Below are 449,594 nucleotides of genomic sequence, written 5' to 3' on the forward strand. Positions count from 1 at the left end.
GTGTCAGTGGAACTTTGGCAGCAGTGCGTGGAGCTTCTGCGCGATGAACTGCCTGCCCAGCAATTCAACACCTGGATCCGTCCGCTACAGGTCGAAGCCGAAGGCGACGAGTTGCGTGTGTATGCGCCCAATCGCTTTGTGCTGGACTGGGTCAATGAAAAGTACCTGGGACGCCTGCTTGAACTCCTGGGCGAGCACGGCAGCGGAATCGCGCCGGCGCTCTCCTTATTAATAGGCAGCCGTCGCAGCTCGGCGCCTCGTGCCGCCCCCAACGCACCGTTGGCCGCCGCCGTGGCCGCCTCGCAGGCGGCGCAGCAGCAACCCGCGCCCGTCGCCGCTCCGGTTCAGGAACCTGCAGTTGCGCCCGCCGCCATGGCCAGCGTCAGCGAAGAGCCTTCGCGTGACAGCTTCGACTCGATGGCCGGCGCCGCTTCGCAGCAGGCACCCGTGCGCGCGGAACAGCGCAACGTCCAGGTAGAAGGTGCGCTCAAGCACACCAGCTACCTGAACCGCACGTTCACGTTCGAGAACTTCGTCGAAGGTAAATCCAACCAGCTGGCCCGCGCGGCCGCCTGGCAGGTTGCCGACAACCCCAAGCATGGCTACAACCCGCTCTTCCTTTATGGGGGCGTAGGTTTGGGTAAGACTCACTTGATGCACGCCGTGGGTAACCACCTGCTCAAGAAGAACCCCAATGCCAAGGTCGTGTACCTGCACTCCGAGCGTTTCGTCGCCGACATGGTCAAGGCCCTGCAGCTGAACGCGATCAACGAGTTCAAGCGCTTCTACCGTTCGGTGGACGCGCTGCTCATCGACGACATTCAGTTCTTTGCCCGCAAGGAGCGTTCCCAGGAAGAGTTCTTCCACACCTTCAACGCCCTTCTTGAAGGCGGCCAGCAGGTGATCCTCACCAGCGACCGCTACCCGAAGGAAATCGAAGGCCTGGAAGAGCGTCTCAAGTCCCGCTTCGGCTGGGGCCTGACGGTGGCCGTCGAGCCGCCGGAACTGGAAACCCGTGTCGCCATTCTTATGAAGAAGGCAGACCAGGCCAAAGTCGAACTGCCGCACGACGCGGCGTTCTTCATTGCCCAGCGTATTCGTTCCAACGTGCGTGAGCTGGAAGGTGCGCTCAAGCGCGTCATCGCCCACTCGCACTTCATGGGGCGTGACATCACCATCGAGCTGATTCGCGAATCGCTCAAGGACTTGCTGGCGCTGCAGGACAAGTTGGTGAGTGTGGATAACATCCAGCGCACCGTGGCTGAGTACTACAAGATCAAGATTTCCGATCTGCTGTCCAAGCGCCGCTCGCGTTCGGTGGCCCGCCCGCGTCAGGTAGCCATGGCCCTGTCCAAGGAACTGACCAACCACAGCCTGCCGGAAATCGGCGATGTGTTTGGCGGCCGCGACCACACCACCGTGTTGCACGCCTGCCGCAAGATCAACGAACTCAAGGAATCCGACGCGGATATCCGCGAGGACTACAAGAACCTGCTGCGGACGCTGACTACTTGATGAACGTCAGCGCAGCTTATTAAAGGCAAGGGACTAGACCATGCATTTCACCATTCAACGCGAAGCCCTGTTGAAACCCCTGCAACTGGTCGCGGGCGTCGTCGAGCGCCGCCAGACCTTGCCGGTATTGTCCAACGTACTGCTGGTGGTCGAAGGCCAGCAGCTGTCGCTCACCGGTACCGACCTTGAAGTCGAACTGGTTGGCCGCGTGCAACTGGAAGAGCCTGCCGAGCAGGGCGAAATCACCGTGCCTGCGCGCAAGCTGATGGACATCTGCAAGAGCTTGCCCAACGACGCGCTCATCGACATCAAGGTCGACGAGCAGAAGCTGGTGGTCAAGGCCGGTCGCAGCCGTTTCACCCTGTCGACCCTGCCGGCCAACGACTTCCCGACTGTTGAAGAAGGTCCGGGCTCGCTGACCTGCAGCCTGGAACAAAGCCGCCTGCGCCGCCTGATCGAGCGCACCAGCTTCGCCATGGCCCAGCAGGACGTGCGCTACTACCTCAACGGCATGCTGCTGGAAGTGTCCAATGGCCTGATGCGCGCCGTGGCCACCGACGGCCACCGCCTGGCCATGTGCTCGATGAAAGCCGACATCACCCATGACGGCCGCCACCAGGTCATCGTGCCGCGCAAGGGTATCCTTGAGCTGGCGCGCCTGCTGACCGAGCCGGATGGCACCGTCAGCATCGTCCTGGGCCAGCACCACATCCGTGCTACCACCGGCGAGTTCACCTTCACCTCCAAGCTGGTCGATGGCAAGTTCCCCGACTACGAGCGCGTGCTGCCAAAAGGCGGTGACAAGCTGGTGCTGGGCGACCGTCAGGCCCTGCGTGAAGCGTTCAGCCGTACCGCGATCCTGTCCAACGAGAAGTACCGTGGCATCCGTCTGCAACTGGCCGCCGGCCAGCTGAAGATCCAGGCCAACAACCCTGAGCAGGAAGAAGCGGAAGAAGAAGTGGGCGTGGACTACAACGGTGGTTCGCTGGAAATCGGCTTCAACGTCAGCTACCTGCTGGACGTGCTGGGCGTGATGACCACTGAGCAAGTGCGTCTGATCCTGTCCGACTCCAACAGCAGTGCGCTGGTACAGGAATCGGACAACGATGACTCCGCGTACGTCGTCATGCCGATGCGCCTGTAACTTGCCCAGCAGACTCTAATGTCCCTCAGTCGTGTCTCTGTCACCGCGGTGCGCAACCTGCACCCGGTGACCTTCTCCCCCTCCCCCCGCATCAACATCCTGTACGGCACCAATGGTAGTGGCAAGACCAGCGTGCTGGAGGCCATCCACCTGTTGGGGCTGGCGCGTTCGTTCCGCAGCACCCGGCTGTTGCCCGTCATCCAGTACGAGCAAGGCGCTTGCACGGTGTTCGGCCAGGTCGAATTGAACGAAGGCGGCCACGCCGCGCTGGGTGTCTCGCGGGAGCGGGCAGGCGATTTCACTATCCGGATCGACGGGCAGAACGCCCGTAGTGCGGCGCAGTTGGCGGAAATACTGCCGTTGCAGCTGATCAACCCGGACAGTTTTCGCCTGTTGGAAGGGGCTCCAAAAATACGCCGACAGTTCCTGGACTGGGGTGTGTTCCACGTGGAACCGCGCTTCATGGCCACCTGGCAAAGACTTCAGAAGGCCCTGAAGCAAAGAAACTCATGGCTGCGGCATGGTACACTGGACGCTGCTTCGCAAGCTGCATGGGACCGGGAGTTATGCCTGGCCAGTGCTGAAATTGATGAATACCGCCGGGCCTATATCAAGGCATTGAAGCCGGTGTTTGAGCAGACCCTCAGTGAGCTCGTCGAGCTGGAAGGTTTGACCCTCAGTTACTACCGCGGCTGGGACAAGGAGCGGGACCTCTCCGAGGTGCTCGGTACTTCCCTGCTTCGTGACCAACAGATGGGCCACACCCAGGCTGGACCGCAACGCGCTGATTTGCGCTTGCGACTGGGCGCCCACAACGCTGCGGATATCCTTTCCCGTGGCCAGCAGAAGCTGGTGGTGTGCGCGTTGCGTATTGCCCAGGGGCATCTCGTCAGCCAGGCACGCCGCGGTCAATGTATTTATCTTGTGGACGACTTGCCGTCAGAACTCGACGAGCAACACCGCCGCGCGCTTTGCCGCTTGCTTGAAGAATTACGCTGCCAGGTGTTCATCACCTGTGTAGACCACGAATTATTGAGGGAAGGCTGGCAGACGGAAACGCCAGTCGCTTTGTTCCACGTGGAACAGGGCCGTATCACCCAGACCCACGACCATCGGGAGTGAAGGCATGAGCGAAAATCAAACGTACGATTCCTCCAGCATTAAAGTGCTGAAAGGGCTGGATGCCGTACGCAAACGTCCCGGTATGTACATTGGCGACACCGATGATGGTAGCGGTCTGCACCACATGGTGTTCGAGGTCGTCGACAACTCCATCGACGAAGCCTTGGCCGGCCACTGCGACGACATCACCGTCATTATCCATCCTGACGAATCCATCACCGTCCGTGACAACGGTCGCGGCATCCCGGTTGATGTGCACAAAGAAGAAGGCGTATCGGCAGCCGAGGTCATCATGACCGTGCTGCACGCCGGCGGTAAGTTCGACGACAACTCGTACAAGGTTTCCGGCGGCCTGCACGGTGTAGGTGTGTCCGTGGTGAACGCCCTGTCCGAGACGCTGGTGCTGACCGTGCGCCGTAGCGGCAAGATCTGGGAACAGACTTACGTGCATGGCGTGCCACAGGCACCGATGAAGATCGTGGGCGACAGCGAAACCACCGGTACCCAGATCCACTTCAAGCCTTCGGCTGAAACCTTCAAGAACATCCACTTCAGCTGGGACATCCTGGCCAAGCGTATTCGCGAACTGTCGTTCCTGAACTCGGGCGTGGGCATCTACCTGAAGGACGAACGTTCGGGCAAGGACGAGACCTTCAAGTACGAAGGCGGCCTGCGTGCGTTCGTTGAATACCTGAACACCAACAAGACCCCAGTCAACCAGGTGTTCCACTTCAACGTACAGCGCGAAGACGGCGTGGGCGTGGAAATCGCCCTGCAGTGGAACGACAGCTTCAACGAGAACCTGTTGTGCTTCACCAACAACATTCCCCAGCGCGACGGCGGCACCCACCTGGTGGGCTTCCGTTCGGCGCTGACGCGTAACCTGAACAACTACATCGAACAGGAAGGCCTGGCCAAGAAGAACAAGGTAGCCACCACCGGCGACGACGCCCGTGAAGGTTTGACCGCGATCATCTCGGTGAAGGTGCCTGATCCGAAGTTCAGCTCGCAGACCAAGGACAAGCTGGTTTCTTCCGAAGTGAAGACCGCGGTCGAGCAGGAAATGGGCAAGTACTTCTCCGACTTCCTGCTGGAAAACCCCAACGAGGCCAAGGCCGTCGTCGGCAAGATGATCGACGCTGCCCGTGCCCGTGAAGCTGCGCGCAAGGCCCGCGAGATGACCCGCCGCAAAGGCGCGCTGGACATCGCCGGCCTGCCAGGCAAGCTGGCTGACTGCCAGGAGAAGGACCCTGCCCTCTCCGAACTGTACCTGGTGGAGGGTGACTCCGCAGGTGGCTCGGCCAAGCAAGGTCGCAACCGTCGTACCCAGGCGATCCTGCCGCTGAAGGGCAAGATCCTCAACGTCGAGAAAGCTCGCTTCGACAAGATGATCTCGTCCCAGGAAGTGGGCACGCTGATCACCGCGCTGGGCTGCGGCATCGGCCGCGAAGAGTACAACATCGACAAGCTGCGTTATCACAACATCATCATCATGACCGATGCTGACGTCGACGGTTCGCACATCCGTACGCTGCTGTTGACGTTCTTCTTCCGCCAGCTGCCCGAGCTGATCGAGCGTGGCTACATCTACATCGCCCAGCCGCCGCTGTACAAGGTCAAGAAGGGCAAGCAGGAGCAGTACATCAAGGACGACGAGGCCATGGAAGAGTACATGACCCAGTCGGCCCTGGAAGACGCCAGCCTGCACCTGAACGACTCGGCACCGGGTATCTCGGGCGCGGCACTGGAGCGCCTGGTCAACGATTTCCGCATGGTGATGAAGACCCTCAAGCGCCTGTCGCGCCTGTACCCGCAAGAGCTCACCGAGCACTTCGTGTACCTGCCGGCGGTGTCGCTGGAAGACCTGTCGGACCACGCCGGCATGCAAGCCTGGCTGGCCAAGTTCGACGCGCGCCTGCGCACCAGCGAGAAGTCGGGCCTGGTCTACAAGGCCAGCCTGCGCGAAGACCGTGAACGCAACGTGTGGCTGCCGGAAGTGGAAATCACCTCCCACGGCCTGGCGAGCTACATCACCTTCAACCGCGACTTCTTCGGCAGCAACGACTACCGCACCGTCACCGCACTGGGCGCGCAACTGGCGACCCTGCTGGACGAAGGTGCCTACGTGCAGCGTGGCGAACGCAAGAAGCCGGTGGTGGAGTTCAAGGAAGCCCTCGAGTGGCTGATGACCGAGAGCACCAAGCGCCACACCATCCAGCGCTACAAAGGTCTGGGTGAGATGAACCCGGACCAGCTGTGGGAAACCACCATGGACCCAACCGTGCGCCGCATGCTCAAGGTGACCATCGAAGACGCGATCGCTGCCGATCAGATCTTCAACACCCTGATGGGCGATGCGGTCGAGCCGCGTCGCGAGTTCATCGAGAACAACGCCTTGGCGGTCTCGAACCTGGACTTCTGATCCTGGTGTAGGATCCCAGAAAAGTTAGCTGTTATCCCAATATGTTGATATCAGCTCCCAAAGGCCAACCCATAGGGTTGGCCTTTTTTATGGTCGGTTACTACTGATCGTGCACTCCCCCTCTTCGGGCGACAGATGTAGTGGTCTAATGAAACCGGACACCCATTTAGGCGAGAATGCTCGCCACAGAGAGGTGTCTGATGACCAAGCAACGTCGTACCTTTACCCCTGAGTTCAAGCGCGAGGCTGCGTGCCTGGTGCTCGATCAAGGCTACAGCCATACCGAGGCAGCCCGTTCGCTTGGGCTGGTTGAGTCGGCCTTGCGTCGTTGGGTGAACCAGCTCCAGCAAGAACGTGGCGGTGTCACCCCGACCAGCAAGGCGTTAACACCTGAGCAGCAAAAAATCCAAGAATTGGAAGCCCGAATCAATCGTCTGGAACGGGAAAAATCGATCCTAAAAAAGGCTACCGCGCTCTTGATGGCCGAGGAACACGAGCGCTCGCGTTAGTCGATCGGCTTCGCTCCGAGGAGCCGGTTGATCTATTGTGCTCGGTATTTGAAGTCACCCGATCTTGCTACTACGCATACCTTCGAAAACGCCGATCCCCTGATGCCGAACGGGTGATTTTGCGCAGCCGCGTCAACGAACTGTTTACCCAAAGCCGAAGCGCTGCGGGCAGTCGAAGCATTATGCTGATGATGAAAGAGGACGGCATGCAAATCGGGTGATTCAAGGTACGTAAGTTGATGCGCGAGATGAACCTGATCAGCAAACAACCGGGCTCCCATGCCTACAAAAAGGCCACCGTGGAGCGACCCGATATCCCGAACGTACTTGATCGAGAGTTCAGCGTGGCATCCCCCAACAAGGTCTGGTGCGGTGACATCACGTACGTTTGGGCCGAAGGTCGATGGCACTATCTGGCAGCGGTGATCGATCTTTATGCCCGCCGGGTCGTAGGCTGGGCGTTCTCAGTCAAGCCTGACGCTGAGCTGGTGATCAAGGCATTGGATATGGCCTATGAGCAGCGTGGCCGGGCTCAGAATGTGCTATTTCACAGCGATCAGGGCAGCCAATACGGCAGCCGGAGTTTCCGCCAAAGACTATGGAGATACCGCTTCACGCAGAGCATGAGTCGGCGCGGCAACTGCCACGACAACGCGCCGATGGAGCGGCTATTTCGCAGCCTGAAAACTGAATGGATACCGATGGTGGGCTACATGAGCGCCGCGTTGGCTAAACAAGATATCAGTCGTTTCCTTATGGAGCGGTACAACTGGCGGCGACCACATCAGTTCAACGACGGCTTGGCGCCTGCCGTTGCCGAGGAAAAACTTAACGCAGTGTCCGGGATCAGTTGACCACTACAAACCCGCAGAGGTACGGCAATGAAGCAGCCGACCGCAGCGCGAACCTACCGGAGCGGCCGCTTCGACAGATCCAACGGGATGCAAAAGGTTGAAGCACTGAAGGATGAGCTTTGCTCATCCTTCAGTGCGAAATTTGAATCTCATGGCTCCGGTTGTCATTTCGCCTCTTGCATGGGGCGACGCAACGACCGCCCCATGTAAGAGGGTAGCGGCTGAATCCATGATTTTTGGCACAGCCGTAGGAGTTGGGCACCTAAGGCGCGGTTATACCGGGGGCCGGGCTGCCACCATCACGAAAATTGGATCAAATAGCCATTACCTGCGAGAGATTCGGTTACCATCGCGACTGGCAAAACGCTCACGGAGGAGTACAGATGCAGGGCCCCACGATTGCTTTTGGCGAGGAATGGTCGGGATACGTTGGCCATAGCGACCAAAGCGCTGCCCACAATCACGTCGCAATACAGATATGCATCGGCTTGAAATCAAACGTCATCGTGCAGGTAGGGCAGCAACTGCTCAATGCACCTGTGGTGATCATCGCCCCGTTTGTCGAGCATTGCGCCATCGTTACGGATGATCGGGTCGCTTATCTCTATGTTTACCCCGATGCTCCCCTAGGGCGCGCCCTCACCCGGTTGCTGGGTGAAGCCGATTTTGTCCTGCCGCAGACGGCCTTGATTTACGCCCTCGCCGCACAGCCTAGCCTGGAGGCCGCCGTCAGCACGCTGGTGGCACAACTGGTGGCGGAAGACCCTATCGATGACAGGCTGGCGAAAGCGCTCAAGGCGCTGCGCAATGACTGGAGTGGTCAGGGGGCCGTATCCCGGGCTGCAGCCGCCGCGGGTCTATCTAGCCCAAGGTTGCGGGTGCTGGCGCGCAGCCAGATAGGTGTGCCGCTGTCCCAGTGGATTGTATGGCGCAAGCTCGAGCGCGCCTGCCGGTCGCTGGCCGAGGGCGCTGACCTGACCCAAGCCGCCATGGATGGTATGTTTGCTGACCAGGCACATTTTAGCCGCATGATGCAGCGCATGATCGGCATATCACCGGCTCGTGCCGCGTGCGCCATGCGTGATGCAAGCGAAACGTTCAAGACGGCTACTTTCTGACCCCTCATGCTTGACCCATCCCGAGCACGTTTGATGCCGTGCTGGGTGTGGTCACCTTCGTCGGCAGCGGTGCGCTGAAAAGGCAAGTCCGGTCCAGGCCTCGCTGCCGTCTTTTTTTTCACTTCCAAATAGCCGGTTGCATTAGGCGGCACCCCTGTGCCTGGCCGATTGCCACCGCAGGGGTTCATGCACGTGGCGGGAAAAGAACGGATGACGGTCCTCCTGACAGGAGGCGCAGGGGTATTGGGTAGCGCGCTTGTCGAACAGTTGCTGCCTGACTACAGGTTGATTTGCCTGTCCCGCAAGACCCCTATTCATGTCGACGGAGTGGAACAAATCCACGCGGATATCAGCTTGCCACGTCTGGGCCTTGCACAAACAAACTTCGATAACCTGTGCGCGCAGACCGACTGGATAATCCACAGCGCAGCCATCACGCGCCTGACTGGCAAGCCGCAGGAAATCTTTACCGTCAACAGCCTTGGCACGCAAAACGTGCTGGACGCTGCCCAGCAAGCGCGCGCTCCGCTTTATCACATCAGCACTGCCTTTACCCACCCCTGCGATTACTATCCAGGTGTCGGCGAAATGACACCCTATGAGATGGCTAAGCGCCAAGCCGAGCAACGCGTGAGGGACGCCGGGGTCCCCGCCTCGATTTTCCGCCCCTCTATCCTCATCGGCAATGCCGGCGATGGCCATATGCCGCAAGCACAGGGGCTGCATGCCACTATGGCCCTGGTCATGGGCGGGTACCTACCGATCCTACCTTGCCCCACTGCCGGTTACGTCGACGTGCTGGCCCGCGATGTGGCCGCCAGTGCCATCAAATCGGCACTGGATCAGCGCCGCATTGATGAAGAGCACTTCCTGTCCAGTGGAGCGCAAGCATTTTCCATTGGTACTTTGCTGACGCTGATTGGCCAGACCATGGACCACTGCGGTCGCCCTTACCAGAGCCCCCGCTGCATCGAGCCGGAGGTCTACGAACGCCTGATCAAGCCGGTCTTTCTGCCCTCGCTGCAAGGCCCCTTGAAAATAGCCCTGACTCGGGCAATCCACATGTGCCGTTACGTCAGCCTGCGCTCGCCACTACCCAGCACCCTGGACCAGCTGCTACCCGCTGCACAACTGGCCGCACGCAGCCCAACCAAAGAAATGCTCAGTACCTTGGCCGCCCTGACCCCGGGCCTGGATGATCTTGCACGTCACTACGGCGCAGGCGCGCGACGACGTCAGGCACCCACATCCATGGAGTCGGCATGAATAGCTTGCCGCCTGACGTGCTTGAACTGTACCGCCGCCATGTCAATGCCGGCTATGCCCGTCTTGCTTCAATGATGAACCTGCCCATCGAGGCCAGCAGCCACGGCAACCTGATAAAAGATAGCCATGGCCAGGCTTACCTGGATGCCGGTGGCTACGGAGTGTTCCTGCTGGGCCACGGCCACCCCCAGGTAGTTGCCGCAGTGAGTGCGCAACTGCATCGCCATGCCATGGCCAGCAAGTTGCTGATCAACGCCGACCAAGCCCACGCCGCCGCTTTGTTAAGTTCGGTATGCCCCCCGGGCCTGGACTATGTGTTCTTCTGCAACTCTGGTGCCGAAGCCACCGAGGCCGCCCTCAAGCTGGCGCGCATGAACGGCTGCGCCAGGTTTATTTCGACCCATGGCGGGTACCATGGCAAAACCTTGGGAGCGTTGTCTGTGACCGGGCGCGAGACCTATCGTGAGCCTTTCCAGGCCGCATTGGGCGCCTGTGCATTTGTTCCTTTTGGCGACCTGCCCGCCATAGCGCAAGAGCTGCGCGCTGCGACGGTGCGTTGTTGTGTCATTGTCGAACCGGTTCAGGCCGAAGCCGGCGTGATCCTACCGCCGCCGGGCTACCTGCAGGGGCTGCGTGAGATATGCGATGAAACAGGCGCACTGCTGATTTTCGATGAAATCCAATCGGGGATGGGCCGTACCGGAAACTGGTGGGCCTCCTACACCGAAGGGGTCACGTCAGACATCCTACTGGTCGGCAAAAGCCTGTCCGGTGGCTGCGTGCCGGTGAGTGCCATGGTGGCCACCGCTTCGGTTCAGGCCCCCCTCGACCGCAACCCCTTGATGCATACCTCTACATTCGCCGCCAACCCCCTGGCCATGGCCGCCGTGCAGGCCACGCTGCGGGTGATGCTCGACGAGCAAGTGGTGGAGCTCGCTCGGGATCTGGGGAAACGACTGCGTGACCTCTTCCATGATCTGCTGGAAACCCCAGGCGCCAAAGACATCGTGCAGATGCGCTGTGCTGGCTTGTTAATCGGCTTCGAGTTCAAAAATGCGTCTATGGCTGCGCAGATGGTTATGTTCCTTCTGGAGCGTCACATCATCGTCTGCCACTCGCTAAACGATCATCGAGTCATTCGCCTCACGCCCTCGGCCTTCTACAGCCAGAGCGATGTCGAGTGGCTGCTATCCGGCTTTACCTACGCACTTACTCAACTACTTAAAGAACAGACACCTTCATGAAAACCGTCAATCTGCGGGTTCGTCTTCCAATGACGACCATCAGCAGTGCCTACGCGCAGCTGTGCGACTTCAACCGATACCAGACACTGTGCCAATCGGTACGCAAAATCACCGTCGACCGGCTGGATGACGTTACAACGCTGACCAACTGGGAGGTCGACTTTCAGAACGGCATCCTCAAATGGAAAGAGCGCGATACCTTCGACCCCGTGAATCACCGCATCCACTTTGAACAAACTGAAGGCGACATCGAGCATTTCTCTGGCGCCTGGCATGTGCACCAGCAGGCGCAGGACAGCGTGATCGAGTTCACCTCCTGCTTTGACCTGGGCATGCCGATGTTGTCTGACATGCTGGATCCAGTAGCGGAAAAAGCGATTCACGACAACATCCACTCCATACTCAGCGGCCTCTTTCCACTGGGCGTGTTCGAGGACGCGCACTCATGAGCCTTGTGCTATTGAAACGGGCGCGTTCGACCCTTGAACGGTTCGCGCCCGGCTTTGATGCGCTACTGGGCGAAATGCCGTTTGCCCAACGCGAAGATGCAGCCAGCCCAGTGGTGCAATGGTTCAAGCAGCATGGTCCGGTAGCGCTGCTGATCCCCTCTGCGTGTGGTGGGCAGGGCGCCAGTTTATTCGATGCCGTACAGGTGCAGATTGCGCTGGGTGCACGCTCACCTTCACTGGCCGTGGCCACCACCATGCACCAGTTTTCGGTGGCGAGCCTGGTAGCCATCAGCCGCCAGGGAGGCCCAGAAGGACTCCTGCTTACTGCCATTGCACAGCAGCGCCTGATGCTGGCATCCGGGTTTGCCGAAGGCGGTGGAGCACATATCCTCGACGCAAGCATGAGCGCCCGTGCAACCCCGGAGGGGGTGTACCTCACTGGTAGCAAAAAGCCCTGCAGCCTGGGAGCGTCCATGGACCTGCTGACTGCCAGTTACAGCCGCATGACACCTGCGGGCGAGGAATTGATGATTGCCATGATTCCAGCGAAAACCCCCGGGGTGAGCAGCACGCCTTTCTGGGCGAACCATTGCCTCGCGGCGGCGCAAAGCGTCGAAGTTCGCTTAGACGAGGTGTTCGTCAACCAGCGCATGCTTTTCAGCGCTGGCCTGCGAGAGCAACTGGGAAGGGTTCAGATCATTGGCTTCATCAGTTTCGAGCTGTTGATCAGTGCCGCGTACCTAGGCACCTGCCTGGGGTTGATCGAAGAACCTGTGCTGACAAGCCGAGGCAATACCGACCAACGTATCGAACTTGCTAGCCGAATGCAGTTGTGCCTCAGCGCACTGGAAGGGCTGGCGCTGGAAGCCGACGACGACATCGCTGACCCGGACGACCTGCTCGCCCGTCTCCTGCTCGTGCGCTACGGAATTGAACAATGCCTGGAGGCCAACGCCACGCTGGCGCAACGGTTATATGGCGGCAGGGGCTTTATTTGCAGCCCCAGCGTTTCGATGTGGAGTGACAGCTGTCGCGGGCTGTGCTTTCACCCGCCCGCCCGCTCCAGCGTGGGCTCGGCCATGGATCGCTATCTGCACCACAGTATTTTCAATCTTGCATAACGGAGTGGATCATATGCACGGTAAGGTCATTGTGATAACAGGGTTTGCTCGCGGGCTGGGCCTGGCGACAACACGCAAGCTCAAGGCTGAAGGCGCGACTGTAATTGGCATCGACTGCCTCAACGGGCCTGTAGACCTGCAACTCGACGGCAGTTATTGCTTCGATCTCACTGATGGCGACGCGCTGGAAAAAGCGGTCGAGTCGATCCAATCGCTGTTCGGGGATGTTGACATCCTGATCAACAACGCCGGGCTGTTAACCCTAGAGCATGGTGAAAGCGGCGTGACCGCTAATGCTCGCAGGGCCCTCGAAGTCAACCTATTCGCCGCCTGGGAGCTTACCTCAGCACTGCTGCCAGGCTTGTTGCGCCGCAATGGCAAGCTCATCAATGTTTCGTCACTGTTCGCCATGGTCAACGCACCCTATGTCGCCGCCTATGCGGCGAGCAAGCGCGGGCTAAGCGCTTGGTCTGATGTGATGCGCATGCAATACGGCGATGCACTGGACGTGGTCACGGTGTACCCAGGCTTCATCGATACCGCTATCCACCAGCCTGCGGAACTGGCAGGTCTGTCTGTCAAGCGTCTGGTGTCCTTCAAATGGGGCGATAAAGTTGTGCTCAGCCTGGAGGAGCCTCTTGAGTCGGCCAGCAAGGGGCTGGTGAGAGCCTGCCACAAACGTGGCTTGCGTAATCGGGGGCTGACCTTGATGGGCACACTGACCTTTTTCTGCGCCCGGGCCATGCCCAGCCTTATAGACGCTTTTATTTCCCTGCGCCTGCGCCAGCTGACCCGCTCCGGACAACTCTCGCTCAAGCCGGAATTGATTGATTGAACAGCACCATGATCCGCCCTGCGCTGGACCGGCGACTGTTCCAGCCCGAAAGCCGCCAATCGGCTTTGGCCGTCGCCTACGTCGTCACGTTGTACGCCGGTGGTTTGGCCGGGGCGGCATACCTGCTAACACAGGCATCGGTTGTGGCCCTACTCGCCTGCGTGCCCGCTGCACTGGCTGCCTTTGGCCTGTTTCTGCACGGTGTTTTGGGGCATGAAGGGTTTCATTTCAACCTCGCTCGCGACCGCCTGGCCAGCTGTACGCTCGGCGTGCTGGTCAGTTCGGTATTGAGCGGCTTCTGCGTGACCGGCTACGCAGTGGATCACTGGAGCCACCACCGGCTGAATAACGCAAGCAACGATCCGGACCTGCGCCTATTTTCCAGGTATCGCGGTCTTTTTGGCCGTCTAGTGTTGTCGCGCCTGGCCGCCACCGCCCGCTATGCCTGCCTGACCGCAAGGCTGGCTGCCGGCGATCACACGCTGGCCGCAGCGGTACCAATCAAACCGGCGAGCTTGATTACCCTCGCGCGCCTCAATCTGATGACCCAGACAGGGTGGATAATTCTGCACCTGATCGCGGCCCAACGGTTTCCGGGGCTGCTGATCGCCTGGCCGCTCTGCTTGATGATGGTGGTCTTGATCTCCGGCCTGAACAGCTACCAGGAACATGCCTTCACCCAGGAGCAGCCCAACGTGCCGGCGCGTAGCCGCAGCTCGGTCATTTGCAGTCTGTTGTACATGGGCTCCAACTTTCACCTGGAGCATCACCTGTACCCAGGCATCGCGTGCTGGCGGCTCCCCGGCGTGCACCGGCAATTGCAGGCAGCCGGTTGGTATTCGGACAAATCCCACTGGGTAGAAACTGGCTTTTTTCACTCATTCCGCTTTGCCCAGCGCCGGTACGCATACGCCCCCAAACGCATTGGCGACACTCCTCCCGTGCCCTCCACCCACGACAACATCCAAGGAAATGATCATGTCACTTGATATTGATTTCTACATCCAGCCCGAAAAAGATCGCCTGCTGACCCACCCATTGTTCAGCCACATCAAAACGGTGGAGGACGTGCGCTTGCTAATGGAAAGCCATGTATTCGCAGTCTGGGATTTCATGACCCTGCTCAAGCGTATCCAGCGCGACCTGACGTGCACCGCTCTGCCATGGGTACCCCCGCGCCACACCTTGGCAGCACGACTGATCAACGAGATCGTGGTAGGTGAGGAAACGGATGAGCACCCAGACGGTGGTGCGATCTCGCATTTCGAGCTTTACCTGCATGCCATGCAGGATATTGGAGCCGATACCGGTCCTATTGATCGTTTCATCGCTGCACTGCAACAAGGGGTTGAAGTACACCAGGCCCTGGAAGCCGATGATATCCCCGGCCCCGCTCGAGTGTTTGTCTCGCAGACCCTGGACATCGCCCTGCACGGTACCACCGAGCAGGCATTGGCATACTTTTTCTTCGGCCGCGAAGACATCATCCCCGACATGTTCACCGGCCTGCTGGAGGGTTGGGGGGTGGATCAAAGCAGCGTGCCGCGCCTGACCTATTACCTCAAACGCCACATCGAACTGGACGGTGACGATCATGGGCCGGCAGCCAAGCGCATCATCGCTCAGATGGTCACCGACCCTGCCAGCCAAGCCGCGATGATCGGCAGTGCCAAGGCGGCCTTGAACGGGCGGATAGACCTCTGGCAAGGGGTTTACAAACAGCTGCGCCAACGTAAACAGCAGACCGAGCCTACTCAGCCGGCCTGACGTTCACCACCCCCTACGCCCAGCCGGGCGCTGCTATGAGATGTAATCCCATGAACAAGAAATACCTCAAGGCTGCAGTGGGTGTGCTGATCGTCGCTGGGCTTGGCATTGGTGGCTGGATGCGTTGGCAGGATGGCCGCGACTTTGTCAGCACCGACAATGCACAAGTTAGTGGCACCATCATTCCGATTAGGGCGCGCATGGCCGGTATCCTCGTAGAGGTACCCATCACCGACAACCAGCACATCAGGCAGGGGCAAGTGCTCTATCAGCTGCGTGATGACGAGTATCGCCTGCAACTCCAGCAAGCGCAGGCCGCATATCAGCAATTGCTGATCGCCGCAGGCCAGGGCGACACGCCTGGCGTATTCGATAGCCAGTTGCGCGACGCCCGATTGCGCGCCGATGCCGCTCAGGCGTCTACGGCGCAGTTGCAGGCCAGTCTGCGCCAGGCCCGCGTCGATTACGAGCGCGCCAGCCGCCTGCAAGCCAACGATGTGGTGACCATCCAGGCGCTGGAACAGGCCAAGGCACGCCTGGATGTGGCTACCCATCAACTCGAAGCAGCGCGCCAGCAAGCCGCCGCCGCCGCCCAGGGACCAAAACTGCAGGCCGCACAGTTGAAAATCGAGCAACAGCGCATCACCGCCGCTGAAGCCACCCTGACTCTGGGACAATTGAAGCTCACCGACACTCGGCAGACCGCGCCCGCCAATGGAATCGTTGCCGATCGCCATGCAGAACCGGGGCAGTTCGTGGTGGCGGGACAAAAACTCTTGAGCCTGGTGCTGACCGATCATCTGTGGGTAGACGCCAACCTCAAGGAGACCGGCCTTGAGCACGTCAAGATCGGCCAGTCAGCCCAAGTAAAAGTCGATGCGTTCCCCGACCACCTCTTCAAAGGCGTCGTGCAAAGCCTGGTGCCTGCAACGGGTGCCAGCTTTTCCTTGCTACCTCAGGAAAACGCTACCGCCAGTTTCACCAAGGTGGTGCAGCGAATACAGGTGCGCATTGAACTGGTCGACGTGCCTGCGGCCTTCCGTGATAGGTTGCTGCAGGGCATGAGCGCCGATGTGCGAATCGATGTACGTCCGGCAGCCGAACGCTCATGAAATCGCCATATATGGTGACACTCGCGGTCACCCTGATATCGATGATGGAACTCCTCGACGTCACCATCGTCAACGTCGCGATTCCCAGTCTGATGGGCAGCCTCGGCGCGTCCGTGGACGAGATTTCTTGGGTATCCACTGCCTATATTGTCGCGAACGTTGTGATTCTACCGGCCAGCGGCTGGTTATCGGCCTGGTTCGGCAGGCGCCGCTACTTCTTGGTGTCCTCAACCGTGTTCGTCGTCGCTTCACTGGGCTGCGCAGCCTCGACTGAACTGTGGCACATGGTGTTTTGGCGAGTCCTACAGGGCATAGCCGGGGGCGGGTTGTTGGGCATCTCGCAAGCAACGATCTATGACGTGTTCCCCAGGGAAAAGGTCAGCACCGGCCTCTCGCTGTACGGGGTCGGCGTGATGATGGGGCCTACTCTCGGCCCTTCGATAGGCGGCTGGCTGATCGACCATTTTTCCTGGCACTGGGTGTTCCTGATCAACCTACCACTAGGGGGGCTGGCCATTACTCTGGCGTGGCTGTATGTGTACGACTCGCCTAACGAACAGCGGCCCTCCAGCATCGATGTAGCGGGTTTCGGGCTCCTGGCCATGGGCGTGGGCGGCGTACAGATATTTCTCGAGCGCGGTGAGCACTGGGGCTGGCTGGGCTCCGACATCGCCTTGGCGTTCCTGTTGGCCGGCGTGACAGGGCTGGTTGCCTTTGTGCTGTGGGAGCGGCGCATCACCAACCCGATTGTCAATCTGGCCCTGTTCACCCACCGCGCTTTTTTACTGGGCTCGGTGTGTGCATTTTGCGTGGGTTTCGGTCTGTACAGCACTTTGTTCATGGTGCCGCTGTATTTGCAGACGCTCTTGCACCAGAGCGCTTGGCAGAGCGGCCTGGTCATTTTCCCAGGGGCGGTGGCCAGCGCTGTCAGCACTTTGCTCATTGGTAAGTTATCGCAGGAAAACCGCATTGATGAACGGTTATTCGTCAGCCTCGGCATTTTGGTCTACGGCTACGCGATGTACCTGCATACCCAGTTCACCCTCCAGAGCAGCCCCGATGCACTGTACTGGCCCTTGGTGATCCGCGGGTTCGGCCTGGGTATGATTTTCGTGCCTCTGACTAATTTGGCCATGCGCCAATTGCCGGCCGAACTGGTTTCGGTGGCCAGCGGCGTGCTGAACCTGATGCGCCAGTTAGGGGGCAGCGTGGGCATCGCGCTGGCGGCCACCGGCCTCACCCGCTTTGCCTGGAGCAGCTACCTCCAGATTTCCGAGCATGTTACCGACGCCCACCTGTCGAACAGCCCGTGGGGTGCTCTGCAGCTTGAGCCTCGGTTGCTGGATGGCAGCGCTGCGCCAGATCAGACACTGGCGCTGATGATCCTCCAGCATACCCGCGACCAAGCCCAGATGCTGGGCTTCAGCGCGCTGTTCGGATGGCTCGGGGCGGTCATGATCATCGGTATCCCGATGGTGCTGATGATGCGTCGTACTGCGCCCATCCCTCCGGCTCTCACCCTTGAACAGGAAGTTACCCGGTGAACGTTAAATCTTCGCTCCACTGCGCGGCCGCACTGGCCCTGTTGGCGTGCTGCGTGTCCCAGGCGTCGGCCGCCAGCCTTTATGATTACTTCACCCAGGCGCAGGCCAGCAACGCCGGTTTTGCTGCCGCCCAGGCACAGGCCCGGGCGAGCGATGAGGCTGAGCCGCAGAGTCGTGCACGATTGCTGCCCAACCTTTCCATCGTAGCCGGCACCGGGTGGGTCGACCACCGCGATGAAGGCCCTGTACAACATGATCGCAACAACGCCAACGCCTACGCGGTGGTCCTCACCCAGCCCCTGCTGCGCTGGCAGGATGTGATTTCCCATGATCAAGGCACCCTGGCGGGCAGCGCCGGGCAACTGCAAGTACAGGCCGCTCGCCAGGCGCTGATCCTCCAGGTAGCGCAGGTGTACTTCGACGTTACTCTGGCCCAGCAGGACTTGCAGGCGGCCCACCGTCATCGCCTGCTGGTCGCGTCACAGCATCAACACCTTGAAAATGCCAACCATCAGGGCAGCGCTACCCGCCGAGAGGTCGATGCGCTGCAGTCCCAAGCCGACCTGGCCGAAGCCCGAGAGCTGGACGCCAAGGATGCACTTACCCTTGCCCAGGAGGCCTTCCGCCAGGTCACCGGGCAGGCACCCGAGACGCTATCGGTACCTGCCGATCGCAGCGTGCTGCAGGCCCCCGTACCGGCCGATATCGACAGCTGGGCGAACAGTGCCCGCGATGCTAGCCTCGCCGTGCAGGCGGCCCAGATCAAGTTGCAGATCGCCGAGAAGGGTGTTGACAGGCAAGAGGCCGAACACCTGCCCACCTTAGACCTGATTGCCGCGTATGGTCGCTTCGACGCGGGCGGCGGTGAATTGATGGGTGCATCACTGTCGTCGCGCGATTATGACCAAGCCGCTGTCGGCCTGAAAATGTCATTGCCGCTGTATGCCGGGGGCGGCACCAGCAGCCGCGTGCGCCAGGCCATCGCTCAACGCGAAAGTCAAGGCTACGAACTGCTTGACCAGCGGCGGGAGGCAGAGATGGCTGCGCGCCGGGCTTATGTGCAAGTGGTCGGTGGTATCAACCGTTTCAAGGCCCTGAGCAACGCTGCGCGTTCGGCGGCCGCGACCTGCGCCGCGACCCGTACCGCCTTCGAGGATGGCGCTGCGGTAAGTAATGACGTGCTGCTGGCCCAGGACCGGCTGGATGACATTGCCATGCGCCTGGCCCAGTCACGGCATGATGTTGCTTTGGGGCAGTTGCGCCTGCTGGCAGCCACCGCGCAACTTAGCCCCGATGACCTCAAGCGGTTCAGCGATGCGGCGGCGCCTGCGGAAGGTAATACACCTTGTCGATAGGGTCGTCGGCAGCCTTTTGACGGGCGCAGTTTTTTTACTCCGTACCGCTAACGCCAACGCCAGTTTTACATCAGGAGTTTTCGAGCAGGCGTTTTACAGATCGAAACTGAGCGTGGCTCGGAGATTTGCATCCTCTTCAGCGCATTTGAGGGCGATCCGGCGCATGGATGAGTCTGGCTCATACTTGGAGAGGCCGCCGTTGATCGGCTCCAGAAACCAAGTCCCACATGAGGGCGGGCTTGGTGACATTCACGGTGCTTAAAGGGCAATCAAATACAGCCTGGCGAACGCCGGGGTGGGGAGCGATTCCCTGCTAGATCGGCTAGTCTCACTTTCTGTGGGAGGAACGTTGGATTTGTTCAACTTCTTAGGGAAAAGTGGATCTCCTCATTCCCACAAAAGCCGCACTCTTGCCCCGTATCATCGGGCCGTTAAGTCCAGCTTTTCTGGGATCCTACATCTGGTACTCAAGCACATCAAATGTCACAAAAGGGCGACCTGATATCGCCCCCAAAGACGAGCCCCGGCCATTATGCCGGGGCTTTTTATTTTAGAATCATTGGTTCCTACCTGGGCTGTTTTGCCCACTCCGCGCAATTGATGAATCAGGGGTAAAAGCAATGGACGATCAGCATCAGTCATTCGAGCAGCACAGGCAGCTGGACGATAACGGCGCTGAGTATTGGTCCGCGAGAAGCTTGTCCAAGCTGCTCGATTACTCCGAGTTTCGACATTTTCAGGCGGTGTTGGCGCGTGCGATGGATGCGTGTGCTGGCAGCGGCTATGAAGTCGATGACCATTTCGAGGACTCGCTCGTATTGGTCTCGATTGGCTCTGGGGCGAGCAGGAAAGTACGCGAGACCATCGCCGAGCTCGGAGGCACCATGCCTGAAGATTTGCCCACGCCTGCAAAGAGCATCAAGCAGATCGAGGCGCGGAAGAGACAAAAAGCCATCGACTGAGCCGCATTACCGACAACTGTGGATAGTCTTTTAATCCAGCATCTGTATATTTCTGGTTTCGATCATGGGCACGTTCGCCAACAAATAATCCCGCACCCGCTCCAGCAGGTAATGCTCCGGATTACGCTGCGACCAGATCAGGTAATAGCTGTCCCCCGTCTTCACCGCAGTGGGGATGGGCAGCACCAGCGAGCCATCTTTCAACTGTGGCCCCACCAGCGCCAGGTCGCCGATCGATACCCCGTGCCCGCCCGCCGCCGCGGTCATGCCCAGTTCCAGGGTGTCGAAGCGCTTGCCTTCGTTCCAGTCCACCGCGTCGCCCTGCCCCTGCCGTTCCAGCCAGCGGCGCCAGTCGCGGCAGTCGCGCGAGGGGTGGATGAGTTCGGCCATGCCCAGGTGCTCGATGTTCCAGGGGCCCTTGCGGTACACCGACGGCGCACACACCGGCACCAGCCACTCATCGAACAGCTTGATGAAGTTCCAGTCCTTGGGGAAGTCGCCGTTGCTCAGCAGCACGGCGCAGTCGAACGGCTCGTTGCGGAAGTCCACGGTGTCGAGGTCCATCCAGGCGCTGGTGAGCTGCACCCGGTCGGCCACGTTGTCGGCCTGGAAGCTTTCCAGCGTGCTCATCAGCCAGCGCATGGTGAGGGTGGAGGGGGCCTTTACCCGCAAGGTGCCCTTGGGGCGGCGGGCTGTGGCGCAGGCGTTCTCGATGGCGTTGAAGCTGCGCTCCAGCTCGTGGGCCAGCAGCCGGCCGGTGTCGGTCAGCGCCAGCTTGGGGCCCTTACGTTCGAACAGCGGGGCGCCCAGGTGGTCCTCGAGAGTTTTCACGTGGCGGCTCACCGCACTCTGGGTAATGCACAGGTTTTGTGCCGCAACGGTGAACGATCCATAGCGCGCCGCGACTTCAAAGGCTCGCAGGGCATACAGCGGGGGTAGCCGCGAAGTCATGACACTTTCCTTAACCATGATTTTTGCTCATGCAACCCGGACACTTTATCCGTTTTTCAAGGCCATGGCCGCCCCCCTACTCTGATCGGCTCCAAGGGATGCCCCACCCACTTCAGGAGAAAGGAGGTGACCTGGACTGCCAATGGATCAAGAGAACGAAGTCATGCCAAATACCAACATTGATGAGCTGCTGGCCGCGAGCATAACCAGTGGGGGATTGAGTCAGGAACAGATCGCGCAAATCCTCAACTTCAGGGTTTTCGGCAACCAGGCCGGTTACCTGCACCTGCAAGACCTGCCCATCGGCCAGATTCCGGCCACCCCAACCAGCCGCGATGCGTTGGCCAAGCCCGACGATGCCAGCGAACAGTGCCTGCTGCAAGCCACATCACTGCTGGGCCAGGCGATTGGTTACCCGCAGGAATCCAAGGGCGCCATCATCAACAACTTCTTTCCTCACCAGGCGCATTCCAAGGCTGCCAGCTCCGACAGCTATGACACCGAGCTGGACCTGCACACCGAGAACGCCTTCCACCCCGTGCAACCCGATTACCTGCTGCTGTTGTGCCTGCGCCAGGACCCGCTGGGCGAGGCGATTACCTATGTCACGTCCATCGACAACATGCTGGCGCACCTCAGCCATGCAGAGACCGCCTTCTTTCTGGACGAGCCCTACAACTTCCTGTCCGACTACAGCGCCACCGAGAAGAACTGCCGCATCGACATCGGCAAGCACCAGACGATTTTCTACGGGGACCCCAACGCCCCCTACTTCCGCTTCGACCCCCAGTTCATGGTGGCGCGCAGCGAGCAGGCCCAGGCCCAGCTGCAGCACCTGCACAACATTGCCTGGGAAGTGAAGCAGCCGGTCAAGCTGGCCACCGGCGACCTGCTGATCATCGACAACCGCAAGACCGCCCACGCGCGCAGCCCCTTCACCGCCCTGCTCGACGGCAGCGACCGCTGGATACAGCGCACCTTCGCTATCACCGGGCAACACCACTACACCGAGATGCTGGGCACCAACCAGCGTGTCTTCGACCTGGTAATCTGACTATGAGCACCACCTACCTCTCCTTTGCCCTGGCCGTGCTGCTGTTGATTGCCTCGCCCGGCCCCATCGTCGCCATGGTCATCGCCGATGCGCGACGCGCCTGGCCGGCGTGGACCATCGCCGGCGGCGTGGTGTCGGCGCAGGTGCTGCTGGTGTGCGCGCTGGTGGCGATCTACACCACCCTGCACATCAACGCCGCAGTGCTGAACTGGGGGCAGATCCTGGGCGGCGTCTACCTGGCGTGGTTGGGTGGCAATGCGCTGGTCAGCAGTTCGTCGGAGTCGGTGCAATGCTCCAGCAAGGGCTACGGCTTCTGGAAGACCATGGGGGTGGGCCTGTCCAACCCCAAGGACATCCTGTTCTTCCTGGCTTTCCTGCCGGGCTTCATTTCGCCCCACGAGCCCTTCACCGTGCAGGCGGCAGCGCTGATCCTGATCTGGGCGGCCATCGACGTCTCGATCCTGATTGCCTACAGCCTGCTGTCACGGCGCCTGGACCGCTACCGCCGGGTGCGCCGCCTGCTCGATTGCGCGCCGGGCATCGTCCTGTTGGGGTTGGGCCTGCTGTCGTTCTCGCTGGGCGTCTACCGGGTGTTCCAGTAAGCCTTCACCCGCGGTTGAGCAGCTGTGCCTGCTCGGCCGCGCACAGCTGCAGCAGGTAGTCCCACACCACCCGCAGCCGCACTGACTTGTGCAGCTCGCGGCGGGTGCTCATCCAGTAGCTGCGCTGGATGGTCTCCGTTGGTACCACCCGCACCAGCGCCGGGTCCTCCTCGGCCATGTACATGGGCAGCACCGCCACGCCCAGGCCCGCCCTCGCCGCCTGCTGTTGGGCAATCACGCTGGTACTGCGGAACACCACGTTGGGCGCGCGGCAGAAGCTGTTGAGGAACAGCAGTTCCTGGCTGAACAGCAGGTCGTCCACATAGCCTATCCAGTCATGGCCGGCGAGGTCTTCGCGGTTCACCAGCACGGGGGCCCGCTGCAGGTAGGCGGGGCTGGCGTACAACGCCAGGCGGTAATCGGTGAGCTTGCGGGTTATCAACAGGTCGGCCGAGGGCCGGTCCAGGTGAATGCTGATCTCCGCTTCGCGGTTGAGGATGCTGACGAAGCGCGGCACCGCCACCAGTTCCACTTCCAGCCCCGGGTAGCGCTCGAACAGGCCGCCCAGGCGCGGGGTAAGGAACATGATGCCGATGCCTTCGGTCACCCCCAGGCGGATCTTGCCCAGCGGCATCATCGGCTGGGTCATCTCTTCCTGGGCCAGCAGCGCGACGTTTTCCATGGCCTCGGCGTGCTTGAGCAGCGCCTGGCCGGCGGGGGTCAGCTCATAGCCCTGGGCGTGCTGCACGAACAGCGCGTTGCCCAGGCTCTGCTCGATGGCCTCGATGTGCCGTGCCACCGTGCTGTGGGTAGTGTTCAGGCGCTTGGCGGCGGTCAGCAGGCGGCCGCTGCGGTGCAATTCGAGAAAAAACCGCAGGTCGTTCCAATCGAACATGGGCATTCATCCGTTGCTCAAAAACGCACAGCCGGTGGGTGAAATTTCGCGTTTTCATCTCGAAGCTAATCAATACCATGGGGGAAGACAAGAATAAAAATCGGTGCGAGGTTCCCCATGCCATCAGTCCCAAGCGCCTACGACTACGTGATAGTCGGCGCTGGCCCCGCAGGTTGCCTGCTGGCCAATCGGCTTTCTGCCGACCCCGCTGTGTCCGTCCTGCTGCTGGAAGCCGGCGGGCGCGACAACTACCCCTGGATTCACATCCCCGTCGGCTACCTGTTCTGCATCGGCAACCCGCGCACCGACTGGTGCTTCAAGACCCAGCCGCAGCCCGGTCTCGATGGCCGCGCCCTGAGTTATCCACGGGGCAAGGTGCTGGGCGGCTGCTCGTCCATCAACGGCATGATCTACATGCGTGGCCAGGCCAGCGACTACGACGGCTGGGCGGCCCAGGGCAACGCCGGCTGGGGCTGGCAGGACGTGCTGCCGCTGTTCCGCCAGAGCGAACAGCACTATGCCGGCGATTCCGCCGCCCATGGCGGCAAGGGCGAATGGCGCGTCGAGCTGCAGCGCTACCGCTGGCCGATTCTCGACGCCTTCCGTAGCGCGGCTGCCCAGTGCGGCGTGGAGAGCGTGGATGACTTCAACACCGGGGACAACCAGGGCTGTGGATATTTCCAGGTCAACCAGCGCTCGGGCATTCGCTGGAACTCTGCCAAGGCGTTCCTGCGGCCCGTGCTCAAGCGCGCAAACCTGACGGTACTCACCGGCGTGCAGGTGGACCGCCTGGCTGTGGATAACGGCCGGGCCACCGCGGTGCATGCCCGCCATGCAGGCTTGGCGCAGTTATACACAGCCCGCAAGGAGATACTGCTGTGTGCAGGGGCGATTGGCTCGCCGGGCATTCTCCAGCGTTCCGGCATCGGCCCGCGCCCGCTGCTCGAGCGCCTGGGGATAACGGTGCAGCACGAGCTGCCCGGCGTGGGCGGCAACCTGCAGGACCATCTGCAGCTGCGGCTGATCTACAAGGTCAGCAACACCCGTACTCTCAACCAGGTGGCCAACAGCCTGTGGGGCAAGTTTGGCATGGGCGTGCGCTACCTGTATGACCGCAGCGGGCCGCTGGCCATGGCGCCCAGCCAGCTGGGCGCGTTCATCAAGTCCGACCCGCAGCAGCCCAGCGCCAACCTCGAATACCACGTGCAGCCGCTGTCCCTGGACCGCTTCGGCGAGCCCTTGCACAGCTTCCCGGCGTTCACCGCCTCGGTGTGCAACCTGCGGCCCAAGAGCCGCGGGCGCGTGGATATCAGCTCGGCCAGCCCGGACGATGCGCCCATCATCGACCCCAACTACCTCAGCCACCCGGAAGACCTGCGCGTCGCCGCCCAGGCCATCCGGCTTACCCGGCGCATCGTCGACGCCCCTGCCCTGCGCATCTTCAGCCCCACCGAATACCTGCCGGGCCCGCAGCTGGAAAGCGAAGAACAGCTGCAACAGGCGGCAAGTGCCATCGGCACGACTATATTTCATCCGGTGGGCACCTGCCGCATGGGCAACGGCCCCCAGGACGTGGTGGATGCCACCCTGCGCGTGCACGGCATCGAAGGCCTGCGCGTGGTGGATGCCTCGATCATGCCCGAGATAGTGTCAGGCAACACCTGCACTCCCACCTTGATGATCGCGGAAAAAGCCGCGCAGATGATTCTGCAAGGCACCCCGCGTGCGGAGGATAGAACCAGGCAAATTGCCCAGCCTGTCGCCTGACAGGCCGGGAACGGCGATGGCCGCCGCAGTCCGCGGCCATCGACAGTGGACAACAACAATAATCACTGTGCCCTCAGGGCGGGAAGGACCAAGACTATGGCGGACTACATACAGGGTCAGGGCGCGGGGGTCGTGCCGACTACAGCCAGCGAAGATCGCAAGATCATCTTTGCGTCGTCCCTGGGGACGGTGTTCGAGTGGTACGACTTTTTTCTCTACGGCGCCTTGGCGGCGGTCATCAGCAAGCAGTTCTTCGCCGGGGTCAATGAGACCACCGCCTTCATCTTCGCCTTGATGGCCTTCGCCGCAGGTTTCCTGGTGCGCCCGTTCGGTGCGCTGGTGTTTGGCCGGCTGGGGGACATGATCGGGCGCAAGTACACCTTCCTCATGACCATCGTGCTGATGGGCCTGTCCACCTTCGCCGTCGGGCTGTTGCCCACCTACGCCAGCATCGGCATCGCCGCGCCCATCATCCTGGTGTGCCTGCGCATGCTCCAGGGGCTGGCACTGGGGGGTGAATACGGTGGCGCTGCCACCTACGTGGCTGAACATGCCCCAAAAGACAAACGCGGCCTGCACACCGGCTGGATTCAGTCCACGGCCACCCTGGGGCTGTTGCTGTCGCTGCTGGTGGTGCTGGGTTGCCGCTACCTGACCGGCGACGCCTTCGAGACCTGGGGCTGGCGCCTGCCGTTCCTGCTGTCGATCATCCTGCTGGGCGTCTCCACCTGGATCCGCATGAGCCTGCATGAGTCGCCAACCTTCGCCCGCATGAAGGCCGAAGGCAAGGCCAGCACATCGCCCATCAAGGAGTCGTTCGGCTCCTGGCAGAACCTCAAGATCGTCTTCACGGCCCTGTTCAGCATCAATGCCGGGCAGGCGGTGACCTTCTACTGCGCGCAGTTCTACGTGCTGTTCTTCATGACCCAGATGCTGAAGATGGACCCCAACCAGGCCAACAGCCTGCTGATCATCAGCGTGATCATTGGCGCGCCGTTCTTCGTGATCTGTGGCTGGCTGTCCGACCGCATCGGCCGCAAGCCGATCCTGATGACCGGCCTGTTGCTGGCCACCGTGCTGTACTTCCCGCTGTTCAAGGCCCTGAGCCACTACGCCAACCCGCAGATCGACCAGGCCAGCCGCCAGGCGCCGATCACCGTGATGGCCGACCCCAAGGGCTGCACCTTCCAGTTCGACCCGGTGGGCAAGGCACGCTTCGACAGCCCGTGCGACAAGGTCAAGACGTTCCTGGTGAAGCAGGGCCTGCCCTACTCGTCCGCGCCGGCCGATGCGGCGAGCCCGGTGGTGGTGACCATCGGTGACAAGCGCATCGACGGCTACGACGAGGCCGCCATGCGCGCCGCCGTGACGGCCGCCGGCTACCCGGCGAAAGCCGACCCCAGCCTGGTGAACCAGCCCATGGTGGTGCTGCTGATCGTGGCCATGATCCTGATCGCCACCATGACCTACGGGCCGCTGGCGGCGGTGATGGTCGAACTGTTCCCCACGCGCATCCGCTACACCTCGCTGTCGCTGCCCTACCACATCGGCAACGGCTGGTTCGGCGGGTTCCTGCCCACGGTGTCGTTCGCGCTGGTGGTGTACACCGGGGATATCTTCTACGGGCTCTGGTACCCGGTGCTGGTGACGGGCGTGAGCCTGATAGTGGGGATTTTCTGCCTCAAGGAAACCCGCGGCGTGGACCTGGACAAGGTGTAAACCACAGGCATGAAAAAACCGGCGATCAACGCCGGTTTTTTTATGCCTCGAAAAACTTATGCACGTTTTGCATTGCGCCATCGCGTGTCGAAATAAGCTTTTAAATTAATCACTTACGAACGCTTTTGGAAAAATATCAAAATACTGTACACAAGTTATCCACAGATCAGCCGACGGCCGGCGTGTCTTTGACTTCCGGGTTTTCCGGCAGCGAACCCAGCGCCCGCTGGGTGGCTTCGTTCCACGCCGCCACACGATCGTTCAGCTCGGCAATGGCCCGCGGTCCGGTGCCGTTGGCGTACATCGGCTCGCCAATCACCACCTCGATGGTGCCGGCGCGCTTGCCCCAGCCTTCCTTGGGCCAGAACTTGCCGGCGTTGTGGGCAATGGGCAGTACCGGCAGCTCGGCGTTCACCGCCAGGGCCGAGCCGCTGCGCGAGAACTTGCCGATCTGGCCGAACGGCACGCGGGTGCCCTCGGGGAAAATCAGCACCCAGACGTTGTCCTTCAGCAGCTCGTCGCCCTTGCTGGCAACGACCTTGAGGGCCGCCTTGGGGTTGTCGCGGTCAATGGCGATAGGCCGCAGCATGGCCATCGCCCAGCCGAAGAACGGCACGTACAGCAGTTCGCGCTTGAGCACCTGGCTCAAGGGCTGGAAATATGCAGAGAGGAAAAAGGTTTCCCATGTGCTCTGGTGGTTGGAGACGATCACGCAGCGTTGCGCCGGCACGTGCTCGGCACCGGTGACCTTCACCTGGATGTTGAGGATAGTGCGGGTCAGGAACAGCGCGCAGCGGCACCAGTACACGTTGATGAAACGGTAGCGGGCCGGAAACTTGAGAAAGGGAGCAACGAAGAAGCTCAGGGTGCACCACAGCAGCGAGCTGGTGCCCAACAGCAAGTAGAAGACGAAAATGCGGATCGCCTGCAGTATCGACATAGCGGCTTGTACCGTTGCGGGCGAACCCGCCTGTTAGAAGCGCGCCTTCGAATCGACCCAAGCCTGCCGCGCCATCCGGTGGTGCGGCAGTGTTCAGGGATTCAACGGCGCCCTAGGTGTGGATAAGTGCTCTGGCTACAGCAGCCAGATCATCGAAAATCAGCGTCCCCTCGGGCAAGCCCTTGTCCAGGGTCTTGCAGCCTTTTCCGGTTTTCACCAGAACAGGTTGAGAGTCGACGGCCAACGCAGCCTCCAGGTCACCCTTGCTGTCACCCACGAACCACACACCGGCCAGGTCGGCCTGGTAGTGCGCGGCAATGGCCTGCAGCATGCCCGGGCGCGGTTTGCGGCAGGCGCAACCCTCGTCCGGACCATGGGGACAATAGACGATCAGCCCGACTTCGCCACCCTGCTCCGCCACCAGCGTGCGCAGGCGCGCATGCATGGCGTCGAGGGTGGCCAGGTCGTAGTAACCGCGGGCAATGCCCGACTGGTTGGTTGCCACGGCAACCGTCCAGCCGGCCTTGCTCAACTGCGCGATGGCGTCGATGGACCCGGGGATGGGAATCCATTCCTGCACCGACTTGATGTAGGCGTCGGAGTCTTCATTGATGACTCCGTCGCGGTCCAGTATCACCAGCTTCAAGGCTTACCCCAGCAGCGAAATGTCGGCAACGCCCAGGAACAGCCCACGCAGGCGCGACAGCAAGGCATAGCGGTTGGCGCGTACCTTGGCGTCTTCGGCGTTGACCATCACGGCTTCGAAGAACGCATCCACCGGTTCGCGCAGGGCGGCCAGGCGGGTGAGCGCTTCGTTGTACTGGCGGGCAGCTGCCATCGGTTGCACTGCCTGGTCGGCCTGCTGGATGGCCGAGTACAGCGAGAACTCGTGGGCGTTGTCGAAGTACTTGGGCTCCACGGTAGTGGCGATCGAGCCTTCGGCCTTGCCCAGCAGGTTCGACACGCGCTTGTTCACCGCGGCCAGGGCAGCGGCTTCCGGCAGCTTGCGGAAGGCCTGCACGGCCTGCACGCGCTGGTCGAAGTCCAGTGCCGAACCTGGGTTCAGGGCACGTACCGACAGGTAGGTGGCGACGTCGGTGCCTTCGTCTTCGTAACGCGCACGCAGGCGGTCGAAGATGAATTCCAGCACCTGGCCAGCCAGGCCGGCAGCCTTGACGTTGGCACCGAACGCAGACACGGCGAAGGCCACGGCCTTGTCCAGGTCCAGGTCCAGCTGCTTCTCGATCAGGATACGCAGCACGCCCAGGGCGGCACGGCGCAGGGCGTACGGGTCCTTGCTGCCGGTAGGCAGCATGCCGATGCCGAAGATGCCGACCAGGGTGTCCAGCTTGTCGGCGATGGCCACGGCGGCACCGGTGAGGGTGCTTGGCAGCTCGGCGCCAGCGCCACGCGGCATGTACTGCTCGTTCAGGGCCAGGGCGACGTCGTCGGGCTCACCGTCGTTCAGGGCATAGTAGTAACCGGCCACGCCTTGCATTTCGGGGAACTCGCCGACCATCTCGGTGGCCAGGTCGCACTTGGACAGCAGGCCGGCACGGGCGGCGCGCTGGGCGTCGCCGCCGATCAGCGGGGCGATGAAGGCGGCGAGCTTGGAAACGCGCACAGCCTTGTCGTAGACGCTGCCCAGCTGGGCCTGGAACACCACGTTCTGCAGGCGCTCGTTGAAGCTTTCCAGCGGCTGCTTCTTGTCCTGCTTGAAGAAGAACTCGGCGTCGGTCAGGCGTGGGCGCACGACTTTCTCGTTGCCCAGCACGATCTGGCTCGGGTCCTTGCTCTCGACGTTGGCCACGGTGATGAAGCGCGGCAGCAGCTTGCCGTCCACGTCCAGCAGGCAGAAGTACTTCTGGTTGTCCTGCATGGTGGTGATCAGGGCTTCCTGAGGCACTTCCAGGAAACGCTCCTCGAACGAGCACACCAGCGGCACTGGCCATTCGACCAGGGCGGTCACTTCGTCCAGCAGGGCCGGCGGCACGATGGCCGTGCCTTCCTGCTGCATGGCCAGCTCGGCGGTGCGCTTGCTGATCAGTTCACGACGCTCGCCGGCGTCGGCCAGCACGTAGGCCTTGCGCAGGTCTTCGGCGTAGTTGGCCGGGGCGCTGATGCGCACGTTTTCCGGGTGGTGGAAGCGGTGGCCACGCGATTCACGGCCGGCTTTCTGAGCCAGGATGGTGCAATCCACCACCTGGTCGCCCAGCAGCATCACCAGCCACTGGGTCGGGCGCACGAACTCGACCTTGCGGGCACCCCAGCGCATGCGCTTGGGAATCGGCAGGTCGTTGAGCGAGTCTTCGACGATGGTCGGCAGCAGCGAGGCAGTCGGCTTGCCGACGATGCGCTGGCTGAAACGCAGCTTCGGGCCGCTCTGGTCGATTTCGGCCAGGTCAACGCCGCATTTCTTGGCGAAGCCCAGGGCCGCCTGGGTAGGGTTGCCTTCGGCGTCGAAGGCGGCCTGGCGTGGCGGGCCGTCGAGGTTGATGCTGCGGTCAGGCTGCTGGGTGTCCAGGCCGCTGATCAGCACGGCCAGGCGACGCGGCGCGGCGTAGACCTTCTTGGCGGTGAAGTTCAGGCCGGCGGCCTGCAGGCCTTTCTCGATACCGCCCAGGAACGCATCGCCCAGGGTGTTCAGGGCTTTTGGCGGCAGCTCTTCGGTGCCCAGTTCAACCAGGAAATCTTGAGCACTCATTGTGCAGCCTCCAGCTTAGCCAACACTTCATCACGCAGATCAGGGGACGCCATGGGGAAGCCCAGCTTGGCGCGGGCTTGCAGGTAGCTTTGCGCCACGGCGCGGGCCAGGGTGCGCACGCGCAGGATGTACTGCTGGCGGGCGGTGACCGAGATCGCGCGGCGGGCATCGAGCAGGTTGAAGGTGTGCGACGCTTTCAGGACCATTTCGTAGGTCGGCAGCGGCAGCTCCAGCTCGATCAGGCGGTTGGCCTCGCTTTCGTAGAAGTCGAACAGTTCGAACAGCTTCTCGACGTTGGCGTGCTCGAAGTTGTAGGTCGACTGCTCCACTTCGTTCTGGTGGAACACGTCGCCATAGGTGACCTTGCCGAACGGGCCGTCGGTCCACACCAGGTCATAGACCGAGTCCACGCCTTGCAGGTACATGGCCAGGCGTTCCAGGCCGTAGGTGATTTCGCCGGTGACCGGGTAGCACTCGATGCCGCCTACCTGCTGGAAGTAGGTGAACTGGGTGACTTCCATGCCGTTCAGCCAGATTTCCCAGCCCAGGCCCCAGGCGCCCAGGGTCGGCGATTCCCAGTTGTCTTCGACGAAGCGGATATCGTGGACCAGCGGGTCCAGGCCGATGTGCTTCAGCGAGCCCAGGTACAGCTCCTGGAAGTTCTCCGGGTTAGGCTTCAGGACCACCTGGAACTGGTAGTAGTGCTGCAGGCGGTTGGGGTTTTCACCGTAGCGGCCGTCACCAGGACGACGGCTTGGCTGCACGTAGGCAGCGTTCCAGGTTTCCGGGCCGACGGCGCGCAGGAACGTGGCGGTATGGAAAGTGCCGGCGCCTACTTCCATATCGTAGGGCTGAAGCACCACACAACCTTGCTCGGCCCAGTATTGCTGGAGCGCGAGGATCAAGTCTTGGAAGGTACGCACGGCTGGCGTAGGCTGGCTCACGAAATTCACCTGTTTCTAGGGCTGCGAATATAAAGAGCGGGAGTATACCCCGATTCGCCCTGACCTCTACCCATGGAGCCTTATGCCACGCTGCTTTTGGTGCTCGGATGAGCCGATCTACCAGGCTTATCACGACGAAGAATGGGGGGTTGAGCTGCGTGACCCCGGTCGTCTGTTCGAATTGCTGCTGCTGGAAGGCTGCCAGGCCGGCCTGTCGTGGATCACCGTGCTGAAAAAGCGCGAGCACTACCGCCAGGTGATGTTCGGCTTTGACCCAGAGCGGCTGGCACGCATGACCGATGAGGAAGTCGAGGCACGCATGCTCGACCCCGGCATCATCCGCAACCGCCTGAAAATCAAGGCCGCGCGGCAGAACGCCCAGGCCTGGCTGAAACTTGAAGACCCGGTGGCGCTGCTGTGGTCGTTCGTCGGCGGCAAGCCGCGCATCAACCATTTCCCCGACCGCAGCCACATTCCCACGCAGACGCCGGAAGCCGAAGCCATGAGCAAGGCGCTGAAGAAAGCCGGCTTCACCTTCGTCGGGCCGACCATCTGCTACGCCTTCATGCAGGCCTCGGGCATGGTCATGGACCACACCCAGGATTGTGATCGCTACGCCGCTTTGTGCCGCTGACGGTTACAATGGCGCCTTGCTGAATAAAGGAGTGGGCTGTGGATAAGTTCAAAGGCGCCCTGATGGTCGGGGCCCTGCGGTTGTTTGCGATGTTGCCGTGGCGCGCGGTCGAGGCCGTGGGCTCGGCCATTGGCTGGCTGACCTGGAAGCTGCCGAACCGGTCGCGGGAAATCGTGCGCATCAACCTGGCCAAGTGTTTCCCCGAGCTGGACTCCGCCGCGCGCGAGCGCCTGGTGGGCCAGAGCATGATGGACATCGGCAAGAGCCTGACCGAGAGCGCCTGCGCCTGGATCTGGCCGGCCGAGAAGTCGCTGAAGCTGGTGCGTGAAGTGCAGGGGCTGGAAATCCTCGAGCAGGCCCTGGCCTCGGGCAAGGGCGTGGTCGGCATCACCAGCCACCTGGGCAATTGGGAAGTGCTGAACCACTTCTACTGCATGCAGTGCAAGCCGATCATCTTCTACCGGCCGCCCAAGCTCAAGGCAGTGGACGAACTGCTGCAGAAGCAGCGCGTGCAACTGGGCAACCGAGTGGCGGCGTCCACCAAGGAAGGCATCCTCAGCGTCATCAAGGAAGTGCGCAAGGGCGGCCAGGTGGGTATTCCAGCCGACCCGGAGCCGGCGGAATCGGCGGGTGTGTTCGTGCCGTTCCTGGGCACCCAGGCGCTGACCAGCAAGTTCGTGCCCAACATGCTCGCCGGCGGCAAGGCCGTGGGCGTGTTCCTGCACGCGCTGCGCCTGCCCGATGGCTCGGGCTTCAAGGTGATCCTGGAAGCAGCGCCTGAAGCGATGTACAGCACTGACACCGAGACCTCGGTGGCGGCGATGAGCGAGGTGATTGCGCGCTATGTGCGGGCGTATCCGAGCCAGTACATGTGGAGCATGAAGCGCTTCAAGAAGCGCCCTGCCGGCGAGGCGCGCTGGTACTGACGATCAGTGGCGACGCGGATTCCCTGTAGCCGCTGCCGAAGGCTGCGCTGGCCCTGAACCACACTGAAGATCTTCAGCGTACTCGGGCGCCAGCGCAGCCTGGCGGCAGCGGCTACAGAGACCGTGGCTTCAGCTGGAGCAGGCAGGTTGTTGCTAAGGCGCCATGCGATCCAGCTTTTTCAGAAACACCGTCATTTCCTTCTCGGCCTGCTTGTCGCCATGGGCCTGCGCCGCAGTAATCCCCTGCTGCCACGCCGCCCGCGCACCGGCCACGTCGCCCTGCCCCTGCAGCGCCTTGCCCAGCAGCTTCCACGCCGCCGAATACTTGGGGTCCTGCGCCACGCAGCGGGCCAGGTGCTCCGCCGCCTTGGCATGTTCGCCCAGGTCCAGGTAACCCTTGCCCAGGCCAAAGCGCAGCAGCGAGTTATCCACACCCTTGGCCAGCATCTTCTCCAGTGATTCGAGCACGCGACAATCCTTCTAGAAGAAACTCAAGCCCACGTGGAACAGCTTCTCCACGTCACGAATGTACTTTTTATCCACAACGAACAGGATCACATGGTCACCCGCCTCGATCACCGTGGTGCCGCGGGCGATGATCACCTGCTCATCGCGGATGATGGCGCCGATGGTGGTGCCGGACGGCAGCGCGATGTTCTCGATGGCCCGGCCCACCACCTTGCTCGACTTGGCGTCGCCATGGGCCACCGCTTCGATGGCCTCGGCGGCGCCGCGGCGCAGGGAGTGCACGCTGACAATGTCGCCGCGGCGCACGTGGGCCAGCAGCGTGCCGATGGTGGCCAGTTGCGGGCTGATGGCGATGTCGATTTCGCCGCCTTGCACCAGGTCCACGTAGGCCGGGTTGTTGATCAGGGTCATCACCTTGCGCGCGCCCAGGCGCTTGGCCAGCAGCGACGACATGATGTTGGCCTCGTCGTCGTTGGTCAGGGCCAGGAAAATGTCGGCCTGGGCGATGTTTTCCTCCACCATCAGGTCGCGGTCCGAGGCACTGCCCTGCAGGATGACCGTGCTGTTGAGGGTGTCGGACAGGTGCCGGCAGCGCGCCGGGTTCATTTCGATGATCTTTACCTGGTAGCGGCTTTCGATGGCCTCGGCCAGCCGCTCGCCGATCTGCCCGCCGCCGGCGATCACCACGCGCTTGTTGCTCTCGTCCACGCCGCGCAGCTCGCCCATCACCGCGCGAATGTCCTCGCGGGCGGCGATGAAGAACACCTCGTCATCGGCCTCCACCACGGTGTCGCCGCGCGGCAGGATCGCCCGGTCACGGCGGAAGATCGCCGCCACGCGGGTCTCGACGTTGGGCATGTGCTGGCGAATCTGCCGCAGTTGCTGGCCCACCAGCGGGCCGCCGTGGAAGGCTTTCACCGCCACCAGCTGCGCCTTGCCGTCGGCGAAGTCGATGACCTGCAGGGCGCCGGGAATCTCGATCAGGCGCTTGATGTAGTGAGTGACCACCTGTTCCGGGCTGATCAGCACGTCCACCGGGATGGCTTCGTTGGCGAACAGCGCGTCGCGGGTCAGGTAGGCCGCGGCACGCACCCGGGCGATCTTGGTGGGGGTGTGGTACAGCGTGTGGGCGACCTGGCAGGCGACCATGTTGGTCTCGTCGCTGTTGGTCACTGCCACCAGCATGTCGGCGTCTTCGGCGCCAGCTTTCAGCAGCACCGTGGGGAACGAGGCGTGGCCCTGCACCGTGCGGATGTCCAGGCGGTCGCCCAGGCTGCGCAGACGCTCGCCGTCGGTGTCCACCACGGTAATGTCATTGGCCTCGCCCGCCAGGTGCTCGGCCAGGGTGCCGCCGACCTGGCCGGCACCCAGGATGATGATTTTCATCCGCTACTCCTGTCAGCTCGCGCGCTGGGCGGCGATCTTGATCAGCTTGGCATAGTAGAAACCGTCGTGGCCGCCTTCCTGGGCCAGCAGCTGGCGGCCGTGGGGCTGCTTGATGCCGGCCATGGTGGCCAGGTCCAGCTCGCGGGCGCCAGGGGTACGGGCCAGGAAGGCCTCGATGACCTCGGTGTTTTCCGTGGGCAGCGTCGAGCAGGTGGCGTACAGCAGCACGCCGCCCACTTCCAGGGTTGGCCACAGCGCGTCCAACAGCTCGCCTTGCAGCGTGGCCAGGGCCTGGATGTCATCGGGCTGGCGGGTGAGCTTGATGTCCGGGTGGCGGCGGATCACGCCGGTGGCCGAGCACGGGGCGTCGAGCAGGATACGGTTGAAGCTTTGCTTGTCCCACCACTGGGCTGTGTCGCGGGCATCGCAGGCGATCAGCTGGGCGTCGAGGCCCAGGCGGTCGAGGTTTTCGCGCACGCGCACCAGGCGCTTGGCTTCCAGGTCGATGGCCACCACGCCTTTCAGCGCAGGTTCGGCTTCCAGCAGGTGGCAGGTCTTGCCACCGGGGGCACAGCAGGCGTCGAGCACGCGCTGGCCGGGGGCAAGGTCGAGCAGGTCGGCGGCCAGCTGCGCGGCCTCGTCCTGCACGCTGATCCAGCCGTCGGCGAAGCCGGGCAGGTCGCGCACGTCGCAGGCCTGCTCCAGCACGATGCCGTCGCGGCTGAACTGACAGGCGCTGGCGCTGACTTCGGCCTGCTCGAGCAACTTCAAATAGGCGTCGCGGCTGTGGTGGCGGCGGTTTACCCGCAGAATCATCGGCGGGTGAGCGTTGTTGGCCGCGCAGATGGCTTCCCACTGGTCCGGCCAGAAGGCCTTCAGCGACTTCTGCAGCCAGCGTGGGTGCGCGGTGCGTACCACCGGGTCGCGTTCCATTTCTGCCAGCAGGTCGTTGCCCTCGCGCTGGGCGCGGCGCAGCACGGCGTTGAGCAGGGCCTTGGCCCAGGGCTTCTTGAGCTTGTCGGCGCAGCCCACGGTTTCGCCGATGGCGGCGTGGGCCGGCACGCGGCTGTAGAACAGCTGGTACAGGCCCACCAGCATCAGCGCCTCGACGTCGGCGTCGGCAGCCTTAAACGGCTTTTGCAGGAGTTTTTCGGCCAGGGCTGACAGCCGCGGCTGCCAGCGCGCGGTGCCGAAGGCCAGGTCCTGGGTGAAGCCGCGGTCGCGGGCTTCCACCTTGTCCAGTTGCAGCGGCAGCGAGCTGTTCAGCGAGGCCTTGCCGCTGAGGACGGCGGCCAGGGCGCGGGCGGCGGCGAGACGCGGGTTCATTGGCCCAGCACCGCGCCGACGGCGAATTTCTCGCGGCGGCTGTTGAACAGGTCACTGAAGTTCAGCGGCTTGCCGCCGGGGAACTGCAGGCGGGTCAGGCACAGGGCCTGGTCGCCGCAGGCCACCACCAGGCCGTCCTTGCTGGCGCCCAGGATGGTGCCGGGCGCGCCCTGCCCTTCGCAGGTAGTGGCGGCCAGCACTTTCACGGCTTCGCCGTTCAGGGTGCTGTGGCAGATGGGCCACGGGAAGAAGGCGCGCACCAGGCGCTCCAGCACTTCGGCCGGTTGGCTCCAGTCGATGCGTGCCTCGTCCTTGTTCAGCTTGTGGGCGTAGGTGGCCAGGCTGTCGTCCTGCACCTCGCCTTGCAGCGTGCCGGCGGCCAGGCCGGCGATGGCTTCGATCACCGCCGGTGGGCCCATCTGCGCCAGGCGGTCGTGCAGGCTGCCGCCGGTGTCGTCGGCGCTGATCGGGGTGCTGACCTTGAGCAGCATCGGCCCGGTGTCGAGGCCCGCTTCCATGCGCATCACGGTCACGCCGCTTGCGGCGTCGCCAGCCTGCACCGCACGCTGGATTGGCGCGGCACCGCGCCAGCGTGGCAGCAGCGAGGCGTGGCTGTTGATGCAGCCCAGGCGCGGGATATCCAGCACCACCTGCGGTAGGATCAGGCCGTAGGCCACCACCACCATCAGGTCGGGCTTGAGCGCGGCCAGTTCGGCCTGGGCGTCTTCGTTGCGCAGGGTGGGCGGTTGCAGCACGGGGATGCCGTGCTCCAGCGCCAGCTGTTTCACAGGGCTGGGCATCAGTTTCTGGCCACGGCCGGCCGGGCGGTCCGGTTGGGTGTACACGGCGACCACTTCATAAGGGCTGGCCAGCAGGGCCTTGAGGTGTTCGGCGGCAAATTCGGGCGTGCCCGCGAAAACGATGCGCATGCTCATGGATTACTCGCTGGAAAAGAAAAAGGCTTGCCGTGGCAAGCCTTTGGAATGTGAGGGGTCAAGCTTGCTGGCGGTGGGCTTTTTCCAGCTTCTTCTTGATCCGGTCACGCTTGAGCGTAGACAGGTAATCGACGAAGAGCTTGCCGTTGAGGTGGTCGCACTCGTGCTGGATGCACACGGCCAGCAGGCCTTCGGCGATCAGCTCGTAGGCCTTGCCGTCACGGTCCAGGGCCTTGATCTTGACGCGCTGCGGGCGGTCTACGTTTTCGTAGAAGCCGGGCACCGACAGGCAGCCTTCCTGGTATTGGCCCATTTCGTCGGTCAGGGACTCGAACTCGGGGTTGATGAACACCATGGGGGCGCTGCGATCTTCGCTCAGGTCCATGACCACCACGCGCTTGTGCACGTTGACCTGGGTGGCCGCCAGCCCGATGCCAGGCGCTTCGTACATGGTTTCAAACATGTCATCGACCAACTGGCGAACTTCGTCATCCACCACGGCCACGGGCTTGGCGATGGTACGCAGACGCGAGTCTGGAAATTCGAGGATGTTTAAAATAGCCATATGCGTATTTGCTGCACTGTGAGGTAAAGTCAAAGGTAGCAGCCGCGCAAGGTGCTTGGGGGCGGTCTGCCTGTCAAACGTTCTCCCAGGGAGAGAAGGGCCGCGTGGGCTGCGTTTCACGTGAACGTACATAATAAAGGGATTCACGGCATGAGGAAATCACTACTCGCCCTGCTGCTCATGGCGTGCGCCGGCCTGGCCAACGCCGATGTGCAGCTCAAGGACGGTTATCCACAGCGCTACACTGTGGTTCAGGGCGACACACTTTGGGACATTTCCGCCAAATTCCTGCGCCAGCCGTGGCAGTGGCCGCAGATCTGGCACGCCAACCCGCAAATCGCCAACCCTGACCTGATCTACCCCGGCGACTCGCTGGTGCTGAGCTATGTCAACGGCCAGCCGCAGCTAATGCTGGAGCGCGGCGCATCGCGCGGCACCATCAAGCTGTCGCCGCACATCCGCAGCACGCCGGTGGCCGAGGCCATCCCGAGCATCCCGCTGCAGTCGATCAACGCCTTCCTGCTCAGCAACCGCATCCTCGACAGCAGCGAGGCGTTCGACAGCGCGCCCTACATCGTCGCTGGCCAGGGCGAGCGGGTGGTCAGCGGCATGGGCGACCGTATCTATGCGCGCGGCAGCTTCGACCCGGCCCATGCCTCCTACGGTATTTTTCGCAAGGGCAAGGTCTACACCGACCCTGTCACCCACGAGCAGCTGGGCGTGAACGCCGACAATATGGGCGGCGGCGAAGTAGTAGCTACCGAGGGCGACATCGCCACCATCAACCTGCAGCGCTCCAGCGAGGAAGTGCGCCTGGGCGACCGCCTGTTCGTCAGCGAGGAGCGGCCGGTGAACTCCACCTTCCTGCCCAGCGCGCCGAGCCGGCAGATCAGCGGCACCATCGTGGATGTGCCACGGGGTGTTACACAGATCGGCAAGTACGACGTGGTCACCCTGGACCGTGGCAACCGCGACGGGCTCAAGGAGGGCAACGTCCTGGCCATCTACAAGACCGGTGAAACCGTACGCGACCGGGTGACCGGCGAGCAGGTGAAAATACCCGACGAGCGGGCCGGCCTGCTGATGGTGTTCCGCACTTATGAAAAGCTCAGCTATGGTTTAGTGCTCAACGCCAATCGCTCCCTGGCAGTGATGGACAAGGTGAAAAATCCCTAGCCCGTCGGGAAAGTTGTCAAACAGTTACCAACAGAGTTATCCACAGCTTTTGCCTGCCGCTATACAGGGGCCTGAATCAAGGATGATCAGATGCCGCTCTTTGCCAACGATGCACTTCCCATGGATGAGCTGGAGGCGCGGTTGCGCCTCCATCGCTTGACCGACACCGGGCCAAAACGCTTCCACCAGTTGTTCGAAGCCTTCGGTTCGGCAGCCGAGGCGCTGCGGGCGCCGCTATCGGCCTGGCGCGCGATGGGCATGACCGCGGCCGCCTGCGAGGCCCGCGACAGCCCTGCGGTAAAAGCCGGCAGCAAGGCCGCAATGGCCTGGCTAGAGCGTCCGGGCCAGCATTTGCTGATGTTTGACGACCCTGGCTACCCTGCCCTGCTGGCCGAAACCAGCGGCGCACCGCCGCTGCTGTTCGTTGCCGGCGACCCCGCCATCCTGGAAAAACCGCAGCTGGCCATCGTCGGCAGCCGCCGTGCATCGCGCCCTGGCCTGGACACCGCCGCGGCCTTCTCGCGCAGCCTGGCCAAGGCCGGTTTCGTCATCACCAGTGGTCTCGCTGCCGGGGTGGACGGTGCCGCTCACCAGGCCGCCCTGGACGTCGGCGGCCAGACAATCGGCGTGTTGGGCACAGGTATCGAAAAACTTTATCCACAGCGGCACAAGGCACTCGCGGCGCGGATGGCTGCCGAGGGCAGCGCGGTGGTTTCCGAGTTCCCACTGGACGCCGAGCCCATCCCCGCCAACTTCCCGCGGCGCAACCGCATCATCAGCGGCTTGTCCCTGGGCGTGCTGGTGGTGGAGGCCAGCCTGGCCAGTGGCTCGCTGATTACCGCGCGCCTGGCCAACGAACAGGGCCGCGAGGTGTACGCCATCCCCGGCTCCATCCACCACCCGGGCGCCAAGGGCTGCCACCAGTTGATTCGCGATGGCGCGCAACTGGTGGAGACCGTGGAACACATTCTCGAGCCGCTGCGCGGCTGGCAGCGGGTGACACTGCCGGCGCCAATGGTGGACCACCCGCTGCTGGCGCTGCTGCACGCAGCGCCGCAAAGCAGCGAGGCGCTTATGCGTTCCAGCGACTGGCCGCTGCCCAAGCTGCTGGAGGCGCTCACCGAGCTGGAGCTTGAGGGGCGCGTGGTCAACGAGGCCGGGCGTTGGTTTGCGCGCTCCAGCTAAGTACACTGCTCACAGCATTCAAGCGGAGTAACAGTGATGGTGAGCAGTTGGCGTGTGCAACAAGCCGCGCGTGATGTGAAGGCAGGCGCGGTGATTGCCTATCCAACCGAAGCGGTTTGGGGTCTGGGCTGTAACCCGTGGGACGCGGAAGCGGTCTATCGGTTGCTGGCGATCAAGTCACGGCCTGTGGATAAAGGCCTGATCCTGGTGGCGGACAACATCCGCCAGTTCGATTTCCTCTTCGAGGATTTCCCCGAGATCTGGCTGGACCGCATGGCCAGCACCTGGCCGGGCCCCAACACCTGGCTGGTGCCGCACCAGGGCCTGCTGCCCGAGTGGATCACCGGCAAGCACAACAGCGTGGCGATTCGTGTCAGCGACCACCCGCTGGTGCGTGAGCTGTGTTCGCTGGTGGGGCCGATCGTGTCGACCTCCGCCAACCCGACCGGGCGGCCGCCAGCCATGAACCGCCTGCGCATCGAACAGTATTTCCGTGGCCAGGTGGACCTGGTGCTGAACGGTGAACTGGGCGGGCGCAAGAACCCCAGCGTCATCCGCGACCTGGTGACCGGCGACGTGATTCGCCCTTGACAACGGCCGCAAACACCGCTTCGTAGCAGCGGCCGCAGGCCGCGTCAGGCACCAACGCGGTGCCTGGGACGCGGCCTGCGGCCGCTGCTACGAAGTGTGGGGTTACGGCAGCAGAATGGTCGAACCCATGGTGCGCCGTGCCGACAGCTCGGTCTGCGCCTTCGCCGCTTCGGCCAACGGGTAACGCTGGCTGATCTCCACGTCCAGCTTGCCGCTGGTGATCATCCCGAACAGCTCGTCAGCCATGGCCTGCAGGGTGCTGGCGGTGGCGTAGGTGCCCAGGGTGGGACGGGTCACGTACAGCGAGCCCTTGGACGCCAGGATACCCAGGTTGACGCCGCTGACCGCGCCCGAGGCGTTGCCGAAGCTGACCACCAGGCCGCGCGGTTCCACGCAGTCCAGCGAGGTTTCCCAGGTGTCCTTGCCGACGCCGTCGTACACCACCTGGCATTTCTTGCCATCGGTCAGCTCAAGCACGCGTTTGGTCACGTCTTCGCGGCTGTAGTCGATGGTTTCCCAGGCACCCAGGGCCTTGGCCCGCGCGGCTTTTTCCGGCGAGCTGACGGTGCCGATCAGCCGGGCGCCGATGGCTTTGGCCCACTGGCAGGCCAGGGAGCCGACACCGCCGGCGGCGGCGTGGAACAGAATGGTTTCGTCGCGTTTCAGTTCGTAGGTCTGGCGGAACAGGTACTGCACGGTCAGGCCCTTGAGCATCACTGCGGCGGCCTGTTCGAAGCTGATGGCCTCCGGCAGCTTCACCAGCACGGCGGCCGGCAGGGTGTGCACTTCGCTATAAGCGCCCAGCGGGCCGCCGGCGTAGGCCACGCGGTCGCCGACCTTCACCGAGGTCACTTCGCTGCCCACCGCCTCTACCACGCCCGCGCCTTCGGTGCCCTGCCCCGACGGCAGGGACGGCGCCGGGTACAGGCCGCTGCGGTAGTAGGTGTCGATGTAGTTCAGGCCGATGGCCTTATTGCGTACCCGAACTTCCTGCGGGCCCGGCTCGGCTGGCTGGAAGTCGACGAATTCGAGGACTTCCGGACCACCGTTAGTGCTGAACTGAATACGTTTGGCCATCTGCAATCTCCTGAAACAGGCATGGAAAGCCCCTATCGGACGCCTTTGTAACCGCGCCGTCAACCGCTCAAAGTGGGCCGCGGGTGCTATGCTACGCGCCGAATTTGCTCTCGGGCGGCGGTAATCCCCAGCGCTGCCCGGCCTTTGCCCGTTACAAGGTGATGCCATGACTACCCGCACCGAAGCCGTAAAAGCCTACCTGCTCGACCTGCAAGAGCGGATCTGCAGCGCCCTTGAAACTGAAGACGGTGGCGCCCGTTTTGTCGAGGACGCGTGGAACCGCGCCGCCGGTGGCGGCGGCCGCACCCGGGTGATCGAGAACGGCACGGTGATCGAGAAAGGCGGGGTCAACTTCTCCCACGTCTTTGGCAGCGGCCTGCCGCCGTCGGCCAGCGCCCACCGCCCGGAACTGGCGGGCCGTGGCTTCGAAGCCCTGGGCGTGTCGCTGGTGATCCACCCGCACAACCCCCACGTGCCTACGTCCCATGCCAACGTGCGCTTCTTCATTGCCGAGAAGGAAGGTGAAGAAGCGGTGTGGTGGTTCGGTGGCGGCTTCGACCTGACGCCCTACTACGCCAACGAAGACGACTGCATTCACTGGCACCGCGTGGCCGAGCGCGCCTGCGCGCCGTTTGGCGAAGACGTGTACCCGCGCTACAAGGCCTGGTGCGACCGCTATTTCCACATCAAGCACCGCAACGAACCGCGCGGCGTGGGCGGCCTGTTCTTCGACGACCTGAACGAATGGGACTTCGACACCAGCTTCGCCTTCATGCGCGCCATCGGCGACGCCTACCTGGAGGCGTACCTGCCCATCGTGCAGCGCCGCAAGGCCATGGCCTACACCCAGCAGCAGCGCGAATTCCAGGAGTTCCGCCGTGGCCGCTACGTGGAATTCAACCTGGTGTACGACCGTGGCACCCTGTTCGGCCTGCAGTCGGGCGGCCGCACCGAGTCGATCCTGATGTCGCTGCCGCCGCAAGTGCGCTGGGGCTACGATTGGAAGGCGGCGCCGGGCAGCGAAGAAGCGCGCCTGACCGACTACTTCCTCACCGACCGCGACTGGCTCGGCCAGGCCTGACGGCCGCTGTGGATAACCTATTATTTGCCTGCCCTTGAATTAGGAACTGCCTGCATGGACCGTTACGTCGTCTTCGGTAACCCGATTGGCCACAGCAAGTCGCCCGCCATCCACCGCCTGTTTGCCGAGCAGACCGGCCAGGCCATGGAATACGGCGCGCGGCTGGCGCCGCTGGATGACTTTGCCGGCAACGCCCTGGAGTTTTTCCAGGACGGCCTGGGCGCCAACGTGACGCTGCCGTTCAAGGAAGACGCCTTCCGCCTGTGCAGCGTGCTCACCCCCCGCGCCCAGCGCGCCGGCGCGGTGAACATGCTCACGCGCCTACCCGACGGCACCCTGCGTGGCGACAACACCGACGGCGTGGGCCTGGTGCGCGACCTGCTGAACAACGCCGGCGTCACCCTCAAGGGCAAGCGCATTTTGCTGCTGGGTGCCGGTGGCGCGGTGCGCGGCGTGGTGGAATCGCTGCTGGAACAGCAGCCGGTGTCGCTGGTCATCGCCAACCGCACCGTGGACAAGGCCGAGCTGCTGGCGCAGATCTTTGCCGGCCTGGGCCCGGTGGCCGCCAGCGGTTTCGACTGGCTGGAAGAGCCGGTGGACGTGATCATCAACGCCACCTCGGCCAGCCTTGCCGGTGACCTGCCGCCGATCAAGAGCAGCCTGATCCAGCCGGGCGTCACCGTGTGCTACGACATGATGTACGGCAAGGAGCCCACGCCGTTCTGCCGCTGGGCGGCCGAGCACGGCGCCGCCCAGGCCCTGGATGGCTTCGGCATGCTGGTGGAACAGGCCGCCGAGGCCTTCACCTACTGGCGTGGCGTGACCCCCGATTCGAAGACGGTGATGGCCACCCTGCGCCAGGAAATGGCCGCCGGTTAACCTTCGAACTGGATGGGGCAGTTGGCCGCCCCTTCCAGCTTGTGCAGCTCCTCGATCACCTGCGCCCGCGCGTGGCGCAGGGTCAGGCTGCGGGCCTGGGCGCGCAGCCGCCGTGCTTCCTGGTGCAGCATCTCCACCCCCGAATAATCGATGAAGTTGATCTGTTGCGCGTCGATCACCACGCGCTGGCCCTGCGCGCGCTGCAGCCGCACCTGCAGGTAATGGCTGGCGCCGAAGAAGATCGAACCTCCTACGCGCAGGACTTCCTCGTCGCCGTCACGCCACTGCTGCACCCGCGGTTGCGAGGTGCGCTTGAGGTAGAAGAACAGCGACGCCAGCACCCCGGCGTAGATGGCCGTCTGCAGCTCCAGCAGCAGGGTCGCCAGGCACGTGAGCGCCATCACCACGAACTCCGAGCGGCTGACCCGGAACAGCGCGCGAATGCCGCGGTGGTCCACCAGCCCCCAGCTGATCAGCAGGATGCTGCCGGCCATGGCGGCAATGGGAATCTGCGCGATCAGCTGCGCGCCGGTGACCGCGAACAGCGCCACCCACAGGGCCGAGAACACCCCCGCCAACGGCGAGCAGGCGCCGGCCTCATAGCTGAGCCCGGAGCGGGTGAACGAGCCCGCCGACAGCGATCCGGAGAAGAATGCACCGATGACATTCGACAGGCCCTGGGCGCGAACCTCCTGGTTGGCGTCGAGCAACTGTTGCGAACGTGTGGCGATCGAGCGGGCAATCGACAGGCTGGTCACCAGCCCCAGCATGCCCACGGCCACGGCGCTGGGCAGCAGCCGCAGCACCAGCGCCGGGTCCGTGGGCAGCGGGCTGAACGGCGGCAACTGGCCGACGAACTCGCTGACCCGGCGCACGTGGCTGAACATCCCCGGCCACAGCCACGCCAGCAGGCTGCCGCTGACCAAGGCAATCAGCAGCGTCGGCCAGCGCGGCACCAGCGCCTTCAGCACCAGGCCCAGCACCAGGGTGAACAACCCCAGCAGCAGCGACGGCTGGTCCACTTCGGCCAGGTGCTGGAACAGGTTGCCGAGGCTGGCCAGCGCCGTGGCCTGGCTGCTCAGCTCCATGCCCAACAGGCTTGGCAGCTGGCCGATGGCAATGACCATGGCGGCGCCGAGGGTGAAGCCCAGCACCACCGAATGGGAGACAAAATTCACCAGCGCGCCGAAGCGCAGCATGCCCAGCAGCCACTGGAAAATGCCGGCGAGGAAGGTCAGCAGCAGGATCAGCGTCACGTAGTCCTGGGTGGCCGGCACCGCCAGCGGGCTGACGCTGGCGTACAGCACGATGGAAATAGCCGCCGTGGGCCCGCAGATCAGGTGCCACGACGAGCCCCACAGGCAGGCGATCAGCACCGGGATGATGGCGGCGTACAGGCCGTATTCCGGCGGCAGGCCGGCGATCAGCGCGTAGGCGATGGACTGCGGCAACGCCAGGATCGCGCCGCTCAGGCCCACCACCAGGTCACGGCTGACGCTGGCGCGGGTCTGGCGTGGGAGCCAGGCCAGGAAGGGCAGGATTTTTTCCAGTCGGGTACCGCGCATGAGGCTCTCTGTTTGCTGGTCTTTCCCGTGGGAGCTGGCTTGCCAGCGAGCTTTTCAGGGGGCAAGAAACTCGCTGGCAAGCCAGCTCCCACAGGGTTAAAGCTTGGCTTTCACGGCGGGCAGCGCGTCCTGCCCGTCCACGGTCTTCACGCCGTCCAGCCACTTGTCCAGCACCGTGGGGTTGGCCTTGATCCACTTCTTCGCCGCGTCCGGGTAGCTGGCCTTGGTCTTCACTACGTCGGCCATGATGCTGTTCTCCATGTCCTGGGTAAAGGTCAGATTGCCCAGCAACTTGGCGACGTTCGGGCACGCCTGTGCATAACTCTTGCGGGTCAGGGTGTAGACGCTGCCGCTGGCGCCGAAGTACGCCTCGCCGCCGCTCAGGTAGTGCATCTTGATCTCGACGTTCATCGGGTGCGGGGTCCAGCCCAGGAACACAATGAAGCGCTGTTTATCCACAGCCCGGCGCACTTCCGACAACATCGCCTGCTCGCTGGATTCCACCAGTTTCCATTGGCCCAGGTCGAATTCGTTTTTCTTGATGATCTGCTGGATCGACAGGTTCGCCGGCGCGCCGGAGCCGATGCCGTAGATCTTGCCGCCGAACTTGTCGGCGTATTTGTTCAGGTCGGCGAAGCTGTGCACTCCGGCGTCCCACACGTAGTCCGGCACCGCCAGGGTGAACTCGGTGCCTTCCAGGTTCTTGGCGTACTGGGTGACGTCGCCGGTGGCCACGAACTTGTCGTAGAAACCCTGTTGCGCCGGCATCCAGTTGCCGAGGAAGACATCCACCTTGCCGTCTTTCAGGCCGCCGTAGGCAATGGGTACCGCCAGGCTGTCGACCTTGGCCTTGTAGCCCATGCCGTCCAGCAGCAGGCCGGTGATGGCGTTGGTGGAGGCGATGTCGCTCCAGCCGGGGTCGGCCATCTGCACCGTGCTGCAGCTTTGCTCATCGGCCAGTGCCTTCAGGCTGGCCACGGCCAGCAACGCGGATACCACCACTGTGGATAACTTCATCGGCTTCCCCTCATCGATTATTGATCTTGGCAGGGTTGTGGATAACGGGCCTTGCGCTCCAGGTCATCGAGGTCGATGTGGTTGCGCATGTACTGCTGGCTGGCGTCCACCCACGGCTGGTGATCCCAGCTCTTCAGCGTGCCCAGGCTCAGGGCCTGGGCCACCAGGCGGCGCCGGCGCTGGCTGGCCAGCACCTGTTGGCGTATGGCCGCCACGTCCCACTTGGCGCGCGCCTCGGCCAGCAGCGCGGCGAACAGCGTCGCGTGTTGCGGCGATTGGCTCAGGTCTTCGCGTTCGTGCGGGTCATGGCGCACGTCGAAGAGTAGGCAAGGGTCGTCCTCGCTGTAGATAAATTTGTGCTCGCTGCGGCGAATCATCATCAGCGGGCCCACCGTGCCTTCGGCCATGTACTCGCCGAACACCTCGTCGTGGCCGCCCTGCCCTTGCAGGTGGCCCACCAGCGAGCGGCCGTCCAGCGGCAAGCGCGGGTCGACTTCACCGCCGGCCAGTTCCACCAGGGTCGGCAGCAAGTCGGCGGTGGAGACTGCCGCGCTCACCCGCCCGGCCTGGAACTGCCCCGGTGCACAGACCAGCAGCGGCACCCGCGCCGACATCTCGAACCAGTGCATCTTGTACCAGAGCCCGCGCTCGCCGAGCATGTCGCCGTGGTCGCCGGAGAAGACGATGATGGTGTCCTCCGCCAGGCCGGTTTCCTCCAGCGTCTGCAGCAGCTTGCCGACGTTGCTGTCGATGTAGCTGCAGGCGCCGAAATAGGCGCGGCGGGCGTCGCGAATCTTGTCCACAGGCAGCGGCTTGTCCCACAGGTCGTACACCTTGAGCAGGCGCTGGGAGTGCGGGTCCAACTCATGCTGCCCAGGCACATTGGCCGGCAGCGGGATGTCCTCGTCGCGGTACAGGTCCCAGAAGCGCTTGGGAATGGTGTAGGGGTCGTGGGGGTGGGTCATGGACACGGTCAGGCAGAACGGCTGGCTGCCGTCCTCGCGCACGTGGTCGAACAGATATTGCTGGGCCTTGAACACCACCTCTTCATCGAAATCCAGCTGGTTGGTGCGCACGCATGGCCCGGCCTGCAGCACCGAGGACATGTTGTGGTACCAGCTGGGGCGCACGTCGGGTTCATCCCAGTTCACTGCCCAGCCGTAGTCGGCGGGGTAGATGTCGCTGGTCAGGCGCTCTTCATAGCCATGCAGCTGGTCCGGGCCGCAGAAATGCATCTTCCCCGATAACGCGGTGCGGTAGCCCAGGCGCCGCAGGTAGTGGGCATAGGTGGGCACGTCGGCGGGGAAATCGGCGGCGTTGTCGTAGGCGCCGATCTTGCTGGGCAACTGGCCGCTCACCAGGGTGAAGCGCGACGGCGCGCACAGCGGGCTGTTGCAGTAGGCGGCGTCGAACACCACGCCGCTGGCGGCCAGGCGGCTCAGGTGGGGCAGCTTGATCGGCGAGTTCTGGGCATAGAAGGGCAACAGCGGCGCGGCCATCTGATCGGCCATGATGAAGAGAATATTCTTGCGCTTCATGGGTGGGCGGCATTCCATAGTGTTGAATTATGCGAAAGTGCTTCCAACCGAGCATGCGACCGCGCTGCCGTGCGGTAAAGCCCACGTCAGGCAATGCCTAGGATAAGCCCAGCTAATGTTTGATAGCCTCGCCGACCTGTCCCTCGACCTGCTCCGCGCCTTCGAATGCGCCGCCCGCCAGCGCAGCTTCACCGCCGCCGCGGCCGAACTGGGCACCACCCAGCCCGCCGTCAGCCAGCAGATCAAGCGCCTGGAAGAACAACTGGCCACGCGCCTGTTCGACCGCATCTACCGCGGCATCGAACTCACCGACGCTGGCCGCAGCCTATTCGATGCGGTGCAGGCCGGCTTCGGCCAGATCGACGAAGCCCTGGCCGCCCTCACCGCCCAGCCCCAGCACGAGGTGCTGCAGGTGGCCACCGACTTCGCCTTCGCTGCCTACTGGCTGATGCCACGCCTGCACCGCTTCCACCAGGCCCACCCCCATGTCGATGTCAGCCTGGTGACCAGCGAGCGCAGCCACGCCATGCTGCGCAGCGACATCGACGTCGCCGTGCTGTTCGGCGACGGCCGCTTTAAACAGGGCGACAGCCATTGGCTGTTTGCCGAAGAAGTCTTCCCGGTGTGCAGCCCGCGCCTGCTTGAAAAGCAAACCACCCCCCTGCCCGCCCAAGCCCTGCTCGACCTGCCGCTGCTGCACCTGCGCGGCGAAAGCACCACCCACTGGTTCAACTGGACCACCCTGTTCCGCCACCTGCACATCCCCAGCGCCCCGGCCCCGGGCCAACTGCGCTTCGACAACTACACCCTGCTGATCCAGGCCGCCATCGCCGGCCAGGGCGTGGCCATCGGCTGGCGCCACCTGGTGGACGCGTTGATCGAGCAGGGCCTGCTGTGCCGGCCCATCGCTGCAACGGCCAGTTCGGCGCTGGGGTATTACGTGGTGGTGCCGCAACGGAAACGGCGGGGGGAGATGGTGGGGCGGTTTGTGGAGTGGTTGATGGCTGAGCAGGCTCAAGGCACTAACTGATAATCTTCGGTTATCCACAAGCGGGAGAAAGACTGTGCAACCAATCCAGGGCTACCACGCCCACATCTATTTCGACGCCTCCACCCTCGACCAAGCGCGCGCCCTGTGCGAAGAAGCCGCGCGGTTGTTTCCCGTGGTGATGGGGCGTGTGCATGAGAAGCCGGTGGGGCCGCACCCGGACTGGAGCTGCCAGTTGGCGTTCGGGCCGCAGGTGGTGGCGCAGGTGTTGCCGTGGCTGGCGATGAACCGCAAGGGGCTGGTGGTGTTCATGCACCCGCTGAGCGGGGATGAGTTGGCGGACCACCGTGATCATGCGATCTGGATGGGGGCGGTGCGGCCGTTGAAGTTGTCGATTTTCGGCGGGTGATGCACCCAATCCCGTAGCAGCGGCCATCAGGCCGCGTCCCTGACGCCTCGGTATGTCTGGTGTACCGGGGTGTTCAGGACGCAGCCTTTGGCAGCTGCCACGGGGGGGTGTTATTTCAGTTCAACACACCATCGAGGATCTCGTAGACCACGCCGGTACCTACCGAGATCAGCACCACGTCGTTGCCCAGGCGGCGCCACTCGTAGCCGGGGTAGCGTGGCAGCTGCGACAGCGCGCGGCTGTCCAGGCGCTTGCCGTAGCCGTGGGGCAGCGGGCGGCCTTTGACCACGTGGACGTTCGGTGGCAGCGGGCTGCCGTGGCCGAAGCTGTCGCGGTGCTGCTGGATGGTCTGGCGCACAGGGCCGAAGTCCTGTGGTGGGCGGTTGCCGCCGCCAGCGTGTTGCTGCTGTTGCGGCGCGCCATGCTCGTCGCCGCGCGGGCCACCTTGTTGCTGGTGCTGTTCACCGCCCTGGCGCTGGTCGTTCGGGCCTGGGGCAGCTTGCAGCAATGGGGTGACGCCAACCAGCAGCACGCCCATGCCTGCGATCAGGGATTTTGGCAGTTTCATACGCGTTCCTCGCGGTGGTGTGTCAAAAATGAATCAGTAGGCCAGGACGCCTTGCAGCACCTGGTAAACCACACCGGTGCCATCCTGGATCAGCACGATATCCGGGCCGTAGGCGATCCATTGGTAGCCTGGGTAGTACGGCAATTGTTCCAGTTCACGCGGGCCCAGCGGGCGACCGTAGCCGGGCGCCAACGGGCGGCCCTGGACGACGAACACGCCTGGCGGCAGGCGCTCGGCACGGCCGAAGTAGCCACGGTGTTCGAAGGCGTGCTGGCGGATGGGGCCGAAATCACGGGGCGGGCCGCCATGGTCGAAGCGGTGGTCGTCACGATGGTCGTCGCGGTGGTCATCGCGATGATCGTAGTGGCCACGGTCATCCGGGCCACCCGGGCCCCATTGGTCGGCATGGGCCAGGGATGTCATGCCGACAAGCACGAGCCCCAGGCTGGCAATCAATGGTTTGGAGAGTTTCATCGAGCGAATCCTCACTGCTCAAACAACAAAAAAGGGAACCAGATCTTACGGATCAGGTTCCCTCTGGTCTGTGAAATTAGTCCGGAAAATCAGCAACTAATTCCTTTGTAACAAATTATTTACCTTCAGCTGACACGGGCCTTACGCACGCCCAGGGCCAATTGCGAACACAGCTCAAGTACATCCCCCACGGCCTGGTCTGGCGAGCTGGCCTTGGCGATCTTGTCCACCAGTGCCGAACCCACCACTACACCGTCGGCCAGGCGTGCGATGGCAGCGGCCTGCTCGGGGGTGCGGATGCCGAAACCGACGCTGATCGGCAGGCTGGTGTGGCGGCGCAGGCGCTCGATGGCGCTGCTGACGGCCTCGGTGGTGGCAGAGCCGGCACCGGTCACGCCGGCCACCGACACGTAGTAGACGAAGCCGGAGCTGCGCTCCAGCACGCGCGGCAGGCGCACGTCGTCGGTGGTGGGCGTGGTCAGGCGGATGAAGTCGATGCCCGCGGCCTGGGCCGGGGTGGCCAGCTCGGCGTCGTGCTCGGGTGGCAGGTCGACGATGATCAGGCCGTCCACGCCCACTTCGCGGGCCTCGGCCACGAAGGCCTCGACGCCAAAGCGGTGAATGGGGTTGTAGTAGCCCATCAGCACGATTGGCGTGGTGTCGTTGCCAACCCGGAACTCGCGCACCATCTGCAGGGTTTTCTTCAGGGTCTGGCCGGCATCCAGGGCGCGCAGGGTGGCGAGCTGGATGGCCACGCCGTCGGCCATGGGGTCGGTGAACGGCATGCCCAGCTCGATCACGTCGGCGCCGGCGGCCGGCAGGCCCTTGAGGATGGCCAGGGAGGCGTCGTAGCCAGGGTCGCCGGCAGTGACGAAGGTCACCAGGGCGGCGCGGCCCTCGGCTTTCAGATCGGCGAAGCGTTGTTCAAGACGGCTCATGCCAGTTTCTCCTGCTCGGCGGCGGCCATATGGCTCATCACGGTTTGCATGTCTTTGTCGCCACGGCCCGAGAGGCAGACGACCATCAGGTGATCCTTGGGCAGGGTAGGCGCGCGCTTGATGGCTTCGGCCAGGGCGTGGGCGGTCTCCAGCGCCGGGATGATGCCTTCCAGGCGGCAGGTGGTGTGGAACGCGGCCAGGGCTTCGTCATCGGTGATGCTGACGTAGTTCACGCGCTTGATCTCGTGCAACCAGGCGTGTTCCGGGCCGATGCCAGGGTAGTCCAGGCCGGCGGAGATCGAGTGGGCGTCGGTGATCTGGCCGTCGTCGTCCTGCAGCAGGTAGGTGCGGTTGCCGTGCAGCACGCCCGGCACGCCGCCGTTGAGGCTGGCCGCGTGCTTGTCGGTGTCCACGCCGTGGCCGGCGGCTTCAACGCCGTAGATTTCCACGCTGGCGTCGTCCAGGAACGGGTGGAACAGGCCCATGGCATTGGAACCGCCGCCCACGCACGCCACCAGGCTGTCGGGCAGGCGCCCTTCCTTGGCGTGCAGTTGCTCGCGGGTTTCCTTGCCGATGATCGACTGGAAGTCGCGGACCATGGCCGGGTATGGGTGCGGGCCGGCGACGGTGCCGATCAGGTAGAAGGTGTCGTCGACGTTGGTCACCCAGTCGCGCAGCGCTTCGTTCATGGCGTCTTTCAGGGTACCGGTGCCAGCGGTGACCGGCACGATCTCGGCACCCAGCAGGCGCATGCGGAATACGTTGGCCTGTTGGCGCTCGATGTCGGTGGCGCCCATGTAGATCACGCAAGGCAGGCCGAAGCGGGCAGCGACGGTGGCGGTGGCCACGCCGTGCATGCCGGCGCCGGTTTCGGCGATCAGGCGTTTCTTGCCCATGCGCTTGGCCAGCAGCACCTGGCCGATACAGTTGTTCACCTTGTGCGCGCCGGTGTGGTTCAGCTCTTCGCGCTTGAAGTAGATTTTGGCGCCGCCGCAGTGTTCGGTCAGGCGCTCGGCGAAGTACAGCGGGTTCGGGCGGCCGATGTAGTCGCGCTGGAAGTAGGCCAGCTGCTCGAGGAATTCGGGGTCGGCCTTGGCGGCTTCGTATTCACGGGCCAGGTCGAGCACCAGCGGCATCAGGGTTTCAGCCACGTAGCGGCCGCCGAAGGCGCCAAACAGGCCGTTGGCATCCGGGCCGTTGCGCAAGTTAGTCTGGGTCATGGGTCGCTCCAGGTGAAAAGTGATGGGCTAGCTATGAATCTACTGTAACCACGGCGGCCGGCGAAAAAAACCGATAAGATTGCTGCAACCTGTCAGGAAAACTCACAGATACCATGAGCCGCGACCTGCCCCCCCTCAACGCCCTGCGCGCGTTCGAAGCCACTGCCCGGCTGAACAGCGTAAGCCGCGCGGCCGAACAATTGCACGTGACCCACGGCGCCATCAGCCGCCAGCTGAAGGTGCTGGAAGAGCACCTGGGGGTGAGCCTGTTCGTCAAGGAAGGCCGTGGCTTGAAACTCACAGATGCCGGCCTGCGCCTGCGCGATGCCAGCGGTGATGCCTTCGAGCGCCTGCGCAGTGCCTGCGCCGAGATCAGCCAGGGCGCCAGCGACGCGCCCTTCGTGCTGGGCTGCTCCGGCAGCCTGCTGGCGCGCTGGTTTATCCCCAGGCTGGGCAAGCTCAACGCCGACCTGCCGGACCTGCGCCTGCACCTGTCCGCCGGCGAAGGCGACCTGGACCCGCGGCGCCCCGGCCTGGACGCCTGGCTGGTGTTCGCCGAGCCGCCGTGGCCGGCCGACATGCAGGTGTATGAACTGGCGCACGAACGTATCGGCCCGGTGCTGAGCCCGCGCTTTGCCCGTTTCGAAAAGTTGGCCGAGGCGCCTGCGCAGGTGCTTGCCGGCGAGCCGTTGCTGCACACCACTTCACGCCCGCAAGCGTGGCCCAATTGGGCGGGGGCCCACGGCATCGCGCCCGGCCAGTTGCACTACGGCCAGGGGTTCGAGCATTTGTATTATTTGCTGGAGGCGGCGGTGGCCGGCCTGGGGGTGGCCATCGCCCCGGAACCGCTGGTGATTGACGACCTGCGGGCGGGGCGACTGGCTGCGCCGTGGGGCTTCAGCGAAACCTCGGCGCGCCTGGCGCTATGGGTGCCGCGGCGCGCCGATGATGGGCGCGCCCGGCAGCTGGCGCACTGGCTCACCGCGGAGCTGGCGCGCCAGGTGGATTAGTTGCCGCGCTTGATCAGCAGGTAGCCGGCCAGCAGGCCCAGTGCGCCGATGGCCACGCCTGCGGTGGTCCAGGGGTGTTCCTGCGCGTAGTCGCGGGTGGCGACGCCGGTCTCGCGGGTTTTCACCTTCACGTCTTCGTACACGTCGCTGAGCAGATGACGCGAGTGTTTCAGGGCGTTTTCAGCGTTGGCGCGCAGGCTTTTCAGGGTTTTGCGCGACTCGTCGGACGCATCGTCCTTCAAGCTCTCCAGCGATTTGAGCAGACTTTCGATTTCCGCTTCCATGCTTTGCAACGAAGCTTTGCGAAGTGAAGTAGCCATAGGTGTCTCTCCTGCGTGGTGAGTTGCGTGTGTAAGTTTCCGACTGCGGCGCTTCAGGAAAGTGCAGTGCATCTGAACTTTTGCGCCCCGATTCGGCACAGAGCTAAAAGGCCACCTACGCTCAAGACCACTATCGAAAGGAGATTCACCATGTCTGACCATCGCACCTACAAGCTGATCGAACTGGTTGGTTCTTCGGCCAACAGCATCGAGGAAGCCATCAACAACGCCCTGGCCGAGGCCGGCAAGACCGTCAAGCACCTGGAGTGGTTCGAGGTGTTGGAAACCCGCGGCCACATCGAGAACAACAAGGCCGCGCATTTCCAGGTCACGCTGAAGGTCGGCTTCCGCATCGCAAACAGCTGACACGATTCTGGGAAGCGTCTTACTGGCCGAACGGCCAGTATTCCGCTACAAACAGTGCTGGGGGGCTCCGGCAATCTTGCCGGGGCGCTTGTCTGCTCATGATCTGACCAGGGAATGTGACCGATGAAGAATATTTTGTTGGCAGCAGGGTTGTTCTGCATGGCGGGTTCGGCACTGGCGGCGGGGAAGCCGTGTGAAGAACTGAAATCGGAAATCGCCGCGAAGCTCGACGCCAAGGGCGTCAGCCACTACACGCTGGAAATTGCCGACAAGGGCACCGGCGGCAAGGTTGTCGGTACCTGCGAGGCCGGCCGCAAGGAAATTGTGTACAAAAAATAAGCAGCTTGTGGGAGCTGGCAAGCCAGCTCCCACAGTTTTCAGCCCTTGGCGATCTGCGCCAGCAGTTCGTAGGAATGCAGCCGGTCGGCATGCTCATACAGGTCGCAGGTAAAGATCAACTCATCTGCCTGGGTCTGCTCCAGCAACACCTCCAGTTTTGCGCGAATCTTCTGTGGGCTGCCCACCATGGCCAGGCCCAGGAAGTCGGCGACCGCGGCTTTCTCGTGGGGTAGCCAGCGCCCTTCCATGCTGTCTACCGGCGGTTGCTGCACCAGGCTCTGGCCGCGCATCAGGTTGAGGATGCGCTGGTACACCGAGGTGGCCAGGTAGTCGGCCTGCTCGTCGGTGTCGGCGGCCACCAGTGGCACGCCCAGCATCACGTACGGCTTGTCCAGCACCGCCGAGGGCTTGAAGTGGTTGCGGTAGGTGCGAATCGCTTCATGCATGTAGCGCGGCGCGAAATGCGAGGCGAAGGCGTACGGCAGCCCGTACATGCCGGCCAGCTGGGCGCTGAACAGGCTGGAGCCCAGCAGCCAGATCGGCACCTGGGTGCCGGTGCCGGGCACGGCGATCACTTTTTGCTCAGGGGTGCGCGGGCCCAGGTAGCTCATCAGTTCCAGCACGTCATCGGGGAAGTCGTCGGCGCTGCCCGAGCGCTCGCGGCGCAGGGCGCGGGCGGTCATCTGGTCGGAGCCCGGCGCACGGCCCAGGCCCAGGTCGATGCGGCCCGGGTAAAGGCTTTCCAGGGTGCCGAACTGTTCGGCGACCACCAGCGGCGCATGGTTGGGCAGCATTACCCCGCCGCTGCCGACGCGGATGGTGGAGGTGCCGCCGGCCAGGTAGCCCAGCAGTACGGCGGTGGCCGAGCTGGCGATGCCGTCCATGTTGTGGTGCTCGGCGACCCAGAAGCGGTGGTAGCCGAATTTTTCCAGGTGTTGCGCCAGGTCCAGCGAGTTGCGCAGCGAGTGCGCCGGGCCCTTGTCGGCGCGCACGGGCACCAGGTCCAGGGCGGAATACTTGATATCGGAGAGTCGTTTCATGGGTAGCACTTCCTCAGGCGTCGAGTGGAAGGCTGGTGCACGCTGCCATGGGTAACACCACCCTGCCCTTTATCCAACAGTATGGGCATATTGAGAAACTTCAATACCATCTTGTCAATCGGTGTGAACTTGCAAGCCCTGCTGCCCCTCCTAACCTCAGTACCTGCGCGAACCTTCGCGTGCAACCCGAGGAGGCATCATGAAGAAGACAGCATCAGCCGTCTGGCAAGGCGGCTTGAAGGATGGCAAGGGCCAGATTTCCACTGAAAGCGGCGCGCTGAAGAGCAACCCTTATGGCTTCAACACCCGGTTCGAGGGGCAGCCTGGTACCAACCCGGAAGAGCTGATTGGTGCGGCTCATGCGGGTTGTTTCTCGATGGCCCTGTCGATGATCCTGGGCGGCGCCAACCTGACCGCCGACCGCATCGACACCATCGCCGAAGTCACCCTGGACAAGGTGGGCGAGGGTTTCGAAATCACCGCCGTGCACCTGATCCTGAAAGCCAAGGTGCCGGGCGCCACCAACGAGCAGTTCCAGGAACTGGCCAACAAGGCCAAGGAAGGCTGCCCGGTGTCGAAGGTGCTCAAGGGCGCCAAGATCAGCCTGGACGCCACGCTGGTCAGCTAGGCCGGCACTGGAACAGGTGATGGCATTTGTGGTCTAGATGTAGGAGCCGACCTGTCGGCTCCACCCGCAATTCAAGGATGCCATCATGATCAAGCGACTGATATTGACCCTCGCCTGCTGTGCTGCGGCCACCAGCGCCATGGCAGCCCCCAAGCCCTGTGAAGAACTGAAGGCCGAGATCGAAGCCAAGATCCAGGCCCAGGGCGTCACGTCCTACACCCTCGAAATCGTCAGCAACGAAGAAGTCCACGACAAGAACATGATCGTGGGTTCGTGCGAAGGCGGCAGCAAGAAAATCATCTACCAGAAGAACGACCGCTAGAACAGGCAGTTCACGGCACTGTCCTCCGCCACCACTTTCTTGCTCTGGTCGTATAGCCGCGCGCTCGGGTTCAGCCCCAGCGTGCGGGCTTCCAGCAGGTAGCGCTGGCCGGGCTGGAATGCATCGTAGCGCAGGGTGAGGTAGCAGGTTCGCTCATCCGCATCGATCAGGAACATGCTGCCCGAATAGATCTCGAAGTCGTAGCGCACCATCAGCTCGTGGCTGCCCGGGCTGACCTGGAAGTAGCGGCCGTCCTTGAGGCGCACGCCATCGAGGCGCTCGGCCATGACCACCTTGCCGCCCAGCATGGTCATGTCCACCCAGGCCTGTTGGGGATTGACCGGGGGCAAGGGGGTGATGCTGCAACCGGCCAGGGTAATGAATGATGCGACAGCAAGGGCGCGGCGCATGATGGGCTCCAAGGTGGGGACAGGCCTCCAGCATACCCCCGCGCGGCGGTCTACGTCGCTTGGCAGCCCGCCGGTTGCGCCTTGCCCACCATATAGCGTTGTTCGTCATACAGCTTGGCCCAGGGTTGGAAGCCCAGGCTGCCCGCCTCGAGCCGGTAGCGCTGGCCGGCGCTGAAGTCCTTGAAGCTGAGCTTCATCTTGCAGTCCCGCCACAGCGGCTGGGCCACCGGGCCGATATTGGTGGGGGCCACGGGGAATTGAAAAGTTACCCACAATTCATGAGCGCCTGGCTGCACTTCGAAGTAACGTGGATCGGTCCAGTCGTGGTTGTCGACCTTCACCGCCTTCAGCGAGTTGTCGGAGCCGGCTGCAAGGTCCACCCAGGCCTGGTGCGGGTCGGGGTCGGGCAAGGTCGAACAACCGGCCACGGCCGCCAGACCGCAGACAAGTAACAAGGCACGCATGGCAATACTCCCGATGGCAATGGTGGCCGGTTCGTCCCAATGAAGGATTCACCCGACAGATGATTGATCTTCTTTTTTTAAGGCGCGCAGACCCTGGGGCACTCGACCGCAAAATTCGCCGCTTGGTTCCCCTGTTGGCCGTTTTGCTGCTGAACGGTTGCTCCACCTATTACGGCCAGCTGCTTGATGGCCAGGTGCAACTCTTGAGGGCGCGCGAGCCGGTGAGCCGGGTGATCGCCGATCCTTCGCGCGACGCCAAGCTGCGCGCACAGCTGCGCCAGTCCCAGGCAGCGCGGGACTTTGCCAGCAGCCATCTGCACCTGCCGGACAACCGCAGTTACCGCCTGTACGCGGACGTGAAACGCAGTTCAGTGGTGTGGAACGTGTTTGCCACCAAGGAATTTTCCCTGGACCCGCAAACCCACTGCTTTCCGATAGCCGGTTGCGTGGCCTACCGTGGCTACTACAGCCTGGGGGCTGCCCGGGGTGAGGCGGCGCTGCAGAAGCAGGCCGGGATGGACGTGTACATTGGCGGGGTGGACGCGTACTCCACCCTGGGCTGGTTCGATGACCCGATCATCAACACCATGATGGACCGCGGCGACGAGCGCCTGGCCACGCTGATCTTCCACGAGCTGGCGCACCAGCGCTTCTACGTGAAGGACGACAGCGAGTTCAATGAGTCCTACGCCACCTTCGTCGAGCAGGAAGGCACCCGGCAATGGCGGGCGTACCAGGGCCTGCCGCCGGCCAACGTCGACCAGTCGAAGCAGATCCACCAGTTCACCCAACTGGTGCTCGACACCCGTGACCGCCTCAAGGCCCTGTACGCCCAGCCGTTGGCGCCGGCGGCCATGCGCCAGGCGAAGCAGCAGGCGTTCGAGCGCATGCGCGCCGATTACCGCCGGCTGCGCGACAGCCAGTGGAACGGCGACAAGCGCTATGACGCCTGGGTCAACGCGCCAATGAACAATGCCAAGCTGCTGCCGTTCGGGCTGTATGACCAGTGGGTGCCGGCGTTCGCGGCATTGTTCCGGCAGGTGAACGGCGATTGGCCGACGTTCTTCAGCGAAGTGGAGCGGTTGGGCAAGTTGCCGCCTGACCAGCGCAAGGCCGCATTGATCAAATTAAACACAAACGCCCCGTAGCAGCGGCCGCATGGCCGCGTCCCAGGCGCCGGTCAGGCCTTGAAAGCCTGGTGCAGCTCAGCCAGCGTATCGAAATGATAGGTCGGCGCCTCGGCCTCCAGCTCCTCGCGGCTGCCGAAGCCGTAGCCCACCGCCACCACGTCGAGGCCGTTGGCCTTGGCGCCGATCAGGTCGTGCTTGCGGTCGCCGATCATCAGCGTCTGGGCCGGGTCCAGGCCCTCTTCCTTGAGCAGGTGGGCGAGCAGCTCGACCTTGTTGGTGCGGGTGCCGTCCAGCTCGCTGCCGTAGATCACCTTGAAGTGCTTGGCGAAATCGAAATGCCGGGCGATCTCGCGGGCAAATTCCCACGGCTTGGAGGTGGCCACGTACAGGTGGCGGCCCTGGGCCTCCAGGGTTTCCAGCAGCTCGATCACGCCCTCGAACACTTCGTTTTCGTACAGGCCGGTGACCTTGAAGCGCTCGCGGTAGAAATTCACCGCCTGCCAGGCCTTCTCTTCCTCGAACCCGTAGAACTGCATGAACGCCTGCAGCAGCGGCGGGCCAATGAAGTGCTCGAGCTTGCGCAGGTCTGGCTCGATGATGCCGAGCTTTTCCAGGGCGTACTGGATCGAGCGGGTGATGCCTTCGCGCGGGTCGGTGAGGGTGCCGTCCAGGTCGAAGAGAATGTTCTGATAATGCATGGGAATTTTCCGAATCAGTCGGTGGACAGCGGGTTGGGGCTGGCGAAGCCGGCCTCCAGGTGCTGGTCCTTGAGTTTCACGTAGTTGCCGGCGGTGTAGGTGAAGAAGCTGCGCTCCTTGTCGGTCAGCGGGCGCGCCTGCTTCACCGGGCTGCCCACGTACAGGAAGCCACTTTCCAGGCGCTTGCCCGGTGGTACCAGGCTGCCGGCGCCGATGATGACCTCGTCTTCCACCACGGCGCCGTCCATGACCGTGCTGCCCATGCCGATCAGGATGCGGCTGCCCACGGTGCAGCCGTGCAGCATCACCTTGTGGCCGATGGTCACGTCGTCGCCGATGATCAGCGGGAAGCCGTCGGGGTTGAAGGGCCCGGCGTGGGTGATGTGCAGCACGCTGGCATCCTGCACGCTGGTGCGCGCGCCGATGCGGATGCGGTGCATGTCGCCGCGGATCACGGTCATGGGCCACACCGAACTGTCCTCGCCGATTTCGACATCGCCGATGACAACCGCCGAACGGTCGACAAACGCCCGCGCGCCCACCTGGGGCGTGTGCTGCTGGAAAGTGCGAATGGCCACGATAGGCTCCTTCTCTGGCGTTGATAGCTGCGGTCAGCGCCGATTGTAATTAAGATGGGCTGGTGTTTCTTCAGCCAAGGTGTGTATCCGTGAGCGCGACCAACCCGCTACTGCAGTCTTATGACCTGCCACCGTTCTCGGCGATCCGTGCCGAGCACGTACAGCCGGCGATTGAACAGATCCTGGCCGACAACCGTGCGGCGATCGCCAAGATTCTCGAAACCCAGGCCAAGCAGCCTACCTGGGCCGGCCTGGTACTGGCCATGGACGAGCTCAACGACCGCCTCGGCGCGGCCTGGAGCCCAGTCAGCCACCTTAACGCAGTCTGCAACAGCCCGGAACTGCGCCAGGCGTATGAAGCCTGCCTGCCGGCCCTGAGCGCCTACTCCACCGAGATGGGCCAGAACCGCGAGCTGTTCAAGGCCTATGAAGCGCTGGCCAACGGCCCGGAAGCGGCGTCCTTCGACGTGGCGCAAAAAACCATCCTCGAGCATTCGCTGCGCGACTTCCGCCTGTCGGGTATCGACCTGCCGCCCGAGCAGCAGCAGCGCTACGCCGAAGTGCAGAGCAAACTGTCGGAGCTGGGCAGCAAGTTCTCCAACCAGCTGCTGGACGCCACCCAGGCCTGGACCAAGCACGTCACTGACGAAGCGGCCCTGGCCGGCCTGACCGACTCGGCCAAGGCGCAAATGGCTGCCGCCGCCAAGGCCAAGGGCCTGGACGGCTGGCTGATCAGCCTGGAATTCCCCAGCTACTACGCGGTGATGACCTACGCCCAGGACCGTGCCCTGCGCGAGGAAATCTACGCTGCCTACTGCACCCGCGCCTCGGACCAGGGCCCCAACGCCGGCCAGAATGACAACGGCCCGGTGATGGAACAGATCCTCGACCTGCGCCAGGAACTGGCCAGGCTGCTGGGCTACGCAAGCTTCGCCGAGCTGAGCCTGGCCACCAAGATGGCCGAGTCCAGCGACCAGGTGCTGGGTTTCCTGCGCGACCTGGCCAAGCGCAGCAAGCCGTTCGCCGCGCAAGACCTGGCCCAGCTCAAGGCCTACGCCGCCGAGCAGGGCTGCCCGGATCTGCAAAGCTGGGACAGCGGTTTCTACGGTGAAAAACTGCGTGAGCAACGCTACAGCGTCTCCCAGGAAGCGCTGCGCGCCTACTTCCCGATCGACAAGGTGCTGACCGGCCTGTTCGCCATCGTCCAGCGCCTGTACGGCATCGAAATCGCCGAGCAGACCGGCTTCGACACCTGGCACCCGGACGTGCGCCTGTTCGAGATCAAGGAAAACGGCAAGCACGTGGGCCGCTTCTTCTTCGACCTGTACGCCCGCGCCAACAAGCGTGGCGGTGCCTGGATGGACGGCGCCCGTGACCACCGCCGCACCGCCGATGGCGCGCTGCAAAGCCCGGTGGCTAACCTGGTGTGCAACTTCACCCCGGCCGATGCTGGCAAGCCAGCGCTGCTGACCCACGACGAAGTGACCACCCTGTTCCACGAGTTCGGCCATGGCCTGCACCACCTGCTGACCCGCGTCGAGCACGCTGGCGTGTCGGGTATCAATGGCGTGGCGTGGGATGCGGTCGAGCTGCCAAGCCAGTTCATGGAAAACTGGTGCTGGGAGCCTGAAGGCCTGGCGCTGATTTCCGGTCACTACGAAAGCGGCGACGCCCTGCCCCAGGACCTGCTGGGAAAAATGCTGGCGGCGAAAAACTTCCAGTCTGGCCTGATGATGGTGCGCCAGCTGGAATTCTCGCTGTTCGACTTCGAACTGCACGCCACCCACGGCGATGGCCGCGGCGTGCTGCAGGTGCTCGAAGGCGTGCGCGACGAGGTCTCGGTCATGCGCCCACCGGCGTACAACCGCTTCCCCAACAGCTTCGCGCACATCTTCGCCGGCGGTTACGCGGCGGGCTACTACAGCTACAAGTGGGCCGAAGTGCTGTCGGCGGACGCGTTCTCGCGTTTCGAGGAAGAAGGCGTGCTCAACGAAGCCACTGGCCGCGCATTCCGCGAAGCCATCCTGGCGCGTGGCGGTTCCCAGGAGCCGATGGTGCTGTTCGTCGACTTCCGCGGCCGCGAGCCGTCGATTGATGCACTCTTGCGCCATAGCGGCCTGAGTGAGGACGCGGCAGCATGAGTGAAGTGACCGTGATCAAGACCAAGAAACGCTTCATCGCCGGGGCGGTCTGCCCGGCGTGCAGCGAGTCCGACAAGTTGATGATGTGGAGCGAGGACGAGGTGCCGCACCGCGAGTGCGTGGCCTGCGGCTACAGCGACACGCTGAACGCCCAGGGTCAGTCGATTCCCAGCGAGCTGGGAACGCGGGTCAACCAGGCCGCGCCGAAGGTGGCCAACCCGAAAGTGCAGACGGTGCAGTTCTTCCCCAACCCCAAGTTGAAGAAGCCCCAGGCTTAGATCAACGCCTTGAACAGCCCCTTGACCGCGCACGCGGCCAGGGGGTTGGTGCTGCACGCCCCGCTGGCCAGGGCGTTGCGCACGCTTTCCACGTCAACGCCATTGATGTAGTCGATACCGTATTTCATCCGCTTGAGGTCGCCGAACCCGCCTTGGGTCATCTCGGCCACCGCGTCCTGCTTGCTCCAGCCCTGCACCACCACCCGGTACATTGCCGACACCAGGCCGGTGCGGTCCATGCCGTGCTTGCAATGAATCAGCACCGGGCCCTTGGCCTGGGCCTCCTGGATGGCCCGCAACGCCGCGATGATCTGCGCGTCATCGGCGTGCACGGTGCGCATCGGCAGTTGCACCCGGTTGATCTGCGGCTCCTTGAGCCAGGTTTCATCCGACTCGGGGAGGAAACTGACCACGGTCTTGATCTGCAGTTTGCCCAGCAACGGCACCGCCTGTTCGTCAGGCAGGGCGCTGCGGTACAGCGTGGGGCTCATCTGGTACAGGTTGTAGTGCGGCTCCACCGATTGCGCCCACTGCGCCGGGCGCGGGGCCACGTCCACGCTGGGCTCGCCGGCGAAGCAGGTGGTGGCCAGGCTCAACGACAGCGGCAGGCAAAACAACAGACGGCGCAGCAAAGACATGGCAGATCCGGATGGGCGGTGGGCTTATGGGGCGCAAGAATGGCCTCGATGGCGTGAAAGCTGTGTTGGGTGTTTGTAAAAACTTCGTATAAAAACCCTGTAAAACCGGGCTGAAACCGGTTACATTTTCGCTTCTCAAAACGCCTCTACGTAGGCTGAAGCAACACCCTGGCGTGCCGCCCAGACTCGATAAAACTAAAAAACGTCGCGATGTTCTTTACTAAGGGCAACGCGATGCCTGCCTGTGCAGCTCGATGAGCAATTCAAAACGATAAAGCAGCCCCAAGGCTGCGAATAATCCGTGATCGGATGAGGATCCCCCATGTCTGAGCAAGACCACGACAACCCGCGCCGGGATTTCCTGCGCAAGACTCTCACCCTGATACCCGTAGTGACCGTGGCCAGCACTGGCCTGGGCATGGGTGTGGGCGAGCTGATGGCCGCGCCGGAGAAAAAGCCCGAGCCCGCGCCAGTCAAGCCTGCGCAGGACTACCAGCCCAGCTACTTCACCGCCGAGGAGTGGGCGTTCGTCAACGCCGCCGTGGCGCGGCTGATCCCGGCCGACGACCTGGGCCCGGGCGCGCTGGAAGCCGGTGCGCCGGAATTCATCGACCGCCAGATGAACACCGCCTACGCCAGCGGTGCGTTGTGGTTCATGCAGGGCCCGTTCGTGGCCGACGCGCCGCCGGAAATGGGCTACCAGCTCAAGCTGGTGCCCAAGGAAATCTACCGCCTGGGCATCGCCGCCACCGACGCCTGGTGCAAGAAGCAGGCGGGCAAGGTGTTCGCCCAGCTGGATACCGCTGCCCAGGAAAGCGTGCTGACCAAGCTTGAGTCCGGCGAGATCCAGTTCGATGACGTGCCGTCCAAGGCGTTCTTCGCGCTGCTGATCCAGAACACCAAGGAAGGCTTCTTCAGCGACCCGGTGCACGGCGGCAATAAGGGGCTGGTGGGCTGGACCCTGGTGGGCTTCCCCGGCGCGCGCGCCGATTTCATGGACTGGGTTGAACGCAACGAGGCTTACCCCTTCCCGGCAGTATCCATTCGCGGCGAGAGGGCTTGAGCATGGCGACCGTATTGAAAAAAGTCGACGCCGTGATCGTCGGCTTCGGCTGGACTGGCGCAATCATGGCCAAGGAGCTGACCGAGGCCGGCCTGAACGTGGTGGCGCTGGAGCGCGGCCCGATGCAGGACACCTACCCGGACGGCAACTATCCCCAGGTCATTGATGAATTGACCTACAGCGTGCGCAAAAAACTCTTCCAGGACATTTCCAAGGAAACCGTCACCATTCGCCACAGCGTCAACGACGTGGCCCTGCCGAACCGCCAGCTGGGCGCGTTCCTGCCGGGCAAGGGCGTGGGCGGTGCCGGCCTGCACTGGTCGGGCGTGCACTTCCGGGTCGACCCTATCGAGTTGCGCATGCGCAGCCACTATGAAGAGCGCTACGGCAAGAACTTCATCCCCAAGGACATGACCATCCAGGACTTCGGCGTGACCTACGAGGAGCTGGAGCCGTTCTTCGACTTCTCGGAAAAGGTCTTCGGCACCTCCGGCACCGCCTGGTCGGTTAAGGGCCAGGTGGTGGGTGAAGGCAAGGGCGGCAACGCCTACGCGCCCGACCGTTCCAACCCGTTCCCGCTGGAAGCGCAGAAGAACGGCGTGTCGGCGATGCTGTTCCACAAGGCCGCCACCGAGTCGGGCTACAAGCCCTACAACCTGCCGTCTGCCAACACTTCGGGGCCGTACACCAACCCCTATGGCGCGCAGATGGGCCCGTGCAACTTCTGCGGTTTCTGCAGCGGCTATGTCTGCTACATGTATTCCAAGGCCTCGCCGAACGTGAACATCCTCCCGGCGCTGCGCCAGGAGCCCAAGTTCGAGCTGCGCACCAACGCCCACGTGCTGCGCGTGAACCTGACCGACGACAAGAAGCTGGCCACCGGCGTCAGCTACATCGACGCCCAGGGCCGCGAAGTGGAACAGCCGGCGGACCTGGTGATCCTCGGTGCGTTCCAGTTCAACAACGTGCGCCTGATGCTGCTGTCGGGCATCGGCAAGCCGTACGACCCGATCAGCGGCGAAGGCGTGGTGGGCCGCAACTTTGCCTACCAGAACATGGCCACGGTGAAGGCGTTCTTCGACAAGGACACCCACACCAACAATTTCATCGGCGCCGGCGGCAATGGCGTGGCGATCGATGACTTCAACGCCGACAACTTCGACCACGGCCCCCACGGCTTCGTCGGTGGCTCGCCGTTCTGGGTCAACCAGGCCGGTAGCCGCCCGATTGCCGGTACTTCCAACCCGCCGGGCACCCCGGCCTGGGGCAGCGCCTGGAAAAAGACCACGGCCGAGTACTACACCCACCAGGTGTCCATGGACGCCCACGGCGCGCACCAGTCCTACCGTGGCAACTACCTCGATCTCGACCCTACCTACAAGGATGCCTACGGCCTGCCGCTGCTGCGCATGACCTTCAACTGGCAGGAAAACGACATCAAGATGAACATGTTCATGGCCGACAAGCTGAGCAAGATCGCCAAGGCCATGAACCCCAAGTCCATCGCCATCCTGGGCAAGAAGGTCGGTGAGAAATTCAACACCGCCGCCTACCAGACCACGCACCTCAACGGCGGCGCGATCATGGGCACCGACCCCAAGACCAGCGCCATCAACCGTTACCTGCAGAGCTGGGACGTACACAACGTGTTCGTGCCGGGTGCCTCCGCCTTCCCACAAGGCCTGGGCTATAACCCTACCGGCCTGGTGGCAGCCCTGACCTACTGGTCGGCCAAGGCGATCCGCGAGCAGTACCTGAAGAACCCCGGCCCGCTGGTGCAGGCTTAAGGAGCGATGATCATGAGCAAACTGTTTATCGCATCCCTGGCCCTGGCCAGCCTGCCCGTTTGGGCAGCCGAACCTTCGTTCGACCCGGCCCTGGTGCAGAAAGGTGAATACCTGGCGCGCGCCGGCGACTGCGTGGCCTGCCACACCGCCAAGGGCGGCAAGCCCTTCGCCGGTGGCCTGCCGATGGAGACGCCGATCGGCACCATCTACTCCACCAACATCACCCCGGACAAGACCGGCATCGGCGAATATTCGTACGAAGACTTCGACCAGGCCGTGCGCCACGGCGTCGGCAAGAGCGGCAGCACTCTGTACCCGGCCATGCCCTACCCGTCCTACGCACGCGTCAGCGACGAAGACATGCAGGCCCTGTACGCCTACTTCATGAAAGGCGTGCAGCCGGTACCCCAGGAGAACAAGGACGTCGACATCCCCTGGCCGCTGAGCATGCGCTGGCCGCTGGCGATCTGGCGCGGGATGTTCGCGCCCAAGGTCGAGCCGTTCAAGGCCGCGGGCACGGATGAAAGCATCAACCGCGGCGCCTACCTGGTCGAGGGCCTGGGCCACTGTGGCGCCTGCCACACCCCGCGGGCCATCACCATGCAGGAAAAAGCCCTGAACCCGGCCGACGGCAAGGAGTTCCTGGCAGGTTCCGCGCCGCTTGAGGGCTGGATCGCCAAGAACCTGCGCGGCGACCACAAGGACGGCCTGGGCAGCTGGAGCGAAGCAGAGCTGGTGGCCTTCCTCAAGACCGGCCGCAGCGACCGTACCGCGGTGTTCGGCGGCATGAGCGACGTGGTCGAGCACAGCATGCAGTACATGAGCGACGCCGACCTGACCGCCATCGCCCGTTACCTGAAGTCGTTGCCGGCGGTGAATCCCGACGACAAGCCGCAGGTCTACGACAAGGCCGTGGCCGACGCGCTGTGGAAGGGCGACGACAGCAAGCCGGGTGCCTCGGTGTACATCGACAACTGCGCCGCCTGCCACCGCACCGACGGCAAGGGCTACACCCGCGTGTTCCCGGCCCTGGCCGGCAACCCGGTGCTGCAGACCGACGACCCGACGTCCTTGATCCACATCGTGCTCAAGGGCGGCACCCTGGTGGCCACCAAGACCGCGCCGTCGAACTTCACCATGCCGTCCTACGCCTGGCGCCTGTCGGACCAGGAAGTGGCGGACGTGGTGAACTTCATCCGCACCAGCTGGGGCAACCAGGGGTCGCAGGTGTCGGCGAAGGACGTGAAAGCGTTGCGCACCGATGACCTGAAGACCACCTCGGGGGATGACCTTGGGCAGGTGACCTCCAAGTAGTGCCCTGACGCCGCCTTCGGCAGCTGCTACAGACACCGTAGCAGCGGCCGCAGGCCGCGTCCCCGGCACCACCAGACTACCGGCCCTATCCAAACCCCCAGGTCTCGATGTACTGTATATAAATACAGCCTTGAGGCCCGCCCATGTCCACGCCCCTGCCCCCACGCGGCCGCGGCACCGCCGCCAACCCGCACAACCGCTTCGCCGCCCACCGCTCGGTGGCCGAGGACGACGGCTGGTACCAGGAAGTGCCTGTCACCCAGGGCACCGAAGTGCGCATCGAGACGGCCAAGAGCATCATCACCCGCAACAGCTCGCCCGACCTGCCCTTCGACCGCACCATCAACCCCTACCGCGGTTGCGAGCACGGCTGCATCTACTGCTATGCCCGCCCCAGCCATGCCTACTGGGACATGTCCCCCGGCCTGGACTTCGAAACCAAGCTGATCGCCAAGACCAACGCCGCGGCGCTGCTGGAGCAGCAGCTATCCAAGCGTGGCTATAAGGTGGCGCCGATCAACCTGGGCTCCAACACCGACCCCTACCAGCCCATCGAGCGCGAGCACAAGCTGACCCGCGCGGTGCTGGAGGTGCTGCTGCGCTACCGCCATCCCGTCACCATCGTCACCAAGGGCTCGCTGATACTGCGCGACCTGGACCTGCTCAGCGAACTGGCGAAGCTCAATCTGGTGTCGGTAATGATCAGCCTCACCACCCTCGACGACGAACTCAAGCGCACCCTGGAACCCCGCGCCGCCGCGCCCAAGGCGCGCCTGCGGGCCATTCGCGTGATGCGCGACGCTGGCATCCCGGTGGGCGTGCTGTGCTCGCCGATGATCCCCATGATCAACGACATGGAGCTGGAAAGCCTGTTGCGCGAGGCCAAGGCTGCCGGCGCCCTGACCGCCAGCTACATCATGGTGCGCCTGCCGCTGGAGGTGGCCCCGCTGTTCGAGGAATGGCTGCAGCAACACTACCCCCAGCGCGCCGAGCATGTGTTGAGCCTGATCCGCCAGAGCCGCGGCGGCGAACTGTACGACAGCCGCTTCGGCGCACGCTTTCGCGGCGAGGGGGTGTTCGCCGACTTGCTGGAACAGCGCTTCAGGGCAGGCATCAAGCGCCATGGGCTGGAGCGGCGCGAGGGGTATGCGCTGGATTGCACGGCGTTTTGCCCGCCGGGGGGGCAGATGTCGTTGTTGTGAAGTTGTAACTGGGGGTGAATGTAGGGTGTCGCGGCGATGCTTACATCATTAGGCTCGGGTCTTTTGCCGAGTAGCGCGCTTATATACCAAGGTCCTTGAAGAACGCCTCGGAGTTCTCGTACTCAGTGGCCACAGGATTGGAGTCCTGGTCCTCCATGATTTTGCGGGACCGGGCGTTAAGGGACGGCGCTTTTACCTGGAAAGGCAGCTCTTTGTTCTGGGCAACCTGAACCAGCATCATGCGAATTGCCTGGGAAATGGTCATGCCCATCTCTTCAAGCACGGCCGTCGCGTTCGCCTTTAGCTCGCTATCGATACGGGTCCTGACTACTTCGGTATTTGCCATGTCATCATTCCTGGGGAGCATGTTGTAGCTACAACGAGCTTACGCAATCAGCGTGAGGATGTACAGGCCAGGGAGCAGAGCGGGGTAAAAACACCGAGCAACGGCTGAAATCATACCCTTTTGCCATCACTTCGTAGCTTCCTGAAACACTTCAAACCCCCGCCCCAGAGCCTTCCATTCAGGTTGAATTAAGATTTCATCTCTACCTTGAATCCCACGTGACCCAATAGTCACTAAGCTGCATCAAACGCCTTGCATAGTTTCTTCTTGTAGGACGTTTTACCCCGTAAAATGGGAAAAATCCTTTAACCGACTCACGAGGACGAATCATGACCGACAAGGACTCTTCCCTGACCGAGCCGGCCGTCGAGGCTGAATCTGCGGAAGCTGCGTTGAAGACCATCGTCGATGGCTTCCTGCATTTTCATCACGAAGTGTTTCCGCAGCAGGAAGAACTGTTCAAGAAGCTCGCCACGGCCCAAACCCCGAGGGCGATGTTCATTACCTGCGCAGACTCGCGGATCGTGCCAGAGCTGATTACCCACAGCTCGCCGGGTGACCTGTTCGTGACCCGCAACGTGGGCAACGTGGTGCCGCCGTACGGGCAGATGAACGGTGGTGTTTCCACCGCCATCGAATACGCCGTGATGGCGTTGGGCGTGCACCACATCATCGTGTGCGGGCACTCGGACTGCGGCGCCATGCGCGCCGTGCTCAACCCGCACACGCTGGAAAAGATGCCGACGGTGAAGGCCTGGCTGCGTCACGCCGAGGTGGCCAAGACCGTGGTGCACGACAACTGCAACTGCGCCACCGAAGCCGAAAGCATGCAGGTACTGACCGAAGAGAACGTCATTGCCCAGCTGCAACACCTGCGCACCCACCCCTCGGTGGCCTCGCGCATGGCCGCCGGCCAGTTGTTCATCCATGGCTGGATCTACAGCATCGAGACCAGCGAAATCAAAGCCTATGATGCTGAGCGTGACTGCTTCGTCCCTCTGGACGGCTCCCTGCCGACACCGAGCGCAACGCCCAAAGGGCGCTTCTAAACGCTCGACCTTGCGATAAACGAGGCCTGAACGACGGCGTACTTCGGTACGCCGTCCGCCCCGTTGCCGTTATCGAAAACCATGTGAATGCCAGCCGGCCCTGCCAGACCGGTTGCGGGCAGCTGCACGCCCGAAAAAAGCCACAGGGTTTTCGACAGCGGCCATGGAATGGGTCCCAGGCACTATTTTCAGGAGAAACGTCATGAACATGACACAGTTGAAGGCGGTATTGCCGCGAGAGTTATTAGCGTCGGTGGTGGTGTTCCTGGTGGCGCTGCCACTGTGCATGGGCATCGCCATCGCGTCCGGCATGCCGCCGGCAAAAGGGTTGATCACCGGCATCATCGGTGGCGTGGTGGTGGGTTTCCTGGCGGGCTCGCCCCTGCAGGTCAGCGGGCCGGCAGCGGGCCTGGCGGTGTTGGTGTTCGAGCTGGTGCGCCAGCACGGCATGGCCATGCTGGGGCCGATCCTGTTGCTGGCGGGCTTCCTGCAGCTGCTGGCCGGGCGTTTCAAGCTGGGCTGCTGGTTTCGGGTTACAGCGCCGGCGGTGGTATACGGCATGCTCGCCGGTATCGGCGTGTTGATCGTCTTGTCCCAGGTGCATGTGATGCTCGACCGTACGCCGCAACCTTCCGGCATGCATAACCTGCTGGGCTTCCCCGGCGCGGTGGCCGAAGCGCTGCCGGTCATGGGCGGCGGCCTGGGCTGGCAGGCTGGCCTGCTGGGGCTGGGCACCATCGCCATCATGTTCGCCTGGGAGAAGCTGCGGCCCCAACGCCTGCGCTTCGTGCCGGGGGCGTTGCTGGGTGTTGGCGTGGCTACCGGCGTGAGCCTGTGGCTGGGCATGGCGGTGAAACGCGTGCAGGTGCCGGCCAATCTGGCCGAGGCCATCGACTGGCTGCGCCCTGCGGACTTGATGAGCCTGGCCGACCCGACCCTGCTGGTCGCCGCGTTCGCTGTGGCGTTTATCGCCAGCGCCGAGACCCTGCTGTCGGCAGCGGCCGTGGACCGCATGCACAACGGCGTGCGCTCGGATTTTGACCGCGAATTGTCCGCCCAGGGCGTGGGCAACATGCTTTGTGGCATCGTCGGCGCGCTGCCCATGACCGGGGTGATCGTGCGCAGCTCGGCCAACGTCCAGGCGGGTGCGCAGACGCGGCTGTCGGCGGTGTTGCATGGCGTGTGGCTGCTGGCGTTCGTGGTGGCACTGTCCAGCGTGCTGCAAAGCATTCCGGTGGCCAGCCTGGCGGGCGTGCTGGTGTACACCGGCTTCAAGCTGGTGGACCTCAAGGCGCTGCGCAGCCTGGGCCGCTATGGGCGGATGCCGATGTTCATCTACGGCGCGACGGCCTTGGCGATCATCTTCACCGACCTGCTGACCGGCGTGTTGCTGGGCTTTGCCCTGACCTTGCTGATGCTGGCGCTGAAGGCGGCGCGATTGAAGATCAACCTGGTGCCGCGCGGCGACGGTGAGCTGGAACTGCGCCTGACTGGCGCCGCCACCTTTCTCAAGGTGCCGGCGCTGACCCAGGTGCTGGATACCATTCCAGCGGGTAGCGTGGTGCATGTGCCGCTGGGCGGGCTGCGCTACATCGACCATTCCTGCCTGGAACTGCTGGAGGATTGGGGGCGGGCGAACCGCGCCAGTGGCTCGCGGTTGATCATCGAAAGCCGCGGGCTGAAGCGGCGTATCGAGGGGCAGATGCGCACTTCGGCCGGGGTAAACGCCTGACGTATCCCCGTAGCAGTGGCCGCAAGGCCGCGTCATGGGGCCTTAATTCAGATCCAGCTCCAGCCCGAACTGCCGCGACAGGCACGGCCACTGGCTCCAGGCCTCGCCGGTTTCCTTGGCCGACAGCTTGTCGCGGTACTGCTCCACCGACTCCAGCGCGAAGCTTTCGTCGTTGAGCATGTTGTCCACCGAATGGTGCACCACCTCGTCCAGCTGGTTGGCAAACGCCTCGCCGATCAGCTGGTGGGCAATCAGGTTGGCCACCGTGGTATCCAGCGGAATCAGCGGCTGCTGGAAGTGCTTGATGTACAGGTCGTTCACCTCTTCCACCAGGCGGTGCGCCAGGTAGGCTTCATCCAGCAGGCAGTCCAGGCCTTCGTGTCCGTTCAATTCCTTTGGCGGCTGGATGAAGTAATGTTCGGCGATTTTCAGCACCGGCTTGATCTGCGACTCGATGCCGGCCTTGACCGCGACATCGTTTGCGGCGTCGAGCATGTCAGGGACCTGGTCGATGTAGGCCTTGACGAACCGGGTCAGCACGCCCTGGCGATCAGCTTCGGGAAGCTGGATGGCGGGGTGCAGGTGGGGAAGCTGTTTTTCCAGTTGCTGGGTCAGATGGCCGGTGTCGGCCTCGTGTTGATGGGCACGTTGGATCTGCTCGCGCAATGCGGCGGTGTTCATGAAGACTCCAGGAAGGAACGATTTCAAACGGAAGACCTAGGGTAGCTGGGTTCTGACGCCGCCTAAGACGCATTTGTCATAATTATTTAACCTTTATATGGAACGGCTATAACGGCCTGTGGTCACCTGCTAGGAAATTTTCATTTCCGGCCTTTCATTGCACCCCTAGGGGTGCTGTCTATACTCGCCTTAGTAACGCGTTGCCTGATGCCCGACTGCAAGCGCAGCAAGGCCCCGGCCGTTGAAGTTCGTAGTCTTGACCGCCGCTCCCTTAGCCGTGGGCTTGCAAAGCCTGGGGTAGAACAAGAACGATAAGGGGAACCCGCGATGATGCGACATCCACATGTCTGGATGGGCCTAGCGCTGTGGTCGACATTCACACCTGCCCACGCTGCCTGGACCACCAACATGGCCCCCGGCGTGACGTACATCAGCAACCAGGTCTTCGACCTGCACATGACCATCTTCTGGATCTGCGTGGTCATCGGCATCGTGGTGTTCGGCGTGATGTTCTGGTCGATGGTCATCCACCGCCGCTCCACTGGCCAGGTCGCCGCGCATTTCCACGAAAGCACCAAGGTGGAAATCCTCTGGACCGTCATACCGCTGGTCATCCTCGTGGTCATGGCGATTCCGGCCACCCGCACCCTCATCCGCATGTACGACACCAGCGAGCCCGACCTGGACATCCAGATCACCGGCTACCAGTGGAAGTGGCACTACAAGTACCTGGGCCAGGACGTGGAATTCTTCAGCAACCTGGCCACGCCCCAGGAGCAGATCCACAACCAGGCGCCCAAGGACGAGCACTACCTGCTGGAAGTGGACAACCCGCTGGTGCTGCCGGTGGGCAAGAAGATCCGCTTCCTGGTCACCGGCGCCGACGTCATCCATTCCTGGTGGGTGCCGGCCTTCGCGGTAAAGCGCGACGCCATCCCCGGCTTCATCAACGAGGCCTGGACGCGCATCGACAAGCCGGGCATCTACCGCGGCCAGTGCAGCGAACTGTGCGGCAAGGACCATGGCTTCATGCCCATCGTGGTGGAAGCCAAGACCCAGGCCGACTTCGACACCTGGATGGGCGAGCGCAAGGCCGAGGCGGCCAAGCTGAAAGAGCTGACCAGCAAGGAATGGACCCTGCAGGAACTGGTGGAACGTGGCGACAAGGTCTACCACACCACCTGCGTCGCCTGTCACCAGGCCGAGGGCCAGGGCCTGCCGCCGATGTTCCCGTCGCTCAAGGGATCGCCTATCGCTACCGGGCCGAAGGAAGGCCACCTCAACCGGGTGTACTTCGGCAAGCCGGGCACCGCCATGGCTGCCTTCGGCAAGCAGCTCTCGGAAGTGGATATCGCCGCCGTGGTGACCTACGAACGCAACGCCTGGGGCAACAACAAGGGTGACATGGTCACGCCCCAGGACGTGCTGGCATTGAAACAGGCCCAAGCCAAATGAACCGGGCAAGCGTGCTTGCCCAGGGAGACAGGACATGAGTGCAGTGATCGATGATCATGGCCACGCCGGGGCCGACCACGCCCACGGCCCGGCCAAGGGCCTGATGCGCTGGGTGCTGACCACCAACCACAAGGACATCGGTACCTTGTACCTGTGGTTCAGCTTCTGCATGTTCCTGCTCGGTGGCTCTTTCGCCATGGTCATCCGCGCCGAGCTGTTCCAGCCCGGCCTGCAGATCGTGGAGCCGGCGTTCTTCAACCAGATGACCACCATGCACGGCCTGGTGATGGTGTTCGGCGCGGTGATGCCAGCGTTCGTCGGCCTGGCCAACTGGATGATCCCGCTGATGATCGGTGCGCCGGACATGGCCCTGCCGCGCATGAATAACTTCAGTTTCTGGCTGCTGCCGGCGGCCTTCCTGCTGCTGGTGTCAACCCTGTTCAGCCCAGGTGGCGGCCCCAACTTCGGCTGGACCTTCTACGCGCCGCTGTCCACCACCTATGCGCCGGCCAGCGTGACCTTCTTCATCTTCGCTATCCACCTGATGGGCATCAGCTCGATCATGGGCGCCATCAACATCATTGCCACCATCCTCAACCTGCGCGCCCCCGGCATGACCCTGATGAAAATGCCGCTGTTCGTGTGGACCTGGCTGATCACTGCGTTCCTGCTGATCGCGGTGATGCCGGTGCTGGCCGGGTGCGTGACCATGATGCTGATGGATATCCACTTCGGCACCAGCTTTTTCAGCGCCGCTGGTGGCGGCGACCCGGTGCTGTTCCAGCACGTGTTCTGGTTCTTCGGCCACCCCGAGGTCTACATCATGATCCTGCCGGCCTTTGGCGCCATCAGCTCGATCATCCCGGCGTTCTCGCGCAAGCCGCTGTTCGGCTACACCTCCATGGTCTACGCCACGGCCAGCATCGCCTTCCTGTCATTCCTGGTGTGGGCGCACCACATGTTCGTGGTGGGCATCCCGCTGGTGGGCGAACTGTTCTTCATGTACGCCACCATGCTGATCGCCGTGCCCACCGGGGTGAAGGTGTTCAACTGGGTGAGCACCATGTGGCAGGGCTCGCTGACCTTCGAGACCCCCATGCTGTTCGCCGTGGCCTTCGTGATCCTGTTCACCATCGGCGGTTTTTCCGGGCTGATGCTGGCCATCGCACCGGCCGACTTCCAGTACCAAGACACCTACTTCGTGGTAGCGCACTTCCACTACGTGCTGGTGCCCGGGGCCATCTTCGGGATTTTTGCCTCGGCGTATTACTGGCTGCCGAAGTGGACCGGGCACATGTATGACGAAACCCTGGGCAAGCTGCACTTCTGGCTGTCGTTCATCGGCATGAATATGGCCTTCTTCCCCATGCACTTCGTGGGGCTGGCCGGCATGCCGCGGCGGGTGCCGGACTACAACCTGCAGTTCGCCAACTTCAACATGGTCTCGTCCATCGGCGCGTTCACCTTTGGCGCCACGCAGATCTTCTTCCTGTTCATCGTGATCAAGACCATCCGCGGCGGCCCCCCTGCCCCGGCCAAACCTTGGGATGGCGCCGAGGGCCTGGAATGGACCATTCCATCGCCTGCCCCCTACCACACCTTCACCACGCCGCCGGAGGTGAAATGAACACCCGCCGCCTGGTGCCACGGCTGTTGCTGGTGGTGGCGCTGATGTTCGCCTTCGGCTTCGCCCTGGTGCCGCTGTACGACGTGATGTGCAAGGCGTTCGGCATCAACGGCAAGACCGCCGGGCAGTACGAGGGCAGCCAGGTGGTGGACGCCACGCGCGAGGTGCGCGTGCAGTTCCTGCCCACCAACAACGCCGACATGGTCTGGGAGTTCTACTCCATGGCGCCGGAGGTGACCGTGCACCCCGGGGCGGTCACGCAGATGCTGTTCGTGGCGCGCAACCCCACCGACCATGCCATGAGCGCCCAAGCGGTGCCCAGCATCGCGCCTTCCGAGGCGGCGCAGTATTTCCACAAGACCGAGTGCTTCTGTTTTACCCAGCAGGTACTGGACCCCGGCGAGCGTATCGAGATGCCGGTGCGGTTCATTGTCGATCGTGACCTGCCCAAGGACATCAAGCACCTGACGCTGGCCTACACGCTCTTCGACATCACCGCCCGCCACCCGCCCATCAAGACCGGCAGCTAAGGGCGGGCACCTGCAACAACGGAGACCACGCACATGGCAACCCACGAGCACTATTACGTCCCGGCGCAGAGCAAGTGGCCGATCATTGCCACGGTGGGCCTGTTCACCACGGTGTTCGGCTTGGGCACCTGGTTCAACGACCTGAAGGCGGCGCACCAGCATTCCCACGGGCCGTGGATCTTTTTCGTCGGCGCGCTGATCATTGCCTACATGATGTTCGGCTGGTTTGGCGCGGTCATCAAGGAGAGCCGCGCCGGGCTCTACAGCCCGCAACTGGACCGCTCGTTCCGCTGGGGCATGTCGTGGTTCATCTTTTCCGAGGTGATGTTCTTCGTGGCGTTCTTCGGCGCGCTGTTCTACGTGCGCAACATCGCAGGCCCGGCGCTGGGCGGCGAAGGCCCCAAGGGCATCGCCCATATGCTGTGGCCCAACTTCCACTTCGCCTGGCCACTGCTGCACACCCCCGACCCCAAGCTGTTCCCGCCGCCCAAGGCGGTGATCGACCCCTGGCACCTGCCGCTGATCAACACCGTGCTGCTGGTCAGCTCCAGCGTCACCGTGACCATCGCCCACCACGCGCTGAAACGCGGGCACCGCGGCCCGCTGAAGCTGTGGCTGGGGGCGACCATTTTGCTGGGGGTGAGCTTCCTGTTCCTGCAGGCCCATGAATACGTCGAGGCCTATCAGGAACTGGGCCTGACCCTGGGTTCGGGGATCTACGGCGCCACATTCTTCATGCTTACCGGTTTCCACGGCGCCCACGTGACCATGGGCACCTTGATTCTCACGGTAATGCTGATCCGCATCCTGCGCGGGCATTTCGATGCCGAGCACCAGTTCGGCTTCGAAGCGGCCAGCTGGTACTGGCACTTCGTCGACGTGGTGTGGGTGGGGCTGTTTATCTTTGTGTACGTGCTGTAGCGGCGGCTACCAGGGCGCCTGGGACGTGAGCTGGCCGCTGTAGAAGCCCCACGCCACCAGGCCGATGGTCAGCGCCGCCAGGATCACGCGTATGGTCAGCGCCTTGACCAGGCGGTTGGAGTGGCCCTCGTCCTTGACCAGAAAGAACAGGCCGCTGAACAAACTGGCCACCGTGGCCAGCAACATCAGCACGATCGCGGCTTTGAGCATGGCGGCACTCCACAGGGGGCAGGCGATGAATTCAAGTATAGCGAGGCGCTTTCGCCCCGGCCTGTGGCCCACCCTGGTGGTGCTGGCGCTGCTGCCGGCGCTGGTCAGCCTGGGCTTCTGGCAACTGGGGCGTGCCGAGGAAAAACGCCAGCTGCTGACGCTGGATGCCCAGCACCGGCTGGCAGAGCCCGTGACCAGCACGCAGCTGGGGAGCCTGGATGCCCCGGCCTTTCGCCGGGTGCTGCTGCGCGGCCAGTTCGACGCCGATCACAGCCTGATCCTCGACAATCGCCAGCGCGACGGCCATGTCGGCGTGGAACTGCTGCAGCCGTTCCACGACCAGGCCAGCGGCCTGTGGCTGCTGGTCAACCGCGGCTGGCTGCCGTGGCAGGACCGGCGCACCCCGCCGCATTTCGACACCCCCACCCAGGTGCTGAACCTGGAGGCCTGGGTATATGTGCCGCCGGGTGCCACCTATCAACTGAGCGCCGACCCCATCAATCAACCCTGGCCCCGGCTGGTGACCGCACTGGCCCCCGGCAAACTGTGGGCCGAGCTGGGGCGCGAGGGTTATGACCATGAGCTGCGCCTGACGCCCGGGCCGGCCACCTACCAGCTGGGCTGGCCGGTGGTGGCGTTGGGGCCCGAGCAGCATATCGGCTACGCCGTGCAGTGGTTCGCCATGTCCCTGACCCTGGCGGGGCTGTACCTGTACTTCGGCTTCCAGAATAAAAAGGAGAAACGCCATGGGCGCGGCCATGAATCCACCCGAGCTGTCTGAGGCCAAGGTAAAGCCCTCGCGCCGCAGCGGGCGCCTGCAGCTGTTGCTGATTTTCATCGTCACCGTCGGCCCCATGGTGCTGGCGACCTTCATGTACAAGCTCGACTTCTGGGTGCCCCAGGGCCGCAGCTACCATGGCGAGCTGATCGCCAACGGCCAGGGCCGCGCCGACCTGGGCGTGCCGGCCGATGAGAAACGCTGGCAGCTGCTGGTGACCAGCCCGGGTGCCTGCGCCGCCGATTGCCAGCAGCTGGTGTACCTGGCGCGGCAGATCCAGATCGGCCTGGGCCGTGACGCCTCGCGCGCCAGCCATGCCCTGGCCGCGCCGCAGCCGCAGAGCGCCGACTACGAAGCCCTGCTGGCCTGCGACTACCCACGCTTGCAGCGCTACCCGCTGGCGCTGGACAAGTACACCGCGCTGGTCGACGGCAAGCCTGGGCCGTACCTGTGGATCATCGACCCGCACGGCAACCTCGTGCTGCGCTACGGCGCCCAGGTCAACGGCAAGGACCTGCTCGATGACCTGCGCCAACTGCTGAAACTGTCCAACATCGGTTAGGAGTCGACCATGGCCCGACCTGGCTTTCGTCTCGCGCTGCTCGCCACCGCCCTGGCCCTGGTGGTGGTGCTGCTGGGCGCCTACACCCGCCTCACCCATGCCGGGCTGGGCTGCCCGGACTGGCCGGGCTGCTACGGCTTCATCGCCGTGCCCAGCTCCGATGCGCAACTGGCCCACGCCCAGGCGCGCTTCCCGGAACACCCGGTGGAAGCGGAAAAAGGCTGGAGCGAGATGGTGCACCGCTACTGTGCCGGCAGCCTGGCGCTGTTGGTGGGGTTGCTGGCCATCCAGGCCTGGCGCCGTCACGGCAGCGACGGCCAGCCTTACCGGCTGCCGCTGGCCCTGCTGGGAGTGATCGTGGCGCAGGCGGCGTTCGGCATGTGGACGGTGACGTTGAAGCTGTGGCCGCAGGTGGTCACCTCACACCTGCTCGGCGGCTTCGCCACCTTGAGCCTGTTGTTGCTGCTCAGCCTGCGGCTGTCGGGTGCTTTCGCCCCGCTGCCGGCGGTGTCGCCACGGCTGCGGCGCTGGGCGCTGCTGGGCTTGAGCCTGGTGATCGGGCAGATCGCCCTGGGCGGCTGGGTCAGTTCCAACTACGCGGCCATGGCCTGCACCGACTTTCCGCTGTGCCAAGGGCAATGGCTGCCCGACGCCGACTTCGCCAACGGCTTCCACCTGGCCCAGCACATCGGCCCCAATTACCTGGGTGGCCACCTGGACAGCGAGGCACGCACCGCCATCCACCTCACCCACCGGGCGGGCGCCTGCGTGTTGAGCCTGGTGTTGCTGGGCCTGGCCTGGCGGCTGCGGGTCGAAGGGCTGGGCCGACTGTCGGTCGGCGTGCTGGCGGCCTTGGCCTTGCAGGTGGGGCTGGGCATCAGCAACGTGGTGTTGCATTTGCCCCTGGCCGTGGCAGTGGCCCATAACGCAGGTGGGGCCATACTGTTGATGACGCTGATTGTTGTGAATTACCGCCTGCGCTGGGTCACCGTGCCGCGCGCCGTGGCCCAGCGTCGGGCATGGCGCCCGCATCTGCCGGTGACCTGGCCGGGTAAATGACATTCGAGGAGAAGCCAATGAGTACGGCAACGGGCGAGCATGCCCAGGCCGGCTGGCGTGACTACCTGGAGCTGACCAAGCCGCGGGTAGTGGTGCTGATGCTGATGACGTCGCTGGTCGGCATGTTCCTGGCCACGCGCAGCGGGGTGCCATGGACGGTGCTGATTTTCGGCAACCTGGGCATTGCCCTGTGTGCCGGCGGTGCGGCGGTGATCAACCACGTGGTGGACCGGCGCATCGACGCGCTCATGGCCCGCACCCACAAGCGCCCCGTGGCCGAAGGCCGATTGGGGCCCACGGCGGCGCTGACGTTCGCTGCCGCGCTGGCGTTGGGCGGCATGGTGCTGTTGCTGGTGTTCACCAACCCCTTGTGCGCCTGGCTGACCCTGGCCTCCCTGCTGGGCTATGCGGTGATCTACACCGGCTTCCTCAAGCGCGCCACGCCGCAGAACATCGTCATCGGCGGCCTGGCTGGCGCGGCCCCGCCGATGCTGGGTTGGGTGGCCGTCACCGGGCACATGAGCGCCGAGCCGCTGCTGCTGGTGCTGATCATCTTCGCCTGGACCCCACCGCACTTCTGGGCCCTGGCCATTCACCGGCGCGATGAATACGCGCGGGCGGAAATCCCCATGCTGCCGGTGACCCACGGGGTCTACTACACCAAGGTGCACATCCTGCTGTACACCGGGCTGATGCTGGTGGCCACGCTGCTGCCCTACGTGATCCGCATGAGCGGGCTGCTCTACCTGCTGTGCGCCATTGGCCTGGGCGCGCGCTTCCTGCAATGGGCGGTGGTGCTGTACCGTGGCAGCAATCCGCACGCGGCCATGAGCCTGTTCAAGTACTCCATCTGGTACCTGTTGCTGTTGTTCATCGCCCTGCTCGTCGACCACTACCTGTTGCTGAGCCTATGACCCGAGTCCAGAAAACCGTTTTCATCCTCGCCGCCATCGTCGCGGTCATCATCGGCCTCACCGTGCACCGGGTGCTGCAGGACAACCGCGAAGGCGCCAACACCGGCTTCATCGACGCGGGCATTATCCTGCTGCCCGAGCACCGCAGTGTCCCATCGGTAACCATGACCGACCAGGACGGCCAGCCCGTGGCGCTGGATAACCTCAAGGGCAAGTGGAGCGTGCTGTTCTTCGGCTACACCTTCTGCCCGGACATCTGCCCCACTACCCTGGCGCAGCTGCGCCAGGTGAAAAGCGAACTGCCGCCGGCCGTGGCGGCGCGCCTGCAGGTGATCCTTGTGAGCGTCGACCCCAACCGCGACACGCCGCAGCAGCTCAAGCAGTACCTGGGTTACTTCGACAAGGATTTCCGCGGTTTCACCGGCGATGGCAGCGGCCTGCAGAAGCTGGCCAACGGCCTGAGCATTCCCTATATACCGGCGGACACCAGCAAGCCCAACTACACCGTGGAGCACAGCGGCAACCTGGCGTTGCTGGGGCCGGATGGTACGCAGCGGGGCTTTATTCGCGCGCCGTTGAACGGCCAGAAGCTGGCGGCGCAGCTGCCGGCGCTGGTGCAGCGCGATTGAATATGCAGCGCCTGTGACGCGGCCTGCGGCCGCTGCTACGGGATTTCTTGTAGCAGCTGCCGCCAGGCGGCGTCAGGAGGGAGGCTTAGAACGCAGGCTGTACCGCACCCTTGTACTTGTCGAGGATGAACGCTTTCAGCTCAGGGCTGTGCAGCGCCGCCGCCAGTTTTTGCATGGCAGGCGAATCCTTGTTGTCCGGACGGGCGACCAGGATGTTCACGTAAGGCGAGTCGTTGCCTTCGATGGCCAAGGCATCCTTGGACGGGTCCAGCTTGGCTTCCAGCGCATAGTTGGTGTTGATCAGCGCCAGGTCGACCTGGGTCAGCACGCGCGGCAGGGTGGCGGCTTCCAGTTCGCGGATTTTCAGGTCCTTGCTGTTCTCGACGATGTCCTTGGGGGTGGAAAGGATGTCGGTCGGGTTCTTCAGCTTGATCAGGCCCACTTTCTGCAGCAGCAACAGCGCACGACCGCCGTTGGTGGCGTCGTTGGGGATGACCACGTTGGCGCCGCCCGGCAGGTCGGCCAGTTTCTTCCATTTGCTGGAGTAGGCGCCCAGGGGCTCCAGGTGCACGCCGGTGACGGCCACAAGGTTGGTGCCCTTGCCCTTGTTGAACTCATCCAGGTACGGCTGGTGCTGGAAGAAGTTCGCGTCCAGGCGCTTCTCGGCGACCTGCACGTTGGGCTGGATGTAGTCGGTGAACACTTTCACGTTCAGGTCCACGCCTTCCTTGGCCAGTTGCGGCTTCACGAATTCGAGGATTTCGGCGTGGGGCACCGCGGTGGCGGCCACGTTCAGGGTGTCATTGGCGTGGGCCGACAGGGCGGCCACGGCGGCAAAGGCCGCCAGCAGTTTTTTCATTTTTCAGCTCCTTGCGAAGGCCTGGGCCCTCGGCGCCGCGGCAGGGCCGCGGCACATGATTCATTTACGGGAGAAGTGCACCACCAGCTTGTCGCCGATGGTCTGCAGTACCTGGACCAGCACCACCAGGATGACCACGGTGACAATCATCACGTCAGTCTGGAAACGCTGGTAGCCGAAGCGGATGGCCAGGTCGCCCAGGCCGCCGGCACCGACCACGCCGGCCATGGCAGTGTAGGAAACCAGTGTAATCGCTGTAACCGTCGTTGCCGCGATGATACCCGGCAGGGCCTCGGGCAGCAGCGCGTTCATGATGATCTGGCGCGGGGTGGCACCCATGGACTGGGTGGCCTCGATGATGCCGCGGTCCACCTCACGCAGGGCGGTTTCCACCAGGCGCGCGAAGAACGGCGTGGTGCCGATGACTAGCGGCGGAATCGCGCCGGCGACGCCCAGCGAGGTACCGGTGATCAGCACGGTGACCGGGATCAGCACGATCAGCAGGATGATGAACGGCAGCGAGCGCAGCACGTTCACGCAGAATGCCAGCAGCGCGTAGATGCCCTTGTTCTCGAACAGTTGGCGCGGGCCGCAGATGAACAGCAGCACGCCCAGGGGCAGACCCAGCAGCACGGTGAACACCAGCGAGGCGCCGAGCATGACCATGGTGTCGTTGGTGGCGTCGAGAATCTCGGACCAGTCGACGTTGGCGAAGTAGTTGAGGAAGTCCATTAGCGCAGCACCTCCATATGAACGTCTGCAGAGGTGAAGCGGGCGAAGGCAGCGTCCATGTCGCCACCGGTGATGGCCAGGGTCAGCTGCCCGTAGGGCGTGTCTTTGATGCGGTCGATGCGGCCGGCGAGAATGCTGTAGTCCACGCCCGTCTCACGGGCCACGGTACCCAGCAGCGGCGCGTAGGTGGATTCGCCCTGGAAGGTCAGGCGCACGATGCGGCCTGGCACGTGGGCGAAGGTGTCGCGCTGCTCGTTCTCGTCGATCTGCTCGTCTTCCTGCACGAAGCGCTTGGTGGTCGGGTGCTGCGGGTGCAGGAACACCTTGGCCACCGGGCCTTGCTCGACGATGACGCCGGCGTCCATCACGGCCACCTGGTCGCAGACGCGGCGGATCACGTCCATCTCGTGGGTGATCAGCACGATGGTCAGCTTCAGCTCGCGGTTGATCTCCGCCAGCAGTTGCAGCACCGACGCCGTGGTTTGCGGGTCGAGGGCGCTGGTGGCCTCGTCGCACAGCAGCACCTTGGGGTTGGTGGACAGCGCGCGGGCAATGCCCACGCGCTGCTTCTGGCCGCCAGACAGCTGCGCCGGATACTTCTTGGCGTGGTCGGACAGGCCGACGCGCTCCAGCAGCGCGGCAACGCGCTTGTTGATCTCGCTGGCCGGCAGCTCGCCCGCCAGGCGCAGTGGCAGCGCCACGTTGTCGGCGACGGTCTTGGAGGCCAGCAGGTTGAAGTGCTGGAAGATCATCCCGACCTGCTGGCGGAAGCGGCGCAGGCTGTTGGCATCGAACGCGGTGACGTCTTCACCGTCGACGATGATCCGGCCGCCGCTTGGCGCCTCCAGGCGGTTGATCAGGCGCAGCAGGGTACTTTTGCCGGCACCGGAATGGCCGATCAGGCCGAATACCTGCCCGTTTTCGACGCTCAGGTTGGTCGGGTGCAGGGCGGGGATTTCCCTACCGTTGACGCGGTAGGTCTTGTGGACATTTTGAAACTCGATCACGTAGCGAACCTTGTGGGGCGCATGGAATGGGGACAGCGTTTTCGCCGGTCGCGCATTTTAGCCTGTCCGTTTAGAGAGACTTAGCATTTATTTCCTGAACATCCTTTCATTTGGCGATAAGACGATGGAAGGCAGGCGAAATAAAAGGAACGGCGGCAAAACGGGCCAGTCACTAACTAGGTCATCCCTGCCCGTGACAGGGTTTTTCGCCTATGGATCGCCCGCAAAGGGCGGCTGCCGATGAGGAGTTTAGGACAGATGAAAAAGAACCCACCCCGTTCCGGTAAAAGCGAGGCAGCCGGTACCGACACCCCGGACCGCGCCAACACCAACGCCAAGCTCGACAGCCTGGAAACCTTCCGCTCCGACGCCACCGGGCAGGCCCTGCGCACCAACCAGGGGGTCAAGGTCAGCGACAACCAGAACACCCTGAAAGCCGGCGCCCGCGGCCCGTCGCTGCTGGAAGACTTCATCATGCGCGAGAAAATCACGCATTTTGACCACGAACGCATTCCCGAGCGCATCGTCCACGCCCGCGGTACTGGCGCCCATGGCTATTTCCAGAGCTATGGCAACCATGCCGAGTTGACCAAGGCCGGCTTCCTGCAGGACCCGGCGAAAATTACCCCGGTGTTCGTGCGCTTTTCCACCGTGCAGGGCCCTCGCGGTTCGGGCGACACGGTGCGTGACGTGCGTGGCTTTGCCGTCAAGTTCTACACCGATGAAGGCAATTTCGACCTGGTTGGCAACAACATGCCAGTGTTCTTCATTCAAGACGCGATCAAGTTCCCGGATTTCGTCCACGCGGTGAAACCCGAGCCGCACAACGAGATCCCCACCGGCGGCTCCGCCCACGACACCTTCTGGGACTTCGTCTCGCTGGTACCGGAGTCGGCGCACATGGTGATCTGGACCATGTCCGACCGCGCCATTCCGAAAAGCCTACGCACCATGGAAGGCTTCGGCATTCATACCTTCCGCTTGATCAACGCCGAGGGCAAGGCCAGCTTCGTCAAGTTCCACTGGAAGCCCAAGGCCGGCGTGTGTTCGCTGGTATGGGACGAGGCGCAGAAGCTGGCGGGCAAGGACACCGACTTCCACCGCCGTGACCTGTGGGAAGCCATCGAGATGGGCGACTACCCCGAGTGGGAGTTCGGCGTGCAGATCGTTGCCGAAGAAGACGAGCACAAGTTCGACTTCGACCTGCTCGACCCCACCAAGATCATCCCCGAAGAGCTGGTGCCGGTGACGCCGCTGGGCAAGATGGTGCTCAACCGCAACCCGGACAACTATTTCGCCGAGACCGAGCAGGTAGCCTTCTGCCCCGGCCACATCGTGCCGGGCATCGACTTCTCCAACGACCCGCTGCTGCAGGGCCGGCTGTTTTCCTACACCGACACGCAGATCAGCCGCCTGGGCGGGCCGAACTTCCACGAAATACCGATCAACCGCCCGGTGGCGCCGAACCACAGCAGCCAGCGTGATGCGCAGCACCGGGTGACCATCGACAAGGGGCGCGCCTCCTACGAGCCCAACTCCATTGACGGCGGCTGGCCGCGGGAAACCCCACCGGCGGCCCAGGACGGCGGCTTCGAGAGCTACCCCGAGCGCATCGAAGCGCACAAGGTGCGCCAGCGCAGCGAGTCGTTCGCCGACCACTTTTCCCAGGCGCGGCTGTTCTTCCATAGCCTGGGCAAGCCTGAGCAGGAGCACGTGATCGCTGCCTACAGTTTCGAGCTGGGCAAGGTGGAGCGTGAGTACATCCGCGCCCGCGAAGTAAACGAGATTCTCGCCAACATCGACCTCGACCTGGCCGCCCGCGTGGCTGCCAACCTAGGCCTGCCGGCGCCCAAGGCCGGCACGGTGCAGGTCCCCGAGCTGTCGCTCAAAGCCTCACCGGCGTTGAGCCAGCTGAACCTGCTGGCGGGCGATATCAAGGGCCGCAAGGTGGCCGTGCTGGTGGCCAATGGCGTCGATGGCGCGCAGGTGGCGGCGGTGAAGAAAGCGCTGGAAGCCGAAGGTGCCCACGCCAAGGTGCTGGGCCCGACTTCGGCACCGGTGACGACCGCCGATGGCAAGGCCTTGCCGGTGGATGCTTCGGCCGAAGGCCTGCCGTCGGTGGCGTTCGATGCGGTGTGGGTGCCGGGCGGCAAGGCTTCGGTGCAGGCGCTGAGCGGCGACGGCGTGGCCCTGCACTTCCTGCTGGAGGCCTACAAGCACCTGAAGGCGATCGGCGTGAACAGCGAGGCCAAGGCTATTATCGATGCGCTGAAGCTGGATGAGGATGCCGGGTTGCTGGTGGGGGATGACGCCAAGGCGCACAAGGCGTTCATTGCCGCCATTGCCAAGCACCGCGTCTGGGACCGCGAGCCAAAAGCCAAGGCAGTTCCTGCCTGACCCTGTAGCAGCTGCAATAATGTGGGAGCTGGCTTGCCAGCGAGTTGTTGAGGCCTAAAGCTCGCTGGCAAGCCAGCTCCCACAAATTATTTGCGGCTACGGGTTATTTTCTAGGCGTGAGGACCATCTGCGCCGCCTGGTTGCGCACCACCTTGTGGTCCAGCTTCCACTCAAGGTTCGGCGCCAGTCGGGTCACGCGCTTCTTGATCAGCGTCTGCAACCACGGCCAGTCCTGGGTGCGTGGCACCACCACCAACACGTCACACTGGTAATTCACCACGTCAGTGGCAATGTCATCCAGCTGGCGCTGCAGCGCGCGGCTTTCGGTGATGTTCAGCGCAACCGGGGTGCTCTGCGCCGTGGGGTCGATGACCTTGGCCGCAGGCTTGGCTTCGGCTGCCTCCAGGGCGGCCTCGGCTTTCTCCAGCTCCGCCTTGCGCGCCTGGCGGATCGGGCCGTTGGCGCCGCCGGTCAGGGCCGGGGCCTTGGGCATCAGCGCGCGGGCGCGGGCCAGGGCGGTGGCGGCGGCGTTGACGTCACCCTTCTGCAGCACGATCTGGCTGCGCTGCAGGTAGGCCTCGGCCAACTGGCGCTGGTAAGGCTCCAGGCGCGGGTCGTCCGGGCTCTGCTTTTGCAGCGCGCCCAGTTGGTCCTCGGCGGTGGCCAACTCGCCGCTGTCGATGTTCTGTTGCAGCTGCAAAAACGCATCCGTCGCTGGCACCGGGGCGGCAGCGTCTGGCGTGTGGCTCTGGCAAGCGCCCAAGATGAGCGAAAATGCGGCAAGGAGCAGATAACGGGAGGCGAACGGCTTCATTCCTGCGACTCTCTAATTGCGCAAAAAGCGGCCAAGTCTACACCCTGTCTGAAGGCACGAAAACCTGTGAAATCCCACAGAGGCGTCAACGACGGGGCAATGCGAAGCTCAATAGGAACAGTGTAGCGGCGCAAACGACGATGGACGGACCGGCCGGCGTGTCCTTGAACCACGACATCGCCAGGCCCCCGCACACGGCGATGACGCCCAGGATACTGGCGCCCAGGGCCATCTGTTCCGGCGAGCGAGCGTGACGTTGTGCCGCGGCGGCCGGGATGATCAGCAACGAGGTGATCAGCAGCACGCCGACGATTTTCATCGCCACGGCAATGACGATGGCAATCAGCAGCATCAACGTCATGCGCAGGCCGGCCACCGGCAGGCCTTCGACCTTGGCCAGTTCCTCGTGCACGGTAACCGCCAGCAGCGGCCGCCACAGCGCCAAGACCAGCACCATGACCGCGGCGCTGCCGCCCAGGATCCAGGCAAGATCGGTGGGGCTGATGGCCAGCAGGTCGCCGAACAGGTAGCTCATCAGGTCGATGCGCACGTCGTGCATGAAGCTCAGCACCACCAGGCCCAGGGACAGGGTGCTGGGCGCCAGGATGCCCAATAGCGTGTCGGAGGCCAGCGGCTGGCGCTGCTGCAGGGTCACCAGCAGGATCGCCAGCAGCAGGCAGCCCACGGTTACCGCCAGCGCCGGGCTGACGTCCAGCAGGAAGCCCATGGCCACGCCCAGCAGGGCGGCGTGGGACAGCGTATCGCCGAAATAGGCCATGCGCCGCCACACCACGAACGAGCCCAGGGGGCCGGCGACGACTGCCAGGGACAAGCCGGCCAGCAAGGCGTAGAGCAGAAAATCAGCCATGCTTGCAGCCGTCTCCATGTACGTGAGGGGTTTGAACGGGGTCGCCTTCGCCGGCGACCACTTCGCCATGCAGGTCATGGGCGTGGTCGTGATGGTGGTGATACACCGCCAGGCTGGGGGCGTGGTCGCCGAACAGCTCGACGAACGCCGGGTCGCCGCTGACCTGCTCGGGGTGGCCGGAGCAGCACACGTGGCGGTTCAGGCACACCACCTGGTCGGTGGTGCTCATCACCAGGTGCAGGTCGTGGGACACCATCAGCACGCCGCAGCCATGGCGGTCGCGCAGGCGGGTGATCAGGCTGTACAGCTCGGCCTGGCCGGCCACGTCGACGCCCTGCACCGGCTCGTCCAGCACCAGCAACTGGGGCTCGCGCAGCAGGGCGCGGGCCAGCAGCACGCGCTGCATCTCGCCGCCGGAAATGTTCTGCACCGGGCTGTCGATGACCTGTTCGGCGCCCACTTCGGCCAGCGCCGCCAGGGCGCGCTTGCGGTCCACGCCCGGCACCAGGCGCAGGAAGCGCAGCACCGACAGCGGCAGCGTCGGGTCGACGTGGAGTTTTTGCGGCATGTAGCCAATGCGCAGCTTGGGCTTGCGCCACACCACGCCGCTGTCGGGCTTGAGCAGGCCGAGCACGGCGCGTACCAGGGTGGTCTTGCCGGCGCCGTTGGGGCCGATCAGGGTGACGATTTCGCCGCTGCGCACGCTCAGCTGGATGTTATCCAGCACGTTCTGGCCGGCGAACGTGACCGCCACCTGTTCCAGGCGGATCAGGGCATCGTTCATCAGGCGGCCTGGCAGGCCGAGCAGAGACCGACCACTTCCACCGTCTGCCCTTCGACCTTGAAGCCCACGTCGGCGGCGCTCTTGATGATGGCCTGGCTGATGGCGGGTTGTTCAAGCTCCAGCGCCACATGGCACTCGCGGCAGATCAGGAACTGGCCCTGGTGCGCGTGCTCGGGGTGGTTGCAGCCGATGAAGGCGTTGAGCGAGGCGATGCGGTGTACCAGGCCGTTTTCCAGGAGGAAATCCAGCGCGCGGTACACGGTGGGCGGCGCCGCGCGGCGGCCGTCCTGGTCGCTCAGCACGGCGAGGATATCGTAGGCGCCCAGCGGCTTGTGGCTCTGCCACACCAGCTCCAGCACCCGGCGGCGCAGGGCGGTCAGGCGCAGGCCCATGCGTGCGCACAGGGCATCGGCTTCCGACAGGGCGCTATGCACGCAGTGGGAGTGGTCGTGGGGGCGGTTGGCCAGCGGAGTATTGGGCATGAGCGGCGACGATATCAGCAAGAGACGTTATTATATTACCTGTTCTCGCCCAGTTGAGTGGTCATTGTGTCCCGCATTTTTACTCTTTTTGTCGGTTTCTGCCTTGCCGCTGTCGTGACCGTGCCCGCCCAGGCCGAGGTTCGCGTGCTCACCAGCATCAAGCCCCTGCAGCTGATTGCCGCCGCCGTGCAGGACGGCCTGGGCACGCCTGAAGTGCTGCTGCCGCCGGGCGCCTCGCCGCACCACTACGCCCTGCGCCCCTCGGACGTGCGCCGGGTGGCCGATGCCGACCTGCTGTACTGGATCGGCCCGGACATGGAAGGCTTCCTGCCGCGCGTGGTGGCTACCCGTGGCAAGCCTACGGTGACCATCCAGGACATGGCCGGCCTGAAACTGCGCCACTTCACCGCGGACAGCCAGTCCCACGAGGAAGCCGACCCGGACGAGCATGATCACGACCACCGCCCCGGCAGCCTGGACTCGCACCTGTGGCTGTCGACGTTCAACGCCCGGGTGATCGCGGCGCGCATGGCGGCCGACCTGAGCAAGGCCGACCCGGCTAACGCCGCGCGCTACGCCGGCAACCTCAAGGCCTTCGACGGCCGCCTGGACGCGCTGGATGGCCGCCTGAAGTCGCGCCTGGCCGGCGTGGCCGGCAAGCCGTTCTTCGTGTTCCACGAGGGCTTCGACTACTTCGAGGATGAGTTCGGGGTCAAGCACACCGGCGTGTTCAGCGTGGCCGCCGAAGTGCAGCCGGGCGCCCAGCACGTCGCTGCCATGCGTGCGCGGTTGCAGGAAGTGGGCAAGTCGTGTGTGTTCAGCGAGCCGCCGGCACGGCCGCGCCTGGCCGAGACGCTGACGGCAGGGTTGCCGGTGCGCCTGGCGGAGCTGGATGGCCTGGGTGGTTTTGCCGAGGCGTCGCCGCAGGGGTATGAGCAGTTGATGGAGAAGCTGGGCAACGATTTGGCGGGTTGCCTGGAGCAACTCTGAGTGTGTGGGAGCTGGCTTGCCAGCGAGCTTTTGAGGGCCTGAAAAGCTCGCTGGCAAGCCAGCTCCCACACGGTTGGGTTACAACGCGAACGGCAGCGCCACGCTGACCTGCTGGCGCAACGCCAGGCGGTGTTCGAACTCCGCCGGGTCGTGGATCAACACGTCCATCCCCGCGAACGCCTGCGCCGCCACCAGGCGCGACAGCCAGAAGCGCACGCAGGCCACGCGCAGCATCACCGGCCACAGCTCGGCCTCCGCCGCCGTGAACGGCCGCAGCGCCGCATAAGCCCCCAGCATCGCCCGCGCACGCGGCGCGTCCAGCGCGCCGGCGGCGTCCGAGCACCAGTCGTTCAGGCTGATGGCCAGGTCGTACAGCATCGGCCCGGAGCAGGCGTTGTAGAAGTCGATCACGCCCGTCAGGTGGGTGCCCTCGAACATGGCGTTGTCGCGGAACAGGTCGGCGTGCAGGTTGGCGCGTGGCAGGGCCAGGATCTGCGCCTTGTGCGCCTTGATCTCTTCCAGCGCGCTGCGCAGCAGGGCAGCGGCCTCGCTACCCAGCTGGCCGATCTGGCGCTCGCCCTCTTCCAGCATCCAGTCCAGGCCACGGTCGGTCTTGCGCTCGAGCACGTGGTCGCGGGTGGCCAGGTGGATGTGGCTGATCAGCTCGCCCATCTGCACGCAGTGCTGGCTGTTGGGTTCCTTGATGTGCTTGCCCGGCAGGCGCGGTTGCAGCAGCGCCGGCTTGCCCGCCAGTTCGCGCAGGGCCACGCCGTCGGTGGTGCGCAGTGCGTACGGCACCGGCAGGTTGGCCTCGTGCAGCACGTCCAGCAGTTCCACGAAGTACGGCAGGTCCTGCACCGGGCCGCGTTCCACCAGGGTCAGGACGTACTCGCCCTGTTCCAGGCTGATGAAGAAATTGCTGTTCTCGGTACCGGCGGCAATGCCCTGGAAGTCGCGAAGACGGCCCAGGCCGTAAGGTGCGAGAAAGGTTTCAAGCTCAGGCCGCGACAGGGGTGTAAACACTGACATGAAAAATTTGCCCATACTGGCACCCCGTCGGGGGTGCCCGGTTGAAGTTAAGGTTGAGTCATTTCCATTCGAAGATCTTCCATGCCGGAATCAGCATGTCCGGCTGATCAGACCGGATGTAGTTGGCATCGGTACCGTCGGCGCGAACCAGAAAGTACGGCTTGCCGTGTTTCGGGGTGATCTTGATCGCGTACAGGAAGCCATTCTGCCGGTATTCCTGGACTGTTTTGTCGCCTTCCTGGCGAATGGTGACATCCGGATCAGCCGTTACACCTTCATCCGCAGCCATCACGGCCATCGGACAGGCGATCAACAGACTGGCCAGCAACAAGCGTTTAGCGGTTCGCATGATAACCTTGTCCCTTTGTCGTCAATGTTCCGGACATTCTAGCGCCGGACCCGCCGAAAAGGTTGATTCTGCTCATGAGCAAAGCTCCCCTCGTCCTGGTGGACGGTTCTTCCTACCTGTATCGGGCGTTCCATGCGCTGCCACCGCTGACCACCTCCAAGGGAATGCCGACCGGCGCGGTCAAGGGCGTGCTGAACATGCTCAAGAGCCTGCGCAAGCAGTACCCCGACAGCCCGTTCGCCGTGGTGTTCGACGCCAAGGGCGGCACGTTCCGCGATGAAATGTTCGCCGACTACAAGGCCAACCGCCCGAGCATGCCCGACGACCTGCGCGTGCAGGTCGAGCCGCTGCACGCCAGCGTGCGCGCCCTGGGCTACCCGCTGCTGTGCGTGGACAACGTGGAGGCCGACGACGTCATCGGCACCCTGGCCCGCAGCAGCGCCGCCGCCGACCGCCCGGTGATCATCTCCACCGGCGACAAGGACATGGCCCAGCTGGTGGATGGCCACGTGACCCTGGTCAACACCATGACCGGCAGCGTCATGGACATCGAAGGCGTGAAGGAAAAATTCGGCGTGGGGCCGGAGCACATTATCGACTATCTCGCCCTGATGGGCGACAAAGTCGACAACATCCCCGGCGTTCCCGGTGTGGGCGAGAAAACGGCCGTGGGCCTGCTGGTGGGTATCGGTGGCGGCCTGAAGGAGCTTTACGAGAACCTCGACAAGGTCCCTGCCCTGCCGATTCGCGGCGCGAAGAACCTGCCGGCCAAGCTTGAAGAGCACAAGGACATGGCGTTCCTGTCCTATCAGCTGGCCACCATCAAGATCGACGTCGCGCTCGACGTGGAAGTGGAAGCCCTGGTGTGCGGCGAGCCGGACCGCGAGGCCCTGGTGGAGCTGTACACCGAGCTGGAATTCAAGAGCTGGATCGATGAGGTGCAGCGCGACGCCAAGCGCGCCGGCCAGGAAGTGGTGGCCGAGGCCGCCCCGGTGGCTGCGGTGGAAACCCGCTACGAAACCATCCTCGACCGGGCGCGTTTCGATGCGTGGTTGGAAAAACTGAACCAGGCCGAGCTGTTCGCCTTCGACACCGAGACCACCGGCCTGGACGCCCAGAAGGCGCAGCTGGTAGGCCTGTCGTTCGCCGTGCAGCCTCACGAAGCGGCCTACATCCCGCTGACCCATTCCTACATGGGCGCTCCCGAGCAGCTGGACCGCGACACCGTGCTGCGCACGCTCAAGCCGCTGCTGGAAGACCCGGCCAAGGCCAAGGTCGGCCAGAACGCCAAGTACGACATGAACATCCTGGCCAACTGCGCCATCGGCGGTGATCCGGCCCAGGGCATCAACGTGCAGGGTGTGAAGTTCGACACCATGCTCGAATCCTACGTGCTGGACTCCACCGCTACCCGCCATGACATGGACAGCCTGGCGGCCAAGTACCTGGGCCACACCACCATCACGTTTGAGCAGATTGCTGGCAAAGGCGCCAAGCAGCTGACCTTCGACCAGATTCCCCTGGAACAGGCCGGCCCCTATGCGGCGGAAGACGCCGACGTGACCCTGCGCCTGCACCAGCTATTCCAGGCCAAGCTGGCCGCGGCGCCAAGCCTGATCAACGTGGTGGATAACATCGAGATGCCGCTGGTGCCGGTGCTGGCCAAGATCGAGCGCCAGGGCGCGCTGGTCGATGCTGCGCTGCTGGGCGTGCAGAGCGGCGAGCTGGGCGGGAAACTGGCCGAGCTGGAGCGCCAGGCCTACGAGATCGCCGGTGAGGAGTTCAACCTCGGTTCGCCAAAACAGCTGGGCGTGATTCTCTACGACAAGCTGGGCATGCCGGTGCTCAACAAGACCGCCAAGGGCCAGGCGTCCACCGCCGAGGCGGTGCTGGCGGAGTTGGCCGAGCAGGACTTCCCGCTGCCCAAGGTGCTGATGCAGTACCGCTCGCTGAGCAAGCTGAAGAGCACCTACACCGACCGCCTGCCGGAGCAGATCAACCCGCGCACCGGGCGTATCCACACCTCCTACCACCAGGCGGTGGCCGCCACCGGCCGCCTGTCGTCCAGTGACCCGAACCTGCAGAACATCCCCATCCGCACCGCCGAAGGCCGGCGCATCCGCCAGGCTTTCGTGGCGCCGGCGGGCTACAAGCTGCTGGCGGCGGACTATTCGCAGATCGAACTGCGCATCATGGCCCACCTGGCCAAGGACGAAGGCCTGCTGCACGCCTTCCAGAACAACCTCGACGTGCACCGTGCCACGGCTGCGGAAGTGTTCGGCGTGGCGCTGGAGCAGGTCACCATCGACCAGCGACGCAGCGCCAAGGCCATCAACTTCGGCCTGATCTACGGCATGAGCGCCTTCGGCCTGGCCAAGCAGATTGGCGTCGACAACAAGCAGGCCAAGGAATACATCGACCGCTACTTCGCCCGCTACCCCGGCGTGCTGGCCTACATGGAGCGCACGCGCACCCAGGCCGCCGAGCAAGGCTACGTGGAAACCCTGTTTGGCCGCCGCCTGTACCTGGCCGACATCAACGCCAAGAACCCGGCCCTGCGCAAGGGCGCCGAGCGTACCGCCATCAACGCGCCAATGCAGGGCACGGCGGCGGACATCATCAAGCGCGCCATGGTGGCCGTGGATGGCTGGCTGGGCGAGTCGGGCCTGGACGCCCGGGTGATCCTGCAGGTACACGACGAACTGGTGCTGGAAGTGCGCGAAGACCTGGTCGAGCAGGTCAGCGAGCAGATCCGCCCGCACATGAGCGGTGCCGCCGAACTGGATGTGCCGTTGCTGGTGGAAGTGGGCGTGGGCAATAACTGGGACGAGGCGCACTGATAGCGGTGCGTTCGGACGCGGCCGTTGGCCGCTGCTACGGGGTTGTGTTCGGACGCGGAATGGCGATGCGTTCGGGCGTCCGGACCGCAACCTCCGTAGCAGCGGCCGAAGGCCGCGTCTAAGCAGCCACCCGCTTAGGACAATAAGTTTTGAGCGGTGCGGGAACTAAACCTGTCAAACCCGACTCAGAGTACCTGAATGGCTGGTGAAGCCGTTCGATGCTCCTATGTTGTGTTAAGTGTTGGCAGATATCTGGACCCCGCCCTAGCGGTCCGGAACTTGGACCCCGAACTTCCCCTCCCCATACGAAGTCCGGGGTTTTTTTTGCCTGGAATTCAGCCTTCGACCTTGTCCGGCAGTTCCATCCAGCGCGCCAGCACGGCGTAGGCGTCTTCCAGGCCCATGCGCTTGGGCGCCGAGAACAGCTGGATGCTGACCGCATCACCCCAGCCCTTGCGAATTTCCGACTGCACCTTGAGCAAGGTGTTCTTGGCCGCGCCGTAGGTCAGCTTGTCGGCCTTGGTCAGCAGGATGTGCATGGGCATGTGGCTGGCCACCGACCAGTCGAGCATCAGCTGGTCGAAGTCGGTCATCGGGTGGCGGATGTCCATCATCAGGATCAGGCCCTTGAGGCTCTCGCGGCTGCCCAGGTACGCCTCGAGGTGGCGCTGCCAGTGCTGCTTGAGCGGGATCGGCACCTTGGCGTAGCCGTAGCCGGGCAAGTCCACCAGGCGGCGTTCCTCGTCCAGCTGGAAGAAGTTCAGCAGCTGCGTGCGCCCCGGGGTCTTGGATGTGCGCGCCAGGCTGGCGTGGGTCAGGGTGTTCAGGGCGCTGGACTTGCCGGCGTTGGAGCGGCCGGCGAAGGCTACTTCGAAGCCTTCGTCGTCGGGGCACTGGTCGACCTTGGCGGCGCTGAGCGAGAAGGTAGCCTGTTGGCACAGACCGAGGATGGGGTTTTTGACTTGCATGTGATTTCCGCTGTGGGGCGACGCCGGGCAAGGGCCCTGGCAGGCGGGTCGTTTCCGCTTCGCTGACGTCGGTAGTATATAATGCCGTAGATTTCGTGTGTGCTTTGTCCCGTTGCCGGGGACACACCTTGGGGGCATCTCTGTCGTAGTTGCGCATTAGAACGCAAATTTCCCCAACCCTGAACCTCTCGTTTCAGGACGAAACAGCGGCTTGCTGCTAGCGTCTTTGATGTAATACAGGGTTTCAAGGCTATGCCGCCGCGTGGATTGTGCACGGACTGCAGTGCCGAAGACTACAAGACCGTAATCCACTGGATGAGCGGCCCAAGCCTGCGGCACAGATCTATCACCCTTAGCCGTAGTTGGATTAGCTGATGAAAAAAATAATAGTAAGTCTGCTTGTGACCGCAGCAGGGCTGACCGGCATGGCCCATGCGGCGGGTGACCCGGCTGCCGGGCAGGCCAAGGCGGCGGTCTGTGGTGCCTGCCACGGGCCGGACGGCAACAGCATGGCGCCCAACTTCCCGAAACTGGCCGGCCAGGGCCAGCGCTACCTGGACAAACAGCTGCACGACATCAAGTCGGGCAAGCGCCAGGTGCCCGAGATGACTGGCCTGCTGACCAACCTCAGCGACCAGGACCTGGCTGACCTTGCCGCCTATTTCAACAGCCAGAACGGCAGCGTCGGCGCCGCCGACCCCAACCTGGTGGCCAAGGGCGAGGCGCTGTTCCGCGGCGGCAAGCTGGACAGCGGCATGCCGGCCTGCACCGGCTGCCACTCGCCCAACGGCGTCGGCAACCCCATGGCTGGCTTCCCGCACCTGGGCGGCCAGCATGCGCAGTATGTGACCAAGCAGCTCACTGACTTCCGCGAGGGCAACCGCACCAACGACGGTGACACCATGGTCATGCGCAGCATCGCCGCCAAGCTCAGCAACAAGGACATCGAGGCCCTGGCGTCCTACGTGCAGGGCCTGCACTGAAGCGCTTGTCTTGCCTTGAAATGAAACAATTAAAAAGGGCGGCCATGGCTGCCCTTTTTCATGAAGTCTGCCGTTACACTAGCGAACTGAACCCTTCGGCAACGGGTCTCACGGCCCGTCGCCGCATGGCGATCCCTTTTTGCTCAGGAGTAAAGCATGCGTAATCTGATCCTCGGCGCCGCGCTGGTCGCAGCCAGCCTGTTCGGCATGACCGCCCAAGCCGCCGATGCCCCGCTGGAAGCGGGCAAGCAATACGTGGAACTGACCAGCCCGGTGCCGGTCGCCCAGCCTGGCAAGATCGAAGTGGTCGAAATGTTCTGGTACGGCTGCCCGCACTGCTACGCCTTCGAGCCAACCATCAACCCATGGATCGAGAAGCTGCCGGCTGACGTGCACTTCATCCGCATCCCTGCCATGTTTGGCGGCCCGTGGGACCTGCACGGCCAACTGTTCATCACCCTCGACATGATGGGTGTGGAGCACAAGGTGCACTCGGCCGTGTTCGACGCCATCCAGAAACAAGGCAAGCGCCTGACCGACCCTGAGCAGATGGCCGACTTCGTCGCCACCCAGGGCGTGGATCGCGCCAAGTTCCTGGAAACCTACAAATCGTTCGCGGTGCAGGGCAAGGTCAAGCAGTACAAGGATCTGGCCGTGGCCTACGGTGTGCAGGGCGTGCCGACCATGATCGTCAACGGCAAGTACCGTTTTGACCTTGGCACTGCAGGTGGCCCTGAAGAAACGCTGAAAGTGGCCGATGCACTGATTGCCAAAGAACGTGCAGCCAACAAGAGCGCTGCCAACTAACCTCAGGTGACCTGTGCGCCGCTGGAGAACCGAACGTGTCGTTGGCCTGCGTGATCCGCGGGTCAACGAGCATCATGTAAACACCAGCGGCCTCCCCGAGGATGGCCGGCTGCGCCTGCTCAGTTTCAACATCCAGGTTGGCATCAGCACCGAACGCTACCGCCATTACCTGACGCGCAGCTGGCAACACCTGTTGCCGCACACCGGCCGCACCAACAACCTGCAGAAGATCGGCAGCCTGCTCGCTGACTTCGACCTGGTGGCCCTGCAGGAGGTGGACGGCGGCAGCATTCGGTCCGGTTACGTCAACCAGGTCGAATACCTGGCCCACCTGGGCGCCTTCCCCTACTGGTACCAGCAACTCAACCGCAACCTTGGCCGCCTGGCCCAGCACAGCAACGGCATTCTCAGCCGCTTGCGCCCCTGGAGCCTGGAAGACCACCCGTTGCCCGGCCCGGCCGGCCGCGGTGCCATCCTGGCGCGCTTTGGCGAGGGTGACGAGGCGCTGGTGGTGGTCATGATGCACCTGGCCCTGGGCACGCGTACCCGGGCGCGGCAACTGGCCTACATTCGCGAACTGATTGGCGGCTACAAGCACCAGATCCTCATGGGCGACATGAACACCCATGCCAGCGACCTGCTGCAGCATTCGCCCCTGCGCGACCTGGGCCTGCTGGCGCCCCAGGCCGAAGCCACGTTTCCCAGCTGGCAGCCCAAGCGTTGCCTTGATCATATTTTGCTCAGCCCCAGCCTGACCCTAGAACGGGTGCAGGTGCTGGCCCAACCCATTTCCGATCATCTGCCCGTGGCGGTAGAGATCCGCTTGCCCGACACCCTCGTGGCCGACGCGCTGCCGGCGCTTCGCCCCTCACCTCGCAGACCCTTGGCATGACCGAAGAAGCCCAGCGCTGGAAAGAGAAGTACCTCAAGAGTATTGAACAGCAGGAGAAACTGGAGCGCCGCTGGAATGCGCGGCTCGACCTGTTGCGCCGCGGCCTGGTGCGCAGCACCCTGGCTGCCGAGGGTACCGACAAGGCCGTGGACCAGTGCATGAAGGAAATGCGCGAGGTGGTGCGCACCGACGACATGGACGCCGGGCTGGCCGCGCTGATTCCACGCCTGGAAAAGGCCGTGCTGGATTCCGAACAGCGCCGCGAAACCCGTGTCACCCAGATCAGCACTGCACTGACCGCGCTGGTCGACCAATTGCAGACGCTGCCGCTGCCCCGCGATGTCAGCAAGCCGCTGAAGAAGTTTGCCAAGCAGCTGGAGGAACGCGCCGGCCAGGCGCGGGAGATTCCGCTGCTGCTCAGTGAACTCAGTGGCCTGCAAGGCCAGGCCCTGGCGGGCATTGAACATACCGCCGACTCGCAGCGCCAGGGGCTGTTCCAGCGCCTGTTCGGTGGCCGTGACGCCGAGCAGCCGGAAGCCGTGCCAGAGCCTTCGCCTGTGCAGCCACAGCCCGTCGCTGCTGCCGCCCCGGCCGTGGTGGAGGCGCCGCCGGTTGAGGTGCTTGATGTTGCGCCGGCAGCTGAAACCCCAGCCCTGGCGCCGCAACCTGCACCGACGCCTGTTGAAGTGGCTGCACCTGAGCCCGCGCCCCAACTACAGCCCCTGCTGCAGCCGGCCCAGCCCCCGGAGCCCGACGAGCCAGTGGCGCAGCCGGTCGACGAGCAGCCGGCCCTGCAGGTGCAGCCCTTCGTACCCACGGTGCTGGCCGCCGCCAGCGAGCCGCCCGCCGCTGCCCCCGAGGTCGCGCCGCCGGTGTTCATCGACCGCCTGCCGCTGCCTTCGGTAATGGCCGAGGCGATCGCCGCCATCGATCCCCAGGAGCCTGGCGAGGAGCTGCTGTACGCCCTGCCCCCCTCGCCAGAACCGTCCTACAGCTCGGTGGCCGCGCACATCGAAGAAACCCTGCTGGGGCTGCTCAACGACCTGACGCTACCGGAACGGCATCGCCCGCAGGCCGAGGCCATGCAGGACCGGCTGCGCCACGGGCTGAACTGGTACGAGTTGCTGCCGATTCTCGACGACCTGGCCACCCTGATGCTGGCCATCAACGACAGCGGCCAGCATGATTTCGAGCTGTACCTCAAGCAGTTGAACGAGCGCCTGGATACCTTCCAGAACCATCTGCAGGCGGCCAGCGAAGGCCATGCCGACAGCCGCTCGGCCGCCCGCGAGCTGGACAACCAGTTGCGCGAGCACGTGGATGGCATGCAGACCAGCATGCAGGGCGCTACCGACGTGGCCAGCCTCAAGCAGGTCCTGGAGCAGCGCCTGGAAGGCCTGATCGGCACCATCGATGCCCACCAGCAGCAGCGCGACCAGCGCGAGCAGGAAATTGCCACGCGCCTGCAAGGCCTGGCCGAACGCGTGGCCAGCATGGAAGGCGAAGCCCAGGGCTACCGCGAGCACCTGGAGGAGCAGCGCCAGAAGGCGCTGATCGACCCGCTCACCGGCCTGCCCAACCGCGCGGCCTGGACCGAGCGCCTGGAGCAGGCCGTGGCCCTGCGCCAGGAGGACGGCAGCGAGCTGCTGCTGGCGATGCTGGACCTGGATCACTTCAAGTCCATCAACGACAGCTACGGCCACCTGGCCGGCGACAAGGTGCTGAAGATCATCGCCAACGAACTGCGCAAGCGCCTGCGGCCCATGGACTTCATGGCACGCTTTGGTGGTGAGGAGTTCGTCATGTTGATCCCGCACACCTCCATGATCGAAGGCGTGCGCCTGGTGGAAACCCTGCGCGCGGCGGTGGAAGCCTGCCCGTTCCACTTTAAGGGCCAGCGCGTGACCATCACCATTTCCATTGGCCTCGCCGGCTTCCGTGGCGGCGAGCGCAGCGAGCTGGTGCTCAAGCGCGCCGACGAAGTCCTGTACCGCGCCAAGGCCGCCGGCCGCAACCGCGTGCTCCACGCCTGACGCCCCCGTAGCAGCAACTGTCTTGTGGGAGCTGGCTTGCCAGCGAGCTTTTAGGCCCCAACAACTCGCTGGCAAGCCAGCTCCCACAGGATGTAGCAGCTGCCGCAGGCTGCGTCTTGCATGCGCGGTGCCTCAGGCTCACAGCGGCGGCCATGACGCGGCCTTTGGCCGCTGCTACGGGGTTGTGGTGGCGGTGTGTTATACTATTGCATTACTGCCCACCAAGTTGCCGCCCACCTTTATGAAATTCCTCGGCTGTGCCCTGCTGTTGCTCGCGTTGGCGGGCTGTACCAACGGTCTGCGTATCGACCACAGTCATCCCTCGGTCAACCATGACAGCCGGATTCAGTTCGTGGTGCTGCACTACACCTCGGCATCGGACGAGCGCTCGCTGGCGCTGCTGACCCACGGCGAGGTTAGCGCCCATTACCTGGTGGGCCTCAACCCGCCCACCGTGTACCAGCTGGTGGATGAAAGCCAGCGCGCCTGGCACGCCGGCGAAAGCGAGTGGGATGGCCGCACCTGGCTCAACTCCAGCTCCATCGGCATCGAGATCGTCAACCCAGGCTTCACCGACGGCCCCAACGGCCGGCTCTGGTACCCCTACACCGAGGCCCAGATCCAGGCCGTGGAAGCGCTGCTCAAGGACATCGTCAAGCGCTACAACATCGAACCACGGCACATCATCGGCCACAGCGACATCGCCCCCCTGCGCAAGCAGGACCCGGGCCCGCTGTTCCCCTGGAAGCGCCTGGCCGACGAAGGCCTGGGCATCTGGCCCGACGCTGGCGCCGTGGCGCGCAACAAGGCCCGTTTCGAGGTCAACCCGCCGAGCATGACCTGGTACCAGCAGCAGCTGTCGCGGCTGGGCTACATGACCGTGCAGACCGGCCAGCTGGACGTCACCACCCGGCACGTCATCGCCGCGTTCCAGATGCACTTCCGCCCGGCCCGCTTCGACGGCGAGCCCGACGCCGAAACCGCCGCCATCCTGCAGGCGCTCAACAGCCAGCGCTGAGTTGCCCAGCTCCGCCCAACGGCAAGGCTAAATCCCGTCCAGTTGCTATACCTCAAGGTGAGCAACTGGATATTCACCCATGTCTTCCGCCTACGTGCGTCTTCGCAGCGCCCTTTATCGTCCCTGGTTAATGGCGACGCTGGCGGCTGTCGCGTGCGCGGCGCTGTTGCTCAGCGCCAGTTTCGGGCTGGTGATGCACCAGGTCCAGCAGACTGAAATCGAGCAGATGAATGCCCGTGGCGACCGTTTCCTCGACCGCCTGGAGCAGATCTTCGGCCAGCTGCGCGAGAGCGTCGACCTGCTCAACGAACAGAACCTGCGCGGCTGCGGGCCGGCGATGACGGCGGCCCTGCAACAGGTGGGGTTCGACAACCGCTTCGTCTACGACGCGGTCTACAACGATGGCGAGCAAAGCTGCTCCAGCCGCCCGGCCGAGGCTGGCACCCTGGCCATGCGTGCCCCGGACATCAAGGGCCCGACCTACAGCTATTGGCTCAACACCACCACCCAGCCCGACGATAACCTCGCCGCGCTGCGCCTGGGCCGGGGGCCGTTCAGCGTGTCCACCTCCCGCGGGCACCTCACCGACGTGGTCGACCTGGCACCCGGCGGCAGCCTGCTGGTGGTACTCGACAAGGGCAAGCGCGCAGTGCCGGTGCTGGGCCCGGCCCAGGCCTGGCCGCCAGCCAGCGATTGGCCGCCGCCCTCGCAACAGCCGCTGCTGGTGACCCGCGACAGCCTGATCTACCGCATGTTCACCAAGTCGCCGGACTACCAGCTGGTGTTGATCGCACCGCGGACCAACCTGCTGCCGAAAATGAACGCGGCCTTGTGGGCGCTGTTCCCCGGCAGCCTGCTGCTGGCCGGGTTCGTGGGCTGGATGGTGCTTGAACTGGTGCGCGAACGCCGCTCCCTGAGCAATGAACTGCAGGGGGCGTTGCGCCGGGGCGAGCTGAAGGTGCTGTACCAACCGATCTTCGACCTCAACAGCCGACGATGCGTGGGCGCCGAGGCGCTGGTGCGCTGGCGTCGCCCGGATGGCACGCTGACCAGCCCCGATCTGTTCATCCCCATGGCGGAAAACACCGGCCAGATTCGCGAAATCACCGATTTTGTCCTGCAACAGCTGTTGGAACAGTTAGGCCAGCTGCTTCGTGCCAACCCCCACCTGTATGTCTCGGTGAACCTGGCGGCCGTCGACGTGATGGTGCCGCGCATTGGCCGCGTGGTTGCACGGCTGCTGGCCCAGCACCGGGTATCGGCGCACCAGATTGCCTTCGAAGTGACCGAGCGCGGCCTGATTGACGTGGTGGTGGCCCGTGACAACCTGCAAGCCCTGCGGGACGTGGGCCATCAGGTGCTGATCGACGACTTCGGCACCGGCTATTGCAGCCTGGCCTACCTGCAGACGCTGCCGGTAGACTGCCTGAAAATCGACAAGGCGTTCATCGACGCCCTGGGCCATGACGCCGCCAGCAGCGGCGTGGCCCCGCACATCATTCGCATGGCCCACGCGTTGCAGCTGCGGGTGATTGCCGAGGGCATCGAGCTGGAGGCCCAGGCGCTGCTGCTGAGCAGTGAAGGGGTAAACTACGGCCAGGGCTGGCTGTTTGCCCACCCGCTCAACGCGCGGCAGTTCAGCGAACTGGTGACCCGCGGCCGGCGCCTGGCGGGCCGGCGCATCGACGACGAGGCCTAGAGCGGCAGGGTCATGTAGAACTGCGTGCCCTGCCCCGGGCGTGAATACACGCCCATGCGCCCGCCGTGTAGCTGCACGATCTCCTTGCACAGCGCCAGGCCCAGGCCGGCGCCGCCTTTCTTGCGGCCCACCTGCACGAAGGGCTCGAAAATGCGCCCCTGCTGGCCGTAGGCAATGCCCTCGCCGTTGTCTTCGACGCTGATAATCACCCGTTCGGCATGGCGCCGCGCCTGCAGGCGAATGCGCCCGCTGTGTGGGGTGTGGCGCAGGGCGTTGTCCAGCAGGTTGTCGAGCACGCGGTCCAGCTGGGCCTGGTCGGCGTGCAGGCGCGGCAGGGCGTCCTGGTGTTCGATCACCAGGTCGATATCGTTCTCCCGCGCCTGCTCGGTGAAGCGCTGCTGGGCACGGCTGAGCAGGTCGTCGATGGCGCACGGCCCGCGGGTCAACTTCTGCAGGCCGTTCTGGTAGCGGGAGAAGTTCAGCAGGTCGTTGATCAGCTGCATCAGCCGCTGCATCTCTTCCTTCACCGTGTCGAAGAGGTCGGCCTCGCGGGAGTCGGGGGCGAAGTGCACGCGCTCCTGCAGCAGGCCGAAGGCCATGTGCATGCCGGTGACCGGGGTGCGCAGCTCGTGGGAGGCGCGCAGCACGAACTCGCTGCGCACCCGCTCGAAGGCGCGCTGCTCGGTGACGTCGTGCAGCACCATCACCGCGCCGAGGATATGCCCCTCGGTGTGGCTGACCGGGGTCAGGCTGTAGGCCAGCAGGCGGGTTTCGCCGTCCAGCTCGAAGCTCAGGTCTTCCAGCGCCCGCTCCAGGCTGCCGCCGCGCAGGATCAGCTTCAGCTGCGTGTCCATCTCCGGGCGCTGCAAGGCCTCGCCCAGGCCCATGCCCACGCGGTCATTTTCCCAGCCCAATTGCCGCTGGGCTACCGGGTTGAGGTGCTCCAGGCGGCCGTCGCGGTCAATCATCAGCAGGCCGTCGTCGATGCTGTCGAGCACCGCCTGCAGGCGTTGCTGGCCGGCCAGCAGTTCGTCGACGTTGGTCTCCTGGTGCTTGCGCAGCACCTGGGCCATGGTGTCGAAGCGCTGGGTCAGTTGGTTGAGCTCGGCCGCCGAAGACTGTGGCAAGGCCACATCGAAGTTGCCCTGGCTGATGTTGTCGGCAGCGGTGGCCAGCGCCTCGATGGGTTCGCCAAAGCGCCGGGCGATGTTGTGCGCGGTAAAGAAGCCGATCAGCAGCACTGCCAGGCCCACCAGCCCCAGCAGCGCCGAGACCATGACCGCACGTTCGTGGGTGCTTTCCTGGGCGCTATTGATGTTGTCCAGCGCCTGCTTGTGGGCGTCGAGCATGCCGTTGCGCAGGGCGTTGAGGGCGTCGCTGAAGGCTGGGTTGTCGCTGATGTCGCCGTCCTGGGCGATGGCCTGCTGGTAGGCGGCCAGGAAGCGCTGGTAGTCGCGGGCGGTCTGGGTGAAACCGGCGGGCTGGTCGTGTTCCTGCTCATGGGCCAGGCCCTGGCTGATCAGGTCCTGGAACTGCTGCTGGGAGTTGGCCAGGGCGTTCTTGTCGGACTGCTCGTTGAGCATCATGATCAACTGGTCGCCCAGGTTCTGGCGCAGCTTGAGCCCCAGGTCCAGGGAGACGAAGTTGTAGTGCACCAGGCCTTCCTGGGACCTGGCCAGCTGCATCACGCTGACCAACCCCAGGGCAAGGCCCAGCAAGGCCACGGTGATCAGCGCCGAGAAGCTGAGAAACAGCCGGGTCCGCAACTTCATCGGCAACCTCACAGGTTGTACTGTTTGCGTTTGCGATACAGCGTCGAGGCGTCGATGCCCAGGGTCTTGGCCGCCTGGTCCAGGGTGTCGCTGGTGGCCAGCACGGCGCCGATGTGGGCTTTTTCCAGCTCATCCAGGCTCAGCGCCGCGCCAATGCGCGGGGCATTGTTGGCCGGTTGCTCGGCCATGCCCAGGTGGCTGACTTCCACGCGTTCCTGGGCACAGATGATGCTGGCGCGTTCCACCACGTTGCGCAGTTCGCGGATGTTGCCTGGCCAACGATAGTTGAGCAGCGCCGCCCGTGCCTCCTCGCTGAAGCCGCGCGCGGGGCGGGCGTATTCCTTGACGAAGCGCGCCAGGAAGCGGTCGGCCAGGGTCAGGATGTCCTCGCTGCGCTCGCGCAGGGGCGGCAGGTGCAGGGTGATGACGTTGAGGCGGTACAGCAGGTCTTCGCGGAAGCGCCCTTCGCGCACCATGTCCTCGAGGTTGAGGTTGGTGGCGGCGAGGATGCGCACGTCGGCGCGGCGGGTGACCGGATCGCCCACGCGCTCGTATTCCTTGTCCTGGATGAAGCGCAGCAGCTTGGGCTGCAAGGTCAGCGGGAAGTCGCCGATCTCGTCGAGGAACAGGGTGCCGCCGTCGGCCTGGTTGACCCGGCCCAGGGTGCTTTCGCTGGCGCCGGTGAAGGCGCCGCGGCTGTGGCCGAACAGCTCGCTTTCCATCAGCTCGGCGGTCAACGACGGGCAGTTGATGGTCACGCAGGCTTTTTTCGCGCGCTTGCTCCAGCCGTGGATGGCACGGGCCAGCTCGCCTTTACCCGTGCCCGACTCACCCAGGATGAGGATGTTGGCGTCGGTATTGGCCACCTGGCGGGCGGTCTCCAGCACCACCATCATGGCCGGGCTATGGGAGTCCAGGCCGTCCTTGGGTTTGCGCACCTCCCCTTCCAGCGCTTCCAGGCGGGCCGACAGCTGGCGCACTTCCAGCTGCTTGGCGGTGGCCAGGCGCAGTTGGTCGGGGCTGCAGGGCTTGACCAGGTAATCGGCGGCGCCGGCCTGGATGGCGTCCACGGCGGTGTCCACCGCCGAGTGGGCGGTGACGATCACCACGCGCATCCAGGGCGCCTGGATGCGCATCTGCGCCAGTACGTCCAGGCCGTTGTCCTCGCCCAGGCGCAAGTCCAGGAAGCACAAGTCGAACACCTGGCGCTGCATCAGCGCGTCAGCCTGCGCCGCACTGTTGGCGGTGGCGACGCTGTAGCCTTCGTCTTCCAGGCAGTAACGGAAGGTGCGAAGGATGGCGGACTCATCATCCACCAAGAGGATTCGGCCTTGGTGTTCCGTGCCAGCTTCCATTTTCCTACGCTCCTTTAAGAATTGTCTTGGGTTAGTGTCAGAATAATCGGGCAAGTTGCATGGTCAATTCTGATTCATTCGGCGACCTGCATGGTAACTATCTGTTGATAACTGCACTAACCCACTGGTTCCCAAAGAAAAAATAGAAAATTAAGCCCTTGGCATGGCCGTTGCGGGTCTCACCCGACCGTCTGTAATAAGGAGCTTTGTCATGAATGCCCTCAAACGCCTGGCCCTGGCCTGTTCACTGGGCGCCGTGCTGGCGCCCGCCATGAGCCACGCCGCGACCCTCGACACCAACCAGGTCAGCAGCCAACTGCAAGCCGCCCGGCAGGAAGGGTCGATCTGGACGGCCTTCGCCCTCAACCGTCACCTGAGCCCGTTCAAGATCGACGTCAGCGTCGCCAACGGGGTAGCGACGCTCAAGGGCCAGGTAGAGAACGAGGTGGACCGCGACCTGGCCGAGCAGATTGCCGCGCAGACCTCCGGCATCACCAAGGTCGACAATCTGCTGACCGTGGACCCGACCCTGGCCAACCAGCCGCCCGTGCAGAAGCGCATCGCCCAGCGTTTCGATGACGCCACCCTGACCGCCACCATCAAGTCCAAGCTGCTATGGAACAGCGCCACCCAGGCGCTGGACACCGAGGTGGACACCCAGAACGGCGTGGTGACCCTGAAGGGCCAGGCGCAGACCGCCGACGCCAAGCAGATGGCCGGCGACCTTGCGCAGAACACCGAGGGCGTGACCCAGGTGAACAACCTGATCAGCCTGGGTGCCGCCGACACCCAGACCACCCAGGCCGAAGCCCAGGCCAAAACCACCGAGGCCTCCATCAGCGATGCGTGGATCACCAGCAAGGTCAAGGCCAGCCTTCTATATAGCCGCGACGTGGATGGCATCAACATCAAGGTCGACACCAAAAGCGGCATGGTCACCCTGGGCGGCGTGGTGGCCAGCACCGAAGAGAAGGCCCAGGCGGTGGAAATCGCCCGCAACATTCGCGGCGTGCGCGGGGTGGACGCCGACCTGCTCAAGGTAGCCGGCAAGAGCACCGGCTGAGCCCATCGTGCAAAACGCCCGAGCAACCGGTGGCCATCGTGCAGGTTGCTCGCCACAGGGCCTTGTTTCTACGTCTTAACCACCTGATTTCATTGAATATTTTCTTAATTTAAAACTGGCACGCTGTCTGCAATATCCCTATCAAGCAGTGATGATCATCAAACCAAGAGGAGTTACAGGATGAGCCGCCAATGTCTAGCCCATTTGCCGATCTCTTCCCAGCAGATCCAACAGGGTCTGTCCGTGACCCTTGCTTTGATGATCACCCTGCTTGCCGGCCAGTTTTATCAGCACTGGCACGAAGGCCACGAGGCGCAACTGGCCCAGGCCCATCCGGCAATCAGCTATCCGCATTTCAATGCCGTCAGCGCCGGCGCCGTCCACCCGTCCCAAGACACGGCCTTGCTGCAACGGGCCGAGAGCAACGACCAGGTGGAGCGGCACCAGAGCTGGGTGTTCTAGATGAAGCCTCGCCCCTGGCGAGATCGCAGTAGGCAGCACCCCATTTAAAAAAGGTAAGGAGAGTCACCATGTTGAGTTGGGCAGTCACATTCCTGATCATCGCCATCATCGCCGCGGTACTGGGCTTCGGTGGTATCGCTGGCGCCGCGACCGGGATCGCCAAGATCCTGTTCATCGTCTTCCTGGTGCTGTTCGTGGCCTCCTTCATCTTTGGCCGTCGTGGCCGAGGCTGACGCCAATGAAAGGCATGACCTTCAAGGCTGCCACCGTGGCCCTGCTGTTGGGCTGCGGTGGCATGGCGGTGGCGGCCAATGACGGCCAGGTGCAGGTCAACGGCTTGTTGAGCAGCGACCCGCAGTACCGCGACACATGGCAAGGCGTCGTCAGGAAAGAGGAACGGGTGCCCGATTGGGTGCTGAACCTCACGGGCGTTTCCGAGCAGCAAATGTCGGCCGTGGAAGAAGGTGGCGACAAGTACCTGGTGGGCCCGCTGTGCGAAAGCCAGCAGGTCTGCAAGAACCACCGGCTGATTGTTGCCTTCAGTTGGAACAAGAAGCACGCGTACGGCATGTTGGTGGACGTCCCCGAGGGGCTGCCCGCCGACAAGTCGCCGACCCGCCACGCCGACTACCGTTGGCTGGGCAAGCCGGACCAGGGCATGCAAGCCCTGTTGATGGAGCAACTTAAAAAGGACCCAAACTGGTACTGACCAGTGGTTTCCAAAGAAGCTGAACCTTTTCAATGATTTAGCTTCTACTAACTGCGCCCGCCCGAGGAGGGCCGACGCATGACCAAGGGGCCGGGACGCTTTGATTGCCGCATGATCGGAGTGACCTAGGGGTACAGGGAGTGCCTCCAGCCGTGGGCCAGGTCAGGAGAAAGCTGCGACGGAAGTCCGCGTGCCAGCAATGGCCGGACTTCCGGAGAGCTTGATACTTGAAAGAACCGCCAGGTGAGCTTCGGCGGTTTTTTTGCGTTTGGTCGGCTGGTAAGGGCTTCAGGCAGGGACTTTTTGTCGCAGCGCGGCTGACCATCTATCGCGATTTTTTTCCCTCTTGCTCCACCGCCGCCGCGCGAAAAGCGCGTTCGGATTGTCGAACAATGCTCGGCCAACCCCCCGTTTAAAGGGGCGTATCGGCTGATTGGGTGCCGTTTCGGCCACCGTCGATAATCCGAACGGGTGTAGAGCAACCCGTTGTGACGTCCGTTCGACACAAAAAATATCATGCCGATTCGGCATAGGGTAGGCGTTTACGGCATTAGACGTCGCGAGCCTGCATCGGAATAGTTGCGCCTTTTTTCGATGGCCAGAGCCGCATGGGTTCGGTCGCGAAAACCTTCTACGGGGGCATCCGCAGACCTGCCTGAACGAGCTTGCAAGGCTCAAGCCTGCGGGTTACGGCGGATCTAACGCAGATGTCCCGGATTCACTTGAAGCAAGGGTAATAATATGAAGAAGGCAAAACTCAGCCTCGCCTGGCAGATCCTCATCGGTCTGGTACTGGGCATTGCATTGGGCGCGTTGCTCAACCACTTCAGTGCCGAAAAGGCCTGGTGGATCAGTAACGTCCTGCAACCGGCTGGTGACATCTTCATTCGCCTGATCAAGATGATCGTTATCCCGATCGTGATTTCGTCACTGGTCGTCGGTATCGCCGGAGTGGGCGACGCGAAGAAGCTGGGCCGCATCGGCCTCAAGACCATCCTGTATTTCGAGGTGGTGACCACCATCGCGATCGTCGTGGGCCTGCTGCTGGCCAACGTGTTCCACCCTGGAACCGGCATCGACATGAGCACCCTGGGTACCGTGGACATCTCGCAATACGAGAAGACCACCTCCGAGGTTTCCCATGACCACGCGTTCATCGCCACCATCCTCAACCTGATCCCGTCGAACATCTTCGCGGCCATCGCCCGTGGCGACATGCTGCCGATCATCTTCTTCTCGGTGTTCTTCGGCCTGGGCCTGTCGAGCCTGCCGGGTGAAACCCGCGAGCCGCTGGTGAAGATCTTCCAGGGCGTGTCGGAGACCATGTTCAAGGTCACCCACATGATCATGAACTATGCGCCGATCGGTGTGTTCGCCCTGATCGCGGTGACCGTGGCCAACTTCGGCTTCGGCTCGCTGCTGCCGCTGGCCAAGCTGGTGATCCTGGTCTACGTCGCCATCCTGTTCTTCGCCATTGCCGTGCTGGGCCTGGTGGCCAAGCTGTTCGGCTTCTCGGTGTTCAAGCTGTTCCGCATCTTCAAGGATGAACTGGTACTGGCCTACTCCACCGCCAGCTCCGAGACCGTGCTGCCGCGCGTGATCGAGAAGATGGAAGCCTACGGCGCGCCGAAGGCCATCAGCAGCTTCGTGGTGCCGACCGGCTACTCGTTCAACCTCGACGGTTCGACCCTGTACCAGAGCATCGCGGCCATCTTCATCGCCCAGCTGTACGGCATCGACCTGTCGATCAGCCAGCAGGTGATGCTGGTGCTGACCCTGATGGTCACCTCCAAGGGTATCGCCGGCGTGCCGGGCGTGTCCTTCGTGGTACTGCTGGCCACCCTGGGCAGCGTGGGCATCCCGCTGGAAGGCCTGGCCTTCATCGCCGGTGTCGACCGCATCATGGACATGGCCCGTACTGCGCTGAACGTGATTGGCAATGCCCTGGCCGTGCTGGTCATCTCGCGCTGGGAAGGCATGTACGACGACGCCAAGGGCGCGCGCTACTGGAACTCGCTGCCGCACTGGCGCAGCAAGACAGCCGCTGCCGGCAAGGCTGTCGCCGAGTAACCGCGTTGCGGAAACATCTGCAAACCCCGACCCCCGTGTCGGGGTTTGTCGTTTCTGGACGGGGGCCGCTATCATTCGCGGCAACTTCCTTGGGGTATGACTGATGCTTAACGGCCTTTGGCTCGGCTTTTTCGTGGTGGCGGCGATCTCCGCCCTGGCCCAATGGCTGGTGGGTGGCAACGCCGGCATCTTCGCGGCCATGGTGGAAAGCATCTTCGCCATGGCCAAGCTGTCGGTCGAGGTGATGGTGCTGCTGTTCGGCACCCTGACCCTGTGGTTGGGCTTCCTGCGCATTGCCGAAAAGGCCGGCATCGTTGACTGGCTGGCCAAGGTGCTGGGCCCGCTGTTCGCCCGGCTGATGCCCGAAGTGCCCCGTGGCCACCCTGCCCTGGGCCTGATTACCCTGAACTTCGCCGCCAACGCCCTGGGCCTGGACAACGCTGCCACGCCCATTGGCCTCAAGGCCATGCGTTCGTTGCAGGAACTCAACCCCAGCACCACCACCGCCAGCAACGCGCAGATCCTGTTCCTGGTGCTCAACGCCTCGTCGCTGACGCTGCTGCCGGTGACCATCTTCATGTACCGCGCCCAGCAGGGCGCGCTGGACCCGACCCTGGTATTCCTGCCCATCCTGCTGGCTACCAGCGCCTCCACCCTGGTGGGCCTGCTGTCGGTGGCGTTGATGCAGCGCCTGCGCCTGTGGGACCCGGTGGTGCTGGCCTACCTGATTCCCGGCGCGCTGCTGCTGGGCGCATTCATGGCCCTGCTGGCGGGCATGTCGGCGGCGGCGCTGGCCAGCTTGTCGTCGATCCTGGGCAACCTGACGCTGTTCGGCCTGATCATGCTGTTCCTGGTCATCGGCGCGCTACGCAAGGTCAAGGTCTATGAAACCTTCGTGGAGGGCGCCAAGGAAGGCTTCGACGTGGCCAAGAACCTGCTGCCGTACCTGGTGGCGATGCTCTGCGCCATCGGCGTGCTGCGCGCCTCCGGGGCCCTGGAGTTCGGCCTCGATGGCATTCGCCATGTGGTGCAGTGGCTGGGCCTGGACACCCGCTTCGTCGACGCCCTGCCCACCGCCATGGTCAAGCCGTTCTCCGGCAGCGCCGCGCGGGCCATGCTGATCGAGACCATGCAGAGCAAGGGCGTGGACAGCTTCCCGGCGCTGGTGGCCGCCACCATCCAGGGCAGCACCGAGACCACTTTCTACGTGCTGGCCGTGTACTTCGGCGCCGTGGGCATCCAGCGGGCCCGCCACGCCGTGGGCTGCGCGCTGCTGGCAGAGTTCTCCGGCGTAGTGGCGGCCATTGCCGTGTGCTACTGGTTCTTCGGCGCCACGGCGGCCTGAGCCAGGGTCCATTCGATCACCTGGGCGCTGAGGCGGTCGCTGGCCTGGCCGAAGGCGGCGACTACGTTCGGCACCGCAGTGCCTGCTACCGCCTGGCTGACCTCGAAGCGGCGGCTTGCGAGGATACGCTGGCTGCGGCCATCCACCAGCCGTGCATCCAGGCGCACGCGCACGCTGACGCCGCCGGCGGCGTATTCACTCTGGAATGCCTGCAACTGCCCACCCAGCTCGAAATCCGCCTGCACGGTGCTGTCGTCGTTGCTCAGGCCGCGCAGGCGGCCGTCGCTGATGAAGGCGTCGAGCAGGCGGTTGCGCAGCAGCACTGGCGCCGGGTCGCTCCAGCGCGCGCCTTTGTAGCTGCTCACCACGTCGCCCTGGGGCAGCACAGCGATGCGCGGGCTGTTCAAGGCGTCACCGGCCTGGGGTTTGCCGATGCGCAGCGTCCAGGGCAGGCTGGGGCCGCCGTGGGCCGTGGTTGCGGCAGTGGGCAGGCGGTAGACGTCGGCCGGCTCGGCCTTGGGCAGGATCGAGCAGGCGGCCAGCAGGCCGATGACCAGGCCCAGGGCCATCCCACGCAGCACGGCACTCATGGTTCAAACTCCTTGTTCTGGTCGCGGCCCAGCAGGTAGCCGCCGGGGTTGGCCTGCAGCCGTTGGGTGATGGCCTTCAGCGCGGTGAGGGTGTCGCGCAGCTCGCGAATCGCTGGCGCGAGCTGGTTCAGGCCTTGCAGGCCGCCGTTGACGGCGTCGCGGTTGTTCGCCAGAAGCCCGTTGAGCGTGGCGGCGCTCTGCTGCAGCGACTGCATCGCCTGCTGGGCGCTGCCCATGGCCTGGCGGCCCTGCTGGTTGAGCAGGCCGTTGGCGTTGTGCACCAGCTGGCCGGCCTGTTTCAGGGTGCCCGCCGCCTGGCTGATGGCCTGGCGGATGTCGTCGCGCTGGGCGGCGATGCTGCCGGTCACCTGTTCCATGTGTTCCAGGGTGGCGCTGAAGCGGTCGACGTTTTCCGCCGACAGCAGGCGGTTGGCGTTGGCCAGCAGCTGGTTGACGCTGGCCATCAGGTCGTTGCTATTGGTCAGCAGGCGGGCGATGGGCGACGGCGAGGCGACGATCACCGGCAGGCGGCCCTTGTCGCCCGTAAGCGTCGGGCTTTGCGGGGTGCCGCCGCTGAGCTGGATGATCGAGGTGCCGGTGATGCCGTTGAGCGCCAGCTTGGCGAGGGTGTCCTGCTTGACCGGGGTTTCGCCGGTCAGGCGAATGCGGGCCAGCACCCGGCGCGGGTCTTGCGGGTCCAGGCGCAGCTGGGTGACGTCGCCGACCTTGATGCCGCTGTACTGTACCGAACTGCCGCGGGACAGGCCGGTGACGGCTTCGTTGAACACCACCTCGTAGTCGTTGAAGGCGCTGTCGACGCTGGATTTGGCCAGCCACAGGCCGAACAGCAAGGCGCCGACCACCACCAGCACGGTGAACAGGCCGATCAACACGTGATGGGCGCGGGTTTCCATGTCACACCTCGCTGTGCGTCGAAGCAGCCTGCCACGCTGCCCGGCCGCGGGGGCCGTGAAAGTATTCGTGAATCCACGGGTCTGGCGTGGCGGCCACCTTGGCGATGGGCGCGGCCACCAGCACGCGCTTCTGCGACAGCACGGCCACCCGGTCGGTGATGGTGTAGAGGGTGTCCAGGTCGTGGGTGACCAGGAACACACTCAGTCCCAGGGCGTCGCGCAGCGTCAGGATCAGCTGGTCGAAGGCGGCGGCGCCGATGGGGTCGAGGCCGGCGGTGGGCTCGTCGAGGAACAGGATGTCCGGGTCCAGCGCCAAGGCCCGGGCCAGTGCGGCGCGCTTGATCATGCCGCCCGACAGCGACGCCGGGTATTTGTTGGCTGCCGACAGCGGCAAGCCGGCCAGGGCCAGCTTCACGCAGGCCAGGTGCTCGGCGTCGGCGCGGCTCAGGCCGGCGTGCTCGATCAGTGGCAGGGCGACGTTCTCGGTCACCGTCAGCGAGGAAAACAGCGCGCCTTTCTGGAACAGCACGCCGAAGCGCCGTTCCACCTGGGAGCGGCCCTGGTCGTCGAGGCTGGCGAGGTCCTGGCCTAGCACCTGGATGTTGCCTTCGTCGGGGCGGCGCAGGCCGACGATGCTGCGCAGCAGCACCGACTTGCCGCTGCCCGAGCCACCCACCACCGCGAGGATCTCGCCGCGGTTGAGGTCCAGGTCCAGGTGTTCATGCACCACCTGGCGGCCGAAGCGGTTGCACAGGCCGCGCACCTTGATCACCGGGACGTTGGGCGCCGCTACAGTCCAGTTCACCAGCGTATCTCCATGAAAAACAGCGCGGCCACGGCGTCCAGCACGATCACCACGAAAATCGACTGCACCACGCTGGAGGTGGTGTGCGCGCCCACCGACTCGGCACTGCCACTGACCTTGAAGCCTTCCAGGCAGCCGATGGCGGCGATGATGAAGGCGAACACCGGGGCCTTCACCAGGCCCACCAGGAAATGCTGCACGCTGATGTCGGCCTGTAGCTTGGACAGGAACATGGCCGGGGAAATCCCCAGGGACAGCGCGCACACCACGCCACCACCGACGATGCCACAGAGCATGGCCAGGAAGGTCAGCGCCGGCAGTGCCACCAGCAACGCCAGCACTCGGGGCACCACCAGCAGCTCCATGGGGTCCAGGCCCAGGGTGCGGATGGCGTCGATCTCCTCGTTGGCCTTCATCGAGCCGATCTGCGCGGTGAAGGCGCTGGCGGTGCGGCCGGCCATCAATATGGCCGTCAGCAGCACGCCGAATTCGCGCAGGAACGAGAACGCCACCAGGTTGACCGTGAAGATGCTGGCGCCGAAGTTGGCCAGGATGGTGGCGCCGAGGAAGGCCACCACGGCGCCCACCAGGAAGGTCAGCAGGGCGACGATGGGCGCGGCGTCCAGGCCGGTCTGCTCGATGTGCGCGACCACTGCCGTGGTACGCCAGCGCCGCGGGCGCAGCAGGCCGCGGGCCAGGGTCTCGAGGATCAGGCCGATGAAGCCCAGCAGCTGCAGGGTGTCCTGCCACACGGTGTACACCGCGGTGCCGATGCGGCTGAGCAGCTGCACGGTGATGTTGCGTTCGGGCTCCTTCAGCGGCTCGCAGAAGTCCTGCATCGAGCGGTACACCGTCTGCAGCAGGGCGCGGCTTGCGCCCGGCAGGTGCACGGCTGTCTCGGCCAGGCCGCCCAGGCGCTCGGCGCCCAGCAGTTCCACCAGCAGCGAAGCACCGGCGGTGTCGATGGCGCCCAGCTGGTCGAGGTTGATGGGGGTGCTGGCGTCGTACTGGCCGGCGAGCTGGCGGGTCAGCTGGCGCAGGTGTGCATAGTGGCGAAGCGTCCAGTCACCGCTGATGCGCAGGCGCGGTGGCTGCGTGCTGGTGTCCAGGAAGGCTTGGCCGCCGGCTGCAAGAATAGTCATGCACACGAGCGTAGCAGCTGCCGCCAGGCTGCGTCGGGGGCGGCGCGGTGTGCCAGGAGGTGCGCGGCGGCTGGGACGCGGCCTGCGGCCGCTGCTACAGGGCCTCGTTACTGGGGCGGGGTATCGTCGGTGACCTTGAAGCGCAGCATGCCGATCATCTGGCCGTCTTCGGTGAGGATCTGCACCTGCCACTTGCCCACCGGGTTGGCCGGCAGGTTCATCTTGTGGGTCCAGGCGCGATAGCCTTCGTCGCGGCCGCCGTGGATGTCGAGGGGGATGCGGTCGACTTCCTGGCCGTTGAATTTCCACACGTGGTAGATGCGCTCTTCCAGCCCGCGCGGGGCGTTGATGGCGGTGTAGGCGTACAGGCCGTTGGCGCGCACCTGGCTGGCCGAGACGTTCTTGATGCTGTCGCCGTGGGTGCGGTTGGCGTTGTCCATTTCCAGGGTCACCGCCGACTCGGTGATCCACAGCGTGGCCGGCGGCACCCAGGAGCGCATCATCCAGCCGCAACCGCCCACCGCCAGGGTCGCCAGCACCAGGGCCACGCCGCGGCGCCAGTGGTTGATGGGGAAGCTGGCGGCCAGGCTCGGGAACGACAGCAGCATGGCGGTGCCCAGCGCCCATTCGTAGCTTTGCGAGGTGGTGAGGTGCAGGATGATCGGCAGCGCGGTGAGCATCGAGGCGAACAGCGTCAGCGTGTGCATGGCCAGGAACAGCCAGCGCCGCGGGGCCACGAACCTGTAGTACAGCGGGTCGGTGATCGACGCCAGGCCGGCCAGGGTCAGCAGCCCGGTGAACACCAGCTGGCCGCTGTTCCACGTGGTCGTGGTGTAGAAAAACGGCAGCACGAAGAACAGGCTTTCCTGGTGGATCATCTGCGTCGCGTAACGCAGCAGCGGCTCGGGGATCTCGCGCTTGAAGCGCCGGCTGAACCAGCGCGTGGCGCTCTGCTCGACCATCAGCCACACCCAGCTCACCAGCATCAGCACGGCGATCCAGCTGGCCAGCTTGGCCTGGCGGTCCACCAGGATGAAGCTGCCGATGCCCGTGATGAAGCCGCCCAGGGCGATCACCCCGGGGTAGCGCTTGATGAGTTCGATGATGCGCAGGATCAGTAAGGGCATTTCGGCGGTCTTGGCAGGTGCTGGAAAAAACGCCGCCAAGGATACCCCCTTGCCTCCTTGATTGCGCAACTAGTGCCTTTTGTTGTGCCGCAATGCGCCCCAGCCGAGCACGGCCAAGCCAGCCAACACCAGTACGACAACGCCCAGGCTGTAGAGTTGGTCGTAGCTGAGTAGCGGTTGTTCGATGCGCACGTAGCCGGGGCCCTTGAACACCTGGCGCATGGCCGCGTCGGCCTGGGCCAGGGTGACCTTGCGCAGGTCGCGGCTGGGGTCTTCGAAGCGGCCATTGGCGTAGCTGGACAAGGCGTTCCAATAGAAGTCGGCCAGCTGGCTGTTGCCCTGCACGCTCCAGGTCTGGCGGGAAATGGTGGCCTGGCGCAGGCGTTCGAAGGTGGCGGCGTCGAGGCCGTCCTTCTTCAGCCGGGCGATCATCTCGGCCACCAACTGGCGGGCGCGGTCGACGTCGGCGCGGTCCAGGTCGGCGTTCAGGCTCAGCAGGCCGGTGTCGCCCATGGCTTCGCGCTGGCTCCAGGGGCCGTAGGACAATTCGTGGTCAAGCCGCAGTTCCTTGTACAGCGCCCACTCCATGTACACCTGCACCAGGTCCAGGGCAGCGTCGGGCACGTCATCGTTGAGCTCCGGCTCGGGGAAAAACCAGTGCAGCTTGGCGCCGTCGCCCAGCCAGCCGAGGCTGAGGGTGCGTTGCTGGGCCGCGCTGTGCAGGGTGACGGGGATGTCCGGGTGGTCGGTGGGCTTGACCGCGTCCAGGCTTGCCCAGGTGCGCTCAAGGTAGGCCGGCAGCACCTTGTCCAGGCCGCCGACCACGATCAGGGTCATGTTGTTGGGCGCGTACCAGTGCTTGCGTACTGCCTCCACCTGGGCCAGGGTCATGTCGCGCACCGGCGAGCGCTCGGTGCATTTGAGGCCCAGCTCCATGGCCAGCTGGTCGCTGGCGGCATGGCCCACGCCCTGCTTGTCCAGCCAGCGCTGCAGGTGCGAATAGTGGCCGCCGTCCTCGCGCTCGACGATGCGCCGGGAAATTTCCAGGGCCTTCTCGTCGATGGTGGTCTTGGTCACTACCTCCAGCAGCAGGTCCAGCACCTTGCGCTGGTTGGCGGCGGGCGCCTCGATGACGAAGGTGGTGTCGTTGTCGCTGGTGAAGGCGTTCCACTCGCCGCCCAGCGCCTGCATGCGCTCTTCCAGGCCGCCTTCGCCGCTGCCGTCGATGCCGCTGAACAGCAGGTGTTCGAGCAGGTGCGGCAGCTCGCGTTCGTTGCAGGCGAAGTCATCGAAGCCCACGCCCACCACCAGGCGGATGGCCACGTGGCTGCGGTCATCGCCGGGCTTCATCAGCACCTGCAGGCCGTTGGGCAGCAGGTAGCCTTCTACCTTGTAGCGATCCAGGGCCTGGCTTTGGGTGCAGCTGAACAAAAGGCAAAGCAACAGCAGACAACGCATGGGAAGCTTCCTGCGGGAACCGGCTCAGACTGTGAAACAGACTGCCGGGGGCAGCGGACGTTCAAGGCGAATGCGCATCGTCGGGAACAGCATCGGTTTGCAGGGCTCCGGTATCAATGTTTTCCAGCACCACGTAGGCGCTACCACAGAACAGCGAGTTCAGCCGCTTCATGTCGGCGATCAGCTCCAGGTGCAGCGAGCTGGTTTCAATGCTTTGTACCACTTTGCGCTGCAGGCGGCTCACGTGGGCATGGGCCAGGCGACGCTCCTGGGCACGGAAACGGCGTTTTTCCCGCAACAGCTGGCGCGCGCTTTCCGGGTCGCCGCTGAGGAACACCGACAGGCCCAGGCGCAGGTTGGCCATGAGCTGGTTGTGCAGCCCGGCCAGCTCTTCCAGGCCCACCTCGGAAAACTCGCGGCGCTGGGAGGTCTTCTGCTGCTGGATCTTGCGCAGCATGCGTTCGATCAGGTCGCTGGCCAGCTTGAGGTTGATGGCCAGTTCGATGATTTCCGCCCAGCGCCGGCTGTCCTGCTCGCTGAGGTCTTCGCGGGGCATCTGCGCCAGGTACAGCTTGATGGCGCTGTACAGCACTTCGACGTCCTCGCCCTGGCTGCGCACCGCCTGGGTCACGGCAGTCTGGCTGCCGCGCAGCACGTTGAGGGCAGCGCCGAGCATGCTTTCCACCAGGTCGCCGATGCGCAGGGTCTCGCGCACCGCGTTGGCCAGCGCCAGGCTGGGGGTTTCCAGGGCGGTGAGGTCCAGGTGCCGTGGCTTGGCGGTGCCGTTGGCGTCCTCGCGCTGGGGCAGCAACCAGCTGCACAGCCGCGACATGGGGCCGACGGTGCCGAGCATCAGCAGGCAGCGCACGGTGTTGTAGAGCAGGTGGAAGCCGATGACCAGGCTTGTGGGGTCGTAGGTCAGGCTGTCCATCCAGTGCGCCAGCGGGTTGAGCACCGGCACGATCAGCAACAGGCCGATCAGCTTGTACAGCAGGCTGCCCAGCGCTACCTGCCGGCCAGCAGTGTTCTGCATGCTGGTGGAAAGGAAGGCCAGCAGGCCGCTGCCGATGTTGGCGCCAATCACCAGGCCAATCGCGACGGGCAGGCTGATCACCCCGGCTTCCGCCAGGGTGGCGGTGAGCAGCACGGCCGCCAGGCTGGAATAGGAGATCATGGCGAACAGCGCGCCGACGATGGCGTCGAGCAGGATGTCGCCGGTCAGCGAGGCAAACAGCACCTTCACGCCCTGGGCGTGGGTGATGGGCGCCGCGGCTTCGACGATCAGCTGCAAGGCCAGCACGATCAGGCCCAGGCCGATGCCCACGCGGCCCATCTGGCCGACGCGAGTCTGCTTGCGCGAGAGGAAGAAAATCACCCCGAGGAAGATCAGCAGCGGCGACAGCCACGACAGGTCGAACGTCAGCACCCGCGACATCAGCGCGGTACCGACGTCGGCGCCCAGCATGATCGCCAGCGCCGGCGTCAGGGTCATCAGGCCCTGGCCGACGAACGAGGTGGTGAGCATGGCGGTGGCGTTGCTGCTCTGCACCACGGCGGTCACCAGGATGCCGGCGATGAACGCCAGCGGTCGCTTGGACATGTTCTGGCTCAACAGGCGGCGCAGGTTTGAACCGTACACGCGCAGGATGCCCGTACGCACAATGTGCGTGCCCCAGATCAGCAGTGCCACTGCCGAAAGCAGATTGAGCAGGGTCAGCATGAAAAAGGCCCCCTGTGGAAGGCCCCCGAACACGGGGGTAGATGAATGTGCGGCAGCGTCAGTGTTAGTAAAAAACTTTTATGTGACGCTTGTTTAAGCTGTAGTCGGCCATGGGCCGTAGCGCCAGCATCGCACAAGAAATGCGCCGCTGAAACAAAACTGTAACATTTGCCCGGTACCTCCGGGCACAAGACGAAAAAAGGGGCCCTGAAGGCCCCTTTCCGTGCAGCAGGCTTTGTTATTGACCTGCATCCTGCTCGCGAAGTTTCTTCTTTTTCGCCATCGCGGTGCGCATCTTGATGTTGATGGCCTCCACCGCCAGCGAGAACGCCATGGCGAAATACACGTAGCCCTTGGGCACATGCACGTCGAAGGCCTCGGCGATCAGCACGGTGCCCACCACCAGCAGGAACGACAGCGCCAGCATCTTCAGCGACGGGTGCTTGTCGATGAAATTGCTGATGGTGCCCGAGGCCAGCATCATCACCAGCACCGCGACGATGATCGCCGCGACCATCACCGGCACGTTGGAAACCATGCCCACGGCGGTGATCACCGAGTCCAGCGAGAACACGATGTCGATGATGGCGATCTGGATGATGGTGTAGAGGAAGTTGCCGCCCTTGCCTTTCGGCTCGTCGCCCTCTTCTTCCTCGCCTTCCATGCCCTGGTAGATCTCCTGGGAGCTTTTCCACAGCAGGAACAGGCCGCCGAAGAACAGGATCAGGTCACGGCCGGAAATGCCCTGGCCGAAGACCGTGAACAGGTCGCTGGTCAGGCGCATGACCCAGGTGATGGACAGCAGCAACAGGATCCGCGTGATCATCGCCAGTGCCAGGCCGAAGATCCGCGTGCGCGGCTGCATGGCCTTGGGCATGCGGCTGACCAGGATCGAGATCATGATGATGTTGTCGATGCCCAGCACGATTTCCAGTGCGGTCAGGGTTAAAAAGGCAACCCAGAGTTCCGGGTTGGTCAGCCATTCCATGTGTTTTCCTTCGAGCGTTGTGAGGCGCACCGTGCAGTGCGGTGCGCCTTCGGTAGATAAAGCGTCAGGCGCTGCCGAACAGCGGGAACGTGCCCAGCAGCAGCGCGGCGAACATTATGCACAGGCATACCAGCACTGCCCACTTGAGGGTAAAGCGCTGGTGGTCACCGAATTCGATGCCTGCCAGGGCGACCAGCAGGTAGGTGGAGGGTACCAGCGGGCTCAGCAAATGCACGGGCTGGCCGACGATCGAGGCCCTGGCCATGTCCACCGCGCTGATGCCGTAATGGCTGGCGGCTTCGGCCAGAACCGGTAACACCCCGTAATAAAATGCATCGTTAGACATGAAGAAGGTGAACGGCATGCTCACCAGCGCGGTGATTACTGCCAGGTACGGGCCCAGCGCATCCGGGATCACTGCCAGCAGGCTCTTGGACATGGCGTCGACCATGCCGGTGCCGCTGAGGATGCCGGTGAAAATGCCCGCGGCGAAAATCAGCCCCACCACCGCCAGCACGCTGCCGCTGTGGGCGGAGATACGCTCTTTCTGCATCTGCAGGCACGGGTAGTTGACGATCATGGCGATGCTGAAGGCGATCATGAACAGCACCGGCAGCGGCAGCAGGCCGGCGATCAGCGCGGCCATCAGCGCCAGGGTCAGGGCGCCGTTGAACCACAACAGCTTGGGGCGGCGTGCCTCGGGGAACTGTGACACGCTGATGTCGCCGTGGTCGGGCTCGTCGCCCGGCAGGTGCAGCTCACCCAGGCGTGCGCGTTCTTTCTTGCCGTAGCCGTAGGCGATGGCCAGGATCGCCAGCACGCCGGCGAGCATGGCCGGGATCATCGGCACGAAGATCGCCGACGGGTCGACGTGCAAGGCGCTGGCGGCGCGGGCGGTGGGGCCGCCCCAGGGGGTCATGTTCATCACCCCGCCCGCGAGGATGATCAGCCCCGCCATGATCCGCGGGCTCATGCCCAGGCGGCTGTACAGCGGCAGCATCGCGGCCACGCAGATCATGTAGGTGGTGGCGCCGTCGCCGTCCAGCGACACCACCAGCGCGAGTACGGCGGTGCCTACCGAGACCTTCAGGGGGTCACCTTTGACCAGCTTGAGGATTTTGCGCACGGCCGGGTCGAACAGGCCGGAGTCGATCATCAGGGCGAAGTACAGGATGGCGAACATCAGCATCACGCCGGTGGGCGCGAGCTTGGTGATGCCTTCGAGCATCATCGGCCCGATCTTGGGCCCGAAGCCGCCGAACAGGGCGAACAGTATGGGGATGATGATCAGCGCGATCAGCGCGGACAGGCGTTTGGTCATGATCAGGCACATGAACGTGATGACCATGGCGAAGCCAAGGAAAGTCAGCATGGGGGGTACTCCAGATGAGCTTCAGCGCAAGGCGCGCAGGCGATGGAGTACGGGCGAGCGGACAGCGTGGGGGTAAGGCATGCAGGGCATCAGGATCACCATTGTTGTTTTTGGTAGCGCCGGTCTGTGCCGGTGGTGATGGCGATGCTAGTGGTTGAAGCTTTCGGCAACCTTTCGAGGTTGTCATGGATGTGGGAGCTGGCTGGCCAGCGAGCTTTGAGGCCTAAAAGCTCGCTGGCAAGCCAGCTCCCACAGGTCAAGGCAGGATCAGGCCGCCGGCCGCCTTGTGCAGGGTGCGCAGGTGGTCGGCCACCACCTTGATGTTGGCCTCGGTGGCGGCGATCTCGGCGGCGCGCGTGGGTTCGAGCAGCGCGCGTACTTCCTTGTCCAGGTCCACGCTCAGGGTCTGCAGCTGTTTCTGGCGCTGGGCGCTTTCCGATTCCAGGCGCTTGAACTCGGCCTTCTGCGGCAGGCCGTAGCCGCCACTGTCCAGCAATTCCGCCGGGCGGCTGAGGAAGCCGCTGTTGGCCAGCATGGCCTGCAGGGTTTTGTTGGCGTTGACCAGGCTGGTGTCGTTGGCGGCGCGGCCGTTCAGGTAGCGCTGCTTGACCTCGTCCTGGGCGAGCAGCAGTTGCCGGCGCAGGCTGGCCTGCTCCAGCAGCAGCAAGGCGGCGCTGGTGCGCAGGTCGGCCTTGGCGAACCAGGGCTCGCGTTGCTTGGGCTCCAGGCCCATCCAGTCCTCGACCTTGTCTTGCGGGATGGGCAGCTGCTTCTTGAGGATGTCGAACATCGCCTGGTAGCGGTCGCGGTAGGAATCGAAGCGGTAGCCCAGGCGCAGGGCTTCGCGCGGGTCCTTGAGCACGCTGGTGTCGGCGATGCCGCGGGCTTCCATCACCTGCAGCAGGCCGTTGGGCACGATGCTGTCGAGGTCGTCGAACTTGGCGTTGTGGGTGCCGGCGCGCAGCAGTTTCAGGGTTTCCACCGCGCAGTTGTTGGACACGAAGTAATAGTTGCCGTCGTAGCTCCAGTGCATCTCGGCGGCGTGGCGCACCAGCGACTCGATCTCGTTGCGGGTGAGCTTGAGCGGCACCGAGGCCAGGCTGCGCAGTTCGGTCTTGGTGTATTCGTCGATCACCTGGCCCAGGGGCAGCACGAACAGCCGCGACGGGTAGCCGCCGGTGAGGCCGCTCCAGGTGGACAGCTGCACGTCGTTGACGAAGGCGCGGTACGACAGCACCAGGCTGCGGTCCAGGTCCAGGCGGCAGTCCGGGCCGCGTGGCCGGCCAGGAGCGCAGATCACCAGGCGGATCATGCTGTGGCCCCAGCGGCTCACCCAGTTCTGGTTGGCTTCGGCCAGCAGGTAGTCCACCTCGTACACGCGCTCGGGGTCGATGCTGCCCAGGGGCGTGCGGCCGAAGTCATTGCCGGCGTTGAGGAACGGCAGGGCAGCCTGGCATGGGGTGGGGTTGGCCGGGGCCCAGCCGAAGTGGTTCTTGTAGTACTCGTACAGCTCCGGGCGGCGGCAGCCGTATTCGGGGTCCAGCAGGAAGTACTCCATGTTCACCGCCACGAATTCCAGCGGGTTGGTGACTTCATAGATGTCGGGGCTGCGCACGACCTGGCGGTTGGGGTCGTCGCGTTCGCCGCGCTTGCCGACTGATTGCGGCCAGCCGGCCAGGTCCAGCAGGCGCGGGTCGTCGCTGAGGGTGAAGCGGCGCTCGGTCTGGCCGCGGCATTCACCGGGCAGGCCCACCTGGCCGAGGCTGGCGCTGTAGCGCTGGCAGCGGTTGAACAGAATGCGGTCGGACTCGGGCCACAGGCGGGCGCGGTCGTAGATATGGGTCAGCTCGTGCAGCACGGTGGCCAGCAGCTCTTCGCGCACGGTGCCGTGGGGGCGGTGAGTCTGGGTGGTGGCGGCGGTGCCATCCGTCAGGCTGGGCAACAGCTTGACGTTGAGGTCGAGGCTGGAAACTGCCGCGGCCTGCCCGTAGGCGTTGTCGGGCATGTGCGCCGACCAGTCGACGTCGATACGCCGGTCCAGCTGCTGCACGAAGCTGGGCGGCAGGTCGCGCATCGCTTCATCAAGCAACGCCTGGCTGGCCTGCTGTTGTTGCGCCGTCAGCCCTTCGGTCTGCAGGTGCAACTGCAAGGCGGCCTGCGCGCCCGTGCCAGTGAGCAACAGGGCGCAGGTCAGCAGCCAGGCGTTGAGGCACTTCACAGTGCGAGGATGGCCTGTGCGAGTTCCTGGTCGCTGGCGTCCTTGGCTTCCGGCACCTGGGCGCGCACGGCCACCAGGGCGGCTTCCAGTTGGGCGCCACGGATGGTGCCGTTGCTGGCCACGTAGCTGGCGGCGTCGTCCTGGGCGTCGCGTACCACTTTCGAGTCACGGATCGAGGTGGTGGTGTCGGAGGTGAAGTTGATGGTGCGGTTGGATGCACGCACGATCATGTTGCTGGTTTGCTGCAGGGTATGCGCCGAAGCCACATCGGCCAGCAACAGCAGGCCCAGGGTGGCGGCAATCAACGGGGTACGCATGGGGGTGTCTCCAAGGACAGGGAGTAATTATTGGACGAGAATTGCCTGCGCCAGTTCAAGGTCGCTGGCATGAACGCCAGCGTGGTGCTGGCGCAGGTAACTGATCGCTGATTCCAGCCGCGCGCCGGCCAGTTGGCCGTCGGTGGCAACATAGGCCGCGGCGTCGTCCTGGGCGGCGCGCACCAGTTTGCGGTCGAACGGCGCAGTGGTCACCTGGCTGGTGATGTAGCCGCTGGCGACCACGCCCTGGGTGGTGGTGTCGAAGGCCAGGGCCTGGCACGACCAGGCGCTGGCGATCAGCGATGCAAGAGCAAGGAAACGGGAAAACGGAACACGCATAAGTCTAGAAACTACCTGACTGGCACTCGATCAGATGGCAACGATGGCCTGGGCCAGTTGCGCGTCGGTGGCCTGCAGCGCCGGGTTCTGCTGGCGGATGTAGGCGAACGCGCATTCCAGGCGCGCACCGCGCACGGCGCCCTGGCTGGCGACGAAGCTGGCGGCGTCGTCACGGGCCTCGAGCACGACCTTCTTGTCGCGCAGCGACGCGGTGGCGTCGGAGGTGGCGTCGCTGGTGGCCTTGGTGGCGCCCACGATGGCATCAGTGGTGACGATGAAGCTGGAGGCATGCGCGCCGCAGGACAGGGCCAGCAGCAGCGAGGCGCCAAGCAGACGGGAACGGATCATGGTCAATCTCCTGAGCGGACTAGGGCAAAAGTGCAGCACTTTACATCAGACGCACGTTGTACCGGCCGCGTTACGTCGCGGGTGCACGCGCATGTCAGACAATTGTTGCCGATTTAGTTCAGTGGGTGGAGATCTGAAACAGGAAGTTTCATAAAATTTGAACTGTACTGGTGTTGTTATGTGATTCGAAGACTGTATCTGTAGCCGCTGCCGCCAGGCTGCGCTGGCCCTTCCCCACGCTAAAGATTTTCAGTGCACGCGAAGGCCAGCGCAGCCTTCGGCAGCGGCTACGAACCAGTTGGCCAGGCCATAGAAACGACAAAGCCCGTCACTGTTGCCAGTGACGGGCTTCGATCGAATTCAGGTTGCTGGCAAAAACGGGCCAGCGGGGTGTTGCATCAGCGCCAGAAAGGCTTGCTCAGCTCTTCGCAACGCTGTGCTTCGCTGATACCAGCGTCGGCCAGCAGGCGGGCGTCCAGACGGGCCAGTTGATGGCGGCTGGCGATGCGGCGCTGCCACAGCATCAGGTTGCTGATAACGCGCAGTGGGAACGAAGTGCGGGTTTCTTCGGAGCTGTTCTGGAAAAGCAGGTCGGAACTGAGTGTACGTTCCATGGTTGACATCCTTCCGCTTGTGGCGGGCTTGGCTAGTTGGTTTCTACTGGTGCCTATGATCCTCCTGTGCAGTCAAGAAATGCAGGCACAGTTCATTTGTATTGTGAGGGTTCAGTTAACTGTTTAAGGGGACTGTTTGACCCAAAATCAGGCCAACTGTATCGGTCAGCACCTGAATGGTGCATTTTTGATCAATTTCGAGGTTTTGAAGGGGATCGAGGCGGGGTTTTTACCGGTACAGCAGTACAGATTTAGAAAGTATCTTTGAACAGTTGGGCAACTGATGCGCTATTGCCTTGCATCAGCTGCCAACTGTGTTGCCTCACACGGCCAGCATGCGCCCGGTCTCTTCCAGGTTGCTGTGCCATTGCAGGGCGTCGCGCAGGATGTGCGGGGTGTGGCCGCCACGGGCGCAGGCTGCTTCGAAGTACTCGTTCAGCGCGGCGCGGTAGCTTGGGTGCACGCAGTTGTCGATGATCGCCCGGGCGCGCTCGCGCGGCGCCAGGCCGCGCAGGTCGGCCAGGCCCACCTCGGTGACGAGGATGTCCACGTCATGCTCGGTGTGGTCGACGTGGCTGACCATGGGCACCACGCTGGAAATGGCGCCGCCCTTGGCGATGGACTTGGTGACGAAGATGGCCAGGTGGGCGTTGCGGGCAAAGTCGCCCGAGCCGCCGATGCCGTTCATCATTTTGGTCCCGCACACGTGGGTGGAGTTGACGTTGCCGTACAGGTCGAACTCCAGTGCGGTGTTGATGCCGATGATGCCCAGGCGACGGATCACCTCCGGGTGGTTGGAGATTTCCTGCGGGCGCAGCACGAGGCGCGACTTGTAGCGGTTGAAGTCGCTGAACACCTCGGCGTGCTTCTTGGCAGACAGGGTCATGGAGCTGCCCGAGGCGAATTCCAGCTTGCCGGCGTCGAACAGGTCGAAGGTCGAGTCCTGCAGTACTTCGGAGTACATGGTCAGGTTCTCGAACGGCGAGTCCACCAGGCCGCACATCACGGCGTTGGCGATGGTGCCGATGCCCGCTTGCAGCGGCATCAGGCTGTTGGTCAGGCGCCCCTCGGCCACTTCGCTCTTGAAGAAGTCTACCAGGTGGTCGGCGATGGCCTGGGTCTCGTCGTCCGGCGGCAGCACGGTGGACGGCGAGTCGGGCTGGTTGCTGATGACGATGCCAACGATCTTCGCCGGGTCGATCTTCACCGCGCCGCTGCCGATGCGGCTGTCAGCCTTCAGCACCGGAATAGGCAGGCGCGTCGGGCGGTAGCTGGGGATGTAGACGTCGTGCAGGCCTTCGAGCTCCAGGGGCTGCGACAGGTTGATCTCGACGATCACTTCCTTCGCCAGGATGGCGAAGCTGGCGGAGTTGCCCACCGAGGTGCTGAGCACCAGGTGGCCTTCCTCGGTGATAGCTACGCACTCGATCACGGCCAGGTCCACCGGCTTGATCTGGCGGTTGCGCAGCTGCTCGACGGTGTCGGACAGGTGCTGGTCGATGAACATCACCTTGCCGTCGTTGATGGCCTTGCGCAGGGTGCTGTCGACCTGGAACGGCATGCGCCGGGCCAGCACGCCGGCCTCGGTCAGCTGCTTGTCCAGGTCATTGCCCAGGCTGGCGCCGGTCATCAGGGTGATCTGCAGCGGTGTCTGCTTGGCGCGCTCGGCCAGTGCATGGGGCACGGCCTTGGCTTCGCCTGCGCGGGTAAAGCCGCTCATGCCGACGGTCATGCCGTCCTTGATCAGGGCAGCGGCATCAGCCGCACTCATCACCTTGCTCTGCAAGGCGTCCAAGCGGATACGGTCACGGTACATGTTTTGTTATCTCGGGTAGCGGAGCTGTTGCGCAGTCTAGTGATTTGAAAAAAATTCGTCCCACGACTTAGGTCGTAAACCCAGGCCGGCGGGGGCGTTTCTAAGACCAAGGTATATCGGAAATAAAAAACCCCAGCCTAACCAGCGCCGGGGTTTTGGGTATTGCCGTGGATCAAGCCGTCATTCGACAGCCTTGACCATGTCCTCGATGACCTTCTTCGCGTCACCGAACACCATCATGGTCTTGTCCAGGTAGAATAGTTCGTTGTCCAGGCCGGCGTAGCCGCTGGCCATCGAGCGCTTGTTGACGATGATGGTCTTGGCCTTGAAGGCTTCCAGGATCGGCATGCCGGCGATCGGCGACTTCGGATCGTTCTTGGCGGCAGGGTTGACCACGTCGTTGGCACCCAGCACCAGCACCACGTCGGCCTGGCCGAACTCGGAGTTGATGTCGTCCATCTCGAACACCTGGTCGTACGGCACTTCGGCCTCGGCCAGCAGTACGTTCATGTGGCCAGGCATACGGCCGGCAACCGGGTGGATCGCGTACTTCACGGTCACGCCGTTGTGGGTCAGCTTCTCGGTCAGCTCTTTCAGCGCGTGCTGGGCACGGGCCACTGCCAGGCCGTAGCCGGGAACGATGATGACGGTGTCGGCGTTGGTCAGCAGGAAGGTGGCGTCGTCAGCAGAACCGGATTTCACCGGACGGGCTTCTTTCGCACCCGCTGGGCCGCCAACGTCGGTCGCGCCGCCGAAGCCGCCGCCGATCACGTTGAAGAACGAGCGGTTCATGGCCTTGCACATGATGTACGACAGGATCGCACCCGACGAACCCACCAGGGAGCCGGCGATGATCAGCATCGAGTTGTTCAGCGAGAAGCCGATGCCGGCGGCTGCCCAACCCGAGTAGCTGTTGAGCATCGACACGACTACCGGCATGTCGGCGCCGCCGATCGGGATGATGATCAGCACGCCCATCACGAACGCCAGGGCCAGCATCAGCGCGAAGGCGCCGTAGCTGCCGGTGAACATGAAGGTCAGGCCCAGGGCCAGGGTAGCCAGGCCCAGTACCAGGTTCAGCTTGTGCTGGCCGGCGAACTGTACCGGTGCGCCCTGGAACAGGCGGAACTTGTACTTGCCCGACAGCTTGCCGAAGGCGATCACCGAACCGGAGAAGGTGATGGCACCGATGGCCGCACCCAGGAACAGCTCAAGGCGGTTACCCGTAGGGATGGCGTCGCCCAGGGCCGGGACGATGCCCAGCGACTGTGGCTCGACCACGGCGGCAATGGCGATGAACACCGCGGCCAGGCCGATCATGCTGTGCATGAAGGCGACCAGCTCGGGCATCTTGGTCATTTCCACGCGCTTGGCCATGATCGAACCGGCGGTGCCGCCGACCAGCAGGCCGACGATCACGTAGGCGATACCGCCGGTAGCCAGCTCGGCGCCCAGCTTGTAGATCAGGCCAATGGTGGTCAGCACGGCCAGGGTCATGCCCAGCATGCCGAACATATTGCCGCGACGCGACGTGGTCGGGTGAGACAGGCCCTTGAGCGCCTGGATGAAGCAGATCGAGGCTACAAGGTACAGAAGAGTGACGAGGTTCATGCTCATGTTACTTTTTCACCTCGGCGGACGCTTTCGGCGCCTTCTTCTTGAACATTTCCAGCATGCGGCGCGTCACCAGGAAGCCACCGAATACGTTGACCGCGGCCAGGGCCACGGCCAGGGTGCCCATGATCTTGCCCAGCGGGGTCACGGTCAGGGCGGCAGCCAGCATGGCGCCGACGATGACGATGGCCGAGATGGCGTTGGTAACGGCCATCAGCGGGGTGTGCAGGGCAGGTGTGACGTTCCAGACCACGTGGTAGCCGACGTAGATCGCCAGCACGAAGATGATCAGGTTATAGACGCCGTGGGAGATCAGCATGTCTTCCATTGTTATTGTCCTCAGCCGTTCTTGCGGATGACTTGGCCGTCGCGGCACATCAGGCACGCAGCGACGATGTCGTCTTCAAGGTTGATCGTGAACTGGCCGTCCTTGTCGAACACCAGCTTCATGAAGTCCAGCAGGTTGCGTGCGTACAGCGCCGAGGCATCGGCACCGACCATGGCAGCCAGGTTGGTGGGGCCACAGATGATCACGCCGTTCTCGACCACTACCTGGTCGGCCACGGTCAGCGGGCAGTTGCCGCCTTGTGCGGCGGCCAGGTCGATGACCACCGAGCCTGGTTTCATCTGCGCGACGGTTTCGGCGCTCAGCAGGGTCGGCGCCTTGCGGCCCGGGATCAGCGCGGTGGTGATGACGATGTCGGAGGCCTTGGCGCGTTCGTGCACGGCCTGGGCCTGGCGCTGCATCCAGCTGGCCGGCATCGGGCGGGCGTAACCGCCGACGCCTTCGGCGCATTCGCGCTCTTCGTCCGTCTCGTACGGCACATCGATGAACTTGGCGCCCAGCGACTCGATCTGCTCCTTCACCGCAGGACGCACGTCCGACGCCTCGATCACCGCACCCAGGCGCTTGGCCGTGGCGATGGCCTGCAGGCCGGCAACACCGGCGCCCAGGATCAGCACGCGGGCAGCCTTTACGGTGCCGGCGGCGGTCATCAGCATAGGCATGAAGCGCGGGTAGTGATGGGCGGCCAGCAGCACGGCTTTGTAGCCGGCGATGTTGGCCTGCGAGCTCAGCACGTCCAGGCTCTGCGCGCGGGAAGTACGCGGGGCGGCTTCCAGGGCAAAGGCGGTAATGCCGCGTTCGGCCATCTTGGCGATGGTTTCGTTGTTGAACGGGTTGAGCATGCCGACCAGAACGGTGCCGCTCTTTATCTGCGCCAGTTCTGCGTCGTTGGGGGCAACCACCTTCAGGATCAGCTCGGCACCGAAGGCATCGGCAGCGCTGCCAATGACTGCGCCGGCGGCTTCATAGGCGCTGTCGGTCACGCTGGCATTGACGCCGGCGCCACTCTGGACAGTGACCTTGTGGCCTTGGCCAATCAGTTTCTTGATGGTTTCCGGGGTTGCAGCAACCCGTGTTTCGCCCGTCTGCGTTTCGAGAGGAACACCAATGTGCACGTCAAATCTCCTGCTTGATCTTATTGAGTTAACCAGCGCACTACGGATGGCGCATCTGGGGCGGCCGATCAGCACGATCCCGCCTGATTGCGGCGGGGCGCGGCATTTTGCAGGCGTTATTGCAGGCCTTCAACCAGTTATGAAGGGTGACGGACGAAACACTACAAGTCACCCTGTGACCGATTGCCGCAACATACCCGGTCGAGCCCCGATGGCTCGGGCTTTCCAGCTTTTCTGTAGGGATTTAATATTTTTTTACATTGTTCCGGTGAATAGCGCGAAATGACCCGGAAAAAGGGCTGTAGGCCATGTAGAACGGGGTGTTCAGCAAATTTTACAGGCAGCCATTACAGTCTTCGTAAAAACGACATTTCCTTACATCTGTAGGTTTCCATGTTTATGGACTACATAGTTACTTTTGAACCTTTTCCTTGATGATCAACTACATAGCGAATCGACTCGGCCACCAGCCAATCACGAAACGCCTTCATCGAGGCGGATTCGACCTTGCGCTCGGCAATCATCAGGTAATAGGCCTTGTGGCTGGCCAGTGCGTGGGCGTTGGCGACCACCAGCCTGCCCTCCTCCAGCTCGCGCTGGATCAGGAATGGCGGGATCAGCGCAATACCCATGTCGTGCATGGCGGCCTGGGAAAGCATGGAGAATAGTTCATAGCGCGGGCCTGTCATGTCACGGCTCACGTTCATTCCCAGGCTATTGAACCACTGGCGCCAGGCGTAGGGGCGCGTGGTCTGTTGCAGCAGCGGCAGCTGGGCGATGGCCTGGGCGTCAAGCTGTGCCCTGCCCGCCAACAGCGCCGGGCTGCACACCGGCACCGGGTTCTCGCCCATCAGCCGGTGGGCCTGGGTGCCGGGCCAGTCGGCGTCGCCGAAATAGATGGCGGCGTCGAAGGGGGTGTCGGCAAACAGGAATGGCCGGGTGCGGTTGGTGAGGTTCACCGTGATGTCCGGGTGCTCGCGCTGGAAGCCCTTGAGCCTGGGCAGCAGCCACTGGGTGCCAAAGGTGGGCACTACGGCCAGCTCGATGGTATTGCTGCCCTGCTGGCCCATCACCGACAGCGTGTCGCGTTCCACGGCGTCCAGCTGGGTGGCGACCTGGCGGCTGTAGGACAGGCCGGCCTCGGTCAGTTTCACGCCGCGGCGCGAACGCTGGAACAGTTCGACATTGAGGAACGCTTCCAGGCCGCCTATCTGCCGGCACACGGCGCCTTGTGTGAGGGAAAGCTCCTGGGCAGCCTTGGTAAAACTTTCGTGGCGCGCAGCGGCTTCGAAGCAGATGAGCGCGGTGGTGCTGGGGATTTTGCGGCGCATGTACGGCAACCTCACAAGTGGAGGCGCTTATTGGGCTTTTATCGCCTCTCGGAGTGAGAAATTAGCACAAGGCTATGCGAAATCCTCGTTTGTCCCCTGCCCTTTCGGCGCCTAGCATCAAGGTATTCCTATTCATTTACGACGAGGACACTTCATGGGCGCCAAGGCCAGCTTCAATTGGATCGATCCGCTGCTGCTCGACCAGCAGCTCAGCGAAGAAGAACGCATGGTGCGCGACAGCGCCCAGCAGTTCGCCCAGGGCAAATTGGCGCCGCGGGTGCTGGAAGCGTTTCGTCACGAAAAGACCGACCCGGCCATCTTCCGCGAGATGGGCGAGATCGGCCTGCTGGGCGCGACCATTCCCGAGCAGTACGGCGGCAGCGGTCTCAACTACGTGTGCTACGGCCTGATTGCCCGTGAGGTGGAGCGTGTGGACTCCGGCTACCGCTCGATGATGAGCGTCCAGAGCTCGCTGGTGATGGTGCCGATCAACGAGTTCGGCACCGAGGCGCAGAAGCAGAAATACCTGCCCAAGCTGGCCAGTGGCGAGTGGATCGGCTGCTTCGGCCTGACCGAGCCCAACCATGGCTCCGACCCGGGCGCCATGATCACCCGTGCCCGCTCGGTGGAAGGCGGCTACCGCCTGACCGGCAGCAAGATGTGGATCACCAACAGCCCCATCGCCGATGTGTTTGTGGTGTGGGCCAAGGATGATGCCGGCGATATTCGTGGCTTCGTGCTGGAAAAGGGCTGGCAGGGCCTCAGCGCCCCTGCCATTCATGGCAAGGTCGGCCTGCGTGCATCCATCACCGGCGAGATCGTCATGGATAACGTGTTCGTCCCTGAAGAAAACATCTTCCCCGACGTGCGCGGCCTCAAGGGCCCGTTCACCTGCCTGAACTCGGCGCGTTACGGTATCTCATGGGGTGCGCTGGGTGCGGCAGAGTTCTGCTGGCACACCGCGCGCCAGTACACCCTGGATCGCCAGCAGTTCGGGCGCCCGTTGGCGGCCAACCAGCTGATCCAGAAGAAGCTGGCCGATATGCAGACCGAGATCACCCTGGCCCTGCAGGGTTGCCTGCGCCTGGGGCGCATGAAGGACGAAGGCACGGCGGCGGTGGAAATTACCTCGATCATGAAGCGCAACTCCTGCGGCAAGTCCCTGGACATCGCCCGGATGGCTCGCGACATGATGGGCGGCAACGGCATCTCGGATGAGTTCGGCGTGGCCCGCCACCTGGTCAACCTCGAGGTGGTCAACACCTATGAGGGCACCCATGACGTGCATGCGCTGATCCTTGGGCGTGCGCAGACCGGCATCCAGGCGTTCTATTAATAGAAGGAGCCGGGCCATGGGTGCGCTGTCACATCTTAGGGTGCTGGACCTGTCGCGCGTGCTGGCCGGCCCTTGGGCCGGGCAGATCCTCGCCGACCTGGGGGCCGAGGTCATCAAGGTCGAGCGTCCAGGCGCCGGCGACGACACGCGCGCCTGGGGCCCGCCCTTCCTGCGCGATATAGAAGGCGAGAACACCAGCGAGGCTGCCTATTACCTGTCCGCCAACCGCAACAAGCAATCGGTGACCATCGACTTCACCCAGCCCGCGGGCCAGCGCCTGGTGCGCGAGCTGGCAGCGAAGTCGGATATCGTCATCGAGAACTTCAAGGTGGGTGGCCTGGCAGCGTTTGGGTTGGACTATGCCTCGTTGCAGGCGGTGAACCCGCAGCTTATCTATTGCTCGATCACCGGCTTCGGCCAGACCGGCCCCTACGCCAAGCGCGCAGGCTATGACTTCATGATTCAGGGGCTGGGCGGGCTGATGAGCCTGACCGGTCGCCCCGAGGGAGATGAAGGCGCCGGGCCGGTGAAAGTCGGCGTGGCCTTGACCGACATCCTCACCGGCCTCTATTCCACCGTCGCCATCCTGGCCGCCCTCGCCCACCGTGACCAGCATGGCGGCGGCCAGCACATCGACATGGCGTTGCTGGACGTGCAGGTAGCCTGCCTGGCCAACCAGGCCATGAACTACCTCACCACCGGCGTGGCACCGAAACGGCTGGGCAATGCGCACCCTAATATAGTGCCGTACCAGGACTTTCCTACGGCCGATGGGGATTTCATCCTTACCGTGGGGAACGACAGCCAGTTCCGCAAGTTCGCCGAGGTGGCTGGGCAGCCGCAGTGGGCTGTTGATCCGCGTTTCCTGACCAACAAGCTGCGGGTCGCCAATCGTGCCGAGCTGATCCCGCTGATTCGCCAGGCCACGGTGTTCAAGACCACGGCGCAGTGGGTGGCACAGCTGGAGCAGGCAGGCGTGCCCTGCGGGCCTATCAATGATCTCGCCCAGGTGTTCGCCGATCCCCAGGTGCAGGCCCGCGGGCTGGCAGTGGAGCTGCCCCATGCCTTGGCGGGCATCGTCCCACAGGTGGCGTCCCCAATTCGGCTGTCGGAGACGCCAGTGGAGTACAGGCGTGCCCCGCCGCTGTTGGGGGAGCATACGGCGGAGGTGTTGGGGCGGGTGTTGGGGATTGGTGGGGAGGCGTTGGAGCGGTTGCGGGGGGATGGGGTGGTTTGAGGGGCTTCTATATATAGGTGGGGGATTGGGGGACGGCCGCCAGGTGCCAGTCGTTGTTTTTCTAGCGCCCTTGAGATCGAGCGCCGCCCGCGCGGCGCATCGCGGGCAAGCCCGGCTCCTACATCTGTTTCGGGCCAGTCATGGCAGTGCCATCACCTTGCCCGCCTTGTTTGCCCACTGCAAATCTCCATTGGTACCACCAAGGCGGCCCCGGGAGATGCCACTGACATAACTGGCCCGAAACAAACGGGTAGTACCGGCGGGGCGGCCGTCCGCCGCAGGCCGGGTCGCGCCGCGCGGGCGGCGCTCGATGTCATGACGCCTGAACCTCTCCCGACATGCGCCTGGCGGCCGTAACGCGGTCGCCTGCCGGATGCTTTTGATCTTAAAGACAATTCCTCGAAATTAACCCTTGACCTGCCCCCAAATCTCTCTATAATTCGCCCCACTTCCGGCGCAACCGAAACGGAAAACTCCTTGAAACTCAACGAGTTAACCGAAGTAAGCAGCTCCGAGGGGTTTCGATCTTAACGTCGAAAGCGGTGAAAAAGGCAGTTGACAGCAACGTAAGTTGCTGTAGAATTCGCCTCCCGCTAACGAGAGATCGAAGCGAGCCAAGTGGTTGAAGTTGTTAGAGATTCTCTGAAAAACTTCAAAATAAACGCTTGACAGGCTCTGAGGAAAGCGTAGAATGCGCGCCTCGGTTGAGACGAAAGAATCAACCAACCGCTCTTTAACAATTGAATCAAGCAATTCGTGTGGGTGCTTGTGACTCAGACTGATAGTCAAAAAGATTATCAGCATCATAAGTTACTCCACGAGAAATCATGGTTTAACCAACGATTGCTGAGCCAAGTTTATAGGGTTTTCTCAAAACCCGATTGCAGTATTGAACTGAAGAGTTTGATCATGGCTCAGATTGAACGCTGGCGGCAGGCCTAACACATGCAAGTCGAGCGGATGAGAAGAGCTTGCTCTTCGATTCAGCGGCGGACGGGTGAGTAATGCCTAGGAATCTGCCTGGTAGTGGGGGACAACGTTTCGAAAGGAACGCTAATACCGCATACGTCCTACGGGAGAAAGCAGGGGACCTTCGGGCCTTGCGCTATCAGATGAGCCTAGGTCGGATTAGCTAGTTGGTGAGGTAATGGCTCACCAAGGCGACGATCCGTAACTGGTCTGAGAGGATGATCAGTCACACTGGAACTGAGACACGGTCCAGACTCCTACGGGAGGCAGCAGTGGGGAATATTGGACAATGGGCGAAAGCCTGATCCAGCCATGCCGCGTGTGTGAAGAAGGTCTTCGGATTGTAAAGCACTTTAAGGTGGGAGGAAGGGCAGTAAGCTAATACCTTGCTGTTTTGACGTTACCGCCAGAATAAGCACCGGCTAACTCTGTGCCAGCAGCCGCGGTAATACAGAGGGTGCAAGCGTTAATCGGAATTACTGGGCGTAAAGCGCGCGTAGGTGGTTTGTTAAGTTGGATGTGAAATCCCCGGGCTCAACCTGGGAACTGCATCCAAAACTGGCAAGCTAGAGTATGGTAGAGGGTAGTGGAATTTCCTGTGTAGCGGTGAAATGCGTAGATATAGGAAGGAACACCAGTGGCGAAGGCGACTACCTGGACTGATACTGACACTGAGGTGCGAAAGCGTGGGGAGCAAACAGGATTAGATACCCTGGTAGTCCACGCCGTAAACGATGTCAACTAGCCGTTGGGGACCTTGAGTCTTTAGTGGCGCAGCTAACGCATTAAGTTGACCGCCTGGGGAGTACGGCCGCAAGGTTAAAACTCAAATGAATTGACGGGGGCCCGCACAAGCGGTGGAGCATGTGGTTTAATTCGAAGCAACGCGAAGAACCTTACCAGGCCTTGACATCCAATGAACTTTCCAGAGATGGATTGGTGCCTTCGGGAACATTGAGACAGGTGCTGCATGGCTGTCGTCAGCTCGTGTCGTGAGATGTTGGGTTAAGTCCCGTAACGAGCGCAACCCTTGTCCTTAGTTACCAGCACGTTATGGTGGGCACTCTAAGGAGACTGCCGGTGACAAACCGGAGGAAGGTGGGGATGACGTCAAGTCATCATGGCCCTTACGGCCTGGGCTACACACGTGCTACAATGGTCGGTACAGAGGGTTGCCAAGCCGCGAGGTGGAGCTAATCTCACAAAACCGATCGTAGTCCGGATCGCAGTCTGCAACTCGACTGCGTGAAGTCGGAATCGCTAGTAATCGCGAATCAGAATGTCGCGGTGAATACGTTCCCGGGCCTTGTACACACCGCCCGTCACACCATGGGAGTGGGTTGCACCAGAAGTAGCTAGTCTAACCTTCGGGGGGACGGTTACCACGGTGTGATTCATGACTGGGGTGAAGTCGTAACAAGGTAGCCGTAGGGGAACCTGCGGCTGGATCACCTCCTTAATCGACGACATCAGCTGTATCATGAGCTCCCACACGAATTGCTTGATTCATTGAAGAAGACGATATCGGTAACAGCTCTTAACTGGGTCTGTAGCTCAGTTGGTTAGAGCGCACCCCTGATAAGGGTGAGGTCGGCAGTTCGAATCTGCCCAGACCCACCAGTTTCTTGTTGGGGCCATAGCTCAGCTGGGAGAGCGCCTGCCTTGCACGCAGGAGGTCAGCGGTTCGATCCCGCTTGGCTCCACCACCTACCGACAAAGCTTAGAAATGAGCATTCGCATCGAATGTTGATTTCTGAACTTTATCAGAATCGTTCTTTAAAAATTTGGGTATGTGATAGAAAGATAGACTGAACGTTACTTTCACTGGTAACGGATCAGGCTAAGGTAAAATTTGTGATTGTATTGCAAATTTTCGGCGAATGTCGTCTTCACAGTATAACCAGATTGCTTGGGGTTATATGGTCAAGTGAAGAAGCGCATACGGTGGATGCCTTGGCAGTCAGAGGCGATGAAAGACGTGGTAGCCTGCGAAAAGCTTCGGGGAGTCGGCAAACAGACTGTGATCCGGAGATGTCTGAATGGGGGAACCCAGCCATCATAAGATGGTTATCTTGTACTGAATACATAGGTGCAAGAGGCGAACCAGGGGAACTGAAACATCTAAGTACCCTGAGGAAAAGAAATCAACCGAGATTCCCTTAGTAGTGGCGAGCGAACGGGGACCAGCCCTTAAGTGGCTTTGAGATTAGCGGAACGCTCTGGAAAGTGCGGCCATAGTGGGTGATAGCCCTGTACGCGAAAATCTCTTGGTCATGAAATCGAGTAGGACGGAGCACGAGAAACTTTGTCTGAATATGGGGGGACCATCCTCCAAGGCTAAATACTACTGACTGACCGATAGTGAACTAGTACCGTGAGGGAAAGGCGAAAAGAACCCCGGAGAGGGGAGTGAAATAGATCCTGAAACCGTATGCGTACAAGCAGTGGGAGCAGACTTGTTCTGTGACTGCGTACCTTTTGTATAATGGGTCAGCGACTTATATTCAGTGGCGAGCTTAACCGAATAGGGGAGGCGTAGCGAAAGCGAGTCTTAATAGGGCGTTTAGTCGCTGGGTATAGACCCGAAACCGGGCGATCTATCCATGGGCAGGTTGAAGGTTAGGTAACACTGACTGGAGGACCGAACCGACTACCGTTGAAAAGTTAGCGGATGACCTGTGGATCGGAGTGAAAGGCTAATCAAGCTCGGAGATAGCTGGTTCTCCTCGAAAGCTATTTAGGTAGCGCCTCATGTATCACTGTAGGGGGTAGAGCACTGTTTCGGCTAGGGGGTCATCCCGACTTACCAAACCGATGCAAACTCCGAATACCTACAAGTGCCGAGCATGGGAGACACACGGCGGGTGCTAACGTCCGTCGTGAAAAGGGAAACAACCCAGACCGTCAGCTAAGGTCCCAAAGTCATGGTTAAGTGGGAAACGATGTGGGAAGGCTTAGACAGCTAGGAGGTTGGCTTAGAAGCAGCCACCCTTTAAAGAAAGCGTAATAGCTCACTAGTCGAGTCGGCCTGCGCGGAAGATGTAACGGGGCTCAAACCATGCACCGAAGCTACGGGTATCACCCTTTGGGTGATGCGGTAGAGGAGCGTTCTGTAAGCCTGTGAAGGTGAGTTGAGAAGCTTGCTGGAGGTATCAGAAGTGCGAATGCTGACATGAGTAACGACAATGGGTGTGAAAAACACCCACGCCGAAAGACCAAGGTTTCCTGCGCAACGTTAATCGACGCAGGGTTAGTCGGTCCCTAAGGCGAGGCTGAAAAGCGTAGTCGATGGAAAACAGGTTAATATTCCTGTACTTCCGGTTATTGCGATGGAGGGACGGAGAAGGCTAGGCCAGCTTGGCGTTGGTTGTCCAAGTTTAAGGTGGTAGGCTGGAATCTTAGGTAAATCCGGGATTCTAAGGCCGAGAGCTGATGACGAGTTGCCTTTAGGCGACGAAGTGGTTGATGCCATGCTTCCAAGAAAAGCTTCTAAGCTTCAGATAACCGGGAACCGTACCCCAAACCGACACAGGTGGTTGGGTAGAGAATACCAAGGCGCTTGAGAGAACTCGGGTGAAGGAACTAGGCAAAATGGCACCGTAACTTCGGGAGAAGGTGCGCCGGTGAGGGTGAAGGACTTGCTCCGTAAGCCCATGCCGGTCGAAGATACCAGGCCGCTGCGACTGTTTATTAAAAACACAGCACTCTGCAAACACGAAAGTGGACGTATAGGGTGTGACGCCTGCCCGGTGCCGGAAGGTTAATTGATGGGGTTAGCTAACGCGAAGCTCTTGATCGAAGCCCCGGTAAACGGCGGCCGTAACTATAACGGTCCTAAGGTAGCGAAATTCCTTGTCGGGTAAGTTCCGACCTGCACGAATGGCGTAACGATGGCGGCGCTGTCTCCACCCGAGACTCAGTGAAATTGAAATCGCTGTGAAGATGCAGTGTATCCGCGGCTAGACGGAAAGACCCCGTGAACCTTTACTATAGCTTTGCACTGGACTTTGAATTTGCTTGTGTAGGATAGGTGGGAGGCTTTGAAGCGTGGACGCCAGTTCGCGTGGAGCCATCCTTGAAATACCACCCTGGCAACTTTGAGGTTCTAACTCAGGTCCGTTATCCGGATCGAGGACAGTGTATGGTGGGTAGTTTGACTGGGGCGGTCTCCTCCTAAAGAGTAACGGAGGAGTACGAAGGTGCGCTCAGACCGGTCGGAAATCGGTCGTAGAGTATAAAGGCAAAAGCGCGCTTGACTGCGAGACAGACACGTCGAGCAGGTACGAAAGTAGGTCTTAGTGATCCGGTGGTTCTGTATGGAAGGGCCATCGCTCAACGGATAAAAGGTACTCCGGGGATAACAGGCTGATACCGCCCAAGAGTTCATATCGACGGCGGTGTTTGGCACCTCGATGTCGGCTCATCACATCCTGGGGCTGAAGCCGGTCCCAAGGGTATGGCTGTTCGCCATTTAAAGTGGTACGCGAGCTGGGTTTAGAACGTCGTGAGACAGTTCGGTCCCTATCTGCCGTGGACGTTTGAGATTTGAGAGGGGCTGCTCCTAGTACGAGAGGACCGGAGTGGACGAACCTCTGGTGTTCCGGTTGTCACGCCAGTGGCATTGCCGGGTAGCTATGTTCGGAAAAGATAACCGCTGAAAGCATCTAAGCGGGAAACTTGCCTCAAGATGAGATCTCACTGGAACCTTGAGTTCCCTAAAGGGCCGTCGAAGACTACGACGTTGATAGGTTGGGTGTGTAAGCGCTGTGAGGCGTTGAGCTAACCAATACTAATTGCCCGTGAGGCTTGACCATATAACACCCAAGCAATTTGCGTCGAACGACCAGATTGCGGTGTTGTGAAGATGATACGAACCGAAAGTTTGCATTTCACAAATACCATCACATACCCGATTCGCTGGAATGCCTCCCAAAGGGCATCCTGGCTACAGAATTTCTTGACGACCATAGAGCATTGGAACCACCTGATCCCATCCCGAACTCAGCAGTGAAACGATGCATCGCCGATGGTAGTGTGGGGTTTCCCCATGTGAGAGTAGGTCATCGTCAAGATTAAATTCCGAAACCCCCATCTGCGAAGGCAGGTGGGGGTTTTGTCTTTTAGTAGAAGCTCCATCATTTTCGGCTGGCACGTCACTGCGGTGACGGATCGGCACACAGAGTTTCTTGACGACCATAGAGCATTGGAACCACCTGATCCCATCCCGAACTCAGCAGTGAAACGATGCATCGCCGATGGTAGTGTGGGGTTTCCCCATGTGAGAGTAGGTCATCGTCAAGATTGAATTCCGAAACCCCCGTCTGCTAGCGCAGACGGGGGTTTTGTCGTTATGGGCTGCGCAAAATCTTCCGCAGCAGCGGCCCCGCGCAATGGCTGACACCCCATAGGCCCGGACGCAGCCTTCGGCAGCTTGTGTCTAGAGAAGGGAATAGAATCTGAGGTGAGAGCGGTGAATGGCAGGTTGTTCGGCAGCAGTGTTGATAAGCACGTGTAGCAGCAGAACCGCCATTCACCTCTCCGCTCTGGCTACAAGCCCGAACAGTTGAACGAGCCGACCTCGAACATCACAAGCATGGGCATCACCAGAGTGCTCTCATCCTTGAGTGTAAGAGGTGTTCCCCATGATTTCCTGGCTCGGTATCGACGTCGCTAAATCCTCCCTCGCAGTTTGGCTTCGCCCCCAAGACATCAGCTTCAATGTCCCCAATAACTCAACAGGTTATGCCCATCTGATCGAAAAGCTGAGCGGTTGCGACGTACAGAAGGTTTTGCTTGAGGCGACCGGCGGCTACGAGCGGGGGGTGATGGCGGCCCTTCGCCTGGCTGGCTTTACCGTCGTGCGCGTAAACCCTCGCCGTGCCCGGGCGTTTGCCGAGGCGATCGGTAAGCAAGCCAAGACAGACCCCATCGATGCCCAGGTCCTGGCGCAGTTTGCCGAAACTTTGAAGGCGGCCAAACCCCAGCAGGATTCGGCGCCGACCCAGTTTTTACGGGAGCTGGTACAGCAGCGCGAGCGCTTCGTACAGCAACGCGACGACGACAGACGCCGTCTGAAACAGGCCCAGTCCCCCAGGATAATCGAGCTGCTGGAAGGCCATATCGCCTTCCTGAAAGCACAGATCCTGGAGCTGGAAAAGGCCATCGAGCAAACGATGCAGGCACTTGATGCGCCCAAGGTGGCGCAACTGACGTCAGTCAAAGGTCTCGGCACGATCACCGCGGCCAGCCTGATGGCTTACCTGCCAGAACTGGGCGAGTTGGACCGGCACCAGATAGCGGGGCTGGCCGGCCTGGCCCCCTATAACAACGACAGTGGCAACTTCCAGGGCAAGCGCAAGATCTGCGGCGGGCGCAGTGCGGTGCGGCGAGTGCTGTACATGTCGTGCTGGACGGTCATCCGCTACGACGCCTCGTTCAAGGCGCGTTACGAGGGGCTGCGCGATAAAGGCAAGAGTGCAAAAGTGGCGCTGGTAGCGTGCATGCGCGTGCTGCTGGTCCGGCTTAACGCCATGCTGCGCGACGGCACAGCATGGCGGACGTCATTAACTGGGCAAGACAGTGGCTAGGCGAATCTGTAGCAGCGGCCGCAGGCCGCGTCCTGGAGCAACGCAGGACCGCCGCCGGACGCAGCCTTCGGCAGCTGCTACGCGAATGCGGATACCCCATAGACCGCGTCGCCTGCATCGCGGCCAAGGCCGGCTCCTACCACGAATAGTGTAGGAGCCGACTTTAGTCGCGATGCAGACGACGCCATTTCAAGACAGTTGCTGCTACGCGGTACACGGCACCTGTAGCAGCGGCCGCAGGCCGCGTCATGGGCCACGCGCAATGCCTGACACCCCAGAGGCCCCGGACGCAGCCTTCGGCAGCTGCTACGGGGTACACGGCACCTGTAGCAGCGGCCGCAGGCCGCGTCATGGCCCCCGCGCAATGGCTGACACCCCATAGGCCCCGGACGCAGCCTTCGGCAGCTGCTACGGGGTACACGGCATCTGTAGCAGCGGCCGCAGGCCGCGTCATGGACCACGCGCAATGGCTGACATCCCATAGGCCCCGGACGCAGCCTTCGGCACCTGTAGTAGCCGCCCCATTCCTTACCCAAACGCCAGGCAAAAAAAAGGGCCCGCGGGACAAGCCCGGGGCCCTCAAAAGGTGAGAGGTGTCTAGTCCCTCGACCTGGTGAGCGGTGTAGCAGCGCGTGGTGGTGAAGGTCAGGCCTTCAGCGGCACCAGGCGTGGAGCAATCATGTTTTCTGGGCGCAGGATGTCTTCCAGGCTGGCTTCGTCCAGCAGGCCTTCCTCACGCACCAGTTCCAGTACGCCGCGGCCGGTTTCCAGCGCGATGCGGGCGATACGGGTGGCGTTCTCGTAGCCGATGTACGGGTTCAGCGCGGTGACCAGGCCGATCGAGTGCTCGACCAGTTCGCGGCAGCGCTTTTCGTTGGCAGTGATGCCGACGATGCAGTGCTCGCGCAGCATGTCCATGGCGCGTTGCAGCAGGCGGATCGAGTCGAAGATCTTGTAGGCGATCAGCGGCTCCATCACGTTCAGCTGCAGCTGGCCACCTTCGGCAGCGATGGTCAGGGCCAGGTCGTTGCCCATGATTTCGAAGGCGCACATGTTCACGGCCTCCGGGATCACCGGGTTGACCTTGCCTGGCATGATCGAGCTGCCTGGCTGACGCGCTGGCAGGTTGATCTCGTTGATGCCAGTGCGCGGGCCGCTGGACAGCAGGCGCAGGTCGTTGCAGATCTTCGACAGCTTCACCGCGGTGCGCTTGAGCATGCCGGAGAACAGCACGAAGGCACCCATGTCGGAGGTGGCTTCGATCAGGTCGGCAGCCGGTACCAGCGGCTGGCCGCTGATGGTGGCCAGGCGCGATACGGCCAGGGCCTGGTAGCGCGGGTCGGCGTTGATGCCGGTGCCGATGGCGGTACCGCCCAGGTTGACTTCGGTCAGCAGCTCCGGCGCCAGGCTGCGCAGACGGTTGAGGTCTTCGGTCAGCGTGGTGGCGAACGCGTGGAATTCCTGGCCCAGGGTCATCGGTACCGCGTCCTGCAGCTGGGTACGGCCCATCTTCAGTACGTGGGAGAACTCCTGGCCCTTGGCCGAGAAGGCCTGGATCAGGCTGTCGAGGCTGGCCAGCAAGGCGTCGTGACCCAGCAGCAGACCCAGGCGGATCGCGGTAGGGTAGGCGTCGTTGGTCGACTGCGCCATGTTCACGTCGTTGTTGGGGTGCAGGTACTTGTACTCGCCCTTGCTGTGGCCCATGGCCTCCAGCGCGATGTTGGCGATGACTTCGTTGGCATTCATGTTGGTCGAAGTGCCAGCGCCGCCTTGAATCATGTCCACCACGAACTGCTCGTGGAAGTCACCGCGGATCAGGCGAGCACAGGCTTCGCTGATGGCGGCGTGCTTGGCATCGCTGAGGTGGCCCAGCTCGCGGTTGGCGTCGGCAGCGGCCTGTTTGACCATGGCCAGGCCCACGACCAGCTTGGGGTAGTGCGAGATCGGAACGCCGGAGAGGCGGAAGTTGGTAACCGCTCGCAGGGTCTGGATGCCGTAGTACGCTTCAGCGGGGACTTCGAGAACGCCAAGCAGGTCTTTTTCGATGCGCGGTGATGCAGCGGAGGACATGATAGAGATAATCTCAATGTGGACCCGGCATGTGCCGGAACGCTGCCAATGCTAGGCTTGTGACCAATCGTCGGCCAATGCTGTTAGACACTGCCCTATGCATAAACGGCATAATAGGTCGTGTGACGCATCAGTCGTCCAGAACGTAAGGCGCCCCGGAGGTCGCTGATGAATCTTGAGAGTAAATGGCTGGAGGACTTCAGTGCCCTGGCCGCCACCCGCAGCTTTTCCCAGGCTGCGGAGCGCCGTTTTGTCACGCAGCCCGCGTTTAGCCGCAGAATCCGCAGCCTTGAGGCTGCCCTGGGGCTGCAATTGGTCAACCGCTCGCGCACGCCCATCGAGCTGACGGCGGCTGGCCAGCTGTTCCTGGTGACCGCGAGAACCGTGGTGGAACAATTGGGCGAAGTCTTGCGTCATTTGCATCACTTGGAGGGCGGGCAGGGCGAGGTCATGCAGGTGGCTGCCGCCCACTCCCTGGCCCTGGGCTTCTTCCCCAGTTGGATCGCGCAGCTGCGTAATGAAGGCCTGAACATCGCCACGCGGCTGGTGGCCACCAACGTCGGTGACGCCGTGCATGCTTTGCGCGAAGGTGGCTGCGACCTGATGCTGGCCTTCTATGACCCGGACGCCGCGTTACAGATGGACGCCGAGATTTTCCCGTCGTTGCACCTGGGGCACACCGAAATGATCCCGGTCTGCGCCGTGGGGCCGGACGGCAAGCCGCTGTACGACCTGGAACACGACATCAGTTTTCCTCTATTGGGTTACAGCGCCGGCGCCTTCCTGGGCCGCTCGGTGAACCTGCTGCTGCGCCAGCGCAACCTGCGCTACACCACGGTGTATGAGACCGCCATGGCCGATAGCCTCAAGAGCATGGCCCTGGAAGGCCTGGGCATTGCCTGGGTGCCGCACCTGAGCGCCAAGGCCGAGCTCAAGCGTGGCGAGCTGGTAGTGTGCGGCGGCCCGCAGTGGCACGTGCCACTGGAGATTCGCCTGTACCGCTGCGCACTGGTGAGGAAGGCCAATGTGCGCCTGCTGTGGCGCAAGCTGGAGGGCGGCGCGGCTGCGGGATAACTCGCCATGCCATTGAGCTTTGAATAATGATCCCTTAGGCTTGCGCGCTACATGGATAGCCGGCCTGATTCGAAGGCCGCAAAGGATTGATGAATGGCAAGCTTCTACGACTACTTCAAAGAAAATATGGAAAGCATGGGGCTGCCGGCGCCCGAATCGCTATTCGGTACCTTATCGGCGGCAGTAGGGACTGCTTCGACCCTACTTACCCAGATTGACAAGTTTGGCAAGACGGTCACCCTGGGTGAGTTGATCAGTGCAGGGACCCGTCTGGAAAAGCTGGCGGTAATCGGTGCCTGTTCAGCCGCGTTTTACGTCGGCGCGGTCATTGGCAGTATCGCTGTTGCCACAGGCCGAAGCTTGTCGGGCGGCCTCTCGATTGCCGATGTTCTGGCCATTGCACGCGACAATAATCTGGAGCGACATTGGCTGAGCGCATGCCTCATCAAATTTCCTGGTGTGTACAAGCCTCAATTACCAGGCCGCCGGCATTATCTCAACGCCAAGGTTGTCGTATGAAGGACTCGATATTTCTAGTGGTCGCCGCGTCAGTCGTCGCCGTCTTGGCCTGGGGTTTTTGGCATAACCTGGGAACCGATGGATTTGCGCTACTGAACACGATCGCGTTGGTGGCCTTGGCCGGTGATAACTTCAGATTGCGTCGCCAACTTAAACGCCAGCCTTGAGCTGGCATTCGCTGCCCGCAAATCGCTGGTTTCGGATTGACTTTTAAGTCAGTAAAACCGCGGTTTTCAGCGCTGATAGAAGGTCTATTTATCCGCGATCTTTGCGGTATACTGCGCGGCCTTCGGTCGGTTTTGCCGGCCATAATTCGCATAACAAGCCACGCCGGTTTTCCTGCGTGGCTTGTTGTTTTTTGACGCGCCTGCGGGCGCCCAAGAGAAGAGGCTCGACGATGAGTGCACTGGTTGGCGTGATCATGGGCTCCAAGTCCGATTGGTCCACCCTTAGCCACACCGCCGATATGCTGGACAAGCTCGGTATTCCGTACGAAGTCACCGTGGTCTCGGCCCACCGTACGCCCGATTTGCTGTTCCAGTATGCCGAGGAAGCGGAAGGCCGCGGAATCGAAGTGATCATCGCCGGTGCCGGTGGCGCTGCCCACCTGCCAGGCATGTGCGCGGCCAAGACCCACCTGCCGGTGCTGGGCGTACCGGTGCAGTCCTCCATGCTCTCGGGCGTCGATTCGCTGCTGTCCATCGTGCAGATGCCGGCCGGCGTCCCGGTCGCCACCCTGGCCATCGGCAAGGCCGGCGCGATCAACGCCGCGCTGCTGTCGGCCAGCATCCTGGGCGCCAAGCACCCGCAATTCCACGCCGTGCTCAAGCAATTCCGCACTGAACAGACAGATAGCGTGCTGGAAAATCCAGACCCGCGTCAGGCCTGAGGCTCTTTCATGAAGATCGGTGTTATCGGTGGCGGCCAGCTGGGCCGCATGTTGGCCCTGGCGGGTACGCCGCTGGGTATGAACTTCGCTTTCCTGGACCCGGCGCCGGATGCCTGCGCCGCGCCCCTGGGCGAGCACCTGCGTGCCGACTACGGCGACCAGGACCACCTGCGCCAGCTGGCTGACGAAGTCGACCTGGTGACCTTCGAGTTCGAAAGCGTGCCGGCCGAGACTGTGGCGTTCCTGTCGCAGTTCGTGCCGGTATACCCGAGCGCCAACGCCCTGCGCATCGCCCGCGACCGCTGGTTCGAAAAGAGCATGTTCAAGGACCTGGGCGTGCCTACGCCGACGTTCGCCGACATCCAGTCGCAAGCCGACCTGGACGCCGCCGTAGCCAGCATCGGCCTGCCGGCCGTGCTCAAGACCCGCACCCTGGGTTACGACGGCAAGGGCCAGAAAGTGCTGCGTAGCCAGGCTGACGTCGAAGGCACCTTCGCCGAGCTGGGCAGCGTGCCATGCCTGCTGGAAGGCTTCGTGCCGTTCACCGGCGAAGTGTCGCTGATTGCCGTGCGCGCCCGCGACGGCGAGACCCGCTTCTACCCGCTGGTGCACAACACCCACGACAGCGGCATCCTGCGCCTGTCCGTGGCCAGCACCGACCACCCGTTGCAGGCCCTGGCCGAAGACTATGCCGGGCGCGTGCTCAAGCACCTGGACTACGTGGGCGTGCTGGCCTTCGAGTTCTTCGAAGTGGACGGTGGCCTGAAGGCCAACGAGATCGCCCCGCGCGTGCACAACTCCGGGCACTGGACCATCGAGGGCGCCGAGTGCAGCCAGTTCGAGAACCACCTGCGCGCCGTGGCTGGCCTGCCGCTGGGTTCGACCGCCAAGGTCGGCGAAAGCGCCATGCTCAACTTCATCGGTGAAGTGCCGCCTGTGGATAAGGTCATCGCCATCGACGACTGCCACCTGCATCACTACGGCAAGGCCTTCAAGGCTGGCCGCAAGGTGGGCCACGCCACCCTGCGCAGCGCCGACATGGCCACCCTGCAGCAACAGATCAAGGCAGTCGAAGCCCTGATCGGCGCCTGACAGGGAACCATCCTCCCCGGTGAGCCCTCTGATTGCAGGAAGCCAAAGCGCAACTAGGCTTTGGCTAATGCAGTCAATCAGAGGGTTTCACATGGGCATCATCGGCACCATCTTCATCGGCCTCATCGTTGGCTTGCTGGCACGCTTCCTCAAGCCCGGCGACGACAGCATGGGCTGGATCATGACCATCCTGCTGGGCATCGGCGGCTCCCTGGTAGCCACCTATGGCGGCCAGGCGCTGGGCATCTACCAGGCGGGTCAGGCAGCGGGCTTCATCGGTGCGGTGATCGGCGCGATCGTCCTGCTGGTGATCTACGGCATGATCAAGAAAAACGACTGACAATCGCCCAATGGCCCTCTCCGCTGGCACCTGGAGAGGGCTAGAATGCCCGACTCATTTTGTGTCGAGGCCCTTCATGCGCCGTATTCTTCTTGCCACCTTGTTCGTCTTCAGCGGCCTTGTTCACGCCGCGGAAAAACTCCCGGAAACCGACTGGCTGTCGCTCATGCCCAAATCGGACCAGAAGGCCCTGGAGGCCATGCCGGAGATCACCCACAACACCCCAGAGGGCGACGGCAACTTCACCCACAAGGGCGGCCTGAAACAGAGCAAGGGCTTGCCGGCGGTGATGTATTCGACCAAGACCGTGCCCGAGATGGATGGCAAGAACATCCGCATCGGCGGCTACCCCGTGCCCCTGGAGACCGACGCCAAGGGCCGTGCCACGGCGTTCTTCCTGGTGCCGTACCCGGGCGCCTGCATCCACGTGCCGCCACCGCCGCCGAACCAGATGATCCTGATTCGCTACCCCAAGGGCTTGAAGCTGGATGACATCTACACGCCGCTGTGGGCGATCGGCACGCTGAAAGTGGAGAAGGTCAGTAACGATATGGCCGACGCGGCCTACGCGATGGATGCATCGAAAGTGCGAGTAGTCGTAGAGTCCGACCTCTAACCCGTAGCAGCTGCCGCAGGCTGCGTCCCGGGCACCACGGTCGGGGCCGGACGCCGCCTGCGGCAGCTGCTACGGTAGAGGTGTTAGAGCTTTTCGCTTACCACGGTGACGCCCAGGGTGTGCTCGGCACCTGGCAGCAACACCACCACGTCGTCCATCACGTTGGCGGTCTCGATGCACAGCATGCGCTGCCAGCCGTCGTCGGCCATGTCGTCGAGCTTCAGCGCGCGATCGATCCACGGGTTCCAGATGACCGCAGCGTTCGAGCCGCTGCTGGTCAGGCGCACGCGACGCTTCCAGACCGGGTCGACGATGGTCAGCTGCGCCGGCACCTGCTGGTAGATGCGGTCGGTTTCGCCGGCAAAGCGCAGCTCGCTGGCCTGCTCGCGTACCTGCCAGTCTTCCAGGGTCTCGATGTACTTCAGGCCCGCCACGCCTTCCACATGCACGTCGCGCACGTCACTCACGGCGAAGTAGCTGTGCAGCGCCTGGCTGATGGTGACGGGCTCGTCGCCCAGGTTGGTGCTGGTCAGGCTGATGCCCAGGTGGTCGCCCAGCACGATGCTCAGCTTCAACGCCACCTTGTGCGGCCAGCCCGGCAGCTTGCCTTCGGCCTCGGGCAGGGTGAAGTCGATGCGCAGGTTGTCATCGGTGGCGCTGTCGATGCCGTGCAGCTGCCAGTCCATGGCCCGCACCAGGCCGTGGGTGGGCGCGGGCTCGGCCTTGTACATGGCCTGCACCGACTGCGGGTTGCGGGCGAAGATGCCGAACCACGGCCAGCACACCGGCACGCCGGCGCGCACGGGCGTGCCGTGCTTGAATACCGCCTTGTCGTTGAGCCATATCAGCGGCTGTTCGCCATCGCGTTGATAACTGAGGATCTGCGCGCCCTGTTGGGCGACCAGCAGTTCGGCACCGCTGTGGCTGATGCGCCAGCAGTTCAATTCATCCAGTTTGACCGACTCGACCTGGGGGGTAGACATGCGCAGTTCTCGCTTCCAATCCAATAGATATGCAGTTGACCCTGAAACAGCCGCCGAGTTTTCCGGCACTCAGCGCCGCGGCGGTACCGAACGGGTACGCCCGCTGCCGTCGATGGCCACGAACACGAATACTGCCTCGGTTACCTTGCGCCATTCGCTGGACAGCGGATCGTCGCTCCACACCTCGACCATCATCTGGATCGAGCTGCGGCCGATCTCCAGGGTCTGGGTATAGAAAGACAATTGCGCGCCCACTGCAACGGGTACCAGGAACGCCATGCGGTCGATGGCCACGGTAGCCACGCGGCCACCGGCGACCTTGCTGGCCATGGCGGTGCCGGCCAGGTCCATCTGCGCGACCAGCCAGCCACCGAAGATATCGCCGAAACCGTTGGTTTCACGGGGCAATGCGGTGATCTGCAAGGCGAGATCGCCTTGTGGGATAGGATCTTCTTGTTCGAGTTCAATCATGCCTGGGGTGCCTCTGACCCAAAAACTCTCAATAGCGTTGGCGTAATACGATGACGCCTCATATAAAACGATTCAGCTTCATACTACGCTGCTTTCGCCGGTAGAGGCGCTCCAAGGGTAACTCTGCGAAATCGGCTACCGCATATAGCGACGTTTTCGCACAAATACCTTGTAACCAAACAGAAAATTCCTACAGACGCGCAGTATATAGCGCGATAACAGTAGCGACGACCGTCCAAGTCTCATTTGGCGCTGGAAAACCACGATCAATGTGCTTTTTCGAGCAATTTGCTATCGTGCCCCACCTGCCAGCCGCAAGCAGCCCTGGTGAGGGTTGCCGTAATGCCCATAAGAGAAGCCATAGACATGACCTCCGTGCCATCGAGTCACGCGCAACCGGCGCGCCCCTTGACCCGCAACGACTACAAGACCTTGTCGCTTTCCGCCCTGGGCGGTGCGCTGGAGTTCTACGATTTCATTATTTTCGTGTTCTTCGCCACCGTGGTGGGCAAATTATTCTTCCCCGCCGACATGCCCGAATGGCTACGCCTGATGCAGACCTTCGGCATTTTCGCCGCTGGCTACCTGGCACGCCCCCTGGGCGGCATTGTCATGGCGCACTTCGGTGACCTGCTGGGCCGCAAGAAGATGTTCACCCTGAGCATCTTCATGATGGCCGTGCCGACCCTGATCATGGGCCTGCTCCCTACCTACGCGCAGATCGGCCTGTGGGCGCCCATCCTGCTGCTGTTGATGCGCGTCATCCAGGGCGCGGCCATTGGCGGCGAAGTGCCCGGGGCCTGGGTATTCGTTTCCGAACACGTGCCGGCGGGCCACGTGGGCTACGCCTGCGGCACCCTGACCTCGGGCCTGACGGCGGGTATCCTGCTCGGCTCCCTGGTGGCCACCCTGATCAACAGCCTCTACAGCGCTGCCGAAGTCTCGGACTACGCCTGGCGCATTCCGTTCCTGCTGGGCGGTGTATTCGGCCTGATGTCGGTGTACCTGCGCCGCTGGCTGCACGAAACCCCGGTGTTCGCCGAGCTGCAGCAGCGCAAGGCGCTGGCCGAGGAAATTCCCCTGCGCGCGGTGCTGCGCGACCACCGCGGCGCCATCGCCGTGTCGATGCTGCTGACCTGGCTGCTGTCGGCGGGCATCGTGGTGGTGATCCTGATGACCCCCACCGTGCTGCAGACCGTGTACGGCTTCTCGCCTTCGGTGGCGCTGCAGGCCAACAGCCTGGCCATCGTCTTCCTCAGCATCGGCTGCGTGTGTGCCGGCGCCCTGGCCGACCGCCTGGGCGCCGGCCGGGTGTTCGTGGGCGGCAGCCTGGCGCTGCTGGCCAGCTCCTGGGTGTTCTACCACAGCCTGCACGCGCACCCCGAGTGGCTGTTCCCGCTGTACGCGCTGACCGGCCTGTTCGTGGGCACCATCGGCGCCGTGCCCTACGTGATGGTCAAGGCGTTCCCGGCGGTGGTGCGTTTTACCGGCTTGTCGTTCTCCTACAACCTGGCGTACGCCATCTTCGGTGGGCTGACGCCGATGATCGTGACCCTGCTGCTGAAATCCGACCCCATGGGCCCGGCTTATTATGTTGCAGGGATTTGCATGATCGGCCTCTTCGTTGGCCTCTACCTCCTGGCAAAAAAACGCTGAACTTCCCGTAGCAGCGGCCCCTAGGCCGCGTCCCAGGCGCCGCGCAGGTGCAGGCTCGGCGCTGGGACGCTGGACGCGGCCTACGGGCCGCTGCTACGGGGTTGCGCCCTGCAACATGCGGTAATGGCCAGTCATCCGGCTGTCATAATCCGTACATAGAATGTTCATATGGGCTACCGATACTGCGCCCGACCCCATTCGAACAACCTATTTCCAGGACTCACCCCATGACAATCAAGCGTTTGATGGCCGCGATCAGCTTCGTCGCCGCGGGTGCCGTCACCGTCCAGGCCCATGCCGCCGTCGACCCTGCGATTCCTGCCTACGTGAAGACCACCGGCGTCTCGGGCAACCTGTCCAGCGTCGGCTCCGACACCCTGGCCAACCTCATGACCCTGTGGGCCGAGGCGTTCAAGAAGGAATACCCCAACCTGAACATCCAGATCCAGGCCGCCGGCTCGTCCACCGCGCCACCCGCGCTGACCGAGGGCACCGCCAACTTCGGCCCCATGAGCCGTCGCATGAAGGATGTTGAACTGCAGGCCTTCGAACAGAAGTACGGCTACAAGCCCACGGCTATTCCGGTTGCGGTGGATGCCCTGGCGGTGTTCGTGCACAAGGACAACCCCATCGAGCACCTGACCATGGAGCAGGTGGACGCGATTTTCTCCGCCACCCGCCTGTGTGGTGCCAAGGCCGACGTGAAAACCTGGGGTGACCTGGGCGTGACCGGGGACCTGGCCACCAAGCCGGTGCAGCTGTTCGGCCGCAACTCGGTGTCAGGCACCTACGGTTACTTCAAGGAAGAGGCGCTGTGCAAGGGTGACTACAAGCCCAACGTCAACGAGCAGCCCGGCTCGGCCTCGGTGGTGCAGTCCATCAGCAGCTCGCTCAACGGCATCGGCTATTCGGGCATCGGCTACAAGACTGCCAGCGTGAAGACCGTGGCCCTGGCCAAGAAAGGCACCACCAACTTCGTCGAGGACACCGAGGAGAACGCCCTGAACGGCAAATACCCGCTGTCGCGCTTCCTGTTCCTGTACGTCAACAAGGCGCCGAACAAGCCGCTGCCGCCCATGGAAGCCGAATTCGTCAAGCTGGTGCTGTCACAATCCGGTCAGCAAGTCGTGGTAAAAGATGGTTACATCCCGTTACCAGCCAAGGTCGCTGCCAAAGCATTGGCAGATCTGGGGCTGAGTGAAGGCGCAAAGTAAGTAGAATGTCTGGCGGGCCCGTTCTAGAGGGCTCGCTTAACGATTCACCTGGTGTACTGCCCAGCCTGCCTGGGCGGTAGACCTTGTTGCGTCAATTCACTGTCATGTTTCTGTAATACGAGGCCGCTAGGGTGTGCGCATGAATGATCTGGCCAACTCTCCAATGACCCCGCGCAAACCCCCGGAGCGCATTGACTTCAACACCCCGGAGCTGGTGCGCAAGCGCAAGCTGCGGGCGCTCAAGGACCACCTTTCCCGCTGGTTTGTACTGGTGGGCGGCTTGGCCGTGCTCGCGGCCATCACCCTGATTTTCTTCTACCTGGCCTACGTGGTGCTGCCGCTGTTCAAGGGCGCCGAACTGACGGTGAAGGCGCCGATCGCCCCCGCCTGGATGCAGGACGCCGGCAAGCCGCTGATGATTGCCCTGGAAGAACAGAACCAGGTGGGCATGCGCGTTTCCGATCGCGGCCAGGCGCTGTTCTTCAGCACCCGCGACGGCAGCGAACTCAAGCGCGTGGACCTGCCGTTGCCGCCCGACGTCACCGTGGCCTCCATCGGCGAAGACCAGCCAGGCAGCTCGCTGGTGATCCTGGGCCTGTCCAACGGGCAGTCGATGATCTTCCGTCACACCTACAAGGTGACGTACCCCGACGGCCACAAGACCATCACCCCGAACATCGAGTTTCCCTACGGCCCGACGCTGCTGACCCTGGACGACCAGGGCCGCGCCCTGGAACACGTCAACCTCAGCGCCACCGACGACACCCTGATCGTCGCCGGTTCCACTGGGCCGCAGCTGCATGTGCTGTCGTTGACCAAGTCGGAGAACATGCTGACCGGCGACACCGAGACCACCCAGGCCGCCATCGAACTCCCGCAGATGACCGAGCAGGTCAAGGCCATCTTCGTCGACCCGCGCCAGCAGTGGCTGTACGTGATCAATGGTCGTGCCCAGGCCGACGTGTTCAGCCTGCGCGACAAGAGCCTCAATGGCCGCTACAAGCTGCTGGAAGACGCCAACGCCGAAATCACCGCCAGCACCCAGCTGGTGGGCGGCATCTCGCTGATCGTCGGCACCTCCAAGGGCGGCCTGGCGCAGTGGTTCATGGCCCGCGACCCTGATGGCGAGCCGCGCCTCAAGCACATCCGCGACTTCCAGATGGGCAGCGCGCCTATCGTCGATATCACCGCCGAGCAGCGCCGCAAGGGCTTCATCGCCGTCAACGCGGTGGGCCAGCTGGGCGTGTTCCACAGCACCGCGCACCGCACCCTGCTGGTCCAGCAGGTGGCACAGGGCCCGGGCGTGCTGGCGCTGTCGCCGCGTGCCAACCGCATCATGGTCGAGGAGGGCGGGCGCCTGGTGCCCATGGTTCTGCTCAACCCGCACCCGGAGGTGTCCTGGAGCGCGCTGTGGGAAAAGGTCTGGTACGAAAACTATGACGAGCCCAAGTACGTCTGGCAGTCCACTGCCGCCACGTCGGACTTCGAGCCCAAGCTGAGCCTGTCGCCGCTGACCTTCGGCACCCTGAAGGCGGCGTTCTACGCCATGTTCCTGGCCGCGCCGCTGGCCGTCGCCGCCGCGATCTACACCGCCTATTTCATGGCTCCGGGCCTGCGCCGCAAGGTCAAGCCGGTGATCGAGCTGATGGAGGCCATGCCTACGGTGATCCTCGGCTTCTTCGCCGGGCTGTTCCTGGCGCCGTACCTGGAAGGGCACCTGCCGGGCATCTTCAGCCTGCTGATGCTCACGCCCATCGGTATCCTGGTGGCCGGTTTCGCCTGGAGCCGCCTGCCGGAGTCCATTCGCCTGCGGGTGCCCGATGGCTGGGAAAGCGCGATCCTGGTGCCGGTCATCCTGCTGGTGGGCTGGGGCTCGCTGGCCATGAGCCCGCACCTGGAAGCCTGGTTCTTCGGCGGCGACATGCGCCTGTGGATCAGCAACGACCTGGGCATTACCTATGACCAGCGCAACGCTCTGGTGGTGGGCCTGGCCATGGGCTTCGCGGTGATCCCCAACATCTACTCCATCGCCGAGGACGCCGTGTTCAGCGTGCCGCGCAGCCTCACCCTGGGCTCGCTGGCGCTGGGCGCCACGCCCTGGCAGACCCTGACGCGCGTGGTGTTGCTCACCGCCAGCCCCGGTATCTTCTCGGCGCTGATGATCGGCATGGGCCGCGCCGTGGGCGAGACCATGATCGTGCTGATGGCCACCGGCAACACGCCGGTGATGGAGATGAACCTGTTCGAGGGGATGCGCACCCTGGCCGCCAACGTGGCGGTGGAAATGCCCGAGTCGGAGGTGGGTAGCAGCCACTACCGCGTGCTGTTCCTGGCCGCATTGGTGCTGCTGATGTTCACCTTCGTGATGAATACCCTGGCCGAGCTGATTCGCCAGCGTCTTCGCAAGAAATACTCGTCGCTTTAGTAAAAAGGTAGCGATCCGTGAAAAAGGATTCTCTCAAGGGCTGGTTCAAGAGTGGCTCGCCCGGCGTCTGGCTCAGCGGTGGCGCGGTGTCCATCGCCGTGATCATGACCGTCGGCCTGCTCTCGGTGCTGGCCGTGCGCGGCCTGGGCCACTTCTGGCCGGCCGACCTGGTGCGCGCCAGCTACAACGTGCCCGGCCAGCCGCCCCAGTTGCTGATTGGCGAAGTGGTGCAGCGCGACGAAGTGCCCCGCGCGCAACTGGCCGGCGCCGGCCTGCCGGTGCCCAAGGAAGGCCCGGAGTTCATGACCCGCGAGCTGATCAAGGTCGGCAACCGCGACATCAACGGCGCTGACTTCATGTGGGTGGTGGGCGACTGGCTGCAGGACCAGAGCAAGCCGCCGGAGCTGGTGAGCGTCGAGCGCCGCGAGTGGGGCAACTTCATCGGCTACCTGCTGGACGTCAAGGAGAACGGCAAGGTGGTCGCCGAGGGCGACGCCGTGTTCAACGAGTTCTACCCGCGCCTGGACCGCGTGAAAGACCTGGCGCGCCAGCTCAACCGCCTGGAGAAGGGCGAGATCGGCTCCATCAACGCCCAGCTCGAGCGCATCCGCCTGCATGGCCGCAAGCTGGAACTGGAGCACCGCCTGGACGCTACCGCCCAGGCCGACATGGACGCCGAGCGTGCCGCGCTCAAGGGTCAGTACCAGGACATCGAATCGCGCCTGGGTGACCTGCACCAGGCCATCGAGCGCGACAGCATCACCGTGCGCGACGTCAACGGCAAGGTCCTGGAAATCAGCATGGGCAAGGTGCTGCACGCCTACCAGCCGAACAACATGGGCCTGTTCAAGAAGCTGTATTACTACGGCATGAAGGTCTGGGAGTTCCTGACCCAGGACCCGCGCGAGGCCAACACCGAAGGCGGCGTGTTCCCGGCCATTTTCGGCACGGTGATGATGACCCTGATCATGGCCATGATCGTTACCCCGTTCGGCGTACTGGCGGCGGTGTACCTACGTGAATATGCGCGCCAGGGGCCCATGACCCGGCTCATCCGCATTGCCGTGAACAACCTGGCCGGCGTACCGGCTATCGTTTACGGTGTGTTTGGCCTGGGCTTCTTCGTCTACGTGCTGGGTGGCTCCCTGGACCGCCTGTTCTTCCCCGAGGCACTGCCGGCACCGACCTTCGGTACGCCCGGCCTGCTGTGGGCCTCGCTGACCCTGGCGCTGCTGGCCGTGCCGGTGGTCATCGTGGCCACCGAGGAAGGCCTGGCGCGCATTCCGTTGAGCCTGCGCGAAGGTTCGCTGGCGCTGGGCGCCACCAAGGCCGAGACGCTGTGGAAGATCGTGCTGCCCATGGCCAGCCCGGCGATGATGACCGGCATGATCCTGGCCGTGGCCCGCGCCGCAGGCGAAGTAGCCCCGCTGATGCTGGTGGGTGTGGTGAAGATGGCGCCGTCGCTGCCGTTGAACGGGGTGTACCCGTACCTGCACCTGGACCAGAAGATCATGCACCTGGGCTTCCATATTTACGACGTCGGCTTCCAGAGCCCCAACGTCGAGGCCGCACGCCCGCTGGTGTATGCCACGGCGCTGCTGCTGGTGCTGGTGATTGCCGCGCTGAACCTGTCGGCCGTCGCCCTTCGTAACCACTTGCGCGAGAAGTACAAGGCGCTGGACAACTGACCGTCCCCCCTTGGCACTCGCCAGCCGCCCCCTCGATGCGAGGCGGGCGGCTCAACCAACGCACTGAACGCGTAGGGAGCCACCCATGCAGCAAGACCCCAACACCCCCGGTGGCATCAGCCTTTCCGCCATCGGCCGCAAGCGCCAGGGCCTGAGCATGGCCAACGAGACCGTGGCCATCCAGGTGCCCGGCCTGAACCTGTTCTACGGCAACAAGCAGGCGCTGTTCGACGTCTCCCTGGACATCCCCAAGCAGCGCGTCACCGCCTTCATCGGCCCGTCGGGCTGCGGCAAGTCAACCTTGCTGCGCACCTTCAACCGCATGAATGACCTGGTGGACGGCTGCCGCGTGGAAGGTGAGATCAACCTCGACGGCCACAACATCTACCGCAAGGGCGAGGACGTGGCCGAGTTGCGCCGCCGCGTGGGCATGGTGTTCCAGAAGCCCAACCCATTCCCCAAGACCATCTACGAGAACGTGGTCTACGGCCTGCGCATCCAGGGCGTGAACAAGAAGCGCGTGCTCGACGAGGCGGTGGAGTGGGCGCTGAAGGCCTCGGCGCTGTGGGACGAGGTCAAGGACCGCCTGCACGAGTCGGCCCTGGGCCTGTCCGGCGGCCAGCAGCAGCGCCTGGTGATCGCCCGTACCATTGCGGTGGAGCCGCAGGTATTGTTGCTCGATGAGCCTTGTTCGGCACTTGATCCGATTTCAACGTTGAAAGTTGAGGAACTGATCTACGAACTGAAATCCAAATACACCATTGTGATCGTGACACACAACATGCAGCAGGCTGCCCGGGTGTCCGATTACACGGCGTTCATGTACATGGGCAAGCTGGTGGAGTTCGGCGACACCGACACTCTGTTCACCAACCCTGCGAAAAAACAGACCGAAGACTACATCACCGGTCGGTATGGCTAGAGGTAGCTGCAAGCTTGCAGTTTCACGCGGCAAGCAGAAGCGGTACTGCGTTTGTGTTCTGGATTACCACTTAACCACTTGTAGATTGCAGCTTTAAGTCTCAAAGCTGTCGCGGAGCGACCCATGATTGATAAAGATAGCCTTACCCACCACATCTCCCAGCAGTTCAACGCCGAGCTGGAAGAAGTCCGCAGCCACCTGCTGGCCATGGGCGGCCTGGTAGAGAAGCAGGTCAACGACGCGGTCACCGCGCTGATCGACGCCGACTCGGGCCTGGCCCAGCAAGTGCGTGACGTTGACGAGCAGATCAACCAGATGGAACGCAACATCGACGAGGAGTGCCTGCGCATCCTCGCCCGTCGCCAGCCGGCCGCTTCCGACCTGCGCCTGATCATCAGCATCTCCAAGTCGGTGATCGACCTGGAGCGCATCGGCGACGAATCGACCAAGATCGCCCGTCGCGCCATCCAGCTGTGTGAGGAAGGCCAGTCGCCGCTGGGCTACGAGGAAGTGCGCCACATCGGCGACCAGGTGCGCCGCATGGTCCGCGAGGCGCTGGACGCCTTCGCCCGCTTCGACGCCGACCTGGCCCTGTCGGTGGCCCAGTACGACAAGACCATCGACCGCGAGTACAAGACCGCGCTGCGCGCGCTGGTCACCTACATGATGGAAGACCCGCGCTCCATCTCCCAGGTGCTGAACGTGATCTGGGCCCTGCGTTCGCTGGAGCGCATCGGCGACCACGCGCGCAACATCTCGGAGCTGGTGATCTACCTGGTGCGCGGCACCGACGTGCGTCACCTGGGCCTGGCGCGCATGCGCGAGGAAGTCCAGGGCCGTGCCGATCGCGCTAATGTTCCGGGTGTTTCGGACGATAAGTAAGACTGCCCGACTACAAATGCCCGGCCTAGCGCCGGGCATTTTCGTTTGCGGGCCGTGAAAAGAAATGGCACCCGTGAACAGAGAGTCCCGGCGTGACTCATTAGTTTTGGCAAATGGCCATCAGTCAGCGCTATGCTTGCCGGGTAATCTTAGGAGTGGTCAATGAGTAAGGTCAGTGTGCTGGTTGTGGATGATGCGCCCTTCATCCGTGACCTGGTGAAAAAGTGCTTGCGCAACTACTTCCCGGGCATGGTCATCGAAGACGCCGTGAACGGCCGCAAGGCCCAGGCGATGCTGATCAAGGACAATTTCGACCTGGTGCTGTGCGACTGGGAGATGCCGGAAATGTCGGGCCTGGAGCTGCTGACCTGGTGCCGCGAGCAGGATAACCTCAAGGCCATGCCGTTCATCATGGTGACCAGCCGCGGCGACAAGGAAAACGTGGTGCAGGCCATCCAGGCCGGCGTTTCCGACTTCATCGGCAAGCCCTTCACCAACGAACAGCTGCTGACCAAGGTGAAGAAAGCCCTGACCAAGATCGGCAAGCTGGAGGCGGTAATGGCCACGGGCCCGTCCCGCGCCGGTTCTGCCTTCGCCAATGACTCGCTCAGCGCCCTGACCGGCGGCAAGGCCGAGGTGGCGCGCCCGGTCGCGGCCGCTGCACCTTCAGCGGCCCCGCGTGGCGGCCTGCTCAACAACGCCCCGCGCCCTGGCGCAACCCCGGCGGCGCCGAGCGGCAACCGTGGCCAGGGCCAGCTGCGCCTGTCCAGCGGCACACAGCAATGCGTGATCAAGGGCCTGAGCCTCAAGGAGGCGCTGCTGGTGGTGCGCCGTGGGGAGGTGCTGCCCCAGGTGCTGGAGAACGCCGTGCTCGACCTGGAGCAGGGCGACAACGCCGAAGTGGCACGCCTCAACGGTTACCTGCACGCCGTGGTCGCCCACGAGCCCAAGCCGGACAGCGAGTGGCTGCAGCTGACCTTCCGTTTCGTCGACCAGGACGCGCAGAAGCTCGACTACATCTCGCGCTTGATCGCCCGCGGCACCGCCCAGAAACACTTCGTCCCTGGCGCCTGACGCCATGCCATCGTAGCCGCTGCCGCCAGGCTGCGCTGGCCTTCACGTGCACTGGAGATCTACAGGGGCACAGAGGGCCAGCGCAGCCTTCGGCAGCGGCTACAGGGCTGCGAGTCGCAGCCATAGGAGCAACTTCCTACACAACTTTGGGAATCGTTACGCTGCCCCTCCCTGGGCTTCGCGCGCATGCTTGCAGCTCCCCCACGGAGTGCCCCCCGACCATGCCCTGCGACCTTTGCCAGCCCTTGCACGACCCCCTCAACCCCGGTGACGAACTGGTCTGGCTTGACTACAACGTGTGGGTCACCGACGTGCCCGCCGGCCTGGCAAACATGGACCTCAAGGGCTACCGCCTGCTCAAGGACGCCCGCCTGGCCTGGCCCATCGACCATTTCGACGCCTGGGGCCAGCCCTGGGTAGCCTTGCAACGGGTGGATGGCAATGGCAGCGTGCGCTATGAACTGGTGCGCCTGGAACCAGGCACCTACCGTCCGGTCGCCTGCGACCCCGCTTACCCTGTCATCCGCCATGCGGCTTGCGCAAGGCGCGGGCACACCTGCTAATCTTGGCCGAGGCCCATATTGCAGAATGCCATCATGCAGCTTCGTACCTTTCTCCTCTGCGCGCTGGCGCTAAGCAGCGGCCACGCGGCAGCCACCACCATCTACAAGTACACCGACGCCTATGGCGTGACGTCCTACACGGACCGGCCCACCCGCAACGCCAAGGTGCTGGTGTTCGCCGACCGCATGACCGAGCGGCTGGACCAGCAGGTGCACCTGGACGTGCGCAAGCAGCTGGGCGTGACCACCTTCACCGCCCGCAACGAACTGTACGCACCCGTGGAAGTGGAGCTGCGCCTGGCCAACCTGGGCAACGTGCGCGCTGGCGCGCCGTCCTTGGTACGGCGGGTGCTGCCGGCACGCTCGACCATCGACCTGGCCACCCTGGTGGCGCAGAAGCCGGGGCAGGCGCTACGGTTTTCGCAGACGTTTCGCTACTCACTGGGCAACCCTTCGACCGCCCCCATGGGCTACCGCTACCCCCTGCCGTGGGTGGGTGGCCCCTTTCGCCTGACCCAGGGCCCCAACGGCACCTTCAGCCATTTCGGGCCCAAGAGCCGCTACGCCATGGACATCGCCATGCCCGTGGGCACGCCGATCATCGCTGCCCGGGGCGGCACGGTGGTGAAAGTGGAAAACGACCAGGGCAGCGGTGGCAACAACCCGTCCGGAAATTTTGTGCGGATACTGCACGATGACGGCACGATGGGCGTTTATCTGCACCTGATGCAAGGTTCGGTGAGTGTGCGCGAAGGCCAGCACGTGGCGGTGGGCACGCCGCTGGCGCGTTCGGGCAATACCGGCAACAGCACCGGGCCGCACCTGCACTTCGTGGTGCAGCGCAACGTGGGCCTGGGGCTGGAGTCCATACCCTTCCAGTTCAACCAACCGGTGGGTACGTTGCCCAACTTTGCGTTGGGCAATAAATAACCAGAAGGGGCTGATTACTCCAGGCGCAGCACTTTCGCCAGGACGATCTTGGGGCCTTTCATCTTCTTGATGATGATGCGCAGGCCTTCGACCTCCAGCACTTCTTCCTCTTCAGGCACGCGCTTGAGGCTGTCGTAGATCAGGCCGGCCAGGGTTTCCGCCTCGATGTGGTCCAGGTCGACGCCCAGCAGGCGTTCCACCTTGAACAGCGGCGTGTCGCCACGCACCAGCAGCTTGCCCGGCTGGTAGGCCAGGATGCCGCGCTCGGCCTTGCGGTGTTCGTCCTGGATGTCGCCAACCAGCACTTCCAGCACGTCTTCCATGGTCAGGTAGCCGATCACCTTGCCGTCGGCTTCTTCCACCAGGGCGAAGTGCGCGCCGCCCTTGCGGAACTGCTCCAGCAGGCGCGACAGCGGCATGTGCCGGGACACGCGCTCCAGCGGGCGAATCAGCTCGGCCAGGTTGAACGACTCGGGAATATGGTCCAGGTCCGCCAGTTCCAGCAGCAGGTCCTTGATGTGCAGCAGGCCGACGAATTCGTTGCGCTGGGCGTCATACACCGGGTAGCGGCTGAACTTGTGGCGGCGGAACAGCGCGAGGATTTCCTTCAGCGGGGCGTTGAAGTCCAGGCTGACCATGTCCTCGCGGGAGTTGGCCCAGTCCACCACTTCCAGCTCGCCCATTTCCACGGCCGAGGCCAGCACGCGCATGCCCTGGTCGCTGGGGTCCTGGCCACGGCTGGAGTGCAGGATCAGTTTCAGCTCGTCGCGGCTGTAGTGGTGCTCGTGGTGCGGGCCAGGCTCGCCCTGGCCGGCGATGCGCAGGATGGCGTTGGCGCTGGCGTTGAGCAGGTAGATGGCCGGGTACATGGTCCAGTAGAACAGGTACAGCGGCACCGCCGTCCACATGGACAGCAACTCGGGCTTGCGGATGGCCCAGGACTTGGGTGCCAGCTCGCCCACCACGATGTGCAGGTAAGAGATGACGAAGAAGGCGCTGAAGAACGAGATACCCTTGGCCACTTCCGGCGACTGCACGCCCACCGCTTCCAGCAGCGGCTCCAGCAGGTGCGCGAAGGCCGGTTCACCCACCCAGCCAAGGCCCAGGGAGGCCAGGGTGATACCCAGCTGGCAGGCGGAGAGGTAGGCGTCGAGCTGGCTGTGCACGGTGCGCAGGATCTGCCCGCGCCAGCCGTTTTTCTCGGCGATGGATTCCACGCGGGTGGAGCGCAGCTTGACCATGGCGAACTCGGCGGCTACGAAAAAGCCGTTGAGCAACACCAGCAGCACAGCGAAAAGAATCATGCCGAAGTCGGCGAAGAGTGAAGCGAGGGTAAAGCCAGGGGAAGGGTCCATGATGGAGTTTTACGGGTTCCGTCTTCAGAAAAAGGGGGTGGCAGCGGTGCCTGAAATGCAGGCACAAGACTATCAATGTAGCGGCTGAAGGGGCGCTTGCCTAGAGGACCTTCAGGCCTTGTGCCTGCATCACCAGCTGCTGCGGGGCGAAAATGCAGGTGAAGGTGCTGCCCTGGCCCGGCGTGCTGCTGATCTCCAGGTGCCCGCGGTGGCGCAGCAGCACATGCTTGACGATGGCCAGGCCCAGGCCGGTGCCGCCGGTGGCCGACGCGCGGCTGGAGTCCACGCGGTAGAAGCGCTCGGTCAGCCGCGGCAGGTGCTTGGCGTCGATGCCGATGCCCGAATCCTGCACGCTCATGTAGGCCATCTTGCCGTCGCCCCACCAGCGGATATGGATGTTGCCCTCGGCGGGGGTGTACTTCACCGCGTTGAAGATCAGGTTGGAAAACGCGCTGCGCAGCTCCGACTCGCTGCCCTTGAGGCGGATGTTGTCGTCTGCTTCCAGGGTAATGCGCTGGTTGCGCTGCCCGGACAGGGCCTGGGCGTCGCTCTTGATCGACTGCAGCAGGGCGTAGACCGCCACCGGCTGGGTGTCGGAGGGGTAGTCGGTGGCCTCCAGCTTGGCCAGCAACAGCAGGTCGTTGAGCAGCGTTTGCATGCGCCCGCCCTGCTGCTGCATCTGTTGCAGGGCCCTGGCCCAGCGCGGGTTCACGTCCTCGACGTTGTCCAGCAGGGTTTCCAGGTAGCCGGCGATCACCGTCAGCGGCGTGCGCAGTTCGTGGGAGACGTTGGCGATGAAATCCTTGCGCATCTGCTCCAACTGGTGGATACGGGTCACGTCGCGCACCAGCATCAGGTGCTCGTTGTTGCCGTAGCGGGTGATCAGCATCTGCACGCGCATGCGGTCATTGATGGGCGAGGGGATTTCCAGCGGCTCGGCGTAGTTCTCGGCCTCGAAATATTCCTTGAAGCGCGGGTGGCGCACCAAGTTGGTCACTGGCTGGCCACCGTCCTGGGGCGTCTTGAGGCCCAGCAGGGTTTCGGCGGCGCGGTTCCACCACTCAAGGTTGCCTTCGCTGTCGAGCATGATCACCGCATCGCGCAGGGCCGCGGTGGATTCCTGCACGCGGTCGATCACCGCTTGCAGGCGCCCGCGCACGCGCTGGTCGCGGCGTTGCAGGTGGTAGATGCTGTCGAACACGTCGCCCCACAGGCCGTAGCCATCGGGCGGTGCTTCGTCGGGTTGGTGCTGGTTGAGCCAGTGGTGCAGGCGCAGCAGTTGCTTGAGGGTCCAGCCCAGGTACAGGGCCAGGCCCGTGGCCAGGCACCAGCCGTAATAACCGCTGACCAGCCCTGCCAACAGGCAAAGCGTGACCAATATCAGCATGTGCCTGATCAGGATGCTGTGCCAGTTCTGGTTCAATTAACGTCGCGTCCTTTCGAGTTATGGCCTGGCGAGGGGGCTTCAGCTCTTGGTGGAAAAGCGATAGCCGGTGCCGCGCACGGTTTGTACCAGATTCTCGTAGGCGATGCCGAGTGCCTTGCGCAGGCGGCGGATATGCACATCGACGGTACGCTCCTCGACATAGACGTTGCCGCCCCACACCTGGTCCAGCAGCTGGCCACGGGTGTAGGCGCGTTCCTGGTGGGTCATGAAGAACTGCAGCAGGCGGTATTCGGTGGGGCCCATCTCGGCCGGGCGGCCATCGATGGTCACGCGGTGGCTGATGGGGTCCAGCAGCAGGCCGCCCACTTCGATCGGCGCCTCGCCGTCGCTGGGGCCGGCGCGACGCAGCACGGCCTTGAGGCGCGCCACCAGCTCGCGGGGCGAGAACGGCTTGGTGATGTAGTCGTCGGCGCCCACTTCCAGGCCCTGGATCTTGTTGTCTTCCTCACCCTTGGCGGTGAGCATGATGATCGGGATGTCGCCGGTCAGCTCGTCACGCTTGAGGCGGCGGGCCAGCTCGATACCCGAGGTGCCGGGCAGCATCCAGTCGAGCAGGATCAGGTCAGGCTTGCGGTCGACGATGATGGCGTGGGCCTGCTGGGAGTTTTCTGCTTCGAGGCAGTCATAGCCAGCCATTTCCAACGCGACGGCGATCATTTCGCGAATGGGCGCTTCGTCGTCAACGATCAGAATGTTCCTGCCAACCATGCTCAAACCTCTTGTCATTGAAGTGTCTTGGGGCGCATTAGATAACGGAATTATTGCAGTCGTGTGACAGGTTGCCGCCAGCGTACCAAGTTCCGGACGCTGAGCTAAGCTGAAATTCCGTTACCACGAATAACAATGAGGTAGATCCAATGACACGACATACGCTGAACTGGATGGCCTTGGTCGGCGCCTTCGCCCTGGCCGCCCCTGCCCTGTCCCAAGCGGCAGAGCCTGCGATGGCCAAGGACGGCATGCTGGTGGACCACCACGGCATGACCCTCTACACCTACGACAAGGACGGTGACGGCAAATCCAACTGCAACGACAAGTGCGCCGAGAACTGGCCGCCGCTGATGGCCGAAAGCGGGGCCAAGGACGACGGCGACTGGACCGTGGTCAAGCGTGATGACGGCAAGATGCAATGGGCGTTCGGCGGCAAGCCGGTGTACACCTTCAAGATGGACAAGAAGGCCGGCGACAAGATGGGTGACGGCAAGATGGACGTCTGGCACGTAGTGCCCACTGACGCCGACGCCGATTGATAGCGAGTACCCGCGACCTGCGATCTGTGGGAGCGGGCTCTGCCCGCGAAAAGAACACCGCGTTGTGCCAGGCGACTTGCGGTGCCATCTTCGCGGGCATAGCCCGCTCCCACGATAATTGAGCCGTTAGCGCAAGGCGTAGTCGGCGACGATGCCGACGAAAATCGCCAGGCCTGCCCAGTGGTTGTGCAGGAACGCCTTGAAGCATTTCATCCGTTCGCGGTCGCGGGTGCTGTGCCATTCCCAGGCAAAGCACGCCGCCGCCGCCAGCAGCCCCAGGTGGAACCAGCCGCCCAGGCCGAACTGGCCGCCGGCCAGCAGCAGGCACAGCAGCGCCAGGCCCTGCAGCACCACGATGATCAGCCGGTCGGCGTCGCCGAACAGAATGGCCGTGGACTTGACCCCAATGCGCAGGTCGTCGTCGCGGTCGGTCATGGCGTAATAGGTGTCATACCCCACCGTCCACAGCAGGTTGGCGATGTACAGCAGCCAGGCCGCAGCGGGCAGGTGCCCGGTCTCGGCGGTGAACGCCATGGGCATGCCCCAGGAGAACGCTGCGCCCAGCACCACCTGCGGGTAATAGGTGTAGCGCTTCATGAACGGGTAGGTGGCCGCCAGCAGCAGGCCGCCGAACGACAGGCCGATGGTGGTGGCGTTGGTGCACAGCACTAGGGCGAAGCTGATGCCCACCAGCACGGCGAAGAACACCAGCGCCTCGCGCGAGCTGATGCGCCCACTGACTAGCGGCCGCTGCTCGGTGCGTTTCACGTGGCCGTCGACCTTGCGGTCGGCGAAGTCGTTGATCACGCAGCCGGCGCCGCGCATCAGCACCACGCCCAGCACGAAGATCACCAGGTTAGCGAGGGACGGCTTGCCTTCGCCGGCGATCCACAGCGCCCACAGCGTCGGCCACAGCAGCAGGTAAATGCCGATGGGCTTGTCCATGCGCGTCAGCTGGACGAAGTCCCAGGCGCGCGGGTGCACCCGGTTCAGGGATTTGAGCAGGCTCTGGAACATCAAGGGTTCTCCGCGTCGAGTTGAGCGGCCGGCCACAGTGCCGGCAGGAAGACTTCGGCCACCAGCACCTTCAGCGCGCCGCGGTCAAAGCGCGAGCGGCGCGCCCACAGCCCTTCGCAGGCCTGCTCGGCGGGCAGCCAGGGGGCGGGGTAGTGGCATACCTCGATGGGCTGGCGCTGGAACGCCGGCGTGGTGAACAGCAGTTCGCCCAGCGAGCGGCTGCCCAGGGCGTCCAGCGCCAGGCCGTCGGCTTCCAGGGCCTGGCGCCCGGCCACGCTGCGGGCGAACACCCACGGCGTGCCATGGCCGCGCAGGTACACCTCGCGCACCCAGCCGCTGCTGCCATCGGCCAGGCCAAGGGCCTGACATTCATCGGCGCGCAGTACCTGCCATTGCTCGTGCAGGGGTGTGACACTGAAGTGGTCGCGGGACAGGCGGGTCAGGCGGCGGGTCAGCGAGCCCTGGTCGAACAACCAGTCGCGGGTGGTGGCATCGGCGCCCGATGGCGCCTGCGCCAGCCATGCCGGCGCAAAGGTGAATGCATCTGTCACGGTAAGCAGCTGTCTGCAAGCGAAGAAGCCGCCGAGCTTAGCATGCATTCACGCTTGCATCTGTGCACAACCCCCAGTACAAAACCGGCTGAGCCGGTCGGCAACGCAACAAACATCGATCGACCGAGCCTTGAGCCTGAGCAATGAGGAAACCGGCAAATGAAAAAGTGGCAGTGCGTGGTATGCGGCCTGATCTACAACGAAGCGGACGGCTGGCCCGATGACGGCATCGCCCCTGGCACCCTGTGGCAGGACGTGCCGGAAGACTGGCTGTGCCCCGATTGTGGCGTGGGCAAAATGGATTTCGAGATGATCGAGATCGCTTGATCGATTCTTCCCTGCAAGGAGTACCTAAATGACAGCACCTGTGGTGATCGTGGGCACCGGCCTGGCCGGCTACAACCTGGCGCGGGAATTTCGCAAGCTGGACGGCGAGACGCCGCTGCTGTTGATCACCGCCGATGACGGTCGTTCGTACTCCAAGCCGATGCTCTCCACCGGCTTCGGCAAGAACAAGGACGCCGACGGCCTGAGCATGGCCGAGCCCGGCGCCATGGCTGACCAGCTCAAGGCCGAGATCCGCACGCACACGCGGGTCACCGGCATTGACCCGGGGCACAAGCAATTGTGGATCGGCGAGGAAGCCGTGCCGTATCGCGACCTGGTGCTGGCCTGGGGCGCGCAGACGGTCAGCGTGCCGGTCCAGGGCGATGGCGCCGACGCCGTGTACCCCATCAATGACCTGGAGGACTACGCGCGCTTCCGCGCCGCCGCCCAGGGCAAGAAGCGCGTGCTTATATTGGGCGCTGGCCTGATTGGCTGCGAATTCGCCAACGACCTGATTGCCGGTGGCTTTGAGGTGCAACTGGTGGCGCCCTGCGAACAGGTGATGCCGACCCTGCTGCACCCCGCGGCGGCTGCCGCCGTGCAGGCCGGGCTGGAAGGCCTGGGCGCGCGGTTCTACCTGGGCCCGGTGCTCAACCGCCTGGAGCGCGTGGCCGACGGCCTGCAAGCGCACCTGTCCGACGGCACCGTGCTGGGCTGCGACCTGGTGGTGTCGGCCATCGGCCTGCGCCCGCGGGTGGACCTGGCTGCCGCGGCCGGCCTGGAGGTGAACCGCGGCATCGTCGTCGACCGCGCGCTGAAGACCTCCCACGCCAACATCCATGCGCTGGGCGACTGCGCCGAGGTGGATGGCCTCAACCTGCTGTACGTGATGCCGCTGATGAGCTGTGCCCGGGCCCTGGCGCAGACCCTGGCCGGCAACCCCACGGCCGTCAGTTATGGCCCCATGCCCATCACCGTCAAGACCCCGGTCTGCCCGCTGGTGGTGTCGCCTGTGCCACGGGGCCTGGAAGGCCAATGGCAGGTCGAAGGGCAGGGCGCCGACATCAAGGCGTTGTGCCGTGATGTGGCCGGCAACCTGCTGGGCTACGCCCTTACCGGGGCGGCGGTCGGGGAGAAACTGGCGCTGAACCGGCAGCTCCCGTCGTTGCTGGCGTAAATAACGGTCTTTCTGTCGGATTAACCCGATTTTTGTCGCTACAAACCCCTGGAGGAGACTGGCGCAGCCTCTTGCGCCGTGCCATTCTCACTCGGTCTGCCGCAGCGTAGAGCCTGCGGCGCCTTCGGCGCTGTTCCGGAAGAACAGCCCGGGCAATAACAACAAAAAACCGTCAAAGGGGCTTCACTATGCGCAAACCAGAACTCGCCGCCGCTATCGCCGAAAAAGCAGATCTCACCAAGGAACAAGCCAACCGCGTGCTCAACGCGGTGCTGGAAGAAATCACCAACGCACTGCACAAGAAAGACAGCGTCACGCTGGTCGGTTTTGGCACCTTCCTGCAGCGCCATCGCGGCGCCCGCACTGGCAAGAACCCGCAGACCGGTGAGCCGGTCAAGATCAAGGCCAGCAACACCGTGGCGTTCAAGCCTGGCAAGTTCCTCAAGGACAGCGTCAACCCGTAAACGGGAGCGCGTAAAAAAAGGGCCCTGAGGGGCCCTTTGTCGTTGCTACCGAACCCCGTGGCGCGTTGAACGCCGTAGCCGCTGCCGAAGGCTGCGCTGGCCCTTGCCCACGCTGGAGATCTTCAGGGTACTCGAGGGCCAGCGCAGCCTGTCGGCAGCGGCTACAGGGCGTTACAGCAACTTGTCGCCATCGTCCAGCAGGTGATCCAGCCCGCCCAGCTCGCCGCGCACCGCGTCGCGGGTCTTGAGCTTGGCCAGCGCTGCTTCGGGCAGGTCGGTGATGCGGATCACGCCCTTGCTGGTCAGCACCTGGATCAGGTCGTCGAGCACGCGGATCATGTCCATGTCGCTCTGGCGCAGCTGCTGCAAACGCCCCTCGATGGTGCCGCGGGCCTGCCAGGCCAGCACATCGGGGTGGTCTTCGACGAGGAAATCTTCCGCCTGAGGGTAGGCAGTCTTCTCGGCGCGGATGATGTGACCGAGTGCATTGCGTTGCACGTAGTACATGGGGGCCCTCCTTGAGGTAACCGGTAACGTTCAACAAGCAGCTTAGGCTAGCTTGCCCAAAGCCGGTCTGCATTGCCATGGGCCAGCGCCGGGGGCGGCAACTATTTTTGCGCGGCCGCCGGGTTCTGCAAAAACACCACGTACCCCTGGAACCAGGGGCTACTGCCCAGGAAACCGGGCGCCTGCCAGTCGCCGCCCTGGATCAGCCCGACCTTGAACGGCAGGCCCAGGCGGCTGAGCCTGGGCAGATAGGCGGCGTAGTCGGGAATGCTGTGCCGGCCCTGATAGGTCTGCACCACCACTTCATCCACCACGCCGCGCAGTTGGCCGATGACCTGGGCATCGGCGTTGCTGCTCCAGTCCATCAGGCCGGTGATGCTCAGGCGGTAGTGGGCGGGAAGGCGCTGGCGCAGGTCGCGCAGGAAGGCCACGTATTCGTCGAGGTAGCGGGTGCGGGCGTCGAAATCGATCTGGATGCCCACCACCGGGTTGCCCGCCGTCACCCAGCGTTGCACCTGGCCGAACAGCTGCCGGTACACCTGGTCTGGCCAGTGTAGGGTGTCGACCCGGTACGCCAGCCACACCTGGCCGGCGCCCAGCCGGGGCATGGCCATGCCCTGGGCGATCAGTTGCACGGGCGCTTGGCGGTTGCGCCGGGGCGTGGCCACCTGGCCCTGCAGAATGTACAGCGTGCGGGCGTGGGCCAGCGCCGGCTGGCTGGCCACCCCGCCCCACACCCAGAAGGCGTCGTGGTCGGCGGCGTCAACGGCGGCCTGGGCGCTGGCGGTTGCCGCCAGCAGCCACAGGGCCAGGCCCCAGTGCCTCACCAGTAGTACTGCAGGGTCTTGCCCCAGGTGGTGTCGGCGTAGCCGGCCTTCAGCTCGCGGAACCATTTCTTGCGCAGGGCCGGGGCAATGTCCTGGCTGCCGCAGCTGTTGTAGCCGCTGGGCGCATAGCAGTTGATGGCGCGGTACAGGGCGTAGGCGCGGTCGGTATGGCCGGCCTGCTTGTTGGCGATCACCTGCTGGTAGCCGTCGAGGCGCGAGTAGACCGGGCCGTTGAAGCTGCCTGGCTTGCCCTTGGCCTTGGCGGCGCGCTGGTCCATGGGCAGCGAGTCCAGGCTGTTGCGCAGCATGAATTCACCCAGGCAGTTGAGCGCCTTGGGGTCATTGGCGGCCTTTTGCAGCGCTGCGGCGGTGTCGGCGATGGCCGGGCAGCTGTAGCCCGAAGCGGCCTGGTCGCCCTGCCAGCGGAACATGGCCAGGCTGCGACCATCGCCGTAGACGAAGCCCAGGCTGTTGGTCAATTTTTGCTCAGGGGACGTTTGCGCTGGCAGCAGGCTCATGTCCTTGCCGAAGTCGGCGTACAGGCCACGGGTCAGGTCCTTGTACAGCAGCACGAACAGCGCGGTGTCGCGCTCGGTCTGGTCCAGCCCCTTGCTGACCTGGCGGCGCAGCAGGTCGGCGCTGGCGCTGCTGTACAGCATGATGTTGCGCAGCTGCGCGGCCTTGATCGGCGAGTCGTCGGCAAACACCTTGTCCAGCTGGCCGCTGGCCTGGTAATTGAGGGCCAGGGCCATCTCCAGCTGGTCGCGTTGCAGCGGTTGCTGGGCGGCGGGTAGCAGCTTCAGCCACAGCTGCGCCGCGCCGGGGTAGTCCTTCTTCTGCTCCAGGGCCAGGCCGCGCAGGGTCTGCTGGCTGAACGCCAGGTAGTCGAGCTTGGCCGGCACGTCGATGGGCACGGCGGCCAGGGTCGCGTCCGGGTCGTTGGCGATGTACAGCTGGTACACGCCCAGCAGATAGTCATGCAGGCCCGGTTGCTCGGCAAACAGCGGCTTCTGCGCCTGCAGTTCGGCCAGCGTCAGGGTGGGCAGGGGCTTGCCGCGCAGCTGCATCAGGTCCACCACCGCCAGTACCAGCGGGTCTCGCACCTGCCCAGGCTTGGCGCCGACCAACAGCTTGGCGTCGGCTTCGGTGATCAGCTGGTTCAGGTCGGTGTTGCGTTGCTGCGGCGTGGCCTGGGTCAGCTGCCAGGCGAAATCGGCGGCCAGCGCCTGCTGGTCGCCCGCCAGCCAGTGCACCCGGCGCAGCAGGCCGCGGGCCGAGGTGGCGTACTCGCCCTGTGGATAAGTTTCCAGGTAATGATTGAAGCCAGCGCCGGCCTGCTGCAGGGCGGCAGTGTCGACTTTCGCCAGGGCCACCATGCCGTATTCGTCGAAGGCGTTGGCCTGGGCGGCGTTCAGCGCGGTGCGGGCGCTCATGTACAGCGCCGTTTCCTTCACCCATTGCGCCGGGCTGCTGGCCAGTGCGGCGAACTGCGCCTGGGCCTGGTCGAAATGGCCACGGTAGAAGTTGGCGGCGGCTTGCAGGTAGCTGGCGAAGGTTTGCCCTTGGGGCGACTGCACGGTGGGCAGCAGGGCGGCCAGGTCGCTGTCACTCCAGTCACAGGCGCCCAGCATGGCCAGCCGCGCCTTGCCCAGGGCCTGGCGTTCGTCTGCCGGCAGGTCCTGCAGTTGTTTCAAGAACTCGCTGGCGCTGGCTTCGGCGTTGCTGCGGCACCGGCTGCCTTCGCCGCCCAGGAAGTTGTCGCCGGCCAGGGTTTGCGGGGCGGCGGGCAGGCCCAGCTGGCTGGTCAACTGGTCCAGGGCACGCGGGGCTGGCGCCGCCGTGGCGTCCGGCGCTGGTGCTGGCGGGCTGGCTGGCGTCAGGCGCGCCATGTCGAAGGGCACCGGGCCGTAGCCTTCCTGGCGCTCCTGGTCAGTGATGCCCATGTCGGGCAGGGGCAGTGCGCCCTTGTCGGCCAGCAGCAGGCGCAGGTTCACCTGGCTGTCGTTGCCCGGCGACAGGAAGGGCAGGCTGTTGCAGCCACCGGCGAAGCCGTTCACGTTGAGCACCCAGGCCGGGTAGCAGGAATCGTCGCCGCTGGCGAAGGCCTGGGTGGCGAAGCCGGCGCTGATGGCCAGGGCAAGTGGGGCTAGCAGGCGGGTGCGCATTGATCGTCCTTAATCGCAGGTTCTGGGTGGCGGTGATGATACAACCGCCATCGGCGAGTGCGGCAAAATCCGCCAATAAAACAAAAATTCCAAATGAATTATTTATAGAAAAATAATTGATTTCGCCAAGGCGCCGTTCTAGCCTGAGATCACTCGAACGGCTTTCCTCCCGAAAGCCTGATCAAGCGGCCCACAACAACAAATCAGGAGCCATCATGACTTTGAACATCGGTGTCATCGGGACCGGCGCAATCGGCCGCGAACACATCCGTCGCCTGAGCTTCGCCCTCGCCGGCGCGCGCGTGGTGGCGGTCAACGACATCAATGCCGAGCAGGCGCGCGGCGTCGTCACCCAGTTGGGCATCGAGGCCGAGGTGTATGCCAGCGGCCAGGACCTCATCAACGCGGCCAACGTGCAGGCGGTGCTGGTGACGTCCTGGGGCCCCAGCCACGAAGAGTTCGTGCTGGCCGCCATCGCCGCCGGCAAGCCGGTGTTCTGCGAGAAACCCCTGGCGGTCACGGCCGAAGGCTGCCGGCGCATCGTCGAGGCGGAAATGGCCCACGGCACCCGCCTGGTGCAGGTCGGCTTCATGCGCCCATTCGACCAGGGCTACCGCGCGCTGAAGGAAGTGATCGACAGCGGCGCCATCGGCGAGCCGCTGATGCTGCACTGCGCCCACCGCAACCCCGAGGTGCCGACGGCCTATGGCACCAGCATGGCTATCACCGACACGCTGATCCATGAGCTGGACGTGCTGCGCTGGTTGGTCGACGACGACTACGTCTCGGCCCAAGTGGTGTTCCCGCGCAGCACCCGCAACACCCATGCCGCCCTGCGCGACCCGCAGATCGTGCTGCTGGAGACCGCCCGTGGCGTGCGCATCGACGTCGAAATTTTCGTCAACTGCAAATACGGCTACGACATCCAGTGCGAAGTGGTGGGCGAGCAGGGCATCGCCAAGCTGCCCGAGCCCACCAGCGTGCAGATGCGCAGCGATGCCAAGCTTTCCACCGGCATCCTGATGGACTGGAAAGACCGCTTCATCGATGCCTACGACGTGGAGCTGCAAGCGTTCATCAAGGGCGTGACCAGCGGCCACCTGGGCGGCCCCTCGGCCTGGAACGGCCTGGCCGCCGCCGTGGCCGCCGACGCCTGCATCCTGGCGCAGACCAGCGGCAACATCGAACCCATCGACCTGCCACCACGCCCCGCCTTCTACGCCGACTGAACCCTGGCCGTGGGAGCGGGCTCTGCCCGCGAAAGCCGCACCGCGCAGTCTCAGTCAGACCGTGGCGTTATCTTCGCGGGTAGAACCCGCTCCCACGACAGCAGCCCCGTAACCGCGGTTACGGGGATTTTTTCGCCTGCGGAAACGCTGCTGTAACGCGCGCAACGGCACTGTTGCGTCTATAACAACAAGGCAGCCAGGCATTTGCGCCACGCCGCGAAATGTCTCGCCGCCACTATTGACGGAGGGGGATTCCTTGCCCGAATATAGATAGTTAGCAAACTATGAATATCGGTGTGTTCCTGTCCAAATGAATCTCGACAAGCTCCACCTCAATATCAGTAGTGGCATGGTCACGGCCGCCCGCCACTGGCGCCGCATCTGCCAGACCACCCTGGCCAACTACGGTATTTCCGAAGCCTGCGCGGTGCCGCTGCTGCTGATCGTGCGGCTGGGCGACGGCGTGCGCCAGGTTACCGTGGCCCATGCCGCCGGGCTTGAGAGCCCGTCCCTGGTGCGCCTGCTCGACCAGCTGTGCTCGTCAGGCTTCGTCATTCGCACTGAAGACCCTACCGACCGTCGCGCCAAGGCCCTGAGCCTGACCGCCACCGGCCGCGAGCTGGCCGAAGCCATCGAAGGCGAGCTGGTGCGCCTGCGCCGCGAGGTGCTGCACGACATCGCTCCCGCTGACCTGGAAGCCGCCTTGCGCGTGGTGCGGGCGTTCGAGGAAGCCGGGCAGGGCACGGCGGTGTCGCCGTCTTGAAAGCCTTTTTCAGTGATGTCCCGCCGCTGCGGGACTGGTTCTACGGTGTGCGTACCTTCATCGCCTCGATGGTGGCGCTGTACGTGGCCATGAAGCTGGAAATGCCACGCCCCTACTGGGCCATGGCCACCGTCTACATCGTTTCCAGCCCGTTCGTCGGCCCTACCACGTCCAAGGCGCTGTACCGGGGCATCGGTACCTTCGTCGGCGCCGCCGCGGCGGTGCTGTTCGTGCCCATGTTCGTGCAGACGCCGTTCCTGCTGGCGCTGATCGTCGCGGCCTGGACCGGCACCCTGCTGTTCCTGTCCCTGCACCTGCGCACGGCCAACAGCTACGCGCTGATGCTGGCCGGCTACACCATGCCGCTGATCGCGCTGCCGGTGGTGGACAACCCGACGCTGGTATTCGACATCGCCTCGGCGCGCTTCCAGGAAATTTGCCTGGGGCTGATCAGCGCCGCCGTCATCGGCTCGATCTTCTGGCCGCGGCGCCTGGCGCCGGTGCTCGGCGACGCCACGCGCAAGTGGTTCGTGGAAGCCACCACCTACAGCGATCGCTTCCTGTCGCGGGAAATCACCGCCACCGAAGTAGGCACCCTGCGCGCGTCCATGGTCGCCACCTTCAACTCCCTAGAGTTGATGATTGGCCAGATCCCCCACGAAGGCGCACTGCCGCAGACCGTGCGCAACATCAAGGAACTGCGCGGGCGCATGATTCACCTGCTGCCCACCATCGACGCCCTGGACGACGCGCTGATTGCCGTGGAGCGCCGCACCGAGTTGATCGCCATCCTGGCGCCGGTGCTCGAAGACGTGCGCCAGTGGCTCAAGGAAACCAGGGAGAACGCCTCGCCGGCGTTGTGGACCCAACTGCACGCGCGCCTGGCCGAGCTGCAGCCCGAGCCCGAGGCCCTCGACGACCGTCGCAACCTGCTGCTGTCCAACGCCCTGTACCGCCTGGGCGAGTGGGTGGACCTGTGGCAGGACATGCGCACCCTGCAGCTGGCCATCGAGACCGAGGACCAGTCGCAATGGCGCGCCGTGTATCGTCACTGGCGTTTGGGCCGGCTGTCGCCGTTCTTCGACCGCGGCATGATGATGTACTCGGCGTTCACCACCATCATGGCCATCGTCGTCGCGTCGATGATCTGGATCTTCACCGGCTGGGCCGATGGCGGTGGCGGGGTGATCCTCGCGGCCGTGGCCTGCAGCTTCTTCGCTGCCATGGACGACCCGGCGCCGCAGATCTACCGGTTCTTCTTCTGGACCCTGATCGCGGTGGTGATGTCCAGCCTCTACCTGTTCCTGATTCTGCCCAACCTGCATGACTTCCCCATGCTGGCGCTGGCGTTCGCGGTGCCGTTCATTACCGCGGCCACCCTGACCCTGCAGCCGCGCTTCAACCTGGGCATGATGCTGACGCTGGTCAACGGCGCCACCTTCATCAGCCTGGACACCGCCTACGACGCCAACTTCCTGTCCTTCCTGAACTCCAACATCGCGGGGCCTGCGGGCCTGCTGTTCGCGTTCCTGTGGACCCTGATGGTGCGGCCGTTCGGCACTGAGCTGGCGGCCAAGCGCATGACCCGCTTCAGCTGGCGCGACATTGTCAGCCTCAGCGAACAGGCCACCCTGGCCGAGCACCGCGCCATGGGCGTGCAGATGCTCGACCGGCTGATGCAGCACCTGCCGCGGCTGGCCCAGACCGGCCAGGACACCGGCGGCGCGCTGCGCGACCTGCGCGTGGCGCTGAACATGCTCGACCTGCTGGCCTACATGCCGCGCATTCCGGTGGGCCCGCGCGCCCAGGTGCGCCAGGTGGTGGACGAGGTGGGCGGTTATTTCCGCAACTGCCTGAAGGCCCGCGAACGGTTGCCTGCGCCCATGTCTATCCTCATGACCATGGACCGGGCGCGCCGGGCGCTGGCCCAGCAGCATGTGGGTGACGAGGCCGAGGCACGGGTGCAGATGCTGCACTCGCTGAGCGGCCTGCGCCTGGCGCTGCTGCCGGGTGTGGAAGTGGTGATCGAGCCGAGCGCAGCCCCAGAGCCGCCGACTCAAGGCCTGGATGGAGCTCCGTTATGATCGGTGAAATTGATGTAAGCGGGATCTTCCTGCCCACGCTGCTGGTGATGATGGCTATCACCTATGTGCTGTTCCTGATAGTCCACGGCGTGCTCAATCGCCTGCACTTTTATCGCCTGGTCTGGCACCGGGCCTTGTTCAACGTCGGTCTGTACGCGCTGATGCTAGGCGCGGTGGACGCACTCTGCCGAAACCTGATGACATGAAAAAACCCTTGTTGACCGTTGGCCGCCTTCTCCTGACCCTGCTGGTGGTGGTCCTTGCCACCGTGGTGGTCTACCGCATGGTGATGTACTACATGTTCGCGCCCTGGACCCGCGACGGCCACATCCGTGCCGACGTGATCCAGGTATCGCCTGACGTCTCCGGGCTGATCCAGGACGTGGCGGTGCACGACAACGAAGTGGTCAAGCGTGGCCAGGTGCTATTCACCATCGACCAGGACCGCTTCAGCCTGGCCCTGCGCCAGGCGAAAGCCGCCCTGGCCGACCGCCAGGAAACCATGGCCCAGGCGCAACGCGAGGCGCGCCGTAACAAGGGCCTGGGCAACCTGGTGGCCAAGGAACAACTGGAGGAGAGCGACTCCAAGCTGGCCCGCGCCCAGGCCGCCCTGGCCGAGGCCCAGGTGGCCGTGGACACTGCCCAGCTGAACCTGGACCGCTCGGTGATCAAGAGCCCGGTGGACGGCTACCTCAACGACCGTGCGCCGCGTGCCCACGAGTTCGTGGCGGCCGGCCACCCGGTGCTGTCGGTGGTGGATAGCAGCTCGTTCCACGTCGACGGTTACTTCGAGGAAACCAAGCTGCCGCTGATCGAAGTGGGGCAGAAGGTCGACATCCGCGTGATGGGTGACAACGCCCGCCTGACCGGCCACGTGCAGAGCATCGTCGCCGGCATCGAAGACCGCGACCGCAGCAGCGGTTCCAACCTGCTGCCCAACATCAACCCGGCGTTCAGCTGGGTGCGCCTGGCCCAGCGGATTCCCGTGCGCATTGCCTTCGACGACGTGCCGGAGCACTTCCGCATGATCGCCGGGCGTACCGCCACGGTGTCCATCGTCGACGAGACCGGCCACTCCGCGGAGGCCGCTCGATGAACCACTGCGTGCGTCTTTCGGCGGTGGCCCTGGGGCTGCTGCTGTCGGCCTGCCAGATGGTGGGGCCGGACTACCACCGGCCCAAGGACGGCGCGATCAACCGCCCCGACCTGCAAGGCAGCCTGGCCACGGGCGACAGCAACGTGGTGTCGGCCCCGGTGCCGCAGGACTGGTGGAAGCTGTACAACGACCCGCGCCTGGACCAGTTGGTGGGTGACGCGTTGGTGTCCAGCACCGACCTGCGCATCGCAGCCGCCAATCTCAGCCGCGCCCGCGTGCAGATCGAGGAAGCGCAGAACGCCGGTGGCTTCACCACCACCGCCGAGGCGGGGGCGCAGCGCTTGCAGGAGTCTGCCCAGTCTTACCTGCAGAGCGTGAAGATCCCGGTGGCCAACGTCGGCAGCCTGGCGTTGACCACCTCCTATCAGTTTGACCTGTGGGGCACCTTGAAGCGCGGCGTCGAGGCCTCCCAGGCCAACGCCGACGCGGCCCAGGCCGCCGCCGACACCGCGCGCATTACCCTGGTGGCGGAAGTGGTGCGCTCCTACACGCAAATCTGCGCTGCCAACGAAGAACGGCACATTGCCCAGAAGTCTTTGGACCTGCAGATGCAGGGCGTGCAGTTGACCCAACGGCTGCGTGACGCTGGCCGTGGTGACGAAACCCAGGTGACGCGCACCCAGACGCAGTTCAAGTCGTTGCGTGCCGACCTGCCCAAGTTCGAAGCCCAGCGCCAGGCCGGGTTGTACACCCTGGCCATGCTGCTGGCCAAGCCGGTCAACCAGTTGCCGGCGGGCACCGCTGATTGCGCCGAGCTGCCGAAGATCGCCCAGGTGATGCCCGTGGGTGACGGCGCCGCGCTGCTCAAACGCCGCCCTGACGTGCGCCAGGCCGAGCGCAAACTGGCCGCTGCCACCGCCGAGATCGGCGTGGCTACCGGCCAGCTGTACCCCAACATCAGCTTCGGTGCCACCGTGGGTTCGGTGGGCTTCCTCAAGGACCTGGGCGAAGACACCACCAACCGCTGGGGCTTTGGCCCGCTGATCACCTGGACCATCCCGGGCAACCAGGCCCGCGCCCGCGTGCGTGAGTCCGAGGTGGCCACCCAGGCGGCCCTGGCGCACTTCGATGGCGTGGTACTGAATGCCGTGCGCGAAGCCCAGACCGGCCTTGCCCAATACACCGCCCTGCTGGAGCGCCGCGACGCCCTGGCCGACGCCGAGCAATCGGCCCGCCAGGCTGCCGACCAGACCCACCGCTTCTTCCTGGCCGGCCGCGAATCCTTCCTGGCCGACCTGCAGGCCACCAAGACCTACACCGACGTGACCGCCCAGCTGTCCGCCGCCAACACCCAGGTGGCGATGCAGCAGATCAACGTGTTCCTGGCGTTGGGTGGCGGTTGGGAAACCCCACAACATCCAACCACCCCGTAGCATACGCCGCCAGGCGGCGTCCCTGGGCTTGCACCGTGGTGCTGCCGGACGCAGCCTTCGGCAGCTGCTACGGGATGGTGGGGTGTCAGGGTTTGGCGGACAGGTCGGCCATGCCCTTGAGCAGTTCGATGGGCAGCGGGAAGACGATGGTCGAGGTCTTGTCGCCGGCGATGGCGCTCAGGGTCTGCATGTAGCGCAGTTGCATGGCGCCCGGCTGGCGGCCGAGCATTTCGGCCGCCTGGGCGAGTTTTTCCGAGGCCTGCAGCTCGCCCTCGGCGTGGATCACCTTGGCGCGGCGCTCGCGCTCGGCTTCGGCTTGTTTGGCGATGGCGCGCACCATCGATTCGTTGAGGTCCACGTGCTTGATCTCGACGTTGGCCACCTTGATGCCCCACACGTCGGTCTGCGCGTCCAGCACCTGCTGGATGTCCATGTTCAGCCGCTCACGTTCGGCCAACAACTCGTCCAGCTCATGCTTGCCCAGCACCGCACGCAAGGTGGTCTGCGCCAGTTGGCTGGTGGCCATCAGGAAGTCCTCGACCTGGATAATCGCCTTCTGCGGGTCCAGCACGCGGAAGTACAGCACGGCATTGACCTTCACCGACACGTTGTCGCGGGTGATGACATCCTGGGGCGGCACGTCCAGCACCACGGTGCGCAGGTCGACGCGCACCATCTGTTGCACCACCGGGATCAGGATGATCAGCCCCGGGCCTTTCACCTGCCAGAAGCGCCCCAGCTGGAACACCACGCCGCGCTCGTATTCACGCAATATCCGAAAGGTGGACAGCGCCAGTAGGAAGAGCACCACCAGCACGGCGGTGTAGCCGATTTCGATGAACATGGTTCACGCTCCCGTGGGCGGTTTCGCCGCGGCCACTTCCAGCTGCACGCCGCGGCGGGCCAGCACCTTCACGGGCTCGCCCTGTTGCAGTGGCGCCTCGCAGCGCACCTGCCATTGCTCGCCTTGCAGCTGCACCCAGCCGGCGCAGGGGTTGTCCGATTGCAGCGCCGACACCGGCGTCACCTGGCCTACCAGTTCGCTGTCGCCACCCACCGGCCGGCGCCGTGCCGCACTGATGGCCATGGCCAGCACCGTGATCACCAGCACCACCGCCACGGCCGCCATGGCCAACAACAGTGTGCCCGACACCGCGATATCCGGCCCCTGGGCATCCACCAGTACCACCACGCCCAGCAACAGCACCACCAGGCCACCCACGCCCAGCACGCCATAGGTCGGCAGCAGTGCTTCGATGGCCAGCATGACCAGGCCGAAAAGGATCAACCCGACTGCCGCCTGGTTAACGGTCAGCACAATCACAGCGCCCACATGAACCTCCGGGGTTGCCCCTCGACGCCAGCGTCAAAATTACCTTTAATAAGAGTTTAGTTGACCCCGAGGGTACCCACATGGAATCGCCCAGCCATAGCCTGCCCGCCCTGTTCGATCAGCTGGGCCTGGCCTCCTCGCCAGTGGAAATCGAGCGCTTCGTCACCAGCCACTCGCCGCTCAAGCCCGGCCTGAAACTGCATGAGGCGTTCTTCTGGACACCTGCCCAGGCCGCCTTCCTGCGCGACGAAATCCTCGAGGACGCCGACTGGGCGGAAGTCATCGACCAGCTCAACGAACTGCTGCACAAAGTGCGCTGACCCTGCCGCTTATCCGCTGCCGCCGTGCTTTTGACTTTTGCAGGCAACACTCCCCGCAAGCTGTCCTATGCTCTGATTTATCGGGTTCCTGTGGTCTGTTCATGACCGCGCGGCGGTACTCACGCGGATTCTTTCAGTCATCACTGGCCCCGGGTCAATGGGATGATAATAACTATGAAAGATTCCTATGCTCCTGGCTTCTGGTGCGCCACCACGGCGCTCGGATTGATCACTGCCACCTACTTCTACGGGGTCGTCCAGGCCCATCAAATCGAGCAGGCCCTGGTGTTCTTCAATAGCGCGCTGGGCCTGATCGGCGTGCTGGCGATGGCGGTACTGGCCTGGTCGGCGCACGAAAACGCCCAGCTGAAAAAACGACGAGAAACCCAGGGCCACACCCTGGTACGCATCTGGGACACCAAGGTTGCCCTGCGCAAGGTCGAGACCGTGTTCGACCGTTATTTCTGGGGCAGCTACTGGCAACCCGGGCGCACCTTCCAGGAGGTGATGGGTGACCTGGCGGGCACGCCGCTGGAGAAATCCCTGGAGGCGCTGAAGCGCCAGTGCGAAGGGCTCGACGAGGAAATCCACGACAGCCAATGGCACTGGCTGGACAACGCCCGCGAGCTGTCCACCGTGGCCACGGCGCTGGCGCGCCAGCGCTACCTGTTGGACTTCTGCGACCCGCGCACCACCATCAAGGGTGGTGCGGTGGTGGACCGCGAGATGGAGACCCTGGTGTACACCTGGTCGGCCCGGTTGCGTGCGTTCGATCACCAGCTCGATGAGCTTGAGACCGAATATAACGTGTGATGCCTGACGCGGCCTTCGGCCGCTGCTACAGAGCGGCGGTGCCGAAGGTCCGTAGCAGCGGCCGCAGGCCGCGTCCGGGGTTCAGAACCGATAACTCAAGGTCGCCGCCACGTTGCGCTCCTCGCCCACGTAGCAGAAGTTCAGGCTGGCACAGGTGGCCACGTACTTCTCGTTGGTCAGGTTGTTGGCGTTCACCCGCAGGTCCAGGCCCTTGAGGCCGAGCTTGCCCAGGTCGTAGCCCACCGAGGCATCGTAGAGGGTATAGGCCGGCACCTTCGTGGTGTTCTCGGCATCGGCCCAGCTGTACCCCACGTACCGCACGCCAGCGCCCAGGCGCAGGCCATCCAGCGCGCCGTCGCTGAATTTGTAGTCCGCCCACATCGACGCCATCTGCCGCGGCGCCTGGGTGGGCGAGTTGCCCTTGTTCTCGATGAGGTTGTCGGCGGTGCTCAGGGTGCTGATCATCGACTTGGTGTACTTGAGGTCGGTGAAGGTGTAGCTGCCCAGCAGTTTCAGGTTGTCGGTGAGTTGCAGGTGCGCTTCCAGCTCCACGCCTTGGGAACGCACGGCGCCGATGGCGCGGTAGAAGTTTTCCTGGGGCAGCTTGGTGGCCAGGTTTTCCTGGTCGATGCGGAACACCGAGGCGGTGTAGAGGTTGTCCGAGCCCGGCGGCTGGTACTTCAGGCCGGCTTCCCACTGGGTGCCGTCGGTGGGTGGCAGCGGGTTGCCGCTAGCGTCGGAGTAGGAGTTGGGGTTGAACGACTCCGAGTAGCTGAGGTACGGCGCGATGCCGTTGTCGAACAGGTAGAGCACGCCGGCGCGGGTGGTCAGCTTGCTGCGCTCGTCGCTGATGGTGGTGCCCAGCGGGCGGTTGTATTCGGCGATGCGGTTTTCATCCGAGGTCTTCACCCAGTCCTGGCGCACGCCCAGGGAGAAACGCCATTTGTCCAGCTCGATCAGGTCCTGCAGGTACACGCCGGTCTGTTGCAGGCGGCGCAGGTAGCTGGTGGGGCTGTAGTAGCTGATGGTGGAATTGCCGTACACCGGGTTGAAGGCATCGATGGGCGCCAGCGAGCCGCTGGTCCAGTCGACCACGGTCTTGCGCCGTTGATAGTCCAGGCCCAGCAGGGTGGTGTGCTTGGCGGCGCCGGTGAAGTACTCGGCCTGCAGCATGTTGTCGATGATGAACGAGTGCAGCTTCTCGCTGGCGCCGGAGTAGTAGCGGTTCAGCTCGTTGCTGCTGGGCGACACCCAGCCGTAGCCGTAGACCTGGGCCAGGTCGACCTTGGAATCCAGGTAGCGGAAGTTCTGCCGCGCGGTGAAGACGTCGTTGAAGCGGTGCTCGAACTGGTAGCCGAACGACTGCTGGTCGCGGCTGTAGTGGTCCACCCCCGGCTCGCCCTCGAAGAAGTGCTCGGAGATGCGCTGGCCATTGTGCTGGTGCAGCAGGCCGTCGGCAGGCAGGCCGCCGTGGTAGCCGCCCTCGGGGTCGTGCTGCAGGTAGGCCTGCAGGGTCAGCGAGGTGTCTTCGTCGAAGTCGATGCTCAGGGTGGGCGCGATGGCGTAGCGCTTTTCTTCGTTGTGGTCGAACTGGGTGTCGGCCTCGTGGGTAAGACCGGTGACGCGGTAGGCAATGCGCTTGTCGTCATCCAGCGGGCCGCTGAAGTCGAAGCCCACGCCGTGCTGGCCCTGGGTGCCGACGGTGGCCTGGATTTCGTGGTAGGCCTCGTACAGCGGTTTCTTGGTGGTCAGCGCCACCAGGCCGCCGGGCGAGCTGCGGCCGTAGAGCACTGACGATGGCCCTTTCAGAATGTCGACCCGCTCGAGAAAGTACGGGTCGATCTGCATGGTGCTGTAGGTGCCGCTGTCGCCCATGGACTTGAGGCCATCGATGTAGATGTTGTCCACCGAGCCGTCGTTGAAGCCGCGCATGGCCACGTAGTCGTAGCGGTGCGTGGCGCCGTAGGGGTTGGTGAGCACGCCGGGGGTGTAGCGCATGGTCTGCGACACGGTCTGCGCGCCCTGGTCGTCCATCTGCTGGCGGGTGACCACCGACACGCTCTGCGAGGTTTCCAGCACGGCGGTGCTGGTCTTGGTGGCCACCTGGCTGTGGGTGGCGTTGTAGCCGTCCATGCTGCCCAGCGCGTTGCCCAGGGCAAAGCCACGCACGTCGGTGCTGGGCAGGGTCATGGCCTGGTCCTGGGTGGCTTGCAGGATGAAGCTGGCACCGTCGGCGCTGCTGGCGCGCAGGCCGCTGCCGGCCAGCAAGGTGCTCAAGCCCTGTTCGATATCGTAGCTGCCGTGCAGCCCAGGGCTTTGCTTGCCCTGGGTCTGCGCCGGGGTGGCGGCCAGGGTGATGCCGGCCTGGCGGGCGAACTGGTTCAGCGCATCGCCCAGGCTGCCGGCGGCGATGTCGTAGCTGCGGTTGGCGGCCTGGGGGGTGTCGACAGCGGCGGCGTGGGCCGCCAGGGGCAGGGCGGCCAGGCCCATGGCGGTGGACAGCAGCAGGGAGAGTGCGGGGGTTTTGCCGGTCATGGTGCGGTTCCAAAGGGGCATGAACAGGTTGATTACTGTCCAAGCCGGTTGGCGCGGCAAAACCCGCCAAAAAATTCTCCGCCGCTCACGCCGGTTCCAGCTGCACCCAGAACCGCGTGCGGGTGCGCACCTGTACCGGCAGGGTCTGTGGCAGCAGGGCCAGCAGCGCGTCGGTGTCGGCCAGGCGGAAGACGCCGGACAGGCGCAGGTCGGCGATCCCGCTGGCGCAGCCCAGGTAGCCGTGGCGGTAGCGCCCCACTTCCTCGAGGAACGCCTGCAGGCGCATGTCGCGGGTGACGATCAGGCCGTCGGCCCAGGCACCCATGTCCATGTCCGGGCGGGCGATGAGGCGCAGGCCCTGCTGGTCCAGCTGCCAGCTCTGGCCCGCCTGGGCCCAGGTCAGCGCGCCGCCCTGGGCCGGGTAGATCGCGACCTTGCCGCTGGTCACGCTCAGGCGCGTGCAGGTGTCCTGCTGGCGCACGCTGAAACGCCCTTGCGCGGTTTCGAACAGGCCGTCGCGGTTGCTCACCTGGAACGGGCGCGAGTCGGGCTGGCAGCTGATCATTATTTCGCCATGCCTGAGGCTGACCAGCCGTTGCCGGGCGTTGAAGCGCAGGTCGGCGGCGCTGTGGGTGTTGAGCTGCAGCTGCGAGCCATCGGGCAGGTTGAAGCGGCGTTGCTCGCCGACGCCGGTGGCGAAGTCCGATGACCATTGTTGCCACTGCTCAAGGTCGCGGCCCAACCAGCCGGCGCTGCCCAGCAGCGCCACCACGCCCAGCAGCTTCAGCGCCTGGCGCCGGCCCAGGCGCTGGGCGCTGGCTTCCAGTGCCTGGCCGGCACCTGGCACGGCGCGGTAGTGGCTGGCCACTTCCTGGCTCATGGCCTGGATGCGCTGCCAGGCCAGCTCGTGGCGCTGGTCGGCGGCGCGCCAGTCGGCGCACTGGCGTTGCAGGCGCGGGCTGGCGCGTTCGCTGCCCATGCGCAGCATCCAGTCGATGGCCTGGCGCACCATCTGCGGGTCGGGCGCGGCGCCCGGCTCAGTGTTCATAGCGCAGCACGTAGCAGTGGTAGAGCGCGTCAGCCACGTAGCGCTCCACCGAGCGCAGGGAAATGCCCATCTGTACGGCGATGTCCTGGTGGCGCATGCCTTCGCACTGGGACAGCAGGAACGCCTTGCGCACCTTGGGCTTCAGGCCGTCGAGCAGGCGCGCGATGCCTTCCAGCAGCTCCAGCAGCAACGCGCGGGTTTCCAGGCACGGCACTTGGGCGGCGGGCAGGTGGGCGATGGTTTCCAGGTAGGCGCGGTGCAGTTCCTCGCGGCGCCAGTGGTCAATCACCAGGCCCCGGGCGATGGTGCGCAGGAACGCGCGCGGCGCGCTCAGCTCCAGGCGTTCGGTGCGCTGCAGCAGGCGCAGGAAGGTGTCCTGGGCCAGGTCCGCGGCATCGGCGGCGTTGCCCAGCCGGCTGCGTAGCCAGGCGTTGAGCCAGCCGTGGTGGTGATGGTAGAGCGAGTGCACGGCATTTTCTTGGGAGGGCATGATGATGCGCTGCGCGAAACTGCATGAATGATAATTAGTCTTATTTTCATGAAGCTTTGCACATTTTGCAACAACCCGGACGTTGGGCAGCGGTTGTGGGAGCTGGCTTGCCAGCGAGCTGTTGAGGCGCGAAAAACTCGCTGGCAAGCCAGCTCCCACAAAACACAGGTTATTCGAACAGCTTGCGGGCGTTACCCATGGCGTCATCGGCAAAGCCCTGCAGGAACTGCTTGAACCCAGGCAGGGCCTCGGCACCGCCCTTCGCAGGCTCCCCCTGGATGGTCCACAACGCCCGGGACCTGCCCGGGCCATCGGCGAATACCTCCATGGAGGCCCACAGGTTGCCGATGTCCAGGGTGGTGTAGATCAGGCTCCAGGTCATGCGCCGCGCCTGGCTGTCATGGCTGTTGAGTTGCTCGACGACAATGTTCTCGCCATCGGCGAAGTGCTTGATGCGCAACGAGCGCGGCCCTTCGCCGAGCATGTCGATGCGCGCCAGCGCCGGGATGAACTTGTTGAAACCGGCAAAGTTGCCAACCAGCGCCCACACCGCATCGGCGTCGGCGTCAATGACCACTTCAGCGCTGACGGTGCAGCCCTGGGGGTGACGGATCAGGGTATCGGGTACGAGTGCGTTCATGGTGCTTCTCCTTGGGGTGGGGATGACTCAGATGAACTGGATTTCCTTCAGGTACGCGCAACCCTTGCGCAGCAGCGCCGGGGTCTTGCTGGGGTAGCGCTCGCCCATGCGCTGCACGCCGTCGCGGGCGTTGCCGTGGTCGATGCGCGAGATGTCGCCGATGTCTTCTTCGAAGCCGTCGAGGTAGAAGCCCAGCACGCCGAACAGCGCGTTGTCGGCGTCCACCCGGCCCAGCTGCTGTTGCCACTGGGCCACGCTGACCAGCTCGAAGTCGCGCCCCGCCTCGCGGAACGCCGCCACGTAGCTGGCCCAGCTCAATGGTTCGGGGTTGTGCAGGTTGAACACCGCGTGGCGGGCCTGGTAGCGGCTGCTGTGGAAGGCCAGGAAGCGCGCCAGGAAGTCCACCGGCATCAGGTCGAAGTTGAGGCTCAGTGCCGGCACCTGGCCCAGTTGCAGCGAGCCCTTGAGCATCAGCATCAACCGGTTGCGGTGCGGCTGGCACACCCCGGTGCGACTGTTGAAGGTGATATTGCCGGGGCGGTAGAGGTTGGCCCACACCCCTTGCTCGCGGGCGCGCTGGAGGATGCGTTCGGCCACCCACTTGGACAGGTTGTAGCCGTTGCGGATGTAGATGGGCGGGGTGTCGGCCGGCGGTTCCTCGCGCACGTTGCCGTCGGCGTCGATGACGCTGGAGGCCGATAGGGTGGAGACGAAATTGAAGATTTTCTTGCTGCGCCCTTCGCACAGGCGCAGGCAGTGGAAGACCGGTTCGACGTTGCTGGCCGCCAGCGCCTCGTAGTCGAGCACGTGGTTGACCACCGCGGCATTGTGGATCAGTGCGCCGTAGCGCTGGTCGATATCCGCGTACACCGCATCGTTCAAGCCCAGTTTTGGCTGGGTGATGTCGGCGGCGTGCACGCGCACGCGGCTGAGGTCCAGGTGCAGTAGGCGGTTCTCCTCCAGCGCTTGCTGGAAGCGTTCGCTGGCGCTGGCGCCGGGCTGCGCACGCACCAGGCACGCCACCTCGGTGGCGCCCCAGGCCAGCAGCGCCTCGACGATGTGCACGCCGAGGAAACTGTTGGCGCCGGTGACCACCACCTTGTGCACGTCGCCCAGGCGGTCCATGGGCAGGGCGTGGATATCCAGTTCGCGGAAGGCGTCGCTCAACGCCTGGGGGCTGACCTGGCGCACCTGGTCCTGCACGCCGGCCACCAGTTCGGCCAGGCGCTGCAGGGTCGGTTGTTCGATGAAGCGGTTGATGGAAATGCCCGTGCCGAAGCGCTCGCGAATCTGCAGCAGCATCTGCGACAGCAGGATGGAATGGCCACCCAGGTTGAAGAAGCTGTCCTGGGTGCAGATCTGCTCGCCAGGCAGTTCCAGCAATTCGCTCCACAACGCCAGCAGCTTCGCCTCGGCGGCGTTGGCGGGCGCTTGCCGTGGCTTGTCGCAGGCCGCGGCCTGGGGTATCGCCAGCAGCGCATGGCGGTCGACCTTGCCGTTCGGGGTGGCTGGCAGCACGGCCAGTTCGCTGTAGTGCAGCGGGCGCATGTAGTCGGCCAGGTGGGCCTGGGCGTGAGCCGTCAGGTGCACAAGCGCATCGGCCTGGCGCGGCTGTGCAACGAACGCCAGCAGGCGCTTCTGCGCGTCCACCACCACGGCCACCTGGCCGAACTGGCCGCTGGCGCGCAGGCAGTGCTCGACCTCCTCGGGCTCGACGCGGAAGCCGCGGATCTTCACCTGGTTGTCCCGCCGCCCGGTCAGGGCAATGCCGTCGTCGCACCACTGGCCGATATCGCCGGTGCGGTAGGCGGCCAGCCGCTGGCCATCGGGCAGCGCCAGGCTGACGAAACGCTCCGCGCTCAAGGCCGGGTTGTTCAGGTAGCCCAGGCCGGTGCCGGCGCCGGCGATGTACAACTCGCCGGGGGTGTTGTCGGCGACCGGCAGGCCGTCTTCGTCGAGGATCAACACCTGCGTGTTGGCGATGGGCTGGCCCAGTAGGCGCGGGTTATCCCCCGGCTGCATGCGGCGGGTGGTCGCCAGGATCGTGGTTTCCGTGGGGCCGTAGATATTGTGCAACTGGCAGCGGCCGGCAAAGTTGGCCAGCACCGCCGGCTCGCACACGTCGCCGCCGGTGACCAGATGCTGCAACGCCAGCAGCCGGTCGGCGGGCAGGATGCTCAGCAGCGCTGGCGGCAGGAACGCGTGGCTGACCTCCAGGCCATTGATGAGCGCCACCAGTTGCTCGGGGTCGCGGCGCTGGTCTTCGCTGGGCAGCACCAGGGTCGCCCCGGCGATGAAGGTGGGCAGGATGTCGAGCAACGAGGCGTCGAAGCCGATGGTGGAAAACTGCAGCACCCGGCTCTGGCTGCCCAGCGCCACATGCTGGCGGTACCAGGCCTGGAAGTGGTTGAGGTTGGCGTGGCTGAGCAGCACGCCCTTGGGCTGCCCGGTGGTGCCGGAGGTGTAGATGGCCACCGCGGGCGCCTCGCTGCCCGGCGTTTGATCGAACAGCAGGGTGCGCGTGGCCGCTGGCAGCCCCTCAACCCCCAGGCAGGCCATGCCTTGCGCTTGAAACGGGGCGCTGCCGCTGTGCAGCAACAGGGCGGCGCCGGCGTTTTCGGCGATTGCTTGCAGCCGCCGGGGCGGGTGGCTGGGGTCCATGGGCAAGAACACGGCGCCGCTACCCAGCACCGCCAGCAGCGCGGCATACAGCGCCGGCGACTTGCCCAGGCACACGCCGATCACTGGGGGCTGGGCGCGGTCCAGCCAGGGTTGCAGGGCGCTGCGTATCGCCAACGCCTGGGCATGCAGTTGCCCGTAGCTCAGGCTGCCATCGCTCCACAGCAACGCTGGCTGGCGCGCATGGCGTAGCAGGCTGGCCTGTAGCTGTTCCACCAGTGCCGGCTGCGCGCTGTCCAGCCATTGCGGTTGTCGGGCCTGGTTGAAGGCGTGTTGGTAGGCCAGCACCTCAAGGGCCTGCAACCCCTGCTGGCCGGCCAGGCCCGCGGCGTCGCAGGCCGGCCAGCGGGCAAAGTGCTGTGGGTCGCGGGAGAGGCGGCTGACCTCCAGGGTCAGCCGCTCCACCAGGCTGTCGATGACCTGCGCGCCGAGCATGGCACCGTTGCCGCTGGGCGGCGTTGCCAGTGCCTGGCAGATGATCAGCCGCTGGGCCTGGGCGCTGCCCGCCCAGCACTGCCACTGCACGCTGGGCAGTGGCGCCGTGCCGTTGGCCAGGCTGACGCGCAGGCCCAGGTGCAGGCAGCGGGGGCCAGCGGGCACGGGGGCGCTGCCGTCCTCGATCAGCAGGTCGGCGGGGCCGCCGGCTTCGTCCACCTGGTGCCCGTACTCGCGCAAGGCGGCGCCCAAGGCCCGCAAGGCCCGGCTGGAACCGCACAAGATGATCTGCAGACGTCTCATGATCTTCTCCTTGAATCAGCTCAGGTAAGCGGCCAGGGCATCGCGCACGCAGGGGCTGTCGAGCATCGAGCTGCCCTGGAAAAACCGCAGGATGTTGGCCAGCAACGGGTGCTGGTGGTTGATGGGGTAGGCCAGGGCCTGCACCTCCTCGGCCAGGGCCCGACGCACGCCGGCATCGGTGTGCAGGTGCTCGATCAGGCTGAGGTCGAAGGCCTTCTGGATATCGTTGGTCAGGTAGCGCTCGATGAAGGCCGGCAGCATCCGCGCCAGGTGCGCCTGGTCGGCGGCGGGCGCCGCTTGCCAGTAGATGCGCACCAGGCGGGTCCAGAACGTCGAGTGCCGGCCTTCGTCCAGCAGGTGGTCAGCCATCAGCCCCTTGATCGAGTCTTTCACCGTGGCGTCGCGGGCGAACGCGGCCACGTCGTTGGTCAGGGTGTTTTCAGCGATCGCCACGCAGATCAGCTCGCCGGCCTGGCGCAGCCCTTCGGGCAGTTGCGCCAGTGCCGCCGGGATGGCCCGGCTCAGTTCGATTTCACTGGGCAGGCCGATGGGCTCTATGCCTGTCAGCTCGATGGTCTGCTGCATGAAATCCATGGCCACCAGGGCGTGGTAGTCCTCGTCCACCACCACGGTCATGGCGTCGTAACGGCAGGCAAAGGGCAGCGCCATGGCGAACCGGCCGCGAGCGATGGCGCCGGCGGTGTGGTTGACGATCTCGGTCTCGAAAATCACCACGTCGTGGATGAATTTGTACAAGCTCTGCACCAGGGCGAAGTCGCGCAACTGCGGGCACTCGCGCTCAAAGGTGGCGCTGAGCACCAGCGGCTGGCGGCTGACCGGGTAGATCAGCCGCTGGTCGTCCTCCACCCGCCGTCGCGGTCGGGTGCGGATGGTGGCCCGGTTTTCCCAGGCGTCGGCGAACGAGCGGTAGTCGGCGGCGTTCATGCGCTCACCCCGGCGCGGGCGTGCAGGGTCGCCCGCAGCCCGTTCCACAACGCCATGCGGCTTTCGATGGCCGCCAGCGCCGCCTCGTGCACTTCCTGTTGGCGCTGCGGGTCATCGTCTACCAGGCGGTCCAGCAGCGACTGCGCAGCCGGGCCGTGGTCGTCCGAGTCGACTTCGATGTGCCGCTGCAGGTAGTAGTGCAGGGTGGGTGCCTGCTCTCGAGGTATTTGCCAGTCGTCCAGCAGCTGCTGGAACATCTGCGGAATGACGCTCTCGCGGCCATGCAGGAACGCTGCCGCGACCATGTGGGCCGGCGCGTGCAAAGCGGTGTCCAGGGTGTTGCAGACAAAGCGTACCGCCGCCGGGGTGGCGTTGACGCTGTGCAGGGCGGTCAGGTAGTTGACGCCTTCGGCCTGCAGCTGCACGAAGCGCTCGATAGGCGCGGTATCGGCACCAATCTCGCGCATGGCGTCCAGGTACAGTTCGAAGTGGCTGTAGTGGCCTTCGAGCAGGTGGTCGTCGGTTTCTTCCCCCAGCACAATCTCGTTGATCAGCCTGGCGGCCTTGGGGTCTCGTGGTGGCAGCCAGGGCAGGCTGACGCAGGTCAGTTCACGTTGCAGGCGCTTGGTCAGGGACATGAAATCCCATACCGCAAATACATGGGTTTCCATGAAACGCTGCAATATGGGCAACGAGTTGATCTCGGCAAAGATCGGGTGTGCACCCAGTTCGCTTTTCTTTTGTTCAAGCACAACGTTTTGAAAGGTCATGGCACTTCCTCACTGTTTCGAACAGGTCGTCAACGGAATTAACTTTGTCTGCGGCAGTCAACTCGAAAGCGGCTGAATATCTCCTTTGTTTTCGTGGGTAAATGTAAAATATTGTTATTGGCTAAATGGGTGCTGTTGGTTGCTGCCCCTCAGCCCTCTAAACGCTAGACCATGAAGTTGTTTTTGTTCAAATAAAGTCGTTAAAAAACAACGGGTTATGATTTTAAAAACAATAGGGTTGCGCTAAAACTGGCGTCGCCAGTTTTAGAGGCGCAAGCGCTCCCCTTTCAACGTTTTACGGTCAAAATCAATAACAGCGAGTGAATGCATCACTCGGAGCACTCTAAGTTTTGGTGTGGGGGATTTATTTAATCGAGGGACAAGCCCGGCGCGCGTTGCTCCTGCATGGGTGACTGTCGGCGGCCCATAGTTTGTATGGGCTGGTCACGGCCCTGGGGCCAAGGCAAAGAGTGTGCGTTAAATGGTCAGATTGCCATCAGGGGGCGATTACAGGAGGTAAGCAAGCGGAGAGTCAGGCGCTGAGCAGGCCCAGATGGGTATTGATGATATGTAGCAGACGCTGGCGCTGGCTGTGTACGAAGAAATGGTCGCCCGGCAGCTCGATCAGCTCGAATTCGCGCGCGGTAAAACCTTGCCACGGCAGCATGTTGGCCATGGGTTCCAATGGGTCTTCACTGCCGTACAGGGCCGTCAGTGGCACTTGCAGCGAATGCCCGACCGTGTCCGACCAGGATTCAGCCAGTTGCAGGTCGCGGCGCAGCATGGGTTCGACTTGGGCGATAAAGTGAGGGTCGGACGATTGTTGGGAGGTAATGGCGTTCAGGGCTTCGAGGGCCTGGAACAATTGCCGGCCAGGCAATTGATGCAGCAACGGAGTGCGTGGGGAAGTATCGGGGCTGCGGCAGGCGGCGATGAACAGGTGGCGGGTCTGGCGAGGGAAGGCGCGGATGGCCCGCTTGGCGATTTCGTAGGCGATGCTGCCGCCCAGGCAATGGCCGAACATGGCGTGGGGCTCGGCCAGCAGCGGCTTGAGCTGAGCGAAGGTCTGCTCAAGCAACCGCGGCCAGTCGTCCAAGGCCGGTTCGTCGGCCCGCGCGCCGTGGCCGGGCAGGCAAACCGTGACCAGCTCGATGTGGTCTTCGAGGTCCTCGGCCAACTGCAACAGCTGCGCCGGGTCGGCCCCCGCGCACGAGAAGCAGATCAGGCGCATCAGCGTGGGCTGCCCGGAATTGGCGACCAGCAACCATGGGTTGTTTTGAACGTGCACGGCCTTTCCCCCACCCGGGCCGTGCCGGGCATGTCTTACCGGGGCCGCGCCGCCTCCCTGGGCGCGGCGCCCGTTCAATCCGGCTGGCGAGTGTCGAGATAATGCCGGATGGTTGCGGATGCGTTGTTCAAGTGCCGTTGCAGCACGGTGACCGCGCGTTCGACGTCGCGGTCCTGCACGGCATCCACCAGTTCAATGTGATCATCCTGGGTGGGTTTGCCCAAGCCCATGGACGACAGGTGGAAGCGCAGGAAACGTTCTTCCTCGTTCAGCTCCTGCTCAATCAGCCGCAGCAGCTTGCGGTTGCTGGAGCCGGCATACAAGGAGAGGTGAAACAGGCGGTTCAGGCGGCCCAGCTCGCTGAGGTTGGTCTCGGTGTCGAGCTGATCGATGTAATGGCGCGCTTCGGCGATGTGCGCTTCGGTCAGGTTGGGCACCGACTGGCGCAGTGCCTCGGTTTCCAGCAGCAGGCGCAGGTTGTAGGTGTCCACGGCGTCTTCGCCGATCAGTGGCGCCACCACTGCACCCTTGTGCATGACCACCTTGAGCAGTGACTGCGCTTCCAGCTGGCGCAAGGCTTCACGCACCGGCATGCGGCTGACGCCGAACAGCGTGGCCAGCTCCTGTTGGCGTACTGCCATGCCTGCGGGTAGTCGGCCGTCCAATATGGCGCTGCGCAGCTTCTCCTCGATAACTGACCGAGCCAGGTGGGCTGGAACCTGCTCGGTGCCCAGAATGGAGCTCAACGACTTTTTGGCTGTCACGATCGGGCTACCTGCATAAATGTAACGCAATGTGTAAAGGATCCAATAGAAGCTAGTGGGCCCCGGTGTTGCTGTCAAACGAGTGGCCAGATGGTTTTTTTGTACGGTCTGATTCGTACAGGCTGAAAACGTACCGTCACGTTCGAGTTTGTTATCGTGACGGAGTTTTCGCGACTTTGAAAGGTGGCGAATCGCCCAGTGTGTTGCCTGCTTAGACAGCCCGATAATTCGCCGATATGGCGTCTAAAAACCTTGTTTTGCGGGCAAAATCGTTAAAAAATGATTTTGTAGTGGTGCCGTGCGGCGATAGCGGTACACTGCTGCGTACCCTATTGATGATTTTTCCGAGGCGCGTACATGAAGTTTCGCTTTCTGCTCTGGGCCATGGGCATGTTGATGGCCCGGGCCAGCCGCACCAACCCCGCTTTCAGCCAGCAGCTCAAGGACCGCGACCTGGTGTTCCAGCTGCAGACCCTGGACGGCAAGGTGGCCCGGCATTTCATCGTCAAGGACATGCGCGTGACCAGCAAGGGCGGCACCGTGGCCGACCCGGCGTTCGCCATCGCCTTCAAGGACGCCGCCTTCGGCTATGAGACCCTGCAGGCCAAGAACAAGCAGCTGGCGTTCATGCAGGGTATCCAGGACAAGACCATCCAGATCAAGGGCAACCCGGCGCTGGTGATCTGGTTCCAGGGCATCATGAAATACCTGAAACCGAAGAAGAAATAAGCCCGTGGGAGCCGGCAAGCCGGCTCCCCCGCGGTCAATGGTGGTTGAACTGCGAAGCCAGTTCGCGCAGCAGTACCTCGGCGTCCAGCACCTTGCTGACCACTTCCTCGGCCTTTTCGCGGCTCAGCCCCAGGCGCTCCAGCAGCTCGTCGGGAATGCCTTCGTCGGCGCCCGAACCGATGCCGCGGCTGCGCAGCAAGCGTACTGCCAGGCACACCAGGTTCGGGTACTGGGCGTAATCACCATCGTAGCTGGGGTCGTGCTGGAAGCGCAGTGCGCTGGCCAGTTCCTCGGGCATGTCCCAGAAACGCATCAGCCAGGCGCCGATCTGCTCGCGGGTGATGCCCAGCAGGTGCTGTTCCACGTAGCTGTGGCACAGGTGCGGGTTGACCTCCAGGTGGCGGCAAATCAGCGAGAAGTGCGGCGGGAACACGTGGGCCAGCAGCAGGTAGCCGAAGTTGTGCAGCAGGCCGGCCAGGTAGGTCAGCCCGGTTTCGGGGCGCTGCGCCCGCGGGATGGCGCGGGTCAGGCCTTCGATCACCGCAGCGGTATAGATCGACTGCTGCCAGTACGGCGTGGCGTGCTGCGGCTGGTCCTTGGGCAGGCTCAGGGTCTTGCCCAGGGCCAGGCCCAGCGCCAGGTTGATCACCAGGTCGAAGCCCAGCACGCGCACGATGGCGTCTTCCACCGAGCGGATCTTGCCCGGCGACGCGTAGTACGGCGAAGCCGCCCAGCTGACCACTTGCGCGGCAAGGGCCGGGTCGGTCTCCACTACGCCGGTGATGTCGTCGATGGTGGCGTTGGGGTCCACGCGCAGCTTGATGATTTTCTGCGCGGTTTCCGCCAGCGGCGGGATCTCGATGGTGGCTTCCAGGCGTTGCTGGATGCGCCGCGCGGTAAACGCCTGCACCGCCTGGGTGATTTCCTGGCGGTCGTCGTGGGGGCGGTCGAGGTTGGGGCGGATGCTGCCCAGCGGCTCGCCGAAGTTGCCGGCGCTGGCCTTGTTGAGCATCTTGCGGAAATCGTCGCGCGTGATTTCCAGCAGCAGGCCCGGCTGGCCTGAATTGATCAGCAGGTCGCTGGCGTCCAGCAGCCGTTCGTCGTACAGGCAAGGCGAGCTGGTGAGTGCCGGCAGGCCGGGCAGCTGCTTGAGGTCGTGCTTGGCCAGCATCTTGTCCAGGCGATCAAGCGGCACGGCGGTGAGCCGGCGCCCGGTCAACTCGGCCAGACGGTTCAGGTCCAGCAACTGGTTCTGCGGGAACAGCACCATGAGCGCGCCAACGGCATCGTTGAGCAGCACTGCCTGGACCTTGCGCGCAGGGTCCAGCTGCGGGTGGTCGAGCACCTCGCGATAGCTGATGACCAGCTTTCCCAGCATATCGTGAATGACAGACGGGGTGTGGGGGGTTGCGGTGTCCAGGGCAACTTCAGTCATGGTCTGTATCCATATTCCTACATGGCCGACAGTATACCCAGCTTGCAGGCGCTGCTGGATCCATCGTGCCAAGTCTTTTTTGAGCGTTACGTCGCAACCGCGGCGAAATAGCCGCGGTGGACGCGTTCCTAAACCTGTCCGTATTGCTGGCCGTGCCTCAGCCAACGCTCCAGTAGCGGGTCGACGTGCGCAGGCCATTGCGCAAGCAAGGTCTGGGCCGCGTCCCGTACGGCTGGCAGCAGGTCGGCATCACGCATCAGGTCCGCCACCTTGAACTGTAGCAAACCGGTCTGGCGGGTACCGAGCATCTCGCCGGGCCCGCGCAGTTGCAGGTCTTTCTCGGCGATGACGAAGCCGTCGTTTGTTTCGCGCATGATACCCAGGCGCTCGCGGCCGATCTGCGACAGGGGCGGGTGATACAGCAGCACGCAGTGACTGACTGCGCTGCCACGGCCTACCCGGCCGCGCAGCTGGTGCAATTGCGCCAGGCCCAGGCGCTCGGGGTTCTCGATGATCATCAGGCTGGAGTTAGGCACGTCCACGCCGACCTCGATCACCGTGGTAGCCACCAGCAATTGCAGCTCGCCGGCCTTGAACTGCGCCATGATCTCGGCTTTTTCCGCCGGTTTCATGCGCCCGTGGATCAGCCCCACGCGCAATTCGCCCAGGGCGCTGGTCAGTTCTTCGAAAGTGGTTTCGGCCGCCTGGCAGGTCAGCTCCTCGGACTCTTCGATCAGGGTGCACACCCAATAGGCCTGGCGGCCTTCGGCGCAGGCAGCGCGCACCCGCTCGACCACCTCCAGGCGCCGGCTGTCGGCCACCAGCACGGTATTTACCGGGGTACGGCCGGGTGGCAGTTCGTCGAGCACCGAGGTGTCGAGGTCGGCATAGGCGCTCATGGCCAGGGTGCGCGGGATGGGCGTAGCGGTCATGATCAGCTGGTGCGGGCACATGCGCCCGCCCACGCCCTTCTGGCGCAGGGCCAGGCGCTGCTGCACGCCGAAGCGGTGCTGTTCGTCGATGATCACCAGCGCCAGGTTGGCAAACTTCACTTCGTCCTGGAACAGCGCGTGGGTGCCGACCACCATGGGCGCACCGGCCGCGATCTGTTCCAGGGCGGCGACCCGCGCCTTGCCCTTGAGCTTGCCGGCTAGCCAGGCCACTTCGATGCCCAGCGGTTCGAGCCAGCGCTTGAAGGTGATGAAATGCTGTTCGGCAAGGATTTCCGTGGGCGCCATCAGCGCCACCTGGTAACCGGCTTCCAGCGCCTGCAAGGCGGCCAGCGCCGCGACCACGGTCTTGCCCGCGCCCACGTCACCCTGCACCAGGCGCAGCATGGGCTCGCGCTGGCTGAGGTCGTAGGCGATTTCCTTGCCCACCCGTTGCTGCGCGCCGGTAGGGGCGAAGCCCAGGTTGGCCAGGTACTGCTTGGGTAGCCGCTTGGCTACGGGCAGCGCGGGCGCGCGCAGGGCCCGCAGGCTGTCGCGCAGGCGTGCCTGGGACAGTTGGTGGGTCAGCAGTTCCTCGAAGGCCAGGCGGTGCTGGGCCCAATGGTGCCCCACGGCCAGCTCTTCCAGGTCGGCGTCGGGTGGCGGGTGGTGCAGGTAGCGGATGGCCTCGTCCAGCGGCGCCAGTTGGTGCTCGCGGGCAAGCTCGGCGGGCAGCCAGTCGGGCAGGCTGCGCGGGCCGAGCATGGCCAGGGCCTGTTGCGACAGCTGCCGCAGCCGGGCCTGGGTCAGGCCTTCGGTGGTGGGGTAGATGGGCGTCAGCGTCTGTTCCACCGGCGCCGGCTCGTCGCCGGTAAGGGCGCGGTATTCGGGGTGGTAGATCTCCAGCCCCGAGGCACCAGGCCTGGCTTCGCCGTAGCAGCGCAGGTGGGTGCCGCGCTTCAGGGCTTCTTTCTGCGCGTTGCTGAAATGGTAGAAGCGCAGGCTCAGCGAACCGGTGCCGTCACCCAGGCGCACCAGCAGGCTGCGGCGCTTGCCCATGGCCACGTCGGCGCCGCTGACCACGCCTTCGATCACTGCGTCCTGGCCCGGGCGCAGGGCCCCGATGGGGACTACGCGGGTACGGTCCTGGTAGCGCAGGGGCAGGTGGAACAGCACGTCCTGAAGATTTTCCAGGCCCACCTTGGTGAGCTTTTCGGCCATGGCCTCGCCAATGCCCTTGAGGGCGGTGACCGCTACCTTGGACAGCTCGGTCATGTGGCGACTTTGCTCAACGGCGTCGGCTTGGCCACGGAGCACAGGCGGATGGAGTCAGCGAGGATCTCGATGGCCTTGGGCCGCGGGAAGCTGGCGCGCCAGGCGATGGCCACGGTGCGGAACGGCGACGGCGGGGTGAGCGGGCGCACGTCGATCACGCCGGGGGCGTAGTGGTGGCTGTGCACCGCCGACAACGGCAGGATCGACACGCCCAGGCCGGACGCGACCATGTGGCGGATGGTTTCCAGCGAGCTGGATTCCACCGTGGTGTGCTTGGCGCCTTCGGTGCCCTTCACCAGGGTCGGGCAGGCTTCGAGCACCTGGTCGCGGAAGCAGTGGCCTTCGCCCAGCAACAGCAGGCTCTTGTCGTTGAGCAGCGACGAGTCGATGGTCTCTTTCTGGGTCCACGGGTGGCCAGCGGGCATCAGCACGTAGAACGGCTCGTCGTACAGCGGCAGCGTCAGCACATCGGCCTCGTTGAACGGCAGGGCGATGATCACTGCGTCCAGTTCGCCATTGCGCAGCTTGTCGCGCAGGATGTGGGTGAAGTTTTCCTCGATGTACAACGGCATCTGCGGGGCGACCCGGTGCAGTTGCGGGATGAGGTGCGGGAACAGGTACGGGCCGACGGTGTAGATGGCACCGACCTTCAGGGGCGCGGTCAGCTGGTTCTTGCCGGCCTGGGCCAGCTCGCGGATGCCCTGGGCCTGTTCAAGGACCTTCTGGGCCTGGGCGACGATGCCCTCGCCAACCGGGGTCAGGCGCACGGCGCTCTTGCTGCGCTCGAAAATAAGCACACCCAGTTCATCTTCGAGTTTCTTGACCCCCACCGACAAGGTCGGCTGGCTGACGTGGCAACGCTCGGCGGCGTGGCCAAAGTGCTGCTCCTGGGCGAGGGTGACGATGTAGCGCAATTCTGTGAGAGTCATAACGTGCGTCCATGAAGTTGCGGGCCCAGCATAGCGGCTGCAATCGATAGACGCACGTTATCAAGGTTGCATCTGTATGTCAGAAACAGATATTCATCTTTTGTCCAGCGAGTAGACGAACGGCGCAACCACTTCCAGGCTGCCGTTGTTCAGCAGCTCCTTGGGCGGCGGCGGCAACGGCTGTGCCCGACGGATCATGTCCAGGGTCGCGCGGTCCAGCGCTGCGCTGCCCGAACCACCGGCCAGCTCGTACGACAGCACCTTGCCCTCGGCGTCCACCACGAAGCGCAGGCGGTTCACGCCCTGCATGCCACGGCGGCGAGCGTCCTCGGGGTACTTCTTGTACTTGGCCAGGTGGCGCAACAGGTCACCCTGCCAGTTGGGCAGCGCGTTGCTGTTGGACGGCATCTGCGGCTGGGCCACGGGGGCCTTGGGCGCAGAGTCCTTCGCCGGGGCGGTGTCGACGACCTTCTCCGAAGGTGGCGTTTCCTGCGGCGGTTCCGGCTTCTTCTCAGGCTTGGGCGGCTGTGGCTTGGGCTTGGGTTTTGGCTTTTCCTGCTTGGGAATCGCGATCGTCGGCTTGGGCGCCTCGGCCAGCTTGGGCAGTGGCAGTTCCTCTACCGGGGTTGGCGGCGTGGGCGGCGTGATCACCTTGGGCGGTGGTGGCGGCGCCACTTCCGGCACTGGCGCCATTTCCACCATCATTGCCATGGGCGGCAACTCCGGTGGTGGCGCGGCGTGCCAGTTCAGCGCCAGGGCGATGGCCAGGGCATGCACCCCCAGCACCACCGCCAGGCTACCGCCGTAACGCGTCAGCTTATGGCGCGTCGTGATCATTTCTTCCCTACCGTCTCAAGGCCTACCAGGCCAACCTTCAGGTAGCCGGCGCCGCGCAGGGCGTTCATCACGTCCATCAGGTCGCCGTAGTCGACGCTCTTGTCAGCCTGGAAGAAGATCGTGGTGTCCTTCTTGCCCTTGGTCTTGGCGTCGAGCACCGGGCCCAGCTGGGCCCGGTCGATCTTGTCGTCGCCCAGGTACAGGCTCTGGTCGGCCTTGACGCTGAGGAACAATGGCTTTTCCGGTCGCGGCGCCGGCTTCGCCGTGGAGGCGGGCAGGTCTACCTTGATGTCAACGGTGGCCAGGGGCGCTGCGACCATGAAGATGATCAGCAGCACCAGCATCACGTCAATGAAGGGCGTGACGTTGATTTCGTGGTTCTCGGCGAGGTCGTCGCCACCTTCGTTCAGGTGCAGACCCATGGATTAACCCACCTTCACCATGTGTGGCGAAGCGCTGCGCTCGCCTGGCTGGTGGTCCAGGTCACGGCTGACCAGCAGCAGTACCTGGGCGGATGCGTCGGAAACCTGGGCCTTGTAGCCGGCGATGGAGCGGGCGAAGACGTTGTAGATCACTACCGCTGGAATAGCGGCAACCAGGCCCAGGGCGGTGGCCAGCAGGGCTTCGGCGATGCCGGGGGCAACCACGGCCAGGTTGGTGGTCTGGGTCTTGGCGATGCCGATGAAGCTGTTCATGATGCCCCACACAGTGCCGAACAGGCCGACGAACGGCGCGGTGGAACCGATGGTGGCCAGCACGCCGGTGCCGTTGCTCATGTTGCGGCCGCAGGCGGCAACCAGGCGCTCCAGGCGGAAGCTCACGCGCTCCTTGATGCCTTCCTTCTCGCGGGCGTTGGCCGACAGGTGCATCTCTTCCAGGGCGTCGTGCACCAGCAGGTGGGCCAGGGTGCCGGACTTGCTGGCGGTTTCGCTGGCGGCGGCCAGGGTAGTGGCCTTCTTCAGCTGGGCGATCTCGCCACGCAGGCGGCGCTTGGCGCCCAGCAGCTCGAAGCCTTTGGCGATCCAGATGGTCCAGGTGATGATGGAGGCGATGGCCAGGCCGATCATCACGATCTTCACGATGATGTCAGCGTTCTGGAACATGCCCCACGGCGACAGGTCGTGGCCCAGGCCGAAGCCGGTTTCAACGACAGGCTCGGCTGCGGCGTCGTCGGCAGGCTGTGCGTCAGTGGCGGGTGGCAGGGCAGTGGTGTCCGCAGCGGCAGGCGCTGGCGCGGCAATAGCGGCGGCCGGCGGAGCCTGGTGGGCCTGGGCAGCCGGTTCGTCGGCGAAGGCCGCCGGGGTCAGGGCCAGGCCGATCATCAGGGCGGCAATACCGCGCCAAGGGCGTGTACGAGAGGGCGAAACGCTAGGGCGATTAGGAGTCATGCTGGCCGGACCTTAGAGGAGTAAGGAGTGGATGTCCTTCCAGGCCTCGAGAGCGGGCCGAGAACAAAATGGGCCGTTATTATTGCAAGTAATTCTTGTTAACAAAAGCGATACGCTGGATTTTTTTCCTGCAATTTGTCGCTATTGTGGTATCCAGAGCAGTGTGCAGCGTTGATTCAGGAGTAAGGAAATGCCCGTGCCAAGCGTTTTGATCATTGGATGTGGCGATGTCGGCGGCCGCCTGGCCAGGCAGTTGCTCGCGCTCAATTGGCAGGTCCACGGGATGCGCCGGCACGTGGCCAGGCTGCCCCAGGGCGTGCTGCCGGTGGCCGGCGACCTGGCTGTGGAGCAATGCCCCGCGGGCTGGCCCCAGGGGCCCATCGACTACGTGGTGTACTGCGTGGCGGCCAGCCAGCATGACGAGGCCGGGTATCAGGCGGCTTACGTCGACGGGCTGACCCGGGTGGTGGCTTGGCTCAAGGACAACCGCCAGGCGCCCCAGCGGCTGGTGTTCGTGTCCAGCAGCAGCGTGTATGCGCAATCGGGTGGAGAGTGGATCGACGAATATTCACCCACCGAGCCCACAGGGTATTCCGGTCGCTTGATGCTGCAAGCCGAGCAGGTGGCCCGGGTCAGCGGCTGGCCGGCCACTATCGTGCGCCTGACCGGCATTTACGGCCCCGGCCGCGAGCGGCTGCTGGAGCAGGTACGCCAAGGCTATCGGGTAGCCCACGAGCCTGCGCTGTTCGGCAACCGCATCCACAGCGACGATGCCGCCGGGCTGTTGGCGTTTCTGTTGCAGCAGGATGTGCAGGGCGAACCGGTAGCCAGTTGCTACCTGGGCGTGGACGACAAGCCGGCGCCGTTGGCCGAGGTGGTGGAGTGGTTGCGGGCGCGCCTGGGCGTGCAGGGGTGGGCGGAGGAGGCCAGCGTGCGCCGCAACGGCAACAAGCGCTGCAGCAATGCCCGGGCCCGGGCGTTGGGGTGGGTGCCGCAGTACCCCAGCTACCGCGAGGGGTACGAAGCCATCCTCTCCACTCCCCTGTAGCAGCGGCCCTTAGGCCGCGTCATGGGCACCGCGGTTAGGCAGGCTCACCGCGGGACGCCGCCTGCGGCAGCTGCTACGGGAAGGGGGTTATTGCTTCTTTAGCAGCCAGCGGCGGGCGCCGGCCTTGAAGCTGGGCATCTCGTCGGCCTGGGCCTGGTTGACCACCTCGAAGATTTCCAGCTGCTTGCCGTCACGCTTGAAGATGTACGGCGCGCCTTGCTTGTTCAGCTCGATCCACATGCTGTCGGCATCGCCGGTCATGGTCGCGCAGTCGCCCGCCAGGCACAGGGCATAGCGGTCGGCGTTGGGGAAGCCGGCCAGTTGGCCGTTGGCCATGAAATGCACCACGCCGCCTTCGCCGGCGCCTTCGACGATCTTCCATTCGCCACCCAGGTAGGCGGCATACAGCGCCTGCTCGAAGCTGCTGCCCAGTGGGGCGCCAGGGTCGACGCTGGTCTTGGGCTTGACGAACACCTGCTTGGGGCCCGACTGGCTGGCCGCCAGGATCAGCTCGTCGTCATCGGTAGTCAGTTGCAGCTGCTGGTGGCCCTGGAAATCGGCCGCCCATTTGCCTTTGCCCAACGGCTGCAGGTTGCCCTGGGCGCGTTCGAAGCCGTTGCTGAAGCTGACCTGGCCAGCCTTGCTGTTGAGCTGCCATTCCAGCACCGGGCCGTTGGCGCCCAGGGCGTCGCGCAGGCCTTGGCCCTTGGCGGCGGTATCGATGGCTTTCTGGTTGATCCAGACCCCGCTGGGGTCGACATTGCTGTGACTGGCGCAGCCGCTCAGTAGCGCGGCCAGCAACGGCAGGACAAGCGCGTGGCGCATGTAGGGAATCCTTCCGGGGAGGGGAAAGGCGAAGCGCCTGGCGCTTCGCCGTACTCGGTTTACTCGACGACCAGGATGGCGTCCATTTCAACCTGCGCACCGCGTGGCAGTGCGGCCACGCCGATGGCGGCGCGGGCTGGATATGGCTGCTCGAAGTAGCGGCCCATTACCTCGTTGACCTTGGCGAAGTGGCTCAGGTCGGTCAGGAAGATGTTCAGCTTGACGATGTCCTTGAACGAACCGCCGGCTGCTTCGGCCACGGCCTTCAGGTTTTCGAAGACCTGTACGGTCTGGGCTTCGAAACCTTCCACCAGTTCCATGGTTTTCGGGTCCAGCGGGATCTGCCCGGACATGTAGACGGTGTTGCCCGCCTTGATGGCCTGGGAGTAGGTGCCGATGGCGGCCGGGGCCTTGTCGCTGGTGATAACGGTCTTGGTCATTGATGACTCCTTGGCAGGGGGAAGGCCGCGTTACGCACGCATCCGCGTGATACGGATGACGCCGGTCAGCGCCCGCAGTTTCTTGATCACGCGAGCCAGGTGCACGCGGTCGTGCACGCTGACGACCAACTGGACCACGCTGATGCGACCATCGCGCTCGTCCATGCTGATCTTCTCGATATTGCCATCGGCGGCGTTGACGCTGCTGGCCAGCAGGGCAATCAGGCCGCGCTGGTGCTCGAGCTCCACGCGCAGCTCGACATTGAATTCGCCCGTGACGTCCTTGGCCCAGGAAAGCTGGATGCACTTTTCCGGGTTGTGGCGGATTTCACTGATGTTGCGGCAGTTTTCCAGGTGCACGACCATGCCCTTGCCCGCCGACAGGTGGCCGACGATAGGGTCGCCCGGGATCGGCGTGCAGCACTTGGCGTAGCTGAGCACCAGGCCTTCGGTGCCGCGGATGGCCAGCGGGCCTTCCGGGCTGGGCAATTGCTCGCCTTCGCTGGCCAGCAGGCGGCGCGCCACCACGTAGGCCATGCGGTTGCCCAAACCGATGTCCTCGAGCAGGTCTTCGATCTGCTCCAGGCGGTATTCGGCCAGCATGGCGTGTACGCGTTCAGCGGGAATGTTTTCCAGGGCGCTGTCGAAGCCGTTGAGCACCTTGTTCAGCAGGCGCTCGCCCAGGCTGATGGACTCGGAGCGGCGCTGCAGCTTCAGCGCGTGGCGAATGTGCGTGCGCGCCTTGCCGGTAACCACGAAATTGAGCCAGGCCGGGTTCGGCCGTGCGCCCGGCGCGCTGACGATTTCCACCGTGGAGCCGCTTTGCAGCGGTTCGGACAGCGGCGCCAGGCGGCGGTTGATGCGGCAGGCGATGCAGCTGTTGCCCACGTCGGTGTGCACCGCGTAGGCGAAGTCGACGGCCGTGGAGCCTTTGGGCAGCTCCATGATGCGACCCTTGGGCGTGAACACGTAGACCTCGTCCGGGAACAGGTCGATCTTCACGCTTTCGATGAATTCCAGGGAGTTGCCGGCACGTTGCTGCATTTCCAGCACGCCCTTGACCCACTGGCGGGCACGGGCATGGGTGCCCTTGGGCTGTTCGTCGTCGCTGGACTTGTACAGCCAATGGGCGGCAATGCCGTTGTTGGCCATCTCTTCCATTTCACGGGTACGGATCTGGATCTCGATCGGTACGCCGTGCATGCCGAACAGCGTGGTGTGCAGCGACTGGTAGCCGTTGGCCTTGGGGATCGCGATGTAATCCTTGAAGCGTCCAGGCAGCGGTTTGTACAAATTATGCACGGCGCCGAGCACGCGGTAGCAGGTGTCGACCTTGTCCACCACGATGCGGAAGGCGTACACGTCCATGATCTCGTTGAAGGCGCGGCGCTTGCCGCGCATCTTCTTGTAGATGCCATAGATGTGCTTCTGGCGGCCGCTGACGTCGCCCTCGATACCGTCCACGGCCAGGCAATGGCTCAGGGACTGCTCGATCTTCTGGACGATTTCCTTGCGGTTGCCGCGGGCGCGCTTCACCGCCTGGTAAATGCGCGCGGAGCGCATGGGGTACATGGCCTTGAAGCCCAGGTCCTCGAATTCCACGCGCACGTTGTGCATGCCTAGCCGGTTGGCGATGGGGGCGTAGATTTCCAGGGTTTCCTTGGCGATGCGCCGGCGTTTTTCGCCGGACAGCACTTCCAGGGTACGCATGTTGTGCAGACGGTCGGCCAGCTTGACCAGGATCACGCGAATGTCGCGTGCCATGGCCATGGCCATCTTCTGGAAGTTCTCGGCCTGGGCCTCGGCCTTGGTCTCGAAGTTCATCTGGGTCAGCTTGCTGACCCCATCCACCAGTTCCGCCACGGTCTCGCCAAACTGCGAGCTGAGGGCTTCCTTGGCGATGCCTGTGTCTTCGATCACGTCATGCAGCATGGCCGCCATCAGGCTCTGATGGTCCATGTGCATGTCGGCAAGAATGTTTGCCACCGCCAGCGGATGCGTGACGTAAGGCTCGCCGCTGCGGCGGCGTTGGCCGTCGTGGGCTTGTTCGGCGTAGAAGTACGCCCGGCGGACCAGGTTGACCTGGTCGGCACCGAGGTAGGTCGATAAGCGATCGGCGAGGGCGTCTATGCTCGGCATGATGACTCCTGCCGTAGGCTGTGTTCCCGCGCCGTGCTACGTCGACCAGGCATAGGCTTAGACGGCCTCGTTGGACTCGTCCTCGAACGCTGCGAACAGCGGTTCGTCCTCGACGATTTCGGCGTTGGCGATGAACTCGTAGCTCATCAGGCCTTCGGCGATTTCGCGCAGGGCCACAACGGTAGGCTTGTCGTTTTCCCACTGGACCAGGGGCTCTTTGCCGCCGGTGGCCAGTTGACGGGCACGCTTGGTAGAGAGCATGACCAGCTCAAAGCGGTTTTCCACGTGTTCTAGACAGTCTTCAACGGTTACGCGGGCCATGGTCTTCCTCGTAGCAAATGCAGTATGCGCGCAGCCCGGATGGGCGAGCGGACTCGATAGTTTAAAAAATCACCAGCGTTTAGGGAAGCGCTGATTTTCAAACAGCTCGCCAGGGCGCTGCGTAGACACCTCAACGGTAACCTATCGCAGCGCGGAAAGCTTCATTCAAGCCAGTAATTGGCTCAATAGATCGGTAAAACGACCCTGTTGCTGGGCTTGCTCCAGGGTATTGGCGCGGAAAATCGCCTTCAGGTCGTCCAGCGCGGTGGCGAAATCGTCGTTGATCACCAGGTAGTCGTATTCGACGTAGTGGCTCATCTCGCTGACGGCTTCGCGCATGCGCCCGTCGATGATCTCGTCACTGTCCTGGCCACGATTGGTCAGGCGCTGGCGCAGGGCCTGCTGGGTTGGCGGCAGGATGAAGATGGAGCGCGCCGCCGGCATCAGCTTGCGCACCTGCTGGGCGCCCTGCCAGTCGATTTCCAGGATCAGGTCGTGGCCTTCGTCCAGGGTCTGCTGCAGGGTGCTCTGCGAGGTGCCGTAGAGGTTGCCGAACACTTCGGCCTGCTCCAGGAAGTCGCCGTGCTCGATCATGCGCACGAACTCGGCACGATCGACGAAGTGGTAGTTCACGCCGTTCACCTCGCCCGGGCGCATGGCGCGGGTGGTGTGCGAGACCGAGACACGAATGTTCGGCTGCGCGTTGATCAGCGCATTGACCAGGCTGGTCTTGCCCGCGCCCGAAGGGGCGGAAACGATGTACAGGGTGCCGGTGCTGTGGTTCATTCTGCGGTTGCCTTACTCAATATTCTGCACTTGTTCACGCATCTGCTCGATCAACACCTTGAGGTTGACCGCAGCCTGGGTGCTGCGCGGGTCGAAGGCCTTGGAGCCCAGTGTGTTTGCTTCGCGGTTGAGTTCCTGCATCAGGAAGTCCAGGCGCCGGCCTGCCGCGCCGCCAGCCTTGAGCACGCGCCGCACCTCGGTGACGTGGGTGCTGAGGCGGTCCAGCTCCTCGGCGACATCGCTCTTCTGCGCCAGCAGCACCATTTCCTGCTCCAGGCGCTGGGGGTCGAGCTCGGCCTGCATGTCGGCGAAGCGGTCGAGGATCTTCTGGCGCTGCACGGCCAGCATGTGTGGCACCTGGCTGCGCAGGGTCTTGACCTCGGTGGCCATGGCGTCGAGGCGGTCGTTGATCAGCCGGGCCAGCTCGGCCCCTTCGCGGTCGCGGCCGGCCTTGAGTTCCTTGAGCGCTTCGTTGAACAGCTCGATGGCTTCCTGGTTCAACGCCTGCGGGTCGGCGGCGTCGGCCACCAGCACGCCGGGCCAGCCCAGCACTTCCAGCGGGTTGAGCGCGGCGGGCTGCTTGATCAGGCTGGCGACGGTCTCGGCGGCGGCCACCAGTTGCGCGGCGCGCTCACGGTCGACCTGCAGCGGCTTGCCGCTGTTCACCTCGCAAAAACGCAGGGTGCATTCCACCTTGCCCCGCGAAATGCCCTGGCGCAGTGCTTCGCGCACGGCGATTTCCAGGTCGCGGAAGGCTTCGGGCAGGCGCAGGTGCGGTTCCAGGTAGCGGTGGTTGACCGAGCGCAATTCCCAGCTGAGGGTCCCCTGGGTGCCCGCCCGTTCGACGCGGGCGAAGGCGGTCATGCTGTGCACCATGGGAGTACCTCGCAGAAAGGGAATGAAAGCCGTACGGCTGCAAAGGCGCAGGATTGTAGCGCACCGGTGCGTCGGCGCCCAAACCATTGCTGTTACAGCATGTCGACCGTCTGGCCGAAAAATGTTTCCCCACACCTGCGCGCCATGGTGTTGCAACTCAAGTCGGGCATTAAATGACCACAGGTCTTATAATGCTCGGCAGTTTTCGTTCCTCAGTACAGGTATCCCAGATGAAACGTCCAAGTGGTCGCGCTGCCGATCAGCTCCGCTCGATCCGCATCACCCGCAACTACACCAAGCACGCCGAAGGGTCTGTACTGGTCGAGTTCGGTGACACCAAGGTTATCTGCACGGTCAGCGTCGAGAATGGCGTGCCGCGCTTCCTGAAGGGTCAGGGCCAGGGTTGGTTGACCGCCGAGTACGGCATGCTGCCGCGTGCCACCGGCGAGCGTAACCAGCGCGAAGCGAGCAAGGGCAAGCAAGGCGGCCGCACCCTGGAAATCCAGCGCCTGATCGGCCGTTCGCTGCGCGCAGCCCTGGACATGTCCAAGCTGGGCGACGTCACCCTGTACGTCGACTGCGACGTGATCCAGGCCGACGGCGGCACCCGCACCGCGTCCATCACCGGTGCCATGGTGGCCCTGGTCGACGCGCTGAAAGTGATCAAGAAACGTGGCGGCCTGAAAGGCGGCGACCCACTCAAGCACATGATCTCCGCCGTGTCGGTGGGCATGTACCAGGGCGAGCCGGTGCTGGACCTGGACTATCTGGAAGACTCGGCTGCCGAGACCGACCTGAACGTGGTGATGACTAGCGCAGGCGGCTTCATCGAAGTGCAGGGCACCGCCGAAGGCGCGCCGTTCCAGCCTGCCGAGCTGAACGCCATGCTGGCGTTGGCGCAGAAAGGCATGGTCGAGCTGTTCGAGCTGCAGCAAGCCGCGTTGGCTGATTAAATAGCCTGTGGGAGCTGGCTTGCCAGCGAGCTTTTCGAGGTCAAAAGCTCGCTGGCAAGCCAGCTCCCACAAAAGCCGCACACAAAAAAGCCGACCCAAGGGTCGGCTTTTTTGCGCCTCGACCATTCAGATGGTCAAGGTCCAGTCATAGTCCACGATGAACGGGGCATGCTGGGAGAAGCGCGGCTGGCGTGGCAGGCGAGCGCTGCGCACGAAGCGCCGCAGGCCTGGGGTCAGCAGCTGGTAGTCGAAGCGCCAGCCCAGGTTGAGCATCTCGGCCTGTTCGTTATCGGGCCACCAACTGTACTGGTCGCCTTCGCGGCTGACTTCGCGCAGGGCATCCACGTAGCCCATGTTGCCAACGATCTCGTCCATCCAGGCACGTTCCGGCGCCAGGAAGCCGGGCGACTGCTGGCTGTCGCGCCAGTTCTTGATGTCCAGCTTCTGCTGCGCCACATACAGCGAGCCGCAGTAGATGTACTCGCGGCGCTTGCGGCGCTGCTTGTCCAGGTACTTGCCGAAGTCGTCCATCAACTTGAACTTCTGGTTCAAGTCTTCATCGCCATTCTGGCCCGAAGGCAACAGCAGGGTGGCGATGCTCAATTTGTCGAAGTCTGCTTGCAGGTAGCGCCCGTAGCGGTCGGCTGTCTCGAAGCCGAGGCCGCTGATTACCGCCTTGGGTTGCAACCGCGAGTAAAGTGCCACGCCACCTTGGGTGGGCACTTCGGCATCGCAGGCATAAAGGAAGTAGCCATCCAGTTGGAAGGCTGGATCGTCCAGTTCAAAGGCGGAGGCACGAGTATCCTGCAGGCAGATGACGTCGGCATTCTGTGCCTGCAGCCAACTGAGCAAACCACGCTCGACTGCGGCATGAATACCATTAACGTTCACACTGATGATCCGCATAAATGGCCCCAAAAATCTCGTGCGTGTATGATACCCGAGCTCAACTCAATTAGCTAAAGCCGTGGTATTCGGGACTTTTTATGCACGCCTATCAACGCGACTTCATTCGTTTTGCCATCGATCGCGGGGTACTGCGTTTCGGTGAGTTCACCCTGAAATCCGGGCGCACCAGTCCTTATTTCTTCAATGCCGGCCTGTTCAACAGCGGTACTGCCCTGGCCCAGCTGGGTAAATACTACGCGGCCGCCGTGGTTGAAAGCGGCATCGCCTTCGACGTGCTGTTTGGCCCAGCCTACAAGGGTATTCCCCTGGCAGCGGCCACTGCAGTGCAACTGGCCGAGCACCATGGCATCGATATTCCGTGGTGCTTCAACCGCAAGGAAGCCAAGGATCACGGCGAAGGTGGCAGCCTGGTGGGCTCGCCGCTGGAAGGCGACATCCTGATCATCGACGACGTGATCACTGCAGGCACCGCCATTCGCGAAGTGATGCAGATCATCACTGCCCAGAATGCCAAGGCTGCCGGCGTGCTGATCGCCTTGAACCGCCAGGAGCGGGGCAATGGCGAGCTGTCGGCGATCCAGGAAGTGGAACGTGACTTCGGCATTCCAGTGGTCAGCATCGTGTCCCTGGACCAGGTGCTGGAGTTCCTGGCCGACGACGCCGAGCTCAAGCAACACCTGCCGGCCGTGCAGGCCTACCGCGCCCAGTTCGGTATCTGACTGGGTGACTGCCGTGCGAGGTTTCGCCACGTGCTGCCTGCTGGCGGCGCTGGCGGCCTCGCCCGCGTGGTCTGCCGACGGCCCGCCGCTGGTGTTCTACCGCTACGTGGACAGCCACGGGGTAACCGTACTGGACCGCCAGGGCGTGCCGCCCGAATACGTCGGCAAGGGCTATGAAGTGCTCAACGCCCAGGGCCGCGTGGTGCAGACCGTGCCGCCCGCCCCCAGCGCCGACGAATTGCGCCAGCAACAGGCGGCCAGCGCCCAGGCGGCGGCGGACAACCAACTGCTGCATCTCTACCCCAGCCTCAGTGAACTCGACCGTGCCAGGGCGCAGCGCCTTGCCGAGGTCGATGGCATGGTGGCGATCGCCAACGGCAACCTGGTGACCATGCAGGGGCAGCGCAACAGTTTGCAGGCGCAGGCGGCGGAGCTGGAGCGCAACGGCCAGCCGGTGCCGCAGGAGCTGTTGGAGCAGATGAAGGCCATCGAGGGCCAGCGTGCGGATGCCCGCGCGCGGATCGTCAACTACCAGGCCACGCGGCAGCAGATCGACCAGCAGTTTGCCCGGGACCGGGCGCGGTTGGCGAAGCTGTTGGGGAATTGAGCGGAGCCTGACGCGGCCTGGCGGCCGCGTCAGGTGGCAATCAATGACGCTTGCGGTTGCTGATCATGGTGCCCATGCCGATATCGGTGAAGATTTCCAGCAGGGTGGCGTTGGGCACGCGGCCATCGATGATGTGCGAGCTGGTCACGCCGCCCTGCACCGCTTCCAGCGCGCAACGGATCTTGGGCAGCATGCCGCCGTAGATGGTGCCGTCGGCGATCAGCGCGTTCACCTGTTCGGTGTTCAGGCCGGTCAGCACGTTGCCCTGCTTGTCCATCAGGCCGGCGATGTTGGTCAGCAGCATCAGCTTCTCGGCCTTCAGCGCCTCGGCGACCTTGCCGGCCACCAGGTCAGCGTTGATGTTGTAGGACTCGCCGTCCGGGCCCACGCCGATCGGCGCGATCACCGGAATGAAGTCGCCCTTCACCAGCATGTTCAGCAGGTCGGTGTTCACGCCGACCACTTCGCCCACGTGGCCGATGTCGATGATTTCCGGCTTGGTCATTTCCGGGGTCTGGCGGGTGACCTGCAGTTTTTTCGCGCGGATCAGCTCCGCGTCCTTGCCGGTCAGGCCGATGGCGCTGCCGCCGTGGCGGTTGATCAGGTTGACGATGTCCTTGTTCACCTGGCCGCCGAGGACCATTTCCACCACGTCCATGGTCTGGGCGTCGGTGACGCGCATGCCGTCGATGAACTCGCTCTTGATCGACAGGCGGTTGAGCAGGTCACCGATCTGCGGGCCACCACCGTGGACGACCACCGGGTTGATGCCCACGGCCTTCATCAGCACGATGTCGCGGGCAAAGCCGGTCTTGAGCTCTTCGCTCTCCATGGCGTTGCCGCCGTACTTGATCACCAGCGTCTTGCCGACGAAGCGGCGGATGTAGGGCAGCGCTTCGGACAGTACCTTGGCGACGTTGGTGGCGGCATCACGTTCGAGGGTCATGCAGGGCTCCAGTGAAACAATCAGAACGGTAATTGGAGATCAGGGGCGATTTTTTGCAGCTCTGCGCGGAAAACGTCCTGGATGCGCTCGAGTTCCGCCTGGTCGTCGGCCTCGAAACGCAGCACCAGCACAGGTGTGGTGTTGGAGGCGCGTACCAGCCCCCAGCCCTTGGGATAGTCCACCCGCACACCGTCGATGGTGGTCAGGTTGGCGTCGCCCCAGTGTGCGTCGCGTTGCAGAGCATCAATGATGCTGAATTTACCCTCGTCGGTCACATGTATATTGAGTTCGGGGGTAGAAATATCGTTCGGGAAGGCCGCGAACAGCGCTTCGGCGCTGTCTTTGCCCTGGCTGAGTATCTCCAGCAGCCGCGCGGCGCTGTAGATGCCGTCGTCGAAGCCGTACCAGCGCTCCTTGAAGAAGATGTGCCCACTCATCTCGCCCGCCAGCAGCGCGCCGGTGAGCTTCATGTGCTTCTTGATCAGCGAGTGGCCGGTCTTCCACATGACGGGGCGGCCGCCGTAGCTGCTGATCAGCGGGCTGAGGCGGCGGCTGCACTTGACGTCGAAGATCACGTCGGCGCCCGGGTTGCGGGCCACCACGTCCCTTGCAAACAGCATCAGCAGGCGGTCGGGGTACACCACGGTGCCGGCATTGGTCACCACGCCCACGCGGTCGCCGTCGCCGTCGAAGGCCAGGCCCAGGTCGGCGCCGGTCTCGCGCACCTTGGCAATCAGGTCCTCGAGGTTCTCGAGCTTGCCCGGGTCGGGGTGATGGTTGGGGAAGTTGCCGTCCACTTCGCAGAACAGTGGGATGACCTCGCAGCCCAGCGCTTCGATCAGCTGCGGGGCGATGACGCCGGCGGCGCCGTTGCCGCAGTCCACCACCACCTTCAGCCGACGTGCCAGGACGATGTCGTCGCGAATGCGCTGTACATAGCGGTCGAGAATCTCGACCTGCTCGACCGTGCCCTGGCCACTGGCCAGGTCGTTGTCCTTCAGGCGCTGGTGCAGGGCCAGGATTTGCTCGTTGGCGAGGGTGTCGCCGGCGATGACGATCTTGAAGCCGTTGTAGTCGCGCGGGTTGTGGCTGCCGGTCAGCATCACGCCGGACTTGCCGGCCAGCACGTTGGCGGCGAAGTACAGCGCCGGGGTCGGCACCAGGCCGACGTCGGTGACGTGGCAGCCGCAGTCGGCGATGCCCTGGATCAGCTGTTGCACCAGCACCGGGCCAGACAGCCGGCCATCGCGGCCCACGGCCACGTTGGGCTCGCCCTGGGCCAGGCTCTGCGAGCCGATGGCGCGGCCGATCCAGTAGGCGGCCTCGGCGGTCAGGGTGTCGCCGAACACACCGCGGATGTCGTAGGCGCGGAAAATGCTCTCGGGAAGCCGGGGGGCGACGTGCGCTTGGCCATTCATTGGGTTGCGGGGCTCCATGTTCTTGGGGGCCTGGTCGTGCGTGGGAAGCGCTGGTTCGAGCAGGCCGGTTTCCGTGGGCAGCGGCATCAGCGGCATCAGCGGCATCGCGGCCGCAGCTGGCGAGGCGTGGCGATTACCCTGCAGCGACAGCCGGGCGAGGCTTGCCGCCACCACGTTGAGCTCTGGCAGGCTCAGGCTGAAGGCTTTGACGGCTTTTCCGCCCGAGAGTTCTTGGATCAGCTGGGTCAATTGCCGGGCATCGCCCGCCAGTTGCTCGCGCAGGCGCCGGGCCAGCATGCCCAGGGCCAGCCACGCGCCGCCGATGGCGAGCAGCAGGGCCAGGGGCCAGAACACCAGGCTGCGCCACTGCAGCGCCGGCTTGAACAGAGTGCCGGGGGTGAAGACCAGGGTCCAGTTGCCGGCGGTGACTGGGTAATGGTCGTCCAGCACCGCGGTGCCGGTCTTGAACAGGCTCTGCGCCGCGCCCTGGTCAAAGCGTTGCTGCAGCTCCACTTCGCCGAAATCGGCGGGCAGGGCCGCGAATGCCGTGGTCAGGGCACCGAGGTCGAAACTCAGCAGCAGGGTGCCCAGCACGGTGGTGCCGCTGGCGTCATGGATGGGCGCCAGGCTGTATACCAGCCAGCGCTCGCCGACTTTCTGCGCCTGCAGCAGCGGCCGCGCGCCGGCCTCGACCTGGCGAATCAGGTCCAGGCTGACGAAATTGACTGGCGAGGGGCGGTTGTTGTCCAGCGCTGCCTGGCCGCGGGCGACGGCGTAGGCGTCCACCAGGCCGGGCAGGTAGTCCAGCGCGGCCAATAGGGCGCCGGGCTGCGCGGTGGCCTGGGTGGCGTGCAGCACTTCCTGCTGGTGGGTGGCACTGTCGGTCTGCGCCACCAGGATGGCCGCCTGCTTCTGCAGTTCCAGGCCCTGGTTCCTGGCGGCGACCTGCGCCATCGAGCGGTACAGCGCGGCTGGCGACGGGCTGGGCAGGCCAAGACCTACCAGCACGGTCGCCACGGCCAGCCCCATCACCGCCACCCACAGGGCGCTGCGGATCTGGGGCGCACTGGTGTCAGTGGCGCGGACCTGGCCGCCAGCTGTGAAATCGTTCACTGCGCATCTCCCTTTGACGCTCGGCTAGCCGGCCGCGATTTCGCTGTTACTCCAGCGTAGTCAATGGCTGCCGGAGTGGCCGAACCCCCCAGCACCGCGCTGGGTTTCGTCGAATGTATCGACCAGTTCGAAGTGAGCTTGAACCACCGGCACCAGCACCAGCTGGGCGATGCGCTCGCCGATGGCGATGTTGAAGGCGGTCTGGCCACGGTTCCAGCACGACACCATCAGCTCGCCCTGGTAGTCGGAGTCGATCAGGCCCACCAGGTTGCCCAGCACGATACCGTGCTTGTGGCCCAGGCCCGAGCGCGGCAGGATCATGGCCGCAAGGCCCGGGTCGCCGATGTAGATGGACAGGCCGGTAGGAATCAGCAGGGTCTGGCCCGGCTCAAGGACAGTGTCTTCCTTGAGCATGGCGCGCAGGTCCAGGCCGGCGGAGCCGGGGGTGGCGTACTGCGGCAGGGGGAATTCGCTGCCGATGCGTGGGTCGAGAATCTTGGCTTGCAAAGCGTGCATGGTTAAACCTGGTCGAGCCGTTGGGCGATGAAGGAAACGATCTGGCGGGCAATCTTGCCCTTGCTGGTCTGGCTGAACACCGTGGTGTTGAGCCCGCGGTCAATCAGGCTGACCGCGTTTTCCTCGCTGTTGAAGCCGATGCTGGGGTTGGCCACGTCATTGGCGACAATCAGGTCGAGGTTCTTGTCTTTGAGCTTGCGTGCAGCGTAGTCGAGCAGGTGCTCGGTCTCGGCGGCAAAGCCGACGCTAAAGGGGCGATCCGGGCGCGTGGCGATAGTGGCCAGGATGTCCGGGTTGCGCACCATTTGCAGGAGAAGGCCGTCGCCGTTTGTAGGGTCTTTCTTCAATTTCTGTGCGGCAACCACCTCGGGGCGATAGTCAGCCACCGCCGCCGAGGCAATGAATACGTCGCAGGGGATCGCGGCCTCGCAGGCGGCCAGCATGTCGCGGGCGCTGACCACGTCGATGCGGTTGACCCGGTCCGGCGTGGGCAGGTGCACCGGGCCGCTGATCAGCGTCACCCGGGCGCCGGCTTCCACCGCGGCCTCGGCCAGGGCGAAGCCCATCTTGCCGGAGCTGTGGTTGGTGATGTAGCGCACCGGGTCGATGTTTTCCTGGGTGGGGCCGGCAGTGATCACCACATGCTTGCCGGTCAGCACCTGGCGCTGGAAGCAGTCGGCGGCGCACTGGGCCAGCTCGGTGGCCTCCAGCATGCGGCCCAGGCCGATGTCGCCGCAGGCCTGGCTGCCGGCCGCAGGGCCGAACACTTTCATGTCGCGGCTTTGCAGCAGTTGCAGGTTGGCCTGGGTGGCCGGGTCGCGCCACATGGCCTGGTTCATGGCCGGGGCCAGCGCCACGGTGGCGTCGGTGGCCAGCACCAGGGTGGTCAGCAGGTCGTTGGCCAGGCCCTGGGCCAGGCGCGCGATCAGGTCGGCGGTAGCGGGTGCGATCAGCACCAGGTCGGCCCACTTGGCCAGTTCGATGTGGCCCATGGCGGCTTCGGCCGCCGGGTCCAGCAGGTCCAGGTGCACGGGGTGGCCCGACAGGGCCTGCATGGTCAGCGGGGTAATGAATTCGGCGCCACCGCGGGTCATGACCACGCGCACTTCGGCGCCCTGGTCCAGAAGCCTGCGAACCAGCTCGGCGCTCTTGTAGGCGGCGATGCCGCCGCCGACGCCCAGAACGATGCGTTTTCGATACAGCCGCTGCATAGGCCTGCCTTCAGATCCAGTGATTACGCTCGGTGATGGCACCTCCCCGGGCCGGCTCACCGTGCAAAAAAGATGGGCTAAGATAGCACAGCGCCAAGCAGGGAGCAGCGCACACACAGGCAAGGAGATGCCATGAGTATTCGTGATTGGCCGGCGGCGGAACGGCCCCGGGAAAAGCTGTTGAAGCACGGGGCAGCGGCCCTTTCGGACGCCGAGTTGCTGGCGATATTCCTGCGCACGGGGGTGGCCGGCAAAAGCGCGGTGGACCTTGCGCGTACGCTGCTGGAGGGTTTTGGCAGCCTGCGCGCGCTGCTGGAGGCCGAGCAGAAGACCTTCAGCAGCCATTTGGGGTTGGGGCCGGCCAAGTTCGCCCAGTTGCAGGCGGTGCTGGAAATGGCCCGCCGCCACCTGGCCGAGCGCCTGACCCGTGATTCGGCCCTGGAAAGCCCGCGTGCCGTGCGCGACTACCTCAAGGCCATGCTGCGGCATGAACCCCACGAGGTGTTTGGCTGCCTGTTCCTGGACACCAAGCACCGGGTGCTGGCTTTCGAGGTGCTGTTTCGCGGTTCCATCGACGGCGCCACGGTGTACCCCCGGCAGGTGGTCAAGCGTGCGTTGGCCTATAACGCCGCGGCGCTGATCCTGTGCCACAACCATCCTTCGGGTAACCCGGCCCCCAGCCAGGCCGACCGCGTGCTGACCCAGCGCCTCAAGGAAGCCCTGGGCCTGGTGGAGGTGCGGGTGCTGGACCACATCATCATTGGCGAGGGGGAGCCGCTGTCGATGGTGGAGTATGGTTGGCTTTGAGCCGGTGGCTTATCGCGGCGCCCGGGGACGCGGCCTGTGGCCGCTGCTACGGGGGTTCGCCTACGCTTACCAGTCTTCCGGGCGTTCGGCGTGCTGGTGCAGGATCCGATAGACCAGCAGGGCATTGCCCTTGACGCTGTACACCGCGCGGTAAGGGTATTTCGAGAAGATCAGTTCCCTGCAATCGGGAATGTCGGAAGCCCGGCCGAGCTGGGGGAAGGCTTCAAGCGCGGCAAGCGCCTCGAGCACGCTGAAAACGACGGCTTCGGCTCTTTCGTTGCCAATCAAGCGAGCGTAATGCTCGAAAACGCCCTCGAGGTCACTTTCCGCCTTGCTGGTCAATGCGATTCTTGGCACGCGCTTCCCACTTAGCCTTCACGGCATCCAATTCGGTCAGGTTGCCTGCTTCCGCGTCCGCGATCCCTTCGGCTACGGCGCGAAAATGCCAGGATTCGGCTTCTACATAGCGAGCCAGGGCGCGTTTCAGATGGTACTGGCGGTCACGGTCGGTTGCCGCGGCCAACTGGTCGAGTTGGTCGATCAGGTCGGGTTCCACGCGGAAGGACAGCACAGGTGAGGCCATGGTAGCACTCCAGAAATAGCGCGTATACGTTGTCTACAGTTGTCGACGTTAGGGCCGGCTGTCACCAATGTCAACGTTTTGCCGAATATTTCAACCAAACGTCACGCCGCCCCCGCCGTCACCTCGAACTGCCCCACCAGCTGCTGAAGCTTGCTGGCATTGAGCTTCACCCGCTCGGCGCTGTGCTGCAGCACCACTACGGTCTGGCGCATGTCGCCGCTGGCCTGGTCCACCTGCTTGATGGTCTGGCCGCAGTCCAGGCTCTTTTCGTTGAGCTGCTGGATGATGCCGAACAGGTTGTCCACGGCCTCGTGCAGGTGCACGTTCTCCGAAGAGGCGTTTTCGGCCAGGCGCAGGCTGTCGTCGACGTTCTGCACGCCGCCTTCCATGAACGCCACGGCGTTGCGGGTTTCGTTCTGTAGGCCCTCGACCATGTTGCGGATCTGCCCGGCCGCCTGGGCGGTGCGGCTGGCCAGGGTGCGGACTTCGTCGGCGACCACGGCGAAGCCACGGCCGTTTTCACCGGCGCGGGCGGCTTCGATGGCGGCGTTCAGGGCCAGCAGGTTGGTCTGGTTGGTGATGTCGGTGATCAGCCCGGTGAAGGTGCCGATCTCGCTCATGCGCTTGTCCAGCTCCTGCACGCTGGCGGCGGAGCGCTGTACCACGTCGCGGATGGACTGGGTGCCGGCCTGCACCGAGGCGAACTGCGCCTGGGCGCGCAGCACCACCTCGTCCATGGCGCGCTTCATCTGCTCGGCGGTCAGCGACGCCTGCTGAATCTCGCCCAGCTGGCCTTCGACGATGATCATCATGCGGTGGATGGCCTGGGCCACGTCGTTGGAGGTCTGCCCGGCCATGCGGCTCTTGCCCAGCATCATCTCGTTGGTCTGGCCCACCGAATGGGACGCGACGATGACCTGGCCCACCACGGCGTCGAGGTTGTCGATGAAGCTGTTGATCCAGCGGCCCATGTCGCCGGTCTCGTCGTTGGCCAGGGTGCTGGTGTCCAGGCGCTGGCGCAGGTTGCCCTCGCCTTCGGCAATGGTGCGGATGACGTCGGTCATGCCTTCCAGGCGCGCGGCCAGGCGCTTGGGCCCCAGGGCGCTGAACAGCCAGGCGGCCAGCAGGATGCTGCCGGCCTGGATCAGGTCGATGCAGGTCTGTGCCAGGCCGCTGTAGTGCTGCACGGCGAAGTTGCAGGCAAACAGCGCGGCCATGGTCGCCAGGTACGGTTTCATCAGGCCATGGGTCAGCGAGCGGCGGCGGTAGACCTCTTCCAGGTCGGCCTCGCACATCATGCCCCAGCGGTCTGGCGAGCCGGGCAGCTGGAAGGTCACGCCCTTGCCGATCACGGGGATGTGGCGGTAGTCGGAATAGCCGGGGTAGCTGACGAACAGGTTGCTGCCGGCCCGCATGGTTTCGCGGATGCCGGGGTGCAGCTGGCCGGTGGCGGGGTCGGTGAAGCGCAGTTCCAGCTCGGTGTGGCGCTGCACGCGCACGGTGCCGAAGGCGGTGCGCACGCCGTCCTTGAGGTTATCGCCACCGGTGAAGGTGCCGTCCTCGAAGCGTGACCGCGACAGCGCGGTGCCGGGCGCCACGGCGGGGTCGAACTGCGGGCGCACCATGAACAGGTAGTTGTCGCCGGACTCGGGGTAGATGTGCCCGGCTTCGCGCTGGATCAGGTCGCCCAGCACGTCGTTGGGTACCCGTCCGCACAGGCAACCGACGACGTTGCCGTGCTGGCTGAGCGGCTGGTAGAACATCAGCGTCACCTCGTCGTGGAAGCGCGAGGTGGAGGGGCCAGCTTGCAGGGTCAGCGGGTCAACATAGGGGCCATGCAGGAACGGCGCTTTCAAGCCTGCCTTGAGGGCGGCCGGGTTCACCTGGCGGTTTGCCGGGCCGGCGAAGGTGCTGGCCAGCAGCGCGCCGCTGGCGTCGATCACGAACAGCTCGGAGAACGATGGCGCCTGGCGCAGTTTGTCGGCCAGCAACCCGGCGTCCACCCCGCCGGGCTCGCGCGCCAGCACCGCGGCAAGCTCGCCCAGGTGCTGCCATTGCTCGTGTGCCCAGCTGTGCAGCAGCTTCACGCGGGTGTCGGCGATGGCTTCGAAGGTTTTTTCCAGGGTGTGGCCAGCGCCGCTGTTCCAGTGGCAGGCCCAGCGCATGGCCAGCTTGCCGGTCTTGCCGAACCAGGGCAGCCAGTGGCGCTCGGCGGGGGAAAGCTGCATGGAGTCGCTACGCAGGGTCATGGCCATTCCTTACATTGACTACAAAGGATGACCTGGTGATAGCAAATTGCCTGCCACGTCGTTTCCCAGCCAATCGACGGCGTTTGCAGAACAACCTGGCGGTTCGTTTCGCCCCTGAAACGTGCAGGGCCGCGATGCGGCCCTGATTTGGTGCAATTACGCCAAGCGCATCAAGGGCTTACCGTGACCTTGGCAAAGTCCTGGCGGCCAAACGGGCTGACCTCGTAGCCCTTCACGCTGCTGCGCGCCAGCACGGCGGCGGTCGGGTGGGCCAGTGGCACCCACAGCGCCTGCTCCTGGATCTGCTGCTGCGCCTGCAGGTACAGGCGGCTGCGCACGCCCTGGTCGCCGGTGGTCTTGCCGGCGGTGATCAGCTTGTCCAGCGACGGCTCGCAGTAGCGGGCGAAGTTGGTGCCCGACTGCACGGCGGCGCAGGAAAACTGCGGGGTCAGGAAGTTATCCGGGTCGCCGTTGTCGCCCGCCCAGCCCATGAACAGCAGGTCGTGCTCGCCGGCCTTGGCGCGGCGGATCAACTCGCCCCACTCGATCACGCGGATGTCGGCCTTGATGCCGACCTTGCCCAGGTCAGCCTGGAGCATCTGTGCGCCCAGGCTGGGGTTGGGGTTGAGCAGGCTGCCGGAAGGGCGGGTCCAGATGGTGGTGCTGAAGCCATCCGCAAGGCCAGCCTTGGCCAGCAGGTCGCGGGCCTTGGCCGGGTCATAGCTGTAGCCGGGCAGGTCCTTGGCGTAGCTCCAGGTGTTGGGCGGGTAGGGGCCGTTGGCGGCGGTGGCGGTGTCTTCGAACACTGCCTTCAGGTAGTTGGCCTTGTCGAAAGCCAGGTTGATGGCCTGGCGCACCTGGGGCTTGTCCAGCGGCGGGTGCTGGCTGTTGATGGCCACGAACGCGGTCATGAAGGCCGGGGTCTTGATCACCTGCAGGGCGCTGTCGCTGGCGGCCGCGGCGATGTCCAGCGGCTTGGGCGACAGGGCGATCTGGCACTCGTTGCGCTTGAGTTTCTGCAGGCGCACGGTGGGGTCGCCGGTGATGGCGAAGATCAGCGGGTCGACCGCCGGCTTGCCACGGAAGTAGCTGGGGTTGGCGCGGTAGCGCACCACGGCGTCCTTCTGGAAGCGGCCAAAGACGAAGGGGCCGGTGCCGATGGGTTGGCTGTTGAGCTTGTCCTGGGCGTTGGCGCGCAGCAGCTGGTCAGCGTACTCCGACGAGTAGATGGACGCGAAGCCCATGGTCAGGGTGGCCAGGAACGTCGAGTCGGGGTGGTTGAGGGTGAAGCGCACGGTCAGCGGGTCCACCGCGTCGACCTTCTTGATCAGGTCAGGCAACTGCATCGACTGGGCGTGGGGGAAGCCGCTCTGGGCCACCTTGTGCCACGGGTTGCCGGCGTCGAGCATGCGCTGGAAGCTGAACACCACGTCTTCGGCGCTGAGGTCACGGGTGGGGCTGAAGTACTCGGTCTTGTGGAACTTCACCCCGGGGTGAAGCTTGAACTCGTAGGTCAGGCCGTCGGTGGACAGGGTCCAGCTGTCGGCCAGGCTTGGGACAACCTTGCCCTGGGCGGTATCGTAGTCCACCAGGCGGTTCATCAGCACGTCGGCCGAGGCGTTGGTGGTGGTCAGGGAGTTGTATTGCACCACGTCGAAGCCCTCGGGGCTGGCTTCGGTGCACACGGTCAGCGGGGCCGCATGGGCCAGCAGCGGGCTGAAAAGGGGAGCGAGCAGCAGCGGCAAAGTCGCTAGGCGCATGGTGGGATCCTTGGCTGATTGATGACCCATCTGCCAGTGCAGTCTGGAGAAAGGTCCTACCCTAGTGATCTCTGGCGCCGTTGACCATCCAAATTTTCGTTGCCGGCGCGACGAGCGGTTCAGGGCCAGCGCGCCCTGTAACGGCGGCCTTTGCGCTGCGGCGAGGGCTTTGGTGCGGAATTGAAAGTGCGGTCGGAGTTGTTGCACGCAGGTCTTTCTGGTATAAAGCAGCGCTCTTTTCTAGGGGCCCGGATCCTTCGCCGACAGGCGAGGCTGGTAAGACCCCTGAAGAAACGCGGCGCCTGGCGCCAAGACTGAGAGATAAGCGGCCAACCCATGCCGGGTTGGGCATGTGGTTTTAGAGGGCTGAGGCATGTCGAGAGTATGTCAAGTTACCGGTAAGGGTCCGGTGACTGGGAATAACATTTCCCACGCAAACAACAAAACCCGTCGTCGTTTCCTGCCGAACCTGCAGCATCACCGCTTCTGGGTCGAGTCCGAGAAGCGTTTCGTGCGTCTGCGCGTATCCGCCAAAGGCATGCGTATCATCGACAAGCGCGGCATTGATGTCGTGCTGGCCGAAATCCGCGCTGCTGGCGCCAAGGTCTAAGGGAGCAAAATCATGCGTGAATTGATTCGTTTGATTTCGAGTGCCGGTACTGGTCATTTCTACACTACCGACAAGAACAAGCGTACTACCCCGGACAAAATCGAGATCAAGAAATATGATCCGGTTGTTCGCAAGCACGTGATGTACAAAGAAGGCAAAATCAAGTAATTGATTTTCGCCCGAAAAAAAAGGCCCGCATCTCACGATGCGGGCCTTTTTTTTGCTCAGGCTTTTTGCTCGAACATCACGTAGATCTTGCGGCACGGCTCCAGCACCTCCCAGGTGCCACGGAAGCCTGCCGGGATCACGAAGCGGTCGCCCACCCGCAGGGTCTTGGCGTTGCCGTCCAGGTCGCGCAGCACGGACACACCTTGCACGATCTCGCAGTACTCATGCTCGGTATAGTTGACGGTCCACTGGCCCACTTCGCCTTCCCACACGCCCGCGCCAAATTGCTCGCAGGGGCTTGAGTAGTGGTGGTGGACCTTTTGCGCAGGGTCGCCCTTGAGAATCTTTTCCGCGGCGGGGCGGTAGTGATCGGCTGGCGTGGTGGCCAGGGCAAAGTCGACGATGGTGGCGATGCTCATGGGCGAATCCTCCTCATTTGTCCAATAAAACAAACATGACACGGCTTTTTACTGTTTGTTGTCAAATATATTGAAAATTCGGGTCCGGGTGGTTTAGGGTAACGGATGCCGTGAGTCGCGATTCCGGACCGGCACTATTCGCAAGCGTGCGCGATTATGCTTCGCGGGCGCTGTAAATCAATAAGAGGAGGGGATACGTATGACCACTTTGACTCGTGCGGACTGGGAACAACGTGCCCGGGATGTGAAGATTGAAGGCCGTGCATTCATCAACGGTGAATACACCGCGGCCGCTTCCGGCGCCACGTTCGAGTGCCTGAGCCCGGTCGACGGTCGCCTCCTGGCGCAGGTTGCCAGCTGTGACCTGGCGGACGCCCAGCGCGCCGTGGAAAACGCCCGTAGCACCTTCAACAGCGGCGTCTGGTCGCGCCTGGCCCCGGCCAAGCGCAAGGCCACCATGATTCGCTTCGCCGGCCTGCTGAAGCAGCACGCGCAGGAGCTGGCGCTGCTGGAAACCCTGGACATGGGCAAGCCGATCAGCGACTCGCTGAACATTGACGTGGCCGGCGCCGCCAATGCGCTGTCCTGGAGCGGCGAGGCCATCGACAAGATCTATGACGAAGTCGCCGCCACCCCGCATGACCAGCTGGGCCTGGTGACCCGCGAGCCAGTGGGCGTCGTGGCCGCCATCGTGCCGTGGAACTTCCCGCTGATGATGGCCTGCTGGAAACTGGGCCCGGCGCTGTCCACCGGCAACTCGGTGATCCTCAAGCCGTCGGAAAAGTCGCCGCTGACCGCCATCCGCATCGCCGAACTGGCCATCGAGGCCGGCATTCCGAAGGGCGTGTTCAACGTGCTGCCAGGCTATGGCCACACTGTGGGCAAGGCCCTGGCGCTGCACATGGACGTGGACACCTTGGTGTTCACTGGCTCCACCAAGATCGCCAAGCAGCTGATGATCTACGCTGGCGAGTCGAACATGAAGCGCGTTTGGCTGGAAGCCGGCGGCAAGAGCCCGAACATTGTGTTCGCCGATGCCCCGGACCTGAAGGCTGCTGCCGAGTCGGCTGCCAGCGCCATCGCCTTCAACCAGGGCGAAGTCTGCACAGCCGGCTCGCGCCTGCTGGTGGAGCGTTCCATCAAGGATCAATTCCTGCCGCTGGTGCTTGAAGCCCTGAAGGCGTGGAAGCCGGGCAACCCGCTGGACCCTGAAACCACCGTCGGTGCGTTGGTGGACACTCAGCAGATGAACACCGTGCTGTCCTACATCGAGGCTGGCCACAGCGACGGCGCCAAGCTGCTGGTGGGCGGCAAGCGCATCCTCGAAGAGACCGGCGGCACCTACGTCGAGCCGACCATCTTCGATGGCGTGGACAATGCCATGCGCATCGCCCAGGAAGAGATTTTCGGGCCAGTGCTGTCGGTGATTGCCTTCGACAGCGTCGAGGAAGCCATCAACATCGCCAACGACACCCCTTACGGCCTGGCCGCCGCGGTGTGGACCTCGGACATCTCCAAGGGCCACCTGACCGCCAAGGCGCTGCGCGCCGGCAGCGTGTGGGTGAACCAGTACGACGGTGGCGACATGACCGCGCCGTTCGGTGGCTTCAAGCAGTCGGGCAACGGCCGCGACAAGTCGCTGCACGCGTTCGACAAGTACACCGAGCTGAAGGCGACCTGGATCAAGCTGTAAACAACCCTGTAGCCGCTGCCGCCAGGCTGCGCTGGCCTTCTGCCACGCTGGAGACTTCCGGCGTATATCAAAGCCAGCGCAGCCTTCGGCAGCGGCTACGAGATCTTCGACACAGCCGGGCCTTCCGCAGGGGAGGCCCGGCTGTGTCGTCTTGGCAGTTATCCACAGGAGCGTGGAAATGCGTTGGGGAACCTATTTCGCCGTGCTGAGCGCCGTGTTGAGCGTAGGCCTGGCGTTGGGCGTGAGCATGCCGCTGGTGTCGCTGCGCCTGGAAGGCTGGGGCTACGGCAGCTTCGCCATTGGCGTCATGGCGTCGATGCCGGCCATTGGCGTGCTGGCCGGCGCCGGCCTGGCCAGCCGGCTGGCGGCGCGCTTTGGCACGGCGCAGCTGATGCGCCTGTGCCTGTGGGGCGGGGCGTTGTCCGTCGGCCTGCTGGCGCTGCTGCCCAGCTACCCGGTGTGGCTGGCGCTGCGCCTGCTGATCGGCATGGTGCTGACCATCGTCTTCATCCTCGGCGAAAGCTGGATCAACCAGATCGTCGTGGAGCAGTGGCGCGGCCGGCTGGTGGCGCTGTATGGCAGCAGCTATGCCCTGAGCCAGCTGTGCGGGCCGTTGCTGCTGGGCGCCGTGGGTACCGACCAGGACTACGGTTTCTGGGTGGGCGTGGCCTTGCTGGTGGTGTCGCCCTTGCTGCTGTTGGGCCGCAGCGGCGCGCCCAGCGCCGAGGCCTGCAACGTGACCCTGCGCGACCTGGGCGGCTTCTGCCGGCGCCTGCCGGTGATTGCCTGGGCCATTTCGCTGTTTGCCGCCTTCGAGGCGATGATTCTCACGCTGTTGCCGGTGTATTGCCTGCAGCAGGGTTTCACCGCCCAGATCGCGCTGTTCATGGTCAGCACCGTGGTGGTGGGCGACGCGCTGTTGCAGCTGCCGATTGGCGCCCTGGCCGACCGCATGTCGCGGCGCACGCTGTTCTTTGGCTGCGCGGTGGCCTTGATGCTGTCCAGCCTGGCGATTCCGCTGTTGATCGAGACGATTGCCATCTGGCCGCTGTGGGTGATTTTCGGCGCCAGCGCCGGGGGCCTGTTCACCTTGTCGCTGGTGTTGATTGGCGAGCGCTACCGGGATGACGCGCTGGTGCGCGCCAACGCCCACGTGGCGCAGCTGTGGGGCATTGGCTGCCTGATCGGGCCAGTGCTGGCCGGGGCCGGCAGCCAGTGGGTGAGCGGGCATGCGTTGCCGCTGTTGATGGCCGCCGGCGCGTTTGGCCTGGTGCTGCTGGCGCGCAAACCCCATGCGCTGGAGCTGCCTGCTTGACGACGCCCAGGTGCCCAATCCCGTAGCCGCTGCCGCAGGCTGCGCTGGCCGTATGCCTCGCTGGAGATCTTCAGGGTTCATGCTGGCCAGCGCAGCCTGGCGGCAGCGGCTACGGGTGTGGAGGGGTCAGAGCATCTTCTCCAGGCCGATGGCCTTGCTCATCCAGGCATTGAAGCGCCGCCACAGGTCACCCGGCTCGGTGGTCAGGGTGTGCAGGTGGTGGTTGTCTTCCGTCACCCACACCACCTTGCCGTCCTGCAGCACCGCCTGGTAGCTGAGCGCCGGCGCCATGCCCTGCAGCGCCAGCTCGCGGGTGCGCTCGGCCAGTTCCGGGCTGTGCACCAGCACGCCTACCTCGGTGTTCCATAGCACCGAGCGTGCATCGAAATTGAACGAGCCGATGAACACCCGCTTGCGGTCGAAGATCATCGCCTTGCTGTGCAGGCTGGAGTCGGAGCTGCCGTGGAAGCCCAGCAGCTTGCGCTTGGGCTGCTCGCCCGGCTGGCGGCGCAGTTCGTACAGCTTCACGCCGTGTTCCAGCAAAGCCTTGCGGTAGGGCGCGTAGCCGCCGTGCACGGCGGGCACGTCGGTGGCTTCCAGGGAGTTGGTCAGCAGGCTGACCGACACCCCGGCGTCGGCGCGGCCGGTCAGGTACAACAGGCCCGGCTCACGGGGCACGAAATACGCCGAGATCAGCATCAGTTCCTGGTGCACGTTGGCCAGCTGCGGCGCCAGTTGCGTGGTCAGCAGCAGGTGCGGGTCGGGCTCATCCACCGCCAGCACCTTGCTGGGGGCGTCCCACAGCACCTGGCTGTCGGCCCAGATCAGCTCGTTGCGCCAGGTGGCCATCTGCGGTTCGAAGCGGTAGCTCATCATCCGCTGGTACAGCGCCGGGCGCTGCTCGCGGGCGTCTGCGAGCCAGGCTTCCAGGCGCCCGCGGGTCTTCACCAGGTCCTTGGGCGAGGGCTTGAAATACAGGAATTCGCCGATGGGCCGGCTCAGGGCGCTGTTCCAGTACTGGTCGAAACTTTCGCCCAGGTGGGCGGCGGCGGGGCCGACGCTGAGCAGGTCGATGTCGGTGAAATTGAGGTTGGCCTCGGCGTCGAAATATTCGTCGCCCAGGTTGCGACCGCCGACAATCGCCATGCTGTCGTCGGCGATCCACAGCTTGTTGTGCATGCGCCGGTGCTGCTGCGACAGGTTGAACAGCCGGCCCATCGCCCGCGTGGCGCCGGTGGCGCGGCCCAGGTGCAGCGGGTTGAACAGGCGGATCTGGATATTGGGGTGCTCGGCCAGGGTGGCGATGATGTCGTCCAGGCCGTCGCTGGTGGTGTCGTCCAGCAGGATGCGGATGCGCACGCCACGGTCGGCGGCCTTGAGCAGTTCGTGCACCAGCGCGCGGGTGCTCAGGCCGTCATGGACGATGTAGTACTGCAGGTCCAGGCTCTTCTGCGCGTTGCGGATCAGTTCGGCGCGGGCGCGGAACGCTTCCGGGCCGTTGGGCAGCAGGCGAAAGCCGGACAGCCCCTGGTGCTCCGCCACCTGCGCCTGCACCGAGCGGCCGAACGCCGACTGGTCGGCGGGCAGGGCCTGGCTGGGTTGACGGTGGCTGCCACTGGTGGCGCAGCCGGCCAGCAGGGCGGTCATCAGCAGTGGCAACAGCCAGTGGTTTCGCAACTCGGGCATCCTTCAAGGCAGGGCAGGCGTGGCTATGACTCCAGCAGCCGGGGAAAAGTCATTCAGTGGCGTGGTCAATCTCGGCGATCAGCCGCTTGGCCGTCTCCCCGACCTTGCGCACCGCGTCTTCGATTTCCCGGGTGGCGCGCGCGGCGAAGTTCATTCGCAGGCAGTTCCGGTATTTGCCCGAGGCCGAGAAAATACTGCCCACGGCGATCTGCACGTTCTGCTCCAGTAAAGCGCGGTTCAGCCGCTGCGTATCAAAACTTTCCGGCAGCTCCACCCACAGCATGAACCCGCCTTGGGGGCGGCTGGCGCGGGTGCCCGCGGGAAAATACCGGCTCACCCAGTCGATCATCAAGTCGCGCGAGCGCTGGTACTGGCTGCGCATGCGCCGCAGGTGCGGTTCGAAGCAGCCCTCCTTGAGGAAGTCGGCGATGGCCAGTTGCGGCTGGGTGGCGGTGCAGCCGGTGCTGATGTACTTCATGTGCAGCACCCGCTCCAGGTAGCGCCCCGGCGCCACCCAGCCGATGCGCAGGCCGGGCGCCAGGCTCTTGGAGAACGAGCTGCACAGCAGTACGCGGCCGTCCTCGTCGAACGACTTGATGGTGCGCGGCCGCGGGTAGGTGTAGGCCAGGTCGCCGTAGACGTCGTCCTCGATGATGGCCACGTCGTAGCGCTGGGCCAGGGTCAGCAGCGCCCGCTTGCGCGCCTCGGGCATCACGTAGCCCAGCGGGTTGTTGCAGTTGGGGGTCAGCTGGATGAGCTTCACCGGCCACTGCTCCAGGGCCAGCTCCAGGGCTTCCAGGCTGATGCCGGTGATGGGGTCGGTGGGAATTTCCAGGGCTTTCATGCCCAGGCCCTTGAGGGTCTGCATGGCGCCGAAAAAGCTGGGCGAGTCGACGGCGACGATGTCCCCCGGCTGGCACACCGCGCGCACGCTGGCCGACAACGCTTCGTGGCAGCCGGTGGTGATCACCAGGTCGCTGGCCTGTAGCTGGCAGCCGGAGTCCAGCAGCAGCCGCGCCACCTGGGTGCGCAGGGCCTCGGTGCCGTTGACGGTGTCGTAGTACAGCCCCGGCATGTCCTGGCGCCGGGACAGCTGCGCCAGGCTGCGCAGCAAAGGCTTGAGCGTGGGCGTGTCGACGTCGGGCATGCCGCGGCCCAGTTGCACCACGTCCTTGCGCGGCACGCTGCGGATCAGTTCGCTGACCTGGTCCCACTGGGAGATGTCCACCGGCCGTTGCGCCGGGCGGCCCACCACCGGCAGCGCCGGCAGTTCGCGGGCGCTGGGCACGAAGTAGCCGGACTTGGGGCGCGGTGCCGCCAGGCCGTTGTCCTCCAGCACCCGGTAGGCCTGCTGCACCGTGCTCAGGCTGACGCCGTGCTCGGCGCTCAGCGCGCGCACCGAGGGCAGGCGGTCGCCGGGGCGATAGAAACCCTGCTCGATGCGCGAGCCCAACAGTTCGGCAAGATTCACGTAGAGGGTCATGGCGTACTCCCGGCGGCGTGTGCGGACCATACAGATGGCGCGGAATTGCAGCGATACAGACCGCGTTCGGGCTAATCTGTATGGTGAATATACCTGTTTTTTGGATCTGTAAGGTCGGCTGTATTGGGCGGATCATGAACCCGTACCCACACCAACACCAAGGAGCAAGGTCATGAACGGCTTGAGCGATGTGCGTCTGCTGCTGCGCAGCCAGGAACTCCAGGCATGTGATGCCCAAGGGCGGCGCGTGCGCTCGGCCCCTGAAGGCCTGGGGTTCTGGAGCCTGATGTGGCACCGCCTGACCACCCGCCGGGCCTTGCTGGAGCTGGATGCCGACCAGCTGCGTGACATCGGCGTGTCCGCCAGTGAAGCACGGGTCGAGGGGCTGAAGCCGTTCTGGAAGGAGTGAAGGACCGGCGGGGCTTTCGTCGGGCGCCGCCGGGCAGGCAAAATGGCGGCTCGCGTCGACAGGTACCCCCCCATGAGCTGCAACCGCCACAAGATTCTCTTCCTGCGTGAGCAGATCCCTTCCTTCGAGTGCGTGCCGGGTTGCCACGATTGCTGCGGCCCGGTCACCACCTCGTCCGAGGAGATGGCCCGCCTGCCGCGCAAGACCGCGGCCGAGCAGGAGGCGGCGCTGGCCGAGCTGAACTGTGTGCACCTGGGGCCCAACGGCTGCACGGTGTATGAGGAGCGGCCGCTGATCTGCCGGCTGTTCGGCACCACCGCAAGCCTGCCGTGCCCCAATGGCCGGCGCCCGGCAGAGCTGATTCACCCGTTGGCGGAAAAGGCCGTGCACACCTTCATCGCCAGCACGCGCCAGGTGCTGGTGTAACGGATAACGTCAACTTCAATCCGGGATCGGCAGGTTCAGGCTTTCCTTCACCTCTTCCATCACGATGTAGCTCTTGGACTCGCGCACGTGCGGCAGCTTCAGCAGGATGTCGCCCAGCAGCTTGCGGTACGAGGCCATCTCCGAGATGCGCGCCTTCACCAGGTAGTCGAAATCGCCCGACACCAGGTGGCATTCCAGCACGTGGGGCAGCTTGAGCACCGCGCGGCGGAATTCCTCGAAGGTATCGCCCGACTTGTAGTCCAGGCTGATCTCCACGAACACCAGCAGGCTGCCCTTGAGATGCTGCGGGTTGAGGCGGGCGTTGTAGCCCATGATGATGCCTTCGCGCTCCAGGCGCCTCACGCGCTCGGTGCAGGGCGTGGTCGACAGCCCCACCTTTTCCCCCAGTTCAGTGAACGAAATACGCCCGTCGGCCTGCAGGATACGCAGGATATTACGGTCGATCTTGTCCAGCTCACGTTTGCTCTGATGCTGGGTACGCATAGGCGATGCCCCTCCGTAAAAGCGGTTTTTGCCGAGAATTCTCGCCAATAATAGGCCGTTATATAGTGAATAGCACTGGCTGATGTTTTTTAAACTGCGCGCATCTTCGCAATAAACAACAAATGTCAGCGGTTATCCGCGTTGAGGGATTGAGCATGCGAGTTCTGGTACTTGGTAGCGGTGTGATAGGTACCGCCAGTGCCTATTATCTGGCGCGGCAGGGCTTTGAAGTGACGGTGGTAGACCGTCAGAACGCCGTTGCCATGGAAACCAGCTTCGCCAACGCCGGCCAGGTCTCGCCGGGCTACGCCTCGCCGTGGGCCGCCCCGGGCGTGCCGCTCAAGGCCATCAAGTGGCTGCTCGAGCGCCACGCGCCCCTGGCCATCAAGGCCACCGCCGACATCGACCAGTACCTGTGGATGGCGCAGATGCTGCGCAACTGCACCGCCAGCCGCTACGCGGTGAACAAGGAACGCATGGTGCGCCTGTCCGAGTACAGCCGCGACTGCCTCGATGAACTGCGCGCCGAGACCGGCATCGCCTACGAAGGCCGTACCCTGGGCACCACCCAGCTGTTCCGCACCCAGGCGCAGCTGGACAACGCCGCCAAGGACATCGCCGTGCTGGAACAATCCGGCGTGCCCTACGAGCTGCTCGACCGCGACGGCATCGCCCGCGTCGAGCCGGCCCTGGCCGGCGTCACCAACATCCTCGCTGGTGCCCTGCGCCTGCCCAACGACCAGACTGGCGACTGCCAGATGTTCACCACCAGGCTGGCGCAGATGGCCGTGGACCTGGGCGTGGAGTTCCGCTTCGGGCAGAACATCGAACGCCTGGACTTCGCCGGCGACCGGGTCAACGGCGTGGTCATCGACGGCAAGCTGGAAACCGCCGACCGCTACGTGCTGGCGCTGGGCAGCTACTCGCCACAGCTGCTCAAGCCGCTGGGCATTCGCGCGCCGGTGTACCCGCTCAAGGGCTACTCGCTGACCGTGCCCATCACCAACCCGGCCATGGCACCCACCTCGACCATCCTGGACGAGAGCTTCAAGGTCGCGATCACCCGTTTCGACAACCGCATCCGCGTGGGCGGCATGGCCGAGATCGCCGGTTTCGACCTGTCGCTGAACCCGCGTCGGCGTGAAACGCTGGAGATGATCGTCAACGATCTTTATCCTCACGGCGGTGACCTGAACCAGGCAAGCTTCTGGACCGGCCTGCGCCCCACCACCCCCGATGGCACGCCCATCGTCGGTGCCACACCGTTGCGCAACCTGTTCCTCAACACCGGCCACGGCACGCTCGGCTGGACCATGGCCTGCGGCTCCGGCCGCTTCCTGGCTGACCTGATGGCGCGCAAGAAGCCGCAAATCAGCGCCGAAGGCCTCGATATTTCCCGTTACGGCAAACACCAGGAGACTGCAAAGCATGTCAATCCAGCGCCAGCTCACCAATGAGCGCATGAGTCAGATCGTCACCCACAACGGCACCGTTTACCTTGCCGGGCAGGTGGGCGATAGCATGGAGGCCGGGATTGAGCAGCAGACCCGTGAAACCCTCAACAACATCGAGCGCCTGCTGGACCTGGCCGGCACCGACAAGTCGCGCCTGCTCTCGGTGACCATCTACCTGAAGGACATCGACGCCCACTTCGCCGGCATGAACAGTGTCTGGGACCAGTGGCTGCCCAAGGGCGTGGCACCGGCCCGGGCCACGGTCGAGGCCAAGCTGTGCGAGCCGGAAATCCTCGTCGAGCTGTCGGTGGTCGCCGCACTGCCCTGAGAAACACCTTGTGCCCGGTAGTGGCTGCCACCATCGCCGGGTTTTTTACGCCCACAGCCTGCCCAGAAGAAGACAGCCGTCATGCGTCCTGCCCGTGCCCTGATCGACCTCGACGCCCTGCGTCACAACTACCGCCTGGCCCGTGAACTCGCCAACGGGGCCAAGGCCCTGGCCGTGATCAAGGCCGATGCCTATGGCCATGGCGCCGTGCGCTGCGCCCAGGCTCTAGAGCGCGAGGCCGACGGCTTTGCCGTGGCCTGCATCGAGGAGGCCCTGGAACTGCGCGCCGGCGGCATCCAGGCGCCGGTGTTGCTGCTGGAAGGCATCTTCGAGGCGGACGAGCTGCAGCTGGTGGTGGAGCACAACTTCTGGTGCGTGGTGCATTCGCTGTGGCAGCTGGAAGCCATCGAGCAGGCGCAGTTGAGCAAGCCCATCGTGGTGTGGCTGAAGCTGGACTCGGGCATGCACCGGGTCGGCCTGCATCCCAAGGATTATGCGGGCGCCTACCAGCGCCTGCTGGCCAGCGGCAAAGTGGCGAAAATCGTGCTGATGAGCCACTTCGCCCGCGCCGATGAGCTGGACTGCCCCAGCAGCGCTGACCAGGTGGCAGTGTTCGAAGCCGCGCGCCAGGGCCTGGCGGCGGAAACCAGCCTGCGCAACTCGCCGGCCCTGCTGGGCCTGCCCCAGGTGCCCGGCGACTGGGTGCGCCCAGGCATCATGCTTTACGGTGCCACGCCGTTCGAAGCGCCCCAGGCCGAGGCGGCGCGCCTGCAGCCGGTGATGACCCTGGAGTCCAAGGTCATCTGCGTGCGCGAGCTGCCTGCTGGCGAGCCGGTTGGCTACGGCGCCAGGTTCATCACCGACAAGCCCATGCGCATCGGCGTCGTCGCCCTCGGTTATGCCGACGGCTACCCACGCCACGCGGGCACCGGCACCCCGGTGCTGGTGGCCGGCAAACGCAGCCGCCTGCTGGGCCGGGTGTCCATGGACATGCTGTGCATCGACCTGACCGACACGCCCGAAGCCGAGCTGGGCAGCCCCGTGGAACTGTGGGGCAAGCACATCCTGGCCAGTGAAGTGGCCGCCTGCGCCGAGACCATCCCGTACCAGATCTTCTGCAACCTGCGCCGGGTGCCACTGGTCTATTCCGGGGATTGACGCCTGGTTGCGCAGGGCCGCAAGTCGCCAGGGCGTAGGCCGGGCGGGGTACAAGTGTTGTAAATACTGAACGCTGTTGCCATGATAACGTTCAAAACAACACCCCTGACCGTGAATACCCCCTGGAGGCACCAGCATTGGACGTCGGTGAACGACTGCAAGCCATTCGCAAACTCAAAGGTCTGTCCCAGCGTGAACTCGCCAAGCGTGCGGGCGTCACCAACAGCACCATTTCGATGATCGAGAAGAACAGCGTCAGCCCCTCGATCAGCTCCCTGCGCAAAGTGCTGGGGGGCATTCCCATGTCCATGGTGGAATTCTTCTCCGAAGAGCTGCAGCCCGAAAACCCGACCCAGATCGTCTACAAGGCCAATGAGCTGATCGACATCTCCGACGGTGCCGTGACGATGAAGCTGGTGGGCAAGGCGCACCCGAGCCGGGCCATCGCCTTCCTCAACGAGATCTACCCGCCCGGCGCCGACACCGGCGAAGAGATGCTCACCCATGAAGGCGAGGAGACCGGCATCCTGCTCGAGGGCAAGCTGGAGCTGGTGGTGGGCGCGGAGACCTTCATTCTCGAAGCGGGCGACAGCTACTACTTCGAAAGCACCAAGCCGCACCGTTTCCGCAACCCCTACGACGAGCCTGCCCGGCTGATCAGCGCCGCCACCCCGGCGAACTTCTGACCGTCGATTACAGCGCTACACTCAATGTTCAGGGAGCCGTGGCCTGCGCGCCACGGCAATACCCATGAGAACAATAAGGTTGTTCCGGGGCGGCAGGCTTTGTCGCTATACTGGACGCTGCCTGCGAAACCGTGGCCGCGGGCGCGATTAGCCACCATGAGGGTGTAGGCGTGAACTTCAAAATCAACAAGATGCTGGCCGCACCAGCAACCGCACTGGCCCTCTGGGCCCTGACTGCCCAGGCAACCACCACCGACGACATCGCCAAGCGCCTGGAGCCCGTTGGCCAGGTCTGCGTGCAGGGCAAGGAGTGCCCCGGCATGGCCGTGACCGCCGTGGCCGCCGGCGGCGCCGCGAAATCCCCCGACGACGTCATCGCCAAGCACTGCAACGCCTGCCACGGCACCGGCCTGCTCGGTTCGCCAAAAATCGGCGACGGCGCCGACTGGGGCAAGCGCGCCAAGGAACAGGGCGGCGTCGACGGCCTGCTGGCCAAGGCCATCACCGGCATCAACTCCATGCCGCCCAAGGGCACGTGCTCCGACTGCACCGACGACGAGCTGAAAGGCGCCATCAAGAAAATGTCCGGGCTCTGACGCGCCTTTCCCATGCTCACCACCACACCGGAGCCGCAGCGGCAACGGGTGCGTTTTGTTTGGAAACATCTCTTGTGTTGTGCCACCGTGAGGCAGAACCGATAATGTCCCGCGTGGGAACAATGTAGCTACATTTTGGCGGAGAGGTGATCAACATGGCCGCGATACTGAAGACCACTGATGTGCGGTGCCGCATTGAAGAGGATTTGAAAATCAGCGCCACCGAGGTGCTGAAGTCCTGCGGGCTAAGCTTGAGTGATGCAATGCGCCTGTTCCTCCGTCAGGTTGTGGCGAGTCAAGGTCTGCCTTTTGAGGTAAGAGTGCCGTCGGAAAAAACCGCGCGCGCCATGCAGCAGGCACGGGAGATCCATCGGCATTTCAACTCGATAGACGAAATGCTCGGTGATACGGATGGCGATGTTCCAAAAAAAGGAAAAACGGGCAAAAAGGCCTAAACGGTGTTCGCAAACGCCGGAGTTCAGGAAGTCCTGGGAGCGCTATAACCGTGCGGGTCGCCGTGACATGAACGAAGTATGTCGGGTCATGACACTGCTTTTCATGGGCGAGCTGTTACCGCCGATTTATAGGGATCATGATCTTGTGGGGGAGTGGAAAGGGTTCAGGGAATGCCATATTGGGGGCGACTTTCTTTTGATTTATTCGTTGCCCGAACCCGACCTCGTTTTGTTTGTCGATCTGGGTAGCCATGCGGAGCTGTTCCGCTGACCATCTGAATGGCCCTCTGGAGCATCAGGGTGCAATTGAGCGCAAGCGGAGGTGCCGATGACGCAAGTCTGTTCGATCGATCGTGCCGTGGATGAGGTGCTGGCAAGGCTGCCGGCACATATTCACATGGGCCTGCCGCTGGGGCTGGGCAAGCCCAACAAGTTCGTCAACGCGCTGTACGCGCGCATTCGCCAGTTGCCCGAGCGGCGCCTGACCATCTACACCGCCCTGAGCCTGGGCCGCCCCAAGCTGGGCGACGGCCTGCAGAAGCGCTTCCTCGAGCCCTTCGTGGAGCGGGTCTACGGCGATTACCCCGAGCTGGACTATCTCGCCGACCTGCACGCCGACAAGCTGCCCCCCAACATTCGTGTCGAGCAGTTCTTCATGCAGCCGGGCAACCTGCTGCACAGCCATGTGGCGCAGCAATCCTACGTCAGCAGCAACTACAGCCACGCCGCCCGTGACATCAACGCCCAGGGCCTGAACCTGGTGGCGCAACTGGTGGCCCAGGCCCCTTACCAGCCGGCGAAGCTGAGCCTGAGCTGCAACCCGGATATCACCCTGGACCTGCTACCGATGCTGGCCAAGCGGCGCGAGGCCGGCGAGACGATCCTGATGCTCGGCCAGGTGCATGCCGAGCTGCCGTTCATGGCCGGCGACGCCGAGGTGGACCGCAGCCTGTTCGACCTGATGATCGACGAAGCCGACGCCACCACGCTGTTTTCCACACCGAACATGCCGGTAGGCCTGCAGGACCACTTCATTGGCTTGCACGCCAGCACCCTGGTGCGCGACGGCGGCACGTTGCAGATCGGCATCGGCTCCATGGGCGATGCGCTGACCGCCGCGCTGCTGGCGCGCCAGGCCGACAACGCCGGCTATCGGGCCTTGCTGGAAGATATGGACCTGGCCCCCTGGCAGCCGCTGATCGAGCGCGAAGGCGGGCTGGCGCCGTTTGCCGAGGGCCTGTACGGCTGCAGCGAAATGTTCGTCAATGGCCTGTTGGTGCTGGCGGAGGCCGGCATCGTGCGGCGCAAGGTGTACGCCGACGTCGCTACCCAGGCGCTGGCCAACAATGGCAGCCTGGACGGGGCCGAGCCGCCGGGTGTCAGCATCCACGGCGGTTTCTTCCTGGGCCCGCGCAGTTTCTACCAGCGCCTGCGCGAACTGCCTCTGGAAACCCTGGACGGTTTCAACATGACCGCCATCAGCTACATCAACGAGCTGTATGGCCAGGAAGCGCTCAAGCGCCTGCAACGGCGCGACGCACGTTTCATCAACACCGCGTTTACCGCGACCCTGCTGGGCGCGGCGGTCTCCGACCAGTTGGAAGACGGCCGGGTGCTCAGCGGCGTGGGCGGGCAGTACAACTTCGTGGTGCAGGGCCATGCGCTGCACGACGCGCGTTCGATCCTGGTGCTGCGCAGCTGGCGCGAGGCCGGGGGCGAGGTGAGCTCCAACATTCTCTGGGAGTACGGCCACTGCACCATCCCCCGGCACCTGCGCGATATCGTGGTGACCGAGTACGGCATCGCCGACCTGCGCGGCCGCACCGATGCCCAGGTGATCGAGGCCATGCTGACCATCACCGACTCACGCTTCCAGACCTCGCTGATCGAGCAGGCGCAGGTGGCCGGCAAGCTGCCCAAGGATTTCCGCCTGCACCCACGCTTTACCGACAACACGCCCGAGCGGCTGAAAAGCCTGGCGGACAAGCACGCGAAGCTGTTCCCCGAATATCCATTGGGGTGTGATTTCACGGTTGAGGAACGGGACCTGCTGCGGGCGCTGAACTGGCTCAAGAGCAAGTTCAAGCTCACCGAGCTACTGGACCTGGGCAAGGCGGCGCTGGACGCGCCACCGGCGTCGAGCTTCCCCGTGCACTTGATGCGCATGCAATTGGCGCAGCCAGAGGGGTTGCGGGAGGATTTGTTGCAGCGCTTGCTGCTGGCGGGGTTGCAGGCCACTGTGCAGCCGGAGCCCTTGAGCTACCTGCGGGGGTAGCGGGACGCGGCCTTTGGCCGCTGCTACGAAGACCCGTAGCAGCGGCCAAAGGCTGCGTCAGCCGTTACTCGATGAACGTAACCACGCCATCTTTCAACGATTTGACGCGCGCCAGGGATTCCACGTGATAACCCTGGGCGTCCAGTTCGGCGCGGCCGCCCTGGAACGACTTCTCGATGACGATACCCAGGCCGGCAACGCTGGCGCCGGCCTGCTTGATGATCGAGATCAGCGCCTGGGACGCCTTGCCGTTGGCCAGGAAGTCATCGATCACCAGCACGCGGTCGCTGCTGTTGAGGTGGCGCGGCGAGATGGCCACGGTGCTCTCGGTCTGCTTGGTGAACGAGTAGACGGTGGCCGACAACAGGTTCTCGGTCAGGGTCAGCGACTGGTGCTTGCGCGCGAAAATCACCGGTACGCCCAGTTTCAGGCCGGTCATCACAGCCGGGGCAATGCCCGAGGCTTCGATGGTGACGATCTTGGTCACGCCGGAGTCCGCGAACAGGCGGGCGAACTCGTCGCCGATCTGCTGCATCAGGACCGGGTCGATCTGGTGGTTCAGGAAGGCGTCGACCTTCAGTACCTGATCGGAAAGCACGATGCCTTCTTCGCGAATTTTCTTGTGCAGTGCTTCCACGGCAGTTCCTCAATATACGTATTGGCCCCGGCTACGGGGCCGAGGCGGTGTTGAATCAGCGTTTGAGCATGGCGCGAATATCGGCCAATGCATTGTTGCCTCTTACGGCTTTGACTTCCGTGGGGGTGTCATCATTGCCTTCCCAGGCGAGATCATCCGGCGGCAATTCATCGAGAAAACGGCTGGGCGCACAATCGATGATTTCGCCGTACTGCTTGCGCTTGGCCGCGAAGGTGAACGCCAGGGTCTGGCGTGCGCGGGTGATACCCACGTAGGCCAGGCGGCGTTCTTCCTCGATGGTGTCGGCCTCGATGCTGGAGCGGTGCGGAAGGATTTCCTCTTCCATGCCCATGATGAACACGTAGGGGAATTCCAGGCCCTTGGAGGCATGCAGGGTCATCATCTGCACGCCCTCGGCACCGTCTTCCTCTTCCTGCTGACGTTCAAGCATATCGCGAAGCACCAGTTTACCGATGGCTTCCTCGATGGTCATGCCGCCTTCTTCGTCTTTTTCCAGGGTGTTCTTCAGGGCCTCCACCAGGAACCACACGTTGCTCATGCGGTAGTCGGCGGCCTTGTCGCTGGAACTGTTGGTGCGAATCCAGGTTTCGTAGTCGATGTCCATGATCATGCTGCGCAGGGCGGCGATCGGGTCCTCGCCGGCGCAGTTCTCGCGCACCTTGTCCATGTAGCGCTTGAAGCGCGACAGGCGGTCGGTGAAGCGCGCGTCAAGGTGCTCGGTCAGGCCCAGCTCGTCGGTGGCCTGGTACATGGAAATCTTGCGCTCGGTGGCGTAGTTGCCGAGCTTCTCCAGGGTGGTGGAGCCGATCTCGCGGCGCGGCACGTTGATTACCCGCAGGAAGGCGTTGTCGTCGTCCGGGTTCACGATCAGGCGGAAGTAGGCCATCAGGTCCTTCACTTCCTGGCGCCCGAAGAAGCTGTTGCCGCCGTTGAGGCGGTAGGGCACCTGGTGGTGCTGCAGCTTGAGCTCGATCAGCTTGGCCTGGTAGTTGCCGCGGTACAGGATGGCGAAGTCACTGTAGGGGCGGTCGGTGCGCAGGTGCAGGGTGAGAATTTCCATGGCCACGCGCTCGGCCTCGGCGTCCTCGTTCTTGCAGCGCAGCACGCGAATCTCGTCGCCGTGGCCCATTTCGCTCCACAGTTGCTTCTCGAAGGCGTGCGGGTTGTTGGCGATCAGCACGTTGGCGCAGCGCAGGATGCGGCTGGTGGAGCGGTAGTTCTGCTCCAGCATCACCACTTTCAACGACGGATAGTCGTCCTTGAGCAGCATCAGGTTTTCCGGGCGCGCGCCGCGCCAGGCGTAGATCGACTGGTCGTCATCGCCCACCACGGTGAACTGGCAGCGGGTGCCGATCAGCAGTTTCACCAGCAGGTACTGGCTGGCGTTGGTGTCCTGGTATTCGTCCACCAGCAGGTAGCGCACGCGGTTCTGCCATTTCTCCAGGATGTCGGCGTGCTCCTGGAACAGCTTGACCGGCAGCAGGATCAGGTCGTCGAAGTCCACCGCGTTGAACGCCTTGAGCGTGCGCTGGTAGTGGGTGTAGACGATGGCTGCGGTCTGTTCCTTGGGGTTGCGGGCGTTTTCCAGCGCCTCGGGCGGCAGGATCAGGTCATTCTTCCAGGCGCCGATCATGTTCTTGATCTCGTCGACGCCGTCGTCGCCCGAGTATTCCTTTTGCATGATGTCGGTCATCAATGCCTTGACGTCTGTTTCGTCAAAGATCGAGAAACCAGGCTTGTAGCCCAGGCGCGCATGCTCCTTGCGGATGATGTTCAGGCCCAGGTTGTGGAAGGTGGACACGGTCAGGCCGCGGCCTTCGCCGCCGCGCAGCAGGGTGCCCACGCGCTCCTTCATCTCGCGCGCGGCCTTGTTGGTAAAGGTCATGGCGACGATGTATTGGGCGCGGATGCCGCAGTTCTGCACCAAATGGGCGATCTTGCGGGTGATCACGCTGGTCTTGCCGGAGCCGGCACCGGCGAGCACCAGAAGAGGGCCGCCGACGTAGTTCACGGCTTCTTGCTGCCGGGGGTTGAGTCGGGACATGCGAAATTAGGGTCGCTAGCGAAAATGGCCGGGCATTTTAACAGGGTCGAGGAATAATGCCGCGACCATCCGACACTGTGACGCATCCCTCTATCTAAATTTGCCGCTTTTGATACTTTGCCGCAGGATACGTAACAATTTTACCGCAGATAGTCGAAAATAGCGGTCAGGGATGGCTGCCGTCGCCATCCCGGGGTTGTCGCGTCCTGCGATGCAGTCCTTTTTCCTGCCGTATTTGCCAGTGGATTTTCCTGAGGAGCCCGCTTGTCTACGCCCGTCGAACCTGTGCGCCTGTTGCTTCTGGCCAACGACCCAGCCTGGGCGGCGTCGTTGCGCGAGTGCCTGGCACCGCTTGGCGCCGCCGCCATGCTGGTGGTGGCGCAGTCGTTCGAGGCGCTGGGCGAGGTGTTCCAGACCGACCGCACCGCCGTGGTGCTGGCGACCCCGCAGCTGCAACCGGTGCCGGGGCGTTGCAGCCTGCCGGTGGTGTTGCTGCTGGAACAGGAGCCGGCGCAGCCGCCCCTGGGCGCCAGCGACTGGTTGGTACGCGACACACTGAGCGTCGATGCGCTACGCCGCTGCCTGCGCCACGTGCGCGAGCGCGGGGTGCTGGAAGGCACGCTGCAGCGCCTGGCCGAGCAGGACCCACTGACCGGCATCGCCAACCGCCAGGGCTTCCAGACCCTGCTCAACGCGCGCCTGGCTGAATTCGAGGGCCGCGGCCTGGCCCTGGGGCACCTGGACCTGGACAACTTCCGCCACGCCAACGACGCCCTTGGCCACCAGGCCGGCGACCGCCTGATCCTGCAGGTGGTGGCCCGCCTGCGCAGCCAACTGGACGCCGGCGACCAGCTGGCACGCCTGGGCAGCGATGAGTTCGCCTTGTTGATCGACACCCGCCGCGACGCCGAGCGCGCCGAGCGGCTGGCCGAGAACATCGTCGAGGCCCTGGCCGAGCCCTATTGGGTAGATGGTGAAAGCCTGCTGATCGGCTGCAGCCTGGGCATTGCCCACGCCCGCGCCCAGGCCGGCGCCGACCCGCTGATGTGGCACGCGCACATCGCCATGCAGCAGGCCAAGAGCACCCAGGGCTGCACCTTCCATGTCTTCAACGAGCGCATCAACCGCAACGCCCGCAGCCTCGCCGACCTGGAAAGCGAGCTGCGCCGCGCCCTGCGCCGTGACGAACTGGAACTGCACTACCAGCCGCGCCTGGACCTGCAAAGCGGCGCCATCGTCGGCCTGGAGGCGCTGGTGCGCTGGCGCCACGCCGAGCGCGGGCTGTTGCCGCCCAGCGAGTTCGTGCCGCTGGCCGAGCAGAGCGGGCTGATCGTGCCGTTGGGCTACTGGGTGATTTCCCGCGCGCTGCGCGACATGCAGGCGCTGCGCGAAGCCGGCCTGCCGGAGCTGCACATGGCGGTGAACCTGTCGTTCCGGCAGTTCCAGGACAGCCAGTTGCTGGCCACCCTGGGCCGGCTGATCGCCGACCGTGGCATCGATGCGCGCTGGCTGGAGTTCGAACTGACCGAAACCGCGGTGATGCGCCGCAACGATCTGGTCAAGCAGACCATGGACGCGCTGGGCCGCCTGGGCGTGCGTTTCTCGCTGGACGACTTCGGCACCGGCTTTTCGTCGTTCGTGCACCTCAACAGCCTGCCCATCGCCCTGCTGAAGGTGGACAAGAGCTTCGTCGGCGGCATGGAGCAGCGCGAGGAGAACCGCAAGCTGGTGCACGCCATGATCAACCTGGCGCACAACCTGAGCCTGGAAGTGGTGGCCGAGGGCGTCGAGACGCCCGAGCAACTGGCCCTGCTGCGCAGCTTTGGCTGCGACCAGGTGCAGGGTTATCTGATCAGCAAGCCTCTGCCCCTGCCCGAGCTTCAGGAGTACCTGATGTTTGGGCTGTCCCAGCGCGCGGTGCAGGGCTGAGCGCGGCGGCGGCCTTGAGCCGCCGCACGCGCCACTCGAACGCCAGCGTCAGGCTGGTGGCCGAGCAGGCCAGCCCCAGCGCCAGGCCCCACCATACCCCCTGCGGCCCCCAGCCCAACGGGAACGCCAGCAACCACGCCGCGGGCGCGCCAATCAGCCAGTAACAGCCCAGGCCGACCAGGAAGGTCACCTTGGCGTCCTTCAGGCCGCGAATGGCACCCATGGCGATGGTCTGCACGCCGTCGAACAGTTCGAACCAGGCGGCGATGCCCAACAGCACCACGGCCAGCTGGATCACCCCGGTGAAGCCTGGGTTGTCGCGGTCCAGGAACAGCTCAACCAGCGGCTGTGGCGCCACCCAGAACAGTAGGGCGAAGCCGAGCATGGCCAGGGCGCCGAAGCCGATGCCTACGCGCCCGGCCAGGCGCACGGCGTGCAGGTTGCCGGCGCCATAGTGCTGGCCCACGCGCATGGTCACCGCATAGGACAGGCCGGCCGGCACCATGAACGCCACCGAGACGATCTGCAGGGCAATCTGGTGGGCCGCCAGCTGCGTGCTGCCCATGGTGCCCATGCACAGGGCCGCGAAGGCGAACAGCCCGACCTCCACCGAATAGGTGCCGCCAATCGGCAGGCCCAGCCGCCACAGCTCGCGCAGCGCCGCCAGTTGCGGGCGCGCCAGGCCCTGGCGCAACGGGTAGGGCTGGTAGGCCGCATGCAGGCGAATGTACAGCGCCAGCGCCACGGCCATGCCGGTGGCGACGATGGCCGTGACCAGGCCGATGCCGGTCAGGCCCAGCTTCGGCAGGCCGAACAGGCCTTCTATCAGTGCGTAGTTGAGGCCGAAGTTGGCCACCACGGCCACCAGGCTGATCATCATCACCGGGCCGGCGCGGCCCAGGGCGCTAGTGAAGCCGCGCAGGGCCATGAAGCTCAGGTAGCCCGGCAGGGCGAAGGGCAGCAGCAACAGGAACTGGCGCGCGCCGTCGACGTTTTCCGGGGTCTGGCCCAGCATCAGCAGCACCGGGCCCAGGTTCCACATCACCAACGCCCCCGCCAGGGCCATGGCCCAGGCCAGCCATAGCCCGGCCTGGGCCAGGCGCGTCACCCCGGGCACGTCGCCAGCACCTTGGCGGATGGACGCCAGGGTGCCCACGGCGGCGATCACGCCAATGCAGAAAATCGACACGAAGGTGTAGCTCACCGCGCCCAGGCTACCGCCGGCCAAGGCTTGCGGGCCGAGGCGGGCCATCATCAGGGTGTCGGTGAGCACCATCAGCATGTGCGCCAGTTGCGAGGCAATCAGCGGCCCCGCCAGGCGTAGCAGGGCACCGAGTTCGATACGGATGGCGGAAGGCATGGGCAGGCTCGTTTCACAGGTAGCAGGAGAGCGGCAATTCTGGGCGCTTGTCGACTTTGGCACAAAAGGATAAAAACGATGCCTGGCATGAGTTTTACTCATTCGAGCAACGTCGTTTGCCAGCGCCCGTGATTTTTCCAGGAATTGCCCTCATGTCCCGTCGCCTGCCGCCTCTGTATGCCCTGCGTGCCTTCGAGGCCGCCGCCCGCCATAGCTCGTTCACGCGTGCGGCGGATGAGTTATCGATTACCCAGAGCGCGGTCAGCCGGCACATTCGTACCCTTGAAGAGCACTTTTCCTGCCGGCTGTTCCAGCGCAACGGCCGCAACCTGCAGCTCAGCGAGTCGGCGCGCCTGCTGCTGCCCGGCGTGCGCGAGGGCTTCGCCGCCCTGGAGCGCGCCTGCGCCACGCTGCAGAGCGAAGACGATGTGCTGCGCATGAAAGCGCCTTCCACGCTGACCATGCGCTGGCTGCTGGCACGGCTCAGCCGCTTCCGCCACCTGCAGGCCGGCAACGAGGTGCAGCTCACCAGCGCCTGGATGGACGTGGACCACGTGGACTTCAACCACGAGCCGTTCGACTGCGCGGTGCTGCTGGGGGACGGCAATTTCCCACCCGACTGGCAGGCCACCTACCTGTTCCCCGAACTGCTGATCCCGGTGGGTTCGCCGGCGTTGATCAGCGACCAGCCGTGGACCGTGGAGCAACTGGCGGCGGTGGAGTTGTTGCACCCCACGCCGGACCGCCGCGACTGGCGCGACTGGCTGGAGCGCATGGGCCTGGCCGAGCGCATCTCGCTCAAGGGCGGCCAGGCCTTCGATACCCTGGAGCTGGGGATGATTGCCGCGGCGCGCGGCTACGGCGTGTCCATCGGCGACCTGCTGATGGTGGCCGAAGACGTGGCCCAGGGCCGCTTGAGCCTGCCGTGGCCGACCGCCGTGGCCAGTGGACTGAATTATTACCTGGTGTGGCCCAAGACCCGGCCGGGTGGCGAGCGTCTCAAACGCCTGAGTGATTTCCTGCAGGCCGAGGTGCAGGCCATGGAACTGCCGGTGGTCGAAATTCTGCGCTAGGTGGCGAAAAGCCCTTAAAATGCCATCAGTTTAACGTTTGCGAATAACCTGCCCAAGCACTCAAGTATTGGCCGTCGCAGCCGAATCTACAGGGTGCAGGACCTCATCCAGAAAGGTCCGTTTAAAACCGAATCGAACACTACGCCGCCTGGCCCCGAGCATCTCGGGTGTGCCCTGCGGTCAGGAGCCATCATGTCTCAACCCCGTGCCCGGATTGCCTCGCAACTCGGTATCGCCCTTGCGGCCATTCTCGCTGTCGTCATTACCGGCAGTACTGTCTTTGCCCTGCGCTCGCTGGACAGCGCCAACCTCGCCACCCGCGAGCAGCACCTGGCCAGCGAGGCACGCTTGCTGGCCGACCAGCTCAGCACCTTCCATGGCACCCTGCGCGACAGCACCCAGCGCCTCAGCGGGCTGTTCGAGAAGCGCTTCGCCAGCGGCCTGACCCTGGACAGCGACGCGCCCATCACAGTGGCCGGCGTCGCCACCCCGGCGCTGCTGCTCAACGGCAAGGCGCTGAACAACGACTTCCGCGAAGTGGACGACTTCCGCCAGATGACCGCCGGCGTGGCCACCGTGTTCGTGCGCAAGGGCGACGACTTCGTGCGCGTCAGCACCTCGCTGACCAAGCAGGACGGAAGCCGCGCCATCGGCACCCTGCTCGACCACCAGCACCCGGCGTACACGCGCCTGCTGGCCGGCCAGAACTACGTGGGCCGCGCGCTACTGTTCGACCGCTACTACATGACCCAGTACACCCCGGTCAGCGACCGCAACGGCCGGGTCATCGCCGTGTTGTTCGTCGGCTTCGACTACACCGACGCGCAGAACGCCCAGTTCGACAACCTGCGCCGCTTCCGCATCGGCCACACCGGTTCCCTGGCGCTGCTGGACGAAAACAGCAAGTGGCTGGTGGCGCCCGCCGGCGTGCAGGGCCTGGCCAAGGCCACCGACATTCTCGACGACTTCATCAAGCACCCGGGCCAGGGTGACTTCTGGAGCGACACCAACGAAGACTTCTACAGCGTGGCCGTGCGCTTTGATGGCGGCCCCTGGAGCGTGCTGGCGACCATGCCCAAGGCCGAAATCCGCGCGGTGACCTGGAGCGTGGGCATTCGCCTGGCCATCGGCAGCCTGTTGGCCATGCTGCTGGCGGTGGGCGTGTCCATGTGGCTGCTGCGCAGCAAGCTCAAGCCGCTGGGTGACCTGGTGCGCCAGGCCGAAGCGCTGGGCGCTGGCGACCTGGACGCGCGCCTGAACGTGGCCAGCAACGATGAAATCGGCCAGCTGGCGCGCAGCTTCAACCACATGGGCGAAGCCCTGGCCACCATGGTGACGCACATCCGCAACGCCGCCCACGAGGTCAGTGGCCGGGCCCAGGCGCTGTCGGGCATGTCCACTGGCGCCTACGAGGGCATGGAGCAGCAGTCCGGCGAGATCAGCAGCATGGCCGGCGCGGTGGAAGAGTTCAGCGCCACGTCGCTGAACATCGCCGACAACATGGGCAACACCCAGCGCATGGCCCAGCAGAACGCCGAGCAGACGCGCATCGGCCGCAGCTCGATGACCGAGGCGTCGTCGTCGCTGGAACAGATTGCCGGCGCGCTGAACAGCACCGCCACCGTCATCAACACCCTGGGCCAGCGTTCCCAGGAAATCGGCGGCATTGTCGGGGTGATTACCTCGATCGCCGAGCAGACCAACCTGCTGGCGCTGAACGCCGCCATTGAAGCGGCGCGCGCCGGCGAGCAGGGTCGCGGCTTTGCCGTGGTCGCCGACGAGGTGCGCAGCCTGGCCTCGCGCACGCGCCAGGCCACCGATGAAATCTCGGCCATGATCGGCAGCATCCAGCACGAGACCGGCAATGCCATCAGCACCATGGAGCAGGGCAAGGAACTGATGGAAGAAGGCCTGTCGCGCAACGCCAAGGTCGCCGCGGCGCTGTCGCACATTGATGAGCAGAGCCGCTCGGCGGGCGAGCAGTTCGCCGCCATCACCACGGCCACTCAGGAACAGAGCAGCACCGCCACCTTGCTCAGCAGCAACCTGCAGAGCATCGCCCTGGCCAACAGCGAACAGCGCGAAGTGGTCTCCAACCTGGCCATCACTGCCCGCGAGCTGGAAACCCTGGCCGCCGACTTGCGCCAGGAAGTGAACCGCTTCCGCGTCGGCCGCTAAGCTTCAGGCCAGGCTCGCCAACCCCAGCTGCGCCGCGCACTGTTGTAGTGAGCGGCGTTGGCTCTGGGCGTACAGCTCCAGCTCGTCGAGCACTGGCCGGCCCAAGGCCTGGTGGAAGCTGTCCTGGGTCGAGCCGCCGGCATAATTGCTCTGGGCCGCGTCGCCGAGGTTGGATTGGAAGATCCCGGCGGCGCTGACGGGCAGGAAGTCCTCGTACACCAACGGCTCGAAATGCACGTGGCCGGCGTCGATCAGCCCTTGCAGGCTGGTGGGGCGGCCAGCCTGGTCGCGTGCCGCCAGGCCTTGCTCGGTGGCGAAGTAGCGGAAGTAGGCCAGGTCCTGCTCGCGCATCTGCCGCATATCATCCGGAAACTCGGCGAAATGTTCGCCCAGCTGGCGCATGTACTCTTCGGCGTTGCTTTCGCTGGGGAAGCCTGCCAGCGCCTCGCGGGAATTGTTCAATAAGCGGTCGTACAGCGCTCGCCCCTTGGGCGTCAGCGCTGCGCCGCGCTGTTCGATCTCGCCGAAGCGCGCGGTGTGGCTGCCACGGGTGCCGTGCTGGTCGGTGAAGGTGATGCTTTCCTGCAGGGCCTTGAAGCTGGTCTGGCGCAGCAGGATAGGGTGACGGCGGGTGGGCGGGCCTTCGATCACGGCCTTGGGGGTGATGCCCTTGCCGGGCATCGCCGCCTGCACGGCGTCGATGTCCAGGGTGCGCGGGGTCAGGTGGTTGATGTGCGGGCCCTTGAAGGCCACCACGTCGGCGATCAGCCGGTGCTGGTCGTGCAGTTGCTGATACTGCGCGCTGCTGACGGTGGCGCTATGGTGCCAGCGGAAGGTTTCCAGGGCCTGGGTGACGAAGGCCTCGGCGTCCGTTTCATCGAGGCCGCCGTCGCGTTCGCATTGGTCAATCAGTTGCAGCGCGCGCGGGGTGAAGATCTGCCGTTGCGCCAGCAGGCCCTGGGCCAGTTCGCGCAGGGGCAGGTTGTCGATCAGCTCCAGGCGCAGCAGCGAGGTGAACACGCGGAACGGGCTGACCTGCAGGGCCTGCTCGTGCACCGCGCGGAAGGCGGTGGAATGCACCGGCACACCGGCGGGCGTCAGGTCGTAATAACCCACAGGCTGCATGCCCATGACCGCGAACAGGCGGCCGATGGTGGCCAGCTCCGCAGCGGTGCCCACGCGGATGGCGCCGTGGCGCTCCATGTCCAGGCGCTGGATTTCGCCGGTCCATTGCAACGCCTCGGCGACCTCCGGCTGCTGGGCCATGACGGCCTGGTTGACCTCGCCTACCAGGTCCAGCAGCGCCCCGTAGAGTGGCACTTCCTGCTTGTACATGGCGGACATGGCCCGCGAGAACCGGGCGCGGATCTGGTCGGGGCTGACGAAGCTGGGCATGGCGAAACTCCGAGTGAATGAGCTGAGCCTATGAAAGCGGGGAATGACCAGGGGCTGCAAGCGAAAAAAAGTAGGTGTTTCATTCCGCAAATTCGTGCAAGCCCGGACGCGGCCTGGGGCCGCTGCTACAGGAACCGCGTTACCAGCATCGCTGTCGGTGGGCTGCGCGCCCCCGTAGCAGCTGCCGTAGGCCGCGTCGTAGGGCTAGGCCAACTGGTCAGTGACCCAATCCACCAACGCCCGCACCTTCGGCACTTCCGCCGCATGTTCCTGGTACGCCAGGAAATACGCACCGTTGCTGCGCATCGCGTGTTGCCACGGCACCACCAGTTTGCCTTCGGCCAGGTCGCGTTCCACCAGGTAGCGCGGCACCAGCGCCACGCCGCAGCCCGACAACGCCGCGCTGATGCACATGTAGAAGGTGTCGAAGCGCGGGCCGTGGTAGCTGTTGGCCGAGTGCAGGCCCTGTTCCAGGAACCATTCGTGCCAGGTCTCGGGCCGCGAGGTGCTTTGCAGCAGCACCTGTTGCGACAGCTCCTCGGCGCTGGCCAACTCGCGACCGCCCAGCAGGTCTGGGGCGCACACCGGTACCACTTCTTCGGTGAACAGCTCCATGCAGGTGGCGCCCGGCCAGGTGCCCTGGCCGAAGAAAAATACCACGTCGGCCTTGGCCTGCAGCAGGTTGAAGGGCTCCAGTTCGTTGCGGATGTCCAGGTGGATGTTGGGGTGGCGCTTGCCGAAGCCCTTCAGGTGCGGGATCAGCCAGCCCACGCCGAAGCTGGGCTGGGTGGCCACGGTCAACACTTCGGTTTCCTGGCCGTAGGAGAGGATGTAGCGGCTGGACATGTCCACCTGCACCAGGATCTTGTTCACCTCAGCCAGGTACAGGCTGCCGGCCGGGGTCAGTTGCAGGCGCCGGCGGATGCGCAGGAACAGGTGGTGGCGCAGCATCTCTTCCAACTGGGCCACCTGTTTGCTCACCGCGCTCTGGGTGAGGTGCAATTCCTCGGCGGCGCGAGTAAAACTCAGGTGGCGGGCGGCGGCTTCGAAGCACTGCAGGGCGGCCATCGAGGGCACCAGGCGTTTGGACATGTCGATCTCGGCGGGCAAACGGGGGAAACATCATGCCCTGGAGGAATGATGTGCTGAATAAAGGTCGTTTGTTGCGTATCACTATTCGGATTAATACTGATCCCATCGCTTGATTTCAACAACTCATCGCATGCAGGAGAAGAAAATGGTTGATGGACTGCTTCAGAGCCTCGGCGTCGCGGCCAGTGCCTACACCCACGGCAACCATCCCGTTCACACCCCCATCGATGGCAGCCAGATCGCCTCGGTGACCCTGGAAGACAAAACCCAGGTGCTGGCCAAGATCGACGTCGCGCAACAGGCTTTCCTGGCCTGGCGCAACGTGCCGGCGCCGCGCCGCGGTGAGTTGGTGCGCCTGTTCGGCGAAGTGCTGCGCCAGCACAAGGCCCAGCTTGGTGAGCTGGTGTCCATCGAAGCCGGCAAGATCACCCAGGAAGGCCTGGGCGAAGTGCAGGAGATGATCGACATCTGCGACTTCGCCGTGGGCCTGTCGCGCCAGCTGTACGGCCTGACCATCGCCTCCGAGCGCCCTGGCCACCACATGCGTGAAACCTGGCACCCGCTGGGCGTGGTCGGCGTGATCAGCGCCTTCAACTTCCCGGTGGCGGTGTGGTCGTGGAACACCGCGCTGGCGCTGGTGGCTGGCAACTCGGTGATCTGGAAACCGTCGGAAAAAACCCCGCTTACCGCGCTGGCTTGCCAGGCCCTGTTCGAAAAAGCCCTGAAGCAGTTCGGCGAAGCGCCTGCGGGCCTGTGCCAGCTGGTGATCGGCGACCGCGACGCCGGCGAGGCCCTGGTGGACGACCCGCGCGTACCGCTGGTCAGCGCCACCGGCAGCACCCGCATGGGCCGGGAAGTGGGCCCGCGCGTGGCCGCCCGCTTTGGCCGCAGCATTCTCGAACTGGGCGGCAACAACGCCATGATCCTGGCCCCCAGCGCCGACCTCGACCTGGCCGTGCGTGGCATCCTCTTCTCTGCCGTGGGCACCGCAGGCCAGCGCTGCACCACCCTGCGCCGGGTGATCGTGCACTCCTCCATCAAGGATGAAGTGGTGGCGCGGGTGAAAGCCGCCTACGCCAAGGTGCGCATCGGCGACCCGCGCAAGGACAACCTGGTCGGCCCGCTGATCGACAAGGCCTCGTTCGACGCCATGCAGGGCGCGCTGGCCAAGGCCCGCGACGAAGGCGGCCAGGTGTTCGGCGGCGAGCGCCAACTGGCGCAGCAATACCCTAACGCCTACTACGTAAGCCCGGCCATTGCCGAAATGCCAGGCCAGAGCGAGGTGGTGCGCCACGAGACCTTCGCGCCGATCCTGTACGTGCTGGCGTATGACGATTTCGAAGAGGCGCTGCGCCTCAACAACGAAGTGCCGCAAGGCCTGTCGTCGTGCATCTTCACCACCGACCTGCGCGAAGCCGAGCGCTTCCAGAGCGCCTCGGGCAGCGACTGCGGCATCGCCAACGTCAACATCGGCACCAGCGGCGCGGAAATTGGCGGGGCGTTTGGCGGCGAGAAGGAAACCGGCGGTGGTCGTGAATCGGGCTCCGATGCCTGGAAAGCCTACATGCGCCGTCAGACCAACACGGTGAACTACTCGCGCGAACTGCCGCTGGCCCAGGGCATCGTGTTCGATTGAGTCCGGCCCCCGTGGCCCCTTTCCTTTGATTTGACCGGGTTCGCGTCATGACTCAATTGCGTCAGGAATGTCTTTGGGAACACCTTACTCCGCCAGCAGCCGCCACCGCGGCCCTGGCGGGCTCGGCCAAGGCCGATGTCTGTGTGATTGGCGGCGGCATTACCGGGCTCAACGCCGCCATCGCCTTGCTGGAGCAAGGCCAGCGGGTGGTGCTGCTTGAGGCGCATCAGGTCGGCCATGGCGGCTCGGGGCGCAATGTGGGGCTGGTCAACGCCGGCACCTGGATACGCCCCGACGACGTCGAAGCCACCCTGGGCCGCGAGCAGGGCAGCCGCTTGAACAAGGTGCTGGGTGAAGCGCCGGCTGCGGTGTTTGCCATGATCGAGCGCCTTGGCATCGACTGCCAGGCGCGCAACGCCGGCACCCTGCACATGGCCCACAACGCCACCGGCGTGGCTGACCTGGAAAGCCGCAACGAGCAGTGGCGCCGCCGCGGTGCTGACGTGGAATTGCTGACCGGCGCGCGCTGCGAAGCATACTGCGGCACCACGAAAATCGCCGCTGCGCTGCTGGACCGCCGCGCGGGCACCATCAACCCCATGGCTTACACCCAAGGCCTGGCGGCCGCGGTGAAGCGCCTGGGTGGCGCCATTCACGAACATTCGCCGGTGGAGCAGCTGCAACGCCAGGGCGATGGCTGGCTGGTGAAGACTGCCAAGGGGGAGGTCAGCGCCGCCAAGGTGGTGATCTCCACGGGCGCCTACACCGAGGGCGACTGGACCGACCTCAAGCGCCGCTACTTCCGTGGCTATTATTACCAGGTGGCATCGAAGCCGCTGGTGGGCGCAGCGGCTGATGCGGTGCTGCCTCACGGCCAGGGCTCGTGGGACACCCGCACGGTGCTCAGCAGCATCCGTCGCGATGCCGATGGCCGCCTGTTGCTGGGCAGCATGGGCAGGGTCGACAACAAGCCCGCCTGGTTCGTGCGGCGCTGGGCCGACCGCATCCAGGGCCATTACTTCCCGGCCTTGGGCAAGGTGGATTGGGAGATGCACTGGACCGGCATCATCGATTTCACCCCTGACCACCTGATGCGCCTGTTCGAACCGGCGCCCGGCGTGGTTTCGGTGACCGGCTACAACGGCCGCGGCAACACCACTGGCACGGTGGTGGGCAAGGCGCTGGCAGACTACCTGCTGAGCGACGACCCTGCGGGGCTGCCGCTGCCGTTCTCGCTGGACAAGCCGGTGACGCGCCCGGCGCTGCGCACCGGGTTCTACGAGACAGGGTTCTCCCTGTACCACGCGGGGCAGTGTTTGCGGGTGGTGTTGTAGCGCGCGGACGCAGCCTTCGGCAGCTGCTACGGGTTGTCGTCATCGCACACGGTTTTTGCGTGAACGCCAATTACGTAGCAGCTGCCGCAGGCTGCGTCAGCGTTCCTTCAGGTGCAACCAGTTCAGGAAGCCACCCTTGCGGATTTCCGTCGGCTTCTGCAGCAACAACGACTGGCTCTTGCGCTGCCGGTAGTGCTGCAGCTTGGTGAACGCCGCCAGCACCTCGCTGCGCTCGCCCATGCAGGCCTTCAGCGCCTGCTTGTCGATGCGGTACAGGATGCAGGTGGTCAGCGAGCGAAACTCCGCCATCGAGGTACCCTCGGACACCAGGTTGTCCTCGCCCAATATCTCCCCGGGCCCCATGCGTCCCGCCTCGATCATCCGTTCGCCGTCCTTGATGCGCGCCGACACCACGCCCGTGCCGATCACCAGCAGGAACTCGGACGTGGCGCCGTAGGCCAGAATCAAATGGTCCTCGGGGTATTCCACTGGGCTCATGCTCTCGGCCAGGTGGTCCTTGTCCTCGTTGCTCAGCGAGCGGAACACCCGCACCTCTTCCAACAGGCTGCGTTGCCGCGACCAGGGCCGTTCTGCAGGTTCCAGAGCCCAGCTCACGCCCGAGGCCTGCAGGTGCCGGTGCGCCAGGTCGAACAACAGGTTCTGCGCTTCGGTCTTCTGGTCCATGGAACGGATGAAGCCGCTTGCCTCGTATTCCATGTATTCCAGGGTCGAGGCCTTCACCGCCGCCTTGGGCTTGGGTGAAATCAGCAGCGCCGTGGTGCCTTGCAGGGCCTTTTCCAGCGCGTCCAGCACCTTGCGCGGGCGCACCTGGGCGGGCACGGCGATGCTGATGGACACGCCATGAATGTTGCTCGGCCGGCTGAAGTTGAGGATTTTCGCCTTGGCCGCCACCGAGTTGGGGATCACCGCCATGGCGCCGTTGCTGGTCATCAGGTGGGTGGCGCGCCAGTCGATGTCGACGACCTTGCCTTCGGTGCCGTCGATGGCAATCCAGTCATCCACCTGGTAGGGCTTGGTGGTGTTCAGCACGATGCCGGAAAACACGTCGCTCAGGGTGCTTTGCAGCGCCAGGCCGACGATGATCGCCATGGCGCCGGAGGTGGCCAGCAGGCCTTTCACTGGTAACTGCATCACGTAGGCCGCGGCGGCGACGATGGCGATTAAAAAGATCACCGCGCCCATCACGTCCTGCAGCAGGCGCCCGGTGTGGCCGTTGCGCTGGAACAGCACGGCGCCGAGGATCACCGTCAACAGCCGCGCGGCGAACAGCCACCAGACGATCTCCAGCAGCGTCGCCACCATGTTCAGCGTGGCGTCGTCGGGCCAGGGCGCTGGCGTCAGCGGGCTCATGCCGGTGGAATTGAGCACCCAGCTGAACAGGATGAAGGCGCTGGCGCGGGTGGCCAGGCGAGCCATGCGGTGCTTCTGCGGGATCGAGTGCCACACGGCCAGGTCGATCAATAGCAGCACGGTACCGATGGCCAACGGATGATTACTGATCAATGAGAACATGGCGGCCCCAGGGCGATTCGGCTGTTCTAGTGTGTTCGAGTATCTGCCGCGCCGCCACTGTGGATCTTGAATGAATGGGCTGGTTCTTGCGCCGGGATATGGCTACGATGCTAATCGTTAGCTAGCTATGCAGATTTGCAGGCAATGGCGATATTCCCCCGCGCATTGAGCGACTTTTCCAAGGCGGTCTTCAACCCCTCGACCCCGGCGCTGCAGTTCGCCCTCAAGAACATGCTGGGCGGCGGCCTGGCGCTGTACCTGGCGTTCATCCTGCAGATGCAGCAGCCACAGTGGGCGCTGACCACAGTGTTCATCGTCAACCAGCCACTGAGTGGCATGGTGCTGTCCAAGGGCGTCTACCGCCTGCTGGGCACCTTCGTTGGTGCCGTGGTTTCCCTGGGCATGATCGCCGCGTTCGGCCAGGCCTCGCTGATGTTCCTGCTGTGCATGGCGCTGTGGCTGGGCTTCTGCACCGCCGGCGCGTCGCTGTACCGCAACAACGCCTCCTACGGTTTCGTGCTGGCGGGCTACACCACGGCGATCATCGCCTTGCCCTCCACCGCCGCGCCCCTGAACGTGTTCGACCAGGCTCAGGCGCGCTTCTTCGAGATCACCCTGGGCATCCTCTGCGCCTCGCTGGTCAGCACCGTGCTGTGGCCGCGCCGTGTCGAACGGCAACTGGCTGCGCAGGCCCGCGGCGCCTGGCAGGCCGGCATGGCCGCGGCAGCCTCGGAGCTGCTGGGTGTGGACCAGCGCCAAGGCCTGCTGGATGCCCTGGGGCGCATCGTCTCGGTGGACGCCCAGCGCGACCACGCCGCCTTCGAGGGTCCGCTGGGGCGGCTGCGGGCCCAGGCGTTGCGGGTAATGAGCCGGGATTTGCTCAGCCTGTTGCGGGTGGCGCGGGGTGTGGCGCGCTTGCGGCAGATGCTGGATGAAGCGGCAGGCGAACGCCTCGACCCGATGATCCAGGGCGTGGCCCAGGCCCTGGCCGACGGCAGCGAAACAGCCCTCAACCAGCAGGGCGTGGTGCTGGACGAAAGCCTGCTCGACCCCAGCCTCGAACCCCAGGTGCACACCTGCCTGATGCGCCTGACCGTGGTGGTGCGCCTGGCCAGCGTGGCAGTGCAGACCTTGCGCGCCGTCGAGCAAGGTGACCCGGTCAGCAACGCCCCCGGCCCGCTGGCCTGGCACCGCGATGTCGAGCAAGGCGCCATCTCCGGCCTGCGCAGCGCCCTGGCGTTCCTCGCCGTGGCCGCGCTGTGGGTGTTCACCGCCTGGCCGGCGGGCCTGGGCGCGGTGTCCATCTGCGGCGTGGTGCTGAGCCTGTTCGCCGGCCGCGAAGCCCCGGCAGGCGCCGCGCTGAACTTCCTCAAGGGTATCGCCCTATCCGTGCCCGTGGCGGCGTTGGTGGCCTACGGGCTGCTGCCGGGCTGGGAAGGCTTCCCCATGCTGTGCCTGGGCCTGGGCGTGCCGCTGTTCATGGCCTCGCTGTGCCTGAGCCAGCCGAGCATCGCGCCCATCGCCTCGTCGTTCTGCATCTTCTTCGTGAACAACGTCGCCCCCAACAACGTCATGAGCTACGACCTGGAACAGTTCCTCAACAAGGCCCTGGCCACCCTGTTCGGCGTCGGCATCTCGGTGGTGGTGTTCCGCCTGGTCACCCTGGGCCCCGGCCTGCGCCACTACCGGCGCCTGGTACAGGCGTCGCTCGCCGACCTGTCCCAGCTCACCCAACGCCCGCTGAGCCACGCCGAGGGCTGGTTCGGCGGGCGTATGGCCGACCGCCTGATGCGCCTGGCGCGCTACCGCACCCAACACCCGGACGAACCCAACCTGCACTGGCACGACGGCCTCTACGGCCTGGACCTGGGCGGCGAACTGCTGCACCTGCGCGGCTGCCTGGTGGACGCCACGGGCACCGTCGCGGCGGCGCGTGACCGCTACCTGCGGCAGGTAGCGCGCCTGCTCAAGCAGGGGCCGCCGGCGCCGGCGCGGGTAGCGATGCTGGATGAGCCGAGCGAGCGATTGCTGGCGGTGCTGGAGGTGGATACGCAGTTGACTGACAGGCGCCGCGAGCTGGCGCGGGCGGCGGTGGTGCAGGTGCGGTTCGTTTGGCGGGGGTGGTGCAAGCAGAGCTCCTGAGCTAAGTGCTGGTGGGGCGATATTGCAACGCCTCCGCCACATGCCCCCGCCCAACCTGCTCCACCTCTTCCAGGTCCGCCAAGGTACGCGCCACCTTCAGCAGCCGATGCGCTGCCCGCAGTGACAGCGTCAGCCGCTCGCAGGCGGTTTCCAGCCATTGCTCATCGGCTGTGGATAACTTGCAGTGTGCCTTCAGCCCCGGCAGGTCGAGAAAGGCGTTGGCGCAGCCCTGGCGCCGCAGTTGCCGGTCGCGGGCGGCGGCCACGCGTGCGGCGGCGTGGGCGGTGTCGTCGCCGGGCTGTGGGGTTGGGTTGAGGGCGGTGGTTTCGCGGGCGACGGTGACGTGCAGGTCGATACGGTCCAGCAAGGGGCCGGAGAGTTTGTTGCGGTAACGGGCGATCTGGTCGGTACTGCAGCTGCAACGGCTGCTGGGGTCGCCGAGATATCCACAGGGGCAGGGGTTCATGGCGGCCACCAGCTGGAAGCGCGCGGGGAAGCGGATCTTGTCGCGGGCGCGGGCGATGACGATTTCGCCAGACTCCAGCGGCTCGCGCAGCACCTCCAGCACCTTGCGGTCGAACTCGGGCAGTTCGTCGAGAAACAGCACGCCGTGGTGGGCGAGGGTGATCTCCCCTGGCTGCGGCCGGCTGCCACCACCGACCAGCGCCGCCCCGGAAGCGGAGTGATGGGGGTGGCGAAACGGCCGCTGCGGCCAGTGCTTCAACGGCGCCAGGCTGGCCACCGACTGTATCGCCGCAACCTCCAGCGCCTCGCGCTCATCCAGCGGCGGCAGCAGCCCGGGCAAGCGGCTGGCGAGCAGGGTCTTGCCGGTGCCGGGCGGGCCGCTGAACAGCAGGTTGTGCGCCCCGGCTGCGGCTACCAGCAGGGCACGCTTGGCCGCCGGCTGGCCCTGCACTTCGCTGAGGTCGGGGTAGGGGCGGTCCAGCAGTATCAGGCCGTTGGAACTGAAGGGGCTGATGCGTTGCTGGTCGTTGAAATGGCAGACCAGCTCCAGCAGGTTGCTGGCGGCAATGACCACCAGCCCTGACGCCAGGCTGGCCTCCTCGGCATTCTCGCAGGGCACCACCAGCGCCCGCCCGGCCTCGCGGGCCGCGAGCGCGGCAGGCAGCACGCCCTGCACCGGCCGTATCGCCCCCGAAAGCGCCAGCTCGCCCAGGCATTCCACATCCTGCAGCGCCGCCGTGGGGAACTGCCCGCTGGCGGCGAGAATGCCCAGGGCGATGGCCAGGTCGTAGCGGCCACCGTCCTTGGGCAGGTCCGCAGGCGCCAGGTTCTGGGTGATGCGCCGCGCGGGGAAATTCAGGTTCGAGTTGACGATGGCGCTGCGCACCCGGTCCTTGCTCTCCTTGACCGAGGCTTCCGGCAGGCCCACCAGCGTCAGCGAAGGCAGGCCGTTGGCCAGGTGGGTTTCCACCGTGACGGCCGGCGCGCCGACCCCGACCTGGGCGCGACTGTGGACGATGGCTAGAGACATGATTGCTCCGTGCAGGGGTAGGGAAGGACCGCTTCCTTGCGGTGCTTTCAGGGTAGTGGCTGGTGAGGGGAGTGCCAGGGGGGTATTGCGTCGGGGTGTTTCAGATTCTGCTATTCCAGAACGCTCGCTTGCCTCATGCCGTCAAGCGCCGGAATCACATCGTGTGTGAGCCAGCGCCGCAGACCACGGCTCTCGGCAGAGCAGTGGTACAGGAGCAATGCGTAGACGCCCGATCCACTCAGGATCAGGACCTCCCAGGTCCCAGCGGAGCATGTGATTCTTTCGGTTCGATACGCGGCGCCCGCGCAAGGCTACACGGAAAATTCGGAATTTTCCTTCAGCTCAGTGGGCGTGGGAAAGTAAGACCTGCTTCGTTATAGCTGCGGATGGGCGCCAGAAGGGAGGGCGTTGCACCGTAGCCGCTGCCGCCAGGCTGCGCTGGCCCTCATTGCAGACCAACATTTTCAGTGCACGCAATGGCCAGCGCAGCCTGCGGCAGCGGCTACGTGGCGAAGTCAGCGCGGCAAATCACTCATGAACGCCTCCAGCCGCGACCTCAACCACCGCTCCCCCGGGTCCGTATCCATCACGCTCAACCACACCATCGACAGGTCCAGCGTAGGCGTGTCGAACGGCAGCGGTTCGGTGTACAGGTTGCCGTAGCCCACCATCGCGTTCGCTGCGTAGTCGGGGGCGCCGGCGAGCAGGTCGGTGCCGGCCAGCAGGGCGGGCAGGGCACTGTATTGGGGGACGGAGAGGACGACGTTGCGCTTGCGGCCGATTTCTTCCAGCCACTCGTCCACCACGCCGCTGGTGTTGGCCATGTGCGAGACCAGCACGTGGGGGCGTTCGCAGTATTCGTCGAGGGTCAGGGGGTGGTCGGATTTGTCGGCGCGCAGGATGCGCGGCTGGATGCGCCGCAGCAGCTTGCGCTTGGCGTTGGCCGGCAGGCCGCGGGTCTGGCTGATGCCCACGGTTATTTCGCCGGAGGCGAGCAGGTCGGGCACGCGCCAGTAGTCCACGTGCTGCACCACGAACACCACCTTCGGCGCCTCCTGGCGCAGGGCGCGCAGCAGCGGCGGCAGCAGGCCGAACTCGACGTCGTCCGACAGCCCGATGCGGAAGGTGGAGTTGCTGACGGCGGGGTCGAAGTCGTGGCTCAGGCTGATGGCGATGGACAGCGCGTCCAGGGCCGGCGACAGGTGCCGGGCCAGTTCCTCGGCGCGGGCGGTGGGCTCCATGCGGTGGCCGACACGCACGAACAGCGGGTCGTTGAACATGCTGCGCAGGCGGTTGAGCGCCGAGCTGATGGTGGGCTGGCCGAGGAACAGCTTTTCGGCGACGCGGGTGACGTTGCGCTCGAGCATCAAGGTCTCGAACACCACCATCAGGTTGATGTCGGCCTTGCGCAATTCATTGCGGTTCATCGGCGGCTGCCCCCAGTCCATTCGCGTATGGCTGGAGTGTAGAGGTGCGGGTTTGTATGACGCAATGCTACAAACCCACCGCCCCGTAGCAGCGGCCGCAGGCCGCGTCACCGGGCGCGAGCTGAGTGGTTATTCCGCAGGTGGCGCCAGGCGGGCTTCGAGTTCGGCCATCTTCGCTTCCAGCGCTTCAAGGCGCGCGCGGGTGCGGGCCAACACCACCATCTGGCTATCGAATTCTTCCCGGCTTACCAGGTCCAGCTTGCTGAAGCCGCTTTGCAGCAGCACCTTGAACTGGCTTTCCAGCTCGGCGCGTGGCTGGCTGGTGTCGCTGCTGAACAGGCGCGAGGCGTGGTCGCCAAGGGCGTCGAGGAAGGCTTTGGGCGCAAGCATGGTGAAATTCCTGAATCTGATGGCCTGGAGTGTAACACGCAGGCGTCTATAGTCAGTGGCGTGGCGGCCGCACGGTTTTTGCGCATCGCCACGTTCGAGTGCGCACCAGGATAGGGCGCAACCGTTGATCAGATGTGGGGCGAGGGCGACAAGCAAGGGGAAACACGCCGAATTTGTTGGGTTGCACGGACATGGCAAGCTTTCTGCTTACACAGCATTGACCCATGCACTGATGCAGTCGATGTGACGAATGCAGTGCGCAGGCGGAGCGGGATGTGTTTCGTCAGGAGCGGTACTGGTGGTTGGTCTGGGGATGTGGGACCGACGACGCGTTACAAAGCCAGGCACTGCGCTTAGACTTGAGCTGGGTTTGTTTTCCTGGGGCAAGTCCACTAATTCGGGAGAGAGTTTCATGAAGCTAGTCACTGCCATCATCAAGCCGTTCAAATTGGACGACGTCCGCGAGTCGCTGTCTGAAATCGGCGTGCAGGGCATTACCGTAACCGAGGTGAAAGGCTTCGGGCGCCAGAAGGGTCACACCGAGCTGTATCGCGGCGCGGAATACGTGGTCGACTTTTTGCCCAAGGTGAAGATCGATGTCGCCATTGACGACAAGGATCTGGACCGGGTGATCGAGGCGATCACCAAGGCTGCCAACACCGGCAAGATCGGCGACGGCAAGATTTTCGTGGTCAATCTGGAACAGGCCATTCGCATCCGTACCGGCGAAACCGATACCGACGCGATCTAAGCCGCCCCAAACCCAACGCCCCAGGAGAAAACAATATGACTCTGCGTCAATTCGCAGGGCTAGGAGCCCTGTTGTCCCTCGTAATACCCGGCATGGCCCTGGCGGCTGATCCGGTTCCGGCACCGGTGCTCAATTCGGGCGATACCGCGTGGATGCTGACGTCTACCGCCCTGGTGCTGTTCATGACCATTCCTGGCCTGGCGTTGTTCTACGGCGGCATGGTTCGTTCGAAAAACATTCTTTCCGTGATGATGCAGTGCTTCGCCATTACCGGCCTGGTCAGCATTCTGTGGACCATCTATGGCTACAGCCTGGCGTTCGATACCACCGGTATGGAAGCTGGCGTCGTCAACTACAACTCCTTCTTCGGCAGCATGGCCAAGGCGTTCCTGGCGGGTATCACCCCGGCCAGCATCACTGGTCCTGCGGCGCTGATTCCGGAAGCGGTGTTCGTCACCTTCCAGATGACCTTCGCCATCATCACCCCGGCGCTGATCGTGGGTGCCTTCGCCGAGCGCATGAAATTCTCGGCCATGCTGGTGTTCATGGGCATCTGGTTCACCCTGGTGTACGCACCGATCGCGCACATGGTCTGGTCCGGTCCGGGCTCGCTGTTGGGTGACTGGGGCGTGCTGGACTTCGCCGGTGGTACCGTGGTGCACATCAACGCCGGTATCGCAGGCCTGGTGGCGTGCCTGGTGCTGGGCAAGCGCAAAGGCTTCCCGACCACCCCGATGGCCCCGCACAACCTGGGCTACACCCTGATGGGCGCAGCGATGCTGTGGGTAGGCTGGTTCGGCTTCAACGCCGGTTCCGCCGCCGCTGCCAACGGCACTGCCGGCATGGCCATGCTGGTCACCCAGATCGCCACCGCGGCCGCTGCACTGGGCTGGATGTTCGCCGAGTGGATCACCCACGGCAAACCTAGCGCCCTGGGTATCGCTTCGGGCGTGGTTGCCGGCCTGGTAGCCATCACCCCGGCTGCCGGTACCGTGGGCCCGATGGGCGCCCTGGTCATCGGCCTGGCGGCTGGCGTGGTGTGCTTCTTCTGCGCCACCACCCTGAAACGCAAGCTGGGCTACGACGACTCCCTGGACGCCTTCGGCGTGCACGGTATCGGCGGTATCCTCGGCGCTATCCTGACCGGCGTGTTCGCAGCCCCTTCGCTGGGCGGCTTCGGCACCGTGACCGACATCGCTGCCCAAGTCTGGATTCAGTGCAAGGGCGTGGCGTTCACCATCGTCTACACCGCCGTGGTGACCTACGTCATCCTCAAGGTGCTGGACGTGGTCATGGGCCTGCGCGTCAACGACGAAGAAGAGTCGGTTGGCCTGGACCTGGCGCAACACAACGAGCGCGGCTACAACCTGTAACCGCCTGCGAAAAAATGCCCGGCTTGCCGGGCATTTTTTTGCCTGCGATTTGTCATTTGTCCAGGGCGCAAACGGTTTCTGCCAGCCAAGTTCCAGCAACCGTGCCATGTAGGCGAAAGGCTTACAGGCAATGATGAATTTAGCCCCTTTGCTTTTTCCCAGAGCGCGCTAGAATGCGCCCCGAACGTGTGGAGAATGGTATGTGGCAGCAACGGTTGATCACCTTGAAGCCAAGGCCGCGCGGCTTTCACCTGGTAACGGATGAGCTGCTGCACGACTGGCCAGAGTTGCGTGCATGCCGTATCGGCCTGCTGCACCTGCTGCTGCAACATACGTCGGCGTCGTTGACCATCAACGAGAACGCCGACCCTGCGGTTCGGCGTGATTTCGAGCGTTTCTTCAACCGCCTGGTGCCCCAGGGCGACGGCGGCTATGAACACAACGACGAAGGCGCGGATGACCTGCCGGCACACTTCAAGGCCAGTTTGCTAGGCTGTCAACTGACGTTGCCGGTGCGGGACGGGCGGCTGGCGCTGGGTACCTGGCAGGGTGTGTATTTGGGTGAGCACCGTGATCATGGCGGTGCTCGCAGGGTGCTCGCCACGTTGCAGGGCGAGGCCAAATGACCGTCGGCAAACCGACGGATATGAATTTTTCCTGGCAGCCATCGACAGACGGTCAGGCTGCGCTATAAATAATCTGCTTTTCGCAAGTCATGAGGTAGAACATGAGCGACGATGATCTGGAAAACGACGAACTCGAAGTAGGTGACGAGGACGATACCGAGGAAGGCCTGGAAGCGGCAGCTGAAGACGTTGCCGACGACAGTGGCGACGATACCCCCGCGCCCTCGGCCAAAGGCAAATCCAAGGCTGCAGTGTCGGTAGACGAACTGCCTAGCATTGAAGCCAAGAACAAGGAGCGTGATGCCCTTGCCCGCGCCATGGAAGAATTCCTGGCTCGTGGTGGCAAGGTGCAGGAAGTCGAGGCCAACGTGGTCGCCGACCCGCCCAAGAAGCCGGACAACAAATACGGCAGCCGCCCTATCTGAGTCCCTGCTTGCATGAAAAAAGCCCGCCGTCGCTGCGGGCTTTTTCATGCCTGGGCGTTGGTTATTTCCAGCGTGCGAGGATTTGCGGGATTTCCAGCAGGCTGCGCACTTCGGCGTCCGGCTTGTGGTCCGCCTCCCACGCCTTGCCCTGCGGGTTGAACCAGATGGCCCGGAAGCCGGCCTGCTGGGCGCCGAAAATGTCGTCGCCGGGGTGGTCACCCACATGCACCGCGGCACTGGCCGCTACGCCACCGGCGCGCTTGAGCGCCTCGTTGAATAGCGCCGGGTCTGGCTTGCCGATGCCCAGGTCCTCGGCGCACAGGGCAAAGCCGAAGCGGTCGGCCAGGCCCAGTCGGCGCACGTCGGCGTTGCCGTTGGTGACCACGCCCAGGGTGTAGTGCTGGCCCAGTTGTTCCAGTGCCGGTAGCACTTCGGGGAACACCTCGATCTGGTGACGGGCGTGTAGGAATACCTCGAAGCTCTTTTCTGCAAGCGGCACGGCTTCGGCCTCCGGGTAGCCGGCTTCGCGCAGGGCGTGCAGCAGCACCAGGCGGCGCAGCGCACTGATGCGGTGCTTCAGGCCAGGTTCGGCATCCACCAGGCGCTGGCGAATGGCGAACAAGTGCTCGACTTCCACCCCGCCCAATTTCGGTGCGTGCCTGGCCAGCCAATCGCGCAGCACCGCTTCGGCGCTGACGATGACGGGCGCGGTGTCCCACAGGGTGTCGTCGAGGTCGAAGGTGATCAGCTCGATGCTCATGTGTCACTGTCCTTGCTGCGTTTGGCCCGTGGGTGGGCGCTGTCGTAGACCGTGGCCAGGTGCTGGAAGTCCAGGTGGGTGTAGATCTGCGTGGTGGCGATGTCGGCGTGGCCGAGCATTTCCTGCACCGCGCGCAGGTCCTGGGACGACTCCAGCAAATGGCTGGCGAAAGAGTGCCGCAGCATGTGCGGGTGCAGGTTCTGGCCCAGCTCGCGCTCGCCGGCGGCCTTGACCCGCAGCTGGATGGCCCGCGGGCCCAGGCGCCGGCCCTGCTGGCTGACGAACACCGCGTCGTCGGCGGGGTTGCTCAGGCCGCGCAGGGGCAGCCACTGCTGCAGCGCCTCGCGCGCCTTGCGGCCCACTGGCAGCACGCGGGTCTTGCTGCCCTTGCCGTGCACCTGCACCAGGCCGTCGGCCAGGTCCAGCTGCTCAAGGTTCAGGCTGGTCAGCTCCGACAGGCGCAGGCCCGAGGAATAGAACAGCTCCAGCATGGCCTGGTCGCGGTGGGCGAGAAAATCGTCCTCCACGGCGCCTTCCAGCAACTGCAGCGCGCGGTCGGTGTCGAGGGTGCGCGGCAGGCGCCTCTCGCCCTTGGGTGGCGACAGGCCGTTGGCCGGGTCGTGGCTGCAGATGCCTTCGCGGTTGAGGTAGCGGTACAAGCCGCGCACCGCTGATAGCAGGCGTGCCAGGCTGCGCGAGGATTGCCCCTGCTGGTGCAGGCGGGCGACCAGGCGGCGCAGCTGCTGGATGTCGAGGGCGTTCCAGCTGGCCAGCTGTTCTTTCTCACAGAACGCCAGCACCTTGTCCAGGTCGCGCCGGTAGGCTTGCAGGGTGTGGTCGGACACTTGCCGCTCACTGCGCAGGTGCGCGCAGTAAGCGTCCAGGTGCGCCTGCATGGTCAGCGTACCGAGCGCAGGCTGCCGGTGAAGCGCGGCAACACGCGGCCCAGCACCTCGGCGATGTAGCTCAGGAACAGCGTGCCCACCGAGCTCTTGTAGTGCTGGGGGTCGCGGCTGCCGATGGCCAGCACGCCGTGCAGGCCCTGGTGGGTCAGCGCGACCACGGCGGTGGAGCCGACCTGCTTGCGCTGTTCCTCGCCGAACAGGAAGTCCAGTTCATGGTCGCGCAGGCTGCCGCTGACGGTCTTGCCGCCCGACAGCAGCGCGCCGATGGCCTGGTGCGCCTCGCTGCTGCTGACCCAGCGGCCCACCGGGGTGGCAATCTCGCTGAACAGGATGAGGCTGACGAAGGGCACCTGGAATTCCTGGCGCAGGCTGTCTTCCACGGCGATGACCACTTCTTCCAGGCTGGCGGCATCGAGGATGTCGAGGATCAGCCGGCGGGTCTTGTCGAACAGGCGGTCGTTGTCGCGGGCCACGTCCATGAGCTGTGACAGGCGGTGGCGCATCTCGATGTTGCGCTCGCGCAGCAGCTTCATCTGCCGTTCCACCAGCGACACGGTGTCGCCGCGCTGGTGCGGCAGGCGCAGGCTGATCAGCAGTTCCTCGCGTTCCACGAAGAACTCCGGGTTGGCTTGCAGGAACGCTGCGACCGCATCAGCCCCGGGGGCCGGCGCCGTGCTGTCCTCAACGTTATCAAGGGGCTGTGGTGCAGGTGCCTGGGGCTTCTTGGTCATGGTCGTGGCTCGCTCATAGACGCACTTGTCCTTCGTAGACGCGCACCGCCGGGCCGGTCATCAGCACGGGCTGGCCGGGGCCCGCCCATTCGATGGACAAGCGCCCGCCGGGCAGGTCGATCAACAGCGGTGAATCCATCCAGCCCTGGCTGATGGCGGCGACCGCGGCGGCGCAGGCGCCGGTACCGCAGGCCTGGGTTTCCCCGGCGCCGCGTTCCCAAACGCGCAGTTGCGCGCGCTGACGGTCGATCACGTGCAGGAAGCCGACGTTGACCCGCGCCGGGAAGCGCGGATGGTGTTCGATTTTCGGGCCCAGCTGGTGCACCGGCGCGGCGTTGATGTCGTCGACCTTCAGCACCGCATGGGGGTTGCCCATGGACACCGCCGCCAGGTTCACCACCTGGCCGTCGACTTCGACGTCGTAGTTCTTCGCCTGGGCGTCGGCCACGAACGGGATGTCGGCGGGCACCAGGCGTGGCGGGCCCATGTCGACGCTGATCTGGCCGTCGTTGCGGATATCCAGCTCGATGATGCCGCTCTTGGTTTCCACGCGAATGCGCTTCTTGGCGGTCAGGCGCTTGTCCAGCACGAAGCGGGCGAAGCAGCGCGCGCCGTTGCCGCACTGTTCCACTTCCGAACCGTCGGAGTTGAAGATGCGGTAGCGGAAGTCGACGTCCGGGTTGCTCGGCGCCTCCACCAGCAGCAGTTGGTCGAAGCCGACGCCGGTGTGGCGGTCGCCCCATTGTTTGGCATGCTTGGGCAGGATATGCGCGTGTTGGCTGACCAGGTCCAGGACCATGAAGTCATTGCCTAGCCCATGCATCTTGGTAAAACGAAGCAGCATGGGTTTACTCCGGCAACAGGCTTTCGCCCGCGAACAGTTCGGCGACCGTTTCACGGCGGCGCACTTCAAACGCCTGGTCGGCATCGACCAGCACTTCAGCGGCACGGCCGCGGGTGTTGTAGTTCGAGCTCATGACGAAACCATACGCCCCGGCCGAACGCACGGCCAGCAGGTCACCTTCGGCAAGAGCCAGCTGGCGCGCCTTGGCCAGGAAGTCGCCGGTCTCGCAGATGGGCCCGACGATGTCATAGCTGCGGCCTTCACCTTCGCGCGGCTGCACGGCGCTGACGTCCATCCAGGCCTGGTACAGGGCCGGGCGGATCAGGTCGTTCATGGCCGCATCGACGATGGCGAACTCCTTGTGGTCGGTGTGCTTGAGGTACTCGACCCTGGTCAGCAGCACGCCGGCATTGGCGACGATGTAGCGGCCCGGCTCGAACACCAGCGCCAGGTCGCGGCCTTGCAGGCGCTCGCGCACGGCCTTGATGTAGTCGCCGGCCAGCGGTGGTTGCTCGTCCTGGTAACGCACGCCCAGGCCACCGCCCAGGTCGATGTGTTGCAGGAAGATGCCGCAGTCGCCCAGGCGGTCGACCAGGCCCAGCAGGCGGTCGAGGGCGTCGAGGAAGGGTTCCAGGCTGGTGAGCTGCGAGCCGATGTGGCAATCGACGCCGATCACTTCCAGGTTCGGCAGCTGGGCTGCGCGTACGTAGACGTCTTCGGCGGCGACGATGTCGATGCCAAACTTGTTTTCCGCAAGGCCGGTGGAGATGTACGGGTGGGTGCCGGCGTCGACGTCGGGGTTCACCCGCAGGGACACCGGGGCGCGCACGCCCAGCTCGGCGGCCACCTGTTGCAGGCGCTCCAGTTCGTCGGTGGACTCGACGTTGAAGCAGTGCACGCCCACTTCCAGGGCGCGGCGCATGTCTTCGCGGGTCTTGCCGACGCCGGAAAACACCACGCGGTCGGCACGGCCGCCAGCGGCCAGGACGCGTTCCAGCTCACCGCCCGAGACAATGTCGAAGCCTGCGCCCAGGCGGGCCAGCAGGTTCAGCACGCCGAGGTTGGAGTTGGCCTTGACCGCGAAGCAGACCAGGTGCGACATGCCGGCGAGGGCGTCGGCATAGGCCCGGTACTGCTGTTCGATGTGTGCACGGGAATAGACATAGGTTGGCGTGCCGAAACGCTCGGCAATGGAAGCCAACGACACGCCTTCCGCGAACAGCTCACCGCCGCGGTAGTTGAAAGCGTCCATGGTCTTCCCTTACATCATGTGTTTGTGCGATTTCGACGAGCCGTCCTGTTGCACGGTGGATTTTTGGCCGTCCGGCAGGAACAGCGGGCCTTTCTGGCCGCAGGCGGACAGCAGGCAGGCAGCCGCGACCAGCGCGGCAAGGGCGGAAATCAGGCGCTTCATGGCGAAATCCTTTGTAAAAGCATTAATTGCGCCCGAGTATACCGGCCACCCGGCGCCTTGCCTATTGATGCCCGGTCGCTACGCCCAGGGGGGGTAACTGGTCGTAATAACTTTGCAATCGGCGCGCGCTGCTCGTATCTTCCCGCGCTTGCAGTGTGATTGGACACTTACGAGGTTCCCGCAATGAGTTTGACCGAAGCGCGCTTTCATGACCTGGTCGATGCCACGCAACAGGCATTGGAAGAACTGTTCGAAGACCACGCCGACGACGTCGAGATTTCGTCCGGCCTGATGACCATCAAGTTCGACAACGGCAGCCAACTGATCATCAGCCGCCAGGAACCCCTGCGCCAGCTGTGGCTGGCCGCGCGTTCGGGTGGCTACCACTTCGACTACGACGAAGAGATGGGCAAGTGGGTATGCGAGAAGTCCGAAGAGCTGCTGGGCGAGATCCTCACCCGCGCCACCTGGGAACAGGCCGGCGTGAAGCTGGACTTCGAAGAGATCTGAGCGTGACCACCCAAGCGCCAGCGCCCCGTGCGCCCAAGCCCCTGTTCAGCAACGTCAGCCCGGCGGTGCCGTCACCCTGCATCAGCCTGTGCCGGCTCGATGAGCAGAAGGTCTGCAAGGGCTGTTTCCGCCACGTGGAAGACATCCGCGAATGGCGTTCGGCCGACGACGCCCGTCGCCGGCAGATCTGCGACCAGGCCGCCGAGCGCCGCGCCGGCACGGCCTGAGGCCTACATCTGGCTCAAGGCGTTGTTCAGTGAGCGCTCAAGGTCGGCCTTGTAGCGCAGGTACAGGTGGGTGGCGCCCGGCGTGTCGCCCAGCAGGCCCGACAGGTCCAGGTCGGTGAGGTAGCAGCGGTAGGCCATGGGCTCGGTGCGCTGCTTCAGGATCTGCCGGGCCACCACGCTGAACAACTGCTCGCCATGCTCCAGCTCGGAGAACTCGCGTTGATTGCAGTACAGGGTCACGTGCACCTGGCCGGGTGGCGAGCGTTCGATAATCGCCTGCACATCGTAGTAACGCTTGCTGGTGGCCGTCGGCGGCCCCGGCCGAGCCTCGGCGCTGCGGGCGCGACCGCTGCCAGTGGGCAGCAACTGGTAATACAGCACCTGCTGGTCATGGCCATCCACTGCCTGCAGCGCGTTGCGGCGGCGCAGCACCGACTGCAGGAAACGTTGCATCGGCACCAACAGGCTGGCTTCGTCGTGCAGCGGCAGGCGCTGGTGCCATAGCGCGTTCAACTCATCCAGCACGTAGACGTCGGCCCAGCTGTCCTGCAGGCGGTAGAACAGCTGCACGCATTCGGGTTGCCCCAGCGGCAGCACAACGGCCAGGTCGTGCTCTTCCAGGGCGTTGCCGTCCAGGTGCAGCGGGCTGTAGCCCGGCAGGTCCTCGCCCAGGTATTGCACGAGTGCCGCCACCGTAGGCAGCGCCATGTGGCGCACGTTGCCCGGTACCAATTCCAGCACGTGATACTGCTGCTGCACCTGGATCAGGTAGCGGTAGTGCTGGCCGCTGCGCAGCAGTTGCTGGGCGGTGGCCAGCAGGGCTTCCACGCGCTGGGCGATGGCCTGGGCGCGGTTGTGGCAGAAGCAGCGCACCCGCACCCGTGGCGTGGTGCCGGCGGGGAGATGATTGAGGTAGTCGCGCAGGCAATCCATCAAGGCCGTCGGGCCGTCGAAACGGTTGACCAGCACCTCGTTCCAGCTGTTGAGCACGACCTGGTCCAGGGTCAGCACCAGGTTCTCCCGCACCCCCGCGTAGCTCAGCGAGTCGGTGCGTTCGGTGGTCATCAGGATGTTCAGGTCGCGGTGGTGCTTGAGCGGGTCGATGCCCACGTTCACCAGCAACAGCACTTCAACCGGCACTGTGGGCCGTAGCAGCTGCTCATCGGCCACCGTGCCCAGGGGCAACGGGATGCTCTGTTGCAGGCTGGCGATCAGGTTGAACAGCTCGAATTCGGTCAGGTCGCTTTCGCCAGGGTGCAAGGCCAGGCGCGTGCTGCTGTCGATCACGCCGTTGCGGTGGCACCACACCAGCATTTCCAGCAGGTGGCGGCTGCGCTTGAAGGGCGCGAAGTGTTCCCACTCATAGGCGCCCAGGTTGCCGTTGTACAGGCCCCACAGTACTTGCCCCGGTTCCTTGCGGTTAGGCGACTGCACCAGGGTCAGGGTGTCCTCGGCCAGGTCCGGGGCGATGCCGGGGTTGATGAACTCGACCTTGCCGGCCTTGCGCTCGAACGCGGCGTACAGGCGCCGCCCGAGAATGCTCAGGTCACGGCTGTTGATGCGGTTCACCGCCTGCTGGTCGCGGGCGAACTGGGTGAGGAAGCGGTAGCTGTAGTTGAGTTCATTGACCAGCGCCCGGCGTTCGCTGGTCACCTGGCGCACCTTCCACTGGCTGCGGCTGTCCAGCAACGCCAGGTGGCGGTTGTCCCAGCCCCATTCCGCCGCCAGGCGCTGCATCACCTGCCGCTGCCAGCTGGGCGGGCGTTGCCGGGAGCCGGCGGTCAGCTTCTTGTTGACCTTCAGGTACAGGCTGCGGCGCACCAGTTCCAGGCGGTCGATGTCGCCGCGTGCCAGCAGGTATTCCTCGATGCGCCGGTACACCACCATGTAGGGGTCCAGTTCGTCGATGTCGACCTGGTTGGCGTACACCGCCTGCTTGAGGCGCAGGCTGAGGCAGCGCACCTCTGGATGTTCGCTGGCGTAGGCCTCGGTCAGCAGCAGCTTGAGCACTGACTTGTAGGGCGAGTCGATGCCCTTGAACAGTTGCCACAGCCCGGCGCCGATGAACTCGCCGGCGGGAATGTGCGCCAGGTGGCCCAGGTCCAGCACGTCCTCGGCGCGGATGAAACGCTTGCCCAGCAGGGTCTCGGTGTACTGGGCGTAGCGCGCCTCTTCGTACACCGGCACCAGCCACCATAGCGGTGTGCGGCCGGCCAGCCAGATGGCGGTGCGGTAGAACTCATCCAGCAGCAGGTAGTGCTGGCTGGTGCCGCAGTCTTCGGAGCTGAGTTCGGTGTCGCGCTCGCCACGCACGAAGCGCGGCGGGTCGATCAGGAAAAAGTGCGCCTCGGCGCCCTGGGTCGCGGCCCAGGCTTCCAGCAGCTGGCATTTCTTGCGCAGTTCGGCGATTGCTTCAGCGCCCAGTTCGGTGTCGTGGCACACCCAGAAGTCCATGTCGCTCTGTTCGGCCTGGGCCAGGGTGCCCAGGCTACCCATCAGGAACAGCCCGTGCAGCGGGCGTGGCGGGTTGCCATGGCGCGCCTTGTAGGAGAACGAGCGCGTCAGGCGCTGGGCTTCGGCCAGCACCTCGGGCTCGGGCTCGTAGTTCGACAGGCCGGCCGGGGTATTGCCCGAGACATAGCCGGGCAGCAGCGGGTGGTTGACGTGAAAGAACAGCGGCAACAGCGTCAGCACCTGTTGCTGGCGGGTCGACAGCCCTTCCATGGCGCGGCCCAGCCGGCCCTGGTTCAGCGTCAGGAAGCGTGCGCGCAGGGTCGCGAGAACCTTGCGATCGATTCCCTCGTCCAGATCGGGGCGGATTTCATGGGTGCGCGGCATCTGTGGCTCGAATCGACTGCTGGGCGACGTGACGTGGGCAGGGCGGAACACCCGCCTTCAGCCGGTTATCGGCAGCCTTGAGAAGAGTTTGAGCCAGATTGGCAAAAATAACGGCAGCGCCGGCACCCCATCTGGCGCCGGCGCGAGCAGTGGCGTCAGGCGGGTTCGCCGACACCCAGCACGGTCAGCAGCGCCTGGGCGTGCTGCGCAGCCTGTAGCCCGCCGCTGGTCAGGTAGCCGCCGTCGACCTGGGTGATCAGTTCCTTGTCGTGCAGCCGCTTGGCCGCCGCGATGGCCTGTGGGGTGGCGGTGTGGTGGATCTTGAGGCCTTCCTGGGTGTTGTCCAGATTGAACAGCGCGAGGATTTCCAGTTCGGCGACCAGCTCAGGGGTATACGACATAGGTACTCCGGACTTTTCTAGGAATAGACGGCCAGCCCCAGCGGGGGCAGGCCGTGGAGGCCCCGGTTTGCGTGGAGGGCAGCGGGGCATTTCCAGTGTAGTAAGGCCGCAGCGATTCTGCCGGGAAACTCAGTCCTGCTCGGGCTTCGCCTCGGGTGGCAGCTCGGGCAGGGCGCGCAGGGCCTTTTCGTACCATTCGGTGTCGAACGCGCGGTCTTCTTCCAGGATCTTGTCGATTTCTACGGCAAGCACGTGGGCCATCATTTCGAGGATGTCGTCGCGCTCGTAGCCGACCAGCGTCAGCTTGTTGAACGTGGCCTTGGCTGCAGGCGGGTTGTCGCTCTCGATCTGGTTCTCGATGGCCTGGATCAGGGTGTCTTCGGCGAATTGTTCGTCTTCGTCGTCGCGTTGGGTGGCGTCGGTCATTGCAGGTTCCTCACGGTAGGCCGCCAGTTTAACGGTATTGGTCGGCTTTGCATCAGCTGACGCGTCTTGAAATACAGAATGGCCCATCGCCCATCGGCGGCTGCCTAGTTTGGCCGCTCTCGTTCAAGGCCATGGAGGTCAGGTGATGCTCAAGTTGTACGGGTTTGCATCCAGTAACTATTTCAACATGGTGCAATTGGCATTGCTGGAGAAACGCCTGCCGTTCGAAGAGGTGTTGCTACACGGCTGCCAGAGCCCCGGGGTCATGGCGGTGAGCCGTCGTGGAAAAATCCCGGTGCTGGGCACCCCGGACGGATATTTGACTGAAACGGACGTGATACTCGGTTATCTGGAGGAGGTGTACCCGCAACGGCAATTATTGCCTCGCGACCCGTTCGACAGGGCGCGGGTGAAGGCGTTGGCCAAGGAAATAGAGCTGTACATCGAACTGCCCGCGCGGCTCTGTTACCCGGAGGTGTTCTTCGGCGGGCGCGCAACGCCACCGGCCTTGAAGGAGAAGGCCAGGCGAGACCTGGTCAAGGGGTTTGCCGCGTTGGCTGAAGGAGCATCATTTACCCCGTACGTCGCGGGGGGCGAGCCTACGGTTGCCGATATCTACTTCCTGTACAGCGTGGACCTCGCCAGGGAGGTAGGGTTGAAGCTTTTTGACATCGATTTCCTGGAGGGCCTGCCGGGTGCGCAAGCGCTGCTGGCGCTGTTGGCGCTCAACCCCAACGTGGTGGAGGTTGCCAGCCGCAGGGCCAATGACCAACTGCGGTTCCTGGCGCAACTCAACCCGGTAACCGCTGCCGCAGGCTAGCGGCAGCGGCTACAGGCGATCAGCGCTGGGCCAGCAGGGCCTGGCCGCGGATCACGGCGGCGCGTACTTGGGCCGGTGCGGTGCCGCCGATGTGGTCGCGGGCGTTGACCGAGCCTTCCAGGGTCAGCACCTCGAAGACGTCCTGGTCGATCTGGTCGCTGAAGCGGCGCAGTTCTTCCAGGCTCATCTCGGCCAGGTCCTTGCCGCTGTCCACGCCGTATTTCACGGCGTGGCCGACGATTTCATGGCAGTCACGGAACGGCAGGCCGCGGCGTACCAGGTAGTCGGCCAGGTCGGTGGCGGTGGAGAAACCGCGCAGGGCCGCTTCGCGCATGATGGCGTGCTTGGGCTTGATGGCCGGGATCATGTCGGCAAAGGCACGCAGCGAGTCGCGCAGGGTGTCGGCGGCGTCGAACAGCGGTTCCTTGTCTTCCTGGTTGTCCTTGTTGTAGGCCAGTGGCTGGCCTTTCATCAGGGTCAGCAGGCCCATCAGCGCGCCGAACACGCGGCCGCTCTTGCCACGCACCAGCTCGGGCACGTCGGGGTTTTTCTTTTGCGGCATGATCGAGCTGCCGGTGCAGAAGCGGTCGGGCAGGTCGATGAACTGGAACTGGGCGCTGGTCCACAGCACCAGCTCTTCGGAGAAGCGCGACAGGTGCATCATGGCGATGCTGGCGGCGGCGCAGAATTCGATGGCGAAGTCACGGTCCGACACGCCGTCCAGCGAGTTGCCGCCCACGGCTTCGAAGCCCAGCAGCTGGCAGGTCAGTTCGCGGTCGATCGGGTAGGTGGTGCCGGCCAGCGCGGCGCTGCCCAGGGGCATGCGGTTGGCGCGCTTGCGGCAGTCCACCAGGCGCTCGTAGTCGCGGCTGAGCATTTCGAACCAGGCCAGCAGGTGGTGGCCGAAGGTAACCGGCTGTGCAGTCTGCAGGTGGGTGAAGCCGGGCATGATGGTCTCGGCTTCGCGCTCGGCCTGCTCCAGCAGGCCTTTTTGCAGGCGGGTGATCTCGCCCAGGATCAGGTCGATCTCGTCGCGCAGCCACAGGCGGATGTCGGTGGCCACCTGGTCGTTGCGGCTGCGGCCGGTGTGCAGCTTCTTGCCGGTGATGCCGATGCGGTCGGTCAGGCGCGCCTCGATGTTCATGTGCACGTCTTCCAGGTCCACACGCCACTCGAAGGTGCCGGCTTCGATCTCGCCCTGGATGGTCTTCAGGCCATCGACAATGGTGTCGCGCTCGGCCTCGGTGAGCACGCCGACCTTGGCCAGCATGGTCGCGTGGGCGATCGAGCCCATGATGTCGTGACGGTAGAGGCGCTGGTCGAAGTTGACGGATGCGGTGAAGCGGGCGACAAAGGCGTCGACGGGCTCACTGAAGCGGCCGCCCCAGGACTGGTTGGTCTTGTCAGTACTCATGAATTCGCTCGTTGAAGGCGTGAACGGGAAATTGGCTGCAATAATAACAGGGCTTCAATCCGCTCGGGGATTGAGTGCCCAGTGGAATGCACATAATGCCTACAGATGGACGCAAGGCCGCACGCCGCCAGCGTGCGCAACAGGAGTTCTTCCTGCCGGTGCTGTGCGAGGCGCAGGCATTGCTGGTGCTGGTGATGCTGGCCGAACTGCTGGTGCTGGTACTGGTGCTGGCCGATCCCGGTGCGCCGGGCTTCGACTGGTCGCGGCTGGCCCTGACGTCGCTGTTCGTGCAGTGGCTGGTGCTGTTGTCGGCGGCGCTGCTGTGTGGCCTGCGCCCCTGGCTGGCGCGCCTGCACCCCGGCGCTGCCGGCGGCGCCTGCTGTGCCATGGTGGTGGCGTTGACCCTGCTGGCCACCGGGTTGACCGATTACCTGCATTTGGTGCCGGCTACGCCTGCTTCAGATCTTTCCTTCGGCATATTCAACCGTTACCTGCGGCACGGGCTGATTGCGCTGATCATGTCGGCGCTGTTGTTGCGCTATTTTTACCTGCAGAGCCAATGGCGCATCCAGCAACGGGCCGAGCTCCAGGCACGGCTGGAAGCCTTGCAGGCGCGCATCAAGCCGCACTTCCTGTTCAACACGCTTAACAGTATCGCCAGCCTGGTGCCGGTGGACGCGGTGCGCGCCGAGCAGGCGGTGCTCGACCTCTCCGACCTGTTCCGCGCCAGCCTCGGCAAGGCCGGCACCCTGGTGAGCTGGCGCGAGGAGCTGGCCCTGTCGAAACGATATTTACGGATTGAGCAATATCGTCTTGGCGAGCGTCTACAGTTGGACTGGAGGGTCGACACAATTCCCGATGACCTGCCGATCCCGCAGCTAACCTTACAACCGTTGTTGGAGAACGCCCTGATCCACGGAGTGGCCCCACGCATAGAAGGGGGTGTGATCCGGGTGGAAGCCGACTATAAAGGGGGAGAGTTCATATTGTGTGTAAGCAATCCCTACGACGAAGCCGCCCCGCCGCGGGCTTCGGGCGGTACTCACCAGGCACTGACAAATATTGGTGCTCGACTTGCGGCACTTTTTGGCCCGCGCGCGAGTCTGAGCGTGGATCGCCGTGACGGTCGTCACTTCACCTGTCTACGCTATCCTTGTGCGAGACTCACGCAGGAATCCAGTGCTATATGAATGTCCTGATCGTTGATGACGAACCCCTGGCCCGCGAGCGCCTGACCCGATTGGTCAGCGATCTCGAGGGTTACAGTGTGCTAGAGCCCAGCGCCACCAATGGCGAGGAGGCCCTGGCCCTTATCGACAGCCTCAAGCCCGACGTGGTGTTGCTCGACATCCGCATGCCCGGCCTTGATGGACTGCAGGTTGCAGCCAAGCTGTGCGAGCGCGAGGCGCCGCCGGCGGTTGTGTTCTGTACCGCCCATGATGAATTTGCCCTGGACGCCTTCCAGACCAGCGCCCTGGGCTACCTGGTGAAACCGGTGCGCCCCGAGCACCTGCTCGAAGCGCTGAAAAAAGCCGAACGCCCCAACCGTGCGCAGCTCTCCGCGCTGACCCGTCCCGCCGCCGAAAGCGGCAGCGGCCCGCGCACCCATATCAGCGCACGCACGCGCAAGGGTATCGAGCTGATTCCGCTGGACCAGGTCATCTATTTTATTGCCGACCACAAGTACGTGACCCTGCGCCATGAAGGCGGCGAGGTGCTGCTCGACGAGCCCCTCAAGGCACTGGAGGACGAGTTCGGCGACCGCTTCGTGCGTATCCACCGCAACGCGCTGGTCGCCCGCGACCGCATCGAACGCCTGCAACGCACGCCCTTGGGGCATTTCCAGTTGTTCCTCAAGGGCCTCAATGGCGATGCGCTGATCGTCAGCCGCCGCCACGTGGCCGGTGTGCGCAAAATGATGCAACAGTTGTAGGCCGTCCGGAGCGGGCGAACCCGCTCCGGCCGCCATGCTGCTCCCGCGATGCTGGTATGATCGGCCCATCTACCCAGCACGGATTGATTCATGCCTACTCGCGAGATCCGCATCGCCACCCGTAAAAGCGCCCTGGCCCTGTGGCAGGCCGAATACGTCAAGGCCCGCCTGGAACAGGCTCACCCCGGCCTGGTGGTGACCCTGGTGCCGATGGTCAGTCGCGGCGACAAGTTGCTTGATTCGCCCCTGTCGAAAATCGGCGGCAAGGGCCTGTTCGTCAAGGAGCTGGAAAACGCCCTGCTCGACAACGAAGCCGACATTGCCGTGCACTCCATGAAGGACGTGCCCATGGACTTCCCTGAAGGCCTGGGCCTGTACTGCATCTGCGAGCGCGAAGACCCGCGCGACGCCTTCGTTTCCAACACCTTCCCAAGCCTCGAAGTCCTGCCTGCCGGCAGCGTGGTCGGCACCTCCAGCCTGCGTCGCCAGACCCAGCTGCTGGCGCGCCGCCCCGACCTGCAGATCCGCTTCCTGCGCGGCAACGTCAATACCCGCCTGGCCAAGCTCGACGCCGGTGAGTACGACGCCATCATCCTGGCCGCCGCCGGCCTGATCCGCCTGGGCTTCGAGGAGCGCATCACCGACAGCATCAGCATCGAAGACAGCCTGCCAGCCGGCGGCCAGGGCGCCGTGGGCATCGAATGCCGCACCGCCGACAGCGAAATCCACGCGCTGCTGGCGCCGCTGCATCACAGCGATACTGCCGCCCGGGTCACTGCCGAGCGTGCCCTGAACAAGCACCTCAACGGTGGTTGCCAGGTGCCTATCGCCTGCTACGCCGTGCTGGAAGGCGAGCAGCTGTGGCTGCGTGGCCTGGTGGGCGAGCCCGATGGCGGCCGCCTGCTCAGCGCCCAGGCTCGCGCCCCGCGGGGCGACGCCGAGCGCCTGGGCATCGAGGTCGCCGAAGCGCTGCTGCACCAGGGCGCCGACCAGATCCTCAAGGCCGTCTATGGCGAGGACGGCCACCCGTGACGGGCTGGCGCCTGCTGCTGACGCGCCCTGCCGAGGAATCGGCCGCGGTGGCGCAAGCGCTGGACGCCGCCGGCATCTACAGCGCCAGCATGCCCCTGCTCGATATCGAGCCCCTGCCGGTCACGCCGCAAATGGTCACCCAGGTGTTGAACCTGGCGCAGTACTGCGCGGTGATCGCCGTCAGCAAGCCGGCCGCACGGCTGGGCCTGGACCTGATTGACCAGTACTGGCCGCAGCCGCCGCTGCAAAGCTGGTTCAGCGTGGGCGCGGCCACCGCGGCCATCCTCGAGGACTACGGCCTGCGCGTGCACGTGCCGCCCCAGGGCGACGACAGCGAAGCGTTGCTGGCCCTGCCGGAGTTGGCCCAGGCGCTGCAGCAGCCTTACCCGCGGGTGCTGATCCTGCGCGGCGAGGGCGGCCGCGAATTGTTGGCCGAGCACTTGCGCGAGCAGGGTGCTACTGTCGATTATCTGCAACTCTACCGTCGCAGCCTGCCCGATTACCCGGCGCAGGCGCTGTACCAGCGGGTAACGGCGGAACGCCTGAACGCGCTGGTGGTCAGCAGTGGGCAGGGTTTCGAGCATTTGCAGCAACTGGCCGGTGAGCACTGGCCACAATTGGCCGGGTTACCGCTGTTCGTGCCCAGCCCGCGAGTCGCCGCCCTGGCCCAGGCCGCCGGCGCTCGCCATGTAGTGGATTGCCGTGGCGCCAGCGCCGCGGCCTTGCTGGCGGCCCTGCAAGAACACCGCCTACCCGGGTGAAACCTGCCCTATGCAAAGGATGGATACGTGAGCGAAACAGTCTTGCCCCAAGATGATCTGCAGTCGACGCCCCAGGCGGCTGTCCCCCCTGTGGTGAAGAAGTCTGGCCGTGGCGCCGCCGGTATCGCGGTCGTGGCCTTGCTGCTGGGCGCTGCCGGCGTCGCGGTCGGTGGCTGGAGCGTCTGGCAGTTGCGCCAGTTGCAGGCGGGCCACCAGGCCCAGTCCGGGCAACTGCAGGCGCTCGACAGCCAGGCCCAGGCGTTGAGCCAGGGTGAGCAGGCGCTCACCACGCGCCTGGGGCAACTGCCTAGCGCCGATGAATTGGAAGACCGCCGCCGCCTGGTGGCGCAGTTGCAGGGCGACCAGCAGCGCCTCAGCCAGCGCCTGGAAACGGTGCTGGGTGCCAGCCGCAAGGATTGGCGCCTGGCCGAGGCCGAGCACCTGTTGCGCCTGGCCAGCCTGCGCCTGTCGGCGTTGCAGGACATCGCCAGCGCCAAGGCGCTGGTCCAGGGCGCGGACGAGATCTTGCGCGAACAGGATGACCCCTCGGCCTTCGCCGCCCGTGAACAGCTGGCCAAGTCCCTGGCGTCGCTGGCCAGCGTCGACCAGCCGGACCGCACCGGCCTGTTCCTGCAATTGGGCGCCCTGCGCGACCAGACCGTGGGCCTCTCGGCCCTGGCGCCGGAGTTCCAGGCCCAGGGTGACGCCGAGCGTGCCACCCTGGCCGGCGACGATGACCGCTGGGAGCGCTGGTGGCACAAGATTTCCAGCTATTTCCGCGTTGACTTCCGCCCCGACGAGAACATTCGTCCGCTGCTGGCCGGGCAGAGCCTGAACCAGGTGCGCCTGGCGTTGAGCCTGGCGCTGGAACAGGCCCAGTGGGCCGCGCTCAATGGCGAGCCGAAGGTCTATGGGCAGGCGCTGGATGAGGCCCGCAGCATCCTGCTGGCCAGCTTCAACCAGGACAACACCGAGAGCCGCTCGATGCTGGCCCGCCTGGATGCCCTCAAGGGGCAGCCGGTGTCGGTGGTCACGCCGGACCTCAACGCCAGCCTCGAGGCGGTGCAGAACTACCTGGAGCATCGGCACATGCCTGCCGAGGCACTGATGACCCAGCCGCAAGCGGGGGCACGCCCATGAAGCGTGCCTATGTCCTGGTCTTCATCGCCATTGCCGTGGCCGTCGGCCTGGGGCTGGGCATCGCCAAGCACCCAGGCTACGTGCTGATCGACTACCCCCACGTGTTCCGTTATGAGTCGGGACTGTGGTCCACCCTGGCGGCGCTGGTGGTGCTGGTGCTGGCGGTGTTCGTGCTGTGGGTGTTGCTCAGCCTGGTGCTGACCTCTGCGGGGGTGGTCAATCCCTGGTCTGGCCGCAACCGCCAGCGTCGCACCCAGGTGGCCATCGAGCAGGGCCAACTGGACCTGGCCGAAGGCCGCTGGGCCAGCGCCCAGCGCAACCTGCACCGCGCCGCCGAGGCTGAGCGCCAACCTTTGCTGTATTACCTGGGCGCTGCGCGCGCGGCCAACGAGCTGGGCCGCCACGAAGACTGCGACAACCTGCTTGAGCGCGCCCTGGAGCGTCAGCCCCAGGCCGAGCTTGCGGTGGCCCTGACCCACGCCCAACTGCAAGTGGACCGCAATGACATGCAGGGCGCTCGCGACACCCTCGAAGCCATGCGCGAGCGCCACCCCGGCAACGTCCAGGTGCTGCGCCAGTTGCAGCGCCTGCACCAGCAGCGTGGCGACTGGACCTCGGTGATCCACCTGCTGCCCGAGCTGCGCAAGAGCAAGGCGGTCACCGCTGCTGAACTGACCGAGCTGGAGCACCGGGCCTGGGGCGAAAACCTCACGCTCACCTCTACCCGCGAAGACGGTGAAGCCGCGGTCGAGGCGCTCAAGCGTGCCTGGGAACAGCTCAGCGCCGGCCAGCGCCAGGAGCCTGCGCTGGTGCTGGCCTACGCCGACCAGCTGCGCCAGCTAGGCGCCCAGGCCGACGCGGAGGCCATCCTGCGCGCCACGCTCAAGCGTGGTTACGACAGCCACCTGGCCCGGCTGTATGGCCTGGTGGTAGGCAGCGACCCGGCCAAGCAGTTGCAGGCCGCCGAGGGCTGGCTCAAGCAGCACGCCGACGACTCCAGCCTCCTGCTGACCTTGGGCCGCCTGAGCCTGCAAAACAGCCTGTGGGGCAAGGCGCGCGATTACCTGGAAAGCAGCCTGCGGCTGCAGCGCAACCCCGAAGCCTGCGCTGAACTGGCGCGCTTGCTGGCGCGCCTGGGAGACACCGAGCGCAGCAACCAGCTGTTCCAGGAAGGCCTGGGGCTGCTGGACGAGCGTCTGCTGGCGTTGCCCTTGCCTGAACCTGCCCGCGCCTGAACGGGCGTGATAAACGGCCTGGTAACGTGGCTTGCACGTTGCCGGGCCGCTTCCCTCGACCGACTTTGCCCTGTCCCTGCGCTTCAGTCGGATTTTCCCTACACGAATAGAGAAATGTCCTTCAGGACACAGCTTGAAAGCATTCCGGGCTTTCCTCTACCGTAGTTTTCCAACTGTCGCGTAACTGGATTTGCCATGGTACTGGCTCGATCGCGCTCCTTGTTTCTGCTGGGTTTCCTGATGTCCATGGGCATCCTTGCCGCTGCCTATTACCTGCAATGGCAGATCGGGCTGGTGCCCTGTTCGTTGTGCCTGGTGCAGCGTTTCTTCATTGCCCTGCTGGCCCTTTCCTGCCTGGCAGCCTGTGTCCATGGCCCGGGCCTGCGGGGTATTCGTCGTTATCTGGTCGCGCATACGCTGCTGATCAGCGCGGCTGTCGCGGCGGCCTTGCGGCAGCTGTGGCTGCAGGCCAATGGCGAGCAGCCGAAGGTCGCCTGCCAGCCGGGGCTGGACTACCTGATGGCAACGCTGCCGTTTCCCGAGGCGCTCAAGACCCTGCTCCTGGGGACGCCGGAGTGCGCCCGCGTCAATTGGACGCTGTTGGACATGAGCGTCCCGGAATGGAGCCTGCTGGCCTTGAGCGGCTTGCTGCTGTTGACCTTGGGTGGGTGGCTGCAAGCGCTGCGCCTGGGCGCCCGTGCGCCGTCCTGACTCGGGCCGGTGCCCGGATTTCGGGGGTGGCGTGCGGGTGCGCCGGTTAAACACTTGTATGAACTTTATCGAAGGGACACTTGAAGCGGCAGACGCACGGGCATAATCTCCCAGCACGCACCATAGAAAAACAGACTGCTTTGATTGCTGCTTTTTTCCGAACGGTTCCGCATCCCAGCTGTCTTGGAATGGGCCGATGGCGGCATGACCCAAAAGGGAAGAAAAGACCATGTTGGAAAGTTGTCAGAATGCTCAGGAACGCTGGGGTGGGGTGCACAAGCTGATCGATCGCTGGCTGCAGGAGCGGCAAAAGCTGGTCGAGGCTTTCGACAAGCTTGGCGAGACGCCCGAAGCGCTGGCCGGCAACCGCAAGAAGCTCAAGGAGTTCTGTGGCGTGCTGGTGGACTATGTGTCCGCCGGGCACTTCGAGATCTACGAGCAACTGATCGCCGAGGCCAAGGCGTTCGACGATGAGCGCGGCCTCGAACTGGCCGATACGATTTTCCCGCGCATCGAGGCCATTACCCAGTTCGCGCTGGATTTCAACGACCACTGCGACAAGGGCGACTGCTCCTGCGCAACCACCTTGACCGGCAAGCTCAAGGAGCTGGGCTCAAGGCTGCACGAGCGCTTCGAGCTGGAAGACTGCCTGATCGAAGTGCTGCACAACGCGCACAAGGACGAAGCCACCGCCGTCCAGGCGTGATTTCCCGCCGGCGCTGCTGGGCGGGGCGTCAGGCGCCCACGTCGAGCAGGCTGATCTCGAACACCAGCGGGCTGTAGGGTGGAATCAGGTCGCCGGCGCCGTCGGCGCCATAGGCCTGCTGGGAAGGGATCACCACTCGCCATTTCGCCCCTTTCGGCATCTTCGACAAGGCGGTGCGCCAACCGGCGATCACCGCGTCCAGGCGGAACCACTGCGGTTGCTGGTTCTGGTCGAACACGGTGCCATCGGGCAGGGTGCCTGTATAAGTTACCTGCACGCGGCCATCGGCCGGCGGCAGCGGCCCGCTGCCAGGCGTCAATTCGCTCATCAACACCCCATCTGCCAGCTCATGCACGCCCGCCTTCGCACGTTCGGCGGCCATGAAGCGCTGTTCGGCCATCAAGGCTTTTTCCACCGGCGACGGGGCAGGTTCGGCGCTGGCCTGTTCGTCGTGTTCGCGCAGTATCTGCTCGATGCGCTCGGGCGGCAGCGCCAGGGGCTTGCCCTCGTAGGACTGCTGCAGGCCCTGGAGCAGCGCCTGGATGTCCACCCCGGGTGCTTCTTCACGCAAGCGTTCGCCCAGGCTGGCGCCAAGGCTGTAGGCCAGGTCGTGCGGGCTGGTGGGGGTGTCGGCATGGGCCAGGCCAATCAATAGCCACGGCAACAGCAGCAGGTAACGCGACATGGAGAATTTCCCTGTTCGGAGGCGGGTGATTATGCCAGTCTCGCAAGTTGCCAAGCGAAGAGATTTCAGGTCGATGACAGCAGACTTTTCCATAACTTCTACACTTGTCTCGAACTGCCCTTAACAACAACTTTGCCCAGGCATGCAACGCGGCTCGTTTGGCACTGTCAACAATGTCTAGCGGTGACACTTGCACAGGTCTAGTATGAGCCGCAATCACGTCAGCCAGGAGGTAACCCATGTCGGCTAACAAGAAGCCAGTCAATACCCCGTTGCATTTGCTCCAACAGCTATCGAGCAGCCTGCTCGAGCATTTGGAAAGCGCCTGTTCCCAGGCCCTGGCTGATGCCGAGAAACTGCTGGCCAAGTTGGAAAAACAACGTGGCAAGGCTCAGGAAAAACTGCACAAGTCACGCAGCAAACTTCAAGAAGCCGCCACCGCTGGCAAAGCCAAGGCCCAGGCCAAGGCAAAAGCGGCGGGTGCTGAACTTGAAGAACTGCTGGAAGCCCTGAAAGATCGTCAGGCCGAAACACGTAATTACATCGTGCAACTCAAGCGCGATGCGCAAGAAAGTTTGAAGTTGGCCCAAGGGGTCGGCCGTGTACATGAAGCAGCCGGCAAGGCGCTGACCCAACGTTCGGCCAAGCCTGCGGCCGCTGCTGCTGCCAAGAAAGCCCCGGCTCGCACCGCTGCCAAGCCAGCCGCTGCCAAACCGGCTGCCACCAAGGCCGCTGCCGCCAAGCCGGCTGCCAAGCCAGCTGCCGCGAAACCAGCCGCAGCCAAGCCAGCGGCGAAAACCGCTGCCGCCAAACCGGCCGCCGCCAAGGCGCCAGCGCGGGCTGCTGCCAAGCCGGTAGCTGCAAAAGCCGCCGCCAAGCCAGCCAGTGCAGCCAAGCCTGCGGCCGCGAAACCAGCCGCAGCCAAGCCTGCTGCTGCGAAGCCTGCGGCCAAGCCTGCGGCGAAACCGGCTGCCAAGGCCGCTGCGCGCCCTGCAGCGAAGAAGCCGGCAACGCCTGCAGCCAAGCCGGCAGCGGCCGCTACGCCAGCACCGGCCAGCGCGCCAACCCCGGCTGCCGCTTCGCCTGCGCCATCGAGCCCGGCCAGCAGCAGCGCGCCAAGCGCTTCTTAACCGGCGACACTCGCGGCGTGCAGCCTTTGCAGCGCGCCGCGTTGTTTCTCCCGGGCAATGGGCGGCGCCACGCCGTCCAGCCAGGCCGCCAGGTCGTCGGCGCCTTCTGCCTGCCAATCCTGGGCAAGTAGCTCGATACGTTCCAGCAACTGCCGTTCGGCTTCCAGCTCAAGGGCCTTTACCTGTTCGCGCAGCGCTTCAAGCTCCGGGTCGCTGGCTGCGGCCTCGCGCCAGTTCTGGCGCAGCTGGCGCAAGGGCCGTATGACTTCGTCATGCCAGGGCTGGCCCAGGTCGCGCAGGCGTGCCAGGCGGTCGCCGTTGCAGGCTACCCCCAGTTGCCCCAGCCACGCAGCGCCTAGCAGCAGGCACACATTGGCACCTTCGGCCTGCAATTCAAGGCAGGCTTGCTCGATGCCCAGGCGAGTGTAAAGATCCAGGGAAAAGCTCCACAGGTCAGAGTGCATAGTCCTTCTCGCGCCAGTTGTCGTCGAAGCTGGTAGACTCCGCCGCCATTATGATTCGACTTCAAAGCCTTACTTTACAGCGTGGCCCGCAGCGTCTGCTAGAAGACGCCGAGCTGACCCTGCACGCCGGTCAGAAAGCCGGCCTGATCGGTGCCAACGGCGCCGGCAAATCCACCCTGTTCGCCCTGCTGCGTGGCGAGCTCGTGCCCGATTCCGGTGACTGCCAGTTGCCGGCGGATTGGCGCATCGCTCACATGCGCCAGGAGGTCGATACACTCGACAGAGTAGCCGTTGATTACGTGCTCGACGGGGATTTGCGCCTGCGCGAGGTCCAGCAGCAGCTGGCCGCGGCCGAGGCTGCCCATGACGGCGCAGCGCAGGCCCGCCTGCACGCCGAGCTGGACAGCGCCGACGGCTACACCGCCGATGCGCGCGCCCGCAAGCTGCTGGCTGGCCTGGGCTTCACCAACGAGCAGATGGACCGCCCGGTCGGCAGCTTCTCCGGTGGCTGGCGCATGCGCCTGAACCTGGCGCAGGCGCTGATGTGCCCGTCCGACCTGCTGTTGCTCGACGAGCCCACCAACCACCTGGACCTCGACGCCATCCTGTGGCTGGAAGAGTGGCTCAAGAGCTACCCCGGCACCCTGATGCTGATTTCCCACGACCGCGACTTCCTCGACGCCGTGGTCGACCATGTGGCCCACGTGGAACAGTGCAAGCTGACCCTCTACCGTGGCGGCTACACGGCCTTCGAGCGCGCCCGCGCCGAACGCCTGGCCCAGCAGCAGCAAGCCTACGAGAAGCAGCAGGCCCAGCGCGCGCACATGGAAAAGTACATCGCCCGCTTCAAGGCCCAGGCCACCAAGGCCCGCCAGGCCCAGAGCCGGATCAAGGCGCTGGAGCGGATGGAAGAGCTGTCCGCGGCCCACGTCGATTCGCCGTTCGACTTCGTCTTCCGCGAATCGCAGAAAATCTCCAGCCCGCTGCTGGACCTGTCCGAAGGCCGCCTGGGCTATGGCGACAAGGTCATCCTGGAGAAGGTCAAGCTGCAGCTGACGCCAGGCGCGCGCATCGGCCTGCTGGGCCCCAACGGCGCCGGCAAGTCGACCCTGATCAAGAACCTCGCCGGCGAGCTGTCGCCCATCGGCGGGCGCCTGGTGCGCGGCGAAAACCTCACCGTGGGTTACTTCGCCCAGCACCAGCTCGACTCGCTGGACAGCAAGGCCAGCCCGCTGCTGCACCTGCAGCGCCTGGCGCCGACCGAGCGCGAGCAGACCCTGCGCGACTTCCTCGGCGGTTTCGACTTCCGTGGCGCGCGCATCGACGAGCCGGTGCTGAACTTCTCCGGTGGCGAAAAGGCCCGCCTGGCCCTGGCGCTGATTGCCTGGGAGCGGCCGAACCTGCTGTTGCTCGACGAACCCACCAACCACCTGGACCTGGAAATGCGCCTGGCGCTGACCATGGCCCTGCAGGAATTCAGTGGCGCGGTGCTGGTGGTCTCCCACGACCGTCACCTGCTCAAGAGCACCACCGACGACTTCCTGCTGGTGGCGGACGGCAAGGTCGAGGCCTTCGACGGCGACCTGGACGACTACACCCGCTGGCTGGCCGACTATCGCCTGCGCAACGCGCCGGTGAGCAGCACCCCGGTCAACCCCGACAAGACCGACAAGAAGGCCCAGCGCCAGGCCGCAGCAGCTCTGCGTCAGCAGTTGGCCCCGCACAAGCGCGAGGCCGACAAGCTGGAGGCTGAGCTGGGCAAGGTCCACGAGCAGCTGGCGAAAGTCGAGGCGGCGCTGGGCGACAGCGGCATCTACGAGGCCGCCCGCAAGGACGAGCTGCGAGACCAGCTGGCCCAGCAGGCCAAGCTCAAGGCCCGCGAGGCCGAGCTGGAAGAGGCCTGGATGATGGCGCTGGAAACCCTGGAAACCATGCAGGCCGAGCTCGAGGCGTTGTCGTAGGGGGCCTGGACGCGGCCTATGGCCGCTGCTACGGGTATTCGTAGCAGCGGCCATAGGCCGCGTCCGGCCCCAGAACCGAGATTCTCGTGGCGTTTTCCCCCCACAAGCAGTAGGTTTACCGGTCTACTGATTTTGTTACGAGGTGCGTCATGGCGCTGCAAACCTGGCTGGCATTCTTTGCCGCCTGCTGGATCATCAGTCTTTCCCCGGGCGCTGGCGCCATCGCGTCCATGTCCTGCGGCCTGCAGTACGGTTTCGTACGCGGCTATTGGAATGCCCTGGGACTACAGCTGGGCCTGATCCTGCAGATCGCCATCATCGCCGCCGGCCTTGGCGCCGTGCTGGCCGCCTCCGCTACCGCGTTCACCCTGATCAAGTGGTTCGGCGTGTTTTACCTCGTCTACCTGGCGATCAAGCAGTGGCGCGCGCTGCCTATGGACATGTCCGCCGACTCGGCCGTGCGCCCCATCGGCAAGCCCATGAGCCTGGTGTTCCGCGGCTTCCTGGTGAACGTCAGCAACCCCAAGGCGCTGGTGTTCATGCTGGCGGTGCTGCCGCAGTTCATCAATCCCCATGCTCCGCTGGTGGCCCAGTACGTGACCATCGCAGCCACCATGATCACCGTCGACCTGCTGGTCATGGCCGGCTACACCGGCCTTGCCGCCAAGGTGCTGCGCCTGCTGCGCACGCCACGGCAGCAACAGCGGGTGAACCGCACCTTCGCCGGCCTGTTCATCGCTGCGGCCACCCTGCTGGCGACCCTGCGCCGCGCGCCGGTGTAAGGATGAGCAGCCAGCCCATGCGGGTATGGATCGATGCCGACGCCTGTCCCAAGGCGGCCAAGGACCAGGTCATCAAGTTTGCCCTCAAGCGCCAGTTCGAGGTGCTGATGGTGGCGGGGGTGCCGTTGATCAAGCCGGCGTTCGCCTGCGTGAAACTGGTGGTGGTGCCGGCGGGGCCGGATGCGGCGGACGATTACCTGGTGGAGCACGCCGTGCCCGGTGAACTGGTGATCTGCAGCGACGTGCCGCTGGCCGACCGCCTGGTGAAGAAGGGCGTGGCTTGCCTGGACCCGCGCGGCAAGGAGTTCGACGAGCGCAACATGGGCGAGCGCCTGGCCGTGCGCAACCTGTTCACCGACCTGCGCGAGCAGGGGCAGGTGGGTGGCGGCCAGGCGGGGTATGGTGACAAGGACAAGCAGGCGTTCGCCAACAGCCTGGACCGCATCCTCACCCGCCTGGCGCGTGCTTGAACCTGTAGCAGCGGCCGTCAGGCCGCGTCCCGGGTTAACCCGGACGCAGCCTTCGGCAGCTGCTACGGGGTGGTGAGGTCCAGCACGCGGTCTACCAGTTTGTTGATGCCTTCCGCCGCTTCGCCGATGGTCTTCGCGCTCATGTAGGCCGGCGTGCTCACCAGCTTGCGTGCGGTGTCTTCGACGATGTCGCCGACTGCGCAGCGCTCATGGGTGCCGCCCATCTTGTCGATGGCCTTGGCGGTCTGCTCGTCGGTGCCGATGGTGCAGGTCACGCCCGGCCCGTAGATCTTCGCGGCCAGGGCCGGGGAGATGCAGATCAACCCCACCGGCTTGCCGGCTTCGGCGAAGGCTTCGGCCAGTTCCAGCAGCTGCGCGTTGACCGTGCAGCCGGCGCCCTGGGTGGCGAAGGTGGAGAGATTCTTGGCGGCGCCGAAGCCACCCGGCACGATCAGGGCGTCGAACGCATCGGCGTCGGCTTCTGCCAGGTCCTTGACCTCGCCGCGGGCGATGCGCGCCGACTCCACCAGCACGTTGCGGGTCTCGGGCATTTCCTCGCCGGTGAGGTGGTTGATGACGTGCATCTGCTGCACGTTGGGCGCGAAGCACTGTACCTGCGCACCGCGCTGGTTCAGGCGCAGCAGGGTGATGACGCTCTCGTGGATTTCCGCGCCGTCGTAGACGCCGCAGCCGGAAAGGATCACGGCAACTTTCTTGGTCATGTTGGGTTCTCTCCCGAATTCATGGCGTTAATGTCCCTTGAATTGTCACTGGCCGCCGTAGGGTTTTGCCTACCACAAGCCTAATCTTGGCTGATCTTCCCACGGGTTGTCGCCATGGATCTGATCCTCTACGCCGTACCGTTTTTCTTCCTGCTGATTGCCGTGGAACTGCTGGCCGACCGTTGGCGCGGGCGTCGCAGCTACAGCCTGGCCGATGCCATCAACAGCCTCAGCACCGGCGTGTTGTCCACCACCACGGGGCTGGTCACCAAGGGCCTGGGCCTATTGACCTACGCCTTCGCCTGGCAGCACCTGGCGTTGCTGGCCCTGCCGGGCGAGCGGGCCTGGGTGTGGCTGCTGGCGTTTGTTGGCTACGACTTCTGCTACTACTGGCTGCACCGCCTGGGCCATGAGCGCAACGTACTGTGGGCCGCGCATTCGGTGCACCACCAGAGCGAGGAGTACAACCTGAGCACCGCCCTGCGCCAGACCAGCACCGGGTTTATCTTCGCCTGGCTGTTCTACCTGCCGCTGGCGCTGCTGGGCGTGCCGCCGCTGGTGTTCGCCACGGTGGCGGCGCTGAACCTGCTCTACCAGTTCTGGGTGCACACCCGCCATGTGCCGAAGCTGGGTTGGCTGGAGTGGGTGCTGGTCACGCCGTCCAATCACCGGGTGCACCATGCGCAGAACCTTCTCTACATGGATCGCAATTACGGCGGAGTGTTCATTGTCTGGGATCGCCTGTTCGGCAGCTTCCAGGAGGAAGACGAGCGCGAGCCGGTGATTTTCGGCGTGACCACGCCGCTGCGCAGCTGGAACCCCGTGTGGGCCAACCTGCAGTTCTACGCGCAGTTGTGGGCGGATGCACGGCGCACCCGGCGCTGGCGCGACAAGCTGCGGCTATGGTTCATGCCCACCGGCTGGCGCCCGGCGGATGTGGCGGCACGTTACCCCATGGGCAAGCCCGACCTGGGCCAGTTCAGCCTGTTCCACGTGCCACTGGGGGCGCGCCAGCAGGCGTACGTGGTGGCGCAGTTCGCCGTGCATGTGGCGCTGGGCAGCTACCTGCTGGCCTTTGGTGCGAGCATGCCGCTGGCGGGGCTGCTGCTGGGCTGCGCGTGGATGGGGTGGGGGTTGTTCGTGCTGGGGACGGCGCTGGAGGCGCGCCCGCAGGCCATGCGCCTGGAACTGCTGCGGTTGGGGCTGAACGTGCCGATGGTGGCGCTGGCGGCGCCCTGGGGGCTGTTGCCGGCCAGTGCCTGGGCCTGGCCGGCCTTGCTGGTGTACAGCGTGGCCAGCCTGGGCGGGCTGGCCTGGCAGCGCGGGGCGGGCCTCAGGCTGGGCGCCCCGGCGCGTTGACTACTCGGCTTCCTGGGCGGCCAGCTTGCGGGCCACGCGTGCCGCCTTGATGCGCCGGCGCAGCCACAGCAGGCCACCCAGCACCAGCAGGCCGCCCAGCACCCACAGTTCGTATTTCTTGATGTTGCCCAGCAACCCTTCGAGGATGGCGCCGAAGTGGTAGGCTGCCAGGGCCAGCACCGTGGCCCACACGGCGGCGCCGATGCCATTGAGCAGCAGGTAGCGCCGTGGCGGGTAGCCGGACAGGCCGATGGCCACCGGCATGACGGTGCGCAGGCCGTACACGAAGCGGAAGCTCAGCACCCAGATGTCGGGGTGCTTGCGAATGTGTTCCAGCGCCCGGTCGCCCATGAGCTGCCAGCGCGGCTTGCGCGCGAGCAACTTGCGCCCATGCTTGCGCCCCAGGAAGTACCAGAGCTGGTCGCCGGCGTAGCTGCCGAAGAAGGCAACCACCACGACCAGGTTGATATCCATGTATCCGCGGAACGCAAGAAACCCGGCGAGGACCAGAATCGTCTCGCCTTCGAAAAACGTACCAAGAAAGAGGGCCAGGTAGCCGAAATCCTGCAGAAATTGTTGGAGCATTGTCTGGATGCTGGCGAAATGAACGCGCAGCCTAACCCGTCGCGGCCATTCGGGAAAGTGTCGAAATGTGTCTCGACGTGAACGGCGGGCAGAATGACAATGTCGGAGGCTATCTGTATGGCGTTGACGCAAGATTGTCATGCAACCGTCATAATGGCCGCTTATAACTGTCGCGCCGGCCCGCACGCGTGGGCCCAGGAGTTTGCCGTGAGCCGTGCCCGCGCCCTGCGCCTGCCCTCCCGCCACCGTCAGTGTGATGAGTTGGCGTCCCGCCTCGTCAGTGTCTATAGCCACGCTGCCGACGATACGATCGTGCCAGATGCTGCCTCACCTGATTGCAAACCGTGCCGCTCAACTGAATGAGAGGGCAATTGAGCCCTTCAGGAACGCTAGATGAATAACGAAGCACTTCACGAAACTGCCGTGAAAGAAGCACAGCCCGTGCTTGAGCAGATCATCGAAACGCCACCGGCCATGGAACCGGTCGAAGAGCCCGTGGCCGACGCTACGCCTGCCAGCGCCCCGGCGCCGGTGGCCGTGCCGGGCCTGGATGACAGCAGCCTGTACATCCACCGCGAGCTTTCCCAGTTGCAGTTCAACATCCGCGTGCTGGAACAGGCACTGGATGAGTCCTACCCGCTGCTGGAACGCCTCAAGTTCCTGCTGATCTTCTCCAGCAACCTCGACGAGTTCTTCGAGATTCGCGTGGCGGGCCTGAAGAAACAGATCACCTTCGCCCGTGAACAGGCCGGCGCCGACGGCCTGCAGCCGCACCAGGCGCTGGCACGCATCAGCGAGCTGGTGCACGGCCACGTGGACCGCCAGTACGCGATCCTCAACGACATCCTGCTGCCAGAGCTGGAAAAGCACCAGGTGCGCTTCATCCGTCGCCGCAACTGGACCACCAAGCTCAAGACCTGGGTGCGCCGCTACTTCCGCGACGAAATCGCGCCGATCATCACCCCCATCGGCCTCGACCCCACGCACCCGTTCCCGTTGCTGGTGAACAAGAGCCTGAACTTCATCGTCGAGCTGGAAGGCATCGACGCCTTCGGCCGCGACTCGGGCCTGGCCATCATTCCAGCGCCACGCCTGCTGCCGCGGGTCATCCGCGTGCCGGAAGAAGTGTCGGGCACCGGCGACAACTTCGTGTTCCTGTCGTCGATGATCCACGCCCACGCCGATGACCTGTTCCAGGGCATGAAGGTGAAGGGCTGCTACCAGTTCCGCCTGACCCGTAACGCCGACCTTGCGCTGGACTCCGAAGACGTCGAAGACCTGGCCCGCGCCCTGCGCGGCGAGCTGTTCTCGCGCCGCTACGGCGATGCCGTGCGCCTGGAAGTGGCCGATACCTGCCCCAAACACCTGTCCGACTACCTGCTCAAGCAGTTCAGCCTGTCGGAGTCGGAGCTGTACCAGGTCAACGGCCCGGTCAACCTCACGCGCCTGTTCAGCATCACCGGTCTGGACAGCCACCCGGAGCTGCAATACAAGCCGTTCACCCCGGCCATCCCCAAGCTGCTGCAGAACAGCGAGAACATTTTCAGCGTGATCAGCAAGCAGGACATCCTGCTGCTGCACCCGTTCGAGTCGTTCACCCCCGTGGTCGACCTGCTGCGCCAGGCCGCCAAGGACCCGCACGTGCTGGCCGTGCGCCAGACCCTGTACCGCAGCGGCGCCAACTCGGAAATCGTCGATGCGCTGGTGGACGCCGCGCGTAACGGCAAGGAAGTGACCGCGGTCATCGAACTGCGCGCCCGTTTCGACGAAGAGTCCAACCTGCAAATGGCCAGCCGCCTGCAGGCCGCCGGCGCGGTGGTGATCTACGGCGTGGTGGGCTTCAAGACCCACGCCAAGATGATGCTGATTCTGCGCCGCGAAGCCGGCGAGATCGTGCGCTACGCCCACCTGGGCACCGGCAACTACCACGCCGGCAACGCGCGCCTGTACACCGACTACAGCCTGCTGACCTCCGACGACGCCTTGTGCGAAGACGTGGGCAAGCTGTTCAGCCAACTGATCGGCATGGGCAAGACCCTGCGCATGAAGAAGCTTCTGCACGCGCCGTTCACGCTGAAGAAGGGCATGCTCGACATGATTGCCCGCGAGACCCAGTTCGCCCTGGAAGGCAAGCCGGCGCACATCATCGCCAAGTTCAACTCGCTGACCGACCCCAAGGTCATCCGCGCGCTGTACAAGGCCAGCCAGTCGGGTGTGCGTATCGATTTGGTAGTGCGTGGCATGTGCTGCCTGCGCCCAGGCATTGCCGGGGTGTCGCACAACATTCAGGTGCGCTCGATCATCGGCCGCTTCCTGGAGCACACCCGGGTGTTCTACTTCCTCAACGGGGGCGAAGAGCAGATGTTCCTCTCCAGCGCCGACTGGATGGAGCGCAACCTGGATAAACGCGTGGAGACGTGCTTCCCGGTAGAGGGCAAGAAACTGATCCTGCGGGTGAAGAAGGAGCTGGAAAGCTACCTGACCGACAACACCCACTCGTGGATCCTGCAGCCGGACGGCCGCTACGTGCGTAGCTCGCCAACCGGCAACCAGAACCCGCGCAGCGCCCAGGACACTCTGCTCGAGCGCCTGAGCATCCCGATTCTTACCGTACGGTAAGAATCACGCCGACCCGGGTCAGCCACTCCGCTTCCAGCGCGAAGTCGGCCTGGGTCAGCTGGTTCTCTTCCAGCCAGCCAGCCGGGAATTCCACTTCCAGGCTGTCCTGGCCGGCATACAGCTTCACGGTCGGCATTTCCTGGGTACCACGGATGTGGTGGAACAGGATCGCGAAGCGCAGCAGCACGCACAGGCGAATCAGCTTGATGCCGTCGTCGCCGAATTCGGCGAACTTGTCCTTGGGAATATTGCGCCGGTGGCCACGCACCAGCAGGGCCAGCATTTGCTGGTCTTCGCGGGAGAAGCCGGCCAGGTCCGAGTGCTCGATCAGGTAGGCGCCGTGCTTGTGGTAGTGATAGTGGGCGATGTCCAGGCCCACTTCGTGCACTTTCGCCGCCCAACCCAGCAGTTCACGCCATACGCCGTCTTCCAGGCCCCAGTCCTCGGCCACCTGGTCGAAGGCGTGCAGCGCCTTGCGTTCCACCCGTTCGGCCTGGTCCAGGTCGACGTGGTAGCGTTCCATCAGCGAGCCCAGGGTGCGCTCGCGCACGTCTTCATGGTGGTGACGGCCCAGCAGGTCGTACAGCACGCCTTCGCGCAGGGCGCCTTCGCAGTGGTCCATGCGTTGCAGTTCCAGGGCGTCGAAGATAGCCTCCAGGATCGCCAGGCCCGCCGGGAAGATCGAACGGCGGTCGGGCTTGATGCCGTCGAAGTCGATTTTGTCGACGTCGCCCAGCTTGAACAGCTTGCGCTTGAGCCAGCTCAGGCCCTCGGCATTGACCTCGCCGGTGCCATGGCCGCCCGCCTTCAGGGCCACGCCGATGGCGCGAATGGTGCCCGAGGAGCCGATGGCCTCGTCCCAGGTCAGGCGGTGCAGGGCATTCTCGATGCTCATGATTTCCAGACGCGCGGCAGTGTAGGCCTGGGCGTAGCGCGCCGGGGTGATCTTGCCGTCCTTGAAGTAGCGCTGGGTGAAGCTTACGCAGCCCATCTGCAGGCTTTCGCGCAGCAACGGCTCGAAGCGCTGGCCAATGATGAACTCGGTGCTGCCGCCGCCGATATCGGCTACCAGGCGCTTGCCGGGGGTGTCGGCGAGGGTATGCGAGACGCCCAGGTAGATCAGGCGGGCTTCTTCACGGCCGGAGATGACTTCCACCGGGTGGCCAAGGATTTCCTCGGCGCGGCGGATGAATTCGCCGCGGTTGCGCGCCTCGCGCAGGGCGTTGGTGCCCACGATCCGCACGGCGCCCAGGGGCAGGCCGTTGATCAGCTGGGAAAAGCGCTTGAGGCAGTCGAGGCCGCGCTGCATGGACTCTTCGTCCAGGTTGCGCTGCTCGTCGATGCCGGCTGCCAGCTGAACCTTCTCCCCCAGGCGCTCGAGAATGCGGATTTCATTATGGTGGGCCTTGGCCACTACCATGTGAAAGCTGTTCGAGCCCAGATCGATGGCGGCGATCAGGGAAAGGTTCTTGGGGGTGGCTTGCGGCATGGTCTGAGAATCCCGGTCGATAACCCTGCCATCGTGCCACGAACCAACCCTGCCGCCAACGCGTTTGCAGAGGATGCCCGCCGATACGTAGCTGCAACTGTATTGTGGGAGCTGGCTTGCCAGCGAGCTTTTATGGCCCCAACAGCTCGCTGGCAAGCCAGCTCCCACAGGATGTAGCAGCGGCCGCGGGGGGGGGTGTCGGGTCAGGCGTGCTGCATGCCGATGAAATTGGCCAGTTCCGGGGTCTGCGGTTCGGCGAACAGCTGCTTGGGGTGGCCCACCTCGTGCACCTTGCCCTGGTGCATGAACACCAGCTTGTCGCCCACTTCGCGGGCGAAGCGCATTTCGTGGGTGACCATGATCAGCGTCATGCCGTCCTGGGCCAGCTGGCGCACCACGCTGAGCACCTCGTTGACCAGTTCGGGGTCCAGCGCCGAAGTGATCTCGTCGCACAGCAGCACCTTGGGCGACATGGCCAGGGCGCGGGCGATGGCCACGCGCTGCTGCTGGCCGCCCGACAGGCGGTCGGGGAAGGCGTCGAACTTGTCGCCCAGGCCCACCCGTTCGAGCATCTGCCGGGCCAGCGCCGCGGCCTTGGCCTTGGGCACCTTCTGCACCACCTGCGGCGCCAGCATCACGTTCTCGCCCACGCTCAGGTGCGGGAACAGGTTGAACTGCTGGAACACCATGCCGACCTTCTGGCGCAGGCTGCGCAAATCGGCGCGGGCGGCGTCCAGGTATTCGCCGTCCACCTCGATGACGCCGTCGTTGATCGACTCCAGGCCGTTGAGGGTGCGCAGCAGGGTGCTCTTGCCCGAGCCGCTGCGGCCGATGATGGCCACTACCTGGCCTTCTTCCACGGTCAGGTCGATGCCCTTGAGCACGTGGTGGTCGCCGTAGTATTTGTGCAGGGCGGAAATTCTAAGCAGTGGCATGCAGTCTCCTTTCCAGGTAGCGGGCGCTGAGCGACAGCGGGTAGCACAGGGCGAAATAGCCCAGCGCAACCAGGCCGTAGACGGTGAAGGGTTCGAAGGTGGCGTTGGCGAGCATGCCGCCGGTCTTGGTCAATTCGGTGAAGCCGATGATCGAGGTGACGGCGGTGCCTTTCACCACCTGCACCGAGAAGCCCACGGTGGGCGCCACGGCAATGCGCAGGGCCTGCGGCAGGATCACATGGCGCAGCTGTTCATAAGGCGTCATGGCCAGGCTGGCGGAGGCCTCCCACTGGCCGTTGCCGATGGATTCCACGCAGCCACGCCAGATCTCGGCCAGGTACGCGCTGGTGAACAGTGTCAGGGCCAGGGCGGCGGCCACCCAGGGCGAAATATCGATGCCCAGCAGCGCCACGCCGAAAAACACCAGGAACAGTTGCATCAGCAGCGGCGTGCCCTGGAACAGTTCGATATAGCCGCGCGCAAGCCCGCGAGGCAGGGACTTGTGGCTGATGCGCATCGTCATCACCAGCAGCCCGATCAGCCCGCCACCGATGAACGCCACCAGGCTCAGGGCCAGGGTCCACTGCAGGCCGGTGAGCAGGTTGCGCACGATGTCCCATAAGGTGAAATCCATCAGCGGCTCCTCGCAAGGTAACGGCGGCCCAGCCAATTGAGCAGGGCGCGGATCAGCATGGCCATGGCCAGGTACACCAGGGTGGTCAGCAGGTAGGTCTCGAAGGCGCGGAAATTGCGCGACTGAATGAAGTTGGCGTAGAAGCTCAGCTCCTGGGTGGCGATCTGCGAGCACACCGCCGAACCCAGCATGACGATGATGATCTGGCTGCTCAGGGCCGGCCACACCTTGCCCAGCGCCGGCACCAGCACCACGTGGCGAAACGCCTCGGCGCGGCTCATGGCCAGCGCGGCGGCGGCCTCCAGCTGGCCGCGGGGAATGGCCTGGATGCCGGCGCGGATGATTTCCGTGCTGTAGGCGCCCAGGTTCACCACCATGGCCAGCACCGCCGCCTGCCATTCGCTGATCTGCACGCCCAGGGACGGCAGGCCGAAGAAGATGAAGAACAGTTGCACCAGGAACGGCGTGTTGCGGATCAGTTCCACGTACACGCCGAACAGGCGGGCGAACGGCTGGATCTTCCAGGCCCGCACCACCCCGCCCACGATCCCCAGGCTGACGCCCAGCAGGGCGCCGATGGCCGTCAGTTCCAGGGTGAACAGCGCGCCCTTGAGCAGCAGGTCGGTGTTGGCCAGCACGGGTGCAAAGTCGAAGTGGTAAGCCATATAGGGTCTGCTACCTCAGAGGTCGGCGGGCAGCGGCTGCTTCAGCCAGGCCTGCGAGTTCTTTTCCAGGCTGCCGTCCTGTTTCGCCGCGGCAATGATCTCGTTGACCTTGGCCAGCAGCTGCGGCTCGTCCTTGTTCAGGCCCACGTACACCGGCGAATCCTTGAGCTTCACCTTCAGCGCCGGGATGCGCTTGGGGTTGCGCTCGCTGATGGCCACCATCACCACGTTGCCGCTGGCGATCAGGTCCACCTGGTTGGCCAGGTAGGCGGCGATGGTCGAGTTGTTGTCCTCGAAGCGCTTGATGGTCACACCCTCGGGGGCGACCTTGGTCAGCTCGATGTCCTCGATGGCGCCGCGGGTGACGCTGATGGTCTTGCCCTTGAGGTCGTCGAGGCTGGCGATGGGCGCGTCGGGCGGGCCGAACACCGCGAGGTAGAAGGGCGCGTAGGCGCTGGAGAAGTCGATGACCTTCTCGCGGTCGGGGTTCTTGCCCAGGCTGGAGATCACCAGGTCGACCTTGCCGGTGGTGAGGTAGGGGATGCGGTTGGTGCTGTTGACCGGGGTCAGTTCCAGCTTGACCTTGAGGCGGTCGGCAATCAGCTGCGCGGTGTCGATGTCCAGGCCGCGCGGCTTCATGTCCGGGCCAATCGAGCCGAAGGGCGGGAAGTCCTGGGGCACGGCGACTTTCAGGGTGCCGCGCTTGACCACGTCCTCCAGGCCGTCGGCGTGGGCGGGGGCCTGGCAAAGCATCAGGCTGGCGAACAGAGCGGTGAGCAGGGCGGTACAGCGCTGGATCATGGCACGGTCTCCGAAAGTGAGTGCCAAGCCCAGTGCACAGCTCATGCCAGGAACGCCGAAACCCCTGGCCGCGGGCTTTTGGTTGGTCATACTGGTCTGAACAGCTGCACCGGTTTCGAGCAATAAATACGGGGGTGAACCGTTAAAGGGCGTGATTTGCCAGGCGGAAAAAATGGCGTTACAACAGTTATTCCATACGCCCGAAACGCCCTGCGCCCATGATGAATTCAATGAACCGAGCGGTACCTGATCTCGCCATCCAGGGCATTCGCCAACTGATCAGCCAGCACGGCTTCGAAGCCGGCGCCGCGCTGCCCTCGCAGCGCGACCTGGCGGAGCAATTGGGGGTGAGCCGCGCGTCGCTGCGCGAGGCGTTGTCGACCCTCAGCGCCTTGGGGGTGGTCAGTATCCAGCCGGGCAAGGGCGTGTTCGTGCAGGCGCCGGGGGCGGGGCAGGCTGCACCCGCCGGGCTGGCCTGGCCGTTCGCGGCCCAGGCCACGCCCGAGGACATTTTCCAGCTGCGCTACGCCCTGGAAAGCTTCGCCGCGGGCCTGGCGGCCGTGCGCCTGAACGCCGACGAACTGGACGGCCTGCAGGATAACGTCGAGGCCATGCGCGCCGAGCTGCGTGGTGGCGACTTCGAGGCCGCCGCGCGCCTGGACTTCGACTTCCACCGGCGCATCCTGGTGGCCAGCGGCAACCAGGCCATGGCCAGCATCCTGGTCGCCAGCGCCGATATCTTCCTGGAAAGCCAGAAGCTACCGTTCATCCGCGCCGAGCGGGCCATGGAGACCTGGCAAGAGCACCGCAAGATCCTTCGTGCCCTGGCGCGTCACGCCGCCGCACCGGCCTCCCGCGCCATGCAGGAACACATCCGCGCGGCGGCCCTGCGCACGGGCATTGCCTTCGTCGCGCCCTGATAGCGATTGGTTAAATCTGGAATCACTATAGTTAGAGACAATCATCATCGGCTTCCTGTAGGGCGCCTGTGCCGTTATGATGGGCGACGTTTTTCCAGAATTCGACCGCGGAGCCCGTTATGAGCAGCGACAAAATCGTGCACGTCACTGATGCAACCTTTGAGGAGCAAGTACTCAAGGCCAAGGGCCCTGTCCTCGTTGACTATTGGGCTGAGTGGTGTGGCCCATGCAAGATGATCGCACCCGTGCTGGACGAGATCGCCGGTACCTACGAAGGTAAAGTGACCATCGCCAAGCTGAACATCGACGACAACCAGGAAACCCCAGCCAAGCACGGCGTGCGTGGCATTCCTACGCTGATGCTGTTCAAGGACGGTGAAGTGGCAGCGACCAAGGTCGGCGCCCTGTCCAAGTCGCAATTGGCCGCTTTCCTGGATGCCAGCCTGTAATAGCGCTGAAATATCCAGTGGTAATAGCCCCGCACCTTGCGGGGCTTTTTCTTGGGCGAACGACTAGACGCCCAGAAATTCAGGTGTTACATTCGGCCTCGCACTAGTATCTCTAGCGCCCCCTGCAAGCCGTCGCCGACGCACTCCTACTCGAATTAGTACGCGATCCTGTCGCCTTCTCTGCGGCGCGGCCTCATTAAGCCCAAAGCTTAATTTCTCCCTCCATACATGATTACGTCATTCCCTTATGAACCTGACTGAACTCAAGCAAAAGCCGATTACCGATCTGCTCGAAATGGCCGAACAGATGGGCATAGAAAATATGGCCCGTTCGCGCAAGCAGGATGTGATTTTCTCCCTGTTGAAGAAACATGCCAAAAGCGGCGAGGAAATCTCCGGTGATGGCGTGCTGGAGATTCTCCAGGACGGCTTCGGCTTCCTGCGTTCGGCTGACGCTTCGTACCTCGCGGGCCCGGATGACATCTACGTCTCCCCAAGCCAGATCCGTCGCTTCAACCTGCGCACCGGCGACACCATCGTCGGCAAGATCCGCCCTCCAAAGGAAGGCGAGCGTTACTTCGCCCTGTTGAAAGTTGACACCATCAACTTCGACCGCCCGGAAAACGCCAAGAACAAGATTCTGTTCGAAAACCTGACGCCGCTGTTCCCGACCGTGCGCATGAAGATGGAAGCCGGCAACGGTTCCACCGAAGACCTCACCGGTCGTGTCATCGACCTGTGCGCGCCGATCGGCAAGGGCCAGCGTGGCCTGATCGTTGCTCCGCCGAAGGCGGGCAAGACCATCATGCTGCAGAACATCGCGTCGAACATCACGCGTAACAACCCTGAAGTTCACCTGATCGTGCTGCTGATCGACGAACGTCCGGAAGAAGTGACCGAAATGCAGCGCACCGTGCGCGGCGAAGTGGTTGCCTCCACCTTCGACGAGCCGCCAACCCGCCACGTGCAGGTTGCCGAGATGGTGATCGAGAAGGCCAAGCGCCTGGTCGAGCACAAGAAGGACGTGGTCATCCTGCTGGACTCCATCACCCGTCTGGCCCGTGCCTACAACACCGTCATCCCTAGCTCCGGCAAGGTACTGACCGGTGGTGTCGACGCCCACGCCCTGGAGAAGCCGAAGCGTTTCTTCGGCGCTGCGCGTAACATCGAGGAAGGCGGTTCGCTGACCATCATCGCCACTGCGCTGGTCGAGACCGGCTCGAAGATGGACGAAGTGATCTACGAAGAGTTCAAGGGTACCGGCAACATGGAACTGCCCCTGGACCGCAAGATCGCTGAGAAGCGCGTCTTCCCGGCCATCAACATCAACCGTTCCGGTACCCGCCGCGAAGAGTTGCTGACTGCCGACGACGAACTGCAGCGCATGTGGATCCTGCGCAAGCTGCTGCACCCGATGGACGAAGTCGCCGCCATCGAGTTCCTGGTCGACAAGCTGAAGCAGACCAAGACCAACGACGAGTTCTTCCTGTCGATGAAACGCAAGTAAGCACGCTTTTTTAGCCTGCTTGAAAAAATGGCGCCCACCGGGGCGCCATTTTTTTTACATTTTTTCGGAACTGATACACAGCCAGCCCTTCTATGATGCGATGCCCCCGATACCGGGGAACACAAGAAAACAAGGGACTGTCATGGCTGTACTGTCATACCGTCGCGACATCGACGGCCTGCGCGCGCTGGCCGTAATGGTGGTCGTGCTCTTTCACTTCGGCATCACCGGGTTTTCCGGTGGGTTTGTCGGCGTGGACGTGTTTTTCGTCATTTCCGGCTTCCTGATCACCTCGATCATCTGGCGGCAACGCCAGGCGGGGCAGTTCAGCTTCCTAGACTTCTGGACCCGGCGGGCACGGCGCATTCTGCCGGCGTTGTGCGTGGTCATGCTGGCGAGCCTGGTCGCCGGCTGGTTCCTGCTGGCGCCGCATGACTACAGCGACCTGGGCCGCACCGTGCGCTATCAGGCCATGTTCGCTTCCAACATCCTGTTCCGCCGCGAGGATGGCTATTTCGACACGGCCTCTGACCTCAAGCCGCTGCTGCACACCTGGTCGCTGTCGGTGGAAGAGCAGTTCTACATCGTCTTCCCGTTGCTGCTGGGGCTGCTGATGCGCTGGGTCCCGCGCTGGCGCTTGTGGTTGCTGGGGCTCGCGCTGCTGTCCCTCGGCATGAGCACCTGGGCGGTGAAACACGACCCTTCGGCGGCGTTCTTCCTGCTGCCCCTGCGTGCCTGGGAGCTGCTGGCGGGTGCCCTGCTAGCCGTGGCGCCGGTGGCGCAGAGCCGCCGCGCGCCATGGTTTTACCAGGCGGCCAGCCTGGGCGGGCTGGCCATGCTGCTGGCGGCCACCCTGCTGTTCGATGCTGCCACGCCGTTCCCTGGCCCGGCGGCACTGTTGCCGGTGCTGGGCACCGTGTTGCTGATCTGGGCCAATGGCGCCCACGCTACCTGGGTTGCGCGCCTGCTGGGCACGCGGCTGCTGGTGGGTATCGGGCTGCTCTCCTATTCCTGGTACCTGTGGCACTGGCCGGTCCACGTGTTCGCCAGCTACGCCGCGGTGGATGGCCTGGGTGGCTGGCAGGTGGCCGGGTTGCTGGCGCTCAGCCTGGTGCTGGCCTATGCCAGCTGGCGTTGGGTTGAGCAGCCGCTGCGCCAGGCCAGGCCCGCCGCCACGCCGCGGCAGGTGCTGGCGGGCGCGCTGGTGGTGCTGGTGACGATCAGCCTGGCGGGCCAGGCCCTGCGCTGGACCGACGGAATTCCCTCGCGCCTGCCTGAACAGGCGCTCAGGTATGCCCAGGCGAAGGAATGGGAGGGCGGTGAACGTGACTGCCTGTCCGGTTTCGAGGACTCCAAGCCAGTCTGCCGGCTGGGCCCGCAAGGGCAGGGCGTGCCGGCGACGCTGATATGGGGGGACAGCCATGCGGCCGGCATGGGCCCCGCGCTGAAAATAGCCGCCGAGCAGCACGCCATGCCGGTGTCGCTGGCCGCCAAGTCGGGGTGCATTCCAGTGCCGGGCCTTGAAACCAAGCCCGGCTGCCAGGCGTTCAACCAGCGCATGCTGGCCTTGACCGACACCCCGGGGGTGAGCGATGTGGTGCTGGCGGCGCGCTGGAGCCTGTACCTTTACGGGGAGGAAGACGGCGACACCACCTACATGCTGCACGACCCTCATTCTGGCAAGGCTGACCGCGCGTACGCCGAACAGCAGTTGGCGCAGCGGTTGGGCACGCTGGTGACGTTGCTGCGCCAGCATGGCCACCGGGTGTGGCTGGTGGCCGAGGTGCCGCTGCAGAAGCAACCGGTGCCCTGGCGCCTGACACGGCTGGCCATGCTCGGCCGGTCGGCGGCCGATGACGGCCGGCCCGTGGCCGAGCATTTGGCGCGCCAGGCATTCATTCACCAGCTGTTTGGGGGCCTTGCGGCCCGGGACGCTGGTGTGCGGGTGATCGATCCCACGGCGCTGTTCTGCGCCCGGGGCGGCATCTGCCGGGTCGAAAGCAATGGCCAATCGCTCTATATGGATACCAATCATTACGGCGATGCGGCGGCCACCTACCTGCAACCGCTGCTGGCGCCGCTGTTCACGGGGGCAGCGGCGGCCCATGCCAACGCGCAAATCCAGGCCAATTCTGCAGATTGACGGTTCGGCGGCTGCCAGCCGTCGCCGGAGCAGGTACGATGTACGCCTATTTTACGAGTGGCATGGTCAATGAAATTCAAGGATCTTCGGGATTTCGTGCAGCAGCTTGAGCAGCGCGGAGAGTTGAAACGCATCCAGGTGCCGATTTCGCCGGTGCTGGAAATGACTGAAGTCTGCGATCGCACCCTGCGCAGCAAGGGCCCGGCGCTGCTGTTCGAAAAGCCCACCGGCTACGACATTCCGGTGCTGGGCAACCTGTTTGGCACCCCCGGCCGCGTGGCCCTGGGCATGGGCGCCGAAGACGTCAGCGAGCTGCGTGAAATCGGCAAGCTGCTGGCGTTCCTCAAGGAGCCCGAGCCGCCCAAGGGGCTGAAGGACGCCTGGTCCAAGCTGCCGATCTTCAAGAAGATCATTGCCATGGCCCCCAAGGTGGTCAAGGACGCCGCGTGCCAGGAAGTGGTCATCGAGGGCGATGACGTCGACCTGGGCATGCTGCCGGTGCAGACCTGCTGGCCGGGCGACGTCGCGCCGCTGATCACCTGGGGCCTGACCGTTACCCGTGGGCCGAACAAGGATCGCCAGAACCTGGGCATCTACCGCCAGCAGGTCATTGGCCGCAACAAGGTCATCATGCGCTGGCTGAGCCACCGTGGCGGCGCGCTGGACTACCGCGAATGGTGCGAGAAGCACCCGGGCCAGCCGTTCCCGGTATCGGTAGCCCTGGGCGCCGACCCGGCGACCATCCTTGGCGCCGTGACCCCGGTGCCCGACAGCCTGTCGGAATACGCCTTCGCCGGCCTGTTGCGCGACAACCGCACCGAGCTGGTGAAGTGCCGTGGCAACGACCTGCAGGTGCCGGCCAGCGCTGAGATCGTCCTGGAAGGTGTTATCCACCCTGGCGAGATGGCCGACGAAGGTCCCTATGGCGACCACACCGGCTATTACAACGAGGTCGACAGCTTCCCGGTGTTTACCGTGGAGCGCATCACCCACCGTATCAAGCCGATCTACCACAGCACCTACACCGGCCGGCCGCCGGATGAGCCGGCGATCCTGGGCGTGGCGCTGAACGAGGTGTTCGTGCCGATCCTGCAGAAGCAGTTCCCGGAGATCACCGACTTCTACCTGCCGCCCGAAGGCTGTTCCTACCGCATGGCGGTGGTGACCATGAAGAAGCAGTACCCCGGCCACGCCAAGCGGGTGATGCTGGGCGTGTGGTCGTTCCTGCGACAGTTCATGTACACCAAGTTTGTTATCGTCACCGACGACGACATCAACGCGCGGGACTGGAACGACGTGATCTGGGCTATCACCACGCGCATGGACCCCAAGCGCGACACGGTGATGATCGACAACACCCCGATCGACTACCTGGACTTCGCCTCGCCGGTATCGGGCCTGGGCTCGAAGATGGGCCTGGACGCCACCCACAAGTGGCCCGGCGAAACCACCCGTGAGTGGGGGCGCGTGATCGTCAAGGACGACGCCGTTACCAAACGCATCGATGAACTGTGGAACCAGCTAGGAATAGATTGATGCGCGTAACCTTGCAGCCATCGGGCGCGGTGCTGGACACGCTACCCGGCGAACGAATCCTGGAAGCCGCCCAGCGCCTGGGCCACGAGTGCCCGCAAAGCTGTCGCAATGGCAATTGCCACGTGTGCTCGGCGTTGTTGGTGGAGGGCCGTGTGCGCCAGGACGGAGAAGAGCGCGACCACGGTGAAATCTACACCTGCATCGCCGAGCCCCTGGAAGATTGCGTAGTGCTCTGGGACGGCGTGCTGGCCCTGGGCGAGCTGCCGGTGCGCAGCCTCGCCTGCCAGCTCAGCGACTGTACCCCCGTAGGTGGCGACGTCTGGCGCGTGCGCCTGCGCGCGCCGGCCGGCAAGCCGCCGCGCTACCATGCCGGGCAGTACCTGATGATCGAGCGCGAGAACGGCGACAAATCGGCGTTTTCCCTGGCCTCGGCGCCCCACAGCGGCCGCGACCTGGAACTGCACGTGCTGGTGCGCGAAGCCAGCGCCCAGAGCCTGGTCGAGCAGCTGCAGCGCAACCGCATGGCCCGCGTGGAACTGCCGTTCGGCGACACCCACCTGGCCGAGTTGCCGGACGGCCCGCTGGTGCTGATCGCCGCTGGCACCGGCATGGCGCAGATGCACAGCCTGATCGAGCATTGCCGCGCCAAGGGCTTCAAGCACCCGGTGCACCTGTACTGGGGCGTGCGCCGGCCTGAAGACTTCTATCAGCTTGAGCATTGGGAAGAGTGGAAGGCGCTGCCCAACCTGTTCCTGCACCAGGTGGTCAGCGACCTCTGCGGCTGGGAAGGCCGTTGCGGCATGCTGCACGAGGCGGTCTGTGAAGACATTACCGACCTGGCTGGCGTGCATGTCTACGCCAGCGGCTCGCCGGCCATGATCTACGCCACCCTGGACGCCCTGGTGGCGGCAGGCATGGATGCGCACCAGATGCGTGCCGACGTGTTCGCCTACGCGCCCCGTCCCTGAGCGCAAGGTCAAAAACGCACGCCGACGTTGACCATGGTCGCGGCCAACCCCAGCAACACCACTTCCCCGGTCACCGGCCCCCAGTGGGCGCCGATGCCGGGGATCACCGCCGGCGCGAAGCCGAAGCGGTTCAAGGGCAGCTTGTCCCGGTAATTTCCCTTGTAGCCATGGATCACCCCTGCGCTGAGCTTGTAGTACAGCGCGGAGTCCGGCACGTCGAAGCGCTTGCCTGCGTAGGCGTAGAACGACCGCTGGCTGAAGGAGTTGCGGAAGGTGGCGCCGCCCGCCAGCCAGCCGGATGCCAGGTTGCGCTCCAGGCCGACCAGGTCCTGATGGTTGTTGTACTGGCCGTTGCTGGCGAAGTGGCGGGTCAGCACGCTGCCTTGCAACAGCCAGAAGTCATCGCTTGCGGCAATTGCAGGGGGCGCCCAGGCTGCCAGTGCGGCTGGCAGCACGCGGGCGAGGGTGCTGAGGGAAAATTTCATGATCATTGACCGCTATCTATCGGAAGCGTGCTTTTTCGCTCATATCGATAGGAAGTTTCTAGACGTGAAACTTCTGAATATTTCGTAGGAAAGTTTACATGTGTCTTGGCTGCACTATTCTCAGGCAATAGCAGGGGCAACTTCACTGGGCGCAAGTGCCACTTCGGTGCGCAGTTGTGCTGTGTGGCCCACTTCGGTGCTTTATAACCAACGCCAGTCGAGTTGCTTATAAGCGTTTGCAAGGGCTTGTTTTTCTGAGGTTATCTGCCGTACGGTAACAGCGGGGCTGTAGCAATCGGTTAAAGTGAGTCGGCCTTGTCGATTCACGGGGATATCAGGCGACGACTATGTCGGCTATCGAAACTGCACACTTCAACGAGGTCTACCCACCTTCGCTCGACCTCGGGCCGCAATTGACCCACGAGCAACTGGTGCACTCCCTCCAAACCACCATGGCGCGCCATAAGGGCGGGCCGGTCTGGCTGTTTGCCTACGGTTCGCTGATCTGGCGGCCGGAGTGCAGCGCGGTGGAGCGCCGCCGTGCACGGGTGCATGGTTACCACCGCGGCCTGTACCTGTGGTCCCACGAGCACCGCGGCACGCCGGAACGCCCCGGGCTGGTGTTCGGCCTGGACCGCGGCGGTTCCTGCAGCGGCTTTGCCTACCGCCTGCCGCAGGAACAACTGCAGGATTCGTTGCTGGCGCTGTGGCAGCGGGAGATGCCCTATCCGTCCTATCGGCCGCACTGGCTGAACTGCCGCCTTGAAGACGGCACCAAGGTGCAGGCGCTGGGCTTCGTGCTTGAACGGCACCTGCCCAGCTACGCGGGCAACCTGCCCGACAACCTCTTGAGCCACATCCTGGAAAGCGCCAGCGGCCGGTTCGGCAGCACCCTGGACTACGTGCAGCAGACCATCAGCGCCCTGCGCAGCCACGAAATGCCCGACCGCAACCTGGAGGCGCGCATCAAGCGCTGCCATTCGCGTGAGGGTTAGGCGCCGGCCGCCGGTGGCATCAGTTCCTTGTACATGCCCTGCACCGCTGCCACTGGCGCGGCCAGGCCGATGGCCGGCGTGAAGGGCGCGCCGCCGATGGCCGAGAAGGGCGCCCACTGGGTGCCATGGCTGACTGCACGCTCGTTCTTGTCGGCTTCGGTGACATACGTGTAGCTGTACTTGCGCATGTTGGCGTACCAGTCGTCGTGGATATGCATGGTGTCGTGTGCCTGCTTGAGCGCTGCCGCGTCCAGGTTCAGGCACTTTTGCAGTTCGACGCCCCAGCGTTGCAGGCAGGTTTCTGCCAAGTGCCGCACCACCATCCCCGGCTCAGGCAACGCCTTGGCGCCCGCCACGCCGTCTTTGGCGGCATTGCCCACCAGGGTGGCGTGCCGCCCTGGCATCGGGTAGACGCCGACCCTGGTGTTGCCGGTGACCTTGGGGATGACGCAAGCGAAGCCCTTCGAGCGTTCGTCCCGGGCGTAAAACCCGACGTATTCGCGCACATTGCTGCCCAGGTTGACGCGCTCTGGCTGAAAGTTGAACAACCCCGGCACTGGGTCAATGGCGAAGATATTCACCGGGATATGCTTGAGGGCCGGGTCCTTGAGCATGGCGTTGGCCAGCATGTGGCAGCTGATGCCACCGCGGCTCCAGCCCACCAGGTTGACCTGGCTGGGGATTTTGCCGCCCTTGCGGAATTGGTTGACGATCTGTTGTTGCAGCTGCTGTGGGGTGGGGTTGCGGTCGCCGTAGTCATATATCCGCGCCCAGAAGCTGCCCTTGACCTGGACATCCTGAATAGGCACCCCGGCCTTCTTGAGCGCCTGGTAATCGGCTTCGTTAAGTTTGTCGCGCTGCCATTCGAATTCGCCCTTGATCATGTTCAAGGCATGGCGCACGTTGGTCTCCCAGCCCTTGCCGAATGCCGGGCCGGCGTAGGGATGGTCCTGGGACTCGACGGTCAGTGTGTCGGCTTGCAGGTTGCCGCTGCCGGGGCCGTCGACGATGATCCAGTCGGCGAACTCGCGGCCCAGGCTATTGGCGGCCAGGGTGGAAACCAGCTCGCCGTTCCAGTAGTTGGGGTGGTGGTTGTCAAAGCAGGTGGCGCTGGTACCACAGAAATACACAGTAAAGACACTCATGGTGAACTCCCTTTCGATGAGGTTGCAACCAGGCGGTTGCGGCGCTCAGTTCAACCTCATCAAGGGGAAGGCACCATTCAGAATCGTTTCCTGAACGGGAACGACTCACCGCACGGCGATTACCAGCTTGCCTACGGCCTGGCGATGGGCCAGCGCGTGGATGGCAGCACCCGCTTCAGCCAGGGGGTAGGTGGCCGAAACCAGCGGCTTGAGCTTGCCCTCGGCAAACCACTGGAACAGCGCCTTGAAGTTGGCCGCGTTGTCCTGCGGCTGGCGCTGGGCGAACGAGCCCCAGAACACCCCCACCACGGCTGCGCCCTTGAGCAGTGCCAGGTTCACCGGCAGCTCGGGGATGCGCCCGCTGGCAAAGCCCACCACCAGCAGGCGGCCGTTCCAGGCGATGGAGCGCACGGCCTGGTCGAACAGGTCGCCGCCCACCGGGTCGTAGATTACGTCGACGCCGTTGCCGCCGGTCAGGCGCTTGATCTCATCCTTGAGGCTGGTTTCGCTGTAGTTGATCAGTTCGTCGGCACCGGCGGCCTTGGCCACCGCCAGCTTGTCGGCGCAGCTGGCCGCGGCAATCACGCGGGCGCCCATGGCCTTGCCGATTTCCACCGCCGCCAGGCCCACGCCACCGGAGGCGCCTAGCACCAGCAGGGTTTCGCCCGGTTGCAGGTTGGCGCGCTGCTTGAGGGCGTGCATGGAGGTGCCGTAGGTCATGCTGAAAGCCGCGGCGGTCTGGTAGTCCATGCCGTCGGGAATCGCCATGACGTTGTAGCCGGGCACGGCGATTTCCTCGGCGAAGCTGCCCCAGCCGGTCAGACCCATCACCCGGTCGCCCACCTTCAGGTGGCTGACGTTCTCGCCTACCGCACGCACCACGCCTGCCGCCTCACCGCCGGGGGCGAAGGGGAAGGGTGGCTTGAACTGGTATTTGCCCTCGATGATCAGCGTGTCGGGAAAGTTGACCCCGGCGGCGTGCACCTCCACCAGCACTTCGTTCTTCTTGATCGCCGGGCTGGCGATGTCTTCCAATACCAGGGTCTCGGCGGGGCCGAAGGCTTTGCACAGCACAGCTTTCATCGGGCTATTCCTTTGCAGGTTGTGGCCGATAAGTGTAGGTGTGACGAATGTGCGGTCAACGAGCATGCCCCCAGCTGATAGGCGTCCATAAGCGCCGGCCCGTGGGTTATCTTGTTATGCTTGCGCCAACAGAATGAGGAACGAATTTGTGAAAGCGTGGATCTTGATGGCGTTGGCCCTGACGCTGCCCGTGTCGGCGGCCATGGCCGAGGAAGGCAAGGAAGAGGGCGGCCCACCGAAAGTGAGCTACATCACCCTGAGCCCGCCCTTTGTGGGCAACTACGCGCTGGACGGCAGCCCGCGCCTGCACGTGTACAAGGCCGACGTGGCCCTGCGCGTGACCGGCCCCGAGGCGGAAGCCGCGGTGAAACACCAGGACCCGCTGATCCGCAACCAGCTGGTGGCGCTGTTCTCCCAGCAGACCGTGGAATCGCTGAGCAACGTCGAGTCCAAGGAAAAGCTGCGCCAGGAAGCGCTCAAGCAGGTGCAGCAGGTCATGACCAGCGAAGAGGGCAAGCCCATGGTCGAGGATTTGCTGTTCAACAACCTGATCGTGCAGTAAGCCTCAGCGCAGCGCCAGCACCGCCGCCCATTGTTCGGCGGTCACTGGCATCACCGACAGCCGGCTGCCCTTTTGTACCAGCGGCAGCTCGGCCAGCGCCGCCTGCTGCTTGAGGTAGCCCAGGCCCAGCACCTTGGCGAAGGTTTCGACGTGGCTCACGTCCACCGCGCTCCAGGGGTTCTTGTCGGCGTTGGCGCGGGCGTCGTGGTAGGCGCTTGCCGGGTCCAGGGCCGTGGGGTCTTCATAGGCCGCCGCGCTGATGCGGGCGATGCCGGCAATGCCTGGTTCCGCGCAGCTGGAGTGGTAGAAGAAGAACTCGTCACCCACGGCCATCGCGCGCAGGAAATTGCGTGCCTGATAGTTGCGCACCCCATCCCAGCGGGTGTCGCCCAGGCGGGCCAGGTCCTTGATGGAGAGCTCGTCGGGCTCTGATTTCATCAGCCAATAGGCCATCGTTGCTGCTCCAAATTTGAAACAAAAATTGTCAGTGTGGCGTTTTCAATACAACCCGACAGTCGGTTGGCGCCAGCGTTGCGTGTCGCGTCATGTTGCCGCAGAATGCGCGCATTTTACGCTTCACATAATTACCGGGCCATCTTCAAGCCAAAGCGCCCGACTTCATCACGACTTGCCTGAGGGGGGCAATTGATGCGCCGCAAACCGGATTTGCTATGGATTTTGGTCATTTTGTTCGGTTTGGGTGTCGTGACCACGGGTTACGCGCAAACCCTGTGGGACCGCAAGGCCAATGCCCCTGTGGAAGTGAACGCGCCCGTCCAGTACCGCTGATTGCAGCGTGAAAAAAGGCCCATCGGCATGCCGATGGGCCTTTTTTTGTGCCTGCAGGGTTACGCCAGGTACCAGCGTTTATCCGACACGGTGCCCTGCAACGGCACGTCCCAACTGGCCTGCGCCAGCCGCTCCACCTTCTGGCACTCATGGGCCAGGCCCAGCAGCACCGGCTTGTGCCAGGCACCGCGGCGGCTGCGGTAGGCCAGGCTGCGGTCGTAGAAGCCACCGCCCATGCCCAACCGGCCGCCCACTTCGTCAAAGCCCACCAGCGGCAGCAGGATCAGGTCCAGCGCCCAGATCACCCGTTGGCGCGCCGGGTTGATGTGCGGTTCGGGAATGCGGAAGCGGTTGCGACGATATGCCTCACCTGCGCGCACCTGCTGGAACACCATTTTGGTCCGTGGCCAGGCGCTGAGCACCGGCAAATAGGTTTTCTTGCCCCGGCGCTGGGCTTCGGCCAGCAGCAGGCGTGGGTCTATTTCGCTGTCGTTGGGCAGGTACAGGGCCACGTGGCGGGCGCGCCGGAACAGCGGGTGCTGGGCCAGCTGGCGGTACAGCCCGCGGGCGGCTTCACGTTGTTGCGCAGGGGTCAGTGCCCGTCGGGCATCGCGCAGCAGGCGGCGCAATTGAGGGCGGGAAAGTGGTGCGGATTCGGTCATGGCGAAGGCCATCCAGAAGCGCCCGGGCCGCGCGGGGCGGCGGGGCGGATACCCATGCCGGCAAGGCCTGGCAGGGGCAAGTAATGCGAGACTCCCCGACGAACCGCTGTCGGTGTAGCCCTTGAACCCGAAAGTTCAAGGTGGAGATTGCAGGAGGCGTTAAGGCTTTCCGTCAAGCGGACATGCGCACCGGCCTCAGCGTGCAACCCCCGTGGTTGTGCGTATCGGCTCAGGGACATGACCGACTGGCAAGCACTCCAGGGAGCGGCGCAAGTATACCCGAAACAATCAGAATGTTTCAGCCCCGGGTTTCATCCTGATCAGTGGCGAGCACCAGGTCGACGCGTTCGAGCAGGTCGCGGACCTGCTCGCGGGTGGAACCGCTGGCGGCGATGTCGGGGGTTTCCTGCTTGTGCAACAGGTCATGGGTAATGTTCAGTGCAGCCATCACGGCGATGCGGTCGGCGCCGATGACCTTGCCGCTGCTGCGGATCTCGCGCATCTTGCCGTCCAGGTAGCGCGCGGCGCTGACCAGGTTGCTGCGCTCCTCGGGGGGGCAGATGATCGAGTATTCCTTGTCGAGGATCTGAACAGTGACGCTATTGCTTGAACTCATGAGTCTTGCTCCAGGGCCTTGAGGCGCGAAATCATCGATTCGACCTTGTGCCGGGCGATTTCGTTTTTTTCTATGAGGTGTGCGCGCTCCTCGCGCCAGGATTTTTCCTGAGCTAGTAGGAGTCCGTTTTGGCGTTTTAGTTGCTCGACTCGGTCGATCAATTGCTCGAGTCGGCCCATCAGCGCTTGCAGGTCGTTCTGTTCCATGGGGTCCCGTTCGCTACAATCAGTGAGTGGCGCAAGGCCTTGCACGTTAACGAGTTGGCCGCGTCGATGGTCTTGGCGCGCCTGCCGGTGCTAGGATACAAGGTCTTCATTCTAGTCATTGCGCCGCCTGGCGCCTAGTTGCCATGTCTATTCAGAAATCCCCGTATCAAGGCTTTGCCGACCTGCTCAACGCTGGCGGTCACCCCGTTTCCCCTGCCGAGCTGCATGGCTTGCTGCTGGGCCGCAGCTGCGCCGGCGCCGACTTCGACGCCGAAGGCTGGCTGGCGGACGCCGCGCTGTCGCTGGACACCGAACCTGCGGACAACGTGCGCAACGCGCTGGTTGGCCTGCAGGCCATGGTCCAGGGCGAGCTCACCGGCGAAGACGTGACCATCGTCATCCTGCTGCCTAGCGACGACGCGCCGCTGACCGAGCGTGCCACCGCCCTGGGCCAATGGTGCCAAGGCTTCCTCACCGGCTTCGGCCTGCACTCGGGTGGCAAGAACCTGAGCCAGGAAGCCCAGGAAATCCTCCAGGACATGGACGCCATTTCCCAGGTGCAGGAAGCGCTGGAAGAATCCGAAGACGCCGAAAGCGACTACATGGAAGTGATGGAATACCTGCGCGTGGCGCCGATGCTGCTGTTCACCGAGTGCGCCAAGCCAGTGGCGGCTGCCAAGCCTTCCCTGCACTGATGCGAAAAGGGGCCCACCTGTGCCAGTAATCCACATCCCGAAGTCGGAATATGCGCGTCGGCGCAAGGCTCTGATGGCGCAGATGGAGCCCAACAGCATCGCCATCCTGCCGGCGGCTGCCGTGGCCATTCGCAACCGCGACGTGGAGCACGTGTATCGCCAGGACAGCGACTTCCAGTACCTGAGCGGCTTCCCCGAGCCCGAGGCGGTGATCGCCCTGATCCCCGGCCGCGAGCACGGCGAATACGTGCTGTTCTGCCGCGAGCGCAACCCCGAGCGTGAGCTGTGGGATGGCCTGCGGGCCGGCCAGGAAGGCGCTATTCGTGACTACGGCGCCGACGATGCCTTCCCTATCACCGATATCGACGACATCCTGCCCGGCCTGATCGAAGGCCGCGACCGGGTGTACACGGCCATGGGCAGCAACACCGAATTCGACCGGCACCTGATGGAGTGGATCAACGTGATTCGCTCCAAGGCCGACCTGGGTTCGCAGCCGCCCGAAGAGTTCGTGGCGCTGGACCACCTGTTGCATGACATGCGCCTGTACAAGTCGGCCAACGAGGTGAAGGTCATGCGCCACGCCGCGCAGATCTCTGCCCGTGCCCATGTGCGCGCCATGCAGGCGTGCCGCGCCGGCCTGCACGAGTTCAGCCTGGAAGCCGAACTGGACTACGAATTCCGCAAGGGCGGGGCGAAGATGCCGGCCTATGGCTCCATCGTCGCCTCGGGCCGCAACAGCTGCATCCTCCACTATCAGGAGAATGACGCGCTACTCAAGGACGGCGACCTGGTGCTGATCGACGCCGGTTGCGAGATCGACTGCTACGCCAGCGACATCACCCGCACCTTCCCGGTCAGCGGCGTGTTCTCGCCCGAGCAGAAGGCCATTTACGAGCTGGTGCTCAAGTCCCAGGAGGCAGCCTTTGCCGCCATCGGCCCGGACCGCCACTGGAATGAGGCCCACGAGGCCACCGTGCGGGTGATCACCCAAGGGCTGGTGGAGCTGGGCCTGCTGGAAGGTGAGGTCAACGAACTGATCGTCACCGAGGCCTACCGCGCCTTCTACATGCACCGTGCCGGCCACTGGCTGGGCATGGACGTGCACGACGTCGGCGACTACCGCGTGGGCGGCGAATGGCGCGTGCTGGAGCCGGGCATGACCCTGACGGTGGAGCCGGGCATCTACATCAGCCCCGACAACACCCGCGTGGCGAAGAAATGGCGCGGCATTGGCGTGCGCATCGAAGACGACGTGGTGGTAACCCGCAGTGGTTGCGACATCCTGACCGGCGACGTGCCCAAGACCGTCGCCGAAATCGAAGCCTTGATGGCTCAAGCACGTACCGAGGCCGCATGAACCGCGTCAATCTGGCAATCATCGGCGGCGGCCTGGTCGGCGCCAGCCTGGCCCTGGCCCTGCAGGCCGGCGCCAAGGCGCGCGGCTGGAAGATCATGCTGATCGAGCCGTTCGCCCCTGGCGACAGCTACCAGCCCAGCTACGACGCACGCTCTTCGGCGCTGTCGTTCGGCACCCGGCAGATCTACGAGCGCCTGGGCCTGTGGCAGCACATTCACCGGCGCGCCGAGCCGATCCGGCAAATCCATGTGTCCGACCGCGGGCGCTTCGGTGTCACCCGGCTGACCGCGCTGGAAGAAGGCGTGCCGGCCCTGGGCTACGTGGTGGAGAACGCCTGGCTGGGCCAATGCCTGTGGCAGGCGCTGGACCCAGAGGTGGTGAGCTGGCGTGTGCCCGCCGAGGTCACCCGCCTTCAGGTGCGCGAGGACGGCTACCGCCTGACCCTCAACGACGACACCAGCCTGGACTGCGACCTGGCAGTGCTGGCCGATGGCGGCCGTTCCGGCCTGCGCGAGCAGCTGGGCATCGGCGTGCGCCGCCGGCCCTATGACCAGAGCGCGCTGATCGCCAACATCAGCCCCAGCCAGCCCCATGAAGGCCTGGCGTTCGAACGCTTCACCGACGACGGCCCCATGGCCCTGCTGCCGCTGCCCGACAACCGCTGCGCGCTGGTGTGGACCCGCCAGGGCATGGACGCCCAGCGCCTGGCCGAGATCGACGAGCGCGCGTTCCTCAAGGAACTGCAAGGCGTGTTCGGCTATCGCCTGGGCACCTTACAGCAGGTCGGCGTGCGCCACCTGTACCCGCTGACCCTGGTAGAAGCCGAAGAGCAGGTACGGCCACACCTGGTGGTGCTCGGCAACGCCGCCCACGCCCTGCACCCCATCGCCGGCCAGGGTTTCAACCTGTCGCTGCGGGACGTGCAGGCGCTGGCCGACACCCTGCTGGCCAGCCAGGCGCCGCTGGGCGACTTCGCCACCTTGCAGCGCTACCGCGCCAGCCAGCGCGCCGACCAGGACCTGACCGTGGGCTTCTCCGACAAGGTCACCCGCCTGTTCGGTTCCTCCCAGCCGCTGGTGGCCGCCGGGCGCAACCTGGGCCTGCTGGGCCTAGACCTGCTACCGCCGGCCAAGCGCTGGTTCGCCCGCCAGGCCATGGGCCTGGGCACCCGCGCAGATATGCAGGGTTGAGCATGGCCGCGTCGTTTTACTCCCCCATCAACCCCGTGGAACAGGCTTGAAGCATGGAAATGCGTGCAGATCTGGTAGTAGTCGGCGCCGGCATGGTGGGCAGCGCCCTGGCCCTGGCGTTGCAGAACAGCGGCCTGGAAATCCTGGTGGTCGACGGCAGCCCTCTCAGCGTCAAGGCGTTCGACGCCCAGGCGCCGTTCGAACCGCGCGTCAGCGCCCTCTCGGCCGCCAGCCAGCGCGTGCTTGAGCGCCTGGGCGCCTGGCAGGGCATTGCCCGTCGTCGTGCCTGCGCCTACGGCGACATGAGCGTGTGGGATGGCAGCGGCACCGGCCACATTCACTTCAGCGCCGCCAGTGTGCATGCCGAAACCCTGGGCCACATCGTCGAGAACCGCGTGGTCCAGGATGCGCTGCTGGAGCAACTGCACGACAGCGACATCGGCCTGCTGGCCAACGCGCGCCTGGAACAGCTGCGCCGCTCCGGTGACGACTGGCTGCTGACCCTGGCCGACGGCCGCACCGTGCGCGCGCCGCTGGTGGTGGCTGCCGACGGCGCCCATTCCGCCGTGCGCCGCCTGGCCGGCTGCGAGACCCGTGAGTGGGATTACCTGCACCACGCCATCGTCACCAGCGTGCGCTGCGCGCAACCGCACCAGCGCACCGCCTGGCAGCGCTTCACCGACGACGGCCCGCTGGCCTTCCTGCCGCTGGAGCATGCCGACCAGCAGCACTGGTGCTCGATCGTCTGGTCGACCACGCCCAAGGAAGCCGAGCACCTGATGGCGCTGGATGACGATGCCTTCTGCGCCCAACTGGAGCGTGCCTTCGAAGGCCGCCTGGGCAAGGTCGAACACGCCGACAAGCGCCTGTGCGTGCCGCTGCGCCAGCGCCACGCCAAGCGCTACGTGGCTGAAGGCCTGGTGCTGATCGGCGACGCCGCCCACACCATTCACCCGTTGGCGGGGCAGGGCGTGAACCTGGGCTTCCTCGATGCTGCGGTGCTGGCCGAAGAGCTGCTGCATGCCAACGGCCGTGGCGAACGCCTGGCCGACGTGCGCGTGCTCAGCCGCTACGAACGTCGGCGCATGCCCCACAACCTGGCGTTGATGGCGGCCATGGAAGGCTTCGAACGGCTGTTCCAGGCCGACCCGCTGCCGGTGCGCTGGTTGCGCAACAGCGGCCTGAAGTGGGTCGAGCAGATGCCCGAGGCCAAGGCGCTGTTCGTGCGCCAGGCGCTGGGTTTGAGCGGCGACCTGCCAGCGCTGGCAAAACCCCTGTAGCAGCGGCCACAGGCCGCGTCCAGGGCGCCGCGCTGTTCCCGGCACACCGCGGTGAATCCGGACGCCGCCTTCGGCAGCTGCTACGGGAACATGGGAACTTCTGGGAAACATCTGGAAACTTCTTGCTTTCGACTTCGATTGAGATGGCAAATGCGTTTCTCTACCATTTGCCCCACATTCGATTTCGGGGTCTATTTCCATGCTGCCTTCCAAGCGCGTTTTCATTGCCCTGGCCCTCAGCCTGTTCGCCCATGAAGCTCGCGCCGCCGATGCAGTGGTGGTGTATTCCTCGCGTATCGACGAGCTGATCAAGCCGGTCTTCGACGCCTACACCGCCAAGACCGGGGTGCCGATCAAGTTCATCACCGACAAGGAAGCGCCGCTGATGCAGCGCATCAAGGCAGAGGGCGAGCACGCCACCGCCGACCTGTTGCTGACCGTGGACGCCGGCAACCTCTGGCAGGCCGAGCAGATGGGCATCCTGCAGCCGCTGCAATCGGGGGTCATCGACACCAACATCCCGCCGCAGTACCGCGCCGCCAGCCATGAGTGGACCGGCCTGAGCCTGCGCGCGCGAACCATCGCCTACTCCACCGACCGGGTCAAACCCGCCGACCTGTCCACCTACGAGGCCCTGGCCGACAAGCAATGGGAAGGCCGCCTGTGCCTGCGCACGGCGAAGAAGGTCTACAACCAGTCGCTGACCGCCACGCTGATCGAGACCCACGGCGAGGCGCAGACCGAGGCCATCCTCAAGGGCTGGGTCAACAACCTGTCCACCGACGTGTTCTCCGACGACATCGCCGTGCTGCAGGCCATCAAGGCTGGCCAGTGCGACGTGGGCATCGTCAACACCTACTACTACGGGCGCCTGCACCGCCAGGACCCGCAGCTGCCAATCAAGCTGTTCTGGCCCAACCAGGAAGACCGTGGCGTGCACGTGAACCTGTCGGGCATCGGCCTGACGCGCCACGCGCCGCACCCCGAGGCGGCCAAGGCGTTGGTCGAGTGGATGACCGGCCCCGAGGCGCAGAAGATCTTCGCCGACACCAACCAGGAATTCCCCGCCAACCCCAGCGTCGAGCCTTCGGCGGAAGTGGCGGGCTGGGGTACGTTCAAGGCCGACACCTTGCCGGTCGAGGTGGCGGGCAAGCGCCAGGCCGAGGCCATTCGCCTGATGGACCGTGCCGGCTGGAACTGACCGGCCCGTGAACCAGCGCCGCTGGTACCTGCCGGTCTTCGCCATGGCAGCGCTGGTGCTGTTGCCGCTCAGTGTGCTGCTGTTGTCCTGGCAGAGCATCGACGCTGGCATCTGGCAGCACCTGTGGGCCACGCAGTTGCCACGCCTGCTGGGCAACACCCTGACCCTGCTGACTGGCGTCGGCATCGGCGTGACCCTGCTGGGCGTGAGCCTGGCCTGGCTCACCAGCCTGTGCCAGTTCCCGGGCCGGCGCTGGCTGGACTGGGCGCTGATGCTGCCGTTCGCGATTCCCGCCTATGTGCTGGCATTCGTTTTTGTGGGCCTGCTGGACTTCGCAGGGCCGGTGCAGACGCTACTGCGTGAATGGTTCGGCAGCGGCCTGCGGCTGCCGCGGGTGCGTTCCACCGGCGGCGTGATCATCGTGCTGGTGCTGGTGTTCTACCCGTACGTGTACCTGCTGGCGCGCACGGCGTTCCTGGCCCAGGGCCGTGGCCTGATGGAAGCGGCGCGGGTGCTGGGGCACACGCCCTGGCAGGCGTTCTGGCGCGTGGCCCTGCCCATGGCGCGGCCCGCCATTGGCGCCGGCATTGCCCTGGCGATGATGGAAACACTGGCCGATTTCGGCGCCGTGGCGGTGTTCAACTTCGACACCTTCACCACCGCCATCTACAAGACCTGGTACGGCTTCTTCAGCCTGTCCAGCGCTGCGCAACTGGCCAGCCTGCTGTTGGTGGCGGTGGTGCTGGTGCTGTACGGCGAGCGCCGCGCCCGTGGCGCTGCCCATGCCGGCAGCGAGCGTGCGCGTGGGCACCTGCGCTACCGCCTGAGCGGCTGGAAGGCCGTTGCGGCGACCTGCTGGTGCGGGCTGGTGTTCGTCTGTGCGTTCGTGGTGCCGGTGGCGCAATTGCTGGTGTGGTGCTGGCAGCGCGGTCGTTTCGACCTGGACGAGCGTTACCTGGGGCTGGTTGTGCACACGCTGTACCTGGGCGTGCTGGCGGCGCTAGCGACTGTGGCCGTGGCCCTGCTGCTGGCATTTGCGCGGCGCCAGGCGCCTGGCCGGGCCATCGGCGCGGGCGTGGGCCTGGCCAACCTGGGCTACGCGCTGCCGGGCTCGGTGTTGGCGGTGTCGATCATGCTGGCCTTCAGTTACCTGGACAAGGCGCTGGTCATTCCGCTGGCCGGCCGGCCCCTGCTGCTGGGCAGCCTGGCGGCGCTGCTGCTGGCCTATCTGGTGCGGTTCATGGCCGTGGCCTACGGCCCGCTTGAAAGCAGCCTGGCGAAAATTCGCCCGTCGCTGCCTGAAGCGTCCCGCAGCCTTGGCGTTGGCGGTGTACGGCTGTTCAGCCGGGTGTACCTGCCGCTGCTGCTACCGGGTGCACTGAGCGCGGCGCTGCTGGTGTTCGTCGACGTGCTCAAGGAAATGCCCGCTACGCTGTTGATGCGCCCCTTCGGCTGGGACACCCTCGCCGTGCGGGTGTTCGAGATGACCAGCGAAGGGGAGTGGGCCCGCGCTTCGCTGCCCGCCCTGACCCTGGTGCTGGTGGGCCTGTTGCCGGTGATCGGGCTGATTCGACGTTCGGCACGGCGTATCGGTCAAACCTGATGGCGCCTCTGCCCAGAGGTGTCAGGGCCGCGCCTTGCGGCTACAATGCGCGGCATTCGGCGCGGCCGGTCATTGTGATCTGGTCTTATAGGCACCCCGCAAAGCCCTGTTCCAGAGCCTTGCGGGTGGTTTGCCCAGTATGCGCGCCTTCGCCAAGCCCGGAAGGAGAAACCCATGGGACAGCGTACGCCTCTCTATGACCTGCATTTGGCGCTCGGCGCCAAGATGGTCGATTTTGGCGGTTGGGACATGCCCCTGCACTATGGATCGCAGGTCGAGGAACACCACCAGGTGCGCCGCGACTGTGGCGTGTTTGATGTATCGCACATGACCGTCATCGACATCGCCGGGCCCCAGGCCCAGGCCTTCCTCCAGCACCTGCTGGCCAACGACGTCGCGCGCCTTGAAGGCACCGGCGCGGCGCTGTACAGCGCCATGCTCGACGAGCGCGGCGGCATCGTCGACGACATGATTGTCTACCTGCTGGACGACGGTTACCGCCTGGTGGTCAACGCCGCCACTCGTGACCAGGACCTGGCCTGGATCGGCAAGGTTGCCGGCGGTTTCGACGTGCGCGTCAGCGAGCGCCCCGAGCTGGCGATGCTCGCCATCCAGGGCCCGCAGGCGCGGCATAAGGTCGCGCAGCTGGTGAGCCAGGCGCGCTCCAACCTGATCAATCAGCTCAAGCCATTCCAGGGCCTGCCCGACGGCGACTGGTTCATTGCCCGCACCGGCTACACCGGTGAAGATGGCCTGGAAATCGTCCTGCCCGCCGTCGAGGCGCCTGCGTTTTTCAACGACCTGGTAGGCGCCGGCATTGCCCCGATCGGCCTGGGAGCCCGGGATACGCTGCGTCTGGAGGCGGGCATGAACCTCTACGGCCAAGATATCGACCAGGCGCATTCGCCCCTGGTGTCGAACATGGCCTGGAGCATCGCCTGGGAGCCGGCCGGGCGAAACTTCATCGGCCGCCAGGCGCTGGAGGCTGAACGCGGCCAGGGCGCGAGGGAAAAACTGGTCGGGTTGGTGCTGGAAGAGCGTGGTGTATTGCGTGCCCACCAGGTAGTTCGTATCGCAGAAATTGGCGAAGGGGAGATCACCAGTGGTAGTTTCTCACCTACGTTGAGCAAATCGATCGCCCTGGCGCGCGTTCCGATGGCCACCGCTGACCGTGCCGAGGTGGAAATCCGTGGCAAGTGGTACCCGGTACGGGTAGTACGACCCACGTTCGTGCGCCATGGCAAAACCCTGATCTGACTTTTGCGCGGGCCTGCCGCCGACCTGTTGAGGACAATAAAATCATGAGCAATATTCCTGCTGACCTGCGTTTTGCCGAAAGCCACGAGTGGGCGCGCCTGGAAGCCGACGGCAGCGTGACCGTGGGTATCTCCGACCACGCCCAGGAAGCCCTGGGTGACGTGGTATTCGTGGAACTGACCGAAGTGGGCAAAGTGTTCGCCGCAGGCGATGCCGCTGGCGTGGTTGAATCGGTGAAGGCCGCTTCCGACATCTACTCGCCGGTATCGGGCGAAGTGATCGCCATCAACGAAGAACTGGCCGACAGCCCTGAATTGCTCAACGAAGAACCCTACAGCGCCTGGATCTTCAAACTGAAGCCAAGCAGCCCGGCCGAGCTGGACAAGCTCCTGGACGCCGCTGGTTACAAAGCCGCCATCGGCGAGTAACCAAGTTCCCGGCACGGGCGGCATTCTCTTTCTAGACTGAACAGGCCTCGACCCATCGAGGCCCGTCATGTCTCGGAAAAGAGAGCCGCCATGTCCCGGTTGCCAACGCTGCGCGAACTGCAAGACCCCGACGCCTTCCCTCGCCGCCACCTCGGCCCCGATGCCGCGGAACAGCGCGCCATGCTCGAAACCCTGGGCCTGGCCAGCCGTGACCAGCTGATCGAACAGACGGTGCCGCCCGGCATCCGCTTCAACCGCCCCCTGGACCTGCCGCCGGCGCTGGACGAAACCGCTGCGCTGGCGAAACTGCGCGGCCATGCCCAGCAGAACGAGGTGTGGACCAGCCTCATCGGCCTGGGCTACCACGGCACCCTCACTCCCGCAGTCATCCTGCGCAACGTGCTGGAAAACCCTGGTTGGTACACCGCCTATACCCCGTATCAACCGGAAATCGCCCAGGGCCGCCTGGAGGCGCTGCTCAATTTCCAGCAGATGATCATCGACCTCACCGGGCTGGAACTGGCCAACGCCTCGCTGCTGGACGAAGCCACCGCCGCTGCCGAGGCCATGGCCCTGGCGCGGCGGGTCAGCAAGTCCAAGAGCCCGCGCTTCTTCGTCGACAGCAACTGCCACCCGCAGACCATCTCGGTGGTGCAGACCCGTGCCGAAGGCTTTGGCATCGAGTTGGTCATCGATGCCGTGGACAACCTCGCCGGCCACGACGTCTTTGGCGCCTTGCTGCAATACCCCGACACCCATGGCGAAGTGCGCGACCTACGCCCCTTGATCGAGCAACTGCACGCCCGCCAGGCCATTGCCTGCGTGGCCGCCGACCTGCTGAGCCTGCTGGTGCTCACGCCCCCAGGGGAAATGGGCGCCGACGTGGTGCTGGGCTCCACCCAGCGCTTCGGCGTGCCCATGGGCTATGGCGGGCCCCACGCGGCGTATTTCGCCAGCCGCGACGAGTACAAGCGCGCGATCCCGGGGCGCATCATCGGCGTCTCCAAAGACGCCCGCGGCAACGTCGCCTTGCGTATGGCCCTGCAAACCCGCGAGCAGCACATCCGCCGCGAGAAGGCCAACTCCAACATCTGCACCGCCCAGGTGCTGCTGGCCAACATTGCCGCGTTCTACGCCGTGTACCACGGCCCTGTTGGCTTGCGGCGCATCGCCCAGCGCGTGCACCGGCTCACGCAAATCCTGGCGGCAGGGCTTGAGCGCAAAGGCATCAGCCGGGTCAACCAGTACTATTTTGACACCCTCACCCTGGACGTTGGCGGCGCGCAGACGGCGATCATCAACAGTGCCCAGGCGGCGCGGGTGAACCTGCGGATCCTGGGGCGCGGCCACGTCGGGCTGAGCCTCGACGAAACCTGCGACGAGGCCACGGTGCGGCTGTTATGGGACATCCTGCTGGGCGCCGACCACGGGCTGGAAGTGGCGGCGCTGGACGCTGAAAGCCTGACCGCGGGCATTCCGGCGGCGCTTGAGCGGGAGTCCGGCTACCTCGGCCACCCGGTGTTCAACCTGCACCACAGCGAAACCGAGATGCTGCGCTACCTCAAGCAGCTGGAAAACAAGGACCTGGCGCTGAACCAGTCGATGATCCCGCTGGGTTCCTGCACCATGAAGCTAAACGCCACCAGCGAAATGATCCCCATCACCTGGCCGCAGTTCGCCAACCTGCACCCCTTTGCGCCCACCGAGCAGGCGCGCGGCTACAAGGCCATGATCGATGAGCTGGAGCAGTGGTTGTGCGCCATCACCGGCTTCGATGCCATCTGCATGCAGCCCAATTCCGGCGCCCAGGGCGAGTACGCGGGACTGCTGGCCATCCGCAAGTACCACGAGAGCCGCCACCAGGGGCAGCGCAACATCTGCCTGATCCCGGCGTCGGCCCACGGCACCAACCCGGCCTCGGCGCAGATGGCCAGCATGCAGGTGGTGATCGTCGAATGCGACGAGGCCGGCAACGTCGACCTCGACGACCTCAAGGCCAAGGCCCAGGCCGCCGGCGACAAGCTTTCCTGCCTGATGGCCACCTACCCCTCCACCCACGGGGTGTACGAGGAAGGCATCGTCGAGATCTGCCAGGTGATCCACCAGCACGGCGGCCAGGTTTACATGGACGGCGCTAACCTCAACGCCCAGGTGGGCCTGGCGCGGCCGGCCGACATTGGTGCCGACGTGTCGCACATGAACCTGCACAAGACCTTCTGCATCCCCCACGGCGGCGGTGGCCCGGGCATGGGTCCGATCGGCGTGCGCGCACACCTGGCGCCGTTCGTCGCCAACCACCCGGTGGTGCCCATCGACGGGCCGCTGCCGAACAACGGCGCGGTCAGCGCCGCGCCCTGGGGCAGCGCCAGCATCCTGCCCATCAGCTGGATGTACATCGCCATGATGGGGCCGCAGCTGGTGGACGCCACCGAGGTGGCGATCCTGTCGGCGAACTACCTGGCACAACAGCTGGGTGGGGCTTTCCCGGTGCTGTACAGCGGGCGCAATGGCCGCGTCGCGCACGAGTGCATCCTCGACCTGCGGCCGTTGAAGGCGCAGACCGGCATCACCGAGGAAGACGTGGCCAAGCGCCTGATGGACTACGGCTTCCATGCGCCGACCATGTCGTTCCCGGTGCCGGGCACGCTGATGATCGAGCCTACCGAGAGCGAGTCAAAGGCCGAGCTGGACCGCTTCGTCGAGGCCATGCTCAGCATTCGTGCGGAAATCGCCCAGGTCGCCAACGGCCATTGGCCGGCCGAGGACAACCCGCTCAAGCGCGCCCCACACACCCTGGCCGACATCACCGCGCCGTGGGAGCGCCCGTACCCCATCGCCCAGGCAATAACCCCCAGCGATCACACGCAGGCGCATAAATACTGGCCAGCGGTGAACCGGGTCGACAATGTATACGGGGATAGAAACCTGTACTGCGCCTGCGTGCCGGTAGACGACTACCGAACCCAGTAGCAGCGGCTGCTAATAGTGGGAGCTGGCTTGCCAGCGAGCTTTTTGGCCGCAACAACTCGCTGGCAAGCCAGCTCCCACAGAGCGGGGCTTATTCGCCGGCTGGCTCGGCGCCCTTGATCAGGATGGCGTTGGCCAATTCCATGTCCGATGCCTTCAGGCCTGGGTTGTCGGTGCGCACCTGCTGCATCGCGGCCTCAAGGTACGGGCCCTTGATGCTGCCGTTGCTCGCCACGTAGCTGCCGGCGTCGTCCTGGGCGGCGACGATCAGCTTGTGGTGGCGGAACGTGAGGTAAGTGGAACCGGTGGTTGCACCAGAGGACAGTACGTCTCTCAGGAAATCCCCGGCCATGGCGGAGCCGACCGGTACCGAGAGCAGGGCGAGCGTTACGACGGCAGTTTTGAGACGCATGATGGGTGACTCCGACAGGATTTGTTCATGATTTGGATTCTCAAGGCTGAAGCGGAGTTCCCGATAGCGACGGTTCTATTTCAAATCATTTCTTGGTGTCACCCTCAGCACTTCCTCGACGGTGCTCAGCCCTGCAGCGATCTTCTGCGCGCCAGACAGGCGCAAGGTGCGCATGCCCTCCATCACGGCCCGGCGCTTGAGCGCGGCCAGGTCGGTCTCGGCCTGAATATGTGCCTTCACCGTGTCGGTCATCTGCATGATCTCGTACACCCCCGCACGGCCGCGAAACCCGGTGTCCCGGCATTCGTTGCAGCCGATGGCGCGGTACGCGGTGGCCGGCAACGGCGCCTGCCAGGGGCGGGTCAGCGTCTGCCAGTCTTCCTCGCCTAGAGGCTGTGGGGCCTTGCAGTGCGGGCACAAGGTGCGCACCAGGCGCTGGGCCATCACCCCCAGCAGCGTCGCCTTGATCAGGTAGTGGGGCACACCCAGCTCGAGCAGCCGGCTGATGGCGCTGGGGGCGTCGTTGGTGTGCAGGGTCGAGAGCACCAGGTGCCCGGTAAGCGCAGCCTGCACGGCCATCTCGGCGGTCTCCAGGTCGCGGATCTCGCCGATCATGATGATGTCCGGGTCCTGGCGCATCAGCGCGCGCACGCCGCTGGCGAAGGTCAGGTTGATGTTGGCTTGCACCTGCATCTGGTTGAACGCAGGCTCCACCATCTCGATCGGGTCCTCGATAGTGCACAGGTTCACCTGGGGCGTGGCCAGCCGCTTGAGGGTGGTGTACAGGGTGGTGGTCTTGCCCGACCCCGTGGGGCCGGTCACCAGGATGATGCCGTTGGGTTGGCTGATCATGTCTTCCCAACGGCGCAGGTCCTCGACGCCGAAGCCCAGCGCGTGGAAATCCTTGAGCAGCACCTGCGGGTCGAAGATGCGCATCACCATCTTCTCGCCAAACGCGGTGGGCAGCGTCGACAAGCGCAGTTCCACCTCGCCGCCGTCCGGGGTCTTGGTCTTGACCCGGCCGTCCTGGGGCTTGCGTTTTTCGGCGACGTTCATCCGCCCCAGGCTCTTCAGGCGGCTGACGATGGCCATGGTCACCTGGGGCGGGAATTGATACACGTTGTGCAGGATGCCGTCGATGCGGAAACGCACCGTGCCCTGCTCGCGTCGTGGTTCGATGTGGATATCGCTGGCGCGCTGCTGGAAGGCGTACTGGAACAGCCAGTCGACGATGTTGACGATGTGCGCGTCGTTGGCGTCGGGCTCCTGGTCGCTGGCGCCCAGGTTCAGCAGCTGTTCGAAGTTGCCCGGGCTGGCGCCGCGCTGGTCGGTGCTGTTGGCGCCGCTGACCGAGCGTGCCAGGCGGTAGAACTCCACGGTCAGGCGCTGGATTTCCACCGGGTTGGCGACCACGCGCCTGATCTTGCGCTTGAGCACATGGGTCAGGTCGGCTTCCCAGGTGCTCACGTAAGGCTGGGCGCTGGCCACGGTCACCGTGGTGCGCGACACGTCGACGGCGAGAATCCGGTGCCGTTGGGCAAAGCCGTAGGACATCAGTGGCGTCAACGCCGCCACGTCGATTTTCAGCGGGTCGATGCGCAGGTAGGGTTGGCCGGCCTGCTGCGCCAGCCACAAGGTGAGTTGTTCCAGTTCCAGCGCCTTGCCTGGGCGACTGCGGTCGTCCAGTTGCTGGCTGGCAATGAATTCGAGCGGGTGCAGCTGGTTGTTGTGCAACGCCCGGCGTGCGGCCATGGCGTGTTCAGCCGAATCCTGGCTGATGAAACCCTGGTCCACCAGGTCGCGCAACAGTTCGTTCAGATCCAGCCAGCGGTCCTCAATGACGGTGACGACGGACATGCGGGCTCCTTGAATCGGTCTACAACGCCCAGGCAGGAAAAGTGCGCCTGAGCGTCAAAGGTAGACCGGGAAAACCCGATGATGTTGCCGGTGCCGTGGGGAAAAAGTTTCAAGGCCTTGCAGGCCTTCAGCCAGCTGCGGCGAAGCCCTGGCTGGCCGCTGGTTGCAGCTCCACCGACAACACGCAGATGAGGTTGAGTATTTTGTTGCCGATGACTTCGGCGCGATGCCAGCTGAGGCCGTCGATGCTCAGGTCGACGTGCAGCAAGTCGTCGTCGCGTACCACGTTCAGGGCCAGCGGCGTCAGGTACTGCATCGCGAACAGGTTCAGCACGCGGCACAGGCTGTCGGGCTCGGCCTCGGCGACCAGCTGGTAACGCACGCAAGTGGTGGCCTGGTGCGGGCTCCAGGTGTCGCTGCGGGCAGGCAAATGGGCTTCGTGGGCGGTCATGGCTGGGCTCCTGGAACGATGGGCACAGTTTTCCATGATGAGCAGGGTATTTCTTGCCTCAATCAGTCGCATAATGGCGATAGGCGAATCATGCGATTCGAAAAAACGTTGAAATGGAATAATTTTATGCACAGCGAGCTGGATAACTACGACCGGCGCATCCTTGCCCTGCTGCAGGAGGACGCTTCGCTTTCCAGTGCGCAGATTGCCGAGCAGGTGGGGTTGTCGCAGTCGCCGTGCTGGCGACGGATACAGCGGCTGAAGGAAGAGGGGGTGATTCGCGGGCAGGTGACGCTGCTGGACCGCAAGAAAATCGGCCTCAACACGCAGATTTTCGCCGAGGTAAAACTCAACGCCCACGGCCGTTCCAACTTCACTGAATTCACCGACGCGATTCGCGGCTTTCCGGAAGTGCTGGAGTGTTATGTGCTGATGGGATCGGTGGACTTTCTGCTGCGCATCGTGACCCCGGACATCGAGGCCTACGAGCGGTTCTTCTTCGAAAAACTGTCGCTGGTGCCGGGCATCCAGGAGGTGAACTCGACCGTGGCATTATCCGAGATCAAGTCCACCACCAGCCTGCCAGTTCTACCCTGACCCGTAGCAGCTGCCGAAGGCTGCGTCACCGTCAACGGGGTACGTCAGGCATACCGCGGCGCTGGTGACGCGGCCTTTGGGCCGCTGCTACGGGTTATTTGCGCAGGATCTGCTTCCAGGCGCGGCACTGGGTGACGGTCAGCGCCTGGTGCACGCGTGCTTCCAGCACTTCGTCGCTGATGTCGGTGTCGGCCAGTTGGTGCAGCTTGTTCAGCTCACCGTACAGGCGGTCCACTTCCGGCAGGTCCAGCACGTTGCGCGCGTGGTGCAGCCAGGCCTGGATGCGCTCGATGCGCGGCAGCTGCTCGGCCAGGTCTTCAGGCTGTTGCTGGTAGCGGCCCAGTTGCAACGCGGCGGCTTCTTCGGCGAGGAAGTGGCTCAGCCAGTTGATCAGCTGCGCGGCGCCCTGGCGGTTGCCGCGGTTGTTGCGCTCCACGGTCCAGGCGCGGGCCATCAGCCAGCGCGAGGTGTTCAGCGAGAACAGGCCCCAGCGGGTGTCCTGCAGCTCTTCGATGAACTGCTCTGGGGCGGCCTGGCGCACGTCCTCGTCTTCCTGGCCGGCCTGCACCAGCGGGCGCCAGTCTTCCAGCAGGGCGTCCAGGCTCACACGCAGCTCGTGGGTGGTGCTGCGCGGGGCAGCCTGGCCGAGGCTACCGGCCAGGGCGCGCAGTTCGATCAGTTGCGCCACCCAGTCCTGCAGCAGGCGCCAGTGGCCGTTGAAGCGGTACTGCTCGGCCAGGCGCTGGCTGCTGCCCAGCAGGTGCCAGGCCAGGGCGGTGAACGCGTCGTCCAGGCTCATTTCGGCGTTCAGCTCTGGCGCCGGCAGGCTCAGGGCGTAGCTGCCCGGCTCGGCCAGGCGGTAGCCGCGCTCGGCCTTGCTGATGTCGCAAGGCATCAGCGGCAGCTTGATGGCCAGTTCCGCGGCCAGTTCCAGCAGGGCGGCCGGCTCGCCTTCGCGCAGCTCCAGCTCCAGCTCGCAGATCTCTTCGGACTGCTTGCCGACGATGACCTTGCCCAGGTCCAGGGCCGCCTCGATCACCACCTTGGCCTTGCCGCGGCCCCAAGCGATTTCCGCGCGTTCGCGGACGAAGTCGGTGGTGAACACCGGCTTGATGGTTTTCTTGTCCAGCTCGGCGAGTTCTTCCGGCCAGCATTCGCCGTCCAGTTTCTTCAGGTCCAGCTTGGCCTTGGCCAGGTCCCAGTTGTACTCGTTGCGCTCGGACAGGCCGGCAACGCTCTGGCCGCGGGTTTTCAGGGTCTGGATGATTTCATCGCCGTCCTTGCGCAGGCGCAGGGCAACCTTGGCGCCGGCCAGCTCGCCGGTGGGGGTGTCGAAATACTGATTGAACAGCTCACGGCGTTCCCAGCCACTCTTGTTGCGCTTTTTCAGCAACGGGTGTTCGCGCAGTTCAGCCAGGGTTTCGGGGCTGACGCGCAGTTTGATTTCGGTTTCTTTTTGCATGGCGGGAGAATCCAGGCGCTGTTCTGATAGGAGCGCAGATGACTGCTAAGGCCGTGCAGTGTACAGGACTAGCATCCCGGCGGTTTATTCTCGGTGCTCAATGGCTCTATGATGGGGCTCGGAACCTGGAGAAAGCCCATGCCGTTGCCATCGTTCAAAGAGCAGTTCGCCGCGCTGATTGCCGCGCCCTCCGTGAGCTGCACCCAGGCCAGCCTCGACCAGTCGAACAAGCCGGTGATCGACCTGCTGGCCAGTTGGCTGGGCGACCTGGGTTTCGCCTGTGACATCCGCGAGGTGTCGCCGGGCAAGTTCAACCTGCTGGCCAGCCGTGGCACCGGCCCTGGCGGCTTGGTGCTGTCGGGCCACAGCGACACCGTGCCCTACGACGAAAAACTCTGGCAGACCGACCCGCTCAAGCTCACCGAAGTGGATGGCCGCTGGGTAGGCCTGGGCAGCTGCGACATGAAGGGCTTCTTCGCGCTGATCATCGAGGCGGTGCTGCCGCTGCTGGCCCATGACTTCAAGCAGCCGCTGCTGATCCTCGCCACCTGCGACGAGGAAAGCTCCATGGCCGGCGCCAAGGCCCTGGCCGCCGCCGGCTGGCCCCTGGGCCGCGCGGCGGTGATCGGCGAGCCTACCGGGCTCAAGCCGATCCGCCTGCACAAGGGCGTGATGATGGAGCGCATCGACATTCTCGGCCGCAGCGGCCATTCCTCCGACCCCAGCCTGGGCCACAGCGCGATGGAAGCCATGCACGGCGCCATCAGCGAACTGATGGGCCTGCGCAAGCAGTGGCAGGTGGAATACAACAACCCGCAGTTCAGCGTGCCGCAGCCTACCCTGAACTTCGGCTGCATTCATGGCGGCGACAACCCCAACCGCATCTGCGGCCAGTGCTCGCTGGAATTCGACCTGCGACCGCTGCCGGGCATGGACCCCAAAGTGCTGCGCGCCGCCATTCGTCAGAAGCTCGAGCCCCTGGCCGAGCTGCACCAGGTGAAGATCGACTACGCGCCGCTGTTCAGCGAAGTGCCGCCCTTCGAGCAGGCTGCCGACAGCGAACTGGTGCGGGTGGCCGAGCGCCTGACCGGCCACCGGGCGGAAGCGGTGGCATTCGGCACCGAAGCGCCTTATCTTCAGCGCCTGGGCTGCGAGACCCTGATTCTGGGGCCCGGCGACATCGCCTGCGCGCACCAGCCGGGAGAATTCCTGGAAATGTCACGTCTTGAGCCCACAGTGCGTCTACTACGTCAGTTGATTGAACATTACTGCCTGCAGCCGGCCTAAACGGCTGCTGTGCCCATTCGTATTGCAAGAGAGGAGAGCCCGCGTGTTGCCAAGCCTGTTACGACGATAACCAGCAGCCAGCTGTGCGTTCCCACGTTGCTCGTCCACTCTTCCACAGGCTTTTGAAGTTATGCCCGAATACGTCAATTGGCTCCGTCACGCGTCTCCCTACATCAACGCCCACCGCGACTGCACCTTCGTGGTGATGCTGCCCGGCGATGGCATCGACCATCCCAACTTCGGCAACATCGTCCATGACCTGGTGCTGCTGCACAGCCTGGGCGTGCGCCTGGTGCTGGTGTACGGCTCGCGCCCGCAAATTGAAAGCCGCCTGGCCGCCCGTGGCCTGACCCCGCACTACCACCGCGGCCTGCGCATCACCGACGCGGCCACGCTGGAATGCGTGGTCGACGCCGTGGGCGCGCTGCGCATCGCCATCGAGGCGCGCCTGTCCATGGACATGGCTTCCTCGCCCATGCAAGGCGCCCGCCTGCGCGTGGCCGGCGGCAACCTGGTCACCGGCCGCCCGATCGGCGTGGTCGAGGGCATCGACTACCACCACACCGGCGAAGTGCGCCGCGTCGACCGCAAGGGCATCAACCGCCTGCTGGACGAGCGCTCCATCGTGCTGCTGCCGCCGTTGGGTTACTCGCCCACCGGCGAGGTGTTCAACATTGCCTGCGAAGACGTGGCCATGAGTGCCGCCATCGAGCTGGGTGCCGACAAGCTGCTGCTGTTCGGCGCTGATCGCGGCCTGATCGACGCCAATGGCAAGCTGGTGCGTGAGCTGCGCCCACAGCAGGTGCCCGCGCACCTGGAGCGCCTGGGCATGGAAAACTACCAGGCCGAACTGCTCGATGCCGCCGCCCAGGCGTGCAAGGGCGGCGTGGGTCGCAGCCATATCGTCAGCTATGCCGAGAACGGCGCGCTGCTCACCGAGCTGTTCACCCGCGACGGTGGCGGCACCCTGGTGGCCCAGGAGCAGTTCGAGCAGGTGCGCGAAGCGGCGATTGAAGACGTTGGTGGCCTGCTGGACCTGATCAGCCCGCTGGAAGAACAGGGCATCCTGGTACGCCGTTCCCGCGAGGTGCTGGAGCGTGAGATCGAGCAGTTCAGCGTGGTGGCGCGCGAAGGGATGATCATCGCCTGTGCGGCGCTGTACCCCATCGCCGACTCCGAAGCCGGCGAGCTGGCGTGCCTGGCGGTCAACCCCGAATACCGCCATGGCGGCCGTGGCGACGAGTTGCTGGAGCGCATCGAGCACCGTGCGCGGGAGATGGGCCTGAAGACCTTGTTCGTGCTGACGACCCGCACCGCCCACTGGTTCCGCGAGCGTGGCTTCGAGCCTAGCGGCGTGGAGCGCCTGCCGGCGGCGCGGGCGTCGCTGTACAACTACCAGCGTAATTCGAAGATATTCGAGAAAGCCCTGTAACCACAAAACCTGTAGCCGCTGCCGAAGGCTGCGCTGGCCATTATGTACACTGAACATCTCCAGTGAGGCATGGGGCCAGCGCAGCCTGCGGCAGCGGCTACGGGGTCAGTTGCTGATACCCAGGATGCTCGCCTGGTACGAGCCCACGAAGGTGTCGAAATCCCCCACCTCGGTCTGCTCCAGCTCCGCCTGCTGGGCGATGGACTTGCGCGCCATATCCTCGAACTTCGCCTGCTCTTCCACGCTCAAGGCCTGGCTGCGGAAGAATTCCGCGTGCACCTGGCTCTGGCGCAGGGAGAACTGCGCGAAGCTTTCCTTGTGCTCGGCCATGCTCGCCAGCACCTGCGCCGACGGCGTCAGCGATGGGTCGCTGACCTTGGCGCGCTGGGCGGCCAGGGCCTTGGCGTGTTCGTCGCTGCCGTGGCTCTCGTCCAGCAGTTCCGCCAGCGGCGCGATCTGGTCCAGCAGCTCGGCGGCCCATTGCTTGAGCTCCACCGGCTGGCCGTCACGTACCAGCTGCAGGCCTGGCTTGCGGCCTTCCTTGACCACGCTGAGGAAGTTGTTGGTGGCGCCGCCGCATTCGTTGCTTTCCAGCAGCGGGCTCTCTTGCAGGGCGCAGTACAGCAGGAACGCATCGAGGAAGCGCGCCTCGGGCAGGTCGATGCCGGTCGGCAGGAACGGGTTGATGTCCAGGCAGCGCACTTCCACGTATTGCACGCCGCGGGCCATCAGCGCCTGGATCGGCCGTTCGCCGGTGTAGGTCACGCGCTTGGGGCGGATGTTGGAGTAGTACTCGTTCTCGATCTGCAGGATGTTGGTGTTCAACTGCACCCACTCGCCATCCTTGTGGGTGCCGATCTCCACGTACGGCGCGTACGGCGTGGCCACGGCCTTGCGCAGGCTGTCGGTGTAGCTGGCCAGGTCGTTGTAGCACGGCGTCAGGCCGGCCTGGGCATTGCTCTGGTAGCCCAGGTCGCTCATGCGCAGGCTGGTGGCGTACGGCAGGTACAGGGTGTCGGCGTCCAGCTGTTCCAACTGGTGGCCGCGGCCACGCAGGAAACCGGCGTCCAGGGCCGGCGAGGCACCGAACAGGTACATCAGCAGCCAGCTGTAGCGGCGGAAGTTGCGGATCAGCGCGATGTAGGCCGAGGACTGGTAGTCGCGGTCGCTTTCAACGGCGCCTTCGGCTTCGCGCAGCAGGGGCCACAGCTGCTCGGGCAGCGAGAAGTTGTAGTGGATGCCGGCGATGCACTGCATGGTGCGGCCGTAGCGCAGGGCCAGGCCCTGGCGGTAGACGTACTTGAGCTGGCCGATGTTCGAGGTGCCGTAGTAGGCGATCGGAATGTCTTCCTCGGCCGGCAGCGGGCAGGGCATCGAAGGGCTCCAGAGGAACTCGTTGCCCAGCTTGGAATAGGCGAAGCGGTGGATTTTCTCCAGGCTTTGCAGGGTCTGCGCCGGGTCGGCCAGGGCTGGGGTAATGAACTCCAGCAGCGACTCGGAGTAGTCCGTGGTGATCTGCTCGTTGGTCAGGGCAGCGCCCAGGGCCTCGGGGTGCGGCGTCTGTGCCAGACGGCCCTGGGCAGTGACGCGCAGGCATTCGCGCTCGATGCCGTGCAGGCAATGCTCAAGCAGGGTCAGGTTGGCACGCTCGCGCAGAAGGCGCAGGCGGCGGTTGAGAATTTCGCTCAAGTTGGATTCCTTCACGCGTCAGTCGCCCCAATATGGGGGTAGAGTTGACGGTCTACAAGGGTGACGAAAGGAACCGGCGTTGTCGCCTGGTACAGTTATTGGTGTCAGATTTTTCGCCTGACGTTCCATTTGTATCCAGCGAGTCGATTCCGGCACCGCATACGCAGTGCCGAAATTAACCCATTCAGGATACAAACCGCTAGAGAACCACGAAGGTCCCCTGCGCTTTTGCCATCAGTTTGTCGCCCTGAAGCACTTCGGCGTCGACCACCAGGGTGCGACGGCCGCCGTGGACGATGCGGGCGACGCACAGCACCTCGCCCTCGGCCACCGGGCGCATGTAGTTGATCTTGCATTCCAGCGTCACGCTCTGCTGGTCGAAGCCGTGATGGCTGGAGCACGCCAGGCCCATGGTGATGTCCACCAGGCTGAACAGCGCGCCGCCATGCATCACCTGGCCGCGGTTGCGCAGGTGCGGCTCCAGCGCCAGGGCCACCTGCGCCTCGCCTTTTTCAAGGCTGTGCAGGCGGCACCCCAGCAGCTGGCTGAAGGCGCTGTGGACCAGCGCTTCAGGGATGTCCATCAGCGTTTCTTCAGCTGCTTGGCGTTGGCGAACAGCGAGGCCATGGCGTTGTTGGCCGGGGCTGCCGCAGGCTCTTTCGCACGTGCAGGCGCGCCTTGCTGGCGTGGCGCCGCGCCCGGGCGGCTGCCGCGGGCACCGTCGACTTTCTCGCCCGGGGTGTCGCTCATGCGCATCGACAGGCCCACGCGCTTGCGGGGAATGTCGACTTCCATGACCTTGACCTTGACCACGTCGCCGGCCTTCACCGCTTCGCGCGGGTCCTTGATGAACTTCTCGGACAGCGCCGAGATGTGCACCAGGCCGTCCTGGTGCACGCCGATATCGACGAAGGCACCGAAGTTGGTCACGTTGGTCACCACGCCTTCGAGGATCATGCCCGGCTGCAGGTCCTTCAGGTCTTCCACGCCTTCCTGGAACTCGGCGGTCTTGAACTCGGGGCGCGGGTCGCGGCCCGGCTTGTCCAGTTCCTGGAGGATGTCGGTGACGGTGGGCAGGCCGAAGGTTTCATCGGTGAACTTCTTCGGGTCCAGGCGCTTGAGGAAGCCGCTGTCGCCGATCAGCGAGCGGATGTCGCGGTCGGTCTCGGCGGCGATGCGCTGCACCAGCGGGTAGGCTTCGGGGTGGACCGCCGAGGCGTCCAGCGGGTTGTCGCCGTTCATCACGCGCAGGAAGCCTGCGGCCTGCTCGAAGGTTTTCTCGCCCAGGCGGCTGACTTTCTTCAGCGCGGCGCGTGTCTTGAAGGCGCCGTGCTCGTCGCGGTGGGCAACGATGTTCTGCGCCAGGGTGCTGTTGAGGCCCGAGATGCGCGCCAGCAGCGCCACCGAGGCGGTGTTGACGTCCACGCCCACGGCGTTCACGCAGTCCTCGACCACGGCATCCAGGCCACGCGCCAGTTTCAGCTGCGAGACGTCATGCTGGTACTGGCCGACGCCGATGGATTTCGGGTCGATCTTCACCAGCTCGGCCAGCGGGTCCTGCAGGCGGCGGGCAATGGACACGGCGCCACGGATGGACACGTCGAGGTCGGGGAATTCCTTGGCGGCCAGTTCCGAGGCCGAGTACACCGAAGCGCCGGCTTCGGAAACCATGACCTTGGTCATTTTCAGGCCAGGGTACTTTTTGATCAGTTCTGCGGCCAGCTTGTCGGTCTCGCGGCTGGCGGTGCCGTTGCCGATGGCAATCAGGTCCACCGAGTGCTTGGCGCACAGGGCGGCCAGCACGGCGAGGGTCTGGTCCCACTTGTTGTGCGGCACGTGCGGGTACACGGTGGCGGTGTCCAGCAGCTTGCCGGTGGCATCGACCACGGCGACCTTGCAGCCGGTGCGCAGGCCCGGGTCCAGGCCCAGGGTGGCGCGCGGGCCGGCCGGCGCGGCCAGCAGCAGGTCGTGCAGGTTGTGGGCGAAGACGTTGATGGCCTCGGCCTCGGCGCCATCGCGCAGCTCGCCGAACAGGTCGGTCTCCAGGTGGGTGTACAGCTTGACCTTCCAGGTCCAGCGCACCACCTCGCCCAGCCACTTGTCGGCAGGGCGGTTCTGGTTTTTCAGCTCGAAATGCTCGCCGATCATCATCTCGCACGGGTGCAGGGTGCCCGGCAGCTCCTCGCCCACCTTCAGGGTGGAGCTGAGCACGCCCTCGTTGCGGCCACGGAAAATGGCCAGGGCGCGGTGCGACGGCATGCTCTTGAGCGGCTCGTCGTGTTCGAAGTAGTCGCGGAACTTGGCGCCTTCCTCTTCCTTGCCGGCCACCACGCGGGCGCTGAGGGTGGCTTCCTGCTTGAGGAAGTTGCGCAGCTTGTCCAGCAGGCGGGCGTCTTCGGCGAAGCGCTCCATCAGGATGTACTTGGCGCCTTCCAGGGCCGCCTTGGTGTCGGCCACGCCTTTTTCGGCGTTGACGAAGCGCGCGGCCTCGGTTTCCGGGGCCAGCATCGGGTCGGCCAGCAGGCCATCGGCCAGTTCGCCAAGGCCGGCTTCCAGGGCGATCTGGCCCTTGGTGCGGCGCTTCTGCTTATACGGCAGGTACAGGTCTTCGAGGCGGGTCTTGGTGTCGGCCAGGTTGATGTCGCGGGCCAGTTCGGGGGTCAGCTTGCCTTGTTCCTCGATGCTGGCCAGGATGCTGGCGCGGCGATCGTCGAGTTCGCGCAGGTAGCGCAGGCGCTCTTCCAGGTTACGCAGTTGGGTGTCGTCCAGGCTGCCGGTCACTTCTTTACGGTAGCGGGCGATAAAAGGCACCGTCGAGCCTTCATCCAGAAGTGCCACGGCCGCTTCGACCTGTTGCGGGCGTACGCCGAGTTCTGCGGCGATGCGGCTGTTGATGCTGTCCATGAGACCACCTGAGCAATTGTGAATGCAGAGCCGCCGGCCGGGGCTGGCGAACAGGACTGCCGGGCGCGCCCGGCATAAAAGGGGCGCATTATAACCAGCGATGCCGGCTTGGGGGATGCTGGCAAAATCACCTGTCGGCGCGTCTGTAATGGCAACCCAGGTAAAATCTGCTAACAATGCACACAGCACACTGATTCGGCACCTGCGCCATAATACGTGCCGAGATCACAGGAGTAAGCCATGAGCAGTACTGCACAAGCACCAAAGATTCTGATTGTTGACGACGATCAGGTCATCCGGGATCGGCTGGTGCGCTTCCTCACCGAAAACACCGACTTCAACGTCCGCGCCGTGGGCGACACCAAGGAAATGGACCGGCTGCTGGCCCGTGAGTCCTATAACCTGGTGGTCATGGACCTGATGCTGCCTGGTGAGGATGGCCTCACGGCCGCCGCGCGCCTGCGCCGCGAGAAGGTCAACCCGATCCCGGTGATCATGCTCACCGCCAAGGGTGACGACCAGGACCGCATCGCCGGCCTGGAGCACTGCGACGACTACCTGGGCAAGCCGTTCAACCCGCGTGAACTGGTTGCCCGCATCAAGGCCGTGCTGTTCCGCCGCGTGGCCCCGGTGCCTGGCGCGCCCGCCAGCGAGGACGAAGTGGTCACCTTCGGCGACTATTCGCTGTCGCTGGCCACCCGCGAACTCAAGCGCGGCGACCAGGTGAACATGCTCACCACCGGCGAGTTCGCCGTGCTCAAGGCGCTGGTCATGCACGCCCGCGAGCCGCTGACCCGCGACAAGCTGATGAACCTGGCCCGCGGCCGCGAGTGGGACGCCCTGGAGCGTTCTATCGACGTGCAGATCTCGCGCCTGCGGCGCATGATCGAGCCCGACCCATCCAAGCCGCGCTATATCCAGACCGTCTGGGGCGTGGGCTACGTCTTCGTGCCGGACGGCAAGAGCAAGTGACGGGCATTTGTAGGAGCGGGCCCTAAGGGCTCGCCATCCGCAATCAGTGCGAGCGGTGCTCGTTCCTGCAAGTTTTATGGCTGCTGTATATGAAGACCCCCGTTTGGTTCCCCCAGAGTTTCTTTGCCCGCACGTTGTGGTTGGTGCTGGCTGTCGTGCTGTTCTCCAAGGCGCTTACCCTGGTTTATCTGCTGATGAACGAGGACGTGCTGGTGGACCGCCAGTACAGCCACGGCGTGGCGCTTACGCTGCGCGCCTATTGGGCGGCCGATGAAGACGACCGCGAGCGCATCGCCGATGCCGCCGGCCTGATCCGCGTGGTGGGTGGTGGGGTGCCCGAAGGCGAACAGCATTGGCCCTACAGCGAGATCTACCAGCGCCAGATGCAGGCCGAGCTGGGCGCCGACACCGAGGTACGCCTGCGCGTGCATGCGCCGCCGGCACTGTGGGTACGCGCGCCCAGCCTGGGCGCGGGCTGGTTGAAGGTGCCGTTGTACCCGCACCCGCTGCGTGGGCAGAAAATCTGGAGCGTGTTGGGCTGGTTCCTGGCTATCGGCCTGCTGTCCACCGCGTCGGCGTGGATCTTCGTGCGCCAGCTCAGCCAGCCGCTCAAGCGCCTGGTGTTCGCGGCGCGCCAGCTGGGCCAGGGCCGCAGCGTGCGCCTGCCGATCAGCGATACCCCCAGCGAGATGACCGAGGTCTACCGCGCGTTCAACCAGATGGCCGAGGACGTGGAACAGGCCGGGCGCGAGCGCGAACTGATGCTGGCCGGGGTGTCCCACGACCTGCGCACGCCCCTGACCCGCTTGCGCCTGTCCACCGAGTTCATGGACCCGTCCAGCGACCTGGCCGCCGACATGCAGCGCGATATCGAGGACATGGACGCCATTCTCGACCAGTTCCTGGCGTTTATTCGCGATGGGCGCGATGAAGCCATCGTCGAGGTCGACCTGGCGCAGCTGGTGGAAGAGACCGTGGCGCCGTTCAACCAGCCGCAGGAGCGCGTGCGCCTGTGCCTGGAACCGATCCCGCCGTTCCCGTTGCGGCGTATTTCCATGAAACGCCTGCTCACCAACCTGATCGGCAATGCGCTGCATCATGCGGGCGATGGCGTGGAAGTGGCAGCCTACGTGTCGGGCGACAACAGCGCGCCGTACGTGGTGTTGAGCGTGCTGGACCGTGGCACGGGCATTCCCGAGGACGAACTGGCGAGCATCTTCGACCCGTTCATTCGCGGTGACCGCGCCCGCAGCGGCAAGGGCACTGGCCTGGGCCTGGCAATCGTCAAGCGCATTGCCGCCATGCATGGCGGCAACGTGGAGCTGCGCAACCGCTCGGGCGGCGGCCTGGAAGCGCGGGTGCGGCTGCCGCTAGGGCTGATGCTGCCCCGCGACGCGGTCTGACTTCGGCGCTCGGACGCGGCCTGCGGCCGCTGCTACGGGAAGCGCACACCACCCCACGCATCGCGACTAAAGTCGGCTCCTACACTGTTCGTGGTAGGAGCCGGCCTTGGCCGCGATGCAGGCGACGCGATGGGGTATCCGCATTCGCGTAGCAGCTGCCGAAGGCTGCGTCCGAGGATATACGGTCAGCCCTTACCCTTGGTACGCGTAAGGTTCGGCCCGCCGTTCTTTTCCAGGTGCTCGATGATCATCCCGGCCACGTCCTTGCCGGTGGTCACCTCGATACCCTCAAGGCCTGGCGAAGAGTTCACCTCCATCACCAGCGGCCCGTGGTTGGAGCGCAGGATGTCCACGCCCGCCACGCTCAGGCCCATGACCTTGGCGGCGCGGATGGCGGTCATGCGCTCCTCGGGGGTGATCTTGATCAGGCTGGCGCTGCCGCCGCGGTGCAGGTTGGAGCGGAACTCACCGGGCTTGGCCTGGCGTTTCATCGAGGCAATCACCTTGTCGCCCACCACGAAGCAGCGAATGTCGGCGCCGCCGGCTTCCTTGATGTACTCCTGCACCATGATGTTCTGCTTAAGGCCCATGAAGGCCTCGATCACCGACTCGGCCGCCTTGGTGGTCTCACACAGCACCACGCCGATGCCCTGGGTGCCTTCCAGCACCTTGATCACCAGCGGGGCGCCGTTGACCATCTGGATCAGGTCGGGAATGTCGTCAGGGGAGTGGGCGAAGCCGGTCACCGGCAGGCCAATGCCGCGGCGTGACAGCAGCTGCAGCGAGCGCAGCTTGTCCCGGGAGCGGGCGATGGCCACCGATTCGTTCAGCGGGAACACGCCCATCATTTCGAACTGGCGCAACACCGCGCAGCCGTAGAAAGTCACCGAGGCACCGATGCGCGGGATCACCGCATCGAAGCCTTCCAGCGGTTTGCCGCGGTAGTGGATCTGCGGCTTGTGGCTGGCGATGTTCATGTAGGCGCGCAGGGTGTCGATCACTACCATTTCGTGCCCGCGCGCGACCCCGGCTTCAACCAGGCGGCGGGTGGAATACAGACGCGGGTTCCGCGACAGCACAGCGATCTTCATGCAACACCTGTGGAAGAGGTAGTAGAGGCCGGAAAAGCCGGCTTGTCTTGAACGTAGGTAACGCCTGGGTTGACCACCAACTGGCCATGCACCAGGGCCTTGGAGCCCAACAGCAGGCGGTAGCGCATGGCCTTGCGGCAGGCCAGGGTGAACTCGACCTGCCAGATCCGATCGCCCAGCGCCAGGGTGGTGCGGATGACGTAGCGGGTCTGGGCGTGGCCGTTGGAGCTTTTGATGGTCTTCATCGCCACCAGCGGCGCCTCGCAGCGCCGGTGACGCAGTTGCACCACCGAGCCCAGGTGCGCGTTGAAGCGCACCCATTGCTCGCCATCACGCTCGAACGGTTCTATCTCCGTGGCGTGCAGGCTGGAGGTGCTGGCACCGGTATCGATCTTGGCGCGCAGGCCGGCGACTCCCAGGTCGGGAAGCGCCACCCACTCGCGCAGGCCGATAACGGTCAAATGATCAAATGTCTTCAATGGGGCAACCGAGGGTAAAAGGTTTCTGATCGCAGCATAGCCGCCGTGGGGCGGCCGCGGAACGACCCGTCTCGCAAAGCGCGGTATTCACGCAGAAACCGGCGCAAATGGCGATAGATATTGAGTGGCAAGCTGAAGATTTCGTTCATCTGCACGGTCCTGTTGGCGATCCATTGCCGGAGCCTGGACTTTAAGCCCATAGCGTCTGACCTTGCATCCGACAGGCACGGTAGTACAGTTCCATTAAATTCCTGAGTCGAGGGTTTGCTGTGGCACAAAAACAGGAAGAAGACGACAAGGTTCGTCTGGATAAATGGCTGTGGGCGGCGCGGTTCTACAAGACGCGCGCCTTGGCCAAGGCCGCCATCGAGAGTGGCAAGGTGCATTGCCGGGGCGAACGCTGCAAGCCGGGCAAGGAGCCCAGGGTAGGTGATGAATTCCAGCTGCGGACCGGCTTCGACGAGCGGACCGTGGTGGTGAAGGCGCTGTCGGTGGTGCGCAAGGGTGCGCCCGAGGCTCAGCTACTATATGAAGAGACGCCACAGAGCGTGGCCAAGCGCGAGGAAGCGGCGCAGCTGCGCAAGGCTGGCTCGCTGGGTGTGACCACCGATGGGCGGCCGACCAAGAAACAGCGTCGGCAGCTCCATCAGTTTCACAGTGAGTCCTAGGCGCTGACCACGCTCAGGCACTTGAACAGCGGCAGGCGCTGCAGCACGCGGAACAGCGGTTGGGTCACGCGCAGCAGCCAGCCCGAGATACCAGCGGCGAACGGCGTGTAGTAGCCCCAGCCCAGTGCCAGCAGGGCCATGGCCACGCCGCCGATGTAGTCATCCTGGCCCCAGTGGGCGCCAGCGACCAGGCGCGGCATTGAAAAGAGCAGCACCAGGCCCCAAATCACCAGGTACTGGCCGAAGCGACGGGCGAAAATGCTCATGAACATGCCCCAGATCAGCAGCACGGAGGCGTGGTCACCCGGGAAGCTCTGGTTCGAACCGTCCTTGAGCTCCAGGTGCGAGTCGATGTGCGGGTACAGGTCGCTCAGGCGGATGGCATCGCTCAGCACCAGCGAGGGGCTGTGATGTTGCCAGCCCATGGCGTCGCAGACCTTGTCGAACAGGGCGCGAATCACCAACAGCAGTACCAGCATCGACACGAAGGCCAGGGTGGCCCGGCGGGTGTGAATGGCCTCGATCACCCAATTGCCACGGATCAGCAGCGACAGCAGGATCAGCCCGACAATGATGTCGAACGGGCGCATGCTCGACACGGCCCAGATCGAACGCCACACCACGTGGTCGGCCAGGGGCTGGTTGAGCAGGTGGAACAGCCATTCGTCGAAAGATGTGAATAGCGCGTGGCCGGCTGGCAGCAACCACAGCCCGATCAGCCCGAACGCGATTAGATTACATAGCAGAAGGCCTCGTACGTTCCACCTTGCTTGGAACAGTGCGGGTTTGTTCATAAGATACCTCTATGTCAGACAGAGCGATCCGCACCAGGCTGGTGCTCTAAAACGGGCTTTTATAGGCCCTTGTAAACATCTTGTCACTATTATCAGATACCCAGACCCCTATGCACGACACACCGGATACCGATTACACCCAACGTTTCATCTTCGACGAATGCGACATTCGTGGTGAGATGGTTTCGCTTGAGCGCAGCTACGCCGAAGTGCTGGCCAAGCATCCCTACCCGGAACCGGTTGCCCAACTGCTGGGTGAGTTCATGGCTGCCGCTGCGTTGCTGGTCGGTACCCTGAAGTTCGACGGCCTGCTGATTCTGCAGGCGCGTTCCGAAGGCCCGGTGCCGCTGTTGATGATCGAATGCTCCAGCGAGCGCGACATCCGCGGCCTGGCGCGTTACGAAGCCGACGCCATCAACCCGGGCGCCACCCTGGCCGACCTGATGCCCAACGGCATGCTGGCCATGACCGTAGACCCAAACAAGGGCCAGCGCTACCAGGGCATCGTCGAACTGGACGGCGCCGACCTGTCGGAATGCTTCACCAACTACTTCAAGATCTCCGAGCAGTTGGGCACGCGCTTCTGGCTCAACGCCAACGGTTCGCGCGCCCGCGGCATGCTGCTGCAGCAACTGCCGGCCGACAAACTCAAGGACGCCGAAGAGCGCGAAGCCAGCTGGCAGGACGCAACCGTGCTGGCCGGCACCCTCACCGCCGAGGAACTGCTGGGCCTGGACAACGAGACCATCCTGCACCGCCTGTACCACGACCAGGCCGTGCGCCTGTTCGACGTGCAGCCCCTGCGCTTCCGCTGCAGCTGCTCGCGCGAGCGTTCTTCCCGCGCGCTGGTCAGCCTCGGCGAAGCCGATGCCCAGGCCCTGGTGGCCGAGCGTGGCGGCGTGATCGAGATCGATTGCCAGTTTTGTAGCCAACGCTATCTCTTTGATAGCACTGAAGTTACACAGCTTTTCGCCGGCGGTGGTCTTGAAGTGCCGTCAGATACCCGTCACTGAAACGTTTAAGTAGAACCAGATCGCGTAAGTGCCGCCGGGTTGCCGCCGTTTCGACAGGAGGCCTCTACTATTTCCGGACGTTTCTGGCATAATCCGGCCCACTTTTAGAGCTGTAGTAGTTTTTTTGTCTCTACTACAAAACGTTTGGAGTACTCGGCCCTGGGCCGACGGGGAACCTCATGACGCAAGCTAATAACACCGTGTACACCGATCTGAGCATCGATGAGCTGGTACAAGAAGCCCTGAAGCGCGGTGAAGGCGAGCTTGCCGATACTGGCGCGCTGGTCGTGAAAACAGGTCACCGTACCGGTCGTTCGCCGGTTGACCGTTTCATCGTTGAAGAATCCTCCACCCAGGACGCAATCGCCTGGGGCCCAATCAACCGCAAGTTCCCGGCCGACAAGTTCGACGCCCTGTGGGACCGCGTTGCCGCCTACCTGGGCGAGCGCGAGCGGTTTGTCTCCCACGTTCACGTAGGCTCTGACGAAGCGCACTACCTGGCCGTCAAGATGACCACCGAGACTGCCTGGCACAACCTGTTCGGCCGTTGCCTGTTCATCAACCCGGAACACTACAACCCGGGCGCCAAGCAGGAATGGCAGGTCATGAACGCCCCTTGGTTCGTGTGCGAACCAGAGCGTGACGGCACCAATTCCGACGGTACCGTGATCATCAATTTCGCGGCCAAGAAAGTCCTGATCGCCGGCATGCGCTACGCCGGTGAAATGAAGAAAGCCATGTTCTCGGTGCAGAACTTCCTGCTGCCGGCTGCCGACGTACTGCCAATGCACTGCGCGGCCAACATGGGCGAAGAGGGCGACGTAACCCTGTTCTTCGGCCTGTCGGGCACCGGCAAGACCACCCTGTCGGCTGACGAAAGCCGCTACCTGATCGGCGACGACGAGCACGGCTGGGGCGAAGGCGTTGTCTTCAACATCGAAGGCGGCTGCTACGCCAAGTGCATCGACCTGTCCGAGAAGAACGAGCCGGTCATCTGGAAAGCCATCCAGCACGGCGCCGTCCTGGAGAACGTGGTCCTGGACCCGGTCACCAAGAAGGCCGACTACGCCGATGACAGCCTGACCCAGAACAGCCGCGCCGCCTACCCACGCGAGCTGATCGAGAAGCGCGCGCCGAAGAACCTCGGTGGCGAGCCGAACGCCGTTATCTTCCTGACCTGCGACCTGACCGGCGTGCTGCCGCCAGTGTCCATCCTCAGCGAAGAGCAGGCTGCCTACCACTTCCTGTCGGGCTACACCGCGCTGGTGGGTTCGACCGAAATGGGCTCGGGCGCCGGCATCAAGTCGACCTTCTCCACCTGCTTCGGCGCGCCATTCTTCCCGCGCCCGGCTGGTGAGTACGCCGAACTGCTGATCAAGCGTATCCGTGGCTTCAACTCCAAGGTCTACCTGGTCAACACCGGCTGGACCGGCGGTGGTTACGGCGTTGGCAAGCGCTTCAACATCCCGACCACTCGTGGCGTGATCGCGGCCATCCAGAGCGGCGCCCTGATCGGTGCCGAGACCGAGCACCTGGGCACCATCAACCTGGACGTGCCGAAGGCCGTACCGGGCGTTGATACCGTACTGCTGAACCCACGCAACACCTGGGCTGACCAGGCCGCTTACGACGAAGCAGCCAAAGGCCTGGCCAAGCTGTTCATCGAGAACTTCAAGAAGTTCGACGTCAGCGACGCCATCCGCACCGCCGGTCCACAGCTGTAATAGCTGCCCGACCTAAAAAGCCGCCCCCCGGGGCGGCTTTTTCATGCCTGTACGACAGACTTGTAGCCGCTGCCGGCAGGCTGCGCTGGGCCTGATGTTCACAGGAGAACTTCAGCGGACGTGCGGGCCAGCGCAGCCTGTCGGCAGCGGCTACGGGCGTTTAGAGTCGCGAAGCCGCATCCAAGTCCATCAACCCCTGCCCATACGCCTCACTGTTGGCATAGATCCCGCGCTTGTTAGCCGTGCTCAACAACAAGTCCCTTAACTGCTGTGGGCTCTTGTCCGGATAACGGCTCTGCAGCCCCGCCAACGCACCGGCCACTAACGCCACCGCCGGCGAGGTGCCCGCCGTCTCGACGAACCTGCCGTCCTTGCCCGTGGTCAGCAACCCTGCGCCGGCATCGCCGCCCGGCACGGCAATGCACCAGGCCCGCGCCACCCCGCAGTAATTGGATTTGGCATTGATGGCCGTGCCGTCGGCCTTCAACGCCACCACGGCCAGCCAGCCTTTCTCCAGCTCTGGCATGGCCAGCGGCAGCCCTGGCTCGGCCAACGGTTCGCGCTTGAGCTCATTGCCCGTGGGGAACACGAATACCGCGCCCTTGGCCACCAACTCGCGGGCGCCAAGCAGCGACGCTTCCATGATCTGCTTGTAGCGCGCTTCGGTAATCTCCGACGCCGGCACCGCGTTCGCCCAGGAGTTGCTGAGGATGCGTGCGCCCTTGTCGAAGGCGAAGCGCCAGGACTTGGCGATTTCCTCGTCAAAATAGAACGGCTCGTTGTCATCGCCGAAGCGCAGGGGCACCAGTTGGGCCCGGTAGGCAATGCCGTGCATGCCCTGGGCGTCCTTGTTGGCCGCCAGCACGCCGGCCATCTGCGTGCCATGGCCGACCCGGTCGATGGTGCCGCTTTGCTTGGCCACGTAGTCGTAGCCCGGGTCGGCAATGCGCCCGGTGAACGAGGGCAGGTCCAGGTTCAGGCCCGAGTCGATCAGGCCGACGATCACCCCCTCGCCAGTGCCGCCGCGGGCATACAGGGCTGACGCCTTGACCACTGCCAGCGCCGGCTGGGCGGCGTATTCCGGGGTTTCGAACGCCTTGCGCTCAACGGCAGCGGCGGTGGCGGCGAAGCCCAGCAACAGGGCGGGAAACAGTAAGGTGACGCGAGGGCGAGGAAGACGGTGTGCGTCCTGCATGGGAAGCTCCAGGGATAGAAAATCAAGGCACCCACTATCGGCATTTCACCCCGCCGTTGCATGGCGGTACTGTTTCCGGGTGTTTGATGAATTCAGCCGCTGAATAAGCCTCATCACACGAATAAAGTTCAAAACCGGGCCGTGCTGTTCTATGGTTTGGGGATTGCCCAGCTACCTTCATCAGAGGATCTGCCATGAGCCAAAGCACCTACGACATCCAGCGCGCCGCCGTTATCGGGGCCGGAACCATGGGCCGAGGCATTGTGATGTGCCTGGCCGCCGCCGGCATCCAGGTGAAATGGATGGACAGCAACCCGCAGATGCTCAACCAGGCGCTGGAGATCGTGGGGCACACCTGGGCACACAATGTCGAGCAGGGGCGCATAGACGCCGCCGAGTCGGCGCGGCGCCTGGCGCGCATCGCCAAGGTCGCCGACTACCCGGCCATCTTCGACGTCGACCTGGTGATCGAGGCGGTGTACGAAAACCTCGAGCTCAAGCAGCAGATCTTCCGCGAGCTGGACCGCGTACTGAAGCCCGGCGCCATCCTGGCCAGCAACACCTCGGCGCTGGACATCGACGCCATTGCCTCGGCCACCAGCCGCCCCGAGCAGGTGCTGGGCCTGCACTTCTTCAGCCCTGCGCACATCATGAAACTGCTGGAGGTGGTGCGCGGCGCCAGGACCTCGCCCGAGGTGCTGCAGGCCGGCCTGGCCCTGGGCGACCGCATGGGCAAGGTCAGCGTGGTCTCGGGCAACTGCCACGGTTTCATTGGCAACCGTATGTTGCACCCTTATGCCAAGGAAGCGCGGATGATGCTGCTCGAAGGCTCGCTGCCGTTCGAAGTGGACTCGGCGCTGCAGGGCTTCGGCTTCGCCATGGGGCCGTTCCGCATGTACGACGTGGTCGGCATCGACCTGGAATGGCGCGCGCGGCAGCTGTCTGGCCAGGGCATGAACGAGCCCGAGGTGCAGATCGATAACCGCCTGTGTGAAATGGGCCGTTTCGGCCAGAAAAGCGGCGATGGCTACTACCACTACGAGCAGGACAGCCGCCAGGCCGAGCACGACGACGAGGTCGACGCCCTGGTGATAGGCGTTAGCCACGGCATGGGCTACGACCGCCGGGCCATCGGCGCCGAGGAAATCGTCGACCGCTGCGTGCTGGCGCTGGTCAACGAAGGCGCGAAGATTCTACAGGAAGGCATCGCCCAGTCCGCCCACGACATCGACCTGGTGTACCTCAACGGCTACGGCTTCCCCAAGGAAGGCGGCGGTCCCATGGCCTGGGCCGACAAGCAGGGCCTGGCCGAGATCGAACGGCGCCTGCTGGAGTTCAAGGGGCGTTTCGGCGAGCATTGGCAACCGGCTGAACTGATCAGCCGGCTGGCCCGCGAGGGCGGTACTTTTGCACAGGCGACCCACGGATGAATGAAGCAATGCCCCAGCGCGAGGATTACCGGCACTTCCAGCCGATCATCACGCGCTGGCACGACAACGACGTGTACGGGCACGTCAACAACGTCACCTACTACAGCTTTTTCGACACGGCGGTGAACACCTACCTGATCGAACAGGGCGGCCTGGATATTCACGACGGCGGGGTGGTGGGCTTTGTGGTGAGCTCGTCCTGCGACTACTTCGCGTCCATCGCCTTCCCCGAGCGCATCGAGATCGGCCTGCGCGTGGGCAAGCTGGGCAACAGTTCGGTGCAGTACGAGTTGGCGGTGTTCAAGGCGGGCGACGCGGACGCCTGTGCGGCGGGGCGTTTCGTGCATGTGTTCGTGGACCGGGCCAGCAACCAGCCGGTGCCGATCCCGCCGGCGCTGCGCGACGCCCTGCAACGCCTGGCTTGACTCAATACCGCGTCGCCTGCATCGCGACTGAAGTCGGCTCCTACGCTGATCGTGGTAGGAGCAGACTTCAGTCGCGATTCAGGCGACGCCGTTTTAGCGGCGGTGCCAGTGGCGACGGTCGTGGTGGTCCCAGCGACGGTCGTGGCCACGGTAGTGACGACGGTCGTCGTAGCCGCGGCTGTGGGCCTCGCGGTTGCTTTCATTGCCCATGTAGTTGCCCAGCGCGCCACCGGCGCCACCGCCGGCTGCCGCGCCGATCAGGCCGCCAGTGCTGCCGCCCATGCTGTGGCCCAGCACGTTGCCGCCTGCGGCACCCAGGCCACCGCCAATGGCGGCTTGACCACGGCTGTGCTTGTTGGCGCCCACGGCCGCGCCACCGGCGCCACCCAGGCCGGCGCCGATGGCAGCGCCGGTGCTGCCACCCAGTTGCTGGCCGACGGCTGCGCCCAGCACCCCACCCAATGCGCCACCAATACCTGCTTCTGCAGTGCCGCCGGCGGAGGCGAAGCCGCTGACCAGGCTCAGGGACAACAAGAGAATCGAGGTGTACTTCATAGACAAAGTCTCAGTGGAATGACGGCGCGATCCTGAGGCTCTGTAAGCAAGCTGACAACATGAAACCGACGAATAACACGACTTGTACACAATTTAACAAGTCATTGTTTTCATGATGAAACTTTATGAATTTCAGCCGGTCATATGTACTTCGGGGAGGCCTTTTCAGCAGTGAAAAGGCCTTTTTTGTTGGTTTTGCTACATGACTTTCCTGAAGCATACCGCAGTGTTCAAGCCTTCGAAACGCTGTACACCCGCGGGCCGCTTTTCTGCGGAAGATGAATCAGGTTCAAGTTGTGCCGGCGCGCCCACTGCACCGCCAGGCCAGTGGGAGAAGACAGGCTGACCAGGGTCTGGATGCCCGCCCGCAGCACCTTCTGGATCAGTTCCAGGCTACAGCGGCTGGTGACAATCGCCAGGCCGCCGCTGGTGGCCACCTGCTGGCGGATCAAGGCGCCGATCAGCTTGTCCAGCGCGTTGTGACGGCCAATGTCCTCGCGGCCCATCAGCAACTCGCCCTCGGCATTCATGAACAGCGCCGCGTGCACTGCGCCGCAATGCTGGCCCAGCGGCTGGAATGCGCTGATGCGCTGGCGCAGGCCGTCCAGCCACTGCGCCGGGGGCAGGGCGCCGCCGGCCAACACCTTGAGTTCAGGCAGCGCCTGTTCCACCGCCTCCACACCACACAAGCCGCAGCCACTGGTGCCGGCCAGTTGGCGGCGCTGGTCCTTGAGGTTCCAGAACGCCCGGCTGGAAATCTCCACCTCGGCCTGCTGCGCCGAGCCGCAACCACTGAGCTTGAGGTCGTAGATGTCGTCCGCGGAGCTGATGATGCCGCTGCCGATGCTGAAGCCGACGATGAAGTCTTCGAGGTCCGTGGGGCTGACCAGCATCACCGCCTGGCTGATGCCGTTGTAGGCGATGGCCAGGGCGACCTCTTCGGCTAGCGCGGTGTCGGCGGTTTCGTGCAGGTCGAGGCTCTGGTAGCTGTAGGTCAGGCTGGCCGGTTGCAGGGTGTCCATGGAGGCGTACCGCTTGAGTGTGTGGGGAAAGCCTAGGCTTGGGCGGCTTTAGCGTCTAATTGTTAAGGGCAATCCGGTGATCGATGAGGTCGATGGTGGTGCGTTTGACGCGGCCTTGAGGCCGCTGCTACAGGGGGAGGCGGCGTTACCGAACCCGTAGCAGCTGCCGAAGGCTGCGTCCGGCGGGATTACAATCCCGGCAGCAATTCGCGGTAGTCGTCCACTGCGGCGAACTCTTCGGTGTCCTTGTGGCCCTTGCGGCTGTCCGGCTCGCGCACCGCCAACAGGTGACCGACGCCAAAGGCGCGGGCGCTGCGCAGGATGGGCAGGGTATCGTCGATGAACAGGCTGCGCGCCGGGTCGAAGCCGATGTCGTCCTGCAAGGCGCTCCAGAAGTTCTGGCTCTCCTTGGGGAAGCCGTAGTCATGGGAGCTGATCAGCCGCTCGAAATACGGCGCCAGCGCCACGCGCTCAAGCTTCACCGACAGCGAGTCGCGATGGGCATTGGTAATCAGGATGACGCGCTTGCCGGCCTGGCGCACGGCGGCCAGGAACGTATCGGCATGAGGGCGCATGGCGATCAGGTGGGCCGTTTCCAGCTTCAGCTCGCGCACCGGCAGGCGCAACTCGTTGCTCCAGAAGTCCAGGCAGTACCAGTTCAGGGTGCCGGCGTTGCGCTCGAACAGCGGGCGCATTTCCAGTTCCGCCATGGCGCGGCTCACGCCGTGGGTCTCGGCGTAGCGTTGGGGCAAATGCTCCAGCCAGAAGTGATTATCGTAATGCAGGTCCAGCAGGGTGCCGTCCATGTCCAGGAGGACGGTGTCGATATCGCGCCAGGTTATGGAATGCATACGAAAGATTCTCAAGCAGTGGGTGGACAAGAATGGCCTGTGCCGCGCCAAGCCACGGTATAGTAACCCGTTCACGCCAAGGAGCCGCCCCATGCGCCAGAAACCCACCGTACTCGCCCGCGAAATAGTCGCCAGTAGCCGTTTGTTCCGGGTCGAGGAGGTGCAGCTGCGGTTCGCCAACGGCGTGGAGCGCACCTATGAGCGCCTGGTGGGGCGCGGCAACGGTTACGGCGCGGTGATGATCGTGGCCATGGTCGACGCCGAGCACGCGGTGCTGGTCGAGGAGTACTGCGGTGGCACCGACGCCTACGAGCTGTCGCTGCCCAAGGGCCTGATCGAGCCGGGCGAGGACGTGCTGGCCGCAGCCAACCGCGAGCTCAAGGAAGAAGCCGGCTTTGGCGCGCACCAGTTGGAGCACCTCACCGAGCTGTCGCTGTCGCCCGGCTACATGAGCCAGAAAATCCAGGTGGTGCTGGCCACCGACCTGTATGAAGAACGCCTGGAGGGCGACGAGCCCGAGCCCATGCGCGTCGACCAGGTCAACCTGCGCGAGCTGTCCACCCTGGCCACCCACCCGCAATTTTCCGAGGGCCGCGCGCTGGCCGCGCTGTACCTGGCCCGTGACCTGCTGATCCAGCGTGGAGCCTTTACCCTATGACCTATCCTCATCCGCTGTTGCCGGGCGTCATCGCGCTGGCCCACCAGGCTGGCGAAGCGATCCTGCCGTTCTGGCGCGCCGATGTGGCGGTGACTGCCAAGGCTGACGAATCGCCGGTGACCGCGGCGGACCTTGCCGCCCACCATGTGATCGTCGCCGGGCTGACCGCGCTGGATGCCTCGATTCCGATCCTGTCGGAAGAGGACTGCGGCATCTCCCTGGCCGAGCGCCAGGGCTGGACGCGCTGGTGGCTGGTGGACCCGCTGGACGGCACCAAGGAATTCATCGCCGGCAGCGAGGAGTTCACCGTCAATATCGCGCTGGTCGAGCAAGGCCGGGTGGTGTTCGGCGTGGTGTCCACTCCCACCAACGGCAGCTGTTACTACGGCGGCGCCGGCCTGGGCGCCTGGCGTGCGCGTGCGGGTGAAGCGCCCGAGGCGATCCAGGTGCGCACCCAGCCGCCGGCGGGTGAAGCCTTTACCGTGGTGGCCAGCCGGCGCCATTCCAGCCCTGATCAAGAGCGCCTGCTGACGGGCCTGGCGGCAAGCCTGGGCGAGCTGGCGCTGGCCAATGTCGGCAGTTCGTTGAAGTTCTGCCTGCTGGCCGAAGGCGCCGCCGACTGCTACCCGCGCCTGGCGCCGACGTCGCAGTGGGACACTGCCGCCGCCCAGGGCGTGCTGGAAGGCGCGGGTGGCGAGGTGCTGGATGTGGAGGGGCAGCCGTTCACTTATCCTGCGCGTGAGTCGCTGCTCAATACCTTTTTCCTGGCGTTGCCGGCTGCGGCGCCGTGGCGTGAGACGCTGTTGCGGCTCTGCAGAGTCGCGTAGCGGCTACGCCTCTGTGGGAGCTGGCTTGCCAGCGAGCTGTTGAAGACCGAAAAGCTCGCTGGCAAGCCAGCTCCCACAAAAGCAATTGCTGCTACGGGACCGTGTCACCGGTGCAGCACGTACTGCCCGGTGAACTGCACCGCGGGTTGATTGCTGCCCTGGTGCACCACGAAGGTGCGCAGCTCCAGCCGGGCACGGCCATGGCGATTCCAGGTGGCCACGAAGCGTTTCCAGGCTTTTTCGTCCGGCGCCTCGCACACCGCCTCGGCGTCGCCGGTCACTGGCAACGGATAGCTGATCTGGCCTTCCTGGATCACGATATGCCCGCCCTCGATGCCCGCCTCGCGCAAGCGCAGGTGCAGCCAGCCCCAGCCTGCCAGCACGGCGCCACAGTAGAGGCTGCCGCCGAACATGGTGCTCTTGTGGTTGACGTTGGGGGCCAGCGGCAGGTGCAGGCGCAAGGTCGAGCCTTGCCAGCTGCGGACCTCCATGCCCATTTCCCGGGTCAAGGGAATATCGCCGTGCAGCACGGCTTGTAGTTCAGTGCAGTCCTGGTTCATGTTCATGCCTCGCCCTCATCGCCAGCGGCGAAGTTCAAGCCGTGCTTGCGCAGTTTGTCGTGCAGGGTCTTGCGCGGTACCCCCAGGGCTTCGGCCAGGCTGCGCAGCGAGCCGTGGGGCCTGGCCATTTCCGCGGCGATCAGCGCGCGTTCGAAGTTTTCCACCTGCTCGCTGAGGTTGCCGGTCATCGGCGCTTGCTGGGCGGCTGGCGCGGGCGCGCTGTTGTCCAGCTCAAGGTCCAGCCCCAAGGCGAAGCGTTCGGCAGCGTTCTGCAGTTCGCGCACGTTGCCCGGCCAGCTGTGGCGCAGCAACAACGCGCGTTCGCCAGGCAACAGCTGGTTGGGCAGCAGGCCGTGGCGCTCACTGGCGGCCGTGGCAAAGTGCTCGAACAGCACCAGCGCATCTTCGCCGCGCTCGCGCAGCGCTGGAATGCGCAGCGACGCCACGTTCAGGCGGTAGTAGAGGTCGGCGCGGAAGCGTCCCTGGTCGGCGGCCTGGCGCAGGTCTTCCTTGGTGGCGGCGATGATGCGGATGTCCAGCGGGATCAGCTGGTTGCCGCCCAGGCGTTCCACCACGCGCTCCTGCAGCAGGCGCAGCAGCTTGACCTGCACGTCCAGGCTCATGCTCTCGATTTCGTCGAGGAACAGCGTGCCGCCGTTGGCGAATTCGAACTTGCCGATGCGGCGTTTCTGCGCGCCGGTGAAGGCGCCGGGCTCGTGGCCGAACAGCTCGCTTTCCACCACCGATTCGGCCAGCGCCCCGGCGTTGATGGCCACGAACGGGCCGTTGCGGCGGCTGGACAGGTCGTGCAACGCACGCGCCACCACCTCCTTGCCCGCGCCGGTCTCGCCCAGAATCAGCACGTCGGCCTTGGTCGGCGCCAGCGCGCCGATCTGTTCGCGCAGTCGCAGCATGGACGGGGATTGCCCCAGCAGCCGCGCACTCAAGGCGTGGCGGTCGCTGAGGGCCAGGCGCAGGCTGCGGTTGTCCAGTACCAGGCGGCGCAGGGCCAGGGCGCGGCGCACGCTGTCCAGCAGGGCGTCGCTGGCGAAGGGTTTTTCCAGAAAGTCGTAGGCGCCGGCGCGCATGGCCTGCACGGCCAGCGGCACATCGCCGTGGCCGGTGATCAGCAGCACCGGCAGCTCGGCATCCTGGGCATGCAGCTGCTGCAACAACTCCAGGCCATCGAGGCCCGGCATGCGGATATCGCTGACGATCACCCCCGGCCAGTCACGTTCGATGCGTTCGGCCAGGCCATTGGCGTCGGCCAGGGGCAGGATCTTCAAGCCGGCCAGGTCCAGGGTCTGGCTCAGGGCCTGGCGCAGGTGCGGATCATCGTCCACCAGCACCACCTGGGTCTGGCTGTCGATGGCAGGGGCCGTGCTCATGCGGAAGGGTCCTCGGGTGGTTGCAGGTTGACGCCGGGTGGTGCGCTGCGCAGGCGCAAGGTCAGCAGTGCGCCGCCCTGGGGGTGGTTGGCCAGCAGCAGCTCGCCGCCCAGCGCCCGCATCAGGGTATCGCAGATGGCCAGCCCCAGGCCAAGGCCCTGGGTGCGGGTCTTGGTGGTGAAGAAGGGTTCGCGGGCGCGGGCCATGGACTCACGGGTAAAGCCGGGGCCGTTGTCGCGAATCAGCAGTTCCACGCCGTCGGCGGTCTGCTCGGCGCTGATCCACAGGCAGCGGGGCGTGGCTTTTTCGGTCAGGGCATCGAGGGCGTTGGCCAGCAGGTTGCTCAGCACCTGGCGCAGCCGCGTTTCCCCTGCCTGCACCCACAATGGCGCATTGGGCAGGTCGCGGAACAGCTCCACCGCCATCGCCCGCCGGCGCTTGGCCAGCAGCGCCAGGGCATCATCCAGGGCGGGCTGCAGGGCCACGCTTTCCAAGGCATGGCGGTCGCGACGGGCGAAGGCACGCAGGTGGGCGATGATCGAGGCCATGCGCCCGGTCAGCTCGCCAATCAGCTTGAGGTTGCCGCGGGCGTCTTCGGTGCGCTGGTGGTCCAAAAGCACTTCGGCGTTCTCGGCGTAGCTGCGGATGGCCGCCAGCGGCTGGTTGAGTTCGTGGCTGATGCTGGCCGACATGGTGCCCAGCACCGACAGCTTGCCGGCCTGCACCACTTCGTCCTGCACGCGCACCAACTCCTGCTGGGCCTGCTCGCGTTCCAGCACTTCCTGGCGCAGGCGGCTGTTGAGCGCCTCGAGGTCGCGGGTCCGTTCGCTCACCCGAACCTCCAGCTCACCCCGGGCCTTGGCCTCGAAGGCGATGCGGTCGAGGTAATTGCGCCGGCGCTGCATCATCAGCCCCAGCAACAGCATCAACACCAGCAAGGCTGCGCCGCCGATGGCCAGCACCGTGCGCACCGGGCGGTCGACCAGCGCCCGCGGGGCGAGGATGCTGGCGTTCCAACCTGTCTCGGCGATGGGGTGGGTCTGCATCAGCCAGGCCTTGTCGCCCAGGCTCAGGGGCTGCGGCTCCTGGGTGGGGTAGGGCTGGATGGAGGCGATGGCCTGGTGTTCCTCGTCCGTCAGCGGCCGGGTGGCGCGGAAACGCCATTCGGGGTTGGAGGTCAGGATCACCACGCCGTGCTGGTCCGTCAGCATCAGCTGTTCGGGGGTGTTGCCCCACAGGTTTTCGGTGTGGTCCAGGTCGACCTTGACCACCAGCGCGCCGACTACCTTGTCGCCCTCGTGCACGGCGGCGGCGAAGAAGTAGCCGCGCTTGCCCGAGGTGGTGCCCATGCCGAAGAAACGGCCCAGGCGCCCGGCAATGGCGTCGCTGTAGTAAGGCCTGAAGGCAAAGTTGCGGCCCACGAAGCTGTCTTTCTTCTCCCAGTTGGACGCTGCCAGGGTGTTGCCGCTGGGGTCCAGCAGGTACATCACCTCGGCGCCGGTCTGTTCGCTGATGTCCTTGAGCAGCCGGTTGGCGTGGTCCACCACCTGCGGGTTGCCTGGCTCGGCCAGGGTGGCGCGCAGCGACGGCAGGTCGCCGAGGATCTGCGGCAAGGTTTCGTAGCGGTGCAGGGTGCCCAGCAGGTTGGCCACGTACAGGTCCAGGGTCTGCCGGTTCTGGCTCGCCAGTTCGCTGCGGTAGTAGCGTTCGGCAAGGTGCTGCAACGGCCATAGCAGCGGGGCCAGGCACAGTGCCAGCAAGGCGAGGCTGCGCCAACGGGGGCGGCGGGGAAGCGAGGGAGTCATGTCAGGAACAAATGCGCCGGAGGGTGTCCGGCGCATTATGCGTCATGCCAGGGGAGCCAGGCACTCAATCAGCGCTTCGCGCCAGTTGGGCAGGTGCAGGTTCCACTGTTGTTCCAGGCGGCTGCAGTCCAGGCGCGAATTCAACGGGCGCACCGCAGGGGTGGGGTAGGCGCTGGACGGAATAGGCTCCAGCGTCGCGCACGGCTTGTCCTGCGCCAGCAGGTGCTTGCCGATTTCCTGGGCGAAACCGAACCACGAGGTTTCACCCTTGGCGGTCAGGTGGTAGGTGCCCCACGGGCCGGCCTGGCCGTTGAGCCAGTGCTCGATAAGGGTCTGGGTGGTGCCAGCGATGGTGCCGGCCCAGGTGGGCGCGCCGATCTGGTCGGCCACCACGCGCAGCTCCGGCTTCTCTTGCAGCAGGCGCTGCATGGTCAGCAGGAAGTTGCGCCCGTGCAGCGAATACACCCAGCTGGTACGCAGGATCAGGTGCTTGCCGCCCACGAACCGAATGGCCTTCTCGCCTTCCAGCTTGCTGCGCCCGTAGACGCCCAGCGGGTTGGTTTCGTCGTCCTCGGTGTAGGCGCCTTCCTTGCGGCCATCGAACACGTAGTCGGTGGAGTAGTGGATCAACGGGATGTCCAACGCGGCGGCCTCTTCGGCGAAGATGCCGGGCGCGGTGGCGTTGATGGCGAAGGCCAGATCCTCTTCCGTTTCCGCCTGGTCCACCGCCGTGTGTGCGGCGGCGTTGATGATCAGGGTGGGGCGCAGCATGCGCACCACTTCGCGGATGGCTTCGGGCTGGGCCAGGTCCAGCTTGTCGCGGCCCAGCACGTGCAGCTCGCCCAGGTGGCCCAGGCGTTGTTGCAATTCACGCGACACCTGGCCGAACTGGCCACTGATGAGGATCTTCTGGCTCATGGGAACAGGTCAGCCTCTTGCAGGGATTTGCCTTGCTGGTCCTTGGCCGACAACTGCGGGACGATGCCGTCCAGTTCCCAGTCGATGGCCAGTGTCTCGTCGTCCCAGCGAATGCAGCGCTCGGCGGAGGGGGTGTAGTAGTCAGTGGTCTTGTAGAGGAACTCGGCGTAGTCGCTGAGCACCACGAACCCATGGGCGAAGCCCTTGGGTACCCACAGTTGACGGCTGTTCTGCGCGCTCAGGCGCACGGCCACCCACTTGCCGAAGGTAGGCGAGCTGCGGCGGATGTCCACGGCAAGGTCCAGCACCTCACCGGCGGTGACCCGCACCAGCTTGCCCTGGGCGTTTTCGATCTGGTAATGCAGGCCGCGCAACACGCCCTTCTGCGAGCGTGAGTGGTTGTCCTGCACGAAGGCTTCGGTAATGCCGGTGGCCTGTTCGAAAGCCTTGGCGTTGAAGCTCTCGTAGAAAAAGCCGCGCTCGTCACCAAATACCTTGGGCTCGATGATCAAGACCTCGGGTATTTCGCTGGCGATCACATTCATCTGGTTTCCCCTGCAATGCTGAACAGATATTGGCCGTAGCCGGTCTTGCCGAAGTATTTGGCGCGCACCAGCAACTGTTCGCGGTCGATCCAGCCGTTCTGGTAGGCGATTTCTTCCAGGCAGGCCACTTTCAGGCCCTGGCGGTGCTCGATGGTCTGCACATACTGGGAAGCCTCGATCAGGCTGTCGTGGGTGCCGGTGTCCAGCCAGGCGAAGCCGCGGCCGAAACGCTCCACGCGCAGGTCGCCGCGCTGCAGGTAGGCGTTGTTGACGTCGGTGATCTCCAGTTCGCCACGTGGGGACGGTTTTACGTCCTTGGCGATCTGCACCACGTCATTGTCGTAGAAGTACAGGCCAGTCACGGCGTAGCTGGATTTGGGCTGCGCCGGTTTTTCTTCGATGGACAACGCCTTGCCGTCTTCGTCGAAGTCGATCACGCCGAAGCGTTCCGGGTCTTTCACCCAGTAGCCAAACACCGTGGCGCCCTTGGGCTGGCTGGCGGCGCGCTTGAGCTGCTCGCCGAAGTGCTGGCCGTGGAAGATGTTGTCGCCCAGGATCAGGCACACCGGGTCCTTGCCAATGAATTCCTCGCCAATCAGGAATGCCTGGGCCAGGCCGTCCGGCGAGGGCTGCTCGGCATAGCTGATGCTGATGCCGAACTGGCTGCCGTCGCCCAGCAGCTGGCGGTATTGCGGCAGGTCGGTGGGCGTGGAGATCAGCAGGATCTCGCGGATGCCGGCCAGCATCAGCACCGAGATCGGGTAGTAGATCATCGGCTTGTCGTAGATGGGCAGCAGTTGCTTGGAGACACCCAGGGTGATGGGGTGCAGGCGTGTGCCGGAACCACCGGCCAGTACGATACCCTTGCTCATGCGATCAGATCCTTTGGTTCGGTGGAGCCCAGGCGTTCGCCCTGATAACTGCCGTCTTGCACGCGACGGCACCATTCCTGGTTGTCCAGGTACCACTGCACGGTCTTGCGCAGGCCAGTCTGGAAGGTTTCATCGGGCACCCAGCCCAGTTCGCGTTCGATCTTGCTGGCGTCGATGGCGTAGCGCAGGTCGTGGCCCGGGCGGTCCTTGACGAAGGTGATCAGCTCGGCGTACTGGCTGATGCCGGCCGGGTGGTTGGGCGCCAGTTCATCCAGCAGCGCGCAGATGCTGCGCACCACGTCGATGTTCTGCTGCTCGTTGTGGCCGCCGATGTTGTAGGTTTCGCCGACCTTTCCTTCAGTCACTACCTTGAACAGGGCGCGGGCGTGGTCTTCCACGTATAGCCAGTCGCGCACCTGCTTGCCATCGCCGTACACCGGCAGCGGCTTGCCTTTCAGGGCATTGAGGATGACCAGCGGGATGAGCTTTTCCGGGAAGTGGAACGGCCCGTAGTTGTTTGAGCAGTTGGTGACCAGCACCGGCAACCCGTAGGTGCGCTGCCAGGCCCGGACCAGGTGGTCGGAGGCCGCCTTGCTGGCCGAGTAGGGCGAGCTGGGCGCGTACGGGGTGGTTTCGGTGAACAGGTCGTCGATGCCGTGCAGGTCGCCGTACACCTCGTCGGTGGAAATGTGGTGGAAGCGGAAGGCTTCTTTCTCGGCGGCCGGCAGCCTGGACCAGTAGGCGCGGGTGGCCTCCAGCAGGCTGTAGGTGCCGACGATGTTGGTCTGGATGAAGTCCGACGGGCCGTCGATGGAACGGTCGACATGGGACTCGGCCGCCAGGTGCATGATTGCATGGGGCTCGAAGCGCGCCAGCACGGCGCTGACGGTAGCCTGGTCGGCGATGTCGGCCTGGACGAATTCGTAACGGCTGTTGCTGGCAATGCTGGTCAGCGATTCCAGGTTGCCGGCGTAGGTCAGTTTGTCGAGGTTGAGCACTTCGTGCCCAGTGTTTTCAATCAGATGGCGCACGAGGGCCGAGCCAATGAAACCGGCACCTCCGGTAATCAGGATTCGCATATCGATATGCCTTCTTCCATAAACTGACATTGAGCCGATGGAGCATAGCTTGTGGGCAAGGATTGCCTGGTGCAAGCGTGATTCATCGACAAATAGTCACAAGCAGCCATGAGTCATCAAATTTCTCGCGGTGCTTGCGTAACAAGGGGCGCAATGGCGATATAAGCGCTTAAAACTACAAGAGGTCGCCCCGATGTCGCTTGCCACGTTGATTCACCGGTCCAGCCAGCCCAGCCCCACCCTCGGCGTCGCACAGGCGCTGGAGCTGCTGCGGGCGTACTACGGCCTGCACGGTGCGTTGACGCCATTGGGCAGCCAGCAGGATCTTAATTTCCTGGTTGATACCGATGATGGACGCTTTGTACTGAAGATCTGTCACGGTGGCTACGCAACCAGCGAGTTGCAGGCCCAGCATGCCGCCCTGGCCCACCTGCGGGCGCGTGGGCTGCCGGTGCCCACGGTACGCCTTGCCAATGATGGCCGCGACCTGTTGAGCCTTGCGGTCGATGGGCAAGCATTGCAAGTGCGGGTGCTCGAATACGTTGACGGGCAGCCATTGACCCGGCTGCAGTATTTCACCCCCGGTTTGCGGGCGGAAATCGGCCAGTTGTGCGCGCACGTCGACCTGGCCCTGGCCGATTTCGACCACCCCGGGCTGGCCCGCACCCTGCAATGGGACCCGCGCCACGCCCATGCCTTGATCGCCGAGCTGCTGCCGGCGCTGGCCGACCTGGACCGTCGCAGCCAGGTGGCCGAAGCGGCGGCCCAGGCCGAGCAACGGCTGTTGGCGGTGCAGGATGAGCTGCCCAGCCAGGCGGTGCACCTGGACATTACCGACGACAACAGCGTGTGGCGCCGCGACGCCCAGCGCCACTGGCGCCTGAGCGGGCTGATCGACTTCGGCGACCTGGTGCGCACCTGGCGCGTGGCCGACCTGAGCGTGACTTGCTCGGCGCTGCTGCATCACGTGGACGGCGACCCCTTTGCGATTTTGCCGGCCATCAAGGCCTACCACGCCCACAACCCGCTGACCCGCGCCGAGTGGCTGGCGCTGTGGCCGATGGTCGTCGCCCGCGCGGCCGTGCTGGTGCTCAGCAGCGAACAGCAACTGAGTGTGGCCCCCGGCAACGCCTACATCGCCGATAACATCGCCCATGAGTGGCAGATATTCGACGTCGCCACCTCGGTGCCCTTCGACCTGATGGAGGCGGCCATCCTGCAAGCGGTCGGGCTGGCGCCCACGCTGCCCGACTTGAGTGGCTGCGCCCCGCTGTTGCCCGGCCTGCAGGCCGCAGCGTTCCAGCGGGTGGACCTGGGCGTGCTCAGCGAGCACTTCACCGAGGGTAACTGGCAGCAGCCCGGCGCCGACGAGCGGCTGCTGATGGCCTATCCACAGGCCAGCGCCCTGTACGGCCAGTACCGGCTGTCGCGCACCCGCATCGACTGCGCCGAAGAGCCCGACACCTGCGCGCTGCACGTGGAACTGCACGTGCCGGCCGGCACCGCGGTGCAGGCGCCGTTTGCCGGGTTACTGCGCCGCGCGGCCGACGCCGGGCTATGGCTGGTGGGTGCAGGCGTCAGCCTGCACCTGTGGGGCGTGGACAGCGAGTTGGCTGCCGACACGCCCCTGGCCCGTGGCCAGGCCTTGGGCCAGGCCAACGGCATGCTGCTGGTACAGCTGTGCAGCGCCGAGGAACTCAGCCCGCCGTTGTTTGCCACGCCCTCGCGTGCGCAGGCCTGGCAAGCGCTGTGCCCCTCGCCGCGGCCGTTGCTGGGCTTCGATTGCGATGCGCCACCCCAGGTTGACCCCCAGGCCTTGCTGGCCCGCCGTGACGCCAGCTTCGCGCGTTCGCAGAAGCATTATTACCAGGCGCCGCCGCAGATCGAACGCGGCTGGCGCAACCACCTGATCGACCTGCAGGGCCGCTCTTACCTGGACATGCTCAACAACGTCGCGGTGCTGGGCCACGGCCATCCGCGCATGGCCCAGGTGGCCGCGCGGCAGTGGTCGCTGCTCAACACCAACTCGCGCTTCCACTACGCCGCCATCGCCGAGTTCTCCGAACGGCTGCTGGCGCTGGCGCCCGAGGGCTTCGACCGGGTGTTCCTGGTGAACAGTGGCACCGAGGCCAACGACCTGGCCATCCGCCTGGCCTGGGCCGCCAGCGGTGGGCGCGACATGCTCAGCGTGCTGGAGGCCTACCACGGCTGGTCGGTGGCCACGGATGCCATTTCCACCTCCATTGCCGACAACCCCCAGGCGTTGAGCACGCGCCCCGATTGGGTGCACCCGGTTACCGCACCCAATACCTATCGTGGTGCGTTCCGCGGCGCAGGCAGTGCGGCGAGCTACGTGGCCAATGTCGATGCAACCCTCGCCAGGCTGGCCGCCGAGCACCGCCAGGTGGCCGGGTTCATCTGCGAGCCGGTGTACGGCAACGCCGGGGGCATCGCGCTGCCGCCGGGCTACCTGCAACAGGTCTACGCCAAGGTACGCGCCTTGGGCGGCGTGTGCATCGCCGACGAAGTGCAGGTGGGCTACGGGCGCCTGGGCGAGCATTTCTGGGGCTTCGAAGAGCAGGGCGTGGTGCCCGACATCATCACCATGGCCAAGGGCATGGGCAACGGCCACCCCTTGGGCGCGGTAATCACCCGCCGGGAAATCGCCGAGGCGCTGGAGGCCGAGGGTTACTTCTTCTCCTCCGCAGGCGGCAGCCCGGTCAGTTGCCAGGTCGGCATGGCGGTGCTGGATGTGATGGCCGAGGAAGGCCTGTGGGACAACGCCCGCGTGGTGGGTGGCCACTTCAAGGCGCGCCTGGAAGGCTTGATCGAACGCCATCCACTGGTGGGCGCGGTGCATGGTTCGGGCTTCTATCTGGGAGTGGAACTGGTGCGCAACCGCGAGACCCTGGAGCCGGCCACCGAAGAAACCGCGCAGCTGTGCGAACGCCTGCGCGAACTGGGAATTTTCATGCAGCCTACCGGTGACTACCTGAACATCCTCAAGATCAAGCCACCGATGGTCACCACCCGCCAGAGCGTGGATTTCTTCGTGGATTGCGTGGACAAAGTATTGTCTGAGGACCTTTGATCCGGATTAATATCGATTATGTGCCGGTTGAAAATCGCAAGCTTCCAACAATCCTGAATTTACTTTATCTTTATTCAGATATTTATCGATTTGCTGAACGCCCCCGAAGGGGCCCAGGAGTCTGACCCGCCATGACCACGCTAACCACTACCCCACGCGCCGACGGCTTCCACATGCCTGCCGAATGGGCTCCGCAAACCCAGGTGTGGATGGTCTGGCCCGAGCGCCCGGACAACTGGCGCCTGGGCGGCAAGCCGGTGCAGGCTGCCCACGTGGCCCTGGCCAAGGCCATCGCCCGTTTCGAGCCGGTGACCGTCGCCGTCTCCGCCGGCCAGTACGACAACGCTCGTGCACGCCTGGACGCGCCGAACATCCGCGTGGTGGAAATCAGCAACGACGACGCCTGGGTGCGCGACACCGGCCCGACCTTCGTCATCAACGACCAGGGCGAAGTGCGCGGCGTGGACTGGGGCTTCAATGCCTGGGGCGGCTTCGACGGCGGGCTGTACTCGCCGTGGAACCGTGACGAGCAGCTGGCCAGCAAGGTGCTGGAGATCGAACGCTGCAACCGCTACCACACCGAAGGCTTCGTGCTCGAAGGCGGCTCCATCCATGTGGACGGCGAAGGCACCCTGGTGACCACTGAGGAATGCCTGCTCAACCGCAACCGCAACCCGCACCTCACCCGTGAGGAAATCGAGGGCGTGCTGCGCGACCACCTGGCGGTGGACACCATCGTCTGGCTGCCCGACGGCCTGTACAACGACGAAACCGACGGCCACGTCGACAACTTCTGCTGTTACGTGCGCCCGGGCGAAGTGTTACTGGCCTGGACCGATGATTCCAATGACCCCAACTACAGCCGCTGCCGCGCAGCCATGAGCGTGCTGGAGCACACCAAGGACGCCAAAGGCCGCACCTTTGTGGTGCACAAGATGCCGATCCCCGGCCCTTTGTATGCAACCGAAGACGAATGCGCGGGCGTCGATCCGGTGGCTGGTACCCAGGAACGCAACCCTTCCGTGCGCCTGGCAGGCTCCTACGTCAACTTCCTGATCGTCAACGGCGGCATCATCGCGCCAAGCTTCGACGACCCCAAAGATGACGAAGCCAAGGCCATCTTGCAGCGCATCTTCCCCGATCATGAGGTGATCATGGTGCCGGGTCGCGAACTGCTGCTGGGCGGTGGCAATATTCACTGCCTGACTCAGCAACAGCCGGCGCCGTTTAAAGGCTGATCGAAGAGTCAAATGAAGAACCCGTCATGTGACGGGTTTTTTGTATCTATGCGGAAATGTCCGGCTTGCGTGGCACAGGTTTTGTATCGGATACAACGGCTTAAATGCCGGTACGTGTCAATCGTACTGTCATAAAGCGTGGGTAAGTTTGCCGCTCACGGATCCGGGAAAAAGGTGTCGATATGAACGCAGTCAGTGAGCCGGCTTCGCATCCATCGTCTATCACTGCAGAGTCCCTGCAGCGTGTGGCGCAGTGGTTGAAATGCAACGGCAGTATCAAGATTCAAAAGGCAGACCCCCTTCAGGTGCTCAGCGAGCGCTACCCGGCAGGCCTGCTCAGCCAGGCGGAACTCGAAGCGCTGCTGGGCTCCTTCCACCACTAGTTGCAAAGTCGTCACGACGACGCAGTGCCATGAGGCATGGAGCCTCCCCCTCCTGTTGCAAATCTGGTTATAACCCCCGAACTTCTTGTAAATTGACACTTGCGCTGGCCCCCCGCTAGGATTCCGCCCAACGCCTGTGGCGAACAGCCACCTGTCCAGTATTCGATAAGGCCCGCGTTGCATTCGTGCACGCGGGCCTTTGCGTCTAGCGTCGGGGAAAACTTACTGGGCGGGGCGTCTTAACCAGCAATAAGGAAAACAAGATGTTGAACAAAAGTATCGGTCTGATCGCCCTTGGCCTGATCGGCAGCACCCAGGCCATGGCCAGCGATCAAGACGATGCAAAAGGCTTTGTCGAAGACAGCCACCTGTCGGTGCTGGTGCGCAACGCCTATATCAATCGTGATTACAAAGACGGTAACAAGGACAAGTCCGAGTGGGGCCAGGCCTTCATTGGCACCTTCACTTCCGGCTTCACCCAGGGCACCGTGGGCGTGGGCGTCGACGCCTTTGGCCTGTACGCCAAGAACCTGGAACAATCCGACAGCCGCAGCGGCGCTGGCGGTATCGACTTCTTCCGCCAGGGCAGCGACGGTTCGCCTGCCAGCGACCTGGCTCGCGCCGGCGCCGCGGTGAAGTTCCGCTTCTCCAACACCGTGCTGAAGTACGGCGACCAGATGCCGTCGCTGCCAGTGCTGAGCTACGACAACAGCCGCCTGCTGCCGGAAAGCTTCACCGGTACCATGATCACTTCGAAAGAGATCAAGGGCCTGGAGCTGAACGTCGGTCACTTCACCGAAGAAGCGCAGAAGAGCGCCGAAGGTCGTGACAGCGGCGAGCTGAAAAGCCTGAACGTCTACGGCGGCAGCTATGCCTTCAACGACAACTTCAAGGCGTCGCTGTACGGCACCACCATCGAAAACGTGATGAAGAAGCAGTATCTGGGCATGACCTACGTGCTGCCGATCCAGAAGGATCAGTCCCTGACCCTGGACTTCAACGGCTACAAGTCCGAGATCGACAAGCAACAGGTCGCGAAGGCTGGCCTGGACGGCGACGCCAACACCATCTGGAGCCTGGCGGCCACCTACGCCGTGGGCCCGCACTCGTTCATGGTCGCGCACCAGAGCAGCACCGGCAGCACTGGCTACAGCTATGGTGGCTACCAGCGTAAAGGCGGCGTCGGCGACGGTGGTACGTCCATCTACCTGACCAACTCCTACTGGTCGGACTTCAACGGTGAAGACGAGCGTTCGTGGCAGCTGGCCTACGGCCTGGACTTCGGCGCCTACGGCGTGCCGGGCCTGACCTACAAGTTCGCCTACGTGCGCGGCGACAACATCACCGCGGGCGACGCCACCGGTGGTACCGAGCGCGAAATCTTCAACCAGCTGCAGTACGTGGTGCAGCAAGGCCCGGCGAAGGACCTGACCCTGCGCGTGCGCAGCTCGATCCTGCGCGTGTCTGACAACGTCAGCGCCTACAACGTCAGCGGTAACGAAGTACGCGTGTTCGTCGACTACCCAATCAACATCTTCTGATTGGCTGGCAACGCATGATCAACAGGCCCCGCTTATAGCGGGGCTTGTTGTTTGTGGGCCTGGCGGCTGTCGCTGTAGGCCAGGAAGGCTTCGATGTCGTTGCTGCACAGGTAGCGCGCGGCCTGCTTCACCTCGTCCAGCGGCCAGTCCCACCAGGCGCTGGCGAGCAGGCGCTCGCGAATAGGCTCTTCGAAGCGCCAGCGGATGAACTTGCACGGGTTGCCGCCCACCACTGCGTAGGGCGGCACGTCGCGGGTCACCATCGCGCCCGCCGCCACCACCGCACCGTGGCCGATGGTCACGCCGGACAAAATGGTGACCCCGCGGCAGATCCAGCAGTCGCTGCCGATCACCACGTCGCCCTTGGACGGATTGTATTCGCCGGCGCCTTCCAGCCCCGGCAGGAAGGCCGGGAAGGGGAAGCTGCTGACCCAGTCGGTACGGTGCCCGCCGCCCAGCAGCACCGTGACTTCCTCGGCAATGGAAGAGTACGAGCCCACCGTGAAGGTGGTGTCGTTGCCGAACTTGACCACTTCGGGTTCGCCATACGAGCCCACGCCGATGGTGTACCGCGGGTAGCGGCTCTTCAGGCGTTCGTTGCCCTGCAGGATGGGGTCCAGGGCGCGGATGCGCTTGCGCTCTTTGTTAGCCTTGAGCTTCTTGAAAAACTTCATCGCGTACTCGTTCGATCAATTGCACACATCAACGCTTGTTGCGGCTGAACACAAGGCGTTTCAGGCGGCGTAGCGTCACCTTGTTCCACTGCTTGAGCGGAATGGTAAAAATCAACCGCCAGGCTTCACTCTTGTTGGCCACCACCGCGTACTTGAGGGCCTTGTTGATCGACACGGTACGTCCTTGCTCGTAGCCGGGGTGAGCACGGTAGGGGGCCAGCGCCTTCAGGTCCGCCTCCAGCAGCGTGCGGTAGCGGCGTGACAGGTTCTGCGGGTGGCGGCGGTAGCGAGTCACGTGTACCGGCAGTTGGTGCACCTCATAGCCTTGGCTGGCAACGCGCAAAGTAATCTGGAAATCCTGCACCTTGATGTCCGGGTCGTAGAAACCGGCCTTTTTCAGTGCCTCCATGCGGTACAGCGAAACAGGCGCGCCCATCACGATGGCGCCACTGATGATCTCGTTGAGGCTCAGGCGGCGCAGGGGCATGGTGCGCTGGCGCTTGGTGTCGTTGCCCTGGCTGTCCATGTAGATGATCAGCGCCCCCACGCAGCCTACTTCAGGATGGGTGTTCAGGTACTCGGCGCGCAAGCGCACCGATTCGGGCAGCATGATGTCGTCAAGATCGGGGGTAGAAACGTATACCCCGCGGGCATGGCTCAGGCCGGTGTTCAGCGCGGCGCTGACACCTTGGTTGGCTTGAGTGTAGAGCTGGAAGTCGTAGGTTTTCTGCAGCTCCTTGAGCATTGCCACGCTGTTGTCGCTGGAGCCATCGTCTACCACGATGACTTCGAAATTTGGGTAGTCTTGCGCGAAAATGCTCTTGAGGGAGGCCTCGAGGAATTTTTCCGCGTTGTAGCAGGGCGCGATTATGGAAACCAGCGGCACGTCAATCTTCTTGCCAGCAAGATCTTGAGCGGTGAATGAAGCGGTCATTTTTTTGCCGTTTTTCCTGAGAACTGTTCCGGGGGCTGTGCACCGTAAGCTCAGGAATGCATGGCCAATTGCTTGTGGGCGAAACCTGAGGCGAAACACATGTCGTTATTGTATCCAAAATGGGCCAGCCGGCGTATGAATCATGCCGGCCGCCGCTTGGCCCATCGCCCATGACCTCTGCACGACCGCGGTGTGCCTGGGGTACTATCGGATCCTCATTCGCACAGGACGTTCCGCGCCATGCTGCATTTGCATCTTCGTTTGGGGGCCACGTCGCTGGCTTTGTTCGCCAGCCTGATGGTAGGCGCAGTTGTGCCGGCAGGTGCAGGGGAAATGATTGCCCTAAGCGCGGCCCAGCAGGAAATGGTAGACGGTATGGTGAAACTCGACGGCCAAATCGAGTATCAAAATATTGCTTTCGGCTTTGGCGTAATGCCTGGGGTGCCCACGGCCTACCAGGGCAGTGGTACGGATGACGGTGTGCTGATCCCTTTGGGTGGCGACCGCGAGATCACCGTCAACGCCGGTTACGACGCAGCCATGCTGGGCAGCACCCGGGCGGTGATGGACAGCGAATTGTCGGAAGTGGAGCCGGGCGGCGTGCAGCGCTCACCCGTGGTGCTGGACGCGCAGCCCGCCGAACAGGCCCAGTGGAGCGACAGCCAGGCGGTGCGCCGGGTGATCGTCGAATACCGCAGCACCGGCCCGGACGACGGCATCAACTACACCCTGCGGCTGCGCACCGATGCCCAGCACCAGCAGGCCGATGGCCAGGCGTTCGACGCGGTGGTGAAGTCGTTCAAGCACTACCAGATCCAGGAAGACTGAGCCCGCCTAACACACCGCCCCGTAGCAGCGGCCGCAGGCCGCGTCCCATGCACCGCCGCCAACCGGAAACATCACTGCTCGGTAGGAACAATCTCCACCGCAGTGATCTTCCAGCTGTCCTTGTCCTTGGCCAGCGTCACCTTCAGCACCTGGCTGTTGTCCTGGGTGGTGCCCAGCACCACGTTTTCCTGGGCGGTCGCGCCCTTGGCGGCCGTCTCGGTGACCTGGATATGGGTCAGCCAGGAGTCATCGTAGTCCTGGGACTTGATGAAGTAATCCTCGTCCAGCCCGTCCTCGCTCTTGGCCTGCTTGTCGATCGACTTGATCAGGCTGTCGGCCACGTACTGCTGCATCTGCTGCGGGTTGTCATCCAGCGGCACCTTGTCGTCGCTGAGCCGCTTCAGGTACCAGGCGTAGAAACTCTGGGTGGTTTGCTGGGCCGACGCAGGGGCATCGGCCATGGCGATGGAAAGGTGGAAACCAGCCAATACACACAACAGGGAAAGCAGACGCTTCATGATCAGTTACCCAACAGAATGAGTGAGGGGTTGACGCAGCAAAGGCGCACAAAACAGCACGCATAGTACAGAGACCGGGCAGGGCAGGGCCAGTTGCACCACGCACAAATGAAAACGCCACTCAGGCGAGTGGCGTTTTCATGCAGCGGCGGTCAGTAGTGGAAGTTCAGCGTCACTTGCGCCGAACGCCCCTCTGCCCAAGTGGCGTAGATGGGGTACGAGGAGGCGAAGTACTTGCGGTCGAACAGGTTCTTCAGGTTCAGCTGCACGTCCATGGACTTGGAGATCTTGTAGGACGTCATCGCGTCGAATTCCGAGTAGCCCGGGGTCCATTTCTTCGTCGTCGCGCTGACCGAGGCGTAGGTCAGGCTGGAGGCTTTCATGCCGGCGCCCACGGTCCAGTCCGGGGTGATGTCGTAGTAGGTCCACAGCGTGACGTTGTGCTTGGGCACCATCACCATCGGCAGGCCGTTGCCGGTAGGGTTGGACGGGCCGGCGTCGGTGGTTACCGCGTCCAGGTAGGAATAGCCACCGAACACGCGCCAGTTGCTGGTCAGGTCGCCCGCTGCGCCCAGCTCCACGCCGCGCACGCGCTGGGAACCGGCGTTGACGATGCCGCCCAGGCCATCGCTGACACGGGCATTGGTCTTGTCGGTCTGGAAAATCGCCGAGGTCAGCGACAGGCGACTGTCCAGCACGTCCCACTTGGCGCCCACCTCGATGTTGCGGCTGCGCTCCGGCGACAGGTCATTGTTGGTGGCGGTCAGCTGGTCGCTGCCACCGCCCAGGCCACCGTTGGCGCCCGGCGGGTTGGCCGAGGTGCCATAGGAGGTATACAGGCTCAGGTTGGTGACCGGCTTGTACACCAGGCCCACCTGGTAGCTGAACAGGTTGGCGATGTTCTGCAGGTCGGCGGCGCCCGACTGCTCGGCCTGGATGTTGTAGTAATCCAGGCGCACACCGGTGTTCAGCAGCCATTGTTCCGACAGCTTCAGGCTGTCGAAGGCGTAGGCCGATGCCGTGTTGGTAGTGGTATAGGTGGGCTTGCCGGGGAAGCTGTCACCGTTCAGCGTCGAGGTGCCGGTCCAGTCCATGTCCGGGTCCCACTGGCCGATATAGGTGCAGTTGCCGGCCACCGCGCAGCTGCCGCCGGTACGGATGTTCTTGCCGGTGCTGTCGGCCACCAGGTAGCCCTCGTACTGGCTCTTCTCGTGGCTCAGCTCGATGCCGGTGGTCACGGTGTTGTCCAGGCCGAACAGCGAGGTCTGGCCGGTCAGCTCGGTCTGGTTGGCCAGGGTGTTGGTGGCGTACTTGCCGCTCTTGGCCTGCAGTTGCAACTGGTTGGACGTGGCGCTGACGAACTGCGGGTTGGTGGCGATGTAATCCAGGGTCGAGCGGCCGTAGGTGGTGGTGTTCTTCACCTTCCAGTTGTCGTCCAGCTCGTGCTCCACGCGGATCTCGCCGGTGTCGGTCTGGCCACGGCGGTAGTCGCGGTCCTTCAGGCCGTAGAACTGCGAGCGGCTGATCTCCGACGCTGGGGTGCCACCGGCAGCGTGGAACGGCACGCTGAAGTCCGGCATGTCGTCGGTGGACAAGTGGTAATAGCTGAGCGTGACCGTGGTCGGCTGGCCCAGCCCGAACGCGATGGACGGCGCGATGCCCCAGCGCTTGCTGAACACATCGGTGCGGCCCGGCTGGTCGGCGTCGTGGCCCATCACGTTGAGGCGGAAGGCGGTGCTGTCGTCGATCACCCGGTTCACGTCCAGGGTGGTGCGCTTGTAGGAATCGGTACCCACGCCAACGCTGGCGTCCAGCGAGTCCACCAGCTTCGGCGTCTTGGTCTCGATATCGATGCTGCCGCCCACCGCGCCGCGCCCGGCGTACACCGAGTCCGGGCCCTTGATCACGCTGATGCGCTCCACATCGAAGGTTTCGCGGTTCTGCACGCCGGTGTCGCGCATGCCGTCCACGAAGATCGAGTTGCGTGACTCGAAGCCGCGAATCACCGGCCGGTCCGCCGACGGGTTGGCCGCCGCGTCACCGCCCAGGAAGGTAATGCCCGGCACCGTGCGCAGGGCATCGGTGAAGGTGGTGGCGCCACTCTTCTTGATCACTTCCTGCGGAATGACCGTGATCGAGCGCGGGGTGTCGATCAACGGCGCCGTCAGCTTGTAGGACGGCAGCTCTTTGGTCTGGGTCTTGGCGTCAGCAACGGCGTCCACGGCCGTGGACGGCAAGGTGATGTCAGCCGCGTGGGCCAGCGGCATCAAGGTAACGAACGTGCTACAGAACAGGGCGGTATGCAGGCGTGATGGGGTGAACGTGAGCATGGGTTTTCCGCAGAGGGGCGAACGAGGGTGCGGAAAGATAGAGGGATTGTAACAAGTTGTAAATAAAACATATTCGTATTCGCGTTATATTTACACATCCCCGTAGCAGCGGCCGCAGGCCGCGTCCCATACGCCGCGCATGGGGGGCTGGCCTTGGACGCAGCCTTCGGCAGCTGCTACGGGGGAAGGTTTAACGCACTGGGTTGCTGACGCCTTCGATCTGGCGTTTTACCTGCAACGGGTCGTCGATGCCTTTCAGCACCAGGTCGCTGATGCCGCGGCCGGTGATGCGCACCGTGCCGAAGCCCAGCAACCGGCCCATCACCGTCTGGTCCAGGTCCACGGTCTCGATCGACGACAGCTTCATCTCGTCCGTGGTGCGGCTGATGATCCCGCGCTTGTGGATAACCCGCTTGTTGGTCACGCCGTTCTCCTGGCAGCGCAGGCTCAGCCACTTGTAGATGGCCACCGGCGACAAAATGCCCACGGTCAGCACCGCCAGCAGCACCCAGAACCACACATTCACCCAGCTCAGCCAGTGCAGCTTGAAAATAGCCTCGACCTGTTCGCCGGTCGACAGGGAACTCTCGATATAGGTTTTGCTCGCCACGGGTAACTCCTTGCAGTTGATGCGCAGGACTCTACCACCCCCAGCCGGCGCAACGGCAAGCACACCCGTCGGACAGACGGTTGCCCCCCGGCCAACCTGTGCGATGATGGCCCCAGGCCTTCTTCATGGTGACAAGCGTGGACGCTGATAGCGAACAGCCCCCACAGACCGACGTGACCGCAGACGAGCGCTTCCAGGGCCTGACGCGCTTGGCGCAACGACAGTTCGCCGTCGCCTGCGCCATGCTCATGCACACCCGCGACGGCCAGCCCGTGCTGCGCGCCAGCAGCGGCACCGCGCCGCGCGGCGACGCCGAAGTGCCGCGCAGCACCACGCCCATCCTTGATGCCGCCGGCCAGCCCCTGGGCGCGTTCATTTTGCTGGGCCGCCAGCAGCTGCACCCCGGTGAACTGCAACTGATGCACGACCTGGTGCAACTGGCCGCCGCCGCCCTGCTGGCCGAGCAGCAGGAAGCCGCCACCCGCCAGCAACTGGCCCGCCTGGCCCTGGCCATCGACAACAGCGGCACCGGCGTGTGGGACCGCGACGTCGCCAACAACCAGATCCACTACTCCGCCGGCTGGAAAGCCCTGCTGGGCTACGAGCCCCACGAACTCACCCCGCACCTGAGCGATAGCTACAACCGCGTTCACCCCGACGACCTGCCCTTCGTGCAAGCCACCATCCAGGCGCACTTCCAGCAACGCACCAGCGCCTACGAAGTGGAACACCGCATCCGCTGCAAGGACGGCACCTACAAATGGATCAACAGCCGCGGCAAAGTCGTCGCCCGCGACGCCGCCGGCAACCCCCTGCGCATGATCGGCACCACCACCGACATCACCGAGCGCAAGCGCCTGGAAGCCGACCTGCAGGCCCACGCCAGCATCGACTTCCTCACCCAACTTCCCAACCGCCGCCACTTCATGCAACAACTCAACGCCCAGCAGAACAACGCCTGCGTGCTGATGCTCGACCTCGACCACTTCAAACACATCAACGACCGCTGGGGCCACGCCACCGGCGACCTGGCGCTGAAACACTTCGCCAGCATCCTCAGCGCCCAACTGCGCAAGACCGACGTCGCCGGGCGCATCGGCGGCGAAGAGTTCGCCGTACTGCTACGCGGCACCCACAGCCGCGAAGCCTGCGCCTTCGCCGTGCGTTTGCAGGAAATGCTGGCGGTAACGCCGTTGATGCATGGCGGGCAAGTGATAGGGCTGACAGTGAGCATCGGCGTCAGCGACCTGCGCGAAGGCGATGGCGGGGCGGAGGCGGCGATGGGCCGCAGCGACCGGGCGCTGTACCGCGCCAAGGCCAGTGGCCGCAACCGCGTGGTTGCCGAATAACCCGTAGCCGCTGCCGCCAGGCTGCGCTGGCCCTCAAGCACCCCACAACCCCACCATTCACCCGCTTCGGAAATTTCCTACTTCTTCCGCGCATCCCCTTACGGATCATCGCGACAAAGCCCACGGCTTCCCGCTCATGAACCTACAGGAAACCACCCCATGCGCATCGAATTCGATCTACCCCTGACCCCCGCCGAACTCACCGAAATCGCCCAGATCATCGGCACCCCCACCGCCACCCTCCCCACCGCCATGGCCGGCTACGCCACCTCGGCCCTGCAGGAATACCTGGGCATGATGCGCGGCCAGCGAGCCTTCAAGCGCGGCACCGACATCCACGAATACCGCCTCTTCCTGCTGGTGGAAAACGTCTTCGGCCGGCGCATCCCCGACGAACAGACCGTCAGCAAAATCTTCCAGACCACCCCCAGCGAAAGCCGCGGCCTGCTGCGCTCCATCATCTCCAAATACCAATACCTGCTGCGCGACGCCATCGACGCCACCCTGGTAGTGGTACTCGAAGCCGCCACCGCCCAAACCGCCACCGGCCCGTACCTGGTGACCATGAGCAGCGTCAACGTGATCGAAGAACTCAACAAAAAACTCGCCACCCTCGACGGCACCCTGGCCTCCGTCAGCAAAAAGCGCGGCAGCGTGTCCACCTACGAAATCACCAAATCCTCCTACGACCGCTTGTGCGCAGAACTGGGCGCCACCCCGGCGGTGTACGTGCCATGAGCGACGCCATCTCGGCGGCCAGCCTGCTGATGGCCGTGGTCGCAATTCTCTACGGCGCCTGGTACCAGGAGATCAACCACGCCACTCGGTTGGCAGTGCCCACCCATGATCGCCACGCGCCCTTGGCCGTGGTCGAGGCCGCCCTGTTCGGCCGGTGCCTGCCGTTGGCGGCGATGGGATTGCTGGTGGTGCTGGTGTTCTTGCCGGATGTGCTGGAGATCGTTTGGCACGCGTTTGGAGTGGCGCGCGAGAGAGGGTTGGGGGCGTATGCGGTGTACGACTCGGCGCGGGTGGCGTTCTGTTTGGTTGTGGTGGTGGGGGGAGCGGTGGCGGGGCATTTGTGGTGGATGACGGGGGTGCTGATGGGGTTGAGGCGGCGGCTCAAGGCGTGATGTTCTGGGTAGTTATCCACAGGCCGTTTGGCCGCCAATTTCTGTGTGGGAGCGGGCTCTGCCCGCGAAAATAACGCTGCGGTTGTGCAGGGAAAACTATTAACATCAATGAGTTATACATGTGGATAACTTGGTTTTGATTCGGGCTTTAGGGTGCTTTGTGTTGTTGGTAAAAATATCCACAACACGCGCTTAGAGATTTTCCACAGGCGCCTACCGCACCCACCGCGACCAAGTTATCCACAGCCAAATCGCTGACCTAAAGCGCCTGCCGAGCGTCCTCAATCACCGCACCCAACCGCTCCCGCAACGGTTCAATCAGGCACCGAACCTCGTCCGCCGGCAGCTGATCCGTATGCGCCGAATCCAACAGTTTGGCCATCAGCGCCATCCCATCATGCACGTCGGCCGCGCCCTGAAACGCCCCCCTCAACGCCTCCACTTCAAGGATCACGATGCCCAGCATCGTCTGCCAATCCTGAAGCAACTCATCCTCCACCGGCTCGCCAGAACCGATGAACTGCTGAAGCTCGTTTTGCAGCTTACGGAGGTACTTATCGATATTCACAGCAGCTAATCCTTGCGGAAGCCCGGCATCAAACCACCTCGCTTCGCGCCTAAAAGGCAATGACGCAGCCTTCCATCATGACTGCGCCCAGGCGTCCTTTCCCTCAAGAAAGCACAGATTCTGCCGAATACTAAGGAAGTCTTAGTATGCGGTCAACGTGAATCTAAGAATCTCTTAGCCTTTACGCGGCTAAAAAATGAGCACGTTCAGCAAGCGGTTGAAGGAAGCACGGAAAGCGGCAGGGATCTCCCAGGAGCAGTTGGGGATCGAAGCAGGGATTGAGCCGGCGTCGGCTAGCGCGCGGATGAATCAGTATGAGAAGGACAAGCACGTGCCGAACCCGGAGATGGTTAGGCAGATTGCTGCGGTGTTGAGGCTGCCTGCTTCGTATTTTTATAGCGAGGATGATGATGAGGCGCGGTTGTTGGTGGCGTTTTATCGGATGTCGGGGGAGGAGCGGGCGCGGGTGATGGGGGTGGTGGTTGGGGAGGGGTGAGTAGGTTGCGGCTTGAGCGGCCCCTTTTGTTGCTGGAATCTTGATGGCGTCCAGAAATCTAAACAGCTAGTATTTGCTCTTGGCGGATGGGCTGGCGGGCAAAATTTCGGGCAACTCTGCTAACTTCAATGCTAATCAACCAGCCTGGGGGAAACGGATGTCCAATGTTGAAGTGCACCTGCCAGCCGTAGATGGCTCCACATACTGTCCGGTGTCGCACCATCGTCAGATCTTCATTTTATAGATCTTCCGATAAATACCTTAATGCTTGACCACATGACTGTAACGTTGGGGGCAGGTATTATCGAAAAAGATCGCGAAGCTGTATTGTAGGCAATCCAACAATATGCCCCTAATTCCATAGTTTTAGAAAGCGCGACACTGGCCCGATGACTTCAAAAAAATCGTATACACGTGGTAGACAGGTTTGGGTCGTTTTCAGCCTCTCTTGATTGTCAGAAAACGCCCCAAATCAGGCGCTCGTGAACCTATCAATGCCTCAAACCTGCTTCCTCACGTGGACGATTAAGCCCCCATCCTGCGACTTTTTTCCCTGAGCATAGAATGAGCATTAACCAGGCTTGCAGGGCCCACTGGCTAAGACGCCAAATTTGCGAAATTTTGGAGTTTTTCAATCCAGGAGGTAATTGGCACATATGTTCCATAAGCCCAAAGCAGTGTCCCAAAAACTGTCAGGGCAATTCCAGTCAGCTCCGACTTCAATTCAAGACCCAAACGTCTCCGAGCGGCGTCTTGGTTCTGTCCAATAATTCTAACGTAGTCATCCTCGGAAATGGGTGGGCCAGTCACCCCAGTACTGTTTGCAACCAATTCTTCCAGTTTTAGATATTTTTCAAGAGTAGTAAATTGGATGGTCGAGAAGAGCCCAATGATGGTAACTGGCCCCCCTGCGGCAGCAAAAATTGTTATATCTTTGTGTACCACTGCAAGCCAAAGAGATCCAGTCAGAAGTAATGCCACAAGTATGATGTTTGTCGGGGTCGAGGTTAGCCACAATATTAGGCTGCACAACCTCTTAATTGCGCTATGGTTCTTTACCGGTATAGGACTTTCCTTGAAGTTTTCATTTGCCCAGCGATTCGCGAAAACGAGACAAAAACTCGTCATAATCGTCCACGCGAGAAGCAAACCTTCAGATCCGGGCAGCGCATATTTTTCTGCAAAATCATTCAAAAGCTTACTTTCAAAGCCGCCCATATAGCGAAATGTAAACCCTGCTAAAATCTGGGTTACATTGAAGGTAAAAGTTATACACACTAGTGAGGTTACAAAAATGTTTATTATATGTGCTAAGGGCCCATTTGACCATTTCTTCGCGGCATATATTCCGGCTGCAACCATGACAATGGAGGCGATATAAGCGATAAAGCCTATGAAAAACTCACTATGAAAGCTGGCTAGAACAAGCGCAGCGCCTAGAATCGAGGCGATAAATATCGAAAATACGTCCATCAGAGCAGCCTTCAACGTGTTTGCTAAGACTTTCATATTAAAAAGTTTTTTTTCAGTCGTCGCTTTCTGCCGCACGGGAAACCCTTAACTTATAGATAAAGACTCACAATTCTTTTGCCGCTTACCTGAGGGTGGCTATGCTAGGAATGTCAGAGTGTGGTTGCTTGTGTAGGATATCTAGGGTTTGCCCAACGGTCAAATTCAAGCCGGTTTTGTCGATTGAGATCGCTGGCTGCCTCATCAGCGATAGTAGCGTTACTTTGATGCGAAGTCCTGAGAGCGGTTCAGTCCCAACACCGGTGGAATAAGAAATCTTCAACACGGAAGCGTAATCTTGTTCATGCTCTTGCCGTGGCTACGAGTGGACATCCGTCCACCCATTCCATACCTAAGTGCAGTAGTTTCCAGTGCTAAGGCATCTCTTTGATTAATGAATCGCCCGATTTTGGCGTTCGAACCTTCTAAGACGTAATGTCTTGCCATCTTCGAACTTTGAAATGTCCAATATCGATTTTTCGGGTTCCCAAAAGAAAAGAAAGTCTCCTGCATGGCCTAGGAAGCGAACGTTCTTCGTCGGGTCTGCATCCACCAGAATCGAAACGCTACCGGTTGGCGGGAGTACATACTCAAACCTACTTCCGTCGATGATTGCGGCTGCCGTCATCTGGCCTTGACCGAAGGCATAGAAGGGTAGAATGGCAAATAGAAAAATACATAACGAACGAGGCTGCTCATAGGGAATGAGTGACCTCAGAAAGCTCCATTCTTTTGCGAAAACCGTGATGGGAATAGCTAGGAGAACTGGAAGCGCAATTTGCCATTTTTCACTAGGCCCTAGGAATAAAAACGTCAATGTCCCCACAATATAAGACAGGCCGATCAGCGACCTGTATTTACGAAAGAACCTTCCAGGGAGTGCCTTGCTTCCTCCTCCTGACGGTAGATCGCGACGTCCTCCTGTAGCTTCACCCAGCACTGCGCCAAGTGCCAAAAACCCAAACGTTGATGCAATGGGGTAGGCGGATGCTTTCACAATGTCAGCGAGGCTCAAATACTCAAGGATATTTACGTTAAACGGGGACCAGTACCCCCATAGGTAGAGAGCGGCGACTGTAACGAAATATAGTGAAGACAGATAAATGTACGGACTCACGTGTTGCTGTGGAGATGGCAGCGGGGATTCATCAGTCATAGGAAGAGGCTCTTAACGGTTTTATAAAAATTAAACATACATCATCAACGCTGGCAGCAACTGAACCGCCACAGTCCTCGTGAGCTTGGTAATCGTCTGTGGAGGTTGACAAGCCGCTTTGGGTTAATTGCAGCCGGTTATTATTATCAGGATCAGGTCCCCTTCAGAGCTTGAAAATTATGAGGTTTCTAGACGTCGAGCTAGCAGCCGAAGGATCCCTGCATACAAGTTTCGTATGGCAGACTGCACCCGGCGGGGATCATCGCTATGGAAATCCTCCATTCCAAGTTGAATTGACTCAATTGCATTGTTTAGTATGGACACAGTGATTCTCCATTTAACGATGTTAGTAGTATAGCTCTAGCTCGCTTAGCTCTCTGAATTCGTCGCTTTCTTTGTCCATGAGTTCAAGAATTTTTTTCTTTTCGAATGGTGCTTTATTGCTGTCGTCAAAACTCATTGAGCTTTCGTGGTTTTCAATCAAATACAGTGCGAGATGGCGAGGTATTCCGTAGTTTTGTAGTTCGATTACTCTGTAGTCAGTAGTGCCGTATTCAAGATATTCAGCCCAGTTGGGGACTTCAGCAGTATCGCCAAGGCATGAGTTTATAAGCAGGTTGTAGTTTTCAAAGTAGCTTCTGATTTTGAAGCGTATGAAGTTGTCGATGTCTGATATTAGGTTGTTGATAACGACATTTAAGTGTTTTTTGTTGTTTTTATCGAAAGGGATGGTTTCGTTTGTGATCCATATTTCGCCCTTGGTTTCATAATGGTCCAGGGCAGTTTGAATCATCAAATGGAGAGGTTTGGTATTTGCCCAGCCTGAAATTAACACGGCGTAATATTTTAGAACGTCGGCGGAGGTATACAAAGGTGATTTCCCAGAAGATTCCTCGTCTGGCCAACGATAAAATTTGCTCAGCGATCTTAATGCGGCCAGAGCAGTCTCGTATGTGATTTCTTCAGGCAATAGAGACGTGCTGGCTCTAGCGTTCTTGTAAATTTCATTTTGGTACTCAGGTTTTATTCCTGAGCATGCCTCTAGAATTTTCTGCGGCACGACAATAGATGCGGTTTTTGCTTTTAATGTGGCTTGTCCCGTATTGCTACTGTTTATTAAACTTGATCTAAGGACTGAGTCATCACCGCGCACCTCATGGATTAGCGCAATGTTCGCATAGTGCTTCCAGATGCTTACTTGATGTGCAGAGGGTTTTTTCTTGGTAAATTCTTTTCCGTTCAAGGCGGATTCAAGATTTTTGTAAAAGTTTCCTTTCCCAGAAATTATCTGCGGTTCAAGCTTCTTTATTTTCTTTTGTTTGACTACATTCAGGTCTGTTTCAGGCTTATCCCATCGGTTTTTTTTGTTGAATGCGCGGGTGCATATTATGTTGCCAGACAACTCTTTTGTGAGTCGGCCTGCGCGACCACAAAGATTCCAAAAGTCAATATCCGTAAATTTCGTTAGTCCAATAGCATTGCTCAATATGAAAATGTTTTTGGCAGGGAGGTTCACCCCTTCTAGAAGCGTGGAAGTGCAAAAAAGGTAGTCAATCTTTTTAGACTCAAAAAGCCACTCTATCCGCTCTCTAATACGCTGCGGTAAATTACCAAAGTGGAACGCTACGCCTTTCTTCAAACAATCGACTAAATAGTATTTTTTATGCAGATGCTGCTCGATGAGCGTAATTACTTCGTTCACTTCCTTGATATTTTTTGCTGGCAACGTTTCTGCAAATTGGAGGGCTAGTTCGATAGTGTCAGATTTTGAGTTACAATATATGATGCTCTTTTCTCCGCTGGATAGTTTTTTAATCCAGTGGTTTAAGTCGTTGGAATCAAATTCCAAGGAAAGATTTATCTCACTTTCAGAGTCGGATAAAAGTACTCCTCGCTTTTCAACTAAATCTAAAAAGTATCTATTCTGAGAAACAGGAGAGCTTTTCACGCAGAGTGATTCTTCTGCGCTTTTCTCAAATAGACGCAAAAAGATATCAGGATTTGGAATGTTTGGGGACGCAAAGTAAAGCTTGACGCTTTTTCTCTCGGCTTGAAGAATGGCGTGGTAATAAAGAGGGCTTCGCGTATCGCTCTCAGATACTATTTTGTGCGCTTCGTCAATGAACAGGTAGTCGATTTTGGGGTTGTCGGTGGTTGATAAGTAGGATATCAAGCGTTCGGGGGTGAAAATGAAGATAAATTTGTTGGATTCTCTCTTCAAGGCTTTTGGGATTATCGGATGAGCAAGTACTTTGTATTGAGTGTATTGCGAAAACTCCGACTTTATTTGGCTTTCTGCTTGATTTATAAGCGCCCTGGTGGGAACCAGTAAGGCAATGTTGTCATTTCCGTTGCTTTCACGTATTAAATGGTGGATAAAGGCCTTGATGATAAAAGACTTGCCGATAGATGTAGGGCCGGAAAAGCTGAAATGGTTGTTTTTTTTGAGACTCTCGTAGATTTCATACTGTGAGTCTGTAAACGTGTGGCTGCTATTCGGGATAGCGTGAAATGTTTCTTTGATGATCTTTTCAAAAACCACTTCTCGAGGTGATTTGACATCTACCCCCAAGCTATCTTCTAAATAGCTTAAGGCGGGGAAATTGCCTAGCCTGATAAGTATTGGCTTTGCGAATGTTAAAAAGGTTTCGTCTTTTTGATGCGATTCAGATAGTAAGCTGACTATTTTGTAAGATTTGTTTTTTGCGTCAGGGTTTTCTGATCGTGAAAGTATGTCTGCGAAACGAAGGGAGTCAGTTAGCTCTTTTGGCGTGATGTTGGTGACAGGAATTTTGAAAAAATTTTGTGCCGAAATAGTTTCGAGTTTAACTAACAGTTCCCGAAAGTACTCGTCATTGAGTGCTTCGTTTGATAGCTCTTCAAAGAACCTCATTTTGTAATTTCCTCCTGGATTTTGGTTCTGGTCTTAGAGAGCTCTGTGAATGGTAAGATATAGATATAAAATCGGTGACCAAATAGCTTGTATTCGGTGATTTTTTTCTCGATATGGCTAAGGCGCTCTTGAATTTCTTTCTTGATTTTATCCTGAGTCTTCTTTCTAAATTCTGAATTTGGGAGCCAGCGATCAGCATCCTCAATGGTAATTTCATATCCAATGAATATCCCAAAGGCGTCGTCTACTTCGAACTTGTTGTCTCGTTTAGGATATATGATGCTTTTTATGAAACTCTTTTCGGCATCGCTGAACGTTTCTTTTTCTAGGTGGTCACTGATTAACCCCTTTTCATAGGGTAGTCCGCTTTTACTTACGCCTGAAGAATTGATTTCGTTCTTAAATTCGAATATTGACTTGAATGCATGGCTTAGTGCAGTGGTTAGACTTTCTTCTGTTTTGGATTCGCCAAATATTATTTGAAAGTTTCCGTCGCCTAGTTTTGCGAAATGTACGCCGTCGGCGCCATTTACATAGTGGCTTGTGGAGGTTTTAAGTTCGAGTTTCGATAGTATTTTAGGTGCTTTCAGATGTGACTCTAAGAAGCAATAAAGTAATAGCTCGCCAAGCTCTCCTCTGTTTCTCAGATATTCCAGAAATTTTTCTCGTGCTTTTCTAGATAGAGTTGCAGGCTTTCCTTGATATTCTGTTCTTACCTTCCGAGATAGCGAGTAGTTAACAAGCGGGTCTATCAAGTTTTCTTGTAGAGATGTGTAGTTGAATTCGTTGGCATTGATTTTCAGCGAAAACAAATCTATTGTGTTGGACTTAACTGTATGGCAGTCCAGATGATCAAAACCATTGAGAAATTCATCGCTCTCGAGTGTTAAGTCCATTTCTTTTTGACATCCATATTCTTTGGCGTGTGTGTTTTGAGGAGGAATCTATTTGTATGGCAGCATGCCATTATGTGTCTGGCCAATTCAAGCCCGCGCCCTCATCCTGCTTCATGCAGAAATTTCTCAAGCCTTGTTGTCGTCCTCTGACGGCTACCACCGCATTCACCCCACGTCATCCCGCCAAGAATGTTGAGTGTTATCAGGGATCAAGTCCCCCGCGACCTGTGGGGATGTCCTCTAACGCGGGACCGGCGGCTCCTTACGTCGGGGGGCAAGGGCATCTCATGATCTGGCCTCCTGAGCACCGTTACCGGTGGGCGGGGAGGCAGCGCTGGCTGACTAGACCAGCGCCTGAAGATCCTGAGCCGGGTGAACGCAGCAATGCGATGACCGGGGCATGCCTGACTGTCGGTCAGGTGCAGTCCATTCCTTGGTCTGCGGCACCATCATCTACATGGTTGTTGCTGGTGACATCGGCGTTTGTCACGCCGATTGTCACGAGGGGAAATGCCGCAAAGCCACGCTTTAGGACGGGGGCATAACAACGTTCTTGAGGTGGGATTCAACTGAGTTCGAGGCAGCCTCCCCAAACGCCGATCGCTCCAGAGGGAGGTGCAACGTTGGTACGCCCAGGAAACGGGCTTAGTCCAGGGTGCTGAGACACCGCCGATGTGGGTGGTGTACAGGCGTCGACAGTGGCGCGCATTGCTTCGATGCGAATGAGCAACGGGGCATAGGTGGTTGGCTTGAGGATTGGCGCAGTCTTCGGCAGCGGCTACAGTTGCTCAGTCAAACCGTGGCATGTGTTCGATTACAGGCTGGCGCCGCTGTTCAGCCTGCCAAAGGTCCCAAGCGACCTGCCTGCCCATCCACATGTGCGCTTTGCCGATTCCGGCGCGCTGCAGGCGTATGGCCAGGTCAGCAGTAATCGGCGCGCTGCCCCTGAAAATTTGCATCATGTGTTTCAGGGGATAGTGCATACGCCGTGCGAACACCGCGATGCTGATGTTAAGGGCAGGGAGGACATCTTTTTCAAGAGACTCACCTGGGTGAGGAGGGTTGAACATCGGCTTGGGTTCCAGTTTCGTTCTCTTCAGTCGTCAACGATAGCTTTCAAAATCATGGCTTGGCTGCCCAAAGACTACCGTAGTATTCAGCCATTGCAGGTAATGGAATTATCCCCCTGTAGTACACCGGAGCGTGGAGGACGGCGCGCCTTGTGTCCTTCCAAGGCGACTCGGCCCGTGTGAGCTTACTTAACCAGTGGGTGTGCCACCACCATAGTCCCCGATAACTGCCTCCACCGTTTCAACCTGGAAATCCTGCAACGCAGACGGGCTTCCTGGAATGTGGCCAGCCGTTACTATAAAGAGGTGCCCGTGGTGGGCGTATAGCTCGGGAATGATTGGTCCTGTTGCCCACGCTCCGACTCGTTCTGGGAAGAGCGGTGTTTCGTCCCAGACCAGAGACCATGCCTGGCTGTAGTAAACAAGAGAATGCAGCTTAATAGCGGGCATCTCACCTTGCTGGTTGAGGATGAAGGCAGCGACATCGACCGCATGGGTCATATTTTTCATCACCTGCATTTGGCCCTTTGTCCGCGCGATCAAACTATTCGCATAGTTCAATTTCGTGTCACGTTAGGTTTGACGGGATGTAATTGTGGACGACTGCACAATAACAATATTCAAAGAGTCCACCCCAGCCAACAGCCGAGGCGAACCCAACGCTTATTTACAGCAGATCGTCAATGCTGTCTCGCAGGTAGTTCCATGCTTGAAAAGCACGGTTTGCTAACCACAAGAAGCTCAGTACGTTTCGGATTAACTTCCACATACCTTGGCCTCCTTAGCGGTGGCCAAGCCTCCAGCGTGCCTACCGGAACACGCATGCCTTCGGACAGTCTGCTGACTGTGCCCAGTGAGGCGGCCGGGCGGGTGACCCACTGCGCGAGTCCGGCACGGATTACGAGCCCGTGGAAGTGGGGCTTGAAATCTGAGCGGGCTCCGGTCGTCTCATTGAGTGTCAGCAGTGAGAGCGGGCAGATGGTAATGTGTTTTTGGAATGGCTGCGGGACGGATTTCCGTATCAATTATATCTGGTTATGTCGTTTGCTTAGGTTCGGATTTAATGGAATGGTTCGTTAAACTATAGTCGTGAGATGAAGAAACATGGTGTTAAGTGTTTGTGTTGACAGTGCAGTCGGTCGAGTCGTAGCATTTGCCTTCTGCTGACGTGTCCAGTGAGGAACGTAAATCGGGATTACGGCCTGAATTTACTAGCTAAAAAGTTATCGTGAGAACCCGCTGCCAAAGCGGGTTTTTTCGTTTTTGGCATGGATGTAATCTTCAGGCGCCGGCAATGCCCGATGGCTGTATCGAGCCTATTAAGGGCCAGTCTGAACTGGCTGCAGGATAGGCGAGGGATAGGCTTCCCTCTACTCGTTGGAGTGACCTGTGAAAATCTGCAGCTCGACCTTATTAATCGAGTTGAATCAAAAAAACCGTCTTCTTGGGAGGCGGTTTTTTTTGGTCGGCGTTTTTTGCTTCACGAAGCAGGGCGCGAAGCGACGAAGGCGTGTTTGAGGTCGACGCCGGCGACGATGCTTAGGGTCTGTATGAAAAAACATGTGAGGGTGGGTTCTGGTGTGTGAGCTGGCTTGCCAGCGAGCTTTTCGGGCCTCAAAAGCTCGCTGGCAAGCCAGCTCCCACAGTGTTCCACGCACCCTTCACATATTTCATACAGAGCCTAGGGCCAGCGCAGCCTGGCGGCAGCGGCTACGGGGTGGCCTTTGGGGCAGCGATCTCGATGCCTTTCCGCGCGCAAACAAAAAAGGCCCACCTTGCGGTGAGCCTTCTTCGATACTGCGTATGGTGCCGGCACCAGGAATCGAACCCGGGACCTACTGATTACAAGTCAGTTGCTCTACCATCTGAGCTATACCGGCATGTGAGGGCGCTGATTATAGCGACTCGTCGGCCCTAGGCAACCCCCAATTTGCACTATTTTCATGGCAAGCGCTGCCACCGCCAAAAACGCTTATGCACAATCCCCCGGTGAACAGACCAAACGCCCCCAGGCGCGGTGCCGATTTTGCACTCTTTGCGCAAATGGCTGTTTTTGCTGCGGAATAAATGATGAACAAAAAATGACCAGTTGGAAAACTTCGTTGGATCTAGCGAATTTCTTAGCTTGCTGGGGATTCTGCCCACAGAGTTATCCACAGGCTGTGTGTTAGTTTTGAAACGATTCTGGGCGTTCTGCCAGCAGCATGAGGTTGCGGGGGGTGAGCTGGGGTGTGCAGAAAACGCCCAGCCGTACCTGGTAGCCGTTTTCCTGCAGGAACAGGGCGCGGTCCAGGGTTAGCCATAGCTCCAGCGGGCGGCGGAACAGGTTGCGCACCAGCTCCAGGTTGCGCACCTGGGCCAGGCGTTGCCAGCCGTTGGCTTCGGCGGTTGCCCAGGGGATGTCCACAGGCAGCGGGACGCCTTTCAGCTGTGCCAGTTCGCGGCAGTAGTCGGCGAAGGGTTTGGCCAGCCAGGCGCTGGGCAGCGAGGGGGTGGGCAGGTAGGTGTTGGTGCCGCTTGCCTGGCGTTGCAGCAGGTCGAAGGCCAGGCGCCAGGCCATGGACTGGTCGCGCTGGCGGCGGACGCGGGCGCCGGCGGTGACGGTTTCGCTGAGGGGCAGGCCGAGGTCGTCGCGGCTCAGGCGCAGGGCGCTGGTGGCTGCGGCGCTGGACAGCGGCTGGTAGTGGTCGGCGGTTGTGCGGTTGTAGCAGCAGGGGGCGATGGCCAGTTGCGGGCAGCCGTCGGCGGCGGCGCGCTGCAGCAGGCGTACGTGCAGGTCGCCGCAGGCGTGCAGGGCTACGGCGGTTGTGCCCGCAGGCAGGTGGCAGTCGGCGGCCATGACGTCTTGCAGGCGGTGGTCGGCGTTGAGCTGGTGGTGCTGGCTCAGGGCCTGGCCGGCGTCGACCAGGGCGGGGTCGTATTCGTAGCAGGTGAGGCTTTGCGCGGGCTGCAGCAGGCGGCGGCCCAGGTGGCCTTTGCCGGCGCACCAGTCCAGCCAGCCGTGGGTGGGCCGCTGGAAGGTGAGGGCGTCGGCGAAGGCTTCGATTTGTTGCCATTTGCGCCCGGGCACGTCGACGTTGAGGCGTGGTTGGCAGGGTTGCAGGGCGCCGGTGGCTAGCGTGGGTAGTTCGCTGAGGGCGGCGGCCTGGGCGGCGATGGCGGGGTAGGGCGCGGGGGCGTCGAGCAGTTCGGGGTGGTTGTGCTCGGCTTCGGCCTGTTCCAGGGTGCGCTTGCGTAGCCAGCTGGCCAGTTGCGGGTGGGACGTTTCCCACGGCAGGGTGAGCTGGGTGAAGGGCTTGGGGCGCCAGAGGGGCTGGTGGGCCAGCAGGAAGGCGTCGAGGGCCTGGAAGTGGGTGAGCAGGGTGGTGGCGCGCATGTGGATAACCCTTGTAGCAGCTGCCGCCAGGCGGCGTCTTCGGTGGTGGGGCCGGACGCGGCCTGGCGGCCGCTGCTACGGGGTGGTGTTGTTCCCGCGAATTTCAGCGGCCTTGGCAGGCGTCCACGCGCAACCAGCGCTCCAGGCCTTTGAAGCCTTGCACCAGCACGAACGAGATCAGCAGGTACAGTACGCCGGCGGCGAAGAAGATTTCCACCGGCAGGTAGGTGCGGGCGATGATGGTACGCGCCATGCCGGTCAGGTCCAGCAGGGTGACGGTGCTGGCCAGGGCGCTGGCCTTGAGCATCAGGATCACTTCGTTGCTGTAGGCCGGCAGGCCGATACGCACGGCGCGCGGCAGCATGATGAACAGCAGCGCCTTGGTGCGCGACATGCCCAGGGCGCGCGCGGCTTCGATCTCGCCCTTGGGGATGGCCTGGATGGCGCCCCGCAGGATCTCGGCGATGTAGGCGGCGGTGTGCAGGGTCATGGTGGCGGCGGCGCACCAGAATGGGTCACGCAGGTAGGGCCACAGGGCGCTGTGGCGCACGGCGTCGAACTGGGCGGCGCCGTAGTACACCAGGAACAGCTGCACCAGCAGCGGCGTGCCGCGGAAGAAGAAGATGTAGCCGTAGGGCAAAGCGCTGACGTACCACTTGCGCGAGCTGCGGGCGATGCCCAGCGGCACCGCCAGGATCAGCCCGGCCAGCACGGCAATGGCCACCAGCTCCAGGGTCACGGTGGCGCCCTGGGTGAGCTTGGGCAGCCACTTGATGATTACTTCCCAGTTCATTGCGCGGCCCTCGTGAAGCCGCGTGCGGCGTATTTTTCCATGAAGTGCATGCCGATCATGGCCAGCACGGTCAGGCCCAGGTACATCACCGCGGCCACCATGTAGAAGTTGAACGCCAGCTTGGTGTCGGTGACGGCGTTCTGGGCGTTGCGCATGATTTCCTCAAGGCCGATGACGGAGACCAGGGCGGTGTCCTTCATCAGGATCATGAACAGGTTGCCCAGGCCCGGCAGGGCGATGCGCCACATTTGCGGCAGGATCAGCCGGGTGAAGATGCGCAGCTTGGACAGGCCCAGGGCCTGGCCGGCCTCGCGGTGGCCCTTGGGGATGGCGATGATGGCGCCGCGGAACACTTCCGTGGCGTACGAACCAAAGCACAGGCCCAGGGCGATGACGCCGGCGGCGAAGGGGCTCAGGGTCAGCTCGGGCATGCCCAGCCAGCCGCCCAGCGCGGCCATCATGTTGACGGTGCCGAAGTACAGCAGCAGTACCCATAGCAGTTCGGGCACGCCGCGCACGATGGTGGAATAGGTGCCGCCCAGCGCTTGCAGCGCCTTGTAGGGCGAGGTCTTGGCGAGCGCGCCGAGCAGGCCCAGGACCAGGCCCAGGCACAGGGCCGACAGCGCGAGTTTGACAGTCATCAGCGCGCCAGCCGCCAGGGCCGGGCCGAATCCGTGGAGATCAATGTTCATGGGCAGGCTTTTTTGAGGACCAGCCGCCGCGCACCGGGCGCGGCGGCAGTCGGGCAGGTCATTCGATGCTGAACGGGAAGTACTTGTCGTTGATCTTCTTGTAGGTGCCGTCGGCCTTGATTTCCTTCAGGGCGGCGTTCAGCTTCTCACGCAGGGCGTCGCCCTTGCGCACGGCGATGCCGATCTTGTCGCTCTGCTCCACAGGCTCGCCCTTGAACTCGTAGTCCTTGCCGGCTGGCGATTTCAGCCACTCGTAGTTGGCGTACTTGTCGGCCAGGATGCCGTCCAGGCGGCCCGAGGTCAGGTCCAGGTAGGCGTTTTCCTGGGTGTCGTACAGTTTCACCTGCACGTCCGGCATGTTGTCTTCCAGCCAGGTGCCCGACAGGGTGGAGCGCTGGGTGCCGATGATCTTGTCTTTCAGCGCGTCCTTGTCCACCTTGAAGTCGACGTTCTTGGCGGCGATGAACTGCAGCTTGTTGGTGTAGTAGGGGTCGGTGAAGTCAACGGCCTGCTTGCGTTCGTCGGTGATGGACATGGACGAGATCAGGAAGTCGAACTTCTTGGCGTTCAGGGCGGGGATGATGCCGTCCCAGTCGGAGGTGACGATTTCACACTCGACCTTCATCTTGGCGCACAGGGCCTTGCCGATGTCGGCGTCGAAGCCCACGACGTTGCCGCTGGCGTCCTTGCTGTTGAAGGGAGGGTAGGCGGCTTCGATGCCCATCTTCAGGGTGTCGGCCATCACGTTGGCGCTCATCGCCAGGCTGGCGGCAACGGCCAGGATCAATTTTTTGTAAGTCTGCATGCGTGATGCTCCGTTAACGGTTGCTGGACATGAATTGTTTGCAGCGTGCCGACACTGGGTTGTCGAATACTTGATCAGGTGTGCCTTGTTCTTCCACCAGGCCCTGGTGCAGGAACACCACTTCGCTGGACACCTGGCGGGCGAAGCTCATCTCGTGGGTGACCAGCAACATGGTACGGCCTTCTTCGGCCAGGTTGCGGATGACGGTCAGCACTTCCTGGACCATTTCGGGGTCCAGCGCCGAGGTGGGCTCGTCGAACAGGATTACTTTAGGCTGCATGGCCAGGGTGCGCGCGATGGCCGCGCGCTGCTGCTGGCCGCCGGACAGCTGGTTGGGGTACACGTGGCGCTTGTCGGCGATGCCGACCTTGGCCAGCAGCGCCTCGGCAACCTCGATGGCCTCGGCCTTGCTCTGGCCCAGCACGCGGCGCGGCGCCTCGATGATGTTGTCGAGCACGGTCATGTGCGGCCAGAGGTTGAAGTTCTGGAACACGAAGCCGATTTCGCTGCGCATGCGGTTGATCTGGCGGTTGTCGGCCGCCACCAGCTCGCCGTTGCGTGCAGCCTTGAGCTTGAGCTCTTCACCGGCCACGAAGATCTGCCCCTCGTGGGGGTTCTCCAGCAGGTTGGTGCAGCGCAGCAGGGTCGACTTGCCCGAGCCGGACGAGCCCAGGATCGAGATCACGGCGCCTTCCTGGGCGCTCAGCGAAACGCCCTTGAGCACCTCAAGCTGTCCGTAACGTTTGTGCAGGTTGCGGATTTCCAGCGCGGGCGTGGCCTGGGCCATGTGCGGTCCTCATCTATACGGTTGCGTTCCCGCCCTGAAGCGGTGCGCCAAACTAGCATGGCGCCGCCGTTATGGCAGTGGGCACGGGCACGGGGTGTCGCATGGCTGTAGCGGCATGTCGCCGACCAACGCCCATGGGGCCCGCGCGCAAGCGGGTGCGCGTGAAAAAAGGCGCGATGGTGCCAGTTTTGGCCGCCAATGGAAAGTAACCATTCATTAAACCGACCGGTGTGCACTGTGCCCAGTGACGTCCGTTGGTTGCACGTTTTTGTCGTAAAAGGCCATGCCAGGTTGCACCTTTGGTTGCACTTAAATTGTGCATTGGTGTTACCGAAGTCAGTTTTTGGTGCGACATTTCGTCCTGTTATTGTGTAGGCCGGTAACCCTTGGTTACAGGTGTACCGAAATGTCATTTTGATCAAGGGCTTGACCAATAGGGCTCAAAAGGCCGTCCTAGCGCTTTGGCATCACCGGTGAAAGGTTTTGGCGCAATATTTGCGTCAAAAATCCTCAACGGCATGTTGCATTCCCACAACACGGGTAGGTGTAACGCCAATTGCTGGACCGAACGCTATTCTTTGCATAGGTAGTTTTATGAGCAATAAGCACAACCACAACGACCTCGGGTCGGGGCTCAAACAGCGTCACGTCACCATGCTGTCCATCGCCGGCGTTATCGGCGCCGGCTTGTTCGTGGGTTCCGGCCACGCGATCGCCGAGGCCGGCCCTGCCGTGCTGCTGGCCTACGCTGCTGCCGGTACGCTGGTAGTGCTGGTAATGCGCATGCTGGCCGAGATGGCCATCGCGCAACCAGACACCGGTTCGTTCTCCACCTACGCTGACCGCGCCATCGGCCACTGGGCCGGTTTCACCATCGGCTGGCTGTACTGGTGGTTCTGGGTACTGGTAATTCCGCTGGAGGCCAACGCCGCCGCCGGCATCCTGCATGCCTGGTTCCCGGACATCGCCGTGTGGGTGTTCACCCTGCTGATTACCCTGGTGCTGACCGGTACCAACCTGCTCAACGTGAAGAACTACGGTGAATTCGAGTTCTGGTTCGCGTTGATCAAGGTAATCGCCATCATCGGCTTCATCATCCTGGGCGCTGCTGCCGTGTTCGGTTTCGTGCCGGGCAGCCAGGTCAGCGGTGTCAGCCACATCGTCGACACCGTAGGCTTCATGCCCAACGGCCTGGGCGCCGTGGTTGCAGCCATGCTGACCACCATGTTCTCGTTCATGGGTACCGAGATCGTCACCATCGCCGCTGCCGAATCGAAGGATCCGGGCAAGCAGATCACCAAGGCCACCAACTCGGTGATCTGGCGGATCTTCCTGTTCTACCTCGTGTCGATCTTCCTGGTCGTGGCCCTGGTGCCGTGGAACAACCCAAGCCTGCCGGCCATTGGTTCGTACCAGACCGTGCTGAACCTGATCGGTATCCCCAACGCCAAGATGATCGTTGACGTGGTGGTGCTGGTTGCCGTTACCAGCTGCCTGAACTCGGCGCTGTACACCTCCTCGCGCATGCTCTACTCGCTGAGCAAGCGTGGCGATGCGCCGAAGATGGCCCAGCGCACCAGCAAAGGCGGCACCCCGTACTGGGCCGTGCTGCTGTCCACCGCGGCTGCCTTCCTGGCCGTGTTCGCCAACTACGTTGCCCCGGCTGAAGTGTTCGACTTCCTGCTGGCCAGCTCCGGCGCCATCGCGCTGCTGGTGTACCTGGTGATTGCCGTGTCGCAACTGCGCATGCGCAAGCAGCGTGAGCAGAAGGGCGAGAAGGTCGAGTTCAAGATGTGGGCGTTCCCGGTGCTGACCTGGGCGGTGATCGTGTTCATCGTGGGCGTGCTGACCGTGATGGCCATTCGTGTCGACCACCGCATCGAGATCGTCGCCACCGGCCTGCTGACCATTGCCGTGGTTGCGGCAGGCCTGCTGGTTGACCGTCGTCGCAAAGCCCTGCCGCAAGGCCAGGCTGCGTTCGGCAAGTGATGTGCGGTGCTTGCTGACGCGGCTTGCAGCCGCTGCTACAGGTAACCCGTAGCAGCGGCCAAAGGCCGCGTCCAAGGCCCACAAAAAAGCCGCTGCCAGCAATGGCAGCGGCTTTTTTGTGGGTGGCGTTCAGGAGAATTTCACTAACCGGCAGGCATACTGGGCCTTTCAACTCGAACCGTGCCCAGCCCCATGAAGCAGATCAACACCGCGCTCCTCGACGAGCTCACCGCCCGCGCCCAGCAGTCCCCACGCCTGCGCGCCCACCACAACATGCACCCGCAATTGGTCGACCCCACCCAGCGCCTGGCCGTGGCCATGGAGCCGGGCACCTACGTGCGCGCCCACCGCCACCCGCACACCTTCGAGCTGTTGCACTCGCTGCGTGGGCGTTTCGTGGTGCTGCATTTCAATGACGCGGGCGAGGTGACCGACCGCGTGGTGCTGGGCGAAGAGACGAAGATGGTCGAGACCCCGGCTGGCGTCTGGCACGCGGTGTTGTCGCTGGACGAGGGCGCGGTAATTTTCGAAGTGAAGGACGGCGAGTACACGCCGATTCCCGAAGAGGACTACATGCCCTGGACCGTCGCCGAGGGCGAGCCTGGCATGGAGGCGATCATCGCCTGGTACGCCACCGCCCAGGTCGGCGACCGCTTCCAGTCTTGAAACCGCGTTGCCGGAATCCTACACGGTGCGTGGTACGAGCCGGCCTTGGCCGCGCTGCAGCGGCCCTGTAGCAGCTGCCGAAGGCGGCGTCCGGGCTCGCCGCGGCGCCTTGGACCCGGCCTGTGGCCGCTGCTACGGTATCAGGCAGCCTGGGGCTGGATGTGCAGGTTGCCGTCGATGTCCTTCACCAGGCCGCTGGCCAGGAACAGCGGCACCAGGCGCTTGTGCAGCTCTGGCTCGACGAAGCCCTTGATGGCGGCCAGGTCCAGGATCGCGCCGTTGCCCAGCTCGGTCTTGGTGTACGACAGCCAGGCCTTTTTCAGCACCAGCAGCACGTCGCTGCCGGCGGTCAGCGCGTAGCGGCGGTTCAGCGCCTGGCCTTCGAGGTTGAAGGTGTGCTGGAACTCGTAGCCGGTTTCATCGCCACTGCTGGCCAGGCAACGCACGCAGGTGCACGTGCCGTCGCCAAAGGCGGCGCGCAGGTAGCTGTTGAAATCGGTGACGGGCTTGAGCGACAAGCGCTTGTCTACTTCAAACAGGTCCCCGGTCATTTTTTCCTGGGTGCTCATGGTCAATTCCTCGTCGTTCGGTTGCACAGGCGGTGCACGATACCAGCCGAAGACGGGGAGTGCTGCCAAACATTAGTACATCAGGGTGAACAGGCCCTTGCCGCCTACCTTGTAGTTCAGGTCGTGGGGGCGCTCGCCCATGGGCTTGGCGCCGCTGCCGCCGACGATCTTGTAGGGCGCGATATTCTTCGCCACCAGGGTGTTGGCCGTCACCACGGCGCCGCGGCCGATGCGCACGCTGTGGCCGATCAGGGCGCGGGTGGCGATCCAGGCGTAGTCGTCGATGTGGATGGGCCCCGACACCGACCAGAACTCGGGGGCGGTAAGGTCATGGCTGCCGGCGATGATCAGCACATGGGAGGCGATGGCCACGTGGTCGCCGATGATCAGCCCGGCGCGCGCGTCGATCTGGCAGTGCCAGGCAATCACGCTGTCGTTGCCGATGACCAGGTTTTCCACGCCCAGCACTTCGGTGTTGCGCCAGATGGTCGAGCCCTTGCCGATCTTCGCACCCCCTAGACGCAGCCAGGCCAGGCGCACGTTGTGGCTGGGGATCTTGTTGATGATGATGTTGTAGGTCTGCTCCCACACCCGCAGCCAGCGGTCCTTGAGGGTCGCCCAGTTCTTGCCGTAGCGCGGCACCAGGGTGGTGGGGATATCCTGCCGCAGGCGCTGGTACAGGCGCTTGGCCAGGGGGTCGTCGATGGTGGTCTCGATATTCACCGAGCAGATGCTGTAGCGCGCCTGCTCACCTTCGCCCTCGGCGAACAGCACGTTGTTGCTCATGCCCCATTGGTAAACCGCTTTCAGCCGGTCGAGGGTGACGCCCAGTTCCTCGGCCAGCGAGGGCAAGCGTTCGGGGAGGTCGGTAGAGTGGAAGATGCGATGTTTCATGCCTGACAGTCCTTTGGGCGCCCACCAGTGGTCGTTTGATGAGGGCAGGCGATCCTGCCTCATGTTTGGGGTCCATCAGCAGCCAATGCGGAGCGGTAATGGCAAAGGGCCAAACAGCGGCAATCTTAGCCCAGAACGGGGCCTGGTGCCGCCCACCGTGTGTCGGCATTTATACGAGATCGAAGAATCGCAGACAACAAAAAACCCGCACTAGGCGGGTTTCTTGTGGCTTTCAGGTACTGCATGCACCACCTGAAAGCGGAAGGTGGTGCCCAGAGACGGAGTCGAACCGCCGACACGAGGATTTTCAATCCTCTGCTCTACCGACTGAGCTATCTGGGCAACGGGGCGCATTAAAAGGCTTTTTCGACCTTGCGTCAAGCACGATCGCAAAAAATTTTTAATTAATTCCTCCGCTTACGTTTTTCCGGGCTCATTCGCTCGGCGGCACGTAGCCTTCGGCCTGGGCGTAATCCTCGCCGCTGAAGAACTTGTCCATTTCGCCCTGCAGGTATTTGCGGTCTTCGGCGTTCATCATGTTCAGGCGCTTCTCGTTGATCAGCAGCGTCTGGTGCTTCTGCCAGTCGGCCCAGGCCTTCTGCGAAACGTGTTCGAAGATGTCCTGGCCCTTGGCACCCGGGTAGGGCGGGCGCTCAAGGCCTGGCAGCTCTTCTTTGTACTTGCGGCACATTACGGTGCGGGTCATGACAACTCTCCTGCATTCAAGGCATCGGCCGCGCGTTTCAGCAGCTTCTTCACCGGGGCGGCAAGGCCCAGGCGCGGCGGGGTGGCGAGGTTATACCAGAGCCAGTCGGCCTCGGCCACGTGGTGGGCCGACTCTTCGACGTGCACCAGCCACGGCGCGATGGCCAGCTGGAAGTGGCTGAAGGTGTGCGTCAGCGGCTCCAGGGCCTTGGGCGCCGCCATCACCAGGGCGTGCTGGGCGGTGAGGTGCTCGATGTCCTCGTAGCGGTCCAGCTCGGGCAGGCTCCACAGCCCGCCCCACAGGCCGCTGGACGGCCTGCGGTAAAGCAGGATGGCGCCCTCGCGGTTCATCAGCAGGGGCATCAGCGTGTGCTTGAGCGGCACGGCCTTCTTCGGCTTGGGCACCGGGTAGCGAATCTCCAGGCCCAGCATGTGCGCCTGGCAGCCCTTTTCCAGTGGGCACAGCAGGCAGCTGGGCTTGGTGCGGGTGCACAGGGTGGCGCCCAGGTCCATCATCGCCTGGGTGTAGTTGTTCACCCGGGTGTGCGGGGTGTAGCGCTCGGCGTTGGCCCACAACTGCCTGGCCACCTTGGGTTCGCCGGGGTAGCCCTCTTGCGCGGTGTAGCGTGCCAGCACGCGCTTGACGTTGCCGTCCAGGATAGGCGCGCGCAGGCCCATGCTGATGCTGGCGATGGCGCCGGCAGTGGACAGGCCGATGCCGGGCAGTTCGGTCAGTTTTTCAACGTCGCGGGGGAATTCGCCGCCGTACTGCTCGACGACGATCTTCGCGGTCTTCTGCAGGTTGCGCGCGCGGGTGTAGTAGCCCAGCCCGGTCCACAGGTGCAGCACTTCGTCTTCGGGCGCCTCGGCCAGTGCCTGGACCGTGGGCAGCGAGGCCATGAAGCGGTCGAAGTAGTTCAGCACGGTGCTGACCTGGGTCTGCTGCAGCATGATCTCCGACACCCACACCCGGTAGGGGGTGATGCCCTGTTGCCAGGGCAGGTCGTGACGGCCGTTGCGGTCGAACCATTCCAGTACTGCGGTGGAAAATTGCTCTGGGTTCATCGTTTGAACAGACCTTTCAGCGTGTTTTTCAGCTCGGGGCTGACCTTGTCGCCGAATTTTTCTTCCAGTTTTTCGGTGATCCTGTCGCCGGCAACCTTGGCAGCTACCTTGCCCATGCCTTCGCGGTCGATACGGCAGGCCTTGGCCCCCAGTTCGATCGGGCCGCGGCAGCGCAGTGGCCATTCAATGCCGGCGAAACGTTCGTTGACCTGGCAGGCGGGGTCGGGCATGTCGCTCTTGTCGCCGTCCACCACCACGCCCACCTTGTAGTCCATGCCCAGCACGCGCAGGTCGATGTCGCCGTCGCCGTTCACGGTAATGCCGGGGATGCGCACCTTCAGGTCCTGGTTGCTGGCCACGCCGTTGCGCACCACCACGCTGCCCTTGAGTTCCTGGAAGGGCGTGTCCTTGCCGCGCGGGATGCTGCTCAGCTCCTTGCGGTTGAGGGTGGCGATGCCCTGGCACACCTGCTGTTCCAGGTTGGCGTTGACCAGCACGCCGTCGGTGAGGGCGAAGTTGGCGGTGCCGTTGAGGCTGTCGATCAGCGCCTTCTGGCTGTTGCCGGTGCCGGTCAGGTTGCTGTTGAGGGTCATCAGGCCGCGCACGGGGGCGGCCTTGCCGTCCTTGCCCTTGATGAAGTGCTCCACCGGCACCTTGTTCAGCTGGGTCTGCAGCGCCACCAGCGGTTTGTCCGGGCGCACGTCGAGGCTGCCCTTGGTGCTGAAGGTGCCGTCGTAGAGCCCGCCGGACAGGTTTTCCAGGGTGATCAGGCCGCCCTTGCCCTGGGCCTTGAGGCTGGCGTCGTCGATGGGCCACTGGTGCAGGGTGAGCTGGCCGAAGCTCAGGTCAGCGGCCAGCTCAAGCTTGCGCAGGCGTTCCACCGGCAGCAGCGTGTCGTTGCTCCAGGCGCCCTGGGTGGGGGCGCTGGGCAGCGGGCTGTCGCCGCCGCCACCGATGGCCGTGGCCTCGGTGGTCTTGACCTCGGCGTCGCGCGCTGCGCCGGCGCTGGAGGCTTCGGCACTGGTGGGTTTCAGGTAGCGGTCGGCGTTGAACGTGTCGCCCTTGAGCTGCACGGTGATGGCTTGTTTGGCGAAGTCGGTCACCGCCAGGCTGCCGACCAGGCTGCTGCCGTCCAGCTTCACCGCCAGGTTGTTCAGCGCCAGGCTGTTGGGCGTGCCTTCCAGGCGGGTGACCATCTCGAATTGGGTCAGGCTGCCATCGGCCATGGCCGGCAGGGTCTGGTTGAGGCCGGCCATGAACGCGCGCAGGTCCATCTGGGCGATGGAAATGCCGCCGCTGACCTTGGGCTCGGTGCCCAGGTCGCGGGCGTTCAGCTCGCCCAGCGCACGCAGCTGGTTGAACGACAGCTTCAGGTTGCTCCAGTCGGCCACGTTGGCGCCCAGGTCGACGTTCAGGTTGCCCTGGGCCGAATAGGTCACGGTCTTGCCTTGCAGCGGGTCGCCGCTGGCTTCGCCGGCCACTTTCATGTCGCTGAACTGGTAGCGCTTCAGCGCGCGTTCCATGCGCAGCTCGCCATTGATTTCGGTGCGCGCGCGCAGGTTGGGCTGGTTGGTGCCCAGGAAGGCGGTGAGCTTGACCGGAATGTCGATGCCGTCATGCACCGCGCCGGTGCTCAGCTGGATGCTCTCGGCGCTCAGCTCGCGGCCGCTCTTGGCGTCGCTGTAATGCACGCGGGCGTTGTTCACGGTGAGGCTGTCGATGTCCAGTTTCACAGGGCGGTCGGCCTTGTCCGGGGCGCCCTGGGTGTCGGCGGCGGGGTTGGCGATGTTGGGGTTCACCACCTCGCCGGGCGCAGGCGCCTTGGGCAGCGGCTTGCCGATGTCCTGCCAGTTGCCGTGGCCGTTTTCGTCGCGGGTCAGGGTCAGGCTCAGGCCTTCCACGCGCACGTCGCTCATCTGCACTTCACGGCGCAGCAGCGGCAGCACGCGCACCGACAGGCCCAGCATCTGCAGGTCGGCGAACGGCGTGGTGGGGTTCTGCAAGGTGGCGATGCTGGCGTCGTGCAGCTCCAGGCCCAGCCAGGGGAACAGGCTCCAGCCGATGTCGCCATTGAGGGTCAGCTCGACGTGGGCCTTGTCGCGGGCCAGCTTGCGGATCTCGTCTTTGTAGTCGTTGGGATCGAAGAAGTGGGTCACGGCGAAACCGAGCGCCACAATGATCAGCAACAGCCCGAGAATACACAGCCCCAGGATTTTGCCGAACGCTTTCATGGGCGAGTCCTTGTAGTGTCGAATTCAAATTTAGCCCGCGAGTATAGCGCCACGGGCCAGGCGGCAGGGTAACCGAGTGGGCAAGTGGGGATTTGCCGCCGGGCGTACCTGTTTCAGCATATTTCTACACCCGGCTGGCTGAACGAGCAGCGCAGTTTCGGCGCAAAAAGCGATATCAGATTGCTTCTACTGTAACCATCCGATGGTAATCTTTCGCCGTTCACCGGTCAGGTTGCGGCTTTTTGTCGCGAAAAACCTGCAGCTGCCGATAAAACGATCGAACGCCAGCGTGCTTCAAGGTCGTGGGCGGCCAAGAGGGCCGTGGACCATAAAAAAATCAAAGGGGTACAACAATGAGCAGCACCATTACTGCTGGGGGAGTCGCGGCCGAACGGCCGGCGTTCTTCTCCAAGGAACGCATCATCGCCAAGCCGGGGTTCAACCGCTGGCTGGTGCCACCGGCCGCCCTGGCCATTCACCTGTGCATCGGCATGGCCTATGGCTTCTCGGTGTTCTGGCTGCCACTGTCCAAGGCCATCGGCATCACGGCGGCCACCGCCTGCCCGGCCGACATGGGCTTTTTCGACCAGGTGTTCTCGTCCACCTGTGACTGGCCGATCTCCATGCTCGGCTGGATCTACACCCTGTTCTTCATCTTCCTGGGCTGCTCGGCGGCTATCTGGGGCGGTTGGCTGGAACACGCCGGGCCACGCAAGGCCGGCACCGTGTCGGCCATCTGCTGGTGCGGCGGCCTGCTGATTTCGGCGCTGGGCGTGTACACCCACCAGATCGCGCTGATGTGGCTGGGCTCCGGGGTAATCGGCGGTATTGGCCTGGGCCTGGGCTATATCTCGCCGGTATCGACCCTGATCAAGTGGTTCCCGGACAAGCGCGGCATGGCCACCGGCATGGCGATCATGGGCTTCGGCGGCGGCGCCATGGTGGGCGCGCCCCTGGCGGCGGCACTGATGAGCCACTTCGCTACCCCTGGCAGCGTCGGCGTGTGGCAGAGCTTCGTGGCCATGGCGGCGATCTACTTCGTGTTCATGCTCGGCGGTGCGCTGTCGTACCGCGTGCCGCCTACCGGCTGGAAGCCCGAGGGCTGGACCGCGCCGGTCAAGAAAGCCAGCAACGCGATGATCACCCACCGCCATGTGCACGTCAGCGTGGCGTGGAAAACCCCGCAGTTCGCCCTGGTGTGGCTGGTGCTGTGCCTGAACGTGTCCGCCGGCATCGGCATCCTCGGCATGGCCTCGCCGCTGTTGCAGGAAGTGTTCGGCGGCAAGCTGCTGGGCCTGGACCTGACCTTCAGCCAGCTCAGCGCGGCGCAACTGGCCCAGATCGGCGCCATTGCCGCCGGTTTCACCGGCCTGCTCAGCCTGTTCAACATTGGCGGGCGCTTCTTCTGGGCCTCGTGCTCGGACTTCATTGGCCGCAAGAACACCTACTTCGTGTTCTTCGCCCTGGGCGTGGCGCTGTACGCGCTGGTGCCGAACCTCGGCCACCTGGGCAACATCGCCCTGTTCGTGGCGGCGTTCTGCGTGGTGCTGTCCATGTACGGCGGCGGTTTCGCCACCGTGCCGGCGTACCTGGCCGACCTGTTCGGCACGCAAATGGTCGGTGCCATCCACGGCCGCCTGCTGACCGCCTGGGCCGCTGCCGGCGTGCTGGGCCCGGTGCTGGTGAACTACCTGCGCGAGTACCAGCTGAGCATCGGCGTGGAACGCGCCGCGGCCTACGACATCACCCTGTACATCCTCGCCGGCCTGCTGGTGTTGGGTTTCCTCTGCAACGCACTGGTGCGGCCGGTGGCCGACAAGCACTTCATGACTGAAGCGCAGCTGGCCGCCGAGCAGGCGCTGGGCCATGACAAGGGCGCCGACGCCAGCACCGTGCTGGAGTGGAAAGCCGCGCCGGGCAGCAAGCCGCTGGCCGTGCTGGCCTGGCTGGTGGTGGGTATTCCACTGGCATGGGGCGTGATCGTGACCCTGCAGAAAACCGCCGTGCTGTTCCACTGATACATCTTCAGGCCCCCTGAAGGGCGCCTGAACCTGTGGGAGCTGGCTTGCCAGCGAGCTTTTAAAGCCTGAAAAGCTCGCTGGCAAGCCAGCTCCCACAAACGCACCGGTCAGTTCATGTCAGCCTTTTGTTTCTGTTTGGCGCCCGCCCGGCCTATAATGTCTGCCTTTTTCGCCCAATGATTTTGCGGAGCTGGTGATGGCCGAACGTAAGGCGTCCGTCGAGCGCAACACTCTGGAAACCCAGATCAAAGCCTCGATCAACCTGGATGGCACCGGAAAGGCCCGATTCGATATCGGGGTACCCTTCCTTGAACACATGCTCGATCAGATCGCCCGTCACGGGCTGATCGACCTGGACATCGAGTGCAAGGGCGACCTGCATATCGACGACCACCATACCGTCGAGGACGTGGGTATCACCCTGGGCCAGGCGTTCAACCAGGCCATCGGCGACAAGAAAGGCATCTTCCGCTACGGCCACGCCTACGTGCCGTTGGACGAAGCGCTGTCGCGCGTGGTCATCGACTTCTCCGGCCGCCCAGGCCTGCAGATGCACGTGCCCTACACCCGCGCCTCCGTCGGCGGCTTCGACGTTGACCTGTTCCAGGAATTCTTCCAGGGCTTCGTCAACCACGCCAACGTCACCCTGCACATCGACAACCTGCGTGGGCACAACACCCACCACCAGATCGAGACCGTGTTCAAGGCGTTCGGCCGCGCACTGCGCATGGCCATCACCCTGGACGAGCGCATGGCCGGGCAAATGCCTTCCACCAAAGGTTGCCTGTAATGCAGACGGTAGCGGTTATCGACTATGGCATGGGCAACCTGCACTCGGTGGCCAAGGCCCTGGAGCACGTGGGTGCCGGCAAGGTCCTGATCACCAGCGACGCCGCGGTGATCCGCGAGGCCGACCGCGTGGTGTTCCCCGGCGTGGGCGCGATTCGCGACTGCATGGCCGAGATCAAGCGCCTGGGCTTCGACGCCCTGGTGCGTGAAGTCAGCCTGGACCGCCCGTTCCTGGGCATCTGCGTGGGCATGCAGGCCCTGCTGGACCACAGCGAAGAGAACGACGGCGTCGACTGCATCGGCCTGTTCCCCGGCAACGTGAAGTTCTTCGGCAAGGACCTGCACGAAGACGGCGCGCACCTGAAGGTGCCGCACATGGGCTGGAACGAAGTCACCCAGAGCGTCGACCACCCGCTGTGGCACAACATTCCGGACCTGGCGCGTTTCTACTTCGTGCACAGCTACTACATCGCCGCCGCCAAGGCTGGCCAGGTAGTGGGCCGTGGGCACTACGGCGTCGATTTCGCCGCCGCGCTGGCCGAAGGTTCGCGCTTTGCCGTGCAGTTCCACCCGGAGAAGAGCCATACCCATGGCCTGCAGCTGCTGCAGAACTTCGCCGCCTGGGACGGCCGCTGGTAATGAGCAAGAAGAAGCCGCCGATCCTCACGCTCACCCCCGAGCAGGAAAACGAAGCCACCACGAAGATCAAGCGCTTCATGGAGGACCGTTTCGAACTGGACCTGGGGTCGTTCGAGGCGGCGGAGATTCTTGAGCTGTTTACCCGTGAAATTGCTCCGCACTATTACAACAGGGCGATTTTCGATGTTCAGGCGCACCTCAAGGAGCGTTTCGAGAGCATTGAAAGCGACCTGTGGGCGCTCGAGAAAAACTGATCTCGAGCATCGCTGAAAAATCGAATTGAAGGTTTGCCAGATGCTGATTATCCCCGCTATCGATCTCAAAGACGGTGCCTGCGTACGTCTGCGCCAGGGCCGCATGGAAGATTCCACAGTGTTCTCCGATGACCCGGTGAGCATGGCTGCCAAGTGGGTGGAGGGCGGCTGCCGCCGTCTGCATCTGGTCGACCTGAACGGCGCCTTCGAAGGCCAGCCGGTCAACGGCGAAGTGGTCACCGCCATCGCCAAGCGCTACCCCAACCTGCCGATCCAGATCGGCGGCGGCATCCGCTCGCTGGAAACCATCGAGCACTACGTCAAGGCCGGCGTCAGCTACGTGATCATCGGCACCAAGGCCGTGAAAGAGCCCGAGTTCGTGGCCGAGGCCTGCAAGGCCTTCCCGGGCAAGGTCATCGTCGGCCTGGACGCCAAGGACGGTTTCGTCGCCACCGACGGCTGGGCTGAAGTGAGCAGCGTGCAGGTCATCGACCTGGCCAAGCGCTTCGAAGCCGATGGCGTCAGCGCCATCGTCTACACCGACATCGCCAAGGACGGCATGATGCAGGGCTGCAACGTGCCGTTCACCGCTGCCCTGGCTGCCGCTACCAAGATCCCGGTCATCGCCTCCGGCGGCATCCACAACCTGGGTGACATCAAGGCCCTGCTGGACGCCAAGGCCCCTGGCATCATTGGCGCCATCACTGGCCGTGCCATCTACGAAGGCACCCTGGACGTCGCCGAAGCCCAGGCGTTCTGCGATTCCTACAAAGGCTGAGGACTGACCCATGGCGCTGGCCAAACGCATCATCCCTTGCCTGGACGTGGACAACGGCCGCGTGGTCAAGGGCGTGAAGTTCGAGAACATCCGCGACGCCGGTGACCCGGTGGAAATCGCCCGTCGCTACGACGAGCAGGGCGCGGACGAAATCACCTTCCTGGACATCACCGCCAGCGTCGACGGCCGTGATACCACCCTGCACACCGTCGAGCGCATGGCCAGCCAGGTGTTCATCCCGCTGACCGTGGGCGGTGGCGTGCGCACCGTGCAGGACATCCGCAACCTGCTCAACGCTGGTGCCGACAAGGTGTCGATCAACACTGCGGCGGTGTTCAACCCCGAATTCGTCGGTGAAGCCGCGCAGCACTTCGGTTCCCAGTGCATCGTGGTGGCCATCGACGCCAAGAAGGTCTCCGGCCCGGGCGAAACCCCGCGCTGGGAGATCTTCACCCACGGCGGCCGCAAGCCTACCGGCCTGGACGCCGTCGAATGGGCGATGAAGATGGAAGGCCTGGGCGCCGGCGAAATCCTGCTGACCAGCATGGACCAGGACGGCATGAAGAACGGCTTCGACCTGGGCGTCACCCGCGCCATCAGCGACGCGCTGGGCATTCCGGTGATAGCCTCGGGCGGTGTCGGCAACCTGCAGCACCTGGCCGACGGCGTGCTTGAAGGCCACGCCAGCGCCGTGCTGGCGGCCAGCATCTTCCACTTCGGCGAATACACCGTGCCGGAAGCGAAGGCGTTCATGGCCAAGCAGGGCATCGTCGTCCGCTGATACTGGCTGTGGGAGCTGGCTTGCCAGCGAGCTTTTGGGGTCTCCAACAGCTCGCTGGCAAGCCAGCTCCCACAGGTTTAACGATTTGTGGGTAATGGCAAATTGCCTTAGTGTTGCATTCGACAGCCATGGATTTGGGGCTCGACTCTCATGAAGCGTTTTGCATTCGCCTTTCTCGCCAGTGTCAGCCTGTCGTTTGCCCTGGGCGCCCGCGCCGAGGTGCCAGCCGACTACTCCATGGTGTTGCTGACCGAGAACTTCCCGCCGTACAACATGGCCGCCAACGGCAAGAACTTCGCCCGGGAAGAGAACATCCAGGGCATCGCCGCCGACGTGGTGCGCGAGATGTTCAAGCGCGCCGAAATCCCCTACAGCATGACCCTGCGTTTCCCCTGGGACCGCATCTACAAGCTGACCATGCAAAGCCCCGGCTACGGCGTGTTCGTCACTGCGCGGCTGCCCGAGCGCGAGCAGGCGTTCAAGTGGGTGGGCCCCATCGGGCCTGACGACTGGATTCTGCTGGCGCGTGCCGACAGCAAGCTCAAGCTCGACAGCCTGGCCCAGGCCCGGCGCCTGAAGATAGGCGCGTACAAGGGCGACGCTATCGCCGAGACCCTGACCCGCGAGGGCATGCACCCGGTGATCGCCCTGCGTGACCAGGACAACGCCCAGAAGCTGCTGGATGGCGAGATCGACGTGTGGGCCACCGGTGACCCGGCCGGGCGCTACCTGGCGCGGCTGGAAGGGGTGAACGGGCTCAAGACGGTGTTGCGCTTCAACAGCGCGCAGCTGTACCTGGCGCTGAACAAGGACACCCCGGACGAGGTGGTGGCGCGCCTGCAGAAGGCGCTGGACCAGATGCGCAGCGAAGGCATCGTCGACGACATCATGTCCCGTTACCTTTAACCCCGCCCCGTAGCAGCTGCCGAAGGCTGCGTCCGTGCCCATCATTGCGGTGCGCCGGGACGCAGCCTTCGGCAGCTGCTACATCCTGTGGGAGCTGGCTTGCCAGCGAGCTGTTGGGGCCTTAAAAGCTCGCTGGCAAGCCAGCTCCCACAAGACAGTTGCTGCTACGGGACGGGTGTTGGAGCGGGTGCTGGCGCTGGCGCTGGAGCCGGGGTATAGGTGCCCCCCTTGCCATGCGCCGGCATCGCCCGGTTCGAGCGCACGGCAATCATCTGCCGCACCGGAATCCAGTCGATGCCCTGGCCCTTGAGGTCAGGCAGCTCGCGGGCCAGCACGTCCATGGTCACCGGGTAAGGGTGGCCGATCACTACCACCGAGCCGAACTTCTGCGCATGGGCAATGGCCGTGTGCAGCTGCTTGGCCACGGCCTCGGGGGTGCGCACGTCATCCAGGAAGACGTCCCGCGACACGTGCGCCAGGCCGATCTCCTGGGCCTTGGCCGCGGCCACGGTGGCGGCGCTGGTGCGGCTGTCGACGAAGAACAGGTTGCGCTGCTGCAGCTCGCCCATGAGCATGGCCATGGCCTCGGGCTGCGAGGTCATCTTGCTGCCTTCGTGGTTGTTCATGCCGGCAGCGTAGGGCACGGCCTTGAGCGCCGCCTGCAGGCGCGTGCGCAGTTCGTCCATGGGCAGGTCGGGGTGCCAGGCGAACGGCCCGGTGGCCGGGTCCATGGGCATGTGCACGATCACCGTCTTGCCGGCCTTGTGCGCCTCGCGGGCGAAGTCGGCGGCGTGCGGGGTGTCGGGCATCACCGCCAGGGTGACCGGGCCTGGCAGCGCCAGGGCGCGACGGTCCCGCGGCAGGTTCTGCCCCAGGTCGTCGATGATCAGCGTGAAGTAGGCCTTGCGGGGCTTGGCGTCGCTGCTGCCCGGCGTGGCGTGGGCCAGGCCGGACAGGCAGCACAACAGGGCGAGGAATACAGCGCGTAGAGGCATCACTTGTTACGGGTGACGCTCAGGCCCTTGAGCAGCGACAGCGCCTGGCTCAACTGGAAGTCGCCGTCCTGCGGGCGGGCCTTCTGCTTGCCGATCGGCGCCTGGCCGGACGGGCGATCCTTGCCGCCGTTGCCATTGCCCAGGTGACCCTGCAGGTCGGCTTCCTTGAAGTTCTCGTTGTCGGCGGTGTCGTTGGTGACCTTGCCCTGGCGCACGGTCACGTCAGGCACGATGCCCTGGGCCTGAATGGAACGGCCGTTGGGCGTGTAGTACAGCGCCGTGGTGATCTTCAGCGCGCGGTCATTGTTGAGCGGCAGCACGGTCTGCACCGAGCCCTTGCCGAAGCTGTCGGTGCCCATCAGCACGCCACGCTTGTGGTCCTGCAGGGCGCCGGCGACGATTTCCGAGGCCGAGGCGCTGCCGCCGTTGATCAGCACCACCAGCGGCACGCCGTCGCTTTCGTCGTGGCCGGTGGCCGAGAAGCGCAGTTCCGAGTTGGCGATGCGGCCCTTGGTGTACACAATCAGGCCGCTGCTGATGAAGTGGTCCACCACTTCCACGGCCGCCTGCAGCACGCCGCCGGGGTTGTTGCGCAGGTCCAGCACCAGGCCGTTGAGCTTCTTGCCGTTGTCCTTGCGCAGCTTGGCCAGGGCCTTGGAGACTTCCTCGCCGGTCTTGACCTGGAATTGGGTGATGCGGATGTAGCCGTAGCCGTCTTCGAGCAGCTGCGCCTTCACGCTCTTGACCTGGATGACCGCGCGGGCCAGGGTCACGTCGAACGGGTTGCCGCCGTTGCGCACCAGGGTCAGGGTGATTTTCTCGCCGATCTTGCCGCGCATCTTGTCCACGGCCTCGGTCATGGACTGGCCGCGGGTGGGCTGGCCGTTGATCTTCACGATCAGGTCGCCGGCCTCGATGCCGGCGCGGGTGGCCGGGGTGTCGTCGATGGGCGATACCACCTTGATCACGCCGTCTTCTGCGCCCACTTCAATGCCCAGGCCGCCGAATTCGCCGCTGGTGCTTTCCTGCAGCTCCTGGAAGTCTTCCGGGCCCAGGTAGGCAGAGTGCGGGTCAAGGTTGCTGAGCATGCCCTTGATGGCGTTTTCCAGCAGGGTCTTGTCGTCCACCGGCTCCACGTAGGCGGCCTTGATGCGGTCCATCACCTCGGCGAAGGTGCGCAACTCGTCCAGCGGCAGCGGTGCCTTGGCCGGGTCGGCGGCGGCCGCGGCGGGTGCCGGGGCGGTCGTGGTGGTGGCGGCCAGGTGCGCAGGCTCCGCCGCACGGGCGAGGGGGGCGCCGATCACCACGGCGATCGTCAGGGCCAGCGAGGTAAGGCGGGGCAAGTGCAGCATGACGAACGAACTCCTGATTCTGGTTTTGCGCCTTTCGGGGCATTGGCGCGCCGTCATTCACGACGGCCTTGACGCCCTTGTTGTGGTGCCGACTTCAGCCGCGGCACCATTGCGAAGGATCGCTGGGGCGACCTTGCTGGCGAACGGCAAAATACAATGCCGAGGTGTCCTGCCCACCACTATTGCCAACCGTCGAGATAGCCTCGCCGGCCTTCACGACATCACCGGCGCCCTTGAGCAGGCTCTGGTTATGCCCGTACAACGTCAGGTAGCCATCGCCGTGGTCGAGAATCACCAGCAGCCCGGCACCGCGCAGCCAATCGGCGAACACCACCCGGCCGCCATGCACGGCATGCACCTGGGTGCCGGCCGGTGCACTGATCATGACACCATCCCACTTGGTGCGGGCGTCATCACCGCGAGTTTCACCAAAGCGTGCCAACAATCGACCATCGACAGGCCACGGAAGTTTGCCCCGGCCTGCAGCAAACGGCCCGCCGTAGCTGGCGCCGCCACTGGAGACTAGTGCACCCGGCGTGGTTTTGGCACGTTTTGGCGTGTCATCGGCCTTGGCCTGGGCGTTTTCACGCTGGCGCTGCTTCTCGGCCTCCTGGGCCGCCAGCAGGGCTTTCTGCCGTGCTTCCTCGGCTTCGCGGGCCTGGCGGGCCAGGGTTTCCTCGATGGTCTTGAGCACCTTGGCCAGGTCTTCCTGGTCCTGCTGGCGCGCGGAAAGCTTCTGGTCCTGCTGCTTGTAGCTGTCGTTGAGCTTGGCCAAGGCGGCCTGGCGCTCCTTGCGGACCTTGTCCAGGTCCTGGCGCTGGCTGTCCAGGCTGCTTTGCTGGGCCAGCAACGCCGCCTGCTGGCCGGCGATGTCCTGTTCGACATTGGCCAGCTGGCGCAGGGTCTCGTTGAACTGCTTGAGCTGCGCCATGCGCGCGGTGCTCATGTAGTCGTAATAGGTCAGCGTCCGGGCGAATTTCTCCGGATTCTGCTGGTTGAGCAACAGCTTGAGGTATTCCTGGCGGCCGCCCTGGTAGGCAGCGCGGGCCTGGATGGCGATCAGGCGCTGTTGTTCAGTCTTGCTTTGCTGGAGTTGATCTTTTTGCTGGGCTAGGCGATCCAGCTCGCCTTGGGTCTTTTTTAGTTCCGTTTGCAGGGCCTCCACCTGCTTCTCCAGCTTGCCCATCTGCGTTTCAGTTCCGCGCAGGTCTTTCTGCACGCCGTTCTTTTGTTCCTGTACCTGGCTGAGTTGTTTTTTCAGCTCGGCGATGTCCTGCTTGGTGGCGTCCAACTGCTGTTGGGTTTGCTCACGGTCGTCGGCGTAGGCCGTACTCAGCAGGCCGGCTAGGGCTAGGGCTATCAGTGCACGAAGCATGGGGGTGGGCGATACCAGTGTGGAGACGGGCCTAGTATGCCCGCCGCGGCTTGCAAAAAAAACGTCCGTGCGGCAACTGCCGGTCGTTTCATCCAGGGCGCGGGGGCAGGGCGCTGGCACCGGCCCCCGCGCAGTGAGCTTAGTCGTCTACCAGAATCGAGTGGCCAGTCATTTCCTCAGGCTTGGCCATGTTCAGCAGGTGCAGCATGGTCGGCGCCACGTCGGCCAGCACGCCGCCTTCGCGCACGTGCACCTTGCGCTTGCCGACGTAGATGAACGGCACCGGCTCCGTGGTGTGCGCGGTGTGCGCCTGGCCGGTGGACTCGTCTTCCATCTGCTCGCAGTTGCCGTGGTCGGCGGTGATCAGCGCTTCGCCGCCGACCTTGTCCAGGGCTTCGACGATGCGGCCCACGCAGGTGTCCAGGCATTCCACGGCCTTCACCGCGGCTTCCATGATGCCGCTGTGGCCGACCATGTCGCCGTTGGCGTAGTTGACCACGATCACGTCGAAGCGCTGGTGTTCGATGGCGTCGACGATCTTGTCGGTGACCTCGGGGGCGCTCATTTCCGGCTGCAGGTCATAGGTGGCGACCTTTGGCGACGGGATCAGGATGCGCTCTTCGCCCGGGAACGGCTCTTCGCGGCCGCCGGAGAAGAAGAAGGTCACGTGGGCGTATTTCTCGGTCTCGGCGATGCGCAGCTGGGTCTTGCCGTTGTTGGCCAGGTATTCGCCCAGCACGTTGTGCAGGCTACCGGCGGCGAAGGCGGCCGGGGCCGGGATTTTCACCGAGTACTGGGTCAGGCCCACGAAGCCGGCCAGCTTGGGCTGGCGCTTGCGCGGGAAGTCGGCGAAGTTGTCCTCGACGAACACGCGGGTGATCTCCCGGGCGCGGTCGGCGCGGAAGTTCATGAACACCACGGCGTCGCCGTCTTCCACCTGCACCTGGTCGCCAATGCGCGTGGCCTTGACGAATTCGTCGTTCTCGCCGCGCTCGTAGGCAGCGTTGAGGCCGTCCACGGCGGTGGCGGCGGTGAATTCGCTGGTGCCGTCGACAATCAGCTCATAGGCCGCGCTGACGCGGTCCCAGCGGTTGTCGCGGTCCATGGCAAAGTAGCGCCCGATGATGGTGGCCGTGCGGCCCTTGCCCAGGCGGGCGAAGGTCTTGTCCATCAGCTCCAGCGGCGCCTCGGCGCTTTTGGGCGGGGTGTCGCGGCCGTCGAGGAAGGCGTGCAGGTAGATCTTCTCGGCGCCACGCTGGGCGGCCAGCTCGGCCATGGCCACGATGTGGTCCTGGTGGCTGTGCACGCCGCCGTCCGACAGCAGGCCCAGGATGTGCACGGCCTTGCCCGCGCCGACGGCCTTGTCCACGGCGGCGCAGATGGTCGGGTTCTCGAAGAACTCGCCGTCACGAATGGCCTTGGTCACGCGGGTGAAGTCCTGATACACCACGCGGCCGGCGCCCAGGTTCATGTGGCCGACCTCGGAATTGCCCATCTGACCGTCGGGCAGGCCCACGTCCATGCCTGAACCGGAGATCAGGCCATTGGGCATGGTCTGGGTCAGGCGGTCCAGCGTGGGCTTCTTCGCCGAATAGACAGCATTGTATTCGTGGCTTTCGCTGTGACCGAAACCATCCAGGATGATCAGGACCAAAGGTTTAGGCGTGGTTGTCATAGATCCACTCGCGGCTATGTCAGATGGAAAAGGAGAAGCGTATTTTAGGGCATAGACGCCAAGGCTTGCGAATAACCTTCATCAATCGCACTTATGAAGCACAGACAAGGCCCTTGCGCCGGCGGTTCCGTGAAGGTTGCGCCCGGCGGGCTTTGGCCGACTTTGACGGCTGTGTATACTGGCCGACATTTTAACGCCCTGGAACCTGCTGATGGCCGATCACCTGCTTCAATTCGCCACAAATCACTATCTGCTCGTCGGCGCTTTCGCCATCCTGCTGATCATGCTGCTTGCGCTGGAAGCCAGCCGTGGCGGCAAGAGCCTGAGCCCGCGTGAACTGACCGCACTGGTCAATGCCGAGCAGGCCGTGGTCATCGACATCCGCGCCAAGAAAGACTACGCCAGCGGCCACATCGTCGGCGCCCTGAACATTCCCCAGGACAAGCTGGCCTCGCGCATGGCCGAGCTGGAAAAGCACAAGGGCAAGACCCTGATCATCGTCGACAGCCTGGGCCAGCACGCCGGTACTACCGCGCGCGAGCTGCTGAAGGCGGGCTATACCGCGGCCAAACTGTCAGGTGGTGTTTCCAGCTGGCGCGCTGACAATCTTCCACTGGTAAAGTGAAATGAGCCACGTCGTCGTCTACTCCAGCGATTGGTGCCCCTACTGCATGCGGGCCAAGGCCCTGCTGGAAAGCAAGGGCGTTGCCTTCGAAGAAATCCGCGTCGACGGCCAGCCACAAGTGCGCGCCGCCATGGCCCAGAAGGCCGGGCGCACCTCGGTCCCGCAAATCTGGATCGGCGAGCAGCACGTCGGCGGCTGTGACGACCTGTACGCACTGGAGCGCGCCGGCAAGCTCGACGCGCTGCTCAAGGCCTGAATTCAAACCACGTTACGACCTTAATGTAAGAAGGATCTGCGATGACTGATCAACCGAACAACGGCGCGGCAAACGACGAAGCCAACGCCCCGCAATTCTCCCTGCAGCGCATCTACGTGCGTGACCTGTCGTTCGAAGCGCCGAAAAGCCCGGCCATCTTCCGCCAGCAGTGGGAGCCAAGCGTTGCCCTGGACCTGAACACTCGCCAGAAGGCGCTGGAAGAAGGTTTCCACGAGGTCGTGCTGACCCTGTCGGTCACCGTCAAGAACGGCGAGGAAGTTGCCTTCATCGCTGAAGTGCAGCAGGCCGGTATCTTCCTGATCAAGAACCTGGACGACGCCTCCCTGAGCCACACCCTGGGTGCCTTCTGCCCGAACATCCTGTTCCCGTACGCGCGCGAAACCCTGGACAGCCTGGTTGTCCGTGGCTCGTTCCCGGCGCTGATGCTGGCCCCGGTCAACTTCGACGCCCTGTACGCGCAAGAGCTGCAACGCATGCAGGAAGCCGGCGACGCGCCGAAGCCTTCGCTGCAGTAAGGCTTGCCGCAACGAAAAAGCGCCCCTCGGGGCGCTTTTTTGTGGCTACAAGGTCAGGCAAAGCCCAACTGGCGCCACGCCTCGTACACCGCGATGGCCACGGTGTTCGACAGGTTCAGGCTGCGGCAGCCTTCACGCATCGGCAGGCGCAGGCGTTGGTCGCTGCCCAGCGGGTCCAGCACCTCGGGCGGCAGGCCGCGGCTTTCCGGGCCGAACAGGAAGGCGTCGCCGTCGGCGAAGCTCACCTCGTGGAACGGCTTGGAGCCCTTGGTGGTGAACGCGAACAGCCGCGGGTTGCCCAGGCTTTCCAGGCAGCTGGCAAGGTCGGCGTGGCGCTTGAGCGTGGCGTACTCGTGGTAGTCCAGGCCGGCGCGGCGCAGGCGCTTGTCATCGAGCTCGAAGCCGATCGGTTCGATCAAGTGCAGGTGGCAGCCACTGTTGGCGCACAGCCGTATAATGTTGCCTGTATTGGGCGGTATCTCTGGTTGAAAAAGGATGACGTGAAACATGCACGGCTCCGAACTGAAAGACGGGCAGCATTCTACCCCTGAACCGGACCCGCGTCCGAGCCTGTTCCCGCGGGTGATGTTCTCGTTGGCGATCATCGGCCTGATGGTAGGGCTGATGATCGGCAAGCTCACCAACCCCGAAGTGCTGGAACTGGTGAAAATCGAGCCACAACCGGCGGCGCTGGTGTTCTGGTTCACGGGCGAACCCAAGGTGCAGACCACCACGGTGGACGGGGCGCTGGTGGTGCAATTCGAGGCCCACGGCCTGACCCGCAACGGCCAGGTGGATATCAACGGCAAGAAGGCCAACTGGCGCACCCAGCCAGGCGAGAACGGCCTGTTGCTGAACGTGGTGGCGGCGCGGCCCTTGCACGGTGATATCAGTGGGGAAGAAGAGGATGGGCGCTGGAGGCTGAAGCTCAGCCTCCGGGAGGAATAAAAGAGGGAATCCCCGGCCTGCCTGTACCAAGGTCCCCAAAACGGGAGGGGGCGCAACGCTCGTCGAGTGCTGCGCGCCCCGTTGTAAAGAAGGGGAATCCCCGGCCTGCCTGTACCAAGGTCCCCAAAACGGGTGTGGGACCGCAACCCTCGTCGAGTGCTGCGCGTCCCGGCTGTAAAGAAGGGTTCCCCGGCCTGCCTGTACCAAGGACCCCAAAACTGGGCGTATGTTTCTGTTCCTGCACTTACTACATTGCAGAGCGCGTGCCAGCTTTTGAAAAAATGCGCTCATGATGTTGCGAATTTGTGATTCGGCGGCCGCAAGCCTTGTATTTCGCGGGTTTGGCGATGAATGGCAATTTTCGGCGAGGTGTTTTTCAGGCCATTTTTGCTGGATCCAAGGGCAAAAACGCCTTGCGGCGGTGCACGCCAGGGCCACCATGCACAACCCCGTAGCAGCTGCCGAAGGCTGCGTCCGGGCGCAATACCGGGTTGGCTGGGGACGCAGCCTTCGGCAGCTGCTACGGGTAAAAAAAAACCGCCAGGGTCGCTGGCGGTTTTTTTTGCTGTAACGGGGTGGGTCAGGCGTCGTCGCCTTCGTCTTCGTCGCCGCCATCCACCTTCATGCCCAGTTCCTTGATCTTGCGGGTCAAGGTGTTGCGGCCCCAGCCCAGCAGCACGGCGGCGTCGCGGCGGCGGCCGGCGGTGTGCTTGAGGGCGGTCTCGATCATGATGCGCTCGAAGCTCGGCACGGCGCTGTCCAGCAGGCTGGACTGGCCACGGGCCAGGGCCTGGTCGGCCCATTGGCGCAGGGCCTGCTCCCAGTTGGTCACCGGTGCTGCGTCCTGCGGCAGGCTCAGCAGCTCGGGTGGCAGGTCGCCGATGTGCACTTCACGGCCCGAGGCCATCACGGTGATCCAGCGGCAGGTGTTCTCCAGCTGGCGCACGTTGCCGGGCCACGGCAGGTTCTTCAGGTATTCCTCGGTCTCGGCCTTCAGCAGCTTGGGCTCCACGGCCAGCTCCTGGGCGGCGCGGCTGAGGAAGTGCTTGGCCAGGGTCGGGATGTCTTCACGGCGGTCCGACAGGCGCGGAATGTGGATGCGGATCACGTTCAGGCGGTGGAACAAGTCCTCGCGGAACTTGCCGGCGTGCACCAGGGTTTCCAGGTTCTGGTGGGTGGCGGCAATGATGCGCACGTCGACCTTCACCGGGGTGTGGCCGCCCACGCGGTAGAACTCGCCGTCGGCCAGCACGCGCAGCAGGCGGGTCTGGGTGTCGGCCGGCATGTCGCCGATCTCGTCGAGGAACAGCGTGCCGCCGTCGGCCTGCTCGAAGCGGCCGCGGCGCAGGTTGGCAGCGCCGGTGAACGCGCCTTTCTCATGGCCGAACAGCTCGGACTCCATCAGGTCCTTGGGAATGGCGGCCATGTTCAGGGCAATGAACGGCGACGCCGCGCGCGGGCTGTGACGGTGCAGGGCGTGGGCGACCAGCTCTTTACCGGTACCCGACTCACCGTTGATCAGCACGGTGATGTTGGAATGGCTGAGGCGGCCGATGGCGCGGAAGACTTCCTGCATGGCCGGCGCTTCGCCGATGATTTCCGGCGTGCGGGTCAGCGTCGGCACTTCGGTCAGGCCTTGTTGCTCCTGGGCGTGCTGGTTGGCGCGCTTGACCAGGGCCACGGCCTCGTCCACGTCGAACGGCTTGGGCAGGTATTCGAACGCACCGCCCTGGTACGACGCCACGGCGCTGTCCAGGTCCGAATGGGCGGTCATGATGATGACCGGCAGGCGCGGGTGCGACTCGCGAATGCGCGCCAGCAGGTCCAGGCCACTGGCGCCGGGCATGCGGATGTCGGAGATGATCACGTCCGGCTGCTGGCGGGCCAGGCGGCTCATGACGCCATCGGCACTGTCGAAGCTCTGGGTGGTCATGCCTTCCTGCTGCAAGGCCTTTTCCAGCACCCAACGGATGGAACGGTCGTCATCGACGATCCAGACAGTTTCACTACGACTCATGACGAAGCGGCTCCTTGTTCCAGCGGCAGGAAGATCGAGAAAGTGGTGTGGCCGGGGTGGCTTTCACACTCGATCAGCCCCTGGTGCTGGCTGATGATGTTCTGGGTAATGGCAAGGCCAAGGCCTGTACCGTCCGGGCGCCCGCTGACCATCGGGTAGAAGATGGTCTCCTGGAGCTCGGCCGGTATACCGGGTCCGTTGTCGGTAATTTCGATTTTGGTCACCAGCCGGTGGCGGGTGTGGCCAATGGTGAACTGGCGCATGGTGCGCGTGCGCAGGCTGATGCGGCCCAGGCGCAACTCGTTCTGGCCGCTGATGGCCTGCATGGCGTTGCGCACGATATTGAGCACGGCCTGGATCATCTGCTCGCGGTCGATCAATACGTCGGGAATGCTGGGGTCGTAGTCGCGCACCAGGGTGATGCCGCCCTGGGCTTCTGCTTCCACCAGGCTGGACACACGCTCCAGTACCTCGTGCACGTTGGTCATGGCCAGCGACGGCAGCTTGTTGGAACCGAGCATGCGGTCCACCAGGTTGCGCAGGCGGTCGGCCTCTTCAATGATGACGTTGGTGTAGTCCTTCAGGCTTTCCTCGGGCAGCTCCCGGGCCAGCAGCTGCGCGGCGCCACGGATGCCGCCCAGCGGGTTCTTGATCTCGTGGGCCAGGCCGCGCACCAGCATCTTGGTGGTTTCCTGCTTGGACAGCTGGGCCTCTTCCTTGGTGATGCGCAGCAGCCGGTCACGGGGGTGCACTTCGAGCAGCAGCAGGGTCTGGCCGTTGTTGAGAATCGGCGTTACCGCGTAGTCCACGGTCAGGGTCTGGCCGGTGAGCGCGGTGAGCATGGCCTCGCGCTTGGTGAACGGGTGGGCCTGTTCCACGGCCTGGCGCAGGGAATTGAGGGCCTCGGCCGACTCGGTGAACAGCTCGCTGATGAACTGCCCATGGCTGCGCTGGCCGCTGATGGCCAGGAGCATTTCGGCGGCCGGGTTCATGTACTCCAGGCGCAGCTCGGCGTTGAGCAGGATGGTGGCAGTGGTCAGGTTGTCCAGAAGCAGTCGGTGCAGTGCATCACTGATGGTCATTAGCTGTCGTTGACCTCTTTTGGCCCATTGCCGCAGGAGCGCGGGTCCTTGGCGGCGCGGGCTGGTAATCCGCTGATACACCTTAAAATGCAAGAACTAAACCAAAGCTCCGAAAAGAAGCGCGGCCGGCGGAAAATGGCGCTTTCACTGCTCATTAAATGACGCAGCGGGCAGGGTCTCGTTCAGGATTGACCCAAAATGGGATGTTCGTCCGACTTTACCGGTTCTATTCGCACCAAAATAGAGCGGATGCGGAAACTATAGCGGCTGGATGTGTCATTCGCTGTCTTCGTCGTCGGCGGGCTTGTCGGCGAGCGGGCATTCGGGGCGCACGCCGTAGTCCTCGGTCTTGCAGGGGTTGTTGCGGCGCTTCTGGATCAGCGAGATGCGTTGCATGTGGAACGGCTGGGCCGGGGTGCGTTCGATCACAGTTTCATGGTTGTCGATGATCTCCGCTGCAAGCTGGTGCGTGCCGCGGTCGACGTTCTTCAGCGCGAACACCGGGCTCACCGCCGGGCCGGCGACCACGTTGCCGTCCATCAGCAGGCGGTAGCCGTGGTTGGCCATCAGCGGCGGGTCGCTGGTGATGGTCACGATCATGTTGCCGGAAGCGTCATGGATGCTGGCGTCCGGTTCCGGAATGAGGATACGCAGCATGTCGTAGTGGCTCACGGGCTGCTTCCTGGCCAGCTTGCGCGCCGGGGTGGGCAGCACGGGGGTGGCGCTCATGCTGTTGCTGGGCCGCACGTCCACCACGGTGGCGTTGGCGTGGGGCTTGTCGGTGTAGACGCGGTTACCCTGGGCATCGATGTAGGTGTAGACCTGGGCCATGGCCGATGCGCTCAGCACCAGCAATGCAAGGCCCGACAGCAGGCGGTTCATGGGCGTTTTCCGGCGGGTGGCAGGTGGTAGCGCTGCAGGGTGAAGGTGACCGTGGGGCTTTGCTGCACCACCTTGTCATTGAACAGCACTTGCACGGCCAGGCTGTGGTCGCCGCGGTCGATGTTCACCAGTTGCAGGCGTGGCACGTTGGTGGGCTGGCCGTAGGGCTGGTCGTCGAGCAGCAGCCGCAAGCGGTGGATGTCGCGCAGGCGCGGGTCGATCAGCACGCCCACGGTGAAGGTGCCGTTGTTGGCGCGCAGCGCTTCGTCGCTGGGGATGTCGGTGAGCTGCAAGGTGTTGTAGGCCTGCTGGGGCTGGTTGCTGCGAGGGCTGCGCGGCACCGGCACCATGGGCGCAATGGGGGCCTGCGGTTCCACGCTGTTGAGCGGTGGCAGTTCCACGGTCTGCGAGCGGGTGCCGTCGGGCGGCTGGTTGGAGTAGGCGGTGTTGCCTTCGGCGTCGGTGTATTTGTAGATCTGCGCGAAAGCGGGCAACGCCATCAGCATCAGTACCCAGATAAGGCATGAGCGCATGAACGCATCCTGTCGGTTCATGGAAGGAACGGCCTTGCGGCCCAGGTGCCAGCATAGAACAGAATGGCCGACGGATGGTTTCGGCTTTGTACCAATGCGCCGGGTGCACGTAGCAGCTGCCGAAGGCTGCGTCCGGCTGCGGCGCGGCATTCCGGGGGATGCGCGGCGTGTTCGGACGCGGCCTACGGCCGCTGCTACAGGTGCTTCGCGCGATCTGTAGCCGCCCCCGCTTGCACTGAAGAAGTTCAGCGTGGCGCAGGGCCAGCGCAGCCTTCGGCAGCGGCTACACCGAATCCGCGTAGCAGCTGCCGCAGGCTGCGGCGCGGCATGCCGGCGGATGGGCGGTTTGTTCGGACGCGGCCTACGGCCGCTGCTACGAGCGATGCAGACGACGCCGCTTCAAGACAGTTGCTGCTACGGGCCGCGTCGGGGGCGTCAGGAAGGGCTGGCGCACAACTCGCCGGTGGCGCGGATCAGCGCCGTGCGCTGCAGCGCGTCAGCCTTGCGCGCCTCGATGGCGCTGGCCACCCAGCGTGGGCACTGCGGGTCGTTGCGCGACGGGGCGAACGCCGCCAGGCGGTCCAGCAGCTGCTTCTGCAGCACGTCCAGCTGCGGGCGGATCTCCTTGGCCAGGTCCACCCGTGGTGTATCAGGCGCGGCGCCCTTGGCGTTCCACTGGGTCAGCAGGCCGTATTGCACCAGCTTGTTGGCCTCGATCTGCGCGGCGAAGAACTGTTCGGCCAGGGCGCCATCCACCTTGTACTCGGCGGCCAGCTTGCCGGCGCCGGCAATCACGTCGCGCTCGCGCGGGGCGTCGAGCACCGGCTTGTGGTTGTCCCATTTGGTCAGGGCGACCTTGGGGGCTATGTCCAGGCGTTGTTGCACGCTGTCCAGCAGTGGCGCGAGGGTGGCGGGCGGCGCGGCGAAGGCAGCGCTGGAGAACAGGGTGGCGGTGAGCAGCAGGGTTCTACGCATTGTCGTACTCATGTTGTTATTGGTGACGAACGGTAGGGGCCGATTCTAGCGGCCAGGGGGTTCCAGCGGGCATAAAAAAAGCCTCCCGAAGGAGGCCTTTTTCAAATCACGCGGCTTGCGCCAACGTCACCGGATTAGCAGCTGTAGTACAGCTCGTATTCCAGTGGGTGCACGAAGGTGCGCACCTTGATTTCTTCTTCGCTTTTCAGGGCGATGTAAGCGTCGATGAAGTCGTCGCTGAAAACGCCGCCTTTGGTCAGGAACGCACGACCTTTGTCCAGCTCTTCCAGGGCTTCTTTCAGGCTGCCGCAAACTTGTGGGATCTCTTTCGCCTCTTCAGGCGGCAGGTCGTACAGGTTTTTGTCAGCGGCGTCGCCAGGGTGGATCTTGTTCTGGATACCGTCCAGGCCGGCCATCAGCAGTGCTGCGAAGGCCAGGTATGGGTTGGCAGCCGGATCCGGGAAGCGTGCTTCGATACGACGGCCGCGTGGGCTGTTGACGTAAGGAATACGGATCGAAGCCGAACGGTTGCGAGCCGAGTAGGCCAGCATTACTGGAGCTTCGAAGCCTGGGACCAGACGCTTGTACGAGTTGGTCGCCGGGTTGGTGAAGCCGTTCAGGGCCTTACCGTGCTTGATGATACCGCCGATGAAGTACAGGGCGGTGTCGGACAGGCCGGCATAGCCTTCGCCAGCGAAGGTGTTCTTGCCATCTTTGGCGATGGACATGTGTACGTGCATACCCGAGCCGTTGTCGCCGTACAGTGGCTTAGGCATGAAGGTAGCGGTACGGCCGTAGGCGTCGGCAACGTTGTGCACAACGTACTTCAGGGTCTGGACTTCGTCGGCCTTCTTCACCAGGGTGTTGAACTTGACGCCGATTTCGTTCTGGCCAGCAGTTGCCACTTCGTGGTGGTGAACTTCAACGACCTGGCCCATTTCTTCCAGTGCGTTGCACATGGCGGTACGGATTTCGTGGTCGTGGTCGAACGGAGGAACTGGGAAGTAGCCGCCTTTCACGCCTGGACGGTGGCCCTTGTTGCCGCCTTCCACGTCCTGGTCGGACATCCACGAACCTTGTTCCGAGTAGATCTTGAACATGGAACCGGAGATGTCGGACTTGAACTTCACTTCGTCGAAGATGAAGAACTCTGGCTCTGGGCCGGCGAACACGGTGTCACCGATACCGGTCGACTTCAGGTACTCTTCGGCGCGGTGGGCGATGGCGCGCGGGTCGCGATCGTAGCCTTGCATGGTCGAAGGTTCGATGATGTCGCAGACCAGGATCAGGGTCGGCTCTTCGGTGAACGGGTCCAGGACGGCAGTTTCGTCGTCCGGCAGCAGGATCATGTCGGAGGCTTCGATGCCTTTCCAACCAGCGATGGAGGAACCGTCGAACATCTTGCCGACTTCGAAGAAGTCGTCTTCCAGCGCGTCACGGGCTGGCATGGTGACGTGGTGCTGGGTGCCCTTGGTGTCCGTGAAGCGCAGATCAATCCACTTGACGTCATGATCTTTGATGAGTTGAACCGACTTCGACATGTTGTCCTCCGGGGTGAATAAGGGCTGGTAGTGGTTAGCCCTGTAATTTGGGTGATGCCGGGCGCGAATAGTCTGCCAAGGCAACCTGCCTCACAAGGGAGCAATTTGCATGCCAGTGCCCCGAGATGGGTTTTTTGCCCCAAACCCAAGCATTTCGGCCTGTTTTCGGCAAAATGCGCCGATTTGCCGCACTGTTTTGAAGCGCTAGCAATCCGTAAGGCACCATAAAGGTGCACTGAAAACCTTCTGTACGATAACTGGTTAAAAGCTGAGCAATTTCCGCTATAATCCTGCCCCCCCTTTTTCGGCTGGCACCTCGCGCGCTGTTTTTCATGAAACTAATCGTAAAAGTCTTCCCAGAAATCACCATCAAGAGCCGGCCCGTTCGGAAGAACTTCATTCGCCAGCTCGCCAAGAACATCCGCGTCGTGCTCCGTGAACTGGACCCGAAGCTGGTGGTGGATGGCGTGTGGGACAACCTCACCGTTGTCACCCGCATCGAAGATGCGAAAATCCAGCGCGAGATGATCGAGCGCCTCAAGTGCGTGCCCGGCATCACCCATTTCCTCCAGGTGGATGAATACCCACTGGGCGATATGGACGACCTGGTCGCCCAGTGCAAGCAGCACTTCGGCCACCTGCTGGCAGGCAAGATGTTCGCCGTGCGCTGCAAGCGCGCCGGCAAGCACACCTTCAGCTCCATGGACGTCGACCGTTATGTTGGCAGCCAGTTGCGCCAGCAGTGCGGCGCCGCCGGCATCGAGCTGCGCACCCCGGACGTGGAAGTGCGCCTGGAGATCCGCGACAAGCGCGTGTTCATCATCCACAGCCAGCACCAGGGCATCGGCGGCTACCCGCTGGGCTCGCTGGAGCAGACCCTGGTACTGATGTCCGGAGGCTTCGACTCCACCGTGGCTGCCTACCAGATGATGCGCCGCGGCCTGATGACCCACTTCTGCTTCTTCAACCTGGGCGGCCGTGCCCACGAGCTGGGCGTGATGGAAGTCGCGCACTTCCTGTGGAAGAAATACGGCAGCTCCCAGCGCGTGCTGTTCATCAGCATCCCGTTCGAGGAAGTGGTGGGCGAGCTGCTGGGCAAGGTCGACAACAGCCACATGGGCGTGATTCTCAAGCGCATGATGCTGCGCGCCGCCAGCCGCATGGCCGATCGTCTGCAAATTGATGCCCTGGTAACCGGCGAGGCCATCTCGCAAGTGTCGAGCCAGACGCTTCCGAACCTCTCGGTGATCAGTGCGGCAACCGACAAGCTGCTGCTGCGTCCATTGCTTGCCAGCCATAAGCAGGACATCATTGACCAGGCCAACGAAATCGGCACCGCCGACTTCGCCAAGCACATGCCTGAATATTGCGGGGTGATTTCGGTCAACCCCACCACCAAGGCCAAGCCCCACCGCGTCGCCTATGAAGAACAGCAGTTCGACATGGCCGTGCTGGAGCGGGCCCTGGAACGCGCCAAGCTCGTTTCCATCGACAATGTGATCGATGAATTGGGCCAGGACATCGAAATCGAGGAAGTCGCCCAGGCCCTGGCCGGGCAGGTGATCATCGACATTCGGCATCCGGACGCCCAGGAAGACGAGCCCCTTGAACTCGAAGGCATCGAGGTCAAGGCACTGCCGTTCTATGCACTGAACAGCCGTTTCAAGGAACTGGACCCCACCCGTCAGTACCTGCTGTATTGCGACAAAGGCGTGATGAGTCGCCTGCATGCCCACCACTTGCTCAGTGAGGGACATGCCAATGTGCGCGTTTATCGACCGAGCTAAGCGCCCGGGGCTGTTTGCCTGTGGCCTGCGTCACCGGCCCCCCGACGCCACCGTAAAGCTGTAACGGCTTTGCGGGACTCTAAGTCAAATCGCTGTCACAACCTGTCAGCACACCGAATCCTCTGATCGAGATACACAAGTGATCGAAAATCTACGTAACATCGCCATCATCGCTCACGTTGACCATGGTAAAACCACCCTGGTAGACAAACTGCTGCGTCAATCGGGCACCCTGGAGCGCAACGAGCTCAACGACGAGCGCGTGATGGACTCCAACGACCAGGAGAAAGAGCGCGGTATTACCATTCTGGCGAAGAACACCGCCATCAACTGGAATGGCTACCACATCAACATCGTCGACACCCCCGGCCACGCCGACTTCGGCGGTGAAGTAGAACGCGTTATGTCGATGGTCGACTCCGTTCTGCTGCTGGTTGACGCTCAAGACGGCCCTATGCCGCAAACTCGCTTCGTGACCAAGAAGGCCTTCGAAGCCGGTCTGAAGCCGATCGTCGTGATCAACAAGATCGACCGTCCGGGCGCGCGTCCTGATTGGGTTCTGGACCAGATCTTCGATCTGTTCGACAACCTGGGTGCCACCGACGAACAGCTGGACTTCAAAGTCGTCTACGCCTCGGCCATCAACGGCATCGCCGGCCTGGACCACACCGACATGGCCGAAGACATGACCCCGCTGTACCAGGCGGTCGTGGATCACGTGCCAGCTCCAGCCGTTGACCGTGACGGCGCGTTCCAGATGCAGATCTCGGCTCTGGACTACAACAGCTTCCTGGGCGTCATCGGTGTTGGCCGTATCGCTCGCGGTCGCGTCAAGCCTAACACCCCGGTTGTGGCTATCAGCGCCGACGGCAAGCGCCGCAACGGTCGTATCCTGAAGCTGATGGGTCACCACGGCCTGCACCGCATCGACGTAGAAGAAGCCGCTGCCGGCGACATCGTCTGCATCAGCGGTTTCGACGAGCTGTTCATCTCCGACACCCTGTGCGACCCACTGACCGTCGAAGCCATGAAGCCGCTGACCGTCGACGAGCCAACCGTTTCCATGACCTTCCAGGTAAACGACTCGCCATTCTGCGGTAAAGAAGGCAAGTTCGTGACCTCGCGTAACATCAAGGACCGTCTGGACAAAGAGCTGCTGTACAACGTTGCACTGCGCGTTGAAGAAGGCGACTCGGCTGACAAGTTCAAGGTGTCGGGCCGTGGTGAGCTGCACCTGTCGGTACTGATCGAAACCATGCGTCGCGAAGGCTTCGAGCTGGCCCTGGGCCGTCCGGAAGTGATCATTCGTGAAGTCGACGGCGTCAAGCAAGAGCCGTTCGAAAACGTGACCATCGACATCCCTGAAGAAGCTCAGGGCAAGGTCATGGAAGAGATGGGCCTGCGTAAAGGCGACCTGACCAACATGGTGCCGGATGGCAAGGGCCGTGTACGTCTGGAATACAACATCCCTGCTCGCGGCCTGATTGGTTTCCGTAACCAGTTCCTGACCCTGACCAACGGTGCTGGCATCCTGACCTCGATCTTCGACCGTTACGACACCGTCAAGTCGGGCCACATGTCCGGCCGTTCGAACGGCGTTCTGGTTTCGGTTGAAACCGGCAAGGCTCTGACCTACTCGCTGGAAACCCTGCAGGCTCGTGGCAAGCTGTTCGTGGAACACGGCCAGGAGATCTACAACGGTCAAATCGTCGGCCAGAACAGCCGCGACAACGACCTGGGCGTGAACCCTACCAAGGGCAAGAAGCTCGACAACATGCGTGCTTCGGGTAAAGACGAAACCATCGCCCTGGTTCCACCTGTTCGCTTCACCCTGGAACAGGCCCTGGAATACATCCAGGAAGACGAGCTGTGCGAAGTGACTCCTAAGTCCATCCGTCTTCGCAAGAAGATCCTGGACGAAAGCGAGCGTACCCGCGCTGCCAAGAAAGCCAAGGCGTAAGCTAGCCTTCGCTGAATGAAAAACGCCCCCGGTCGAAAGGCCGGGGGCGTTTTTTTATGTCTTTACAAATCTGTAGTCGCAACACGCTTATGTGGGAGCTGGCTTGCCAGCGAGCTGTTGATGCCCAAAAAGCTCGCTGGCAAGCCAGCTCCCACAGGCGGTTTAGAACGTCGCGGGCTTTGGCTTGTACGCGCAATACCCAGGCCGCGGGCCTACGCGCGGGTGGTTGCGGCAGGTATCCGGGCGCTTGTCGTAGATGGTGCACAGGCGGCTCTTGCGGTCCAGGTACAGGCAGTCGTTGTTGCTCATGCGCTGCAAGGTGAAGATGCCCGACTTCTGGTTGAAGCGCTCGACGATGCCGTCCTTCTGCAGGCGCTTGGCGATGTTCTTCGGCGGGTCGCCCAGTTCGAATTCGTCCACCACGCCGATGCGCACCAGATCCTTGATCTTCACCTCCACGGGCAGGGTGCAGCAGGTCGACATGCAGGCGCCGCACATGGGCTGGGTGAATTTCTGCCAGGTCTCCAGGCGGTCGACTTCGGCAGCGGCTATCAGGGTGGTCTTCATCGGGTTCGGTTTTTCGGGGTAATCGGGCGCGCGATGATACCGGGACTGGTGAAATTGTGAACAACCATTTGCCGGTTTCACCCCTGGGTGTTTCGTGGTTCTTACAGAAAAGCGCGAACCTGGCCTTTCACCTCCTGTCGAACCGTCTAGGCTCAGACAACCCCATCCTAAAAATCCGTCAACTTCCCCGAGGACGCATCAATGTCTCAGGAACCGCTTGTCCGTGACGCAGAGGTGGCCGAATTTCGCGCCGCTGTACTCGCAAAACTCACATACGCGGTAGGCAAGGACCCGGATCATGCCTTTGATCACGACTGGTTCGAAGCCATCGCCCTGGCGGCCCGCGACCATATGGTCGAACACTGGATGGACCACACCCGGCAGATCTACCGCAAGGCGCAGAAGCGGGTGTACTACCTGTCCCTGGAATTCCTGATCGGCCGGTTGCTGTACGACAGCCTCAGCAACCTGGGGCTGCTGGACATCGCCAAGGAGGCTCTCACCGACCTGGGCGTGGACCTGGAACGCATCCGCCTGCTGGAGCCCGACGCGGCGTTGGGCAACGGCGGCCTGGGCCGGCTGGCGGCCTGCTTCATGGAGAGCATGTCGACCCTGGGCATCGCCGCCCACGGCTACGGCATTCGCTACGAACACGGGCTGTTCCGCCAGGCCATCGTCGACGGCTGGCAGCAGGAGCAGACCGAGAACTGGCTGGACTTCGGCAACCCCTGGGAGTTCGAGCGCCCCGAGGTGATCTACCCGATCAGCTTCGGCGGCCACGTGGAGACCGTGCAGGACGCCGGCGGCCAGCAGAAACAAGTGTGGTGGCCCGCCGAGACCGTGCGGGCGGTGGCCTACGACACGCCGGTGGTGGGCTGGCGCGGTTCCAGCGTGAATACCCTGCGGCTGTGGCGTGCACGCGCCCTGGAAGAGCTGCACCTGGAACGCTTCAACGCCGGTGACCACCTGGGCGCCGTGGCCGAAGTGGCCCGCGCCGAAAGCATCTCGCGGGTACTCTACCCGGCCGACAGCACCGAGGCCGGCCAGGAGCTGCGCCTGCGCCAGGAATACTTCTTCGTCTCGGCCTCGCTGCAGGACCTGCTGCGCCGCCACCAGAACATCCACCCCTCGCTGCTGAACCTGGCCGACGGCGCCGCCATCCAGCTCAACGACACCCACCCCTCCATCGCCGTGGCCGAGCTGATGCGCCTGCTGGTGGACACCCACGGCCTGGCCTGGGACACCGCCTGGAACATCACCGTCAACACCCTGGCCTACACCAACCACACCCTGCTGCCCGAGGCGCTGGAGACCTGGCCGGTGGGCCTGATGGAGCGCATGCTGCCGCGGCACATGCAGATCATCTACCTGATCAACGCCTACCACATCGATTCGCTGCGGGCCAAAGGCATCCATGACTTCGACGTGCTGCGCGCGGTGTCGCTGATCGAGGAAGACAACGGCCGCCGCGTGCGCATGGGCAACCTGGCGTTCCTGGGCTCGCACAGCGTCAACGGCGTGTCGGCGCTGCACACCAAGCTGATGCGCAGCACCGTGTTCGCCGAAATGCACAAGCTGTACCCCGACCGCATCAACAACAAGACCAACGGCATCACCTTCCGCCGCTGGCTGTTCCAGTCCAACGGCGAGCTGACCTCGATGCTGGTGGATGCCCTGGGCGAGGACGTGCTCGACCATCCCGAGCAGCGCCTCAAGGACCTCGAACCCTTCGCCGACAAGCCCGAGTTCCGCAAACGTTTCGCCGCCCAGCGCCTGAGCAGCAAGAAGGCCCTGGCGCGCATCATCCAGGACCGCCTGGGCGTGGCCATCAACCCCGAGGCCATGTTCGACGTGCAGGTGAAGCGTATCCACGAGTACAAGCGCCAGTTGCTTAACCTGCTGCACACGGTGGCGCTGTACCAGGCCATTCGTGCCGAGCCGGGCACGCACTGGGTGCCGCGGGTGAAGATCTTCGCCGGCAAGGCGGCCGCCAGCTACCACCAGGCCAAGCTGATCATCAAGCTTGCCAACGACATCGCCCGCACCGTCAACAACGACCCCACCGTGCGCGGCCTGCTGAAGGTGGTGTTCCTGCCCAACTACAACGTCAGCCTGGCCGAAAGCATCATTCCGGCGGCCGACCTGTCCGAGCAGATCTCCACCGCCGGCTATGAGGCCTCGGGTACCAGCAACATGAAGTTCGGCCTCAATGGCGCGCTGACCATCGGCACCATGGACGGCGCCAACGTCGAGATGAGCGACCTGATCGGCACCGAGCACATGTTCATCTTCGGCCTGACCGCCCAGCAGGTCGAAGCGCGCAAGCGCGCCGGGGAGTTCAACGCCAGCGGTGACATCGCCGCGTCCCACCGCCTCAACGACGTGCTGCAGGCGATTCGCGGCGGGGTGTTCTCGCCGGACGATTCGTCGCGCTATGCCGGGCTGATCGACGGCCTGATCGCCTACGACCGTTTCCTGGTGTGCGCCGACTTCGACGCCTACTGGGACGCGCAGAAGCGCGTGGAAGACCTGTGGCACGACCCGGACCGCTGGTGGCGCTCGGCCGTGCTGAACACCGCGCGCACTGGCTGGTTCTCGTCCGACCGCACCATTCGCGAATACGCCGAGGAGATCTGGAAGGCGCTGGAGTAACGCGACTGCCGCAGCGACGCCGCCCGCGTAGCCGCTGCCGCAGGCTGCGCTGGCCCTCATGTACGCTGGAAATCTTCAGTGCACACCATGGCCAGCGCAGCCTGCGGTAGCGGCTACGGTTTTGCAGGGCACATGCAGCCCTACCCGATATACTGTCGCCCTGCCATGGACTTGTGACACCGGTTAGGGAAATCGATCATGCAATGGGTACTGCTGTTGCTGGGCCTTGCGTTGGGTGGTGCGTTCGATGAATCCATCGACGGCGCGCTCATTGGTGGGCTGTTGGGGCTGGGCCTGGGCCAGGCCTTGCGGCTTGCCACGCTTACGCGTCGCAGCGAGGAACAAGGCCGGGCGCTGACGGCCTTGCAGCTGCGGTTGCAGGTGCTGGAAGGGCCTGCGCCGGTGGCGACAGCCGCTCCGGCTGCCGCTCCCGAAGCAGCGGTGGAGCTGGAATGGGAGTTGCCCGCAACCCCGCCCGAACCCGCTCCCGAGCCTGTCACTGCCAACGCCTGGGCCACCGAGCCCCGGCCACCTGGCGAACCCGATTTCTTCGGCAAGGCCTTCGCGGCCGCCCGCGGCTGGCTGCTGGGCGGCAACACCGTGCTGCGCGTGGGCCTGGTGCTGCTGTTCCTGGGCCTGGCGTTCCTGCTGCGCTACGCCACCGAAAACGTCGTGGTGCCGGTGGAACTGCGCTACGCCGGCGTCGCCGCCAGCGCCCTGGCGCTGCTGGGGCTGGGCTGGTGGCTGCGGCTGAAACGCCGCGGCTACGGCTTGCTGCTGCAAGGTGCTGGCGTGGGCGTGCTGTACCTGACCATCTTCGCTGCCATGCGCCTGCATGCGCTGATCGACCCCGGCCCGGCCATGGCCCTGCTGGTGGCCATCACGGTGTTCTCGGCCATCCTGGCGGTGCTGCAGGATGCCCTGGGCCTGGCCTGCGCGGCAGCCCTGGGCGGCTTCGCGGCGCCTATCCTCGCATCCACCGGGGCCGGCAGCCATGTGGCGCTGTTCAGCTATTTCGCCCTGCTCAACGCCGGCATCCTCGCCATCGCCTGGTTCAAGGCCTGGCGCCTGCTGAACCTGATCGGCTTCGCCGGCACCTTCGGCGTCGGTTTCGCCTGGGGGGTGCGCGCCTATACGCCCGAGCTGTTCTGGAGCACGGCACCCTTCCTGTGGCTGTTCTTCGCCATGTACCTGGCCATCGGCCTGCTGTTCGCCCGCCGCACCCTGCTGGATAGCCCAGCGCCGCCTGCCGACGCCGACCGCGCCACGCTGCTGCGCTGGGCGGCGCGCCAGGGCGACTACGTGCATGGCACCATCCTGTTCGGGCCGCCGCTGGTGGGCTTCGGCCTGCAATGGGCGCTGGTCCATCAGCTGCCGTTCGGCGCGGCGTTCAGCGCCCTGGGCCTGGGCGCGATCTACATGGTGCTGGCCTGGCTGCTGGCCCGCAGGGCCCCGCAACGCGCCACGCTGCTGACCGAAACCTGCCTGGCGTTGGCGGTGATCTTCACCAGCCTGGCCATTCCCCTGGGCCTGGACGCGCACTGGACCAGCAGCGCCTGGGCCCTGGAAGGCGCGGGGCTGTACTGGCTGGGGCTGCGCCAGCAACGACGCCTGGCGTGCTGGTTTGCCTTGCTGCTACAACTGGGGGCTGCCGGCTGCTGCCTGTTCGCCTGGAGCCTGTCACCTTACCTGGCGGTCACCGGTGACCTGGCGTTCAGCGCCTTGCTGCTGGCCGTCGCCGGCCTGGTCTGTGCCTGGCGCCAGCATGCCGAACGGCCTGGCAGCGGCCTGGGCGTGGTGCTGCTGGTGTGGGGCGGGCTGTGGTGGTTGCTGGCGTGTGGCAGCGGGGTGGCGCGCTGGGTGAATTGGCCGCTGGACACGGCGGCGCTGCTGCTGGCCTTCAGCGCCAGCGGCGCCGTGGCCAGCGCCCTGGCACCGCGGCTGCGCTGGCCAGGCCTGGCGCACGGGGCGCTGCTGCTGGTGCCGCTGGCCTGGCTGCTGCTGCCCTATGGGTGGGGGCACAGTTTCCACGTCGCCGCCGACCTTGGCTGGCTGGCCTGGCCGGCGGTGTTGGTGGTGCATTTCTGGTCGCTGCGGCGCCTGCCCGAGTGGCTGGGCAGCCGCGTGCTGACCATCAGCCATGTGCTCGGCGCCTGGTTGTTGATTGCCCTGCTGGCGCTGGAGCTGAGCTACGGCCTGGAACAGCTGGCCGGCTACTACAACGCCTGGCGCTGGCTGGGCTGGGCGGTGTTCCCGGCGCTGTTCCTGCTGGCCATGGCCAGCCCGCGCGAATGGCCGTGGCCGCTCGCCAGTTATCCACAGGCCTACCGCTGGTGGGCCGCCTGGCCCTTGGCGTGTGGCATGCTGGGCTGGCTGTGGCTGGCCAACTGCTTCAGCGACGGCTCGGCCGAGCCGCTGCCGTACGTGCCGCTGGTGAACCCACTGGAGCTGGGCCTGCTGCTGGTGATCTACGCCCTGTTCGTCTGGGCGCGGCACTTCGACAGCCGCCTGCGCAGCCTGGGGGTACGCGGGCCGGTGACCTGGATGCTGGGCGCCTCGCTGTTCGCGGTGCTCACCGCCATGGTCCTGCGCACCGCCCACCATTACGCCGGCTTGCCCTATGATCTACAGGCCTTGCTGGCCTCGATGCTGGTGCAGGCCAGCCTGTCACTGGTGTGGACGCTGGTGGCCCTGGGCCTGATGATTGGTGGGCACCTGCGCGGGCGGCGCAAGGTGTGGCTGGTGGGGGCGGGGCTTATCGCGGTAGTGGTGGCCAAGCTGTTCTTCGTCGAACTGAGCAATCATGGCGGCCTGGCCCGGATCGTCTCGTTCATTGGGGTGGGCGTGCTGTTGCTGGTGGTGGGGTATTTCGCTCCGCTGCCGCCACGGCGAATTGAAACGGCGGGGGCCGATTCCTGATATGGGGCACATGATCAAGACGTGGTGTGGGGTAATGGGCTTGTGTGCCGTGCTGTCGGCCATGGCTCAGGAGCAACCGCAAGACTTTGCCAACCAGGTGCCGCTGAGCACCAGTGGCCAAGGCCCGTGGTACCGCCTGGAGCTGCCGCTGGCGCTGCAGTTGGGCGCGCGGCAGGCGGACCTGGGCGACATTCGCGTGTTCAACGCCGCCGGCGAGCCCCAGGCCTATGCCCTGGTGCACGAGCCGGCGCGCCATGGGCAAAGCGAGCACCAGGCCAGCGTGAAGTGGTTCCCGCTGTACGATGACGCCGAAACCGCGCCGGGCACGCCCAAGGTGCGGGTGCAGACCGGCCCCAACGGCAGCCTGATCGAGGTGCAGCCCGACGAGGAACTGGAAGCCGGTGAAGAGGTGCTGCGCGGCTGGCTGCTGGACACCAGCGCCATCAAGGAACCCTTGAACCAGCTGAGCCTGGACTGGAGCAGCGAGCGCGAAGGCTTCCAGCGTTTCACCATCGAGGCCAGCGACGACCTGCAGCATTGGCGCCCCTGGGGTGAAGGGCAGGTGGCGCGGCTGTCGTTCGCCGACGAGCGCATCGAGCAGCATGAAGTCAGCCTGCCGGGCCTGCCGGCGCGTTACCTGCGCCTGTTGTGGCAGGTGCCACAGTCGGCGCCGGTGCTCAGCCAGGTGCTGGTGCAAAGCAGCGCCAGCAGCCATGTGCCGCCACCGCTGGTGTGGTCGGAGCCGATCAAGGGCAGCAGCGCCAAGGCCAACCAGTACGTCTGGATGCTGCCAGCGGCGCTGGCGGTGGAACGGGTGCAGATCGACCTGGACCAGCCCAACAGCCTGGCCCCGGTCGACCTGTTCGGCCGCTACGACCTCAATGGCAGTTGGGAACCGCTGGAAAGCGGCCTGCTCTACCGCCTGACCCAGAACGGCCAGGACGCCGTGCAGAGCGAGCTGCCCATGCGCGGCGAGACCCTGCGCCAGCTCAAGCTGGAGGTGGACGACCGTGGCGGTGGCCTGGGCGCGGAGGCGCCGCTGCTGCGCGTGGCGGTGCGGCCGGTGCAGCTGGTGTTCCTGGCGCGGGGTGCTGGCCCTTACCGGCTGGCCATCGGCAACCCGAATGCGGTCAGTGCGCAGTTGCCTTTGAGCACGCTGATACCCGACGTGGACGAGCAGCGCATGGCCGCCCTTGGCGTCGCCGAGCCCGCCGTGACGCCGGTCATCGTCGCGCCGCCGCCACCGGTGGCCGCGGCGCCATCGTCGAACTGGAAACACATCAGCCTGTGGCTGGTGCTGGTGGTCGGCGTGCTGGCGCTGGCGGCCATGGCATACAGCCTGGTGCGGGCAAAACCCGGCGGCCAGTGAGGCCATAAGCGTCACCCGCGGGCATTTTCGGACTACGCTTGAGCGGGTGGCGTGAACCTTTATCGTTACAGCCCGGTCTGAAGGGCTGGAACCGCGCCCCTATCGCTCGCTAGGTTGTGAATGAGCCTGTAAACTGCGCGGGTTTTTCCCCACCCCATTCTCCGGAGCCGTCCATGTCCCGCGTTACCCTGAGTCGCTATTTGATTGAGCAGACCCGCAGCAACAAGACCCCTGCCGATCTGCGCTTCCTTATCGAAGTGGTGGCGCGCGCATGCAAAGAGATCAGCCACGCTGTGTCCAAGGGCGCCCTGGGCGGCGTGCTGGGCAGCATGGGCACTGAAAACGTGCAGGGCGAAGTGCAGAAGAAGCTGGACGTGCTGTCCAACGACATCCTGCTGGAGTCCAACGAATGGGGCGGCCACCTGGCCGGCATGGCGTCCGAGGAAATGGACAATGCCTACCAGATCCCGGGCCAATACCCCAAAGGCGCCTACCTGCTGGTGTTCGACCCGCTGGACGGCTCGTCGAACATCGACGTCAACGTGTCGGTAGGTACCATCTTCTCGGTACTGCGTTGCCCAACCGAGTACCTGACCCAGAACGACAGCCTCAACGAGCAGGCTTTCCTGCAGAAAGGTACTGAGCAGGTCGCTGCCGGCTACGCCATCTACGGCCCGCAGACCATGCTGATCCTGACCCTGGGCAACGGCGTCAAGGGCTTCACCCTGGACCGCGAGATGGGCAGCTTCGTGCTGACCCACGAAAACATCAGCATCCCGGAAACCACCGCCGAGTTCGCCATCAACATGTCCAACCAGCGCCACTGGGAAGCCCCGGTGAAGCGTTACGTCAGCGAGCTGACCGCGGGTGAAGAAGGCCCGTTGAAGAAGAACTACAACATGCGCTGGATCGCCTCCATGGTGGCCGACGTGCACCGTATCCTCACCCGTGGCGGCCTGTTCATGTACCCGCGCGACGGCCGTGAGCCAGAGAAGCCAGGCAAGCTGCGCCTGATGTACGAAGCCAACCCGATGTCGTTCCTGGTGGAACAGGCTGGCGGCGCTTCCACCGACGGCCACCAGCGCATCCTCGACATCCAGCCTGAAGGCCTGCACCAGCGCGTGGCGGTGTTCCTGGGCTCCAAGCAGGAAGTGGAGCGCGTGACCGCGTACCACAAGGAATAATTTGTAGCCGCTGCCGAAGGCTGCGCTGGTCCTCATCCCCGCTGGAGATCTTCAGTGAGGTTGAGGGCCAGCGCAGCCTGGCGGCAGCGGCTACGAGTCTGGCGCAAGAAAATGCCCCCATCACTGGGGGCATTTTTGTTTTCAGATGCGGAAGCTGCCCACCAGCTGCTTCAACCGCGACACCTGCTGCTCCAGCTCGCTGCACGCGCGCAGGGTGGATTGCAGGTTCTCCACGCCTTCCTGGTTCAGCGTGTTGATCTCGGTGATGTCCATGTTGATGGCCTCCACCACGGCGGTCTGCTCCTCGGTGGCGGTGGCCACCGACTGGTTCATGCCGTCGATCTCGCCGATGCGCTGGGTCACGCTGCCCAGGCGCTCGCCGGCCTGGTTGGCGATGCCCACGCTTTGCTCGCTCTGGCTCTGGCTTTCGGTCATGGTGCCCACGGCTTCGCGGGCGCCTACCTGCAGTTCCTCGATGATTTTCTGCACCTGCTGCGCCGAGTCCTGGGTGCGGTGCGCCAGGTTGCGCACCTCGTCGGCCACCACGGCGAAGCCACGGCCGGCGTCACCGGCACGGGCGGCTTCGATGGCGGCGTTCAGCGCCAGCAGGTTGGTCTGCTGGGAGATGCTGGTGATCACTTCGAGGATCTGGCCGATGTTCACGGTGTTGGCGTTCAGGGTCTCGATATTGCCGCACGAGTCGCTGATCTTCGCCGACAGTTGGCCCATCACCTCGATAGTCTTGTTCACCACCTGCTGGCCATCTTCGGCCAGGCTGCGCGCGTCGCTGGAGTGCTGCGAGGCGAGTGCTGCGTTCTGGGCGATTTCCTGGGCGGCGGCGCCCAGTTCGTTGATGGCCGCGGCCACGCTGCTGGTGCGGCTGGCCTGCTGGTCGGAGTTGAGCATCGACGAGTTGGAGGCGCTCACTACTTGCAGGGCTACCTCGTTGACCCGGCCGGTGGCCGAGGACACCTCGCGAATCGATTCGTGGATGCGTTCCACGAAGCGGTTGAACGATTGCGCCAGGGTGCCGAATTCGTCGTGGGCGTGGATCACCAGGCGCTTGGTCAGGTCACCTTCGCCTTCGGCGATGTCGTGCATCGCGCGGCCCATCACGTGCAGCGGCTCCATCAGCACGCGAATCAGCAGGCCCAGCAGGGCGATGATGATCACCACGGCGATCACCGTGGCCACCAGCGCCGAGTTGCGGAATTCGCCGAGCATGGCGTAGGCGGCGTCCTTGTCCAGCACCAGCGCCACGTACCAGTCGGCCGACGGCACGCCGTTCACGCGGGTGAAGGAGATGAACTGGGTCTTGCCGTTCAGCTCTACCTCCTTGAGGCCCGGCGACACCTGCGGGGCGCCCTGTGGATAAGCTTCCGACAGGCTCTTGAGATCCAGCTTCACGTCCGGGTGGATAAGAATCTTGCCGTCGCCGGTGACGATGAAGGCGTGGCCATGGCCGCCGAAGTTCAGCGAGTTGATGATGTCGCTGATGCTGGTCAGGTCGATGTCCGCGCCGGCCACGCCGATGAACTGGTTGTCATGGCGCACCGGGGTGGCGATGGTAATCACCAGCTTGCCCGAGGAGGCGGCGATGTAGGGCTCGGTGACGATGGTCTGCTGGGCCGCGTTGGCCGCCTTGAACCAGCCGCGCTGGCGCGGATCGTAGTCAGCCGCGCGGTTGCCCGCAGGCACCGAGAACATCACGCCGTTCTGGCCGCCGAAGTAGGTCAGCTGGAAGTTGCTGGAGTAGGCCGGCAGGCCCACGCTGCGCGCCAGGCTTGGCGCCGAGTCGCCATCCACTGCCACTTGCTGGCCCAGGGACTGCAGCAGCTGGATGCGGCTTTCCAGCCACGTCTGGATGTTGCTGGTGGTCAGGGTGCCCAGCTGCTTCATCGAGGCTTCGGTGTTCTCGTGCAGCGTGGCGCGCTGGCGGTAGTCGTTGAACGCCATGAAGCAGGAGAACGCCAGGGCGACGATGAGAGCGGCCGCGATCAGGATCTTGTGGCTGAATTTCAGGTTTTTTGTCATTGGGGTGATCTGTACGCAAAGGGGCTGATCAAACGGGGGTGGCAATCTGCCAGATGCACGCAGATAGCGCTATCTACTGTCGGCCGAAACTTCGTGAAGATTAATGTACGGTTTGGTGAGTTGACCGGCGGGCAGGGCGGGGCTGGCATAAATGCCCGGGGTGGCCGGGAACCAGATCGCGGTTTTCTCTTCTAAGCTCTAGCTGGCAGCCAAGCCGGCACTACTGTCCAGGAGTGACCTTTCATGTCTTTGCGTTCCCTCGCCCTGTTGTCGTTCTGCGTGTTGCTCGCCGCATGCAACAAGATCAACCAGGAAAACTATTCACAGATCAAGGCGGGCATGACCAAACCTGAAATCGAGAAGCTGCTGGGCAGCCCCACCGATTGCTCCGGCGCGCTGGGCATGTCCAGTTGCACCTGGGGTGACAAGAACAGCTTCATCAGCGTGCAGTACGCCGGTGACAAGGTAGTGATGTACTCGGGGCAGGGCCTCAAATGAGCCGCTTGAAGATGGTGGCCATGCTGCTGGGCGGCCTGGCGGCAGGTGCGTTGCTGGCCGGCTGCGCCAATAAGGCCAGCGACCCGCTGGCGCCGCGCACCGAGGAGCAGGTGGACCTCAAGCGTTACCAGGGCACCTGGTACGAACTGGCGCGCCTGCCCATGTTCTTCCAGCGCAACTGCGTGCAGTCCGAGGCGCATTACCGCCTCAAGCCTGACGGTAACATCGCCGTGCTCAACCGTTGCCGCACCGCCAGCGGTGAGTGGGAAGAAGCCACCGGCACGGCGTCGCCGCAGGTGCCGGGCAAAACCGACAAGCTGTGGGTGGTGTTCGACAACTGGTTCTCGAAGATCCTGCCGGGCGTGGCCAAGGGCGACTACTGGGTGCTGTACGTGAGCGACGACTACAAGCAGGCCATCGTCGGCAACCCGGACCGCAAGTACCTGTGGCTGCTGTCGCGCACGCCAACGGTTTCGCGCGAGGTGCGTGAAGAGCTGCTGGCCAAGGCGCAGCAGCAGGGTTACGACACCACCAAGCTGATCTGGCGCGCCAAGGACTCTGAAGTCGGCAAATAACCCGTACACCCGTACACCTGTCCACCCGTAGCCGCTGCCGCCAGGCTGCGCTGGCCTTTTTGTGCGCTGGAGATGTTCAGTGGGGCACAGGCCCAGCGCAGCCTGGCGGCAGCGGCTACAGGTCAGTTAAGGAGGTCGCGTAGCACTTGGGCGAACGCGGTGGCGCTTGCGCGCTCTTGCGCATGCCGGCCTTCGCTGACCACCTGTTTGCCGTTCACCCACACGTCCCGCACCTGGCGGTCGCCGCCGGCAAACAGCCAGCGGTTGAGAATGCCGTCGCCGCTGGCGGTGGCCAGGTAGGGGTCTTCGCCATCCAGCACCAGCCAGTCGGCGCGGGCGCCTACGCGCAATTCACCAATGGCCTGCCCCAGCGCCTGGGCGCCGCCTTGCAGGGCGGCGTCATACAAGGTGCGGCCAACCATGGGCTGCTCGGCGCCGTAGAGGCGGTTGCGGCGCTGGTCGCGCAGGCGCTGGCCGTATTCCAGCCAACGCAGTTCCTCCACCACGCTCAGTGACACATGGCTGTCGGAGCCGATGCCCATGCGCCCGCCCTGGGCCAGGAAGTCCACTGCGGGGAAGATACCGTCGCCCAGGTTGGCCTCGGTGGTCAGGCACAGCCCGGCCACGGCGCGGCTGTGCGCCATGCGCTGCACTTCGTCGGCGTCGGCGTGGGTGGCGTGCACCAGGCACCAGCGTTCATCCACCGGCACGTTGTCGTACAGCCACTGCAGCGGGCGCTTGCCGCTCCAGGCCAGGCAGTCGTTGACCTCTTTCATCTGCTCGGCGATGTGGATGTGCACCGGCGCGCCTGGGTCGCTGGCGGCCAGCACCTGGTTAATCTGCTCGGGCGTCACCGCGCGCAGGGAGTGGAAGCACAGGCCCAGGCGCTGGGCCGGCTGTTCGGCGAGGATCGGCGCCAACTGCTGCTGCAGCCGCAGGTAGCTCTCGGTGCTGTTGATGAAGCGCCGCTGACCGTCGTTGGGCACCTGGCCGCCGAAGCCGGAATGGCTGTACAGCACCGGCAGCAGGGTCAGGCCGATGCCGCTGCTGGCCGCCGCCTGGCTGATCTGCCGCGACAGCTCGGCCGGGTCGGCATAAGCCTTGCCTTGCTGGTCATGGTGCACGTAGTGGAATTCGGCCACCGAGGTGTAGCCGGCCTTGAGCATCTCGATGTACAGCTGGCGGGCGATGACGCCCAGTTGCTCGGGGCTGATCTTGCCCACCAGGCGGTACATCAGGTCGCGCCAGGTCCAGAAGCTGTCGTTGGGGTTGCCGGCCACTTCGGCAAGGCCGGCCATGGCGCGCTGGAAGGCGTGGGAGTGCAGGTTGGGCATGCCCGGTAGCAGCGGGCCCTTCAGAGGCGTGGCGTTCTCGGCACTGGCGTTGGCCTGCAGCTGGGTGATCAGGCCGTCGGCGCCCACCTCGATGCGGACCTTTTCGGCCCAGCCGGTGGGCAACAACGCACGTTCGGCAAAGAAAGCGGACATCGACACTTACCTCATCAGGTTTATTTGTATATACATATACAGACGTTTGCCTGCCCGGTAAACTGCGGCAAGCTATCCATCTATCGATTCAGATTGGCTTAACAGAAGGATTTCCCGTGTCGACTCCGCCCGTAGTTTCTCCACTGGTTGCCCAGATGGGCGAAAGTCCGGCACCGCTCTATGCCCGCGTCAAACAGATGATCGCCGGGCAGATTCAGAACGGCACCTGGCCGCCGCACCATCGCGTGCCCTCCGAAAGCGAGCTGGTCACCCAGTTGGGTTTCAGCCGCATGACCATCAACCGCGCCCTGCGCGAACTCACTGCCGAAGGCCTGCTGGTGCGCATGCAGGGCGTGGGCACGTTCGTGGCCGAGCCCAAGAGCCAGTCGGCGCTGTTCGAGGTGCACAACATCGCCGATGAAATCGCCTCGCGCGGCCATCGCCACCGCTGCCAGGTGATCATGCTGGCCGAGGAGGCCGCCGGTTCCGAGCGCGCGCTGGCGCTGGACATGCGCGAAGGGCAGAAGGTGTTCCACTCGTTGATCGTGCATTTCGAGAACGACATCGCCGTGCAGATCGAAGACCGCTACGTGAACGCGGTGGTGGCGCCGGACTACCTCAAGCAGGACTTTACCCAGGAAACGCCCTACGCTTACCTGTCCAGGGTCGCACCGCTGACCGAGGGCGAGCACGTGGTCGAGGCAATCCTGGCCGATCCGTCGGAGTGCAAGCTGCTGCAGATCGAGCCAGGCGAACCCTGCCTGCTGATTCGCCGCCGCACCTGGTCGGGGCGTACGCCAGTAACGGCCGCGCGGCTGATCCACCCCGGCTCCCGTCACCGCCTGGAAGGAAGGTTCAGCAAATGAACAGCATCAAGCACCTGCGCGCCGCCGGCTACCCACGCATGCCATGGAAGAATGGCGGCGGCAGCACCGAGGAAATCACCCGCGACGGCGGCGACGGCCTGGACGGCTTCGGCTGGCGCCTGTCGATCGCCGACATTGGCGAGTCGGGCGGCTTTTCCAGCTTTGCCGGCTACCAGCGGGTGATCACCGTGCTGCAGGGCGCGGGCATGGTGCTGACCGTGGACGGCGAAGCCAGCCGCGAGCTGCAGCCGTTCGATGCCTTTGCCTTCAAGGGTGACAGCGCGGTGGTGTGCGCGCTGGTGGGCGGTGCCATTCGTGACTTCAACCTGATCTACGCGCCGGCCCGCTACCGCGCCCGCCTGCAATGGCTGGAAGCGCCGCAACGGCTGTTCAGCGCGGCGCACACGGTGCTGGTGTTCAGCGTGGCAGACGCGCTGACCGTGAAGGCCGACGCCACCACCCACATCCTTGGCTTGTACGACTGCCTGCAGATCGAAACCGCCGCCCTCACCGAGCTGGCCATCGATGGCCACTGCTGCCTGATCGAAATCTCCCCGCTCTAAAAACCCCCCTCGTAGCAGCGGCCCCAGGCCGCGTCCCGGCGCACCGCACGGCCGCTGTCGGACGCCGCCTTCGGCAGCTGCTACGGTTACGGTGGGGTGCACCATTTTGTTACCGTTTGCCCCATGGGGGCGCAAAATTCCCACTTGGGCGGGTGGCCTTCAGCGCCGCCAAACGCCTCGAAAATTTTTTTCATCGCCTCGCAACCCGCTTCCAGCCTGCCTTCAGCCCTCCCGACAGCCTCGCTGCCGAAAACTTGGCAACTCAATTGCATATGCTTGTATGTACAAGTAAATACGTGCACGGAACAGTGCACTCAATGCTGAGGAGTCTCGTTCGTGACTGACAATGCCCAAAACAAATTCCGTGACGTTGAAATCCGTGCCGCCCGCGGCAACAAGCTGACCGCCAAGAGCTGGCTGACGGAAGCGCCGCTGCGCATGCTGATGAACAACCTCGACCCGCAGGTGGCCGAGAACCCCAAGGAATTGGTGGTGTACGGCGGCATCGGCCGCGCGGCGCGCAACTGGGAGTGCTACGACAAGATCGTCGAGAGCCTGACCAACCTCAATGACGACGAAACCCTGCTGGTGCAGTCGGGCAAGCCGGTAGGCGTGTTCAAGACCCACAGCAACGCCCCGCGCGTGCTGATCGCCAACTCCAACCTGGTGCCGCACTGGGCCAACTGGGAGCACTTCAACGAACTGGACGCCAAGGGCCTGGCCATGTACGGCCAGATGACCGCCGGCAGCTGGATCTACATCGGCAGCCAGGGCATCGTCCAGGGCACCTACGAAACCTTCGTCGAGGCCGGCCGCCAGCACTACAACGGCAGCCTCAAGGGCAAGTGGGTACTGACCGCCGGCCTGGGCGGCATGGGTGGCGCGCAGCCGCTGGCCGCGACCCTGGCCGGTGCCAGCTCGCTGAACATCGAATGCCAGCAGAGCCGCATTGATTTCCGCCTGGCCAGCCGCTACGTCGACGAGCAGGCCACCGACCTGGACGACGCCCTGGCGCGCATCGCCAAATACACTGCCGAAGGCAAGGCCATCTCCATCGCCCTGCTGGGCAACGCCGCCGAGATCCTGCCGGAGCTGGTAAAACGTGGCGTACGCCCGGACATGGTCACCGACCAGACCAGCGCCCACGACCCGCTGAACGGCTACCTGCCCGCCGGCTGGACCTGGGAACAGTACCGCGACCGCGCGCAGACCGACCCGGCCGCCGTGGTGAAAGCTGCCAAGCAGTCCATGGCCGTGCACGTGCAAGCCATGCTCGACTTCCAGCAGCAGGGCATCCCCACCTTCGACTACGGCAACAACATCCGCCAGATGGCCAAGGAAGAGGGCGTGGCCAACGCCTTCGATTTCCCAGGCTTCGTGCCAGCCTACATCCGCCCGCTGTTCTGCCGCGGCATCGGCCCATTCCGCTGGGCTGCGCTGTCGGGCGACGCCGAGGACATCTACAAGACCGACGCCAAGGTCAAGGAACTGATCCCGGACGACGACCACCTGCACAACTGGTTGGACATGGCGCGCGAGCGCATCAGCTTCCAGGGCCTGCCGGCGCGTATCTGCTGGGTGGGCCTGGGCCAGCGCGCCAAGCTGGGCCTGGCGTTCAACGAAATGGTCCGCCGTGGCGAGCTGTCTGCCCCGGTAGTGATCGGCCGCGACCACCTGGACTCGGGTTCGGTCTCCAGCCCCAACCGCGAAACCGAAGCCATGCAGGACGGCAGCGACGCCGTGTCCGACTGGCCACTGCTGAACGCCCTGCTGAACACCGCCAGCGGCGCCACCTGGGTGTCGCTGCACCACGGCGGCGGCGTGGGCATGGGCTTCAGCCAGCACTCGGGCATGGTCATCGTCTGCGACGGTACCGATGAAGCCGCCGAGCGCATCGCCCGCGTGCTGCACAACGACCCGGCCACCGGCGTCATGCGCCACGCCGATGCCGGCTACCAGATCGCCATCGACTGCGCCAAGGAGCAGGGCCTGAACCTGCCTATGATCAAAGGCTAATCCACAGTTGTGGGAGCTGGCTTGCCAGCGAGCTTTTCAGCGCAACCAAAAGCTCGCTGGCAAGCCAGCTCCCACAATCCAGAGATTGGCTTCCAATTTGCTTGTATGTACAAGCATAGGTGATTGCCTGGTGCGGGCTAGTAACACTTTCTCTCATTCGACTTTGCAGGAAGGTTAACGATGGCGCAGAAATTCAGCTTGTTGGGTTCATTGGCCCTGGGTGCAGTACTGCTGGCGGGCTTGCCGCTGGCGCAGGCCAAGGAGTGGACCTCGGTCAACATCGCGACCGAAGGCTCCTACGAGCCCTGGAACGTTACGCTGCCTGGCGGCAAGATCAGCGGCTTCGAGCCCGAGCTGATGGAGATCCTCTGCCAGCGCATGAAGCTTACCTGCAACATTTCGGTGCAGAACTGGGACGGCATGATCGCCAGCCTCAACGCCGGCAAGTTCGACGTGCTGATGGACGCCGTGGTCATCACTGAAGACCGCAAGAAGGTCATGGCCTTCTCCATTCCCTACGCACGTACCCCGGCAAGCTTCGTCGCCCTGGACGCCAACGTGCTGCCTGGCAAGCCGGGGCCGGCCAACGAAATTACCCTGGGCACCGACGAGAAGCAGATCGGCGAAGCCATCGAAGGCCTGCGCAAGGCCCTCAAGGGCAAGACCATCGGCATCGCCTCGGGGACCATCTACACCCCCTTCATCGACGACCACTTCAAGGACGTCGCCACCATCCGCGAATACAACGCCTCGGCCGACACCATCCTCGACCTGCAGGCCGGGCGCATCGACGTGGCGTTCGACGACGTGACCTTCCTCGACTCGCTGAAGGCCAAGGACGAGAACAAGAACCTGGCCTACACCGGCCCGCAGATCGGCGGCCCTATCTGGGGCGAAGGCGAGGCCCTGGGCTTCCGCCAGGCCGATGCGGACCTGAAGGCCAAGTTCGACGCCGCGCTGAAAGAGGCCCTGGCCGACGGCACGGTGAAAAAGCTCAGCGAGAAGTGGTTCAAGCTCGACCTTACGCCCAAGTCGTAAGCGTGGCGGGGCCGGCGCCTGCGGGCGCCGGGTGTTCAATGATTGAAGTGGTGGGAAAAACCTCATGAATCTCTTGCAGATGCTCAGCTTCGGTGACACCGGTTGGGGCATGGCCTTGCTCAAGGCGGCGGCCATGACCCTGCTGTTGACCCTGGCGGCGTTGCTGATCGGCGCCCTGGTGGGCAGCCTGGTGGCGGCGGCGAAACTCTCGCGCCAGCGCAGTGTGCGCTACCTGGGCGATGCCTACTCGATCCTGTTCAGAGGGATTCCTGAACTGCTGGTGATCTACCTGTTCTACTTCGGCGGCGCCAGCGTGGTGTCGGCCATCAATCACTGGTTCGGTGGCCAGGGCTACGTCGACGTGCCGCCGTTCCTGGTGGGCGCCATTGCCGTGGGCCTGATCTCCGCGTCGTACCAGGCCGAGGTCTACCGTGGCGCCTTCATCGCCGTGGCCAAGGGCGAACTGGAAGCGGCGCTGGCCATCGGCATGACCCGCGGCATGCGCATTCGCCGCGTGCTGATCCCGCAGATCTGGCGCTACGCGCTGCCGGGCCTGGGCAACGTCTGGCAGATGAGCCTCAAGGACTCGGCGCTGATCTCGGTGATCGGCCTGGTCGAGCTGATGCGCGCCAGCCAGGTAGCCGCCGGCTCCACCCGCCAGTACTTCACCTTCTACATCGTCGGCGGGGCCTGCTACCTGATCCTCACCGGCCTGTCGGGGCGCCTGTTCAACATTGCCGAAAACCGCGTGCAGCGCACCCAGCGCCGCAACCCGGCCCAGTCCTGAGAAGGGGAACCGTGATGATCGACTTTGCCTTTCTCGCCGACACCATGCTCAAGCTGCTGGGCGCGCTGCCCACCACGCTGACGCTGTTTTTCTCCTCCCTGCTGCTGGGGCTGATCCTGTCTCTGGGCGTGGTGTCCATGCGCGTCAGCCGCTGGTGGTTCCTGAGCTACCCGGCGCGCTTCTACATCATGCTGTTCCGCGGCACGCCGCTGCTGATCCAGATGTTCCTCATCTACTACGGCCTGGGCCAGTTCCCGGCCATTCGCGACAGTTTCCTGTGGGTGGTGCTGAAGTCGCCCTACGGCTGCGCCGTGGTGTCGCTGGCCATGTGCACCGCCGGCTACACCGCGGAAATCATCCGTGGCGGCCTGCAAAGCGTGCCCCACGGCCAGATCGAGGCCGGCCAGGCCGTGGGCATGAACCGCTGGACCCTGCTGTACCGGGTAATCGGCCCGGTCACCCTGCGCCAGGCGCTGCCCGCGTACTCCACCGAGGCCATCCTGCTGGTGAAGTCCACCGCCCTGGCCAGCCTGGTCACCGTGTGGGACGTGACCGGCGTGGCCCAGCAGATCATCCAGCGCACCTACCGCACCATGGAAGTGTTCATCTGCGCGGCGCTGATCTACCTGGTGCTGAATTTCCTGGTGGTGCGGGCCGTGGCCTGGATCGAGCATCGGCTGTCGCCGCACCTGCGCGAGCGGCCCCAGGGCCAGCCCGTGGTGCCTGCGCCTGAAGCCTCTACCCATTCCTGATTGCAGCGGAGCTTGTCATGAGTACTCAATTCCAGACCGCCCTGTCGGTCGCCAATATTCACAAGGCCTTCGGTGCAACCCAGGTGCTCAAGGGCATTTCCCTGGACGCGCACAAGGGCGACGTCATCTCCATCCTCGGCGCCAGCGGTTCGGGCAAAAGCACCTTCCTGCGCTGCATCAACCTGCTGGAAACCCCGGACGAGGGCAGCATTGTCCTCGACGGCGAGGCCATCGAGATGAAGCGCCACCGCGACGGCCGCCTGCTGCCGGGCAACCGCCGCCAGGTGGAAGCCATGCGCAGCAAGCTGGGCATGGTGTTCCAGAGCTTCAACCTGTGGTCGCACATGACCGTGCTGCAGAACGTCATCGAAGGCCCGATGCGCGTGCTCAAGCGCTCGCGCGCCGAATGCGTGGAAGAGGCCGAACAGCTGCTGCACAAGGTGGGCCTGTACGAGCGCCGCGACTACTACCCGGCGCACCTGTCGGGCGGCCAGCAGCAGCGCGTGGCCATCGCCCGCGCGCTGGCCATGAACCCCCAGGTGATGCTGTTCGACGAGCCCACCTCGGCGCTCGACCCGGAGCTGGTGGGCGAGGTGCTGCGGGTGATGCGCTCGCTGGCCGAAGAGGGCCGCACCATGCTGGTGGTCACCCACGAGATGGGCTTCGCCCGCCATGTATCCAACCGCGTGGTGTTCATGCAGGGCGGCCAGATCGACTGCCAGGGCACCCCCGCCGAATTGTTCGAAGGCCTGCCGACCGAGCGTTTCCGCCAGTTCGTGTCCAGCCATCAGCAGCGTAACGCCGAGTAATCGCCACCATTTTTGAGGGTCGTTGTATGGCTGGTTCAGTTGACCGTGCTGCAAGCACGCCATTGATCGAAAAACGCTCAATTGACTACATTCCTGAATCCGAGCGTCACGGTCGGTTATTCAGCCAGTTCACCCTGTGGCTGGGGGCCAACCTGCAGATCACCGCCATCGTCACCGGCGCCCTGGCCGTGGTGCTGGGCGGCGACGTGTTCTGGTCGCTGGTGGGGCTGTTCGTCGGCCAGCTGCTGGGTGGCGGGGTAATGGCCCTGCACGCCGCGCAAGGCCCGCGCCTGGGCCTGCCGCAGATGATCTCCAGCCGCGTGCAGTTCGGCGTCTACGGTGCGGTGATCCCGCTGGTGCTGGTGTGCCTGATGTACATCGGCTTCTCGGCCAGTGGTTCGCTGCTGGCCGGCCAGGCCATCGCCCAGCTGCTGCAGGTGGATGACTGGCAGGGCATCGTCATCTTCGCCGCCCTGATCGTGGTGCTGACCATCTTCGGCTACCGGGTTATCCACATGATCGGCCGCGTCGCCAGCGTGCTCGGTGTCATCGCCTTCATGTACCTGTTCTACCGCCTGCTGGCCGGCAACGACGTCGGTGCGCTGCTGGGCAACAAGCACTTCTCCCTGAGCAGCTTCCTGCTGGCGATTTCCCTGTCGGCGTCCTGGCAGATCGCCTTCGGCCCGTACGTGGCGGACTACTCGCGCTACCTGCCGAGCAAGACCTCGGTGGCCGGCACCTTCTGGGCCGTGGGCCTGGGCGCGGTGATCGGTGCGCAGGCGTCCATGGTGTTCGGCGTGTTCGCCGCCGCCCTGGCCGGCGCGCAGTTCGCGCACCACGAAGTGTCGTTCATCGTCGGCCTGGGCGGCACCGGCGCGGTCGCGGCGCTGCTGTACTTCAGCGTGGCGTTCGGCAAGGTAACGGTCACCACCCTCAACGCCTACGGCAGCTTCATGTCCATCGCCACCATCATCAGTGGCTTCCGCGGCAACCGCCATATCTCCAGCGCCCTGCGCCTGACCTACATCTTCCTGATGGTGGGCACGGCGACGCTGCTGGCGGTGCTGGGCAAGGACTCGTTCCTCAAGGACTTCTCGGCCTTCATCCTGTTCCTGCTGGCGTTCTTCACGCCCTGGAGCGCCATCAACCTGGTGGACTTCTACTGCATCACCAAAGAGCGCTACGACATCCCGGCGCTGTCCAACCCCGATGGCCGCTACGGCCGCTGGAACATTCCCGGCATCAGCATCTACGTGGTCGGCGTGGTGATCCAGATGCCCTTCATCTCCACCCACTTCTACACCGGCCCGCTGGTGGCTAGCCTGGGCGACACCGACATTTCCTGGATCATCGGCCTGGTGGTGCCGGCGGTGCTGTATTACCTGGTTGCCAAGCGCTGGCACGGCGCGGTGCCCGACCGCCTGATCCTGCCGGACGAGCAGCCTTTGGCCACGGCGGCGGCAGGGAAGGCTATACCTCAGGGGACCTTCTGACGTGTGAGAGCCGCCCATGTTCCCCGATACCCTGACCTTCTCCGTTGCCGACTGGGTCAACCGTGGCGTCGACGCCCTGGTGACCCGCTACGGCGATCTGTTCCGGCAGGTGTCCGATTCGCTGCTGTGGCTGATCGTGCGCCTGGAAAGCGGCCTGCGCCTGCTGCCCTGGTGGTTGCTGCTGCTGATTGTCGGGGGCATAGCCCTGCATGCCACGCGCAGGGTGTTCAGTGCGCTGGTGATCATGGCGCTGCTGTTTCTGGTGGGGGCCGTGGGGCTGTGGGACAAGCTGCTGCAAACCCTGGCGCTGATGCTGGTGGCCACGCTGATCTCGGTGCTGATCGGCATTCCCCTGGGTGTGCTGGCCGCGCGCAGCAAGCGCCTGCGCGCGGTGCTGATGCCGCTGTTGGACATCATGCAGACGCTGCCCAGCTTCGTGTACCTGATCCCGGTACTGATGCTGTTCGGCCTGGGCAAGGTGCCGGCGATCTTCGCCACGGTGATCTACGCCGTGCCGCCGCTGGTGCGCCTGACCAGCCTGGGCATCCGCCAGGTGGACCGCGAGGTCATGGAGGCGGTCAACGCCTTCGGCGCCAGCCGCTGGCAGCAGTTGTTCGGCGTGCAGTTGCCGCTGGCCATGCCCAGCATCATGGCTGGGGTCAACCAGACCACCATGATGGCGCTGTCGATGGTGGTGATCGCCTCGATGATCGGCGCCCGAGGGCTGGGCGAGGACGTGCTGGTGGGCATCCAGACCCTGAACATCGGCCTGGGCCTGGAAGCCGGGCTGGCCATCGTCATCCTCGCGGTGGTGATCGACCGCATCACCCAGGCCTACGGCCGTCCGCGCCACGAGGTGCGGCCATGATCGAGGTGCGCAACGTGTCCAAGGTGTTCGGGGTGAAACCCGAGCGGGCGCTGGCCCTGCGCGCCGAGGGCGCCAGCAAGGAGCAGATACTGGCCGCCACCGGCTGCGTGATCGGCGTCGACGACCTGTCGCTGACCGTGGAGGCGGGCGAGATCTTCGTGATCATGGGCCTGTCCGGCTCGGGCAAGTCGACCCTGGTGCGCCACCTGAACCGGCTGATCGATCCTACCAGCGGGCAGATTCTGGTCGATGGCCAGGACATCCTCGGCTACGACCGCCGCGCCCTGCGCGAATTTCGCCGGCACCAGGTCAGCATGGTGTTTCAAAGCTTCGGCCTGCTGCCCCATCGCACCGTGCTGGAAAACGTCGCCTATGGCCTGAAAGTGCGGGGCGAAAGCCGCCAGCAGTGCGCCGAGCGTGCCGCCCACTGGATAGCCGCGGTGGGCCTGCAGGGCTACGAACACGCCTGGCCGGCGCAGCTGTCGGGCGGCATGCGCCAGCGCGTCGGCCTGGCGCGGGCGCTGGCGGCCGACACGCCGATCATCCTCATGGACGAGGCCTTCAGCGCCCTCGACCCGCTGATTCGCGCCGAAATGCAGGACCAGTTGCTAGCGCTGCAGCAAGGCCTGCACAAGACCATCGTGTTCATCACCCACGACCTGGACGAAGCTGTCCGGCTGGGCAACCGCATTGCCATCCTGCGCGACGGCCGCCTGATTCAGGTCGGCGCTGCGCAGGACATTCTTCATCACCCGGCCGACGACTACGTGGACCGTTTCGTTCGCCGCCGGGTGGCCACTTATTAAGGAGCGTTGTAGATGTTGTTGGCCGAAAACGTCGTAATCGCCGATGCACGCTTGCGTTGGCAGGATGTGGTCGCCGTGGCGCGCTTTGGCGCCCGCCTGGAGCTGTCGCCCCAGGCCTGGGCGCGTATCGATAACGCCCAAGCCATCGTCCAGCGCATCGTCGAGAGTGGTGAGCGCGCCTATGGCGTGAACACCGGGCTGGGCGCGCTGTGCAACGTGTCGCTGCAGGACGAGCAGCTCAGCCAGCTGTCGCGCAATACCCTGCTCAGCCACGCCTGCGGGGTGGGCAAGCCGCTGACCGACGAACAGACCCGGGCGATTATCTGTGCGGCCATCATCAACTTCTGCCAGGGCAAGTCCGGCCTGCACCGCCAGGTGGTGGAAGCGCTGCTGGCGCTGCTCAACCGCGGCATCACCCCGCAGGTGCCGTCCCAGGGCTCGGTGGGCTACCTGACGCACATGGCGCACATCGGCGTGGGCCTGCTGGGCATCGGCCCGGTCAGCTACCGCGGGCAGATCGTCGACGCCGCCCAGGCCTTCGCCGCCGAAGGCCTGCAGCCGGTGATCCTCGGCGCCAAGGACGGCCTGTGCCTGGTCAACGGCACGCCGTGCATGACCGGCCTCAGCTGCCTGGCCCTGGACGACGCCTGGCGCCTGACCGGCTGGGCCGACGTGATCGGCGCCATGAGTTTCGAGGCCCTGCGCGGGCAGATCGACGCCTTCGACCCGGCCATCATCAGCCTCAAGCCGCACCCCGGCATGCAGGTAGTGGCGAGAAACCTGCGCTGGCTGCTGGCCGATAGCGAGGTGATCGCCAGCAGCCGCGGCATCCGCACCCAGGACGCCCTGAGCATTCGCTCCATTCCCCAGGTACACGGCGCCTCCCGTGACCAGCTGGCGCACGCGGCGCGGCAGATCGAGATCGAGCTCAACTCGGCCACCGACAACCCGCTGCTGCTGGGCACCCCTGACGACTATCGGGTGATGTCCCAGGCCAACCCCCACGGGCAGTCGGTGGCCATGGCGGCCGACGTGTTGGCGATTACCGTGGCCGAGATCGGCGCCATCGCCGAGCGCCGCCTGGACCGCATGATCAACCCGCTGGTCAGCGGCCTGCCGGCGTTCCTGGTCAGCCAGCCGGGGGTGAACTCGGGGATGATGATCGTGCAATACGTCGCCGCTTCGCTGTGCGCCGAGAACCGCCAACTGGCGCAGCCGGCGGTTGTGGATAACTACGTGACCTCGGGCCTGCAGGAAGACCACCTGAGCATGGGCACCAACGCCTCGCTCAAGCTGCACCGGGCGCTGGAGAACTGCACGCAGATCCTCGCCATCGAGTACCTGCTGGCCGCCCAGGCCTTCGAATTCCTCAAGGACCAGCGCTTCGGCGCCGGCACCGACACCGCCTGGCGCCTGCTGCGCGAGCGCATCCCGCCCTACGACCAGGACCGCTGGCTGGCGCCGGACATCGCCGCCAGCGCCGCCATTCTCAAGGACCCGGCCCTGCTGGGCCGCACCTTCCCCGAATTGTTCCAGGAGACTCTGTGATGAAAACCCTGTGGCAGCACTGCCATGTGGCGACCATGGCCCACGGCAAATACTCGATCATCGAAGACGCCGCCATCGTTACCGCCGATGGCCTCATTGAATGGATCGGCCCGCGCAGCGAGGCGCCGGCAGGGCAGGGCGTGGACCTGGGCGGTGCCTGGGTGACCCCGGGGCTGATCGACTGCCACACCCACACGGTGTTCGGCGGCAACCGCAGCGGTGAGTTCGAACAGCGCCTGCAGGGCGTCAGCTACGCCGAGATTGCCGCGGCCGGCGGCGGCATCGCCAGCACCGTGCGGGCCACCCGCGCCGCCAGCGAGGACGAGCTGTTCGCCAGCGCCCGCAAGCGCCTGGCCAGCCTGCTGCGCGACGGCGTGACCACGGTGGAGATCAAGAGCGGCTACGGCCTGGACCTGGCCAGCGAGCGCAAGATGCTGCGCGTCATCCGCCGCCTGGGCGAGGCGCTGCCGGTGAGCGTGCGCGCCACCTGCCTGGCCGCCCACGCGCTGCCGCCTGAATACAAGGACCGCGCCGACGACTACATCGCGCACATCTGCGACGAGATGCTGCCGGCGCTGGCGGCCGAAGGCCTGGTGGACGCCGTGGACGCCTTCTGCGAATACCTGGCGTTCTCGCCGGCGCAGGTGGAAAAGGTCTTCCTCAAGGCCCGCGAGCTGGGCATCCCGGTGAAGCTGCACGCCGAGCAACTGTCGTCGCTGCATGGTTCCAGCCTGGCGGCACGCTACCAGGCGCTGTCGGCCGACCACCTGGAGTTCATGACCGAGGACGACTGCCAGGCCATGGCCGCCGCCGGCACCGTGGCGGTGCTGCTGCCGGGCGCGTTCTACTTCCTGCGCGAGACCCAGCTGCCGCCCATGGACGCCCTGCGCAAGCACGGCGTGGCCATCGCCATTGCCAGCGACCTCAACCCCGGCACCTCGCCGGCGCTGTCGGTGCGGCTGATGCTGAACATGGCCTGCACCCTGTTCCGCATGACCCCCGAGGAAGCCCTGGCCGGCGCCACCCTGCATGCCGCCAAGGCCCTGGGCCTGGGCGCGAGCCACGGCTCGCTGGAGGTGGGCAAGGTCGCCGACTTCGTCGCCTGGGACATCGAGCGCCCGGCCGACCTGGCCTACTGGCTGGGCGGCGAATTGAACAAACGCGTCGTGCGTCACGGCGTGGAAGTCACTGTTGGAGAATTGCACCGTGGATAACGTCCTGACCTTCAAGCGCGGCCGCGTGCCGCTGCTGATCAGCATGCCCCATGCCGGCCTGCGCCTGACCCCGGCCGTGAAAAGCGGCCTGATCGACGAGGCGCAAAGCCTGCCCGACACCGACTGGCACATCCCGCGCCTGTACGATTTTGCCGACGAGCTGGGGGCCAGCGTCGTTGCGGCCGAGTATTCGCGCTTCGTCATCGACCTCAACCGGCCTTCGGACAACAAGCCGCTGTATGCCGGGGCTACTACCGGGTTGTACCCGGAGACGCTGTTCGATGGCGTGCCGTTGTTCCATGAACGGCCCTCGGACGACGAGCGCGCACGGTATCTGCAGGAAATCTGGGTGCCGTACCACCGTACCATCGAGCAGGAACTGGCGCGCCTGCGCGACGAGTTCGGTTATGCGCTGCTGTGGGACGCGCATTCCATCCGCTCCCAGGTACCGCACCTGTTCGACGGCCGCCTGCCGGACTTCAACCTGGGCACCTTCAACGGCGCCAGCTGCGACCCGGAACTGGCCCGGCGCCTGGAAGGCGTGTGCGCAGGGTTCGACGGCTACAGCCACGTGCTCAACGGGCGCTTCAAGGGCGGCCACATCACCCGCCACTTCGGCGACCCGGCCAACCACATCCATGCGGTGCAGCTGGAGCTGGCACAGAGCACCTACATGGAAGAATTCGAGCCGTTCAACTACCGCGAAGACCTGGCGGCACCGACGCAGGTAGTGCTGAAAGCGTTGTTGAGCGAACTCATCTCTTGGGCTTCTCAGCGCTACCCTCGCTGACCCCGCGCCAATTGTGGGAGCTGGCTTGCCAGCGAGCTGTTGAGGCCCTGAAAGCTCGCTGGCAAGCCAGCTCCCACAGCCATGAAGAGCGCTCCTGTAGGACGCATCCGTAGTCCAATTCTGAAAATACACCCCCGGCGCGGTTTCGCATTGAGCCGCGCCGCCACCCCCGGTACGTTGGCCCCCGCATTCTTCGCAAATGGAAGTGGGGTACTGGCATGGCCGGCAATCGCTACATCACACCGCAGCAGCTGGAACAGGCCCTGCTCACGCCGGACCTGACCGACCCGTTCGAAGCCCACGCCGTGGGCATGACCGCGGAGCTGGTGCTCAAGCGCCTGCAGCACCGCGGCTGGCCAGCCGCGACGCCCCTGCGCGGGCCCAAGGTGGTATCGCCCCAGGACAACTACGGGCTGTTGGGCTACAGCCGCGAAGCGTTGATCCTCGACAGCGAACAGGCGCGCTGGGTAGACAGCCAGAAACTGCTGCGCACCCACACCAGTTGCCTGCTGCCGCCCGCCCTGCGCGCTGCCGCGGCCAAGCGCTGGCCCGGTGAAACCCTGCTGCTGGCCGCCCCCGGCATCACCTTCCGGCGCGACGTGCGCGACCGCTGGCACTGCACAGAGCCGCACCAGATGGACGTCTGGGTGCTGGGCGGGCCGCAGCTGTCCAGCCGCCAGCAACTGATGCGGCTGGTCGGCGACATCCTCGAGGGCACGATTCCCGGCGCGCGGTGGCTGCACCGCGAGCGCCCAAGCGCCTACACCGACCGCGGCGTGGAGATAAACGTGATCAGGGACGACAGGGCTATCGAGGTCATGGCCGGCGGCTGCATCGCCCGCTCCCTGCTCGAGCACCTGGGTATCGACCCGGCGCGCCACGGCGGCCTGGCGCTGAGCGTGGGCCTGGACCGGCTGACCATGCTGTGCAAGGGAATTCCCGACATTCGCCTGCTGCGCGACCCCGATGAGCGCGCGGCGGCGCAGATGCACGACCTGCTGCCCTGGCGACCGCTGCCGCGCTTGCCGGCCATCACCCGGGAACTCTCGGTGGCCATGGCGGCCGGCCATAGCCTGGAGGTGCTCACCGAGCGCATCCTGCAGGCCGCCGGCGCCTGCGCCAGCTGGGTCGAGGAAATCACCCTGCGGGGCCGCTGGCCGATCAGCGAGCTGCCCCAGGCGGCCATCGAGCAACTGGGCCTGGTACCCGGCCAGGAAAACCTGCTGCTGCGCATCACCCTGCGCGACGCCACCCAGCCACTGGCGGTGGAACAGGCCAACGCGCTCTACGACGTACTGGAGGACGCCCTGCACGAAGGCTTCCCGGGCGGCAGCTACCGCCTGGAGCGCTGAACACCCCGCCCATCGTTTGCGCCGCGCATGGAGGGGGGGAATGCCCCTCGACGCCATGGGGGCATGATCTGTAAGCGATTCGGGTTTATGATGCCTGACGGCACTTATGACAGAAGTCCCAGCAGGGATGACCCAACACCCTTACGGAGCGTGCAATGCAGACTTTGTACCCGCAGATCAAACCCTACGCCCGGCACGATCTGGCCGTGCAAGAGCCGCATGTGCTGTATGTAGACGAGAGTGGTTCGCCCGAAGGCCTGCCGGTGCTGTTCATCCATGGCGGCCCCGGTGCCGGCTGTGATGCCCAGAGCCGCTGCTATTTCGACCCGAACCTGTATCGAATTGTCACGTTCGACCAGCGTGGCTGTGGCCGTTCCACCCCCCATGCCAGCCTGGAGAACAACACCACCTGGGACCTGGTGGCCGACATGGAACGCATCCGTGAACACCTGGGCATCGACAAGTGGGTGCTGTTCGGTGGCTCCTGGGGCTCAACCCTGGCGCTGGCCTACGCGCAAACCCACCCCGAACGCGTGCACGGCCTGATCCTGCGGGGCATCTTCCTGTGCCGCCCCCAGGAGATCCAGTGGTTCTACCAGGAAGGCGCCAGCCGCATGTTCCCCGACTACTGGCAGGACTACGTGGCGCCGATACCGGCCGACGAGCGCCATGACCTGCTCGGCGCGTTCCACAAGCGCCTGACCGGCAACGACCAGATCGCCCAGATGCACGCCGCCAAGGCCTGGTCCACCTGGGAAGGCCGCACCGCCACCCTGCGCCCCAATCCGCTGGTGGTGGACCGCTTCTCCGAGCCGCAGCGGGCGCTGTCCATCGCCCGCATCGAATGCCACTACTTCATGAACAACGCCTTCATGGAGCCTGACCAGCTGATCCGCGACGTGCCGAAGATCGCCCATCTGCCGGCGGTGATCGTGCATGGCCGCTACGACGTCATCTGCCCGCTGGACAACGCCTGGGCGCTGCACCAGGCCTGGCCCAACAGCGAGCTGCAGGTGATCCGCGACGCCGGCCACGCCGCGTCCGAGCCAGGCATCACCGACGCCCTGGTACGCGCCTGTGACCAGATGGCCCGGCGTTTGCTGGACCTGCCCCTGGAGGAAGCGTGAAGGGGCTGCTGCAGCGCGTCAGCAGCGCGCGGGTGGAAGTCGAGGGGGAGGTCGTGGGGGCCATCGACCAGGGCCTGATGGTGCTGGTGGCGGTGGAACCTGAAGATACCCGCGCCAGCGCCGACAAACTTCTGCACAAGCTGCTTAACTATCGAGTGTTTTCCGATACGCAGGGCAAGATGAACCTGTCGCTCAAGGACGTGGGCGGTGGCCTGCTGCTGGTGTCGCAGTTCACCCTGGCGGCGGACACGCGCAGCGGCATGCGCCCCAGCTTCTCCACCGCGGCGCCGCCAGCACTGGGCGCCGAGCTGTATGAGTACCTGCTGGCGCAGGCACGGGTGCAGCACGAAGGCGTGGCGTGTGGCCGTTTTGGCGCCGACATGCAGGTGCACCTGGTCAACGATGGCCCGGTTACGTTCCTGTTACAGTCATAAGTGGCGGTAAAACGTTCATTTGCGCGAATTTCGGTGAGTTTGTAGCATAAAAAGTTTACCAACCCTGATGCGTTGTAACGCGGGCTGCTGGATAATCTCGCGCCATGACGATCAGCGTTCGTTGATCCATTTTGTTCCGACCTGAGCCTTGGTCTTTGCCGTCTGGGGAATCATTGCGCCCTTTCGGAGTCGGAACAATGCTCGCCAACCCGGCACATGACCGCTGGCCGTTGGTTCTTTGATTTGTTTTTCGGCGAGGGTTGCTCGTGATTGTTAGTCCCTGTAATGCACCAAGAACCCCAGGCAAGCGCCTACGCACCGCGCTGTTGACGGGGTCTGCACTCCTCTGCCTGCTGAGCGCGGGCCAGATCTGGGCCTTTGGCCTGGATGACGTGGCAGCCAAGGCAAAGGATCTTGCCGGGCAGAAATTCGAGGCACCCAAAAGCAATCTGCCTGCCGAATTCCGGGACATGAAGTTCGCTGACTACCAGAAAATTCGTTTCCTGAACGAGAAAGCCGAGTGGGCGAACGACAAGACCCCCTTCAAGCTCTCGTTCTACCACCAGGGCATGCACTTCGACACGCCGGTGAAAATCAACGAAATTGCCAACGACAAGGTCGAGGAAATCAAATATGACCCGGCCCGTTTCGATTTCGGTGACCTGAAGTTCGATCCAAAGTCCACCGAGAAACTGGGCTACGCCGGTTTCCGCGTGCTGTACCCGCTGAACAAGGCGGACAAGCAGGACGAAGTCATGACCCTGCTGGGTGCCAGCTACTTCCGCGTCGTCGGCAAGGGCCACACCTACGGCCTGTCGGCCCGTGGCCTGGCCATCGACACCGCGCTGCCGTCGGGCGAGGAGTTCCCGCGCTTCACCGAGTTCTGGGTGGAGAAGCCGAACCCGGCCGACAAGTTCCTGGTGATCTACGCCCTGCTGGACTCGCCACGCTCCACCGGCGCCTACAAGCTGACCCTGCGCCCGGGTGAAGACACCGTCGTCGACGTCAAGTCCAAGGTGTTCCTGCGTGACCACGTCAGCCGCCTGGGCATCGCCCCGCTGACCAGCATGTTCCTGTTCGGCTCCAACCAGCCGTCCAAGGTGCTCAACTACCGTCACGAGCTGCACGACTCCACCGGCCTGTCGATCCATGCCGGCAACGACGAGTGGATCTGGCGCCCGCTGAACAACCCGAAACACCTGGCCGTGAGCAGCTTCACCGTCGAGAACCCGAAAGGTTTCGGCCTGCTGCAGCGTGGTCGTGAATTCGGCCGCTACGAAGACCTCGACGACCGCTACGACAAGCGCCCAAGCGCCTGGGTAGAGCCGAAGGGCGACTGGGGCAAGGGCACCGTCGACCTGGTCGAGATCCCGACTGCCGACG

Annotated in this window: 419 protein-coding genes, 4 tRNA genes, 4 rRNA genes, 1 other RNA gene and 4 pseudogenes (1 of these 432 running past the window's edge); 229 read left to right on the plus strand and 203 right to left on the minus strand. The window is 63.9% G+C overall.

Annotation, left to right across the window (positions count from 1 at the left end; genetic code table 11):
• The 17 genes and pseudogenes from dnaA to AC0J42_RS00085 all read left to right on the plus strand — a co-directional run bounded on the left by dnaA (position 1) and on the right by AC0J42_RS00085 (position 20,339).
• On the plus strand, positions 1-1,515 hold the full coding sequence (dnaA, locus tag AC0J42_RS00005; RefSeq protein WP_473004958.1) for a chromosomal replication initiator protein DnaA: 1,515 nt from the start codon (positions 1-3) through the stop codon (positions 1,513-1,515).
• Positions 1,516-1,555: 40 nt separating this feature from the next.
• Positions 1,556-2,659: a DNA polymerase III subunit beta gene (gene dnaN / locus AC0J42_RS00010; protein ID WP_027980937.1), complete on the plus strand. Its 1,104-nt coding sequence runs from the start codon at positions 1,556-1,558 to the stop codon at positions 2,657-2,659.
• Between the two features lie 18 nt (positions 2,660-2,677).
• Positions 2,678-3,781 (plus strand): DNA replication/repair protein RecF, encoded by a 1,104-nt coding sequence (recF, locus tag AC0J42_RS00015; protein ID WP_416421661.1) that lies wholly within the window; start codon positions 2,678-2,680, stop codon positions 3,779-3,781.
• Positions 3,782-3,785: 4 nt separating this feature from the next.
• Complete coding sequence (gene gyrB, locus AC0J42_RS00020) at positions 3,786-6,203, plus strand: DNA topoisomerase (ATP-hydrolyzing) subunit B (protein WP_416421662.1); 2,418 nt, start codon at positions 3,786-3,788, stop codon at positions 6,201-6,203.
• Positions 6,204-6,403: 200 nt separating this feature from the next.
• A pseudogene (locus AC0J42_RS00025) lies at positions 6,404-7,566 on the plus strand (IS3 family transposase).
• Positions 7,567-7,949: 383 nt separating this feature from the next.
• The gene (locus AC0J42_RS00030) at positions 7,950-8,684 is read left to right on the plus strand and encodes an AraC family transcriptional regulator (protein ID WP_473004959.1); all 735 of its coding nucleotides are present in this window, start codon (positions 7,950-7,952) and stop codon (positions 8,682-8,684) included.
• Positions 8,685-8,894: 210 nt separating this feature from the next.
• The gene (locus tag AC0J42_RS00035) at positions 8,895-9,950 is read left to right on the plus strand and encodes an SDR family oxidoreductase (RefSeq protein WP_473004960.1); all 1,056 of its coding nucleotides are present in this window, start codon (positions 8,895-8,897) and stop codon (positions 9,948-9,950) included.
• A complete protein-coding gene (locus AC0J42_RS00040; protein ID WP_473004961.1) occupies positions 9,947-11,194 on the plus strand; it encodes an aspartate aminotransferase family protein in 1,248 nt (415 codons plus the stop codon). The genes AC0J42_RS00035 and AC0J42_RS00040 overlap by 4 nt, the downstream gene beginning before the upstream one ends.
• Positions 11,191-11,643 carry a type II toxin-antitoxin system RatA family toxin gene (locus tag AC0J42_RS00045; RefSeq protein ID WP_473004962.1) on the plus strand — a complete coding sequence of 151 codons (453 nt, stop codon included), beginning with the start codon at positions 11,191-11,193 and terminating at the stop codon, positions 11,641-11,643. Before AC0J42_RS00040 ends, AC0J42_RS00045 begins: the two co-directional genes overlap by 4 nt.
• Positions 11,640-12,764 (plus strand): acyl-CoA dehydrogenase, encoded by a 1,125-nt coding sequence (locus AC0J42_RS00050; protein WP_473004963.1) that lies wholly within the window; start codon positions 11,640-11,642, stop codon positions 12,762-12,764. Before AC0J42_RS00045 ends, AC0J42_RS00050 begins: the two co-directional genes overlap by 4 nt.
• Positions 12,765-12,777: 13 nt before the next feature.
• On the plus strand, positions 12,778-13,599 hold the full coding sequence (locus tag AC0J42_RS00055; RefSeq protein ID WP_473004964.1) for an SDR family NAD(P)-dependent oxidoreductase: 822 nt from the start codon (positions 12,778-12,780) through the stop codon (positions 13,597-13,599).
• Complete coding sequence (locus tag AC0J42_RS00060) at positions 13,596-14,588, plus strand: fatty acid desaturase family protein (protein WP_473004965.1); 993 nt, start codon at positions 13,596-13,598, stop codon at positions 14,586-14,588. Before AC0J42_RS00055 ends, AC0J42_RS00060 begins: the two co-directional genes overlap by 4 nt.
• Positions 14,578-15,366 carry a DUF3050 domain-containing protein gene (locus AC0J42_RS00065; protein ID WP_473004966.1) on the plus strand — a complete coding sequence of 263 codons (789 nt, stop codon included), beginning with the start codon at positions 14,578-14,580 and terminating at the stop codon, positions 15,364-15,366. Before AC0J42_RS00060 ends, AC0J42_RS00065 begins: the two co-directional genes overlap by 11 nt.
• Positions 15,367-15,416: 50 nt before the next feature.
• A complete protein-coding gene (locus AC0J42_RS00070; protein ID WP_473004967.1) occupies positions 15,417-16,478 on the plus strand; it encodes an HlyD family secretion protein in 1,062 nt (353 codons plus the stop codon).
• The gene (locus AC0J42_RS00075) at positions 16,475-18,022 is read left to right on the plus strand and encodes a DHA2 family efflux MFS transporter permease subunit (RefSeq protein WP_473004968.1); all 1,548 of its coding nucleotides are present in this window, start codon (positions 16,475-16,477) and stop codon (positions 18,020-18,022) included. The genes AC0J42_RS00070 and AC0J42_RS00075 overlap by 4 nt, the downstream gene beginning before the upstream one ends.
• The gene (locus AC0J42_RS00080) at positions 18,019-19,377 is read left to right on the plus strand and encodes a TolC family protein (RefSeq protein WP_473004969.1); all 1,359 of its coding nucleotides are present in this window, start codon (positions 18,019-18,021) and stop codon (positions 19,375-19,377) included. Before AC0J42_RS00075 ends, AC0J42_RS00080 begins: the two co-directional genes overlap by 4 nt.
• A 620-nt stretch (positions 19,378-19,997) precedes the next feature.
• A complete protein-coding gene (locus AC0J42_RS00085; RefSeq protein ID WP_473004970.1) occupies positions 19,998-20,339 on the plus strand; it encodes a hypothetical protein in 342 nt (113 codons plus the stop codon).
• A gap of 30 nt (positions 20,340-20,369) precedes the next feature.
• Here AC0J42_RS00085 and AC0J42_RS00090 read toward each other — a convergent pair whose 3' ends face one another.
• Positions 20,370-21,290 (minus strand): LysR substrate-binding domain-containing protein, encoded by a 921-nt coding sequence (locus tag AC0J42_RS00090; protein WP_473004971.1) that lies wholly within the window; start codon positions 21,288-21,290, stop codon positions 20,370-20,372.
• Positions 21,291-21,453: 163 nt separating this feature from the next.
• On the opposite strand from AC0J42_RS00090, the gene AC0J42_RS00095 reads away from it, so the two are divergent.
• Positions 21,454-22,344, plus strand: coding sequence for a TauD/TfdA family dioxygenase (locus AC0J42_RS00095; protein WP_416421664.1), 891 nt, complete (start codon positions 21,454-21,456; stop codon positions 22,342-22,344).
• A 2-nt stretch (positions 22,345-22,346) separates the two neighbouring features.
• Positions 22,347-22,946: a LysE family translocator gene (locus AC0J42_RS00100; RefSeq protein WP_416421665.1), complete on the plus strand. Its 600-nt coding sequence runs from the start codon at positions 22,347-22,349 to the stop codon at positions 22,944-22,946.
• A 4-nt stretch (positions 22,947-22,950) separates the two neighbouring features.
• Here AC0J42_RS00100 and AC0J42_RS00105 read toward each other — a convergent pair whose 3' ends face one another.
• A complete protein-coding gene (locus tag AC0J42_RS00105; protein WP_473004972.1) occupies positions 22,951-23,841 on the minus strand; it encodes a LysR family transcriptional regulator in 891 nt (296 codons plus the stop codon).
• 117 nt (positions 23,842-23,958) lie between these two features.
• On the opposite strand from AC0J42_RS00105, the gene AC0J42_RS00110 reads away from it, so the two are divergent.
• Both AC0J42_RS00110 and AC0J42_RS00115 read left to right on the plus strand, forming a co-directional pair.
• Complete coding sequence (locus tag AC0J42_RS00110) at positions 23,959-25,608, plus strand: GMC family oxidoreductase (protein ID WP_473004973.1); 1,650 nt, start codon at positions 23,959-23,961, stop codon at positions 25,606-25,608.
• A 96-nt stretch (positions 25,609-25,704) separates the two neighbouring features.
• Positions 25,705-27,327, plus strand: a complete 1,623-nt coding sequence (locus AC0J42_RS00115) for an MFS transporter (RefSeq protein ID WP_473004974.1) — start codon at positions 25,705-25,707, stop codon at positions 27,325-27,327.
• Positions 27,328-27,493: 166 nt separating this feature from the next.
• Here AC0J42_RS00115 and AC0J42_RS00120 read toward each other — a convergent pair whose 3' ends face one another.
• The 4 genes from AC0J42_RS00120 to glyQ all read right to left on the minus strand — a co-directional run bounded on the left by AC0J42_RS00120 (position 27,494) and on the right by glyQ (position 31,915).
• Positions 27,494-28,267 (minus strand): lysophospholipid acyltransferase family protein, encoded by a 774-nt coding sequence (locus tag AC0J42_RS00120; protein ID WP_416421669.1) that lies wholly within the window; start codon positions 28,265-28,267, stop codon positions 27,494-27,496.
• Positions 28,268-28,379: 112 nt separating this feature from the next.
• Positions 28,380-28,913 (minus strand): D-glycero-beta-D-manno-heptose 1,7-bisphosphate 7-phosphatase, encoded by a 534-nt coding sequence (gene gmhB, locus AC0J42_RS00125; protein ID WP_473004975.1) that lies wholly within the window; start codon positions 28,911-28,913, stop codon positions 28,380-28,382.
• A gap of 3 nt (positions 28,914-28,916) precedes the next feature.
• Positions 28,917-30,971, minus strand: a complete 2,055-nt coding sequence (gene glyS, locus AC0J42_RS00130; protein ID WP_416421671.1) for a glycine--tRNA ligase subunit beta — start codon at positions 30,969-30,971, stop codon at positions 28,917-28,919.
• A complete protein-coding gene (glyQ, locus tag AC0J42_RS00135) occupies positions 30,968-31,915 on the minus strand; it encodes a glycine--tRNA ligase subunit alpha (protein ID WP_008367129.1) in 948 nt (315 codons plus the stop codon). The genes glyS and glyQ overlap by 4 nt, the downstream gene beginning before the upstream one ends.
• 82 nt (positions 31,916-31,997) lie before the next feature.
• Between glyQ and AC0J42_RS00140 the strand changes: the two genes are divergently transcribed.
• Both AC0J42_RS00140 and AC0J42_RS00145 read left to right on the plus strand, forming a co-directional pair.
• The gene (locus AC0J42_RS00140) at positions 31,998-32,549 is read left to right on the plus strand and encodes a DNA-3-methyladenine glycosylase I (RefSeq protein WP_473004976.1); all 552 of its coding nucleotides are present in this window, start codon (positions 31,998-32,000) and stop codon (positions 32,547-32,549) included.
• Positions 32,550-32,587: 38 nt separating this feature from the next.
• Positions 32,588-33,475, plus strand: a complete 888-nt coding sequence (locus tag AC0J42_RS00145) for a lysophospholipid acyltransferase (RefSeq protein ID WP_473004977.1) — start codon at positions 32,588-32,590, stop codon at positions 33,473-33,475.
• 153 nt (positions 33,476-33,628) lie between these two features.
• Here AC0J42_RS00145 and AC0J42_RS00150 read toward each other — a convergent pair whose 3' ends face one another.
• From AC0J42_RS00150 to def, 5 genes are read right to left on the minus strand one after another with little or no spacing between them, the layout of a single operon-like run.
• The gene (locus AC0J42_RS00150) at positions 33,629-33,922 is read right to left on the minus strand and encodes a tetratricopeptide repeat protein (protein ID WP_416427508.1); all 294 of its coding nucleotides are present in this window, start codon (positions 33,920-33,922) and stop codon (positions 33,629-33,631) included.
• Positions 33,923-33,955: 33 nt separating this feature from the next.
• The gene (gene trkA / locus AC0J42_RS00155) at positions 33,956-35,329 is read right to left on the minus strand and encodes a Trk system potassium transporter TrkA (RefSeq protein ID WP_416421674.1); all 1,374 of its coding nucleotides are present in this window, start codon (positions 35,327-35,329) and stop codon (positions 33,956-33,958) included.
• Positions 35,330-35,341: 12 nt separating this feature from the next.
• Positions 35,342-36,655 carry a 16S rRNA (cytosine(967)-C(5))-methyltransferase RsmB gene (gene rsmB / locus AC0J42_RS00160; protein ID WP_473004978.1) on the minus strand — a complete coding sequence of 438 codons (1,314 nt, stop codon included), beginning with the start codon at positions 36,653-36,655 and terminating at the stop codon, positions 35,342-35,344.
• On the minus strand, positions 36,652-37,590 hold the full coding sequence (fmt, locus tag AC0J42_RS00165; protein WP_473004979.1) for a methionyl-tRNA formyltransferase: 939 nt from the start codon (positions 37,588-37,590) through the stop codon (positions 36,652-36,654). Before fmt ends, rsmB begins: the two co-directional genes overlap by 4 nt.
• A gap of 58 nt (positions 37,591-37,648) precedes the next feature.
• Positions 37,649-38,155: a peptide deformylase gene (gene def / locus AC0J42_RS00170; RefSeq protein WP_416421677.1), complete on the minus strand. Its 507-nt coding sequence runs from the start codon at positions 38,153-38,155 to the stop codon at positions 37,649-37,651.
• Positions 38,156-38,305: 150 nt separating this feature from the next.
• Between def and AC0J42_RS00175 the strand changes: the two genes are divergently transcribed.
• The 3 genes from AC0J42_RS00175 (at position 38,306) to tsaC (ending at position 41,107) form a co-directional block, all read left to right on the plus strand.
• On the plus strand, positions 38,306-39,331 hold the full coding sequence (locus tag AC0J42_RS00175) for a LysM peptidoglycan-binding domain-containing protein (protein WP_416421678.1): 1,026 nt from the start codon (positions 38,306-38,308) through the stop codon (positions 39,329-39,331).
• Between the two features lie 90 nt (positions 39,332-39,421).
• Positions 39,422-40,516 carry a DNA-processing protein DprA gene (gene dprA, locus AC0J42_RS00180; RefSeq protein WP_473004980.1) on the plus strand — a complete coding sequence of 365 codons (1,095 nt, stop codon included), beginning with the start codon at positions 39,422-39,424 and terminating at the stop codon, positions 40,514-40,516.
• Positions 40,517-40,552: 36 nt separating this feature from the next.
• The gene (tsaC, locus tag AC0J42_RS00185; protein WP_473004981.1) at positions 40,553-41,107 is read left to right on the plus strand and encodes an L-threonylcarbamoyladenylate synthase type 1 TsaC; all 555 of its coding nucleotides are present in this window, start codon (positions 40,553-40,555) and stop codon (positions 41,105-41,107) included.
• A gap of 102 nt (positions 41,108-41,209) precedes the next feature.
• Here tsaC and AC0J42_RS00190 read toward each other — a convergent pair whose 3' ends face one another.
• The gene (locus AC0J42_RS00190; RefSeq protein WP_473004982.1) at positions 41,210-42,184 is read right to left on the minus strand and encodes an NADPH:quinone reductase; all 975 of its coding nucleotides are present in this window, start codon (positions 42,182-42,184) and stop codon (positions 41,210-41,212) included.
• Between the two features lie 166 nt (positions 42,185-42,350).
• Here AC0J42_RS00190 and hemF point away from each other — a divergent pair, with 166 nt between their 5' ends.
• Positions 42,351-43,265: an oxygen-dependent coproporphyrinogen oxidase gene (gene hemF, locus AC0J42_RS00195; protein WP_416421682.1), complete on the plus strand. Its 915-nt coding sequence runs from the start codon at positions 42,351-42,353 to the stop codon at positions 43,263-43,265.
• A 54-nt stretch (positions 43,266-43,319) separates the two neighbouring features.
• Positions 43,320-44,144 carry a shikimate dehydrogenase gene (aroE, locus tag AC0J42_RS00200; protein ID WP_416421683.1) on the plus strand — a complete coding sequence of 275 codons (825 nt, stop codon included), beginning with the start codon at positions 43,320-43,322 and terminating at the stop codon, positions 44,142-44,144.
• Here the strand turns inward: aroE and AC0J42_RS00205 are convergent.
• The 3 genes from AC0J42_RS00205 to betC form a co-directional block, all read right to left on the minus strand.
• On the minus strand, positions 44,141-45,709 hold the full coding sequence (locus tag AC0J42_RS00205) for a SulP family inorganic anion transporter (protein ID WP_473004983.1): 1,569 nt from the start codon (positions 45,707-45,709) through the stop codon (positions 44,141-44,143). The genes aroE and AC0J42_RS00205 overlap by 4 nt on opposite strands.
• A gap of 96 nt (positions 45,710-45,805) precedes the next feature.
• A complete protein-coding gene (gene choX, locus AC0J42_RS00210) occupies positions 45,806-46,726 on the minus strand; it encodes a choline ABC transporter substrate-binding protein (protein WP_473004984.1) in 921 nt (306 codons plus the stop codon).
• Positions 46,727-46,743: 17 nt separating this feature from the next.
• Positions 46,744-48,264, minus strand: coding sequence for a choline-sulfatase (betC, locus tag AC0J42_RS00215; RefSeq protein ID WP_473004985.1), 1,521 nt, complete (start codon positions 48,262-48,264; stop codon positions 46,744-46,746).
• Between the two features lie 115 nt (positions 48,265-48,379).
• On the opposite strand from betC, the gene AC0J42_RS00220 reads away from it, so the two are divergent.
• Positions 48,380-49,294: a choline sulfate utilization transcriptional regulator gene (locus AC0J42_RS00220; protein ID WP_473004986.1), complete on the plus strand. Its 915-nt coding sequence runs from the start codon at positions 48,380-48,382 to the stop codon at positions 49,292-49,294.
• 34 nt (positions 49,295-49,328) lie between these two features.
• Positions 49,329-49,661: a DOPA 4,5-dioxygenase family protein gene (locus AC0J42_RS00225; RefSeq protein ID WP_416421688.1), complete on the plus strand. Its 333-nt coding sequence runs from the start codon at positions 49,329-49,331 to the stop codon at positions 49,659-49,661.
• A 115-nt stretch (positions 49,662-49,776) separates the two neighbouring features.
• Here the strand turns inward: AC0J42_RS00225 and AC0J42_RS00230 are convergent, their stop codons facing one another.
• The 4 genes from AC0J42_RS00230 to trpB all read right to left on the minus strand — a co-directional run bounded on the left by AC0J42_RS00230 (position 49,777) and on the right by trpB (position 52,861).
• The gene (locus AC0J42_RS00230; RefSeq protein WP_473004987.1) at positions 49,777-50,229 is read right to left on the minus strand and encodes an anti-virulence regulator CigR family protein; all 453 of its coding nucleotides are present in this window, start codon (positions 50,227-50,229) and stop codon (positions 49,777-49,779) included.
• Between the two features lie 33 nt (positions 50,230-50,262).
• A complete protein-coding gene (locus AC0J42_RS00235) occupies positions 50,263-50,703 on the minus strand; it encodes a hypothetical protein (RefSeq protein WP_416421690.1) in 441 nt (146 codons plus the stop codon).
• 125 nt (positions 50,704-50,828) lie between these two features.
• Positions 50,829-51,641, minus strand: coding sequence for a tryptophan synthase subunit alpha (gene trpA, locus AC0J42_RS00240; RefSeq protein WP_473004988.1), 813 nt, complete (start codon positions 51,639-51,641; stop codon positions 50,829-50,831).
• Complete coding sequence (gene trpB / locus AC0J42_RS00245) at positions 51,638-52,861, minus strand: tryptophan synthase subunit beta (RefSeq protein ID WP_416421692.1); 1,224 nt, start codon at positions 52,859-52,861, stop codon at positions 51,638-51,640. Before trpB ends, trpA begins: the two co-directional genes overlap by 4 nt.
• Positions 52,862-52,974: 113 nt before the next feature.
• On the opposite strand from trpB, the gene AC0J42_RS00250 reads away from it, so the two are divergent.
• Entirely contained in the window at positions 52,975-53,871 is an 897-nt protein-coding gene (locus AC0J42_RS00250) for a LysR family transcriptional regulator (RefSeq protein ID WP_473004989.1), read from the plus strand.
• Here the strand turns inward: AC0J42_RS00250 and AC0J42_RS00255 are convergent.
• A complete protein-coding gene (locus tag AC0J42_RS00255) occupies positions 53,868-54,191 on the minus strand; it encodes an ElaB/YgaM/YqjD family protein (RefSeq protein WP_416421694.1) in 324 nt (107 codons plus the stop codon). The genes AC0J42_RS00250 and AC0J42_RS00255 overlap by 4 nt on opposite strands.
• 150 nt (positions 54,192-54,341) lie before the next feature.
• Here AC0J42_RS00255 and AC0J42_RS00260 point away from each other — a divergent pair, with 150 nt between their 5' ends.
• Both AC0J42_RS00260 and AC0J42_RS00265 read left to right on the plus strand, forming a co-directional pair.
• On the plus strand, positions 54,342-54,557 hold the full coding sequence (locus AC0J42_RS00260) for a dodecin (RefSeq protein WP_416421695.1): 216 nt from the start codon (positions 54,342-54,344) through the stop codon (positions 54,555-54,557).
• A gap of 123 nt (positions 54,558-54,680) precedes the next feature.
• Positions 54,681-54,896: a DUF1161 domain-containing protein gene (locus AC0J42_RS00265; RefSeq protein ID WP_416421696.1), complete on the plus strand. Its 216-nt coding sequence runs from the start codon at positions 54,681-54,683 to the stop codon at positions 54,894-54,896.
• A 38-nt stretch (positions 54,897-54,934) separates the two neighbouring features.
• On the opposite strand, the gene AC0J42_RS00270 is transcribed toward AC0J42_RS00265, so the two are convergent.
• Positions 54,935-55,936 (minus strand): LLM class flavin-dependent oxidoreductase, encoded by a 1,002-nt coding sequence (locus AC0J42_RS00270; RefSeq protein WP_473004990.1) that lies wholly within the window; start codon positions 55,934-55,936, stop codon positions 54,935-54,937.
• Positions 55,937-56,135: 199 nt separating this feature from the next.
• On the opposite strand from AC0J42_RS00270, the gene AC0J42_RS00275 reads away from it, so the two are divergent.
• Together AC0J42_RS00275 and AC0J42_RS00280 are read left to right on the plus strand one after the other, a co-directional pair.
• Positions 56,136-56,564 (plus strand): OsmC family protein, encoded by a 429-nt coding sequence (locus AC0J42_RS00275; RefSeq protein ID WP_416421698.1) that lies wholly within the window; start codon positions 56,136-56,138, stop codon positions 56,562-56,564.
• Positions 56,565-56,649: 85 nt separating this feature from the next.
• Positions 56,650-56,886 (plus strand): DUF1161 domain-containing protein, encoded by a 237-nt coding sequence (locus AC0J42_RS00280; protein WP_416421699.1) that lies wholly within the window; start codon positions 56,650-56,652, stop codon positions 56,884-56,886.
• On the opposite strand, the gene AC0J42_RS00285 is transcribed toward AC0J42_RS00280, so the two are convergent.
• Positions 56,883-57,296 carry a PA0061/PA0062 family lipoprotein gene (locus tag AC0J42_RS00285; RefSeq protein ID WP_473004991.1) on the minus strand — a complete coding sequence of 138 codons (414 nt, stop codon included), beginning with the start codon at positions 57,294-57,296 and terminating at the stop codon, positions 56,883-56,885. The genes AC0J42_RS00280 and AC0J42_RS00285 overlap by 4 nt on opposite strands.
• A 50-nt stretch (positions 57,297-57,346) precedes the next feature.
• Positions 57,347-57,760 (minus strand): PA0061/PA0062 family lipoprotein, encoded by a 414-nt coding sequence (locus tag AC0J42_RS00290; RefSeq protein WP_416421701.1) that lies wholly within the window; start codon positions 57,758-57,760, stop codon positions 57,347-57,349.
• 59 nt (positions 57,761-57,819) lie between these two features.
• Between AC0J42_RS00290 and AC0J42_RS00295 the strand changes: the two genes are divergently transcribed.
• A complete protein-coding gene (locus AC0J42_RS00295; RefSeq protein WP_473004992.1) occupies positions 57,820-58,908 on the plus strand; it encodes an aminopeptidase in 1,089 nt (362 codons plus the stop codon).
• Positions 58,909-58,940: 32 nt separating this feature from the next.
• Here AC0J42_RS00295 and AC0J42_RS00300 read toward each other — a convergent pair whose 3' ends face one another.
• The gene (locus AC0J42_RS00300) at positions 58,941-59,588 is read right to left on the minus strand and encodes an HAD family hydrolase (protein WP_473004993.1); all 648 of its coding nucleotides are present in this window, start codon (positions 59,586-59,588) and stop codon (positions 58,941-58,943) included.
• A gap of 14 nt (positions 59,589-59,602) precedes the next feature.
• On the minus strand, positions 59,603-60,166 hold the full coding sequence (locus AC0J42_RS00305) for a gamma carbonic anhydrase family protein (RefSeq protein ID WP_473004994.1): 564 nt from the start codon (positions 60,164-60,166) through the stop codon (positions 59,603-59,605).
• Between the two features lie 89 nt (positions 60,167-60,255).
• Here AC0J42_RS00305 and prlC point away from each other — a divergent pair, with 89 nt between their 5' ends.
• The gene (gene prlC / locus AC0J42_RS00310) at positions 60,256-62,307 is read left to right on the plus strand and encodes an oligopeptidase A (RefSeq protein WP_473004995.1); all 2,052 of its coding nucleotides are present in this window, start codon (positions 60,256-60,258) and stop codon (positions 62,305-62,307) included.
• The gene (locus AC0J42_RS00315) at positions 62,304-62,585 is read left to right on the plus strand and encodes a YheV family putative zinc ribbon protein (protein ID WP_416421706.1); all 282 of its coding nucleotides are present in this window, start codon (positions 62,304-62,306) and stop codon (positions 62,583-62,585) included. Before prlC ends, AC0J42_RS00315 begins: the two co-directional genes overlap by 4 nt.
• Here the strand turns inward: AC0J42_RS00315 and AC0J42_RS00320 are convergent.
• Positions 62,582-63,223 (minus strand): phosphatase domain-containing protein, encoded by a 642-nt coding sequence (locus tag AC0J42_RS00320; protein WP_416421707.1) that lies wholly within the window; start codon positions 63,221-63,223, stop codon positions 62,582-62,584. The genes AC0J42_RS00315 and AC0J42_RS00320 overlap by 4 nt on opposite strands.
• Before the next feature lie 322 nt (positions 63,224-63,545).
• Here AC0J42_RS00320 and AC0J42_RS00325 point away from each other — a divergent pair, with 322 nt between their 5' ends.
• From AC0J42_RS00325 to AC0J42_RS00340, 4 genes are all read left to right on the plus strand, one after another.
• A complete protein-coding gene (locus AC0J42_RS00325; RefSeq protein ID WP_416421708.1) occupies positions 63,546-64,286 on the plus strand; it encodes a gluconate 2-dehydrogenase subunit 3 family protein in 741 nt (246 codons plus the stop codon).
• Positions 64,287-64,288: 2 nt separating this feature from the next.
• Entirely contained in the window at positions 64,289-66,073 is a 1,785-nt protein-coding gene (locus AC0J42_RS00330; protein WP_416421709.1) for a GMC family oxidoreductase, read from the plus strand.
• 12 nt (positions 66,074-66,085) lie between these two features.
• On the plus strand, positions 66,086-67,387 hold the full coding sequence (locus AC0J42_RS00335) for a c-type cytochrome (protein WP_473004996.1): 1,302 nt from the start codon (positions 66,086-66,088) through the stop codon (positions 67,385-67,387).
• A 143-nt stretch (positions 67,388-67,530) separates the two neighbouring features.
• Entirely contained in the window at positions 67,531-68,589 is a 1,059-nt protein-coding gene (locus AC0J42_RS00340) for a PA0069 family radical SAM protein (protein WP_416421711.1), read from the plus strand.
• Positions 68,590-68,668: 79 nt separating this feature from the next.
• Here the strand turns inward: AC0J42_RS00340 and AC0J42_RS00345 are convergent, their stop codons facing one another.
• The gene (locus tag AC0J42_RS00345) at positions 68,669-68,935 is read right to left on the minus strand and encodes a type II toxin-antitoxin system RelB/DinJ family antitoxin (protein WP_473004997.1); all 267 of its coding nucleotides are present in this window, start codon (positions 68,933-68,935) and stop codon (positions 68,669-68,671) included.
• 329 nt (positions 68,936-69,264) lie between these two features.
• Here AC0J42_RS00345 and AC0J42_RS00350 point away from each other — a divergent pair, with 329 nt between their 5' ends.
• Both AC0J42_RS00350 and AC0J42_RS00355 read left to right on the plus strand, forming a co-directional pair.
• The gene (locus AC0J42_RS00350; protein WP_473004998.1) at positions 69,265-69,984 is read left to right on the plus strand and encodes a carbonic anhydrase; all 720 of its coding nucleotides are present in this window, start codon (positions 69,265-69,267) and stop codon (positions 69,982-69,984) included.
• A 202-nt stretch (positions 69,985-70,186) separates the two neighbouring features.
• Positions 70,187-71,716 carry a SulP family inorganic anion transporter gene (locus AC0J42_RS00355; protein WP_473004999.1) on the plus strand — a complete coding sequence of 510 codons (1,530 nt, stop codon included), beginning with the start codon at positions 70,187-70,189 and terminating at the stop codon, positions 71,714-71,716.
• Between the two features lie 42 nt (positions 71,717-71,758).
• Here the strand turns inward: AC0J42_RS00355 and AC0J42_RS00360 are convergent, their stop codons facing one another.
• On the minus strand, positions 71,759-72,397 hold the full coding sequence (locus AC0J42_RS00360; RefSeq protein WP_416421714.1) for a hypothetical protein: 639 nt from the start codon (positions 72,395-72,397) through the stop codon (positions 71,759-71,761).
• A 327-nt stretch (positions 72,398-72,724) separates the two neighbouring features.
• Here AC0J42_RS00360 and coxB point away from each other — a divergent pair, with 327 nt between their 5' ends.
• From coxB to AC0J42_RS00380, 4 genes are read left to right on the plus strand one after another with little or no spacing between them, the layout of a single operon-like run.
• Positions 72,725-73,852: a cytochrome c oxidase subunit II gene (gene coxB / locus AC0J42_RS00365; RefSeq protein WP_416421715.1), complete on the plus strand. Its 1,128-nt coding sequence runs from the start codon at positions 72,725-72,727 to the stop codon at positions 73,850-73,852.
• 34 nt (positions 73,853-73,886) lie between these two features.
• Entirely contained in the window at positions 73,887-75,479 is a 1,593-nt protein-coding gene (gene ctaD, locus AC0J42_RS00370; RefSeq protein WP_416421716.1) for a cytochrome c oxidase subunit I, read from the plus strand.
• The gene (locus AC0J42_RS00375) at positions 75,476-76,009 is read left to right on the plus strand and encodes a cytochrome c oxidase assembly protein (RefSeq protein WP_416421717.1); all 534 of its coding nucleotides are present in this window, start codon (positions 75,476-75,478) and stop codon (positions 76,007-76,009) included. The genes ctaD and AC0J42_RS00375 overlap by 4 nt, the downstream gene beginning before the upstream one ends.
• A gap of 33 nt (positions 76,010-76,042) precedes the next feature.
• Entirely contained in the window at positions 76,043-76,930 is an 888-nt protein-coding gene (locus AC0J42_RS00380; RefSeq protein WP_473005000.1) for a cytochrome c oxidase subunit 3, read from the plus strand.
• A gap of 6 nt (positions 76,931-76,936) precedes the next feature.
• On the opposite strand, the gene AC0J42_RS00385 is transcribed toward AC0J42_RS00380, so the two are convergent.
• On the minus strand, positions 76,937-77,140 hold the full coding sequence (locus tag AC0J42_RS00385; RefSeq protein ID WP_416421719.1) for a twin transmembrane helix small protein: 204 nt from the start codon (positions 77,138-77,140) through the stop codon (positions 76,937-76,939).
• A gap of 25 nt (positions 77,141-77,165) precedes the next feature.
• Between AC0J42_RS00385 and AC0J42_RS00390 the strand changes: the two genes are divergently transcribed.
• Genes AC0J42_RS00390 through AC0J42_RS00410 form a run of 5 tightly spaced genes read left to right on the plus strand, consistent with a single transcriptional unit; the run spans position 77,166 to position 81,082 of the window.
• Complete coding sequence (locus AC0J42_RS00390; RefSeq protein WP_473005001.1) at positions 77,166-77,921, plus strand: SURF1 family protein; 756 nt, start codon at positions 77,166-77,168, stop codon at positions 77,919-77,921.
• The gene (locus AC0J42_RS00395; protein WP_473005002.1) at positions 77,887-78,480 is read left to right on the plus strand and encodes a hypothetical protein; all 594 of its coding nucleotides are present in this window, start codon (positions 77,887-77,889) and stop codon (positions 78,478-78,480) included. Before AC0J42_RS00390 ends, AC0J42_RS00395 begins: the two co-directional genes overlap by 35 nt.
• A gap of 9 nt (positions 78,481-78,489) precedes the next feature.
• Positions 78,490-79,539, plus strand: coding sequence for a COX15/CtaA family protein (locus AC0J42_RS00400; RefSeq protein ID WP_473005003.1), 1,050 nt, complete (start codon positions 78,490-78,492; stop codon positions 79,537-79,539).
• 17 nt (positions 79,540-79,556) lie between these two features.
• Positions 79,557-80,453, plus strand: coding sequence for a heme o synthase (gene cyoE, locus AC0J42_RS00405; protein ID WP_473005004.1), 897 nt, complete (start codon positions 79,557-79,559; stop codon positions 80,451-80,453).
• Positions 80,450-81,082, plus strand: a complete 633-nt coding sequence (locus tag AC0J42_RS00410) for an SCO family protein (RefSeq protein WP_416421724.1) — start codon at positions 80,450-80,452, stop codon at positions 81,080-81,082. The genes cyoE and AC0J42_RS00410 overlap by 4 nt, the downstream gene beginning before the upstream one ends.
• An 85-nt stretch (positions 81,083-81,167) precedes the next feature.
• Here the strand turns inward: AC0J42_RS00410 and AC0J42_RS00415 are convergent, their stop codons facing one another.
• From AC0J42_RS00415 to AC0J42_RS00425, 3 genes are read right to left on the minus strand one after another with little or no spacing between them, the layout of a single operon-like run.
• Positions 81,168-81,941 carry a MetQ/NlpA family ABC transporter substrate-binding protein gene (locus AC0J42_RS00415; RefSeq protein WP_473005005.1) on the minus strand — a complete coding sequence of 258 codons (774 nt, stop codon included), beginning with the start codon at positions 81,939-81,941 and terminating at the stop codon, positions 81,168-81,170.
• Positions 81,942-82,001: 60 nt separating this feature from the next.
• Positions 82,002-82,673 (minus strand): methionine ABC transporter permease, encoded by a 672-nt coding sequence (locus tag AC0J42_RS00420; protein WP_416421726.1) that lies wholly within the window; start codon positions 82,671-82,673, stop codon positions 82,002-82,004.
• Positions 82,673-83,680 (minus strand): methionine ABC transporter ATP-binding protein, encoded by a 1,008-nt coding sequence (locus AC0J42_RS00425; RefSeq protein ID WP_416421727.1) that lies wholly within the window; start codon positions 83,678-83,680, stop codon positions 82,673-82,675. The genes AC0J42_RS00420 and AC0J42_RS00425 overlap by 1 nt, the downstream gene beginning before the upstream one ends.
• A gap of 258 nt (positions 83,681-83,938) precedes the next feature.
• Between AC0J42_RS00425 and katE the strand changes: the two genes are divergently transcribed.
• On the plus strand, positions 83,939-86,077 hold the full coding sequence (katE, locus tag AC0J42_RS00430; protein WP_416421728.1) for a catalase HPII: 2,139 nt from the start codon (positions 83,939-83,941) through the stop codon (positions 86,075-86,077).
• Between the two features lie 103 nt (positions 86,078-86,180).
• Here katE and AC0J42_RS00435 read toward each other — a convergent pair whose 3' ends face one another.
• The 4 genes from AC0J42_RS00435 to zur all read right to left on the minus strand — a co-directional run bounded on the left by AC0J42_RS00435 (position 86,181) and on the right by zur (position 89,025).
• Positions 86,181-86,891 carry a PA5502 family lipoprotein gene (locus AC0J42_RS00435; protein WP_416421729.1) on the minus strand — a complete coding sequence of 237 codons (711 nt, stop codon included), beginning with the start codon at positions 86,889-86,891 and terminating at the stop codon, positions 86,181-86,183.
• 85 nt (positions 86,892-86,976) lie between these two features.
• Positions 86,977-87,759 (minus strand): zinc ABC transporter permease subunit ZnuB, encoded by a 783-nt coding sequence (gene znuB, locus AC0J42_RS00440; RefSeq protein ID WP_416421730.1) that lies wholly within the window; start codon positions 87,757-87,759, stop codon positions 86,977-86,979.
• Positions 87,752-88,543 (minus strand): zinc ABC transporter ATP-binding protein ZnuC, encoded by a 792-nt coding sequence (gene znuC, locus AC0J42_RS00445; RefSeq protein WP_473005006.1) that lies wholly within the window; start codon positions 88,541-88,543, stop codon positions 87,752-87,754. The genes znuB and znuC overlap by 8 nt, the downstream gene beginning before the upstream one ends.
• On the minus strand, positions 88,543-89,025 hold the full coding sequence (gene zur / locus AC0J42_RS00450; RefSeq protein ID WP_473005007.1) for a zinc uptake transcriptional repressor Zur: 483 nt from the start codon (positions 89,023-89,025) through the stop codon (positions 88,543-88,545). Before zur ends, znuC begins: the two co-directional genes overlap by 1 nt.
• Positions 89,026-89,091: 66 nt before the next feature.
• On the opposite strand from zur, the gene AC0J42_RS00455 reads away from it, so the two are divergent.
• The gene (locus AC0J42_RS00455; RefSeq protein ID WP_473005008.1) at positions 89,092-90,015 is read left to right on the plus strand and encodes a zinc ABC transporter substrate-binding protein; all 924 of its coding nucleotides are present in this window, start codon (positions 89,092-89,094) and stop codon (positions 90,013-90,015) included.
• A gap of 78 nt (positions 90,016-90,093) precedes the next feature.
• On the opposite strand, the gene AC0J42_RS00460 is transcribed toward AC0J42_RS00455, so the two are convergent.
• Positions 90,094-91,044, minus strand: a complete 951-nt coding sequence (locus tag AC0J42_RS00460; protein ID WP_473005009.1) for a homoserine kinase — start codon at positions 91,042-91,044, stop codon at positions 90,094-90,096.
• A gap of 58 nt (positions 91,045-91,102) precedes the next feature.
• Positions 91,103-91,393: a DUF2782 domain-containing protein gene (locus AC0J42_RS00465; RefSeq protein ID WP_416421735.1), complete on the minus strand. Its 291-nt coding sequence runs from the start codon at positions 91,391-91,393 to the stop codon at positions 91,103-91,105.
• 74 nt (positions 91,394-91,467) lie between these two features.
• Here AC0J42_RS00465 and polA point away from each other — a divergent pair, with 74 nt between their 5' ends.
• Positions 91,468-94,233, plus strand: a complete 2,766-nt coding sequence (gene polA / locus AC0J42_RS00470; protein WP_473005010.1) for a DNA polymerase I — start codon at positions 91,468-91,470, stop codon at positions 94,231-94,233.
• Positions 94,234-94,568: 335 nt separating this feature from the next.
• On the opposite strand, the gene yihA is transcribed toward polA, so the two are convergent.
• Positions 94,569-95,201: a ribosome biogenesis GTP-binding protein YihA/YsxC gene (gene yihA, locus AC0J42_RS00475; protein WP_416421737.1), complete on the minus strand. Its 633-nt coding sequence runs from the start codon at positions 95,199-95,201 to the stop codon at positions 94,569-94,571.
• A 231-nt stretch (positions 95,202-95,432) separates the two neighbouring features.
• Between yihA and AC0J42_RS00480 the strand changes: the two are divergent.
• From AC0J42_RS00480 to AC0J42_RS00510, 7 genes and pseudogenes are all read left to right on the plus strand, one after another.
• Positions 95,433-95,576, plus strand: a pseudogene (locus tag AC0J42_RS00480) (hypothetical protein); the annotation flags it as partial.
• Positions 95,576-96,184 carry a c-type cytochrome gene (locus AC0J42_RS00485; protein ID WP_416421738.1) on the plus strand — a complete coding sequence of 203 codons (609 nt, stop codon included), beginning with the start codon at positions 95,576-95,578 and terminating at the stop codon, positions 96,182-96,184. The pseudogene AC0J42_RS00480 and the gene AC0J42_RS00485, both read left to right, overlap by 1 nt.
• A gap of 156 nt (positions 96,185-96,340) precedes the next feature.
• Entirely contained in the window at positions 96,341-96,991 is a 651-nt protein-coding gene (locus AC0J42_RS00490; RefSeq protein ID WP_416421739.1) for a thiol:disulfide interchange protein DsbA/DsbL, read from the plus strand.
• Positions 96,992-97,004: 13 nt separating this feature from the next.
• Positions 97,005-97,883: an endonuclease/exonuclease/phosphatase family protein gene (locus tag AC0J42_RS00495; RefSeq protein WP_473005011.1), complete on the plus strand. Its 879-nt coding sequence runs from the start codon at positions 97,005-97,007 to the stop codon at positions 97,881-97,883.
• Positions 97,880-99,916 carry a GGDEF domain-containing protein gene (locus tag AC0J42_RS00500; protein ID WP_473005012.1) on the plus strand — a complete coding sequence of 679 codons (2,037 nt, stop codon included), beginning with the start codon at positions 97,880-97,882 and terminating at the stop codon, positions 99,914-99,916. The genes AC0J42_RS00495 and AC0J42_RS00500 overlap by 4 nt, the downstream gene beginning before the upstream one ends.
• 241 nt (positions 99,917-100,157) lie before the next feature.
• Positions 100,158-100,934, plus strand: a complete 777-nt coding sequence (locus AC0J42_RS00505; RefSeq protein ID WP_473005013.1) for an N-acetylmuramoyl-L-alanine amidase — start codon at positions 100,158-100,160, stop codon at positions 100,932-100,934.
• 79 nt (positions 100,935-101,013) lie between these two features.
• A complete protein-coding gene (locus tag AC0J42_RS00510) occupies positions 101,014-102,633 on the plus strand; it encodes an EAL domain-containing protein (protein ID WP_473005014.1) in 1,620 nt (539 codons plus the stop codon).
• Here AC0J42_RS00510 and AC0J42_RS00515 read toward each other — a convergent pair.
• Positions 102,630-104,417, minus strand: a complete 1,788-nt coding sequence (locus AC0J42_RS00515) for a KinB sensor domain-containing domain (protein WP_473005015.1) — start codon at positions 104,415-104,417, stop codon at positions 102,630-102,632. The genes AC0J42_RS00510 and AC0J42_RS00515 overlap by 4 nt on opposite strands.
• Positions 104,414-105,760 carry a sigma-54-dependent response regulator transcription factor AlgB gene (algB, locus tag AC0J42_RS00520; RefSeq protein ID WP_416421745.1) on the minus strand — a complete coding sequence of 449 codons (1,347 nt, stop codon included), beginning with the start codon at positions 105,758-105,760 and terminating at the stop codon, positions 104,414-104,416. The genes AC0J42_RS00515 and algB overlap by 4 nt, the downstream gene beginning before the upstream one ends.
• Before the next feature lie 211 nt (positions 105,761-105,971).
• Here algB and AC0J42_RS00525 point away from each other — a divergent pair, with 211 nt between their 5' ends.
• From AC0J42_RS00525 to AC0J42_RS00550, 6 genes are all read left to right on the plus strand, one after another.
• Positions 105,972-106,823: a BON domain-containing protein gene (locus tag AC0J42_RS00525; protein ID WP_416421746.1), complete on the plus strand. Its 852-nt coding sequence runs from the start codon at positions 105,972-105,974 to the stop codon at positions 106,821-106,823.
• Positions 106,824-107,003: 180 nt separating this feature from the next.
• Entirely contained in the window at positions 107,004-107,285 is a 282-nt protein-coding gene (locus AC0J42_RS00530; RefSeq protein WP_473005016.1) for a hypothetical protein, read from the plus strand.
• Between the two features lie 68 nt (positions 107,286-107,353).
• The gene (locus AC0J42_RS00535) at positions 107,354-107,518 is read left to right on the plus strand and encodes a DUF1328 domain-containing protein (protein ID WP_027981030.1); all 165 of its coding nucleotides are present in this window, start codon (positions 107,354-107,356) and stop codon (positions 107,516-107,518) included.
• 5 nt (positions 107,519-107,523) lie between these two features.
• Positions 107,524-107,994 carry an inhibitor of vertebrate lysozyme family protein gene (locus AC0J42_RS00540; RefSeq protein WP_473005017.1) on the plus strand — a complete coding sequence of 157 codons (471 nt, stop codon included), beginning with the start codon at positions 107,524-107,526 and terminating at the stop codon, positions 107,992-107,994.
• Between the two features lie 741 nt (positions 107,995-108,735).
• Positions 108,736-110,064 (plus strand): glutamate/aspartate:proton symporter GltP, encoded by a 1,329-nt coding sequence (gene gltP / locus AC0J42_RS00545; RefSeq protein WP_473005018.1) that lies wholly within the window; start codon positions 108,736-108,738, stop codon positions 110,062-110,064.
• A gap of 103 nt (positions 110,065-110,167) precedes the next feature.
• Positions 110,168-111,409: a nucleoside recognition domain-containing protein gene (locus AC0J42_RS00550; protein WP_473005019.1), complete on the plus strand. Its 1,242-nt coding sequence runs from the start codon at positions 110,168-110,170 to the stop codon at positions 111,407-111,409.
• Here AC0J42_RS00550 and AC0J42_RS00555 read toward each other — a convergent pair.
• The 19 genes from AC0J42_RS00555 to AC0J42_RS00645 all read right to left on the minus strand — a co-directional run bounded on the left by AC0J42_RS00555 (position 111,379) and on the right by AC0J42_RS00645 (position 131,583).
• Positions 111,379-111,999, minus strand: a complete 621-nt coding sequence (locus AC0J42_RS00555; protein WP_416421751.1) for an ABC-type transport auxiliary lipoprotein family protein — start codon at positions 111,997-111,999, stop codon at positions 111,379-111,381. The genes AC0J42_RS00550 and AC0J42_RS00555 overlap by 31 nt on opposite strands.
• Entirely contained in the window at positions 111,996-112,913 is a 918-nt protein-coding gene (locus AC0J42_RS00560; protein ID WP_473005020.1) for an MlaD family protein, read from the minus strand. Before AC0J42_RS00560 ends, AC0J42_RS00555 begins: the two co-directional genes overlap by 4 nt.
• Before the next feature lies 1 nt (position 112,914).
• Positions 112,915-113,685, minus strand: coding sequence for an ABC transporter ATP-binding protein (locus tag AC0J42_RS00565; RefSeq protein WP_416427509.1), 771 nt, complete (start codon positions 113,683-113,685; stop codon positions 112,915-112,917).
• Between the two features lie 29 nt (positions 113,686-113,714).
• Positions 113,715-114,860 carry an ABC transporter permease gene (locus AC0J42_RS00570; RefSeq protein ID WP_416421753.1) on the minus strand — a complete coding sequence of 382 codons (1,146 nt, stop codon included), beginning with the start codon at positions 114,858-114,860 and terminating at the stop codon, positions 113,715-113,717.
• Between the two features lie 107 nt (positions 114,861-114,967).
• Entirely contained in the window at positions 114,968-115,987 is a 1,020-nt protein-coding gene (locus tag AC0J42_RS00575) for a DUF5924 family protein (RefSeq protein ID WP_416421754.1), read from the minus strand.
• 69 nt (positions 115,988-116,056) lie between these two features.
• Complete coding sequence (locus tag AC0J42_RS00580; protein WP_473005021.1) at positions 116,057-117,445, minus strand: M16 family metallopeptidase; 1,389 nt, start codon at positions 117,443-117,445, stop codon at positions 116,057-116,059.
• Between the two features lie 61 nt (positions 117,446-117,506).
• A complete protein-coding gene (locus AC0J42_RS00585) occupies positions 117,507-119,165 on the minus strand; it encodes a Na/Pi cotransporter family protein (protein ID WP_416421756.1) in 1,659 nt (552 codons plus the stop codon).
• A 238-nt stretch (positions 119,166-119,403) separates the two neighbouring features.
• On the minus strand, positions 119,404-120,153 hold the full coding sequence (locus AC0J42_RS00590; RefSeq protein WP_416421757.1) for a TerC family protein: 750 nt from the start codon (positions 120,151-120,153) through the stop codon (positions 119,404-119,406).
• Between the two features lie 64 nt (positions 120,154-120,217).
• Positions 120,218-121,525, minus strand: a complete 1,308-nt coding sequence (locus tag AC0J42_RS00595) for a CitMHS family transporter (protein ID WP_473005022.1) — start codon at positions 121,523-121,525, stop codon at positions 120,218-120,220.
• Positions 121,526-121,781: 256 nt separating this feature from the next.
• The gene (locus tag AC0J42_RS00600) at positions 121,782-123,743 is read right to left on the minus strand and encodes a DUF7844 domain-containing protein (RefSeq protein ID WP_473005023.1); all 1,962 of its coding nucleotides are present in this window, start codon (positions 123,741-123,743) and stop codon (positions 121,782-121,784) included.
• Positions 123,740-124,060, minus strand: coding sequence for a DUF2388 domain-containing protein (locus AC0J42_RS00605; RefSeq protein ID WP_416421760.1), 321 nt, complete (start codon positions 124,058-124,060; stop codon positions 123,740-123,742). Before AC0J42_RS00605 ends, AC0J42_RS00600 begins: the two co-directional genes overlap by 4 nt.
• Before the next feature lie 27 nt (positions 124,061-124,087).
• Entirely contained in the window at positions 124,088-124,399 is a 312-nt protein-coding gene (locus AC0J42_RS00610) for a DUF2388 domain-containing protein (protein WP_416421761.1), read from the minus strand.
• A gap of 30 nt (positions 124,400-124,429) precedes the next feature.
• Positions 124,430-124,747 (minus strand): DUF2388 domain-containing protein, encoded by a 318-nt coding sequence (locus tag AC0J42_RS00615; protein WP_416421762.1) that lies wholly within the window; start codon positions 124,745-124,747, stop codon positions 124,430-124,432.
• 398 nt (positions 124,748-125,145) lie between these two features.
• Positions 125,146-125,361, minus strand: a complete 216-nt coding sequence (locus AC0J42_RS00620; RefSeq protein ID WP_416421763.1) for a DUF1127 domain-containing protein — start codon at positions 125,359-125,361, stop codon at positions 125,146-125,148.
• Between the two features lie 322 nt (positions 125,362-125,683).
• Positions 125,684-127,177, minus strand: coding sequence for an acetyl-CoA hydrolase/transferase family protein (locus tag AC0J42_RS00625; RefSeq protein ID WP_416421764.1), 1,494 nt, complete (start codon positions 127,175-127,177; stop codon positions 125,684-125,686).
• A 180-nt stretch (positions 127,178-127,357) separates the two neighbouring features.
• Positions 127,358-128,794 carry an NAD(P)(+) transhydrogenase (Re/Si-specific) subunit beta gene (locus AC0J42_RS00630; RefSeq protein ID WP_473005024.1) on the minus strand — a complete coding sequence of 479 codons (1,437 nt, stop codon included), beginning with the start codon at positions 128,792-128,794 and terminating at the stop codon, positions 127,358-127,360.
• Between the two features lies 1 nt (position 128,795).
• On the minus strand, positions 128,796-129,119 hold the full coding sequence (locus AC0J42_RS00635) for an NAD(P) transhydrogenase subunit alpha part 2 (RefSeq protein ID WP_008367291.1): 324 nt from the start codon (positions 129,117-129,119) through the stop codon (positions 128,796-128,798).
• Between the two features lie 11 nt (positions 129,120-129,130).
• Positions 129,131-130,252, minus strand: coding sequence for a Re/Si-specific NAD(P)(+) transhydrogenase subunit alpha (locus AC0J42_RS00640; RefSeq protein WP_416421766.1), 1,122 nt, complete (start codon positions 130,250-130,252; stop codon positions 129,131-129,133).
• Between the two features lie 404 nt (positions 130,253-130,656).
• Positions 130,657-131,583, minus strand: a complete 927-nt coding sequence (locus AC0J42_RS00645; RefSeq protein ID WP_473005025.1) for a LysR family transcriptional regulator — start codon at positions 131,581-131,583, stop codon at positions 130,657-130,659.
• Positions 131,584-131,737: 154 nt separating this feature from the next.
• On the opposite strand from AC0J42_RS00645, the gene AC0J42_RS00650 reads away from it, so the two are divergent.
• From AC0J42_RS00650 to AC0J42_RS00690, 9 genes are all read left to right on the plus strand, one after another.
• The gene (locus tag AC0J42_RS00650; protein WP_416421768.1) at positions 131,738-132,919 is read left to right on the plus strand and encodes an acyl-CoA dehydrogenase; all 1,182 of its coding nucleotides are present in this window, start codon (positions 131,738-131,740) and stop codon (positions 132,917-132,919) included.
• A gap of 16 nt (positions 132,920-132,935) precedes the next feature.
• A complete protein-coding gene (locus AC0J42_RS00655; RefSeq protein WP_473005026.1) occupies positions 132,936-134,156 on the plus strand; it encodes a CaiB/BaiF CoA transferase family protein in 1,221 nt (406 codons plus the stop codon).
• 891 nt (positions 134,157-135,047) lie between these two features.
• Positions 135,048-136,584: ribosomal RNA gene (locus tag AC0J42_RS00660) — 16S ribosomal RNA — on the plus strand.
• Between the two features lie 84 nt (positions 136,585-136,668).
• A tRNA-Ile gene (locus tag AC0J42_RS00665) sits at positions 136,669-136,745 on the plus strand.
• A gap of 10 nt (positions 136,746-136,755) precedes the next feature.
• A tRNA-Ala gene (locus tag AC0J42_RS00670) sits at positions 136,756-136,831 on the plus strand.
• 215 nt (positions 136,832-137,046) lie between these two features.
• Positions 137,047-139,939: ribosomal RNA gene (locus AC0J42_RS00675) — 23S ribosomal RNA — on the plus strand.
• Positions 139,940-140,081: 142 nt separating this feature from the next.
• A 5S ribosomal RNA gene (gene rrf, locus AC0J42_RS00680) occupies positions 140,082-140,197 on the plus strand.
• Between the two features lie 113 nt (positions 140,198-140,310).
• Positions 140,311-140,426, plus strand: a 5S ribosomal RNA gene (gene rrf / locus AC0J42_RS00685).
• The 16S, 23S and 5S rRNA genes sit together here with 2 tRNA genes alongside, the layout of an rRNA operon.
• Positions 140,427-140,767: 341 nt before the next feature.
• Positions 140,768-141,712, plus strand: coding sequence for an IS110 family transposase (locus AC0J42_RS00690; protein ID WP_416423801.1), 945 nt, complete (start codon positions 140,768-140,770; stop codon positions 141,710-141,712).
• 645 nt (positions 141,713-142,357) lie between these two features.
• On the opposite strand, the gene AC0J42_RS00695 is transcribed toward AC0J42_RS00690, so the two are convergent.
• A complete protein-coding gene (locus tag AC0J42_RS00695) occupies positions 142,358-143,782 on the minus strand; it encodes an aspartate ammonia-lyase (protein WP_416421770.1) in 1,425 nt (474 codons plus the stop codon).
• A 168-nt stretch (positions 143,783-143,950) separates the two neighbouring features.
• Between AC0J42_RS00695 and AC0J42_RS00700 the strand changes: the two genes are divergently transcribed.
• The 6 genes from AC0J42_RS00700 to AC0J42_RS00725 all read left to right on the plus strand — a co-directional run bounded on the left by AC0J42_RS00700 (position 143,951) and on the right by AC0J42_RS00725 (position 148,312).
• On the plus strand, positions 143,951-144,856 hold the full coding sequence (locus AC0J42_RS00700) for a LysR substrate-binding domain-containing protein (protein WP_416421771.1): 906 nt from the start codon (positions 143,951-143,953) through the stop codon (positions 144,854-144,856).
• A 93-nt stretch (positions 144,857-144,949) separates the two neighbouring features.
• Positions 144,950-145,375, plus strand: coding sequence for a hypothetical protein (locus AC0J42_RS00705; protein ID WP_416421772.1), 426 nt, complete (start codon positions 144,950-144,952; stop codon positions 145,373-145,375).
• Between the two features lie 397 nt (positions 145,376-145,772).
• A complete protein-coding gene (gene purE / locus AC0J42_RS00710; protein WP_416421773.1) occupies positions 145,773-146,264 on the plus strand; it encodes a 5-(carboxyamino)imidazole ribonucleotide mutase in 492 nt (163 codons plus the stop codon).
• 9 nt (positions 146,265-146,273) lie between these two features.
• Entirely contained in the window at positions 146,274-147,356 is a 1,083-nt protein-coding gene (locus AC0J42_RS00715; RefSeq protein ID WP_027980846.1) for a 5-(carboxyamino)imidazole ribonucleotide synthase, read from the plus strand.
• Between the two features lie 91 nt (positions 147,357-147,447).
• A complete protein-coding gene (locus tag AC0J42_RS00720; protein WP_416427510.1) occupies positions 147,448-147,696 on the plus strand; it encodes a GlsB/YeaQ/YmgE family stress response membrane protein in 249 nt (82 codons plus the stop codon).
• Positions 147,697-147,772: 76 nt separating this feature from the next.
• Complete coding sequence (locus tag AC0J42_RS00725) at positions 147,773-148,312, plus strand: DUF3299 domain-containing protein (RefSeq protein WP_473005027.1); 540 nt, start codon at positions 147,773-147,775, stop codon at positions 148,310-148,312.
• A gap of 83 nt (positions 148,313-148,395) precedes the next feature.
• On the opposite strand, the gene AC0J42_RS00730 is transcribed toward AC0J42_RS00725, so the two are convergent.
• Together AC0J42_RS00730 and AC0J42_RS00735 are read right to left on the minus strand one after the other, a co-directional pair.
• Positions 148,396-149,295 (minus strand): D-hexose-6-phosphate mutarotase, encoded by a 900-nt coding sequence (locus AC0J42_RS00730; RefSeq protein WP_416421775.1) that lies wholly within the window; start codon positions 149,293-149,295, stop codon positions 148,396-148,398.
• A gap of 69 nt (positions 149,296-149,364) precedes the next feature.
• Positions 149,365-149,766 carry an acyl-CoA thioesterase gene (locus tag AC0J42_RS00735; protein WP_008366910.1) on the minus strand — a complete coding sequence of 134 codons (402 nt, stop codon included), beginning with the start codon at positions 149,764-149,766 and terminating at the stop codon, positions 149,365-149,367.
• 366 nt (positions 149,767-150,132) lie between these two features.
• Here AC0J42_RS00735 and AC0J42_RS00740 point away from each other — a divergent pair, with 366 nt between their 5' ends.
• The 9 genes from AC0J42_RS00740 (at position 150,133) to AC0J42_RS00780 (ending at position 161,120) form a co-directional block, all read left to right on the plus strand.
• The gene (locus AC0J42_RS00740) at positions 150,133-151,422 is read left to right on the plus strand and encodes an MFS transporter (RefSeq protein ID WP_473005028.1); all 1,290 of its coding nucleotides are present in this window, start codon (positions 150,133-150,135) and stop codon (positions 151,420-151,422) included.
• A gap of 227 nt (positions 151,423-151,649) precedes the next feature.
• Positions 151,650-152,636 carry a phosphate ABC transporter substrate-binding protein PstS gene (locus AC0J42_RS00745; RefSeq protein WP_416421777.1) on the plus strand — a complete coding sequence of 329 codons (987 nt, stop codon included), beginning with the start codon at positions 151,650-151,652 and terminating at the stop codon, positions 152,634-152,636.
• A gap of 391 nt (positions 152,637-153,027) precedes the next feature.
• Positions 153,028-155,061, plus strand: coding sequence for an ABC transporter permease subunit (locus AC0J42_RS00750; RefSeq protein ID WP_473006794.1), 2,034 nt, complete (start codon positions 153,028-153,030; stop codon positions 155,059-155,061).
• Positions 155,062-155,078: 17 nt separating this feature from the next.
• Positions 155,079-156,749: a phosphate ABC transporter permease PstA gene (gene pstA / locus AC0J42_RS00755; protein WP_416421778.1), complete on the plus strand. Its 1,671-nt coding sequence runs from the start codon at positions 155,079-155,081 to the stop codon at positions 156,747-156,749.
• A gap of 85 nt (positions 156,750-156,834) precedes the next feature.
• The gene (pstB, locus tag AC0J42_RS00760) at positions 156,835-157,671 is read left to right on the plus strand and encodes a phosphate ABC transporter ATP-binding protein PstB (protein ID WP_416421779.1); all 837 of its coding nucleotides are present in this window, start codon (positions 156,835-156,837) and stop codon (positions 157,669-157,671) included.
• A 123-nt stretch (positions 157,672-157,794) separates the two neighbouring features.
• Positions 157,795-158,553 (plus strand): phosphate signaling complex protein PhoU, encoded by a 759-nt coding sequence (phoU, locus tag AC0J42_RS00765; RefSeq protein WP_416421780.1) that lies wholly within the window; start codon positions 157,795-157,797, stop codon positions 158,551-158,553.
• A 162-nt stretch (positions 158,554-158,715) separates the two neighbouring features.
• Positions 158,716-159,627 carry a response regulator gene (locus AC0J42_RS00770; RefSeq protein ID WP_473005029.1) on the plus strand — a complete coding sequence of 304 codons (912 nt, stop codon included), beginning with the start codon at positions 158,716-158,718 and terminating at the stop codon, positions 159,625-159,627.
• 221 nt (positions 159,628-159,848) lie between these two features.
• On the plus strand, positions 159,849-160,190 hold the full coding sequence (locus AC0J42_RS00775) for a hypothetical protein (protein WP_473005030.1): 342 nt from the start codon (positions 159,849-159,851) through the stop codon (positions 160,188-160,190).
• A gap of 33 nt (positions 160,191-160,223) precedes the next feature.
• Positions 160,224-161,120 (plus strand): peptidoglycan DD-metalloendopeptidase family protein, encoded by an 897-nt coding sequence (locus tag AC0J42_RS00780; protein ID WP_473005031.1) that lies wholly within the window; start codon positions 160,224-160,226, stop codon positions 161,118-161,120.
• A gap of 14 nt (positions 161,121-161,134) precedes the next feature.
• Here the strand turns inward: AC0J42_RS00780 and AC0J42_RS00785 are convergent, their stop codons facing one another.
• The 3 genes from AC0J42_RS00785 to phoB all read right to left on the minus strand — a co-directional run bounded on the left by AC0J42_RS00785 (position 161,135) and on the right by phoB (position 164,630).
• A complete protein-coding gene (locus tag AC0J42_RS00785) occupies positions 161,135-162,475 on the minus strand; it encodes a hemolysin family protein (RefSeq protein WP_416421784.1) in 1,341 nt (446 codons plus the stop codon).
• Positions 162,476-162,575: 100 nt separating this feature from the next.
• Entirely contained in the window at positions 162,576-163,862 is a 1,287-nt protein-coding gene (phoR, locus tag AC0J42_RS00790) for a phosphate regulon sensor histidine kinase PhoR (protein ID WP_473006795.1), read from the minus strand.
• Positions 163,863-163,940: 78 nt separating this feature from the next.
• On the minus strand, positions 163,941-164,630 hold the full coding sequence (gene phoB / locus AC0J42_RS00795; RefSeq protein ID WP_008366891.1) for a phosphate regulon transcriptional regulator PhoB: 690 nt from the start codon (positions 164,628-164,630) through the stop codon (positions 163,941-163,943).
• Positions 164,631-164,779: 149 nt separating this feature from the next.
• Between phoB and AC0J42_RS00800 the strand changes: the two genes are divergently transcribed.
• Positions 164,780-165,172 (plus strand): COG4315 family predicted lipoprotein, encoded by a 393-nt coding sequence (locus AC0J42_RS00800; protein ID WP_416421785.1) that lies wholly within the window; start codon positions 164,780-164,782, stop codon positions 165,170-165,172.
• A gap of 126 nt (positions 165,173-165,298) precedes the next feature.
• On the opposite strand, the gene ubiA is transcribed toward AC0J42_RS00800, so the two are convergent.
• Positions 165,299-166,189 (minus strand): 4-hydroxybenzoate octaprenyltransferase, encoded by an 891-nt coding sequence (ubiA, locus tag AC0J42_RS00805; RefSeq protein ID WP_473005032.1) that lies wholly within the window; start codon positions 166,187-166,189, stop codon positions 165,299-165,301.
• On the minus strand, positions 166,189-166,788 hold the full coding sequence (locus AC0J42_RS00810) for a chorismate--pyruvate lyase family protein (protein ID WP_416421787.1): 600 nt from the start codon (positions 166,786-166,788) through the stop codon (positions 166,189-166,191). Before AC0J42_RS00810 ends, ubiA begins: the two co-directional genes overlap by 1 nt.
• Before the next feature lie 111 nt (positions 166,789-166,899).
• On the opposite strand from AC0J42_RS00810, the gene AC0J42_RS00815 reads away from it, so the two are divergent.
• The 3 genes from AC0J42_RS00815 to AC0J42_RS00825 all read left to right on the plus strand — a co-directional run bounded on the left by AC0J42_RS00815 (position 166,900) and on the right by AC0J42_RS00825 (position 168,708).
• On the plus strand, positions 166,900-167,067 hold the full coding sequence (locus AC0J42_RS00815) for a rubredoxin (RefSeq protein ID WP_027616797.1): 168 nt from the start codon (positions 166,900-166,902) through the stop codon (positions 167,065-167,067).
• A gap of 28 nt (positions 167,068-167,095) precedes the next feature.
• On the plus strand, positions 167,096-168,244 hold the full coding sequence (locus tag AC0J42_RS00820) for an NAD(P)/FAD-dependent oxidoreductase (RefSeq protein ID WP_473005033.1): 1,149 nt from the start codon (positions 167,096-167,098) through the stop codon (positions 168,242-168,244).
• Between the two features lie 188 nt (positions 168,245-168,432).
• Complete coding sequence (locus tag AC0J42_RS00825) at positions 168,433-168,708, plus strand: HU family DNA-binding protein (protein ID WP_008366879.1); 276 nt, start codon at positions 168,433-168,435, stop codon at positions 168,706-168,708.
• 171 nt (positions 168,709-168,879) lie between these two features.
• On the opposite strand, the gene AC0J42_RS00830 is transcribed toward AC0J42_RS00825, so the two are convergent.
• From AC0J42_RS00830 to AC0J42_RS00840, 3 genes are all read right to left on the minus strand, one after another.
• A complete protein-coding gene (locus AC0J42_RS00830) occupies positions 168,880-169,215 on the minus strand; it encodes a tryptophan synthase subunit beta (RefSeq protein WP_416421789.1) in 336 nt (111 codons plus the stop codon).
• 101 nt (positions 169,216-169,316) lie between these two features.
• Positions 169,317-170,042, minus strand: coding sequence for a DUF3142 domain-containing protein (locus AC0J42_RS00835; RefSeq protein ID WP_473005034.1), 726 nt, complete (start codon positions 170,040-170,042; stop codon positions 169,317-169,319).
• Positions 170,039-172,207: a PA5441 family protein gene (locus AC0J42_RS00840; protein WP_473005035.1), complete on the minus strand. Its 2,169-nt coding sequence runs from the start codon at positions 172,205-172,207 to the stop codon at positions 170,039-170,041. The genes AC0J42_RS00835 and AC0J42_RS00840 overlap by 4 nt, the downstream gene beginning before the upstream one ends.
• A 215-nt stretch (positions 172,208-172,422) precedes the next feature.
• On the opposite strand from AC0J42_RS00840, the gene iolG reads away from it, so the two are divergent.
• The 6 genes from iolG to AC0J42_RS00870 all read left to right on the plus strand — a co-directional run bounded on the left by iolG (position 172,423) and on the right by AC0J42_RS00870 (position 178,812).
• Positions 172,423-173,436, plus strand: coding sequence for a bifunctional inositol 2-dehydrogenase/D-chiro-inositol 1-dehydrogenase (gene iolG / locus AC0J42_RS00845; protein ID WP_473005036.1), 1,014 nt, complete (start codon positions 172,423-172,425; stop codon positions 173,434-173,436).
• Between the two features lie 310 nt (positions 173,437-173,746).
• On the plus strand, positions 173,747-174,199 hold the full coding sequence (locus AC0J42_RS00850) for a MarR family winged helix-turn-helix transcriptional regulator (protein WP_416421793.1): 453 nt from the start codon (positions 173,747-173,749) through the stop codon (positions 174,197-174,199).
• Positions 174,196-176,283 (plus strand): FUSC family protein, encoded by a 2,088-nt coding sequence (locus AC0J42_RS00855; RefSeq protein ID WP_473005037.1) that lies wholly within the window; start codon positions 174,196-174,198, stop codon positions 176,281-176,283. Before AC0J42_RS00850 ends, AC0J42_RS00855 begins: the two co-directional genes overlap by 4 nt.
• Positions 176,280-176,489, plus strand: a complete 210-nt coding sequence (locus AC0J42_RS00860) for a DUF1656 domain-containing protein (RefSeq protein WP_416421795.1) — start codon at positions 176,280-176,282, stop codon at positions 176,487-176,489. Before AC0J42_RS00855 ends, AC0J42_RS00860 begins: the two co-directional genes overlap by 4 nt.
• A complete protein-coding gene (locus AC0J42_RS00865; protein ID WP_416421796.1) occupies positions 176,486-177,379 on the plus strand; it encodes an efflux RND transporter periplasmic adaptor subunit in 894 nt (297 codons plus the stop codon). The genes AC0J42_RS00860 and AC0J42_RS00865 overlap by 4 nt, the downstream gene beginning before the upstream one ends.
• A complete protein-coding gene (locus tag AC0J42_RS00870; protein WP_473005038.1) occupies positions 177,376-178,812 on the plus strand; it encodes an efflux transporter outer membrane subunit in 1,437 nt (478 codons plus the stop codon). The genes AC0J42_RS00865 and AC0J42_RS00870 overlap by 4 nt, the downstream gene beginning before the upstream one ends.
• Before the next feature lie 85 nt (positions 178,813-178,897).
• On the opposite strand, the gene AC0J42_RS00875 is transcribed toward AC0J42_RS00870, so the two are convergent.
• Both AC0J42_RS00875 and AC0J42_RS00880 read right to left on the minus strand, forming a co-directional pair.
• Complete coding sequence (locus tag AC0J42_RS00875; RefSeq protein ID WP_416421798.1) at positions 178,898-179,656, minus strand: slipin family protein; 759 nt, start codon at positions 179,654-179,656, stop codon at positions 178,898-178,900.
• Between the two features lie 3 nt (positions 179,657-179,659).
• Complete coding sequence (locus AC0J42_RS00880) at positions 179,660-180,145, minus strand: NfeD family protein (protein WP_473005039.1); 486 nt, start codon at positions 180,143-180,145, stop codon at positions 179,660-179,662.
• Positions 180,146-180,225: 80 nt separating this feature from the next.
• Between AC0J42_RS00880 and AC0J42_RS00885 the strand changes: the two genes are divergently transcribed.
• Together AC0J42_RS00885 and AC0J42_RS00890 are read left to right on the plus strand one after the other, a co-directional pair.
• Positions 180,226-180,465 carry a DUF2789 domain-containing protein gene (locus AC0J42_RS00885; protein ID WP_027980809.1) on the plus strand — a complete coding sequence of 80 codons (240 nt, stop codon included), beginning with the start codon at positions 180,226-180,228 and terminating at the stop codon, positions 180,463-180,465.
• Positions 180,466-180,639: 174 nt separating this feature from the next.
• Positions 180,640-181,278, plus strand: a complete 639-nt coding sequence (locus AC0J42_RS00890) for an NADH:ubiquinone oxidoreductase subunit N (RefSeq protein WP_473005040.1) — start codon at positions 180,640-180,642, stop codon at positions 181,276-181,278.
• An 81-nt stretch (positions 181,279-181,359) separates the two neighbouring features.
• Here AC0J42_RS00890 and AC0J42_RS00895 read toward each other — a convergent pair whose 3' ends face one another.
• From AC0J42_RS00895 to AC0J42_RS00935, 9 genes are all read right to left on the minus strand, one after another.
• Entirely contained in the window at positions 181,360-183,813 is a 2,454-nt protein-coding gene (locus tag AC0J42_RS00895; RefSeq protein ID WP_473005041.1) for a TonB-dependent siderophore receptor, read from the minus strand.
• Between the two features lie 85 nt (positions 183,814-183,898).
• On the minus strand, positions 183,899-184,861 hold the full coding sequence (locus AC0J42_RS00900; protein ID WP_473005042.1) for a FecR domain-containing protein: 963 nt from the start codon (positions 184,859-184,861) through the stop codon (positions 183,899-183,901).
• Positions 184,851-185,351: a sigma-70 family RNA polymerase sigma factor gene (locus tag AC0J42_RS00905; protein WP_473005043.1), complete on the minus strand. Its 501-nt coding sequence runs from the start codon at positions 185,349-185,351 to the stop codon at positions 184,851-184,853. The genes AC0J42_RS00900 and AC0J42_RS00905 overlap by 11 nt, the downstream gene beginning before the upstream one ends.
• Before the next feature lie 169 nt (positions 185,352-185,520).
• Positions 185,521-185,991, minus strand: coding sequence for an SRPBCC family protein (locus tag AC0J42_RS00910; RefSeq protein WP_473005044.1), 471 nt, complete (start codon positions 185,989-185,991; stop codon positions 185,521-185,523).
• Positions 185,992-186,018: 27 nt separating this feature from the next.
• Positions 186,019-189,408, minus strand: a complete 3,390-nt coding sequence (locus AC0J42_RS00915) for an amino acid adenylation domain-containing protein (RefSeq protein WP_473005045.1) — start codon at positions 189,406-189,408, stop codon at positions 186,019-186,021.
• 15 nt (positions 189,409-189,423) lie between these two features.
• Positions 189,424-190,353, minus strand: coding sequence for a diiron oxygenase (locus AC0J42_RS00920; protein WP_473005046.1), 930 nt, complete (start codon positions 190,351-190,353; stop codon positions 189,424-189,426).
• Positions 190,350-191,123 carry a DUF3050 domain-containing protein gene (locus AC0J42_RS00925; protein WP_473005047.1) on the minus strand — a complete coding sequence of 258 codons (774 nt, stop codon included), beginning with the start codon at positions 191,121-191,123 and terminating at the stop codon, positions 190,350-190,352. The genes AC0J42_RS00920 and AC0J42_RS00925 overlap by 4 nt, the downstream gene beginning before the upstream one ends.
• Positions 191,124-191,655: 532 nt before the next feature.
• A complete protein-coding gene (locus AC0J42_RS00930; RefSeq protein ID WP_473005048.1) occupies positions 191,656-192,411 on the minus strand; it encodes a thioesterase II family protein in 756 nt (251 codons plus the stop codon).
• Between the two features lie 74 nt (positions 192,412-192,485).
• The gene (locus AC0J42_RS00935) at positions 192,486-193,175 is read right to left on the minus strand and encodes a GntR family transcriptional regulator (RefSeq protein ID WP_416421809.1); all 690 of its coding nucleotides are present in this window, start codon (positions 193,173-193,175) and stop codon (positions 192,486-192,488) included.
• 357 nt (positions 193,176-193,532) lie between these two features.
• On the opposite strand from AC0J42_RS00935, the gene AC0J42_RS00940 reads away from it, so the two are divergent.
• Positions 193,533-193,904: a helicase gene (locus tag AC0J42_RS00940; RefSeq protein ID WP_416421810.1), complete on the plus strand. Its 372-nt coding sequence runs from the start codon at positions 193,533-193,535 to the stop codon at positions 193,902-193,904.
• A 34-nt stretch (positions 193,905-193,938) separates the two neighbouring features.
• Here the strand turns inward: AC0J42_RS00940 and AC0J42_RS00945 are convergent, their stop codons facing one another.
• From AC0J42_RS00945 to exbB, 6 genes are all read right to left on the minus strand, one after another.
• A complete protein-coding gene (locus AC0J42_RS00945) occupies positions 193,939-195,339 on the minus strand; it encodes an aminoacyl-tRNA deacylase and HDOD domain-containing protein (RefSeq protein WP_416421811.1) in 1,401 nt (466 codons plus the stop codon).
• Between the two features lie 128 nt (positions 195,340-195,467).
• Entirely contained in the window at positions 195,468-197,543 is a 2,076-nt protein-coding gene (gene recG, locus AC0J42_RS00950) for an ATP-dependent DNA helicase RecG (RefSeq protein WP_473005049.1), read from the minus strand.
• On the minus strand, positions 197,540-198,472 hold the full coding sequence (locus AC0J42_RS00955; RefSeq protein WP_416421813.1) for a hydrogen peroxide-inducible genes activator: 933 nt from the start codon (positions 198,470-198,472) through the stop codon (positions 197,540-197,542). Before AC0J42_RS00955 ends, recG begins: the two co-directional genes overlap by 4 nt.
• Positions 198,473-198,565: 93 nt before the next feature.
• The gene (locus AC0J42_RS00960) at positions 198,566-199,309 is read right to left on the minus strand and encodes an energy transducer TonB (protein ID WP_416421814.1); all 744 of its coding nucleotides are present in this window, start codon (positions 199,307-199,309) and stop codon (positions 198,566-198,568) included.
• Complete coding sequence (gene exbD / locus AC0J42_RS00965) at positions 199,306-199,731, minus strand: TonB system transport protein ExbD (RefSeq protein WP_416421815.1); 426 nt, start codon at positions 199,729-199,731, stop codon at positions 199,306-199,308. The genes AC0J42_RS00960 and exbD overlap by 4 nt, the downstream gene beginning before the upstream one ends.
• A 3-nt stretch (positions 199,732-199,734) precedes the next feature.
• Entirely contained in the window at positions 199,735-200,697 is a 963-nt protein-coding gene (gene exbB / locus AC0J42_RS00970; RefSeq protein ID WP_473005050.1) for a tonB-system energizer ExbB, read from the minus strand.
• 190 nt (positions 200,698-200,887) lie between these two features.
• On the opposite strand from exbB, the gene AC0J42_RS00975 reads away from it, so the two are divergent.
• On the plus strand, positions 200,888-201,745 hold the full coding sequence (locus AC0J42_RS00975) for an SDR family oxidoreductase (RefSeq protein WP_473005051.1): 858 nt from the start codon (positions 200,888-200,890) through the stop codon (positions 201,743-201,745).
• Positions 201,746-201,832: 87 nt separating this feature from the next.
• Here AC0J42_RS00975 and AC0J42_RS00980 read toward each other — a convergent pair whose 3' ends face one another.
• The 6 genes from AC0J42_RS00980 to AC0J42_RS01005 all read right to left on the minus strand — a co-directional run bounded on the left by AC0J42_RS00980 (position 201,833) and on the right by AC0J42_RS01005 (position 207,132).
• A complete protein-coding gene (locus AC0J42_RS00980; protein ID WP_416421818.1) occupies positions 201,833-202,570 on the minus strand; it encodes a hypothetical protein in 738 nt (245 codons plus the stop codon).
• Between the two features lie 59 nt (positions 202,571-202,629).
• Positions 202,630-203,010, minus strand: a complete 381-nt coding sequence (locus AC0J42_RS00985) for a RidA family protein (RefSeq protein WP_008366837.1) — start codon at positions 203,008-203,010, stop codon at positions 202,630-202,632.
• Between the two features lie 30 nt (positions 203,011-203,040).
• Entirely contained in the window at positions 203,041-205,149 is a 2,109-nt protein-coding gene (gene spoT, locus AC0J42_RS00990; protein WP_416421819.1) for a bifunctional GTP diphosphokinase/guanosine-3',5'-bis pyrophosphate 3'-pyrophosphohydrolase, read from the minus strand.
• A gap of 57 nt (positions 205,150-205,206) precedes the next feature.
• Positions 205,207-205,470, minus strand: coding sequence for a DNA-directed RNA polymerase subunit omega (rpoZ, locus tag AC0J42_RS00995; RefSeq protein WP_003177259.1), 264 nt, complete (start codon positions 205,468-205,470; stop codon positions 205,207-205,209).
• 165 nt (positions 205,471-205,635) lie between these two features.
• Complete coding sequence (gmk, locus tag AC0J42_RS01000) at positions 205,636-206,256, minus strand: guanylate kinase (RefSeq protein ID WP_416421820.1); 621 nt, start codon at positions 206,254-206,256, stop codon at positions 205,636-205,638.
• A 12-nt stretch (positions 206,257-206,268) separates the two neighbouring features.
• Positions 206,269-207,132, minus strand: coding sequence for a YicC/YloC family endoribonuclease (locus AC0J42_RS01005; RefSeq protein ID WP_473005052.1), 864 nt, complete (start codon positions 207,130-207,132; stop codon positions 206,269-206,271).
• 230 nt (positions 207,133-207,362) lie between these two features.
• On the opposite strand from AC0J42_RS01005, the gene rph reads away from it, so the two are divergent.
• The gene (gene rph, locus AC0J42_RS01010; protein ID WP_416421822.1) at positions 207,363-208,085 is read left to right on the plus strand and encodes a ribonuclease PH; all 723 of its coding nucleotides are present in this window, start codon (positions 207,363-207,365) and stop codon (positions 208,083-208,085) included.
• 126 nt (positions 208,086-208,211) lie between these two features.
• Here rph and AC0J42_RS01015 read toward each other — a convergent pair whose 3' ends face one another.
• A complete protein-coding gene (locus AC0J42_RS01015) occupies positions 208,212-208,991 on the minus strand; it encodes an exodeoxyribonuclease III (RefSeq protein WP_008366828.1) in 780 nt (259 codons plus the stop codon).
• 80 nt (positions 208,992-209,071) lie between these two features.
• On the opposite strand from AC0J42_RS01015, the gene pyrE reads away from it, so the two are divergent.
• Positions 209,072-209,713: an orotate phosphoribosyltransferase gene (gene pyrE, locus AC0J42_RS01020; protein WP_416421823.1), complete on the plus strand. Its 642-nt coding sequence runs from the start codon at positions 209,072-209,074 to the stop codon at positions 209,711-209,713.
• Positions 209,714-209,717: 4 nt separating this feature from the next.
• Positions 209,718-210,320 carry a DUF4124 domain-containing protein gene (locus tag AC0J42_RS01025; RefSeq protein ID WP_473005053.1) on the plus strand — a complete coding sequence of 201 codons (603 nt, stop codon included), beginning with the start codon at positions 209,718-209,720 and terminating at the stop codon, positions 210,318-210,320.
• Positions 210,321-210,360: 40 nt separating this feature from the next.
• Here AC0J42_RS01025 and argB read toward each other — a convergent pair whose 3' ends face one another.
• The 4 genes from argB to coaBC form a co-directional block, all read right to left on the minus strand.
• Positions 210,361-211,266 carry an acetylglutamate kinase gene (gene argB / locus AC0J42_RS01030; protein ID WP_008366823.1) on the minus strand — a complete coding sequence of 302 codons (906 nt, stop codon included), beginning with the start codon at positions 211,264-211,266 and terminating at the stop codon, positions 210,361-210,363.
• A gap of 20 nt (positions 211,267-211,286) precedes the next feature.
• Positions 211,287-212,684, minus strand: coding sequence for a phosphomannomutase/phosphoglucomutase (locus tag AC0J42_RS01035; protein WP_473006796.1), 1,398 nt, complete (start codon positions 212,682-212,684; stop codon positions 211,287-211,289).
• 1,173 nt (positions 212,685-213,857) lie between these two features.
• Entirely contained in the window at positions 213,858-214,313 is a 456-nt protein-coding gene (dut, locus tag AC0J42_RS01040; protein ID WP_416421825.1) for a dUTP diphosphatase, read from the minus strand.
• A 2-nt stretch (positions 214,314-214,315) separates the two neighbouring features.
• On the minus strand, positions 214,316-215,524 hold the full coding sequence (gene coaBC, locus AC0J42_RS01045) for a bifunctional phosphopantothenoylcysteine decarboxylase/phosphopantothenate--cysteine ligase CoaBC (RefSeq protein WP_416421826.1): 1,209 nt from the start codon (positions 215,522-215,524) through the stop codon (positions 214,316-214,318).
• 132 nt (positions 215,525-215,656) lie between these two features.
• Between coaBC and radC the strand changes: the two genes are divergently transcribed.
• Positions 215,657-216,331 (plus strand): RadC family protein, encoded by a 675-nt coding sequence (gene radC, locus AC0J42_RS01050; protein WP_416421827.1) that lies wholly within the window; start codon positions 215,657-215,659, stop codon positions 216,329-216,331.
• A 66-nt stretch (positions 216,332-216,397) separates the two neighbouring features.
• Here the strand turns inward: radC and AC0J42_RS01055 are convergent, their stop codons facing one another.
• The 4 genes from AC0J42_RS01055 to AC0J42_RS01070 form a co-directional block, all read right to left on the minus strand.
• Positions 216,398-216,673 (minus strand): type II toxin-antitoxin system RelE/ParE family toxin, encoded by a 276-nt coding sequence (locus tag AC0J42_RS01055; protein WP_473005054.1) that lies wholly within the window; start codon positions 216,671-216,673, stop codon positions 216,398-216,400.
• Positions 216,651-216,914, minus strand: coding sequence for a CopG family ribbon-helix-helix protein (locus AC0J42_RS01060; protein ID WP_416421829.1), 264 nt, complete (start codon positions 216,912-216,914; stop codon positions 216,651-216,653). Before AC0J42_RS01060 ends, AC0J42_RS01055 begins: the two co-directional genes overlap by 23 nt.
• Before the next feature lie 101 nt (positions 216,915-217,015).
• Entirely contained in the window at positions 217,016-219,163 is a 2,148-nt protein-coding gene (locus tag AC0J42_RS01065; RefSeq protein WP_473005055.1) for a methyl-accepting chemotaxis protein, read from the minus strand.
• A gap of 170 nt (positions 219,164-219,333) precedes the next feature.
• Positions 219,334-220,923, minus strand: a complete 1,590-nt coding sequence (locus AC0J42_RS01070; protein ID WP_473005056.1) for an ABC transporter substrate-binding protein — start codon at positions 220,921-220,923, stop codon at positions 219,334-219,336.
• 373 nt (positions 220,924-221,296) lie between these two features.
• Between AC0J42_RS01070 and rpmB the strand changes: the two genes are divergently transcribed.
• Both rpmB and rpmG read left to right on the plus strand, forming a co-directional pair.
• On the plus strand, positions 221,297-221,533 hold the full coding sequence (gene rpmB / locus AC0J42_RS01075; protein ID WP_008366806.1) for a 50S ribosomal protein L28: 237 nt from the start codon (positions 221,297-221,299) through the stop codon (positions 221,531-221,533).
• A 12-nt stretch (positions 221,534-221,545) separates the two neighbouring features.
• Positions 221,546-221,701, plus strand: coding sequence for a 50S ribosomal protein L33 (gene rpmG / locus AC0J42_RS01080; RefSeq protein ID WP_016772554.1), 156 nt, complete (start codon positions 221,546-221,548; stop codon positions 221,699-221,701).
• 56 nt (positions 221,702-221,757) lie between these two features.
• On the opposite strand, the gene AC0J42_RS01085 is transcribed toward rpmG, so the two are convergent.
• Positions 221,758-222,120, minus strand: coding sequence for a cupin domain-containing protein (locus AC0J42_RS01085; RefSeq protein WP_416421832.1), 363 nt, complete (start codon positions 222,118-222,120; stop codon positions 221,758-221,760).
• Between the two features lie 199 nt (positions 222,121-222,319).
• Here AC0J42_RS01085 and AC0J42_RS01090 point away from each other — a divergent pair, with 199 nt between their 5' ends.
• Together AC0J42_RS01090 and AC0J42_RS01095 are read left to right on the plus strand one after the other, a co-directional pair.
• On the plus strand, positions 222,320-223,813 hold the full coding sequence (locus AC0J42_RS01090; protein ID WP_416421833.1) for an aldehyde dehydrogenase: 1,494 nt from the start codon (positions 222,320-222,322) through the stop codon (positions 223,811-223,813).
• A 178-nt stretch (positions 223,814-223,991) separates the two neighbouring features.
• The gene (locus AC0J42_RS01095) at positions 223,992-225,128 is read left to right on the plus strand and encodes an MFS transporter (RefSeq protein ID WP_416421834.1); all 1,137 of its coding nucleotides are present in this window, start codon (positions 223,992-223,994) and stop codon (positions 225,126-225,128) included.
• 126 nt (positions 225,129-225,254) lie between these two features.
• Here AC0J42_RS01095 and AC0J42_RS01100 read toward each other — a convergent pair whose 3' ends face one another.
• Positions 225,255-226,814 (minus strand): phospholipase D family protein, encoded by a 1,560-nt coding sequence (locus tag AC0J42_RS01100; RefSeq protein ID WP_473005057.1) that lies wholly within the window; start codon positions 226,812-226,814, stop codon positions 225,255-225,257.
• Between the two features lie 49 nt (positions 226,815-226,863).
• A complete protein-coding gene (locus AC0J42_RS01105; protein ID WP_416421836.1) occupies positions 226,864-228,297 on the minus strand; it encodes an aminotransferase-like domain-containing protein in 1,434 nt (477 codons plus the stop codon).
• A 172-nt stretch (positions 228,298-228,469) separates the two neighbouring features.
• Between AC0J42_RS01105 and AC0J42_RS01110 the strand changes: the two genes are divergently transcribed.
• Both AC0J42_RS01110 and AC0J42_RS01115 read left to right on the plus strand, forming a co-directional pair.
• Complete coding sequence (locus tag AC0J42_RS01110; protein ID WP_473005058.1) at positions 228,470-228,706, plus strand: DUF1127 domain-containing protein; 237 nt, start codon at positions 228,470-228,472, stop codon at positions 228,704-228,706.
• 72 nt (positions 228,707-228,778) lie between these two features.
• A complete protein-coding gene (locus tag AC0J42_RS01115; RefSeq protein WP_416421838.1) occupies positions 228,779-229,132 on the plus strand; it encodes a YkgJ family cysteine cluster protein in 354 nt (117 codons plus the stop codon).
• A gap of 15 nt (positions 229,133-229,147) precedes the next feature.
• Here the strand turns inward: AC0J42_RS01115 and dadR are convergent, their stop codons facing one another.
• Positions 229,148-229,636 (minus strand): transcriptional regulator DadR, encoded by a 489-nt coding sequence (gene dadR / locus AC0J42_RS01120; RefSeq protein ID WP_008366790.1) that lies wholly within the window; start codon positions 229,634-229,636, stop codon positions 229,148-229,150.
• Positions 229,637-229,791: 155 nt separating this feature from the next.
• Between dadR and dadA the strand changes: the two genes are divergently transcribed.
• The 8 genes from dadA (at position 229,792) to AC0J42_RS01160 (ending at position 236,588) form a co-directional block, all read left to right on the plus strand.
• The gene (gene dadA, locus AC0J42_RS01125) at positions 229,792-231,093 is read left to right on the plus strand and encodes a D-amino acid dehydrogenase (RefSeq protein WP_473005059.1); all 1,302 of its coding nucleotides are present in this window, start codon (positions 229,792-229,794) and stop codon (positions 231,091-231,093) included.
• Positions 231,065-231,418: a RidA family protein gene (locus AC0J42_RS01130; protein ID WP_416421840.1), complete on the plus strand. Its 354-nt coding sequence runs from the start codon at positions 231,065-231,067 to the stop codon at positions 231,416-231,418. Before dadA ends, AC0J42_RS01130 begins: the two co-directional genes overlap by 29 nt.
• A gap of 81 nt (positions 231,419-231,499) precedes the next feature.
• Positions 231,500-232,576: an alanine racemase gene (gene alr / locus AC0J42_RS01135; RefSeq protein ID WP_473005060.1), complete on the plus strand. Its 1,077-nt coding sequence runs from the start codon at positions 231,500-231,502 to the stop codon at positions 232,574-232,576.
• A 137-nt stretch (positions 232,577-232,713) separates the two neighbouring features.
• Positions 232,714-233,262, plus strand: coding sequence for a cupin domain-containing protein (locus tag AC0J42_RS01140; RefSeq protein ID WP_027980762.1), 549 nt, complete (start codon positions 232,714-232,716; stop codon positions 233,260-233,262).
• Positions 233,263-233,453: 191 nt separating this feature from the next.
• Positions 233,454-233,858, plus strand: coding sequence for a c-type cytochrome (locus AC0J42_RS01145; RefSeq protein ID WP_416427514.1), 405 nt, complete (start codon positions 233,454-233,456; stop codon positions 233,856-233,858).
• Positions 233,859-234,013: 155 nt separating this feature from the next.
• Complete coding sequence (locus AC0J42_RS01150; RefSeq protein ID WP_416421842.1) at positions 234,014-234,313, plus strand: type II toxin-antitoxin system RelB/DinJ family antitoxin; 300 nt, start codon at positions 234,014-234,016, stop codon at positions 234,311-234,313.
• Complete coding sequence (locus AC0J42_RS01155) at positions 234,276-234,584, plus strand: type II toxin-antitoxin system YafQ family toxin (protein WP_473006797.1); 309 nt, start codon at positions 234,276-234,278, stop codon at positions 234,582-234,584. The genes AC0J42_RS01150 and AC0J42_RS01155 overlap by 38 nt, the downstream gene beginning before the upstream one ends.
• Positions 234,585-234,641: 57 nt before the next feature.
• The gene (locus AC0J42_RS01160) at positions 234,642-236,588 is read left to right on the plus strand and encodes an acetyl-CoA hydrolase/transferase C-terminal domain-containing protein (RefSeq protein ID WP_473005061.1); all 1,947 of its coding nucleotides are present in this window, start codon (positions 234,642-234,644) and stop codon (positions 236,586-236,588) included.
• Positions 236,589-236,652: 64 nt separating this feature from the next.
• Here AC0J42_RS01160 and AC0J42_RS01165 read toward each other — a convergent pair whose 3' ends face one another.
• Complete coding sequence (locus tag AC0J42_RS01165) at positions 236,653-237,225, minus strand: xanthine phosphoribosyltransferase (RefSeq protein WP_416421844.1); 573 nt, start codon at positions 237,223-237,225, stop codon at positions 236,653-236,655.
• A 55-nt stretch (positions 237,226-237,280) separates the two neighbouring features.
• Positions 237,281-239,290, minus strand: a complete 2,010-nt coding sequence (gene rep, locus AC0J42_RS01170; RefSeq protein ID WP_416421845.1) for a DNA helicase Rep — start codon at positions 239,288-239,290, stop codon at positions 237,281-237,283.
• A gap of 264 nt (positions 239,291-239,554) precedes the next feature.
• On the opposite strand from rep, the gene AC0J42_RS01175 reads away from it, so the two are divergent.
• Entirely contained in the window at positions 239,555-241,219 is a 1,665-nt protein-coding gene (locus AC0J42_RS01175) for a putative bifunctional diguanylate cyclase/phosphodiesterase (RefSeq protein ID WP_416421846.1), read from the plus strand.
• Here AC0J42_RS01175 and AC0J42_RS01180 read toward each other — a convergent pair.
• On the minus strand, positions 241,143-242,579 hold the full coding sequence (locus tag AC0J42_RS01180; protein WP_473005062.1) for a NorM family multidrug efflux MATE transporter: 1,437 nt from the start codon (positions 242,577-242,579) through the stop codon (positions 241,143-241,145). The two genes, AC0J42_RS01175 and AC0J42_RS01180, sit on opposite strands and share 77 nt — an antisense overlap.
• Positions 242,580-242,731: 152 nt before the next feature.
• Here AC0J42_RS01180 and AC0J42_RS01185 point away from each other — a divergent pair, with 152 nt between their 5' ends.
• Together AC0J42_RS01185 and AC0J42_RS01190 are read left to right on the plus strand one after the other, a co-directional pair.
• Complete coding sequence (locus AC0J42_RS01185; protein ID WP_473005063.1) at positions 242,732-243,652, plus strand: LysR substrate-binding domain-containing protein; 921 nt, start codon at positions 242,732-242,734, stop codon at positions 243,650-243,652.
• A gap of 192 nt (positions 243,653-243,844) precedes the next feature.
• Positions 243,845-245,830 carry a methyl-accepting chemotaxis protein gene (locus AC0J42_RS01190; protein ID WP_416421849.1) on the plus strand — a complete coding sequence of 662 codons (1,986 nt, stop codon included), beginning with the start codon at positions 243,845-243,847 and terminating at the stop codon, positions 245,828-245,830.
• Positions 245,831-245,833: 3 nt separating this feature from the next.
• Here the strand turns inward: AC0J42_RS01190 and hglS are convergent, their stop codons facing one another.
• The gene (gene hglS / locus AC0J42_RS01195; RefSeq protein WP_473005064.1) at positions 245,834-247,225 is read right to left on the minus strand and encodes a 2-oxoadipate dioxygenase/decarboxylase HglS; all 1,392 of its coding nucleotides are present in this window, start codon (positions 247,223-247,225) and stop codon (positions 245,834-245,836) included.
• 204 nt (positions 247,226-247,429) lie between these two features.
• On the minus strand, positions 247,430-248,317 hold the full coding sequence (gcvA, locus tag AC0J42_RS01200; protein ID WP_416421851.1) for a transcriptional regulator GcvA: 888 nt from the start codon (positions 248,315-248,317) through the stop codon (positions 247,430-247,432).
• A gap of 145 nt (positions 248,318-248,462) precedes the next feature.
• Here gcvA and amaB point away from each other — a divergent pair, with 145 nt between their 5' ends.
• Entirely contained in the window at positions 248,463-249,953 is a 1,491-nt protein-coding gene (gene amaB, locus AC0J42_RS01205) for an L-piperidine-6-carboxylate dehydrogenase (RefSeq protein ID WP_416421852.1), read from the plus strand.
• Between the two features lie 47 nt (positions 249,954-250,000).
• Positions 250,001-251,287, plus strand: coding sequence for an L-pipecolate oxidase (amaA, locus tag AC0J42_RS01210; protein ID WP_416421853.1), 1,287 nt, complete (start codon positions 250,001-250,003; stop codon positions 251,285-251,287).
• Positions 251,288-251,383: 96 nt separating this feature from the next.
• Here the strand turns inward: amaA and AC0J42_RS01215 are convergent, their stop codons facing one another.
• Entirely contained in the window at positions 251,384-252,820 is a 1,437-nt protein-coding gene (locus AC0J42_RS01215; protein ID WP_416421854.1) for a mechanosensitive ion channel family protein, read from the minus strand.
• 144 nt (positions 252,821-252,964) lie between these two features.
• Between AC0J42_RS01215 and AC0J42_RS01220 the strand changes: the two genes are divergently transcribed.
• A complete protein-coding gene (locus tag AC0J42_RS01220; RefSeq protein WP_473005065.1) occupies positions 252,965-254,962 on the plus strand; it encodes an FUSC family protein in 1,998 nt (665 codons plus the stop codon).
• 1 nt (position 254,963) lies between these two features.
• Here the strand turns inward: AC0J42_RS01220 and AC0J42_RS01225 are convergent, their stop codons facing one another.
• From AC0J42_RS01225 to AC0J42_RS01235, 3 genes are all read right to left on the minus strand, one after another.
• Positions 254,964-256,457, minus strand: coding sequence for a YifB family Mg chelatase-like AAA ATPase (locus tag AC0J42_RS01225; RefSeq protein WP_473005066.1), 1,494 nt, complete (start codon positions 256,455-256,457; stop codon positions 254,964-254,966).
• Between the two features lie 515 nt (positions 256,458-256,972).
• On the minus strand, positions 256,973-257,884 hold the full coding sequence (locus AC0J42_RS01230) for a LysR family transcriptional regulator (protein WP_416421862.1): 912 nt from the start codon (positions 257,882-257,884) through the stop codon (positions 256,973-256,975).
• Between the two features lie 129 nt (positions 257,885-258,013).
• The gene (locus AC0J42_RS01235; RefSeq protein WP_416421863.1) at positions 258,014-258,274 is read right to left on the minus strand and encodes an accessory factor UbiK family protein; all 261 of its coding nucleotides are present in this window, start codon (positions 258,272-258,274) and stop codon (positions 258,014-258,016) included.
• A 412-nt stretch (positions 258,275-258,686) separates the two neighbouring features.
• On the opposite strand from AC0J42_RS01235, the gene glnK reads away from it, so the two are divergent.
• The 4 genes from glnK (at position 258,687) to sutA (ending at position 261,449) form a co-directional block, all read left to right on the plus strand.
• Entirely contained in the window at positions 258,687-259,025 is a 339-nt protein-coding gene (gene glnK / locus AC0J42_RS01240) for a P-II family nitrogen regulator (RefSeq protein ID WP_002555808.1), read from the plus strand.
• A gap of 35 nt (positions 259,026-259,060) precedes the next feature.
• Complete coding sequence (locus AC0J42_RS01245; RefSeq protein WP_416421864.1) at positions 259,061-260,398, plus strand: ammonium transporter; 1,338 nt, start codon at positions 259,061-259,063, stop codon at positions 260,396-260,398.
• A gap of 200 nt (positions 260,399-260,598) precedes the next feature.
• Complete coding sequence (locus tag AC0J42_RS01250) at positions 260,599-261,024, plus strand: secondary thiamine-phosphate synthase enzyme YjbQ (RefSeq protein ID WP_416421865.1); 426 nt, start codon at positions 260,599-260,601, stop codon at positions 261,022-261,024.
• Positions 261,025-261,125: 101 nt separating this feature from the next.
• Positions 261,126-261,449 (plus strand): transcriptional regulator SutA, encoded by a 324-nt coding sequence (gene sutA, locus AC0J42_RS01255; protein ID WP_416421866.1) that lies wholly within the window; start codon positions 261,126-261,128, stop codon positions 261,447-261,449.
• 61 nt (positions 261,450-261,510) lie between these two features.
• Here the strand turns inward: sutA and AC0J42_RS01260 are convergent, their stop codons facing one another.
• From AC0J42_RS01260 to lptM, 6 genes are read right to left on the minus strand one after another with little or no spacing between them, the layout of a single operon-like run.
• Positions 261,511-262,209 (minus strand): HAD family hydrolase, encoded by a 699-nt coding sequence (locus AC0J42_RS01260; protein WP_416421867.1) that lies wholly within the window; start codon positions 262,207-262,209, stop codon positions 261,511-261,513.
• Positions 262,206-263,105, minus strand: a complete 900-nt coding sequence (gene xerC / locus AC0J42_RS01265) for a tyrosine recombinase XerC (protein WP_416421868.1) — start codon at positions 263,103-263,105, stop codon at positions 262,206-262,208. Before xerC ends, AC0J42_RS01260 begins: the two co-directional genes overlap by 4 nt.
• Positions 263,106-263,107: 2 nt before the next feature.
• Entirely contained in the window at positions 263,108-263,845 is a 738-nt protein-coding gene (locus AC0J42_RS01270; RefSeq protein WP_473005067.1) for a DUF484 family protein, read from the minus strand.
• A gap of 13 nt (positions 263,846-263,858) precedes the next feature.
• Positions 263,859-264,689 (minus strand): diaminopimelate epimerase, encoded by an 831-nt coding sequence (gene dapF / locus AC0J42_RS01275; protein ID WP_473005068.1) that lies wholly within the window; start codon positions 264,687-264,689, stop codon positions 263,859-263,861.
• Between the two features lie 4 nt (positions 264,690-264,693).
• The gene (gene lysA, locus AC0J42_RS01280) at positions 264,694-265,941 is read right to left on the minus strand and encodes a diaminopimelate decarboxylase (protein WP_473005069.1); all 1,248 of its coding nucleotides are present in this window, start codon (positions 265,939-265,941) and stop codon (positions 264,694-264,696) included.
• A 9-nt stretch (positions 265,942-265,950) separates the two neighbouring features.
• On the minus strand, positions 265,951-266,103 hold the full coding sequence (gene lptM / locus AC0J42_RS01285; RefSeq protein ID WP_416421872.1) for an LPS translocon maturation chaperone LptM: 153 nt from the start codon (positions 266,101-266,103) through the stop codon (positions 265,951-265,953).
• Positions 266,104-266,286: 183 nt separating this feature from the next.
• Here lptM and cyaY point away from each other — a divergent pair, with 183 nt between their 5' ends.
• On the plus strand, positions 266,287-266,613 hold the full coding sequence (gene cyaY, locus AC0J42_RS01290) for an iron donor protein CyaY (protein ID WP_416421873.1): 327 nt from the start codon (positions 266,287-266,289) through the stop codon (positions 266,611-266,613).
• A gap of 2 nt (positions 266,614-266,615) precedes the next feature.
• Entirely contained in the window at positions 266,616-266,840 is a 225-nt protein-coding gene (locus AC0J42_RS01295) for a DUF1289 domain-containing protein (protein ID WP_416421874.1), read from the plus strand.
• 3 nt (positions 266,841-266,843) lie between these two features.
• Here the strand turns inward: AC0J42_RS01295 and AC0J42_RS01300 are convergent, their stop codons facing one another.
• From AC0J42_RS01300 to AC0J42_RS01310, 3 genes are all read right to left on the minus strand, one after another.
• Positions 266,844-269,678 (minus strand): class I adenylate cyclase, encoded by a 2,835-nt coding sequence (locus AC0J42_RS01300; protein WP_473005070.1) that lies wholly within the window; start codon positions 269,676-269,678, stop codon positions 266,844-266,846.
• A 155-nt stretch (positions 269,679-269,833) separates the two neighbouring features.
• Positions 269,834-270,079 (minus strand): TIGR02647 family protein, encoded by a 246-nt coding sequence (locus AC0J42_RS01305; RefSeq protein ID WP_416421876.1) that lies wholly within the window; start codon positions 270,077-270,079, stop codon positions 269,834-269,836.
• Positions 270,080-270,208: 129 nt separating this feature from the next.
• Entirely contained in the window at positions 270,209-270,505 is a 297-nt protein-coding gene (locus AC0J42_RS01310; RefSeq protein ID WP_473005071.1) for a hypothetical protein, read from the minus strand.
• A gap of 145 nt (positions 270,506-270,650) precedes the next feature.
• On the opposite strand from AC0J42_RS01310, the gene AC0J42_RS01315 reads away from it, so the two are divergent.
• Positions 270,651-271,325: a glutathione S-transferase family protein gene (locus AC0J42_RS01315; protein WP_416427516.1), complete on the plus strand. Its 675-nt coding sequence runs from the start codon at positions 270,651-270,653 to the stop codon at positions 271,323-271,325.
• 19 nt (positions 271,326-271,344) lie between these two features.
• Here the strand turns inward: AC0J42_RS01315 and argH are convergent, their stop codons facing one another.
• The gene (argH, locus tag AC0J42_RS01320; RefSeq protein ID WP_416421878.1) at positions 271,345-272,739 is read right to left on the minus strand and encodes an argininosuccinate lyase; all 1,395 of its coding nucleotides are present in this window, start codon (positions 272,737-272,739) and stop codon (positions 271,345-271,347) included.
• Between the two features lie 95 nt (positions 272,740-272,834).
• Here argH and AC0J42_RS01325 point away from each other — a divergent pair, with 95 nt between their 5' ends.
• The 8 genes from AC0J42_RS01325 (at position 272,835) to rsd (ending at position 280,257) form a co-directional block, all read left to right on the plus strand.
• Positions 272,835-273,929 (plus strand): sensor histidine kinase, encoded by a 1,095-nt coding sequence (locus AC0J42_RS01325; protein ID WP_473005072.1) that lies wholly within the window; start codon positions 272,835-272,837, stop codon positions 273,927-273,929.
• Positions 273,926-274,672 (plus strand): LytR/AlgR family response regulator transcription factor, encoded by a 747-nt coding sequence (locus tag AC0J42_RS01330; protein WP_416421880.1) that lies wholly within the window; start codon positions 273,926-273,928, stop codon positions 274,670-274,672. The genes AC0J42_RS01325 and AC0J42_RS01330 overlap by 4 nt, the downstream gene beginning before the upstream one ends.
• Before the next feature lie 90 nt (positions 274,673-274,762).
• A complete protein-coding gene (hemC, locus tag AC0J42_RS01335) occupies positions 274,763-275,704 on the plus strand; it encodes a hydroxymethylbilane synthase (protein ID WP_473005073.1) in 942 nt (313 codons plus the stop codon).
• Positions 275,701-276,465, plus strand: coding sequence for a uroporphyrinogen-III synthase (locus AC0J42_RS01340; RefSeq protein ID WP_416421882.1), 765 nt, complete (start codon positions 275,701-275,703; stop codon positions 276,463-276,465). The genes hemC and AC0J42_RS01340 overlap by 4 nt, the downstream gene beginning before the upstream one ends.
• Before the next feature lie 27 nt (positions 276,466-276,492).
• The gene (locus AC0J42_RS01345; RefSeq protein WP_416421883.1) at positions 276,493-277,605 is read left to right on the plus strand and encodes a uroporphyrinogen-III C-methyltransferase; all 1,113 of its coding nucleotides are present in this window, start codon (positions 276,493-276,495) and stop codon (positions 277,603-277,605) included.
• Positions 277,602-278,840, plus strand: a complete 1,239-nt coding sequence (locus AC0J42_RS01350) for a heme biosynthesis HemY N-terminal domain-containing protein (RefSeq protein WP_416421884.1) — start codon at positions 277,602-277,604, stop codon at positions 278,838-278,840. The genes AC0J42_RS01345 and AC0J42_RS01350 overlap by 4 nt, the downstream gene beginning before the upstream one ends.
• A gap of 195 nt (positions 278,841-279,035) precedes the next feature.
• Positions 279,036-279,551, plus strand: a complete 516-nt coding sequence (locus tag AC0J42_RS01355) for a disulfide bond formation protein B (protein ID WP_473005074.1) — start codon at positions 279,036-279,038, stop codon at positions 279,549-279,551.
• 229 nt (positions 279,552-279,780) lie between these two features.
• Complete coding sequence (gene rsd / locus AC0J42_RS01360) at positions 279,781-280,257, plus strand: sigma D regulator (protein ID WP_416421886.1); 477 nt, start codon at positions 279,781-279,783, stop codon at positions 280,255-280,257.
• Between the two features lie 28 nt (positions 280,258-280,285).
• On the opposite strand, the gene AC0J42_RS01365 is transcribed toward rsd, so the two are convergent.
• A complete protein-coding gene (locus AC0J42_RS01365; RefSeq protein ID WP_416421887.1) occupies positions 280,286-280,942 on the minus strand; it encodes an FKBP-type peptidyl-prolyl cis-trans isomerase in 657 nt (218 codons plus the stop codon).
• 239 nt (positions 280,943-281,181) lie between these two features.
• Here AC0J42_RS01365 and AC0J42_RS01370 point away from each other — a divergent pair.
• Positions 281,182-282,057, plus strand: a pseudogene (locus tag AC0J42_RS01370) (AlgP family protein); the annotation flags it as partial.
• An 11-nt stretch (positions 282,058-282,068) separates the two neighbouring features.
• On the opposite strand, the gene AC0J42_RS01375 reads toward AC0J42_RS01370, so the two are convergent.
• Complete coding sequence (locus tag AC0J42_RS01375) at positions 282,069-282,536, minus strand: TIGR02444 family protein (protein ID WP_416421889.1); 468 nt, start codon at positions 282,534-282,536, stop codon at positions 282,069-282,071.
• A 50-nt stretch (positions 282,537-282,586) separates the two neighbouring features.
• On the opposite strand from AC0J42_RS01375, the gene AC0J42_RS01380 reads away from it, so the two are divergent.
• The 3 genes from AC0J42_RS01380 to AC0J42_RS01390 all read left to right on the plus strand — a co-directional run bounded on the left by AC0J42_RS01380 (position 282,587) and on the right by AC0J42_RS01390 (position 285,749).
• Positions 282,587-284,497, plus strand: a complete 1,911-nt coding sequence (locus AC0J42_RS01380; RefSeq protein ID WP_416421890.1) for an ATP-binding cassette domain-containing protein — start codon at positions 282,587-282,589, stop codon at positions 284,495-284,497.
• A 149-nt stretch (positions 284,498-284,646) separates the two neighbouring features.
• Positions 284,647-285,279: a LysE family transporter gene (locus tag AC0J42_RS01385; RefSeq protein WP_416421891.1), complete on the plus strand. Its 633-nt coding sequence runs from the start codon at positions 284,647-284,649 to the stop codon at positions 285,277-285,279.
• Between the two features lie 17 nt (positions 285,280-285,296).
• Complete coding sequence (locus AC0J42_RS01390; protein WP_416427517.1) at positions 285,297-285,749, plus strand: YaiI/YqxD family protein; 453 nt, start codon at positions 285,297-285,299, stop codon at positions 285,747-285,749.
• A gap of 62 nt (positions 285,750-285,811) precedes the next feature.
• On the opposite strand, the gene elbB is transcribed toward AC0J42_RS01390, so the two are convergent.
• Entirely contained in the window at positions 285,812-286,471 is a 660-nt protein-coding gene (gene elbB, locus AC0J42_RS01395; RefSeq protein ID WP_473005075.1) for an isoprenoid biosynthesis glyoxalase ElbB, read from the minus strand.
• A gap of 114 nt (positions 286,472-286,585) precedes the next feature.
• Here elbB and AC0J42_RS01400 point away from each other — a divergent pair, with 114 nt between their 5' ends.
• Positions 286,586-287,830: a sterol desaturase family protein gene (locus tag AC0J42_RS01400; RefSeq protein ID WP_473005076.1), complete on the plus strand. Its 1,245-nt coding sequence runs from the start codon at positions 286,586-286,588 to the stop codon at positions 287,828-287,830.
• Here AC0J42_RS01400 and AC0J42_RS01405 read toward each other — a convergent pair whose 3' ends face one another.
• Positions 287,831-288,415 (minus strand): DedA family protein, encoded by a 585-nt coding sequence (locus AC0J42_RS01405; protein ID WP_416421894.1) that lies wholly within the window; start codon positions 288,413-288,415, stop codon positions 287,831-287,833. It abuts the gene before it with no gap.
• Positions 288,416-288,808: 393 nt separating this feature from the next.
• Here AC0J42_RS01405 and ppk1 point away from each other — a divergent pair, with 393 nt between their 5' ends.
• Entirely contained in the window at positions 288,809-291,034 is a 2,226-nt protein-coding gene (gene ppk1 / locus AC0J42_RS01410; RefSeq protein WP_416421895.1) for a polyphosphate kinase 1, read from the plus strand.
• On the opposite strand, the gene ppx is transcribed toward ppk1, so the two are convergent.
• The 5 genes from ppx to AC0J42_RS01435 all read right to left on the minus strand — a co-directional run bounded on the left by ppx (position 291,021) and on the right by AC0J42_RS01435 (position 295,558).
• On the minus strand, positions 291,021-292,523 hold the full coding sequence (ppx, locus tag AC0J42_RS01415) for an exopolyphosphatase (protein ID WP_416421896.1): 1,503 nt from the start codon (positions 292,521-292,523) through the stop codon (positions 291,021-291,023). The genes ppk1 and ppx overlap by 14 nt on opposite strands.
• 203 nt (positions 292,524-292,726) lie before the next feature.
• Positions 292,727-293,458, minus strand: a complete 732-nt coding sequence (locus AC0J42_RS01420; RefSeq protein ID WP_416421897.1) for an amino acid ABC transporter ATP-binding protein — start codon at positions 293,456-293,458, stop codon at positions 292,727-292,729.
• Positions 293,445-294,095, minus strand: coding sequence for an amino acid ABC transporter permease (locus AC0J42_RS01425; protein ID WP_473006798.1), 651 nt, complete (start codon positions 294,093-294,095; stop codon positions 293,445-293,447). The genes AC0J42_RS01420 and AC0J42_RS01425 overlap by 14 nt, the downstream gene beginning before the upstream one ends.
• Positions 294,092-294,757, minus strand: a complete 666-nt coding sequence (locus tag AC0J42_RS01430) for an amino acid ABC transporter permease (RefSeq protein ID WP_416421898.1) — start codon at positions 294,755-294,757, stop codon at positions 294,092-294,094. The genes AC0J42_RS01425 and AC0J42_RS01430 overlap by 4 nt, the downstream gene beginning before the upstream one ends.
• Before the next feature lie 15 nt (positions 294,758-294,772).
• Positions 294,773-295,558 (minus strand): transporter substrate-binding domain-containing protein, encoded by a 786-nt coding sequence (locus AC0J42_RS01435; protein WP_473005077.1) that lies wholly within the window; start codon positions 295,556-295,558, stop codon positions 294,773-294,775.
• 221 nt (positions 295,559-295,779) lie between these two features.
• Here AC0J42_RS01435 and AC0J42_RS01440 point away from each other — a divergent pair, with 221 nt between their 5' ends.
• The 6 genes from AC0J42_RS01440 (at position 295,780) to AC0J42_RS01465 (ending at position 303,081) form a co-directional block, all read left to right on the plus strand.
• A complete protein-coding gene (locus AC0J42_RS01440) occupies positions 295,780-296,478 on the plus strand; it encodes a FadR/GntR family transcriptional regulator (protein WP_473006799.1) in 699 nt (232 codons plus the stop codon).
• 119 nt (positions 296,479-296,597) lie between these two features.
• Complete coding sequence (gene trxA / locus AC0J42_RS01445; protein WP_027979977.1) at positions 296,598-296,927, plus strand: thioredoxin TrxA; 330 nt, start codon at positions 296,598-296,600, stop codon at positions 296,925-296,927.
• Positions 296,928-297,174: 247 nt separating this feature from the next.
• Positions 297,175-298,434, plus strand: a complete 1,260-nt coding sequence (rho, locus tag AC0J42_RS01450; protein ID WP_027979976.1) for a transcription termination factor Rho — start codon at positions 297,175-297,177, stop codon at positions 298,432-298,434.
• Positions 298,435-298,576: 142 nt separating this feature from the next.
• Positions 298,577-300,577 (plus strand): acyltransferase family protein, encoded by a 2,001-nt coding sequence (locus AC0J42_RS01455; protein ID WP_473005078.1) that lies wholly within the window; start codon positions 298,577-298,579, stop codon positions 300,575-300,577.
• 69 nt (positions 300,578-300,646) lie between these two features.
• Positions 300,647-302,113 (plus strand): 4-hydroxy-3-polyprenylbenzoate decarboxylase, encoded by a 1,467-nt coding sequence (ubiD, locus tag AC0J42_RS01460; protein ID WP_416421901.1) that lies wholly within the window; start codon positions 300,647-300,649, stop codon positions 302,111-302,113.
• A complete protein-coding gene (locus tag AC0J42_RS01465; protein ID WP_416421902.1) occupies positions 302,113-303,081 on the plus strand; it encodes a CDP-6-deoxy-delta-3,4-glucoseen reductase in 969 nt (322 codons plus the stop codon). Before ubiD ends, AC0J42_RS01465 begins: the two co-directional genes overlap by 1 nt.
• 8 nt (positions 303,082-303,089) lie before the next feature.
• Here the strand turns inward: AC0J42_RS01465 and AC0J42_RS01470 are convergent, their stop codons facing one another.
• A complete protein-coding gene (locus AC0J42_RS01470; RefSeq protein ID WP_473005079.1) occupies positions 303,090-303,566 on the minus strand; it encodes a sn-glycerol-3-phosphate transporter in 477 nt (158 codons plus the stop codon).
• Between the two features lie 347 nt (positions 303,567-303,913).
• Between AC0J42_RS01470 and AC0J42_RS01475 the strand changes: the two genes are divergently transcribed.
• On the plus strand, positions 303,914-304,561 hold the full coding sequence (locus AC0J42_RS01475; protein ID WP_416421904.1) for a gamma-glutamylcyclotransferase: 648 nt from the start codon (positions 303,914-303,916) through the stop codon (positions 304,559-304,561).
• On the opposite strand, the gene AC0J42_RS01480 is transcribed toward AC0J42_RS01475, so the two are convergent.
• Both AC0J42_RS01480 and AC0J42_RS01485 read right to left on the minus strand, forming a co-directional pair.
• Entirely contained in the window at positions 304,558-305,706 is a 1,149-nt protein-coding gene (locus tag AC0J42_RS01480) for a hypothetical protein (protein WP_473005080.1), read from the minus strand. The genes AC0J42_RS01475 and AC0J42_RS01480 overlap by 4 nt on opposite strands.
• A gap of 105 nt (positions 305,707-305,811) precedes the next feature.
• A complete protein-coding gene (locus AC0J42_RS01485) occupies positions 305,812-306,789 on the minus strand; it encodes an NADPH:quinone oxidoreductase family protein (RefSeq protein ID WP_473005081.1) in 978 nt (325 codons plus the stop codon).
• Between the two features lie 148 nt (positions 306,790-306,937).
• Between AC0J42_RS01485 and AC0J42_RS01490 the strand changes: the two genes are divergently transcribed.
• On the plus strand, positions 306,938-307,351 hold the full coding sequence (locus AC0J42_RS01490) for a flagellar basal body-associated protein FliL (RefSeq protein WP_473005082.1): 414 nt from the start codon (positions 306,938-306,940) through the stop codon (positions 307,349-307,351).
• Between the two features lie 3 nt (positions 307,352-307,354).
• Here the strand turns inward: AC0J42_RS01490 and AC0J42_RS01495 are convergent, their stop codons facing one another.
• Complete coding sequence (locus tag AC0J42_RS01495) at positions 307,355-307,804, minus strand: EVE domain-containing protein (protein ID WP_473005083.1); 450 nt, start codon at positions 307,802-307,804, stop codon at positions 307,355-307,357.
• Between the two features lie 195 nt (positions 307,805-307,999).
• Here AC0J42_RS01495 and AC0J42_RS01500 point away from each other — a divergent pair, with 195 nt between their 5' ends.
• On the plus strand, positions 308,000-308,140 hold the full coding sequence (locus AC0J42_RS01500; protein ID WP_416421909.1) for a hypothetical protein: 141 nt from the start codon (positions 308,000-308,002) through the stop codon (positions 308,138-308,140).
• Between the two features lie 59 nt (positions 308,141-308,199).
• On the opposite strand, the gene AC0J42_RS01505 is transcribed toward AC0J42_RS01500, so the two are convergent.
• The 4 genes from AC0J42_RS01505 to AC0J42_RS01520 form a co-directional block, all read right to left on the minus strand.
• Entirely contained in the window at positions 308,200-308,802 is a 603-nt protein-coding gene (locus AC0J42_RS01505; protein WP_416421910.1) for a 5-formyltetrahydrofolate cyclo-ligase, read from the minus strand.
• Positions 308,803-308,890: 88 nt separating this feature from the next.
• Positions 308,891-309,069: non-coding RNA, 6S RNA (gene ssrS, locus AC0J42_RS01510), on the minus strand.
• Positions 309,070-309,100: 31 nt separating this feature from the next.
• Complete coding sequence (locus AC0J42_RS01515) at positions 309,101-309,418, minus strand: cell division protein ZapA (protein ID WP_416421911.1); 318 nt, start codon at positions 309,416-309,418, stop codon at positions 309,101-309,103.
• On the minus strand, positions 309,415-309,624 hold the full coding sequence (locus AC0J42_RS01520; protein WP_081719218.1) for a TIGR02449 family protein: 210 nt from the start codon (positions 309,622-309,624) through the stop codon (positions 309,415-309,417). The genes AC0J42_RS01515 and AC0J42_RS01520 overlap by 4 nt, the downstream gene beginning before the upstream one ends.
• Positions 309,625-309,767: 143 nt before the next feature.
• Between AC0J42_RS01520 and AC0J42_RS01525 the strand changes: the two genes are divergently transcribed.
• The 9 genes from AC0J42_RS01525 (at position 309,768) to gcvP (ending at position 321,608) form a co-directional block, all read left to right on the plus strand.
• Entirely contained in the window at positions 309,768-310,319 is a 552-nt protein-coding gene (locus AC0J42_RS01525; RefSeq protein WP_473005084.1) for a YecA/YgfB family protein, read from the plus strand.
• Between the two features lie 73 nt (positions 310,320-310,392).
• Positions 310,393-311,679, plus strand: a complete 1,287-nt coding sequence (gene pepP / locus AC0J42_RS01530) for a Xaa-Pro aminopeptidase (RefSeq protein WP_473006800.1) — start codon at positions 310,393-310,395, stop codon at positions 311,677-311,679.
• A complete protein-coding gene (gene ubiH / locus AC0J42_RS01535) occupies positions 311,676-312,869 on the plus strand; it encodes a 2-octaprenyl-6-methoxyphenyl hydroxylase (protein WP_473005085.1) in 1,194 nt (397 codons plus the stop codon). The genes pepP and ubiH overlap by 4 nt, the downstream gene beginning before the upstream one ends.
• Before the next feature lie 59 nt (positions 312,870-312,928).
• The gene (locus tag AC0J42_RS01540) at positions 312,929-314,149 is read left to right on the plus strand and encodes a 2-octaprenyl-3-methyl-6-methoxy-1,4-benzoquinol hydroxylase (RefSeq protein WP_416427520.1); all 1,221 of its coding nucleotides are present in this window, start codon (positions 312,929-312,931) and stop codon (positions 314,147-314,149) included.
• A gap of 199 nt (positions 314,150-314,348) precedes the next feature.
• Positions 314,349-315,350 (plus strand): extracellular solute-binding protein, encoded by a 1,002-nt coding sequence (locus tag AC0J42_RS01545; protein ID WP_416421915.1) that lies wholly within the window; start codon positions 314,349-314,351, stop codon positions 315,348-315,350.
• A gap of 43 nt (positions 315,351-315,393) precedes the next feature.
• The gene (locus AC0J42_RS01550) at positions 315,394-316,953 is read left to right on the plus strand and encodes an ABC transporter permease (RefSeq protein WP_473006801.1); all 1,560 of its coding nucleotides are present in this window, start codon (positions 315,394-315,396) and stop codon (positions 316,951-316,953) included.
• 174 nt (positions 316,954-317,127) lie between these two features.
• Complete coding sequence (gcvT, locus tag AC0J42_RS01555; protein WP_416421916.1) at positions 317,128-318,210, plus strand: glycine cleavage system aminomethyltransferase GcvT; 1,083 nt, start codon at positions 317,128-317,130, stop codon at positions 318,208-318,210.
• 44 nt (positions 318,211-318,254) lie between these two features.
• Positions 318,255-318,638, plus strand: a complete 384-nt coding sequence (gene gcvH, locus AC0J42_RS01560; RefSeq protein WP_416421917.1) for a glycine cleavage system protein GcvH — start codon at positions 318,255-318,257, stop codon at positions 318,636-318,638.
• Between the two features lie 90 nt (positions 318,639-318,728).
• A complete protein-coding gene (gcvP, locus tag AC0J42_RS01565) occupies positions 318,729-321,608 on the plus strand; it encodes an aminomethyl-transferring glycine dehydrogenase (RefSeq protein ID WP_473005086.1) in 2,880 nt (959 codons plus the stop codon).
• 88 nt (positions 321,609-321,696) lie between these two features.
• Here gcvP and AC0J42_RS01570 read toward each other — a convergent pair whose 3' ends face one another.
• The 3 genes from AC0J42_RS01570 to AC0J42_RS01580 form a co-directional block, all read right to left on the minus strand.
• The gene (locus AC0J42_RS01570) at positions 321,697-322,017 is read right to left on the minus strand and encodes a DUF2388 domain-containing protein (protein ID WP_416421919.1); all 321 of its coding nucleotides are present in this window, start codon (positions 322,015-322,017) and stop codon (positions 321,697-321,699) included.
• Between the two features lie 75 nt (positions 322,018-322,092).
• The gene (gene tfpB, locus AC0J42_RS01575) at positions 322,093-323,874 is read right to left on the minus strand and encodes a type IV pilus assembly ATPase TfpB (RefSeq protein WP_473005087.1); all 1,782 of its coding nucleotides are present in this window, start codon (positions 323,872-323,874) and stop codon (positions 322,093-322,095) included.
• Between the two features lie 127 nt (positions 323,875-324,001).
• Positions 324,002-324,325, minus strand: a complete 324-nt coding sequence (locus AC0J42_RS01580; RefSeq protein WP_473005088.1) for a hypothetical protein — start codon at positions 324,323-324,325, stop codon at positions 324,002-324,004.
• A gap of 126 nt (positions 324,326-324,451) precedes the next feature.
• On the opposite strand from AC0J42_RS01580, the gene AC0J42_RS01585 reads away from it, so the two are divergent.
• Positions 324,452-324,922 carry an Lrp/AsnC family transcriptional regulator gene (locus AC0J42_RS01585; RefSeq protein WP_473005089.1) on the plus strand — a complete coding sequence of 157 codons (471 nt, stop codon included), beginning with the start codon at positions 324,452-324,454 and terminating at the stop codon, positions 324,920-324,922.
• Between the two features lie 94 nt (positions 324,923-325,016).
• On the opposite strand, the gene AC0J42_RS01590 is transcribed toward AC0J42_RS01585, so the two are convergent.
• On the minus strand, positions 325,017-326,384 hold the full coding sequence (locus AC0J42_RS01590; protein WP_473005090.1) for a CYTH domain-containing protein: 1,368 nt from the start codon (positions 326,382-326,384) through the stop codon (positions 325,017-325,019).
• Between the two features lie 138 nt (positions 326,385-326,522).
• Here AC0J42_RS01590 and argE point away from each other — a divergent pair, with 138 nt between their 5' ends.
• Positions 326,523-327,671: an acetylornithine deacetylase gene (gene argE, locus AC0J42_RS01595; protein WP_473005091.1), complete on the plus strand. Its 1,149-nt coding sequence runs from the start codon at positions 326,523-326,525 to the stop codon at positions 327,669-327,671.
• Between the two features lie 130 nt (positions 327,672-327,801).
• Positions 327,802-329,103, plus strand: a complete 1,302-nt coding sequence (gene argA, locus AC0J42_RS01600) for an amino-acid N-acetyltransferase (RefSeq protein WP_416421925.1) — start codon at positions 327,802-327,804, stop codon at positions 329,101-329,103.
• 105 nt (positions 329,104-329,208) lie between these two features.
• Here the strand turns inward: argA and gshA are convergent, their stop codons facing one another.
• The 3 genes from gshA to AC0J42_RS01615 all read right to left on the minus strand — a co-directional run bounded on the left by gshA (position 329,209) and on the right by AC0J42_RS01615 (position 333,696).
• Positions 329,209-330,792, minus strand: a complete 1,584-nt coding sequence (gshA, locus tag AC0J42_RS01605) for a glutamate--cysteine ligase (protein ID WP_473005092.1) — start codon at positions 330,790-330,792, stop codon at positions 329,209-329,211.
• A 199-nt stretch (positions 330,793-330,991) separates the two neighbouring features.
• Positions 330,992-331,375: a PaaI family thioesterase gene (locus AC0J42_RS01610; protein ID WP_416421927.1), complete on the minus strand. Its 384-nt coding sequence runs from the start codon at positions 331,373-331,375 to the stop codon at positions 330,992-330,994.
• Entirely contained in the window at positions 331,375-333,696 is a 2,322-nt protein-coding gene (locus tag AC0J42_RS01615; RefSeq protein WP_473005093.1) for a Tex family protein, read from the minus strand. The genes AC0J42_RS01610 and AC0J42_RS01615 overlap by 1 nt, the downstream gene beginning before the upstream one ends.
• Before the next feature lie 240 nt (positions 333,697-333,936).
• On the opposite strand from AC0J42_RS01615, the gene ompR reads away from it, so the two are divergent.
• Together ompR and AC0J42_RS01625 are read left to right on the plus strand one after the other, a co-directional pair.
• Entirely contained in the window at positions 333,937-334,668 is a 732-nt protein-coding gene (ompR, locus tag AC0J42_RS01620; RefSeq protein WP_416421929.1) for an osmolarity response regulator transcription factor OmpR, read from the plus strand.
• 89 nt (positions 334,669-334,757) lie between these two features.
• The gene (locus AC0J42_RS01625; RefSeq protein ID WP_416421930.1) at positions 334,758-336,071 is read left to right on the plus strand and encodes an ATP-binding protein; all 1,314 of its coding nucleotides are present in this window, start codon (positions 334,758-334,760) and stop codon (positions 336,069-336,071) included.
• 185 nt (positions 336,072-336,256) lie between these two features.
• On the opposite strand, the gene rimK is transcribed toward AC0J42_RS01625, so the two are convergent.
• Positions 336,257-337,162: a 30S ribosomal protein S6--L-glutamate ligase gene (gene rimK / locus AC0J42_RS01630; RefSeq protein WP_008372889.1), complete on the minus strand. Its 906-nt coding sequence runs from the start codon at positions 337,160-337,162 to the stop codon at positions 336,257-336,259.
• Positions 337,159-337,641, minus strand: coding sequence for a retropepsin-like aspartic endopeptidase RimB (gene rimB / locus AC0J42_RS01635; RefSeq protein ID WP_416421931.1), 483 nt, complete (start codon positions 337,639-337,641; stop codon positions 337,159-337,161). Before rimB ends, rimK begins: the two co-directional genes overlap by 4 nt.
• Positions 337,642-337,910: 269 nt before the next feature.
• On the opposite strand from rimB, the gene AC0J42_RS01640 reads away from it, so the two are divergent.
• Positions 337,911-338,309 (plus strand): RNA-binding S4 domain-containing protein, encoded by a 399-nt coding sequence (locus tag AC0J42_RS01640; protein WP_416421932.1) that lies wholly within the window; start codon positions 337,911-337,913, stop codon positions 338,307-338,309.
• Here the strand turns inward: AC0J42_RS01640 and AC0J42_RS01645 are convergent.
• The gene (locus AC0J42_RS01645) at positions 338,306-339,103 is read right to left on the minus strand and encodes a phosphatase PAP2 family protein (protein WP_473005094.1); all 798 of its coding nucleotides are present in this window, start codon (positions 339,101-339,103) and stop codon (positions 338,306-338,308) included. The genes AC0J42_RS01640 and AC0J42_RS01645 overlap by 4 nt on opposite strands.
• A gap of 110 nt (positions 339,104-339,213) precedes the next feature.
• Here AC0J42_RS01645 and hslO point away from each other — a divergent pair, with 110 nt between their 5' ends.
• On the plus strand, positions 339,214-340,116 hold the full coding sequence (hslO, locus tag AC0J42_RS01650) for an Hsp33 family molecular chaperone HslO (protein ID WP_416421934.1): 903 nt from the start codon (positions 339,214-339,216) through the stop codon (positions 340,114-340,116).
• Positions 340,117-340,295: 179 nt separating this feature from the next.
• Positions 340,296-341,840 carry a phosphoenolpyruvate carboxykinase gene (locus AC0J42_RS01655; protein ID WP_416421935.1) on the plus strand — a complete coding sequence of 515 codons (1,545 nt, stop codon included), beginning with the start codon at positions 340,296-340,298 and terminating at the stop codon, positions 341,838-341,840.
• A gap of 160 nt (positions 341,841-342,000) precedes the next feature.
• Here AC0J42_RS01655 and AC0J42_RS01660 read toward each other — a convergent pair whose 3' ends face one another.
• The gene (locus tag AC0J42_RS01660) at positions 342,001-343,035 is read right to left on the minus strand and encodes a S8 family peptidase (protein WP_473005095.1); all 1,035 of its coding nucleotides are present in this window, start codon (positions 343,033-343,035) and stop codon (positions 342,001-342,003) included.
• 194 nt (positions 343,036-343,229) lie between these two features.
• Between AC0J42_RS01660 and AC0J42_RS01665 the strand changes: the two genes are divergently transcribed.
• Both AC0J42_RS01665 and AC0J42_RS01670 read left to right on the plus strand, forming a co-directional pair.
• Entirely contained in the window at positions 343,230-344,465 is a 1,236-nt protein-coding gene (locus AC0J42_RS01665; RefSeq protein WP_416421937.1) for a 3-hydroxyacyl-CoA dehydrogenase, read from the plus strand.
• Complete coding sequence (locus AC0J42_RS01670) at positions 344,462-344,890, plus strand: acyl-CoA thioesterase (protein ID WP_416421938.1); 429 nt, start codon at positions 344,462-344,464, stop codon at positions 344,888-344,890. Before AC0J42_RS01665 ends, AC0J42_RS01670 begins: the two co-directional genes overlap by 4 nt.
• A gap of 93 nt (positions 344,891-344,983) precedes the next feature.
• On the opposite strand, the gene AC0J42_RS01675 is transcribed toward AC0J42_RS01670, so the two are convergent.
• The 3 genes from AC0J42_RS01675 to yrfG form a co-directional block, all read right to left on the minus strand.
• Positions 344,984-345,445, minus strand: coding sequence for a glycine zipper domain-containing protein (locus tag AC0J42_RS01675; RefSeq protein WP_416421939.1), 462 nt, complete (start codon positions 345,443-345,445; stop codon positions 344,984-344,986).
• Between the two features lie 230 nt (positions 345,446-345,675).
• A complete protein-coding gene (fdhD, locus tag AC0J42_RS01680) occupies positions 345,676-346,467 on the minus strand; it encodes a formate dehydrogenase accessory sulfurtransferase FdhD (RefSeq protein ID WP_473005096.1) in 792 nt (263 codons plus the stop codon).
• A 188-nt stretch (positions 346,468-346,655) separates the two neighbouring features.
• A complete protein-coding gene (gene yrfG / locus AC0J42_RS01685; protein WP_473005097.1) occupies positions 346,656-347,318 on the minus strand; it encodes a GMP/IMP nucleotidase in 663 nt (220 codons plus the stop codon).
• Between the two features lie 91 nt (positions 347,319-347,409).
• Here yrfG and nudE point away from each other — a divergent pair, with 91 nt between their 5' ends.
• The gene (nudE, locus tag AC0J42_RS01690) at positions 347,410-347,976 is read left to right on the plus strand and encodes an ADP compounds hydrolase NudE (protein ID WP_416421942.1); all 567 of its coding nucleotides are present in this window, start codon (positions 347,410-347,412) and stop codon (positions 347,974-347,976) included.
• Positions 347,973-348,803, plus strand: a complete 831-nt coding sequence (gene cysQ / locus AC0J42_RS01695) for a 3'(2'),5'-bisphosphate nucleotidase CysQ (RefSeq protein WP_473005098.1) — start codon at positions 347,973-347,975, stop codon at positions 348,801-348,803. The genes nudE and cysQ overlap by 4 nt, the downstream gene beginning before the upstream one ends.
• 104 nt (positions 348,804-348,907) lie before the next feature.
• Here cysQ and AC0J42_RS01700 read toward each other — a convergent pair whose 3' ends face one another.
• From AC0J42_RS01700 to rfbB, 7 genes are read right to left on the minus strand one after another with little or no spacing between them, the layout of a single operon-like run.
• Positions 348,908-349,363 (minus strand): thioesterase domain-containing protein, encoded by a 456-nt coding sequence (locus tag AC0J42_RS01700; protein WP_473006802.1) that lies wholly within the window; start codon positions 349,361-349,363, stop codon positions 348,908-348,910.
• Positions 349,364-349,365: 2 nt separating this feature from the next.
• Positions 349,366-350,751, minus strand: a complete 1,386-nt coding sequence (locus tag AC0J42_RS01705) for a sigma-54-dependent transcriptional regulator (RefSeq protein ID WP_416421944.1) — start codon at positions 350,749-350,751, stop codon at positions 349,366-349,368.
• Positions 350,748-352,556, minus strand: a complete 1,809-nt coding sequence (locus AC0J42_RS01710) for a sensor histidine kinase (RefSeq protein ID WP_473005099.1) — start codon at positions 352,554-352,556, stop codon at positions 350,748-350,750. Before AC0J42_RS01710 ends, AC0J42_RS01705 begins: the two co-directional genes overlap by 4 nt.
• 42 nt (positions 352,557-352,598) lie before the next feature.
• Positions 352,599-353,474: a dTDP-4-dehydrorhamnose reductase gene (rfbD, locus tag AC0J42_RS01715; RefSeq protein ID WP_473005100.1), complete on the minus strand. Its 876-nt coding sequence runs from the start codon at positions 353,472-353,474 to the stop codon at positions 352,599-352,601.
• Positions 353,471-354,019, minus strand: a complete 549-nt coding sequence (rfbC, locus tag AC0J42_RS01720; RefSeq protein ID WP_416421947.1) for a dTDP-4-dehydrorhamnose 3,5-epimerase — start codon at positions 354,017-354,019, stop codon at positions 353,471-353,473. Before rfbC ends, rfbD begins: the two co-directional genes overlap by 4 nt.
• Positions 354,016-354,891 (minus strand): glucose-1-phosphate thymidylyltransferase RfbA, encoded by an 876-nt coding sequence (gene rfbA / locus AC0J42_RS01725; protein WP_473005101.1) that lies wholly within the window; start codon positions 354,889-354,891, stop codon positions 354,016-354,018. Before rfbA ends, rfbC begins: the two co-directional genes overlap by 4 nt.
• Entirely contained in the window at positions 354,888-355,970 is a 1,083-nt protein-coding gene (gene rfbB / locus AC0J42_RS01730; RefSeq protein WP_473005102.1) for a dTDP-glucose 4,6-dehydratase, read from the minus strand. The genes rfbA and rfbB overlap by 4 nt, the downstream gene beginning before the upstream one ends.
• Positions 355,971-356,163: 193 nt before the next feature.
• On the opposite strand from rfbB, the gene AC0J42_RS01735 reads away from it, so the two are divergent.
• The 4 genes from AC0J42_RS01735 (at position 356,164) to AC0J42_RS01750 (ending at position 362,223) form a co-directional block, all read left to right on the plus strand.
• Positions 356,164-359,061, plus strand: coding sequence for an aminotransferase (locus tag AC0J42_RS01735; protein ID WP_473005103.1), 2,898 nt, complete (start codon positions 356,164-356,166; stop codon positions 359,059-359,061).
• 131 nt (positions 359,062-359,192) lie between these two features.
• Complete coding sequence (gene aguA / locus AC0J42_RS01740; protein WP_416421951.1) at positions 359,193-360,299, plus strand: agmatine deiminase; 1,107 nt, start codon at positions 359,193-359,195, stop codon at positions 360,297-360,299.
• A 182-nt stretch (positions 360,300-360,481) separates the two neighbouring features.
• On the plus strand, positions 360,482-360,682 hold the full coding sequence (locus tag AC0J42_RS01745; RefSeq protein WP_416421952.1) for a hypothetical protein: 201 nt from the start codon (positions 360,482-360,484) through the stop codon (positions 360,680-360,682).
• Positions 360,683-360,945: 263 nt separating this feature from the next.
• Positions 360,946-362,223 carry an OprD family porin gene (locus AC0J42_RS01750; RefSeq protein ID WP_416421953.1) on the plus strand — a complete coding sequence of 426 codons (1,278 nt, stop codon included), beginning with the start codon at positions 360,946-360,948 and terminating at the stop codon, positions 362,221-362,223.
• A gap of 32 nt (positions 362,224-362,255) precedes the next feature.
• Here the strand turns inward: AC0J42_RS01750 and AC0J42_RS01755 are convergent, their stop codons facing one another.
• Together AC0J42_RS01755 and AC0J42_RS01760 are read right to left on the minus strand one after the other, a co-directional pair.
• The gene (locus tag AC0J42_RS01755) at positions 362,256-362,897 is read right to left on the minus strand and encodes a CatB-related O-acetyltransferase (protein ID WP_473005104.1); all 642 of its coding nucleotides are present in this window, start codon (positions 362,895-362,897) and stop codon (positions 362,256-362,258) included.
• A 28-nt stretch (positions 362,898-362,925) separates the two neighbouring features.
• A complete protein-coding gene (locus AC0J42_RS01760) occupies positions 362,926-363,831 on the minus strand; it encodes a glycosyltransferase family 2 protein (protein WP_473005105.1) in 906 nt (301 codons plus the stop codon).
• A gap of 333 nt (positions 363,832-364,164) precedes the next feature.
• On the opposite strand from AC0J42_RS01760, the gene AC0J42_RS01765 reads away from it, so the two are divergent.
• Positions 364,165-364,659: a hypothetical protein gene (locus tag AC0J42_RS01765; RefSeq protein ID WP_416421956.1), complete on the plus strand. Its 495-nt coding sequence runs from the start codon at positions 364,165-364,167 to the stop codon at positions 364,657-364,659.
• A 71-nt stretch (positions 364,660-364,730) separates the two neighbouring features.
• Here the strand turns inward: AC0J42_RS01765 and AC0J42_RS01770 are convergent, their stop codons facing one another.
• The 3 genes from AC0J42_RS01770 to AC0J42_RS01780 form a co-directional block, all read right to left on the minus strand.
• A complete protein-coding gene (locus tag AC0J42_RS01770) occupies positions 364,731-365,177 on the minus strand; it encodes a DUF3828 domain-containing protein (protein WP_416421957.1) in 447 nt (148 codons plus the stop codon).
• A 152-nt stretch (positions 365,178-365,329) separates the two neighbouring features.
• Positions 365,330-367,507 (minus strand): TonB-dependent receptor, encoded by a 2,178-nt coding sequence (locus AC0J42_RS01775; RefSeq protein ID WP_473005106.1) that lies wholly within the window; start codon positions 367,505-367,507, stop codon positions 365,330-365,332.
• A 190-nt stretch (positions 367,508-367,697) separates the two neighbouring features.
• Complete coding sequence (locus tag AC0J42_RS01780; protein WP_416421959.1) at positions 367,698-368,117, minus strand: PH domain-containing protein; 420 nt, start codon at positions 368,115-368,117, stop codon at positions 367,698-367,700.
• A 137-nt stretch (positions 368,118-368,254) separates the two neighbouring features.
• Here AC0J42_RS01780 and AC0J42_RS01785 point away from each other — a divergent pair, with 137 nt between their 5' ends.
• The 3 genes from AC0J42_RS01785 to AC0J42_RS01795 all read left to right on the plus strand — a co-directional run bounded on the left by AC0J42_RS01785 (position 368,255) and on the right by AC0J42_RS01795 (position 370,596).
• Positions 368,255-369,466 (plus strand): sensor domain-containing diguanylate cyclase, encoded by a 1,212-nt coding sequence (locus AC0J42_RS01785; protein WP_473005107.1) that lies wholly within the window; start codon positions 368,255-368,257, stop codon positions 369,464-369,466.
• Positions 369,467-369,625: 159 nt separating this feature from the next.
• Positions 369,626-370,204, plus strand: coding sequence for a hypothetical protein (locus tag AC0J42_RS01790; RefSeq protein ID WP_473005108.1), 579 nt, complete (start codon positions 369,626-369,628; stop codon positions 370,202-370,204).
• Positions 370,201-370,596 carry a hypothetical protein gene (locus AC0J42_RS01795; protein WP_473005109.1) on the plus strand — a complete coding sequence of 132 codons (396 nt, stop codon included), beginning with the start codon at positions 370,201-370,203 and terminating at the stop codon, positions 370,594-370,596. Before AC0J42_RS01790 ends, AC0J42_RS01795 begins: the two co-directional genes overlap by 4 nt.
• Positions 370,597-370,855: 259 nt before the next feature.
• On the opposite strand, the gene AC0J42_RS01800 is transcribed toward AC0J42_RS01795, so the two are convergent.
• Positions 370,856-371,164, minus strand: coding sequence for a hypothetical protein (locus AC0J42_RS01800; protein ID WP_416421964.1), 309 nt, complete (start codon positions 371,162-371,164; stop codon positions 370,856-370,858).
• A gap of 196 nt (positions 371,165-371,360) precedes the next feature.
• Between AC0J42_RS01800 and AC0J42_RS01805 the strand changes: the two genes are divergently transcribed.
• The gene (locus AC0J42_RS01805; protein WP_473005110.1) at positions 371,361-371,660 is read left to right on the plus strand and encodes a helix-turn-helix domain-containing protein; all 300 of its coding nucleotides are present in this window, start codon (positions 371,361-371,363) and stop codon (positions 371,658-371,660) included.
• 597 nt (positions 371,661-372,257) lie between these two features.
• Here the strand turns inward: AC0J42_RS01805 and AC0J42_RS01810 are convergent.
• The 12 genes from AC0J42_RS01810 to AC0J42_RS01865 all read right to left on the minus strand — a co-directional run bounded on the left by AC0J42_RS01810 (position 372,258) and on the right by AC0J42_RS01865 (position 385,637).
• A complete protein-coding gene (locus AC0J42_RS01810) occupies positions 372,258-373,208 on the minus strand; it encodes a hypothetical protein (protein ID WP_473005111.1) in 951 nt (316 codons plus the stop codon).
• Positions 373,209-373,560: 352 nt separating this feature from the next.
• Positions 373,561-374,325, minus strand: coding sequence for a hypothetical protein (locus AC0J42_RS01815; RefSeq protein WP_473005112.1), 765 nt, complete (start codon positions 374,323-374,325; stop codon positions 373,561-373,563).
• Positions 374,326-374,671: 346 nt separating this feature from the next.
• Positions 374,672-377,218 carry a DEAD/DEAH box helicase gene (locus AC0J42_RS01820; protein WP_473005113.1) on the minus strand — a complete coding sequence of 849 codons (2,547 nt, stop codon included), beginning with the start codon at positions 377,216-377,218 and terminating at the stop codon, positions 374,672-374,674.
• Complete coding sequence (locus tag AC0J42_RS01825; RefSeq protein WP_473005114.1) at positions 377,215-378,114, minus strand: HamA C-terminal domain-containing protein; 900 nt, start codon at positions 378,112-378,114, stop codon at positions 377,215-377,217. Before AC0J42_RS01825 ends, AC0J42_RS01820 begins: the two co-directional genes overlap by 4 nt.
• A gap of 788 nt (positions 378,115-378,902) precedes the next feature.
• Entirely contained in the window at positions 378,903-379,184 is a 282-nt protein-coding gene (locus AC0J42_RS01830) for a HigA family addiction module antitoxin (protein WP_473005115.1), read from the minus strand.
• A gap of 189 nt (positions 379,185-379,373) precedes the next feature.
• On the minus strand, positions 379,374-379,703 hold the full coding sequence (locus AC0J42_RS01835; protein ID WP_473005116.1) for a Panacea domain-containing protein: 330 nt from the start codon (positions 379,701-379,703) through the stop codon (positions 379,374-379,376).
• Between the two features lie 1,285 nt (positions 379,704-380,988).
• A tRNA-Thr gene (locus tag AC0J42_RS01840) sits at positions 380,989-381,064 on the minus strand.
• Positions 381,065-381,351: 287 nt separating this feature from the next.
• The gene (locus tag AC0J42_RS01845) at positions 381,352-382,560 is read right to left on the minus strand and encodes a methyltransferase (RefSeq protein ID WP_473005117.1); all 1,209 of its coding nucleotides are present in this window, start codon (positions 382,558-382,560) and stop codon (positions 381,352-381,354) included.
• 103 nt (positions 382,561-382,663) lie between these two features.
• A complete protein-coding gene (locus tag AC0J42_RS01850) occupies positions 382,664-383,353 on the minus strand; it encodes an ABC transporter permease (protein ID WP_416421972.1) in 690 nt (229 codons plus the stop codon).
• On the minus strand, positions 383,350-384,045 hold the full coding sequence (locus AC0J42_RS01855; RefSeq protein WP_416421973.1) for an ABC transporter permease: 696 nt from the start codon (positions 384,043-384,045) through the stop codon (positions 383,350-383,352). Before AC0J42_RS01855 ends, AC0J42_RS01850 begins: the two co-directional genes overlap by 4 nt.
• Positions 384,046-384,103: 58 nt before the next feature.
• Positions 384,104-384,850: an ABC transporter substrate-binding protein gene (locus AC0J42_RS01860; RefSeq protein WP_416421974.1), complete on the minus strand. Its 747-nt coding sequence runs from the start codon at positions 384,848-384,850 to the stop codon at positions 384,104-384,106.
• Between the two features lie 13 nt (positions 384,851-384,863).
• Positions 384,864-385,637 (minus strand): ABC transporter ATP-binding protein, encoded by a 774-nt coding sequence (locus tag AC0J42_RS01865; RefSeq protein ID WP_473005118.1) that lies wholly within the window; start codon positions 385,635-385,637, stop codon positions 384,864-384,866.
• A gap of 594 nt (positions 385,638-386,231) precedes the next feature.
• Here AC0J42_RS01865 and gabP point away from each other — a divergent pair.
• Together gabP and AC0J42_RS01875 are read left to right on the plus strand one after the other, a co-directional pair.
• Complete coding sequence (gene gabP / locus AC0J42_RS01870; RefSeq protein WP_473005119.1) at positions 386,232-387,626, plus strand: GABA permease; 1,395 nt, start codon at positions 386,232-386,234, stop codon at positions 387,624-387,626.
• A 192-nt stretch (positions 387,627-387,818) separates the two neighbouring features.
• Entirely contained in the window at positions 387,819-388,292 is a 474-nt protein-coding gene (locus tag AC0J42_RS01875) for a WbuC family cupin fold metalloprotein (RefSeq protein ID WP_473005120.1), read from the plus strand.
• A gap of 140 nt (positions 388,293-388,432) precedes the next feature.
• On the opposite strand, the gene AC0J42_RS01880 is transcribed toward AC0J42_RS01875, so the two are convergent.
• The 6 genes from AC0J42_RS01880 to AC0J42_RS01905 all read right to left on the minus strand — a co-directional run bounded on the left by AC0J42_RS01880 (position 388,433) and on the right by AC0J42_RS01905 (position 393,756).
• Positions 388,433-388,861: a hypothetical protein gene (locus AC0J42_RS01880; protein ID WP_416421979.1), complete on the minus strand. Its 429-nt coding sequence runs from the start codon at positions 388,859-388,861 to the stop codon at positions 388,433-388,435.
• Positions 388,862-388,933: 72 nt separating this feature from the next.
• Complete coding sequence (locus AC0J42_RS01885; RefSeq protein ID WP_416421980.1) at positions 388,934-389,755, minus strand: acyltransferase; 822 nt, start codon at positions 389,753-389,755, stop codon at positions 388,934-388,936.
• Between the two features lie 266 nt (positions 389,756-390,021).
• Positions 390,022-390,097 (minus strand) — tRNA-Phe (locus AC0J42_RS01890).
• Between the two features lie 91 nt (positions 390,098-390,188).
• Positions 390,189-390,461 (minus strand): oxidative damage protection protein, encoded by a 273-nt coding sequence (locus AC0J42_RS01895; RefSeq protein ID WP_008367870.1) that lies wholly within the window; start codon positions 390,459-390,461, stop codon positions 390,189-390,191.
• Positions 390,458-391,525, minus strand: coding sequence for an A/G-specific adenine glycosylase (mutY, locus tag AC0J42_RS01900; protein ID WP_473005121.1), 1,068 nt, complete (start codon positions 391,523-391,525; stop codon positions 390,458-390,460). The genes AC0J42_RS01895 and mutY overlap by 4 nt, the downstream gene beginning before the upstream one ends.
• Positions 391,522-393,756: an AsmA family protein gene (locus tag AC0J42_RS01905; RefSeq protein WP_473005122.1), complete on the minus strand. Its 2,235-nt coding sequence runs from the start codon at positions 393,754-393,756 to the stop codon at positions 391,522-391,524. The genes mutY and AC0J42_RS01905 overlap by 4 nt, the downstream gene beginning before the upstream one ends.
• Before the next feature lie 353 nt (positions 393,757-394,109).
• On the opposite strand from AC0J42_RS01905, the gene AC0J42_RS01910 reads away from it, so the two are divergent.
• The 7 genes from AC0J42_RS01910 to AC0J42_RS01940 all read left to right on the plus strand — a co-directional run bounded on the left by AC0J42_RS01910 (position 394,110) and on the right by AC0J42_RS01940 (position 399,924).
• Positions 394,110-395,774: an OFA family MFS transporter gene (locus AC0J42_RS01910; RefSeq protein ID WP_416421983.1), complete on the plus strand. Its 1,665-nt coding sequence runs from the start codon at positions 394,110-394,112 to the stop codon at positions 395,772-395,774.
• A 199-nt stretch (positions 395,775-395,973) separates the two neighbouring features.
• Complete coding sequence (gene hisB, locus AC0J42_RS01915) at positions 395,974-396,567, plus strand: imidazoleglycerol-phosphate dehydratase HisB (RefSeq protein ID WP_008367877.1); 594 nt, start codon at positions 395,974-395,976, stop codon at positions 396,565-396,567.
• Complete coding sequence (gene hisH, locus AC0J42_RS01920; protein WP_416421984.1) at positions 396,567-397,205, plus strand: imidazole glycerol phosphate synthase subunit HisH; 639 nt, start codon at positions 396,567-396,569, stop codon at positions 397,203-397,205. The genes hisB and hisH overlap by 1 nt, the downstream gene beginning before the upstream one ends.
• Positions 397,205-397,459 (plus strand): DUF2164 domain-containing protein, encoded by a 255-nt coding sequence (locus tag AC0J42_RS01925; protein WP_416421985.1) that lies wholly within the window; start codon positions 397,205-397,207, stop codon positions 397,457-397,459. The genes hisH and AC0J42_RS01925 overlap by 1 nt, the downstream gene beginning before the upstream one ends.
• Before the next feature lie 40 nt (positions 397,460-397,499).
• The gene (hisA, locus tag AC0J42_RS01930; protein WP_416421986.1) at positions 397,500-398,237 is read left to right on the plus strand and encodes a 1-(5-phosphoribosyl)-5-[(5-phosphoribosylamino)methylideneamino]imidazole-4-carboxamide isomerase; all 738 of its coding nucleotides are present in this window, start codon (positions 397,500-397,502) and stop codon (positions 398,235-398,237) included.
• 10 nt (positions 398,238-398,247) lie between these two features.
• Positions 398,248-399,018 carry an imidazole glycerol phosphate synthase subunit HisF gene (gene hisF / locus AC0J42_RS01935; RefSeq protein WP_416421987.1) on the plus strand — a complete coding sequence of 257 codons (771 nt, stop codon included), beginning with the start codon at positions 398,248-398,250 and terminating at the stop codon, positions 399,016-399,018.
• Positions 399,019-399,168: 150 nt separating this feature from the next.
• Positions 399,169-399,924 (plus strand): substrate-binding periplasmic protein, encoded by a 756-nt coding sequence (locus AC0J42_RS01940; protein ID WP_473005123.1) that lies wholly within the window; start codon positions 399,169-399,171, stop codon positions 399,922-399,924.
• Positions 399,925-400,088: 164 nt separating this feature from the next.
• Here the strand turns inward: AC0J42_RS01940 and AC0J42_RS01945 are convergent, their stop codons facing one another.
• From AC0J42_RS01945 to gpmI, 4 genes are all read right to left on the minus strand, one after another.
• On the minus strand, positions 400,089-400,919 hold the full coding sequence (locus AC0J42_RS01945; RefSeq protein WP_473005124.1) for a divergent polysaccharide deacetylase family protein: 831 nt from the start codon (positions 400,917-400,919) through the stop codon (positions 400,089-400,091).
• Positions 400,919-402,271 (minus strand): S41 family peptidase, encoded by a 1,353-nt coding sequence (locus AC0J42_RS01950; RefSeq protein WP_416421990.1) that lies wholly within the window; start codon positions 402,269-402,271, stop codon positions 400,919-400,921. Before AC0J42_RS01950 ends, AC0J42_RS01945 begins: the two co-directional genes overlap by 1 nt.
• A 94-nt stretch (positions 402,272-402,365) precedes the next feature.
• Positions 402,366-403,646, minus strand: a complete 1,281-nt coding sequence (locus AC0J42_RS01955; RefSeq protein ID WP_473005125.1) for a murein hydrolase activator EnvC family protein — start codon at positions 403,644-403,646, stop codon at positions 402,366-402,368.
• A 139-nt stretch (positions 403,647-403,785) separates the two neighbouring features.
• Positions 403,786-405,321: a 2,3-bisphosphoglycerate-independent phosphoglycerate mutase gene (gene gpmI, locus AC0J42_RS01960; protein WP_473005126.1), complete on the minus strand. Its 1,536-nt coding sequence runs from the start codon at positions 405,319-405,321 to the stop codon at positions 403,786-403,788.
• A gap of 211 nt (positions 405,322-405,532) precedes the next feature.
• On the opposite strand from gpmI, the gene AC0J42_RS01965 reads away from it, so the two are divergent.
• The 3 genes from AC0J42_RS01965 to secB are packed head-to-tail and all read left to right on the plus strand — an operon-like array spanning position 405,533 to position 406,738.
• The gene (locus tag AC0J42_RS01965) at positions 405,533-405,946 is read left to right on the plus strand and encodes a rhodanese-like domain-containing protein (protein ID WP_416421993.1); all 414 of its coding nucleotides are present in this window, start codon (positions 405,533-405,535) and stop codon (positions 405,944-405,946) included.
• Between the two features lies 1 nt (position 405,947).
• Positions 405,948-406,202 (plus strand): glutaredoxin 3, encoded by a 255-nt coding sequence (gene grxC, locus AC0J42_RS01970; protein ID WP_416421994.1) that lies wholly within the window; start codon positions 405,948-405,950, stop codon positions 406,200-406,202.
• A 41-nt stretch (positions 406,203-406,243) separates the two neighbouring features.
• Positions 406,244-406,738 carry a protein-export chaperone SecB gene (secB, locus tag AC0J42_RS01975; RefSeq protein WP_416421995.1) on the plus strand — a complete coding sequence of 165 codons (495 nt, stop codon included), beginning with the start codon at positions 406,244-406,246 and terminating at the stop codon, positions 406,736-406,738.
• A 53-nt stretch (positions 406,739-406,791) separates the two neighbouring features.
• Here the strand turns inward: secB and trmL are convergent, their stop codons facing one another.
• Entirely contained in the window at positions 406,792-407,247 is a 456-nt protein-coding gene (trmL, locus tag AC0J42_RS01980) for a tRNA (uridine(34)/cytosine(34)/5-carboxymethylaminomethyluridine(34)-2'-O)-methyltransferase TrmL (RefSeq protein WP_008367899.1), read from the minus strand.
• Between trmL and AC0J42_RS01985 the strand changes: the two genes are divergently transcribed.
• Positions 407,246-407,686, plus strand: coding sequence for a hypothetical protein (locus AC0J42_RS01985; RefSeq protein ID WP_416421996.1), 441 nt, complete (start codon positions 407,246-407,248; stop codon positions 407,684-407,686). The two genes, trmL and AC0J42_RS01985, sit on opposite strands and share 2 nt — an antisense overlap.
• 580 nt (positions 407,687-408,266) lie before the next feature.
• Here AC0J42_RS01985 and ntrC read toward each other — a convergent pair.
• From ntrC to glnA, 6 genes are all read right to left on the minus strand, one after another.
• The gene (gene ntrC / locus AC0J42_RS01990; RefSeq protein ID WP_416421997.1) at positions 408,267-409,703 is read right to left on the minus strand and encodes a nitrogen regulation protein NR(I); all 1,437 of its coding nucleotides are present in this window, start codon (positions 409,701-409,703) and stop codon (positions 408,267-408,269) included.
• Positions 409,700-410,785, minus strand: coding sequence for a nitrogen regulation protein NR(II) (gene glnL / locus AC0J42_RS01995; protein WP_416421998.1), 1,086 nt, complete (start codon positions 410,783-410,785; stop codon positions 409,700-409,702). Before glnL ends, ntrC begins: the two co-directional genes overlap by 4 nt.
• Positions 410,786-411,061: 276 nt before the next feature.
• Positions 411,062-411,667, minus strand: a complete 606-nt coding sequence (locus AC0J42_RS02000) for a DUF4124 domain-containing protein (protein ID WP_416421999.1) — start codon at positions 411,665-411,667, stop codon at positions 411,062-411,064.
• Positions 411,664-412,200, minus strand: coding sequence for a DUF4124 domain-containing protein (locus AC0J42_RS02005; protein WP_473005127.1), 537 nt, complete (start codon positions 412,198-412,200; stop codon positions 411,664-411,666). Before AC0J42_RS02005 ends, AC0J42_RS02000 begins: the two co-directional genes overlap by 4 nt.
• Before the next feature lie 435 nt (positions 412,201-412,635).
• Entirely contained in the window at positions 412,636-413,175 is a 540-nt protein-coding gene (locus AC0J42_RS02010; protein ID WP_473005128.1) for a chorismate mutase, read from the minus strand.
• Between the two features lie 134 nt (positions 413,176-413,309).
• The gene (gene glnA, locus AC0J42_RS02015; RefSeq protein ID WP_416422002.1) at positions 413,310-414,716 is read right to left on the minus strand and encodes a glutamate--ammonia ligase; all 1,407 of its coding nucleotides are present in this window, start codon (positions 414,714-414,716) and stop codon (positions 413,310-413,312) included.
• 332 nt (positions 414,717-415,048) lie between these two features.
• Here glnA and thiI point away from each other — a divergent pair, with 332 nt between their 5' ends.
• Both thiI and typA read left to right on the plus strand, forming a co-directional pair.
• Positions 415,049-416,503 carry a tRNA uracil 4-sulfurtransferase ThiI gene (thiI, locus tag AC0J42_RS02020; RefSeq protein ID WP_416422003.1) on the plus strand — a complete coding sequence of 485 codons (1,455 nt, stop codon included), beginning with the start codon at positions 415,049-415,051 and terminating at the stop codon, positions 416,501-416,503.
• Between the two features lie 139 nt (positions 416,504-416,642).
• Positions 416,643-418,463 (plus strand): translational GTPase TypA, encoded by a 1,821-nt coding sequence (typA, locus tag AC0J42_RS02025; protein ID WP_027979873.1) that lies wholly within the window; start codon positions 416,643-416,645, stop codon positions 418,461-418,463.
• Positions 418,464-418,625: 162 nt separating this feature from the next.
• Here typA and AC0J42_RS02030 read toward each other — a convergent pair whose 3' ends face one another.
• Positions 418,626-419,030, minus strand: coding sequence for a YkgJ family cysteine cluster protein (locus AC0J42_RS02030; protein WP_416422004.1), 405 nt, complete (start codon positions 419,028-419,030; stop codon positions 418,626-418,628).
• A gap of 201 nt (positions 419,031-419,231) precedes the next feature.
• On the opposite strand from AC0J42_RS02030, the gene AC0J42_RS02035 reads away from it, so the two are divergent.
• From AC0J42_RS02035 to AC0J42_RS02050, 4 genes are all read left to right on the plus strand, one after another.
• Positions 419,232-421,682: a glycogen/starch/alpha-glucan phosphorylase gene (locus AC0J42_RS02035; protein ID WP_416422005.1), complete on the plus strand. Its 2,451-nt coding sequence runs from the start codon at positions 419,232-419,234 to the stop codon at positions 421,680-421,682.
• 198 nt (positions 421,683-421,880) lie between these two features.
• Positions 421,881-424,601, plus strand: a complete 2,721-nt coding sequence (locus AC0J42_RS02040; protein ID WP_473005129.1) for a DUF2339 domain-containing protein — start codon at positions 421,881-421,883, stop codon at positions 424,599-424,601.
• A 10-nt stretch (positions 424,602-424,611) separates the two neighbouring features.
• Positions 424,612-425,970, plus strand: coding sequence for a DUF3999 domain-containing protein (locus tag AC0J42_RS02045; protein WP_473005130.1), 1,359 nt, complete (start codon positions 424,612-424,614; stop codon positions 425,968-425,970).
• A gap of 173 nt (positions 425,971-426,143) precedes the next feature.
• Positions 426,144-427,154: a class 1 fructose-bisphosphatase gene (locus tag AC0J42_RS02050; RefSeq protein ID WP_027979868.1), complete on the plus strand. Its 1,011-nt coding sequence runs from the start codon at positions 426,144-426,146 to the stop codon at positions 427,152-427,154.
• A 141-nt stretch (positions 427,155-427,295) separates the two neighbouring features.
• Here the strand turns inward: AC0J42_RS02050 and AC0J42_RS02055 are convergent, their stop codons facing one another.
• The gene (locus AC0J42_RS02055; RefSeq protein WP_416427523.1) at positions 427,296-428,060 is read right to left on the minus strand and encodes a methyl-accepting chemotaxis protein; all 765 of its coding nucleotides are present in this window, start codon (positions 428,058-428,060) and stop codon (positions 427,296-427,298) included.
• Positions 428,061-428,198: 138 nt separating this feature from the next.
• Positions 428,199-429,188, minus strand: a pseudogene (locus AC0J42_RS02060) (cache domain-containing protein); the annotation flags it as partial.
• 243 nt (positions 429,189-429,431) lie between these two features.
• Here AC0J42_RS02060 and bamE point away from each other — a divergent pair.
• Together bamE and AC0J42_RS02070 are read left to right on the plus strand one after the other, a co-directional pair.
• Entirely contained in the window at positions 429,432-429,686 is a 255-nt protein-coding gene (gene bamE / locus AC0J42_RS02065; protein WP_416422008.1) for an outer membrane protein assembly factor BamE domain-containing protein, read from the plus strand.
• Entirely contained in the window at positions 429,683-430,261 is a 579-nt protein-coding gene (locus AC0J42_RS02070) for a lipocalin family protein (protein WP_416422009.1), read from the plus strand. Before bamE ends, AC0J42_RS02070 begins: the two co-directional genes overlap by 4 nt.
• A 122-nt stretch (positions 430,262-430,383) precedes the next feature.
• On the opposite strand, the gene AC0J42_RS02075 is transcribed toward AC0J42_RS02070, so the two are convergent.
• Positions 430,384-431,748 carry a formimidoylglutamate deiminase gene (locus AC0J42_RS02075; protein WP_473005131.1) on the minus strand — a complete coding sequence of 455 codons (1,365 nt, stop codon included), beginning with the start codon at positions 431,746-431,748 and terminating at the stop codon, positions 430,384-430,386.
• A gap of 155 nt (positions 431,749-431,903) precedes the next feature.
• On the opposite strand from AC0J42_RS02075, the gene hutC reads away from it, so the two are divergent.
• The 17 genes from hutC to AC0J42_RS02160 all read left to right on the plus strand — a co-directional run.
• Entirely contained in the window at positions 431,904-432,614 is a 711-nt protein-coding gene (hutC, locus tag AC0J42_RS02080) for a histidine utilization repressor (protein WP_416427524.1), read from the plus strand.
• Positions 432,611-433,177, plus strand: a complete 567-nt coding sequence (locus AC0J42_RS02085) for a HutD/Ves family protein (protein ID WP_473005132.1) — start codon at positions 432,611-432,613, stop codon at positions 433,175-433,177. Before hutC ends, AC0J42_RS02085 begins: the two co-directional genes overlap by 4 nt.
• Before the next feature lie 336 nt (positions 433,178-433,513).
• Positions 433,514-435,193 (plus strand): urocanate hydratase, encoded by a 1,680-nt coding sequence (gene hutU, locus AC0J42_RS02090; protein WP_473005133.1) that lies wholly within the window; start codon positions 433,514-433,516, stop codon positions 435,191-435,193.
• Between the two features lie 180 nt (positions 435,194-435,373).
• Positions 435,374-436,231, plus strand: coding sequence for a transporter substrate-binding domain-containing protein (locus tag AC0J42_RS02095; RefSeq protein ID WP_416422013.1), 858 nt, complete (start codon positions 435,374-435,376; stop codon positions 436,229-436,231).
• A 64-nt stretch (positions 436,232-436,295) separates the two neighbouring features.
• Positions 436,296-437,018: an ABC transporter permease gene (locus AC0J42_RS02100; protein WP_416422014.1), complete on the plus strand. Its 723-nt coding sequence runs from the start codon at positions 436,296-436,298 to the stop codon at positions 437,016-437,018.
• Between the two features lie 14 nt (positions 437,019-437,032).
• On the plus strand, positions 437,033-437,770 hold the full coding sequence (locus AC0J42_RS02105; RefSeq protein WP_416422015.1) for an ABC transporter permease: 738 nt from the start codon (positions 437,033-437,035) through the stop codon (positions 437,768-437,770).
• A 17-nt stretch (positions 437,771-437,787) separates the two neighbouring features.
• The gene (locus tag AC0J42_RS02110; protein WP_027979857.1) at positions 437,788-438,579 is read left to right on the plus strand and encodes an ABC transporter ATP-binding protein; all 792 of its coding nucleotides are present in this window, start codon (positions 437,788-437,790) and stop codon (positions 438,577-438,579) included.
• 26 nt (positions 438,580-438,605) lie between these two features.
• A complete protein-coding gene (locus AC0J42_RS02115) occupies positions 438,606-440,072 on the plus strand; it encodes a purine-cytosine permease family protein (RefSeq protein WP_473005134.1) in 1,467 nt (488 codons plus the stop codon).
• Between the two features lie 16 nt (positions 440,073-440,088).
• Complete coding sequence (locus AC0J42_RS02120) at positions 440,089-440,940, plus strand: ABC transporter permease (RefSeq protein ID WP_416422017.1); 852 nt, start codon at positions 440,089-440,091, stop codon at positions 440,938-440,940.
• Positions 440,937-441,746, plus strand: coding sequence for a quaternary amine ABC transporter ATP-binding protein (locus AC0J42_RS02125; protein ID WP_416422018.1), 810 nt, complete (start codon positions 440,937-440,939; stop codon positions 441,744-441,746). Before AC0J42_RS02120 ends, AC0J42_RS02125 begins: the two co-directional genes overlap by 4 nt.
• A 12-nt stretch (positions 441,747-441,758) precedes the next feature.
• Positions 441,759-443,294 carry a histidine ammonia-lyase gene (gene hutH, locus AC0J42_RS02130; protein WP_473005135.1) on the plus strand — a complete coding sequence of 512 codons (1,536 nt, stop codon included), beginning with the start codon at positions 441,759-441,761 and terminating at the stop codon, positions 443,292-443,294.
• The gene (hutI, locus tag AC0J42_RS02135; protein WP_416422020.1) at positions 443,294-444,508 is read left to right on the plus strand and encodes an imidazolonepropionase; all 1,215 of its coding nucleotides are present in this window, start codon (positions 443,294-443,296) and stop codon (positions 444,506-444,508) included. Before hutH ends, hutI begins: the two co-directional genes overlap by 1 nt.
• Positions 444,501-445,298, plus strand: a complete 798-nt coding sequence (gene hutG / locus AC0J42_RS02140; protein ID WP_473005136.1) for an N-formylglutamate deformylase — start codon at positions 444,501-444,503, stop codon at positions 445,296-445,298. Before hutI ends, hutG begins: the two co-directional genes overlap by 8 nt.
• A 218-nt stretch (positions 445,299-445,516) precedes the next feature.
• The gene (gene srmL / locus AC0J42_RS02145; protein ID WP_473005137.1) at positions 445,517-446,650 is read left to right on the plus strand and encodes a PheS-related mystery ligase SrmL; all 1,134 of its coding nucleotides are present in this window, start codon (positions 445,517-445,519) and stop codon (positions 446,648-446,650) included.
• A 155-nt stretch (positions 446,651-446,805) separates the two neighbouring features.
• On the plus strand, positions 446,806-447,777 hold the full coding sequence (gene pip / locus AC0J42_RS02150) for a prolyl aminopeptidase (RefSeq protein WP_473005138.1): 972 nt from the start codon (positions 446,806-446,808) through the stop codon (positions 447,775-447,777).
• Entirely contained in the window at positions 447,774-448,211 is a 438-nt protein-coding gene (gene dtd, locus AC0J42_RS02155) for a D-aminoacyl-tRNA deacylase (protein ID WP_416422024.1), read from the plus strand. Before pip ends, dtd begins: the two co-directional genes overlap by 4 nt.
• Before the next feature lie 266 nt (positions 448,212-448,477).
• A protein-coding gene (locus AC0J42_RS02160; protein WP_416422025.1) for a glucan biosynthesis protein G crosses the window boundary here: on the plus strand, positions 448,478-449,594 show its 5' portion. Its footprint extends 617 nt past the window's final position; 1,117 of the gene's 1,734 nt are visible here — the first part of the coding sequence; the start codon lies at positions 448,478-448,480; its stop codon lies beyond the right edge, outside the window.

The sequence above is a fragment of the Pseudomonas sp. Tav-5-1A genome, assembly GCF_055755055.1.

Coding starts and splice junctions, on each gene's coding strand:
- dnaN (WP_027980937.1), top strand. CDS start 1,556: ATGCATTTCACCATTCAACGCGAAGCCCTGTTGAAACCCCTGCAACTG.
- recF (WP_416421661.1), top strand. CDS start 2,678: ATGTCCCTCAGTCGTGTCTCTGTCACCGCGGTGCGCAACCTGCACCCG.
- gyrB (WP_416421662.1), top strand. CDS start 3,786: ATGAGCGAAAATCAAACGTACGATTCCTCCAGCATTAAAGTGCTGAAA.
- AC0J42_RS00030 (WP_473004959.1), top strand. CDS start 7,950: ATGCAGGGCCCCACGATTGCTTTTGGCGAGGAATGGTCGGGATACGTT.
- AC0J42_RS00035 (WP_473004960.1), top strand. CDS start 8,895: ATGACGGTCCTCCTGACAGGAGGCGCAGGGGTATTGGGTAGCGCGCTT.
- AC0J42_RS00040 (WP_473004961.1), top strand. CDS start 9,947: ATGAATAGCTTGCCGCCTGACGTGCTTGAACTGTACCGCCGCCATGTC.
- AC0J42_RS00045 (WP_473004962.1), top strand. CDS start 11,191: ATGAAAACCGTCAATCTGCGGGTTCGTCTTCCAATGACGACCATCAGC.
- AC0J42_RS00050 (WP_473004963.1), top strand. CDS start 11,640: ATGAGCCTTGTGCTATTGAAACGGGCGCGTTCGACCCTTGAACGGTTC.
- AC0J42_RS00055 (WP_473004964.1), top strand. CDS start 12,778: ATGCACGGTAAGGTCATTGTGATAACAGGGTTTGCTCGCGGGCTGGGC.
- AC0J42_RS00065 (WP_473004966.1), top strand. CDS start 14,578: ATGTCACTTGATATTGATTTCTACATCCAGCCCGAAAAAGATCGCCTG.
- AC0J42_RS00070 (WP_473004967.1), top strand. CDS start 15,417: ATGAACAAGAAATACCTCAAGGCTGCAGTGGGTGTGCTGATCGTCGCT.
- AC0J42_RS00075 (WP_473004968.1), top strand. CDS start 16,475: ATGAAATCGCCATATATGGTGACACTCGCGGTCACCCTGATATCGATG.
- AC0J42_RS00085 (WP_473004970.1), top strand. CDS start 19,998: ATGGACGATCAGCATCAGTCATTCGAGCAGCACAGGCAGCTGGACGAT.
- AC0J42_RS00090 (WP_473004971.1), bottom strand. CDS start 21,290: ATGACTTCGCGGCTACCCCCGCTGTATGCCCTGCGAGCCTTTGAAGTC.
- AC0J42_RS00095 (WP_416421664.1), top strand. CDS start 21,454: ATGCCAAATACCAACATTGATGAGCTGCTGGCCGCGAGCATAACCAGT.
- AC0J42_RS00100 (WP_416421665.1), top strand. CDS start 22,347: ATGAGCACCACCTACCTCTCCTTTGCCCTGGCCGTGCTGCTGTTGATT.
- AC0J42_RS00105 (WP_473004972.1), bottom strand. CDS start 23,841: ATGTTCGATTGGAACGACCTGCGGTTTTTTCTCGAATTGCACCGCAGC.
- AC0J42_RS00110 (WP_473004973.1), top strand. CDS start 23,959: ATGCCATCAGTCCCAAGCGCCTACGACTACGTGATAGTCGGCGCTGGC.
- AC0J42_RS00115 (WP_473004974.1), top strand. CDS start 25,705: ATGGCGGACTACATACAGGGTCAGGGCGCGGGGGTCGTGCCGACTACA.
- AC0J42_RS00120 (WP_416421669.1), bottom strand. CDS start 28,267: ATGTCGATACTGCAGGCGATCCGCATTTTCGTCTTCTACTTGCTGTTG.
- glyS (WP_416421671.1), bottom strand. CDS start 30,971: ATGAGTGCTCAAGATTTCCTGGTTGAACTGGGCACCGAAGAGCTGCCG.
- AC0J42_RS00140 (WP_473004976.1), top strand. CDS start 31,998: ATGCCACGCTGCTTTTGGTGCTCGGATGAGCCGATCTACCAGGCTTAT.
- AC0J42_RS00150 (WP_416427508.1), bottom strand. CDS start 33,922: ATGCTGGCCAAGGGTGTGGATAACTCGCTGCTGCGCTTTGGCCTGGGC.
- trkA (WP_416421674.1), bottom strand. CDS start 35,329: ATGAAAATCATCATCCTGGGTGCCGGCCAGGTCGGCGGCACCCTGGCC.
- rsmB (WP_473004978.1), bottom strand. CDS start 36,655: ATGAACCCGCGTCTCGCCGCCGCCCGCGCCCTGGCCGCCGTCCTCAGC.
- fmt (WP_473004979.1), bottom strand. CDS start 37,590: ATGAGCATGCGCATCGTTTTCGCGGGCACGCCCGAATTTGCCGCCGAA.
- def (WP_416421677.1), bottom strand. CDS start 38,155: ATGGCTATTTTAAACATCCTCGAATTTCCAGACTCGCGTCTGCGTACC.
- AC0J42_RS00175 (WP_416421678.1), top strand. CDS start 38,306: ATGAGGAAATCACTACTCGCCCTGCTGCTCATGGCGTGCGCCGGCCTG.
- dprA (WP_473004980.1), top strand. CDS start 39,422: ATGCCGCTCTTTGCCAACGATGCACTTCCCATGGATGAGCTGGAGGCG.
- tsaC (WP_473004981.1), top strand. CDS start 40,553: ATGGTGAGCAGTTGGCGTGTGCAACAAGCCGCGCGTGATGTGAAGGCA.
- AC0J42_RS00190 (WP_473004982.1), bottom strand. CDS start 42,184: ATGGCCAAACGTATTCAGTTCAGCACTAACGGTGGTCCGGAAGTCCTC.
- hemF (WP_416421682.1), top strand. CDS start 42,351: ATGACTACCCGCACCGAAGCCGTAAAAGCCTACCTGCTCGACCTGCAA.
- aroE (WP_416421683.1), top strand. CDS start 43,320: ATGGACCGTTACGTCGTCTTCGGTAACCCGATTGGCCACAGCAAGTCG.
- AC0J42_RS00205 (WP_473004983.1), bottom strand. CDS start 45,709: ATGCGCGGTACCCGACTGGAAAAAATCCTGCCCTTCCTGGCCTGGCTC.
- choX (WP_473004984.1), bottom strand. CDS start 46,726: ATGAAGTTATCCACAGTGGTGGTATCCGCGTTGCTGGCCGTGGCCAGC.
- betC (WP_473004985.1), bottom strand. CDS start 48,264: ATGAAGCGCAAGAATATTCTCTTCATCATGGCCGATCAGATGGCCGCG.
- AC0J42_RS00220 (WP_473004986.1), top strand. CDS start 48,380: ATGTTTGATAGCCTCGCCGACCTGTCCCTCGACCTGCTCCGCGCCTTC.
- AC0J42_RS00230 (WP_473004987.1), bottom strand. CDS start 50,229: ATGAAACTGCCAAAATCCCTGATCGCAGGCATGGGCGTGCTGCTGGTT.
- AC0J42_RS00235 (WP_416421690.1), bottom strand. CDS start 50,703: ATGAAACTCTCCAAACCATTGATTGCCAGCCTGGGGCTCGTGCTTGTC.
- trpA (WP_473004988.1), bottom strand. CDS start 51,641: ATGAGCCGTCTTGAACAACGCTTCGCCGATCTGAAAGCCGAGGGCCGC.
- trpB (WP_416421692.1), bottom strand. CDS start 52,861: ATGACCCAGACTAACTTGCGCAACGGCCCGGATGCCAACGGCCTGTTT.
- AC0J42_RS00250 (WP_473004989.1), top strand. CDS start 52,975: ATGAGCCGCGACCTGCCCCCCCTCAACGCCCTGCGCGCGTTCGAAGCC.
- AC0J42_RS00255 (WP_416421694.1), bottom strand. CDS start 54,191: ATGGCTACTTCACTTCGCAAAGCTTCGTTGCAAAGCATGGAAGCGGAA.
- AC0J42_RS00260 (WP_416421695.1), top strand. CDS start 54,342: ATGTCTGACCATCGCACCTACAAGCTGATCGAACTGGTTGGTTCTTCG.
- AC0J42_RS00265 (WP_416421696.1), top strand. CDS start 54,681: ATGAAGAATATTTTGTTGGCAGCAGGGTTGTTCTGCATGGCGGGTTCG.
- AC0J42_RS00270 (WP_473004990.1), bottom strand. CDS start 55,936: ATGAAACGACTCTCCGATATCAAGTATTCCGCCCTGGACCTGGTGCCC.
- AC0J42_RS00275 (WP_416421698.1), top strand. CDS start 56,136: ATGAAGAAGACAGCATCAGCCGTCTGGCAAGGCGGCTTGAAGGATGGC.
- AC0J42_RS00280 (WP_416421699.1), top strand. CDS start 56,650: ATGATCAAGCGACTGATATTGACCCTCGCCTGCTGTGCTGCGGCCACC.
- AC0J42_RS00285 (WP_473004991.1), bottom strand. CDS start 57,296: ATGCGCCGCGCCCTTGCTGTCGCATCATTCATTACCCTGGCCGGTTGC.
- AC0J42_RS00290 (WP_416421701.1), bottom strand. CDS start 57,760: ATGCGTGCCTTGTTACTTGTCTGCGGTCTGGCGGCCGTGGCCGGTTGT.
- AC0J42_RS00295 (WP_473004992.1), top strand. CDS start 57,820: ATGATTGATCTTCTTTTTTTAAGGCGCGCAGACCCTGGGGCACTCGAC.
- AC0J42_RS00300 (WP_473004993.1), bottom strand. CDS start 59,588: ATGCATTATCAGAACATTCTCTTCGACCTGGACGGCACCCTCACCGAC.
- AC0J42_RS00315 (WP_416421706.1), top strand. CDS start 62,304: ATGAGTGAAGTGACCGTGATCAAGACCAAGAAACGCTTCATCGCCGGG.
- AC0J42_RS00320 (WP_416421707.1), bottom strand. CDS start 63,223: ATGTCTTTGCTGCGCCGTCTGTTGTTTTGCCTGCCGCTGTCGTTGAGC.
- AC0J42_RS00325 (WP_416421708.1), top strand. CDS start 63,546: ATGTCTGAGCAAGACCACGACAACCCGCGCCGGGATTTCCTGCGCAAG.
- AC0J42_RS00330 (WP_416421709.1), top strand. CDS start 64,289: ATGGCGACCGTATTGAAAAAAGTCGACGCCGTGATCGTCGGCTTCGGC.
- AC0J42_RS00335 (WP_473004996.1), top strand. CDS start 66,086: ATGAGCAAACTGTTTATCGCATCCCTGGCCCTGGCCAGCCTGCCCGTT.
- AC0J42_RS00340 (WP_416421711.1), top strand. CDS start 67,531: ATGTCCACGCCCCTGCCCCCACGCGGCCGCGGCACCGCCGCCAACCCG.
- AC0J42_RS00345 (WP_473004997.1), bottom strand. CDS start 68,935: ATGGCAAATACCGAAGTAGTCAGGACCCGTATCGATAGCGAGCTAAAG.
- AC0J42_RS00350 (WP_473004998.1), top strand. CDS start 69,265: ATGACCGACAAGGACTCTTCCCTGACCGAGCCGGCCGTCGAGGCTGAA.
- AC0J42_RS00355 (WP_473004999.1), top strand. CDS start 70,187: ATGAACATGACACAGTTGAAGGCGGTATTGCCGCGAGAGTTATTAGCG.
- AC0J42_RS00360 (WP_416421714.1), bottom strand. CDS start 72,397: ATGAACACCGCCGCATTGCGCGAGCAGATCCAACGTGCCCATCAACAC.
- coxB (WP_416421715.1), top strand. CDS start 72,725: ATGATGCGACATCCACATGTCTGGATGGGCCTAGCGCTGTGGTCGACA.
- ctaD (WP_416421716.1), top strand. CDS start 73,887: ATGAGTGCAGTGATCGATGATCATGGCCACGCCGGGGCCGACCACGCC.
- AC0J42_RS00375 (WP_416421717.1), top strand. CDS start 75,476: ATGAACACCCGCCGCCTGGTGCCACGGCTGTTGCTGGTGGTGGCGCTG.
- AC0J42_RS00380 (WP_473005000.1), top strand. CDS start 76,043: ATGGCAACCCACGAGCACTATTACGTCCCGGCGCAGAGCAAGTGGCCG.
- AC0J42_RS00385 (WP_416421719.1), bottom strand. CDS start 77,140: ATGCTCAAAGCCGCGATCGTGCTGATGTTGCTGGCCACGGTGGCCAGT.
- AC0J42_RS00390 (WP_473005001.1), top strand. CDS start 77,166: ATGAATTCAAGTATAGCGAGGCGCTTTCGCCCCGGCCTGTGGCCCACC.
- AC0J42_RS00395 (WP_473005002.1), top strand. CDS start 77,887: ATGGGCGCGGCCATGAATCCACCCGAGCTGTCTGAGGCCAAGGTAAAG.
- AC0J42_RS00400 (WP_473005003.1), top strand. CDS start 78,490: ATGGCCCGACCTGGCTTTCGTCTCGCGCTGCTCGCCACCGCCCTGGCC.
- cyoE (WP_473005004.1), top strand. CDS start 79,557: ATGAGTACGGCAACGGGCGAGCATGCCCAGGCCGGCTGGCGTGACTAC.
- AC0J42_RS00410 (WP_416421724.1), top strand. CDS start 80,450: ATGACCCGAGTCCAGAAAACCGTTTTCATCCTCGCCGCCATCGTCGCG.
- AC0J42_RS00415 (WP_473005005.1), bottom strand. CDS start 81,941: ATGAAAAAACTGCTGGCGGCCTTTGCCGCCGTGGCCGCCCTGTCGGCC.
- AC0J42_RS00420 (WP_416421726.1), bottom strand. CDS start 82,673: ATGGACTTCCTCAACTACTTCGCCAACGTCGACTGGTCCGAGATTCTC.
- katE (WP_416421728.1), top strand. CDS start 83,939: ATGAAAAAGAACCCACCCCGTTCCGGTAAAAGCGAGGCAGCCGGTACC.
- AC0J42_RS00435 (WP_416421729.1), bottom strand. CDS start 86,891: ATGAAGCCGTTCGCCTCCCGTTATCTGCTCCTTGCCGCATTTTCGCTC.
- znuB (WP_416421730.1), bottom strand. CDS start 87,759: ATGGCTGATTTTCTGCTCTACGCCTTGCTGGCCGGCTTGTCCCTGGCA.
- znuC (WP_473005006.1), bottom strand. CDS start 88,543: ATGAACGATGCCCTGATCCGCCTGGAACAGGTGGCGGTCACGTTCGCC.
- zur (WP_473005007.1), bottom strand. CDS start 89,025: ATGCCCAATACTCCGCTGGCCAACCGCCCCCACGACCACTCCCACTGC.
- AC0J42_RS00460 (WP_473005009.1), bottom strand. CDS start 91,044: ATGTCAGTGTTTACACCCCTGTCGCGGCCTGAGCTTGAAACCTTTCTC.
- AC0J42_RS00465 (WP_416421735.1), bottom strand. CDS start 91,393: ATGCGAACCGCTAAACGCTTGTTGCTGGCCAGTCTGTTGATCGCCTGT.
- polA (WP_473005010.1), top strand. CDS start 91,468: ATGAGCAAAGCTCCCCTCGTCCTGGTGGACGGTTCTTCCTACCTGTAT.
- yihA (WP_416421737.1), bottom strand. CDS start 95,201: ATGCAAGTCAAAAACCCCATCCTCGGTCTGTGCCAACAGGCTACCTTC.
- AC0J42_RS00485 (WP_416421738.1), top strand. CDS start 95,576: ATGAAAAAAATAATAGTAAGTCTGCTTGTGACCGCAGCAGGGCTGACC.
- AC0J42_RS00490 (WP_416421739.1), top strand. CDS start 96,341: ATGCGTAATCTGATCCTCGGCGCCGCGCTGGTCGCAGCCAGCCTGTTC.
- AC0J42_RS00500 (WP_473005012.1), top strand. CDS start 97,880: ATGACCGAAGAAGCCCAGCGCTGGAAAGAGAAGTACCTCAAGAGTATT.
- AC0J42_RS00505 (WP_473005013.1), top strand. CDS start 100,158: ATGAAATTCCTCGGCTGTGCCCTGCTGTTGCTCGCGTTGGCGGGCTGT.
- AC0J42_RS00510 (WP_473005014.1), top strand. CDS start 101,014: ATGTCTTCCGCCTACGTGCGTCTTCGCAGCGCCCTTTATCGTCCCTGG.
- algB (WP_416421745.1), bottom strand. CDS start 105,760: ATGGAAGCTGGCACGGAACACCAAGGCCGAATCCTCTTGGTGGATGAT.
- AC0J42_RS00525 (WP_416421746.1), top strand. CDS start 105,972: ATGAATGCCCTCAAACGCCTGGCCCTGGCCTGTTCACTGGGCGCCGTG.
- AC0J42_RS00530 (WP_473005016.1), top strand. CDS start 107,004: ATGAGCCGCCAATGTCTAGCCCATTTGCCGATCTCTTCCCAGCAGATC.
- AC0J42_RS00535 (WP_027981030.1), top strand. CDS start 107,354: ATGTTGAGTTGGGCAGTCACATTCCTGATCATCGCCATCATCGCCGCG.
- AC0J42_RS00540 (WP_473005017.1), top strand. CDS start 107,524: ATGAAAGGCATGACCTTCAAGGCTGCCACCGTGGCCCTGCTGTTGGGC.
- gltP (WP_473005018.1), top strand. CDS start 108,736: ATGAAGAAGGCAAAACTCAGCCTCGCCTGGCAGATCCTCATCGGTCTG.
- AC0J42_RS00550 (WP_473005019.1), top strand. CDS start 110,168: ATGCTTAACGGCCTTTGGCTCGGCTTTTTCGTGGTGGCGGCGATCTCC.
- AC0J42_RS00555 (WP_416421751.1), bottom strand. CDS start 111,999: ATGAGTGCCGTGCTGCGTGGGATGGCCCTGGGCCTGGTCATCGGCCTG.
- AC0J42_RS00560 (WP_473005020.1), bottom strand. CDS start 112,913: ATGGAAACCCGCGCCCATCACGTGTTGATCGGCCTGTTCACCGTGCTG.
- AC0J42_RS00570 (WP_416421753.1), bottom strand. CDS start 114,860: ATGACTATTCTTGCAGCCGGCGGCCAAGCCTTCCTGGACACCAGCACG.
- AC0J42_RS00575 (WP_416421754.1), bottom strand. CDS start 115,987: ATGCCCTTACTGATCCTGCGCATCATCGAACTCATCAAGCGCTACCCC.
- AC0J42_RS00580 (WP_473005021.1), bottom strand. CDS start 117,445: ATGCGTTGTCTGCTGTTGCTTTGCCTTTTGTTCAGCTGCACCCAAAGC.
- AC0J42_RS00585 (WP_416421756.1), bottom strand. CDS start 119,165: ATGCTGACCCTGCTCAATCTGCTTTCGGCAGTGGCACTGCTGATCTGG.
- AC0J42_RS00590 (WP_416421757.1), bottom strand. CDS start 120,153: ATGGAATGGCTGACCAACCCGGAACTCTGGGTTGCCTTTTTAACCCTG.
- AC0J42_RS00595 (WP_473005022.1), bottom strand. CDS start 121,525: ATGCTGACTTTCCTTGGCTTCGCCATGGTCATCACGTTCATGTGCCTG.
- AC0J42_RS00605 (WP_416421760.1), bottom strand. CDS start 124,060: ATGCGTACCCCGTTGATTGCCGCCACCCTGGGCCTGCTGTTGCTGGCC.
- AC0J42_RS00610 (WP_416421761.1), bottom strand. CDS start 124,399: ATGCGTGTTCCGTTTTCCCGTTTCCTTGCTCTTGCATCGCTGATCGCC.
- AC0J42_RS00615 (WP_416421762.1), bottom strand. CDS start 124,747: ATGATCCGTTCCCGTCTGCTTGGCGCCTCGCTGCTGCTGGCCCTGTCC.
- AC0J42_RS00620 (WP_416421763.1), bottom strand. CDS start 125,361: ATGGAACGTACACTCAGTTCCGACCTGCTTTTCCAGAACAGCTCCGAA.
- AC0J42_RS00625 (WP_416421764.1), bottom strand. CDS start 127,177: ATGTACCGTGACCGTATCCGCTTGGACGCCTTGCAGAGCAAGGTGATG.
- AC0J42_RS00630 (WP_473005024.1), bottom strand. CDS start 128,794: ATGAGCATGAACCTCGTCACTCTTCTGTACCTTGTAGCCTCGATCTGC.
- AC0J42_RS00635 (WP_008367291.1), bottom strand. CDS start 129,119: ATGGAAGACATGCTGATCTCCCACGGCGTCTATAACCTGATCATCTTC.
- AC0J42_RS00645 (WP_473005025.1), bottom strand. CDS start 131,583: ATGCGCCGCAAAATCCCCAGCACCACCGCGCTCATCTGCTTCGAAGCC.
- AC0J42_RS00650 (WP_416421768.1), top strand. CDS start 131,738: ATGGGCGCCAAGGCCAGCTTCAATTGGATCGATCCGCTGCTGCTCGAC.
- AC0J42_RS00655 (WP_473005026.1), top strand. CDS start 132,936: ATGGGTGCGCTGTCACATCTTAGGGTGCTGGACCTGTCGCGCGTGCTG.
- AC0J42_RS00690 (WP_416423801.1), top strand. CDS start 140,768: ATGATTTCCTGGCTCGGTATCGACGTCGCTAAATCCTCCCTCGCAGTT.
- AC0J42_RS00695 (WP_416421770.1), bottom strand. CDS start 143,782: ATGTCCTCCGCTGCATCACCGCGCATCGAAAAAGACCTGCTTGGCGTT.
- AC0J42_RS00700 (WP_416421771.1), top strand. CDS start 143,951: ATGAATCTTGAGAGTAAATGGCTGGAGGACTTCAGTGCCCTGGCCGCC.
- AC0J42_RS00705 (WP_416421772.1), top strand. CDS start 144,950: ATGGCAAGCTTCTACGACTACTTCAAAGAAAATATGGAAAGCATGGGG.
- purE (WP_416421773.1), top strand. CDS start 145,773: ATGAGTGCACTGGTTGGCGTGATCATGGGCTCCAAGTCCGATTGGTCC.
- AC0J42_RS00715 (WP_027980846.1), top strand. CDS start 146,274: ATGAAGATCGGTGTTATCGGTGGCGGCCAGCTGGGCCGCATGTTGGCC.
- AC0J42_RS00720 (WP_416427510.1), top strand. CDS start 147,448: ATGGGCATCATCGGCACCATCTTCATCGGCCTCATCGTTGGCTTGCTG.
- AC0J42_RS00725 (WP_473005027.1), top strand. CDS start 147,773: ATGCGCCGTATTCTTCTTGCCACCTTGTTCGTCTTCAGCGGCCTTGTT.
- AC0J42_RS00730 (WP_416421775.1), bottom strand. CDS start 149,295: ATGTCTACCCCCCAGGTCGAGTCGGTCAAACTGGATGAATTGAACTGC.
- AC0J42_RS00735 (WP_008366910.1), bottom strand. CDS start 149,766: ATGATTGAACTCGAACAAGAAGATCCTATCCCACAAGGCGATCTCGCC.
- AC0J42_RS00740 (WP_473005028.1), top strand. CDS start 150,133: ATGACCTCCGTGCCATCGAGTCACGCGCAACCGGCGCGCCCCTTGACC.
- AC0J42_RS00745 (WP_416421777.1), top strand. CDS start 151,650: ATGACAATCAAGCGTTTGATGGCCGCGATCAGCTTCGTCGCCGCGGGT.
- AC0J42_RS00750 (WP_473006794.1), top strand. CDS start 153,028: ATGCAGGACGCCGGCAAGCCGCTGATGATTGCCCTGGAAGAACAGAAC.
- pstB (WP_416421779.1), top strand. CDS start 156,835: ATGCAGCAAGACCCCAACACCCCCGGTGGCATCAGCCTTTCCGCCATC.
- phoU (WP_416421780.1), top strand. CDS start 157,795: ATGATTGATAAAGATAGCCTTACCCACCACATCTCCCAGCAGTTCAAC.
- AC0J42_RS00770 (WP_473005029.1), top strand. CDS start 158,716: ATGAGTAAGGTCAGTGTGCTGGTTGTGGATGATGCGCCCTTCATCCGT.
- AC0J42_RS00775 (WP_473005030.1), top strand. CDS start 159,849: ATGCCCTGCGACCTTTGCCAGCCCTTGCACGACCCCCTCAACCCCGGT.
- AC0J42_RS00780 (WP_473005031.1), top strand. CDS start 160,224: ATGCAGCTTCGTACCTTTCTCCTCTGCGCGCTGGCGCTAAGCAGCGGC.
- AC0J42_RS00785 (WP_416421784.1), bottom strand. CDS start 162,475: ATGGACCCTTCCCCTGGCTTTACCCTCGCTTCACTCTTCGCCGACTTC.
- phoR (WP_473006795.1), bottom strand. CDS start 163,862: ATGCTGATATTGGTCACGCTTTGCCTGTTGGCAGGGCTGGTCAGCGGT.
- phoB (WP_008366891.1), bottom strand. CDS start 164,630: ATGGTTGGCAGGAACATTCTGATCGTTGACGACGAAGCGCCCATTCGC.
- AC0J42_RS00800 (WP_416421785.1), top strand. CDS start 164,780: ATGACACGACATACGCTGAACTGGATGGCCTTGGTCGGCGCCTTCGCC.
- ubiA (WP_473005032.1), bottom strand. CDS start 166,189: ATGTTCCAGAGCCTGCTCAAATCCCTGAACCGGGTGCACCCGCGCGCC.
- AC0J42_RS00810 (WP_416421787.1), bottom strand. CDS start 166,788: ATGCATGCTAAGCTCGGCGGCTTCTTCGCTTGCAGACAGCTGCTTACC.
- AC0J42_RS00815 (WP_027616797.1), top strand. CDS start 166,900: ATGAAAAAGTGGCAGTGCGTGGTATGCGGCCTGATCTACAACGAAGCG.
- AC0J42_RS00820 (WP_473005033.1), top strand. CDS start 167,096: ATGACAGCACCTGTGGTGATCGTGGGCACCGGCCTGGCCGGCTACAAC.
- AC0J42_RS00825 (WP_008366879.1), top strand. CDS start 168,433: ATGCGCAAACCAGAACTCGCCGCCGCTATCGCCGAAAAAGCAGATCTC.
- AC0J42_RS00830 (WP_416421789.1), bottom strand. CDS start 169,215: ATGTACTACGTGCAACGCAATGCACTCGGTCACATCATCCGCGCCGAG.
- AC0J42_RS00840 (WP_473005035.1), bottom strand. CDS start 172,207: ATGCGCACCCGCCTGCTAGCCCCACTTGCCCTGGCCATCAGCGCCGGC.
- iolG (WP_473005036.1), top strand. CDS start 172,423: ATGACTTTGAACATCGGTGTCATCGGGACCGGCGCAATCGGCCGCGAA.
- AC0J42_RS00850 (WP_416421793.1), top strand. CDS start 173,747: ATGAATCTCGACAAGCTCCACCTCAATATCAGTAGTGGCATGGTCACG.
- AC0J42_RS00860 (WP_416421795.1), top strand. CDS start 176,280: ATGATCGGTGAAATTGATGTAAGCGGGATCTTCCTGCCCACGCTGCTG.
- AC0J42_RS00865 (WP_416421796.1), top strand. CDS start 176,486: ATGAAAAAACCCTTGTTGACCGTTGGCCGCCTTCTCCTGACCCTGCTG.
- AC0J42_RS00870 (WP_473005038.1), top strand. CDS start 177,376: ATGAACCACTGCGTGCGTCTTTCGGCGGTGGCCCTGGGGCTGCTGCTG.
- AC0J42_RS00875 (WP_416421798.1), bottom strand. CDS start 179,656: ATGTTCATCGAAATCGGCTACACCGCCGTGCTGGTGGTGCTCTTCCTA.
- AC0J42_RS00885 (WP_027980809.1), top strand. CDS start 180,226: ATGGAATCGCCCAGCCATAGCCTGCCCGCCCTGTTCGATCAGCTGGGC.
- AC0J42_RS00890 (WP_473005040.1), top strand. CDS start 180,640: ATGAAAGATTCCTATGCTCCTGGCTTCTGGTGCGCCACCACGGCGCTC.
- AC0J42_RS00895 (WP_473005041.1), bottom strand. CDS start 183,813: ATGACCGGCAAAACCCCCGCACTCTCCCTGCTGCTGTCCACCGCCATG.
- AC0J42_RS00900 (WP_473005042.1), bottom strand. CDS start 184,861: ATGAACACTGAGCCGGGCGCCGCGCCCGACCCGCAGATGGTGCGCCAG.
- AC0J42_RS00905 (WP_473005043.1), bottom strand. CDS start 185,351: ATGCCCTCCCAAGAAAATGCCGTGCACTCGCTCTACCATCACCACCAC.
- AC0J42_RS00910 (WP_473005044.1), bottom strand. CDS start 185,991: ATGAACGCACTCGTACCCGATACCCTGATCCGTCACCCCCAGGGCTGC.
- AC0J42_RS00915 (WP_473005045.1), bottom strand. CDS start 189,408: ATGAGACGTCTGCAGATCATCTTGTGCGGTTCCAGCCGGGCCTTGCGG.
- AC0J42_RS00920 (WP_473005046.1), bottom strand. CDS start 190,353: ATGAACGCCGCCGACTACCGCTCGTTCGCCGACGCCTGGGAAAACCGG.
- AC0J42_RS00925 (WP_473005047.1), bottom strand. CDS start 191,123: ATGACCTTTCAAAACGTTGTGCTTGAACAAAAGAAAAGCGAACTGGGT.
- AC0J42_RS00940 (WP_416421810.1), top strand. CDS start 193,533: ATGAAGTTTCGCTTTCTGCTCTGGGCCATGGGCATGTTGATGGCCCGG.
- AC0J42_RS00945 (WP_416421811.1), bottom strand. CDS start 195,339: ATGACTGAAGTTGCCCTGGACACCGCAACCCCCCACACCCCGTCTGTC.
- recG (WP_473005049.1), bottom strand. CDS start 197,543: ATGACCGAGCTGTCCAAGGTAGCGGTCACCGCCCTCAAGGGCATTGGC.
- AC0J42_RS00955 (WP_416421813.1), bottom strand. CDS start 198,472: ATGACTCTCACAGAATTGCGCTACATCGTCACCCTCGCCCAGGAGCAG.
- AC0J42_RS00960 (WP_416421814.1), bottom strand. CDS start 199,309: ATGATCACGACGCGCCATAAGCTGACGCGTTACGGCGGTAGCCTGGCG.
- exbD (WP_416421815.1), bottom strand. CDS start 199,731: ATGGGTCTGCACCTGAACGAAGGTGGCGACGACCTCGCCGAGAACCAC.
- exbB (WP_473005050.1), bottom strand. CDS start 200,697: ATGACTCCTAATCGCCCTAGCGTTTCGCCCTCTCGTACACGCCCTTGG.
- AC0J42_RS00975 (WP_473005051.1), top strand. CDS start 200,888: ATGCCCGTGCCAAGCGTTTTGATCATTGGATGTGGCGATGTCGGCGGC.
- AC0J42_RS00980 (WP_416421818.1), bottom strand. CDS start 202,570: ATGCGCCACGCGCTTGTCCTGCCGTTGCTGGCCGCGCTACTGAGCGGC.
- AC0J42_RS00985 (WP_008366837.1), bottom strand. CDS start 203,010: ATGACCAAGACCGTTATCACCAGCGACAAGGCCCCGGCCGCCATCGGC.
- spoT (WP_416421819.1), bottom strand. CDS start 205,149: ATGCCGAGCATAGACGCCCTCGCCGATCGCTTATCGACCTACCTCGGT.
- rpoZ (WP_003177259.1), bottom strand. CDS start 205,470: ATGGCCCGCGTAACCGTTGAAGACTGTCTAGAACACGTGGAAAACCGC.
- gmk (WP_416421820.1), bottom strand. CDS start 206,256: ATGAACCACAGCACCGGCACCCTGTACATCGTTTCCGCCCCTTCGGGC.
- AC0J42_RS01005 (WP_473005052.1), bottom strand. CDS start 207,132: ATGGTGCACAGCATGACCGCCTTCGCCCGCGTCGAACGGGCGGGCACC.
- rph (WP_416421822.1), top strand. CDS start 207,363: ATGAAACGTCCAAGTGGTCGCGCTGCCGATCAGCTCCGCTCGATCCGC.
- AC0J42_RS01015 (WP_008366828.1), bottom strand. CDS start 208,991: ATGCGGATCATCAGTGTGAACGTTAATGGTATTCATGCCGCAGTCGAG.
- pyrE (WP_416421823.1), top strand. CDS start 209,072: ATGCACGCCTATCAACGCGACTTCATTCGTTTTGCCATCGATCGCGGG.
- argB (WP_008366823.1), bottom strand. CDS start 211,266: ATGACCCTCGAACGTGATGCCGCCACCAACGTCGCCAAGGTACTGTCC.
- AC0J42_RS01035 (WP_473006796.1), bottom strand. CDS start 212,684: ATGAATGGCCAAGCGCACGTCGCCCCCCGGCTTCCCGAGAGCATTTTC.
- dut (WP_416421825.1), bottom strand. CDS start 214,313: ATGCACGCTTTGCAAGCCAAGATTCTCGACCCACGCATCGGCAGCGAA.
- coaBC (WP_416421826.1), bottom strand. CDS start 215,524: ATGCAGCGGCTGTATCGAAAACGCATCGTTCTGGGCGTCGGCGGCGGC.
- radC (WP_416421827.1), top strand. CDS start 215,657: ATGAGTATTCGTGATTGGCCGGCGGCGGAACGGCCCCGGGAAAAGCTG.
- AC0J42_RS01060 (WP_416421829.1), bottom strand. CDS start 216,914: ATGGCCTCACCTGTGCTGTCCTTCCGCGTGGAACCCGACCTGATCGAC.
- AC0J42_RS01065 (WP_473005055.1), bottom strand. CDS start 219,163: ATGACCCTGCGTAGCGACTCCATGCAGCTTTCCCCCGCCGAGCGCCAC.
- AC0J42_RS01070 (WP_473005056.1), bottom strand. CDS start 220,923: ATGCGCCTAGCGACTTTGCCGCTGCTGCTCGCTCCCCTTTTCAGCCCG.
- rpmB (WP_008366806.1), top strand. CDS start 221,297: ATGTCGAGAGTATGTCAAGTTACCGGTAAGGGTCCGGTGACTGGGAAT.
- rpmG (WP_016772554.1), top strand. CDS start 221,546: ATGCGTGAATTGATTCGTTTGATTTCGAGTGCCGGTACTGGTCATTTC.
- AC0J42_RS01085 (WP_416421832.1), bottom strand. CDS start 222,120: ATGAGCATCGCCACCATCGTCGACTTTGCCCTGGCCACCACGCCAGCC.
- AC0J42_RS01090 (WP_416421833.1), top strand. CDS start 222,320: ATGACCACTTTGACTCGTGCGGACTGGGAACAACGTGCCCGGGATGTG.
- AC0J42_RS01095 (WP_416421834.1), top strand. CDS start 223,992: ATGCGTTGGGGAACCTATTTCGCCGTGCTGAGCGCCGTGTTGAGCGTA.
- AC0J42_RS01100 (WP_473005057.1), bottom strand. CDS start 226,814: ATGCCCGAGTTGCGAAACCACTGGCTGTTGCCACTGCTGATGACCGCC.
- AC0J42_RS01105 (WP_416421836.1), bottom strand. CDS start 228,297: ATGACCCTCTACGTGAATCTTGCCGAACTGTTGGGCTCGCGCATCGAG.
- AC0J42_RS01110 (WP_473005058.1), top strand. CDS start 228,470: ATGAACGGCTTGAGCGATGTGCGTCTGCTGCTGCGCAGCCAGGAACTC.
- AC0J42_RS01115 (WP_416421838.1), top strand. CDS start 228,779: ATGAGCTGCAACCGCCACAAGATTCTCTTCCTGCGTGAGCAGATCCCT.
- dadR (WP_008366790.1), bottom strand. CDS start 229,636: ATGCGTACCCAGCATCAGAGCAAACGTGAGCTGGACAAGATCGACCGT.
- dadA (WP_473005059.1), top strand. CDS start 229,792: ATGCGAGTTCTGGTACTTGGTAGCGGTGTGATAGGTACCGCCAGTGCC.
- AC0J42_RS01130 (WP_416421840.1), top strand. CDS start 231,065: ATGTCAATCCAGCGCCAGCTCACCAATGAGCGCATGAGTCAGATCGTC.
- alr (WP_473005060.1), top strand. CDS start 231,500: ATGCGTCCTGCCCGTGCCCTGATCGACCTCGACGCCCTGCGTCACAAC.
- AC0J42_RS01145 (WP_416427514.1), top strand. CDS start 233,454: ATGCTGGCCGCACCAGCAACCGCACTGGCCCTCTGGGCCCTGACTGCC.
- AC0J42_RS01150 (WP_416421842.1), top strand. CDS start 234,014: ATGGCCGCGATACTGAAGACCACTGATGTGCGGTGCCGCATTGAAGAG.
- AC0J42_RS01155 (WP_473006797.1), top strand. CDS start 234,276: ATGTTCCAAAAAAAGGAAAAACGGGCAAAAAGGCCTAAACGGTGTTCG.
- AC0J42_RS01160 (WP_473005061.1), top strand. CDS start 234,642: ATGACGCAAGTCTGTTCGATCGATCGTGCCGTGGATGAGGTGCTGGCA.
- rep (WP_416421845.1), bottom strand. CDS start 239,290: ATGTCCCGACTCAACCCCCGGCAGCAAGAAGCCGTGAACTACGTCGGC.
- AC0J42_RS01180 (WP_473005062.1), bottom strand. CDS start 242,579: ATGCCTTCCGCCATCCGTATCGAACTCGGTGCCCTGCTACGCCTGGCG.
- AC0J42_RS01185 (WP_473005063.1), top strand. CDS start 242,732: ATGTCCCGTCGCCTGCCGCCTCTGTATGCCCTGCGTGCCTTCGAGGCC.
- AC0J42_RS01190 (WP_416421849.1), top strand. CDS start 243,845: ATGTCTCAACCCCGTGCCCGGATTGCCTCGCAACTCGGTATCGCCCTT.
- hglS (WP_473005064.1), bottom strand. CDS start 247,225: ATGCCCAGCTTCGTCAGCCCCGACCAGATCCGCGCCCGGTTCTCGCGG.
- gcvA (WP_416421851.1), bottom strand. CDS start 248,317: ATGTCCAAACGCCTGGTGCCCTCGATGGCCGCCCTGCAGTGCTTCGAA.
- amaB (WP_416421852.1), top strand. CDS start 248,463: ATGGTTGATGGACTGCTTCAGAGCCTCGGCGTCGCGGCCAGTGCCTAC.
- amaA (WP_416421853.1), top strand. CDS start 250,001: ATGACTCAATTGCGTCAGGAATGTCTTTGGGAACACCTTACTCCGCCA.
- AC0J42_RS01215 (WP_416421854.1), bottom strand. CDS start 252,820: ATGTTCTCATTGATCAGTAATCATCCGTTGGCCATCGGTACCGTGCTG.
- AC0J42_RS01220 (WP_473005065.1), top strand. CDS start 252,965: ATGGCGATATTCCCCCGCGCATTGAGCGACTTTTCCAAGGCGGTCTTC.
- AC0J42_RS01225 (WP_473005066.1), bottom strand. CDS start 256,457: ATGTCTCTAGCCATCGTCCACAGTCGCGCCCAGGTCGGGGTCGGCGCG.
- AC0J42_RS01230 (WP_416421862.1), bottom strand. CDS start 257,884: ATGAACCGCAATGAATTGCGCAAGGCCGACATCAACCTGATGGTGGTG.
- AC0J42_RS01235 (WP_416421863.1), bottom strand. CDS start 258,274: ATGCTTGCGCCCAAAGCCTTCCTCGACGCCCTTGGCGACCACGCCTCG.
- glnK (WP_002555808.1), top strand. CDS start 258,687: ATGAAGCTAGTCACTGCCATCATCAAGCCGTTCAAATTGGACGACGTC.
- AC0J42_RS01245 (WP_416421864.1), top strand. CDS start 259,061: ATGACTCTGCGTCAATTCGCAGGGCTAGGAGCCCTGTTGTCCCTCGTA.
- AC0J42_RS01250 (WP_416421865.1), top strand. CDS start 260,599: ATGTGGCAGCAACGGTTGATCACCTTGAAGCCAAGGCCGCGCGGCTTT.
- sutA (WP_416421866.1), top strand. CDS start 261,126: ATGAGCGACGATGATCTGGAAAACGACGAACTCGAAGTAGGTGACGAG.
- AC0J42_RS01260 (WP_416421867.1), bottom strand. CDS start 262,209: ATGAGCATCGAGCTGATCACCTTCGACCTCGACGACACCCTGTGGGAC.
- xerC (WP_416421868.1), bottom strand. CDS start 263,105: ATGCAGGCGCACCTGGACGCTTACTGCGCGCACCTGCGCAGTGAGCGG.
- AC0J42_RS01270 (WP_473005067.1), bottom strand. CDS start 263,845: ATGACCAAGAAGCCCCAGGCACCTGCACCACAGCCCCTTGATAACGTT.
- dapF (WP_473005068.1), bottom strand. CDS start 264,689: ATGCTGCTTCGTTTTACCAAGATGCATGGGCTAGGCAATGACTTCATG.
- lysA (WP_473005069.1), bottom strand. CDS start 265,941: ATGGACGCTTTCAACTACCGCGGCGGTGAGCTGTTCGCGGAAGGCGTG.
- lptM (WP_416421872.1), bottom strand. CDS start 266,103: ATGAAGCGCCTGATTTCCGCCCTTGCCGCGCTGGTCGCGGCTGCCTGC.
- cyaY (WP_416421873.1), top strand. CDS start 266,287: ATGAGTTTGACCGAAGCGCGCTTTCATGACCTGGTCGATGCCACGCAA.
- AC0J42_RS01300 (WP_473005070.1), bottom strand. CDS start 269,678: ATGCCGCGCACCCATGAAATCCGCCCCGATCTGGACGAGGGAATCGAT.
- AC0J42_RS01305 (WP_416421876.1), bottom strand. CDS start 270,079: ATGTCGTATACCCCTGAGCTGGTCGCCGAACTGGAAATCCTCGCGCTG.
- AC0J42_RS01310 (WP_473005071.1), bottom strand. CDS start 270,505: ATGACCGACGCCACCCAACGCGACGACGAAGACGAACAATTCGCCGAA.
- AC0J42_RS01315 (WP_416427516.1), top strand. CDS start 270,651: ATGCTCAAGTTGTACGGGTTTGCATCCAGTAACTATTTCAACATGGTG.
- argH (WP_416421878.1), bottom strand. CDS start 272,739: ATGAGTACTGACAAGACCAACCAGTCCTGGGGCGGCCGCTTCAGTGAG.
- AC0J42_RS01325 (WP_473005072.1), top strand. CDS start 272,835: ATGCCTACAGATGGACGCAAGGCCGCACGCCGCCAGCGTGCGCAACAG.
- AC0J42_RS01330 (WP_416421880.1), top strand. CDS start 273,926: ATGAATGTCCTGATCGTTGATGACGAACCCCTGGCCCGCGAGCGCCTG.
- hemC (WP_473005073.1), top strand. CDS start 274,763: ATGCCTACTCGCGAGATCCGCATCGCCACCCGTAAAAGCGCCCTGGCC.
- AC0J42_RS01350 (WP_416421884.1), top strand. CDS start 277,602: ATGAAGCGTGCCTATGTCCTGGTCTTCATCGCCATTGCCGTGGCCGTC.
- AC0J42_RS01355 (WP_473005074.1), top strand. CDS start 279,036: ATGGTACTGGCTCGATCGCGCTCCTTGTTTCTGCTGGGTTTCCTGATG.
- rsd (WP_416421886.1), top strand. CDS start 279,781: ATGTTGGAAAGTTGTCAGAATGCTCAGGAACGCTGGGGTGGGGTGCAC.
- AC0J42_RS01365 (WP_416421887.1), bottom strand. CDS start 280,942: ATGTCGCGTTACCTGCTGCTGTTGCCGTGGCTATTGATTGGCCTGGCC.
- AC0J42_RS01375 (WP_416421889.1), bottom strand. CDS start 282,536: ATGCACTCTGACCTGTGGAGCTTTTCCCTGGATCTTTACACTCGCCTG.
- AC0J42_RS01380 (WP_416421890.1), top strand. CDS start 282,587: ATGATTCGACTTCAAAGCCTTACTTTACAGCGTGGCCCGCAGCGTCTG.
- AC0J42_RS01385 (WP_416421891.1), top strand. CDS start 284,647: ATGGCGCTGCAAACCTGGCTGGCATTCTTTGCCGCCTGCTGGATCATC.
- AC0J42_RS01390 (WP_416427517.1), top strand. CDS start 285,297: ATGCGGGTATGGATCGATGCCGACGCCTGTCCCAAGGCGGCCAAGGAC.
- elbB (WP_473005075.1), bottom strand. CDS start 286,471: ATGACCAAGAAAGTTGCCGTGATCCTTTCCGGCTGCGGCGTCTACGAC.
- AC0J42_RS01400 (WP_473005076.1), top strand. CDS start 286,586: ATGGATCTGATCCTCTACGCCGTACCGTTTTTCTTCCTGCTGATTGCC.
- AC0J42_RS01405 (WP_416421894.1), bottom strand. CDS start 288,415: ATGCTCCAACAATTTCTGCAGGATTTCGGCTACCTGGCCCTCTTTCTT.
- ppk1 (WP_416421895.1), top strand. CDS start 288,809: ATGAATAACGAAGCACTTCACGAAACTGCCGTGAAAGAAGCACAGCCC.
- ppx (WP_416421896.1), bottom strand. CDS start 292,523: ATGCCGCAAGCCACCCCCAAGAACCTTTCCCTGATCGCCGCCATCGAT.
- AC0J42_RS01420 (WP_416421897.1), bottom strand. CDS start 293,458: ATGCCACTGCTTAGAATTTCCGCCCTGCACAAATACTACGGCGACCAC.
- AC0J42_RS01430 (WP_416421898.1), bottom strand. CDS start 294,757: ATGGCTTACCACTTCGACTTTGCACCCGTGCTGGCCAACACCGACCTG.
- AC0J42_RS01435 (WP_473005077.1), bottom strand. CDS start 295,558: ATGATCCAGCGCTGTACCGCCCTGCTCACCGCTCTGTTCGCCAGCCTG.
- AC0J42_RS01440 (WP_473006799.1), top strand. CDS start 295,780: ATGAATTCAATGAACCGAGCGGTACCTGATCTCGCCATCCAGGGCATT.
- trxA (WP_027979977.1), top strand. CDS start 296,598: ATGAGCAGCGACAAAATCGTGCACGTCACTGATGCAACCTTTGAGGAG.
- rho (WP_027979976.1), top strand. CDS start 297,175: ATGAACCTGACTGAACTCAAGCAAAAGCCGATTACCGATCTGCTCGAA.
- AC0J42_RS01455 (WP_473005078.1), top strand. CDS start 298,577: ATGGCTGTACTGTCATACCGTCGCGACATCGACGGCCTGCGCGCGCTG.
- ubiD (WP_416421901.1), top strand. CDS start 300,647: ATGAAATTCAAGGATCTTCGGGATTTCGTGCAGCAGCTTGAGCAGCGC.
- AC0J42_RS01465 (WP_416421902.1), top strand. CDS start 302,113: ATGCGCGTAACCTTGCAGCCATCGGGCGCGGTGCTGGACACGCTACCC.
- AC0J42_RS01470 (WP_473005079.1), bottom strand. CDS start 303,566: ATGAAATTTTCCCTCAGCACCCTCGCCCGCGTGCTGCCAGCCGCACTG.
- AC0J42_RS01475 (WP_416421904.1), top strand. CDS start 303,914: ATGTCGGCTATCGAAACTGCACACTTCAACGAGGTCTACCCACCTTCG.
- AC0J42_RS01480 (WP_473005080.1), bottom strand. CDS start 305,706: ATGAGTGTCTTTACTGTGTATTTCTGTGGTACCAGCGCCACCTGCTTT.
- AC0J42_RS01485 (WP_473005081.1), bottom strand. CDS start 306,789: ATGAAAGCTGTGCTGTGCAAAGCCTTCGGCCCCGCCGAGACCCTGGTA.
- AC0J42_RS01495 (WP_473005083.1), bottom strand. CDS start 307,804: ATGGCCTATTGGCTGATGAAATCAGAGCCCGACGAGCTCTCCATCAAG.
- AC0J42_RS01500 (WP_416421909.1), top strand. CDS start 308,000: ATGCGCCGCAAACCGGATTTGCTATGGATTTTGGTCATTTTGTTCGGT.
- AC0J42_RS01505 (WP_416421910.1), bottom strand. CDS start 308,802: ATGACCGAATCCGCACCACTTTCCCGCCCTCAATTGCGCCGCCTGCTG.
- AC0J42_RS01515 (WP_416421911.1), bottom strand. CDS start 309,418: ATGAGTTCAAGCAATAGCGTCACTGTTCAGATCCTCGACAAGGAATAC.
- AC0J42_RS01520 (WP_081719218.1), bottom strand. CDS start 309,624: ATGGAACAGAACGACCTGCAAGCGCTGATGGGCCGACTCGAGCAATTG.
- AC0J42_RS01525 (WP_473005084.1), top strand. CDS start 309,768: ATGTCTATTCAGAAATCCCCGTATCAAGGCTTTGCCGACCTGCTCAAC.
- pepP (WP_473006800.1), top strand. CDS start 310,393: ATGGCGCAGATGGAGCCCAACAGCATCGCCATCCTGCCGGCGGCTGCC.
- ubiH (WP_473005085.1), top strand. CDS start 311,676: ATGAACCGCGTCAATCTGGCAATCATCGGCGGCGGCCTGGTCGGCGCC.
- AC0J42_RS01540 (WP_416427520.1), top strand. CDS start 312,929: ATGCGTGCAGATCTGGTAGTAGTCGGCGCCGGCATGGTGGGCAGCGCC.
- AC0J42_RS01545 (WP_416421915.1), top strand. CDS start 314,349: ATGCTGCCTTCCAAGCGCGTTTTCATTGCCCTGGCCCTCAGCCTGTTC.
- AC0J42_RS01550 (WP_473006801.1), top strand. CDS start 315,394: ATGGCAGCGCTGGTGCTGTTGCCGCTCAGTGTGCTGCTGTTGTCCTGG.
- gcvT (WP_416421916.1), top strand. CDS start 317,128: ATGGGACAGCGTACGCCTCTCTATGACCTGCATTTGGCGCTCGGCGCC.
- gcvH (WP_416421917.1), top strand. CDS start 318,255: ATGAGCAATATTCCTGCTGACCTGCGTTTTGCCGAAAGCCACGAGTGG.
- gcvP (WP_473005086.1), top strand. CDS start 318,729: ATGTCCCGGTTGCCAACGCTGCGCGAACTGCAAGACCCCGACGCCTTC.
- AC0J42_RS01570 (WP_416421919.1), bottom strand. CDS start 322,017: ATGCGTCTCAAAACTGCCGTCGTAACGCTCGCCCTGCTCTCGGTACCG.
- tfpB (WP_473005087.1), bottom strand. CDS start 323,874: ATGTCCGTCGTCACCGTCATTGAGGACCGCTGGCTGGATCTGAACGAA.
- AC0J42_RS01580 (WP_473005088.1), bottom strand. CDS start 324,325: ATGACCGCCCACGAAGCCCATTTGCCTGCCCGCAGCGACACCTGGAGC.
- AC0J42_RS01585 (WP_473005089.1), top strand. CDS start 324,452: ATGCACAGCGAGCTGGATAACTACGACCGGCGCATCCTTGCCCTGCTG.
- AC0J42_RS01590 (WP_473005090.1), bottom strand. CDS start 326,384: ATGCAAAAAGAAACCGAAATCAAACTGCGCGTCAGCCCCGAAACCCTG.
- argE (WP_473005091.1), top strand. CDS start 326,523: ATGCCGTTGCCATCGTTCAAAGAGCAGTTCGCCGCGCTGATTGCCGCG.
- argA (WP_416421925.1), top strand. CDS start 327,802: ATGCCCGAATACGTCAATTGGCTCCGTCACGCGTCTCCCTACATCAAC.
- AC0J42_RS01610 (WP_416421927.1), bottom strand. CDS start 331,375: ATGGACATCCCTGAAGCGCTGGTCCACAGCGCCTTCAGCCAGCTGCTG.
- AC0J42_RS01615 (WP_473005093.1), bottom strand. CDS start 333,696: ATGGACAGCATCAACAGCCGCATCGCCGCAGAACTCGGCGTACGCCCG.
- ompR (WP_416421929.1), top strand. CDS start 333,937: ATGAGCAGTACTGCACAAGCACCAAAGATTCTGATTGTTGACGACGAT.
- AC0J42_RS01625 (WP_416421930.1), top strand. CDS start 334,758: ATGAAGACCCCCGTTTGGTTCCCCCAGAGTTTCTTTGCCCGCACGTTG.
- rimK (WP_008372889.1), bottom strand. CDS start 337,162: ATGAAGATCGCTGTGCTGTCGCGGAACCCGCGTCTGTATTCCACCCGC.
- AC0J42_RS01645 (WP_473005094.1), bottom strand. CDS start 339,103: ATGAACAAACCCGCACTGTTCCAAGCAAGGTGGAACGTACGAGGCCTT.
- hslO (WP_416421934.1), top strand. CDS start 339,214: ATGCACGACACACCGGATACCGATTACACCCAACGTTTCATCTTCGAC.
- AC0J42_RS01655 (WP_416421935.1), top strand. CDS start 340,296: ATGACGCAAGCTAATAACACCGTGTACACCGATCTGAGCATCGATGAG.
- AC0J42_RS01660 (WP_473005095.1), bottom strand. CDS start 343,035: ATGCAGGACGCACACCGTCTTCCTCGCCCTCGCGTCACCTTACTGTTT.
- AC0J42_RS01665 (WP_416421937.1), top strand. CDS start 343,230: ATGAGCCAAAGCACCTACGACATCCAGCGCGCCGCCGTTATCGGGGCC.
- AC0J42_RS01670 (WP_416421938.1), top strand. CDS start 344,462: ATGAATGAAGCAATGCCCCAGCGCGAGGATTACCGGCACTTCCAGCCG.
- AC0J42_RS01675 (WP_416421939.1), bottom strand. CDS start 345,445: ATGAAGTACACCTCGATTCTCTTGTTGTCCCTGAGCCTGGTCAGCGGC.
- fdhD (WP_473005096.1), bottom strand. CDS start 346,467: ATGGACACCCTGCAACCGGCCAGCCTGACCTACAGCTACCAGAGCCTC.
- yrfG (WP_473005097.1), bottom strand. CDS start 347,318: ATGCATTCCATAACCTGGCGCGATATCGACACCGTCCTCCTGGACATG.
- nudE (WP_416421942.1), top strand. CDS start 347,410: ATGCGCCAGAAACCCACCGTACTCGCCCGCGAAATAGTCGCCAGTAGC.
- cysQ (WP_473005098.1), top strand. CDS start 347,973: ATGACCTATCCTCATCCGCTGTTGCCGGGCGTCATCGCGCTGGCCCAC.
- AC0J42_RS01700 (WP_473006802.1), bottom strand. CDS start 349,363: ATGAACCAGGACTGCACTGAACTACAAGCCGTGCTGCACGGCGATATT.
- AC0J42_RS01705 (WP_416421944.1), bottom strand. CDS start 350,751: ATGAGCACGGCCCCTGCCATCGACAGCCAGACCCAGGTGGTGCTGGTG.
- AC0J42_RS01710 (WP_473005099.1), bottom strand. CDS start 352,556: ATGACTCCCTCGCTTCCCCGCCGCCCCCGTTGGCGCAGCCTCGCCTTG.
- rfbD (WP_473005100.1), bottom strand. CDS start 353,474: ATGAGCCAGAAGATCCTCATCAGTGGCCAGTTCGGCCAGGTGTCGCGT.
- rfbC (WP_416421947.1), bottom strand. CDS start 354,019: ATGAATGTGATCGCCAGCGAAATACCCGAGGTCTTGATCATCGAGCCC.
- rfbA (WP_473005101.1), bottom strand. CDS start 354,891: ATGAGCAAGGGTATCGTACTGGCCGGTGGTTCCGGCACACGCCTGCAC.
- rfbB (WP_473005102.1), bottom strand. CDS start 355,970: ATGCGAATCCTGATTACCGGAGGTGCCGGTTTCATTGGCTCGGCCCTC.
- AC0J42_RS01735 (WP_473005103.1), top strand. CDS start 356,164: ATGTCGCTTGCCACGTTGATTCACCGGTCCAGCCAGCCCAGCCCCACC.
- aguA (WP_416421951.1), top strand. CDS start 359,193: ATGACCACGCTAACCACTACCCCACGCGCCGACGGCTTCCACATGCCT.
- AC0J42_RS01745 (WP_416421952.1), top strand. CDS start 360,482: ATGAACGCAGTCAGTGAGCCGGCTTCGCATCCATCGTCTATCACTGCA.
- AC0J42_RS01750 (WP_416421953.1), top strand. CDS start 360,946: ATGTTGAACAAAAGTATCGGTCTGATCGCCCTTGGCCTGATCGGCAGC.
- AC0J42_RS01755 (WP_473005104.1), bottom strand. CDS start 362,897: ATGAAGTTTTTCAAGAAGCTCAAGGCTAACAAAGAGCGCAAGCGCATC.
- AC0J42_RS01760 (WP_473005105.1), bottom strand. CDS start 363,831: ATGACCGCTTCATTCACCGCTCAAGATCTTGCTGGCAAGAAGATTGAC.
- AC0J42_RS01765 (WP_416421956.1), top strand. CDS start 364,165: ATGATTGCCCTAAGCGCGGCCCAGCAGGAAATGGTAGACGGTATGGTG.
- AC0J42_RS01770 (WP_416421957.1), bottom strand. CDS start 365,177: ATGAAGCGTCTGCTTTCCCTGTTGTGTGTATTGGCTGGTTTCCACCTT.
- AC0J42_RS01775 (WP_473005106.1), bottom strand. CDS start 367,507: ATGCTCACGTTCACCCCATCACGCCTGCATACCGCCCTGTTCTGTAGC.
- AC0J42_RS01790 (WP_473005108.1), top strand. CDS start 369,626: ATGCGCATCGAATTCGATCTACCCCTGACCCCCGCCGAACTCACCGAA.
- AC0J42_RS01795 (WP_473005109.1), top strand. CDS start 370,201: ATGAGCGACGCCATCTCGGCGGCCAGCCTGCTGATGGCCGTGGTCGCA.
- AC0J42_RS01805 (WP_473005110.1), top strand. CDS start 371,361: ATGAGCACGTTCAGCAAGCGGTTGAAGGAAGCACGGAAAGCGGCAGGG.
- AC0J42_RS01815 (WP_473005112.1), bottom strand. CDS start 374,325: ATGACTGATGAATCCCCGCTGCCATCTCCACAGCAACACGTGAGTCCG.
- AC0J42_RS01820 (WP_473005113.1), bottom strand. CDS start 377,218: ATGAGGTTCTTTGAAGAGCTATCAAACGAAGCACTCAATGACGAGTAC.
- AC0J42_RS01825 (WP_473005114.1), bottom strand. CDS start 378,114: ATGGACTTAACACTCGAGAGCGATGAATTTCTCAATGGTTTTGATCAT.
- AC0J42_RS01830 (WP_473005115.1), bottom strand. CDS start 379,184: ATGTTCAACCCTCCTCACCCAGGTGAGTCTCTTGAAAAAGATGTCCTC.
- AC0J42_RS01835 (WP_473005116.1), bottom strand. CDS start 379,703: ATGCAGGTGATGAAAAATATGACCCATGCGGTCGATGTCGCTGCCTTC.
- AC0J42_RS01845 (WP_473005117.1), bottom strand. CDS start 382,560: ATGCGCGCCACCACCCTGCTCACCCACTTCCAGGCCCTCGACGCCTTC.
- AC0J42_RS01850 (WP_416421972.1), bottom strand. CDS start 383,353: ATGAACTGGGAAGTAATCATCAAGTGGCTGCCCAAGCTCACCCAGGGC.
- AC0J42_RS01855 (WP_416421973.1), bottom strand. CDS start 384,045: ATGAACATTGATCTCCACGGATTCGGCCCGGCCCTGGCGGCTGGCGCG.
- AC0J42_RS01860 (WP_416421974.1), bottom strand. CDS start 384,850: ATGCAGACTTACAAAAAATTGATCCTGGCCGTTGCCGCCAGCCTGGCG.
- AC0J42_RS01865 (WP_473005118.1), bottom strand. CDS start 385,637: ATGGCCCAGGCCACGCCCGCGCTGGAAATCCGCAACCTGCACAAACGT.
- gabP (WP_473005119.1), top strand. CDS start 386,232: ATGAGCAATAAGCACAACCACAACGACCTCGGGTCGGGGCTCAAACAG.
- AC0J42_RS01875 (WP_473005120.1), top strand. CDS start 387,819: ATGAAGCAGATCAACACCGCGCTCCTCGACGAGCTCACCGCCCGCGCC.
- AC0J42_RS01880 (WP_416421979.1), bottom strand. CDS start 388,861: ATGAGCACCCAGGAAAAAATGACCGGGGACCTGTTTGAAGTAGACAAG.
- AC0J42_RS01885 (WP_416421980.1), bottom strand. CDS start 389,755: ATGAAACATCGCATCTTCCACTCTACCGACCTCCCCGAACGCTTGCCC.
- AC0J42_RS01895 (WP_008367870.1), bottom strand. CDS start 390,461: ATGACCCGCACCGTAATGTGCCGCAAGTACAAAGAAGAGCTGCCAGGC.
- mutY (WP_473005121.1), bottom strand. CDS start 391,525: ATGAACCCAGAGCAATTTTCCACCGCAGTACTGGAATGGTTCGACCGC.
- AC0J42_RS01905 (WP_473005122.1), bottom strand. CDS start 393,756: ATGAAAGCGTTCGGCAAAATCCTGGGGCTGTGTATTCTCGGGCTGTTG.
- AC0J42_RS01910 (WP_416421983.1), top strand. CDS start 394,110: ATGAGCAGCACCATTACTGCTGGGGGAGTCGCGGCCGAACGGCCGGCG.
- hisB (WP_008367877.1), top strand. CDS start 395,974: ATGGCCGAACGTAAGGCGTCCGTCGAGCGCAACACTCTGGAAACCCAG.
- hisH (WP_416421984.1), top strand. CDS start 396,567: ATGCAGACGGTAGCGGTTATCGACTATGGCATGGGCAACCTGCACTCG.
- AC0J42_RS01925 (WP_416421985.1), top strand. CDS start 397,205: ATGAGCAAGAAGAAGCCGCCGATCCTCACGCTCACCCCCGAGCAGGAA.
- hisA (WP_416421986.1), top strand. CDS start 397,500: ATGCTGATTATCCCCGCTATCGATCTCAAAGACGGTGCCTGCGTACGT.
- hisF (WP_416421987.1), top strand. CDS start 398,248: ATGGCGCTGGCCAAACGCATCATCCCTTGCCTGGACGTGGACAACGGC.
- AC0J42_RS01940 (WP_473005123.1), top strand. CDS start 399,169: ATGAAGCGTTTTGCATTCGCCTTTCTCGCCAGTGTCAGCCTGTCGTTT.
- AC0J42_RS01945 (WP_473005124.1), bottom strand. CDS start 400,919: ATGCCTCTACGCGCTGTATTCCTCGCCCTGTTGTGCTGCCTGTCCGGC.
- AC0J42_RS01950 (WP_416421990.1), bottom strand. CDS start 402,271: ATGCTGCACTTGCCCCGCCTTACCTCGCTGGCCCTGACGATCGCCGTG.
- AC0J42_RS01955 (WP_473005125.1), bottom strand. CDS start 403,646: ATGCTTCGTGCACTGATAGCCCTAGCCCTAGCCGGCCTGCTGAGTACG.
- gpmI (WP_473005126.1), bottom strand. CDS start 405,321: ATGACAACCACGCCTAAACCTTTGGTCCTGATCATCCTGGATGGTTTC.
- AC0J42_RS01965 (WP_416421993.1), top strand. CDS start 405,533: ATGGCCGATCACCTGCTTCAATTCGCCACAAATCACTATCTGCTCGTC.
- grxC (WP_416421994.1), top strand. CDS start 405,948: ATGAGCCACGTCGTCGTCTACTCCAGCGATTGGTGCCCCTACTGCATG.
- secB (WP_416421995.1), top strand. CDS start 406,244: ATGACTGATCAACCGAACAACGGCGCGGCAAACGACGAAGCCAACGCC.
- AC0J42_RS01985 (WP_416421996.1), top strand. CDS start 407,246: ATGCACGGCTCCGAACTGAAAGACGGGCAGCATTCTACCCCTGAACCG.
- trmL (WP_008367899.1), bottom strand. CDS start 407,247: ATGTTTCACGTCATCCTTTTTCAACCAGAGATACCGCCCAATACAGGC.
- ntrC (WP_416421997.1), bottom strand. CDS start 409,703: ATGAGTCGTAGTGAAACTGTCTGGATCGTCGATGACGACCGTTCCATC.
- glnL (WP_416421998.1), bottom strand. CDS start 410,785: ATGACCATCAGTGATGCACTGCACCGACTGCTTCTGGACAACCTGACC.
- AC0J42_RS02000 (WP_416421999.1), bottom strand. CDS start 411,667: ATGAACCGCCTGCTGTCGGGCCTTGCATTGCTGGTGCTGAGCGCATCG.
- AC0J42_RS02005 (WP_473005127.1), bottom strand. CDS start 412,200: ATGCGCTCATGCCTTATCTGGGTACTGATGCTGATGGCGTTGCCCGCT.
- AC0J42_RS02010 (WP_473005128.1), bottom strand. CDS start 413,175: ATGCGTAGAACCCTGCTGCTCACCGCCACCCTGTTCTCCAGCGCTGCC.
- glnA (WP_416422002.1), bottom strand. CDS start 414,716: ATGTCGAAGTCGGTTCAACTCATCAAAGATCATGACGTCAAGTGGATT.
- thiI (WP_416422003.1), top strand. CDS start 415,049: ATGAAACTAATCGTAAAAGTCTTCCCAGAAATCACCATCAAGAGCCGG.
- AC0J42_RS02030 (WP_416422004.1), bottom strand. CDS start 419,030: ATGAAGACCACCCTGATAGCCGCTGCCGAAGTCGACCGCCTGGAGACC.
- AC0J42_RS02035 (WP_416422005.1), top strand. CDS start 419,232: ATGTCTCAGGAACCGCTTGTCCGTGACGCAGAGGTGGCCGAATTTCGC.
- AC0J42_RS02040 (WP_473005129.1), top strand. CDS start 421,881: ATGCAATGGGTACTGCTGTTGCTGGGCCTTGCGTTGGGTGGTGCGTTC.
- AC0J42_RS02045 (WP_473005130.1), top strand. CDS start 424,612: ATGATCAAGACGTGGTGTGGGGTAATGGGCTTGTGTGCCGTGCTGTCG.
- AC0J42_RS02050 (WP_027979868.1), top strand. CDS start 426,144: ATGTCCCGCGTTACCCTGAGTCGCTATTTGATTGAGCAGACCCGCAGC.
- AC0J42_RS02055 (WP_416427523.1), bottom strand. CDS start 428,060: ATGCTCAACTCCGACCAGCAGGCCAGCCGCACCAGCAGCGTGGCCGCG.
- bamE (WP_416422008.1), top strand. CDS start 429,432: ATGTCTTTGCGTTCCCTCGCCCTGTTGTCGTTCTGCGTGTTGCTCGCC.
- AC0J42_RS02070 (WP_416422009.1), top strand. CDS start 429,683: ATGAGCCGCTTGAAGATGGTGGCCATGCTGCTGGGCGGCCTGGCGGCA.
- AC0J42_RS02075 (WP_473005131.1), bottom strand. CDS start 431,748: ATGTCCGCTTTCTTTGCCGAACGTGCGTTGTTGCCCACCGGCTGGGCC.
- hutC (WP_416427524.1), top strand. CDS start 431,904: ATGGGCGAAAGTCCGGCACCGCTCTATGCCCGCGTCAAACAGATGATC.
- AC0J42_RS02085 (WP_473005132.1), top strand. CDS start 432,611: ATGAACAGCATCAAGCACCTGCGCGCCGCCGGCTACCCACGCATGCCA.
- AC0J42_RS02095 (WP_416422013.1), top strand. CDS start 435,374: ATGGCGCAGAAATTCAGCTTGTTGGGTTCATTGGCCCTGGGTGCAGTA.
- AC0J42_RS02100 (WP_416422014.1), top strand. CDS start 436,296: ATGAATCTCTTGCAGATGCTCAGCTTCGGTGACACCGGTTGGGGCATG.
- AC0J42_RS02105 (WP_416422015.1), top strand. CDS start 437,033: ATGATCGACTTTGCCTTTCTCGCCGACACCATGCTCAAGCTGCTGGGC.
- AC0J42_RS02110 (WP_027979857.1), top strand. CDS start 437,788: ATGAGTACTCAATTCCAGACCGCCCTGTCGGTCGCCAATATTCACAAG.
- AC0J42_RS02115 (WP_473005134.1), top strand. CDS start 438,606: ATGGCTGGTTCAGTTGACCGTGCTGCAAGCACGCCATTGATCGAAAAA.
- AC0J42_RS02120 (WP_416422017.1), top strand. CDS start 440,089: ATGTTCCCCGATACCCTGACCTTCTCCGTTGCCGACTGGGTCAACCGT.
- AC0J42_RS02125 (WP_416422018.1), top strand. CDS start 440,937: ATGATCGAGGTGCGCAACGTGTCCAAGGTGTTCGGGGTGAAACCCGAG.
- hutH (WP_473005135.1), top strand. CDS start 441,759: ATGTTGTTGGCCGAAAACGTCGTAATCGCCGATGCACGCTTGCGTTGG.
- hutI (WP_416422020.1), top strand. CDS start 443,294: ATGAAAACCCTGTGGCAGCACTGCCATGTGGCGACCATGGCCCACGGC.
- srmL (WP_473005137.1), top strand. CDS start 445,517: ATGGCCGGCAATCGCTACATCACACCGCAGCAGCTGGAACAGGCCCTG.
- pip (WP_473005138.1), top strand. CDS start 446,806: ATGCAGACTTTGTACCCGCAGATCAAACCCTACGCCCGGCACGATCTG.